At 53.7% G+C, this 461,373-nt stretch carries 405 protein-coding genes, 15 tRNA genes, 1 other RNA gene, 3 pseudogenes and 1 riboswitch; of the genes and pseudogenes, 177 read left to right on the top strand and 247 right to left on the bottom strand.

The window, feature by feature from the left end:
* Positions 1–95 precede the first annotated feature (95 nt).
* Both ACI2J2_RS02120 and ACI2J2_RS02115 read left to right on the top strand, forming a co-directional pair.
* Complete coding sequence (locus ACI2J2_RS02120; protein ID WP_404759320.1) at positions 96–713, top strand: glutathione S-transferase; 618 nt, start codon at positions 96–98, stop codon at positions 711–713.
* Positions 714–716: 3 nt separating this feature from the next.
* Complete coding sequence (locus ACI2J2_RS02115; protein ID WP_404759319.1) at positions 717–1,631, top strand: pyridoxamine 5'-phosphate oxidase family protein; 915 nt, start codon at positions 717–719, stop codon at positions 1,629–1,631.
* A 34-nt stretch (positions 1,632–1,665) separates the two neighbouring features.
* Here the strand turns inward: ACI2J2_RS02115 and ACI2J2_RS02110 are convergent, their stop codons facing one another.
* Positions 1,666–1,884, bottom strand: a complete 219-nt coding sequence (locus tag ACI2J2_RS02110) for a glycogen synthesis protein (RefSeq protein WP_209635750.1) — start codon at positions 1,882–1,884, stop codon at positions 1,666–1,668.
* 277 nt (positions 1,885–2,161) lie between these two features.
* Here ACI2J2_RS02110 and gabD point away from each other — a divergent pair, with 277 nt between their 5' ends.
* Together gabD and ACI2J2_RS02100 are read left to right on the top strand one after the other, a co-directional pair.
* Positions 2,162–3,637, top strand: a complete 1,476-nt coding sequence (gabD, locus tag ACI2J2_RS02105) for an NADP-dependent succinate-semialdehyde dehydrogenase (protein ID WP_404759318.1) — start codon at positions 2,162–2,164, stop codon at positions 3,635–3,637.
* A 235-nt stretch (positions 3,638–3,872) separates the two neighbouring features.
* The gene (locus tag ACI2J2_RS02100) at positions 3,873–4,316 is read left to right on the top strand and encodes a cupin domain-containing protein (RefSeq protein WP_265554042.1); all 444 of its coding nucleotides are present in this window, start codon (positions 3,873–3,875) and stop codon (positions 4,314–4,316) included.
* Positions 4,317–4,659: 343 nt separating this feature from the next.
* On the opposite strand, the gene ACI2J2_RS02095 is transcribed toward ACI2J2_RS02100, so the two are convergent.
* Positions 4,660–5,520, bottom strand: coding sequence for a LysR family transcriptional regulator (locus ACI2J2_RS02095; RefSeq protein WP_404759317.1), 861 nt, complete (start codon positions 5,518–5,520; stop codon positions 4,660–4,662).
* Between the two features lie 232 nt (positions 5,521–5,752).
* Entirely contained in the window at positions 5,753–6,568 is an 816-nt protein-coding gene (locus tag ACI2J2_RS02090; protein WP_265554047.1) for a helix-turn-helix domain-containing protein, read from the bottom strand.
* A gap of 553 nt (positions 6,569–7,121) precedes the next feature.
* On the opposite strand from ACI2J2_RS02090, the gene ACI2J2_RS02085 reads away from it, so the two are divergent.
* From ACI2J2_RS02085 to ACI2J2_RS02075, 3 genes are read left to right on the top strand one after another with little or no spacing between them, the layout of a single operon-like run.
* Positions 7,122–7,676, top strand: coding sequence for a DJ-1/PfpI/YhbO family deglycase/protease (locus ACI2J2_RS02085; RefSeq protein ID WP_404759316.1), 555 nt, complete (start codon positions 7,122–7,124; stop codon positions 7,674–7,676).
* Positions 7,677–7,684: 8 nt separating this feature from the next.
* Positions 7,685–8,719 carry an alpha/beta hydrolase gene (locus tag ACI2J2_RS02080; RefSeq protein ID WP_404759315.1) on the top strand — a complete coding sequence of 345 codons (1,035 nt, stop codon included), beginning with the start codon at positions 7,685–7,687 and terminating at the stop codon, positions 8,717–8,719.
* Positions 8,720–8,774: 55 nt separating this feature from the next.
* Positions 8,775–9,362, top strand: coding sequence for an O-methyltransferase (locus tag ACI2J2_RS02075; protein WP_404759314.1), 588 nt, complete (start codon positions 8,775–8,777; stop codon positions 9,360–9,362).
* 222 nt (positions 9,363–9,584) lie between these two features.
* Here ACI2J2_RS02075 and ACI2J2_RS02070 read toward each other — a convergent pair whose 3' ends face one another.
* Together ACI2J2_RS02070 and ACI2J2_RS02065 are read right to left on the bottom strand one after the other, a co-directional pair.
* On the bottom strand, positions 9,585–9,980 hold the full coding sequence (locus ACI2J2_RS02070; protein WP_404759313.1) for a cupin domain-containing protein: 396 nt from the start codon (positions 9,978–9,980) through the stop codon (positions 9,585–9,587).
* Positions 9,981–10,315: 335 nt separating this feature from the next.
* Positions 10,316–11,305 carry an aldo/keto reductase gene (locus tag ACI2J2_RS02065; protein WP_209635759.1) on the bottom strand — a complete coding sequence of 330 codons (990 nt, stop codon included), beginning with the start codon at positions 11,303–11,305 and terminating at the stop codon, positions 10,316–10,318.
* A 465-nt stretch (positions 11,306–11,770) separates the two neighbouring features.
* Here ACI2J2_RS02065 and ACI2J2_RS02060 point away from each other — a divergent pair, with 465 nt between their 5' ends.
* Positions 11,771–14,146, top strand: coding sequence for a glucose/quinate/shikimate family membrane-bound PQQ-dependent dehydrogenase (locus tag ACI2J2_RS02060; protein WP_404759312.1), 2,376 nt, complete (start codon positions 11,771–11,773; stop codon positions 14,144–14,146).
* Between the two features lie 321 nt (positions 14,147–14,467).
* Positions 14,468–14,662, top strand: coding sequence for a hypothetical protein (locus ACI2J2_RS02055; RefSeq protein ID WP_209635763.1), 195 nt, complete (start codon positions 14,468–14,470; stop codon positions 14,660–14,662).
* Between the two features lie 6 nt (positions 14,663–14,668).
* Here ACI2J2_RS02055 and ACI2J2_RS02050 read toward each other — a convergent pair whose 3' ends face one another.
* Both ACI2J2_RS02050 and ACI2J2_RS02045 read right to left on the bottom strand, forming a co-directional pair.
* Positions 14,669–15,925 (bottom strand): MFS transporter, encoded by a 1,257-nt coding sequence (locus ACI2J2_RS02050; protein WP_209635765.1) that lies wholly within the window; start codon positions 15,923–15,925, stop codon positions 14,669–14,671.
* Positions 15,926–16,006: 81 nt separating this feature from the next.
* The gene (locus ACI2J2_RS02045; protein ID WP_404759311.1) at positions 16,007–17,314 is read right to left on the bottom strand and encodes an alpha-glucosidase/alpha-galactosidase; all 1,308 of its coding nucleotides are present in this window, start codon (positions 17,312–17,314) and stop codon (positions 16,007–16,009) included.
* 199 nt (positions 17,315–17,513) lie between these two features.
* Between ACI2J2_RS02045 and ACI2J2_RS02040 the strand changes: the two genes are divergently transcribed.
* Positions 17,514–18,353 carry an AraC family transcriptional regulator gene (locus ACI2J2_RS02040; protein ID WP_404759310.1) on the top strand — a complete coding sequence of 280 codons (840 nt, stop codon included), beginning with the start codon at positions 17,514–17,516 and terminating at the stop codon, positions 18,351–18,353.
* A gap of 3 nt (positions 18,354–18,356) precedes the next feature.
* On the opposite strand, the gene ACI2J2_RS02035 is transcribed toward ACI2J2_RS02040, so the two are convergent.
* Together ACI2J2_RS02035 and gspS are read right to left on the bottom strand one after the other, a co-directional pair.
* Positions 18,357–19,808 (bottom strand): EmmdR/YeeO family multidrug/toxin efflux MATE transporter, encoded by a 1,452-nt coding sequence (locus ACI2J2_RS02035; protein WP_404759309.1) that lies wholly within the window; start codon positions 19,806–19,808, stop codon positions 18,357–18,359.
* A gap of 144 nt (positions 19,809–19,952) precedes the next feature.
* Positions 19,953–20,351 carry a type II secretion system pilot lipoprotein GspS gene (gene gspS, locus ACI2J2_RS02030; RefSeq protein WP_265554069.1) on the bottom strand — a complete coding sequence of 133 codons (399 nt, stop codon included), beginning with the start codon at positions 20,349–20,351 and terminating at the stop codon, positions 19,953–19,955.
* 184 nt (positions 20,352–20,535) lie between these two features.
* On the opposite strand from gspS, the gene ACI2J2_RS02025 reads away from it, so the two are divergent.
* Complete coding sequence (locus ACI2J2_RS02025) at positions 20,536–20,871, top strand: NIPSNAP family protein (RefSeq protein WP_209635775.1); 336 nt, start codon at positions 20,536–20,538, stop codon at positions 20,869–20,871.
* Positions 20,868–21,251 (top strand): hypothetical protein, encoded by a 384-nt coding sequence (locus ACI2J2_RS02020; protein WP_209635777.1) that lies wholly within the window; start codon positions 20,868–20,870, stop codon positions 21,249–21,251. Before ACI2J2_RS02025 ends, ACI2J2_RS02020 begins: the two co-directional genes overlap by 4 nt.
* A gap of 95 nt (positions 21,252–21,346) precedes the next feature.
* On the opposite strand, the gene ACI2J2_RS02015 is transcribed toward ACI2J2_RS02020, so the two are convergent.
* Positions 21,347–21,436: transfer RNA gene (locus ACI2J2_RS02015), tRNA-Ser, on the bottom strand.
* Between the two features lie 92 nt (positions 21,437–21,528).
* Between ACI2J2_RS02015 and mtfA the strand changes: the two genes are divergently transcribed.
* The 5 genes from mtfA to ACI2J2_RS01990 all read left to right on the top strand — a co-directional run bounded on the left by mtfA (position 21,529) and on the right by ACI2J2_RS01990 (position 24,268).
* Complete coding sequence (gene mtfA / locus ACI2J2_RS02010; RefSeq protein WP_404759308.1) at positions 21,529–22,317, top strand: DgsA anti-repressor MtfA; 789 nt, start codon at positions 21,529–21,531, stop codon at positions 22,315–22,317.
* Positions 22,318–22,419: 102 nt separating this feature from the next.
* Positions 22,420–22,495, top strand: a tRNA-Asn gene (locus ACI2J2_RS02005).
* 141 nt (positions 22,496–22,636) lie between these two features.
* Positions 22,637–23,143: a MarR family winged helix-turn-helix transcriptional regulator gene (locus tag ACI2J2_RS02000; RefSeq protein WP_404759307.1), complete on the top strand. Its 507-nt coding sequence runs from the start codon at positions 22,637–22,639 to the stop codon at positions 23,141–23,143.
* Positions 23,140–23,916 (top strand): DNA alkylation repair protein, encoded by a 777-nt coding sequence (locus ACI2J2_RS01995; protein WP_404759306.1) that lies wholly within the window; start codon positions 23,140–23,142, stop codon positions 23,914–23,916. The genes ACI2J2_RS02000 and ACI2J2_RS01995 overlap by 4 nt, the downstream gene beginning before the upstream one ends.
* 13 nt (positions 23,917–23,929) lie before the next feature.
* Entirely contained in the window at positions 23,930–24,268 is a 339-nt protein-coding gene (locus ACI2J2_RS01990; protein WP_209635852.1) for a DUF6616 family protein, read from the top strand.
* 42 nt (positions 24,269–24,310) lie between these two features.
* Here ACI2J2_RS01990 and ACI2J2_RS01985 read toward each other — a convergent pair whose 3' ends face one another.
* Positions 24,311–25,351: a LacI family DNA-binding transcriptional regulator gene (locus ACI2J2_RS01985; RefSeq protein WP_209635854.1), complete on the bottom strand. Its 1,041-nt coding sequence runs from the start codon at positions 25,349–25,351 to the stop codon at positions 24,311–24,313.
* 218 nt (positions 25,352–25,569) lie between these two features.
* Between ACI2J2_RS01985 and ACI2J2_RS01980 the strand changes: the two genes are divergently transcribed.
* From ACI2J2_RS01980 to ACI2J2_RS01965, 4 genes are all read left to right on the top strand, one after another.
* Complete coding sequence (locus ACI2J2_RS01980) at positions 25,570–26,598, top strand: ABC transporter substrate-binding protein (RefSeq protein WP_209635856.1); 1,029 nt, start codon at positions 25,570–25,572, stop codon at positions 26,596–26,598.
* Positions 26,599–26,705: 107 nt separating this feature from the next.
* Positions 26,706–28,934, top strand: coding sequence for an iron ABC transporter permease (locus tag ACI2J2_RS01975; RefSeq protein WP_265554092.1), 2,229 nt, complete (start codon positions 26,706–26,708; stop codon positions 28,932–28,934).
* The gene (locus ACI2J2_RS01970; protein ID WP_209635860.1) at positions 28,931–29,992 is read left to right on the top strand and encodes an ABC transporter ATP-binding protein; all 1,062 of its coding nucleotides are present in this window, start codon (positions 28,931–28,933) and stop codon (positions 29,990–29,992) included. The genes ACI2J2_RS01975 and ACI2J2_RS01970 overlap by 4 nt, the downstream gene beginning before the upstream one ends.
* Positions 29,993–30,016: 24 nt before the next feature.
* Complete coding sequence (locus tag ACI2J2_RS01965; protein ID WP_404759305.1) at positions 30,017–30,805, top strand: inositol monophosphatase family protein; 789 nt, start codon at positions 30,017–30,019, stop codon at positions 30,803–30,805.
* 114 nt (positions 30,806–30,919) lie between these two features.
* Here the strand turns inward: ACI2J2_RS01965 and gap are convergent, their stop codons facing one another.
* The 3 genes from gap to ACI2J2_RS01950 form a co-directional block, all read right to left on the bottom strand.
* The gene (gene gap / locus ACI2J2_RS01960) at positions 30,920–31,930 is read right to left on the bottom strand and encodes a type I glyceraldehyde-3-phosphate dehydrogenase (RefSeq protein ID WP_209635864.1); all 1,011 of its coding nucleotides are present in this window, start codon (positions 31,928–31,930) and stop codon (positions 30,920–30,922) included.
* Between the two features lie 78 nt (positions 31,931–32,008).
* Positions 32,009–32,983 (bottom strand): GlxA family transcriptional regulator, encoded by a 975-nt coding sequence (locus tag ACI2J2_RS01955; RefSeq protein ID WP_209635866.1) that lies wholly within the window; start codon positions 32,981–32,983, stop codon positions 32,009–32,011.
* Positions 32,984–33,050: 67 nt separating this feature from the next.
* The gene (locus tag ACI2J2_RS01950) at positions 33,051–34,073 is read right to left on the bottom strand and encodes an LLM class flavin-dependent oxidoreductase (protein ID WP_404759304.1); all 1,023 of its coding nucleotides are present in this window, start codon (positions 34,071–34,073) and stop codon (positions 33,051–33,053) included.
* A 180-nt stretch (positions 34,074–34,253) separates the two neighbouring features.
* A riboswitch (TPP riboswitch) is annotated at positions 34,254–34,356 on the top strand.
* 62 nt (positions 34,357–34,418) lie between these two features.
* On the opposite strand from ACI2J2_RS01950, the gene tenA reads away from it, so the two are divergent.
* The 7 genes from tenA (at position 34,419) to ACI2J2_RS01915 (ending at position 43,175) form a co-directional block, all read left to right on the top strand.
* Positions 34,419–35,099: a thiaminase II gene (gene tenA / locus ACI2J2_RS01945; protein WP_209635870.1), complete on the top strand. Its 681-nt coding sequence runs from the start codon at positions 34,419–34,421 to the stop codon at positions 35,097–35,099.
* Positions 35,096–35,851, top strand: a complete 756-nt coding sequence (locus ACI2J2_RS01940; protein WP_209635873.1) for an ABC transporter ATP-binding protein — start codon at positions 35,096–35,098, stop codon at positions 35,849–35,851. Before tenA ends, ACI2J2_RS01940 begins: the two co-directional genes overlap by 4 nt.
* Positions 35,848–36,615 (top strand): ABC transporter permease, encoded by a 768-nt coding sequence (locus ACI2J2_RS01935; RefSeq protein WP_404759303.1) that lies wholly within the window; start codon positions 35,848–35,850, stop codon positions 36,613–36,615. The genes ACI2J2_RS01940 and ACI2J2_RS01935 overlap by 4 nt, the downstream gene beginning before the upstream one ends.
* A 16-nt stretch (positions 36,616–36,631) precedes the next feature.
* On the top strand, positions 36,632–37,567 hold the full coding sequence (locus ACI2J2_RS01930; protein ID WP_404759302.1) for an ABC transporter substrate-binding protein: 936 nt from the start codon (positions 36,632–36,634) through the stop codon (positions 37,565–37,567).
* Positions 37,568–37,816: 249 nt separating this feature from the next.
* On the top strand, positions 37,817–40,120 hold the full coding sequence (gene opgB, locus ACI2J2_RS01925; RefSeq protein WP_404759301.1) for a phosphatidylglycerol--membrane-oligosaccharide glycerophosphotransferase: 2,304 nt from the start codon (positions 37,817–37,819) through the stop codon (positions 40,118–40,120).
* A gap of 211 nt (positions 40,121–40,331) precedes the next feature.
* On the top strand, positions 40,332–41,792 hold the full coding sequence (locus tag ACI2J2_RS01920) for an AMP nucleosidase (RefSeq protein WP_209635881.1): 1,461 nt from the start codon (positions 40,332–40,334) through the stop codon (positions 41,790–41,792).
* A gap of 465 nt (positions 41,793–42,257) precedes the next feature.
* On the top strand, positions 42,258–43,175 hold the full coding sequence (locus ACI2J2_RS01915) for a bestrophin family protein (protein WP_209636133.1): 918 nt from the start codon (positions 42,258–42,260) through the stop codon (positions 43,173–43,175).
* A 71-nt stretch (positions 43,176–43,246) separates the two neighbouring features.
* Here ACI2J2_RS01915 and nac read toward each other — a convergent pair whose 3' ends face one another.
* Positions 43,247–44,170 (bottom strand): nitrogen assimilation transcriptional regulator NAC, encoded by a 924-nt coding sequence (nac, locus tag ACI2J2_RS01910; RefSeq protein ID WP_404759300.1) that lies wholly within the window; start codon positions 44,168–44,170, stop codon positions 43,247–43,249.
* A gap of 349 nt (positions 44,171–44,519) precedes the next feature.
* Here nac and ACI2J2_RS01905 point away from each other — a divergent pair.
* Positions 44,520–44,595: transfer RNA gene (locus ACI2J2_RS01905), tRNA-Asn, on the top strand.
* A 175-nt stretch (positions 44,596–44,770) separates the two neighbouring features.
* Here ACI2J2_RS01905 and ACI2J2_RS01900 read toward each other — a convergent pair.
* A complete protein-coding gene (locus ACI2J2_RS01900) occupies positions 44,771–45,793 on the bottom strand; it encodes an NADP-dependent oxidoreductase (RefSeq protein ID WP_404760265.1) in 1,023 nt (340 codons plus the stop codon).
* A gap of 175 nt (positions 45,794–45,968) precedes the next feature.
* A complete protein-coding gene (locus ACI2J2_RS01895) occupies positions 45,969–46,751 on the bottom strand; it encodes an SDR family NAD(P)-dependent oxidoreductase (RefSeq protein WP_404759299.1) in 783 nt (260 codons plus the stop codon).
* 280 nt (positions 46,752–47,031) lie between these two features.
* Here ACI2J2_RS01895 and ACI2J2_RS01890 point away from each other — a divergent pair, with 280 nt between their 5' ends.
* From ACI2J2_RS01890 to ACI2J2_RS01880, 3 genes are all read left to right on the top strand, one after another.
* Positions 47,032–47,571, top strand: coding sequence for a TetR/AcrR family transcriptional regulator (locus ACI2J2_RS01890; RefSeq protein ID WP_404759298.1), 540 nt, complete (start codon positions 47,032–47,034; stop codon positions 47,569–47,571).
* A gap of 503 nt (positions 47,572–48,074) precedes the next feature.
* Positions 48,075–49,052 (top strand): DUF1852 domain-containing protein, encoded by a 978-nt coding sequence (locus ACI2J2_RS01885; protein WP_265554110.1) that lies wholly within the window; start codon positions 48,075–48,077, stop codon positions 49,050–49,052.
* A 27-nt stretch (positions 49,053–49,079) separates the two neighbouring features.
* A complete protein-coding gene (locus tag ACI2J2_RS01880) occupies positions 49,080–50,111 on the top strand; it encodes a methionine synthase (protein ID WP_404759297.1) in 1,032 nt (343 codons plus the stop codon).
* A gap of 322 nt (positions 50,112–50,433) precedes the next feature.
* On the opposite strand, the gene ACI2J2_RS01875 is transcribed toward ACI2J2_RS01880, so the two are convergent.
* The gene (locus ACI2J2_RS01875; RefSeq protein WP_404759296.1) at positions 50,434–51,366 is read right to left on the bottom strand and encodes a LysR family transcriptional regulator; all 933 of its coding nucleotides are present in this window, start codon (positions 51,364–51,366) and stop codon (positions 50,434–50,436) included.
* Positions 51,367–51,506: 140 nt separating this feature from the next.
* On the opposite strand from ACI2J2_RS01875, the gene ACI2J2_RS01870 reads away from it, so the two are divergent.
* Positions 51,507–52,394: an SDR family oxidoreductase gene (locus ACI2J2_RS01870; RefSeq protein ID WP_404759295.1), complete on the top strand. Its 888-nt coding sequence runs from the start codon at positions 51,507–51,509 to the stop codon at positions 52,392–52,394.
* A 48-nt stretch (positions 52,395–52,442) separates the two neighbouring features.
* Here ACI2J2_RS01870 and ACI2J2_RS01865 read toward each other — a convergent pair whose 3' ends face one another.
* Together ACI2J2_RS01865 and ACI2J2_RS01860 are read right to left on the bottom strand one after the other, a co-directional pair.
* On the bottom strand, positions 52,443–52,892 hold the full coding sequence (locus tag ACI2J2_RS01865) for a DMT family transporter (RefSeq protein ID WP_404760264.1): 450 nt from the start codon (positions 52,890–52,892) through the stop codon (positions 52,443–52,445).
* An 18-nt stretch (positions 52,893–52,910) separates the two neighbouring features.
* On the bottom strand, positions 52,911–53,429 hold the full coding sequence (locus tag ACI2J2_RS01860) for a GNAT family N-acetyltransferase (RefSeq protein WP_209635896.1): 519 nt from the start codon (positions 53,427–53,429) through the stop codon (positions 52,911–52,913).
* A 39-nt stretch (positions 53,430–53,468) separates the two neighbouring features.
* Between ACI2J2_RS01860 and ACI2J2_RS01855 the strand changes: the two genes are divergently transcribed.
* Entirely contained in the window at positions 53,469–54,038 is a 570-nt protein-coding gene (locus tag ACI2J2_RS01855) for a helix-turn-helix domain-containing protein (protein WP_404759294.1), read from the top strand.
* 27 nt (positions 54,039–54,065) lie between these two features.
* Here the strand turns inward: ACI2J2_RS01855 and ACI2J2_RS01850 are convergent, their stop codons facing one another.
* Positions 54,066–54,359 carry a DUF2623 family protein gene (locus tag ACI2J2_RS01850; RefSeq protein ID WP_209635900.1) on the bottom strand — a complete coding sequence of 98 codons (294 nt, stop codon included), beginning with the start codon at positions 54,357–54,359 and terminating at the stop codon, positions 54,066–54,068.
* Positions 54,360–54,514: 155 nt separating this feature from the next.
* The gene (locus tag ACI2J2_RS01845; RefSeq protein ID WP_265554123.1) at positions 54,515–55,102 is read right to left on the bottom strand and encodes a nitroreductase family protein; all 588 of its coding nucleotides are present in this window, start codon (positions 55,100–55,102) and stop codon (positions 54,515–54,517) included.
* 318 nt (positions 55,103–55,420) lie between these two features.
* Here ACI2J2_RS01845 and ACI2J2_RS01840 point away from each other — a divergent pair, with 318 nt between their 5' ends.
* Entirely contained in the window at positions 55,421–56,515 is a 1,095-nt protein-coding gene (locus ACI2J2_RS01840; protein WP_404759293.1) for a glycosyltransferase family 9 protein, read from the top strand.
* Here the strand turns inward: ACI2J2_RS01840 and ACI2J2_RS01835 are convergent.
* From ACI2J2_RS01835 to ACI2J2_RS01800, 8 genes are all read right to left on the bottom strand, one after another.
* Positions 56,501–57,682, bottom strand: coding sequence for an O-antigen ligase family protein (locus ACI2J2_RS01835; RefSeq protein WP_404759292.1), 1,182 nt, complete (start codon positions 57,680–57,682; stop codon positions 56,501–56,503). The genes ACI2J2_RS01840 and ACI2J2_RS01835 overlap by 15 nt on opposite strands.
* The gene (locus tag ACI2J2_RS01830) at positions 57,660–58,568 is read right to left on the bottom strand and encodes a sugar glycosyltransferase (protein ID WP_404760263.1); all 909 of its coding nucleotides are present in this window, start codon (positions 58,566–58,568) and stop codon (positions 57,660–57,662) included. The genes ACI2J2_RS01835 and ACI2J2_RS01830 overlap by 23 nt, the downstream gene beginning before the upstream one ends.
* A gap of 260 nt (positions 58,569–58,828) precedes the next feature.
* Positions 58,829–59,950, bottom strand: coding sequence for an alkylhydroperoxidase domain protein (locus tag ACI2J2_RS01825; RefSeq protein ID WP_404759291.1), 1,122 nt, complete (start codon positions 59,948–59,950; stop codon positions 58,829–58,831).
* Complete coding sequence (locus ACI2J2_RS01820; protein ID WP_209635911.1) at positions 59,947–60,993, bottom strand: putative FMN-dependent luciferase-like monooxygenase; 1,047 nt, start codon at positions 60,991–60,993, stop codon at positions 59,947–59,949. Before ACI2J2_RS01820 ends, ACI2J2_RS01825 begins: the two co-directional genes overlap by 4 nt.
* Positions 60,983–62,641: a dipeptide ABC transporter ATP-binding protein gene (locus tag ACI2J2_RS01815; RefSeq protein ID WP_404759290.1), complete on the bottom strand. Its 1,659-nt coding sequence runs from the start codon at positions 62,639–62,641 to the stop codon at positions 60,983–60,985. The genes ACI2J2_RS01820 and ACI2J2_RS01815 overlap by 11 nt, the downstream gene beginning before the upstream one ends.
* Entirely contained in the window at positions 62,638–63,528 is an 891-nt protein-coding gene (locus tag ACI2J2_RS01810; RefSeq protein WP_404759289.1) for an ABC transporter permease, read from the bottom strand. Before ACI2J2_RS01810 ends, ACI2J2_RS01815 begins: the two co-directional genes overlap by 4 nt.
* A complete protein-coding gene (locus ACI2J2_RS01805) occupies positions 63,525–64,469 on the bottom strand; it encodes an ABC transporter permease (protein WP_404759288.1) in 945 nt (314 codons plus the stop codon). Before ACI2J2_RS01805 ends, ACI2J2_RS01810 begins: the two co-directional genes overlap by 4 nt.
* A gap of 10 nt (positions 64,470–64,479) precedes the next feature.
* Positions 64,480–66,039 (bottom strand): TIGR04028 family ABC transporter substrate-binding protein, encoded by a 1,560-nt coding sequence (locus tag ACI2J2_RS01800; protein WP_265566814.1) that lies wholly within the window; start codon positions 66,037–66,039, stop codon positions 64,480–64,482.
* A gap of 241 nt (positions 66,040–66,280) precedes the next feature.
* Here ACI2J2_RS01800 and ACI2J2_RS01795 point away from each other — a divergent pair, with 241 nt between their 5' ends.
* Positions 66,281–66,529, top strand: a complete 249-nt coding sequence (locus ACI2J2_RS01795) for a hypothetical protein (RefSeq protein ID WP_265554141.1) — start codon at positions 66,281–66,283, stop codon at positions 66,527–66,529.
* Between the two features lie 16 nt (positions 66,530–66,545).
* Here ACI2J2_RS01795 and ACI2J2_RS01790 read toward each other — a convergent pair whose 3' ends face one another.
* On the bottom strand, positions 66,546–67,175 hold the full coding sequence (locus ACI2J2_RS01790) for an alanyl-tRNA editing protein (protein WP_209635923.1): 630 nt from the start codon (positions 67,173–67,175) through the stop codon (positions 66,546–66,548).
* A gap of 84 nt (positions 67,176–67,259) precedes the next feature.
* Here ACI2J2_RS01790 and ACI2J2_RS01785 point away from each other — a divergent pair, with 84 nt between their 5' ends.
* Positions 67,260–68,195: a LysR family transcriptional regulator gene (locus tag ACI2J2_RS01785; RefSeq protein WP_265554145.1), complete on the top strand. Its 936-nt coding sequence runs from the start codon at positions 67,260–67,262 to the stop codon at positions 68,193–68,195.
* Here ACI2J2_RS01785 and alkB read toward each other — a convergent pair.
* Positions 68,178–68,825, bottom strand: a complete 648-nt coding sequence (alkB, locus tag ACI2J2_RS01780) for a DNA oxidative demethylase AlkB (protein WP_209635927.1) — start codon at positions 68,823–68,825, stop codon at positions 68,178–68,180. The genes ACI2J2_RS01785 and alkB overlap by 18 nt on opposite strands.
* A gap of 138 nt (positions 68,826–68,963) precedes the next feature.
* On the opposite strand from alkB, the gene rarD reads away from it, so the two are divergent.
* On the top strand, positions 68,964–69,845 hold the full coding sequence (gene rarD / locus ACI2J2_RS01775) for an EamA family transporter RarD (protein ID WP_209635930.1): 882 nt from the start codon (positions 68,964–68,966) through the stop codon (positions 69,843–69,845).
* Positions 69,846–69,894: 49 nt separating this feature from the next.
* On the opposite strand, the gene ACI2J2_RS01770 is transcribed toward rarD, so the two are convergent.
* The 9 genes from ACI2J2_RS01770 to citC all read right to left on the bottom strand — a co-directional run bounded on the left by ACI2J2_RS01770 (position 69,895) and on the right by citC (position 78,894).
* A complete protein-coding gene (locus tag ACI2J2_RS01770; protein WP_404759287.1) occupies positions 69,895–70,590 on the bottom strand; it encodes a 4'-phosphopantetheinyl transferase in 696 nt (231 codons plus the stop codon).
* Positions 70,591–70,694: 104 nt separating this feature from the next.
* Entirely contained in the window at positions 70,695–71,924 is a 1,230-nt protein-coding gene (gene agp, locus ACI2J2_RS01765) for a bifunctional glucose-1-phosphatase/inositol phosphatase (RefSeq protein WP_209635934.1), read from the bottom strand.
* Between the two features lie 150 nt (positions 71,925–72,074).
* A complete protein-coding gene (locus tag ACI2J2_RS01760; protein WP_209635936.1) occupies positions 72,075–73,538 on the bottom strand; it encodes an anion permease in 1,464 nt (487 codons plus the stop codon).
* Positions 73,539–73,676: 138 nt separating this feature from the next.
* Complete coding sequence (gene citG / locus ACI2J2_RS01755) at positions 73,677–74,573, bottom strand: triphosphoribosyl-dephospho-CoA synthase CitG (RefSeq protein ID WP_404760262.1); 897 nt, start codon at positions 74,571–74,573, stop codon at positions 73,677–73,679.
* Entirely contained in the window at positions 74,554–75,102 is a 549-nt protein-coding gene (gene citX / locus ACI2J2_RS01750) for a citrate lyase holo-[acyl-carrier protein] synthase (protein ID WP_209635938.1), read from the bottom strand. The genes citG and citX overlap by 20 nt, the downstream gene beginning before the upstream one ends.
* A gap of 4 nt (positions 75,103–75,106) precedes the next feature.
* Positions 75,107–76,612, bottom strand: a complete 1,506-nt coding sequence (gene citF / locus ACI2J2_RS01745; RefSeq protein WP_404759286.1) for a citrate lyase subunit alpha — start codon at positions 76,610–76,612, stop codon at positions 75,107–75,109.
* A complete protein-coding gene (gene citE, locus ACI2J2_RS01740) occupies positions 76,612–77,532 on the bottom strand; it encodes a citrate (pro-3S)-lyase subunit beta (protein ID WP_209635942.1) in 921 nt (306 codons plus the stop codon). Before citE ends, citF begins: the two co-directional genes overlap by 1 nt.
* Entirely contained in the window at positions 77,516–77,824 is a 309-nt protein-coding gene (gene citD / locus ACI2J2_RS01735; RefSeq protein ID WP_209635944.1) for a citrate lyase acyl carrier protein, read from the bottom strand. The genes citE and citD overlap by 17 nt, the downstream gene beginning before the upstream one ends.
* Complete coding sequence (gene citC, locus ACI2J2_RS01730; RefSeq protein ID WP_209635946.1) at positions 77,821–78,894, bottom strand: [citrate (pro-3S)-lyase] ligase; 1,074 nt, start codon at positions 78,892–78,894, stop codon at positions 77,821–77,823. Before citC ends, citD begins: the two co-directional genes overlap by 4 nt.
* A gap of 313 nt (positions 78,895–79,207) precedes the next feature.
* Here citC and dpiA point away from each other — a divergent pair, with 313 nt between their 5' ends.
* The 3 genes from dpiA (at position 79,208) to ACI2J2_RS01715 (ending at position 83,286) form a co-directional block, all read left to right on the top strand.
* Positions 79,208–79,894, top strand: a complete 687-nt coding sequence (gene dpiA, locus ACI2J2_RS01725) for a two-component response regulator DpiA (protein WP_404759285.1) — start codon at positions 79,208–79,210, stop codon at positions 79,892–79,894.
* Positions 79,895–80,007: 113 nt separating this feature from the next.
* Positions 80,008–83,091, top strand: a complete 3,084-nt coding sequence (locus tag ACI2J2_RS01720; protein ID WP_404759284.1) for a beta-galactosidase — start codon at positions 80,008–80,010, stop codon at positions 83,089–83,091.
* A gap of 119 nt (positions 83,092–83,210) precedes the next feature.
* Positions 83,211–83,286 (top strand) — tRNA-Asn (locus ACI2J2_RS01715).
* Between the two features lie 166 nt (positions 83,287–83,452).
* Here the strand turns inward: ACI2J2_RS01715 and ACI2J2_RS01710 are convergent.
* Positions 83,453–84,640, bottom strand: a complete 1,188-nt coding sequence (locus ACI2J2_RS01710) for an MFS transporter (RefSeq protein WP_404759283.1) — start codon at positions 84,638–84,640, stop codon at positions 83,453–83,455.
* 313 nt (positions 84,641–84,953) lie between these two features.
* A complete protein-coding gene (locus ACI2J2_RS01705) occupies positions 84,954–86,066 on the bottom strand; it encodes a nickel/cobalt efflux protein RcnA (RefSeq protein WP_404759282.1) in 1,113 nt (370 codons plus the stop codon).
* Between the two features lie 122 nt (positions 86,067–86,188).
* Here ACI2J2_RS01705 and rcnR point away from each other — a divergent pair, with 122 nt between their 5' ends.
* Together rcnR and ACI2J2_RS01695 are read left to right on the top strand one after the other, a co-directional pair.
* The gene (gene rcnR, locus ACI2J2_RS01700) at positions 86,189–86,461 is read left to right on the top strand and encodes a Ni(II)/Co(II)-binding transcriptional repressor RcnR (RefSeq protein WP_404759281.1); all 273 of its coding nucleotides are present in this window, start codon (positions 86,189–86,191) and stop codon (positions 86,459–86,461) included.
* A gap of 381 nt (positions 86,462–86,842) precedes the next feature.
* Positions 86,843–87,322 carry a hypothetical protein gene (locus ACI2J2_RS01695; protein ID WP_404759280.1) on the top strand — a complete coding sequence of 160 codons (480 nt, stop codon included), beginning with the start codon at positions 86,843–86,845 and terminating at the stop codon, positions 87,320–87,322.
* Between the two features lie 221 nt (positions 87,323–87,543).
* Here ACI2J2_RS01695 and ACI2J2_RS01690 read toward each other — a convergent pair whose 3' ends face one another.
* The 8 genes from ACI2J2_RS01690 to ACI2J2_RS01655 form a co-directional block, all read right to left on the bottom strand.
* Entirely contained in the window at positions 87,544–87,990 is a 447-nt protein-coding gene (locus ACI2J2_RS01690) for a universal stress protein (RefSeq protein WP_404759279.1), read from the bottom strand.
* Positions 87,991–88,157: 167 nt separating this feature from the next.
* The gene (locus ACI2J2_RS01685) at positions 88,158–88,877 is read right to left on the bottom strand and encodes a PA1136 family autoinducer-binding transcriptional regulator (RefSeq protein ID WP_404759278.1); all 720 of its coding nucleotides are present in this window, start codon (positions 88,875–88,877) and stop codon (positions 88,158–88,160) included.
* The gene (hchA, locus tag ACI2J2_RS01680; protein ID WP_404759277.1) at positions 88,874–89,749 is read right to left on the bottom strand and encodes a glyoxalase III HchA; all 876 of its coding nucleotides are present in this window, start codon (positions 89,747–89,749) and stop codon (positions 88,874–88,876) included. Before hchA ends, ACI2J2_RS01685 begins: the two co-directional genes overlap by 4 nt.
* Before the next feature lie 115 nt (positions 89,750–89,864).
* On the bottom strand, positions 89,865–90,632 hold the full coding sequence (locus ACI2J2_RS01675; protein WP_404759276.1) for an ABC transporter ATP-binding protein: 768 nt from the start codon (positions 90,630–90,632) through the stop codon (positions 89,865–89,867).
* The gene (locus ACI2J2_RS01670) at positions 90,619–91,629 is read right to left on the bottom strand and encodes a FecCD family ABC transporter permease (RefSeq protein ID WP_404759275.1); all 1,011 of its coding nucleotides are present in this window, start codon (positions 91,627–91,629) and stop codon (positions 90,619–90,621) included. The genes ACI2J2_RS01675 and ACI2J2_RS01670 overlap by 14 nt, the downstream gene beginning before the upstream one ends.
* 63 nt (positions 91,630–91,692) lie before the next feature.
* Positions 91,693–92,772: an ABC transporter substrate-binding protein gene (locus ACI2J2_RS01665; protein WP_404759274.1), complete on the bottom strand. Its 1,080-nt coding sequence runs from the start codon at positions 92,770–92,772 to the stop codon at positions 91,693–91,695.
* Between the two features lie 54 nt (positions 92,773–92,826).
* Complete coding sequence (locus ACI2J2_RS01660; protein WP_404759273.1) at positions 92,827–93,228, bottom strand: hypothetical protein; 402 nt, start codon at positions 93,226–93,228, stop codon at positions 92,827–92,829.
* Between the two features lie 27 nt (positions 93,229–93,255).
* Entirely contained in the window at positions 93,256–94,611 is a 1,356-nt protein-coding gene (locus tag ACI2J2_RS01655) for an MFS transporter (protein WP_404759272.1), read from the bottom strand.
* A gap of 340 nt (positions 94,612–94,951) precedes the next feature.
* Here ACI2J2_RS01655 and amiA (ACI2J2_RS01650) point away from each other — a divergent pair, with 340 nt between their 5' ends.
* The 3 genes from amiA (ACI2J2_RS01650) (at position 94,952) to katG (ending at position 99,543) form a co-directional block, all read left to right on the top strand.
* Positions 94,952–95,800 carry an N-acetylmuramoyl-L-alanine amidase AmiA gene (gene amiA, locus ACI2J2_RS01650; RefSeq protein ID WP_404759271.1) on the top strand — a complete coding sequence of 283 codons (849 nt, stop codon included), beginning with the start codon at positions 94,952–94,954 and terminating at the stop codon, positions 95,798–95,800.
* A gap of 170 nt (positions 95,801–95,970) precedes the next feature.
* Entirely contained in the window at positions 95,971–97,023 is a 1,053-nt protein-coding gene (locus ACI2J2_RS01645) for a porin (RefSeq protein ID WP_404759270.1), read from the top strand.
* Between the two features lie 321 nt (positions 97,024–97,344).
* Positions 97,345–99,543, top strand: a complete 2,199-nt coding sequence (katG, locus tag ACI2J2_RS01640) for a catalase/peroxidase HPI (protein WP_404759269.1) — start codon at positions 97,345–97,347, stop codon at positions 99,541–99,543.
* 49 nt (positions 99,544–99,592) lie between these two features.
* Here katG and ACI2J2_RS01635 read toward each other — a convergent pair whose 3' ends face one another.
* Positions 99,593–100,480, bottom strand: coding sequence for a LysR family transcriptional regulator (locus ACI2J2_RS01635; RefSeq protein ID WP_404760261.1), 888 nt, complete (start codon positions 100,478–100,480; stop codon positions 99,593–99,595).
* 174 nt (positions 100,481–100,654) lie between these two features.
* Here ACI2J2_RS01635 and ACI2J2_RS01630 point away from each other — a divergent pair, with 174 nt between their 5' ends.
* The gene (locus tag ACI2J2_RS01630; protein WP_404759268.1) at positions 100,655–102,184 is read left to right on the top strand and encodes an MFS transporter; all 1,530 of its coding nucleotides are present in this window, start codon (positions 100,655–100,657) and stop codon (positions 102,182–102,184) included.
* A gap of 23 nt (positions 102,185–102,207) precedes the next feature.
* Here the strand turns inward: ACI2J2_RS01630 and ACI2J2_RS01625 are convergent, their stop codons facing one another.
* The 3 genes from ACI2J2_RS01625 to ACI2J2_RS01615 all read right to left on the bottom strand — a co-directional run bounded on the left by ACI2J2_RS01625 (position 102,208) and on the right by ACI2J2_RS01615 (position 105,731).
* Positions 102,208–103,830 (bottom strand): MFS transporter, encoded by a 1,623-nt coding sequence (locus ACI2J2_RS01625; protein WP_404759267.1) that lies wholly within the window; start codon positions 103,828–103,830, stop codon positions 102,208–102,210.
* Positions 103,823–104,251: a DoxX family protein gene (locus tag ACI2J2_RS01620; protein ID WP_209635972.1), complete on the bottom strand. Its 429-nt coding sequence runs from the start codon at positions 104,249–104,251 to the stop codon at positions 103,823–103,825. The genes ACI2J2_RS01625 and ACI2J2_RS01620 overlap by 8 nt, the downstream gene beginning before the upstream one ends.
* A 289-nt stretch (positions 104,252–104,540) precedes the next feature.
* Positions 104,541–105,731, bottom strand: coding sequence for a sugar transporter (locus ACI2J2_RS01615; protein WP_209635974.1), 1,191 nt, complete (start codon positions 105,729–105,731; stop codon positions 104,541–104,543).
* A 249-nt stretch (positions 105,732–105,980) separates the two neighbouring features.
* On the opposite strand from ACI2J2_RS01615, the gene ACI2J2_RS01610 reads away from it, so the two are divergent.
* Positions 105,981–106,667: an aspartyl/asparaginyl beta-hydroxylase domain-containing protein gene (locus ACI2J2_RS01610; RefSeq protein WP_209635976.1), complete on the top strand. Its 687-nt coding sequence runs from the start codon at positions 105,981–105,983 to the stop codon at positions 106,665–106,667.
* Here ACI2J2_RS01610 and ACI2J2_RS01605 read toward each other — a convergent pair.
* The 5 genes from ACI2J2_RS01605 to ACI2J2_RS01585 all read right to left on the bottom strand — a co-directional run bounded on the left by ACI2J2_RS01605 (position 106,664) and on the right by ACI2J2_RS01585 (position 111,798).
* Positions 106,664–107,380: an ABC transporter ATP-binding protein gene (locus tag ACI2J2_RS01605; protein WP_209635978.1), complete on the bottom strand. Its 717-nt coding sequence runs from the start codon at positions 107,378–107,380 to the stop codon at positions 106,664–106,666. The genes ACI2J2_RS01610 and ACI2J2_RS01605 overlap by 4 nt on opposite strands.
* The gene (locus ACI2J2_RS01600; protein ID WP_209635980.1) at positions 107,377–108,252 is read right to left on the bottom strand and encodes an ABC transporter ATP-binding protein; all 876 of its coding nucleotides are present in this window, start codon (positions 108,250–108,252) and stop codon (positions 107,377–107,379) included. Before ACI2J2_RS01600 ends, ACI2J2_RS01605 begins: the two co-directional genes overlap by 4 nt.
* On the bottom strand, positions 108,249–109,535 hold the full coding sequence (gene livM, locus ACI2J2_RS01595; protein ID WP_209635982.1) for a high-affinity branched-chain amino acid ABC transporter permease LivM: 1,287 nt from the start codon (positions 109,533–109,535) through the stop codon (positions 108,249–108,251). Before livM ends, ACI2J2_RS01600 begins: the two co-directional genes overlap by 4 nt.
* Positions 109,536–109,545: 10 nt before the next feature.
* On the bottom strand, positions 109,546–110,460 hold the full coding sequence (locus ACI2J2_RS01590; RefSeq protein WP_044552474.1) for an ABC transporter permease subunit: 915 nt from the start codon (positions 110,458–110,460) through the stop codon (positions 109,546–109,548).
* 219 nt (positions 110,461–110,679) lie between these two features.
* On the bottom strand, positions 110,680–111,798 hold the full coding sequence (locus ACI2J2_RS01585; protein WP_404759266.1) for a branched-chain amino acid ABC transporter substrate-binding protein: 1,119 nt from the start codon (positions 111,796–111,798) through the stop codon (positions 110,680–110,682).
* A gap of 546 nt (positions 111,799–112,344) precedes the next feature.
* Between ACI2J2_RS01585 and ACI2J2_RS01580 the strand changes: the two genes are divergently transcribed.
* Positions 112,345–112,420: transfer RNA gene (locus tag ACI2J2_RS01580), tRNA-Asn, on the top strand.
* A 507-nt stretch (positions 112,421–112,927) separates the two neighbouring features.
* Here the strand turns inward: ACI2J2_RS01580 and ACI2J2_RS01575 are convergent.
* Both ACI2J2_RS01575 and ACI2J2_RS01570 read right to left on the bottom strand, forming a co-directional pair.
* A complete protein-coding gene (locus ACI2J2_RS01575; protein ID WP_404759265.1) occupies positions 112,928–113,590 on the bottom strand; it encodes a dTMP kinase in 663 nt (220 codons plus the stop codon).
* 216 nt (positions 113,591–113,806) lie between these two features.
* Complete coding sequence (locus ACI2J2_RS01570; RefSeq protein WP_404759264.1) at positions 113,807–114,835, bottom strand: MDR family NADP-dependent oxidoreductase; 1,029 nt, start codon at positions 114,833–114,835, stop codon at positions 113,807–113,809.
* A gap of 58 nt (positions 114,836–114,893) precedes the next feature.
* On the opposite strand from ACI2J2_RS01570, the gene ACI2J2_RS01565 reads away from it, so the two are divergent.
* Positions 114,894–115,508 carry a TetR/AcrR family transcriptional regulator gene (locus ACI2J2_RS01565; RefSeq protein ID WP_404759263.1) on the top strand — a complete coding sequence of 205 codons (615 nt, stop codon included), beginning with the start codon at positions 114,894–114,896 and terminating at the stop codon, positions 115,506–115,508.
* Positions 115,509–115,621: 113 nt separating this feature from the next.
* On the opposite strand, the gene ACI2J2_RS01560 is transcribed toward ACI2J2_RS01565, so the two are convergent.
* A complete protein-coding gene (locus tag ACI2J2_RS01560; RefSeq protein ID WP_404759262.1) occupies positions 115,622–116,539 on the bottom strand; it encodes a LysR family transcriptional regulator in 918 nt (305 codons plus the stop codon).
* A 103-nt stretch (positions 116,540–116,642) separates the two neighbouring features.
* Here ACI2J2_RS01560 and ACI2J2_RS01555 point away from each other — a divergent pair, with 103 nt between their 5' ends.
* A complete protein-coding gene (locus ACI2J2_RS01555; protein ID WP_404759261.1) occupies positions 116,643–117,851 on the top strand; it encodes an MFS transporter in 1,209 nt (402 codons plus the stop codon).
* 109 nt (positions 117,852–117,960) lie between these two features.
* Here ACI2J2_RS01555 and ACI2J2_RS01550 read toward each other — a convergent pair.
* Positions 117,961–118,122: pseudogene (locus tag ACI2J2_RS01550) on the bottom strand (HNH endonuclease); the annotation flags it as partial.
* Positions 118,123–118,295: 173 nt separating this feature from the next.
* Positions 118,296–118,898 (bottom strand): TetR/AcrR family transcriptional regulator, encoded by a 603-nt coding sequence (locus tag ACI2J2_RS01545; RefSeq protein ID WP_265556545.1) that lies wholly within the window; start codon positions 118,896–118,898, stop codon positions 118,296–118,298.
* Positions 118,899–119,042: 144 nt separating this feature from the next.
* On the opposite strand from ACI2J2_RS01545, the gene ACI2J2_RS01540 reads away from it, so the two are divergent.
* Positions 119,043–119,450: a RidA family protein gene (locus tag ACI2J2_RS01540; RefSeq protein ID WP_404759260.1), complete on the top strand. Its 408-nt coding sequence runs from the start codon at positions 119,043–119,045 to the stop codon at positions 119,448–119,450.
* Between the two features lie 279 nt (positions 119,451–119,729).
* Here ACI2J2_RS01540 and ACI2J2_RS01535 read toward each other — a convergent pair whose 3' ends face one another.
* Positions 119,730–121,343: a restriction endonuclease gene (locus ACI2J2_RS01535; protein WP_209636000.1), complete on the bottom strand. Its 1,614-nt coding sequence runs from the start codon at positions 121,341–121,343 to the stop codon at positions 119,730–119,732.
* A 283-nt stretch (positions 121,344–121,626) separates the two neighbouring features.
* A complete protein-coding gene (locus ACI2J2_RS01530; RefSeq protein ID WP_404759259.1) occupies positions 121,627–122,517 on the bottom strand; it encodes a restriction endonuclease in 891 nt (296 codons plus the stop codon).
* 277 nt (positions 122,518–122,794) lie between these two features.
* Between ACI2J2_RS01530 and ACI2J2_RS01525 the strand changes: the two are divergent.
* Positions 122,795–122,976 (top strand): annotated as a pseudogene (locus ACI2J2_RS01525) (hypothetical protein).
* Between the two features lie 121 nt (positions 122,977–123,097).
* A complete protein-coding gene (locus ACI2J2_RS01520) occupies positions 123,098–123,796 on the top strand; it encodes an RluA family pseudouridine synthase (RefSeq protein ID WP_404759258.1) in 699 nt (232 codons plus the stop codon).
* Positions 123,797–124,118: 322 nt separating this feature from the next.
* On the opposite strand, the gene ACI2J2_RS01515 is transcribed toward ACI2J2_RS01520, so the two are convergent.
* The 4 genes from ACI2J2_RS01515 to ACI2J2_RS01500 all read right to left on the bottom strand — a co-directional run bounded on the left by ACI2J2_RS01515 (position 124,119) and on the right by ACI2J2_RS01500 (position 127,421).
* A complete protein-coding gene (locus ACI2J2_RS01515) occupies positions 124,119–124,481 on the bottom strand; it encodes a cupin domain-containing protein (RefSeq protein WP_404759257.1) in 363 nt (120 codons plus the stop codon).
* Positions 124,482–124,556: 75 nt separating this feature from the next.
* Positions 124,557–125,375, bottom strand: coding sequence for an AraC family transcriptional regulator (locus ACI2J2_RS01510; RefSeq protein WP_404759256.1), 819 nt, complete (start codon positions 125,373–125,375; stop codon positions 124,557–124,559).
* Between the two features lie 348 nt (positions 125,376–125,723).
* Positions 125,724–126,428, bottom strand: a complete 705-nt coding sequence (locus tag ACI2J2_RS01505) for a GNAT family N-acetyltransferase (RefSeq protein ID WP_404759255.1) — start codon at positions 126,426–126,428, stop codon at positions 125,724–125,726.
* Between the two features lie 246 nt (positions 126,429–126,674).
* A complete protein-coding gene (locus tag ACI2J2_RS01500) occupies positions 126,675–127,421 on the bottom strand; it encodes an SDR family oxidoreductase (protein WP_404759254.1) in 747 nt (248 codons plus the stop codon).
* Positions 127,422–127,554: 133 nt separating this feature from the next.
* On the opposite strand from ACI2J2_RS01500, the gene ACI2J2_RS01495 reads away from it, so the two are divergent.
* Positions 127,555–128,529: an AraC family transcriptional regulator gene (locus ACI2J2_RS01495; protein ID WP_404759253.1), complete on the top strand. Its 975-nt coding sequence runs from the start codon at positions 127,555–127,557 to the stop codon at positions 128,527–128,529.
* A 110-nt stretch (positions 128,530–128,639) separates the two neighbouring features.
* On the opposite strand, the gene ACI2J2_RS01490 is transcribed toward ACI2J2_RS01495, so the two are convergent.
* Positions 128,640–129,593 carry a LysR family transcriptional regulator gene (locus tag ACI2J2_RS01490; RefSeq protein WP_265556554.1) on the bottom strand — a complete coding sequence of 318 codons (954 nt, stop codon included), beginning with the start codon at positions 129,591–129,593 and terminating at the stop codon, positions 128,640–128,642.
* A gap of 140 nt (positions 129,594–129,733) precedes the next feature.
* On the opposite strand from ACI2J2_RS01490, the gene ACI2J2_RS01485 reads away from it, so the two are divergent.
* Both ACI2J2_RS01485 and ACI2J2_RS01480 read left to right on the top strand, forming a co-directional pair.
* Positions 129,734–130,903 (top strand): M20 aminoacylase family protein, encoded by a 1,170-nt coding sequence (locus ACI2J2_RS01485; protein ID WP_265556555.1) that lies wholly within the window; start codon positions 129,734–129,736, stop codon positions 130,901–130,903.
* A 36-nt stretch (positions 130,904–130,939) separates the two neighbouring features.
* Positions 130,940–131,728 carry an ABC transporter substrate-binding protein gene (locus tag ACI2J2_RS01480; RefSeq protein WP_209636021.1) on the top strand — a complete coding sequence of 263 codons (789 nt, stop codon included), beginning with the start codon at positions 130,940–130,942 and terminating at the stop codon, positions 131,726–131,728.
* 62 nt (positions 131,729–131,790) lie between these two features.
* Here the strand turns inward: ACI2J2_RS01480 and tmaR are convergent, their stop codons facing one another.
* The 3 genes from tmaR to ACI2J2_RS01465 form a co-directional block, all read right to left on the bottom strand.
* Positions 131,791–132,108 carry a PTS system regulator TmaR gene (gene tmaR, locus ACI2J2_RS01475; protein ID WP_209636023.1) on the bottom strand — a complete coding sequence of 106 codons (318 nt, stop codon included), beginning with the start codon at positions 132,106–132,108 and terminating at the stop codon, positions 131,791–131,793.
* A gap of 161 nt (positions 132,109–132,269) precedes the next feature.
* The gene (locus tag ACI2J2_RS01470) at positions 132,270–133,337 is read right to left on the bottom strand and encodes an FUSC family protein (RefSeq protein ID WP_265556557.1); all 1,068 of its coding nucleotides are present in this window, start codon (positions 133,335–133,337) and stop codon (positions 132,270–132,272) included.
* A gap of 99 nt (positions 133,338–133,436) precedes the next feature.
* Entirely contained in the window at positions 133,437–134,204 is a 768-nt protein-coding gene (locus ACI2J2_RS01465; protein ID WP_404759252.1) for an N-acetylmuramoyl-L-alanine amidase, read from the bottom strand.
* Between the two features lie 215 nt (positions 134,205–134,419).
* On the opposite strand from ACI2J2_RS01465, the gene ACI2J2_RS01460 reads away from it, so the two are divergent.
* Positions 134,420–135,166, top strand: coding sequence for a helix-turn-helix transcriptional regulator (locus tag ACI2J2_RS01460; RefSeq protein WP_209636028.1), 747 nt, complete (start codon positions 134,420–134,422; stop codon positions 135,164–135,166).
* A 42-nt stretch (positions 135,167–135,208) separates the two neighbouring features.
* Here the strand turns inward: ACI2J2_RS01460 and ACI2J2_RS01455 are convergent, their stop codons facing one another.
* Positions 135,209–136,318: an SDR family oxidoreductase gene (locus ACI2J2_RS01455; protein WP_130381403.1), complete on the bottom strand. Its 1,110-nt coding sequence runs from the start codon at positions 136,316–136,318 to the stop codon at positions 135,209–135,211.
* Positions 136,319–136,575: 257 nt separating this feature from the next.
* On the opposite strand from ACI2J2_RS01455, the gene ACI2J2_RS01450 reads away from it, so the two are divergent.
* From ACI2J2_RS01450 to sbcB, 3 genes are all read left to right on the top strand, one after another.
* On the top strand, positions 136,576–136,785 hold the full coding sequence (locus ACI2J2_RS01450) for a hypothetical protein (RefSeq protein ID WP_209636030.1): 210 nt from the start codon (positions 136,576–136,578) through the stop codon (positions 136,783–136,785).
* A 75-nt stretch (positions 136,786–136,860) separates the two neighbouring features.
* Positions 136,861–137,049, top strand: coding sequence for a DNA polymerase III subunit theta (locus tag ACI2J2_RS01445; protein ID WP_209636032.1), 189 nt, complete (start codon positions 136,861–136,863; stop codon positions 137,047–137,049).
* A 91-nt stretch (positions 137,050–137,140) separates the two neighbouring features.
* Positions 137,141–138,568 carry an exodeoxyribonuclease I gene (gene sbcB / locus ACI2J2_RS01440; RefSeq protein ID WP_404759251.1) on the top strand — a complete coding sequence of 476 codons (1,428 nt, stop codon included), beginning with the start codon at positions 137,141–137,143 and terminating at the stop codon, positions 138,566–138,568.
* Between the two features lie 126 nt (positions 138,569–138,694).
* On the opposite strand, the gene ACI2J2_RS01435 is transcribed toward sbcB, so the two are convergent.
* Together ACI2J2_RS01435 and ACI2J2_RS01430 are read right to left on the bottom strand one after the other, a co-directional pair.
* Positions 138,695–140,062, bottom strand: coding sequence for an APC family permease (locus tag ACI2J2_RS01435; RefSeq protein ID WP_209636036.1), 1,368 nt, complete (start codon positions 140,060–140,062; stop codon positions 138,695–138,697).
* 534 nt (positions 140,063–140,596) lie between these two features.
* The gene (locus ACI2J2_RS01430; RefSeq protein WP_209636038.1) at positions 140,597–142,015 is read right to left on the bottom strand and encodes a glutamine synthetase family protein; all 1,419 of its coding nucleotides are present in this window, start codon (positions 142,013–142,015) and stop codon (positions 140,597–140,599) included.
* A gap of 394 nt (positions 142,016–142,409) precedes the next feature.
* Between ACI2J2_RS01430 and puuR the strand changes: the two genes are divergently transcribed.
* The 5 genes from puuR (at position 142,410) to ACI2J2_RS01405 (ending at position 148,938) form a co-directional block, all read left to right on the top strand.
* On the top strand, positions 142,410–142,967 hold the full coding sequence (gene puuR / locus ACI2J2_RS01425; protein WP_265556560.1) for an HTH-type transcriptional regulator PuuR: 558 nt from the start codon (positions 142,410–142,412) through the stop codon (positions 142,965–142,967).
* A 205-nt stretch (positions 142,968–143,172) separates the two neighbouring features.
* On the top strand, positions 143,173–144,684 hold the full coding sequence (locus tag ACI2J2_RS01420) for a sugar ABC transporter ATP-binding protein (protein WP_404759250.1): 1,512 nt from the start codon (positions 143,173–143,175) through the stop codon (positions 144,682–144,684).
* Complete coding sequence (locus ACI2J2_RS01415) at positions 144,681–145,676, top strand: ABC transporter permease (protein WP_209636044.1); 996 nt, start codon at positions 144,681–144,683, stop codon at positions 145,674–145,676. Before ACI2J2_RS01420 ends, ACI2J2_RS01415 begins: the two co-directional genes overlap by 4 nt.
* Positions 145,677–145,931: 255 nt before the next feature.
* A complete protein-coding gene (locus ACI2J2_RS01410) occupies positions 145,932–147,926 on the top strand; it encodes a ligand-gated channel protein (RefSeq protein WP_404759249.1) in 1,995 nt (664 codons plus the stop codon).
* Positions 147,927–147,990: 64 nt separating this feature from the next.
* Complete coding sequence (locus ACI2J2_RS01405) at positions 147,991–148,938, top strand: siderophore ABC transporter substrate-binding protein (protein WP_209636048.1); 948 nt, start codon at positions 147,991–147,993, stop codon at positions 148,936–148,938.
* Between the two features lie 804 nt (positions 148,939–149,742).
* Here ACI2J2_RS01405 and ACI2J2_RS01400 read toward each other — a convergent pair.
* Positions 149,743–150,531 carry an ABC transporter ATP-binding protein gene (locus tag ACI2J2_RS01400; RefSeq protein WP_209636050.1) on the bottom strand — a complete coding sequence of 263 codons (789 nt, stop codon included), beginning with the start codon at positions 150,529–150,531 and terminating at the stop codon, positions 149,743–149,745.
* Positions 150,528–151,610 carry an iron ABC transporter permease gene (locus ACI2J2_RS01395; RefSeq protein ID WP_209636052.1) on the bottom strand — a complete coding sequence of 361 codons (1,083 nt, stop codon included), beginning with the start codon at positions 151,608–151,610 and terminating at the stop codon, positions 150,528–150,530. Before ACI2J2_RS01395 ends, ACI2J2_RS01400 begins: the two co-directional genes overlap by 4 nt.
* Before the next feature lie 356 nt (positions 151,611–151,966).
* Between ACI2J2_RS01395 and ACI2J2_RS01390 the strand changes: the two genes are divergently transcribed.
* Positions 151,967–153,064, top strand: coding sequence for a diguanylate cyclase domain-containing protein (locus ACI2J2_RS01390; RefSeq protein WP_265556564.1), 1,098 nt, complete (start codon positions 151,967–151,969; stop codon positions 153,062–153,064).
* Positions 153,065–153,159: 95 nt separating this feature from the next.
* Here the strand turns inward: ACI2J2_RS01390 and ACI2J2_RS01385 are convergent, their stop codons facing one another.
* Both ACI2J2_RS01385 and yieE read right to left on the bottom strand, forming a co-directional pair.
* On the bottom strand, positions 153,160–154,638 hold the full coding sequence (locus ACI2J2_RS01385; RefSeq protein WP_037425538.1) for an amino acid permease: 1,479 nt from the start codon (positions 154,636–154,638) through the stop codon (positions 153,160–153,162).
* Positions 154,639–154,838: 200 nt separating this feature from the next.
* The gene (gene yieE / locus ACI2J2_RS01380; protein ID WP_209636058.1) at positions 154,839–155,711 is read right to left on the bottom strand and encodes a DNA-binding transcriptional regulator YeiE; all 873 of its coding nucleotides are present in this window, start codon (positions 155,709–155,711) and stop codon (positions 154,839–154,841) included.
* Between the two features lie 249 nt (positions 155,712–155,960).
* On the opposite strand from yieE, the gene ACI2J2_RS01375 reads away from it, so the two are divergent.
* Together ACI2J2_RS01375 and nfo are read left to right on the top strand one after the other, a co-directional pair.
* Complete coding sequence (locus ACI2J2_RS01375) at positions 155,961–157,049, top strand: YeiH family putative sulfate export transporter (RefSeq protein ID WP_404759248.1); 1,089 nt, start codon at positions 155,961–155,963, stop codon at positions 157,047–157,049.
* 102 nt (positions 157,050–157,151) lie between these two features.
* Entirely contained in the window at positions 157,152–157,991 is an 840-nt protein-coding gene (gene nfo / locus ACI2J2_RS01370; protein ID WP_404759247.1) for a deoxyribonuclease IV, read from the top strand.
* 55 nt (positions 157,992–158,046) lie between these two features.
* Here nfo and fruA read toward each other — a convergent pair whose 3' ends face one another.
* The 3 genes from fruA to fruB are packed head-to-tail and all read right to left on the bottom strand — an operon-like array spanning position 158,047 to position 161,821.
* Entirely contained in the window at positions 158,047–159,738 is a 1,692-nt protein-coding gene (gene fruA / locus ACI2J2_RS01365; protein WP_404759246.1) for a PTS fructose transporter subunit IIBC, read from the bottom strand.
* 11 nt (positions 159,739–159,749) lie between these two features.
* Positions 159,750–160,691, bottom strand: a complete 942-nt coding sequence (gene fruK / locus ACI2J2_RS01360) for a 1-phosphofructokinase (protein ID WP_099063729.1) — start codon at positions 160,689–160,691, stop codon at positions 159,750–159,752.
* Positions 160,688–161,821, bottom strand: a complete 1,134-nt coding sequence (gene fruB, locus ACI2J2_RS01355) for a fused PTS fructose transporter subunit IIA/HPr protein (RefSeq protein ID WP_209636067.1) — start codon at positions 161,819–161,821, stop codon at positions 160,688–160,690. The genes fruK and fruB overlap by 4 nt, the downstream gene beginning before the upstream one ends.
* 247 nt (positions 161,822–162,068) lie before the next feature.
* On the opposite strand from fruB, the gene ACI2J2_RS01350 reads away from it, so the two are divergent.
* From ACI2J2_RS01350 to ACI2J2_RS01335, 4 genes are all read left to right on the top strand, one after another.
* The gene (locus ACI2J2_RS01350) at positions 162,069–162,491 is read left to right on the top strand and encodes an NUDIX hydrolase (protein WP_209636069.1); all 423 of its coding nucleotides are present in this window, start codon (positions 162,069–162,071) and stop codon (positions 162,489–162,491) included.
* 257 nt (positions 162,492–162,748) lie between these two features.
* Positions 162,749–163,909 carry a NapC/NirT family cytochrome c gene (locus tag ACI2J2_RS01345; RefSeq protein ID WP_404759245.1) on the top strand — a complete coding sequence of 387 codons (1,161 nt, stop codon included), beginning with the start codon at positions 162,749–162,751 and terminating at the stop codon, positions 163,907–163,909.
* A 12-nt stretch (positions 163,910–163,921) separates the two neighbouring features.
* A complete protein-coding gene (torA, locus tag ACI2J2_RS01340) occupies positions 163,922–166,402 on the top strand; it encodes a trimethylamine-N-oxide reductase TorA (protein ID WP_209636074.1) in 2,481 nt (826 codons plus the stop codon).
* Positions 166,403–166,565: 163 nt separating this feature from the next.
* On the top strand, positions 166,566–167,744 hold the full coding sequence (locus ACI2J2_RS01335; RefSeq protein WP_404759244.1) for a sugar efflux transporter: 1,179 nt from the start codon (positions 166,566–166,568) through the stop codon (positions 167,742–167,744).
* Between the two features lie 7 nt (positions 167,745–167,751).
* On the opposite strand, the gene ACI2J2_RS01330 is transcribed toward ACI2J2_RS01335, so the two are convergent.
* Positions 167,752–168,006: a YkgJ family cysteine cluster protein gene (locus ACI2J2_RS01330; protein ID WP_012145951.1), complete on the bottom strand. Its 255-nt coding sequence runs from the start codon at positions 168,004–168,006 to the stop codon at positions 167,752–167,754.
* A 287-nt stretch (positions 168,007–168,293) separates the two neighbouring features.
* On the opposite strand from ACI2J2_RS01330, the gene mtr reads away from it, so the two are divergent.
* Positions 168,294–169,538 carry a tryptophan permease gene (gene mtr, locus ACI2J2_RS01325; protein ID WP_265556566.1) on the top strand — a complete coding sequence of 415 codons (1,245 nt, stop codon included), beginning with the start codon at positions 168,294–168,296 and terminating at the stop codon, positions 169,536–169,538.
* A gap of 128 nt (positions 169,539–169,666) precedes the next feature.
* Positions 169,667–170,239: an elongation factor P-like protein YeiP gene (gene yeiP / locus ACI2J2_RS01320; RefSeq protein WP_209636080.1), complete on the top strand. Its 573-nt coding sequence runs from the start codon at positions 169,667–169,669 to the stop codon at positions 170,237–170,239.
* 94 nt (positions 170,240–170,333) lie between these two features.
* On the opposite strand, the gene uxuA is transcribed toward yeiP, so the two are convergent.
* Entirely contained in the window at positions 170,334–171,524 is a 1,191-nt protein-coding gene (uxuA, locus tag ACI2J2_RS01315; protein WP_265556567.1) for a mannonate dehydratase, read from the bottom strand.
* A 339-nt stretch (positions 171,525–171,863) separates the two neighbouring features.
* Here uxuA and ACI2J2_RS01310 point away from each other — a divergent pair, with 339 nt between their 5' ends.
* Positions 171,864–173,345: a mannitol dehydrogenase family protein gene (locus ACI2J2_RS01310; protein WP_404759243.1), complete on the top strand. Its 1,482-nt coding sequence runs from the start codon at positions 171,864–171,866 to the stop codon at positions 173,343–173,345.
* Positions 173,346–173,452: 107 nt separating this feature from the next.
* Here ACI2J2_RS01310 and ACI2J2_RS01305 read toward each other — a convergent pair whose 3' ends face one another.
* Entirely contained in the window at positions 173,453–173,761 is a 309-nt protein-coding gene (locus ACI2J2_RS01305; protein WP_209636085.1) for a type 1 fimbrial protein, read from the bottom strand.
* 318 nt (positions 173,762–174,079) lie between these two features.
* Between ACI2J2_RS01305 and ACI2J2_RS01300 the strand changes: the two genes are divergently transcribed.
* The 8 genes from ACI2J2_RS01300 (at position 174,080) to yejF (ending at position 184,375) form a co-directional block, all read left to right on the top strand.
* Positions 174,080–175,054 carry a CobW family GTP-binding protein gene (locus tag ACI2J2_RS01300; protein WP_404759242.1) on the top strand — a complete coding sequence of 325 codons (975 nt, stop codon included), beginning with the start codon at positions 174,080–174,082 and terminating at the stop codon, positions 175,052–175,054.
* Positions 175,055–175,106: 52 nt separating this feature from the next.
* Positions 175,107–175,817: a phosphatase PAP2 family protein gene (locus ACI2J2_RS01295; RefSeq protein WP_209636087.1), complete on the top strand. Its 711-nt coding sequence runs from the start codon at positions 175,107–175,109 to the stop codon at positions 175,815–175,817.
* A 409-nt stretch (positions 175,818–176,226) separates the two neighbouring features.
* Positions 176,227–176,802: a bifunctional murein DD-endopeptidase/murein LD-carboxypeptidase gene (gene mepS / locus ACI2J2_RS01290; protein WP_037426774.1), complete on the top strand. Its 576-nt coding sequence runs from the start codon at positions 176,227–176,229 to the stop codon at positions 176,800–176,802.
* 366 nt (positions 176,803–177,168) lie between these two features.
* Positions 177,169–178,755 (top strand): cyclic di-GMP phosphodiesterase, encoded by a 1,587-nt coding sequence (locus ACI2J2_RS01285; protein ID WP_265556571.1) that lies wholly within the window; start codon positions 177,169–177,171, stop codon positions 178,753–178,755.
* 90 nt (positions 178,756–178,845) lie between these two features.
* Positions 178,846–180,654, top strand: a complete 1,809-nt coding sequence (locus tag ACI2J2_RS01280; RefSeq protein ID WP_209636089.1) for an extracellular solute-binding protein — start codon at positions 178,846–178,848, stop codon at positions 180,652–180,654.
* 10 nt (positions 180,655–180,664) lie between these two features.
* On the top strand, positions 180,665–181,759 hold the full coding sequence (locus ACI2J2_RS01275) for a microcin C ABC transporter permease YejB (RefSeq protein WP_209636090.1): 1,095 nt from the start codon (positions 180,665–180,667) through the stop codon (positions 181,757–181,759).
* Complete coding sequence (locus tag ACI2J2_RS01270; RefSeq protein ID WP_404759241.1) at positions 181,756–182,781, top strand: ABC transporter permease; 1,026 nt, start codon at positions 181,756–181,758, stop codon at positions 182,779–182,781. Before ACI2J2_RS01275 ends, ACI2J2_RS01270 begins: the two co-directional genes overlap by 4 nt.
* Before the next feature lies 1 nt (position 182,782).
* Entirely contained in the window at positions 182,783–184,375 is a 1,593-nt protein-coding gene (gene yejF, locus ACI2J2_RS01265) for a microcin C ABC transporter ATP-binding protein YejF (protein WP_265556574.1), read from the top strand.
* A gap of 8 nt (positions 184,376–184,383) precedes the next feature.
* On the opposite strand, the gene ACI2J2_RS01260 is transcribed toward yejF, so the two are convergent.
* The 3 genes from ACI2J2_RS01260 to rsuA all read right to left on the bottom strand — a co-directional run bounded on the left by ACI2J2_RS01260 (position 184,384) and on the right by rsuA (position 187,295).
* Positions 184,384–184,728, bottom strand: a complete 345-nt coding sequence (locus ACI2J2_RS01260) for a YejG family protein (protein ID WP_209636096.1) — start codon at positions 184,726–184,728, stop codon at positions 184,384–184,386.
* Positions 184,729–185,333: 605 nt separating this feature from the next.
* Positions 185,334–186,542, bottom strand: a complete 1,209-nt coding sequence (locus ACI2J2_RS01255; protein WP_037420858.1) for a Bcr/CflA family multidrug efflux MFS transporter — start codon at positions 186,540–186,542, stop codon at positions 185,334–185,336.
* 39 nt (positions 186,543–186,581) lie between these two features.
* Positions 186,582–187,295 (bottom strand): 16S rRNA pseudouridine(516) synthase RsuA, encoded by a 714-nt coding sequence (gene rsuA, locus ACI2J2_RS01250; RefSeq protein ID WP_209636098.1) that lies wholly within the window; start codon positions 187,293–187,295, stop codon positions 186,582–186,584.
* Between the two features lie 308 nt (positions 187,296–187,603).
* Between rsuA and ACI2J2_RS01245 the strand changes: the two genes are divergently transcribed.
* Together ACI2J2_RS01245 and rplY are read left to right on the top strand one after the other, a co-directional pair.
* Positions 187,604–189,361: a DEAD/DEAH box helicase gene (locus ACI2J2_RS01245; RefSeq protein ID WP_404759240.1), complete on the top strand. Its 1,758-nt coding sequence runs from the start codon at positions 187,604–187,606 to the stop codon at positions 189,359–189,361.
* Positions 189,362–189,567: 206 nt separating this feature from the next.
* Positions 189,568–189,852, top strand: a complete 285-nt coding sequence (gene rplY, locus ACI2J2_RS01240; RefSeq protein WP_020827785.1) for a 50S ribosomal protein L25 — start codon at positions 189,568–189,570, stop codon at positions 189,850–189,852.
* 84 nt (positions 189,853–189,936) lie between these two features.
* Here the strand turns inward: rplY and yejK are convergent, their stop codons facing one another.
* Positions 189,937–190,947: a nucleoid-associated protein YejK gene (gene yejK, locus ACI2J2_RS01235; RefSeq protein WP_404759239.1), complete on the bottom strand. Its 1,011-nt coding sequence runs from the start codon at positions 190,945–190,947 to the stop codon at positions 189,937–189,939.
* Positions 190,948–191,304: 357 nt separating this feature from the next.
* Here yejK and ACI2J2_RS01230 point away from each other — a divergent pair, with 357 nt between their 5' ends.
* The 5 genes from ACI2J2_RS01230 (at position 191,305) to ACI2J2_RS01210 (ending at position 194,987) form a co-directional block, all read left to right on the top strand.
* Positions 191,305–191,532, top strand: a complete 228-nt coding sequence (locus ACI2J2_RS01230) for a YejL family protein (RefSeq protein WP_006317912.1) — start codon at positions 191,305–191,307, stop codon at positions 191,530–191,532.
* 9 nt (positions 191,533–191,541) lie between these two features.
* Positions 191,542–193,323: an LPS biosynthesis-modulating metalloenzyme YejM gene (gene yejM / locus ACI2J2_RS01225; protein WP_209636104.1), complete on the top strand. Its 1,782-nt coding sequence runs from the start codon at positions 191,542–191,544 to the stop codon at positions 193,321–193,323.
* A gap of 78 nt (positions 193,324–193,401) precedes the next feature.
* Positions 193,402–193,478: transfer RNA gene (locus tag ACI2J2_RS01220), tRNA-Pro, on the top strand.
* Positions 193,479–193,482: 4 nt separating this feature from the next.
* A non-coding RNA gene (locus ACI2J2_RS01215) (RtT sRNA) lies at positions 193,483–193,612 on the top strand.
* A gap of 211 nt (positions 193,613–193,823) precedes the next feature.
* The gene (locus ACI2J2_RS01210) at positions 193,824–194,987 is read left to right on the top strand and encodes an acyltransferase family protein (protein ID WP_404759238.1); all 1,164 of its coding nucleotides are present in this window, start codon (positions 193,824–193,826) and stop codon (positions 194,985–194,987) included.
* A gap of 288 nt (positions 194,988–195,275) precedes the next feature.
* Here ACI2J2_RS01210 and ACI2J2_RS01205 read toward each other — a convergent pair.
* The 4 genes from ACI2J2_RS01205 to blaSPR form a co-directional block, all read right to left on the bottom strand.
* Positions 195,276–195,351: transfer RNA gene (locus ACI2J2_RS01205), tRNA-Thr, on the bottom strand.
* Positions 195,352–195,357: 6 nt separating this feature from the next.
* A tRNA-Ser gene (locus tag ACI2J2_RS01200) sits at positions 195,358–195,445 on the bottom strand.
* 156 nt (positions 195,446–195,601) lie between these two features.
* Entirely contained in the window at positions 195,602–195,931 is a 330-nt protein-coding gene (osmE, locus tag ACI2J2_RS01195) for an osmotically-inducible lipoprotein OsmE (RefSeq protein ID WP_037420878.1), read from the bottom strand.
* A 202-nt stretch (positions 195,932–196,133) separates the two neighbouring features.
* Entirely contained in the window at positions 196,134–197,030 is an 897-nt protein-coding gene (blaSPR, locus tag ACI2J2_RS01190; RefSeq protein WP_404759237.1) for an SPR family subclass B3 metallo-beta-lactamase, read from the bottom strand.
* A 79-nt stretch (positions 197,031–197,109) separates the two neighbouring features.
* Here blaSPR and ACI2J2_RS01185 point away from each other — a divergent pair, with 79 nt between their 5' ends.
* On the top strand, positions 197,110–198,012 hold the full coding sequence (locus ACI2J2_RS01185; RefSeq protein ID WP_404759236.1) for a LysR family transcriptional regulator: 903 nt from the start codon (positions 197,110–197,112) through the stop codon (positions 198,010–198,012).
* A 6-nt stretch (positions 198,013–198,018) separates the two neighbouring features.
* On the opposite strand, the gene ACI2J2_RS01180 is transcribed toward ACI2J2_RS01185, so the two are convergent.
* Entirely contained in the window at positions 198,019–198,486 is a 468-nt protein-coding gene (locus tag ACI2J2_RS01180) for a DUF1348 family protein (RefSeq protein ID WP_404759235.1), read from the bottom strand.
* A gap of 112 nt (positions 198,487–198,598) precedes the next feature.
* Between ACI2J2_RS01180 and ACI2J2_RS01175 the strand changes: the two genes are divergently transcribed.
* Positions 198,599–199,177: a TetR/AcrR family transcriptional regulator gene (locus tag ACI2J2_RS01175; RefSeq protein WP_404759234.1), complete on the top strand. Its 579-nt coding sequence runs from the start codon at positions 198,599–198,601 to the stop codon at positions 199,175–199,177.
* Here ACI2J2_RS01175 and ACI2J2_RS01170 read toward each other — a convergent pair.
* Together ACI2J2_RS01170 and ompC are read right to left on the bottom strand one after the other, a co-directional pair.
* Complete coding sequence (locus ACI2J2_RS01170; protein WP_209638993.1) at positions 199,171–199,587, bottom strand: VOC family protein; 417 nt, start codon at positions 199,585–199,587, stop codon at positions 199,171–199,173. The genes ACI2J2_RS01175 and ACI2J2_RS01170 overlap by 7 nt on opposite strands.
* Before the next feature lie 153 nt (positions 199,588–199,740).
* Positions 199,741–200,871 carry a porin OmpC gene (gene ompC, locus ACI2J2_RS01165; protein WP_037420895.1) on the bottom strand — a complete coding sequence of 377 codons (1,131 nt, stop codon included), beginning with the start codon at positions 200,869–200,871 and terminating at the stop codon, positions 199,741–199,743.
* A gap of 712 nt (positions 200,872–201,583) precedes the next feature.
* Here ompC and ACI2J2_RS01160 point away from each other — a divergent pair.
* The 4 genes from ACI2J2_RS01160 to rcsB are packed head-to-tail and all read left to right on the top strand — an operon-like array spanning position 201,584 to position 206,565.
* Positions 201,584–201,988 carry a DUF4186 domain-containing protein gene (locus tag ACI2J2_RS01160; protein WP_209638991.1) on the top strand — a complete coding sequence of 135 codons (405 nt, stop codon included), beginning with the start codon at positions 201,584–201,586 and terminating at the stop codon, positions 201,986–201,988.
* Between the two features lie 55 nt (positions 201,989–202,043).
* Positions 202,044–203,198, top strand: coding sequence for an MFS transporter (locus ACI2J2_RS01155; protein ID WP_404759233.1), 1,155 nt, complete (start codon positions 202,044–202,046; stop codon positions 203,196–203,198).
* A 21-nt stretch (positions 203,199–203,219) separates the two neighbouring features.
* Positions 203,220–205,922 carry a phosphotransferase RcsD gene (gene rcsD, locus ACI2J2_RS01150; protein ID WP_209638987.1) on the top strand — a complete coding sequence of 901 codons (2,703 nt, stop codon included), beginning with the start codon at positions 203,220–203,222 and terminating at the stop codon, positions 205,920–205,922.
* The gene (gene rcsB / locus ACI2J2_RS01145) at positions 205,915–206,565 is read left to right on the top strand and encodes a response regulator transcription factor RcsB (RefSeq protein ID WP_037420903.1); all 651 of its coding nucleotides are present in this window, start codon (positions 205,915–205,917) and stop codon (positions 206,563–206,565) included. The genes rcsD and rcsB overlap by 8 nt, the downstream gene beginning before the upstream one ends.
* A 53-nt stretch (positions 206,566–206,618) precedes the next feature.
* Here the strand turns inward: rcsB and rcsC are convergent, their stop codons facing one another.
* Together rcsC and gyrA are read right to left on the bottom strand one after the other, a co-directional pair.
* Positions 206,619–209,489 carry a two-component system sensor histidine kinase RcsC gene (gene rcsC, locus ACI2J2_RS01140; protein WP_404759232.1) on the bottom strand — a complete coding sequence of 957 codons (2,871 nt, stop codon included), beginning with the start codon at positions 209,487–209,489 and terminating at the stop codon, positions 206,619–206,621.
* A 160-nt stretch (positions 209,490–209,649) separates the two neighbouring features.
* Complete coding sequence (gyrA, locus tag ACI2J2_RS01135; RefSeq protein WP_404759231.1) at positions 209,650–212,301, bottom strand: DNA topoisomerase (ATP-hydrolyzing) subunit A; 2,652 nt, start codon at positions 212,299–212,301, stop codon at positions 209,650–209,652.
* A gap of 212 nt (positions 212,302–212,513) precedes the next feature.
* Here gyrA and ubiG point away from each other — a divergent pair, with 212 nt between their 5' ends.
* From ubiG to yfaE, 4 genes are all read left to right on the top strand, one after another.
* Positions 212,514–213,239, top strand: a complete 726-nt coding sequence (ubiG, locus tag ACI2J2_RS01130) for a bifunctional 2-polyprenyl-6-hydroxyphenol methylase/3-demethylubiquinol 3-O-methyltransferase UbiG (protein WP_404759230.1) — start codon at positions 212,514–212,516, stop codon at positions 213,237–213,239.
* Between the two features lie 437 nt (positions 213,240–213,676).
* Positions 213,677–215,965, top strand: a complete 2,289-nt coding sequence (gene nrdA, locus ACI2J2_RS01125) for a class 1a ribonucleoside-diphosphate reductase subunit alpha (protein WP_404759229.1) — start codon at positions 213,677–213,679, stop codon at positions 215,963–215,965.
* 70 nt (positions 215,966–216,035) lie between these two features.
* On the top strand, positions 216,036–217,166 hold the full coding sequence (gene nrdB / locus ACI2J2_RS01120; protein ID WP_265555726.1) for a class Ia ribonucleoside-diphosphate reductase subunit beta: 1,131 nt from the start codon (positions 216,036–216,038) through the stop codon (positions 217,164–217,166).
* Positions 217,167–217,169: 3 nt separating this feature from the next.
* Positions 217,170–217,430: a class I ribonucleotide reductase maintenance protein YfaE gene (gene yfaE / locus ACI2J2_RS01115; RefSeq protein WP_209638975.1), complete on the top strand. Its 261-nt coding sequence runs from the start codon at positions 217,170–217,172 to the stop codon at positions 217,428–217,430.
* A gap of 129 nt (positions 217,431–217,559) precedes the next feature.
* On the opposite strand, the gene ACI2J2_RS01110 is transcribed toward yfaE, so the two are convergent.
* Positions 217,560–218,354 carry a helix-turn-helix domain-containing protein gene (locus tag ACI2J2_RS01110; protein WP_265555722.1) on the bottom strand — a complete coding sequence of 265 codons (795 nt, stop codon included), beginning with the start codon at positions 218,352–218,354 and terminating at the stop codon, positions 217,560–217,562.
* Positions 218,355–218,507: 153 nt separating this feature from the next.
* Between ACI2J2_RS01110 and ACI2J2_RS01105 the strand changes: the two genes are divergently transcribed.
* Entirely contained in the window at positions 218,508–219,710 is a 1,203-nt protein-coding gene (locus tag ACI2J2_RS01105) for an FAD-dependent oxidoreductase (RefSeq protein ID WP_404759228.1), read from the top strand.
* A gap of 34 nt (positions 219,711–219,744) precedes the next feature.
* Here the strand turns inward: ACI2J2_RS01105 and ACI2J2_RS01100 are convergent, their stop codons facing one another.
* The gene (locus ACI2J2_RS01100) at positions 219,745–220,941 is read right to left on the bottom strand and encodes a nicotinamide mononucleotide deamidase-related protein YfaY (protein ID WP_404759227.1); all 1,197 of its coding nucleotides are present in this window, start codon (positions 220,939–220,941) and stop codon (positions 219,745–219,747) included.
* A gap of 244 nt (positions 220,942–221,185) precedes the next feature.
* On the opposite strand from ACI2J2_RS01100, the gene tyrP reads away from it, so the two are divergent.
* Positions 221,186–222,394 carry a tyrosine transporter TyrP gene (gene tyrP / locus ACI2J2_RS01095; protein WP_209638967.1) on the top strand — a complete coding sequence of 403 codons (1,209 nt, stop codon included), beginning with the start codon at positions 221,186–221,188 and terminating at the stop codon, positions 222,392–222,394.
* 48 nt (positions 222,395–222,442) lie between these two features.
* On the opposite strand, the gene ACI2J2_RS01090 is transcribed toward tyrP, so the two are convergent.
* On the bottom strand, positions 222,443–222,985 hold the full coding sequence (locus ACI2J2_RS01090; protein ID WP_209639052.1) for a YfaZ family outer membrane protein: 543 nt from the start codon (positions 222,983–222,985) through the stop codon (positions 222,443–222,445).
* Positions 222,986–223,319: 334 nt separating this feature from the next.
* Here ACI2J2_RS01090 and katA point away from each other — a divergent pair, with 334 nt between their 5' ends.
* Positions 223,320–224,756, top strand: a complete 1,437-nt coding sequence (gene katA, locus ACI2J2_RS01085) for a catalase KatA (RefSeq protein WP_209638965.1) — start codon at positions 223,320–223,322, stop codon at positions 224,754–224,756.
* A gap of 42 nt (positions 224,757–224,798) precedes the next feature.
* Here the strand turns inward: katA and menE are convergent, their stop codons facing one another.
* The 6 genes from menE to menF all read right to left on the bottom strand — a co-directional run bounded on the left by menE (position 224,799) and on the right by menF (position 232,009).
* Complete coding sequence (menE, locus tag ACI2J2_RS01080; RefSeq protein ID WP_404759226.1) at positions 224,799–226,184, bottom strand: o-succinylbenzoate--CoA ligase; 1,386 nt, start codon at positions 226,182–226,184, stop codon at positions 224,799–224,801.
* Complete coding sequence (gene menC, locus ACI2J2_RS01075; protein ID WP_209639050.1) at positions 226,172–227,143, bottom strand: o-succinylbenzoate synthase; 972 nt, start codon at positions 227,141–227,143, stop codon at positions 226,172–226,174. The genes menE and menC overlap by 13 nt, the downstream gene beginning before the upstream one ends.
* Positions 227,144–227,154: 11 nt before the next feature.
* Complete coding sequence (gene menB / locus ACI2J2_RS01070) at positions 227,155–228,012, bottom strand: 1,4-dihydroxy-2-naphthoyl-CoA synthase (RefSeq protein ID WP_037420936.1); 858 nt, start codon at positions 228,010–228,012, stop codon at positions 227,155–227,157.
* Between the two features lie 11 nt (positions 228,013–228,023).
* On the bottom strand, positions 228,024–228,791 hold the full coding sequence (gene menH, locus ACI2J2_RS01065; RefSeq protein ID WP_209638959.1) for a 2-succinyl-6-hydroxy-2,4-cyclohexadiene-1-carboxylate synthase: 768 nt from the start codon (positions 228,789–228,791) through the stop codon (positions 228,024–228,026).
* Complete coding sequence (gene menD, locus ACI2J2_RS01060) at positions 228,791–230,464, bottom strand: 2-succinyl-5-enolpyruvyl-6-hydroxy-3-cyclohexene-1-carboxylic-acid synthase (protein ID WP_404759225.1); 1,674 nt, start codon at positions 230,462–230,464, stop codon at positions 228,791–228,793. Before menD ends, menH begins: the two co-directional genes overlap by 1 nt.
* 252 nt (positions 230,465–230,716) lie before the next feature.
* Positions 230,717–232,009: an isochorismate synthase MenF gene (gene menF, locus ACI2J2_RS01055; RefSeq protein ID WP_265555710.1), complete on the bottom strand. Its 1,293-nt coding sequence runs from the start codon at positions 232,007–232,009 to the stop codon at positions 230,717–230,719.
* A gap of 288 nt (positions 232,010–232,297) precedes the next feature.
* On the opposite strand from menF, the gene ACI2J2_RS01050 reads away from it, so the two are divergent.
* Entirely contained in the window at positions 232,298–240,940 is an 8,643-nt protein-coding gene (locus ACI2J2_RS01050) for a GH36-type glycosyl hydrolase domain-containing protein (protein WP_404759224.1), read from the top strand.
* A 44-nt stretch (positions 240,941–240,984) separates the two neighbouring features.
* On the opposite strand, the gene elaB is transcribed toward ACI2J2_RS01050, so the two are convergent.
* From elaB to idnO, 3 genes are all read right to left on the bottom strand, one after another.
* On the bottom strand, positions 240,985–241,296 hold the full coding sequence (gene elaB / locus ACI2J2_RS01045) for a stress response protein ElaB (RefSeq protein WP_209638951.1): 312 nt from the start codon (positions 241,294–241,296) through the stop codon (positions 240,985–240,987).
* 86 nt (positions 241,297–241,382) lie between these two features.
* Complete coding sequence (gene idnD / locus ACI2J2_RS01040) at positions 241,383–242,414, bottom strand: L-idonate 5-dehydrogenase (protein WP_404760260.1); 1,032 nt, start codon at positions 242,412–242,414, stop codon at positions 241,383–241,385.
* A gap of 24 nt (positions 242,415–242,438) precedes the next feature.
* Positions 242,439–243,203 (bottom strand): gluconate 5-dehydrogenase, encoded by a 765-nt coding sequence (gene idnO / locus ACI2J2_RS01035; RefSeq protein ID WP_209638949.1) that lies wholly within the window; start codon positions 243,201–243,203, stop codon positions 242,439–242,441.
* Positions 243,204–243,471: 268 nt separating this feature from the next.
* Between idnO and ACI2J2_RS01030 the strand changes: the two genes are divergently transcribed.
* A complete protein-coding gene (locus ACI2J2_RS01030) occupies positions 243,472–244,455 on the top strand; it encodes a substrate-binding domain-containing protein (protein ID WP_209638947.1) in 984 nt (327 codons plus the stop codon).
* 1 nt (position 244,456) lies between these two features.
* Here ACI2J2_RS01030 and ACI2J2_RS01025 read toward each other — a convergent pair whose 3' ends face one another.
* From ACI2J2_RS01025 to ACI2J2_RS01005, 5 genes are all read right to left on the bottom strand, one after another.
* Entirely contained in the window at positions 244,457–244,951 is a 495-nt protein-coding gene (locus ACI2J2_RS01025; RefSeq protein ID WP_209638945.1) for a DUF1097 domain-containing protein, read from the bottom strand.
* 225 nt (positions 244,952–245,176) lie between these two features.
* Positions 245,177–246,421, bottom strand: coding sequence for an MFS transporter (locus ACI2J2_RS01020; RefSeq protein ID WP_209638943.1), 1,245 nt, complete (start codon positions 246,419–246,421; stop codon positions 245,177–245,179).
* A gap of 184 nt (positions 246,422–246,605) precedes the next feature.
* Positions 246,606–247,469 (bottom strand): DMT family transporter, encoded by an 864-nt coding sequence (locus ACI2J2_RS01015; RefSeq protein WP_404759223.1) that lies wholly within the window; start codon positions 247,467–247,469, stop codon positions 246,606–246,608.
* Positions 247,470–247,573: 104 nt separating this feature from the next.
* Complete coding sequence (locus tag ACI2J2_RS01010; protein ID WP_209638939.1) at positions 247,574–248,002, bottom strand: cupin domain-containing protein; 429 nt, start codon at positions 248,000–248,002, stop codon at positions 247,574–247,576.
* Positions 248,003–248,094: 92 nt separating this feature from the next.
* Positions 248,095–249,927, bottom strand: coding sequence for a thiamine pyrophosphate-binding protein (locus ACI2J2_RS01005; protein ID WP_404759222.1), 1,833 nt, complete (start codon positions 249,925–249,927; stop codon positions 248,095–248,097).
* A 336-nt stretch (positions 249,928–250,263) separates the two neighbouring features.
* Here ACI2J2_RS01005 and ACI2J2_RS01000 point away from each other — a divergent pair, with 336 nt between their 5' ends.
* Positions 250,264–251,139: a LysR family transcriptional regulator gene (locus ACI2J2_RS01000; RefSeq protein ID WP_209638935.1), complete on the top strand. Its 876-nt coding sequence runs from the start codon at positions 250,264–250,266 to the stop codon at positions 251,137–251,139.
* Between the two features lie 74 nt (positions 251,140–251,213).
* On the opposite strand, the gene nuoN is transcribed toward ACI2J2_RS01000, so the two are convergent.
* The 14 genes from nuoN to lrhA all read right to left on the bottom strand — a co-directional run bounded on the left by nuoN (position 251,214) and on the right by lrhA (position 268,058).
* Positions 251,214–252,671, bottom strand: a complete 1,458-nt coding sequence (gene nuoN / locus ACI2J2_RS00995; RefSeq protein WP_209638933.1) for an NADH-quinone oxidoreductase subunit NuoN — start codon at positions 252,669–252,671, stop codon at positions 251,214–251,216.
* A gap of 6 nt (positions 252,672–252,677) precedes the next feature.
* Positions 252,678–254,207, bottom strand: a complete 1,530-nt coding sequence (gene nuoM / locus ACI2J2_RS00990; RefSeq protein ID WP_209639047.1) for an NADH-quinone oxidoreductase subunit M — start codon at positions 254,205–254,207, stop codon at positions 252,678–252,680.
* Between the two features lie 205 nt (positions 254,208–254,412).
* Positions 254,413–256,260, bottom strand: a complete 1,848-nt coding sequence (gene nuoL, locus ACI2J2_RS00985; protein WP_209638931.1) for an NADH-quinone oxidoreductase subunit L — start codon at positions 256,258–256,260, stop codon at positions 254,413–254,415.
* The gene (gene nuoK, locus ACI2J2_RS00980; protein WP_012146014.1) at positions 256,257–256,559 is read right to left on the bottom strand and encodes an NADH-quinone oxidoreductase subunit NuoK; all 303 of its coding nucleotides are present in this window, start codon (positions 256,557–256,559) and stop codon (positions 256,257–256,259) included. The genes nuoL and nuoK overlap by 4 nt, the downstream gene beginning before the upstream one ends.
* Positions 256,556–257,116 (bottom strand): NADH-quinone oxidoreductase subunit J, encoded by a 561-nt coding sequence (gene nuoJ / locus ACI2J2_RS00975; protein ID WP_404759221.1) that lies wholly within the window; start codon positions 257,114–257,116, stop codon positions 256,556–256,558. The genes nuoK and nuoJ overlap by 4 nt, the downstream gene beginning before the upstream one ends.
* A 13-nt stretch (positions 257,117–257,129) precedes the next feature.
* Entirely contained in the window at positions 257,130–257,672 is a 543-nt protein-coding gene (nuoI, locus tag ACI2J2_RS00970) for an NADH-quinone oxidoreductase subunit NuoI (protein ID WP_004947256.1), read from the bottom strand.
* A 14-nt stretch (positions 257,673–257,686) separates the two neighbouring features.
* Positions 257,687–258,664 (bottom strand): NADH-quinone oxidoreductase subunit NuoH, encoded by a 978-nt coding sequence (gene nuoH / locus ACI2J2_RS00965; protein ID WP_037420984.1) that lies wholly within the window; start codon positions 258,662–258,664, stop codon positions 257,687–257,689.
* Positions 258,661–261,399 carry an NADH-quinone oxidoreductase subunit NuoG gene (gene nuoG / locus ACI2J2_RS00960; protein WP_209638927.1) on the bottom strand — a complete coding sequence of 913 codons (2,739 nt, stop codon included), beginning with the start codon at positions 261,397–261,399 and terminating at the stop codon, positions 258,661–258,663. Before nuoG ends, nuoH begins: the two co-directional genes overlap by 4 nt.
* A 77-nt stretch (positions 261,400–261,476) precedes the next feature.
* Complete coding sequence (gene nuoF, locus ACI2J2_RS00955) at positions 261,477–262,829, bottom strand: NADH-quinone oxidoreductase subunit NuoF (protein ID WP_209638925.1); 1,353 nt, start codon at positions 262,827–262,829, stop codon at positions 261,477–261,479.
* The gene (gene nuoE, locus ACI2J2_RS00950; protein WP_104410952.1) at positions 262,826–263,377 is read right to left on the bottom strand and encodes an NADH-quinone oxidoreductase subunit NuoE; all 552 of its coding nucleotides are present in this window, start codon (positions 263,375–263,377) and stop codon (positions 262,826–262,828) included. The genes nuoF and nuoE overlap by 4 nt, the downstream gene beginning before the upstream one ends.
* Before the next feature lie 2 nt (positions 263,378–263,379).
* Positions 263,380–265,176, bottom strand: a complete 1,797-nt coding sequence (nuoC, locus tag ACI2J2_RS00945) for an NADH-quinone oxidoreductase subunit C/D (protein WP_209638923.1) — start codon at positions 265,174–265,176, stop codon at positions 263,380–263,382.
* 96 nt (positions 265,177–265,272) lie between these two features.
* Positions 265,273–265,947 carry an NADH-quinone oxidoreductase subunit B family protein gene (locus ACI2J2_RS00940; RefSeq protein ID WP_004947278.1) on the bottom strand — a complete coding sequence of 225 codons (675 nt, stop codon included), beginning with the start codon at positions 265,945–265,947 and terminating at the stop codon, positions 265,273–265,275.
* A gap of 23 nt (positions 265,948–265,970) precedes the next feature.
* Complete coding sequence (locus tag ACI2J2_RS00935; RefSeq protein WP_209638921.1) at positions 265,971–266,411, bottom strand: NADH-quinone oxidoreductase subunit A; 441 nt, start codon at positions 266,409–266,411, stop codon at positions 265,971–265,973.
* A gap of 711 nt (positions 266,412–267,122) precedes the next feature.
* Positions 267,123–268,058 (bottom strand): transcriptional regulator LrhA, encoded by a 936-nt coding sequence (gene lrhA, locus ACI2J2_RS00930; protein WP_209638919.1) that lies wholly within the window; start codon positions 268,056–268,058, stop codon positions 267,123–267,125.
* A gap of 862 nt (positions 268,059–268,920) precedes the next feature.
* On the opposite strand from lrhA, the gene ACI2J2_RS00925 reads away from it, so the two are divergent.
* Entirely contained in the window at positions 268,921–270,135 is a 1,215-nt protein-coding gene (locus tag ACI2J2_RS00925) for a pyridoxal phosphate-dependent aminotransferase (RefSeq protein ID WP_209638917.1), read from the top strand.
* Between the two features lie 208 nt (positions 270,136–270,343).
* Positions 270,344–270,943 (top strand): 5'-deoxynucleotidase, encoded by a 600-nt coding sequence (gene yfbR / locus ACI2J2_RS00920; RefSeq protein ID WP_037421003.1) that lies wholly within the window; start codon positions 270,344–270,346, stop codon positions 270,941–270,943.
* Between the two features lie 30 nt (positions 270,944–270,973).
* Here the strand turns inward: yfbR and ACI2J2_RS00915 are convergent, their stop codons facing one another.
* The 4 genes from ACI2J2_RS00915 to yfbV form a co-directional block, all read right to left on the bottom strand.
* Positions 270,974–272,806: an SLC13 family permease gene (locus tag ACI2J2_RS00915; RefSeq protein ID WP_404759220.1), complete on the bottom strand. Its 1,833-nt coding sequence runs from the start codon at positions 272,804–272,806 to the stop codon at positions 270,974–270,976.
* A gap of 104 nt (positions 272,807–272,910) precedes the next feature.
* Positions 272,911–273,567 (bottom strand): sugar phosphatase, encoded by a 657-nt coding sequence (locus tag ACI2J2_RS00910; protein WP_265555668.1) that lies wholly within the window; start codon positions 273,565–273,567, stop codon positions 272,911–272,913.
* A gap of 15 nt (positions 273,568–273,582) precedes the next feature.
* Positions 273,583–274,077, bottom strand: coding sequence for a YfbU family protein (locus ACI2J2_RS00905; protein WP_404759219.1), 495 nt, complete (start codon positions 274,075–274,077; stop codon positions 273,583–273,585).
* Between the two features lie 147 nt (positions 274,078–274,224).
* Positions 274,225–274,680, bottom strand: a complete 456-nt coding sequence (gene yfbV, locus ACI2J2_RS00900) for a terminus macrodomain insulation protein YfbV (protein WP_209638913.1) — start codon at positions 274,678–274,680, stop codon at positions 274,225–274,227.
* A gap of 355 nt (positions 274,681–275,035) precedes the next feature.
* Between yfbV and ackA the strand changes: the two genes are divergently transcribed.
* Positions 275,036–276,238 (top strand): acetate kinase, encoded by a 1,203-nt coding sequence (ackA, locus tag ACI2J2_RS00895; RefSeq protein ID WP_209638911.1) that lies wholly within the window; start codon positions 275,036–275,038, stop codon positions 276,236–276,238.
* A 152-nt stretch (positions 276,239–276,390) separates the two neighbouring features.
* The gene (pta, locus tag ACI2J2_RS00890; RefSeq protein WP_209638908.1) at positions 276,391–278,553 is read left to right on the top strand and encodes a phosphate acetyltransferase; all 2,163 of its coding nucleotides are present in this window, start codon (positions 276,391–276,393) and stop codon (positions 278,551–278,553) included.
* Between the two features lie 138 nt (positions 278,554–278,691).
* Here the strand turns inward: pta and ACI2J2_RS00885 are convergent, their stop codons facing one another.
* A complete protein-coding gene (locus ACI2J2_RS00885) occupies positions 278,692–279,630 on the bottom strand; it encodes a LysR family transcriptional regulator (RefSeq protein ID WP_404759218.1) in 939 nt (312 codons plus the stop codon).
* A gap of 220 nt (positions 279,631–279,850) precedes the next feature.
* Here ACI2J2_RS00885 and ACI2J2_RS00880 point away from each other — a divergent pair, with 220 nt between their 5' ends.
* Positions 279,851–281,101: a dicarboxylate/amino acid:cation symporter gene (locus tag ACI2J2_RS00880; RefSeq protein WP_404759217.1), complete on the top strand. Its 1,251-nt coding sequence runs from the start codon at positions 279,851–279,853 to the stop codon at positions 281,099–281,101.
* 52 nt (positions 281,102–281,153) lie between these two features.
* On the top strand, positions 281,154–282,341 hold the full coding sequence (gene metC, locus ACI2J2_RS00875) for a cystathionine beta-lyase (protein ID WP_404759216.1): 1,188 nt from the start codon (positions 281,154–281,156) through the stop codon (positions 282,339–282,341).
* Between the two features lie 54 nt (positions 282,342–282,395).
* Here the strand turns inward: metC and yfcD are convergent, their stop codons facing one another.
* Positions 282,396–282,953 carry an NUDIX hydrolase YfcD gene (gene yfcD, locus ACI2J2_RS00870; protein ID WP_209638902.1) on the bottom strand — a complete coding sequence of 186 codons (558 nt, stop codon included), beginning with the start codon at positions 282,951–282,953 and terminating at the stop codon, positions 282,396–282,398.
* A 92-nt stretch (positions 282,954–283,045) separates the two neighbouring features.
* A complete protein-coding gene (gene yfcE / locus ACI2J2_RS00865) occupies positions 283,046–283,597 on the bottom strand; it encodes a phosphodiesterase (protein WP_209638900.1) in 552 nt (183 codons plus the stop codon).
* Between the two features lie 248 nt (positions 283,598–283,845).
* Here yfcE and yfcG point away from each other — a divergent pair, with 248 nt between their 5' ends.
* The 3 genes from yfcG (at position 283,846) to ACI2J2_RS00850 (ending at position 285,892) form a co-directional block, all read left to right on the top strand.
* A complete protein-coding gene (gene yfcG, locus ACI2J2_RS00860; protein ID WP_209638898.1) occupies positions 283,846–284,475 on the top strand; it encodes a GSH-dependent disulfide bond oxidoreductase in 630 nt (209 codons plus the stop codon).
* 104 nt (positions 284,476–284,579) lie between these two features.
* Positions 284,580–284,951, top strand: a complete 372-nt coding sequence (folX, locus tag ACI2J2_RS00855) for a dihydroneopterin triphosphate 2'-epimerase (protein ID WP_012146035.1) — start codon at positions 284,580–284,582, stop codon at positions 284,949–284,951.
* 26 nt (positions 284,952–284,977) lie between these two features.
* Positions 284,978–285,892 carry a TIGR01777 family oxidoreductase gene (locus ACI2J2_RS00850; RefSeq protein ID WP_209638896.1) on the top strand — a complete coding sequence of 305 codons (915 nt, stop codon included), beginning with the start codon at positions 284,978–284,980 and terminating at the stop codon, positions 285,890–285,892.
* 41 nt (positions 285,893–285,933) lie between these two features.
* Here ACI2J2_RS00850 and hisP read toward each other — a convergent pair whose 3' ends face one another.
* The 15 genes from hisP to ACI2J2_RS00775 all read right to left on the bottom strand — a co-directional run bounded on the left by hisP (position 285,934) and on the right by ACI2J2_RS00775 (position 300,426).
* Positions 285,934–286,707: a histidine ABC transporter ATP-binding protein HisP gene (hisP, locus tag ACI2J2_RS00845; protein WP_209638894.1), complete on the bottom strand. Its 774-nt coding sequence runs from the start codon at positions 286,705–286,707 to the stop codon at positions 285,934–285,936.
* Positions 286,708–286,726: 19 nt separating this feature from the next.
* A complete protein-coding gene (locus ACI2J2_RS00840; protein ID WP_209638892.1) occupies positions 286,727–287,431 on the bottom strand; it encodes an ABC transporter permease in 705 nt (234 codons plus the stop codon).
* A complete protein-coding gene (locus ACI2J2_RS00835; protein ID WP_209638890.1) occupies positions 287,428–288,114 on the bottom strand; it encodes a histidine ABC transporter permease HisQ in 687 nt (228 codons plus the stop codon). The genes ACI2J2_RS00840 and ACI2J2_RS00835 overlap by 4 nt, the downstream gene beginning before the upstream one ends.
* A gap of 85 nt (positions 288,115–288,199) precedes the next feature.
* A complete protein-coding gene (gene hisJ, locus ACI2J2_RS00830; protein WP_209638887.1) occupies positions 288,200–288,982 on the bottom strand; it encodes a histidine ABC transporter substrate-binding protein HisJ in 783 nt (260 codons plus the stop codon).
* Positions 288,983–289,283: 301 nt separating this feature from the next.
* The gene (locus ACI2J2_RS00825) at positions 289,284–289,856 is read right to left on the bottom strand and encodes a UbiX family flavin prenyltransferase (protein WP_404759215.1); all 573 of its coding nucleotides are present in this window, start codon (positions 289,854–289,856) and stop codon (positions 289,284–289,286) included.
* 132 nt (positions 289,857–289,988) lie between these two features.
* Positions 289,989–291,506 (bottom strand): amidophosphoribosyltransferase, encoded by a 1,518-nt coding sequence (purF, locus tag ACI2J2_RS00820; protein WP_265555653.1) that lies wholly within the window; start codon positions 291,504–291,506, stop codon positions 289,989–289,991.
* A gap of 21 nt (positions 291,507–291,527) precedes the next feature.
* Positions 291,528–292,028 carry a colicin V production protein gene (cvpA, locus tag ACI2J2_RS00815; protein WP_020827869.1) on the bottom strand — a complete coding sequence of 167 codons (501 nt, stop codon included), beginning with the start codon at positions 292,026–292,028 and terminating at the stop codon, positions 291,528–291,530.
* 296 nt (positions 292,029–292,324) lie between these two features.
* Entirely contained in the window at positions 292,325–293,077 is a 753-nt protein-coding gene (dedD, locus tag ACI2J2_RS00810) for a cell division protein DedD (protein WP_209638881.1), read from the bottom strand.
* Positions 293,078–294,343 carry a bifunctional tetrahydrofolate synthase/dihydrofolate synthase gene (gene folC / locus ACI2J2_RS00805; protein WP_265555648.1) on the bottom strand — a complete coding sequence of 422 codons (1,266 nt, stop codon included), beginning with the start codon at positions 294,341–294,343 and terminating at the stop codon, positions 293,078–293,080.
* Between the two features lie 211 nt (positions 294,344–294,554).
* Complete coding sequence (accD, locus tag ACI2J2_RS00800) at positions 294,555–295,463, bottom strand: acetyl-CoA carboxylase, carboxyltransferase subunit beta (protein WP_012146046.1); 909 nt, start codon at positions 295,461–295,463, stop codon at positions 294,555–294,557.
* Between the two features lie 233 nt (positions 295,464–295,696).
* Positions 295,697–296,359, bottom strand: a complete 663-nt coding sequence (locus ACI2J2_RS00795; protein WP_020827873.1) for a DedA family protein — start codon at positions 296,357–296,359, stop codon at positions 295,697–295,699.
* A gap of 75 nt (positions 296,360–296,434) precedes the next feature.
* Positions 296,435–297,256 (bottom strand): tRNA pseudouridine(38-40) synthase TruA, encoded by an 822-nt coding sequence (gene truA / locus ACI2J2_RS00790; protein ID WP_404759214.1) that lies wholly within the window; start codon positions 297,254–297,256, stop codon positions 296,435–296,437.
* A complete protein-coding gene (locus tag ACI2J2_RS00785) occupies positions 297,256–298,266 on the bottom strand; it encodes an aspartate-semialdehyde dehydrogenase (RefSeq protein WP_209638874.1) in 1,011 nt (336 codons plus the stop codon). The genes truA and ACI2J2_RS00785 overlap by 1 nt, the downstream gene beginning before the upstream one ends.
* 90 nt (positions 298,267–298,356) lie before the next feature.
* Positions 298,357–299,478, bottom strand: a complete 1,122-nt coding sequence (gene pdxB, locus ACI2J2_RS00780) for a 4-phosphoerythronate dehydrogenase PdxB (protein WP_404759213.1) — start codon at positions 299,476–299,478, stop codon at positions 298,357–298,359.
* Between the two features lie 174 nt (positions 299,479–299,652).
* On the bottom strand, positions 299,653–300,426 hold the full coding sequence (locus ACI2J2_RS00775) for a helix-turn-helix domain-containing protein (RefSeq protein ID WP_209638870.1): 774 nt from the start codon (positions 300,424–300,426) through the stop codon (positions 299,653–299,655).
* Between the two features lie 117 nt (positions 300,427–300,543).
* Here ACI2J2_RS00775 and ACI2J2_RS00770 point away from each other — a divergent pair, with 117 nt between their 5' ends.
* The gene (locus tag ACI2J2_RS00770; RefSeq protein WP_209638868.1) at positions 300,544–301,446 is read left to right on the top strand and encodes a DMT family transporter; all 903 of its coding nucleotides are present in this window, start codon (positions 300,544–300,546) and stop codon (positions 301,444–301,446) included.
* Here the strand turns inward: ACI2J2_RS00770 and ACI2J2_RS00765 are convergent.
* The 3 genes from ACI2J2_RS00765 to ACI2J2_RS00755 form a co-directional block, all read right to left on the bottom strand.
* Positions 301,443–302,861, bottom strand: a complete 1,419-nt coding sequence (locus ACI2J2_RS00765) for a sensor histidine kinase N-terminal domain-containing protein (RefSeq protein WP_404759212.1) — start codon at positions 302,859–302,861, stop codon at positions 301,443–301,445. The genes ACI2J2_RS00770 and ACI2J2_RS00765 overlap by 4 nt on opposite strands.
* Complete coding sequence (gene tctD / locus ACI2J2_RS00760) at positions 302,848–303,522, bottom strand: transcriptional regulator TctD (protein WP_209638864.1); 675 nt, start codon at positions 303,520–303,522, stop codon at positions 302,848–302,850. Before tctD ends, ACI2J2_RS00765 begins: the two co-directional genes overlap by 14 nt.
* A gap of 221 nt (positions 303,523–303,743) precedes the next feature.
* Positions 303,744–304,064 carry a hypothetical protein gene (locus ACI2J2_RS00755; protein ID WP_265555630.1) on the bottom strand — a complete coding sequence of 107 codons (321 nt, stop codon included), beginning with the start codon at positions 304,062–304,064 and terminating at the stop codon, positions 303,744–303,746.
* Positions 304,065–304,362: 298 nt separating this feature from the next.
* Here ACI2J2_RS00755 and ACI2J2_RS00750 point away from each other — a divergent pair, with 298 nt between their 5' ends.
* From ACI2J2_RS00750 to ACI2J2_RS00735, 4 genes are all read left to right on the top strand, one after another.
* Positions 304,363–305,343 carry a tripartite tricarboxylate transporter substrate binding protein gene (locus ACI2J2_RS00750; protein ID WP_209638860.1) on the top strand — a complete coding sequence of 327 codons (981 nt, stop codon included), beginning with the start codon at positions 304,363–304,365 and terminating at the stop codon, positions 305,341–305,343.
* Positions 305,344–305,355: 12 nt separating this feature from the next.
* Positions 305,356–305,787 carry a tripartite tricarboxylate transporter TctB family protein gene (locus ACI2J2_RS00745; RefSeq protein WP_209638858.1) on the top strand — a complete coding sequence of 144 codons (432 nt, stop codon included), beginning with the start codon at positions 305,356–305,358 and terminating at the stop codon, positions 305,785–305,787.
* Positions 305,788–305,798: 11 nt separating this feature from the next.
* A complete protein-coding gene (locus ACI2J2_RS00740; RefSeq protein WP_209638857.1) occupies positions 305,799–307,316 on the top strand; it encodes a tripartite tricarboxylate transporter permease in 1,518 nt (505 codons plus the stop codon).
* A 568-nt stretch (positions 307,317–307,884) separates the two neighbouring features.
* A complete protein-coding gene (locus ACI2J2_RS00735; RefSeq protein WP_404759211.1) occupies positions 307,885–308,700 on the top strand; it encodes a hypothetical protein in 816 nt (271 codons plus the stop codon).
* A gap of 171 nt (positions 308,701–308,871) precedes the next feature.
* Here the strand turns inward: ACI2J2_RS00735 and ACI2J2_RS00730 are convergent, their stop codons facing one another.
* Both ACI2J2_RS00730 and ACI2J2_RS00725 read right to left on the bottom strand, forming a co-directional pair.
* Positions 308,872–309,501, bottom strand: a complete 630-nt coding sequence (locus ACI2J2_RS00730; protein WP_404759210.1) for a CatB-related O-acetyltransferase — start codon at positions 309,499–309,501, stop codon at positions 308,872–308,874.
* A gap of 155 nt (positions 309,502–309,656) precedes the next feature.
* Positions 309,657–310,652: a DMT family transporter gene (locus ACI2J2_RS00725; protein ID WP_209638851.1), complete on the bottom strand. Its 996-nt coding sequence runs from the start codon at positions 310,650–310,652 to the stop codon at positions 309,657–309,659.
* A gap of 170 nt (positions 310,653–310,822) precedes the next feature.
* Between ACI2J2_RS00725 and ACI2J2_RS00720 the strand changes: the two genes are divergently transcribed.
* Positions 310,823–312,295: a PLP-dependent aminotransferase family protein gene (locus ACI2J2_RS00720; RefSeq protein WP_209638849.1), complete on the top strand. Its 1,473-nt coding sequence runs from the start codon at positions 310,823–310,825 to the stop codon at positions 312,293–312,295.
* Positions 312,296–312,324: 29 nt separating this feature from the next.
* Here the strand turns inward: ACI2J2_RS00720 and ACI2J2_RS00715 are convergent, their stop codons facing one another.
* The 4 genes from ACI2J2_RS00715 to ACI2J2_RS00700 are packed head-to-tail and all read right to left on the bottom strand — an operon-like array spanning position 312,325 to position 315,983.
* Complete coding sequence (locus ACI2J2_RS00715) at positions 312,325–312,825, bottom strand: protein disulfide oxidoreductase (protein WP_265555622.1); 501 nt, start codon at positions 312,823–312,825, stop codon at positions 312,325–312,327.
* Positions 312,818–313,534 carry a DsbA family protein gene (locus tag ACI2J2_RS00710; RefSeq protein WP_265555620.1) on the bottom strand — a complete coding sequence of 239 codons (717 nt, stop codon included), beginning with the start codon at positions 313,532–313,534 and terminating at the stop codon, positions 312,818–312,820. The genes ACI2J2_RS00715 and ACI2J2_RS00710 overlap by 8 nt, the downstream gene beginning before the upstream one ends.
* Positions 313,531–315,567: a protein-disulfide reductase DsbD family protein gene (locus ACI2J2_RS00705; protein ID WP_404759209.1), complete on the bottom strand. Its 2,037-nt coding sequence runs from the start codon at positions 315,565–315,567 to the stop codon at positions 313,531–313,533. Before ACI2J2_RS00705 ends, ACI2J2_RS00710 begins: the two co-directional genes overlap by 4 nt.
* A 50-nt stretch (positions 315,568–315,617) precedes the next feature.
* Positions 315,618–315,983, bottom strand: coding sequence for a copper resistance protein (locus tag ACI2J2_RS00700; protein WP_209638842.1), 366 nt, complete (start codon positions 315,981–315,983; stop codon positions 315,618–315,620).
* Between the two features lie 303 nt (positions 315,984–316,286).
* On the opposite strand from ACI2J2_RS00700, the gene flk reads away from it, so the two are divergent.
* Positions 316,287–317,315: a flagella biosynthesis regulator Flk gene (gene flk / locus ACI2J2_RS00695; protein ID WP_404759208.1), complete on the top strand. Its 1,029-nt coding sequence runs from the start codon at positions 316,287–316,289 to the stop codon at positions 317,313–317,315.
* 4 nt (positions 317,316–317,319) lie between these two features.
* Here the strand turns inward: flk and ACI2J2_RS00690 are convergent, their stop codons facing one another.
* On the bottom strand, positions 317,320–317,775 hold the full coding sequence (locus ACI2J2_RS00690) for a rhodanese-like domain-containing protein (protein WP_209638838.1): 456 nt from the start codon (positions 317,773–317,775) through the stop codon (positions 317,320–317,322).
* Positions 317,776–317,868: 93 nt separating this feature from the next.
* Between ACI2J2_RS00690 and ACI2J2_RS00685 the strand changes: the two genes are divergently transcribed.
* Positions 317,869–319,302 (top strand): PLP-dependent aminotransferase family protein, encoded by a 1,434-nt coding sequence (locus ACI2J2_RS00685; protein ID WP_404759207.1) that lies wholly within the window; start codon positions 317,869–317,871, stop codon positions 319,300–319,302.
* Positions 319,303–319,327: 25 nt separating this feature from the next.
* Here the strand turns inward: ACI2J2_RS00685 and ACI2J2_RS00680 are convergent, their stop codons facing one another.
* Positions 319,328–320,224 carry an endonuclease/exonuclease/phosphatase family protein gene (locus tag ACI2J2_RS00680; RefSeq protein WP_209638834.1) on the bottom strand — a complete coding sequence of 299 codons (897 nt, stop codon included), beginning with the start codon at positions 320,222–320,224 and terminating at the stop codon, positions 319,328–319,330.
* A 214-nt stretch (positions 320,225–320,438) separates the two neighbouring features.
* Between ACI2J2_RS00680 and pepT the strand changes: the two genes are divergently transcribed.
* Entirely contained in the window at positions 320,439–321,671 is a 1,233-nt protein-coding gene (pepT, locus tag ACI2J2_RS00675; RefSeq protein WP_404759206.1) for a peptidase T, read from the top strand.
* A gap of 46 nt (positions 321,672–321,717) precedes the next feature.
* On the opposite strand, the gene ACI2J2_RS00670 is transcribed toward pepT, so the two are convergent.
* Positions 321,718–322,830, bottom strand: coding sequence for an SLC13 family permease (locus tag ACI2J2_RS00670; protein WP_209638830.1), 1,113 nt, complete (start codon positions 322,828–322,830; stop codon positions 321,718–321,720).
* 278 nt (positions 322,831–323,108) lie between these two features.
* Here ACI2J2_RS00670 and apbE point away from each other — a divergent pair, with 278 nt between their 5' ends.
* Complete coding sequence (gene apbE, locus ACI2J2_RS00665) at positions 323,109–324,140, top strand: FAD:protein FMN transferase ApbE (RefSeq protein ID WP_404759205.1); 1,032 nt, start codon at positions 323,109–323,111, stop codon at positions 324,138–324,140.
* Positions 324,141–324,194: 54 nt separating this feature from the next.
* On the opposite strand, the gene ACI2J2_RS00660 is transcribed toward apbE, so the two are convergent.
* The 7 genes from ACI2J2_RS00660 to fabB all read right to left on the bottom strand — a co-directional run bounded on the left by ACI2J2_RS00660 (position 324,195) and on the right by fabB (position 332,693).
* Positions 324,195–327,314, bottom strand: coding sequence for an efflux RND transporter permease subunit (locus ACI2J2_RS00660; RefSeq protein ID WP_404759204.1), 3,120 nt, complete (start codon positions 327,312–327,314; stop codon positions 324,195–324,197).
* Positions 327,311–328,762 carry an efflux RND transporter periplasmic adaptor subunit gene (locus ACI2J2_RS00655; RefSeq protein WP_404759203.1) on the bottom strand — a complete coding sequence of 484 codons (1,452 nt, stop codon included), beginning with the start codon at positions 328,760–328,762 and terminating at the stop codon, positions 327,311–327,313. The genes ACI2J2_RS00660 and ACI2J2_RS00655 overlap by 4 nt, the downstream gene beginning before the upstream one ends.
* Positions 328,759–330,018 carry a TolC family protein gene (locus ACI2J2_RS00650; RefSeq protein ID WP_404759202.1) on the bottom strand — a complete coding sequence of 420 codons (1,260 nt, stop codon included), beginning with the start codon at positions 330,016–330,018 and terminating at the stop codon, positions 328,759–328,761. Before ACI2J2_RS00650 ends, ACI2J2_RS00655 begins: the two co-directional genes overlap by 4 nt.
* Before the next feature lie 10 nt (positions 330,019–330,028).
* The gene (locus ACI2J2_RS00645; RefSeq protein ID WP_209638820.1) at positions 330,029–330,352 is read right to left on the bottom strand and encodes a copper-binding protein; all 324 of its coding nucleotides are present in this window, start codon (positions 330,350–330,352) and stop codon (positions 330,029–330,031) included.
* 68 nt (positions 330,353–330,420) lie between these two features.
* On the bottom strand, positions 330,421–330,843 hold the full coding sequence (locus tag ACI2J2_RS00640) for a hypothetical protein (protein ID WP_404759201.1): 423 nt from the start codon (positions 330,841–330,843) through the stop codon (positions 330,421–330,423).
* A gap of 205 nt (positions 330,844–331,048) precedes the next feature.
* On the bottom strand, positions 331,049–331,270 hold the full coding sequence (locus ACI2J2_RS00635) for a membrane protein (RefSeq protein ID WP_020827903.1): 222 nt from the start codon (positions 331,268–331,270) through the stop codon (positions 331,049–331,051).
* A gap of 208 nt (positions 331,271–331,478) precedes the next feature.
* The gene (gene fabB, locus ACI2J2_RS00630) at positions 331,479–332,693 is read right to left on the bottom strand and encodes a beta-ketoacyl-ACP synthase I (protein WP_209638817.1); all 1,215 of its coding nucleotides are present in this window, start codon (positions 332,691–332,693) and stop codon (positions 331,479–331,481) included.
* A gap of 170 nt (positions 332,694–332,863) precedes the next feature.
* Between fabB and mnmC the strand changes: the two genes are divergently transcribed.
* Positions 332,864–334,885, top strand: a complete 2,022-nt coding sequence (gene mnmC / locus ACI2J2_RS00625; RefSeq protein ID WP_404759200.1) for a bifunctional tRNA (5-methylaminomethyl-2-thiouridine)(34)-methyltransferase MnmD/FAD-dependent 5-carboxymethylaminomethyl-2-thiouridine(34) oxidoreductase MnmC — start codon at positions 332,864–332,866, stop codon at positions 334,883–334,885.
* Between the two features lie 47 nt (positions 334,886–334,932).
* Here mnmC and ACI2J2_RS00620 read toward each other — a convergent pair whose 3' ends face one another.
* The 6 genes from ACI2J2_RS00620 to prmB all read right to left on the bottom strand — a co-directional run bounded on the left by ACI2J2_RS00620 (position 334,933) and on the right by prmB (position 339,836).
* Positions 334,933–335,214, bottom strand: a complete 282-nt coding sequence (locus ACI2J2_RS00620) for a YfcL family protein (RefSeq protein WP_209638813.1) — start codon at positions 335,212–335,214, stop codon at positions 334,933–334,935.
* A 94-nt stretch (positions 335,215–335,308) separates the two neighbouring features.
* Positions 335,309–335,857, bottom strand: a complete 549-nt coding sequence (locus ACI2J2_RS00615; protein WP_265555586.1) for an elongation factor P hydroxylase — start codon at positions 335,855–335,857, stop codon at positions 335,309–335,311.
* 62 nt (positions 335,858–335,919) lie between these two features.
* Positions 335,920–336,720, bottom strand: a complete 801-nt coding sequence (locus ACI2J2_RS00610; protein ID WP_209638809.1) for a sulfite exporter TauE/SafE family protein — start codon at positions 336,718–336,720, stop codon at positions 335,920–335,922.
* Between the two features lie 202 nt (positions 336,721–336,922).
* Positions 336,923–337,750, bottom strand: coding sequence for a penicillin-insensitive murein endopeptidase (gene mepA / locus ACI2J2_RS00605; protein WP_209638807.1), 828 nt, complete (start codon positions 337,748–337,750; stop codon positions 336,923–336,925).
* Between the two features lie 5 nt (positions 337,751–337,755).
* Positions 337,756–338,841, bottom strand: coding sequence for a chorismate synthase (gene aroC / locus ACI2J2_RS00600; RefSeq protein WP_404759199.1), 1,086 nt, complete (start codon positions 338,839–338,841; stop codon positions 337,756–337,758).
* A gap of 62 nt (positions 338,842–338,903) precedes the next feature.
* Positions 338,904–339,836 carry a 50S ribosomal protein L3 N(5)-glutamine methyltransferase gene (prmB, locus tag ACI2J2_RS00595; protein WP_404759198.1) on the bottom strand — a complete coding sequence of 311 codons (933 nt, stop codon included), beginning with the start codon at positions 339,834–339,836 and terminating at the stop codon, positions 338,904–338,906.
* Positions 339,837–340,006: 170 nt separating this feature from the next.
* On the opposite strand from prmB, the gene smrB reads away from it, so the two are divergent.
* The gene (smrB, locus tag ACI2J2_RS00590; RefSeq protein ID WP_037423626.1) at positions 340,007–340,537 is read left to right on the top strand and encodes an endonuclease SmrB; all 531 of its coding nucleotides are present in this window, start codon (positions 340,007–340,009) and stop codon (positions 340,535–340,537) included.
* A 65-nt stretch (positions 340,538–340,602) separates the two neighbouring features.
* On the opposite strand, the gene sixA is transcribed toward smrB, so the two are convergent.
* The 4 genes from sixA to ACI2J2_RS00570 all read right to left on the bottom strand — a co-directional run bounded on the left by sixA (position 340,603) and on the right by ACI2J2_RS00570 (position 345,458).
* Positions 340,603–341,085 carry a phosphohistidine phosphatase SixA gene (gene sixA, locus ACI2J2_RS00585; protein WP_209638801.1) on the bottom strand — a complete coding sequence of 161 codons (483 nt, stop codon included), beginning with the start codon at positions 341,083–341,085 and terminating at the stop codon, positions 340,603–340,605.
* A gap of 406 nt (positions 341,086–341,491) precedes the next feature.
* Positions 341,492–343,657, bottom strand: coding sequence for a fatty acid oxidation complex subunit alpha FadJ (gene fadJ, locus ACI2J2_RS00580; protein WP_404759197.1), 2,166 nt, complete (start codon positions 343,655–343,657; stop codon positions 341,492–341,494).
* Positions 343,657–344,967 carry an acetyl-CoA C-acyltransferase FadI gene (fadI, locus tag ACI2J2_RS00575; RefSeq protein WP_209638796.1) on the bottom strand — a complete coding sequence of 437 codons (1,311 nt, stop codon included), beginning with the start codon at positions 344,965–344,967 and terminating at the stop codon, positions 343,657–343,659. The genes fadJ and fadI overlap by 1 nt, the downstream gene beginning before the upstream one ends.
* Before the next feature lie 194 nt (positions 344,968–345,161).
* Positions 345,162–345,458, bottom strand: coding sequence for a YfcZ/YiiS family protein (locus tag ACI2J2_RS00570; protein WP_209638794.1), 297 nt, complete (start codon positions 345,456–345,458; stop codon positions 345,162–345,164).
* 407 nt (positions 345,459–345,865) lie between these two features.
* Here ACI2J2_RS00570 and fadL point away from each other — a divergent pair, with 407 nt between their 5' ends.
* The gene (gene fadL, locus ACI2J2_RS00565) at positions 345,866–347,200 is read left to right on the top strand and encodes a long-chain fatty acid transporter FadL (RefSeq protein ID WP_404759196.1); all 1,335 of its coding nucleotides are present in this window, start codon (positions 345,866–345,868) and stop codon (positions 347,198–347,200) included.
* A 116-nt stretch (positions 347,201–347,316) separates the two neighbouring features.
* Here the strand turns inward: fadL and mlaA are convergent, their stop codons facing one another.
* The 10 genes from mlaA to ccmA all read right to left on the bottom strand — a co-directional run bounded on the left by mlaA (position 347,317) and on the right by ccmA (position 355,178).
* Positions 347,317–348,075: a phospholipid-binding lipoprotein MlaA gene (gene mlaA, locus ACI2J2_RS00560; RefSeq protein ID WP_209638790.1), complete on the bottom strand. Its 759-nt coding sequence runs from the start codon at positions 348,073–348,075 to the stop codon at positions 347,317–347,319.
* Between the two features lie 35 nt (positions 348,076–348,110).
* Positions 348,111–349,322: a c-type cytochrome biogenesis protein CcmI gene (ccmI, locus tag ACI2J2_RS00555; protein WP_404759195.1), complete on the bottom strand. Its 1,212-nt coding sequence runs from the start codon at positions 349,320–349,322 to the stop codon at positions 348,111–348,113.
* A complete protein-coding gene (locus ACI2J2_RS00550; protein WP_209638786.1) occupies positions 349,322–349,795 on the bottom strand; it encodes a cytochrome c-type biogenesis protein in 474 nt (157 codons plus the stop codon). Before ACI2J2_RS00550 ends, ccmI begins: the two co-directional genes overlap by 1 nt.
* Positions 349,792–350,343: a DsbE family thiol:disulfide interchange protein gene (locus ACI2J2_RS00545; protein WP_209638784.1), complete on the bottom strand. Its 552-nt coding sequence runs from the start codon at positions 350,341–350,343 to the stop codon at positions 349,792–349,794. The genes ACI2J2_RS00550 and ACI2J2_RS00545 overlap by 4 nt, the downstream gene beginning before the upstream one ends.
* Positions 350,340–352,310 (bottom strand): heme lyase CcmF/NrfE family subunit, encoded by a 1,971-nt coding sequence (locus ACI2J2_RS00540; RefSeq protein WP_209638782.1) that lies wholly within the window; start codon positions 352,308–352,310, stop codon positions 350,340–350,342. The genes ACI2J2_RS00545 and ACI2J2_RS00540 overlap by 4 nt, the downstream gene beginning before the upstream one ends.
* The gene (gene ccmE / locus ACI2J2_RS00535) at positions 352,307–352,801 is read right to left on the bottom strand and encodes a cytochrome c maturation protein CcmE (RefSeq protein ID WP_037423650.1); all 495 of its coding nucleotides are present in this window, start codon (positions 352,799–352,801) and stop codon (positions 352,307–352,309) included. Before ccmE ends, ACI2J2_RS00540 begins: the two co-directional genes overlap by 4 nt.
* Positions 352,798–353,034, bottom strand: a complete 237-nt coding sequence (gene ccmD, locus ACI2J2_RS00530; RefSeq protein ID WP_265555568.1) for a heme exporter protein CcmD — start codon at positions 353,032–353,034, stop codon at positions 352,798–352,800. The genes ccmE and ccmD overlap by 4 nt, the downstream gene beginning before the upstream one ends.
* Entirely contained in the window at positions 353,031–353,768 is a 738-nt protein-coding gene (locus ACI2J2_RS00525) for a heme ABC transporter permease (RefSeq protein WP_265555565.1), read from the bottom strand. The genes ccmD and ACI2J2_RS00525 overlap by 4 nt, the downstream gene beginning before the upstream one ends.
* A 118-nt stretch (positions 353,769–353,886) precedes the next feature.
* Positions 353,887–354,546, bottom strand: a complete 660-nt coding sequence (gene ccmB, locus ACI2J2_RS00520; protein ID WP_404759194.1) for a heme exporter protein CcmB — start codon at positions 354,544–354,546, stop codon at positions 353,887–353,889.
* A complete protein-coding gene (gene ccmA / locus ACI2J2_RS00515) occupies positions 354,546–355,178 on the bottom strand; it encodes a cytochrome c biogenesis heme-transporting ATPase CcmA (RefSeq protein WP_209638774.1) in 633 nt (210 codons plus the stop codon). The genes ccmB and ccmA overlap by 1 nt, the downstream gene beginning before the upstream one ends.
* A 251-nt stretch (positions 355,179–355,429) precedes the next feature.
* Between ccmA and ACI2J2_RS00510 the strand changes: the two genes are divergently transcribed.
* Positions 355,430–356,359 (top strand): formate/nitrite transporter family protein, encoded by a 930-nt coding sequence (locus ACI2J2_RS00510; protein WP_265555562.1) that lies wholly within the window; start codon positions 355,430–355,432, stop codon positions 356,357–356,359.
* Positions 356,360–356,489: 130 nt separating this feature from the next.
* Positions 356,490–356,564: transfer RNA gene (locus ACI2J2_RS00505), tRNA-Arg, on the top strand.
* A gap of 211 nt (positions 356,565–356,775) precedes the next feature.
* Here the strand turns inward: ACI2J2_RS00505 and ACI2J2_RS00500 are convergent.
* The gene (locus ACI2J2_RS00500; RefSeq protein WP_404759193.1) at positions 356,776–357,207 is read right to left on the bottom strand and encodes a DoxX family protein; all 432 of its coding nucleotides are present in this window, start codon (positions 357,205–357,207) and stop codon (positions 356,776–356,778) included.
* 335 nt (positions 357,208–357,542) lie between these two features.
* Between ACI2J2_RS00500 and ACI2J2_RS00495 the strand changes: the two genes are divergently transcribed.
* Together ACI2J2_RS00495 and dsdC are read left to right on the top strand one after the other, a co-directional pair.
* Entirely contained in the window at positions 357,543–358,082 is a 540-nt protein-coding gene (locus tag ACI2J2_RS00495) for a DUF2058 domain-containing protein (RefSeq protein WP_404759192.1), read from the top strand.
* A 192-nt stretch (positions 358,083–358,274) separates the two neighbouring features.
* Positions 358,275–359,204 (top strand): DNA-binding transcriptional regulator DsdC, encoded by a 930-nt coding sequence (dsdC, locus tag ACI2J2_RS00490; protein WP_404759191.1) that lies wholly within the window; start codon positions 358,275–358,277, stop codon positions 359,202–359,204.
* A 27-nt stretch (positions 359,205–359,231) separates the two neighbouring features.
* On the opposite strand, the gene ACI2J2_RS00485 is transcribed toward dsdC, so the two are convergent.
* Together ACI2J2_RS00485 and ACI2J2_RS00480 are read right to left on the bottom strand one after the other, a co-directional pair.
* A complete protein-coding gene (locus ACI2J2_RS00485; RefSeq protein ID WP_209638766.1) occupies positions 359,232–359,531 on the bottom strand; it encodes a hypothetical protein in 300 nt (99 codons plus the stop codon).
* 112 nt (positions 359,532–359,643) lie between these two features.
* Positions 359,644–359,934, bottom strand: coding sequence for a hypothetical protein (locus ACI2J2_RS00480; protein WP_314591854.1), 291 nt, complete (start codon positions 359,932–359,934; stop codon positions 359,644–359,646).
* 412 nt (positions 359,935–360,346) lie between these two features.
* Here ACI2J2_RS00480 and ACI2J2_RS00475 point away from each other — a divergent pair, with 412 nt between their 5' ends.
* Entirely contained in the window at positions 360,347–361,498 is a 1,152-nt protein-coding gene (locus ACI2J2_RS00475) for a porin (protein WP_209638764.1), read from the top strand.
* 57 nt (positions 361,499–361,555) lie between these two features.
* Here the strand turns inward: ACI2J2_RS00475 and mltB are convergent, their stop codons facing one another.
* A complete protein-coding gene (mltB, locus tag ACI2J2_RS00470; protein WP_209638762.1) occupies positions 361,556–362,641 on the bottom strand; it encodes a lytic murein transglycosylase B in 1,086 nt (361 codons plus the stop codon).
* Between the two features lie 293 nt (positions 362,642–362,934).
* On the opposite strand from mltB, the gene ACI2J2_RS00465 reads away from it, so the two are divergent.
* The 3 genes from ACI2J2_RS00465 to ypdK all read left to right on the top strand — a co-directional run bounded on the left by ACI2J2_RS00465 (position 362,935) and on the right by ypdK (position 364,527).
* Positions 362,935–363,381 (top strand): DUF805 domain-containing protein, encoded by a 447-nt coding sequence (locus ACI2J2_RS00465; protein ID WP_265555557.1) that lies wholly within the window; start codon positions 362,935–362,937, stop codon positions 363,379–363,381.
* A 71-nt stretch (positions 363,382–363,452) separates the two neighbouring features.
* On the top strand, positions 363,453–363,893 hold the full coding sequence (locus tag ACI2J2_RS00460) for a hypothetical protein (RefSeq protein WP_404759190.1): 441 nt from the start codon (positions 363,453–363,455) through the stop codon (positions 363,891–363,893).
* 559 nt (positions 363,894–364,452) lie between these two features.
* Positions 364,453–364,527 carry a membrane protein YpdK gene (ypdK, locus tag ACI2J2_RS00455; protein ID WP_104410986.1) on the top strand — a complete coding sequence of 25 codons (75 nt, stop codon included), beginning with the start codon at positions 364,453–364,455 and terminating at the stop codon, positions 364,525–364,527.
* Positions 364,528–364,593: 66 nt separating this feature from the next.
* Here the strand turns inward: ypdK and ACI2J2_RS00450 are convergent, their stop codons facing one another.
* The 3 genes from ACI2J2_RS00450 to ACI2J2_RS00440 all read right to left on the bottom strand — a co-directional run bounded on the left by ACI2J2_RS00450 (position 364,594) and on the right by ACI2J2_RS00440 (position 367,125).
* Positions 364,594–365,118: a cytochrome b gene (locus ACI2J2_RS00450; RefSeq protein ID WP_404759189.1), complete on the bottom strand. Its 525-nt coding sequence runs from the start codon at positions 365,116–365,118 to the stop codon at positions 364,594–364,596.
* 111 nt (positions 365,119–365,229) lie between these two features.
* Complete coding sequence (gene alaC / locus ACI2J2_RS00445; RefSeq protein WP_404759188.1) at positions 365,230–366,465, bottom strand: alanine transaminase; 1,236 nt, start codon at positions 366,463–366,465, stop codon at positions 365,230–365,232.
* 120 nt (positions 366,466–366,585) lie between these two features.
* Complete coding sequence (locus tag ACI2J2_RS00440) at positions 366,586–367,125, bottom strand: GNAT family N-acetyltransferase (protein ID WP_265555550.1); 540 nt, start codon at positions 367,123–367,125, stop codon at positions 366,586–366,588.
* 188 nt (positions 367,126–367,313) lie between these two features.
* Here ACI2J2_RS00440 and ACI2J2_RS00435 point away from each other — a divergent pair, with 188 nt between their 5' ends.
* The 3 genes from ACI2J2_RS00435 (at position 367,314) to ACI2J2_RS00425 (ending at position 371,091) form a co-directional block, all read left to right on the top strand.
* Positions 367,314–368,558 carry a DUF1479 domain-containing protein gene (locus ACI2J2_RS00435; protein ID WP_404759187.1) on the top strand — a complete coding sequence of 415 codons (1,245 nt, stop codon included), beginning with the start codon at positions 367,314–367,316 and terminating at the stop codon, positions 368,556–368,558.
* A 110-nt stretch (positions 368,559–368,668) separates the two neighbouring features.
* Complete coding sequence (locus ACI2J2_RS00430) at positions 368,669–370,360, top strand: sensor histidine kinase (RefSeq protein ID WP_245210056.1); 1,692 nt, start codon at positions 368,669–368,671, stop codon at positions 370,358–370,360.
* Positions 370,357–371,091: a LytTR family DNA-binding domain-containing protein gene (locus ACI2J2_RS00425; protein ID WP_209638747.1), complete on the top strand. Its 735-nt coding sequence runs from the start codon at positions 370,357–370,359 to the stop codon at positions 371,089–371,091. The genes ACI2J2_RS00430 and ACI2J2_RS00425 overlap by 4 nt, the downstream gene beginning before the upstream one ends.
* Positions 371,092–371,101: 10 nt before the next feature.
* Here the strand turns inward: ACI2J2_RS00425 and ACI2J2_RS00420 are convergent, their stop codons facing one another.
* Entirely contained in the window at positions 371,102–371,434 is a 333-nt protein-coding gene (locus ACI2J2_RS00420; RefSeq protein WP_209638745.1) for a DUF2502 domain-containing protein, read from the bottom strand.
* A 397-nt stretch (positions 371,435–371,831) separates the two neighbouring features.
* Between ACI2J2_RS00420 and ACI2J2_RS00415 the strand changes: the two genes are divergently transcribed.
* The gene (locus ACI2J2_RS00415) at positions 371,832–373,058 is read left to right on the top strand and encodes an OFA family MFS transporter (RefSeq protein ID WP_265555544.1); all 1,227 of its coding nucleotides are present in this window, start codon (positions 371,832–371,834) and stop codon (positions 373,056–373,058) included.
* A 64-nt stretch (positions 373,059–373,122) separates the two neighbouring features.
* On the opposite strand, the gene glk is transcribed toward ACI2J2_RS00415, so the two are convergent.
* Positions 373,123–374,088 (bottom strand): glucokinase, encoded by a 966-nt coding sequence (gene glk, locus ACI2J2_RS00410; protein WP_404760259.1) that lies wholly within the window; start codon positions 374,086–374,088, stop codon positions 373,123–373,125.
* Between the two features lie 340 nt (positions 374,089–374,428).
* On the opposite strand from glk, the gene ACI2J2_RS00405 reads away from it, so the two are divergent.
* Positions 374,429–375,676, top strand: a complete 1,248-nt coding sequence (locus ACI2J2_RS00405; protein WP_404759186.1) for an ion channel protein — start codon at positions 374,429–374,431, stop codon at positions 375,674–375,676.
* Here the strand turns inward: ACI2J2_RS00405 and ACI2J2_RS00400 are convergent.
* Entirely contained in the window at positions 375,673–376,365 is a 693-nt protein-coding gene (locus ACI2J2_RS00400) for an aspartate/glutamate racemase family protein (protein ID WP_209638739.1), read from the bottom strand. The genes ACI2J2_RS00405 and ACI2J2_RS00400 overlap by 4 nt on opposite strands.
* 68 nt (positions 376,366–376,433) lie before the next feature.
* Positions 376,434–376,886 (bottom strand): multidrug/biocide efflux PACE transporter, encoded by a 453-nt coding sequence (locus tag ACI2J2_RS00395; RefSeq protein WP_209638737.1) that lies wholly within the window; start codon positions 376,884–376,886, stop codon positions 376,434–376,436.
* Positions 376,887–377,043: 157 nt separating this feature from the next.
* Between ACI2J2_RS00395 and ACI2J2_RS00390 the strand changes: the two genes are divergently transcribed.
* The gene (locus ACI2J2_RS00390) at positions 377,044–377,934 is read left to right on the top strand and encodes a LysR family transcriptional regulator (protein ID WP_209638735.1); all 891 of its coding nucleotides are present in this window, start codon (positions 377,044–377,046) and stop codon (positions 377,932–377,934) included.
* Here ACI2J2_RS00390 and ACI2J2_RS00385 read toward each other — a convergent pair.
* A complete protein-coding gene (locus tag ACI2J2_RS00385) occupies positions 377,910–379,571 on the bottom strand; it encodes an alpha-keto acid decarboxylase family protein (RefSeq protein WP_404759185.1) in 1,662 nt (553 codons plus the stop codon). The genes ACI2J2_RS00390 and ACI2J2_RS00385 overlap by 25 nt on opposite strands.
* Before the next feature lie 242 nt (positions 379,572–379,813).
* On the opposite strand from ACI2J2_RS00385, the gene mgrA reads away from it, so the two are divergent.
* Positions 379,814–380,803, top strand: coding sequence for an L-glyceraldehyde 3-phosphate reductase (gene mgrA / locus ACI2J2_RS00380; protein WP_404759184.1), 990 nt, complete (start codon positions 379,814–379,816; stop codon positions 380,801–380,803).
* A 230-nt stretch (positions 380,804–381,033) separates the two neighbouring features.
* On the top strand, positions 381,034–381,444 hold the full coding sequence (locus ACI2J2_RS00375; protein WP_265555533.1) for a DUF2502 domain-containing protein: 411 nt from the start codon (positions 381,034–381,036) through the stop codon (positions 381,442–381,444).
* A gap of 165 nt (positions 381,445–381,609) precedes the next feature.
* On the opposite strand, the gene ACI2J2_RS00370 is transcribed toward ACI2J2_RS00375, so the two are convergent.
* Positions 381,610–382,842: an Nramp family divalent metal transporter gene (locus ACI2J2_RS00370; RefSeq protein ID WP_209638728.1), complete on the bottom strand. Its 1,233-nt coding sequence runs from the start codon at positions 382,840–382,842 to the stop codon at positions 381,610–381,612.
* Positions 382,843–383,220: 378 nt separating this feature from the next.
* Between ACI2J2_RS00370 and ACI2J2_RS00365 the strand changes: the two genes are divergently transcribed.
* The gene (locus tag ACI2J2_RS00365) at positions 383,221–384,408 is read left to right on the top strand and encodes a NupC/NupG family nucleoside CNT transporter (RefSeq protein ID WP_037423734.1); all 1,188 of its coding nucleotides are present in this window, start codon (positions 383,221–383,223) and stop codon (positions 384,406–384,408) included.
* Between the two features lie 117 nt (positions 384,409–384,525).
* On the opposite strand, the gene ACI2J2_RS00360 is transcribed toward ACI2J2_RS00365, so the two are convergent.
* Positions 384,526–384,601 (bottom strand) — tRNA-Ala (locus ACI2J2_RS00360).
* A gap of 60 nt (positions 384,602–384,661) precedes the next feature.
* Positions 384,662–384,737, bottom strand: a tRNA-Ala gene (locus ACI2J2_RS00355).
* Between the two features lie 307 nt (positions 384,738–385,044).
* Between ACI2J2_RS00355 and ACI2J2_RS00350 the strand changes: the two genes are divergently transcribed.
* Positions 385,045–385,830, top strand: coding sequence for a formate/nitrite transporter family protein (locus ACI2J2_RS00350; RefSeq protein WP_404759183.1), 786 nt, complete (start codon positions 385,045–385,047; stop codon positions 385,828–385,830).
* A 68-nt stretch (positions 385,831–385,898) separates the two neighbouring features.
* On the opposite strand, the gene gltX is transcribed toward ACI2J2_RS00350, so the two are convergent.
* A complete protein-coding gene (gene gltX / locus ACI2J2_RS00345; RefSeq protein WP_209638724.1) occupies positions 385,899–387,314 on the bottom strand; it encodes a glutamate--tRNA ligase in 1,416 nt (471 codons plus the stop codon).
* Positions 387,315–387,606: 292 nt separating this feature from the next.
* Between gltX and ACI2J2_RS00340 the strand changes: the two genes are divergently transcribed.
* From ACI2J2_RS00340 to ACI2J2_RS00325, 4 genes are all read left to right on the top strand, one after another.
* Positions 387,607–387,682: transfer RNA gene (locus ACI2J2_RS00340), tRNA-Val, on the top strand.
* Between the two features lie 40 nt (positions 387,683–387,722).
* A tRNA-Val gene (locus tag ACI2J2_RS00335) sits at positions 387,723–387,798 on the top strand.
* Positions 387,799–387,837: 39 nt separating this feature from the next.
* Positions 387,838–387,913, top strand: a tRNA-Val gene (locus ACI2J2_RS00330).
* A gap of 7 nt (positions 387,914–387,920) precedes the next feature.
* Positions 387,921–387,996 (top strand) — tRNA-Lys (locus ACI2J2_RS00325).
* A gap of 307 nt (positions 387,997–388,303) precedes the next feature.
* Here the strand turns inward: ACI2J2_RS00325 and dhbA are convergent.
* Genes dhbA through ACI2J2_RS00305 form a run of 4 tightly spaced genes read right to left on the bottom strand, consistent with a single transcriptional unit; the run spans position 388,304 to position 392,765 of the window.
* A complete protein-coding gene (dhbA, locus tag ACI2J2_RS00320; protein WP_209638722.1) occupies positions 388,304–389,062 on the bottom strand; it encodes a 2,3-dihydro-2,3-dihydroxybenzoate dehydrogenase in 759 nt (252 codons plus the stop codon).
* The gene (locus tag ACI2J2_RS00315; protein ID WP_209638720.1) at positions 389,062–389,916 is read right to left on the bottom strand and encodes an isochorismatase; all 855 of its coding nucleotides are present in this window, start codon (positions 389,914–389,916) and stop codon (positions 389,062–389,064) included. Before ACI2J2_RS00315 ends, dhbA begins: the two co-directional genes overlap by 1 nt.
* A gap of 3 nt (positions 389,917–389,919) precedes the next feature.
* Entirely contained in the window at positions 389,920–391,548 is a 1,629-nt protein-coding gene (locus tag ACI2J2_RS00310; protein ID WP_404759182.1) for a (2,3-dihydroxybenzoyl)adenylate synthase, read from the bottom strand.
* Between the two features lie 8 nt (positions 391,549–391,556).
* Complete coding sequence (locus tag ACI2J2_RS00305) at positions 391,557–392,765, bottom strand: isochorismate synthase (protein WP_209638716.1); 1,209 nt, start codon at positions 392,763–392,765, stop codon at positions 391,557–391,559.
* A 198-nt stretch (positions 392,766–392,963) separates the two neighbouring features.
* Between ACI2J2_RS00305 and fepB the strand changes: the two genes are divergently transcribed.
* Positions 392,964–393,923 (top strand): Fe2+-enterobactin ABC transporter substrate-binding protein, encoded by a 960-nt coding sequence (fepB, locus tag ACI2J2_RS00300; RefSeq protein ID WP_209638714.1) that lies wholly within the window; start codon positions 392,964–392,966, stop codon positions 393,921–393,923.
* Here the strand turns inward: fepB and entS are convergent.
* Positions 393,910–395,178 carry an enterobactin transporter EntS gene (gene entS, locus ACI2J2_RS00295; protein ID WP_209638712.1) on the bottom strand — a complete coding sequence of 423 codons (1,269 nt, stop codon included), beginning with the start codon at positions 395,176–395,178 and terminating at the stop codon, positions 393,910–393,912. The two genes, fepB and entS, sit on opposite strands and share 14 nt — an antisense overlap.
* Before the next feature lie 259 nt (positions 395,179–395,437).
* Between entS and fepD the strand changes: the two genes are divergently transcribed.
* From fepD to ACI2J2_RS00280, 3 genes are read left to right on the top strand one after another with little or no spacing between them, the layout of a single operon-like run.
* Complete coding sequence (gene fepD, locus ACI2J2_RS00290; RefSeq protein WP_404759181.1) at positions 395,438–396,511, top strand: Fe(3+)-siderophore ABC transporter permease; 1,074 nt, start codon at positions 395,438–395,440, stop codon at positions 396,509–396,511.
* Positions 396,511–397,536, top strand: a complete 1,026-nt coding sequence (gene fepG / locus ACI2J2_RS00285; RefSeq protein ID WP_314592629.1) for an iron-enterobactin ABC transporter permease — start codon at positions 396,511–396,513, stop codon at positions 397,534–397,536. The genes fepD and fepG overlap by 1 nt, the downstream gene beginning before the upstream one ends.
* Positions 397,533–398,333: an ATP-binding cassette domain-containing protein gene (locus tag ACI2J2_RS00280; RefSeq protein ID WP_209638706.1), complete on the top strand. Its 801-nt coding sequence runs from the start codon at positions 397,533–397,535 to the stop codon at positions 398,331–398,333. Before fepG ends, ACI2J2_RS00280 begins: the two co-directional genes overlap by 4 nt.
* Positions 398,334–398,410: 77 nt before the next feature.
* Here ACI2J2_RS00280 and ACI2J2_RS00275 read toward each other — a convergent pair whose 3' ends face one another.
* The 3 genes from ACI2J2_RS00275 to fes are packed head-to-tail and all read right to left on the bottom strand — an operon-like array spanning position 398,411 to position 403,939.
* Positions 398,411–402,355, bottom strand: a complete 3,945-nt coding sequence (locus tag ACI2J2_RS00275) for an enterobactin synthase subunit F (protein ID WP_404759180.1) — start codon at positions 402,353–402,355, stop codon at positions 398,411–398,413.
* Positions 402,356–402,387: 32 nt separating this feature from the next.
* Positions 402,388–402,594: an MbtH family protein gene (locus tag ACI2J2_RS00270; protein WP_209638701.1), complete on the bottom strand. Its 207-nt coding sequence runs from the start codon at positions 402,592–402,594 to the stop codon at positions 402,388–402,390.
* A complete protein-coding gene (gene fes, locus ACI2J2_RS00265) occupies positions 402,569–403,939 on the bottom strand; it encodes an enterochelin esterase (protein ID WP_209638699.1) in 1,371 nt (456 codons plus the stop codon). Before fes ends, ACI2J2_RS00270 begins: the two co-directional genes overlap by 26 nt.
* Positions 403,940–404,260: 321 nt before the next feature.
* Between fes and ACI2J2_RS00260 the strand changes: the two genes are divergently transcribed.
* Positions 404,261–406,540 (top strand): TonB-dependent siderophore receptor, encoded by a 2,280-nt coding sequence (locus ACI2J2_RS00260; protein WP_404759179.1) that lies wholly within the window; start codon positions 404,261–404,263, stop codon positions 406,538–406,540.
* A gap of 42 nt (positions 406,541–406,582) precedes the next feature.
* Here ACI2J2_RS00260 and ACI2J2_RS00255 read toward each other — a convergent pair whose 3' ends face one another.
* From ACI2J2_RS00255 to budA, 3 genes are all read right to left on the bottom strand, one after another.
* Positions 406,583–408,169 (bottom strand): ABC transporter substrate-binding protein, encoded by a 1,587-nt coding sequence (locus ACI2J2_RS00255; RefSeq protein WP_209638695.1) that lies wholly within the window; start codon positions 408,167–408,169, stop codon positions 406,583–406,585.
* A 139-nt stretch (positions 408,170–408,308) separates the two neighbouring features.
* Positions 408,309–409,994: an acetolactate synthase AlsS gene (gene alsS / locus ACI2J2_RS00250; RefSeq protein ID WP_265555507.1), complete on the bottom strand. Its 1,686-nt coding sequence runs from the start codon at positions 409,992–409,994 to the stop codon at positions 408,309–408,311.
* Between the two features lie 39 nt (positions 409,995–410,033).
* Positions 410,034–410,813, bottom strand: coding sequence for an acetolactate decarboxylase (budA, locus tag ACI2J2_RS00245; protein ID WP_404759178.1), 780 nt, complete (start codon positions 410,811–410,813; stop codon positions 410,034–410,036).
* 437 nt (positions 410,814–411,250) lie between these two features.
* Between budA and ACI2J2_RS00240 the strand changes: the two genes are divergently transcribed.
* On the top strand, positions 411,251–412,153 hold the full coding sequence (locus ACI2J2_RS00240; protein ID WP_404759177.1) for a LysR family transcriptional regulator: 903 nt from the start codon (positions 411,251–411,253) through the stop codon (positions 412,151–412,153).
* On the opposite strand, the gene eutC is transcribed toward ACI2J2_RS00240, so the two are convergent.
* Both eutC and ACI2J2_RS00230 read right to left on the bottom strand, forming a co-directional pair.
* Positions 412,132–412,923, bottom strand: a complete 792-nt coding sequence (eutC, locus tag ACI2J2_RS00235; RefSeq protein WP_265555502.1) for an ethanolamine ammonia-lyase subunit EutC — start codon at positions 412,921–412,923, stop codon at positions 412,132–412,134. The two genes, ACI2J2_RS00240 and eutC, sit on opposite strands and share 22 nt — an antisense overlap.
* Positions 412,920–414,305: an ethanolamine ammonia-lyase subunit EutB gene (locus tag ACI2J2_RS00230; RefSeq protein ID WP_404759176.1), complete on the bottom strand. Its 1,386-nt coding sequence runs from the start codon at positions 414,303–414,305 to the stop codon at positions 412,920–412,922. The genes eutC and ACI2J2_RS00230 overlap by 4 nt, the downstream gene beginning before the upstream one ends.
* Before the next feature lie 211 nt (positions 414,306–414,516).
* On the opposite strand from ACI2J2_RS00230, the gene ACI2J2_RS00225 reads away from it, so the two are divergent.
* Positions 414,517–415,065 carry a nucleotidyltransferase family protein gene (locus ACI2J2_RS00225; RefSeq protein WP_209638682.1) on the top strand — a complete coding sequence of 183 codons (549 nt, stop codon included), beginning with the start codon at positions 414,517–414,519 and terminating at the stop codon, positions 415,063–415,065.
* Positions 415,066–415,124: 59 nt separating this feature from the next.
* Complete coding sequence (locus ACI2J2_RS00220) at positions 415,125–415,601, top strand: FlxA-like family protein (RefSeq protein ID WP_404759175.1); 477 nt, start codon at positions 415,125–415,127, stop codon at positions 415,599–415,601.
* Position 415,602: 1 nt separating this feature from the next.
* On the opposite strand, the gene ACI2J2_RS00215 is transcribed toward ACI2J2_RS00220, so the two are convergent.
* Positions 415,603–416,523 (bottom strand): LysR family transcriptional regulator, encoded by a 921-nt coding sequence (locus ACI2J2_RS00215; RefSeq protein ID WP_209638678.1) that lies wholly within the window; start codon positions 416,521–416,523, stop codon positions 415,603–415,605.
* Positions 416,524–416,619: 96 nt separating this feature from the next.
* On the opposite strand from ACI2J2_RS00215, the gene ACI2J2_RS00210 reads away from it, so the two are divergent.
* Positions 416,620–417,612, top strand: a complete 993-nt coding sequence (locus ACI2J2_RS00210) for a bile acid:sodium symporter family protein (protein ID WP_209638676.1) — start codon at positions 416,620–416,622, stop codon at positions 417,610–417,612.
* 35 nt (positions 417,613–417,647) lie between these two features.
* Here the strand turns inward: ACI2J2_RS00210 and ACI2J2_RS00205 are convergent, their stop codons facing one another.
* The 3 genes from ACI2J2_RS00205 to zipA form a co-directional block, all read right to left on the bottom strand.
* Positions 417,648–417,863 (bottom strand): DUF3820 family protein, encoded by a 216-nt coding sequence (locus ACI2J2_RS00205; RefSeq protein WP_209638675.1) that lies wholly within the window; start codon positions 417,861–417,863, stop codon positions 417,648–417,650.
* Positions 417,863–419,884 carry an NAD-dependent DNA ligase LigA gene (gene ligA, locus ACI2J2_RS00200; protein ID WP_404759174.1) on the bottom strand — a complete coding sequence of 674 codons (2,022 nt, stop codon included), beginning with the start codon at positions 419,882–419,884 and terminating at the stop codon, positions 417,863–417,865. Before ligA ends, ACI2J2_RS00205 begins: the two co-directional genes overlap by 1 nt.
* Positions 419,885–420,084: 200 nt before the next feature.
* Positions 420,085–421,083: a cell division protein ZipA gene (gene zipA, locus ACI2J2_RS00195; protein ID WP_209638671.1), complete on the bottom strand. Its 999-nt coding sequence runs from the start codon at positions 421,081–421,083 to the stop codon at positions 420,085–420,087.
* Between the two features lie 221 nt (positions 421,084–421,304).
* Between zipA and cysZ the strand changes: the two genes are divergently transcribed.
* The 5 genes from cysZ (at position 421,305) to crr (ending at position 426,203) form a co-directional block, all read left to right on the top strand.
* Positions 421,305–422,066: a sulfate transporter CysZ gene (cysZ, locus tag ACI2J2_RS00190; RefSeq protein ID WP_209638669.1), complete on the top strand. Its 762-nt coding sequence runs from the start codon at positions 421,305–421,307 to the stop codon at positions 422,064–422,066.
* Positions 422,067–422,249: 183 nt separating this feature from the next.
* Positions 422,250–423,218: a cysteine synthase A gene (cysK, locus tag ACI2J2_RS00185; RefSeq protein ID WP_037424010.1), complete on the top strand. Its 969-nt coding sequence runs from the start codon at positions 422,250–422,252 to the stop codon at positions 423,216–423,218.
* A 394-nt stretch (positions 423,219–423,612) separates the two neighbouring features.
* Entirely contained in the window at positions 423,613–423,870 is a 258-nt protein-coding gene (gene ptsH / locus ACI2J2_RS00180) for a phosphocarrier protein Hpr (RefSeq protein ID WP_004936458.1), read from the top strand.
* Positions 423,871–423,916: 46 nt separating this feature from the next.
* A complete protein-coding gene (gene ptsI / locus ACI2J2_RS00175; protein WP_209638667.1) occupies positions 423,917–425,644 on the top strand; it encodes a phosphoenolpyruvate-protein phosphotransferase PtsI in 1,728 nt (575 codons plus the stop codon).
* 49 nt (positions 425,645–425,693) lie between these two features.
* Positions 425,694–426,203, top strand: coding sequence for a PTS glucose transporter subunit IIA (gene crr, locus ACI2J2_RS00170; RefSeq protein WP_037424016.1), 510 nt, complete (start codon positions 425,694–425,696; stop codon positions 426,201–426,203).
* A gap of 248 nt (positions 426,204–426,451) precedes the next feature.
* Here the strand turns inward: crr and ACI2J2_RS00165 are convergent, their stop codons facing one another.
* Both ACI2J2_RS00165 and ACI2J2_RS00160 read right to left on the bottom strand, forming a co-directional pair.
* Entirely contained in the window at positions 426,452–427,777 is a 1,326-nt protein-coding gene (locus ACI2J2_RS00165) for an ATP-binding protein (RefSeq protein ID WP_209638665.1), read from the bottom strand.
* A 5-nt stretch (positions 427,778–427,782) separates the two neighbouring features.
* Positions 427,783–428,463 (bottom strand): response regulator transcription factor, encoded by a 681-nt coding sequence (locus ACI2J2_RS00160; RefSeq protein WP_209638663.1) that lies wholly within the window; start codon positions 428,461–428,463, stop codon positions 427,783–427,785.
* 175 nt (positions 428,464–428,638) lie between these two features.
* Between ACI2J2_RS00160 and ACI2J2_RS00155 the strand changes: the two genes are divergently transcribed.
* Together ACI2J2_RS00155 and ACI2J2_RS00150 are read left to right on the top strand one after the other, a co-directional pair.
* Positions 428,639–429,832 (top strand): efflux RND transporter periplasmic adaptor subunit, encoded by a 1,194-nt coding sequence (locus ACI2J2_RS00155; protein WP_404759173.1) that lies wholly within the window; start codon positions 428,639–428,641, stop codon positions 429,830–429,832.
* Between the two features lie 2 nt (positions 429,833–429,834).
* Entirely contained in the window at positions 429,835–431,784 is a 1,950-nt protein-coding gene (locus ACI2J2_RS00150) for a MacB family efflux pump subunit (protein WP_404759172.1), read from the top strand.
* A gap of 3 nt (positions 431,785–431,787) precedes the next feature.
* Here the strand turns inward: ACI2J2_RS00150 and cysM are convergent, their stop codons facing one another.
* The 8 genes from cysM to ACI2J2_RS00110 all read right to left on the bottom strand — a co-directional run bounded on the left by cysM (position 431,788) and on the right by ACI2J2_RS00110 (position 439,219).
* Positions 431,788–432,669, bottom strand: a complete 882-nt coding sequence (gene cysM / locus ACI2J2_RS00145) for a cysteine synthase CysM (protein WP_404759171.1) — start codon at positions 432,667–432,669, stop codon at positions 431,788–431,790.
* A gap of 202 nt (positions 432,670–432,871) precedes the next feature.
* Positions 432,872–433,960, bottom strand: coding sequence for a sulfate/thiosulfate ABC transporter ATP-binding protein CysA (cysA, locus tag ACI2J2_RS00140; RefSeq protein WP_404759170.1), 1,089 nt, complete (start codon positions 433,958–433,960; stop codon positions 432,872–432,874).
* On the bottom strand, positions 433,950–434,825 hold the full coding sequence (cysW, locus tag ACI2J2_RS00135; protein WP_209638653.1) for a sulfate/thiosulfate ABC transporter permease CysW: 876 nt from the start codon (positions 434,823–434,825) through the stop codon (positions 433,950–433,952). Before cysW ends, cysA begins: the two co-directional genes overlap by 11 nt.
* The gene (gene cysT / locus ACI2J2_RS00130) at positions 434,825–435,658 is read right to left on the bottom strand and encodes a sulfate/thiosulfate ABC transporter permease CysT (RefSeq protein ID WP_209638651.1); all 834 of its coding nucleotides are present in this window, start codon (positions 435,656–435,658) and stop codon (positions 434,825–434,827) included. Before cysT ends, cysW begins: the two co-directional genes overlap by 1 nt.
* The gene (locus ACI2J2_RS00125) at positions 435,658–436,680 is read right to left on the bottom strand and encodes a sulfate ABC transporter substrate-binding protein (RefSeq protein ID WP_404759169.1); all 1,023 of its coding nucleotides are present in this window, start codon (positions 436,678–436,680) and stop codon (positions 435,658–435,660) included. The genes cysT and ACI2J2_RS00125 overlap by 1 nt, the downstream gene beginning before the upstream one ends.
* A gap of 205 nt (positions 436,681–436,885) precedes the next feature.
* Positions 436,886–437,785, bottom strand: coding sequence for a Dyp-type peroxidase (locus tag ACI2J2_RS00120; RefSeq protein WP_209638647.1), 900 nt, complete (start codon positions 437,783–437,785; stop codon positions 436,886–436,888).
* Between the two features lie 237 nt (positions 437,786–438,022).
* Positions 438,023–438,607 (bottom strand): RpoE-regulated lipoprotein, encoded by a 585-nt coding sequence (locus tag ACI2J2_RS00115; RefSeq protein WP_209638645.1) that lies wholly within the window; start codon positions 438,605–438,607, stop codon positions 438,023–438,025.
* A gap of 147 nt (positions 438,608–438,754) precedes the next feature.
* On the bottom strand, positions 438,755–439,219 hold the full coding sequence (locus ACI2J2_RS00110; RefSeq protein ID WP_404759168.1) for a DUF2919 domain-containing protein: 465 nt from the start codon (positions 439,217–439,219) through the stop codon (positions 438,755–438,757).
* Between the two features lie 172 nt (positions 439,220–439,391).
* Between ACI2J2_RS00110 and ACI2J2_RS00105 the strand changes: the two genes are divergently transcribed.
* Entirely contained in the window at positions 439,392–439,784 is a 393-nt protein-coding gene (locus ACI2J2_RS00105; protein WP_209638642.1) for a YgiW/YdeI family stress tolerance OB fold protein, read from the top strand.
* Positions 439,785–439,827: 43 nt separating this feature from the next.
* Here the strand turns inward: ACI2J2_RS00105 and ACI2J2_RS00100 are convergent, their stop codons facing one another.
* Positions 439,828–440,253, bottom strand: coding sequence for a GNAT family acetyltransferase (locus ACI2J2_RS00100; protein ID WP_209638640.1), 426 nt, complete (start codon positions 440,251–440,253; stop codon positions 439,828–439,830).
* Positions 440,254–440,571: 318 nt separating this feature from the next.
* Between ACI2J2_RS00100 and amiA (ACI2J2_RS00095) the strand changes: the two genes are divergently transcribed.
* From amiA (ACI2J2_RS00095) to ACI2J2_RS00085, 3 genes are all read left to right on the top strand, one after another.
* Positions 440,572–441,459, top strand: a complete 888-nt coding sequence (amiA, locus tag ACI2J2_RS00095) for an N-acetylmuramoyl-L-alanine amidase AmiA (protein ID WP_404759167.1) — start codon at positions 440,572–440,574, stop codon at positions 441,457–441,459.
* 69 nt (positions 441,460–441,528) lie between these two features.
* Positions 441,529–442,449 carry an oxygen-dependent coproporphyrinogen oxidase gene (gene hemF, locus ACI2J2_RS00090; RefSeq protein WP_209638636.1) on the top strand — a complete coding sequence of 307 codons (921 nt, stop codon included), beginning with the start codon at positions 441,529–441,531 and terminating at the stop codon, positions 442,447–442,449.
* Positions 442,449–442,904 (top strand): YaiI/YqxD family protein, encoded by a 456-nt coding sequence (locus ACI2J2_RS00085; RefSeq protein ID WP_209638634.1) that lies wholly within the window; start codon positions 442,449–442,451, stop codon positions 442,902–442,904. Before hemF ends, ACI2J2_RS00085 begins: the two co-directional genes overlap by 1 nt.
* An 18-nt stretch (positions 442,905–442,922) precedes the next feature.
* Here ACI2J2_RS00085 and ACI2J2_RS00080 read toward each other — a convergent pair whose 3' ends face one another.
* The 4 genes from ACI2J2_RS00080 to ACI2J2_RS00065 form a co-directional block, all read right to left on the bottom strand.
* Positions 442,923–445,163 carry a TonB-dependent receptor domain-containing protein gene (locus ACI2J2_RS00080; protein WP_404759166.1) on the bottom strand — a complete coding sequence of 747 codons (2,241 nt, stop codon included), beginning with the start codon at positions 445,161–445,163 and terminating at the stop codon, positions 442,923–442,925.
* Positions 445,164–445,285: 122 nt separating this feature from the next.
* A complete protein-coding gene (locus tag ACI2J2_RS00075) occupies positions 445,286–447,418 on the bottom strand; it encodes a S9 family peptidase (protein WP_404759165.1) in 2,133 nt (710 codons plus the stop codon).
* A gap of 56 nt (positions 447,419–447,474) precedes the next feature.
* Positions 447,475–448,239 carry a cell envelope integrity protein TolA gene (locus tag ACI2J2_RS00070; protein ID WP_404759164.1) on the bottom strand — a complete coding sequence of 255 codons (765 nt, stop codon included), beginning with the start codon at positions 448,237–448,239 and terminating at the stop codon, positions 447,475–447,477.
* A 196-nt stretch (positions 448,240–448,435) separates the two neighbouring features.
* Entirely contained in the window at positions 448,436–449,275 is an 840-nt protein-coding gene (locus ACI2J2_RS00065; RefSeq protein WP_404759163.1) for a ChaN family lipoprotein, read from the bottom strand.
* 191 nt (positions 449,276–449,466) lie between these two features.
* Here ACI2J2_RS00065 and mmuP point away from each other — a divergent pair, with 191 nt between their 5' ends.
* A complete protein-coding gene (mmuP, locus tag ACI2J2_RS00060; protein WP_404759162.1) occupies positions 449,467–450,876 on the top strand; it encodes an S-methylmethionine permease in 1,410 nt (469 codons plus the stop codon).
* Complete coding sequence (mmuM, locus tag ACI2J2_RS00055) at positions 450,866–451,804, top strand: homocysteine S-methyltransferase (RefSeq protein WP_404759161.1); 939 nt, start codon at positions 450,866–450,868, stop codon at positions 451,802–451,804. Before mmuP ends, mmuM begins: the two co-directional genes overlap by 11 nt.
* Positions 451,805–451,851: 47 nt before the next feature.
* On the opposite strand, the gene maeB is transcribed toward mmuM, so the two are convergent.
* The 5 genes from maeB to ACI2J2_RS00030 form a co-directional block, all read right to left on the bottom strand.
* Positions 451,852–454,131 carry an NADP-dependent oxaloacetate-decarboxylating malate dehydrogenase gene (gene maeB / locus ACI2J2_RS00050; protein ID WP_404759160.1) on the bottom strand — a complete coding sequence of 760 codons (2,280 nt, stop codon included), beginning with the start codon at positions 454,129–454,131 and terminating at the stop codon, positions 451,852–451,854.
* 282 nt (positions 454,132–454,413) lie between these two features.
* Entirely contained in the window at positions 454,414–454,587 is a 174-nt protein-coding gene (locus ACI2J2_RS00045) for a hypothetical protein (protein WP_209638616.1), read from the bottom strand.
* Positions 454,568–454,951, bottom strand: a complete 384-nt coding sequence (locus ACI2J2_RS00040; RefSeq protein WP_404759159.1) for a hypothetical protein — start codon at positions 454,949–454,951, stop codon at positions 454,568–454,570. Before ACI2J2_RS00040 ends, ACI2J2_RS00045 begins: the two co-directional genes overlap by 20 nt.
* The gene (locus ACI2J2_RS00035) at positions 454,948–455,349 is read right to left on the bottom strand and encodes a M15 family metallopeptidase (protein WP_209638612.1); all 402 of its coding nucleotides are present in this window, start codon (positions 455,347–455,349) and stop codon (positions 454,948–454,950) included. Before ACI2J2_RS00035 ends, ACI2J2_RS00040 begins: the two co-directional genes overlap by 4 nt.
* Positions 455,339–455,665 (bottom strand): phage holin, lambda family, encoded by a 327-nt coding sequence (locus ACI2J2_RS00030; protein WP_209638610.1) that lies wholly within the window; start codon positions 455,663–455,665, stop codon positions 455,339–455,341. Before ACI2J2_RS00030 ends, ACI2J2_RS00035 begins: the two co-directional genes overlap by 11 nt.
* Positions 455,666–455,961: 296 nt before the next feature.
* Here ACI2J2_RS00030 and ACI2J2_RS00025 point away from each other — a divergent pair, with 296 nt between their 5' ends.
* On the top strand, positions 455,962–457,461 hold the full coding sequence (locus tag ACI2J2_RS00025) for a glycosyl hydrolase family 18 protein (RefSeq protein WP_404759158.1): 1,500 nt from the start codon (positions 455,962–455,964) through the stop codon (positions 457,459–457,461).
* A gap of 87 nt (positions 457,462–457,548) precedes the next feature.
* Here ACI2J2_RS00025 and ACI2J2_RS00020 read toward each other — a convergent pair whose 3' ends face one another.
* Positions 457,549–458,490: a LysR family transcriptional regulator gene (locus tag ACI2J2_RS00020; RefSeq protein ID WP_209638606.1), complete on the bottom strand. Its 942-nt coding sequence runs from the start codon at positions 458,488–458,490 to the stop codon at positions 457,549–457,551.
* A 405-nt stretch (positions 458,491–458,895) separates the two neighbouring features.
* Here ACI2J2_RS00020 and ACI2J2_RS00015 point away from each other — a divergent pair, with 405 nt between their 5' ends.
* The 3 genes and pseudogenes from ACI2J2_RS00015 to ACI2J2_RS00005 all read left to right on the top strand — a co-directional run.
* Positions 458,896–459,489 (top strand): lytic polysaccharide monooxygenase, encoded by a 594-nt coding sequence (locus tag ACI2J2_RS00015; protein WP_404759157.1) that lies wholly within the window; start codon positions 458,896–458,898, stop codon positions 459,487–459,489.
* Positions 459,490–459,772: 283 nt separating this feature from the next.
* Positions 459,773–460,723: a transaldolase gene (gene tal / locus ACI2J2_RS00010; protein WP_209638601.1), complete on the top strand. Its 951-nt coding sequence runs from the start codon at positions 459,773–459,775 to the stop codon at positions 460,721–460,723.
* Positions 460,724–460,741: 18 nt separating this feature from the next.
* Positions 460,742–461,373, top strand: a pseudogene (locus tag ACI2J2_RS00005) (transketolase); the annotation flags it as partial.

Here is a 461,373-nt window from a genome sequence, read left to right as displayed (position 1 = left end):
TTGTTCCATAAAGTGAAATTATCAATTTCCACATTGCCGGATTTCGCTCGCTGTCTGCAAGAGTATGCTGATAATAATTGTTGAGGAGCCTTACCATGCAAAAACTGAAACTTTACGGTACCCCGCTTTCCGGCCATGTTCACCGTGTGGCGCTGCTATTGCGGATGCTTGATCTCCCGTATGAATTTATCGAGGCCGGGGCGGAGGTGCGTCAGAGCGAGCAGTTTCGCCGCCTGAACCCTTTTGGCCAGATCCCCGTACTGGAAGATGGCGCCCAGGTGCTGGCCGACAGTAATGCCATTCTGGTGTATCTGGTCAAATGCTACGCCCCGGACAGCCATTGGCTGCCGGAATCCCCCTTCGCGGCGGCTCAGGTGCAAGAATGGTTATCCAAAGCCGCCGGAGAAGTACGCTATGGGCCAGCGTCAAGCCGTTTGATCGCGCAATTCTCTGCGCCAGAGGATTATCAGAGTGCACTGGCGGTCGCCGCCCGTTTTCTGCCACAGATGGAACAACATCTGACCGACCGTGAGTTTCTGGCAACTGATAATGCCACTATTGCCGATCTGGCCTGCTACAGCTATGTCGCGGTGGCCCCGGAGGGCGGCATTGCTCTGACCCCCTATCCCGCGATTCAACGCTGGGTGGCACGTATCGCTGCGCTGCCCGGTTTCTTCGCCATGCCAACGCTGCCGGAACCCGGCAAGAGGTAACGGATGAGCCAACCGGTGTTTCATCCCGACGAGCTGCGCGCCCAGACGTTAGCCGGGTTTGATCGGGTGAGTGGCGGCATTTACCCCAGCATGCCAGAGCAGCATCGCGCGTTTTTCGCTGCCCTGCCTTATCTGTTCGTCGCCACACTGGACAACCAAGATTGGCCAGTGGCAACACTGTTCTGCGGCCCGCCCGGTTTCCTGCGCACGCCGGACAACTGCCACCTGCGCATCAGCGCCCCTCGGCGAAGTGACGATCCCGCGCAGGCTGCGTTGGAAACGGGTAAAGCGGTGGGTGCGTTGGGGTTGGACTTCAGCAACCGGCGTCGTAACCGCGTCAACGGTATTATTGGACGCACCGACAAGAACCGTATTGAGATCGACGTCAGACAGAGTTTTGGTAACTGCCCGCAGTATATTCAACGGCGTGAGCTGTATCCGGTAAGCGGCTCACCTACGTCGATTGAACAGCTCCTGACATTGGACGCGTCCGCTGAAAGGTTAATCCGCCAGGCTGATACCTGTTTTGTCGCCAATTGCGCCCACACCGCGCTGGCACAAGGTGGGGTCGATATCTCCCACCGCGGTGGTAAACCGGGTTTTATTTATTTGGCGGGTAATACCCTGTGGATACCCGATTTTCGTGGCAACCGGTATATGAATACGCTGGGTAATCTGCTTGCGGAGCCGCGTGCGGCATTGTTGTTTGTCGATTTTGAGCATGGGGATATTTTGCACCTGCAAGGGGAAACCCAAATTCTCTGGCAAACGGAAATTGGGCACGGCGTAGTGGGCGCTGAACGCTATTGGCGTTTCGATATACGCAGTGCATGGCGCTTTTCTCAGGCTCTGCCGTGGCGCGGCCGCAATCTGGAGTATTCACCGGCAACGCTGAATACCGGGGTATGGCCGGTATAAAAAACCCCGCTCTGGCGGGGTCGGTTGAGGTCGTTTAGACGCTGTGTTCTAAGGTCGAAGCCGCCTGATAAAGCTGGCGGAAATAATTCAAACGTTCAAAGAACAAACGGCTTTGAGACTCAGACATATTGCCGGCCACGTTCTCGGCGTCAATCTCCCGTCCCTGCCACTCCATCAATGCAATGCTTGAAGCCAAAAAATCCATATTACTGCCGCTATGGACTGCAAGGTGCCGATTCACTGAAGTCATCATTCTGCACACTCCTTTTATCCCCTTCGCCTTTCACGTTGCCGCGTTGGTGACTACAGCGTGAAATTCCCAGGGTATGGTCATTTCAAAAAGGGTCATAGACTTGCTAATGTCAGTATCGTCTCGAACGCGGGCATTTTTTGTACAGAAGGTGCTCAAGGCAGTAAATTGATTTCTTGCCACGGATGGGGCAAATGAAGCCGGGAAAGTTTGCTAGGGTAAAGGGTAGCCGTTTGGGATAGGTCACCCTGTGTTGAATTCTGAAAAAGGAAGATAACCGATGAGCAATCACTTCTCTGCCACCCTCAAAGATGCCTCACTGTTCCGCGAAGCCAACTATATCGATGGGCAATGGCTGCCGGTCAAAGATGACCAGAGTATCAAGATCCACAATCCCGCAACCGGTGAATTGATCGGCCAGGTACCGGCTTTGGGTGCCAGGGAAACAGCACGGGCGATTGCCGCCGCCAAGAAAGCCCAGCCAGCCTGGCGTGCGCTGACCGCCAAAGAACGCGCCGGTAAGCTGCGCCGCCTGTTTGAACTGATGATGGAAAATCAGGACGACCTGGCTCGTATCATGACCGCAGAACAGGGTAAACCGCTGGCCGAAAGCCGTGGTGAGATTGCCTATGCGGCGTCCTTTATTGAGTGGTTTGCCGAAGAAGGCAAACGCGTTTACGGCGATACCATCCCGCAACCCCAGCCCGGCCGCCGCATTATCGTGCAGAAAGAACCGATTGGGGTTTTCGCCGCCATTACACCCTGGAACTTTCCTGCTGCCATGATCACCCGCAAGGCCGGTCCCGGTTGGGCGGCAGGCTGCACCGGCGTGATCCGCCCTGCCAGCCAAACGCCATTCTCGGCACTGGCCATTGCGGTGCTGGCCGAACGCGCGGGGTTACCGGCGGGGGTCTGCAACGTGATTACCGGCCCAAGCCAGGCCATCGGTGCAGAGCTGACCGCCAACCCAGACGTGCGCAAGCTTTCGTTTACCGGCAGTACTGAGGTGGGCGCACAGTTGCTGGCACAGTGTGCGCCTACGATCAAAAAGACCAGTATGGAACTGGGTGGCAATGCGCCATTTATCGTGTTTGACGATGCCGATCTGGATGCCGCTGTCATCGGCGCCGTGGCCTCTAAATACCGTAATGCCGGCCAGACCTGCGTGTGCACCAACCGTTTCCTGGTACAGGACGGCATTTATGATGCCTTTGCTGAAAAGCTGAAAACCGCGGTAGAAAAACTGAAAGTCGGTAACGGCATGGACGATGGCGTGACCATCGGGCCCTTGATTAACTCCGCTGCCGTCGAAAAGGTCAGTGAACATATCGCTGACGCGGTGCAGCACGGCGCATCGGTTTTGTTGGGGGGAAAACCGCATGCCTTGGGCAAAAACTTCTTTTTGCCCACCATCCTGACCGACGTGCCGCGTCAGGCCAAAATCTTCCATGAAGAGACCTTTGGCCCGGTAGCGCCATTGATCCGCTTTGAATATGAAGCCGAGGCCATTGAGTTGGCCAACGATACGCCATTTGGCCTGGCATCATACTTCTACAGCCGTGATATTGGCCGCGTGATGCGCGTCGCAGAAGCTCTGGAATACGGTATCGTCGGCATCAATGAAGGGTTGATCTCCACCGAGGTCGCGCCGTTCGGCGGGGTCAAAAGCTCCGGCTTGGGGCGTGAAGGGTCAAAATACGGCATCGAGGACTATCTTGAGATTAAGTACCTGTGCCTCGGTGGGCTAGACAGCTAACCGCCTGATGTGATGATACGGCCCGTATAATACGGGCCGCTAACGGACAATTTGTTTATGCCAGAAAAACAAACTCTCAAGATGTAATTATTTATTCAATGCAGAATAGTAACCGATACACTTAAAAAAAGTCACTTTCACCCGTGAATAAGCATTGATATAAATCCCCCGTCAAATGCAAAAAACATCCTTCATTCACAAACGTAATTTTACGTGCACATTTTTGGAGTCACACATGAAAAGTAAAATTATTTTATCATTGCTTTTTCTTCTAACATCCACATCAGCATTCTCCAAAGACCAAAAAACAGAATCGGCCAAAGTAGAACAGTTGGTTGAAAGCACCTCATCTTGGGATGGAACTCCGTATAAGAGTTACCCATCTGGTCAGCCTGATTTAAGGGTCATTAGGATGACAATACCTGCAAACACTGCCCTTCCTTGGCATACGCACCCGTATCCTAATACGGGGTATATACTAAAAGGACAGCTAACACTCGAAGATCGAGACTCAGGTAAAAAAATCACCTTTAACGCAGGCGAGGCATTCCCAGAGACAGTAGGTGGTGTGCATCGTGGTATTAGTGGAAACACAGAAACGGTGCTGATATTGACCTACTCTGGTGTTAAAGGCGTTCCGACCTTCAAATCAGAGCCAGGTGAAGTGGATGAGTATTGATGTATAAGTTTGTAACTTACTTAATGCAATGAGTGTCCTAGTATAATAGATTGATATTACCCCTCGTTTTTATTCTATTCTGCTAAGGGAGTCTACAATACAGGAATCAATCATATTATCTTAATTTTCTCTGGCTTACTGAAAAGAGTGAAATCCGTATTTAATTTTTAACTCTATAGGTCAATGGGATCTTCCGAGAAAAATCCAATCATTGAGTGGGCAGTGGCCATTATTTTAAAGCCACTGCCCATGAATATTTTTGACGCAACCAGTAAAATCGATAACACAAGTCACTCTGCCTGACAATTAATTACATATCCGTTATTTTACCCATGCAATATCATTAGCTGACACTCTCTGATATGAAGTCAGAAATTAAATCCGATTTATCATCGCTTTTACGCCAAACAAAAAACACATCATTAGTGTTAAGTTCAGGTATTTTAATTGTTTGAACATCATGCTTGCAGAGCGATTGTTTTTCTAAAATACTTTCAGGAACCAACGAAAAACCCAAGCCGGCACTTACACATGCGGTAATGACATCATAAGACTCCATTTCTAACACCATATTAGGCGTAACATGGTTGCTTGAGAGCCAATTTTCTATCTGATGACGATAACTACAGCTTTTTCTGAATGTATAAAGATCCAGCGTCTCCAGAAGACTCAGTGTGATTGTTTCAGGCAATGACGGTGGCACAATCAACACAAGACTTTCCTTAAACGCTAAAGAACTGGAAAGTAATGGGTGCTCTATTGGCCCATCGCATATAATTAAATCCAAGGCTCCATCAAGAAGGTCTCTCTCCAGACTTAAGGAATTATCAGATCTTATGTTTAACTCAACCTTCGGGTGCTTGATTCGATGATTGACGATGTATGATGGCATGTGAGCCGAGAGTACGCCATCTAGAGCGCCTATAAAAAAAAACCCTTGCACTTCGGCATTTTTATTGAATAACTTTTTAATATCCATGGAACGTTCTAGCAAGTCTTTTGCATTGCGGTAAAGTATACGGCCCTGCGGCGTTATCAACAGGCGATTTTTTTCTCTATTAAACAGTTTGGTATCCAACTGATCCTCGAGTTGCTTCAGGCGTATAGTTATGTTGGATGGGACACAGTTCAGTTTTTTTGCAGCAGCAGCAATAGTCCCATTTTCAACAATGGCGCAGAATAAGCTTAACTGATGTAATTTCATTTCACCTCCCAACTCTATATTTATAATTACATGACATTAAAAAAGAAATTAACAAAGCTGTGGCATTAGCCAGTCGGAATGTCTATTTATATTCCTCACGCAGCTAAGAAATTAATTGTAAACCAGAAAGACGCCAAAACCTCATTAATCCACTTGGAAACCGCATGCGTTTTTTAATGCAGACCGGCCAAAAATAGCAATATATTATTCTTGGCCAGTTTTCCGAAATCTTCTATTGCTGTAAGGCCGAAAGACGCTCTCGGGTCGCTGCATCCTTTGGAAAATAAACCACCAAACGCAATGAAGGGTTTTGATTAAGCGTAAATGTCTCATACGAGGTTTCAAGCATCGTTCCATCCGGATGAAATAGTGGCCGATAGCCGTTGGTTTTTTCTAATACACGATGCTGATTCCATAACATCCTGAACAAATCGCTTCGCTCATACAGTTCGGCATGCAAATCAAAAAGATACGGATCTTGGGGAAACAGTGCTATTGCAAAACGCAGCATAGCCGCTGTGTCCTCAGCCTTCTCACGCCAGGTGCCGTATCGGTTCCTTGCCTCTTTATCAAGAAAAACCACCCTGGCCAGATTCAACACTTTCACATCCGCAGCCGTGCCGGTAATAAGCTTTCTTGCCAAAAAGTTGGGGCTGATGATATCGAGCCTTGCATCCAGGAAATAAGCGGGCGTCAATACAAATGATTCAATATAGAATTGGAGCGTCTCAATGTCCGATTGTATCGCAGCTGAAGCCAGAGGCCGTTCACGATTAAACAATAAATACAGGTATTGCCGCTCTGATGCATCTAAACGTAACACATCTGCCAGCACCGAAAGCGTTTGCAATGACGGATTATTAACGCGCCCCTGTTCCAACTTGGTATAGTATTCAACGCTCAAACCAGCCGACTCAGCCAGTTCATCCCGACGTAATCCTTTGACCCTTCTCTTTTTCCCGTCATCCGCAATGCCAAGATCAGCAGGTTTCAGGTGACATCGCCTGCTGTAAAAGAAACTACGGATCTGTTCGGTCAACATATTCATACAACATCCTGTTCCGTTAGAGTCATTGTTATCATACTACGCCAAAAATTATAAATATTTAATTAATTTCATCAAGGTCGAATTTTAATATAGGGAAAGATTCTCTTGATTTTCATAACAGAAACATAACCCTACCTAAATTAACCTTGATGTAGTTAACAAAGTGGTACTAAAAAAGACTGTTTTAATCTTCACAAGAGCACTAATGTTATATCACTTGCCCCCTCTTAAAAAATCATTTTCACTCCGCCAAGGATTTAATATGTATCAGTTTAATCATTACACGGCTAAAGAATTAGCGCTAGCCTATCTTACAGGGATAGACCACCGGCTCACACCGCATGAATTTTTGTTGGAATTAAAAAGGCAGGAGCAATGCTTCACCAAAATATTGAACGAACTACAAAACTCACCGCAAGCATAACCGGTTAATAAATATAAAAATATCTTACCTACACAGGTCATTGTAACAAGGTAGCTCTGTCAGAGACTGGTTCGGCACAGTTTACCGTTGCTATTATCGCTATCGAACCTCAAGAATAAGGTAGAACCTATGCCCAATTTTAATAAACGGATCCTTTTTATCACTTATAAAATAGGTGTGGAAAAGGATGAGCTGCTTATTCCTCTGCACCGTCTTACCGCCAAAGGCGCTGAGGTGGTACACGCAGCGGCAGACAGTTTATTCGTACAGACGTTTGTTAATGACACCGACAAAGACGAAGTCATTAATGCCGATCTGCCGCTTGACGAGGGGATTAAAGCCAGCGACTTCGACGCATTGGTCATTCCAGGCGGCACGGTAAATGCCGACAACATTCGCATCGATAAACACGCCATAAGGTTGGTCAACGAATTCATCAACGCAGGGAAACCCGTAGCGGCCGTATGCCACGCGCCCTGGCTGTTAGTCGAGGCCGATCGTCTGAAAGGTAAGAAACTCACCTCTTACCACACAATGAAAACAGATTTGACCAATGCCGGTGCCAGTTGGATCGATGCTTCCGTGGTCCGCTCGGACGAGAATGGTTGGGTACTGATCACCTCAAGAAATCCGGGTGATTTGGAAGTGTTCGCCCTGACGATAGCAAAAGAACTGGGATTATAAGGAGTACAATGATGAACGACATCTCCCAAGCGAAAAATGCCGGCTCCGAACCTGGTTTTCTCACCAGAACCAATACGGGTCTATTTAAAACTCAGGATTGGGACAGCGCATCCCGTCTGCAGGTCACTGATTATATTGTCGAGCGCATCACCTTTGATAGCCAGGGTGTGGAAATTGTAGGCAATCTTTTTTCACCAGTAAAATCGGTTAACCGCACATCGGCCATCGCAGTCATGGGGCCGATCAGTTATGTGAAAGAGCAGGCTCCGCTGCAGTACGCCAGTCGTTTGGTCAAATATGGCTTCACCGTCCTGATCTTTGACCCACGGGGTTTTGGCGAATCCGCAGGTGAACCACGCGGTTACGACTGGGGCGTAAATAAAACCGAAGATTTAAATGCTGCGGTCGCTTATTTGTCACAGTTGGACAACGTTGATGAAGAACACATTTACGCACTCGGCATATGCCAGGGCGTGAACTGGACTATTGACGCGGTCAACGCCAATCCGCTAATCCGCGCCACCGCCCTGGTTGCTGGCCAGTATCTGGTGCCAGAAACATGGATGCTTTATCTGCAGTCGCAAGAGGCAATAGACACCCGGGTTGGCCTGGCGCTCAAGGCGAAAAAACGCTTCGAAGAAACGGGTGAGGTTGAGTATATCCCCGTGGTAAGCACCGAGGATAAATCCGCCTATCTCACCGCGGAGGCTATTTACAATTTCTATGCTCCTTGGGCGCAACATGATGTTTTGGCAAATCACCGAGGCCGGTGGGAAAACAAAATGACCCGCATGAGCGAAGCGGGTATCTGGGCTCGCGATAGCAGCGAAGCGATCGCCAGCCTGAACAAACCGGTTTTGATGGTTCATAGTGAGCGTGCGGCCAGCGGTGAACATATTCCACGCCGCCTGTTCGACAGCATCGGCAGCAGCACCAAGCAGTTGGTCTGGTTTGGTGGCAGAAACCAACTTCAGTTTTATCAAGATCCCTTGACCGTCGACGCCGCAGTTCCTCATATCTCGAATTTTTTCAGCAAGTTTTAATTAATCATCGGCGGTATTCGTCATCGGATGAATACCGCTAACAAAGAGCTAAACTATGACCTCCAGAAATATATCAAATCATCCTATCCTCTCATCTCTGAACAGGCTCTATCAGGAAACGAAAAGGCTACAGCAGAAAAGAGGAAATTGGTCGTACGTCTTCGAAGATGCAACAGGATTGTATAATACTGTCAGTAAACTACAGCCTTCACGCATACTTGAATTCGGTACGGCCATTGGATTCACCTCTTGTGTGATGGCGTTGTCGTCACCCAAGGCCATTATCGATACGATTGACCTTGATGAGGTTAATATCACTCTTGCACGACATAATTTCAATTTCCAGGGCCTCTCCGAGAAGATAACCACGCATCAAGGTGATTTTGATAATGTTATAGATAAACTGGGAAAAGATTATGACTTTGTCTTCTTTGACGGGTTTGCGCTTGAGTTTGGTCTGCTCGAAAAGATATATCAGCATTTGATACCACAGGGTGTTTTTGCCTGCTCCAATCTGTCGCTCTGTCATGACAGTAATGTGGCCCACTTCTTGGGCAACGCTGCGATATGGCAAGAACTTCCCTCTATCGAGCAGGCCAACACGAGAATATTTAGAAAGCATCCATCCGTTCACGAAAAATAATGTCGGGCCATTTTAAGCACTGACCAAAATGGCCTATTTATGATTCTGTAAGGAACCATCTCCCCTTTGATCGGCGAAAGGGAATTCAACCCATTACCACCTTCAACTCCCAGAGCTGTCTCTTATTCGCCATCATCTAAATCAGGTAAGGACTTATAGCCTTTCTTTTCCACGCACCGCCGAGGCAGTTTCCGAATATATTTCATTATGATTGTCACAGCTCTATTTCTGATACTGTGCGTCACTGACCTTTTCCATCCAGTCAACCGGGCTGCCGTTAAGTGACTCAGCGATTGCAATATGGGTCATGGCAGTATCCGGTGTCGCGCCGTGCCAGTGTTTGACGTCTTCCGGGATCCAAACAATATCGCCCTGATTCATTTCCTGGATCTCGTCGCCCCATACCTGGATCCAGCCTCGCCCTTGGGTAACAATCAGCGTTTGTCCAAGTGGATGCGTGTGCCAGGCGGTACGTGCTCCTGGCTCAAAGGTCACGGTCGCGCCGCCGATGCGGGCCGGTGCGCTGCCGGTAAATGGCGCGTCAATGCGCACTTTGCCGGTGAAATAATCCTCTGGACCTGGACGAGAAGGTTGGGAACCGCTGCGTTGAATTTTCACGTATTTCTCCATTTCGGTAAAAGCTGCCGACGCTAACATATACCCTAAATAATTCCGGTTGCAGGCAGGAAGGCGGCAACTGAGTGAGTCCCGATGAACTTACCCAGTGAGAAAGGCAGCCAACACACCTGCAGCTTGAAGCATGACGGGCATGGACAGAATAATTGTAGAAGCTGCGCGTCATTTCACCGGATAACGCCTAAAGCGGGATGAAATGCGCAAGGACCTATGGTTTGAAACCTCAGCCGTCGGCAGCACACTGCGGCCTTCGCCCTACGGGTAGACGCGCCAACCCTGAATTCCCCGCTGCAAACAGCTGCGGCAGGGGGCCACTTTCAACGCCCGACGTTCTGTTGCAAATGTGCAGGATAACGGGCGCCCTGCACCTCAATGGCGGCAAGTGCCCCCTCGATGCTGCGCAGTTCATCCACGTTCAACGTTATCGCCACTGCACCCAGGTTCTCTTGCAGGCGATGCTGCTTGGTGGTCCCTGGAATAGGAACAATCCACGGATGTTGCGCCAGCAACCAGGCCAACGCAATTTGGGCTGAAGTTACCCCTTTTTGCTGCGCGATTTGCCCCAGGACATCCACCAGCACCTGGTTAGCTTTACGTGCCTCCGCGCTGAAACGCGGCACAATATTGCGGAAGTCAGCGCTGTCAAAGGCAGTATTTTCATTAATCGCCCCGGTCAGGAAACCTTTCCCCAGCGGGCTAAAGGGCACAAAACCGATGCCCAACTCGTGCAGCGTCGGTAAGATTTCTTGCTCCGGCTCGCGCCACCACAGCGAATATTCACTTTGCAATGCCGTCACCGGCTGTACGGCATGGGCACGGCGAATGGTTTGCGCCCCGGCCTCTGACAAACCAAAATGCTTCACTTTCCCTTCCTGGATCAAGGTCTTCACAGTACCGGCAACGTCTTCAATCGGGACGTTGGGATCGACCCGATGCTGGTAAAGCAGATCGATCGTTTCAATATTCAGACGTTTCAGTGACCCTTCCACCGCCTGACGGATATGCTCCGGCCGGCTATTGAGCACCTGTTTGCCATCCGGCTGGGGCAGTTCAAAACCAAATTTGGTGGCGATCACGACGCGATCACGCACCGGAGCCAACGCTTCGCCGACCAGTGTCTCATTGGTGAAAGGCCCATACACTTCAGCGGTATCGAAAAAGGTCACGCCCTGATCCACTGCCGCACGAATCAACGCGATCCCCTGCTGTTTATCCGTCGCCGGGCCATAGCCAAAACTCAGCCCCATGCAGCCTAAACCCAACGCCGAGACGTCTAAACCACTGCTACCCAGTTTACGTTTTTGCATTTTTGCCTCCAAAAGTGTCACGCTGGCCACCGCTCACGCCGCGGCAAACAAAGTGTGATTACTGTAGGAGGACGGTCGGCAAATGACTATGGGTTAACTGTGCTTGAGCCTATGAGCTGCATTCATAAAACCAACAAATAATCGCAAAAACAGCACAAGGTATGTAACTAAAGAGTAACAGTTAGAGTAACCTAGCCGCGCTTCAGGCGGTGCTGACTCCCCCGTTTAAGGGCGTTGTCGAGCGCTGTGCCTGATTCAGTCTTGTTTTGGTTTTAACCTCGATTTTAGAATTTCTTCAATCATCCAAAACTGTCCTCTCCATTTTTGCTGTCAATGCCGATTGGCGTTGGTGATGAGGGAGGTTGCCGAACATACGGGACGGATTTTTAGGGAGAAACCGCGTGTTTTTTTGGATATGGCTTAATCTCTAAATCGGGGACTTTTCATTTTGGTAAGGATAATACTATGCAAAATAAAGCATCATTGTCGCCGCTCATCATCATCACGGCGCTGTTTGCCGCGTTGAGTGGGCTCTATCTGCTGGGAGGCGGCATCTGGCTGGCCAAACTCGGCGGGTCACTGTACTACATCATCGCCGGCCTGGTTTTGCTGGTTACCGCTTGGCTGCTGGCTCGTCGCCGCGCCACCGCACTGCTGCTGTATGCCGTGTTTTTACTCGGCACCACAATTTGGGCACTGTGGGAGGTCGGCCCGGACTTCTGGGCGCTGACGCCACGGCTGGACGTTACCTTCTTCTTTGGCCTGTGGCTGGTGTTACCGTTTATCTACCACAAGCTAATCGCGAACGGCAAATTGGCCTACAGCGCTCTGAGCATTGCGCTGGTGTTCACCGTCGCGGTACTGGCCTATGCCGTATTTAACGATCCGCAAGAGATCAACGGCACCCTTGAGCCTGCGCAGGTGAAAGCAGAATCCCAGGCGTCTGACGCCGATTGGCCTGCCTATGGCCGGACGCAGGAAGGCACGCGTTATTCCCCTCTGAGCCAGATCAACGACAAAAACGTAGGCCAGCTCAAAGAAGCCTGGACCTTCCAAACCGGCGATCTGAAAACCGCTAACGATCCAGGGGAAATCACCAACGAAGTCACCCCGATTAAAATCCGCGATACGCTCTACCTGTGTACACCTCACCAGAAGCTGTTTGCACTGGATGCGGCCACCGGTAAGCAGAAGTGGAAATTTGATCCTCAGTTGAACTTCAACCCGACCTTCCAGCACATCACCTGTCGCGGTGTTTCTTATCATGAAACCACCGCAGCAGCAGGTTCAGCAACCGATGCTTCACCGGCAATGTGCGCACGCCGCATTTTCCTGCCAGTGAACGACGGGCGCCTGTTTGCCCTGGATGCCGAAACCGGTAAGCCTTGTGCCGACTTCGCCAATAACGGCGAGCTCAACCTGCAAAGCAATATGCCGTATGCGACGCCAGGCCATTATGAGCCGACGTCTCCGCCCGTGATCACCGACAAGGTGATCGTGGTCAGCGGTGCCGTAACCGACAACTATTCAACCCGCGAGCCGTCCGGCGTGATCCGCGGATTTGACGTCAACAGCGGCAAACTGCTGTGGGCATTTGATCCGGGTGCCAAAGACCCTAACGCGATTCCAGCAGACGAGCATCACTTTACCCCGAACTCACCTAACTCATGGGCACCTGCTGCTTATGATGCCAAGCTGGATATTGTCTACCTGCCAATGGGCGTAGCAACACCGGACATCTGGGGCGGTAACCGCACACCGGAGATGGAGCGCTATGCCAGTGGCCTGCTGGCGCTGAATGCCTCAACCGGCAAACTGGTCTGGTTCTATCAAACCGTGCACCACGATCTGTGGGATATGGACGTACCGGCCCAGCCAACGCTGGCGGATATTACCGACAAGAGCGGCAATAAGGTGCCGGTCATCTACGTACCGACCAAAACCGGTAATATCTTCGTACTGAACCGCACCAACGGCGAACTGGTGGTACCGGCCCCCGAAAAACCAGTGCCACAAGGCCCGGCCAAGGGCGATCGTTTGTCACCCACTCAGCCTTTCTCTGAGCTGACCTTCCGCCCTGAGAAAAAACTGACTGGCGCGGACATGTGGGGGGCGACCATTTACGACCAACTGGTTTGCCGCGTGATGTTCCACAGCCTGCGTTATGAGGGCACTTTCACACCGCCTTCAGAACAAGGCACGTTGGTATTCCCAGGTAACCTCGGCATGTTCGAATGGGGCGGTTTGTCTGTCGATACCGATCGTCAGGTCGCGATTGCCAACCCTATCGCACTGCCATTTGTGTCAAAACTGATCCCGCGTGGCCCAGGCAACCCCATTGAACCGCCAGCCGGCGACAAGGGCGGCAGCGGCACTGAGGCAGGCGTTCAACCACAGTATGGCGTGCCGTTCGGCGTCACATTGAATCCGTTCCTGTCACCGTTTGGCCTGCCGTGCAAACAGCCAGCCTGGGGGTATATTTCTGCTGTAGACCTGAAGACCAACGACATCGTGTGGAAAAAGCGCATCGGTACCGTGCGCGACAGCTCCCCGCTGCCGCTGCCGTTCAAGATGGGTATGCCCATGTTGGGTGGCCCTGTCTCTACCGCGGGTAACCTGTTCTTTATTGGCGCGACAGCAGACAACTATCTGCGCGCTTTCAGCGTGACCAACGGTGAAAAACTGTGGGAAGCGCGGTTGCCGGCCGGTGGCCAGGCAACGCCAATGACGTATGAGGTTAATGGTAAGCAATACGTGGTCATTTCCGCAGGCGGTCATGGCTCGTTCGGCACCAAGCTGGGTGACTATATCGTCGCTTATGCCTTGCCTGATGCGAAATAATCGTCGACAGTAGTTCTATCACGGAGCACGCCGCCAGGCGTGCTCCGTCACCGTAAACATCCCCCAACGCATTTCCTTTCCGGCGTAACCCTCTGCAATAAAATTTCACTCTATATATTGATAATGATTATCATTCGCAATATTATGGATCCGTTGGCCTCGGCAGTGGCCGGCAATCATCTCTACATTACAGGCAGTAGACGGGTGGCCGCCCTCGGGCGGCCCCATTCGGAGGCACATGATCGAACACAGCAGTCGGCAACCACTCAACGTCACACCAGCACAAGTGACGCACATCCACCACAGCATGGAGAATACCCTATGAGCCAACAGCCACTGACCGCCATGCTGATGCTGGTTTATGTGCTGCTGATGGTGCCGGCACTGTTCGCAATAGACAACCGCTTGAGCACAAGCCGCTGGGGCCAGAGTCGTCTTATGCGCAAGACGGTACAAACCGGATTTATCATTGCTCTGACGCTGCTGTTTTTCAGCATCATGACGTTATTGTATTGATTAAGGCTAACTTACCGCCACGGGCAACGCCCCCTCTTCCTTCACCACCACCACTCTGCTACTCAAGGCAAAGGCTGAAATTAGCGTAAACAGCAATGCGATGCAGCCGAGGATCAGATACGAGGTTTTAAAACCGTAATTAACGTACATCAGACCCGCGGCATAGGACATGCCGATGGCCGAAAGTTGCTTGAAGAAGCAAAACCCCCACAGATAAATCGATGCCGAGAGGTTAACGTTAAACTGTGTCGTGATGTATTTGAAAATACCCACCAACAGGAAGGGAACCTCAAACATATGCAGGGTTTTGAGGAAAATCACCGCCGTCACCGAATCCGCCTGGGACGAACCGATAATCCGCACAGACATTATCACCCCGGCTATCAGCAACGCATTCTTGCCGCCAATGCGGTTGATGATCAAGGGGGCAAAAAACATGATAAAGGCATTAAGAAATTCGCCCAAGGTGGTTACATAGCCAAACGCCTGAGTCCCCGCGTGGCGATCGCTGAAAAACGATGTGAAGAAGTTGGCGAACTGTTGATCAAACACGTCATACACACAGGCTACCCCGACGATATACATCACGAGGCACCAGAACTTACGCATCTTCAGCAGGCTCAGCGCCGCTTTTAATTTGATGGGTTTGCTGTTCAACGCCAAACCCTCTGCGACCGCCAGCGTGTTGCCCTGCTCGGGTTTAAACAAATAAAGCAGACCGGCCAACACCAGCGCAAAGCTCGACGCCAACCAAAACGCAAACTGATTGTTAATCGTGAACATATAGCCGACGATCGACGCGCAAATCGCCCAGCCAATGCAGCCAAATAAGCGTGCGCGGCCATACTCAAATTGGCTGCGCCGGCTCACTTTCTCGATATAGGCTTCAATCGCCGGCGATCCTCCGCTGCAGACCAATCCCAGGTAAATACCGCACAACACCGCCCCCAGCACAAAATTGGTTTGCAGCAGCGGCGAGAACACGTAGATAAACAACGGTGCCAGAAACAGCAGCAGAAAGATGATCATCCACAACAGATGTTTTTTCAGGCCAAACTTGTCGGTGACAAAACCAAAAATGGGTTGGAATACCAGGGCAAACAGCGCCATACAGGCGAACACCAGTCCGGTTTGCTGTTGATCGAGCTGGTTAACGTCATGCAACCAAATCGGAAAGAACGGCAGCACCGCCCCCATGATAAAGAAATAGAAAAAACAGAAGGCACCAAAGATCCAAAAGTTCTTGTTTTTCAAATAAAACATGGCTCACCATCCCATTTATGACGGCGCAGGAAGCCCTGCGCCTTGTGCGTTTTGAGGAGGTAATACGGGGTAGTTCAGCGATCAGTGGTAAGCGGGTAGCCAATTGCCGTGGGCTTCAATCAGCTCATCGCAAAGTTTACGAATATCATCAATCGACAGCTCGGCAGAAGTGTGTGGATCCAGCAGTGCTGCATGGTAAATCGCCTCACGTTTATGCGTCACCGCAGCTTCGATCGTCAACAGTTGGGTATTGATATTGGTGCGGTTGAGCGCGGCCAGTTGCTCCGGTAAATGACCGACGTAGCATGGCGTGACCCCCTGCCCATCGACCAGGCAAGGCACTTCGACACAGGCCTCTGCCGGTAAATTGGTAATCAAACCGGTATTAAGCACATTGCCGCCAATCTTGTAAGGGCGATCGGTTTCCATTGCTTCAATGATGTAAGAGGCATACTCATGGGTACGCGTGTGAGTTAGGTTGGCGTCATGGGTCAGCGCCAGCTTACGTTGCTGCCATTGTTCGATCTGCTCAATACAGCGGCGCGGGTACTCGTCGAGAGGAATGTTAAAGCGCTCAATCAGTTCTGGGTAATGGCGTTTAATCCAATAGGGCATGTACTCCGCGTTATGCTCGGAAGATTCGGTAACGTAATAGCCGAAGGTTTTCATGATTTCATGGCGCACCATATCATCATGCTTGCCCTGTAACGCATTGGCGCGACATTTAATTTCTGGGTACAAATCCTCGCCATGGCGACGAACATCCAGCAGCCATGCCATATGGTTAATGCCCGCGATGTGGAACTGCACATCATCGGTCGGCATATCCACGCTTTTCAGCAGCGTTTCCGCGCAAACCTGCACGCTGTGACACAAGCCCACCGTTTTCACCCCCGTATGACGCAGCATGGCACCAGTTAAAGACGCCATCGGGTTGGTGTAGTTCAGCAACCAGGCATCTGGACAAACCGCTTCAATATCCCGAGCAAAATCAAACATGACCGGAATGGTGCGCAGTGCGCGGAAGATCCCACCTATTCCCAGGGTATCGGCAATGGTCTGCTGCAAGCCGTACTTTCTCGCAATGGTAAAGTCGGTGATCGTGCAAGGATCATAACCACCGACCTGAATGGCATTCACCACATAGTTGGCATTTTTCAAGGCCGTACGGCGATTTTCAACCCCGAGATAAGGAGTGATTTTCGCCCTGCCGCCATTAATATTGCGGTTGATATTGTTCAGCATGGCGAATGATTCGCTAAGGCGCGCACTGTCAATGTCATACAGCGCAATGTCCACTTCCTTCAATGCCGGCGTCGCCATGATGTCGCCGAGTACGTTCTTGGCGAAGATGGTGCTGCCCGCGCCCATAAATGTCACTTTAATCATCGTATTTCTCCGCTGCACGTGTTTTCGATAGGCTGAAATTACCCTGCAACACCTGAACGAGATATGGATAAATGTGACTGTGTTATGGCGAAAAATGACGCACCGCAAAAACTGTGAGCCAGGTCTGGATCTGGAGCGTATTTCACTGGGTTGCCGCAACGACACTGCTACAGTGGGGAAAAAACAGGGGCCATAGCGGATGCACAAGAGTTTTACGTTGAGTCGCACTGACAACATCGAACTGAATCTTTACCAGTATGGTGAGGAAAATTGTGACAAGGGGCACAGCTTTGGGCCTGCGGTACGCCAGCACTATTTATTTCATTATGTGATAAGTGGCACCGGTGTACTGAGCACTGAATACGGCTCATTTCCCGTGGTTGCCGGCGAAGGTTTTTTGATCCACCCGCACGACGTGACCACCTATCGCGCCGACAAAAAAGACCCCTGGCACTACATGTGGCTAGAGGTCGACGGGCTGGTTGCCGGCAAAATTTTTGAAGAGTGCCGCCTGAGCCGCCAATTTCCGATCTATCACCCGCGTCAAAGTGAAGACTCCTTACTGGCACTGCGTTATCTGCGACAACTGGTTAGTCATGGCGATGAACACAGGCTAAAGACGCTCGGCCTGAGCTACCTGTTTTTTTCTGCGCTGATCGATAACGCACTGCAAGGCGGCGGCGAGCTCCCAAGCGACAAACTGCAGCACCTGCATAAGGCGGTTAAACTCATTGAAAACCGCTACCATGAACAGCTCACCATTGAACGCCTGGCCGCCTACTGCAACATCAACCGCAGTTACCTGTGTCGGCTGTTTAAAAACGCTTACGGTATCGGGCCAAAAGCGTATTTACTTAACTTCCGCATGAATATCGCCGCCAGCCTGCTGCGTAATAGCCAGACGGCAATCAAAGTGGTGGGAATTTCTGTCGGTTATGAAAATCAACTGCACTTTTCCAAAGCCTTCAAGCAGGTTCACGGCGTGTCACCGGCCAAATGGCGGCAGGACAATAATCAGCCAGGGCCGGCTGACAGCTAAGGGTCACTTCACGACGGTTTTTTCTTCAGTGACGCCCGGTTTTATGCGCGGATACTTCCACAACCAGCGCCCACTGACCATACGCCAGTAGAACAACGCGCCGCGTACCGCCCAATCCATAAACATCCCCAACCAGACGCCAACAACGCCCATACCCAACATAATGCCCAACGTATAACCGGCAACCACACGGCAGCCCCACATGCCCAACATGGACACCCACATGGCAAAACGGGCATCGCGCGCTCCTTTCAAACCGGCGGGCAATACCCACGAAGCCGCCCAGATAGGCATAAAGGCAGCGTTAAGCCAGAGCAATACCTTTACCACCTCCTTCACGTCATCTTGTTGTGTATAAAACGAGGCGAATATCCCCGCCAAAGGTGCCGTGCCCCAGGCGATCACCGTTAACCCAATCGTCGCCAGCCAGAAAATGTGACGCAGTTGCCTTTCCGCTTGAGCTATCTGCCCTTTCCCCAGGCGTTTTCCCACAATAATGGTCGACGCCGACCCCAGGGCATTGCCCGGCAGGTTGATCAACGAGGCGACAGAGAAAGCGATAAAATTGCCGGCGATCACGTTGGTACCCATACCGGCGACAAACATTTGAGTCAGTAACTTGCCCCCGTTAAACAACACCGACTCGATGCTGGCAGGAATGCCGATCCCCAACACCTCCCAGAGGATATTGAGTTTTAAAGGGGTAAAGTAGCTTTTCAGTGTGATGTGCAGCGCCGGGTTAAAACCGATCATCAGGACGTAAATAATCGCAATAGCGCCAAGATAACGGGAGATGGTCAGCCCTAACCCCGCGCCGATAAAGCCCAGGCCATGCCAGCCCAGCATGCCGTAAATCAGTATGCTGCTGATGATGATATTCAGGATATTCATGCCGCCGTTAATCAGCAGCGGGATTTTGGTATTCCCGGCACCACGCAGCGCACCGCTGCCAATCAGTGCAATGGCCGCGGCGGGATAACTCCATACCGTCGTTTGTAGATAAGACAGTGCCAGCGCCTTTACCTCTGGCGTGGCGGCACCGGCGATCACATCAATAATCTGCTCGCCCGCCAAATGAATGCCCGCAGCCAACCCCAAGGCAACCAGGGTCATCAACACCAGCGATTGACGTGCCGCCGCGCGCGCTCTTCTACGATCCCGTTTGCCAAGGCTGAAGGCCACTACTACCGTCGTCCCCAGGTCCACTGCGGCAAAGAACGAGATAATCACCATGTTGAAGCTGTCGGCCAGCCCCACCCCGGCCATCGCCTCCTTGCCGATCCAACTCACCAGAAAGGTGCTTAATACCCCCATCAGCAGGACACAGGCGTTCTCCATAAAGATCGGCACCGCCAGCGGCGTGATCTCACGCCAAAACAGCACGCGGTAGCTTTTCCGTTTGCCATACCAGGGGGTGTTTTCTACGCGCTGACGCAGGGCGACATATGGGTTCAAGATCGGCTCATGAGATAAAAGTGAAACAACATTTCAAATAATGAGCGACAGATCGTTATCCTGCAAAGAATTTTTTGAGAATGCGCCAAGAATTGGGAATAGGCTGATACGCAGCACGCCACACCGGCATGAATCAGACACGCACTACTCCATATAGTCCTCCTGATCGGACTTCGCTGCGGCAATAAAGTTTGCGGTGCGATTCTCCATCACAGTGCATTTATCCGTCAGCAATTGACGATCCTCCAGCACAGCCAGATAACGTGCCTGGGCCATTGCCGGTAATTGCTGATAGCCCGCTGCATGGGTATCCCAGCCGCGATGCTCCGCTACCCGCATCGCTGTGCGTTGTAATTTTACATCGTCAGGAATGTCCGAACGGTGACAGTTTTGCCGCAGGAAATGGCTACCGGCCAGCATCGTAGAAAGCTGATCCAACTGCGCTTGCAGCGGTGGCACCGGTTTATGCGCCTTTTGCTGGCAACCGGCGATCAATAACAATGCCGCAGCGCCAACCATTGATGTGCGTAACAGTGCAAACATAGTGATTACCCGCAAAAAAAGTGATGATTAAATGATAGTAGGTGAGCCATAAAATACTGCAAGGCAATGGGCGGGCATTATTTCTGAGGCGTTATGGGGGCGCAGGTACCCTACCAACCTGTGGGATACTGGTTGAAAAAACAGTATTCCGCGTGCCATGATGGCACAACATCAAGGAGGTGGAATGAAAACCGTAGAAATTCTGTTGTATAGCCTACAAACAGGCACTGGCGAGGCATTTCATCAAATCATGCATGAGATAAGTGTGCCGTTGCACCGGACCTGCGGCATGGATGTTGTTCGTTATGGTCAATCCTTGCATGATCCGGATAGCTATTATTTAATCCGGGCCTACGATAACGCAGAACATCTCGAAACTAGCCAAAGTGCCTTCTATGCCAGCGATGCCTGGCGTTCAGGCCCCCGAGAATCCATCATTGCACTCATCGCCTCCAGCATAAAATCCGTCATTACGCTGGATAACGCCGCCCTTGGGGCATTAAGGCAAGCTGACTTATGAACAACGCCAATGCGATGCGTTATTTTTTAGCCATTTGCTTAATCATTGCGACAATTAATCATCTTGTTGCCGCCCTGAAATTTGGTTTTCTCTGGGATTATGGCTATGGCGAACAGGCATTCCTTGTCAGCCGTTTATTTTGGGGCAGTCTGACATTCCTTGACCCACTCGCGGCTTATCTTCTCATTGCCAAGCCCAAGGCTGGCATCGCCAGCACCTTAGCCATCATTACCGTTGATGTCTTGCACAATGGCTATTACGTTTACCTTAATCACCAATGGTTCGAGCCTTTCTTTATCTTCCAATGTGCCTTTTTGGTTATCAGCTATCTCTTTGCCGTCAGAATAAAAAGAAAGGGTTTTGTTCAGGCAAGGCAATAAGCAGCGCCGCCCTGGGCAGCAGCAGTGATTTTTGATCGCGATGGGGCATGTGAGGCGTGGATCACAGACAAAATCGTCTGTAAGTGATTGAATAATGGCGGAGAGAGGGGGATTTGAACCCCCGGTAGAGTTGCCCCTACTCCAGTTTTCGAGACTGGTCCGTTCAGCCGCTCCGGCATCTCTCCTTCAAGTGCTTGCTATCATGCCCCTTTTTGCGGCATTTTTACAGAGTTAGCCTCCAGCCTAATGTTCAAGTGAAGACTTTGCGAGCAACGCGATGATTAAATGGCCGTGGAAAACGCATCAACCGCAGGCGGAAACGCTTGCCCAGTGGCAAGACGCGCTGGCAATTCCCCTGCTCTCTCCGCTGGATGAGCGGGAACAACAACGGCTGGTTGCCGTTGCCGGGCAGATTTTGCAGCAAAAACGCATTGTCCCGTTACAGGGGCTGGTGCTGACGCCGCAAATGCAGGCGCGCATTGCCCTGCTGTTCGCGTTGCCGGTAATGGAGTTGGGTGCCGAATGCCTTGACGGTTTCAATGAGATTTTGCTCTACCCAACCCCTTTTGTGGTGGAAGATGAATGGCAGGATGATTTCGGCCTGGTGCATTCCGGGCCCGTAGTACAATCTGGCCAGAGCTGGGAACAGGGGCCGATCGTACTCAATTGGCAGGACGTGCAAGACTCTTTCGATCTCTCCGGTTTTAACCTGGTGATCCACGAGGCGGTACACAAACTGGATATGCGCAATGGCGGCAGCGCTACGGGGATCCCCCCTATTCCGCTACGCGACATTGCCGCCTGGGAACATGACCTGCACGCCGCAATGGAAAACCTGCAGGACGAGATCGACATGGTCGGCGAAGACGCCGCCAGCATGGATGCCTACGCCGCGACCGATCCGGCCGAGTGCTTTGCCGTGCTGTCAGAGTATTTTTTCAGCGCTCCCGAACTGCTGGCCAACCGTTTTCCCGCGCTATACCAGCATTTCTGCCGCTTCTATAAACAAGATACACTCGCGCGTTTGCAACGCTGGCAAGCTGAGGGCGGCACAGAGCTGCTGTAACTGCGCCCGCATTGCTCAGATGCTGAGCAGTCGCACCGAATCGGCGAATTTAGCGTTGACACACTCTGGGTGGCTGGATATGATGCGCCCCGTTCAGACAATTCCTCTGTAGTTCAGTCGGTAGAACGGCGGACTGTTAATCCGTATGTCACTGGTTCGAGTCCAGTCAGAGGAGCCATATTAGAGACGCCCGCTTAAGGAAACTTAAGCGGGCGTTTTGCTATTCAGCCGTCCCCTCCGTTCATAGTTACCTCAGCCTGTTGATATTCTGTTTTTCTTTGCATATAGTTAGGCGCCATACTACATGGCGAGATCGAACATGAAACTTGAGCAAAAATACCTCTCCCTGCTCCAGGAAGCCCACCAACGCCAGCTTCCTGACCTGGCGAATATTCGATTATGCTTTCAGACGCTTTCGCTTGCTTCAGCCATCGATCGGGACTGTGCCTCACTGCTGGCACCTTATGCCCTGTCTGAAGGCCGCTTCGTTATGCTGTTCTTGCTTGATGCAGCCAAAGAAGGGCTGGCACCGAATGCGCTGGCGGAAAAAGCGGGCGTAACGCGTGCCACCGTCACGGGTCTGCTCAATGGCCTTGAGCGGGAACATTTGCTTGAGCGCCACGCCGATATCAGCGATCGCCGGGCGTTACGTGTTCGGCTGACTCACAAGGGCGAACAGGTTGCCAAACAGGTTTTTGAGCAGCATAGCCGCTGGATAGCAGGATTGTTTGGGAACCTCTCCGCTAGCGAACAAACTCAACTGGGTCTGTTACTCGAAAAAGTCGCAGCCAACGTAACGCCAGCCAAAGAGGAGCCAGCGATATGAGCCACTCTCCCACGCGTAAAGGAGCAATCCGCGTTTCAGACATTGCTCCCGACATTCTGACTGCATTATCCCGTGGTGAGCAGCAGAGCGCTACGCTGGTCGAAGTATTGGCTCTTGACCAAATCCTATTGCTACGTACCGTTTTCCCTACCCTCTCACCTCAATCGCTGCAAGCGGCCGAGGAGGCTTGCCAACAGGGAATCGTCAAGCGAATGGCAGGCATTGGCGACATTTTATTGGCTGAACTGGGTATAGCCGGCATCGAACAATGCATGTCACACCGCTCGGATACCGTGCGTGGTTGGGCCTGTTTTATGATTGGGGCACAGACTGAAATGCGCGTAACCGAAAGGCTAGACGCTATCCGTCCTCTGGCTGACGACGGTCATTTCGGTGTCCGTGAATGGGCTTGGTTGGCGGTGCGTCCAGCTTTGGTACTAGAGCTCGATAACGCTATCGAACAGCTGGCCGTATGGACAAGGTCACCCTCCGAACGTATTCGTCGTTTTGCCAGCGAAGCATTACGGCCACGCGGCGTCTGGTCTGCGCATATTGCTGCGCTAAAACAACAGCCTGAACGAGCACTGCCAATACTTTCCCCTTTGCGGGCCGATCCGTCCCCGTATGTACAAGACTCGCTGGCGAACTGGCTCAACGACGCCGCCAAAAGTCATCCTGACTGGGTAATGGGCTTGTGTCAGCAATGGTTGCAACCCCCTCCCTCTCCAGCGACCCAGCGTATCTGCCAACGCGCTATGCGTAATCTGAAATAAGGAGAAACCGACCATGTCTCATTACCTGATTGAACTATATTCCCCCAACACTCAATGGGGCGCTTTATCCGCCACAGAACGTCAGCAGTTCGTCGACAACGTTCAGCTTGCGATGGGCAACCTATCCCATCTTGGTGTTGAAATTCTGACGTTGAGTGAAACGGACAGCACTATCGACAAATCTACAGGCCATCGTTTTGTGGGTGTCTGGCGTTTTGCTGACATTCAAACGCGGGAGATGTTGCTCGCAGGCATTAAAGCCAGCGGCTGGTATAACTACTTCGACCATGTCAATGCAGCCGGAAGCGACAACGGTTTCGAGGCTCATTTAGTTGCCTTGGCCGCCGGATAACAATGTCGCAGCGCCGCAATAAAACAAGATATTACGCCGGTTTCAGGCACCGCGAATGGTCCCACGCCAGACGAAATCGGCATGATATAGCCGGGTTTCACCCGGCATCTCCTGCCCCAATGCTGGCATCATGCTCTCTTCTTTCTTTTCTTCCGCCATCAGCCACGCAACGGCATCCTGCGCAAACAACGCCACCGGTTGAGTAAAGGTAGTCAGGTTATAAGAGGACCAGGCCGCCTGCGGAATATCATCGTAACCGGCAACGCACAAATCCTCTGGAATACGTAACCCAAAGCGATGACGCGCCTCGTCCATAAAACCGCAGGCCAGCAGATCGGTCACGCAGAATACCGCGTCCGGCCGCTCGCGGCGGGTCAACAGCCGGTGCGCCAGGATCTGACCACTTTCATAGGATGTGGTGCCAAAACGCTCAACGCTCACCTGCAAGCCCACGCCTTCTGCCGCCTGAAGAAAACCGCGTTCACGCGCCATCAGGCTTGGCGTACCGGCCAATGAGTTGGCAAAAGCAATGCGCTGGCAGCCCGCACGGGCAAAGGCCATCACAATCCTGCCTGCCGCTTCTTCATTATCCAGCCGGATGCTGAGTGACCCCGGTAAGGTGTCGTTACGGTTAATCAGCACCAGTCGCTGACCGTGTTTGTGACACAAACGGGCAATGCCACTGTCCGGCATCCCGGACAGCACAAAAGAGGCATCTGCACGGAAGTTAATTGCCTGCTGCAATGCCTGGGAAACACTGTCATCAGAGCGATCGGTGTTAATCAACATGGCAATTTTCCCCACATCCTGCAGGTGCTGGGTCAGCAACCGTACCAGGCTGGCACGATAAGGCGTCGCCAGTTCTGAAACGATCAGGCAGACAATGCCGCTACGGTTACGCACTAGCCCCCGAGCCAAATGATTCACGTGATAACCCAACTCTTCCGCCGCTCGCATCACCCTTTCACGGGTCGTTGCTGACACGCTGGCGCCGGGCGTATAAGTCCGTGAGACTGCCGAGCGGGAGACCCCGGCCAATTCCGCCACGTCTTTCGCACTGATCATCGCCTTGTCCGCTGCCATTTTCACATCCATCCGTTTGTGCTCTGAGAAAAGTTTGCCGTACTTTGCAAAGCTGTGCAAATTTTTATCGGTTAAAATGTTTCATTTTTGTGACGCAAAGGTTGAATTGTTTCATCACGCGATTGACAGCACAATTTTTATCCTCTAGTTATTTGCACACACGTGCAAAAAAAATAGGCGACAACGTATCGCCACCCTACACAACCAAGGAGAACACCATGCATCGCGTTACTCTGATAGCGGCTCTCGCCGCTGGCTCTGCACTCTCTGCTTCACCTGCTTTCGCCGCTGGGAAATTAAACATGATCTGCTCCGCCGATGTTGTGGTCTGCGAACAGATGACCAATCTTTTTGAGAAACAACACCCGGATATCAAAGTCAGCATGGTGCGCCTTTCCGCTGGCGAAGCCTATGCGCGTATTCGTACCGAAGCCCGCAACCCGCGCACCGATATGTGGTGGGCCGGCACGGGCGATCCGCACATGCAGGCCGCCGACGAAGGCTTAACCCAACCCTATAAATCCCCACTGCTTGATCAACAGCACGACTGGGCGCGCAAACAGGCCGAAAGTGCCGGTTACCGTACCGTTGGCGTCTACGCCGGGGCGCTGGGTTGGGGTTACAACACCAAGCTACTGGCAGATAAAAAGCTCAAGGTCCCCGCCTGCTGGAGCGATTTGCTGGATCCGGCCTATAAAGGCGAGATCCAGATGGCCAACCCGAACTCGTCCGGTACCGCCTACAACACCCTCGCCACACTGGTGCAAATCATGGGGGAAGAACCGGCCTTCGATTATCTGAAAAAACTCAACGCCAATATCTCGCAGTACACCAAATCTGGCTCGGCCCCCGTGAAAGCTGCCGCGCGCGGTGAAACAACCATCGGCATCGTTTTTATGCATGATGCCGTGGCGATGCAGGTCGATGGTTTCCCGATCAAAGCGGTCGCGCCTTGCGAAGGCACCGGTTTTGAAATTGGCTCAATGTCTATCGTCAAAGGCGCACGTAACCTCAGTGAGGCCAAGGTGTGGTACGACTGGGCGCTCAGTGCGGACGCACAGTCACATATGAAAGATGCCAAATCTTTCCAGTTGCCTTCTAACCGCAACGCGGCGATTTCCGAATATGCGCCACGTTTTGAGAACATCAAACTGATCGATTACGACTTCAAAACCTACGGTGCGACAGATAAACGCAAAGCACTGCTCAGCCGCTGGGATAAAGAGATCGGCGCCAGCGCCCAATAATTCACGTCCTTTTCCTTACACATGTTATGCGCTCTGCAATAGGCCGGGCGAGGCAACACTCGCCCGTGTAACGCAGGGTGAAGGAAATATGAACTCTCGAGGTTACGATGAATGCTCAAAACCGCCGCCTTAACGGGGCTCTTGTGCTGGGCGCATTGGCATTGCTGCTACTGCCTTGGTACAGCCTGGAAGCCGGGTTCTTCGACTTTGGCTGGCTAAGTACGCTGTGGCAGGATCAGGCAAGCGCACCGGCACTGTGGCAAATTCTGGTATTTCAGCGTCCCTGGCTGACCATTGCCTTGCTGATGTTACTGGTTTGCGCACTGGCGCGTGTGCTGCCAGTGAGCCGCTTGCGCTCACAATTACTGCTGTGTGCCAGTGCTGTCGGCGTCGTTTTTCTGCTGTTTGAAGGCCATGCCATCGGCTACAGCGGCTGGAATTGGCAATGGAGCGAATATCTGTTTGGGGCGCTCAGCGACGGCCAACCTGCGTTTGGCGCAGGTGCTATTTTGCTCATCACCGCCTTTCTGCTGCTGTTCTCTTTTGCGCTCGCCGAACGCGGCGTCCTGAAAGGCGATGCTTTTGTGGTCGCGGCCATTGTGCTGCTGGTCGCACTGGTAACCACCTTTGTACTTTACCCGGTGCTGAGCATGTTTGTCGCTTCCGTGCAGGACGTGGACGGTTCCTTTAAACCCGATGGCCTGATCGCCAATATGCAAGACCCGGCGATTTGGAGCCTCAGTTGCCTGAAAGGTGGCAGCTGCGGAACCGCCTGGCGTACCCTGACGTTAGCGCTCATGACGGCCAGCGGTTCCACGCTGCTCGGTCTGGCTTTTGCGCTGGCGGCTACGCGCACGCCGTTGCCATTCAAGAAAGGACTGCGCTTACTCACCGTCCTGCCAATCATTACGCCCCCCTTTGTGATTGGCCTGGCGCTGATGCTGCTGTTTGGCCGCGCTGGCGTCGTCACCGAACTGCTCGCCAGCCTGTTTGGCATTGAGCCCGGCCGTTGGTTGTACGGGCTGACCGGTATCTGGATTGCCCAGGTACTGTCCTTCACCCCTATAGCCTTCCTGGTGCTGATTGGCGTGGTGGAAGGGGTCAGCCCCTCGCTGGAAGAGGCTTCGCAAACGCTACGTGCGAACCGCTGGCGCACCTTCCGCTATGTTTCACTGCCGCTGATGGCACCCGGTCTGGCCAATGCTTTTCTCATTAGCTTTATCGAAAGCATGGCGGATTTTGGTAATCCGATGGTGCTTGGCGGCAGTCACGGTGTGCTGTCGACCGAGATCTTCTTCTCGGTGGTGGGTGCACAGAACGATCCGAGCCGTGCCGCGGTGCTGGCCATCATCCTACTGTGCTTCACCCTTAGCGCCTTTATTCTGCAACGCCTGTGGTTAACGGGGAAAAACTTCGCGACCGTGACCGGTAAAGGGGATTCCGGGATGCATTGCGGGCTGCCGCGTGGATTGCGTTACGGCGTATACGCGCTGGTGATCCCTTGGGGCCTGTTCACGCTGGTCATCTACGGCATGATCCTGATCGGCGGTTTCGTCCAGTCATGGGGGCTCGACAGCAGCCTGACGCTGGGCCACTACGCGCGCGCCTTTGGCTTCCAGTGGAACAGTGGCCAGATAGTCTGGACCGGTGTCGCCTGGAACTCATTCTGGACGACGCTGGAAATCGCGCTGATCGCCGCGCCGCTCACCGCCATCGTTGGCCTGCTCACTGCGTGGCTGATCGTGCGCCAGAAATTTGCCGGTCGCCAAACCTTTGAGTTTTTATTGATGCTCAGCTTTGCCATTCCCGGCACGGTCATCGGCGTCAGTTACATTATGGCTTACAACCTGCCCCCCCTGGAGATCACCGGCACCGCCCTGATTCTGGTCGCCTGTTTTGTGTTCCGCAACATGCCGGTGGGTGTGCGCGGTGGCATTGCCGCCATGAGCCAGCTGGATCGTAGCCTGGATGAAGCCTCACTGACACTGCGCGCCAGCAGTTTCCGCACCCTGCGCAAAGTGATTTTGCCGCTGTTGAAACCGGCGATCAGCGCGGCTCTGGTCTATGCCTTCGTGCGCGCCATTACCTCCATCAGCGCGGTGATCTTCCTGGTTAGCGCCCAGTACAACATGGCCACGTCCTACATCGTTGGGTTGGTCGAAAATGGGGAATACGGCGTGGCTATCGCCTACTCCTCGGTGCTTATCGTTGTGATGCTGGCGGTGATCCTCACCTTCCAGTTACTGGTCGGCGAACGCCGCCTGCGTCGCGCAATCCGTATTGCCACACCGCCGGTGACGCCTCCACCGGCTCTACATCAGGAGAATGCCGTATGACTGCCATTCGTTCCGGCTCGGTGGTGTTTGAAAACGTCACCAAACAATTTGCCGATTTCACCGCCGTACCCGGCCTGTCACTCACCGTCGAACCTGGCACGCTGGTCACACTGCTCGGTCCGTCTGGCTGTGGCAAAACCACTACCCTGCGCCTGTTGGCAGGCCTGGAGCATCCAACCTCTGGCCGTATTCTGATCGGCGGCAAGGACGTCACGCACCTGCCCGCCAACGAACGCGACGTCGCAATGGTGTTCCAATCCTATGCGTTGTTCCCACATATGAACGCGTTGGACAACGTGATGTATGGCCTGCTTGCCAGCGGTCTGCCGCGTAAAGAAGCGCAGGACCGGGCACGCGAAGGGCTCACACTGGTCGGTCTGGAAAAGATGGGCCAACGTCTCCCCGCCGAACTCTCTGGCGGACAGCAGCAGCGTATTGCCGTAGCGCGTGCGCTGGTATTGGAACCGCAGGTGTTGCTGCTCGACGAGCCATTATCAAACCTTGACGAACGTTTGCGCCGCCGTGTCCGCACTGAAATTCGTGATTTGCAGCAGCGCCTTGGTTTCACTGCGGTGTACGTCACCCACGATCAAGAAGAGGCATTAGCGGTCTCCGATAAGATTATCGTCATGAAAGAAGGGCATATTGCCCAACAGGGTGCGCCTCAGGAGCTTTATCATTCACCAGCTTCCGTGTTTATCGCCGACTTTATGGGCGAGGCCAATATCCTGCCCTGTGACATTGAGCGCGTCGAAGATGGTCAGGCGCTGATCACCCTCGGCAGTCGCCAGTATCGGGTACCGGGTGCCAAAGCACGTCCCGGCACCGCGCAACTGTCGGTGCGCCCGCAGTTTATTACCCTGCAGCCGGAGCAGGATGGTGCATTGAGCGGGGAGATAACCCACAGTACCTGGCTTGGGGACCATATTGAATATGAAGTGAAGACCGATCTCGGTGCGCTATTTATTGTCGACGTTCAGATGGAACGCCAGTTGGCACCCGCCACACGCGTGGCCATTGATTTCAAATCTCAGGGGTTGGCACTGATTGCCCAGTGAGCCTCACAACGTTAAGGATCAAACATGAATGAGCCCATTTCCCAGCGCCTGTTGTTGGCCGAACAGGCGGCACGCGCCGCAGGCAGCAAAGCGCTGGACTATTTTAACCGCCGCGAGAGCCTGGTGATTGAAACCAAACGCGATGCGCAGGACGTGGTATCCATTGCTGACCGCGAAGTTGAACTGTTGATCCGTGAACAGATCGCCAGCCAGTTTCCGCAGGACGGTTTTTTGGGGGAGGAGTTTGGCCTGCAGCCCGGTGAGTCGGGTTACACCTGGGTGGTGGATCCCATCGATGGCACCAGCCCTTTTGTTAACGGTATGCCAAACTGGTGTGTGTCTATTGCCGTGATTCACCACGGCGAACCGGTGATCGGCGTGATCGTCGCACCCTGCCAGCAAGAATGTTTTATCGCGGCGCGCGGCGCGGGGGCCACTCTCAATGGCAAACCGCTGCGCGTAGACCCAAAACGCACGATGCAAAACCACGTCACCGGTTTTGGTGCCAACAGCTATGTGACGCCTGAACGCGTCGGTGAGATCGCCGCCGGGATCACCGCGGCCGGTGGCAATTTCTTCCGCAATGGTTCGGGTGCCATGATGCTGGCTTGGGTTGCAGCAGGGCGTCTGGTGGGTTACTACGAACCTTATATGCATGCCTGGGATTGTCTGGCGGGATATTGCCTGGTCAACGAAGCCGGCGGCTGGACGCATCCATTTAACACCGAAGGGGAACATTTTCTCCGGGGTGGGCCGGTGCTGGCGGTGGCTCCAGGGGCCAAACAAGATTTAATGCAGATCGCGCAGCTGTAGTTGATACTGCTAACAAATATGTTTAAGGGTTAAATCGGGTCGAACATGTTCGACCCGATTTAACCCGTTGAGTATGCTCAAGGGCGCAGCATGCAGCGCCCCTGTTTTTAGAGCCTACAAGCCGCGTTTTTCCATCAACACCGCCAGATCAACCAAACGGTTGGAGAAACCCCATTCATTGTCGTACCAAGCCAAAACCTTGACCAGATTGCCACCGATAACCAACGTTGACAGCCCATCGATAATGGATGAGCGCGGGTCGCCTTTATAATCGCTCGATACCAAAGGCTCATCGCTGTAGCCCAAAATATCTTTGAGAGGGCCCGACTGCGAAGCCTGACGGAACGCGGCGTTGATCTCTTCAGCCGTCACGTCGCGTTTCAACGTCACCGTTAAGTCAACGATAGACACCACCGGCACCGGCACCCGCAGCGAATAACCGGTCAGACGGCCATCGAGTTCAGGGATCACCTTGCCGAGCGCTTTGGCCGCCCCGCTGGAGTAAGGCACAATCGACTCTGCTGCGGCGCGAGCGCCACGCAAGTCTTTTTCCGGTTGGTCATGCAATGCCTGGCTATTGGTATAAGCGTGTGTGGTATTCATCAGGCCGTATTCAATCCCGAAGGCCTGATGCAGCACCTGCGCCGCAGGGGCCAAACCGTTGGTGGTGCAACTGCCGTTACTGACTACGCGGTGCTTGGCCGGATCGTACAGGTCCTGATTAACGCCCATCACTATGGTTATATCGTCGTCCTTGCCTGGCGCCGAGATAATCACTCGCTTGGCCCCACCCTTCGTGATGTGCACTTCGGCCTTGGCTTTGTCCGTAAAGAACCCCGTCGCTTCGATGACGACATCAACGCCCACGCTTTTCCATGGGATTGCGCCCGGATCTCTTTCGGAGAAAACATGAATTGGCCGACCATCGAGCAGCAGTTGGTTTTCACCGGCTTCGACACTGGCTGCCAAGGTACCCGACAGCGAGTCGTATTTCAGCAAATGCGCCAAGGTTTTGCTGTCGGTCAAATCGTTGATCGCCACAACCTCAAAGTCACTGCGACCTAACGCAGCACGCAAAACATTCCTGCCGATTCTGCCGAATCCATTAATGCCTACTTTGACCATGTTCTACTCCTTCGTTATTGGCTTTGCTGTAAATCTAAGCCGGAGAGACATTGTCGTAAATGACGTTTATAGATCAATTTACGCCAAAATGCGTGAATGAAAACGTTCGCGGTACTCGGTCGGTGTGAGGTGCAAATGCCGTTCAAAAACGCGCCGCAGATTGAGGCCATTGCCAAACCCACAGTTCATGGCGATTTGCTCAATACCTTCAGCACTCTGCTCCAACCGTTGCCGAGCCAGATACAGGCGCCCTTCTTCAACAAATTTAGCGGGTGAAATGCCGGTTTCACGCGTGAACACGCGGGTAAAGTTTCGCGGGCTCATGGCGACCCGTTCTGCCAGTTTCTCGACACCAAGATCGCTGGACAGGTTTTCCAGGATCCAGGACTGGAGATCACGAATCGGACCGGGCGTTTTAGCCTGATTCAATGGATAACGGCTGAACTGTGCCTGCCCCCCGGGCCGGCGCAGGAACATCACCAGATCTTGCGCCACTTCACGGGCCTGCACGAATCCGTAATCATCCTCCACCAATGCCAGGGTGAGATCGAACCCGGAACTGACCCCGCCGGAGGTCCAGACAGCGCCATCTTGCACGTAGATCGGCCCATTTTCGACTTTCACTTTGGGGAAACGAGCCTGCAACGTTTCCAGCAGTCGCCAATGCGTGGTTGCCCGGCGCCCATCCAGCAAACCGGCCTCGGCCAGCAGCATGGCCCCGCCGCAAACTGACGCCACACGTCGCGCTTTAGGGGCTGCGCGACGCAACCAATCGACCACATAGGCACTTTCTTCCGCTGTCGCCCCTTTGCCGGTCACGATGATGGTATCGCGTTCCTCCTCAGGTTCGAGATCCGCCAGGCGGTGATCGGCCAACAGATTCAAGCCGGAGGAACCATGCACCACCCGGTGAGCCTGGGTGGTGACTATCGCCATCTGGTAGAGCGGCGCGTCATCAGGCCTCAAGCGGTTGGCTTGCATCAAAATATCGGCGATGCCCGCCGACTCAAACAACATGCCCCCTTCAGGGACGATAATCAGGAATGTATGCATGTCCTTAAAATACAAATAAGACAAAATAAGTCAACAACGCTTCTCTCGCTGAGAAGCGTTCTGGCGTTTAGCGCCACCCCAACGCCGGAGCGACATGGGTCAAGATGGATTCAATCACATGGGCGTTATAATCGACGCCCAACTGGTTCGGCACGGTCAGCAGCAAGGTGTCCGCTTCGGCTATCGCTTCGTCCTGCGCCAATTGTTTGATCAACAACTCCGGCTCGGCGGCATAACTGCGGCCGAATACGGCCCGCGTCTGCTGATCGATATACCCCACCTGATCGCTATCCTGGCCGCTGTTGCCGAAGTAGCTGCGATCCTGCTGGTTCATCAGAGCAAAAATACTGCGGCTGACCGACACGCGCGGCTCACGCTGGTGCCCTGCTGCCTTCCAGGCCGCACGGTACTCACGGATCTGCTTGGCCTGCTGCACGTGGAACGGCTCGCCGGTCTCATCATTTTTTAACGTTGAGCTTTGCAGGTTCATCCCCAGTTTCGCCGCCCAGACTGCCGTGGCGTTCGAGCTGGCTCCCCACCAGATCCGATCCCGCAAACCCACGGAGAAAGGCTCAACACGCAGCAGACCGGGCGGGTTGGGGAACATCGGCTGCGGATTCGGTTCGGCAAAGCCTTCACCACGCAGCGCATCGAGGAACACGTCGGTATGGCGACGCGCCATGTCGGCTTCAGTCTCGCCTTCTGCAGGCGTGTAGCCAAAGTAACGCCAGCCTTCAATGACCTGCTCAGGTGAGCCGCGGCTGATCCCAAGTTGCAACCGTCCACCGGAGATCAAATCAGCAGCACCCGCGTCTTCGACCATATAAAGCGGGTTTTCATAGCGCATGTCGATCACGCCGGTGCCGATCTCAATACGCTGCGTTTTTGCCCCAATGGCAGCCAGCAGCGGGAACGGCGAAGCGAGCTGGCGGGCAAAGTGATGCACACGGAAGTAAGCCCCGTCCGCCCCCAGCTCTTCTGCCGCGACGGCCAGATCGATGGATTGCAATAACGCATCCGCAGCAGACCGGGTACCCGACTGTGACGACGGCGTCCAGTGACCAAACGAGAGAAATCCAATTTTCTTCATAGGAGTAGCCCTTAGATTCAATTATGACCGAGTTACAGTGACAAAAATGCCCCTCCTCAGGCCAGAAAAATTGTGTGGGATCGCACTAAACGAACCGTTTTTGGCTGCCGAAAAATGCCCTCATCGTTGCCCAACGCAACCGCCCGCCCGTTGTAATCAAAAAGTAAATATCGTATAACAAGCTCCTCCGAGGGGTGTCCTGTTACGGGCTGAGATGGCGCAAGCCGAACCCTTTGAACCTGATCTGGGTCATGCCAGCGAAGGGACGGGTCGGCAATAACACCATCAGTCATTGCCTGTTCATACCTCAGCGCGCCCGGATCTCCACACACTTTTGGAGGTCCCATGTTTACCCCTCAATTTGAAAATGGTCTTTACGGACGGCTGCGCCAGCAGGCTGGTCGCCACTGGCAGGACTACGTCGAACACCCTTTTATTCAGCAACTGGCCGCAGGCACCCTACCTGAGCCGGCATTCCGTCGCTATTTGACACAGGATTACCTGTTCCTGATTCACTTTGCCCGCGCCTATGCGCTGCTGGTCAGCAAACTGCGTACTCTGCCGGAGATGCGTGCAGCCACCGCCTCACTCAATGCCATTGTCGCCGAACTGCCTTTGCATCTGGCCTATTGCGCAGACTGGGGGCTGAGCGAACCCGACATTGCCGCCGAACCAGAGGCCGCGGAAACCCTTAACTACACCCGCTATGTGCTCGATATAGGCCACGCCGGTGATGCACTCGATCTGCTGGCCGCTCTGATGCCCTGCGTCGCCGGCTATGCCGAAATAGGCCTGCGGCTGCTTAACGATCCCGCCACCGTGATGGAAGGCAACCCTTATGCCTCATGGATCCGTAACTATGGTGACCCCGCCTATTTATCTGGGGTGCAGGCCGCACTCGACCTGCTGGAAAACGTGGGCCACCAACGTGGGGCTGAAAGCCGCCTGGCCGAACTGTCGACCATTTTCACCACCGCCACCCGGCTGGAATCTGCCTTCTGGCAAATGGGGCTGAATGCCCAATGAGCATCGGCAAGGCCCCGAATGAGGGGACCAGACCAGGAATTCAGGTCCGGGATTTGACCCTGCGTTTTGGTCAGCAGGTGATTTTCGACCGGCTAAATTTCGATATTGCAGGCGGCAATGTTGTGGCGTTGCTCGGCGCCAGCGGTGCGGGTAAAACCAGCTTGCTGAAGATCATTGCCGGGTTGGCGAAACCCACGTCCGGCACGGTCACCGGCAGCGATGGCTTACCGATCGTAGGACGCATCGCCTACATGGGGCAAAAGGATCTGCTCTATCCGTGGCTGACCATTGATCAGAACATTAGCCTCGGTGCACGGCTGCGGGGTGAAAAAGTCGACTGCGCATGGGCAGAACATTTACTGGAACGCGTGGGCCTGAGCGGTTATGGCAGCGCCTTGCCTGCGGCACTGTCCGGTGGCATGCGCCAACGTGCAGCCATCGCCCGCACGCTGTATGAACGCCAACCGATCGTCTTGATGGATGAACCTTTCTCGGCGCTGGACACCATTACCCGCGCCAAAATCCAGCAGCTTGCCGCCGATCTGCTTGCGCAGCATACCGTGTTACTGATCACCCACGATCCGATGGAAGCCTGCCGCCTTAGTCACCGCTTGCTGGTCCTGTCACGCTATCCCGCCGGCATTGACGACAGCCATGTCATTGAAGGCTTGCCGCCACGGGCACCGGACGACCCTCAACTGCTGAAAAGCCAAAGCGAGCTACTGCTACAACTGGTGAGGGCCGCCGAATGAAGCCGCTGAGTGAAAGCCGCCTGTCGCGGATGCGCCGCAGCCTGACGGTATTTGCCGGCCTGTTACTGCTGTGGGGAGGGATAACGTTGGGTGATATTCCCGCCTTTTTGTTGCCCTCACCTTCTGCGGTCGCGCAGGCACTTTGGAATGACCGGGCTTATCTCGCTTTTCACACGTTGATTACGGCGTCAGAAATCGCCTGCGGCCTGCTGGCAGGGGTGTTGCTGGGGGCCGTGTTAGCACTGTGCATGATTTTTTCTCCCCGGCTGCAACGCTGGTTGATGCCCTTGGTGCTGACCAGTCAGGCGATCCCGGTGTTTGCGTTGGCCCCGTTGTTGGTGCTGTGGTTTGGTTTTGGCATGAGCGCCAAAGTGGTGATGGCGGTACTGGTGATTTTCTTCCCTGTAACCTCCGCCTTCTTTGATGGACTGCGGCGGGTCAATAACGACTATCTCGATCTGGCACGTACCCTGCGCGCCTCACCCTGGGCCCAACTGCGGCACGTTCGGCTGATGGCGGCGCTGCCGGCCTTCGGTTCCGGGCTGCGCATGGCCGCCGCCGTCGCCCCGATAGGGGCCATCATCGGCGAATGGGTCGGCTCGGCGGAAGGTTTGGGGTACGTAATGCTTAACGCTAATGCGCGCATGCAGACTGACGTCTGTTTTGCCGCGCTGTTTATTCTGGTGCTGATGACCGTCTTGCTCTGGGTGACCGTGGACGCGCTGCTGCTGCACCTGATCGATTGGGCACCTGAAAATAACTGATAATAAGGAACCAACCATGATTAAAAAGACCCTCTGCGGGCTGCTGCTCGGCGCTACGCTGGCCGGGCAAGCAACCGCCGCTGAAAAACTGACGCTGGTGCTCGATTGGTATATCAACCCCGATCACGCGCCGATAATGGTGGCCGATCAGATCGGTGCCTTCAAGGCCGAGGGCCTCGACGTCAAGATAGTGCCACCTTCCGACCCGGCGCTACCGCCACGTCTGGTGGCGGCAAAACAGGCCGATCTTGCCATCACCTATCAACCGCAGTTGCACTTCTTCGCTGACCAGGGCTTGCCGCTGGTGCGCATAGGAACCCTGATTAATTCGCCACTCAATACCGTTATTACGCTGGATAAGCGCATCACCACCCCGGCAGGGCTTAAGGGCAAAAAAATCGGTTATTCGGTCAGCGGCATTGAACAGGCCACGCTGGCAACCATGCTCGAACATGAGCATCTCAACCCCAATGACACCAAACTGATTAACGTTAACTTCCAACTGACCAGCGCCCTGCTGGCAGGCCAGGTCGATGCGGTGATCGGCGGGTACCGCAATATTGAAGCGCTGGAATTGAAGTTACAGGGGAAAGACCCGGTGGTGTTTAACGTGGAAGACTATGGCGTCCCCGCCTACGACGAACTGATCATCGTCGCCAATCGCGACACCGTCACTGAGCCGAAAATCAAAAAATTCCTCGCGGCACTGAAAAAAGGCGGCGATTACCTGCACGCCCATCCGCAGGAAAGCTGGCTAGCATTCGCCAAAGCCCATCCGGAACTGAATACCGCGCTGAACAAACAGGCATGGCAAGCCAGCTTGCCGCTGTTTGCCCGCGATCCGGCCAAGCTGGATAAAACGCGCTATCAAGCCTACGAACAATTCCTGTTCGACAACAAGCTGATCAAGAAAATCACCCCCGTGGAACAATACGCGGTGGAACTGCATTAAGCCGTTATCGGGCGCAGCCTATGAACTGCGCCCTTCTCTATGATGCCCTTCCCTTTTCGCTGGCGTGATTAGTGTCACACTATTGTCACAAAAATCGCCAATCACACTCTGACCCAGCAGAGCGATGCAAACACGCATTGCTCTGACGGTTTCAATGCGCTATACCCTCCTCTTTCTCGCGGCGGCAGCGGTCAGCGGCGTTGACCAGAGCACTAAAGTTTTTCTTTTTAATCAGACAGGGTACGGTGGATGGTTTCAGCATTAATCTCGTTTGCACTTTTTATCGCCTCAATTTTAATCTACCGGACCCGGGGCGCTGCCAACCGCTGGTGGCTTGCCACTCTGCTGACGCTGCTGGGCAGCTATCTGATCCTCAACGTTGTCCTGATCGCCAGCAACTACTTTACCGGTGACGGCATCACCGACGCGGTAATTTACACCCTCACCAGCAGCCTGAAAGGTGCCGGCGTCGGCAAATACCTGCTGCCGTTTATCGGCCTGTTGGCGGTACTGGCGCTGATCTTCGCCGTACTCACCTGGAGCCTGGTGCGACGCAAAGCGAAAAGCAGCAGTGTGGTATACAGTGTGATCGCCGTGTTGCTGGCCTTGTTTTCCGTCGGCACTACTCCCGCCTTTCAGGATATCTCCCTACTGGTCAGAAGCCAGATCAGCGGGGACACCAGCGATTTTGATACCTATTACAAAGCCCCCAAAAGAAGCGTACAGGGCAAAGCGCCGAACCTGGTGTATATCTATGCAGAGAGCCTGGAAAGAACCTACTTCGATCAGCAACTTTTCCCCGGCCTCGCTGACGAACTGAACCAACATCGTGAAAACAGCATCGACTTCAGCAACACCCAACAGTTGCCAGGCACCGGTTATACCATTGCCGGCATGGTGGCCTCACAGTGTGGCATCCCGCTGTTTGCCCCTTTCGACGGTAACGCCTCCAGCGCCGTGTCTACCTTTTACCCGGAAAACGTCTGTCTGGGCGATGTACTGAAGTCCGCCGGTTATGATAACTACTTTTATCAGGGCGCCGATCTGGCCTTCGCCGGTAAAGACACCTTTCTGAAATCGCACGGTTTCGATCATGCCTACGGCTTCAAAGAACTGCGTGGGCAGGTCAGCGATCCCAGTTACAAAAATGACTGGGGCTGGTACGACGATACCGTTCTGGATGTGGTGTTCGACAAATTTGTTGAACTGTCTAAGCAGAATAAAACGTTTTCACTGTTTGCACTGACCGTCGACACCCATCACCCGGACGGGTTTATCTCCGCCAGTTGCAGCAAAAACACATTCAGCTGGCAGAACAAAGAGAACCGTTCATTAAGCGCGGTAGCCTGTAGCCAGCAGCATATCGCGGCGCTGATCGATAAAATCAAGGCATCCGACTATTTCAAAAACACCGTCATCGTGGTGTCTTCGGATCATCTGGCGATGAATAACACCGCCTATGACGTTCTGACCAAACAGAAACGCCGTAACCTGTTCTTTATCATTGACGGCACTCGCCCACAGACCGCGCTGCATAACGAAAAACGCAGCACGTTGGATAACGGCGCCACAGTATTGGACGTGATGGGCGGCGATAACTACATAGGCCTAGGCCGCAGCAGCTTCTCCAGCCCAACGCTGTCTACTGTTTTCATGAATATCGATGAGAAGATCAACGCCTGGAAACCGGCGGTAGTGAAACAATGGGGCTTCCCAAACCGCATTGACAACTTCACCCTGGGTAACCAAGGCAACAGTTTTACCTTCTCCGGTATCACCTTTAAGGTGCCATTTATCTTGAAAGTGGCAGATAACAAAATTGAGCCGATGTTTAACGTTTATCTGTCCACGCCGCTGAAAAAGCAGCTTGCTGGCTTGGGCGCAGGTGAAAAATTCGTTTGGGTCGACAAATGTTATGAAATTGGCCGGGTATGGGCACCTGAAATGGCACTGAGCACCGAAACCTGTGTCGCATCAGGCAATCTGGCCGCTCCGCCGCAGATCGTACAGGCCAAAGGGGGGAACTACCGCGGCAAGGTCAACTTTAGCGGGCCAGAAGCAGACAGCGTTGCCGCTTATCAACGCGCCATAGAACGGTTGAATGTGGACGATGCCGCCGTTAAATATCAGGCAGATGCCATCGCATTTATGCTGCCGGGCATGCCGGAATACGTGAAGGCCATCACCGGGGTTTCCAGCGTTGAAGACTGGGGCCGCTGGTCAGATGCCAATCTGGCACCGGCGGTGAATATCGATTATGTCGACCCTCTGCCGCCCGCCTTCGATCTGGTGCTACGCGCTCGCGCCTACGGTAAAAACGTTGGCGAGCCGATCTCCGTGCGCGTTGGCGAGCAGGAACAGTTTGTGACGCTCACCGAGCAGGACACCACCGTAACCCTGCGCTTCGACAACCCCGGCGGCGCACAGAACATCAGTATCACGCCACCGACGCCGACTGAACCGCAGGAAGGTGCCAGTGGTGGCTTTACCCCGAAGAAACTGGGCATTGGCCTGGTGTCGCTGAAGATAGAACAAACCGCCCCCGCCTCCTGAGCATCACCTTGTAAGGGCGCCGCATGCGGCGCCCGCGTTAATCGGGGCGAATGTATTCGCCCCCTGCAGCAAATCCCCCGGGAGTAAATGCGAACGCTGCTTTTTCTTTTCCCCGTATTCTATTCGCCCATATTCAGCTAACCTGTTGCTGTGAATTGATATTGGCATCCGCCTGCCTCCCGCCGCATCGCGGGAGAACCAAGGAGAGAGTATGAGCAGTCAGCAATCCGGCACCGGCCTCACCCCCACTCAGGCGATCGAACAACTGGAAGCGCTGTATGACGCCTCGGTTGAAGCACTGCGCCAGGCAGTGGGGGATTTTATCAATCACGGCGGGTTACCCGACGCGCAGACCCGCGCCGCAGGGTTGTTTGTTTACCCCGAACTGCGTGTCAGTTGGGATGGGCAAAAGTCTGGCCAGAGCAAAACCCGCGCCTTCGGCCGCTTCACCCATTCCGGCTGCTACACCACCACCATTACCCGCCCGCAGCTGTTTCGCCATTATCTGACCGAGCAATTGACGATGCTGGCGGGTGAGTACGATGCGCATATTGAAGTGCGGCCCTCACAGCAGGAAATTCCTTTCCCTTACGTGATTGACGGTTCCAACCTGATGTTGGATCGTTCGATGAGTGCCAGCCTGGCGCAGCATTTCCCGACAACCGAGTTGGCGCAAATAGGCGATGAAACCGCCGATGGCCTGTTTCACGCCACCAGCACCTTCCCGCTGTCGCATTTTGATGCCTTACGCGCCGATTTCTCGCTGGCGCGGTTACGCCATTACACCGGCACCCCGGTAGAGCATTTTCAGCCCTTCGTGCTGTTCACCAACTACACCCGCTACGTGGACGAGTTTGTCCGCTGGGCCTGCGCCGAAATCGCTGACCCGGCCAGCCCATATATTGCGCTGTCCAGTGCCGGCGGCATCTACATCACGCCGGAAACGACCGCGCCAGATCAGGCCGTTTCCGACTTGGCCTGGAAAAACCACCAGATGCCGGCCTACCATCTGATCTCACGCACCGGTCAGGGCATCACGCTGATCAACATCGGTGTCGGTCCGTCCAACGCAAAAACCATCTGCGACCACCTGGCGGTACTGCGACCAAGCGCCTGGTTGATGATCGGCCACTGCGGCGGCCTGCGTGAAAGTCAGTCGATCGGTGACTACGTATTGGCCCATGCTTATCTGCGCGATGACCATGTGCTGGACTCCGTGTTACCGCCGGATATCCCTATCCCCAGCATTGCCGAAGTGCAACGTGCCCTGTATGACGCCACAAAAATGGTCAGCGGCATGCCGGGTGAAGAAGTTAAACAGCGTCTGCGTACCGGCACCGTAGTGACCACCGACGATCGCAACTGGGAATTGCGCTATTCTGCTTCGGCGCTGCGCTTTAACCTCAGCCGTGCGGTCGCCGTCGACATGGAAAGCGCCACCATTGCCGCTCAGGGCTACCGTTTCCGGGTGCCCTACGGCACGCTGCTGTGCGTATCGGACAAACCGCTGCACGGTGAAATCAAGCTTCCAGGCCAAGCCAACCGCTTTTATGAAGGGGCAATTTCAGAGCACCTGCAAATCGGTATTTGCGCCATTGATTTGCTCCGTGCCGAAGGCGATCGCCTGCATTCCCGTAAACTGCGGACCTTTAACGAGCCGCCGTTCCGTTAACTGACAGGCGATGAAAAGCCCGCTTTTGCGCAATGCCGATCGGTTAAGCCTGGTCGGCATTTTTTTCGGCTTCTGCAGGCTCAGTGCAGGTAGCATTGCCCTAAATATCCTGCCTTTCTCTGCCACCGCAATGAATGGCAATTGGAGGAGCCGAAGGCGCGGACCCGGCAGCCGGTGATGCGGTGTGATGAAGTGAGAGCCGTTGGCGTAGCCAACCGTCTGAGTGGGCAAGAGTGCGGGTTGCAAGGGGCCGCGCTTACGGCCCCTTGCTCGGTCGGGGCGCATGAGCTTCATAGTACATCTGACGTTTATCGACCGAAATAGCCTTGAGCGCTCTCAAAAACACCGTAAGTAATCCGCATTACGCAGAATGCGGATCTTTAACTTTTCATCCGCAGATCGTTGATGTCTACGCCTCATATCTGTTACAACAGCGGCTCCCATTCCCCAGTCGTTACCACTCATATGATTGTCAGACCTCAGCAACACTGGTTCAGACGGCTTTTCGTCTGGCACGGTTCGGTGCTCTCCAAAATTCTGTTTCGTCTCAGCCTTAACATTGCCATGTCGATCGTTGCCGTGCTGTGTTTTCAATGGTACGAACATCTGGGCGTCAAACTCACGCTGGCCCCCTTCAGTCTTTTGGGCGTGGCGATCGCCATCTTCCTCGGTTTTCGCAACAGCGTCAGCTATGCGAGATTCACCGAGGCAAGGCTGTTATGGGGCAGCTTGTTGATCGTACAGCGCTCGCTGTTACGCCAGATTAAAAGCCTGTTGCCTCAGCAGGATGAGGCTGCGCGTGAATTTGCGGCCCTGCTGATGGCGTTCAGCTACTGCCTGAAACACCAACTGCGCGGCACCGATATCAGTGCCGATCTGCAACGCCTGTTACCCAACGCTGATTTACGGCCGATTGAGACGAGCACGTCCCCCTGCAACAGGCTGCTGCTGATGATGGGCCAATGGCTGGGTGAGAAGCGGCAATCGGCACAGCTGTCTGACGTGCTGTTTCACAGTATCGATCAGAACCTCAATCGACTGTCCGAGATCCTCGGTGGTTGTGAACGCATTGCCAATACGCCGATCCCCTTCGCCTACAGCCTGATCGTTCACCGGACGGTGTACCTGTTCTGTACGCTGTTGCCTTTCGCACTGGTACCGGATCTGCATTACATGACGCCATTGGTGTCGGTATTCATTTCCTATACCTTCATCTCACTCGATTCCCTGGCAGAAGAACTGGAAGATCCGTTCGGCACCGCCGCCAACGATCTGCCACTTAATGCCATGTGCAACGCCATTGAGATCAACCTGCGCGAGATGAACGACGAGACCGATTTACCGCCAGCGGCACGGCCGGACAGCCATTATCAACTCAGCTAGTTGGCGACAATGTCAGGGGCGGTGAAAACCGCACCTGACCCGGCACGCTCACCATCGGGGCCTGTCCTGATTTACTGCACCAACGCCAGCACGCGTTTTTCCTGACTGCGGCTGGCGGCGATTGACAATAAAATATCCTTCACCACTAACGCGGGCGCCGACAGCGACTGCTGGCCGGAAATACACAACGACAAGGGTACGTTTAGCGAGGCGGCATTGATGCGTGCCATCCACGCCTTCGCGGGGCCAATCATTGCGCGCGCCACCGACTCCGGCAAAATGGTGGCACCGAGACCGCTGGCGATAGCCGCGCTCAGGGTATCGGAGGATTCAATTTCACCAATCACGTTGGCAGCCAGCTTGCGCACCGCCATGGCTTCATCCACCTGGCTTCGCACCACATCCCCCTCGCGTGGCAGGAACAAATTCAGTCGTGCGACGTCCAGCAGATCAACACTGTTGCCGGGATTGGGGACCGCCCGCGTCGCCACCAGATAGAGATCTTCCCGTATCAATGCCGTGGCCTGCAGGCCCGCAGGCATTTTAGTGCCGTAAATGACCGCCATATCCAGATTCTGGTTGGCGACCTGCCCGGCCAACGTCGAACCGATATTCTCGTTCAGGCTGAGCAAAATACCCGGGTGCTGATCGCGTACCGCCTGTAGCAACGGCAACGCCAGTTGAGACGCCAAGCTACCCGGTGCCAACCCAACGGAAACATGACCGCTCATGGCCTGCCCGGCACTGTTGACCGCACTTTGCGCCTGTTCGCACTGACGCAAAATGGTCTGGGCATGCGCATAAAGAATGTTGCCGGCCTCGGTCGGCATCACGCCACGTTTGGTACGGATCAGCAGTTGCTGTTTCAGCTCCCCTTCCAACGTGGCCAATTGTTGGCTGAGCGCTGGCTGAGCAATATGCAGCACCTCTGCCGCCTGAGTCAGGCTGCCGATATCGACGATTTTCACGAAATACTTCAGACGTCTGAAATTCATATTGCCTCCGTCATACCCCTTAACTGCGAATGAGAAGAGCTGCAGCAAAATCCGGGCCAGACCGACACAATAAGAGGATGCATGAACTAATCGACGGAAAAATAAGAAAAAATGATGTTGCCGTCGATAAAAACGCCAAATGACACGGAGGAGGGAAACAACCCTGTGCACCAATATAAGGCATAACAGGGGTGCCAAAGGGGCATCCCTGGATCATCGCACAGCCGTGCATCAATAAAAGCGATAAAAAGCAGCAAGTTGAATAATCTTGCAGCAAACGAAACGGCAAGGCGTTTTCAGGCTTTACAAGCCCGAGCCACCCCGCTATTATTCGCCCCGTTCACACGATTCCTCTGTAGTTCAGTCGGTAGAACGGCGGACTGTTAATCCGTATGTCACTGGTTCGAGTCCAGTCAGAGGAGCCATATTAGAGACGCCCGCTTAAGGAAACTTAAGCGGGCGTTTTGCTTTGGGATTTTGGGGCTGCTAAGCAGACATGTATTCAGGCCATCATTTAACTATCTTAATGGCCCTGATATACCACCAAATTAGTGCAGATTAACCCTATCTCTTTTCTTTAAACAGATTCAGATTTACGTGTTATGACTCCTGCACCTTAACAACCACTTTTCCCTTCGCATGCCCCTGAGCAAGGTAGGCAAGAGCTTCTTTCGCTTCTGCAAAAGGGAATACCCTGTCGATCACGGGCCTGATTTGTTCCGCTTCTATAATTTTGGCGATTTGGGTAAGTTGGTCGCCATCGGGACGCACGAAGAGAAATGAGTAGGTCAACCCGCGCTTTTTTGAGAGACGCATGATTTTATGGCTCATCAGGGCAAACACAAAGCGCAGGAAGACGTTTAAGTGCCTGTCCCGTGCGAAAGCAGCATCTAACGGCCCGATGAGGGAAACAATTTTTCCACCAGGCTTAAGAATTTGGGTGGATTTTTCGATCGCATCGCCTCTGAGGGTACCCAGAGCAATATCATAGCCACTGAGTTCGTTTTCAAATTCCAGCTTTTTATAATCAATCACCTCGTCTGCCCCAAGACGGCTTACCCAGTCGACATTATCTGTACTTGTTGTCGTTCCCACGCTTGCGCCAAGATGCTTCGCCAACTGGATGGCAAAACTGCCAATACCTCCGGAGCCTGCGGGAATGAACACCTTATGGCCTGGCCGCAGCTTGGCTCGTTCTGTGAGCGCCTGCCAGGACGTGAGGCTCACCATAGGTAACGAAGCCGCCTGCACGAAATCCAGGTTTGCGGGTTTCCTGGCCGCAGCGCTTTCAGGCACCAGGGCAAATTCGGCAAGGGAACCCGTTTCTGTATCGAAAATACTGGCAAAAATTTCGTCACCCGGAATAAAACGGGTCACGCGACTCCCCACGGCAACGACGACCCCGGCCAAATCGCTGCCCAGCGTCGCAGGGAGCTTAAAATGCAATACCGGCTTAAACATCCCGGTTGGGATCATATTGTCAATCGGGTTCAGGCCAACGGCGTATACCTTCACCAGGATGTCATCGGCACCAGGAGAAGGATAATCCACGTCATCGAATCCCAGTTCAGGGGATTTACCATAGCGTTTAAACGTAAAGGCTTTCATCTTCCTGGTCTTCATTTGTTGTTTACCCTGTGGTGTGTCAGTAACATTTTTCATAGATGCCCTATTGCTGAATAAAAATGCGGCACCCAGGAACAGCTCGACTAACGTTGCCAAGGAAGTTTGTATTGATGTCGGATTTACCGCCGTGCAAAACAGCAGGAAGACCGTTCTGCACAGCGCACCCCATTGACTACCGCGCTTTATATCGTTCAGCGGCTTCATCTTGTTTGATGTCGGAAAGCAGCGCCTGACGCGAAGCATCGAGCGTGTCCCAACGTGCCGCGTTGTGTAACGGCGGAATGGTGACGCGTTCACGGCGATCAAAGCCCACCAGCGCTGCGTCCACTAACTCACCCACCTCCATAAATTTTGATGAATTACTGATGTCGATACCCGCACGATCCCAAATTTCCGTGTAAGTACCGGCAGGGAGAACCGCCTGGATATATATGCCCTTGCCCGACAACTCCTGATTCATTCCCTGAGACAGAAAAAGGACAAAGGCTTTAGTCGCGCCGTAAACCGTCATTGCAAATTCCGGGGCGAGGCCGACGATGGAACTGATATTGACGATCGAACCTTCCCCAGCTTGTACCAGACGTGGTGCGACAGCGCTGGCGAGTCTCGTCAGGGCGGTGACGTTGAGCGCAATAAGGCTTTCTATCGATTCAGGCGTCTGCTCTGTAAAACTGCCAGACTGCGCAATTCCCGCGTTATTGATAAGAATGCCAATTTGCGTGTCTTCACGCAGGCGGGCTTCAACCGTCGCTAAATCCGCCGCCTGGGTGAGATCGGCAGGCAGAACATCGACCGAAATACCCGTTTCCTGCCGCAGGCGGTCGGCAAGCGCCTCTAACCTCGTTTTGTCACGGGCGACCAACACAAGGTCGTGTCCCCGTCGTGCGAATCGCTCAGCGTAAACAGCACCAATACCCGTGGATGCGCCTGTGATGAGAACTGAAGCTTTAGTCATGTTGATCTTCTTTATTAATGAGTTAACAAAATCCGCACCCTGCGATGCAGAACCGTGACTGCCTGTTGTCCCCAGTAAGCGAGGGCTAATCGGTGTATCCCTCTGCGCCAGCGGTGCGCCCGTTTTCAGCCTTTCGACCCGATCCGGACTGACGATAAAGCGGCGACCGTGAGTTAAGGGATGGATTTAATGATGATGATCATAATCTATAATGTCAACCGGTTTGATTATGGTCATCATCAATGTATAATTACCCCCTATTTTTGGAGGGCGAAAAAGCATGAAAGTGACGAAAGAGCAGGTTCGAGAAAACCGGACGCGCATTGTTGAAACCGCATCAGAACTTTTTCGTGAACGTGGTTTTGACGGCGTAGGCGTGGCGGAACTGATGTCAGCGGCGGGGTTAACCCACGGCGGATTCTACAAGCACTTTGGTTCTAAGGCTGATCTGATGGCAGAGGCGATGAACTGCGGTTTTACACGCTCCGCAGAAAACACTGCAGGCGTCGATCGGGAAAAATTTGTTGAATACTACCTCTCCCGCCGCCACCGAGATGAGATGGGAAGTGGCTGCGTGATGTCGGCACTTGGTACTGATACGGCCCGGCAGTCTGAGCCAATCAGGGAGATGTTTGCGGCAGGAATCGAACGTCAGCTGGCAGTTTTAAGCAGTGAAAATGAAACGCGCGCTGACCTGATTAATACCATTGCGCATCTGGTCGGCGCTCTGGTGCTCTCCCGCGCCTGCCCGGATAATTCAGCTCTGGCTGATGAGATTCTGGACGTGTGCCGCACACGTCTTTTACACGAGATAGCCTAGTTACGATCGCCCGTACCGAGGATCGCCAAAGCGGACTTATGCTACCCACCACTCTGGGTGGTCATTCTCGTTGCCCTGACAGAAAAACCCTTGTAATTTAGTTACATATCGTAAAGTTGCCGGCAAGGGCGATCCCAGTCAGGGTGCCATCGCCGAGAGGCGCTATCGGGACGCGTTTGACGGGAATCCGCGGACCTGGGGTGATAATGCAAAGAGTGTGCTTTTGCGCATGGCTGCGCACGCACATGCCACCGCTCCCCGCGGGGCATCTTTCAGGCCAGGGGCTTCTGCGAGGGTGTCAGCCCCACCCATCCCCCAGATCATGAATATGACTCATGTCGTAATGAAATTAACTCGCTTTCACTCATCTCATGGCTCTGGCATAAATTATACAATATTAACGTATTGACAACATAAAGACTGATGAATGAGAAAGCCGGTAACCTCGGGCTAATCAAGAAATAAATTCATTTTTCATGTCAGAACCAGGGTGCAAGATTAGGATGAATAAAGACTTCACATTTACGATTAAGAGCACTCCTTTTGATGAGAACTATAACCCTTCAGAAGGTACGCGTATTACGACCAACTTTGCTAACTTGGCCAGAGGGAAAAATCGCCAAGAGAATTTACGCAACACCTTGGTGATGATTAATAATCGTTTCAATACATTAGCGCATTGGGATAACCCCAAAGGGGATCGCTACTCGGTCGAACTTGAAATCATTTCTGTTGAGATGAATATTGCAGGCAATGGCAATACCTTCCCTGTGATTGAAATATTGAAAACAAATGTTATTGACAAGAAAAATAACGAACGCATTGAAGGCATTGTGGGGAACAATTTCTCTTCTTACGTGCGGGATTATGACTTCAGCGTATTGCTGTTAGAACATAATAATAACCAACCCCACTTTAGCATCCCAGATGATTTTGGTAGCTTGCACGGGAACATATTTAAATACTTCGTTAACTCACATGAGTACAAAGAGAACTTTAAAAAATCGCCTGTGATATGTTTAAGTGTCTCAAGTAAAGACACCTACTACCGGACGGGGAACCAGCATCCTGTATTAGGTATCGAATACCAGCAGAATGATTCATCTTTAACTGAAAAATATTTCAACAAAATGGGGTTGCAGGTTCGTTATTTCATGCCTAAAAATAGCGTAGCACCTTTGGCCTTTTACTTCTCTGGTGATTTACTGAGTGATTACACTGATATTGAGCTTATCAGCACTATCAGTACGATGGAGACTTTCCAAAAAATTTACCGACCTGAGATTTATAATAGTAATTCTGCGGCAGGGCAATATTATCAACCCAGCCTGAACCACCAGGATCATTCATTAACAAAAATTGTTTATGACCGGGAAGAACGCAGCCAGTTAGCTATTGAGCAGGGGAAATTTACTGAAGAGCACTTTATCAAACCCTACAAAAATATTCTTGAACAATGGTCCGCTAACTGCGCGCTTTGATTAACAGAAAATAAAAGGTCATCTACTATGAAAATATTACTCCCCACGTCAACGGCTGGCAGTTTGCCTAAACCTTCCTGGCTTGCACAACCAGAGACACTTTGGTCCCCCTGGAAGTTGCAAAATGAAGAGTTAGTTGAGGGGAAACAAGATGCTCTGCGTTTATCTCTGGAAGATCAACTGCGTGCAGGCATCGACATTGTCAGTGACGGCGAGCAAACGCGCCAACACTTTGTCACTACGTTTATTGAACACCTCAGCGGCGTTGATTTTGAAAAGCGTCAGGTCGTTAAAATTCGTAATCGCTACGATGCAAGTGTGCCGACTGTCGTGGGGGCGGTGGCTCGTCAAAAACCTGTTTTTGTCGAAGATGCCAAGTTTTTACGTCAGCTCACCAAGCAGCCGATTAAATGGGCCCTGCCCGGCCCTATGACGATGATAGATACGCTTTATGACAACCACTATAAAAGCCGCGAAAAACTCGCCTGGGAATTTGCAAAAATTCTCAATCAAGAAGCAAAAGAATTAGAAGCTGCCGGCGTCGATATTATTCAGTTTGATGAGCCGGCCTTTAATGTATTTTTTGATGAGGTGAACGATTGGGGGATCGCCGCATTAGAAAGGGCCATTGAGGGACTTAAATGTGAAACAGCCGTACATATCTGCTATGGATATGGCATCAAGGCCAATACCGATTGGAAAAAGACGCTGGGCTCAGAGTGGCGGCAATATGAAGAGGCTTTCCCCAAACTGCAGACATCTAACATCGATATCATCTCGCTGGAATGTCATAACTCGCATGTCCCAATGGACCTGCTTGAACTGATTCGCGGTAAAAAGGTGATGGTTGGGGCCATTGACGTGGCAACCAATACCATAGAAACACCGGAAGAAGTCGCCAATACATTGCGCAAAGCACTCCAGTTTGTAGATGCCGACAAGCTTTATCCTTCTACCAACTGCGGCATGGCTCCCTTATCTCGTCAGGTCGCCACGGGCAAACTCAACGCCTTAAGCGCAGGAGCAGAAATCGTCCGGAGAGAGCTTTCGGCGAAATAACGTCACCCGGCGTTTACGTCCAGAGACTCCCCTTTGAGCCCACTCAGGAAAACCTGAGTGGGCTTTCGCTTTTCCACCCGCAATCGTTAGTGTTCGTTGCATCAGTCTGCGTAACACTCCGCCTTTTCGTCTTTATTCTCGAGACATGCTTGCACCACTTAGCTTCCTCACCGTTAGATTCAGTTGCTATGAAATTGACCAAGTGACTTGAATGTACGGTAAGTACCGTAAAAATTAAGGAATAAAATAGGATTCAGGGAAGTAAAAAAACTCACCGTCTCCTGATCCTTCTCCTAAGGGCTTAATGAAAGGTTGCTCGGCGTCAAACTGGGCTCAACTGACTGCCTGACGGGCCCAAATTCTCGGTCAGGATCGTCAACAAAGCACGGACTTTAGGTAATGCCTGACGGCTTTTGAGCCAGGCCAAATTAATCGGTAGCCCATCGGTTGCCAAATGGGGCAACACTTCAACCAAAGTGCCCTCTTCACGCTGTCGCTTCACCAGCCAGGTGGGCAATTGTGCAATACCGTGCCCGGCCAATACTGCGGTAAGCTGGCCTTCCGCATCACCGATTGCCACCCTCCCGGGCAACACCTTTTTCTCGCTGCTATTGGGGTGTACGCCGGCAAAATGCCAAGGCGTGGGCAGACCGTTTCCCTCACCGTAAACCACGCAGCTGTGATTCTCTAAATCCTGTGCGGTTTCCGGCGCGCCACGCTTTTTCAAATAGGCTGGAGAAGCGCAGAAAATATGCCGTTGGGCGCCCAGATAGCAATGCCCCAAGGTATTTGGCCAAATATCCGCGCCACCAATACGTACGATAATGTCGATGCCTTCTCTTACAGGATCAACAAAGCGATCGGAAAAGGAGATATGCGGCATCAACAATGGGTGATGCTCGATCAGTTTAAGGATCACCGGCAACGCATGCAGACGGCCGTAGGAAGCTGGCAGATCAATACGCACCTTTCCCTGTGGTTGGGTGCTTTCGGCCTGCATTGAAAGCTCCGCCTCTTCCAGTTCGCCAAGCACACCGGTACAGGTGCGATAAAACCTCACCCCGGCATCGGTCAGTGACAATCGCCGCGTCGTGCGATGAAATAGCCGAACCTGCAACCGCGCTTCTAAACGTGCAATACCTTTACTGATGGCCGAGGTGGTCAAATTCATGCGTTCAGCCGCAGCAGTAAAGCTGCCCATATCCGCCACGCAGACAAATAAGTCGATACCTTTCAGTCTTTCTGAAGAATACATAACCCACCACATTAATGAATTTGATTCCATAAACTTGGTAATTTATAGCCTAAATAGGAATATTTTTCTCAGTAAACTCCTCTCTATCGCCAGGCATGAGGCCCATGCCTTATTCAGTCACACACAAAAGGAGTTTACTCATGAGCATAACGAAACCCAGGGTGCTGATTACCGGTGCCACCGGCCAGATAGGGGGTGACACTCTGCGCTTTCTCCAGGCGGATCCTTCCATCACGCCGATCGCTGCCGTGCGCTCCCCGCAAAAAGCGGCGCCTTTTGAGGCGCAAAGCATTCGCACTGTCATTATGGATTTTGATAAAGAAGACACGCTGGCGCCCGCGCTGCAAAACATTGACCGTGTCTTTCTGGCAACCGGCTACACCGTCGATATGTTGCGCCAGAGCAAAGTGTTTCTCGATAAGGCAAAACAAGCCGGCGTACAGCATATTGTGCACCTGGGCGCCTGCGGTCGTGACGACACCACGATTGCACACTGGGCCTGGCATCAGCTGATCGAACGCTATATTGAAGCTTTGGGTTTCTCCTTTACGCATTTGCGGCCGGAGTGCTTTATGCAAAATGTGATCGGCTACGGCGGCGTTCCGGCCGTCGTCAACGGCGTCATTCAGCAATACACCGGCGATGCCCCCTTCAGTTGGGTGGATGGTGAGGACGTTGCGCGGGCAGCGGCCTGTTCACTGCTGCACCCTGAAGAGCACGCGGGTAAAACCTATCGTCTGGGTTATGACGCCAAGTCTTATGGCGAGATCGCGGCCATGATGACCGAAATACTTGGCCAGCCGTTCCGCTATGAAGCGCTTGACCCCCGGATTTTCCTGGAAAATATGCGGCAGTCCGGTGCCGAAATGGCCTATATGAACTGCGTGGGCGACAACCTGCGGCGCATTGCCGAACGCGATATTCCCGGAGTCGAAGAGACTTTCGACAACTTCCCGGCGATAGCCGGCAGAGAACCGGTTCGTTGGCCAGAATTTATCCGCAAGCACCGGGCCGCTTTCACCTATTAGCCCCTTTTCTGCTGGCCCGTTCGTAAAACCGGGCGGGCCTTGCCACATTCAAAAACTTCGTCTCGCCACCAGAAAAGCGCCAATGACCAACAACACGCCGCCCAAAAGCGCTGGCACGTTTTCGCGCAACGCGGCAGGCCCGGCTTTGTAGATATCCACCATCAACCCTGCGACCAGTTGGCTGGCAACCAATACGGCAATGGTGGTCGCCGCCCCCAGCTTCTGGTAGCCCAGGATGCCGGAGAAAACAAAAAATGATCCCAGTAAACCGGGCAACAGCATCCAAACCCTGAGCGCGCCGGTCACCTCCGCTAACGCGCTCACGCCATTTTTGGCGAACAATAGCCCCATCAATAGCAACAGGCCGACGCTAGAGTTGATGACCAGCGTGATCAACACCGTCGACACGCTTTCAGTAATGCGCACCATTAACAGGTTCTGGATAACCAAACTGATCCCGGCGGCCACCAGCAGCAATAGCATGATATTCATAGCGATCCTGGATTTACGGCGCGATTAGCGGGCCGGCGGCGCGTTGCTGTCATCGAGCTTTAACTGTAAGAAGGTCAAATCCAGCCATTTGCCGAACTTGGCGCCGACTTCGCTCATCCGTCCGACCATCTCGAAGCCCAGATTGAGGTGCAACTGGACGGACGCCTGGTTACCGGATTCAATACCCGCCACCATGACATGCTTGCCAATCACCCGCGCATGCTCAATCAGTGCGATCAACAACGTTTTGCCTACTCCGCCGCCACGGCAATCTTTGCGGACATAAACCGAGTGCTCGACAGTGTGGCGGTAACCGTCCCAAGCCCGCCAGTCGCCGAATGAGGCATAACCCATCACCTCGCCCGCCTCATTAATCGCGACCAACACCGGATAGCCCGCGGCCTGCCGTTCCGCCATCCATGCCTCACGGTTCGCCGCGTCGACGCTACGTTCATTCCAGATTGCCGTGGTATTGAGCACGGCGTCGTTATAGATAGCGGCAATGCCTGCACTATCGGTTATAGTCGCGTTACGTATAAGCATGTTGACCTCTTGGTTGACCGTCTACTATCATACTACGATATGAATAATAAATTAGACAACCTAAATCAACGCATCGGTGCGCGGATCCGCATCGAACGTGAAGCACGCCATTGGTCGCTGTCCGATCTGGCCGAGAGGGCCGGCGTTTCGCGCGCCATGGTGCACAAAATTGAACGCGGCGACAGCAGCCCTACCGCGATGTTGCTCGGGCGGCTTTCCGGCGCGTTCGGTTTGAGCATGTCCAAATTGATTGCCCGGGCGGAAACGCAGGAAGGCCGGATGATGCGCCAGCAGGACCAGCCGATTTGGGTCGATCCCGACAGCGGCTACATCCGTCGCCACGTGTCGCCACAGTCTGATATGCCGCTCGATCTGGTACGCATCGAACTGCCTGCGGGCGCAGAGATCCCCATGCCGGCCTCGGCCTACGCGTTTATGCGGCAATTGCTTTGGGTGTTGTCAGGTTCGTTGGTGTTTCAGGAAGGTGAAATTCGCCATGAGATGGCTGAAGGTGATTGCCTTGAACTTGGCCCGCCCACCGACTGTGTATTCAAAAATGAGAGCGCTGAAACCTGCATTTACCTGGTGGTGGTGATGAACAAGGCCTGAGCCCGTCAGGCCTTAGGCGTGGTGCGCTTAGCTTTGCGGATCCCGGTTATACCCTGCGCAGAAAAACTTTTCGGCCAGGCGATTGGCACCGCCCGAGAAGAACTCGCTCATCAGTTCCCCGTTGAGATCGTAGGCCCGGCAAAGTAACCCGGCCTCGAACGCCGCCTGATTTTCGTCCCCCAAGCTTTCTGCCAAATGGTGGGCATATCCCAACACGAAACCCCGTTTGTAGTCACAGCAGAACCGGGATAGTTGGCCAGGTGGGCTGGCGTCTTGCGCTTTCAAACCGGCCATCAGCCCCTTGCCGAAGTGATTGTTCATGGCCCCTCCCTTTTCTCTTCACTTTCGCTATATAAAATATTATATAACGATGATTGTGGCCATGAACATACTCACAAAGTTTTACTCATCGTCTTACGGCATAAAAAAGCCCGCAGAGGGCGATCTTGCGGGCCGATGAGTTTCTGACAGAATGTTTACAGGGTAAAGTTCAGCCCTTCCACCACAGTCTGCTCGAGTGGCAAGCGCCCTGAAGGGATCTCTTTTTGCTGCAGAAACTCAGGCAGACGGGATTTGTCCCCCTCTTTACCGATAGCCACGATGCCATGCACCTGATAGTTGTCCGGCAGATTGAGCGCAGCCTTGATTTTATCGTGATGGATGCCCCCCATGCAGTGGGTCAACCAGCCTTTCAAATGCGCCTGTAGCGCCAGATTGGCCCATGCGGCACCGGCATCGAAGGCGTGGCTTGGGTTGCTCACTTCTTTTTCACCGTTCAGACTGGTGGTTTTGGAGATGATCACCACCAGCGCTGAAGCGTGTTGCGCCCAACCGCGGTTGAATTCAACCAGGAAATCCAGGTAGGTGTCCCAACTGGCCGAACCGTGCTTGCTGTAGGCAAAGCGCCATGGCTGAACGTTATACGCTGAAGGCGACCAGCGCGCCGCTTCAAAGAAGCTCAGCAGGGTTGCATCGTCGATAGGATCATTCGCCAGCGCGCGCGGCGACCAGCGTTCAATAAACTGCGCATCAATCGGGTGATCGGAAATTCTTGGCTGGCTCATGGACATCTCTCTCATGGGTAGGGAATAGCAACGTTATCTGATATTCCCACGACTCACGCCAGCAAAACTTTTATTTTGTGCTATCACGCAGCGCAGGAGTTCCTGTTGCAGCCCATCCAGGCATGCCCTCCAGGGCGGGTGTCGTTCCCGGCCCACAAGTTTGGCAACGTTGATGCGGTAAAGGGGCAGCCCGCGGCCCCTTTATTAAGGTTGCGCAAGTATATGTAGCAATATATTGCCGCCCATTGGCCCGTCAGGATAAACATCATATGATGTGCCCGTCAGGCCGGTATGCCAATCAACTCAAAGTGAAATAAGATGTCAAAACAATGGAAAATAACGGCGGCCAACGCCTTTTTGCAGGTCTACACCCGGTTTGGCGGCAACCTTAAAGATAAAGCCGGTTTTCATCCTGACCTGACGTTTAATCGCATTGTTATTTTCTCTACCACCGCACTTGGCGATCTCATGTTTAATACGCCCGCTATTCGCGCAGTGCGTGAACGTTACCCGGCGGCACGCCTCACCCTTATTTCAAGCCATAAAAACAAACAGCTGGTCGCGACAAGCCAATACTTTGATGATGTTATTTATTGGGATCATAAAGCAAAAGACATCCTCAGTATTATTCACCAACTGCGCAAACATAAGCCTGAACTGGCGATCATCCTCCACTCCAAATCGCCTTACGATGTCATTGCCGCCATTACTGCCGGTTGCCAATATGTCTTCAAAGACGCTTACGGCAACAAAGCCACCGGCATGGAACCCTGGTTGACCGGAGTCAGCCGTAGCACTGGCGGGCATTTAATTCAGCGCAAGTTGGATCTGGTGGCGCAATTGGGTTGCCGTACAGACAATACCGAGATGTTTATCCCCGTTGAGTTTCCAGCGGTGAATAAAACCGCCGGTAACACCCTGATTGGTTTCCAAATGGGGGCTTCCGAGACGTCGCGCTGCTGGCCCGTCGAACGCTTTACCCAACTGGCAAAGCTGCTGTTGGCGCACTCGCCACACAACCAGATTGAGTTAATTGGCACCCCGAAAGAGCTCGCTATCGAAAAGGCATTTATGGCCGGCCTGACCGCCTCAGAGCAACAACGCGTGGTCAGCCATATGGGTAAAACGACCCTGCCGCAGCTGCTGGGGGTGATGTCAAACCTGCAAGTTCTGGTCACCGGCGACACCGGCCCCTTGCATCTGGCCATTGCCCTCAAAACCCCCACCGTCAGCCTGTTTGTCACGGCCAATCCTCAGCATACCGGCCCCTATCAAAATAGCGCATTGCACCAGGTCATGTACGTCCCTACAGATAGGGTACAGCTCAGTGCCGCCCAACGCCGCCAGCCGCTTAGCATCATCACAGAGCAGCAGGTCTTTGACAAAGTGACGAACGCATTACAACTCGGTTGATCGGCTGTCCGGTGGAACAGGCTGGGCAAACACCGTGGCCAGCGGGAACCAAAACAGGTACCAAAACTCGGCCGGATTAGCGATGACAAACATGCCCTGTGAGCAATAGAAAATCAGCATGAAGAAATACAATGTGGCTTCCAGGCGTCGCCCGGCGTTGAGATGACGGACAGCAAGCCCCGCACCAAACACCAATAATCCTGCAAACAAGCCAAACCCGACTAACCCGCCCTTGAGTAATGCCCCCAGGTACAGGCTATGTGTGGTATGAATAAACTCGCCGGTGTAATTGGTGAAGGTCAGTTCTTTATCAAACCCATAGCCAAAAAAGGGCGCCTGCGCTATCAGCAACCCGCTGTGTCGCCAAATACTCATCCGTACAAAACTCTGCTGATACAATTCACCAAAACGCGTAATCAGCAACTCGCCAATCGGTGAAAACACAACCGCGCCAATGGCAAGTATCAGCACCGCCACAATGGAAACAGCCGTTTTTTTATTTAGCGCCAGGTAGGATGTGGTTAATGCCAGCGAGGACAATAGCGCGATTAAAGGCCCACGACTTTGCGTTAAGACCATAAAAGCAAAGAGCACCGGGATCGACAGCAGCACCTTTCTTTGTTGGGTATCACGAAATACCACTAGGCTTAAAATAATCCCCAACGCGGCATAACCGGCAAGGTCTATCACATTGCGCGGGCCGGGATTGGCGTCTGACGTTTCTCTTAGGGCATAAATTGCCCGGTAATCAACCCAGGTCAGGTAAAGACATAGCACAGTGATGCCAGCGATCACGCAGCACAGCAAAAGAGTACGGTGAGTGCTCTCCAACACGGTGACCAACAGAGCAAGATAAATCAGAATATAAACGCTGTGCGTCAAGGTGGAGACCATATTACCCGGTGTGCCCCCCCAGAGATTGCTGGCCGAGTAATAGGTGAGAAAACATGCGGCCAACACGATCCCCACGACGGCCGATCGTCTTTTATGCCAGGCTTGCCGAAACGCTGTCCTGGTGCACAGCGTAAACAGGAAGAAAAATGCCGCGATATGGAATAAATTATTAACCCGGGTAAAACCGCAGAAAATCGCGCTGAAAAAAGAGAAGGCCAGAAAAGCGTAAACAGAGATCAATGCCGTGACATCAGTTCTTCTTGAAAAAATCATTGCAATCAACCTTTTCAAAAATACTTGTGTCAATGGCACTGCTCAAAGAAAAATTTCTTATAACAATATTTTTTATTTTCATGCTTTCTCCGGCATGGCTAAAAGCCGGGATAATCAAATCATCAACCTTCTCTGGTAAAAAGGTTGGCAATTGGTTTTCGGGGGTTTCATAAAAGCGTGGCAAATGGAAATTGTTCATATCCAGCCCTGCAATAAAGAGCTGTTTAAAGCCCAAAAAGGCAATTATCTGAAAGGCCCAATACACCACGGTCCCGGCATCGAAAATGCCATGCCGAATGTCATGGCTAAATGCGATGGATTTACACGCAGGCGAGAAATCAACGCTCGGATCGTGGCGATAATGTTCCCACAGCGCCAACGGATTGATTTTCGGGTTATAAATTTTGAAGGCTGCATCCTCAACCACGGCAAACCGGCACTTCACCCCGGCCAATGTGAACCGGTCGATTATTTTCGCCACGCCGTGTACCGTCGTAAACAGGATTAAGTCAGACTCAGTGATAATATCCTGGATAATATCCGGCCGCCGATCGATAAAGCCCATATCAACAATAACGTAAAAGTGGAAGCGGACCTGTTTGCTTAAGGAATAGGCACCATTGACGCCGATCGCCGGCATATCCGGGATATTGCTAAAGCACATTGTTTTTACCGAAGGCCCTGTTGCGGTGAGCAATACCGGCCCCTGACAACTGTCTTTCAATGCTGACAACGTCGCTATGGGCACTGTCTGTCTTTTATACGCTAATACCGCAATTTCTCCGCTCTCTGCACGCTCAATTTTCACGTACGGCCAGAGGTTTTCATTATGCCGATAAGGCCGTGCATGAGAATAACGATATACCTGCTTAAAAAAACTTCCCATCGCGCCGTATCCCATCGAAAATGCGTCCAGCCAACATTAACTGTCTATTTTTGAATTAAATTCACTGATGGGCTGAGTATCTAAGCATTGAGGGGGATGGGGCAATTTTTTCAATTTGAATTATTCGTCATGATAATGACAAGAGATGTGTGCATTTGTTAATCAGGTTAATAACCTGTAGGGAACGGTAATTATTATTTTAATTATACCGGGGCGAATAACGTATCCCCGGTTATTTCAACGTGAGTTTTGCACTTGCTTTACCGATCGTCGAAGGGTTCTCCAAGGGTCAGCATCAGCCGATTCGCCCAGGCAAAGAAGGCCGTTGACTGCACCAGATCCAGCAAAGACACCTCATCTAACCCCAGCCCGCGCAGTTGCGCCAGATGAACGGCATTAGCCTGTGGCGGCGTGGCGGACAACGCCGCGGCAAAGTCTATTTGCACGCGCCACGACGCCCCTTGCCCTTCACTCAATACCTCTCCCGGAGCAACGTCCAGCAAACGCTGCACCTCATCCGTCTGCTTAGACAATTGCGCTGCCTTGCGAGCATGTACCGACGCGCAATAGATACAGCCATTGACCTTGCTCGCAACCGTCGCCGCGAGTTCACGATCTTTGCGCTCCAGCCCGCCCGAGGTGTAGAAAATCGCGCGGTCCGCCAGCGTCCGCTGTTCCAACACCGGATGATTGCGGGCCAACAGACGGAAATATTCTGAATCGCTATGCCCAAAGCGCGTCAACAGCGCCTGGCCTGATGCGTCAAATTCTGCCAGTGGTTTAGCGGCGATCCAAGGCTCCCACCCCAGTTCCTGCCGAGTAAACGCTGGCGGCGTATGGCGACCACTCAGCGTGGCCGATTCGGTGCGCCAACGGCCTGCTCTGACTGGCGCACCCACACTGTCCTCTTCTACCGGCTTACCGCCAAGCAACCTATACCCCGTCAGCAGCCGGCTTTGGAAGCTGACAAACGCGATCAGTTGCGACAGGGTGACGATAGCGCCCAGCGTCCAACCCGCCTGCTGTAGCCCCCGCAGATGCTGCGCGTCGGCGCTGGCGGGTTTAAACGCCAGCCGCTCGGCATGATCCAGGGCGGCCTGCAAATACGGCCCCTCCTCTGCACTACCCCGTTGTTGCAGCAACGCCGCATAATGCGCGGAGAGTCGCTTGTCTGCATGCCATTCGCTGATACGCTGCGCGATGTGCAACCGCTGCGCTACGGAAAAGCCCCCCGCGTCTGCGGGGAAAAACAGCGCCAGGTAACTGGCCTGAATCGCGTCTGTTGCCGCCTGCCGCGTTGCTCTTGCCTGTGCCAGCGCAGAACCGGGCGTAATCTCAGCCAACACGGCCAGCAGATCGTCGTTGTTCCATGTTGCAGTCATACCTTTTCCTCAGCGTGATGTTCATAGGAGACCGTCGCGGGTGTGCGGCGTTGCCAACCCAGTTCAGGGGCGACATGGCGAGCGATCAGTTCAATCGAGCGCAAAATATGGGCGTGCGGCGGATCGATGGAATGTACCTGAAACGCCAGGTCCGTCACCCGCGCCAGCGCGCTGTCTTTCTGCAACGAAGCAATGACCTGATCCGGACTGCCAAGATGCACGTCAAAAGCACGGATCAGCCCATCAAGCGACTCATCGGACGGTCGATGGCCGCTGGCACGCAGGCGTTCCAGACCACGGCCCAGCCCCTGCGCGGCCAGATCGCGCGCCAGCTGGCCATTGTCAGTGACCAATGCGGTGCGCGATCCCATGATGCGCGGCGCGATGCCCGCCGGTAACGCTGCCAGATAGGCGTCAATAATCGGGTTCTGCAATTCGTCTAACGGCAAGTCGGGGGTATCCGCCGGGCGCGGTTGCGTGCGCGATAGCATCAGACCGTCACCGGCCCGTCCGGCGCGTTCGCCCCCCTCCACCGAAAACGTGGCCTGCCAGACCCGTTCAGCCAACTGCGGTGCAGCCGGATACAGGCGGTTGTCCCCACCCCCCAAGTCCTCTCCTCGCCAGGCGCGCAATAGCGTGTTGAAATTATCCGCAAATACCGCGTGGCGCTGCGTGGCATCGAAACCAAAGGCGCTGAACGAAGAAGGCGTACCGCCGGCCGCAATGCCAACTTCCAGCCTGCCGTCGGACAGGAGATCCAGCACCGCGGTGTCCTCTGCCACTCGAATGGCGGACTCCATCGGCAGCGTGATCACCCCCGTTCCCAGCCGAATATCGCGGGTACGCGCCGCCACCTGCGCCAGAAATACCAACGGGGAAGGCAAGCCCCCCTCATCCTCATGAAAATGGTGTTGCGCTACCCAAGCGCTATCAAATCCGGCCCGTTCGGCATGCACGATTTGTTCGGTCGCGAGCCGATAGCGCTGCTGCGCACTGCCTTGATCCAGTAACCGTGTAAAAAAACCGAGTCTTTTACTGCTCATAGACTGCATCCTCAACCTTAGGCGGTTCGGCATAAAACTGCCGACCGGGAATGGCCTCAATCAACTGCCGGGTGTAATCACTGCCCGGCATGGCGAACAGATCGCCGGTCGCACCGTTGTCCACCTGAACACCGCGGTGCAGGACCGAAACGCTGTGTGAAATCTGCCGCACCGTGGCCAGATCGTGTGAGATAAACAAATAGGTCAGCCCCAGTTCCTGCTGCAGATCCTGCAACAGCCGCAAGATTTGCGCCTGTACCCGGACATCCAATGCCGACGTCGCCTCATCCAGCACCAGCACGCGGGGTTGCAACACCAGCGCCCGGGCGATCGCCACCCGCTGTCGTTGACCACCGGAGAGTTCACGGGGTTTACGACTCAGCAATTCATTCGGTAGCGCAACCCGTTCAAACAAATCCCGCACCCGGCGATAACGCTCTGCTTTGCTCAGTGGTTCAAAGTTCAGCAGCGGTTCTTCAATCACCTGATACAGGGTTTGCGATGGATCGAGCGAGCCGAATGGATTCTGATACACCAGTTGAATACGGCGGCGGAACTGCCGCAACGCTTCGCCTTTCAACTGGGTGAAATCGACGCCATCGATCATAATTTGCCCGGAATCCGGCCTTTGAAAACCGAGTAAACAACGTGCCAGCGTGGTCTTGCCTGACCCGGATTCCCCCACTAAGGCATGCGTGGTGCCGCGCGGTACGCTGAAGGACACCTGATCCAACGCAGGGTGCGTTTTGCGACCAGTGCCATCCAGGCGGAAATGTTTCACTAGCCCATTAACCTGGATCGCCAGTTCTTGCTGGACATGGCCAGGTGGCGGCGCGGCGCGGGCCAACGACGGTACGTCGGTAAACAGCTGGCGGGTATAATCGCAAGCAGGTGCACGCAGCACCTCGGCGGTCGCCCCTTGCTCCTGTACCCGGCCATGACGAAACACCAGCAGCCGATCGGCACGCTCCGCCGCCACAGCCAGATCGTGAGTCACCAACAACACCGCCGTACCACATTCCTGACGTAACTCATCAATCAGATCGAGAATGCGTTTTTGCACCGTCACATCCAGTGCACTGGTTGGCTCATCGGCAATAATCAACGCCGGCTGCAAAGCAATGGCAATCGCAATGAGAACACGTTGTTTCATGCCACCGGAAAGTTCGTGCGGGTACTGACGAGCGCGTAATTCAGGGTGCGTCAACCCTACTCGGGTCAACAATGCCACCACCCGCTGCTGGACGTGTTTGCGTGGCAACCGACAATGAATGTTGAGGATCTCCGCCACCTGTTCGCCAACGGTTTTCACCGGGTTGAGTGAGCTGGACGGATCCTGCGGGATCAAACTGATTTGCGCGCCGCGCACAGCGTCCAAACGCCGTGGCGACCAGTGGCTGATATCGGTACCGTTGAGACGGATGGCCCCCTGCTCCAGACGACCATTTTCTGTCAGCAAACCCATGATCGCCTGCGCGGTGGTCGTTTTTCCCGACCCTGACTCGCCCACCAGCGCCACCACTTCTCCCGGTTGAATGGAGAACGATACCTGATGAACCACAGGCTGGCTGCCGTAGGCTATCGATACCTGATCCAATTCCAACACCGGCACAACCGACGATCGCTGTAATGCAGTCTGAAGGCTCATGCTTGGGGTCTCCCTAATGCGCGATTGATGCGGTTGGCTGCCAACACCACCGCTACCACCGCCAGCCCCGGGAAGGCCGTCAGCCACCAGGCGGTCGAAATGTAGTTGCGCCCTTCGGCGATCAAAAGCCCCCATTCCGGCGTTGGCGGCGGGGTGCCGTAGCCCAGGAAGCTCAGCGTGGCGATCGCCAGAATGGCGCTGCCAAATTGCAGCGCCGAGAAAGCGATAACCGAGGTCAGTGAGTTCGGCAAGATATGCCGCCACAGCACGGCCCAAAAGCTGCCGCCACTGCCATAGGCCGCCTCAACGTAATCGCTGTGACGTACCCGCACCACTTCTGCGCGTGCCAGCCGAGCAAAGTTGGCGACAGACGTGATCCCGACGGCAATTGCCGCGTTAACCGTGCCAAACCCCAACAAAATAATAATGCTCAGCGACAGCAGCAGACCGGGGATCGACAGCAACACATCGATGAAGCGCATCACGGCCTCATCGGCGATCCCCCCTAGCGCACCGGCAATCAACCCAAGCGATGTACCCAGCAACAAGCCCAGAGCGACCGCCACCAGCGCGGCGGACAGCGTCTGCGAAGCGCCGTAGACAATGCGTGCGTACAGATCGCGCCCCAGTTGATCGGTACCCAGCCAGTGCGCGCCTCCCGGCGCCAACCGTTGAGCACCGGCAATGCCTTCGGTACCGCTGTACGCGGTAAATAACTGTGGAGCCAGCGCCCACAATACCGCAATGACGATCACGGCCCAGGCCAGCAGCAACGTCAACGACACACGGCGACGGCTTGGCCGGCTGGCCGGTAACGAACCTTCGCTTTCCATGCTGCCCAGATCACGCTCCGGCACGATAGCTTTCTCAAAAGAGAGACTGCTCATACGGCGGCTCCTGTGTGGGTTTTCAGGCGGGGATCCAACAGCGGGAACAGCAGATCCACCAGCAGATTAAGGGTGACGAAAGCGGCGGCCGAAATCACCACAACGGCCTGTAGCACCGCGACATCCTGATTAAGTACCGCTTGCAAGGTGAGCTGACCCAACCCGCTGCGACCAAATACGGTTTCGGTGATCAATGCCCCCGCAATCAGCTCGCCAAGCAGAATGCCCGCAATCGTCAGCGTAGGCAGCATGGCGTTGCGGGCGACATGACGCCATAGCACCCTGCTGCGGCTGGCACCTTTGGCACGGGCTACGGCGACAAACGGCTGGGTCTGCACCTGATCAATACTGCGGATCAGGATCTGTGCCAACGGCGCGGAGATCGGCACTGCCAGCGTGACAATCGGCAGAATCAGCCCTTGCCACTCACCGGGATTAATTACCGGGATCAGTTTGAGTTGGAACGAGAAAATCTGAATCAGCGCGATACCCAACCAGAAGGTGGGTACCGACACAAAGAGCGACGGCAACGACTGCAGTATCGCTCTCAGCCAGCCAAAACCGGTCAAATTGGAAAGAAAGGCAATGGCCGATGCCAGAATCAGCGCCAATGTAAACCCCAGTATCGCCAGCTGCAGCGTAGCAGGCAGGTGAGTGGCCAACAGTTCGGTGACCGGCACGCCGGCCTGGATGGAATAGCCCAGGTCACCACGCAGCACGTTGCCCAGTGCGTGTAAATACTGTTGCCACAGCGACACGTCGGCACCATAGGCGGCACGCATATCGGCGATCTGCGCAGGGCTTAAGCCCATGTCCGGGTTCTGGAATTTAATCAAAATGGCGTCGCCAGGCAGCACCTGCAGCAAGATAAACGACAGGCTAAAGGTCGCCCAGAGTACCAGCAGCGCCTGCCCAATACGCCGTGCCAAATATCGGCTCATCGTGGCCCCCTTAGTGTTTCTCTAACCAGGCGCCGTAAAAACTCGGGCGGCCGACAGCTTCAAAACTGATCCCTTTCAAATAAGGCGCGCCGGCAAACACCTGCGGTTCTTCGAAGAACGGGATCACATAGGCCTGATCGAGCAGGTAGTTTTGCGCTTCGCCGGCAATTTGCAGGCGTTTTTGTGCGTCCACCTCAGAAGCGATACCCAGCAGCAACGCGTTTAGCTTGTCATCGTTGAACGTACTGTTTTTGCCCGTCCCACCTTGCTGCAACAACGCATCACGGTTGGTCGGGTAGAACTGACTTTTAATCACGTCGGGATCCGCCCGTCCCACTTCCACTACCGCCGCAGGCGTTTTTTGTGGATCCAGGTTATCGGCTACCTTGCTGCCAGCGTCGCCTGCCAGAATGTTCAGCCGCGCCCCCACGTTGCCCCACTGCTGCGAAACCAGCTGTAGCACCGCTTTGTTCTGCGGCTGCGGCAGCGATTCATAGATGTTCAGCAGCAGTTTTTTGCCGCCCTTCTCACGCAGGCCGTCGCTGCCCTTTTTCCAGCCGGCCTCATCCAACAAACGGTTGGCCAGTTCCGGGTCGAATTTCAGCTTGGCGGACAGGTCGACGAAACCGGCGGCGGAAGAGGCAATCACCGATTTGGCCTGTGGGTAGTTAACCGAGAACAGCGTATCGACGATCTGTTTGCTGTCCGTGGCGTGCAGCAACGCCTGACGCACGCGCAGATCGCTCACTAATGGGTTGTCCGGGCGGAAGGCGACGCTGTCATTGACGCCACGCGTTGGGGCCGCGTAGATAATGAAGCCCTGATCTTGCGTCTGCTTCTCGTCGTAGGCCTGGATCTGGCGGATAAAGTCCGCCTGCCCGGCCTGCAGCGCACCAATACGCACGCTGTCTTCACCGGTTACGATCACTTTAATGCCATCCAGATTAGCGCGCCCTTGCTGGGCCAGTTTGGTTGGGCCCCACCGGTAATCCTTGCGCACGCTCAGATCAACTTCGCGTCCCAGCGTCTCGCCGCTGACCACAAACGGGCCGGAACCGATAATATGGCGCGCATCACCCAGCTCGTCATAGTTACGGTTTAAGGTGCTGAGAGAAACCAGGCCGGAACCAATGGTGGCGGTACCCTGCAAAAAACCCGGCGATGAGCGTTTGAAGTAAAATTTGACGGTTAGCGGGTCGATCACTTCGCTGCGATCGTAGTTATTGATCACCTCGGATACCGGCAAACGCCTCTCTTTGTTGCCCAAGCCATAGGTATCGAAATTCTTCGCCACTGCGTTGGCGTCCAACGGCGTACCGTCAGAGAACGTCACACCCGGTCGCAGCTTGAACGTGTATTCGGTTTTGTCGGCGTTGCTGCTCCAGGACTCGGCGAGCCACGGCTCAATCTCCAGCGTTTTGGGATTCTGGTAGGTCAGTTTGTCGGTGATTTGGTTGAGGATGCCGCCGTTGGGGTAGAAGCCGCCGGAAGGCGGATAAAGGTTGGTGTGCGCCTGCTGTTCCAGGTAGACAAGCGTGCCGCCCTGCACCGACGCCAGTGCCGGTGTCATGGCTGTCAGCAAGCACAGTGCCACGGCTATTCCGCTGGTTAATCTATTGAAAGAGAAATTAAACATCGTATGTCACGCCTTCTTTATTTCGGAATGTTATGGGTTAGATAACAAACCAAATCGGCGGTGAGTTGAACGAACTAATTTCGCTAACCAATGGTGGAAAATGCACAAGGCGACGACGGTTGGCAGAAAGGGTGTTTTGTTATAACGTATCAGAAACCAAACCGGGAGATGCAAAATGAAGATTCAGCTTTCGCTGCTGTTCCTTGGTCTGTTGGCCGGACGGGCAGATGCGTTTCAGTCCAAAGTGCCTGAACCGCAGCCAGAACAGGCGCGCACAGCGGAAAATAATATCGAGAATATATTTTATGGTTTTCACGCAATGGACGCGCAAGCAGTCAACATCGGCACCTGCGCAGCGCTGCCGCAGGCGGGATGCCAGTGCGCCTTCTGCACCATGCTACGGCAGGCCGGGCCGGCAAAATAGCCGCCCGGAAAGGGTTTTAAGCCAATTCGTACTGCACAATCAGTTGCCCTTTTTTCACTTTTAGCGCAGTGATGTTGACGGTGCCGAGCGCGGCCAGCGAAGACACATGGGTACCACCGCAGCCATAGGTTGGCAACGCGCCAAACCCCACCTGACGCAGGCCATCAACCGCCACTTGCTTACGCGGTAAATCTGCCGCAATCAGCCGCGCCAGTTCCGCTTGCAGGAAATCCTGATCCAACGTTTGCGGCTCCGCGCCCGGTGCAAAGGTGATCCGCCCTTCGCCTGGCCAGTGGTGTGCCTTCACCGGTTGCCAACCACGCGTTTCACCCAACCAACCGATGAGGTGCCCGGCAGAGTGCCAACGGGTATGCAATCGGCGCAGTTCACCCTCAATCTGTACCTTCACCGGCCCTGTGGGCAAGGGTTCAGCGGTAAAATGCAGCACTTTGTCGCCCTGCTGTGCCACGCGTAATACCGGGACAGTACCAAGTTGACCGCCGTCGGCCGGTTGCCCACCGCCTTGCGGGTGGAATAGCGTGGCGTCCAGCTCTATCGCGTATCCACCCTCTTCAATCGGGGTGCAGGCCAGCACCTGCGCTTCGCCTTGTAAGTCGTCGCTGTAATAATAAAGCCGTTCGGTCATGGTTTTTCTCCTGAATAGAGAGCCTATTATATTCGTGCCATAATCAAAGGATAATCCGTCAACATTACAATGGACCTTTGCGCTGTGAGCACAAATCTCTCTCATTCGCTGCTGGCCGAAATGGCCGTATTTGTTCAGGTCGTAGAGAGCGGCAGTTTTTCCGCCGCCGCTCGCCGATTAGGCACTTCCCCTTCTGCCGCCAGCCGTAGCCTGGCCAAATTGGAACAGGCGTTGGCATTACAACTGCTGCACCGCACCACGCGCAAGCTACGCCTGAGTGAGCAAGGTGAAGAGGTGTTTCAACGCTGTCGCAGCATGCTGGACGCCGCCCAATCGGTGATGGAATTCAGCGGACGCGGAACGGTAGAGCCAGAGGGGCTGATCAGCGTCAGCGTGCCCAAGGCCGTGGGCCGCTTTGTGTTGCACCCGCATATACCGGCATTTTTACGCCGTTATCCCAAGGTGGACGTCCGCCTGCGGCTGGAAGACCGTTATATGGACTTAATTGACGATCGGGTCGATCTGGCTCTGCGCATTACCGAGCGGCCGTCACCCGGCTTGATCGGCCGGCAGTTGATGACTATCGAACACCTGCTGTGTGCCACGCCCGCCTATCTGGCGCAGCATGGCACGCCACAACACCCGCAAGATCTGGCGCACCACAGTTGCATTTACCTGGGGGAAACCCCCAACGATGCCCGCTGGAAGTTCCGACGAGCCGGTAAAACGGTAGCGGTCAATGTGCGCGGTCGCTATGCCGCTAACCATACTGGCGTAAGGTTGGATGCGGTAAAACAGCATATTGGCATTGGCAGCCTGCCGTACTTTACGGCCCGACAGGCGTTGGACAGCGGTGAGGTGGTGCAAGTACTGCCGGAATGGGACTTCCTCAGCAGTTACCACGGTGGCCTGTGGCTGTTGTATGCGCCCAATCAACACCTGCCACCCAAGCTGCGGGTGTTTATCGATTATCTGGTCGCGTGTCTGGCTAAAGAGCCGCAGTTAAAGCGCCTTGCGTAGGGTGATATTGATACGGTGTGGCCCCACCAATGAATGGTAGCCCTCTTTGATCGGCATTATGCCGTGAAAACACAGGCGTGACGGACCGCCCCACACCACCACGTCGCCGTGCGCCAAGGGGATGCGCTGAGCCCGATCGCTGCGCTGCATGCCGCCGAACTGAAACACCGCCGGTAACCCCAGTGAAACGGAGACGATCGGTGAGCCAAAATCATGCTCGTCTTTGTCCTGATGCAATGAGAGTTTGCTGCCTGGATCGTAGCGGTTCATTAAGCAAGAATCCGGTACAAAGGGGGCAAAGCCCGCCTGTTGCGCCGCTTCATCTGCCAGCGCCATCAGGATATCCGGGATCGGTGGCCAACGTTTACCGCTGCGCGAGTCACGTTCAGAATAGCGGTAGCCGCGGCTGTCGCTACTCCAGCCGTTACCGCACCAGCTCATTGCCACCGACATCACGTGGCCGCCCGGCGTGGTCATATGCCGCCAGGGTACTTGGGCGATCACCCCATTAACCGCGGCCAGCAACGCCGGGCCATGATCGCGCACAAAACCGTGCATCACCACCGCACCCGGGGCGATCTGTTCGCGCCACGGCGGCGGTACAGCGTCTTCAAAAAGATCGAGCGTCATTGCAAAACACCTGTATTAATACACAGTATTAATTCTACCCCGTCACCGGAGATTGTCCAGTGCGATACGCAGCATTGTTGTCGGCGCTAAACTTCTCTAGAGTACCGGCAATCAAATCAATAACTTTTCAGGATGCTTGTGATCAAAGGGATAGTGCTTTCCGTCATCGCCTCGATATTGTTCGGCGTGATGTATTACTACACGTCGACCCTCACACCGCTCAACGGCGAGCAAGTCTTTGGCTGGCGGACGCTGCTGACGGTCCCCTTTTTAACGCTGTTTATGGTGTTTTCCGCCGACTGGCGCAGGGTGAACGAGACGCTGCGCTGGATAAAACAACGGCCGCGCCGCCTGCTGTTCTTGCCGCTGAGCTCGGCGTTGTTGGGGGTTCAACTCTGGCTGTTTTTATGGGCACCGCTGCATGGCAAAGCGCTGGAGGTCTCGCTCGGGTATTTCCTGCTGCCACTGACAATGGTGCTTGCAGGCCGCTTGATATTCCGTGACCGGCTTTCGCTGCTGCAAAAACTGGCGGTAGCCTGCGCCATTATCGGCGTCGGTAATGAACTCTACCAGGTCGGCGGCGTATCCTGGACCACACTGGTGGTGGCGCTGGGCTATCCGGTTTACTTTATTCTGCGCCGCCGTTTTGGCACCGATAATCTTGGTGGGTTGTGGTGTGAGCTGGCGTTGATGCTGCCTGTCGCGGCCGGGTTCGCCTTCGGCGGAGACGGGCCGTTGGCGGCGCTGAGTATCAGCCCAACACTCTATTGGCAAATTCCGTTGCTGGGGGTCATCAGCGCCGCTGCGCTGATATGCTATATCCTCGCCAGCCGCCTGCTGCCGTTCAGCCTGTTCGGTCTGCTGAGCTATGTGGAACCGGTATTGCTGGTGGTAGTGGCACTGTTGCTGGGCGAGAGCATCGGCCGGGATGAATGGCTGACCTATATCCCCATCTGGCTGGCGGTGCTGTTATTGGTGTCGGAAGGTGCCCGCCATCTGTTGCGCAGAAGGCGGATCTAGCGCCTGACGTGACAGTGCAACGCACTTAATCAATTGATTAAATTGTAATTTATACAAAAATAAAGGTTGTGACGTCGTCACCGTCTTGCCAATAACGCCCGCTGAAACGGCGGCCGATATGGTAAGACGGTGTGAGCGGTTTGAGCAGTTCTAACTCAAAGGCCTGGCGTTGTGTATCGAGTGCCACCAGCCGTGCATCGAGAAAATCAAAATAGCTGCGCACCTGCGGATACAAAGCTTTAAACAGGCTTTCTTTGGCGGAGAATACCAGCGTCAGCGCATGGTTAAAGGGCAATGGCAGAGTGCGTATCACGTCGTACTCTTCTTCACTCACGATAGCGCCCCAGAGTTCTTCAGCCCGTGCAGTGGGCATATGCGTTTCGACATCTACACCTACCCCCCCCAACCCAGGCTCCAGATGCACGGCGCAAAGCGCAGTATCCGCATTATGGCTGATAGCGCCAGCAATACACGGTGGCCACTGCGGCGCACGGTCTTCACCGCGCAACAAGGTGAAATCAGCAAATCCCTGCGGCGCCAACAATGCCCGCGCCAAATAACGCCCGGCCAAATACTCAGCCCGCCTTTTTGGCACCGCTTTCGTTAAATGATCGGGGATCGTCATGCCTATATCAGCGAAACAGCTGTCCTGATAGTTTGCCAATGAAAACCGGCAGCGCGCGACCTGCCCCGGATAATCGTTCAGGTGCAACCATTCAATGCTGGGGATAAAAGATGAGAACACGTGTCATCCATGGTGAGTACGCCGACCGCTAATTTTAGACGCCGAACCCAAGGGCAACAATGATTATTCCTCTCCCCCGCAACCGAAGGAGAGGAACGGCAGGATTACAGAATGTCTTTCATGGTTTTTTCGAAGTCGCTCCAGGCGCAGTAGCCCTGTTTATCGACGGGGCAACCTTTTAACGCCATTGTCACGCGCTGCGGCGGGGTTTTCAGCGTCAGCGGGGTGGCATTACGCAACTGATCGGAAGATTGATACACGTACTCAATCTTCAGCAAATCGCGATCGTTTTTCTTATCGTGCCAGCGCTGGAACACCAGCTTGCCGCCAATCGGCGTTTTCTCGTATTGGTGCGGCAGTTGGTACGGCTGGAACTCCATCGCCGACAGCAAGGACGCAATGTTGGAATCGTGGCCCACCAGCACCGTCACCTTCGGCGAGTCCGGCTTGCGTTCGCCAATCAATGCGCCATTGATGTAGGTCAGCAGCGGCTTGGCGACGTTCTGTGCCACCACCGGCGAGGTGAACAGCGAATCCTGATAGCCGTCCTTCAACTGCGCCAGCTGCTTCCACTGCTGTGGCGTGGTGATTTTGCCCCAAGCCACCTCCTTCATCGGGAAGCCTTCGTAATATTGCAGCATAAAGGCATCCACCAGCGAGTTACCCACCCGCAGCGGCCCGGCCACGCCCGGCTCTTTACCCGGTACCGCACTCATTTTGCTGGCTTCTTTGGTCAGATCGCAGTGCTTGTCGGTTTTACAAGCGCTAGAGTCTTTGTAATCAATGATTTTTTCCAATTGCTTATAGGCTGCGTCCAGTTTCAACGAGGCCAGTTCGGCATTCATGGCACCCAGCGCCTTTTGATTAAACGCCTCGCTGTTGTCAGTGATGATCGGGTTGAAGGTCGGATCCATCTCCCCCATCTTGTCCTGATGATGCACGCCGACATCGCAACCCGGGAAAGCACCGTTGGTAAAGAACTGCGCGGTCGCGACCGTGCGTTGCAAGCTGTTGGCATAGACGTAAACGCTGCCGGCGGTCGGGCAGCCTTCCTGCGGCAGTAACCCGGCCTGCTTCAGCCACGCATTAAAATAGTGCCCCATATACACTTCCAACACCCCGCCCTTGGTGGTCAGCAGGCCACCCGGCGTCTCCCAGGCCGGCCAGGCTTTAGGCGTGGATTGCGCCAACACGCTGCCGTTGTTGGCCAGCGGGGCTCGCAGGTTATGGCGACTCATCACCAATACCTGTTCCAGCTGATAGTCGTTGGTTTCCGCCAGGGCAGTCCCGGTCATTAATAACGGCAAGCACAGCAATAAGGTTTTTATTTTCATCCGCAGAGGCTCCAGGATTATGATTATTTTTAATGTGTTAGCTATTGCTTCGCTATGATGGAGAGGTTAACGCTGAAAGTGTGTGATGGGCATCACAGGCACAGGTCTGCTCAGCGGCCATACGCCGATGGCCGCTGAGCATTTAGAACATCACAGCCACAAACGCATGATTGGCCAACCGATCAACAGCAGAGCCGCGATATACACCACGCCGAGAATACCGCCCATACGCCAGTAATCTTTCGACTTCACGTAGCCACAGCCATAGATGATCACCCCTGGGCCGGTCGCGTAGGGTGTCAGTACGCCCATGATACCGATCGACAACACCAGCAACATCGAGAGCTGCTCCATCGGTACCCCCGGCAAGCCTTTGCCGACCGCCAGGATCACCGGCAGCATAGTGGCGGTGTGCGCGGATAAGCTGGCAAATAGGTAGTGAGCAAAATAGAACACCAGCACCAGCGCCACTACCGTCATGTTGGGCGAAAAGCCGTTCAGGTGGGTGCTCATGGTCTGGGCAAACCAGTCGATAAAACCGGAGCGCGTTAAGCCGTTGGCCATCACTACCAGCGTCGCCAGATTAACCAGTGTGTTCCAGGCGCTGGAGTATTTGGTGATCTCCTTCCAGGACACCACGTGCAGCGCCAACATCAGCGAGACCGCCAACAGGCAAACCGTTGTTGCGTCGAGTACCTTACCGCCAAATACCCACAGGCACAGGCTGAGCAGCACCAAACCAATCAGCGTGTATTCCTTACGCGTCAACTTGCCCATTTCACCCAATGCGGTATCCGCCCAGGTCGCCACTTCGCTACTGTGGGTTACGCCCGGTTTGTACAGGTAATAGGAGATCAACGGCGCGATGATCAACAGCAACAGCCCAACCGGCAGGAACGCCAGGAACCACTGCATCCAGCTGATATGCACCCCGGCAATCTTACTGACGAACTCAATCCCCAACACGTTGGGTGCGGCACCGGTAACGAACATTGAAGAGCTAATGCTGGTACCCACTACCATCATCCACATCAGGTAACCGCCGATGCGCCGCGAAGAGGGATCGTTAGGGAAGGAGTCAAACAGCGGCGGCAGGTTTTTCACCACCGGGAAGACCGTACCGCCGGTACGCGCAGTGTTGGATGGAGTGAAAGGCGCCAACAGGATATCGATGATCACCACCGCATAGCCAAGCGTCAGCGTTCGTTTGCCCATAAACTTAACCAAAAACAGGGCAATGCGTCGCCCCAGCCCCGTAGCTTCATACCCGAGTGCAAAAATAAACGCACCGAATACCAGCCAGACGGTGGTACTGGAGAACCCTGCCAGCCCCCATTTCAGCGCCTCTTTACCGGCTTTAAAACCGGGCTCTGCCAATTCCTGCGCACCAAACAGCACCCAGTTGGCGCTCAGCACGCTCAGGGTCACGGCGATAAAGCTGATCGCCGTCGCCGGAATAGGCTCCAGGATCATACCGACAATCATCGCCACGAAGATGGCAAAATAACGCCATGCCTGCGGCGGCATACCGTCGGGCGTGGGTATCCATAGCAGGATCGCCAACACCAGTAGAGGCGTTAGCGCTTTCCAGATTTTTTCCTTGGTTTCGGACATAAGTTTCTCCTGAAGAGCATCATTGTTTTTATAACCAAAATAATTGGAGTTGCATCAAGGCGGCAAAGCCGTAAATCCCCGGGAGCTTAGTCGACTAAGTGACTGGGGTGCGCGGGTGCAGCCAACACAGATGCAGCTTCAAGAATGACGGGTATAGTTCGGTAACTGAGCCAGCAGCCAGGTGACGATCAACAGGTCAGCGCTGCCACCGGGGCTGAGGTTGCGTACGATGCAGTCCGTATCGAACTGCCGCAGACGCGCCATACCTTGTTCACCCTGCGCGCCCCCCTGTTGCAACAGTTCAGCGGCACGTTGTTGCAACCAGCGCAAGCCTTCGATACCGCCGCGCGAGGCCACGTTGGTGTCATCGTTGTTGGCCATTAGCCACAGCAAGCTGTCCATCAGCGCCGTCTGCTCATCGCACCCGGCACTCAGGCGCTGCAGATACAACGGCAGCGCGCCGTTAATCACCCGTTCGAAGCCGGATTCAGCCTCGCCGCGCGCACCGCTCAGGCCGTGCAGGGCAAATAACCTTTGCCCCGCGGTCTGCAATGCGTTGTGCTGTTGCAGTTCACTACTCACCAAACCGCGGCAGATTGCCGCCACTTCGGCGCACAAAGTGGCGGCGTCGATGATTTTTTGCTGCTGGGACAAGCGACCGAAAGCGGTACACAACAGGCCGAGCGAAAATACGCTGCCTTTATGGGTGTTAACGCCGCCGGTGGCCTGGAACATGTGGTTTTCGCAGGCCAGGCCGAGTGGGCGCAGCCGTAGGAGCTGCTCGGCAACCGGACGACATGCATCATCACGCCCCTGACGGACAAAACGCGGCAGCCAGATGCCGATAGCGCGGGCGCTGCGGTAGAAATGGCCAATATTCATGTCCCGGTGGGCACCATTGTTATGGCGATCCACCAGCCCCGGCTTGGGTGTCAGGTTCACTTCCACCAACAGCGCACGGTAGGCGGTATGAGCGAAGCCGCTAACCGCGGGTTGAGGCGTGCAGCTGGCGTGATCAACGGGGTGAGAGCGCATCATTGAGCATCCTTTCCATTTCTTGCAGTAACTCGTCACTGCTGTGCCGCCGCTGACGGGCGCAGATTTTGGCCGGTTGGCTGCACAACAGGCAGCGGCGTTCCGCCAATCCCAGGCTGCGACGCGACAAAATGCGTCCCTGCGTGTCCAGAACGTCGATATCCCACAAGCGGCCTATCGGCTGCTGCACCTCCAGTTGAATGGCGCAGTCCTTTACCCGTTGGGCATCGGCGTGCAGCGCCATAAAACCTTCGCAGCCGGTAGACAGCGCCAGCGTTTCTGCATGCAGGCACTGCCAACCCTGCTGGCGCCACATTTGCTGTAGCGCCAGCCACCCCAGGTTGAAGATATTGCGCGTCAGCCCGCTGTCTTTTATCGCACCAGGCACCACCAGCGTGAGCACCAGCAGTGTGGATTGATGTTGCGACAGCCAGGCCTGTTGCCGGGCCTGGCGGCATTCGCGACTGGTCAGCAGTTCCGGCAGGCTCACTGCGCGGTTGGCCGCCAGTTCGGGCGGGACACGAGACATAGGGTTACTCCGCCACCTGATGCACCACGTCGATCACCGAACCGTCGCGGTAGCGCACCACGGCCACCACCTTGTCGGTAAAGGTGATCGGCTGCGGCTCACCGGTCAGCAACAGCGCGCGCTGCCGCAGCAAGTCGATGCCAACCACCGGCAGCCCAGCCTCTTGCAGCCGCTGTGCCAGCTCCGGTCGCGCCGGGTTAACGGCAATACCGTGATCGGTAACCAAAATGTCAATGCTGGAACCCGGCGTCACACAGGTGGTCACCTGCTCTACCAGCGTTGGGATGCGGCCACGTACCAGCGGCGCCACGATGATTGCCAGCCGCGCAGCCGCGGCGGTGTCGCAGTGACCGCCGGAGGCGCCACGCAGCACGCCGTCGGAGCCCGTCAGCACGTTGACGTTAAAGCCAGTGTCGATTTCCAATGCGCTCAGCACCACCACGTCAAGCCGATCGACCGAGGCTCCCTTCGAGCTGAAATTGGCGTATTGGTTGGCGCTGATTTCGATATGATTCGGGTTACGCGCTAACGACATCGCCGCCGCGCGGTCAAAGCTCTGCACGTCCAGCAATTTGGCGATCAGCCCTTTTTCATGCAAATCCACCATGGTCGACGTGATGCCACCGAGCGCAAAACCCGCCCGCACGCCGCGTGCGCGCATTTTGTCTTCCAGAAAACGCGTCACCGCCAATGAGGCACCGCCGGTACCCGTTTGCAGCGAGAACCCTTCCGTAAAGTAGCCGGAGCCGGCGATGACCTCAGCGGCACGGCGGGCAATCAGCAATTCACGCGGGTTGGAGGTCATCCGCGTCGCATCAGCACCAATCTTGTCGGCATCGCCCACTCGCTTGAGTTGCACGATCAGATCAACCCGATCCTGCGCCAGGCTGGCCGGATGATGCGGGTACGGCACGATTTTTTCAGTGAGTAGCACTACGGTGCCCGCAGCGTCGGCATCCACTTTGGCGTAGCCCAGCGAGCCGCAGCAGGCTTCGCCGCTGTAGCCATTGGCATTGCCGAATTCATCGCACGCCGGCACGCCGAGGAAAGCGACATCTATCGTTAACTCACCGGATTCGATCAGGTTTACCCGGCCACCGTGGGAGTGGATTTGCACCGGCTCGGCCAGCAGGCCGCGCGAAATGGCATCCGCCAGCGGACCGCGCAGGCCGGAGGTGTAAATGCGGTTCACCACGCCATTACGGATATGACCCACCAGCGGCGCATGGCATTCGCTCAGCGAGCTGGAGGCCAGCGTCAGGTTACGAAAGCCCATCGCCGCCAGCGTTTCCATGACCTGATTCAACGCCAGATCGCCGCCGCGAAACGCATGGTGGAAAGAAATGGTCATGCCGTCCTGCAAACCGCTGCGGCGCACCGCCTGTTCCAGCGTGTCGCAGCGTTTGATATCACGCGGCTTGCGCGCCTGTTGGTTGGCCTTGGAGACATCCTGATAGCAGCGAAGATCCGCCAGGTTATTCAGAGTCATCAGTCGTTGTTGACGTTTCATTATGCTTCCTCTCCGTGCTGAGCCGACGCTTCGCGAATGCCGGAAAGCGCTGCGCGCTGCAACACCAGCCGCGCACGTTCAATCACCGGGCTGTCGACCATTTTGCCGTTGAGCGACACCACCCCGCGCCCTTCTTGTTCTGCCGCTGCGGCGGCATCCACCACCCGCTGGGCATGGGCCACTTCTTTGGCCGTAGGCGCATACAGGTTGTGCAGCAGTTCAATCTGCCGAGGGTTAATCAGAGATTTGCCGTCGAAGCCAAGCTGTTTGATCAACGCCGCTTCCTGCAAGAAACCCGCCTCGTTATTGGCGTCGGAATACACGGTGTCGAAGGCCTGAATACCGGCAGCCCGTGCCGCCTGCAGCAGCGAGCAGCGCGCAAACAGCAGTTCAATACCCTCTGGCGAACGTTCGGTACGCAAATTACGCACGTAGTCTTCCGCCCCCAGCGCGATGCCTATCAGGCGTGGCGAAGCATGGGCAATGGCCACCGCCTGAGTGATACCCGCCGCCGATTCAATCGCCGCCAGCAGACCGGTACTGCCCACCGGGCGGCCGCAATCGGCCTCGATAGCCGCAATTTCACGGTCCATGTCCACCACGTCTTGTGCACTGTCCGTTTTCGGCAGGCGCACGATGTCCGCCCCGCCGCGCACCACCGCCTGTAAATCCGCCAGCCCATAGGCAGAATCCAGTGCATTAACGCGCACTATGGTTTCCACTTCCTGATACAGCGGGTGTTGCAACGCGTGATACACCAGCCGCCGTGCCGCGTCCTTTTCGCGCAGAATTACCGAGTCTTCCAGATCAAACATCAGCGCGTCGGCCTGATAGATAAAGGCGTTGCTTACCATCGCCGCATTGGCACCGGGCACGAACAGCATGCTGCGGCGCACGCGGTGTTTATTCAGCGTTTTCATTGCGCACCCCCCACGGCAATTGACCATTGTCACTGGCGCGCATCAGCGCGGTTTCCAGCCGGGCCCGCAGCACGCAGTCCAGTGCGCCTTTGTCGTCAACCATTACCTGCACCGGCTCCACCTGGTAGTGCTGCAACACCTCCAGCAGCGTTTGTCGAATGGCTTCACCGAACTGTTTTTCCACGCTGCTGGCGATCAGCAGATCGTGTTCCGGCCCCTCTGCGGGCGCGATGCGTACCATGACATCACTGGATTCCAGCGTGCCGGCCATTGCTTCTCGGATAATTTTCATCTTTCACCTGATTGTGCGGATTCAAAGGGTTTTGCCGCCGGTTTGGCCCGGCGCTGCGTTTGCAAATCTTGCAGGTAGTAAAGGGTGTCTGGCGGAACCAGCGGCGCGGCAGCGTGAAAGTCGCCCGCGGCCAGCAGTTTGCGGACCCAAGAGGCGGAGATCGCCACGCCCTGATATTGCAAACGCTCAATTTCTACCAGCGTGATAGGCGGGCTGGGCAAGGCTGGGGTTTCAAGCCAGTAGCGCATATCGCGGTTGTATTTTGCGGTGACGGCGCAGAAGGGTTCGTTGCCGACAAAACGGTGGGTGATACCCAGCGCGGGTGCCAGATACTGACGAAAGATCTTCAGATCGATTTCGGTGTAGCAGTCGTCGGCAATGCCCTGATCTTTAATGAAGTAACAGGGGAATGTGGCACGTGAAATGACGTACTGGGAACCTTCATGCACGGTCAGATTGGGAATGTCCGCCGTGCCCGCCAACACCAACCGCCGTCTGTCTTCGTAGCTGAAACGTGAGGTGTCTTCCTTCACTAAAAACAGGTGCAGCCAGTCGCACTTTTCTGCCGCCTTGCGCACCAAATATTGATGCCCGCGCGTAAAGGGGTTAGCGTTCATTACGATGCTGCCAAGGGTATTGCCCGGCCGACGCTGCTCTGCCAACTGTGCTGCATAGCGTTTTAAACGGCACGGGCTGTTTTCCATCAACACCACGATGCCCGGCACCTGGGCAATCGGGTAGAAACCACACTGGCGGAACAGCGGCTCATTTTGTATTTTGGTGTAGATAAACAGTTGGGTGTGATGGCGTTCATACGCCAGATTCACCAGCTCGGTTGCCAGCGTCAGCCCCAGCCCTTCACCGCGCATTTGCGGGCTGATGGCGACGCATTTGATAATATTGTCTGCAATGCCGCCGCAGGCGACCAACTTATCGTTTTGCGTAACGGTAATAAATATTTCAACCGTGGTGTCAATATTCAGATCGTTACTGCGCAGGAAAGCATTAATCTGCGCGATACTTTTGTGATCTGACCTTTTGACTCGATTAAATACGGTATCGCCCAACATAACACGCTCTCTGGGTTAACTATTAAATAACAAAATAAATACAAAAAATAATGTGAATTAACATTTTTTAAGGCAATTAAAACCTTAAAAACCATGAAGATAAAATCGTAAGCAGCATTTAATAAAACAATGGTAAACAGAAAAAAATAGCGAATTATTGACCTATTTCACAAACACCTTTCGGTTAATAAGTTATTTAATGTTCTTTATTTACTTAATTATTTTTATGGTGTTTATTACTGAGAAAATCTTTATTTGATGGTGCAATTCACTTACATTTACTTAGCATATTTATTTCAATCGTAGGTTGACTATGGAATGGTTGAACATACTGATCGTTGAAGATGAAACGCCGTTGGCGGAGATGCATGCAGAATTTATCCGGCAGAACGGCGGTTGCCGGCAAATCTGGCTGGCCGGCACCCTGGCGCAGGCCCGCATGATGACCGACCGCTTCAAACCGGATCTGATCCTGCTGGATAACTTCCTGCCTGACGGCCAGGGTATTGAGCTACTGCGCGAACTGACGCTGAACGGGTATACCGGCGGTATCGTATTCATCACCGCCGCCAGCGATATGGACACCGTCGCCGAAGCATTACGCCATGGGGTGTTTGACTACCTGATCAAACCGCTGGCCTATGATCGTCTGACCCACACGCTGGTACGCTTTAGCCAGCGGCACCAGGCGCTGAAGGATAAGGCACGCCTTAATCAACGTCGTATCGATCAGATGTTCAATACCTATGCCCGTGGTGAGCCTCAGACGGCATTGCCGGCGGGCATCGATGAGTTGACGCTGGTTAAAATCCGCGCCTTGTTTGAGACGCCTTCGGAGAGCCACACGGCTGAAAGCGTTGCGCAAGAAATGGGGTTAAGCCGCACAACTGCACGCCGCTATCTGGAGTTTTGCACCGCCAGACAACAGCTACGCGCAGAAATCATTTACGGCAAGGTGGGCCGCCCACAGCGGATTTACCGTTTGCCGCCCCCTGAATAAGCGGTTATTTGATCGGCCCTGCAAGCTTGAATGTAACCGCTTTACTTTTTTGGTACTCCTCAGCATCTTATTTGGCATGATGTCCCTCTAAACCGCCGACAGGACGATCGCCGATGAGTGCACTGCCCCCGCCTTCCCTGAAAGACCTTATTGCCCGCCGTGACTGGCAAAATCCGGCCTGCACCCATTATCAACGGCTGGCTGCGCACCCGCCTTTTGCGAGCTGGCGCGATCTGAACGCGGCGCGTGACGATAGCCCCAGCAACAGCCAGAAAACGCTGAACGGCGCCTGGCACTTTAGCTATTTCACCCGCCCACAGGCGGTGCCCGAAGCCTGGCTGCGGCAGGATCTGAGCAACGCTGACCGGATTAACGTCCCATCCAACTGGCAGCTTGCCGGTTATGACGCGCCAATCTATACCAACGTGCGTTATCCCATTCCGGTTAATCCGCCGCTAGTGCCGGAACAAAACCCGACCGGCTGCTATTCCAGGCTCTTTACGGTTGAACCCGCTTGGTTGGCTGAAGGACAAACGCGCATAGTTTTTGACGGCGTCAACTCGGCGTTTTATCTGTGGTGCAACGGCCATTGGGTTGGTTATTCACAAGACAGCCGCCTGCCCGCTGAGTTTGACCTCAGCCCCTGGCTGCAGGCGGGCGAAAACCGGCTAGCGGTGATGGTGTTGCGCTGGTGCGACGGTAGCTATTTGGAAGATCAGGACATGTGGCGTATGAGCGGGATTTTCCGCGACGTTACCCTGCTGCATAAGCCGGCCACGTATCTGAGCGATATTCGCATTACCACCCCGCTTTACGACAGTTTTCGCCGTGGCGAACTGGTGGCAGAAGTACAGGTCAATCGACCCACGCAGCACCGGGTGCAGTTGCAGCTGTGGCGCAATGGCCAGCTCGTGGGGGAGAAAACCCAGGCGTTCGGCAGCGAGATTATCGACGAACGGGGTGCCTATGACGATCGCACCACTCTGCGCTTGCCGGTAGAACAACCGGCGTTATGGAGCGCGGAAAGCCCCACGCTGTACCGTGCAACGCTTGCTCTGCTGTCGGCGGAAGGGGAAATCATCGAGGTAGAAGCTTACGACGTCGGCTTCCGTCAGGTAGACATCAGCAATGGCCTGCTAAAGCTTAACGGGCAGCCGTTATTGATCCGCGGAACCAATCGCCATGAACATCATCCGCAGCACGGTCAGGTCATGGATGAGGCATTGATGCGCCATGACATTCTGTTAATGAAACAGCACAATTTCAATGCGGTGCGTTGTTCACACTACCCGAACCACCCGCTTTGGTACCGCTTGTGCGACCGCTATGGGTTGTATGTGGTTGACGAAGCCAATATTGAAACCCACGGCATGCAGCCAATGAACCGGTTGTCTGACGATCCGCTGTGGCTACCGGCAATGAGCGAACGTGTAACGCGTATGGTGCAGCGGGATCGTAACCACCCTTGCATCATTATCTGGTCGCTGGGCAACGAGTCTGGGCACGGCAGTAACCATGACGCGCTCTACCGCTGGGTGAAAAGCCAGGATCCCACCCGCCCGGTACAATACGAAGGTGGCGGAGCCAACAGTGCCGCAACAGATATTCTCTGTCCAATGTATGCCCGCGTGGATCAGGATCAACCCTTCCCTGCCGTACCTAAATGGTCGATCAAGAAGTGGATCGGCCTGCCGGATGAACACCGTCCTTTGATCCTGTGTGAATACGCCCATGCGATGGGCAACAGTTTCGGCAGTTTTGACCGTTACTGGCAGGCGTTCCGTCAGTATCCGCGTTTACAAGGGGGCTTCGTTTGGGATTGGGTCGATCAGGCGCTCACTCGCCGTGATGAAAACGGTGAGGAATACTGGGCTTACGGCGGCGACTTTGGCGATACGCCGAACGATCGACAATTCTGCCTTAATGGGCTGGTATTCCCCGATCGCACACCACACCCTGCGCTGTTTGAAGCGCAACGGGCGCAGCAATTCTTCCAATTTACCTTCGACGCCAATACGCTGACGCTGACCGTCAGCAGCGAGTATCTGTTCCGCCATACCGATAACGAACGCCTGAACTGGCGGCTGGAGCTGGATGGCACAGAGCGTGCCAGCGGCAGCCTTGATCTCTCCTTACCCCCGCAGGGCAGCGCCAGCATTCACCTGATCGACCGTTTGCCGATGCTTCATCAACCCGGTGAACTGTGGCTGAATGTGGAAGTGGTGCAACCGCAAGCTACCGATTGGTCCGAAGCGAACCACCGCTGCGCCTGGGATCAATGGTTGGTCCCCCGCACATTGCATATTCCACCGCTCGCACCGAACGGCGTAGCCCCACAGCTCAGCCAAAATGACCAGACGATCGACATCAGCCATGGTAGCCAACGCTGGCAGTTTACACGCGACAACGGCTGTTTAACCCAGTGGTGGCAACACGGCAGCCCACTATTGCTGACCCCGCTGCGCGATAATTTTATCCGCGCACCGCTGGATAATGACATCGGCATCAGCGAAGTCGAACGTATTGATCCCAACGCCTGGGTCGAACGCTGGAAGCTGGCGGGAATGTACCGTCTGGAGGAGCACTGCACGCTGCTACAGGCCGATCACTTGAGTGACAGCGTGCGCGTGGTGAGCGAACATCGGTTTGGGGTTGATGGGCAAACGCTGTTATGCAGCCGCAAGCAGTGGCTGTTCGACAGCCAAGGCGTGCTCAGCGTCAGTGTCGACGTCGATGTCGCCGCCAGCCTGCCACCACCGGCACGTATTGGCCTGAATTGCCAACTGGCAGACATCCACCCGCAGGCACAATGGTTGGGCCTTGGGCCGCATGAGAACTACCCGGATCGTCGCCTCGCTGCGCAGTTTGGCCGTTGGCAACTGCCGCTGGCAGACCTGCACACGCCATACATCTTCCCCGGTGAAAACGGCCTGCGCTGCGACACCCGTAACCTGCAGTATGGCAATTGGCAGATTGATGGGCTGTTCCACTTCTCTCTCAGCCGCTATGGCCTGCGCCAGTTGATGGCGTGCAGCCACCAGCACCTGCTACAGCCGGAAGCCGGTACCTGGCTGAATCTGGACGGCGTTCATATGGGGGTTGGCGGCGACGATTCCTGGAGCCCGAGCGTCAATGCCGATTACCTGCTTGACCGCAGCCATTACCACTATCAACTGCGTCTAAAACGCGCAGAATAGGGCTAAATCTGCTAAAACCTCAACGGGTTGCGCATTCTGTAAGCAAACAGTCACAGAATGCGTAATCCACCTTTGACATGCTGCCGACACCCCGTTATGATTCCGGCCGTTCACACGATTCCTCTGTAGTTCAGTCGGTAGAACGGCGGACTGTTAATCCGTATGTCACTGGTTCGAGTCCAGTCAGAGGAGCCAAATTTAGAGAAGCCCGCTTAGGAAACTAAGCGGGCTTTTTGCTTTTGTTTTTTTTGAATGGCAGCTTTGAGCGAGGAGCGGACCATAAATAAACCTCTTCAGTTAATAATGAGTATATTTAAGAGGTTTAATCGGTATATGTCATTACATCGCAGTCAACGATAGTCTACTCAGACTTTTCTGGCGCGAACCGAGTCAGTATTAGCGTCAATACACACATCACTGCGCCCGCAAAAAATGTAGACGCAGAACCCCAGATATCCCATAACAGTCCTGCGCCCAGGCTTGCAATTAGCAATCCCATTCCACTCAGTAAACTGAAGAATCCAAATGCCGTTCCGCGAAGGTCAACTGGTGCTGTGCGAGCAATCATGGTGTTCAGTAAACCCTGAGTCATTCCCATATGAACTCCCCACAATGCCACGCCGATTATAATTCCTACCCAGGAATGGCTCAGGGCTAGCACTAAATCTGCCACGATGAGCACCACGAGACCCATCTGAAGCAATCGTCGGTGGCTGATACTGTCTGATAAGCGCCCGAACGGGTAGGCTGTTAAAGAAAAGACAACATTCATGGCGACCATTACGAGAGGGATTAAAGCGAGTGGGATATCGACCTCCTGAGCTCTGAGAACCAGGAACGCCTCACTAAATCTGGCGAGTGTAAATACCCCGCCCAGACCTATGACACACCAACAGTCTATCCCCAGTCTTTTCAGGTTTTCTCTTTTTATGGGGTTAGTTCTGACTGTAACGACAGGCGTACGTGGTTCACGTAATCCGAAGAATAACAGGGCAACAGCCAGAAATGCCGGCACGACTGCAACCCAATAAACGGCGCGGAAATCGTTACTCCATAACAGCATCAATCCCACCGCCAGCAGTGGTCCCAGGAACCCTCCCATCGTGTCCAGTGTCTGGCGGAGGCCATATGCCGCCCCCCTAATCTCGGGCGGCGTAACGTCTGCAACGAGAGCGTCACGCGGGGCACCTCTTATTCCTTTTCCGACGCGGTCAATCATACGGGCGCTGAATATCATTCCAGACGTTGAGGCCAGTGCAAACAGCGGCTTGCTGAGCGCACCAAGGCCATATCCAAGGACGGCAAGTCCTTTACGTTTGCCGATAAAATCGCTGATAACGCCTGAAAAAACCTTGACGCACAATGCGGTAGCTTCGGCCAGTCCCTCTATTAGTCCGATGATGACTACCGGCGTCCCTAAAGCAGTTGCCATGAAAAGCGGAAGGAGGCTATGGATCATTTCAGAAGAAATATCCATCAAAAGACTGACAAAACCAATTGTCCACACGCCACCGGGAATACGGCGCAATGTCGAAAATCGAGTACCCATTTCACATCCTCTGTAAGCGAAAACGCTATTAAACATCACAACGTGTTACATGTTAATGAGAATCATTTTTCGTAACTAAAACGAGGTTTTCAGGCTGTGGGTTTAAATTGCGGCTTTTCTCCGTTGCAAGCGGAACTTCCGCTCTTGGCACGAAGCGGACCAGGTAACTGAGCTGGAGGTCCGCTGTGAGCGAGAAGCGGAAATGAGTTGTCGAAATTACAGACTATCATTTGTTGCCTGTCAGCCTTATACGTTTGGTATTCAATCTGAAAACCGTGCCACCACGGTTTTCAGATTTGAGGTGTCCTGGTTATTAGCTGGTGATAGACAGGAAACCATGAATACCCATATAAATTCCGACACATCCAATCAACAGGCTTGAGAAATAAGGCGCTTTTTTGGCAATCGAACTGAAACCGCTCCAGCGTTTAGCAACCTGGCGTACACTCACGGCAGCACCAACGCCAACAGTCACTAACGTCAAGGCAAGACCAATACTGAAACATACAACCAGAGTAGCACCGAGGGTCAAGGCTTTAAGTTGAATGCAGATGAGTAGTACTGTTATAGCTGCCGGGCATGGGATAAGCCCGCCTGTGAGTCCAAATAACAGAATCTGCCAGTTGGTGACTTCCTTACCGTCAAAACGACGTTTGATATCATTCGCATGAGCCAGTTCATGGGCATCCTGGTATTCTTTTGTCCCTTTTTCAAGCCCATCAGTCTCATGGTGATGATGTTCATGAAAATGTGTACGAAACTCGCGTAAATGAGTATCCGAACCAAGTTTTAGGGTTATCAAAAATTCATGAGGTTCAGGGATCACATTTTCTGATTCTGCATAATTCCCCATGCTGATGAAATTATACTTTTCTGGTTTGCCATCACCGCGGTCAACCTCCACAGCCATTTCTTCAGCTGACCAGAATGGGCCTTTGATACGTCTGATATTGAAACGTGCTGAATGCTCATTTTCTGCTATTGAAAGTTCAAGTTTGCCATTTCCAATATCGATTGTCTGAGATTCATTGTGATCATGATGATGGTGATCGTGGTCATGATTCCCCATCCCCTCTAGCCAGTTCTTTTCTCCTTGCCATGTACGCCAGAACATCCAAAAGGCAGTGGAAAGAATGATTACAGCGGAGATCAGTTGCAACCAGGGCTCGGCAGACTCAGCTGTAAACTTATTGCTGATATACATACCCCCAAAGGCAATCAACCACACGATAACGGTGTGTGACACAGTAGCAGCCAGTCCGAGCATGATCGCCTGACGCACTGTACCTTTAATGGCGATAATGAATGCAGCCATCATCGTTTTAGAATGACCGGGCTCTAAGCCATGTAAGGCACCCAATAATATGGCACTTGGTATAAAGAACCAGGCATTACCTTGTTGAAGCAGTGTAGAAAACTCGTTCATGAGAATGATTCTTAATATTTAGTAAAGTAGCTTTATTCTACTCCCCCCCAGTATAAAATACTCCCCCCCAGTAGATCTTTAACTTTATACTGAATGCAGATTCATTCAGTGGAGTAGCAACCGTGTCGCATACAATTCGGGATAAACAAAAACTTCAGGCAAGGGCCAGCAAGATCCAGGGCCAGGTGATTGCTTTAAAAAAAATGCTCGATGAGCCCCATGAATGCGGAGCTGTTTTACAACAGATAGCTGCTATTCGTGGTGCCGTGAATGGAATGATGCGTGAAGTGATTAAAGGCCATCTGACAGAACATATTGTCCATGAAACTGATGAATCGAAACGCGAAGATGATCTGGACGTAGTATTGAAAGTGCTGGATACGTACATCAAATAGACCGTAATTTCTTTTTGCGCCTATCTTTACCCACCCACAATTAACTGATTAAGTCCAACTTTGATCTCCGTAACAACTCCCTGCTTAGAAGTTTTTTGATCATCAAACGTCTGCAATTGGCACCAAGCAGACGGCTGAACGACTCATAGTCTCCTCTAAGCTAAAAGCAGAAATTGCACGTTGTCATCAATCGTTAAGGGGCAGAGTAGCCAACGTAAATGATAACTAGCAACGCAGTGGCGACTAGCAACATTTATCTCATGAGCAAGATATTTTTCCATTTTCATACCCTTAGGGCATAACAGTATCAACTATTTCTGAACCCTGCCGATACTGACAGCACGACCATCATTTATTGATAATGAAAAAAGGAAATTTGAATTGAACAGAATGACAGGAATTGCTGTTTTATGTTTAGTGCTGATGGGATGTAGTTCTGTGCCCTCAGAAAACAAAACCCAGTACCTAAGAACGGAAATGCAGTCGCCAGTTTCAGAGCCAACCACAGTAACCGTAACCGCAGAAAGCCTTCTGAAAAAAGAAAATACCCGTCATTTGATGACGTACGCACTCCGTCCGTTGTCTGGAAAAGCATTCGCCTCTGAGTTGGACAGAAAATTTGCCGCAGCGACGATGTATATCGATTTGTCTCCAGGTAAAGGAAACAGAACGGCTGAGATCAGTGGTGAGATAAATTACTATCATCTCGAGCGATACGTAAATGGCCGCCTGGTAGGTGACAGTGTCAAGACAATACCGGTTGCGCCACAGATCATCCCACTGACACTCAATAAGCCATTCTCAATCAATCTGCCACAGGGGATTCACTATTCCATCATGCTGACGGACAGCCAGCCTTGAAGATAGCTAAACCTTCATTTTAGGTGCAAAAATACTCGACACCGTTACGCGCCGGGTATTTACCCCATTCTCTGCATACGAACGCATCAGGTTACCCAGGAGCAAAAAGCAGACATTATTTGAAGCCTATCTGAAACTCGTTGGCAAAAGCCTGGTGCGGCGTGACTCTGTCTGCCGCTTATCCCCATATCCAGATAAGACCCACCTGCTCAGCAGCGCCCTCAAGGCGATGAAATTATTGGCTCGGGGGGAACATGAACAATCAGCACATCAACGGTTAAACGGTTGATGAATTCGAAAGAAAAGGAGGTGTAAACACCCAAAAAGCGGTTTTCATGACCCAGCATAACCAGATCTATCCCTTCACTGTCGATCACTGTCTGAACGTCTTTGAATCTATGGATACTGACGATCGACTTTACCTTGACGCCAAAAGTGGCAGACCCAGCCAGACGGCTAAGCATCGCCTTAGCTTCAATCACTTCATGTGATTGACGATCCTTGGTTAAGGCATCGCTGGTGTAATCCAACTCTCTATAATCTTCGCTGATATGCCCTAACGTGATACAGGTGCCCATTTCTTTCGCAAGACGTTCGGCATGCGCCAACATGAGCTGACCGTCCGTCTCATTTTGGATCAACAACAACGCATGCTTGTAAATGTGCATACATCACCTCTCAACAGCATCACTCCGGCAGTTGCGTCTTTACCCTCCAGATGTCTGCCAGTCAAAACCTGCAATCCTTAATACACTTACGCCTTACAAGTATAAACGCGTATTTAATGCTCAGAAAAATCCACCGGGATAAACCCAACTGGTTTTTTTGTCTGGCATCACATTTCAATCTCACCGTTGCGGATCGCTACACCGATCGCCTGAGCGGTCGTGGTTGCGCCGAGCCGCCGGCGTATTCGGCGCAGATGGTTTTCCACCGTTCGCTCCGACAGCCCCAACGTGGCAGCGATGTCGGCCTGGCGCCGCCCGGCAGCCGTCCATGCCAACACTTCACGCTCACGCGCCGACAACCTGCCGAGCGTGGCCTCTGCTGGCAACTCAAGTAACCTGCGCGCAGAGACAAAAGCCGCCGTGCCCACGATTAGCATCGCCAACCGAATTGGCGGAGAGCTTTCAATGCACTCACCGCCGAAACTGACCGCACCTTCCAACCCGGACGGGCCGAATATCGGGACCTGTACCCCATGAACGCCTTGGCCGCGAGGCGTGCGAACAATCTGATAGCAGCTCCCCTTTTCCCCCTGCGCCTTGCTCCAGAAAAAAGGCTCTGTTGCCTGCAGCATATGACGGGTTACCGGACAGTGCCGAAGATAGGTTACGGCATCCACCACTTCGCCGTCGCCGAACCAATTGCCTTCGACCCAGTAGATGCGATCAACCCCCTCATCTTCCCTGACGGCAGTAGAAAATAACACGAAGCGATCAAAACCCTGCGGAGCTGCGAAGGCGCGAACCCTCTCCTGAATGACAGAGAGGGTGTCCGCACGCTCAATAGCCAGTGCAGTGAGAAAGGCCTCTTGAGCAATGTCCACGCTCATCGCCCAGCGACATCGGCCAACAGCGTCTGTGCAGCCAGCTTGCCGAGATTGTTGGAAGCCAGTGGGCTGTCACCGGTCAACAACCGCCGATCTTTATGCACCTTACCGGTGATATTGGTATTAAGGATTGAAACGCCCAATTCACGCAACCGCTCGCCCACCAGCCAAGGCATCGGGCCTGGGATATAGCCGATATCAATATTAGCGCCGGTATCGAGCACATCAGGAAACACGCACATTTCGTACCCACGGTACAAGAAATCGTCTTTACCCTCACCAAGCCCAGCAGCCAGTAAACCGGCCGGGCCGTGGCAAAGCGAAATAACGTAACGATCATTGTCGTGCGCCCAGAACAGGGTTTTCTTAACGTCTTCACTGAAGGGGATATCATTAAGCACCCCGTGACCACCCGGAATAAAGACGGCAATATAATTGCCGGCGTCCAAGTCCTTCACCACATCAGAGAGTTTTTTTGGTTGCTTGAGCTGGCTACGGTATTTTTCATATGTGGCTTTGACCGCTTCATCTTCACCAGGGAAGGCCCACATTTCCAGTTTGACCGGATCGCCGGACGGCGTGGCGATATCTATCTCAAAACCGGCAAGATCCATGTGGTACATCGGCAACAACATTTCGACCGGATGGTTGCCGGTAGAAAAGAATTTGCCGTTTTGCATCATCAAATAACGCTCCTGCGAGGCGATCATCAATACCTTCCATTTTCCCCCCCGATACGCGTTGGGGTAGCTGGCACCGTCAAAATCAGTTTTTGACGACGTGTACTGCGACAGTGAGTAAGGTGATGGGAAGAAAGCATTTTCTTCCGCGATATCAGGGGTAGGATTACGATCCGCAGAGGGTAAATCAGTCATGATTATCTCCTTATTTGGGTTACGATTTGTGCTGCTGTTTCAGCTTAATTAAGAGAAACCCGAACCGCAATGAGGGATATCCCTTAATAAAACTTTTCGACCTTGATATCACATGTCAGTTCAACTTATGTGGCCTGATGACAAACGCTTCATCAGGCCCTCCTTCGCCCTCATAACGATATTTTCTTACGGGCACCTGGAAATATTCTTCCAGATACTCCTCTTGAAGAAGAGCATTTTTTTCACCAAATATATAGTGTTCTTTATCCATTAATAAGCATTTATCAGAAATACTCTCCGCGTAGTTGATAAAATGCGTGTTAAAAATTACAGTAACCTTTCTCTCTCTTGATAACTCCCACAGCATATCAATAACTTTCGCTTGGTTTTGAAAGTCCAAATTAGATTCTGGCTCATCAAGAACAATCACATCAGGTTCCGCAACTAACGCTTTAGCAAAATAGCACATTTGCAACTCACCACCGCTGATCTGATTAATACATTTCCCTCTGAGCCTACCAACATCAAGCCTATTCAAAATTTCTGATGACCTATCGAAATCCTCTTTACCTGGTTTCGAAAAAAAACCTTTTCGCTGTGAGCAACCAAAAGAAACAAAATCGAGAACGCTGTAAGAGAAATGTAATTTCTTCGCCTGAGGAACGTAAGCGAGCCGTGCTTTTCTGTTATCAATACCCTCAATCACGCAGGTACCGGATACCGGTTGATAGATACCCGATAGACTTTTCAACAGTGTCGTTTTCCCTGCGCCATTTGGCCCCATCACACAAAGGATGTCTCCTTTTTCAAGATGGAAGCTAATATTGTTTATAACTTTTCTTGAGCCTTTAAAACCAAAGGACAATTGTTCAACTGTTATCATATCTACGACTCATAATGAAAAGCAGTGAAAATAACGGAGCCCCAATGAGCGCGGTCAAAATTCCGATAGGGATCTCCGCATAAGTGGCGCTCCTGGCAATATTATCAATAATCAACAGAAATAATGCCCCACCAAGCGCCGAAGCAGGAATCAGCCTACCGTGGTTACAACCGAGCACGCTTCGAATCAGATGAGGGATAACCAGCCCAACCCAACCGACAACACCAGCAATAGTGACTGAAGCAGAGACCAATACTGCGGATAAAAAAAGTAATGCTATTTTTATCCGCTGCGGATTAAGACCCGCGATTTTTGCTTCATCATCCCCCAACGAGATAATATTCATTTTCCACCTTAACGTATAGATTGCAAAATAACTGATCGCATACAGTGGAATAAGCCAGTAAACTTGCTCTTTAAGCACTGACGCAAAACTGCCCATCAGCCAAAAAACGATGGCCGGTAATGTATCCTGTGGATCGGCCACATACTTAATTATTGATATAAAAGACACGAATACCGAAGCGATGATAATTCCTGACAGAATAGTGGTAAGTTCATCCTGCCGTTTTTTTAAATGGCAGATACCAAACACAAGCACTAGACTCAATATGCCAAAAAATAATGAACATAACGAACTCAACGCAAAAGGGAAACTAAACAGTATGCCAAGAGCTGCGCCAAAAGCAGAGGCCGAGGAGGTTCCCAGCACATCCGGGCTGGCCAGTGAATTTTTCAACACGGCTTGAAAAGTGGCACCAGCAACCGATAATCCCCCACCGACCATCATCACCGCGATGACTCTTGGCACACGCAAACTAAAAATAACGGAGTAGCTGGCTTCATCCTTTGCAGACAATTTCGCATGTAATAAAACCTGCATTATTTCGTCAACCGACAAAGAGTATCTACCGACAAATAATGAGGCGACGGCAACAAGGCATAAAACCACAGATAGCCCAGCCATTATGGCGGCATATTTTTTTCTATCAGGCATAACCATTACTTCCATAGATAGGTTTAATTATTATATTTTTCACCATAAAATAATTTACGCGGATTATCTCTGAGCCAAAACCTCATTCAATAAACGTTCCGGTATGGCGTAAGAGAACATCTTTTCATAATAATCTCGTGTTATATCCTTCAGCTTTTCAGCACTAATATATTCTGGATTGTATTTACTGATCATAAATAATGGCAACAGCGATGTTTCTGCAGAGAGCCCCCCCCAGTTATGTATCCCTACCGGCGTTGAGTAAACCTTGCCGTTTTTTACTGCTCGGAGATCTTTCCAGTCCTGACCTGGGATTTTACCTTCCAACAGAGCGTTGGCACTGCCGAAGACAACAAAAATCACGTCAGGATCCCATTGCATTATCTGCTCCATCGAGACATTTATGTAACGCCCAGCATCACCGCTGACCTGTAAACTACCAGCAACATTCTCCATTCCTGCCATTTTCAGGTAGGTATCGCCATAGGTGTGAGGGCCACTCACCTTGAGCTGTTTGCCATCGCTTTCTTCAAGATACAATGCTTTGACATGTTGCTGCCTGATATCCGCAGCATAAGGTTGGATCATCGTCAACATGTTTTCCCAAGCGCTTTTGAATTTATGCGTATGGGGTAATCCAAGCGTTTCCGCAAACTTATTCTCCCAATAAACCTGGGTTACCATCGGTTCATACTTGGTTTTCCCGCCAGCGTCGAGATTAATGACGGGCACCCCTGCCCGCTCCAAGTGATCATCCTGACTTTTACCATAGTAATAAATAATATCCGGTTTAAGGCTCATCAACGATTCCATATTGACCGTATAGTCATTATTGATAAAGTCTGTGGTGATCCTGCCGATATCCGGTTTCATATCTTTCAGTACATTCATGTCGGAATGCGTAAAAGCCCAAGGGCCAACGCCGATGACATGTTTATAGGCTGAATCATTAGCCAATATCACACCAAATGGACAATTGCCGGTGATAACAATACGGCTATATTTACCAGAAACCGGATGCAATACTTCAGTGTCTTTTCCGGCAATTTTTGTCGTAATATCTCCGTTGGCGCTGCTAGTCGTCGGTAATGAAAATGCCGCCAACAAGATGGTAGCAAATAGTTTTATTTTACTGATCATCATCCCCTCGCATTGTCTCATTGATAGAATTTTTTTGTTTTAGCCTCTTCAGCGTCATTAGGCTACCGAAGCAGTGATGCCCGCTGCCAGAATGGTTAATCCGGCCACAATAACAATTGCGGTTGTGGCGACAGCCCCACCGCCAACCAGCGCAGCCGTCTTGCCTTTAGAAATATCCTGCCGTTCAAGGAAAGAAATCTGTGTAAAAGGTATTATTTCCCCCGTATCAGCAATAATGGCATTGGGTTCAATTTTCGCCACGTTCATCTCGCCACCACTGCCATCCTTTAATCCATACTTCAGGTGGTCACCAATATAGACCTGTGGCTGAAGATGGTAATAACTCCCCTCTTGTCCAATAGCCTTTTGCTGTAAGGCTACTGGGTTGTATGTGGTACAACCGCAAAGCGACATTATCACCAATCCGAGGATAAAAGGAGCCAAATTTGCCAATTTCATTGAAACCTCTAACTTATTTATGCATGATTAAGAGCGTATTGATTTAAAACGCATATAGCTAACCATTAGGGAAAGAAATGAAAAAACAGCGCCCGAAACCAAACTTATGCTCGTTGCCTGACAGCCATAAAAATTAAAGAATATTGCTACCATGGCGGAACCAACGATTTGCCCCACTAACCGCGAACTGCCCAATAATCCACTGGCAATACCGCTGTTCTCATGTGATACCGCCGTCATGATCAAGAAATTATTGGGTGACTGAAACAACCCGAAACCGATGCCGCAAATCGCTACACGCCAAACGATCGCCGTATTTGAAGGAGCATCTGGCAGATAAACCATCAACACCATGCCCATAAGCAAGAAAAATAGTCCTGCTACTGCAATAATATTGGGATCATATTTTTTGATAAGATCGCCAGAAACCAAGGATGTCACCATAGTCGCTAATGGCCATGCTGTCAGCAGTAAACCGATTTCCACTACGTTTCTTTGCAATATGCTATGAAAATAAAAAGGCAGCGACACGTAGGCCAGCAACTGTGTGCTGTAAGAAAACATCGACATCAATAGTGACAGCGTCAGCGTAGCGTTACGAAATATCGTCACTGGAATCATCGCCGCAGCTTGTTTCCGCCGTTGATTCAGGTAAAGCAGTACTGCCAATGCAACGAAAACTACAAAGCTAGCTGCTGCCGACAAGAAAGAACTCTTTGTCATGCTCAACGTAAATGACGAGAAAAAAATAAACAGCGCGAAAACTAAAAGAGCGCCTCCTGTATCAAACTTTACATTGCGCTGGGGCTTAGGGGCTAAGGAGATAACACTCAGCAACAGTGAAAGGCAAGCAATAGGAACATTAATAGTGAATAACCAGTTCCAATTGGCCAGAGACAATATTGTTGAGGCGATCGATGGCCCTGCCGCTGCGGATACGGAAACTACCATGACGTTTATCCCCAGCCCCCGGCCCAATAATTTGTCCGGATAGATCTCCTTAATCAGTGCCGCATTGACGCTGAGAATAGCCGCTGCGCCAAAGCCTTGCACAACTCTGAATAGCGTCAACGTATCTAGCGTTTCTGACAACGCACATCCCATAGAAGAGCATGCAAATAGAATTACGCCGGCCATGAAGATGTTTTTATTACCAATAGTTCTCCCCAATGCGGCAAATGGCAATAGAGAAGCAATAACCGCAAATTGATATGCATTGATGATCAATATTGAAGCCGCTTCTGACACGGCAAAATCTTTTGCGATGATAGGGAGTGCCACATTTGCGATAGTGCTATCGAGCATGGCGATGACGGTGCTCAGGGATACGGCAAGCACAGCCAAAACATTCAATTTGTCTTTTTTATAGGGTTTTATATTCATTTTACCTCCCCTGGAAGAGAAACTGCATTTATGCCAAAGACAATCGTTGCTCCTTGCTGAGGATCACCCTTGATTTATACGTTATAACATAACACTTTCAAATGATAAAAATTATCATTTGAAATAATTGATTGCATAATGTTTCAAATTTGAAATTAACAATTTAAAAACATAAAAATCACAGATAATAACACCAATTAAACAGAAAAATACGGATTATAAGACTAGAGAAATTCATGAAATGAAATAGAAATTAACGGGTGCTAACAGTCGATAAGTCGAGCCGCTAAAATTGTTATGTTATAACGTTATATCAACTTATATCCTCTACGGTGGCCCAATGAATAAGAAAAAATCATTACAAATCAGAGCATCCAGACGCACGGTTATTTTGGCCGGTCTGGCGGTCTTGGCATCAAATATCAAGATTTCGCAAGCTCATGCACAGGGCCTGCAGCATGTAAGGAAAGTACCGATGGCTCCAGACGCTAAAAAACCGCACAAGAAATATCTGGTCGTGCTTGATCCGGGTCATGGAGGTATTGATTCGGGCGCCATTGGACACGCGGGTTCTCAGGAAAAGCATGTGGTGTTGGATATTGCAAAAAACGTTCGTGCCTTGCTCATTCAGCATGGAATTAATGCTCATCTAACACGTACCGACGATGTTTTTATTCCGCTTTATGACCGCGTAAAAATTGCCCATCAACACAATGCCGATCTTTTTATGTCAATCCATGCGGATGGTTTCACCTGCCCTTCCGCCTGCGGTGCTTCCGTTTTCGCGCTATCTAATAAAGGCGCCAGCAGTGCGATGGCAAAGTACTTATCGAACAGTGAAAATGCGGCCGACGATCTCGCCAGCCCTGCGGTCATTAAAAAAGATCATTATTTACAAGAAATACTTTTCGATTTGGAACAGACGGAAACAGTAAAAGAAAGCCTTCTCCTGGGTTCTCACATCATTAAACACATTGCGCCAATGCATCATCTGCATTCCAAAAACACGGAACAGGCGGCATTTGTGGTATTGAAATCGCCCTATATTCCCTCTGTACTCGTTGAAACCTCGTTCATTACCAATCCGCAAGAGGAAAAACTGCTTGGAACGGCGGTATTCAGACATAAAATCGCCACAGCGATTACCAACGGCATCTTGAGTTACTTCACTCATATACAAAATGCTTGATAAAATACAATAATAAAATATCACCCCACCCTAAAATACTTTTACTTTCAGAAGCAATATGTTGAGCAAAAAAAATAAGAGGGGAATTGAGCGTTCACTTACGATAGCAAAAAATGCTATTCACTCAATTTCCTCACTTCAACTTCTGAAGACAAAGGATTTTTCCGCTGATGTTAGTACGCATTTATCCCCGCCAGTTAGCCGAGTGCCTTTGTGCACTATCGATATTTTTTTGCTCAAACACCTTTGCGATCACACTCAAAAACAATGGTCAGGAGCGGTTGGATTTTTACGGCACCATTATTGCCAGACGTTATTCCAGCAGTAATGTTCGCAACGATGGTGACCGTAGTTATATCTACTTTGGTCTGTTAGGAAAAAGAAATCTCGGCCAGCACTGGAGAGCCTATGCGCACTGGGAATATACCGTCAGTTTTGCCGACGCCAGCAGGAACAGCACCAGACTCGCCTACTTAGGTATGGAAAACCCAGCATTGGGCAGTATAAATATAGGTAGGAATTGGGGCGCCTTATATGACGTAACCTCCCTTACTGACCGTTCACCATTATTCAGAGAAATGTCTTACAACTATATAGATAATTTTATGCGTGGCCGAGCACTCAACCTACTGACTTACCGTAAAAAATTAAAAATTTTACAGCGTAACGCCGCTATCGCACTCCAGTATCAATTCAAAAGCAATAGTGATGAACAGACAATAACTAAGCAGAATGGTAATGGTATCGCCGCCTCTTTCAGTTACGCACTGACGCCGGCGATCACCACTATTTTTGCAGCATCATCATCCTTATCTACTCAGCAGCAGAATAATAATGCCGATTACGGAAGAAAAATAAATACTCTGGCAGAAGGGGTGAAATATGCAAAAAAAAGAACCTATCTCGCTGCCGTGTTTACACAAAGCGATAGCGCCATAAAACCACAAACATCCGATAATTGTGGCTCATCTTCCAGCTATGAAATCCTCGCTAAATACCGGCTGACGGACAAGTTCCAGCCCAACGTTGGCTATACGCGCCTTATACAAAACTCCTCGGGAAAACACGAGAGTGTATTGAATTACGAAGAAATCGGTTTCAGTTGGCTCTTTAATAAGAACATGCAGGCATTTATCAATTATGAGTTCAATAACATGAGTAAAAACGGCGCCGACGTCGATGTGTCTGACAAATTCGAGGTGGGCATAAGCTATCACTGGTAAGTGAAGAACAACAGCTTAGGGTCAGCGTCCTGTTTCAAACGCATTCATGGCTATCAATGCTCGGGTAATGAATAGTCAGGGACTATCACAACATTCAACTATACCTATTTTATCTATCCGCAGCCGCTGACTAAGCTTATCCATGAGTGTTTCTTCGCTCTTTACCGGCTCAGAAGATGAAAACCCAATGTATTCAATGAGGTTATGTTATTTAGCGCAACACCCGACGCGTGCATTGGCCCGCGATGTCACGTTAACCGCTCCTCAGGTATTGGACAGACAGGGCCTGACGAGCGAACCTACAGAAGCAGAGAGCGCACCATGACAACTGAAAGTAAATGCCCGTTTTCCGGCGGCGGTAAACTGAATGCACCACGCCGCGGCCCTTCCAATCAGGACTGGTGGCCAAACCAACTTAGCCTAAAGCCACTGCACCAGCATTCCCCCCTTTCCGATCCGATGGACCCTGACTTCGATTACGCCAAAGCCTTCAACAGCCTGGATTTGGCCGCCGTCAAACAAGATTTGCATGCCCTTATGACCGATTCGCAAGACTGGTGGCCGGCAGACTTTGGCCACTATGGCGGCCTGTTCATCCGTATGGCTTGGCACAGCGCCGGGACTTACCGTATCGGTGACGGCCGGGGCGGTGCAGGTGAAGGTCAGCAACGCTTCGCCCCACTCAACAGCTGGCCTGACAACGTCAGTCTCGACAAAGCCCGTCGCTTACTGTGGCCCATCAAACAGAAATACGGACGCAAAATCTCCTGGGCTGATCTGATCATCCTGACGGGTAATGTGGCTCTCGAATCCATGGGCTTTAAAACCTTTGGCTATGCGGGGGGACGCGCTGACACCTGGGAACCGGATGACGTTTATTGGGGATCGGAAAAAATCTGGCTGGAACTGAGCGGCGGCGCTAACAGCCGTTATTCAGGCGATCGCGACCTTGAAAACCCGCTGGCAGCCGTGCAGATGGGTCTGATCTACGTCAACCCAGAAGGACCGGACGGCAACCCTGATCCCGTTGCCGCCGCCCACGATATCCGCGAAACCTTCGCCCGTATGGCGATGAACGACGAAGAAACCGTGGCATTGATCGCCGGTGGTCACACCTTCGGCAAGACCCATGGCGCAGGCCCGGCATCACATGTCGGCGACGATCCAGAATCTGCGGGCTTAGAGCTGCAAGGGCTCGGCTGGCAGAGCAGCTTCGGCACCGGCAAGGGGAAAGACGCGATCACCAGCGGTTTGGAAGTGACCTGGACAACCACCCCTACCCAGTGGAACCACGACTTCTTTAGACACCTGTTTGAATACGAATGGGAGCTGACGCAAAGCCCGGCAGGCGCCCATCAATGGGTAGCCAAAGACGTCGGGGACACCATTCCCGATGCGTTTGATCCCGCCAAAAAACAGCGCCCCACCATGCTGACGACCGACCTCTCGCTGCGCTTCGATCCCGCGTACGAGAAAATCTCACGCCGCTTCTATGAACACCCTGAGCAGCTTGCCGATGCGTTCGCTCGCGCCTGGTATAAATTGACCCACCGCGACATGGGGCCGCGTGCGCGTTATCTCGGTCCAGAAGTGCCGGCAGAAGAGCTGATTTGGCAAGATCCCATCCCCGAAGTCGATCATCCGTTGATCAACGATCAGGATATTGCCGCGCTCAAAACCCAGATTCTGGCTTCCGGTTTGCCGATCTCCGTGCTGGTATCCACCGCCTGGGCTTCAGCGTCCACTTTCCGCGGTTCCGACAAGCGCGGCGGAGCCAACGGTGCACGCATTCGTCTGGCCCCGCAGAAAGACTGGGCCATCAACCAACCCGCTCAACTGGCGCAAACGCTGGCCAAGCTGGAAGGGATCCAGCTGGCGTTTAATCACGCACAGTCGGACAATAAACGTGTTTCTCTGGCGGACCTGATCGTACTGGCCGGTGTGGCAGGCGTGGAACAGGCGGCGATCAACGCCGGCCATCCTGTCAGCGTGCCCTTCACGCCGGGCCGTATGGATGCCACGCAGGAACAGACCGATGTCGACTCCTTTGAAGCGATGGAACCCGTCGCAGATGGGTTCCGTAACTACCTGCAGCGTCAATTCAACGTGCCGGCCGAAGCATTACTGGTCGATAAAGCGCAGCTGCTGACGCTAACGGCACCGGAGATGTCGGTACTGCTGGGCGGCCTGCGGGTCTTGAATGCCAACGTGGGCCAAAGCCAGCATGGCGTATTCACCCAACGGCCACAGGCGCTGACTAACGATTTCTTCGTCAACCTGCTCGATATGAACACCACCTGGAAACCGGTGGGCGAGGAAGGCGTGTTCGAAGGCCGCGACAGCAAAACGGGAGCGCTCAAGTGGACGGCAACCCGCGCAGACCTGATCTTCGGTTCGCACTCTCAACTGAGAGCACTGGCGGAAGTCTATGGCAGCGCAGATGCCCAAGCGAGTTTTGTGCGGGACTTTGTTGCCGCCTGGAATAAGGTGATGAACCTCGATCGTTTCGACCTCGCCTAAGCTCACACCGCAGTAACGTCGCCCGCTTAAGGTCACTTAGGCGGGCTTTTTATTCCTTTTTTACCGGGAATAACCGTTCACTAAGAAAATCGATAAAAACGCGCAGTTTGGGGGCCAGGTATTTGCTGGAGGGCCAGATGACCCGGAAAGATCCCTGATGCTCAACGAAACCTTCCAACACCTTTTGCAGTTCACCGCGTTGCAGCGCCACCTTCACCATAAAATCCGGCAGGCAAGCGATGCCCAACCCGGCTTGCGCCACCGGCAGCAACGCTTCTGAGGTATTGCAGATCATGGTCGCCGGCAGCTCAGACAAGGCAAGATCCCGCAGTGGCCAGGGCTCAAGCCGCCCTGTGGTAGGGAACTTGTGCTGCAAGCAGGCATGATTGAGCAAATCTGCCGGCTTCTCCGGCTGACCGCGTTGTTTTAAATACGCTGGCGACGCCACAAGCACTAACTGAAAGCCGCCAAGCCGCCGCGACACCAACCGCGAATCCGTCGGCTCACCGGTACGTACTACCGCGTCAAATCCCTCGTCGACGATATCCACCATGCGATCGGAAAAGTCGACATCCAGCGCAATGTCCGGGTACTGGTGCATGAAATCGGTCAGCACCGGCATCATCAGCCCACTGACCAGCGGCAAACTGACACGCAGCTTGCCGCTGGGTGTGCCACGGCTGTCGGCCAGTTCGAGTTCGGCTGCGGCCATCTCTGCCAGGATCCGGCGGCAACGCTCAAGAAACAGCGCGCCTTCTGCCGTCAGCGTCACGCTACGTGTACTCCGGTGGAAAAGACGCACCGCCAGCCGTTGCTCCATACGCGCCACACTCTTGCCCACCGCGGATGACGATACGCCCAACTGCCGCCCTGCATCGGAAAAACTGCGCGTTTCTGCGACCTGCACAAACGCCTGAATGCCATTAAGACTGTCCATCACATACGCTTCCTTATTCAGGACATTTTTGTCCGATATCTATGGAAATTTAGCCTATTTTTCTTCGATGCGGGAGAGATTACCTTGATGGCAACGCAGTCACCGCCGTGACACGGCCCCTGACACTGCACCACTCCCGCTTGCGGGCTTTCCTACTCCATGCAGATGAGCACCATGACGCAAATAACCTCCACCGCAGAGCACACTGAGATTCGGGCATGGCTACAATTATTGGCCGCCTGCCTGACAGGTATCCTTATTCCCCTGAGCTTCACCGGCCCCGCCGTGGTGTTGCCCTCCATCAGTCATTCACTGGGTGGCAGCGCCGTGCAGCTGAGCTGGGTCGTAAATGGTTATATCCTCACTTATGGCAGCGCAATGATGGCCGCCGGCAGCCTGACCGACATTTATGGCCGTAAACGCGTCTGGCTCTTCGGGTTGGCTGCATTCGGCCTTCTGACGATGATGATCCCCCTAGCCCCTTCGGTGGTGGGAATCGATATTTTACGGCTGGCGCAAGGTCTGGCAGGCGCGGGGGCTTTTGCCGGGGCGATGTCGTCACTGGCGCAGACGTTTCATGGCGCGGTGCGCACCCGGGTCTTCAGCCTGTTGGGCACCACGTTCGGCATTGGTCTGGCTTTCGGGCCGTTAGCATCGGGTTGGTTAGTGGTGACGGCAGGCTGGCAATGGGTGTTTTTCGCCACGGCACTGATTGCTGTGGCGGGGTTGGTATTAGTGGCATTCAGTGCAACAGAGTCCCGCGATCCCAATGCGGCAGGGCTGGACTGGCCCGGTGCCGTCAGTTTTACCGCTGCCTTGGCCTTGTTCACCTACGCGATCCTGCTCGCCCCTGAAAACGGTTGGGGCAGCCTGTCGGTGGCCGGTTCACTGTTGCTGTCGCTGGGAATTTTTATCGCTTTTGTGTTGATTGAACGGCGAGTCGCACGGCCGATGCTCGATCTGACGCTGTTCCGCAGTACCCGCTTTATTGGGGTTCAGGTGCTGGCAACCACACCGGCCTTCTTTTTTGTGGTGTTGATCGTCCTGTTGCCCGGGCGTTTTATTGGCATTGATGGGCAGAGTGCCCTCGAAGCCGGTAAAAACATGATTGCGCTGGCGGCTCCCCTGCTGTTCGTGCCCTTCCTTGCCGCACTACTGGCACACCGTTTTACTTCCGGCGTACTTTCAGGGATTGGACTGCTGCTGGCCGCTGCCGGGCTGGGCTGGTTGGGCCATGCGTTGGCGGCAAATGGCAGCCATGACTTGATAGCACCAATGCTGTTGATTGGTATCGGTATTGGCCTGCCCTGGGGATTGATGGACGCAATGGCCGTCAGCGTGGTGGAAAAAGAACGGGCAGGTATGGCGACCGGCATTTTCAACGCAGTGCGGGTTTCGGCTGACGGCATCGCCATTGCAATCACCGGCGCGGTGCTTGCCATACTTATTCAGGGCGGCTTGTTTGCTGCACTCCCGGGCGTTACCGACACCCAACAGATGATAGAGGCGGCTAACCACGCCGCCCTCGGCGACTTGAACAGCGCAGCCACCCTGCTACCTGGACAGCGCCAATTAACGCTGCAAATCTACGATCAGGCCTTCCGTCACTTGCTGTATATACTGGCGATCGCCTCTGCCGCAACGGCACTCTTGATCTTTATGCTCCTGGGGCGCTTACATGCCCACGACGGTGCGGCGGAGTAAATAGCCCCCGCCGCAGCCGTTGATTACTTCGCCGTTTGCTGCGCCAGGTGCCTCAAGTCGAGTGACAAGAAATGATGGACCTGCGGTTTTTCCGGACCGATATGGAACTGTAATGCCGCTTGTTGTAAATCAGCATCAGCATGTGAAACCCGCTGATGCTGACGCAGGTGCTCAGCCCAGGACTCCACCATAAACCACTCCATAACACACAGAGGATCGGCGGTATGCTCGGTCAGGCCCCAGGCATAGGCACCGTCGCGACGGCGCACACGTGAAAGCTGCTGTAGCGTCCGCAGGAACTGTGGACGATCTTCCATCCGCACGCGGTACTCTATCTGGATCATCACTGGCCCGCGATCGTTCTCTACCGGCGTGTTGAGCAAGGGTTCCGGCCAATGGTTGGACGGTTGCAGATCGGCTTCGCCCTCCGGCAAACGAATACGGTGAAATGCCACTGAAATCACCAACAACCCAATGCCGCCCGTCAGCAGCGTGGCGGCCACGCCGATCTCTTGAGCAATTAACCCCCACAGCAAACTACCGGCAGCCATCGCACCGTTAAACACCATCAGATAAATCGCCAGCCCACGCCCACGTACCCAGTTTGGCAATACCCCCTGCGCGGCCCCATTCAGTGAGGTCAACGCGATAATCCAGCCCGCGCCCAACGCCAACAGCAGCAAGACCGCCAGCCACTGCGGTGGGGCCAATGACAACAGTGCCATCACCGCCGCAGTAATCACCGCCGCCAACAGCACCAAGCCATCGGCATTCAACCGCTGGCGCAGCCGCGGCAACAACACCGCACCGCCTATCGCACCGGCCCCCACGGCACCCAACAGGATGCCGTAGAAACCGGCGGTACCACCCAGCATCTGGCGCGCCACTAATGGCAACAGCGCCCAAACCGAACTGGAGAACACAAAGAACACCGCCGCCCGTAACAGCACCACATGCAGCTCACGGCTGGCGCGGGCATAACGTATGCCGGCGCGGAAAGCGCCAAAGAAATGCTCGGAAAGGCCGTTATCTTCGACCTTGGGTCTGCGCCACCACAACAGGGCAGCGACGACAAACACATAGCTAAGCACGTCCGCGCCGTAGGCCGCGCCAGCGCCAAAGCTCGCCAGCAACAAGCCTCCCGCCGCCGGACCCATGGCACGGGCGATGTTAATCCCGAGCGAGTTCAGTGCAACCGCATTTCTGAGATCGGCACGCGGCACCAGCTCGGGCACGATAGATTGCCAGGTCGGCCCCATCAGTGCCCCACCAATACCGCCGATAAAGGTCAGCACCAACAAATACTCAACGGTCAGCGCACCACTTTGCGACAGCAGTAACAAGGTGCCACTGACGCAGGCCAGTAGAATCTGGACAAAAATAAGGAAACGACGACGGTCGAGAATGTCTGATAGCACCCCAGCCGGGATCGCCAGCAGGAACACGGGCAGCGTGGCAGCCGTTTGCATCAACGCTACTGCCGACGGATTAGAGGATAAATCCGTCACCAGCCAGGAACTGGCGACGTCACGCATAAAGCTGCCAACGTTGCCCAATACCGTGGCCCCCCATAGCACCGCAAATACCGGGATCTTCAGCGGCGCGAAACCGCCGGGTGCTGCTTTGCTCTCAACCGGTTCAGCCATCGTTATGCTCCTTGAGGTCGTAAAGTGCCACCAGCAGCAATGCGCCCGCCAGCCCAATGTGTTCAAAAAATCCGTTCATTCCGGTAAAGCGCTCCGGCGGGCTCATTTCCCAAAAACGATTGGCCATCAGCGTGGCGGCCAAGGTGAATCCGGCCAGCGCCAACGCGCCCAGCCAGCGGTAAAACCCCGTCAGGATCAGTGCCGAGGCCCCCAATTCAAGCACAATCACCAGGCTGGCAAACAACGCCGCCGGCTGCAGGCCAAAATGGGCCATCTCCGCCATCGCCCCGTTAAAATCCAGCACTTTGACCAAACCGCCCTGAATGTAGGCGGCACAAATTGCCGCGAGTATTAAGCCGCGGATAAAGGGGGTATTAAGAAAGGAAATTCGGGTGCCATCTTGCGTGGTCGGCGGGCTCATAGATCGTCTCCCAGTCGTGGTATGAGTACATTTTCCGGGTCAAGATTAAGGCAGGAGAGAAAGCCGTGATAACGGAATTATTTTCGCATGATCGCCAGTTTTTTTACTGAAGATACCGGCCTTGTCTCAGTGCACAACGCCGGTTAAGCCCGTCAGATATTTTCCAGATCGCTGCTGCGTGTTTGGGGACCGAATACCCCAATGAGCACCATCACAATCTGCATGCTGGCAACGATAAGCGCCAGCAATGCGATAAAGCGTCACAGGGCCACTATCAGCAAGAAGGCCATTAACGGATGTGATGGTGTTGGAACCGCTCACTGCGATAGAAGTTTAGCAGACACCAGCCCAGGGCAATCAACGCCAGCGGGGCTGCGACAAAACCAATATTGCCCATACCCAGATGCAGGCTGACCTGGTTACCCAGCAGCGCGCCGCCGCCGATACCGAAGTTGTACAGCCCGGAGTAGATCGACATTGCTACGTCAGTGGCATCCGGTGCCAGGTTCAATACCTTGGCCTGCATCGACAGGCCAATCGCCATGATTGCCATACCCCACACGGCAAACAGCAGCGTCAGATGGTTTTCATTGCCGGAGGCCGGTAACAGCAACAGCAGACTTAACATCAGCAACGCGATGGCACCGATGAAAAAGCCCGACGGGAAACGTTCGCTAAAGCGGCTAAACAGCAGGCTGCCGATGATACCGGCGGCACCGAACAGTAGCAGCATCAGCGTCGTGAAGTTTTCTGACAGCCCAGCCACGGTCTGAATAAAGGGTTCGATATAGCTGTAAGCGGTGAAATTCGCCGTCACCACAATAATGGTCAACATATACAGGCTGACCAGCGCCGGGCGCTTAAACAACATGGGGACGCTGGCCAGTGAGCCAGAATGTTCGCTCTTCAGCACCGGCAACAGACGCCACAACAGCACCAACGCCAGGGTGGCACAAACGGCGATACCGATAAAAGTCATACGCCAGCCCAAGATCTGGCCAACGATACGCCCCAATGGCAGGCCAAGTACCATCGCCAGTGCGGTACCGCCCGCCAGCAAGCTCAGCGCCTGTGCTTTCTTGCCTGCGGGTGCGACGCGGATCGCCAGTGAAGCGGTGATCGACCAGAATACGGCGTGGGCCAAGGCGACACCGGCACGGGAGATCACCAGCGTGGTGAAGTTCCATGCAACGGCGGTCAACACATGGCTGGCGATAAACAGAATGAACACGCCGATCAACAGCTTGCGCCGTTCAATCTTGCTGGTCAGCAGCATGCACACCAGTGAGAAGGCAGCAACAATCCAGGCATAAATCGTGATGATCAACCCCACCTGCTCGGTCTGCATCGAAAAGCTTTGGGCGATATCGCTCAGTAACCCTACCGGAATAAACTCGGTGGTATTGAAGATAAAGGCCGACACGGCAAGAATGACCACGCGCAACCAGGCGGTTGAGCGAGAGACCTGAGTGTGTTCCATGTTAAACGGGATCCGGGCAGGTGCGGGAAGTAGCGATATTTTAACCAATTGGTGGGGTAAATGCGATACGCGTCACACTTTTATTGGGGTGTTTTTTTCAACTGCTTTTTGCCACTTATGGCCTATTGGTCGGCAAGCCTTTAGCGGACAAACGTGTTATACCGAAGAATTAATCATCCGGCAGGCGCATATTAAACAATAATAATATCAAGAGACGGCGAGAAATCTGGTTACTCTATTGAGGTCACTATGTCAGCTATCTATGATTGGTCCGTGTTGTCATTACGCCGTATTTACGATCGTCGCATCAAGGGCGCTCCCGTGCTCGACAGCACACGCCTGTTTCCTGATGCACAACGCTTTACCGACCAGTGGCCACAGATCCGTGAAGAGGCGCTGACCGTGGCGGAAGATCTGCGTAATATCCCGCGATTTCACGAGATTATGATCGAACAGGCGTCGATCTCCGACAACGATGCACGCGACTGGCGGATGTTTATCATGAAAGCCTATGGCCAGCCGATTACGCGTAATCTTGCACGCTGCCCAACGCTGGCGGGTCTGATTGCCTCATCCCCCGACGTTCTTTCCGCTTCGCTGTCCTTCCTGGCGCCCGGCAAACAGGTGCCGGCACACCGTGGCCCGTTCCGGGGCATTCTGCGTGGCTATCTGGTGTTATCGATGCCTAAAGGTGCCGATGGCCTGCCTGCCGCCGTGTTAAAAGTGGACGGGCAAGAATACCGGCTGAACGAAGGAGAATTTATGCTGTGGGACGATACCTTCGAACACGAGGTATGGAACGACAGCGATAAGGTGCGTACCGTGCTGCTGCTGGATATCCGCCGCCGCGATTTATCCACCGGGCTGCGGATCCTGTCCAGTGGCATCATTGCACTGGTGCGGCTGAACGTGCGCTGGATCCAGCGCCAGTTCTAAGCACCGCCCAGGTAGGCTTTCCTCACCTCCGGGTCGTTTAACAGCTCTGCGCCGCTGCCGGTCAGGCGGATTTGCCCGTTGACCATCACATAGCCGCGATCGGACAGCTTCAGCGCATGGTTGGCATTCTGTTCCACCAGAAACAGGGTCATGCCGCCGCGGGTTAATTCCTGCAAAATGCTGAAAATCTGTTTAACGATGATCGGTGCCAACCCCAGGCTCGGTTCGTCCAGCAACAGCAGTTTTGGCCGGCTCATCAGAGCCCGGGCAATCGCCAGCATTTGCTGCTCGCCACCGGACATGGTCATCGCCCGCTGGTTACGCCGCTCTTTCAGGCGGGGGAACAGATCGAACATACGGAGCAAATCTTCGTCCACATAGCGATTGCCAATGGTGATGGTACCCATCAGCAGGTTTTCCTCCACGCTCATGTCCGGGAAAATTCGTCGCCCCTCGGGTGCCTGAGCAATACCGCTGCTGGCAACGTAGTGGGTAGAGCGCTGGCTGATATCTTCGCCACGGAACAGGATCTGCCCGCCGCTGATACGTGGCTGGCCGAAGATCGACATCAGCAACGTCGACTTACCCGCCCCGTTGGCGCCAATAAGCGCCACCGTTTCCCCTTCGTTCACCTGTAACGAGACCTGCTGCAACGCCTGGATCGGGCCGTAAAACACGTCCACGTTGCGAAACTCCAACATCACATTGCTCATCCCGCCAGCTCCTCTTCATCCGCACCAAGGTAAGCGGCGATCACCGAATCGTTATGCTGGATCTCTTTCGGCGTACCTTCGGCGATCACATCGCCGTGATCGAGCACGATCACCCGATCGGAGATCTCCATCACCATGCCCATATCATGTTCGATCAACAGCACCGTGATGCCGTGATGCTGACGCAGAAAACGGATAATGCGGCTCAGCGTTGCCGTCTCTACCGGGTTCAACCCGGCGGCAGGCTCGTCAAGGCAGATCATTTCCGGCGTGGTGCACATTGCCCGGGCAATCTCCAGCCGCCGCTGCTGGCCGTAAGACATCTCGCCCGCCAGCCGGTTGGCGCAGTCCACCAGCTCCACCACCTCCAGCCAGTAAAAGGCACGATCCAGTGCCTGGCTTTCCGCCCGGCGGTAACCCGGCGTATTGAGCACACCGGCGATCAGGTTGCGGTTGCTCAACATGTGCTGCGCGACAAGCAGGTTCTCGACCACCGACATTTCGCGGAACAAGCGGATGTTTTGGAAGGTGCGTGCCAGCCCGGCGCGGTTGACCAAATGGGTGCCGCCGAACATTTTGTAGTACACACGCGAGCCCAGCCGCTTCGGGTTAATCCAATCACCCGCATGGAATTTCTGCCCCAGCACCTGGATCACGTCGGTCGGCCGCTTGTGCGTATTAAGCAGAATCGCCCCGCCGGTCGCGCGGTAAAAACCGGTCAGGCAGTTGAACACCGTGGTTTTACCCGCGCCGTTAGGGCCGATCAATGCGGTAATCGAACCGCGCTCCACCGCCAGATTCACGTCGTTCAGCGCCTTTATGCCGCCGAAATGCATCATCAGATGCTCAACCTGCAAGATAGGATCGCTCATGGCTCCACCCCCTTGCGCGGTGCAAAGCTGGTACGGCTGATACGCACCAACCCACGCGGCCGCCAGATCATCATCGCCACCATCAGCACGCCAAACAGCAGTACCCGGTATTCGGCGAAGCTCCGCAACAGCTCCGGCGCCACCGTGAGCACGAACGCGGCCAGCACCACACCGATCGTCGATCCCATGCCCCCCAGCACCACGATTGCCAGAATCAACGCCGATTCAAAGAAGGTGAATGAAGTTGGGTTAACGAAGCCCTGATAGGTGGCGAAAAATACCCCGGCCAGCCCGGCGGTGGACGCCCCCATCATAAAGGCCGACAGCTTCACCAATACGTGGTTGAGCCCGAGCGATCGACAGGCAATTTCATCCTCGCGCAATGCCTCCCAGGCGCGACCGATCGGCATGCGCGTCAGCCGGTGCTTGATGTACAGCACCAACAGCACCACAAGGAACAGCACGGCATAGATAAAAATAAACTTCAGGTTAGGGTTATAGGCAATGCCGAGGAATTCGTGGATCGGCACGCCGCCGTCCTTCGCCCGCCGCCCAAACTCCAGACCAAAAATCGTTGGAGCCGGTACCGAGACACCGTTTGGCCCACCGGTCAACGACATCCAGTTATTCAGCACCAGGCGGATAATTTCCCCGAATCCCAGCGTGACGATCGCCAGGTAGTCGCCGTGCATGCGCAATACCGGGAACCCCAGCAGCGCACCGGCCAACGCCGCCATCAATGCCCCCAGCGGCAACATCGCCCAGAACCCCAACCCGAGATACTGGTAGCCCAGCGCCAATCCATAGGCGCCAATGGCGTAGAATGCCACATAGCCCAGATCAAGCAGCCCAGCCAGGCCAACAACGATGTTCAACCCCAGCCCAAGCAACACGTAAATCAGTCCCAGTATCGCTACCGTCAGCAGATATTTAGTGGCTACAAACGGGAACAACAGCGCGATCACCGCCATTAACGGGATGATCCAACGCAGGCTAGTTTTGGCCCCAATCGGCCGGACATAGACACCGTCATTACCGCCGTCAAAGCGCGTTAATAGCTTGCGCCCCGGCGCGGTTTGCAAAAACAGGCTGAGCAACAGCCGCCCAGCCATCACCGCCGCGATAATCCACACCAGCCGGCGTGGCTCAAAGTTAAAGCTGTAACCGTTCAGAACAATACCGACGATCGGCCCGAACACGATCAGGGCGATCAGCCCTGCCAATACGGCATCCAGCAGGCTGCGTTTAACGTTCAGCCCTTGGTGAACCCTAGATTGCGACATAATTTATCCCTCAAACCTTAGCAACCATGGGGCGTCCGAGCAGGCCCTGAGGGCGGAAAATCAGGATCACCACCAGCAGGCCGAAGGAAAATACGTCTTTGTAATCTGAGTTCACCATGCCGGCAAATTGCGCCTCCGCGACGCCCAGCAGCAAGCCCCCCAGCATGGCGCCGGGCAGCGAACCGATACCCCCCAACACCGCGGCGGTAAAGGCTTTAATACCGATGATAAAGCCGACGTAGAAGTCAAAGGTGCCGTAGTTCATGGTAATCAGCACCCCGGCCAAACCGGCCATCGCAGCGCCAATCACGAACACCAGGGAGATGACCCGATCGGTATTGATACCCAGAATGGATGCCATCTTGCGATCCTGCTGGGTCGCACGGCAAATACGCCCCAGGCGGGTGTGCTGAATGATGTATGTGAGGATGGCCATGCCCAACAGTGAGGCGACCAGGATAAACACCTTGGTGTAGGTGATTTGGATCACCCCGCCGTCAAAGTTGAGGCGGAATACGCCATCCAGCAATGTCGGAATCCCCTGCTGGCGTGGCCCCTGGCTGATTTGCGCGTAGTTTTGCAGGATCAGCGACATACCGATAGCGGAGATCAACGGCGCCAGACGCGTAGAGTTGCGCAAAGGTTTGTAGGCGATACGCTCGATCACCCAGCCATATACCCCGGTGATCACAATGGTAAACACCAGCGTGCCGAGGATCAGTAATGGGAAGGATTGCAGACCAAAGAATGACAACAGCGCCAGCCCGATGGCACACAGATAGGCGGAGATCATATAGACCTCGCCGTGGGCGAAGTTAATCATGCCGATAATGCCGTAAACCATGGTGTAGCCGATGGCGATCAGGCCGTAAACTGCGCCGAGCGTCAGGCCGTTGATCAACTGTTGCAGAAAGAAAACATCCATAATGAGCAGTCTCGCCTGGTGGGACCGCAAGCACATGCAGACGCGGCCCAAGGGAAGTATCGGCGCGGATCCGCGGATCCGCTTATGCGTTAATCCTCAATGGATTTCAAGTTACAGTTAGGCGACAAGTACGTGAATCCCCAGAAACTTAGGTCCACTAAGTGACTGGGGTGAACGTATGCAGCCAACAACGCTGTGGCTTGAAAGACGCAGAGGATTTTAAAGTTGGTGATATTTGCCTTTATCATCCCACTGATAGACCACGTAATCCGATACCTTCAGGTCGCCCTTCTTGTCCCAGGCCTTTTTACCCATCACGGTATCCACATCATTCGACTTCAGCCATTCGCTGGCCTTGGCGCTGTCTTTGCCCCCGGTCGCGTTGAACGCCGCAGCGATCGCCTGAATAGAAGCGTAGGAGTAGAGGGTGTAACCTTCAGGTTCAAAACCGCTGGCGCGGAACTTGGCGATCACCGTTTTGCCTTCCGGGATCAGACGCGGATCGTTACCGAAGGTCATCAGCACACCGTTGGTGTACTGCGGCCCGCCGGCAGCGGTCACCAGCTCTTCAGTCACGATGCAGTCACCGGAGAAGAACTTGGCGGTCACACCCTGTTCACGCATCTGGCGCACCAATGGCCCTGCCTCTGGGTGGCAACCGCCAAAATAGACCACGTCAGGTTTGACCGACGCAATCTTGGTCACCAGTGCGTTAAAGTCTTTTTCGCCGCGCGACAGCCCTTCATACAGCACTTCCTTCACGCCGCGCTTGTTCATCTCCGCCCTGGCGGCATCCGCCAGCCCCTGGCCGTAGGTGTCTTTGTCGTGGATGACCGCAATGCGTTTGGCCTTCAGGGTGTTCAGCATGTAGTTGGTGGCGATCACCCCTTGCTGATCGTCACGCCCGCACATGCGGAACATGTTGGCCATGCCGCGTTCGGTAATTTGCGGGTTGGTGGAACCGGGCGTGATGGCGATAATGCCTGCCTCGTCATACACCTCGGAGGCGGGCATGGTGGAGGATGAGCAGAAGTGGCCCACTACCGCAGCGACCTTGTCCTGATCCACCAAGCGGTTGGCAACGGCGACCGCCTGTTTGGGTTCGCAGGCATCATCCCCCTGAACCAGTTTGATTTTTTCCCCTTTAATCCCGCCGGCGGCGTTAATATCCGCTGCCGCTTGCGAAGCACCACGCCAGTACTGATCGCCATAGGTCGCATTCGGCCCAGAGAACGGCCCGGCGACGCCGATAACGATATCGGCCTGAGCATAAAAAGCAGAACCTAAACAACCGATAAGCAGAGCAGCGAGCGGACTTTTAATCAATTTAGATGACATTGTTGTTTTCCTCAGCACTGTTTTTAGACCCCAAATAATTGGCGCTGTATCAAAGCGGCGATAACACCGATACGGCTTCAAGTCTGACGGGTATAGCGGAACGCCCAGGGGCGTGCACCAGTCACTTTATGTGTAGACGGCGAAAATAATTTGCGCGAGAGCGCAGTCGCATTCCACGCATTTAAACAAGCAAAAATCTAGCCATTGTGACGGCCAATACATATTTTCTGTTCATTCATCCTACATATCGGAGGGAAAATGCGAGGTTTCAGCACCCTCAGGAGGTTTCCAGTGGGGATTTCAGGGTAAACATCGCTATCGTTTTCACCGCGCGTTCACGCGTATACCGCCTCTCGCACCTTAAACGTGCAATGATCGGTGCAATAACGACGACAGCAATGTTGGATGATAAACCGCGCGGATAAACAAGATGAGTGCCGAAAAACAACGCAACATGCTCATTACGACAGCAAACGCACTTTTTTCGCAGTTTAGTGCTTTGACAAAGCCGCACCACCCCGCTATTATTCGCCCCGTTCACACGATTCCTCTGTAGTTCAGTCGGTAGAACGGCGGACTGTTAATCCGTATGTCACTGGTTCGAGTCCAGTCAGAGGAGCCATATTAGAGACGCCCGCTTAAGGAAACTTAAGCGGGCGTTTTGCTTTTTCGGTTTGTTGGACGGTGACGAGGATCAGCAGTTAGAACAGAAAAACTCATTCCTGGTCTCAGCGGATCGAACGTGGAGACTCAGTCAATCCAGGCAGAGTGAGGTTTTTATTTCAAACCTGAACAATGTTGTCGCATAGGATCAATACGGGCAGCATGGATACTGCCTGACACAATAATAACGAAGGGATTTTAGTGCTCCCAACATCGACCAAGGTGACTTTACCTCTGCTGATGACGTCGGTGTGCCTGCTACTGGCTGCCCAAAAACATAACGCAACCTCCTGAACTTGCCCCAAAGAAAATGCCGGCTAACCCTTTTGGTCACAAAAAGCTGGGCTCACCGACAATATTTTCTCCGTGTCAAAGACTGAAAATACTGAGTGGTTTCGATTCTCTAGACGCAACACCCATCGGAGGTTCACACTGGGTAGAGAGTGACACAATAAGGTTACCGTAATTACTGGCGGCCTGCAGCGGAGGTTCTGTCCGCAAAATCGATGCCTATGGGGCATGCAAGCACTCTGTAGATCTCAGAAATCACCTGCATCGTTGCGTCTTCGATGGTTCCTTCATTGCGGCATAGAACCCAGCCGTGATTTGCAATTTCTCGCTCGAACGCTTTGGTACAAGCGACATGTTCTTCCAGCTTATGAATCACAGTACTACTTAGCCCACGCGATCGGGCCGCAGCCCTCGCCCATGAAATATCAGGCGCTGTAACAACCCCGACATGCAGATCTGGCGTTCGCACGTTTCGTGCAATGTTAAGCTGTAAAATCTCTGCAAATGGAACCATCCGGCGAAATGCGGCATCCGACGGGTACCAGCGATCCATCAAGATAATGCTGTCCGGTGGCTGTTTAGTCAGCACGTGCTGGGAAATCCAAGCACGGCTATCAGCAAAGCGCTCACAAACCTTCAGTTCCAACTCCAGGGTGGGGTTTCTGACGAGTTTGTTAACAAGGGCCATTGTTTCCCCCCTGTAGGGATCGCTTTTCTTCTCGCAAAGCCGGATCACCTTCTTGTTCTCTGCCCTTAGTACTTTCGTGATGGCTTCCAACAGTGTGGTTTTACCGGCTCCCTTGGGCCCATCCAGAGAAACAAACAGCGGACGACTCATTCTTCACATGACGATTGATAAAGGGTTTTTATAAAGCTTGAATCTGGCAAAAGCATCTTACTTCCTTCGTATGAATAGCTGCCCGCGCTTCGTTCGTTGGGGCCGCTTGGCGCACCAGCGCGAACCGAATATAGCCGTCTTTTCTCTTGTGACCTCTAGATTTCGGTTGAACTCGCGTCAGCCTTTAAGCCAATACAATCTGGCCTTAAATATTGTTTAAAGCTCAACGAGTACCAGACCACGCGCCTTACCGGAACACGTTTCTTTCAGTGCCAATGGTGCTGATTCCAGTCCTTTAAACCGGGTCATGGGAAACGCGATGTCTGCCCATAAAGGTTGTGACAAACAGGAAAGCCATTCGGCAAATACTTCTGGATTTTCGTCAGCGCTGTATCCGCGTATCCTAACGCCCTTGACGATAATAGCGAAAGCATCTATTTCCACAGGGGCATATTTGGTCGACTTTGCATCTGCAAGTTCGGCGGATAATGCCCCAAGCAGAACAAGCCTCGCCCCTTCCCGAGAGTGAGAAACTGCGGCCTCCAATTGCTCACCGCCCACAATATCAATAAATAAGTCAATGCCGTCGGGGGCATAGCGGTGCAGTTGCTCGCTGATATTACCGTCACCGCGAATGATGACCTCGTCATAACCCAATTCCCGCTTCATCCAAGACGCTTTTTCTGGCGTTCCAGTACTGCCAATGATTCGTTTGGCGCCAAGCTTACGGGCAATTTGTCCTGCCATGGAGCCAATCGCCCCCGCTCCGCTCGAAACAAAAACCACATCGTCAGGTTTAACCTGAGTCGCACGCGTCAGAGCGGCATACGCCGTCCAGCCATGTCCCAAATAGGCGGCTGGATTCAACAGCTTGTCGCCTAATCGCGTACAGAGTTCTATGCCGACAACAGCATATTCTCGCCATCCAAACGGATGAAGTACGAATTCACCCGGTTGCAAACCGCTAGCCGCAGGCGCAGACACAATCTGACCAATGGCCGCATCTGCCAGCGTATCGCCAACGTTGATGGGAGGAAACGGAATGCCTTTTACACTTCCGGCCTCTTCACTCATTATCAGGCGGGTAGAAATTGAGACCCGAAACCAACAATTGCGAACCAATACCTCATTGTCACTGCACGCCATGTCAGGATGCTCAACAATCTCAAAATTATCGGGTCCTGGCATGCCAGAAGAGCGTTTAAGCAAATTAATTTTTCTGTTGTACTGCGCTGTAAGGGCCATTTTATTTCCTTTTTGATATGTGAGTTAATGCTCGCATTATCAATCGGAGAGCCACCACGTGAATACTCGTGTTCCAGATGCAAAGCGAAACATGCGCAAAAAGCCGCAGCAAAGCCGCTCACGATTTTTGGTCGGCATCATCCTGGATGTTGCTACTCGCATATTGGCTGAAAAAGGATGGGCAAAATTTAATACCAATGAAGTGGCGCGCATCGCTGGGGTCAGTATTGGCTCGCTTTACCAGTATTTTCCCAATAAGTTGGCTCTGGCAGAAGCGATACGCCAGCAACATCTCGAGTCTATATTGCGGGTTTTTGAAACCGTCAATGCTAACGGGTCGACGCAGGCTGACTCATTAACAGTGCAGGTTGAGCGAATGATTGATGGCATCATCGCTGCGCATTTAATTAATCCGCGTTTGCATCGCGTTTTGCTTGATGAAGTGCCGCTCTCCAGACGTGATGCACATCAGGAGTTTGAACGTCGCTATGCTGAATACTATGCTGCTTTTACTGCCCGTCAGCTAGGTTCGGCGCGGGCACAGGTCGCCAGCCATGTGCTGGCTTCAGCAATTGAAGGTGTCGTACACGATGCATCGCGGCGCGGCCAATTAATGTCTTCAGATCTAAAATGTGAATTGATTTTGTTGGTGACCCGTTATCTGACGGGTTAATTTCACCTTGATTTAGGATTGCGTTGCATCGACCCGTTTAACTCACAGCGAGAAGCTGACGATGTAGAGATTCATTGTGCCAACTGGACTCTCTGCGATGATTCAACGCTGCCTTAGGTTGCGAAGGATATATTGCTCAATTTCTGATGCATGAAATCAATGAGTGCTCTTGTTTTAGCGGGTAGGTAACGTCGATCTGAATAAAGTGCAAACAATTGCAATGGGGCTGGCGATTGTTCAAATTCAACCTCGATTAACCGTCCATCGTTAATGTAGGGTTGGCAGGCTTGTTTCGACAGAATTGCAAAACCGACGCCTGCTACCGCAGCTCGCCCTGCCATCTCTCCGCTGTTTACCCGGTAATGCCCTTTAACCTTGACCGTCTCGAATCTCCCCTTTGTATTGACAAACTGCCAGGGAGCACCTTTCAGTGCGCTTACCGTTGTAATACAGGGTAGTTTTTCAAATTGTTGGATATGCGAAGGGGTGCCATAACGCTGAATAACGGAGGGGGCTGCAACAATAGTACATGGGATAGTCACCAGATGGCGGGCGATGTAGTCACTGTCATCCATCTGACCACGGGTAATAATGACAGCTAAATCCAGATCGTCCCGCAGGGATTCGAAACCTGACAAATTTGTGACACAGCTTATCTCCAGATCCGGGTGCTGACAGGCGAAATCGGCAACAACAGAACCCAGCAATGCAGGGCCTATTTCATTGGGAATACAGATACGCAATGGGCCCTTGAGCTGCATTTGCCGCAACGTTAATTCTGTCTCAGTTTGCTCAAGCGCCTCCAGTAATGGCTTCGCTCGGGTATAGAGTAGCTGCCCCGCCTGGGTGAGCTTCATATGTCGGGTACTGCGCTCGATGAGCTGAAGATTCAGCCTGTCTTCTAACTGAGAAATACAACGACTGACATTTGATGTCGGCATTTCAAGGACTTTCGATGCCCCAACAAAGCTTTCGCTTTCAACCACTGCAATGAACACTTTCAGGGTATTAAAATCAAGAGCCGGACGCATCAACTATCCCATATATGATAATAATAAGTGCCATTTTTATCATCTAATGCGCACCATTGATAGCGGTTAAACTCGGATATCTTTCATCCATAGGTTGCCTGCTATGCCACTGGTCACACCGACGTTTAATCATAAATCCCTCATGCGGATAGCTATTGTAATCGCTTTTGTCCAGTTCACTAATGCATTGGAATACATGGCGTTAACGCCTATTTTTGCTTTTATGGCCGACGGGTTCGCGGTTCCTGTATCATTTTCTGGCTATGTCTCGGGTATGTACACACTGGGTGCTGTTCTCTCTGGAGTTGCTGCTTTTTATTGGATCGACCTGTTTAATAAAAAACAATTCTTAATCAAGAATATGTTACTGCTCGGAGCACTCACCTTTTTGTCAACACTCACTACTCATTTTCACACTCTTCTGGCACTACGATTTTGCGCAGGATTGGTTGGTGGTACGACAATGGGCGTGGGTATGAGTATTTTGATAAATTATGCCCCAGTAAACTTACGTGGAAAAATACTGGCAACGGTGATTGCATCATTTTCGATGGTCAGTATCGTCGGAATGCCCGCTATATTATTTTTGTGCACACACTATGGTTGGCATACTGCGCTGTGGTTAATCAGTTCCCTTTGTCTGGTGTCTTTACCGTTGATAGTACTTTTCATTCCAAAGGATACGGCCCCATCACGCGTAAAGGTCAATCTGTCTATTGACATGCAAACCTTACTTTTCGCCTCTTGTACTGCACTGGTGCAATTTAGTCCAATGCTCATTATTCCCATTTTGACTCCGTTAATGACGCAGTATATGGGTACACAACAAAACCTTTTACCCTTATTATTTTTAAGTGGAGGAGTTGTAGGTTCTCTGTCTACAAAAATAACAGGCATCCTGACATCACGTTTACCTTCCCTGATGCTGGCAACAATTTCAACGCTGTTATTCGTAGCAAGTCTACTGATTCCTGCGATGGGCTATCATAATACATTTTTATTTATAACTTTATTTCTTGGAGCCTCATATAGCCGACTTGTATCCGCTTCGTCGGTTATTATCCACTATCCTAAAGATGAACAACGAGCCAGTTTTTCTTCACTACAGACAGCAATTATGCACCTGGTAACAACCCACGCATTCTTTCTGTCTTCCTTATTACTCCCTGGCCTTGGAATAACAACGGAAAATCTAAACATACTGCTGGTTGTAAGTGCATTAGCCGCATTTGGATTTCCCGTAATGGTCATAATACTCCAAAAGAAACTGGCTAAACGTACTATCCAGCCTGACAACCTCGCCATTGATTAGCATAGCGTCCGCCCTTGGCACGAGGTACACAGGTTCACTGAGCTTAAGGAACGCTTTAAGCTATGCGTTCAACGGGCCGATGCAACGCTATCCTGATTCAGGATAGCGTTCATTCTCGCCAATCATCAAAAGTGGCATTCGATTTCGCCAAGTTGCAGTCATCACACAGTACCTGCAACTTTGATTTTTCTAATGCAAAATGCGGAAACTTTGAACGAGGAAAAATATGATCAACAGATAATACAATTCCATGCGCTCTAGGTGAGCGACCACAACAAGCGCAGCATGCAGGTTTCTAATGAGCGCCATTCTGATGAGCGATAGAAGAGATCTGTTTCCTGACGCCTTCGTTGTTTAGTATTTTGTCTGATGAGATGAAGAAGTCGTGGCTTTAAACTCCCCGTGCGTACTGAAAGATTTTAGCTCCCCCCTATAAACGTCTCATCATTGTTTATTGGAACTATTCCGTAAGCCGCTTGCCAGTTGAGTAAACACCTCTATAATTTTTGGCAGCGCCCGCTGCGGATCGTCGCTCGCAGCAATCCAAAGTGCGGAATTCAGCGCGGCACTGTTTAACAGATGTGCAGCGGCATCCGCGTCAACCGATTTAAGTACGCCGCGTTCGATCAAATTTATGACGATCTGACGGGTAGACTCGAGGCAACTATTCTGGCTCGGCCATTGCGCTGGATCCCCAAGGAAAGCCGGGCCATCAAGCAGCACGATGCGCCTTACTTCCGTGTCCAGCGCCATCTTAATATAGGCAATCCCTTCAGCCAGCAGCCTTTCCCAGTCGTCACCGGCATTCGCGGCAGCGGCTTTGGCTCGCTGTGCCATTTCGCCGTCTACTTGAGCAACAACAGCGGCAAGCAGCCCCTTTTTATCACCAAAGTTGTGGTATAGCGCCCCCCGTGTCAGGCCAACGCTGGCGGTTAGTTCATCCATCGATACGGCAGCAAAACCATTTTCGGCAAAGGACTTCCGCGCTGCCGTAATCAATTTGGCTCGGTTCTCTTCCATTGTTTCGGCGCGGCGTTTGGTGGCCATACGATCTCCTTTTAGACATACAGAACGGATGTCATTTGACATACGCGGCGTATGTGTGATTAATTCAACATACGCCGCGTATATTAAATCAATTTTGCATACCGCGCATCCCGCATCACACATTGACTTAAGAAAGGAAATTCCATGATCCAGCGTGAGCCTATTTTTCCTGCTAACCGCCATGCCCTCTATGAAGAACACGGTTATTCTGCCGCGATCCGCTCTGGCGATATGTTGTTCGTTTCCGGCCAGGTTGGCAGCCGCGCCGACGGTACGCCGGAGCCGGATTTTGCCGCGCAGGTGCAACTTGCGTTTGATAACCTGGCAGCGACTCTTGCAGCAGCGGGTTGTACGTTTGACGACCTGCTTGATGTCACCACCTTTCATACCGACCCGGAAAATCAATTTCCGACAATTATGCAGGTGAAACAGTCAATTTTCCCGCAGCCCCCTTACCCAAACTGGACAGCCGTTGGAGTGACCTGGCTTGCGGGATTCGATTTTGAAATTAAGGTCATTGCCCGAATTCCAACATCAACCTCTGCAGATTGACAGGCCGCAATGTTAGTGACGTCTTCATCAACGAGATGAGGACGTCACCATAAAAAGCATTGTTTCAGAACCGGCATAACGTCTGCTTCTGGCACATAACGGTCGGACTGAAGGGGTCGCTACGTCTGCCAAGAGAAAGCGGACTTGCCAGTCCGCTTATGGCTAAGGACCATTAGGAATTACAACACTAACAGTTCTTCATACTAATGGATTTGCAACGGCTCAGATAAAGTAATGAACTTAACGAATGTGCTACCTTCATGACATCCTTAAAATTACTTAAAAATTTGGATTAATACGGGCAAATACGCCAGCGTGCTCCTTTAAGAGATAAAGAAGACCTCCGCCATCAATGAGTTCTATTGGTTTATCCTCACAAAACCGATAAGCGTCTTTGCCATACTGACTGGTACAGACCAAAATCCCTTTGTTGGCACCCTCATTCATCATTGTACCGTACAGGTCTCTGACGGAGCTGACACCGACCGTGTCTTTATATCTTTTGGCTTGAATAACAACTTTACCTCCCAGAATTGGGCGTGTATCAAATGCAACCGCATCAACACCACCGTCTTTTGTGCCCCTGGTAAGTTTCGTATCTAATCCCATTTGCGTAAATAGGTTTGAGACCAATACTTCGAACTCAGATGGAGAAAGCTCCATAAGGTTTGGACGAGTTTCAAGGCCTGAAAGTGCGTCACCTTGATCAATGAAGCGTTTATCAACCATATCAAACTCAAGAATGGGCTTGACTGCTTGGAGCTCATCAGGTCGTCCTGAAACTTTAGCCCCCAGACTCCGGAGACATGCAATTTTTTCAACTCGTTCAAGTTTGATTTGTATAAAATCATCTTTGTGCGCTCGAGCGGAAACCAACGTAACGACGATGTCATGGCCGCTGGTCGGATCAACGGTCTCGATAACACCGTTAAAAAGAACGGTGTTTAAGGCTGAGGCCTTATCTGCTTCGAACAGCTCATGCAAAGTTCGAAGTGTAATTGCTGCAATTATATTTTGATAAAGTTCTTTTATTTCGTTAGCTTTTCTAGCCTTTGCCTCGATGGTATCTCTTGTCTTAACGTACTTATACTCAAGCTGACTTGGGACAATAGATATCTCTGGCAAACTGTATTCAACTACTAATTCTTTATTCTCAGGTAAGTATGCAAGTCTAAATGATTGAGGAAAACCAACCTCTGGATATTCAGAGCGTGTCAGAACCATTTCACAATAAGCCTGTACACTTTCAGGGACACATGCCAGATAGTCTAGTTCAAACTGATTAACTTCCTCATGCTGCCTTTCAATTTCTTCGAAATAGGCAGTTCTATGCTTTTGATATTCTTCGACCAACGAATCCAACTCGGTCTTCTGGTTAGAAGCCTTTCGCAGATATTCTTCTTTTCTTCTAGCGAAAACCTCTTCGGAACTTTGCAATTCTCGTTGATAATTTTTTTGCACCCACGGGAAAATCATTTTCCATGCAGGAGGAACATTCACAATTTTCAGCTCAGGCTCTGCCTCAGGTAATAAGTGCCTAGGCGTTTTGAAATCTTCGAACTGAGACGTTTTTTTTAAAGCTGAGAAATCTATCGAATCATCAAACTCGAGTGTATGTTCAAGTAAAGTTGAAAGGGCAATGATAACCTCTTCCAAATCAGCATTCAGGTCGGACACCTCATCCACTCGCCCTTCTAAATACGCGACTTTAGCTGCTTTTTCAGCCGCTTTATGTACGCGTAATATATGTGCATTTTCTCTTATAGCCTCACGTTCTAAACGCCGTACCTCAACAAAATGATTTCTTTCTGACCTCTTCCGCTCACGCTCTGCTGCTGCTACCGCTCTAGCTGTCGCGCGAATAAAACCTTCAAATCCCGATCTGCGTCCCATCTCAGTCCTCAAGAGTCTCCCACTGAAAATCAGTCTATGACTTTAGCAAGGTTGCTACAGGCAAGCATAGATTTTCTTTAAGTTGTTCTCAATTTACTTCATTGATATTCACACGCCCCAGAAAATCAGTAAAACTATCTACCACCAGTGATTGGTTAGCTTTCAATTAATTAACAAAGTGAATAGATTTTTATTACTGAAGTGCCCGAGCCACATTATGGTTTTTACGCGCGAGGAGCTGACGTTAGATTTCTCTAAGATCACGCTTCATTATTTTTATTACCTATTGTTTTCTTTTCAAAATTTTTTCCGCCAATTCTTTTCCAATTTTACCTTTCATTGTTTTTAATATTTTAAAAAGAGTAAGTTCATTCTCGTATCGTGACTTCCTTTCAACGTAAAACTCTTGATATTCCTCAGGTAATATTTCTGATAATAGATATCTTTTCTTTAATTCAGTTAATTCAATTAAAAAACCCTTAGCTTGCTCTTCCGTCAAAGCAGGAAGCATCAAGGAAAATAAAGGATTTAAGCGTTCTGTCATTCCAATAAAACGTTTCAAATAATGTTGCGGAACACCACGTATTGCAAAATCCGTTGCCTGTTCGGATTCATTCAAAAAGTCGATTGCTTCACGCTTTGAAAAGAACAAGGGTATTATATCCCTTCCGTTATGCTTTTGTGCGAACTTATAGTATGAGCCTGAAACATTATCTTCCTCTCTTTCCATCAAAATCCAAAAAGGCTCACCAATCCAATCTTTTGTAGGCAAAGCTGAATTTATCAAATAATCAGAAACCAATATGTTAAACTTTGGTAAATCTTCAACTGTTAGTAAAGTAATGCCGTGCTTTTCTGCGTATTCTTTTGCGCCACTCTGGTAACCAGACTTACTGACTATAACCCCGATAATGTTCCCAATATCAGTAATTTTATTGCAAAATGGCATAATGGTATCACGATCAAGAGGGCGATTATGATATTTACACTCTATCGCTACACGATGTATGACACCTGCATTTTCAAACTGGTAAAATACATCGATTTGATATTCACCTTTTAATCCTTTGAGTATAACGTTACGACTGACTTCTACTCCATTATCTCGTGGATTAAGTAAGGTCGAGTAAACGTACTGAGTGTAACTTTCTAAATCACTCCATGTTTTGATCATTTTTATCACCTTCCCAATGAAATCATTCTAATAGAATGTCTATTGTACTTCATTGATATATGCTCTACTAATTATGATAACCATAACGGTACCCATCCACCAGTTAAGTTTCAGCTCCTTCGGAGTAATGTCTGACACTGTCGGAAAATAATTCGTACATCTCATAGTTACAACCCTCATGTTCCATGAAGGCTGCATCTATACTGGCCGCAGCCTCCAGAATCTCTTTTCGTTAACAACGTCCGCTCCTGGCACAGAGCAGACTGCCCTTCTAGATATGATCATAGTCACGATCACCAAATGCACGAGACAGCTCAAATCAGTTTTATATAACCAGCTTCGATTGGTGGTCATTCTGGTGGTCTGACAGAAAGGGAATTCAGGTTTAGCTTATTTATTAGCCAGTTACTGGCAAAGGCGATCCCCGTCAGAGGAGCCAAATTAGAGAAGCCCGCTTAAGGAAACTTAAGCGGGCGTTTTGCTTTACGTCATTTTCGATTGATGGCGAAAAGCGGCCACCATTCGTCAGCCGGCTTAAAATTGGTTATTATCCGCCCCCACACTCCATCCGGGCAGCCTGATGTCTACAATTATCGATACCTTTATTGCCCCACCCTGCCACGACAAGATAGAGATTCTCTATCAGGACGAGCACCTGGCGCTTATCAATAAGCCTGCCGGGTTGCTTAGCCTATCGGGGAAAAACCCGCAAAATCTGGATTCGGTGCATCACCGGCTGGTACAGATCTTCCCCGGTTGCACCCTCGTCCATCGATTAGATTTCGGTACATCCGGGCTGATGGTGATCGCCCTCAATAAAACGATCAATGCCGCCCTGTGCCAACAGTTCAGCCAGCGCGCCGTAACCAAAGTGTATAGCGCACTGCTTTGCGGACATCTTGACGATAACCACGGGGTGATAGACGCAGCCATTGCCAAAGACCCGGCACTGTTTCCGCTAATGTCGATTTGCGCAATCCGCGGTAAGCCCGCCCGTTCCCATTATCAGGTCGTTGAACGCGTTGAACATACGCTGGAAGACGGGACGTTATTGCCATTAACGCGGGTACAGCTCACCCCGGAAACCGGGCGCACGCATCAGCTCCGCATTCACTGTCAGCAACTTGGCCACCCTATTTTGGGCTGCGACCTGTATGGCGGCCGCCTGCTGCCAGGAACCGAACAGGCTCCGCGGCTGATGCTACATGCCAGTGAACTGCATTTTGTACATCCTATTGGCGAAGAGTGGATCAGAGCCCGTCATGCCAGCCCGTTCTGAAAACCTGTCGCTGGAACCTGCTCACTTCTCGTGATTACAGGTGCTCGTTGAGGTTGACCGGCATCCTGAGGATCGATGCCCCTGGCGTTGTGTCAGCTTTTGGTCCTCGGCTATCGGCAACTATTCTGGGCCCGTCATCAGCGCACCTAAAATCATACAGTGGACGCTCAATGACTCAACCAAAGTAGATTCCCATTGAATAATTCAGTAAGGAATCATTATTTATTGAATTCAAATATATTCTCAAGAAAACCAAAAATATAAAACCAGAATTTAACCTCTGGTTTTACAGGCATCGCAATAATACAGCCACATTAATTCATTAAATCCAAACGTCGTTCTCCGCGGTGCGTTCGCCCCCCTCATGTCCCGTATTCAATACGCCTCGCGGTTCTATCATCATAAGTTTAACTTCCGACTCGGCAGAGGTTTTATGCTCGACACCTTTAGAAACCACATATATCTCCCCTGACTTAACCAGCACATGCCCATCCCGAAAGTCGATGCGCAAAACACCATCGATAACGATAAATGCCTCATCAGTATCGATATGCGAGTGCCAGACGAAATCCCCTTTTATTTTGACGATTTTAAATTGGTAGTCATTCATCTCCGTAATGACTTTCGGTTTCCAGTGTTCATCGAACAGAGAAAATTTATTTTCCAGATTAATAGGGGAATGCATTTTTACTCTCCATATGGTCAAGGAGAGAACACTGTAGATCATGTGGATTTGAGCAGTCTTGAATGATTGTGCAACTTAACCGCTGCCTTTATTGATGATTTTCAGCCACCGCCCCGGTGAAATTCCGAATGTTTTGATAAATTGCCGTGTCATATGACTTTGATCTGAAAATCCGGATTCCACAGCGACCTCTGCAAGTGATAGGCTCGTTACCATAAGGCGTCTGCAGTATTCCAGGCGGCGCATGGTGACATATCGATAAGGACTGGTGCCGAAAAGCACTCGAAAATCTCGGCTTAAACTCCAGCGATCTCTGCCGCTGACTTTCGATAACGTATCCAGCGTTATATTTTCACTAAATGCAGAGTGTATATATTGGCGCGCAATTTCTGCTGCCTTATAGTCAAATGCCCGCCTGTGATAACCCTGCCCGCTGACAATGGCCAATGTTTGGGCCAAATCATAGAGGGCATCATCCTCTTCAAGCATGTCAAAAGAATCCTCTACCGCTGTTAACAACGATGCGGTAGCAGAAAAAAGACGTGGATCAGCAGTAACCCCACCGGCAATGAAAGGCAAAGGTCTCCCACCCAGTATGTTCTGAATTAATGATGGGTCGAGATAAATCATCCGATATTGGAACCCATCCAGCGTTCCTGCTTCGCCATCGTGAATTTCGTCCGGATGTAAAACCATAATATTACCGGGTAAGCTATGTCGTTTACTGCCGCGATAATTAAAACTTTGTACGCCTGATAATGTCCTGCCAATAGCATAGGTGTCATGGCGATGAGGTTCATAGCCGTGGCCGCTAAAATATGCTTCGATGCGTTCAACTTTGGCAGAAGGCGGCGCGATTTTCACCCAGTCTTTTTTGAGTTTTTCTCTGTCCATTTCTGAAACCCCATTCTGAACGATGAAAGATAGCGGACAAAAATCTTTTGAATTTCATTAAGCCGCAGGGTTACTCATGCATGTTCACTTTCTTTTGGCCCACATCACCGATAACGATAATCGAGGCCAGCGGCGAGCAAGCGGCAGGCATACAGCGACACCTTTGACTCCCACTCTTTTTTTGAGAAGTGCGTAGACAAAGGTATCCTCGTCTTTCTTTTCACCCTCTTCCGTTATAAACGCGATAAACGTTGTAAAAGAGACCTCCTGACGCATATGCAGGCGAACACAACGTTTTTGAGCAGCCAGATTTGTCCAGACCAGGTATGCCGATCCGGCTCCTCACTGTTATCGGCTATCCAGAAAGAAGGTTTCCAGCCTGCGCTTTTGTGCGCCGTTCTGGTTGAAATTTTCCAGCGACAGCCAGCCCTCAAGCGCTCTTTCAATATTCGGCCAATCTGTGTCAATGACGGAAAGCCAGTCAGTGTCACGATTGCGCTGCTTACGTGTCATGGCCTGACGAAAACGCCCTTCAAACGTAAACCCGACTCTTTCGGCTGCGTTCCTTGATGCCTGATTGAGTGAGTCGCAACGCCATGCAATCCGCCGGTAGCCCAAGGTAAAGGCATTTTTCATCAGCAGAAAGAGAGCCTCCGTTCCCATGCTGGTTTTTTGCATCAACGGCGACCAGGTAACATGCCCGATCTCCATCGCTCCGTTTACGGGATCAACGTTGCTGTAGCAGACCACACCCACCGGGCGGTTGTTTTTTATATCTGCCACGACCCATGAAACCAGGCTGAAATCGTTAACTTTGCCGGTAATCCATAACATCATTTCTGCCAGACTCGCGGGTTTTTCGGCGCCAAGCCAGGTCCAGTCCCTGTCATCTTCGGTCAGCGAATATGCCTGAAACAGTGCCTCGCCATGACGGGTTTCCAGAGGTAAAAGGTTACAGTGACGGCCACTTAGCTGAGTCCGTGGAGGAAAGGCAAGAGGCTGCCAGTCCGGCAGCGGGAAACCTACAGGTTGACCATACTTATTGATATTCAAAATGAGTTACCCGCTGTGTCTGAAAGCGTATAAGAAGATAGTGAAGCAAGGGTCGACGTTGCAATAGCTGACAGAAGCCAAGCCTTCCATGGCTTAGGATACTACGATATTTTCACGGATGTTTGTACGTCCGCTTCCGTCACCAAGCCGATCACCACGATAAATCGGGGATGCGGGTGCCGTATGCTTTGCGTCAGATAAATTCCGCGCGGTATCGCTGCACGGAATGTGCTTAGGCGCAGAGCTTTACTGGTGACTATTCAACGCCAGAAAAATCTCATCGTATTTCCCGTTTCGTTCAGCGAAGCGGAACAATTTGCTGCGTTCAACGTTGATTTCTTTTGACTGACTGTCGGACTGAAGCAAAACCATGACCTCCTCGATGAAGTCATCCAGAGGCATTGCTATCTGGCTGTCTTTACTGCCGTGCAGATCGGTTTGTACCATCGGCGGAGTAATTTCAATGACGTGAATACGAGATTCACGCAACTGGAAGCGTAAAGATTCAGTCCAAGAATGAAGCCCGGCCTTGGCGGCACAGTATGACGGCACTCGTGTATAGGGCATAAATGCCAAATCAGACGTGACGTTAATGACAGCACTTTCTGACTGTGTCAGTAGATGGGGCAATAGTGTGCTGGTCAGTATCATCGGCCCCGTCATGTTCGTGGCGATTGATGACAGCATCGTTAACGGTTCCGGGTGGGTGAGATCCTCGGCAAACTGCACGCCGGCATTATTAACAAGAACATTCAGTTCAGGGAAACGGGTCACCAAATGTTGAGTCACCTCAGCCAGGTTGTCCACCTCACTGATATCCATTACCTGGTATTGCATACCCGGGTTTGCCTCGCACACCCGTTTTAGGGCTGACTCGCGTCGCCCGGCGATAATCACTGAATTATCAGAGCGAAAGAGCGCTTCAGCCAGACCTCGCCCTATGCCGCTGCCACCCCCCGTGACCAGAATGGTATTCCCGCTTAATTTCATCATGTTGAATCTCGCTGTGTTTTGAGTGAATAGCTGGTGCCCGTGAAACTGTGCGAGTCAGATTATAGAAACAATGACTGGATTATTTATCACTAAAAATCCAAAATAACAGACATATCGTCCAGGAATTAAGACCATGAATACACTCGATTACCTGTTGGAACAGTTAAAGCTCAAGAGCTCAATATTCTGCCAGTTGACGCTTAATGGTCATTGGGGGGTAGCCAAAGCGCCGCATCCGCATGGCGCTCCATTTCACCTGCTATTGTCGGGGGGCGCCTGGTTGCGTTTGCCTGGGGAACAACAACTTATTCACCTCAGGGAAGGAGACATGGTGATGATCCCCGCAGGGCATCGACATGACCTATTGAGCAAACCAGATGCCAGGACGGTAGAGTTTACGCAGTTGCTGGCAAGCCACGGGCATACCCGTGCTGGTTCAAATGCCCGTTTCCATGCAACCCGTATTGCAGTCGGCCAGCCCGGAGAAGACCAAACAAAACTGGTGACCGGCATATTTAACTTTGGCGAATCCCTGCGTAACCCGCTGGTTACTGCGCTGCCGGATTATCTTCATCTCAGCGCGGAGGACAATCCCTGGCTCCCTCCTTCATTGACGCTGTTGAGCGAAGAATTAGATTCAGAGCTCCCCGGTATGAGCACGATTGCCGTTCGTCTGGCCGATATTTTATTTGTGCAGGCAATCCGCCACGCTCTTTCCCAGCGTCACCACTTCAACGCTGGGTGGCTCAATGGCTTGACCGATCCACAGATAGCAAAATCCCTCGCGCTGATGCACCAGAGCCCCGGTGAATCCTGGAGTATCGAGGGGCTCGGCCATGCGATTGGCATGTCTCGCTCACGTTTTGCTGAAAGATTTAAGATGCTGATAGGCCAGACCCCCATGCACTACCTGACAGAATGGCGAATGTATCTGGCTGCAGAGCAGCTACGGCATTCGCAGATCCGCCTTAGTCAACTGGCCGGGCAGTATGGATATGAATCTGACGTGGCTTTCAGCAAGGCATTTAAAAAATGGAGCGGCCATACCCCCCGGGCATTTCGGGCGTGCGAGAATGAGCAGGCGTCTGCGTCACAGCAAACGGAGTAGGTTTATTGGTTATAAACCCGTGATACAAACGACGCATTCAAAAGAACCCAACACTAAAAGTGTCCGTTAACGATCGGCTCTACCGCATCAATCCCAACGTGCTGCCCCAGCTAGATCAACAGCCGTACCCGATCATAAATCAGCCGGTCTTCCTGCCGTGCGGAGCGGGCGTGCTGACGCAGGGCGCGCACCAGGTTATCAATCAGGGCATGGGCAGCGGTGCTGAGAATGCTATTGCGCCGGGTAACGATGTTCAACCGCGCCAGATCGCAACCCTCCCGTAGCGCCAGCGGTTGCAGACGTCCGGCAAATTGCGGTAACCCAAGCAACGGAGCCGGGCTCCAGGTACACATATCCGCCGACTCTACCATTGCCTGCAACATGCCAAGTGAATGCGCATGAATGATGCGGTTAGGATCGAGCTGGGCACCGTGTCGGCTGAACAGGTGGTGGATGAGATCGCCATAATTGTCTGGGGTATAGTTCAGCACCCAGTCTTGATCCAGCAACTGATGGATCGAGGTACTTTGGCTTAACGGATGCCCATGCCGCACCATCACCGCCGTTTCATAATCCAGCAGCGGCTCGCAATGAAACTCCTGCGGTGCCATCGATGCCGGCAGCGGCGTGATGGCAAAATCCATCGTGCCCTCTCGCAGTTGAGATTGCGCGTTGGCCATCAGGCTTTCAAACAGCTCCAGTTTCACCTTCGGCATCTTTTTACGAAAGGCCACTACTGCCGTTGGCAACACCGTCAACATCAGCCATGGCGTGATCGCCACTTTAACCTGCTCTTGCGCCAGCCCGCGCAGGCCCGCCATCTCATTGCTGGCCTGTTCCAGTTGGTTCAACACCAAGCGGGCATGCGCCAACAGCGTCTTCCCATAGGGCGTGAAACCCAACCCGGCGGGCGTGCGGATCAGCAAAGGCAGCGCCTGTTGCTGTTCCAACTCGCGTAAGGCCCGTGTCACTGCGGCCTGTGAAAGGCCCAATTGCCGCGCTGCGGCGCGAATGCTGCCACCGTCGGCACTGGCAACCAAAGCCTGTAACTGATGCAGTTTCATTACACCTCCATGACAACCTGTTGTTGTCAGCATAACTGAACGACGGCTCCCCGGCCAAAAGGTTGTTTGCTAGTCTCGGAATAACCTGGTTTCCGGCGTCCCTTCGCGTCGGGGATTGAACATTCAATCGGGATGCCACAATGGAAAATTTGCTTATTTTACCTGAAATAGCCGCCGTTCAGCATGAAATGGTCGCTATCCGCCACCATATTCATGCGCACCCTGAATTGGGATTCAACGAGTTCGCTACGAGTGATTTGGTCGCAAAATTGCTGACCGAATGGGGCTATCAAGTCACACGCAACATAGGACAAACCGGGGTTGTCGCCACCCTTCAACGTGGCACAGGGAAAACTCTCGGTTTACGTGCCGATATGGACGCGCTGCCCATTGAGGAAACCAGCGGGTTGCCCTATACCAGCACCCACAGCGGCGTGATGCACGCCTGCGGTCATGATGGCCACACAACGATGTTGTTGGCGGCAGCGCGCTATCTGGCACAGCATTCTGACTTTACCGGTACTCTGCACCTGATTTTTCAACCGGCAGAAGAAGGCGGTGGCGGAGCCAGAGTGATGATGGAAGATGGCCTGTTTGAGCGCTTCCCTTGCGACGCGGTGTTTGCCATGCATAACGTACCCGGCTTCCCGGCGGGTCTACTCGGTTTTGCCAGTGGTCCTTTCATGTGCTCGGCCGATACGGTCAATATCATCCTGCACGGCCACGGTGGCCATGGTGCAGTCCCACAACACACGGTCGATCCGGTTGTGGTCTGCGCTGCCATTGTGATGAGCCTGCAAACCATCGTATCCCGCAATATAGACCCACAGGAAACGGCGATTATCACCGTAGGCGCGATCCAGGCAGGGCTTGCCAGCAATGTGATCCCCGCTACCGCCACCATGACGCTGAGCGTGCGCGCCCTGAATGCCGGGGTACGTCAACGCCTAGAAAACCGCATTATCGCGCTGGTTGAAGCGCAAGCTGCCAGCTTTGGTGCCCGTGCGGAGATTGACTATCAGCAGGGTTACCCTGTGCTGGTGAACCACGCAGCGGAAACCGATCTGGCGCGTGAAGTGGCACTGGACTGGGCGGGTGAACAGCAGTTGATCCCCTCGCTGCGGCCATTTACCGCCAGCGAAGACTTCGCCTTTATGCTGGAGCAATGCCCCGGCAGCTATATCTCGATTGGCAACGGTGAAAGTACGCCCGGCAATTCACTGCATAACGCCAGTTACGATTTCAACGACGCGTGCTTGCCGATCGGCGCGACGTATTGGGTCAAGTTGGTTGAACGCTTTTTGGCTTAATGCCCTTTTGAACACCACAACACTGAGGAAAATGAAATGAAAACAAAAAGTAGCCTGATTTTATTGCTGCCGCTGGCGTTGAGTTTCGCGGCCATTGGTGGGGAGTTCAGCGGCAAAGTCATTAAGCTGGGCGTCGACCCAACCTATCCACCGTTGGAATACAAGACGCCGCAGGGTGCTCTGACCGGATTCGGTGTCGACATTGCACAGGCAATGTGCGAGCAAATGCAGGCCAAATGCGTTTGGGTCGAAAGCAGTTGGGATGGGATGATCCCCGGATTACAGGCGAAAAAGTTCGATGCCATCGCCTCGTCAATGACCATTACGCCACAGCGCCAGGCACAAATTGCCTTCTCGGATAAAGTGTCCAATGCCCCAGCACGGTTAGTGGCCCGTAAAGGGAGCGATCTGCAACCTACCGCGGCTTCGCTAAAAGGTAAATCCATTGGCGTGCAACAGGGCTCCAGTCAGGAAACTTATGCCAACGCTCTATGGCGGCCAGCCGGGGTTAACGTGGTGTCCTACCAGAGCCAACAGGAGGCCAATGAAGATTTGGTCAACGGGCGCCTGGATGCGTCGCTGTTAGCCAGCGTCAGCGCCAGTGAGTTTTTCCATACGCCTGCCGGAAAGGATTTTGCCTTTACCGGTGCCGAGCTTAATGACAGCAAGTATTTCGGTATCGGCGACGGCATTGGGTTGCGTAAAGAAGATACCGCGTTGCTCAATGCGTTCAATGCCGCGCTCAAAGCGATCATTGCCAACGGCACCTACAAGAAAGTGAACGATAAATACTTTGATTTTGACGTATACGGTACAGCGCAATAACGGCGATTGGCGGGAAACAAAAAATAAAAGGGCCAGGCAAATGCCTGGCCCGATAAAAAGGGTTACTTCACTTCGCCCATAGCCTTCAGCTTTTTGGACAGCTCACGGCGTTCTTTAGACAGATCGGCATTTTTGATGATGTAGTCATCAACGCGATCTTCATAGTCGCTGCGCATGTTGCTAATGATGCCCTGAACATCTTCAATGCTCATGCCTGGTTTGATGTACTCACTCAGGTTGTCGAGCAGCAGCACACGCTTTTGGTTATCACGAACTTTCTTTTCGTTGTCGATAATTTCGCGTTGCAGCTTATTTTTACGGCGGAACATACGCACAAACTCCAGAACGTCCTGGAAACTCGGCTTATTTGCATTATCCATCTTCATACCCTTGCTTTAGTAATACACAGATTCATTTGCTTACGGCCACAATGATACCAAGATACAGGTTTGTGGCGGTCAGGCACAACACTCATCGCCCTATCTTACTCACTTTGCTGCCTGGACAAAAACCAGAAGCGCCCGCTTCATGATCTGACCCCCTATTCGCGCCCGGTAGCAGTACAGACCTTGAGCAGGTCGCCCAGTTCTTCCAACTGCTGCGTCAGTTCCATGCTCAGCCAAACATAACCGTAAATAGGTGCCTCGCCGTGTTGACTGACGCTCGCCTCCTGCATCAGGGTTTTCAGTTCGGCGGCGATTTCGCTCAGTTGCCCTGCCATTACGGATTGTTGCGTTTGCGGGCCGTTATGCATCATGTCTGCCAATGATTCAAGCGACCGCAGCGTCAGCAATTGTGCGCTGCGCAGCGTTTTCGCATTCAGCATAATAAAATGGGTTTCACGCGAGGCCCAATACGCGTCGGCCAGCAGTTCCAGAGTACAGACCAGATTGCGGCTCAGCGTTTGTACCGCTTCAAATACCGCCAGAGGGATATGGGTTTCTTTACTGCTGGGAACAATCAGGCCGCGCAATTTGACGACCTGATTCAAGAGATCTTTCAACTGAGGTTCCAGTCGCGGCCGTTCGATCATGTTCGGCGACAGATAAGCACCGTAGATTTTACTCGCGCTTTGCAAGCAATCCGCCATCTGCATACGCCACAGAATGTAGGCACGCTGTGGATAAATGCTGGTGAACAACAGCGCCAGCAACGAGCCAAAAATAACGTCCCCACTACGCCACAGCGCAGTATGCATGTCACCCGCCCCCGCGCCACACACCACCGCCAGTGTAATCCCCACCAACAGTGCCATATAGGGACGCTTACCGAGCGTCAGATAACCGCAGAAAAACATCACTACTCCGCACCACGCTAACATCAGCGGTAGCGAGTAAAGCTCAAGATACAGGGCAATCAGGCCCGAGGCCGCGCCAAACACCGTACCGGCGATACGCTGCAACGCGCGTTGCAACACATTTCCCCAGAACGAAATCGGCCCCATCACCACCACCAAGGTAATGAGCGGCCAGGTCCCTTCAGGGACGTCTAGCAAGCGAATCAGCAAGAAGGTCAGGATAAACGCCAGCCCAATGCGCACGCCGTGCACAATGCGGTAATGACGATAAGTCAAACGTTCAAACGACGATATTTTTCTGTCGAGGCGCACAATGCATCCCGTTATGAATGGCGAGAAAGTCCATTAGTTTAGCGGAGGAAGAGCAGCGGAGAAAAGGCGGATAAGGCGTCCCTCACCCGCAGTCAGTCCTTAAGCGGCATATTTATCCACCAACGCCTGCAAAATGGCGGCGGTTTCTACATCCATCACCCCATCATACTGCCGTTGACGGAAATGCAGCTGGAAGGCACGCACCAGTTGGCGATAACCTTCAGCGTCAACCGCTGCCGAGGTGTCGTAACCATATTTGGCGAACAGCGCCAACACATCAGACTGTGCAGGCAGACCATGACATTGATATGCATGCTGATGTCGCTGTTTCACCGCGTCGTCATACCAGGCGCCCACCCCGGCCTGATACAGCTGATGCCACGGGAACTGCGGGCCCGGATCGCTCTTTCGGCCCGGCGCGATATCGGAATGCGCCACCACGTTAACGGGGGTGATGTCCGGATAGCGCTGCAGGATGTTTTGCGCCAGTTGAGTCACCGCCGCAATTTGCTGCGGATTAAACGGTGGGAAACTAATGTCTTCACCATCGCCACTCGCCAGATTGACGATCTCAATGCCAATCGCCGTATCGTTGAGATTTGAACGATTACCCCATTGGCTTGCACCGGCATGCCAGGCTCGTTCATCTTCATCGACCAAGTTAAAAATGCGTACACCGCTGAAACCGGCCGCCTGATAGGTTTGATCTTCCGGATCAGGCACCAGGTAATGGGCGCTGACCGATTTACCTGTCAGTGACTGCACGGAATCGGCAAAATTCTGCGCCGTGTAATGCAGCACCAAAAAGCGTACCCGGTGGCCAAAGCTGGCTACCGAACGGTAGCTATTGTAATCAATACTGAACATCGTAGATTCCTTGTTAGTTAAACTCGCGTGCCTCTTTCACCGTAGGGAACAAAGATATTCGTCCCGCGTCACGCGGTCGCTGCATGCAGTGACCCTACAATGCCTTCGTGGCTCTTGTCCACCCCTTAATGTTTAGCTAATTGCTAAATTTAAAGCAAGATAAATTTAGCAAAAACGATATTTACCTTTTTGCTAAAGAATGCGATCATCCAAGGATGGAAACCAAAGAAATAAGACGCAATAATTTGCGCGAGCTGATGGCCAGCTACGCCCGACAGGGCATCAACCAGAACGATTTTGCCGTGCTGGTTGAATCCTCCTCGCCAACGCTCAGCCAGATTACCGGTGAAAAATCCTCCCGCAACCTTGGCGATAACCTCGCCAGGCGGATTGAGGCCAAGCTGGATCTGCCCAAAGGCTGGTTCGACGTTTTCCATGAAAAACAGCTGGTGCGCCCGTTCGATAACGTGGCGGCAGAATCGGATTTCCAACCTGCCCGCCTGAAGCCGGTAGTGTGGGAAGATACCGAACAGGACAAGGAAGAGTTTGTGGAAATTCCCCTGCTGGACATTAATTTTTCTGCCGGCGATGGCTGTTATGAAATTGTTGATCGTGAAGAGTTTTCACTGATTTTTCGTCGCTACTATCTGCACAAGATGGGGGTGGCGGTCAATGCGGCACGTATCATCCGCATTTCCGGCTCCAGCATGGAACCACGCCTGCAAGACGGCGACGTGGTGGGTATCAATACCGATGACACACGCATCCGCGAAGGCAAAACCTACGCGATTCGCCACGGTAATTTGCTGCGGGTAAAAGTGTTGATAGAACAGCCTGACGGCGGTGTCACTATTCGCTCCCTGAACCGGGAAGAATACCAGGACGAACACCTGAGTTATCCGCAGCGTAAAGACCAACTGGTGGTGTTGGGCCGCGTTTTCTGGTCGTCTTCGTCCTGGTAATGGGCGGGACACAATCGGGTGCCGCTTGGCGGCACCCTCCTGTTATTTGAAATCCACGACCATCTGCTGCTGGATAGACAAACCGCGGGTAGACTGCACGCAACGGGCGATGTAGTCGGTAAAGCGCGGCGGTTTAGGCATGCCCAGCTTGAGAATTTTGTCGTTGCTGAAACGCACGTTAAGCATGGCGAAAGATCCATACAAACGCATCGCCTTCAGCATCAGTCTTTCGTTGCACGGCCCGAAGATATCTTTCAGTTGCTTGCGCATTTTCAGCAGGGCTTCGTAACTGACCTGCGCGTAATGGTCGCCAAGCGGCGGTTTTTCCAACGCGGCAGCAATGGCGCGATCAATATCCGCGAAGCTGACGCTGCTCTCTTCACCGGCAGAAATATGATAAACGTCATTATCCAGCGTTTCGCTGTTCAGCAACATCACCATCGCATCAGCGCAGTAATCGACCGGGATAACGTCGATATTGTCCTGCAGTGAACACATGAATTTACGCAACATTAGCGCCATGCTGAACACCCAGAAAATACTGCTGGATGGCTGGCACCCTAAACGCGTGTGCCCAACAACGATAGAAGGACGTGCAATCACCAGCGGCAATTGCGGGCAGTGTTGACGCATTAACTGTTCAATCGTGGATTTAGAGCGGGTGTATTCCACCAGATGCTCAGCCGTTTCTTCAAACTCGCCACTTTCTGCCACCAGCGAGCCCGGTTCCGGGGCACACGACATTGCGGTACCCACATGCAGAAAACGTTTCAATCCCGGTACCTGCGCCATTCTTTCGGCAAAGGCCAGTGTACCTTCAACATTAACCTTCCAAATAAGCGGGTTATTGCCGAATGAAGCAACCGCGGCACAATTGATAACGTGCGTTACATTGTTAATACGTGTGTCCGCTAAAAAATTAGCAGGCTCACTTAAATCACCCAACAATATATTTTCTATCGTGATTTTGGAGAATAAATCGGATTCAATATTAAACTTCTCCATATTAATCCGAATACGTTCCAGCCCCTGCTGCGCATTTTCAGCTCGCACTAACAGAAGATAGTTAATTTCCTGATTTTCATTCAGTAATTTTTCGAGCACTGCACCACCGAGAAAGCCAGTAGCGCCGGTCAACAGCAGAGTTTTCATAATATGCACCCACATTGGCATTGAATGATGCTGATTGTATGCGGAGATAATTAAACAAATATTAAATGGAACTCAGTGGCAGCTGTTTATCTTTTCTTAATATTATCTTAAGGAATATTTTGAAACATCAGTGAGGCATTTGGTAACACATTAATAAAAAAGAAACCATAATAAATGCGGCCGTTGACGGGCCATTGATACAGGCTCTGATTTAATTTACTGGTGAGTATTATTACATTTTTTCATCAGGAGTATTTATGAGCTATAACCAAAAAGTTTGGTTGGGCATCCTGGTCCTGTGCAGTGTCTTCTGGCTGGCGGTGATCGGCGGTATTTTCTCGGTCCATGAAGCCTACGAGCGCACAAGCCTGCAAAGTCAGCAGGATTTCACAACGCGATACTCTCAGCATTATCATGGCACTGCAACAGCGAACCATAGCCTCCAGGCGCGAACGCCAACATCCTGATATGCCCCCCTGAATGGGTAGGGACAAGCACGCCTAACGATCTTATGATGCCCCTTGGTTCATAGGGAGAATAATATGGGTCGAAAGCTGGATCGCTTGCCTCAAGCAGAACGTGAGAAAATTGAAGCCGACTTGCTCGCGCTCAGCGTCATTTATAACGAACGTTATGGCATTGCCACCAATGCTGCCCATGCCGAAAAACAGGTGCCTGATTATTTACGTTCCTACTTTCATCTGCGCCTAAGCTACTACCGCAGTGCGTAATACCGCGCATTTCAGTGATTAACGCTAACGACTCGTACGTCTCGCCGTTACAATAGGAAGATATTCCCAACGCCACGTGAGAGATGCGATTTTGAGCAGCAAGGCACCGGCCACATTCTATATTCACGACTACGAGACCTTCGGTAAAAGCCCATCCATGGACCGCCCGGCGCAGTTTGCCGGTGTGCGTACCGATATGGATTTCAATATCATCGAAGAGCCACTGGTCATCTATTGCACCCCGGCCGACGACTACTTGCCCGATCCTGAAGCGGTGATGATCACCGGTATCACGCCGCAATTGGCACTGGCTAAAGGTGTCAACGAAGCCGAGTTCGCACACCAGATCCATCAGGCATTCAGTGTGCCTGGCACCTGCATTCTGGGTTACAACAATATCCGCTTCGATGATGAAGTGAGCCGTAATATCTTCTACCGCAGCTTTTACGATCCCTACGCTTACAGCTGGCAAAACGGCAATTCCCGCTGGGATCTGCTCGACGTGATGCGTGCCTGCTATGCGCTGCGCCCGGACGGTATCGTCTGGCCGGAAAACGAAGATGGGTTCCCCAGTTTCCGTTTGGAACACCTGACTCGCGCCAACGGCGTCGAACACGAACACGCTCATGACGCCATGTCGGATGTTTACGCGACCATCGCCATGGCCAAGTTGGTCAAACAAGCGCAACCCCGGCTGTTTGACTTCCTGCTGCAACACCGCAACAAGCATAAGCTCAATGCCCTGATCGATATCGCAGAAATGACGCCGTTGGTGCACGTTTCCGGTATGTTCGGCGCTGCACGTGGCAATACCAGCTGGGTATCGCCGCTGGCCTGGCACCCTGATAACAAAAATGCGGTCATCATGTGTGATTTAGCCGGTGATATGTCGCCACTGCTCACGCTGAGCGCCGACGAATTGCGCGAACGGCTGTATACCCGCAGAGACGAGCTGGCACCTGACCAATCACCGGTGCCAATCAAGCTGGTTCATATCAACAAATGCCCGGTACTGGCACCCGCCAAGACCCTATTGCCGGAAAACGCGGAACGCTTGGGGATCGATCGCCAAGCCTGCCTGCAAAATCTGCAGCTGCTGCGCCAGCACCCGCAGGTGCGCGAAAAAGTGGTGGCGTTATTCGCTGAAGCCGAACCTTTTAAAGGCTCTGATGACGTCGACGCCCGGCTGTACGACGGTTTCTTCAGCGATGCTGATAAAGCAGCAATGAAGATTATCCAGCAAACCAAACCGCAAAACTTGCCGGCACTGGATCTGACCTTCAACGATGACCGCATGAAGGAACTGCTGTTCCGTTTCCGGGCCCGCAACTACCCCAACACGCTGGATGACAGCGAGCAACGCCGCTGGTTACAGCATCGTCAGGAAGTTCTGAGCGCTGAACGGGTACAGAGTTACGTACTGCAACTCGAGTCGTTGTATAACTTGTACGAAGGCGATAAAGAAAAGACCGCGCTGCTGAAAGCGCTGTTTGAGTACGGTAAAGAATTGGTAGGCTAACAGAAAAACGTAGGGCGCTAAAAGCGCCCTACGACTTAATGGCAGAGGCGCTGTATGCCGCGCCCAATGACATCATCAAAGCATTAAATCGCGGGCCGAACCTGTTCGGCCCCGACCTGTTAAGGCTTATGCAACGTCTTCGCTAGCCTGTGGAACCGGCAGACGGAAGCTGCGGGTGACGAAGGCCAGATAAATCAGACCAATCGCGGCCCAAACCAGGCCCAGCGTCATCGAACTGGCTTCCAGGTTGATCCACAGTGCACCAACAGTTAACGCCCCCAATACCGGCAGAATCAGATAGTTAAAGGTATCTTTAACGGTACGGTTCATCTTGTCGCGAATATAGAACTGCGAGATTACCGACAGGTTCACAAAGGTGAACGCCACCAGCGCACCGAAGTTAATCAATGCCGTCGCCGTAACCAGATCGAACGACACCGCAGACAAGGCAATCACACCAACCAGCAGTACGTTCAATGCCGGGGTACGCCATTTCGGGTGCACATAACCAAAGAAACGCTCTGGGAATACACCGTCACGGCCCATCACGTACATCAGACGCGAAACACCGGCGTGCGACGCCATACCTGAAGCCAGTACGGTCACGCAAGAGAACACCAGGATCACCGACTGGAAGAACTTACCGGCGACGTACAGCATGATTTCCGGTTGGGACGCATCAGGATCTTTAAAGCGCGAGATGTCCGGGAAGTACAACTGCACGAAGTAGGACACCACGATAAAGATGATGCCGCCGATCAGCGCCGTCAGGAAGATCGCTTTCGGGATCACGTTCTCTGCATCTTTGGTTTCCTCGGACAGCGAGCTGATGCCGTCAAAACCGAGGAACGAGAAGCACAAAATAGTCGCACCGGTAATCATCGGCACTACATGCGCATTCTCAGACCAGAATGGGCGGCTGCTAACCAGCGTACCTGCCCCTTCGCCATGCGAAAGGCCATTAACCACCAGGAACAGGAACACGATCATGATAGCCACCTGCACCACCACGATAATGGAGTTCAGGTTTGCCACCAGCTTAATGCCGCGCAGGTTAAAGAGCGTCATCAGCGCGACCAGCGCCGCCACGAAGATCCACGAAGGCACGCCCGGGAAGATAGCTTCCAGGTAAATTTTGGCCAACAGGATGTTGATCATCGGCATGAACAGGTAGTCCAGCAACGATGACCAGCCCACCATAAAGCCAACGTGCGGGCTAATGGCCTTCTGGGCGTAGGTGTAGGCAGAACCGGCGGACGGGAATTTCCGTACCAGTTTGCCGTAGCTCAATGCGGTAAACAGCACCGCCAGCAGAGCAAAGGCGTACGCAGTGGCGACGTGACCATCGGTCAGGCCGGATACGATGCCAAAGGTATCGAAGATGGTCATTGGCTGCAGGTAAGCCAGCCCCATCATCACTACCGGAACTAAAGTCAGGGTTTTACGCAGCTGTGCGCGTGGCGCCGGAATGGTGCTGGAGATGTTATCGGACATTGCGCAGCCCCCCCTTACCTTCTGCCTTGCGGAGCGTAGACACGCCAAGACTTAAGGTTGCGGGGAAACTTCGCAACGTGCGACTGAATTCAAAAAGAAGGGGATTGGAAGCTGGATAACGAGTCAAGGCTGCCTTGGCTGCTCCATAATCGCTGCGACCACAGCGGAAACCGGCGGGCACCGGTGCTAAAGTGAAAAATTGCCCCATCTTTCTTATCCTCATGAGTCACGACCATAAAGTTTTGTTTGATCGCGCACGAAACTATTTATCTATCCGGATCGGTGTCCGGCCTCGCTTGGTGTATGAAACGCACAGTTTGTAAAACACAAATGCAAAAAAAATAACCGACGCGTTAAAACGTCGGCTATCTGCATTAGAGATATTTTGCACCAGAAACCCTCCTGATGACAAGATCAGGAAGGCATCTTAAGTAAATTCTTTTCGCGATTGTTCGGAAAACCGCCCTTACGGTTGAATTAATCCGCAATCCTCACCGTCACTTACTCCGTTATTGCCGCTTAGTTTACGCCCCCTCAGGCATTTTTCAACATCCAGTCGATCTCTGTTTCCGTCACTAAGCGCTCAAACTGCATCAATTCATCCATCTTGCAGGCATGATAAACATGCGCAAAACGTTCTCCCAGGTACTGCGTCAGCGCTTGCTGATGCTCAAATTCGTATAGCGCATCGCTTTGACGGATGGGGAACGGTAACCCTTCTTGCTCGAGCCCATTACCGGTCACGGGTTCAGGCAACGGCAGCGCATTGTCCAACCCATACAAAATCCCGGAGAGGATCGCCGCAACCACCAGATAGGGATTGGCATCCGCGCCTGCGACACGGTACTCCACCCGATGGTTCTCGGGCTCACCGCAGGGAATACGCAGCGCAACGGTGCGATTGTTGTGCCCCCAGGAGGCTTGTGTGGGGACATACATGCCCGGCTGGAAACGACGGAAAGCATTAACATTGGGGGCTAACAGTGCCATTGAAGCCGGCATTAAGGTGATCATACCCGCCAGCGCACGGTGCAGTAACGCAGAGTCTTCGCCGTCTGCTTGGGCGAACAGGTTGTTACCGTTACCGTCGAGCATGCTGATATGCACATGCATGCCGCTACCGGCGTATTCTTCATAAGGTTTGGCCATAAAGGTCGCGTGCAGATGGTGATTTTCCGCCACCATCCGTACCAGGCGTTTTAGCCCCAGCGCATGATCACAAGCCAGCAGCACGTTATCGGTATGCTTTAGGTTGACCTCAAACTGGCCAGGCGACGCCTCTGCCACCGCACCGTCCGCCGGTAGCCCCTGCATCTGAGCCAGGCTATCGATGTCGTTCAGCACTTCAGCAAAATGATTCAGGTTATCCAGCGAGTATACCTGGCTTTGCACGTTGCGCTCCTGGGTACCGGGTGCGCAAGGAGGTTGTAGGTAGCCTTCAGAATCTCGCTGTCGATCAATGAGATAGAACTCCAACTCTACCGCTACCACCGGGAACATGCCTCGCTGGCGCAACGCCTGCCACACTCGGTTCAGAACATTGCGGGGTTCAACGTCAAAGGGAGTACCATCTTCATCCAGCATGGTCAGCAATACCTGACCGATATTATCCGGGTCCGCCGCTGACGGCGTCAACGAACCAAGCACCGGCATGCAGACACGGTCCGGCTCCCCCAACTCTTGGCCCAGGCCAGCCTCTTCCACCACATTGCCCAAAATATCCATAGCGAATACCGAGGCGGGGAAGTAACTGCCTTTTTCCAATTTTTTCAGTCCGGAGACGGGAATGCGTTTACCGCGGAAGGAACCATTCAGATCAGTGAGTAGGATATCGATATACTGCGTTGAGGGGTGGCGTTCCAAATAGTGAGCAACTTCACGTTGGAACGCGCTACTTCGCCTCTCTTCATTGTGCTGTGCAAAATTTTCAACTGCTGCGATATTGGTTTGCATACATCACCCGCCATTATGCTCTGAGGACGCTGTGGCGCCCGCCTGCCGATAGGTTCAACACATGGTCTGATTTCTCTGTAGACTGCGCCAGAACCGGCGCTCAAAATAACATCCATAATATGAAACATAGCTTTAACACAAATGGTTTGCAAATGTTACAATGCTGTTTGATTATTCGCCACCGACTGCTAAATTGATAAAATATTGACCGAAAAGGCGTTAACTGCCTTTTTATGTGCAGAATTTCGTCCGCCGAAACAGGGGGGATCATGGGCAATATATTTTCCAATTCCGTCGCAACTACCGATATCATGCTATGCCGATATCACTCAGACAGGCACCTGACTCCGATATTCATTTCTGCCTGTCGTTCCTACCAGAAGGAAGTACCGCTATGAGCGAAGTCAGCTTGGCGCCAGGTAAGCGCCTGTCACAGATCCGTCTGCAATTGGGTTTGTCGCAGCGCCGAGTCGCCGAACTGTCCGGGTTAACCCACAGCGCAATCAGCACCATCGAACAGGACAAAGTCAGCCCGGCTATCAGCACACTGCAAAAACTGCTAAAGGTCTATGGTTTGTCGTTGTCCGCGTTCTTTGCCGAACCTGAAGCCGCTAATGAACCCAAAGTGGTGATCGACGCCGAAGATTTGATCGAGATCGGTAGCCAAGGCGTGTCAATGAAGCTGGTGCACAACGGCAACCCAACGCGCAATTTGGCGATGATGCTGGAAACCTATCAGCCGGGCACCACCACCGGTGAGAAGATAAAGCATCAGGGTGAGGAGATCGGCACGCTGCTGGAAGGTGAAATCATGCTCACCATTAATGGCCAGACCCACTGCCTGACTGCTGGGCAGAGTTATGCCATCAACACCGGTATTCCCCACAGTTTCAGCAATACCTCTGCACGCGTCTGTCGTATCGTCAGCGCACATACGCCGACGACGTTCTGATAAAAGCCGGATAAGGGCGTTGCGTTGCCCGTGATCTCGTTTGTATCGCGTCCCGTTCAGTGATGTCTCTTGCGCTGAACGGGCCCCCTCTCGACAAAAAATCATTTTCGTCTCAGTTATGCCATTTAGTTTGTTGCGAGAAGCGCAATCTGTGTTACAAAAGACTATCTTTAGCCATCTAAACACCTAAACGTCTTTAATCACTATGCCAACCACTACGCCCTCACGCCTCGAGATGCGCAATATCTCGATCGCCTTTGCCGGATTCAACGCGCTGCAAAACGTCGACTTTACCTTACTGGGTGGTTCTACCCATGCGTTGGTCGGGGCTAATGGTGCGGGGAAATCCACACTGATGGCGATCCTGTCCGGTGCACATGATCATTACCGCGGAGAGATCTTTATCGACGGCCAAAAAGTGGATATTCATTCGCCACTGCAGGCACGCCAATATGGGATCCACGTGGTGCAGCAAGAAGTGGATGTGGCACTGATCCCCACGCTGTCAGTGGCGGAAAACATCATGCTCGATTGGCTTAATGAACCGGGCCATCTGCTCAATTGGCCACAGCTGTACCGGCAGGCAGCGCAGTTACTGGCCCAGTTGGATGTGAACATCAACCTGCGCCAGCGTTTGGCCGACTGTACGCTGGCGGAAAAACAGCAAGTGCTGCTGGCACGCGCACTGTCACACCGCTGCCGTTTCCTGGTGCTGGATGAACCCACCGCCCCGCTCGATCGCGCCGAGAGCGAACGCCTGTTCCGCGTTGTGCGCCGCCTCCAGTCGGAGGGTATCGGCATCGTCTTTATTTCACACCGCATTCACGAACTGAGTGAAATCTGCGATCGCTTAACGGTGCTGCGTGATGGCCGCCATGTCAGTGACGATGCCATGCAAGGCCTGAGTGGCGAGCAGATTGTTGAGAAAATGCTTGGTCACCGGTTGGACGATATCTTCCCGCCACGTCGCCCACCGCACGGATCTCGCCCGTTATTGCAGGTAGAAAACCTGCACGATCGCCATAAACTGCGCGACATCACGCTGCAACTGCATCAAGGGGAAATCCTCGGTATCGCCGGGTTAGCCGGCGCAGGTAAAACGGAGCTGTGCAAAGCACTGTTTGGGGCCTCCCCATCCCGCCTTGAGCGCGGAGAACTGCTGGGCAAACCCTGGGCTCCGCGCGCTCCGCACCTCAGCGTTGAACAAGGGCTGGCACTGGTGCCGGAAGAGCGGCGTAAAGAAGGCATTTTTATCGATGAGGCTATCCCGATGAACCTGAGCGTCAGCGCCGACGACAGCTTCTCACGCTGGAGTCTGTTCAGTCGCCGTCAGGAACTGCGCTGGGCGCGGGATATCATGCAACGCCTGAACATTCGTGCTTCTGGCCCTCAACAACGGCTGACAAGGCTGTCCGGCGGCAACCAACAAAAAGTGGCCATTGGCAAATGGCTACGCGGTGATGCCAGCGTGCTGATATTTGATGAGCCGACCAAGGGCGTGGATATCAAGGCCAAACAAGAGCTTTTCACCCTGATCGACAGCCTGGCACGCGAGGGGAAAGGCATTATCTATGCCTCCGGCGAATTCTCGGAGCTGGTCGGCCTATGCGATCGCATCTGCGTGCTATGGGATGGGCGAGTCGTGGCGGAACTGAATGCCGCCGATATTGATGAAGAAACCTTATTACTGTATTCCACCGGAGGAACCCCAGCGTGAGTAAAGAATTATCCCTGCAGAATGCGCAACCCTGGCGCCATCAGCTGTTTGAGTTTCTCTACAAATGGGGGATGTTACTCACCGTTGTTGCGTTGATCGCCCTGTTTGGGCTGGCATCGGACAACTTCCTCGATCCGAACAACATCATCAACATTCTGCGCTCAATCGCCATCGTTACGGTGATCGCTATCGGCGTGTCCATCTCGCTTTCGGTGGGCGGCTTCGACCTTTCCGTCGGCTCCACCGCTTCACTCGCTAATGCCCTGGTGGTTTCACTGTTCGTCTGGTACGGCTTCGGCACGACCGGGGCGATTGTGCTGACACTACTGATTTGTACGCTGGTTGGCCTGTTCAACGCCTTCCTGATCGTCGTATTGAAAATTCCCGACATGCTGGCGACGCTAGCCAGCCTGTTCGTGATCCAGGGCGTGGCCATGACCTACAGCTACGGCGGGTCAATCACCCAAAACATGCTGCTGCCGAACGGTGATATGGCTGAAGGCCTGATCCCGGACATTTTCTCCTCCCTGGGCCAGGTACCGGTGATCGTGTTGATCATGCTGGCGGTGACCATCGTGGTACAGCTTTTTCTGTCGCTGACCAAGCATGGCCGTCGCATGTACGCTATCGGCGGTAATCCGGAGGCCGCGCGTCTTTCTGGCATTCGCACCGTGCGTTACAGGGTTGCTGCCTACGTCATTTCAGCCCTGCTGGCCTCGCTTGGCGGCATATTGTTGGCGTCACGTATCGGATCTTCACAGGTGAACGCCGGCGGCGGTTATCTGATGGATGCGGTTGCCGCTGCCTATATTGGTTTCTCGCTGGCAGGCTCCGGCAAACCCAACGCGCTCGGCACATTGGTAGGGGCAGTGATCCTCGGCGTGTTGCAAAACGGCCTAGTGATGCTTTCCGTGCCCTACTATGCCATGGACATTATCAAAGGTCTGGTATTGGCCCTGGCGTTAGCGATTACCTATATCCAGAAACGCTGATGGCTCCACCGGCGCATACCTTGCTGCGCCGGTTTTCCCTTTAATTCATACGGTTAATGTTTCCCTCCTCTCGCAAACATACAAATGATACGAATTATCATTTGCGTTTACATTCTGTATAAAATCCTTACAATGGCCTGACGAAATACTGACGGAACGACGATCCTCGCAACGACGGGGCACGTTTCTACTTATTATTCAAACCGTTAAAACGACACTTTGTCGCTTTACATCAGACCAGGAAAGGTTTGCCTCATGGAAAAGCCACGTTATAACCAGCTCACTGCACTGATTATTGCCACAATCACCAGCGCCAGCGCTTTCGCTGCGCAACAAGACGCTCAGGACACCATGGTGGTGACCGCTTCCGGTTTCCAACAGAAAATCCAGGACTCCCCCGCGTCTATTTCTGTGATCCCACGTCAACAAATTGAAGACAAAGCCTACCGTGATATTACCGACGCGTTGAAAGACGTGCCGGGCGTGGTGGTGGTCGGCGGCGCCAGCAGCAGCGATATCAGTATCCGCGGCATGGCCCCCAAATACACCCTGATCCTGGTCGACGGCAAACGTGTTGACACCCGTGGCACCCGTCCCAACAGCGATAACGCTGGCATCGAACAGGGCTGGCTACCGCCAATGGAAGCCATTGAACGCATTGAAGTGGTACGCGGACCTATGTCTTCACTGTATGGCTCTGATGCGATGGGTGGCGTGATCAACGTGATCACCCGCAAAACCTCCAATACTCAAGGCTGGAAAGGTTCACTGCACGGCGATTCCACCTTCCAGGAAAACAGCAATTCCGGCGATTTGTTCCAGACCAATGCCTATGCCTCCGGCCCGCTGATTGACGGTTTGCTGGGGCTGCGGGTCAATGGTCTGCTGTCACGCCGCGCCGAGGATAAAATCGTCAATGGCTTCAATGAACAGCGCATGCGCAGCGGTACCGCGGTATTCAGCCTGACGCCAAACGAACAGAACGATTTTGATTTTGAAATTGGCCGCTCTTTGCAAGATCGTAACAGTACGCCTGGTAAATCCATGGCGACCGAAAACTGCCGCAATAAAAAATGTACGCCTAACCGTGCCAGTGACAGCCTTTACACCCGAACCAACTACGCTGTAACCCACAACGGCTATTATGACTTCGGCAATACCACCAGCTACATTCAACGCGAAGAAACCAATAACCCAGGCCGTAATATGAAGATGTATAACACCATCTTCAACACCCAAAACCAGTTCGAACTGGGCGCTCACATGTTGAACATCGGCGGTCAGTACCGTTACGAAAAATTGAGTGACGGTGGCAACCAGATGGAAGCGGCAGATAAGTTGAACAAACTGACGCGCTGGAGCTGGGCGCTGTTTGCCGAAGACGAATGGGCGATGACCAACGACTTCAGCCTGACCAGCGGTATCCGTATGGATCAGGACCAGAACTACGGCAATCACTGGACGCCACGCATGTACGGCGTCTGGCACCTGACTGAACAGTTTACCTTGAAAGGCGGCGTTTCCGCCGGCTATCGCTCACCGGATCTGCGTCAATCCTCCGCCGGTTGGGGGCAAATCACCGGCGGTGGCCGCACATCAATCATTATCGGTAACCCGGATCTGAAGCCAGAAAAGAGCCTGAGCGAAGAAATCGGTATCATGTGGGATAACCTGCAGGGCCTGAACGCCAGCGTCACCCTGTTTAACACCGACTTCAAAGATAAAATCACCGAAGTCCGTCGCTGCGACAGCGGTGATGGCGACGCACAGTGTATGATCGGCAACACGCCGTATTACTTTATCAGCGACCGTACTAACGTCGATAAAGCCAATATGCGCGGCGTGGAAACCACTTTCGGGTGGGAAATCACCAAAGACTGGCAGTTGACCACCAACTATACCTACACAACCTCTGAACAGAAGAGTGGGGATTTCCAGGGCAAACCGCTAAACCAGATGCCGAAGCATATGATTAACAGCGTATTGGACTGGCAGGCCACTCACGACGTCAGCCTGTGGTCCCGCGTTAACTTCCGCAGCAAGACTTCAGACTATATGAGCCGTTCGTCGATGGCTAAAAGCACACCGTCTTACACCTTTGTTGACGCCGGCCTCAGCTACCAGGCGAATAAAGACCTGATGGTCACCGGTGGGGTGTACAACATCCTCGACAAGACTGTCGATTATGATAACTACGGCACCACGCTCGATGGCCGCCGTTACACCGTCGGCATGACCTACAACTTCTAATGCCACACAGGGCGCGCACTCACACTGCGCGCCCTTTTTGTCACCTCTACCCAAGGAAGCCACAATGACTTTACGTCGTTCCCCTCTGGTTATCGCCTTGCTGGCCTGCATGGCGTTGGCAGGCTGTACCAACAAAACCCGCACCGCAGCCCCCGATGCCCCGGCGACGGTCAGTTTTCAACACCTTAACGGTACCACCGACGTGAAAAAGCACCCTCAGCGCGTGGTCGTTCTGGACTATGCGTCGCTGGAAACACTGCAGCTGCTGGGTGTCGAACCACTGGCACTGCCGGGCAACCGCACCATGCTGCCGGACAGCCTAAAGCAGTACCAAGATGCCAAATACCTCAACGCCGGTACGCTGTTTGAACCAGACATGGCTACGCTACGTGCGGCCAAACCGGACCTGATCCTGATTGCCGGTCGCTCTTCCAAGGCGTATGCCGAACTCAGTGGCATCGCGCCGACGTTAAATATGGCGGTTGATCCACAAGATCAACTGGGTAGCCTGAAGCAACGCACACTGCAATTGGGTGAACTGTTCGATAAACAGCAGCAAGCGCAAGCCGCCGTCGACAAACTGGACGCCGAAATAGCAGCAATCAAGCCGCAGGTAGCCAAAGCCGGGCGTGGTCTGGTGGTACTGTTCTCCGGCGGGAAGATCAGCGCTTATGCGCCGAAAAGCCGCTTCAGCTTCACCTATGATGCCCTTGGGTTCAAATCAGCATTACAAAGCGAAAATCCCGATGTGCGTGGCAACAAACTGACCCCCGAGCAGGTTGCTAAGTTGAATCCAGACTGGTTATTTATCATCGACCGTGACGCGGCAACCGGCCGTCCGAACGCCGTTGCGCCACAGAAGATACTCACCGGCACGGCACTGAAAAACACCGTTGCGGTCAAGAAAGGCCAGGTGGTGTATTTACCGGCAGCTGAGGTGTATCTGTCAGGTGGCATTATCACTAGCCAACATATCGTCGAACGCGTCGCTGACGCGCTGAATAAGAAGTAAATAAACAGGCGCGGTGATACCGCATTACCGTTCGCTTAAGGTGTTCTTTAACGAGTTCAACGTTCTTTTCGGTCGATAAGCGCGCGAAGCACCATGAGACTCATGCGCCTCGACCGAGCAAGGGGCCGTAAGCGCGGCCCCTCCACCCACGCCTTCGCTTAACACCGTCTGTCCGCTGCGCGGTAATTACTCGGCCCGTCCTAGGCCTCGCCCCTTCGGGGCCACTGCAAGCAGCGTTCAAATCTGCTCCCGGCAGATTTGTCCTCCTGCACCTGCGTTGTCGGGCGGGTCGGCTACGACAAACGTCCCTGTTAGTCTCGCCTCAACCGGCCTTCCCTGGCCGGTTGCCCCTGACAACGCCGTCTTGCTCGGCAGCCGGTGATGCGCACCAAGGTCAACACCCGAATCGGCAACCACCGGGCAACCCAGCCACTCAGTGTGACGTTGCGCGATAAAAGACAGTGAACATGATGGGATGAGCACGGGGTTGGGCGCCCTGAAGACGTCGAACGCAAGAACAACGCATAGGCGAAACCGCCATGGACGGCGGTTTCAGGCGAGACAGGCAGGGACGCCTGTCGTAGCCGGCCGTGATGCGGTGTGATGAAGTGAGAGCCGTTGGCGCAGCCAACCGTCTGAGTGGGCAAGAGCGCGGGTTGCAAGGGGCCGCGCTTACGGCCCCTTGCTCGGTCGAGGCGCATGAGCCTCATGGTGCTTCGCGCGCTTATCGACCGAAAATAACGTTGAACTCGCTAAAGAACATCTTAACCGATCGGTATTCCGGCGATGCGGGGCCTTTTGGGCTTATATCGCGGGCTGGCTCACCAATCCGTCGATCAACACCTGGGGTGTCCCCTGCGAACAACGCTCAATGCGCCCGCGAACACCATAGACACGCGCCAAACTCTGTGGCGTGATCACCTCTTCTGGCGCACCGTCAGCAATCAATTCGCCGTCTTGTAACATCAATACATGATCACCATGGCGCAAGGCTATGTTGATGTCATGCACCACCACCACCGTGATGATATTGCGTTTACGGGTTTCTTTACGTACCAAATCCATCACGTGGAACTGGTAGTTAAGATCGAGTGCGCTCAGCGGCTCATCCAGCAGCAATAAGGACGGCTGACGGATCAACGACTGTGCCAATCCAACCAACTGCTTCTGACCGCCCGAAAGCTGATCGAGATAACTCAATGCCAAATGGGCAATGCCAAGCTGCTCAAGCAGCGCCATGACTTCCGCCTCACTGCCGGCGTTGCTGCGGCCACCCGAGGCACGTTGCGCCACGATGATTGACTCCAGCACGTGCAAATGCACCCCAGCGGGCAGTGATTGCGGCAAATACACGACCTTTTCTGCCCGGCGGGCAAAAGGGATCTGCATCAGATCGATGTCGTCCAGCCACAGTTGCCCCTGTGCTGGGTTCAACCCGGCCAGTGAACGCAGCAGCGTCGATTTTCCGCTGCCGTTTGGCCCCAGCAGCACGGTAATTTGGCCACGAGGCAGCATGGGAACCGCCAGATCGGTGATCACCTGACGCTTCGGGTAACCAGCGGAGAAGTGCTCAATACGCAATCCCTGATTCATACATTACCCCGGTGACGCAGAATAATACTCAGGAAGAACGGCACGCCCACCAGCGAGGTGACGATACCGACCGGAATGATAATGCCCGGGATCAGATTTTTCGACGCCACGGAGGCCATCGACAGCACCAGCGCGCCAATCAGCGCACTGGCCGGCAGATAGAAACGGTGATCTTCACCGAAAATCATGCGCGCGATATGCGGTGCCACCAGGCCGATAAAGCCAATCGGGCCAACAAAGGCAACCGCTAATGCAGAAAGAATACTGATACGCAACAACGTGGTCAGGCGCAGCCGGCGCACGTCGATACCGAAACTTACCGCCCGATCCTCACCCAAACGCAGTGCGGTCAACTTCCACGAGCTCATCATCGATAACGGCAACAACACGGCAAATACACCAAGCAGAATACCCAACTTGTCCCATGAAGCACGCGCCAGGCTGCCCATGGTCCAGAACACCAGCCCCTGCAACGTATCTTCGCTGGCAATAAATTGCATCATGGAAACCAGTGCATTAAAGGTGAACACCAACGCAATGCCAAACAGCACTACGCCAGACGTCGCAACCCGTGTCCAGCGCGTAATGCCATCGAGCATCAGTGCCGCAAACAGGGCAAAAATAAACGCGTTGGCGGAGATAAACCATTGGTCCGGTATGCCCGGTACGCCAATGCCCAACACGATAGCCAGAGCCGCACCGAACGCCGCAGCAGACGAAACGCCAAGGGTAAACGGGCTGGCAAGCGGATTGTTCAAGATGGTTTGCATTTCTGCGCCAGCCAAGCCAAGCGCAAACCCGACCACCACGGCCATCAATGCATAAGGCAAACGGATATCCCAGACGATCACCCGCGTACCGGCATCTGCCGCCGCAGGGTCAATCAGCGTTTGCCACAAGGAGGACAGTGAAAGCCCGGAAGGCCCCATGGTAAAGTCCAGCAGCAGCGAACCCAAAATCGCCAGTGCCAACACCCCCATCATCAATAAACGGTGACGGAGAATATGGTGATAACGCCCCATCACATTGACGCTGGGTTGCCCCTTGGTCCCAGGGATAGGATCGGTGGATACGCTCATTATTTCGGATACCTGTTACGACAATGACCATCGCGGCTGCAAACGGCCGCTTGAACCTGATAAGCAGCCGATAACAATAAAGCAAACGATAATACTTATCAATCATATCAATAGCTATTAGCTGTCATATAAAGATGTAACACTTTATTTTATAACGCTATTCACCCAATCACCCCGATAACCCCGTGAAAGCACGCAGGGTTAACAATTCCGAAAGTGAGGCCCCACCCCGCCTGGCTGTGACAAATCGCAACGAAACCACATAGAATCCGAAGCCTGACCGCCAAACGGCGTGCCAATCGCGCCAAGCTCGCTCTTTAAGGCTTATTGGCGAGGTCCTGATTAATGAGGCTGCAATGAGAAGTCGACTCCCCACGTTAACGCCTAAAAGGCCCGCTCTGCTGCACTGGCTGGTACAAAGCCCACAGCATACGGATGATGCCCAATTTCAACGCCAAATGCGGCTTACGTTGCTGCCTTCTCCCGCAACACCCTGGCTCAATGCCGCCGGTGTGGTGGTGCTGCTGCTGGGGTACATCTGGTTGACCCATAGTGCACTCGGTGCCGCGCTCTTGGCCTCACTCTTACTGCTGACCGGCGGCCGTTGGTGGCTGACGCGCGTCAATCCGCCACGCTGGCCCAATGCCATGCTTGTGACAGTGCTGTTGTGGTGCGCATTGGTAGGCGCAACCGCGCTGTTGGTCATGTTGTCAGGCCGCATGGTGCTTATCCTGTTCGCCGGCCTGTTGATTACCGGGCTGGCTTTCTGGCTAATGCAGCGCCATGCCGCCGCACCACGCTTTGCCTTGCTGGAAATCATGCTGCTGACGCTGCCCTATCTCGCGGTCGCGCCGCTATCGCGCGTACAGAATCTGTTTCTACTGGCAGACATCATCCCGCTTTGGCTCCTGTTAGCCCATGGTCTGATCGCGTTTTACCATCGCCAGGTCGCTCAACATGTCACCCTGACAGCCGAAAAACACAAAGCGGCCCACCAGGATCGTTTAACCGGCTTCCTCAACCGCGCAGGCGGTGAAGCCGTCATGCAGGAGGTTTGTCGACCTTCAGCAACGATGCATCCGCTTTCCCACCTGTTTATTATCGAATTTACCCCGCTGGCCGCACTCTATCAGAGCCACGGCGTTCTCATCGGCGACGACGTATTACGCACCATTGGCGAGCGCTTGAAAATGCTGGTTCGTCCCAGCGATTTTGTTTGTCGCTATACCGGAGGCCAATTCCTGATCCTGGTACACGGCCTACCTTACGGTTCTGAAGGGGAGTTTCTGGCGCGTATTGTCCCGCCACTGCAGGCGCCCTACGATTTTGGGGCTTTTGGTGAGGTGTCGCTGCAACTGAACACCGGCGTGCTGGCGTTAACGCAGGATTATCAGAAGGTTGAGAATCTGATGGCCGCAGCGCAACACGCGCTGACAATCAATGGGAAGGAATAACGCGGCGGTATCCCGCCACGTGATATGCGCGTTGTCTTTCAAGCTGCAGCCGAACTTTTCGACCGCAGCCTGAAATCCCGGGGCATAACCCGAGGTTACTTCACGTCCATTTTCGGGAATTCCATTTCGCTGTACTTCACGACACGGGTGCCGCGCGTCAGCTTATAACCGAACCAGATAATCAGGAACAGTGGAATACCGATATAGGTGGCTGTCACACCGTACCAGTCAATTCGGTCTTGCAGGAATGCCTGGTAGTTCTGCCCCAGCGTAATGATCAAACACAGGACGAAGGCAAAAATCGGCCCCAGCGGGAAGAAACCGGAACGGTATGGCAGGTCGTTCAGATCACGCCCCTGAATCATGTAGCCACGACGGAAACGGTAATGACTGATGGCAATCCCCAACCAGGCGATAAAGCCGGTCATGCCCGAGGTATTCAGCAGCCACAGATAAACTGACTGATTACCGAACATTGAGCTCAAGAAACACAGGCCCGCGACCACGGTAGTGGCGTACAACGCGTTGCGCGGCACCCCACCCTTCGACAGTTTGGCAAAAATACGCGGCGCTTTACCTTCCGATGCCAAGGTAAACAGCATACGGGTGGATGCGTACATCCCAGAGTTACCGGCGGACAGTACCGCAGTCAGAATAACTGCATTCATCACCGCCGCAGCCGACAGCAAACCGGCGTGCTGGAAGACCAGCGTAAATGGACTGACGCTGATGTCTTTTACATCGTTACGCAGCAGGCTCGGATCGGTATAAGGAATGATCAGGCTGATAATCAGAATGGCAAAGATATAGAACAACAGGATACGCCAGAACACCTGACGCACCGCGCGCGGGATGTTTTTACCTGGGTTTTCCGATTCACCGGCAGCGATACCGATAAGCTCGGTCCCCTGGAACGAGAAGCCGACGATCATCGCCACGCCAATCATTGCCGAGAAACCGCCGGCAAACGGCGCGTCACCAATGGTCCAGTTCTGCCAGCCTGCGTGTTCGCCGCCTTTAAGGATGCCGAAAATCATCAGCACGCCAATACCAATGAAGATAATGACGGTGGTCACTTTGATCAGCGAGAACCAGTATTCTGCTTCACCGAAGCCTTTGACTGAAATGTAGTTCAACAAGAACATTAGGCCGAGGAACAGTGCGCTCCAGATCCAGCCAGGGGTATCCGGGAACCAGTAGGTCATCACCAACTGCGAGGCCACCAGGTCAACGGCGATGGTCACGGCCCAGTTGTACCAGTAGTTCCAGCCCAGTGCGAAACCAAAGCCTTCTTCAACGTATTTCGCGCCGTAGGTGGAGAAAGAACCCGATACCGGCATAAAGGCCGCAAGTTCACCCAGGCTGGTCATCAAGAAGTAGACCATCAACCCAATCAGCGCATAAGACAGCAGTGCACCACCAGGGCCAGCCTGAGAAACCGTCGCACCAGAGGCGACAAACAGACCCGTGCCGATAGAACCACCAATAGCAATCATGGTTAAGTGCCGCGCCTTCAGCTCGCGGCGCAATCCGGGTGCTTGTTGCCCCGATGTTTTTATATCCTGCTGAGCCATTCTTACCCTATCTGCTGGTCAAAAAAAATGAGGGCGGATTGTAACAAATACCCGCCAGCGAACTAGTAACATTGCACTGATATAAGATAGCTTCATAATTCAGGGCTAATTATTAGCAACGGTCGGGATGGCCTTACTTACTGTCATTAATGTGACAGGGAGCAGCTTTTTATGCTTTGTTTCACCTTATGGAGACGTTATCAAGGCTGAAACGCGCAATAACTCAGAAAACGCTGTAGAGCACTGGAGATATGCTTTTGGCGATGGTGAATCAAATACAACGTGCGCATCAGCGGAGGCAACGGCACCTGTAGCTCCACCAGCACACCGCTTGCCAACTGCTCGCAAATCACCCGGCGCGACAGGCAACTGATCCCCATACCGTGGCGAACCGCATGCTTTATCGCTTCCGAGTTGCCCAGCTCCATCACTAACTGAAAGTGGGGTAAATGCGCCAGCAGCAGGTGATGCAGTACTTCACGCGTACCCGAACCGCCCTCGCGCAGGATCCAGGGGGCTTCAGCCAGCATCGTCAAGGTCAGTGGTTGCCCCGCCAACGGGCTATCCGGCGCAGCGAACACCACCAGCTCGTCTTCCAGCCACGGCTGAGTGACCAATTCCGGCATATGACAAGGCCCCTCGATCAGCCCCAGATCAACCCGGAAGTCAGCGACTGCACCGATCACGTCCTGGCTGTTGCCAACGTTGAGCTCCAGCGGAGTCGAAGGGAAATCATGCCGATAATGGGCGATCATCTCTGGCAGCATATAGTTGCCGATGGTGCTGCTGGCACCGATACGCAGCGCACCGGCATCATGACGGAACAACTGTTCAATTTCTCCCGCTTGTTCCAGTAGCGCCAGCGCCTTCGGGTACAGCAGTCGGCCATGTTCATTAATGACCAGACGCTTGCCGACACGATCGAACAACTGTACGCCCAACTGCCCTTCCAGATCGGCCAGCGCTGCACTGACCGCCGACTGTGATAACGCCAGAACTACGGAAGCCTGCGTGGTCGAACCGCTTTTAAGCACTTCGGTAAAGACTTCTAATTGACGTAAGGTAATATGCATAGCGTCTCGGTATTCATCAAAGGTGACATCGAATAAAGTCACTGAAATTAATGCAAAATCTGCGCTACTGACCGGCAATAGCGCACAGGGTGAATACGAGTAATCTTACCACGTTTGCAGAAATCAGTATGAAAGCCGCCGATACCGATTAACCACTTATATAGATAAGTTATAAACATATAATCAATTTCTCTTTTATGGGGCAAGAACGTAGTCTGTGCTCAAGAATTTGATTAAAAGGGCTGACTTATGGCGACCAATACCACACATACTTTTCCATCGCGGCAATTTCCTCTGTTCGGTTTACCTCACTTAGTGCCAGGACTCCTGTTGACGGGTGCCATCACCGCGTTGGCGGTCTGGGTCGGTGATATTCCGTGGGTGGCCGGATTGGGACTGGGTGCGCTGACACTGGCGATTTTACTTGGCATTGTGGTGGGCAATACGGTGTATCCCTGGTTACAACCGAGCTGCCATGGCGGCGTTCAGTTGGCCAAACAACGTTTGCTGCGGCTCGGCATTATCCTTTACGGTTTTCGTCTTACCTTCCAGCAGATAGCCGACGTAGGTACCACTGGCATCATCATCGATGCGCTGACCCTGAGCACCACATTTCTGCTCGCCTGCTGGTTGGGTAAAAAGGTCTTCGGCATTGACAGCCAAACCGCCATGTTGATCGGGGCCGGCAGCAGCATCTGCGGTGCAGCCGCCGTCATGGCCACAGAGCCGGTACTGAAGGCAGACTCAAACAAAGTGGCGGTGGCAGTGAGCACCGTGGTGGTGTTCGGTACACTGGCAATCTTCATCTACCCATGGATGTACAACCTGAATGAGCATTTCCAGTGGTTCTCCTTTAACCAGGAAACTTTCGGTATCTTCACCGGTTCGACCATCCACGAAGTGGCGCAGGTCGTTGCCGCTGGGCACGCTATCGGACCGGATGCTGAAAATGCCGCAGTGATCTCAAAAATGATCCGCGTGATGATGCTGGCCCCCTTCCTGGTCCTGCTCTCTGGGTATATCAGCCGTAGTCGCAGTACGGGCAGCACCGGGCACAAAGCGGAAAAATCTGCCATCACCATTCCTTGGTTCGCGGTACTGTTTATCGCCGTCGCCGGGCTGAACTCGTTCAACCTGATCCCAGCGACGCTGGTTAAACACCTGATTACCGCCGACACCTGGATGCTGGCGATGGCGATGGCGGCACTGGGCCTGACCACCCACGTCAGTGCGGTGCGCCAGGCTGGGGTCAAACCGATCCTGCTGGCTACCCTGCTGTTCGTCTGGCTGATGGTCGGCGGCGGCGCAATAAACCTGCTGGTGCAACATTTCCTCTGATTCTCTTCTCCATGGCCCGCCATTGCGGGCCATCGCTTTTCCCGCCATTCAATCCTACCTCTATCAATGCCATAATGACGCCGATTACACAGGAGAATGAAAATGAAGTTTGTCGGTGCACATGTCAGCGCGTCAGGCGGCGTGGATCAGGCGGTTATCCGCGCGCACGAATTAGAGGCGACCGCATTCGCCCTGTTCACGAAAAACCAACGTCAATGGAAAGCCGCTTCACTGCCTGCAGACGTGATCGATAAGTTTAAAAGTGCCTGCGCGCAATACGGTTACGGTCCAGGACAAATCCTGCCGCACGACAGTTATCTGATTAACCTCGGCCACCCGGTAACCGAAGCCTTGGAAAAATCCCGCGAGGCCTTCCTTGATGAAATGCAGCGCTGTGAGCAACTGGGGCTGACGCTGTTGAACTTCCACCCAGGTAGCCACCTGCTACAGATTGATGAAGACAAATGTCTGGCGCGTATCGCCGAATCCATCAACCTGGTGTTGGATAAAACAACCGGCGTGACGGCGGTAATCGAAAATACCGCCGGTCAGGGCAGTAATCTGGGTTTCAAGTTTGAACATTTAGCGGCGATCATCGACGGCGTGGAAGACAAAAGCCGCGTCGGTGTCTGTATTGATACCTGCCATGCCTTTGCTGCTGGGTACGATCTGCGTACCGAAGAGACCTGCGAACAGACGTTTAAAGCGCTCGGCGACATCGTCGGGTACCAGTATCTGCGCGGCATGCACCTGAATGACGCCAAGAGCGAGTTCGGCAGCCGTGTTGACCGCCACCACAGTCTGGGTGAAGGCAACATCGGTAAAACGGTGTTCAGCTATATCATGCGTGACCCACGTTTCGACAATATCCCGTTGATTCTGGAAACGGTGAACCCGGATATCTGGGCGGAAGAGATCGCCTGGCTGAAAGCGCAGCAGTGATGCCACATAAAAAAACCGGAGCCTGGGCTCCGGTTTTTTATTGCCTGCATCAACGTTAAGCGACCGTCGCCGCCGGAACGTCAGCCCGTTTCAACACCGCGTACGATACCCCCGCCAACAGCGTACCGGCGATAATCGCCACCAGATACAACAGTACCGGTGTGATAGCACCTGGGATCAGCAGGACAAACAGCCCGCCGTGCGGTGCCATCAACTTGGCGCCGAACGCCATGGACAAGGCCCCGGTCAGTGCGCCACCGGCGATGCAGCATGGCAACACACGCATTGGATCACGGGCCGCAAACGGAATTGCGCCTTCGGAGATAAAGCACAGGCCCAGTACCAGCGCCGCTTTACCGCCTTCCTGCTCAGACTTCTCGAACTTGCGACGCGCCAACAGTGTCGCCAGGCCCATCGCCAGCGGGGGGACCATGCCCGCCGCCATAATGGCTGCCATTGGGGCATACACTGAGGAGCTCAGCAGTGCCACGCCGAACGCGTAGGCCGCTTTGTTGACCGGACCGCCCATGTCGGTACACATCATCGCGCCGAGGATCGCGCCCAGCAGCACCGCGTTAGCGGTACCCAATGACTGTAACCAGTGAGTCAGACCTTCCATGATTTTCGCGACCGGCGTACCGACGACGAAAATCATGATCAAACCGACGATCAGGCTGGCAACCAACGGAATGATCAATATCGGTTTCAGCGCCTCCATACTCTGCGGTAGACGCAGTTTGGTGCTGATAAATTTGGCAACATAGCCCGCCATGAAACCGGCAATAATACCGCCGAGGAAACCGGCACCCGTGCTTACCGCCAGCATACCGCCAATAAGACCCGGCGTCAGACCCGGACGGTCAGCAATAGAGAAAGCAATGAAACCGGCCAGTACCGGCACCATCAACGCAAAGGCTGAACCGCCGCCAATCTGCATCAACGCTGCTGCCAGCGTACCTTTGACTTCAAACGCCTTGATACCGAACACAAACGACAGCGCAATACACAGACCACCGGCTACCACCATTGGCAGCATGTAGGATACGCCCGTCAACAGGTGGCGATATGGCCCGGCACTCTCTTTCTTCTTGCCCGCAGCGGCTGGCGCCCCGCTTTTCTGCGGTTGGAAAATCTCCGCGTCGGCGACGGCCTTATCCAGCTCTTGCGCCGTTTTCTTCAGTGCCAGACCGGTAGACGTGCGGTACATCGGCTTACCGGCAAACTTGTCCAGATCCACCTCGATGTCTGCCGCGACAATGACCAGATCGGCCGCAGCGACTTCTTCTGGCGTAATGGCATTACCGGCACCCACGGATCCGCGGGTTTCTACCTTTACCCACCAACCGCGTTTTTTAGCTTCACTCTCAATGGCTTCAGCAGCCATAAAGGTGTGGGCGACCCCCGTTGGACACGCGGTAATTGCCACGATACGTTTTGGCCCCGCCCCTTTTACAGGCTCAAGCTGCGCGGCGACAGGTGCCTGGTAGGCTTTCGCGTCGGCGATGGCCTGCGCCAGAAAGGCGTCCGGCTCACGGACGGCGTGTTCAACATCACCCACATAAACCCGTTTGCCGTTCAGTGCGGCATCAGCAGGTGCAGTTTGCCCTGCCACCACCACCAGCTCAGCCTCGGCCAGCGATTCAACCCGTGTCAGACCGGCTTTCGCCGCCGCAGCACCGAGCATACGTTTCGCCAGGTGACCACGTGCCTGTCCCAGCGAACTGTCTATCATCAGCAGTGTTTTCATTCTGCCTCCAGCTATTGATTAAAAGGTTTCAGATCGACACGCGCCATCATTGCGGCCAACTGTGGACGATCGGTCACGCCGACGTTGCTCTGGCTGACTGCCAGCGCAGCCACAGCGGTGGCCAAGCGCAAAGTATGCTCACTGGACTCACGCATCAGCAGGCCATAAATCAGGCCGCCAACCATAGAATCACCTGCCCCCACGGTGCTGACGACTTCGCAAGCGGGTGGCTTGGCAATCCAGGCGCCGGAAGCGTTAACCCACAGCGCACCTTCGGCACCGAGAGAAATCACTACGTGGGCAATGCCTTGATCGCGCAATGCATGTGCGGCCTCAACCACATCGGCCAATTGCGGCAAGGGCCGACCGGCCCAGATTTCCAGTTCACGACGGTTTGGCTTCACCAACCAGGGTGCCGCTTTCAATCCAGCCACCAGTGCTTCACGGCTGCTATCGAAGATAATGCACGGGCACTGTGCACGCAGGCGGACCATCCAGTCGGTAAAGGCATCGGGATCAACCCCGGCCGGTAAGCTGCCACTCACCGCCACCATGTCAAACTGGCCCAGCCAGCTCAGGGAGTCGGTCACGAAACGTTCCCAATCCTGCCCCGTCACTTCAAAACCAGAGAAGTTGAAATCCGTCACTTCACCGTCTTTTTCCGTCAGTTTGACGTTAATGCGAGTGCGCCCCGGAACCACCTGGAAACGATTGGCAATGCCCAAATCGCTGAACAGTAATTGGAAACCGTCCTGGTTATCTTTCCCCAGGAAACCGCCCACAGTGACATCAATACCCAGGTCCTTCAGCACCTTGGCAACATTGATCCCCTTCCCGGCGGCGTGAAGACCTGCGGTTTTGACCAGGTTAACTTCACCGCGCTCAATCTCTGGGCAGAAACCCACCAGATCGTAAGCCGGATTTAGGGTAATTGTTGCTACTCTTCTGCTCATGCTGCGCCCTCGCCCAGTCCTTCGTTAATCGCTTCTCCGATCGCCTTCAGCGCCGCTTCAGCATCTTCACCTTTGGCGGTAAAGCGCAGGTGATGTCCTTTCTTCACGCCCAACGCCACAACCTTCATCAGGCTGCGACCATTGGCCGGTTTGCCACTGCCATCGAGATTAGTGACGGTAATTTCACTGCTGAACTGCTTGATCACGTTGACCAGCGCTGTACCCGGGCGTGCATGTAAACCGTGTTCGTTACGGATCACGTACTCAGCGCTCAGCATGGTGCTTTCTTCTTCTACCTCACTGGTCAACAAGGCCAGCACGGTGACGGCATCAGCGTTCAGCAAGCGTTCAGCTTTGTTTGCCAAGAGCAAATCGCTCAAATAATTCAACACGGCCAGCGGCTGCTGATCGGCCACGGACAGCGTCAGCAACAGCGCCACCTTCTCGCCGTCTTCGTCAAAGGCTTGCGCCGGACGGCTGAGGGTCGCTGCACTGGCCAAATTGCCTTCGGTGCTGTCGCTTAACCAAATGCCCTGCCCCAGATTCAGTGGCTTGCGGGTGATGACGTCGCTAACAAACTGCGCGTTAACCACGCCGATCTTCTGCAGGCGGCCTGCATTCAACGCCTGCAGCGTCATCAGGCTGTCGGCGGCCACATCGAGCGCAATCAGAGACGCGTCAAACTTGAACTCCGCCGTCAGCTTTTCACCCATCAACAAACTGCGCAGCTCTTCCGTTGACGTGGTTTTCGCCAGTTGTTCGGCTACGCTGTCATCGCTAAGGACATGGGTCAGTTGGCGCAGGAGCGCCAGGTGCTCATCAGAACGGGCAGCAATGCCGATCACCACAAATGCGGTTTGGCCCTCTCCCCATTCGATGCCCTGCGGAAACTGGAATACCTGTACACCGGTGTTCAACACCAGATCGCGGGTATCGGTGGTACCGTGCGGGATGGCAATGCCATTACCCAGGTAAGTGGAGGTTTGCAGCTCGCGCTGCAACATGCCGTCCACATAGGCGGCGCTGACGCAGCCTGCCTCAGTCAGTGCTGAAGCCACTTGCTGGATGGCTTCCTGCTTGCTACCGGCGGTTGCGCCCAGGTGAATATCTTGCTGTGACAACTGGAACATGATGCTCCTCTCCTGCTGAATTGAATCGTTTCAGCTTCATTGGGAAAAAGGAGCGTTATCGGCACCGAATCATCGTGACAATAACGCTGAAACGTTTCAAGGAGTGTGTAATCAGCCTTGGATGAAAGCAAGTTTTCTCCATTTTGATGTCATAGATTTTTGACCTTACGCACACTTTTCCCGAAGGGTTACCTGTCGCGGCGCTAAAATGACATACTGTGCTGAAATTTTGCTGACGGAGCTATACATGTCTGTAGTTGCAGGAGTCGGTGTGATCATCGTAAACGCGCAAGGGGAAGTACTACTGGGAAAACGCTGCGGTCAGCACGCGCCTTTCTGGTCTATTCCCGGTGGGCACCTGGATGAGGGTGAAACCTTTGAACAGTGCGCACAGCGTGAAATCGCCGAAGAAACCGGGTTGATGATCGCCCCACCTCGTTTTATCGGTATCAGCAATAATCTGCAAACCTGGCGCGCCGAAGGAAAACATACGGTATCCGTGTGCTTGCAGACACAGCATCCCGGCGGCACACCCGAACGCAAAGAACCGGATAAATGTGCCGAATGGCGCTGGTGTTCTCCGAATGCCTTGCCGGAGCCGCATTTTGAAGCCAGCCGCAATGCCATTCACCTGTGGCTGACCGGCCAGGCTTATCTGCCAACAGAATAGCCGTTTTCATTCAGAGTTTTTCCTCTCTGTCCGTGATCTTTCTCATGGCATGATAAAACCACATAAAAAATGCGTTATATAACTCAGAATATAACGCTGTAAAATCCCTCGAATGGCCGTTTTTCCTCTAAAAATAACCCTATAGTATTAGATGTCTTTGCTAATAATACCTATACTTCCCCAAGCATGTCGGCGTTCGGTCGACACTTTTTTGGCAAGGTTTTCCTTGGTATTTCATAATTATAAGCGGGTTCAATATGACCAATAAACTCACTGGCTTGATAAAAAAGCACCGCTGGGGATGGCTGTGGATTTTGCTCCTCGGAATTATCCTCGGGGCAGCATTATTAGCGGGCACCGCGACGGTATTCCACAAAACCAGCGACACGGCCTTCTGCGTTTCCTGTCACACCATGCAACAGCCGCTGGCTGAATATCAGGGCAGCGTCCACTTCCAGAATACCAAAGGCATCCGTGCCGAATGTGCCGACTGCCACGTTCCGCATGAGCCGCTCGATTACCTGTGGACCAAAATCCGCGCGGTAAAAGATATTTATGGCGAGATGGTGGGTACCATTAATACACCAGAAAAATATGAGGCACATAAGCTGGCCATGGCTCAGTCGGTATGGAAAACGCTGAAAGAAAACGACTCCGCCACTTGCCGCTCGTGCCACAGCTTTGATGCTATGGACATCACTGCTCAGCGACCTGAAGCACGCATTCAGCATCCAGTGGCCATCAAGCAGGGCGAAACCTGTATCGATTGTCACAAAGGTGTGGCACATATCCTGCCGGATATGAGTGGCGCAGCTCAGGCTGGTGCAGCCGAACTGGCAAAAGCGGCCGCTGAAACCTCACCAACCGCGACCACGCTGTACACCATTGCCACTGAGCCCTTCTTCCTGAAGCCTGACGACAGCCACAACGCCGGTAACTTGATGCCATCCACCGAGGTTCAGGTGGTGAAACAGGAAGGTGACAAAGTGCTGGCCAACGTCACCGGCTGGCAGCAAGACGGTGTCAGCGAAGTGTTCTACGCGGCACAGGGCAAGCGTATTCTCAGCGTGCTGCTGGGTGAAGACGCACGCAAACTGCTGAAAACCGGGAGCACCATGACCGACAGTGAAACGGGCCTAGTGTGGCATCAAGTTTCTCTCCAGGTATGGTTGCCACGTAAACAACTGATCGACGATCAGCAAAAAATCTGGCGCTACACGGCGGATATGATGTCTGCCAACTGTACCGGTTGCCACGGCCTGACCGCACTCGATCGCTTCAACGCCAACCAGTGGATCGGCGTAATTAAAGGTATGGCTCCACGCACCTCGCTGACGCAGGAACAACTGCGCGTTCTGACACAATACGTGCAGAAACATGCCAGTGACATGCAACCCGCCGCACCAGCCAAGCTTTAAGGGAGAAGCGAAATGAGCAAATATCAACAACAAGCGTTAAAAATGAGCCGCCGCCGCTTCCTGACCGGTGCCACTGCGCTGGCCGCAGCACCTTTGCTGGCAGGCTTGTGGCCCAAATCCGCATTGGCGCAGGCTATTAGCCAGGCGCTGCCACAGTTTGTGGTACTGCGCCAGGCACAAAAAGGCATTCTGACGGGCGCACACTGGGGCGCTTTTGAAGCCATAGTACAGGACGGCAAAATGGTCGGCGTGCAGCCGGTTAAAGACGATCCTTATCCGAACGAACTGATCACCATGGCACCTTATCAAGTCCATGCTGAAAACCGCATCAAATACCCGATGGTGCGTAAAAGCTGGCTGGAAGGGGGCCCCGGTAGCCATACCGAGTTACGCGGTCGCGACGAATGGGTGCGCGTCAGTTGGGACAAAGCCATTGAACTGGTGTGCGGTGAGATTACCCGTCTACAGAAAGACCACGGCCCACAATCAATCTATGCCGGGTCTTATGGCTGGAAGAGCGTCGGCATGCTGCATAACAGCCGCACACTGCTGCAACGCCTGATGAACCTGACCGGCGGTTTCCTCGGTTATGCCGGCGACTACTCCACCGGTGCAGCCCAGGTGATCATGTCACACGTGGTGGGCTCTATGGAGGTTTACGAACAGCAGACCGCCTGGCCTAACGTGATCGAAAACAGCCAACTGGTGGTTCTATGGGGCTGTAACCCAATGATCACGTTGAAAAACAGTTGGAACGTGCCGGACCACTACGGGCAGACGGGCTTTGAGGCACTGAAGAAGAAAGGCACCCGAGTGATCAGTATCGATCCGGTGCACAACGACAGCGCCAAATTCGTCGATGCGCAGTGGATCGCCCCGCGCCCTTATACGGACGGCGCTATGCTGATCGGCATCGCTCACACGCTGTTGACCGAAAACCTGCATAACCCTGACTTCCTGAAAACCTATACTGCCGGCTTCGACAAGTTCCAGGCCTATCTGCTGGGCGAAACCGATGGCACGCCAAAAACCGCCGAATGGGCTGCCGATGTGTGCGGTGTCGATGCCGACGTGTTACGCCAACTGGCCCGCGACATGGCAAAAAATCGCACCATGATCATGGGCGGTTGGGGTATTCAACGCCAGCATCATGGCGAACAACAGCACTGGCTCTTGGTCACCGTCGCGGCGATGCTCGGCCAAATCGGCTTGCCGGGCGGCGGTTTTGGCTTCAGTTATCATTACTCTTCCGGCGGGAGCCCGACGGCGAAAGGCGGCATCATTTCCGGTATTTCTGCCGGTAACGCGCCGAAGAACTCGCCGGCCCCGATCCCGGTGGCACGCATCGCCGAATGCCTGAGCAATCCAGGCAAGACCATTAACTTCAACGGCGCGCAGGTCACCTACCCTGAGGTGAAAATGGTGTATGTGGCCGGGGGGAATACCTTCCACCAGCATCAGGACACCAATAATCTGGTCAAGGCGTGGCAACGGCCGGACACCATCGTGGTGAACGAACCCTATTGGACCGCCACGGCCAAACACGCCGATATCGTACTGCCAGCCACCACCAGCTATGAACGCAACGATCTGGAAATGGGGGGGGATTACTCGCAGCTGTATGTATTCCCAATGCATCAGTGTGTACAACCACAGCATGAGTCGCGCAGCGACTTTGATATCTTCGCAGCCATGGCGGCCAAACTGGGAGTGCAAGATGCCTTTACCGAAGGCAAAGATGAAACCCAGTGGTTGAAAGGCATGTACGATGACATGAAAACGCAGGCGCGCGCCGCCCGGGTGGCCCTGCCACCGTTCGACATGTTCTGGGCATCCAATAACTATGTGCGCTTCCCGGTGCCTGAAGCCAACACGCAATGGGTGCGTTTCGCCGACTATCGCGAAAACCCGTTGCTCAATCCATTGGGTACGCCGTCCGGTAAAATCGAGATTTACTCCGACGCCATTGCCAAAATGAAATACCAGGATTGCCCCGGCATCCCAACCTGGATGCCACCGCATGAGTGGTATCGCGGACCGGAAGCGGTTAAATATCCGCTGTCACTGAACACCGCACACCCGATCAACCGCCTGCACTCACAGCTCGACAATACGCCGCTGCGTAAAAAGTATGCGGTCGCAGATCGTGAAGCGATTGTGATCCATCCACAGGATGCCCAATCACGCGGTATCGCTAACGGTGACTTGGTACGTGCCTTTAACGATCGTGGCCAGATCCTGGTTGGTGCCGTGGTCAGTGAGGACGTACGCCCTGGCGTGGTGCGTATCAGCGAAGGGGCCTGGTTCGATCCGGCGGATCCGTCACAACCGGGGTCGCTGTGTAAGAACGGCAACGTCAACTGCCTGACCTTTGACATTGGCTCCTCCAGCCTGGCCCAGGGTAACTGCGGGCAGATGGCTCAGTTGCAGATAGAGAAGTACCAGGGTGAGGTGCTGAAAAACACCGCGCACGACGTGCCAATCGGCGCATAACGCGGTATATCCGAATACCCGGGCGATGGTGACATCGCCCTTTTTCTCGCCTTATGCGGGTAAGAATTTTTTACCATTAAGTAGAATGAAACCGGTTTCTGATTAATTTAAACGGGCGTATTATGCGCGCGACTCCCTCAATTATGGCTATTTGCTGACCTCTATGCCTGGTTCAACTGCGGTAACACGACGCTCCCCCGACCTCACTTCACTGGCATTTTTAGTGGTGGCCTTCCTCACCGGGATTGCCGGTGCGCTGCAGACCCCGACGCTGAGCCTATTTCTGGCGACAGAAGTGAAAGTGCGCCCTTCCATGGTCGGGTTATTCTTTACCGGCAGCGCCGTCATCGGCATTCTGGTCAGTCAATTTCTTGCCCGACGCTCGGATCAAAAAGGCGATCGCAAAACACTGATTTTTCTGTGCTGCATGTTGGGTGCACTGGGCTGTGTGCTGTTCGCCTGGAGTCGTAATTACTCTCTTTTGCTGGCCGTCGGCGTGATGCTGACCAGCTTCGGTTCCACCGCAAACCCCCAGATGTTTGCCCTGGCACGCGAGCATGCCGACCGTACCGGTCGCGAAGCCGTGATGTTCAGCTCGATCCTGCGTGCACAGGTTTCCCTGGCCTGGGTCATCGGTCCCCCTATCGCCTTTGCATTGGCATTGGGATTCGGTTTTAAGGTGATGTATCTGGCTGCCGCGGCTGCATTTATTCTGTGTGGCGCGCTGGTGTGGACAATGCTGCCATCGATGCGCAAAACGCCGGTGCCCGCCAGCACCACGCTGGAAGCTCCGCGCCAGAACCGTCGTGATACGCTGCTGTTGTTTATGGCCTGCACCTTTATGTGGACCGCCAACAGCATGTATCTGATCAATATGCCGCTGTATATGGTGCATGAACTGCAACTGCCGGAAAGATTGGCGGGGATATTAATGGGCACCGCAGCCGGGCTGGAGATACCCACCATGCTGGTCGCCGGTATGGTGGCGAAACGCTTCGGCAAGCGCTTCCTGATGCGTTGTGCTGTGGTGGCAGGCCTGCTGTTTTACCTTGGCCTGTTGTTTATCACCGGCACCTGGCAGCTGATCGCCCTGCAACTGCTTAATGCTGCCTTTATCGGCGTGCTGGCAGGGATTGGCATGCTCTATTTTCAGGATCTGATGCCCGGACAGGCCGGTGCGGCCACCACCTTATTTACCAACACGACCCGTGTGGGCTGGATCTTTGCCGGTTCAATTGCCGGTGTAGTGGCAGAAATCTGGAGTTACCACGCGGTATTTTACTCCGCGCTGGCGATGGTGATCGGTGCAGTACTGTGTTTGTGGAAGCTCAAAGACGCATAACGCGGATTCAAGGTGCCGTATCCGCTTCCAGCTTAGCCAAATAGATGAGCGCCTGATCGCGGTGGTCATGACACATTTCACGGCTTGCCTGCAGGCTGCCACAGACTTTTGGCCGCAATGGCGAGTGAAACAAACCACAACGTAGCTGCTCACTCAGATGAATGCAGCGGGTATTCGCGGGCTTGCCGTTGGGCATGCCGGGGATCGGGCTGGATATTGAAGGCGCAATACAACAGGCGCCACAGTCGGCACGGCAGTCCATCAGCGAGTCTCCCGGTGGGCTGGCGGAATTGAAGCGCGACAATATCAGTAGCGCGCATTGCCCGCCAGCATAATCCGGGTTTGCCCATCAATCTTTACATCCCCCTCTTTTAGCCGCTAATTGACCGCCCTCATCCAGGCCCCAAATACGCCCTAAACAGCCCCATTAAGGCAGATTAATGCATGAAACAAGCACATTCACGTCTTTACATGCGTCAGCCACACATGTACCATTAAGCTAGTACAAAAGAACTCACGGCCAACTCAGCCATTCAGGAGCAATCAATAATGTCCGCGGACACCATCCAGAAGCTTTCCCGCCCTTCAGTCCTTGGCGGCGCGATGATCATTGCAGGCACCGCCGTCGGCGCCGGCATGTTCTCCATCCCTATTGTGACTTCTGGCGTGTGGTTTAGCGGCTCTGTCGCGCTGCTGATTTATACCTGGGCCTGTATGCTGATTTCCGGCCTGATGATCCTTGAGGCCGCCCTGCATTACCCAAGTGGCGCCAGCTTCAATACCATTGTTAAAGACCTGCTGGGCAAAAGCTGGAACGCCATTAACGGCCTTTCCATTGCCTTTGTCCTGTATATCCTGACCTACGCCTATATTTCTGCCGGCGGTTCAATCATCGCTCACACGCTGGAAGGTATCATTGGCGTCGGGCAAACCACGGCAGGACTGGTGTTTGCCATCATAGTGGCCTTTATTGTTTGGCTTTCCACGCGTGCGGTAGATCGCCTGAGCACCATTTTGATCGGCGGTATGGTGATCACCTTTGTGATGTCGGTCGGCGATATGTTCACTCATGTACAACCGGCGGTGCTGTTCAACCGTGGAGATGACCAGGCCAGCTATTTGCCATATGCCCTGGCGGCGCTGCCTTATCTGCTGACCTCGTTCGGCTATCACGGCAATGTGCCGGGATTGGTGAAGTATTATCATAAAGACAGCGGTGCCGTGGTGCGCAGCTTGGTGTACGGCACGCTGTTGGCACTGGCGATCTATATCCTGTGGCAGTATGTGATTCAGGGCAATATCGCTCGTGACGCCTTCCGACAGGTGATTGCCGAAGGCGGCAACATCGGCAGCCTGCTCAAACAAATGGGCAACGTGTCCAGCAGCCAGACCGTCGGCCAGCTACTGAGTGCCTTCTCTTATATGGCGCTGGCCAGTTCGTTCCTCGGGGTGTCACTGGGCCTGTTTGACTATCTGGCGGACTTTTTCAAATTCAGCGACGACACCGCTGGACGCACTAAAACCGCGCTCGTCACCTTTGCGCCGCCGACCATTGCCGCGCTGTTGTTCCCGAATGGCTTCCTGTACGCCATCGGTTTCGCCGGGCTGGCTGCCACCGTTTGGGCGGTCATCGTGCCAGCAATGATGGCGCGCGCCAGCCGCCGCCGCTTTGCTGATGCGCAATATCGCGCACCCGGCGGTCATGGCATGATCCTGTTCATCATTTTGTTCGGGCTGATCAACGCTGTCGCGCACATATTGGCATTGCTGGGTCTGCTGCCGGTATTCAAGTAACTCCACAGGGGATGGCGCCCGCCATCCCCCTTTCTCTCACTGTTTTTGCTCGATCTACTTGCCTGAAATCAACAGCGCGAGTAACGTGTCGCAACTTCCCAAATACTCTTCATTGCAGGTTATTTTATATGGCAAAGGCTAACGAAATTAAGCGCGGCATGGCGATCAATTACAACGGCAAACTGCTGCTGGTGAGAGACATTGATGTCCAAAGCCCAAGTGCACGAGGTGCCAGCACTTTATACAAAATGCGCTTCTCGGATGTCCGTACCGGGTTGAAGGTTGAAGAACGTTTCAAGGGCGACGATATCCTGGATACCATTAGCCTGTCCCGCCGTAAGGTGAACTTCTCTTATATCGATGGCGAAGAGTACGTCTTCATGGATGACGAGGATTACACCCCGTATATCTTCAAGAAAGACCAGATCGAAGACGAGCTGCTGTTTATTCCTGAAGCCGGTCTGCCAGGCATGCAGGTACTGACGTTGGACGGTCAAGTGTTAGCGTTGGAACTGCCACAAACCGTGGATATGGAAATTGTGGAGACAGCTCCAGGCATCAAAGGCGCATCCGCCAGTGCCCGAAACAAACCGGCCACCATGGCGACCGGTCTGACCATTCAGGTGCCAGAGTACCTCAGCGCCGGTGACAAAATCCGCATTCATATTGCTGAACGTCGCTACATGAGCCGGGCTGAATAAGCTATTGCTTGCCACTTTCCGTCCGGGCAGTGCTTGGGCGAAAATTGGCCGCGCCGATAACGCTTATTCCGGGTTTCGGCGCAGCTTTTCCCCGTTACGGCAACTCAGGGAAGAAGCGGCGTTTGAGCGCCAGTTCGACACCGCGCAGTTCCGCCAGCCCCTTCAAACGGCCAATCGCCGAGTAACCCGGATTGGTTTTTTTCTTTAAATCATCCAGCATCTGATGCCCATGATCGGGACGCATCGGGATTGGTCGCCGATCGCCTGCCTTATGACGCCGCTGTTCTTCGCTCAGAATCGCCTCAATCACCGCCACCATGTCGACATCGCCTTGCAGATGCGCACCTTCATGGAAGCTTTTCGGGTTTTCCTCACGACAAGTGGCGCGCAGGTGAGTGAAGTGGATACGATCGCCGAAGGTCTTAATCATCCGCACCAAATCATTGTCCGCACGCACACCATAGGAACCAGTACACATAGTAAAGCCGTTATAAAGGCTGTCGACGGTCTGCTTGAACCACTGCATATCGTCAATGGTCGAGACAATGCGCGGTAGACCAAGGATTGGCCGCGGCGGATCGTCTGGATGCACCGCCAGCCGGACCCCGACCTCTTCCGCCACCGGAACGATTGCACGCAGAAACACCGCCATATTTTCGCGCAGTTGCGCTTTGTCGATCCCATCGTACTCCGCCAGACGAGCGCGGAACTGATCGAGCGTATAGCCCTCTTCTGCCCCCGGCAGCCCAGCGATGATATTGCCGGTCAATGTGGCAATCTCCGCAGCGCTCATGGCGGCAAAGCGCTCGGCGGCCTGCGCCTGCTCTTCCGCCGTATAATCCTGCTCTGCGCCTGAGCGTTGCAGGATGTGCAGTTCAAAAGCCGCGAAGGCGATTTGATCGAAACGCAGCGCTTTCGAGCCGTCAGGCAACACATATTCCAGATCTGTGCGTGTCCAGTCGAGGATCGGCATAAAGTTGTAGCAAACGGTATCGATGCCGCAGGCCGCCAGGTTACGCAGCGATTGCTGATAATGGGCGATATGTTGCGGGTAATTGCCGCTGTGGGTTTTGATCTCTTCATGCACCGGAATGCTTTCCACCACAGACCACACCAACCCCTTTTCCGCCAGCAGTGCCTGACGTGCCTTGATCTCCTCGATCGGCCACACCTCGCCATTCGGAATATGGTGCAATGCAGTGACGACGCCAGTAGCGCCAGCCTGACGGACATCATCAAGAGAGACAGGATCGTTCGGCCCATACCAACGCCATGTTTGTTCCATTATTTATCCTTATAAAAAATCACCCAATCTTGCAGAAGGGATAAAGATCGTACAGTGTCGACAATCTTGTTATACCAAATTTAAATAGATATCGGTTATCTTTCACCTTACTCTTTCACATCTGTCTGTCAAAAGCGAAACGACGATTGGTTGATCCACTTCACGAATCTGGCTTATTCTCGACTGAGACATGTTATTGATACGCTGGCAGCCTTACACTGCGTCAGATAACCCGCGTGCGGAAGGGTGAAAAAAACGCCCCTTAGCGCAAAAAAAACTGGTCTGATAACTTTTAAGAAGTTACCTGCCAGCATCTTTTACTCAGCTTTGGAGTTTTGCATGAAGACGATCGCCAACTCACCGCTTCCCGATGCCGTCCAGCAACCGCACTACGCACGCAGCGCATTACAAAGCCGCATGGTGCATATTGGGTTTGGTGCCTTTCACCGCGCCCATCAGGCACTGCTGACCGATCGGGTATTGAATCGTCAGGGGGGCGATTGGGGGATCTGCGAGATCAGTCTGTTTGGCGGCGATGCGTTATTCCAGACGCTGCGTCAGCAAGATCATCTGTATAGCGTGCTGGAGAAAGGTGCGGCTGGCGATCAGGCTATCGTCATCGGCGCTGTGCATGAAAGCGTTCACCGCAAGCTGGAAGGCATAGGCGCCGTCCTGGAAAAACTGGCGGAGCCTCAGGTGGCGATTGTCTCGATGACGATTACCGAGAAAGGCTACTGCATTGAACCAGGCACTGGGCAGTTGGATCTTCAGCATCAAGCGATCCTCGCCGATCTCGCCCATCCCGAGCAGCCCACAACGGTTCCTGGCATTTTGGTAGAGGCGCTACGCCTGCGTCGTGAACGTGGTCTGCCCGCCTTTACCCTGCTTTCTTGCGACAATATTCCAGAAAACGGCCATGTACTACGCAATGCAATAGTCGGATTAGCACAAGTGCGCGACGGCGCTCTGGCCGACTGGATTACCCAACACGCCAGCTTCCCCAGCACCATGGTCGACCGCATTGTTCCAGCCGCTACTCCAGATACGCTGAATGAAGTGGCTGATGCACTCGGCGGGGTACGCGATGAATGTGCCATCGCCTGTGAACCTTTTATTCAATGGGTGGTGGAAGACAATTTTGTCGCGGGGCGCCCCGCGTGGGAACTGGCTGGCGCACAGTTGGTGAACGACGTATTGCCGTTCGAACAAATGAAGCTGCGCATGCTCAATGGCAGCCACTCCTTTTTGGCCTATCTCGGTTATCTGGGAGGCTATCAATATATAAACGACTGCATGGGCGATGAGGCTTATCGCCATGCCGCACATCACCTGATGCTGGCAGAACAGGCGCCAACCCTCAGCGTCAGCGGTATCGATCTGGCAGCCTACGCGACACAGTTAATTGAACGTTACAGCAACCCTGCCTTGCAGCATCGTACCTGGCAAATCGCCATGGACGGTACGCAAAAACTGCCGCAACGCATGTTGGACTCTGTGCGCTGGCATCTGCAGCATGGCGGCAGCTACGCAGGTCTGGCGTTAGGCGTGGCAGCCTGGATGCGCTATGTCGGTGGTGTCGATGATGCCGGCCAACCGATAGATATCCGCGATCCGCTGTCGGCAACGCTCCAGCAGGTCGTCGCCGCAACGCCGGACGATGAACAACGCGTGATCGCCTTGTTGGGGCTAAAAAGTATTTTTGGTGAACAATTGCCAGGTAATGAGGATTTTGTCGCGGCGGTGACTCGCGCTTATCTGTCACTGCGCGATCGTGGCGCACGGGAAACGGTAAAAAACTGGGTGTCGACGCAGCTGGCGTAATATCGCTGGCCGGCAATGGTGCAATTGCAATAAAGGTTGGGAATCGTTTTTTTAACGTACAGAGAAAATGGCCATGCCGGACGGTTCATCCGGCATGGCCGAACGACTTAACGATAAACTACCGTCATTACTGCAAGTTTTTTCTGTTGATCCACCCACCGCATTTCGGTTGTGCCTAAATTCAGTGGAAGCTCTTTGCGTGTATCATCAAATTTTGACAGGGCCTGTTGACCTTGATAGTACTGCCCATTGCGGTAACATTGCGTATTGGCCGTTGAATCGGTGACATTCACCGCGCAGGGGCTTTCCACAATAGAACCGACAAAACGAATAACCCCGCCAGTGGTTCCTGCATGACTTGCTGCCGTCCATGAAAACAATATTCCTACGATCAAAAATAACCGAAAGACATTCATGGCAACCTCATTTTTTTGTTAAGCCAATTTAAACATAGAGGATCTTCTTAAGAATAATCGCAAGGTCAGGGTAATTATTTGGCGGGTAATCGGGCAATTAACAAAGAAAAAACAAGCTACTAACAATCAGTATCCATGGCTAATACATGGTTTTTGCTAAGAATTTTCCGACAAATTATCGTCGATTTGGCCAGTTAAATATCGCATTCTAACCTGCTAAATTTGTGACCTGAAGCAAGCTGGGCAGCCTCTTGTACTCAAGCCAAACAGGTGGCTTATTTATTGATCAGTCGAAATTATTAACATCAGGAATAATACATGACCAAAACTAACCTGATCACCGGTTTCCTCGGCAGTGGTAAAACCACCACCATACGTCATTTATTGGCAAACAAACCGGAACACGAACGCTGGGCCGTGCTGGTAAATGAATTCGGTGAAATCGGTATCGACGGCGCATTGCTGGCAGACAGCGGCGCAGTGTTGAAGGAGATCCCGGGGGGGTGCATGTGTTGCGTTAACGGGCTGCCAATGCAGGTTGGACTTAACATGCTCCTGCAACAAAGCAAACCTGACCGGTTACTGATCGAACCGACCGGCCTCGGTCATCCAAAACAGATTCTGTCATTGCTGACACAAGACAGTTATGCCGGCTGGATTGACCTGCAAGCCACCCTCTGTCTGTTGGACGCACGTCAGCTCAGTGAACCACGCTACCGCGAAAATGAAAACTTCCGCGATCAACTGGCAGCCGCAGACATTATTCTGGCGAGCAAAAGCGATACTTATCACCCCGAGGATCTGCTGGCCTTGCAACAATGGGCGGCGCAGGATCCCCGGCAACGCCCGCTTTATCCGATCGCACAGGGACAAGCAGATGTTGCCTGGCTCGAACAGCCTCGCACAAATCGCACAGAATTACCGGATGCACAACATCATCATAGCCATGCCAAAACGCAAGGCCTGGCCGCATTGCGGTTGCCGGAAACGTCACGCTGGCGCAGAGCACTCAATCAGGGGCAGGGATTTACCAGCTGCGGCTGGATCTTTGATGCCGACACCGTATTCGATACCGTTGGCATTATGGAGTGGATACGCCTGGCCCCCGTTGAACGCGCCAAAGGTGTGGTACGCATTGCTGAAGGCACATTATTGATCAACCGTCAGGGACAAGATCTCAGTATCGAAACACGCCCAGTGGCACCACTGGACAGCCGAATTGAACTCATTCACAACGAGAACGCCGACTGGAACACATTACAAGCCAAGCTGTTTACTATTCGTTTAAGTTGAAATCTTTACCGTTAGCACCCTTTTTATTTATAGACTTACAACAGGTTATGCCATGACTCGCCGCAATTTACCCTTCATCATCTTTTTCAATTTACTGGGCATTGCGCTGTTTCTGTCCTGGTTCCTGCCGGCTAACCACGGTGTTTGGTTTACTGTGGACTCTTCCATTTTCTTCTTTTTCAATCGTCATTTAGCCACTGACTCCAACTTTTTGCATTTGGTGGCCATTACCAATAACCGTGCATTTGACGTAATGTCACTGCTCGCAATGGGGTTGCTGTATCTGTTTTTTTACCTGCAGCAAAATGCCGCAGGCCGTCGCCGTTTATTGATCACCGGCGTTGTTATGCTGTTGACTGCCGTGGTGTTGAACCAGCTTGGGCATTTGCTGCCGGTCAAGCACCCTAGCCCGTCGCTGAGCTTTGAGAATATCAACCGCGTCAGTGAACTGACCGGCATTCCTACCAAAGACGCTTCCAGTGACAGTTTCCCTGGCGATCACGGTATGATGCTGATGATTTTTTCATGCTTCATGCTGCGCTACTTTAACTGCCGGGCATTTATCGTCGCGCTGTTGATCACCTTGGTATTTTCATTACCACGCGTGATGATTGGCGCCCACTGGTTTACGGATATCGCCGTTGGTTCACTGTCTGTCGTGTTGGTTGGCGCCAGCTGGTGTCTGATGACTCCGTTCAGTGATGTATTGATTCAGCGCCTGAACGATATGCTGCCTGGCAAGCACCGCCCATCGCAGCCATAACAAATCGTGATACCCCGCAGGAGGCCGACCGGCCTCCTGATGATTCCCTCACCGTTTTCTGCTTATTTGCACATCATCGCGTTAACGCTTTCGCCGCCTGAATTGACGCAAAACCAGCACAACGAACGATTAGCGTTTTTTATATGAAGATTTACATTATGTTACATCACAAATTCATATAAAAAAGGGCGGAAAAAGGCTCGCAATCCCCAATTCGTTACGGTAATCTCGGATGCGTTTGTGCCTGGTTTAACTCAACTCAGCGTCAAATCGATTAAAAATGTGCGTTCCAGCACGTTTTGAACGGTAAGCGATTGTCGAGTAAACAGCAGCAGACTAGTCTCGTTCCGTTTGGCATTTTTCAGGTAGCGACTTTCGTCGTTAAGGACTTCAAGGGAAAACAACAACAATGGTCAAATCTCAACCGTTTCTGAGATATTTTTTGCGGGTAGTACCTGCAATTGCCGCAGCGGTAATGCTCTCCGCGTGTAGCACGACTCACACTTCGAACTTGAATAACGCACAAACTGAGATGCGTGCAGTTAATGACAAAGATGGTCTTTTACTGCAAGCCTCTCAGGATGAATTCGAAGCAATGGTCCGTAACGTTGACGTTAAGTCAAAAATTATGGACCAGTATGCAGACTGGAAAGGCGTTCGCTACCGTTTAGGTGGTGAAACCAAGCGCGGCATCGATTGCTCAGCGTTTGTACAACGCACCTTCCGTGAACAGTTTGGTATGGATTTACCGCGTTCAACCTATGAACAGGAAGACGTTGGCAAGAAGATCTTGCGTACCAAACTGCGTCCTGGCGATCTGGTGCTGTTCCGCGCCGGCTCTACCGGACGCCATGTCGGCATCTATTTAGGTAACGATCAATTTGTTCATGCCTCGACCAGTAACGGCGTGATGATTTCAAAACTGAGCGATAACTACTGGGATAAACGTTATCGTGAAGGCCGCCGAGTGCTTACCCGCAGTTGACGGTACCAACCTGATTGTCCTGAATACCAAACGAGCGATAGAACGCTGCCTTCGGGCAGCGTTTTTTTTTGCCCCGCCTAACCTTGAGACATCATTGCGCTATCAGCGATCGATTCGATTGGCTTTCTGCTGCCCTCCCCTTATTTATTTCGCGATATTATTTTCGGGAAACTGCACCTCAGATGAAAAACTCACCTATTATCGTCAAATGGAGATAACGCCAATAATGCGTTAGTGGGCCATATCGGCCGATTGTCATTCGCGAGATGTGCGATGAATAATGACTGCAAGACCAGCATTGGGATATATTACGCAGTCACTTTATAACAAAAACAGTTTGATACGCCGTGCTCAGGGGGCAGGTTTATGGGCTTGAAAAGGGCATTTGCACGCCATGTCTCGCACAGAAGACGTAGCCTGGCTAAAAGCGGCATTGTAGCCCTGGTGTTTTTTATCCTGTTTATGGCTATTACGCTTTCTTTGATTAGCCACCAGCGTACGCAATATCAACGTGTGGTGGAACAACGCACGCAAGAATTCACTCTCAAAATCTTTAATGAGTTAACGGAAATCATGCAGCAATTGTTGCCGTTAACCGAACAATCCTGTGCAACCAGCCAACCGGATATTACCTACCAAGCAGCTTTCCATTCCGGCGTACGTACTTTTATGCTGGTAAAAAACGGCATTGCCTACTGTTCTTCCGCTACCGGCAACATGACGCTGGCGCTGAAAAGCATCTATCCGGAAATAAACCAACAACAGCCGCTGGACCTCAAACTACAGCAGGGTACGCCATTAGTGCCGGGAAAACCCGCCGTCGCGGTGTGGTTACGCCAACCGGGCAAGGAAGATACCGGTATACTGGCTACGCTGGATATTGGGCTAATGCCCCAACAAATGTTCAGCCCCACCGCCGATCGGGCGACAGGCATTGCCATTATTCTCGGCGATCGCGCCCTCACCAGTTTTAGCCCAAACCTGATGCCGGTTAACCAACTGCCCAACGAGCAGGCCGACCGTATATCCATCGCCGGCACGCCGATGACCATTCTGTTTTATAACCAAAAGCTGACGCCCAACGATATCAGGCTAACCCTTCTGGGTAGCCTGATCCTGTCGGTGATGATCGGTGTGCTGTGCTACTACATGCTGTTGTTGCGCCAAAGCCCGGAACGCGCCCTGATGCGTGGCATCAAGTACAACGAGTTCTTTATCGAGTATCAACCGGTCTTTCATACCAAAACCGGCGCCATTGGTGGCCTGGAAGCGTTGATCCGCTGGCAACACCCCATCGAAGGGCGTATACCGCCAGATTTATTTATCCCCTATGCCGAAAGCGAAGGGCTGATAGTGCCACTGACACGCCACCTGTTCCGCCTGATTGCCGAAGACGCCCCTAAACTGGCAACGGCTTTGCCGCAGGGGGCAAAACTCGGGTTGAACATCTCCCCTTCACATCTCAGTGCGCCCTCTTTCCATCACGATGTGTATGAACTGCTGGCCCAATTACCGTGCAACTATTTTACGCTGGTCTTTGAAATTACCGAGCGCGGTATGGTGGAAGAAGACAGTGCGTTGACAGAGTTCGACTGGCTGCACCAGCAGGGGATTGAAATCGCTATTGATGATTTTGGTACCGGCCACAGTGCACTGATTTATCTGGAGCGATTTAGCATGGATTACCTGAAAATCGACCGCGGCTTCGTTAACTCGATCGGTCGGGATACCGTCACGGCACCCGTTCTGGACGCGGTCATTTCACTGGCCAAAAAATTGAAGATGCAAACCGTGGCGGAAGGGGTTGAAACAGCCGAACAAGTGCACTTCCTACAGGAGCACGACGTCAACTTTATGCAGGGGTATTATTACAGCAAACCCTTGAGCATCGATAACTTCATGGCGTATTGCAATGCCCATCCCGTATTTGACTATCAGGCACTCAAGGCGTGAGTTCTCTCATGTATTTACCCTGCTGCGTGGCAAAAAATGGCCTGCCGGCCGCAGGTTTAACTGACTTTACAGCAGGAGCTTACCGTTAAGATGTCCATACGCGTTTTTGCTGCCCTGGTGCTCTCGGCACTGAGCCTTGGCCTGCAGGCTGAACCCCTCAATGAAAGCTATGCTTTCGCCCAGCTCGGTGAACCGAAATACGCCACTGACTTCAGCCATTATGACTACGTCAACCCGGCGGCACCGAAAGGGGGCGATGTGCGGCTGGCAGCCATCGGGACCTACGATAATTTTAACCGCTATGCCCCACGCGGCGTTCCCGGCGAACGGACCGACGCGCTGTATGACACGCTGTTCACCACCTCAGACGATGAAATCGGCAGTTACTATCCGCTGATTGCCGAATCTGCTCGCTTCCCTGCGGATATGCGCTGGGTAGAGCTGGATATTAATGCCCGCGCCCGTTTCCACGACGGCAGCCCCATTACCGCCGCCGACGTGGCTTTCACGTTTAATAAGTTTATGACCGAAGGCGTACCGCAATTTCGCGTGCTGTATAAAGGCATTACGGTGAAGGCGATCTCACGTCTGACAGTGCGTATAGAATTCCCTCAGCCGGATAAAGACAAACTGCTCGGGCTGTTCAGCCTCCCCATTTTGCCGCAAAGTTTTTGGAAAGATCATAAGCTGAATGAACCGCTGAACACGCCGCCACTCAGCAGCGGCCCCTATAAGATCGCCAGCTATCGGCTTGGCCAATACATTACCTACCAACGCGTGCGCGATTACTGGGCCGCCAATCTGCCGGTCAACCGCGGCCGCTTTAATTTCGACAGCATTCGTTACGACTACTACCTCGACGACAAAGTCGCGCTGGAAGCCTTCAAGGCCGGTGCCTATGACTTCCGTATCGAAGGTTCGCCAAAAAGCTGGGCCACGCAGTATCAGGGCGGCAATTTCGCCCGTAACTACATCATCAAACAAGATGAAACCAACCAGGCGGCGCAAAACACGCGCTGGCTGGCCTTCAATATGAGACGCCCGCTGTTCGCCGATCCTCGGGTGCGGGAAGCACTCACGTTGGCTTTCGACTTTGATTGGATGAATAAGGCGCTGTATTACAACGCCTATCAACGGACTAACAGCTATTTCCAAAACACGCCATACGCGGCCAGTGGTTACCCAGACGCGGCTGAACTGGCGCTGTTGGCCCCGCTGAAGGGCAAAGTACCGGCTGAAGTGTTCACCAGTATTTACCAGCCGCCGACCTCCGACGGCAGCGGCAACGATCGCCAAAACCTGCTTAAGGCCACTCAGTTGTTAAAGCTGGCCGGTTGGGAAGTGAAAAACCAGCAGTTGGTGAACAGCAAAACCGGCAAACCGTTCACCTTTGAGTTGATGCTGCTTAGCGGTAGCAACTTCCAGTACGTATTACCGCTTCAGCACAACCTGAAACGGTTGGGCATTGATATGCAGATCCGTGAGATCGACATATCTCAATTTACCAAACGCATGCGCGACGGCGATTTCGATATGATGCCAACGGTCTATATGGCAATGCCGTTCCCCAGTACCAGCCTCCTGACACTTTGGGACTCCAAATATATTGATTCCAGTTGGAACACTTCAGGTGTCACCGATCCGGCGGTCGACAGCCTGGTCAGGCAGATCGCCGCACATCAGGGCGATGAAAAAGCCCTGCTGCCACTTGGCCGGGCGCTGGATCGGGTACTGACCTGGAATAGATATATGTTGCCGATGTGGTATTCCAATCACGACCGTTATGCTTATTGGGACAAATTCTCTACGCCGCCAATTCGCCCTGCCTACGTGATCGGTTTCGACAACTGGTGGTTTGACGTTAACAAGGCGGCCCGTTTACCGGCCCAACAGCAATAAGGAGTCTGCGATGGCGGCTTATCTGATTCGCAGACTGTTGCTGATTATCCCCACGCTGTGGGCGATCATCACCATTAACTTTTTCATCGTGCAAATCGCCCCTGGCGGGCCGGTCGATCAGGCCATTGCTGCCATTGAAATGGGCCAAAGCAGCGGTTTCGGCGGCGGTGGCGCCGGTGAAAAACTGGGCCATGCACGCATCGGTGTCGGCAGCGCGACGGATAGCCAGTACCGCGGCTCGCGCGGCCTGGATCCGGAGGTTATCGCCGAGATCACCAAACGTTATGGCTTCGACAAACCCTTGCACGAGCGCTATTTCACCATGCTGTGGAACTACATGCGCTTTGACTTTGGTGACAGCCTGTTTCGCGGTGCGTCAGTAATGCAGCTGATTGGCCATAGCCTGCCTGTCTCTATTACGCTGGGGTTGTGGAGCACGCTGATTATCTATTTGGTGTCGATACCGCTGGGTATCCGCAAAGCCGTCAATAACGGCAGCGCCTTTGATACCTGGAGTAGCACCCTGATTATCATCGGTTATGCTATTCCTGCTTTCCTGTTCGCCATTCTGATGATCGTGCTGTTCGCCGGCGGCAGCTACCTCGATTGGTTCCCACTCCGCGGTCTGGTTTCCAGCAACTTCGATACCCTGCCGTGGTACGGCAAAATAACCGATTACCTGTGGCATATCACACTGCCGGTGTTGGCGACGGTGATTGGCGGTTTCGCCACGCTCACGATGCTGACCAAGAATTCGTTTCTCGATGAAATCCGCAAACAGTACGTGGTGACTGCACGCGCTAAAGGGCTCGACGAGAAGAAAATCCTTTACCGACACGTGTTCCGAAACGCGATGCTGCTGGTTATCGCAGGCTTCCCGGCGACCTTTGTCAGCATGTTCTTCACCGGTTCATTGTTGATCGAGGTGATGTTCTCGCTCAATGGGCTGGGGTTACTGGGTTACGACGCCACCCTGCAACGGGATTATCCCGTCATGTTCGGCACGTTGTATATCTTCACCCTGATTGGCCTGCTCTTGAATATCCTCAGCGACATCACCTATACCCTGGTCGATCCGCGCATTGATTTCGAGGCACGCCAATGAACCGTCTAAGCCCGATAAATCAGGCCCGCTGGGCGCGTTTTCGCAGTAATCGTCGTGGCTATTGGTCACTGTGGATTTTTTTGGTGCTGTTTACTCTCAGCTTAGGTGCCAACCTGCTTGCCAACGACAGACCCTTGCTCGTCCGTTACGAAGGCCATGTGTATTTGCCGTTCATCTTTGACTACAGCGAGACCACCTTCGGCGGAGAACTGCATACCACTAGCGATTACCAGGATCCGTTCGTAAAGCAACAGATAGACAACCACGGATGGGCCGTTTGGCCGCCAATTCGCTTCAGTTACGACACCATCAACTTCGCTACTGACGTGCCCTTCCCCTCGGCCCCTTCACGCCATAACCTGTTGGGCACCGACAGTAACGGCAGTGACGTGCTGGCCCGCGTACTGTATGGCTTTCGTATATCAATGCTGTTTGGGCTCGCGCTAACGCTATTCTCCAGCGTGATTGGTGTCTGTGTGGGCGCGATGCAAGGCTATTACGGCGGCCGCGTTGATCTGTGGGGCCAACGCTTTATTGAGGTGTGGTCAGGCATGCCGACGCTGTTTTTGATCATCCTGCTGTCGAGCATCGTACAGCCCAATTTCTGGTGGTTGCTCGGTATTACCATTTTATTTGGCTGGATGAGCCTGGTGGGTGTGGTACGCGCCGAATTCCTGCGCACCCGCAACTACGATTATATCCGCGCCGCGCGTGCCATGGGGGTAAAAGACAGGGTCATTATGTATCGCCATATGCTGCCCAATGCGATGGTGGCCATGTTGACCTTTTTACCCTTTATCCTGTGCGGCTCAATCACCACCCTGACCTCTCTCGATTTTCTTGGTTTCGGTCTGCCAATCGGCTCACCTTCATTGGGTGAGCTGTTGCTGCAAGGAAAGAACAATCTTCAGGCACCCTGGCTCGGCATCACCGCATTCCTGGTGCTGGCAGTACTGCTGTCTCTTCTCATTTTTATCGGCGAAGCGGTTCGCGACGCCTTTGACCCCAGCAAGGCGCATTGATATGGCTAGCTCTCCTTTGCTTTCAATTCAGGATCTCAGCGTCGCTTTCCGCCAGGGAGGTCAACTGAATCCGGTGGTCAATGGCATTTCATTGCAGATAGAAAAAGCAGAAACGCTGGCACTGGTGGGTGAATCCGGCTCGGGCAAAAGCGTCACGGCTTTATCGATACTGCGCCTGCTGCCGTCGCCTCCCGTGATCTATACCGGCGGTGATATCCAGTTTAATGGCCATTCGTTACTGCATGCGCCAGAGGCCGAACTCCGCAAGGTCCGCGGTAACCAGATTTCGATGATTTTCCAGGAGCCGATGGTGTCGCTCAATCCATTGCACACGATTGAGAAACAGCTGACGGAAGTGCTGGCGCTGCATCGCGGTATGCGACGCGACGTTGCGCGTGGTGAGGTTATCCAGTGTCTGGATCGCGTTGGTATCCGCAACGCTAAAGGCCGATTAAAAGACTACCCGCATCAACTTTCCGGCGGCGAACGTCAGCGGGTGATGATTGCCATGGCGGTGTTAACCCAGCCCAAACTGCTGATTGCCGATGAGCCCACTACCGCGCTCGATGTGACCATTCAGGCACAGATCCTGTCGTTATTGAAAGAGCTAAAGCAAGAGATGGGCATGGGGCTGCTGTTTATCACCCACAACCTGAATATTGTGCGCCGCCTGGCGGACAATGTGGCCGTGATGCGCCATGGCCATTGCGTCGAACAAAACAGCCGCTCCAATCTGTTCAGCAGGCCACAACACGCGTATACCCAGCAGTTGTTGGCGGCAGAAGATGTCGGTGTGCCATTACCGCTACCGGCAGATGCCGCGCCACTGCTGAAGGTGGAAAATCTGCAAGTCAGTTTCCCGATCAAACGCGGGCTGTTACGCCGTACGATTGATCACAATTACGCGCTGAAAGGGCTGAGTTTTGAATTAAGGGCGGGTGAAAGCATCGGCCTGGTGGGCGAATCTGGCTCAGGGAAAAGCACCACCGGGCTGGCGTTACTGCGCCTGCTGAACGCTGGCGGTGCGGTGTGGTTTAACGGTCAGCCGTTACACCAGTTCAACATGAAACAAATGCTGCCGTACCGTAGCCAAATGCAGATTGTGTTTCAGGATCCTTACTCTGCACTCAATCCACGGCTGAATGTGCTGCAAATCATAGCCGAAGGGTTAGAGGTTCATCAGACGTTAAACGCCGAGCAACGAGAGCAACGGGTGATAGCTGTATTGCAGGAGGTCGGGCTGGATCCTGCCCTGCGCCACCGTTACCCGACCGAATTTTCCGGCGGGCAGCGTCAACGCATCGCCATCGCACGCGCGCTGATTTTACAGCCACAGTTACTGATCCTGGATGAGCCGACCTCGTCGTTGGACAAATCGGTACAGGCACAAATCCTGACGCTGTTGAAATCGCTGCAGCAACGCCACCGGCTGGCCTATCTGTTTATCAGTCATGATTTACAGGTGGTGCGTTCACTGTGCCATCAAGTGATTGTGCTGCGGCAGGGAGAGGTGGTCGAACAAGGTGACTGCCAGACGATCTTTACTTCGCCCGCCGCCGCTTACACGCAGCAACTGTTACAGTTGGCGGACTAGCGACGGGATCAGAATGGGTATTGGGCGCTCATAGGTTCAGCAATCGCAGCGCCTACATTTTTTAAGCGGCACATGGTTGCGCTTTCGTCACAGCGTTGCACGAACAGGCAAGGTTGTCCTTCCCACTCCACAACGGCGCAATCCACCTGAATCTCTTGCAAAGACAGATTAAGCTGTTGCATAACCTGCCACGCATCAGCCCCTTCATGGCTGAGTAATTTCAGGCCAATCAGATTGTTATCTTCGTCTATTCCGCTGAGCGGAATGGGTTCAACCTTGATGCCGGTAAAACCTGATAGCCAACGATAACTTTGCGGCAAGCGATGCACTACCGAAAGTTGGATACTTTCCACATGAAATCCCTAGTTTGAAAAGATGAAACACTTTTTTCCTGACAGGCTTACTAAGTTATAGCCGCTGACTACCGACTCTGCCGCGTACAAATGTTATTTAAATGTAAATTTGTCACGACTAATTAACTTAGACCTGCGCGTGCTGATGTCATGGTGTTTTCATGCGCCGTGCGGTGTCGTTTCACGGCATTTTGCGACTCAGCTCGCATTTTTGCGTTATATGTAACCCTTTCCCGTCCCGATCACAACTCTTTTTTCTTGCAATACGGCTACTTTTTGCTCTTTATAATTTTACATTGCAGAAACATTTAACCTCGAACATCAGAAGGTCACAATGAGATAACTAATTGATTATCATTATCGTTAAATCAAATTAAGCGTAATTTCCAGACAAAACATACCGCGTTACACCCTGCGGTTCTCCGGCATAGAACGAGCCTTATTTTTAACAAAAAAAACACAGCCCTCTCAGCGCACATTTAATTAGCACGCTGATGCTTAGCAGCCAGTTTTTTTGCCATTGGATATTTGAGAAGGGAGAGGACGGAAAGTTTACCCCACTCAAGCCCACATTTGTTGAGACCTTGAGTGGGGGTATAATCACATTACGGGGTAGCAGGCGAGGCTTTATGCCGTGGTCGGCTGGCATACAAATAGAACAGCACGGCAACGATACTGCACAACGCCATGGAGGAAACCATTGGCCATGCGCTCTTGCCCGGTGCCATAGCCAACACTGCCCCCACTAGCGCACCGATACTGAAACGCAGCGTCCCGGCCAGTGAAGAGGCCGTGCCCGCCATATGCGGAAAATCATCCAGGATCACCGCCATGGCGTTTGATGAGATCATCGCGATACAGCCCAGATACACCGCAACGCCAATGACCAGCGCCCAGAAACCCAAGCCCACGGCACTCACCGCCAACAACCATAACCCCATCGCCAACTGAACAAACAGCCCCAGGCGGAACATCTTGACCGCCCCCAGTCGCCTGACATTGCGGCTGTTGACCAACGTTGTCAGGAACAAAAACACAATGTTCAACGCAAAATAGTAGCCAAAGTGTTGTGGTGAAACGTTATTCAGTTCGATATACACAAACGGCCCGGCGCTGAGAAACGAGAACATACCGGCAAAGGAGAAGGCGCTGGCAAGCATATAGCTCAACACTCGCTTGTGGCGGAACAATGAACCGAAGTTGCCTAACGTGGTACGCAGATGGAATTTCTGCCGCCGCTCTTTGGGCAGCGTCTCCTTGATGAAGAACGCAACCAACAGCGAGCCGATCAGGGCTGCCGCGCCCATCGTCCAGAAAATCGCATGCCAGCTGAACCACAACAGCAACGCACCGCCGATCATCGGGGCAAGCAGTGGAGCTATGGTCATCACCAGAATGACAAACGACATCATGCGCGAGAACTCATCCTTGGTGAACATATCGCGCATCAGGGCATTAATCACCACGCTGGCCGCCGCAGCCGACAGCCCGTGCAGGAAGCGCAGGTTGATCAGTTGATCGATCGACTGCGCCATCGCACAGGCTCCGCCGGCAATGGCGAAGATCAGCGTTCCCCACAGGATCACCGGTTTGCGGCCAATGCTGTCCGACATCGGTCCGTAGAACAGCTGCCCCAAAGCAAAACCGAGCATATAGGCGCTGAGCGTCATCTGCACGCTACCCGACTCTACGCCGAACTGTTTAGCAATCACCGGCATGCTGGGCAGGTACATGTCGATAGCCAACGGCATCAACATGGACAGCAGGCCCAGAATAAAAATCAAACCGAGGTGAGATGACCGGTTCTGTAGCACGTTCGACGACTCCTTCATCAGCCGTAGTGTAATAATGAATTAATCCTGCAGATGCGGTGCACCCACGCTGGCAATTTCTTCTTCGGTCAATGGACGGTATTCGCCCTCAGCCAAATCGTCATCCATCACGATGGCACCGATACGTTCACGATGCAGCTCGAGAACGCGGTTACCGACCGCCGCAAACATACGTTTAACCTGGTGATAACGCCCTTCGCTGATGGTCAAACGCACCAGTTTGTCTTCAATTTTTTCCAGTTGCGCAGGCCGTGTCAGATCTTTTTCGTTATGCAGCTGCACACCTTCAGCAAATTGCTGCGCAGTATCGTCCGCCAGTGGATGTTCCAGCGTCACCAAATAGGTTTTTTCACAATGGTGCTTTGGCGAGGTAATACGGTGTGACCATTGACCGTCATCGGTCATCAGCACCAAACCGGTGGTATCAATGTCCAGGCGGCCAGCAGCATGAAGCTTATAGGCAACCGGCTCATCGAGAAAATACAGCACCGTCGGGTGATCGGGATCGTCTGTAGAACAGACGTAACCCTGTGGTTTGTTCAGCATAAAGTAACGTGGGCCGTTCTGACGCTGCAGAGGATTACCGTCAAACGCCACTTCCTGCTCCGGCGTCAGCTTAAGTGCGCCGCTCTTCACCACTTCACCGTCCACGGTGACGCGTTTTGCCCGAAGTTCACGCGCTACCAGCGCGCGGCTAACACCTAACTGTTGAGATAAAAACTTGTCCAGTCGCATTGAATCTGCTTTGCCTGTCGTTGTTATGATCGCATTGATCGTATTGCTAAAATATGACACCCGCAGTTGCACCAAATGCAACAGGGCAGGATCGAAGGGGGGGAAACAGCGATTACTGTCACACGAGTATAGCGGCGGAAACGGCCCCCTGACAGAGGTAATTTCCACATGTCTCGCACCGCGAGCGCTCAGAAGGCATAATATAGAAATTATTTGGCCGTCAGGGGAGTAAAATGTCACTGTTTTTTTGGTTTCAGATGTTACAAAACCTGTTCCTGACAGCCCCAATCAATTCAAGGCGTTAATTTATGGCCTTTACTCTACGCCCCTATCAGTTGGAAGCCGTCGAAGCCACCATCAAACATTTCCGCCAGCATCCGCAACCGGCGCTGATCGTGCTGCCAACCGGCGCGGGCAAAAGCCTGGTGATTGCCGAACTGGCGAAACGCGCTCGCGGCCGCGTCTTGGTGCTGGCCCACGTAAAGGAACTCGTGGCACAAAACCACGCTAAATACTGCGCCTATGGGCTGGATGCAGATATCTTTGCTGCCGGGCTACAGCAAAAGGACAGTGCCGGTAAGGTGGTGTTCGGCAGCGTCCAGTCTGTGGCGCGTAACTTGCCGCTGTTCGACGGCGCGTTTTCCCTGCTGATTATCGACGAATGTCACCGCATCAGCGACGATGACGACAGCCAATACCAACAGATTATCCAGCATCTGCAAAAAACCAATCCGCAGTTACGCCTGCTGGGCCTGACTGCAACCCCTTACCGGCTGGGCAAAGGCTGGATTTATCAGTACCACTATCATGGTATTACTCGCGGCGATGCCAGCAGCCTGTTTCGCGACTGCATTTATGAGTTGCCGCTGCGTTATATGATCAAGAATGGCTATTTGGTCCCGCCGGAACGGTTGGATATGCCCATCGTACAGTATGATTTCAGCCGCCTGGAGGCCAGAAGCAACGGATTGTTCAGTGAAGTTGACCTGAACCGTGAGCTAAAACAACAAAATCGCATCACGCCACACATCATCAGCCAGATCGTTGAATACGCTGAAACCCGCAAGGGAGTGATGATTTTTGCCTCCACCGTTGAACACGCACGTGAAATTCACGGCTTGCTGCCAGCGGGCGAAGCCGCACTGGTCAGCGCCGAAACCCCTGCCGCCGAGCGTGATGCACTGATTGAGGCGTTCAAACAGCAACAGTTGCGCTATTTGGTCAATGTGGCGGTGTTAACCACCGGTTTTGATGCACCGCACGTCGATCTGATCGCCATCTTGCGCCCGACGGAATCCGTCAGCCTGTATCAACAAATTGTCGGGCGTGGGCTGCGGTTATCACCCGGTAAAGAGGATTGTCTGATCCTCGATTATGCCGGTAATCCACACGATCTGTTCACGCCGGAAGTGGGCGTCAGTAAGCCACACAGTGATAGCCAACCGGTACAGGTGTTCTGTCCCGGCTGCGGTTTCGCCAACCTGTTTTGGGGCAAATGCACCGAGAATGGCGATATCATCGAACACTACGGGCGCCGCTGCCAAGGCTGGCTGGAGGACGATGAAGGCCATCGCGAACAATGCGACTACCGTTTCCGCTTCAAAATTTGCCCACATTGTGGCGCTGAAAACGACATTGCGGCCCGCCGCTGCCACCAGTGCCAAGAGGTGTTAGTCGATCCCGATGATATGCTAAAGGCAGCGCTGAAATTAAAAGATGCTCTGGTGCTACGCTGTGGCGGCATGGAATTGCAAAGCGGTCGCGATGAAAAAGGCGAATGGTTGAAGGCCACCTATTACGACGAAGAGGGCGCCAGCACCGGTGAACGTTTCCGGTTACAGACACCGGCGCAGCGTAAAGCCTTCGAGATGCTGTTCTTACGCCCCCACCAGCGCGCACCGGGGGTGCCGTTCAGTTGGCAAACGGCTGCCGACGTGCTGGCTCAACAAACATTGCTACGCCATCCGGATTTCGTGGTGGCACGCAAGCGCGGGCAATTCTGGCAGGTGCGGGAAAAAGTGTTCGATTATCAAGGCCGCTTCCGCCGTGCCAATGAACTGTATTGATGTTGGTTGCAGGCACATCGGGTAGGTTTCCATTGCCCTGTGGCCGGCTTTCCGTTAAAATGCCGCCCGCTTTGCCTGGGTTCGCCCGGCGCTAAAGCAGGTTAGACCTTACGCATTACAGGCTAGCGTCTGGACGGCAACGGGTAAATCGAACTTGCTACTGGGTCGCCTGTAGCAGGGTAAATTTTCTTTTAAGAGAAAAAACAATGTTCACTATCAATGTAGAAGTACGTAAAGACCAGGGTAAGGGTGCGAGCCGCCGCCTGCGTGCAGCAAATAAATTCCCAGCTATCGTTTACGGTGGCGAAGAAGCTCCAGTTTCCATCGAGCTGGACCATGATTCTGTTAAGAACATGGAAGCCAAAGCAGAATTCTACAGCGAAGCTGTAACTCTGGTTATCGACGGTAAAGAAACCAAAGTTAAAGTTCAGGCTGTACAGCGTCACCCGTTCAAGCCGAAGCTGACCCACATCGACTTCGTTCGCGCGTAATCGCAACGTATTCGAGCTTTTCGGGACGCCGAAGTAAAAAACGCCGCAATTGCGGCGTTTTTTATTGTCTGCGATCCGGCGACATCATTTGTTGCCGCTGTTCAACCGACGTTGTAACTGATCGCGCAGGTTCGGCGGTGTGCCTTTGATCGTCAATGTGTCAGTGGCCGCATCCCAGAAAACGCGCTCACCCAACAACATGGCGTCAAAGTTCATGCTGATACCGCCGCCGCTGCCGGCAAATTTAGTCAACTGGCGCAGCGTACCGCGATCGGCAGGGAAGCTGTCTTCCAACTGATAACCCTGCTCGCTGGAGAACTGCATAAAGTCTTTTTCGCCTACCGGCGCGATCTCTTTCGACAGTTCTTGCAGTTCAATCTCTTCACCCGCCTGCAACTGTTCATTGCAATAGCTGTAAACCTGCTGACGCACCGACTGACGCTCGTTTTTATCCAACTGCGCGTCGGCGCAATAGTCATCAACGGCCTGCAGTAAACCCCGGTTTTGGGCCTTGGTGTCCAACCCTTCAGACGCCGCCAGGAAGTCCATGAAGAAATCGGAGACCTTACGGCCTACGCGCCCTTTCAGGAACGTCAGATAGCGGGTCGATTCTGGATTGGTTTCCCACTCGGTCAGATCGATACGCGCCACGATATCGGCATGATTGATATCCAGATAATGGGTGGTGTTGATATCCAGCTCTTCATTTACACGCGAACTGTTACGGCTGTTCAGCACCGCGATCAGCAAGTACTCCACTGCCAGGTAACGGTACTGGCCGAACAGCACTACGCCACCTTCAGCAAACGGATACTTGGCCAGTTCATCGCTCAGACGGCCCGTCGCCGCACGGCTGAAAGCCAGAAAGTCCTTATCTTCCTTCCGGCAGGTGCGCAGCGCATCCGCCAGCTCACTGCCTTCATTGAACAGGCCATAGGCCTTGCTCTTGGCACTGTAGACACGGTGCAGCTCTTCCATCATCTCTTCCACCGCCGCATTGGTGGGAAGCAGAGAGTCGCGCAGCACTACGTCCAGCGTTTGTTCGTCGCGTTTGACCAACTGGTGCAGAGCGATCTGGTCGATATCCAGACTCATGGTAAATCCTCCTGTTCTTTAGCCGCGTATTCAAACACTGAAGTCCCCGCCCTGCAACTTTTAAGACCGGTAAAAAGGTGAAATTGAAAGGGCAATTTCCCAGGGTATTGGCGCTGCCACAAGACGGAAAAGGTGGGAGTCCTGATGAACGAAGGCCAGTTCGTTGTTGTTGGGCTAAGCCTGATAGGTGCAGATTTGAACGCTGCGTGCAGGGGGAGATCCCTCAGACGATACGAGGAATCCAAAATAGCCGGCACTGCTGATGCACCAAGTATGAAGGGGATCGATAAAAGAGCGGAAAATCACTGCCCTATACGGTAAGATATGGGACTTTGTCAGGCTACGAAGCGCAATTTTATGCCACAATCATCCCGTTACAGTGACGAACACGTTGAACAGCTGCTCTCTGAGCTGGTTAATGTTCTGGAAAAACACCATACTCCCACCGATCTCTCTCTGATGGTGCTGGGCAACATGGTAACTAATCTGATCAACACCAGTGTTGCTCCCGCGCAGCGGAAAACATTGGCAAGATCGTTTGCAGAAGCTCTGCAAGCTTCTATTCGTGAAGATAAAGCGCATTAATAAATAATTATGGTGACAAACCGTCAGCGTTATCGTGAAAAAGTCTCCCAGATGATTAGCTGGGGGCACTGGTTCGCCTTATTCAATATTCTGCTTGCCCTCGGGCTAGGCAGCCGCTACCTGTTTGTCACCGATTGGCCCTCTTCCCTGCTGGGTCGGGTTTATGCCCTGGTCAGCTTACTGGGGCATTTCAGCTTTATCGTTTTCGCTGGCTACCTGTTGGTGATATTCCCGCTCACCTTTGTGGTGATGTCGCAGCGGTTGCTGCGGTTTATTTCCGCCGCGCTGGCCACGACCGGGCTCACGTTACTGCTGGTAGACAGCGAAGTGTTTACGCACTTCCACCTTCACCTTAATCCTGTCGTATGGGAACTGGTGATCAACCCCGACCAGAGTGAGCTCGCGCGTGACTGGCAGCTGATGTTTATCTGCGTGCCCGTTATCTTCCTGGTGGAAATGTTGTTTGGTACCTGGAGCTGGCAAAAGCTGCGCAGCCTGAACCGTCAACGTTTCGGCAAGCCACTGGCCGTGCTGTTCATCAGTGCCTTTTTTGCATCGCACCTGATTTATATTTGGGCTGACGCCAATTTTTATCGCCCGATCACCATGCAGCGTGCCAATCTGCCGCTGTCATACCCAATGACCGCGCGAAAATTCCTTGAGAAACACGGGCTGCTCGATTCGCAAGAATATGAACGCCGCCTGGTACAGCAAGGGAATCCAGAGGCCGTTGCGGTTGAATACCCGCTTAGCGACCTTAGCTATAGCGACAAAGGCAGTGGTTATAACCTGCTGATGATCGTGGTGGATGGCGTACGGGAGCAGGACATGAAGCAGGATATGCCTGCCCTTACCCGTTTCGCACAGGAAAATGTCCGTTTCAGCGATCACTACAGCTCAGGTAATCATGCGGACACCGGTCTGTTTGGCCTGTTCTACGGCATTTCACCAACCTATCTGGACAGCATCCTTGCGTCACGCAAACCCTCAGCGCTGGTCAGTGCGCTCAGCGCCCAAGGGTATCAGTTTGGTTTGTTCTCATCTGATGGCTTCAATGCCAGCCTTTACCGACAGGCGCTGCTGACAGACTTCTCGCTGCCTACACCGATCAAGCAAAACGATGCGGTCACTACGCAGCAGTGGCAAAACTGGCTGACCGACCAGAGCGGCAATGGCCCGTGGTTCTCTTACATCAATTTCCGCGGCGCCGAACCTGCGGCCGATGAGAAAACCCCTGCCCCCGCCGATTTTATTCAGCGTTACCGCGCAGGCGCGCAAGATGTGGACGCACAAATTGCACAGGTCATCAGCACGCTGAAAGAGCGCGGCATGCTGGATAAAACCGTTGTGGTGATTACGGCAGAACACGGCGTTGAGTTTAATGATACCGGCAAAGGCAATTGGGGGGCTGGCAGCAGTTTCAACCAGCAACAGTTACAAGTGCCGTTGATCATCCACTGGCCAGGCACCCCGGCGCAGACCATTAATAAACTGACCGGTCATAACGACGTCATGCGCACCCTGATGCAACGCCTGCTGCACGTGAAAACCGCCCCTAATGACTATTCTCAAGGGGAAGACCTGTTTACCGCGCAGCGCAGGAACAACTGGATTGCCACGGGTGATAACAATCTGTTAGTTATCACCACGCCAACGCAAACCCTGGTGTTGGACAACAATGGCACCTACCGCGCATACGACAAGAATGACAACGAGATAAAAGACGAGAAGCCGCAACTTGCCCTGCTGCTGCAGGTGCTGACCGACGTGAAACGTTTCATCGCCAACTAACCGCTTAAAATACAAGCAGTCAGGCGTATGTACTCTTGCTTTGGCGTTTGGAACAGGTAGTATAATTTTCCATAGTATCGGCATGTAGCGCAGCTTGGTAGCGCACCGTCATGGGGTGTCGGGGGTCGGAGGTTCGAATCCTCTCATGCCGACCAAATTTGAATACCTGTGTTTAAATGGATGTGAACCTTCGAAGGAGGTTTGAACCACGCGCAGTCAGCTCAGTTTGCTTTAGCAACGGCCCAAAGGGGAAGCATCAAAGATGCGTGTAATCCTCTCATACCAACCAAGAAACTTTATGGAAACCAACCATTGCGGTTGGTTTTTTTATGTCGATAAACATTCTCGGTAAAGCGCCCCGCCCTATAGAAGCTATCAAACACATATTCAGATTTACCGCAGTAAATATTCCAAGTGGGCCTGCTATACTATCAAGCTAACAAAAAATTCACCTATAGACGGATCAATGTTAATGAAATACTGTTCAGAAGGGCTTACCAATGCAACCTGCTAAAAAATGGTCACAAGAGTTGGAGGGGTTGCGTGGGTTAGCTTCTCTCTGGGTTGTTTTAGGTCATATTTGTGTTTTAACCAGTTTTCATTTTCCGATACTGTCCGATCCAGCAATCGGTGTTGACCTATTCATTCTGCTCTCTGGCTATCTGATGGCAAAAAATTATGTGGAGCGAAAAGAAAAAGAACCCTGGACTTCAAGTGCCACCTTTAAAAAATTCTGGTTACGTCGTTTTTTCCGTATTGCTCCCCTTTACTATGTATTATTAATTTTAGCCATCGTATTTGGTAGCTATTTCGGTGAGGCACGTGACGTTATCGGTCATTTCTACAGCGAAACCCAAACTAATAGTTCACGTTACAGTGACTCTTCGTTCTTAAACGTATTTACTCATGTGACCTTTATATTTGGTTTTCTACCAAGCTACTCATTTAATACTGTACTGCCTGACTGGAGTATCGGTCTGGAAATGCAGTTTTATTTCCTATTCCCCTTCATTATGTTAGCCGTAATGAAGCTGGGCTTTGTCCGAGCCTGTTTCGCGGTCATTGTTCTTTGCGCACTCGCCAAATACCTAACCCCGAATTACTTTGCAGCTTTTCCAATGCCCTCAATGATTCTGATTAAACTGCACTTGTTCATTGCAGGCATGTTTATTGCTGAGGCCATACGCAGAATGAGTATGTGGTATGTGTTTTTTGCTGTGATTGCGGCCCTTGCAAGCATCGGCATCTATATGCAAAATGATGTGAGGGCATCCCATATACTTGCCCAGGTTGGCATGATCCTTATGATGGCAACCATCCTCTGGCCGCGAAAGGCAGGCAGTAACACTGAAAATACACTACGCTTCCCTCGCTGGCTACTAACAAACAAACTCAGCGTATATATGGGAGATGTTTCCTACTCCGTATATTTACTGCATTTGTTAATCGTTATTCCTGTTGTTGCTTTCCTTCTATCAAACACGAATTTTGCAGAGTTCTCCGCTGTCACCCGCTTTATATTTGCATCTGCCATTATCCTCCCTATAACTTATGGTATAGCGACACTGCTGTATAAATATATCGAAAAACCAGGAATTAAACTGGGTAAGAATGTGATCGCTCGGAGTGAGACAAAAAACAACAGGCCTGTCGTTATAGACTGAAGGGAAGTTAACCGATGTGCCGCCAGAACCCAGTGTTACTTGCTGGGTTTTTTATTACTCCAACTCGCCAAAACAGTTCACTTGAACTATTTTCACTATGTATGTGCAGATAGGCGAGACTTTTAAATCCAAGCAACCATAATCATAATGCATCAAGTTGCAGCTCATGAAAATTTGCCTCTGGCAGTGCTTGTGGGGCTGGCGCGACACGCGTAGAAAACAAAAAACCCCAGTAATCTTTAAGATTATTGGGGTTCGTAGACGTGTTAAACGTCTGTACTGCTTATATGGTGCCGGCTACCGGAGTCGAACTGGTGACCTACTGATTACAAGTCAGTTGCTCTACCTACTGAGCTAAGCCGGCTAAATTTGGCGGAAGGACAGAGATTCGAACTCTGGGAGCTGTTACACTCGACGGTTTTCAAGACCGTTGCCTTAAACCACTCGGCCATCCTTCCAATGGGCGCAGATATTAGCGCTACCGTTATGAAATGTCTATCGTTTCATTCAAAAAAATGCAGAAAAAAGTGCGTTTGGTTAAACTTCGCACCATCAGTGGTTAAAAAATGAAAAACCCCGCATAAACGGGGCTCAATTACTCAACAACACTCAGATTATTTAGGCTGGGAGTCATAGTCTGAACAGGTCTGATACCCTTTGTTCATTACATGGCCCGTGTCGTTGTAGCTGACAAAATAGGTCTGCACTTTGCCGTCACGCGGTGCCACAGCATAAGTATCGCAAGTGCCCTGCGCATGAACCAGGGTAGCCGTGGTTGACGGTGGGCCCGCAATGGCCCGAACTTGCTGCTTGGTCATCCCTACTTTTACGTCGCTGACCACCGGCTCATCAACATAACTGGCGGCACGGTCATACGCAGTACAGCCAGCCAGGATGGAAAATGCCGCCGCTGTGCAAACGGCTAAAACCAGCTTCTTCGTCATAGCTTGTCCTCTTAGAGTGCGTTTATTGTCCCCTAACTCTAGAAGAAGAAAGGCTTTTCGACAAATTTCGCTTTATCTCTCGGTGCGCTTTTCCCATTCGTTAGTGGATAACGCAGCAGGCGACTCCCTAAAACCGCTCGTCAGCTAACGGCGATCGGCCGCCCTTATCGTCCTGGCGTCACGGCCCCCTCAACTGCAGGATTTACATTTCCTTCTGCTGTTTTTGCAACTGCGCCGCAAAGGCTTTTTGTGATTCTCTCACATAGCGTTGCAACCCATGACTGTCGACGAAAGCGTCCAAATCACCGGCCCGCAGACGTGCCATTTTATTTTCCAGATCGAAACGCGTTCCCTTATTGGCGATAAAAATATCCGCCTGCTGTTTGGCAAGCCGGGCAAAGCTACCGCGGATATCCTGCACCAGGTCGGGGTAATTTTTATTGTCGATCAAATAGTAATCCGGCGTTGCCAGGCTGTCGGCATACACCAGCCGGTAGTTTTTCTCCCCTTGCCGCAGCGTGGCCAACCACGAGGTCGCCCCTGGCAGATGGCCTGGCGTCATCAAGGCTGTTAACGTCAAACCGCCCAATGTAATGCTGTCGCCGTCACCGACGATGATATCGGCCTTCACGGGGGGGAAGCTCAACGCATCGCCGAGAGCAAAATCGTGTTTTCCTCCCAGCGCCAGCTGTTTGGCATTTGCGGCACTGGCAACCACTTTCGCCCCACTCCATGCCTTCAACCGCTCGATGCCCCCCGCCTGATCAAGGCGCGCATGGCTGTTAAGGATATAGCGTAGATCCTTAATGTCGAAGCCCAGCGCCTCAATGTGCGCCCTTATCGTAGGCGCACTGGCATCTAATGCAGCGTCGATCAAAATCAGCCCTTCAGGGGTACTCAACAATACGGACGAAAGATTGCGGGTACCGACGTAATAAACATGCGGGAACATTTGAAATGGCGCCACCGGCTGCGCCCACTCTTCAAACAAGGTATACGGCGGTGCGCTGGAAAGCGGCTGTGCAGGATTGAGTTGTGCCTGCACGTTGAAACACAACGTGACAGTCATGGCGGCCAAATAACCCAATTTCTTTTTCATATTCCAATTCTATGGAGGTAAACGGGGCTGAAGTATACTCAGAGCAATATTGAGACGTATTCAATTTATAAGGCCATTAATGAATATCCTACAAATGGACATGAACCTGCTGAAAGTGCTCTATCTTTTGACCACCACGGGCTCCAGCCAAAAAACGGCAGATAAACTGGGTATCAGCACCTCAGCGGTCAGCCACGCGTTAGCCCGCCTGCGCGAAGTACTGGATGAACCGTTATTCCGCAGAGAGGGGCACACTCAAGTACCGACCCTGTTTGCCCTGTCGCTGAAAGAAAAGCTGACGCCGCTCTTCTCTTCACTGGACAATGAACTGTTCGGCCATGTGCAGGACACGCCACGACACTTCACGTTGGTCGCCCCGCCCGCGCTGTACCCGATTTTACTGCCGCTTTTAGCGCAGAAAAGTACGCTCGCCAATGCAGCTATCCGCTGCCAGAATTTTGAGCGCCGTTCATGGCGCAATGAACTGCTGGAAGGCAGTATCGATATGGTCATCGCGGTCGGCGATCATCAACAACGCACCAGCGCACTACGGTATGAACTTATTGGCAGTACGCGTCTGGTGGCGGTATTCGGGCCGCCTTTGCATCAGGCGTTACAGCACAAGAGTGGGTTGAGATTCAGCGAATTAGCGGACTATGCGCACTATTACTGCCACCCGTGGCCACAAGAGGAAAATGAGCTGGACCGCCAGCTAAAACGGCAGGGGCTGCAGCGTAGAATTCAACTCAGCTGCGCCGATTATGCTCAATTACCCCCAGTGCTGCGGACGGCCCCTTTAATGGCTGTCGTTCCACAACCTTGGTTCAGTGCCCAACCGGATAAACAGGGACTGCGAACCCTCCCCATTCAGGACAATCTGGCAGTGGGCCATCTGTTCTCGCATTATCGCCAAGGTGAAATAGAGTGGAAAAAAAGGCTTATATCCACTCTTCATGCAGAACTACGGCCCTACTATCAGTAACAAGGATCAGAAGCCAAACTCGCTCAGGGCCGCAATATCATCTGGACGACGGCCAAGCGGCCAGTGGAATTTGCGGTCCTGCTCGCGGATAGGCATATCGTTGATGCAGGCATGTCGGTTAATCATCAAGCCTTCTGGATTAAACTCCCAGTTCTCGTTGCCAAAACTGCGGTACCAGTTACCGGAGTCATCACGCCATTCATAAGCAAAACGGACCGCAATACGCGCCTCATCAAATGCCCAAAGCTCTTTAATTAACCGATACTCCAACTCTTTCGCCCATTTCCGTTGTAAGAATGCACACACGGCGTCCCGGCCATCAACGAACTCAGCCCGGTTGCGCCAGTGGGTGTCGACAGAATAGACCTGCGAAACCCGTTCAGGATCGCGGCTGTTCCAGGCATCCTCAGCCAAACGGACTTTCTCAATTGCCGACTCACGGGTAAACGGGGGTAACGGGGGTTTAATGCTCATCACTCACCTCTTGGGTTTTAATAATGTAGACAAGTCTGTCTACACAAATAAGCTAGCGCATGTAGACAGACTTGTCTACAATCGCTGTGACCAATATTTCTGGAGATGTTTGATGTCTGTTGTCAGCAACACTCTACCGCCGCGCCAGCGTATTCTGCTGACAGCCCATGATTTGTTTTACCGTGAAGGGATACGTGCGACAGGTATCGATCGCATTATTAGCGAGTCAGGCGTGGCCAAGGTCACGTTTTATCGTCACTTCCCTAGCAAGAATGAGCTGATTGAAGCGTTCCTGGCTTATCGCCATGCGCAATGGTTAACTTGGTTCAGCGCATCGCTAGAGAAACATGTCGCGCAACGTGGGGATGTTCTCCTCGCTTTAGTGCCCTGTTTTGAAGAGTGGTTTAACGATCCACAGTATCGCGGCTGTGCGTTTATCAATACGGCGGTCGAACTGGCAGATATGCTGCCTGAAAGCCTGAACATCGCGCACCGGCACAAGAAACAGATGTCTGAAGAGATTGCCCGCCATCTCCCCGCTGGCCCAGAACGGGAACAACGGGCAGAGATGCTGGCGATGTTGATTGACGGCGCGATCGTTAAAGTACAGATTGAGCAGCAGGCACAACATGCACTGCAGCTGCTGGAAGAAATGTTGAAGACGCTAGCCGCAGCCTGGAACACTCAGTAGTTGGCCCAGATCCCCGGCGTAACCAGCTCCAACAGATGATTGTCGGGATCACGGAAATAGATACTCTCTCCACCGTGTTCCCAACTCATGCGCCCTTCTATCTCTATGCCATGCGCCGTTAGGTGTTGCTCCCAATGCGGCAACTGCTCTTTCGTCACCGCAAGTCCAATATGCAGCGGTCCATTGCCATCATGTGGGGGAATATACCCTTCAGGATAATGTGCCCCCTTTACCGAATCTCCTTCAATAAACAACAGCAACACGCTTTGCTGGCCCACGTTGTAGGCGCGGAAGCGCGCGTTGGCGACCATAACCGGCAACGCTAATATTTGCTGATAGAAAGCGGCGGCGCGCTCGATATCTTTGACATACAACACCGTTTCAATCACCCGCTCAATATTGAGTTTCATACTAACCTCCTGATTTATCTAGATGAAGGAAGTGTAGGTAAACGGCAGAACGTCAAAATGGCAATCCGTGCCACAGTTATGTCAATTCGTGCCAAATCACAGGCAAAAAAAACGCGGCCCGAAGGCCGCGTGGTCACATTCACACTCTGTTGCTTAGAACTGGTAAACCAGGCCCACGGCAACCACGTTGTCGGTGTTGATACCGGCAGCTTTGGTGAAGTCATTCTCGTCCAGCAGGTTGATTTTGTAGTCAACATAGGTGGACATGTTTTTGTTGAAGAAGTAGCTGGTACCCAAGTCCACAAATTTGACCAGATCTTCGTCGCCATAATCCTTGCCGTTAGCTGCCAGACCCAGGTTTTTACCCTTGGTTTGGTTATAACCAACAAATGGACGCAGGCCGAAATCAAACTGGTAGTGTGCATAGGCTTCGAAGCTTTGTGCCTTGTTGGCATAGCCATAGGCATCGCTGCTTGAAGAACCGAAGCGGGCAGCGTTGTAGGATTGAGTGAACATCACGGCCAGGTAGGTGTCGTTCGCGTCATATTTCAGACCACCTGAATAACCTTCAGCGCGATCGCCACGGCCCATGATGCCGCTATAACCGTCACCGCCGTTCTGCTGGGTTGTACGTTTAGAGTTGAAGAAAGCACCTGCGGCGCTAATGCCATAGCCCAGATCGTAGTTCACCGACATGCCGTAGCCGTCGCCGTTTTGACCCAGCACATCACGGCCATTGTTAGACTCTTCACCGCTGCCGTTTTTACCTTGGTACTGCAGGGCAAAGTTCAGGCCGTCCACCAGACCGAAGAAGTCGGTGTTACGGTAAGTTGCCAAACCGCTGGAACGCTGGAACATGAACTGGTCAGCGCCGTACGTAGACCCATCAAACTCAGGCTGCAAGTCGGTATAAGCGGCTACGTCATACAGCACGCCGGTATTACGACCGTAATCGAATGAACCGTAGTCACCAAACTTCAGACCGGCAAAACCGTAACGGGTAAAGTTTTTGTTATCCTGGCTTTCCGCGTGGTTAAGGTTTGCCTGATATTCCCACTGGCCATAGCCGGTCAGTTGATCGCTGATTTGTGTTTCGCCGCGCAGGCCGAAACGCATATAAGACATATCACCATCGGAGCCACTGTTATCGGAGAAATAGTGAAGACCATCGATTTTACCGTACAAATCCAGTTTATTACCGTCTTTGTTGTAGATTTCCGCCGCGCCTGCTGTGCCTGCAACCAGCAGAGCGGGTACTATCAGAGAGAGTACTCGAAGTTTCATTGTTATTATCCTCGTTAATTATGTCGAGCTATGGCCACTGCTCTTTTGAGCATTATTAGCACGACTGTGCATTACCATTCTGGTAACAAGGGTAATATTAATCCAGAAAGAAAATGATACCAAGTATCCGATAGTGTTTCATTGTGATTAATAAAGGTTTCCAAATGTAAACATGAGCGAACTTTCACAAAACATTACAGACAAACAAAATAAGGCACACAATGCCAAAAAATACACTTATAGATATAAAATCATGCAGTTATACAAAACTTTAAGAAAAAACAGACTGGCATACAAAAGTCACACCCAATAAGCACATTGTGCCAAAAGCGCCTCGGAACACTGCCGTTATAATAATCCCGCTATCATCATTATTTTCATTATTACCTTCATTATCTGTAAGATAATTTCTGAACACTTCGACCGGCTTCTGGCCGGTTTTTTATTTCCTCACATTTTCGCCACATTCTGCCGTTAAGCGCACTTTTCGCTAAAAAATAATCACCTACAGATATCATCCCGCCAATTAACTTCCGCACTAATCGCTAATCTTTTCTTCTATTATCGTCTACATATTAAGCGCATTAATTTGGAAAGCGTTGTATTGATTAAATAGCTATCCATTGGGGTATAGAACAGTTTAAGACGGCAACATTGGCCGCACAGTGTCTATTTTGATAGTCTGCAATAAATACCCAAAAGAAAATGACCTATGCTATTGCAACCCGAAGCACTATGGCGTCGGCTACAGAGCTCCCCTTTCCGCGCCAAGTTCCGTCTTAACGCCAAAGACCAACTCTATTTTGAAATCAAAGGTCTGCCGCTGATCCTCAGCCACGCTCGAGACTTTATCGAGCAACGACTTGCCGCGCCGTTTCCAAAAAACGACGGCAAACAAACGCCAATGCGCGGGCATCCGGTGTTTGTCGCGCAGCACGCCACGGCCACCTGTTGTCGCGGCTGTCTGGCCAAATGGCATAATATTCCACCAGGCCAAGCCCTGGACGAACAGCAAAAGCACTATATTGTGGCCGTCATTGCTTTGTGGTTGGAACGCAGAGCCAGCGTAAAGGCCGATGACAGCGCAAATCCTTTCGACCCGGATCGCGGATTGTGATAAAAACACTCCATAACTTTCAGCCCATACTCCCACAACAGATCCTGATGCCCACATGACATCCACCTTGTGCAATGAACAGCAAAAACCTGGCGTTCCGGCGCAGATAGCCACGCGGTTGGCCTTTTTTGTCGCCGGCTTCGGCATGGCCGCTTGGGCACCGCTTGTGCCATTTGCCAAAGCGCGCATCGGTATAGATGACGGTTCTCTGGGGTTGCTGCTGTTGTGCATTGGTGCCGGTTCGATGTTGGCAATGCCATTAACCGGCTATCTGACAGGTAAGCTGGGGTGTCGCCCGGTGATTTTGCTGGCCGGTCTGGCATTGTGTATTGATTTACCCCTGCTGGTGCTGATGAATACCACGACAGGTATGGCGCTTGCCCTGCTGCTGTTTGGTGCGGCAATCGGCATGATTGATGTGGCGATGAACGTGCAAGCCGTGGTGGTCGAACGCGCCAGTGGCAAAGCGATGATGTCGGGTTTCCACGGTTTTTTCAGTGTGGGCGGCATTGCCGGTGCCGGTGGAGTCAGCGTGATGCTATGGCTAGGATTATCGCCCTTAGTCGCAACGTGGATCACCGTATTAACCATCGCCGCGCTATTGATGCTCGCCAGCCGCAATTTACTGCGTGAAAGCGGCGGCGAAGAAGGTGGCCCAATGTTCGTGCTGCCACGCGGTTGGGTCATGTTTATCGGTATTCTGTGCTTTATTATGTTCCTCGCCGAAGGTTCGATGCTCGACTGGAGTGCTCTGTTCCTCACCACCTTGCGGGGTGTCGATCACAGTCAGGCAGGGATAGGCTATGCATTATTCTCTATCACCATGACCATCGGCAGGCTGAATGGCGATCGGGTGGTGAACACGCTGGGTCGATACAAAGTGTTGCTGCTCGGCAGTCTGTGCGCCGCGATTGGCCTCGGTCTGGCCATTGTCTTCAATAACGCCATCATTTCGTTGATGGGGTTTATGTTGGTCGGCCTGGGGGCCTCTAATGTGGTGCCGATTTTGTTCAGTGCCGCTGGCAATCAGCACGATATGCCCGCAAACCTGGCCATTGCCTCCGTCACCACCGTGGGTTATGCCGGTATTCTCGCGGGGCCTGCACTGATCGGATTCATCGCACAATTCTCGAGTCTGACAGCGGCTTTTGCATGCGTTGCAGTATTACTCCTGGCGGTCACCGCCAGCGCCAGAGCCGTAACCCGTTGATTCAGGAATACGCAGTCAACTATGCAAAATAAACAACTGACGATTAGCTCAAGCAATATCACCCGCTGCTTCCTGTTATTTGCTGTGCTGCTGACAATTGCTATCGGCCTGTACGGCTACAACTATACCAATGCCTGGGTGGCAGAAAAAAAGTATGCACTGAATAGCATCGCCAACGCCCTGCAAAAACGTATTGATAGTTACCGTTACATCACCTATCAAATTTACGACAAGTTCGGCAATGCCCCCTCTTTAAACGTAGATCCCAGCCTGCAGGAAACTCGACTGCGTCCGGACGTTTATTACCTGGAAAAACCGCATAAAAAAACGGATGCGATAATTTTCGGCAGCCATGACGAAGGCACCTTGGCGATGATCGCCAACATTTCAGATTATCTGGATACCCGCTGGGGAGCCAAGACCGAAAATTACGCCATGTATTATCTCAATGGCCAAGACAACAGCCTGAGTTTGATCACCACTCAACCGCTAAAAGAACTGGCCTCACGCTTCAAAGAAAGTTACCTGACGACCTCGGCGGAGGATCGCCGGGCCGAGATGCTGCAGCAAGCCAACATGCTCGATGAACGTGAAAGCTTTTCTGCACTGCGTAAGCAGCGCTTCCAAAACGCTTATTCATTTTCAATCCGCACCACCTTTAACCAACCGGGGCATCTGGCCACGGTGATCGCCTTTGATCTGCCGATTAATGACATCATTCCTATCAATATGGCACGCGCCAACTTTATGCTGCTGCCTGATGATATGACTCTGGATGACAGCGCTGTTTCGGGAGATACCGCGACCAATGCCGGTGTCTCAATGACCGGCAACTGGGTCGAGTTCAGTGCCCCACTGCCCAATGCACCGCTGAAAGTGGTTTATCGCGTCTCTGCTATCAACCTCGCCATTGATCTACTGCGCAACAATATCTGGTTGATCGCCATCAACCTGTTGCTGTTGGCGCTGTCGATGGTGGGCATTTACTTTATTCGTCGCCAATACATTCGCCCGAGCGAAAATATGGCCGTGGAGCTGGAAACCGAGCGCGCACTGAATCAGGAAATCATCGCCAGTTTACCTTCGGGCCTGCTGGTGTATAACTTCACCAGTAACACCGTCATTGCCAGTAATAAGATTGCCCAGCACCTGCTACCTCACCTCAGCCTGCAAAAAATTGCCCATATGGCCGAACAGCACCACGGCGTTATCCAGGCGACAGTCAACAACGAGGTGTATGAGATTCGTATCTTCCGCAGCCAGCTGTCGCCGGAAACGTATCTGTTCCTGCTCAATGATCAGGACAAAGAAGTGATGGTGAACAAGCGCCTGCAGCAAGCACAGCGCGAATACGACAAGAACGTGCAGGCGCGTAAACTGATGTTGCATAACCTGGGTATTGAGCTGAATCAGCCGGTGCGTCAAATGCACGACCTGGCCGACCGCCTGCGCACCCAACCCGATGAAGAACAGCAGCAAGCACTGCTGAAACAGCTGACGGCACAGTCTTCATCGGTGCTGGGCCTGATTGAAAATATCACCCTGCTCACCCGCCTGGAAACCCAGGATTGGCAGCCTTCGCGCCATCCTTTCAGTCCGTCTGTCTTGATTGATGAATTACTGCGTGAAGCCCTGCCGTCCATCAATCAAAAAGGGCTGACGCTGTTTAACCATTTCCAACTCGATGTTGAGCAGCACTATGTGGGTGACGCCAACGCGCTACGCAAAGTGCTCTCTCTGTTGGTGCATTACGCCATTATCACCACGTCCTGCGGCAAGATTTCGCTGGTGGTCGATCATGAACCCGAACACCCCGATCGCCTGGTGTTCCATATTAACGATACCGGCTCTGGAATTTCCAATGAGGAAATCAGCAATCTGAACTACCCGTTCCTTAGCCAGACGTTGGTGGATCGCTTTAATCATGGCTCCGGCCTCACATTCTTCCTGTGCAACCAACTGTGCAAAAAGCTTAATGGGCAGTTGGATATACGCAGCAAGGTGGATATCGGCACGCGCTATACCATCCGTGTGCCGATGGAGATGGAGAAAAAAGACGCGGAAGCACAGGAAAAACTGCTCGATGGCGTAACGGCGCTGCTGGACATTACTTCTGAGGAAGTCCGCGGCATTGTCACTCACCTGCTGCATGCCTATGGTGCAAGCTGCATCGTAACCGATGAACGACAGATTAATCGCGATTACGACGTGCTACTGACGGATAACCCACAACGGGCTGACGATTATACCTTGCTGCTGACCAGCGATGAGGCCGGGTGGCAACAGCTTGAAAAACGGTACATTCGAGTAAACTATAACCTGAGTGGTGCAATGATCGACGCCGTTCTCATGCTGATTGAGCAGCAAATGGCCGCTCTGGAACAGCAGGAAAGTGCGCTTTCGCTGACCGCAAATGACATCCAACTCTATGAAAAACAATTGAAATCAAGTGATTACTATGGCCTGTTTGTCGATACAGTACCCGACGATGTCAAAAAACTGTATACTGAGGCGGGCAGCAGTGATTTCAATGCTCTGTCACAGACCGCACATCGCCTAAAAGGCGTGTTTGCCATGTTAAATCTGCTTCCCGGTAAGCAACTGTGTGAATCGTTAGAACAGCACATCGCAGACGGTGATGCGCTCAAGATCGAGAATAACATCAGTCAGATTGATTTTTTCGTCAGTAGACTGCTGCAGCAAGGTAGCCAACAACATGAATAACCTGAACGTAATTATTGCTGATGACCATCCTATCGTACTGTTTGGCATCCGGAAGTCACTTGAGCAAATTGAATGGGTGAATGTCGTTGGGGAGTTTGAAGACTCAACAGCACTGATCAACAATCTGTCCAAACTGGACGCTAACGTCCTGATCACCGATCTTTCGATGCCTGGTGATAAGTATGGCGATGGCATTACGCTGATCAAATACATCAAACGCCATTATCCGCAATTGTCGATCATCGTTCTGACTATGAACAACAACCCGGCAATTCTGAGTGCCGTGTTGGATCTGGATATTGAAGGCATCGTGTTGAAGCAAGGTGCACCCACTGACCTGCCGAAAGCGCTGGCCGCATTGCAGAAAGGCAAAAAGTTCACGCCGGAAAGCGTTTCCAAACTGTTGGAGAGGATCAGCGCCAGTGGTTACGGTGATAAGCGTCTGTCACCGAAAGAGAGCGAAGTACTGCGCCTGTTCGCCGAAGGTTTCCTGGTGACTGAGATCGCCAAGAAGCTCAATCGCAGCATTAAAACCATCAGTAGCCAGAAAAAATCGGCCATGATGAAGCTGGGTGTTGAGAACGATATCGCGCTGCTCAACTACCTCTCTTCTGTCAGCATGGCACCGTTGGACAAAGACTAAAACCGTCCGGTGGTGCTCAAAGGGCGCGGCATCATGCTGCGCCCTTTTGCTTTTTATTTCTCTTCCCGCTCAGCGCGCAGACGACGTACCTGTTGACTGTAATATGCCAGCGTTTGTTCTAACGTTTCTAACGTCACCGGTTTTGACAGGCAGTTGTCCATCCCTGCCTCGATACAACGCTGTTTCTCTTCCGCCAACGCATTCGCCGTCACGCCGATCACCGGTGAGGTAAAGTGCAATTGACGCAAACGCTGAGTCAGGAGATACCCATCCATGTTCGGCATGTTAACGTCGGTCAGCACAATATCGACCCTATTGTGATTCAGCACATCTAATGCATCGACACCATCATTCGCCGTCACCACTTGGTAACCCAGCGAGCTCAACTGATCGGACAACAACCGGCGGTTAATAGGATGGTCATCCACCACCAGCAAATGAATATCGCCGTTGTCTACCTTGCTGGCCTTAACCGGCAAAGGTAATTGCATCAGAGTATTGCCACTTTCATCAAGAGTACCAAATAGCCGGTTAAGCAATGCGATGGTTTCACGCGGCGTCGAAGTACTGTGCATCCAGTAACCCGGCCGGGTCTCCTGCGACGGACTAATATGCTCAATAGAGAATTGGATTTGCGCCAGCAGCGGCGTACCGATCATCAGTGGATGGTCACTGAGCATCACATCACTCGCGGCAGTATTCTCCCCCTGATAGCGTAACATCGTAGCGCCATAACCGCCCAGGATCGCCATCAGATAGCTTTCTAGCCGTTGATTGCGGATATCCAGCCACAGTGTTCTCCCCTGCCAGGTGTCACTGGCCTGCGGGATCGGGAACAGTGCATTAAACAGGGGGATGCGGATAGTAAACATGCTGCCCAATCCCGGTTCGGATTCAACAGCAATGTCACCGTCCATCATGTTAATCAGCTTTTCACAAATCGCCAGCCCCAGCCCAGTCCCCTGGAAATGACGCTGAACGCCAGTCCCCACCTGGAAGAACGGATCGAACAAGCGGGTGATTTCTTTCTCAGGAATGCCGACGCCGGTATCGCGAACGCTGAACTCCAGATAACTGCCGCGCGTGCAGACCTGCAAGATGATACAACCGGTATCGGTAAACTTAATGGCATTGTTCAACAAGTTAGATAAGACCTGCTGCAACCGTACCGGATCGCCTGAAATACGTTCCGGCACGTTTTGTTCGATAAAGCAGTACAAGCCCAGACGTTTCTTCACCACCAGCGGCAAATAGTTGCCGGCAATATGGGTGATCACTTCCAGGCAGGAAAACTCGCGTGGCTCAATTTTCAGCTGTTCGGACTCAATTTTGGAGAAGTCGAGAATATCACTGATAATCTTCAGCAGCAGTCCCGAGGAGTTGTTCATCGCATTGACCAACCGATCGACGCCCTGCGGCAGTTCCTTGGTTTGCAACAAATCGAGGTTGCCGATAATACCGTACAAGGGGGTGCGCAGTTCGTGACTCACCGTCGCCAGGAACATCGACTTCGACTGGCTGGCCTGCTCAGCCGCCGCCGCCATCTCCTGCAGCGACTCTTCCATTTTCACGCGGGCGCTGACGTCGACCAACACACAGATCGCCACATCCTCGTTGCGGTAGCGGGAATGAACAAAGCTGATTTGCAGGTTATTGTTATTACTGGTCATCACATCGACAAAATTTGCCTGCTGTTCGCAAATGATGCGTGTAATGCGATCGCGGTCTTCATGAGTCAGTAAATTGATGTAGTTATGCGCCAGCTCGTTACTCAGAATGTTCGTGCCATCGCTGATACGTAAAATACAAATCCCCACCGGCGCCGAAGCAACAATTTTGCGGTTAAACTGCTCATGCTCTTCCAACCGGAACGCATTGTCCTCCGCTGGCAAAAACATTTTCCGCTCAAATAGCCAGGCCAGCGTGAACAGTACAATAGCGGACAGCAAATTAAGCAATATCGCATTGAGTATCAGCATCTTGAAACGCTCAACCACGGTCTTCACCGGCACGGAATACACAATGCTGAGCGATGACGGTGGCAGCGCCTTTTTCATGATGAGATCGCGGTAATTATCCACATAGCCAAAGTAGGCTTGCTCGTCCGGGTAGCTGCTGGACGCTTGCACATCGCGCTCGCCATCTGCCAGCCGCAATATTGGATCGTTATTCTCATCGAGCAGAGTCACCGCAATCGGCAGGTTGCCAGCGGTGACGAAGTCTTCTAAACGTATCGTCTGTTCAATGCCCAGCAACGCCTCGAGCTTGTTGCCAATATAAATTGGGGTCAGCACATACAAATAGCCGACATCCGGCCGCTGTTGGCTTGGGCTTATCCAGTACAGATTATTGTCTTTGTCCTGGTTTTTGGCGTTACGGTATTTGAGGATTCGCTCATGCAGGGTTTTCAGCGCGTCTGCCCGGTTAGCGACACCGCTGCTGCCACCAAACTCCGCCATGCACAGGCTGTCGCCGCCGATGAAAAACACCCTATTGAGGTCATAGGCTGCGACAAAATTCTCTTTCCAGTATTGAATCAGCCCGCTCAGCGACGTAAGCGAACTGCGGTATGTGGTGTTAAGTGAACAGTTGGACTCAGGATACAACGGGAAAAACTCCGGGGCGCTGCTCTTGCCGGGGAAGATGCCGCTGAACATGTCCAGACTGTTGACCGAACCATTGAGACGATTTTCTGCCATGTACTTAATATCACGAATGATATCGGCAGAATGACGGATATATCCCTGCGCCTGATCAAAATTCAAATTGTAGTCTTGACGGATGTCAGACTCTTTCTGGTGCAGGATATTCAGGATATAGAAGGTGGTGAGCAACGCTCCCAACGACCACAACATAATCGCCAGTACCCGGAACAGATAGCGGGATATTTTTAACGTGGTACGAAAAGAGGCTAAATATTTCAATCGGATACCATACAGAAGTAAGTGGCGACCAGCGAATTCATATCAGAGACGGTATCTCTGGTTTGGGTTTGGTAATTAAACCATATAACTGAAAAAGGGCCTAGCATCGCTGCCAGGCCCTTCATACCAATGCAACAGGGGAGACACGCCCCCCTACAACTTAGGCGTTATCATCATCCGCATTGTCTACCGCGTCAGAATCATCATCGCCTTCGTCCAGCGGCGCTGCGTCTTCTTCTGCGCCTTCCGCACCCGGCTCCAAGCTGTCGAGCTCTTCGTCTTCCACCGGTTCGGCAACGCGCTGCAGACCGACGACGTTCTCGTCTTCAGCAGTACGGATCAGCGTAACACCTTGGGTGTTACGACCCACCACGCTGACTTCAGATACGCGAGTACGTACCAGCGTACCGGCATCGGTGATCATCATGATCTGATCGGTCGTTTCAACCTGCACCGCACCCACAACCTGACCATTACGCTCGCTCACCTTAATAGAGATAACCCCTTGGGTGGCGCGTGATTTGGTCGGATATTCGGTCACGGCTGTACGTTTCCCGTAGCCGTTCTGGGTGACGGTCAGGATATCGCCTTCACCGCGTGGCACAATCAGGGAAATAACGCTGTCGCCTTCGCCCAGATTGATACCGCGAACACCGGTAGCAGTACGGCCCATCGAACGCACCTGCGTTTCTGGGAAGCGAACCACTTTACCATTGGCAGAGAACAGCATGACTTCGTTGCTGCCGTCGGTCAGGTCAACACCAATCAACTCGTCACCCTCATTGAGGTTAACGGCGATGATGCCGGCACTGCGTGGGCGGCTAAACTCGGTCAAGGCGGTTTTCTTCACTGTGCCGCTGGCCGTCGCCATAAACACGTGACGCCCTTCTTCGTACTCGCGTACAGGCAGGATAGCGGTGATACGCTCATTGGCTTCCAGCGGCAACAAGTTGACAATTGGACGCCCGCGCGCACCACGACTGGCTTCTGGCAGTTGGTACACCTTCATCCAGTACAAACGGCCACGGCTGGAGAAGCACAGGATCGTATCGTGGGTGTTGGCAACCAACAGGCGATCGATAAAGTCTTCTTCTTTGATACGTGCAGCTGACTTGCCTTTACCGCCACGGCGTTGCGCTTCATAGTCACTCAACGGCTGATACTTCACATAGCCTTGGTGCGACAGCGTAACGACCACGTCTTCCTGGTTGATCAGGTCTTCGATATTGATATCTGAAGTGTTGGCGGTAATTTCAGTACGGCGACCGTCGTTATACAGCTCTTTGATTGCAATCAGCTCTTCGCGGATCACTTCCATCAGACGGTCTGGGTTTTCCAGAATAAAGATCAGCTCAGCAATCGCCGTCAGCAGCTCTTTATATTCGTCCAGCAGCTTTTCATGCTCCAGACCGGTCAGTTTCTGCAGACGCAGATCCAAAATCGCCTGGGCTTGCTGCTCGGTCAGGTAGTACTTACCGTCACGGATACCGAACTCCGGCTCCAGCCACTCAGGGCGAGCAGCATTGTCACCGGCGCGTTCCAGCATGGCGCTCACGTTGCCAAGCTCCCACGCTTGAGCAACCAGCGCAACTTTGGCTTCCGCAGGGGTCGGCGCACGACGGATCATTTCAATAATCGGATCGATATTCGCCAGCGCAATGGCTAACGCTTCCAGGATATGGGCACGATCGCGCGCTTTACGCAGTTCAAAGATGGTACGACGGGTAACCACTTCACGGCGGTGGCGAACAAACGCCTGCAAAATATCCTTCAGGTTCAGCAGTTTTGGCTGCCCCTGATGCAATGCCACCATGTTGATACCGAAGGTCACCTGCAGCTGAGTCAGCGAGTACAGGTTGTTCAGCACCACTTCACCGACCGCATCGCGTTTGACTTCAATGACGATACGCATACCGTCTTTGTCAGACTCGTCACGCAGCGCGCTAATGCCTTCAACGCGTTTTTCTTTGACCAGTTCGGCGATCTTTTCGATCAGACGCGCCTTGTTCACCTGATACGGGATCTCGTGAACAATGATGGTTTCGCGACCCGTTTTGGCGTCGGCTTCTACTTCGGCGCGTGCGCGGACGTAAACTTTACCACGCCCAGTGCGATAGGCCTCTTCGATACCGCGACGGCCGTTGATGATCGCTGCCGTCGGGAAGTCTGGCCCTGGGATGTGCTCCATCAGGCCTTCGATGCTGATGTTTTCATCATCGATATACGCCAAACACCCGTTGATAACCTCTGACAGGTTATGTGGCGGAATATTGGTCGCCATGCCCACAGCGATACCGGACGAGCCGTTGACCAGCAGGTTCGGGATCTTGGTTGGCATGACCGCTGGGATCTGTTCGGTGCCATCATAGTTAGGCACAAAATCGACGGTTTCTTTTTCCAGATCCGCCAGCAGTTCGTGAGCAATTTTGGACATGCGCACTTCGGTATAACGCATCGCCGCAGCGGAGTCGCCGTCGACGGAACCGAAGTTACCCTGACCGTCCACCAGCATATAGCGCAGCGAGAACGGTTGGGCCAAACGCACGATGGTGTCGTAAACCGCGCGGTCACCGTGAGGGTGATATTTACCGATCACGTCCCCGACGACACGGGCCGATTTCTTGTATGGTTTATTCCAGTCGTTACCCAGTACATTCATCGCGTACAGTACGCGGCGATGCACCGGCTTCAGTCCATCACGAACATCTGGCAGCGCACGTCCGACAATGACGGACATCGCGTAGTCCAGATACGAGTTTTTCAACTCGTCTTCGATGTTTACCGGTGTGATTTCTCTGGCAAGGTCGCTCATGGAGCTGCTATCCCTCTACTAATGATTCATCTGCCCGCTGCCATAGTGGCAAAGGTGTAAAACTATATCACAAAGCACGCTTTACGGGAAAATAACCGCCGCTCTTTAACTGAAATTGTGCATATATGTGCGGTAAAAATGCATCGGCGCAGACGGCGCTGCGCCGGAACATGTATAATCCGCGCAACGAGAACCAGGAGCCAAATACGCCCATGAATGCAGAATCATCCAGCCAAGCGCAAAACGTAGACCATCATGAAATCGCCAAGTTCGAGGCCGTTGCCTCACGCTGGTGGGATTTGGAAGGTGAATTCAAACCGCTGCACCGTATCAACCCGTTGCGCCTGAACTACATCCTGCAGCGTGCCGGCGGCATTTTTGACAAAAAAGTGCTCGACGTGGGCTGTGGCGGCGGCATCTTAGCGGAAAGCATGGCACGTGAAGGCGCTCTGGTCACCGGGTTGGACATGGGTGCTGAACCACTGCAGGTCGCTCGGCTGCACGCGTTGGAAAGCGGCATGGCCGTGAATTACATACAGGAAACGGTAGAGAGCCATGCGCAGGCCAACCCGCAACAGTATGATGTCATCACCTGCATGGAAATGCTGGAACACGTCCCCGATCCGGCCTCCGTAGTACGCGCCTGTGCTCACCTGGTGAAACCGGGCGGCCATGTGTTCTTCTCCACCATCAACCGCAACACCAAAGCCTGGCTGATGGCGGTCATTGGTGCAGAATACATCTTGAAAATGGTGCCGCAGGGTACACACGATCATAAGAAGTTCATTCGCCCTTCTGAACTGATCGGCTGGGTTGATGGCACACCGCTACGCGAAAAACACATGATTGGTCTGCATTACAATCCGATTACCGACCATTTCAAACTGGGTCGTAACGTTGATGTGAACTATATGGTACATACTCAGCACGAAGGCTGAGTCACCCGTCCCGCGCCGGGACTGGCTTGCCAGCTCCGGTGCGCAGCTAACAGTAAGATAAATACCTAATTTATCCGCTTTCGATCAAAATCACCGTTGTAAACAGTTTTTAAGAATATTAAATCAGATCAATATGCCGTTTTTTTCTAACGTTTAATAAAGCGGCAAACGATCACGTTTTTCTGATTATAGGGAAATTCTTATCCCACTTATTGACAAGCTTGTCGCGCCAGTCACAGCGCGCACTTCCAAAGACAAGTCACATTTCACCCCCAAGTTATCCACAAATTAGCCCACTTTTGTTCACTTGCAAACGCCCTGTTTTCTCACTATCTTGTTACCTCACCGACATACACCCCCTATATATAGTGTTTACATACTGAGCAGAGCTACTACACTTCTGCTTAGGGGCACCATACGGACAGGTAAAACACCACATGAACCAAAGTCTGCTTGTAACTAAACGCGATGGCCGTAAAGAGCGCATCAACCTCGACAAAATCCACCGCGTCATCGACTGGGCCGCGGAAGGGTTAAATAACGTCTCGGTTTCTCAAGTAGAGTTGCGTTCCCACATTCAGTTTTATGACGGCATCAAAACTGCTGATATTCATGAAACCATCATCAAAGCTGCAGCCGATCTGATCTCGCGCGATGCGCCGGACTACCAGTATTTGGCAGCACGCCTGGCTATCTTCCACCTGCGCAAAAAAGCTTACGGCCAATTTGAGCCGCCAAAGCTGCTCGATCACGTAGCGCGCATGGTAGAAATGGGCAAGTACGATAAGCATCTGCTGGAAGACTACAGCCCTGAAGAGTTCGAGCAGATGGACTCCTTTATCGATCACTGGCGTGATATGAATTTCTCCTACGCGGCCGTTAAGCAGCTGGAAGGGAAATACCTGGTGCAGAACCGCGTCAGCGGTGAGATCTACGAGAGCGCGCAGTTCTTGTATATCCTGGTGGCAGCTTGCCTGTTCTCCAACTATCCGCGTGAAACCCGTCTGGATTACATCAAACGTTTCTACGACGCGATTTCCACCTTCAAGATTTCATTGCCTACGCCAATCATGTCCGGCGTACGTACCCCAACCCGCCAGTTCAGCTCTTGCGTGCTGATCGAGTGTGGTGACAGCCTGGATTCCATCAACGCGACCTCCAGCGCCATTGTGAAATATGTTTCGCAACGCGCCGGTATCGGTATCAACGCTGGCCGCATCCGCGCGCTGGGTAGCCCGATCCGCGGTGGTGAAGCCTTCCATACCGGCTGTATCCCTTTCTACAAGCATTTCCAGACCGCGGTAAAATCCTGCTCTCAAGGCGGCGTTCGCGGTGGCGCAGCCACCCTGTTCTACCCGATGTGGCATCTGGAAGTTGAAAGCCTGTTGGTACTGAAGAACAACCGTGGCGTTGAAGGCAACCGCGTTCGACACATGGACTATGGCGTGCAGTTGAACCGCCTGATGTACCAGCGCCTGATCAAGGGCCAGGACATCACCCTGTTCAGCCCGTCGGATGTTCCTGGTTTGTATGATGCGTTCTTCGCCAATCAAGACGAATTCGAACGTCTTTACACCCAGTACGAACAAGACGACAGTATTCGTCAGAAACGTGTGAAAGCGGTTGAACTGTTCTCACTGATGATGCAGGAACGTGCCTCAACCGGCCGTATCTACATCCAGAACGTCGACCACTGCAATACCCACAGCCCGTTTGATCCGCAGATCGCACCGGTGCGCCAGTCTAACCTGTGCCTGGAAATCGCTCTGCCGACCAAGCCGCTGGACGACGTCAACGACGAAAACGGCGAAATCGCCCTGTGTACGCTGTCGGCCTTTAACCTGGGCGCTATCGAAAGCCTGGACGATCTGGAAGAGTTGGCTACCCTGGCAGTACGTGCGCTGGACGCCCTGCTGGACTACCAGGACTACCCAATCAAAGCCGCTCACCGTGGCGCGATGGGCCGCCGTACTTTGGGTATTGGCGTGATCAACTATGCTTACTACCTGGCGAAGAACGGCGTGCGTTACTCTGACGGCAGCGCTAACGCTCTGACCCACAAGACATTCGAAGCTATCCAGTATTACCTGCTGAAGGCATCGAACCGTCTGGCTCAGGAGCAAGGCGCCTGCCCGTGGTTCAATGAAACCACCTATTCGCAGGGTATCTTGCCAATCGACACCTACAAGAAAGATTTGGATGTCATTTGCCAGGAGCCTCTGCACTACGACTGGGAAACGTTGCGTAAAGAGATCGTGGAAACCGGTCTGCGTAACTCCACCCTGTCAGCGCTGATGCCTTCGGAAACCTCTTCGCAGATTTCCAACGCCACCAACGGCATTGAGCCACCACGTGGCCACATCAGTATCAAAGCGTCGAAAGACGGTATTTTGCGCCAGGTAGTGCCAGAATATGAGCGTCTGAAAAACGACTACGAACTGCTGTGGGAAATGCCGAACAACGACGGTTACCTGCAACTGGTCGGTCTGATGCAGAAATTTATCGACCAGTCGATTTCTGCCAACACCAACTATGATCCGACCCGTTTCCCGGGCGGCAAGGTGCCTATGAAGCAGCTGTTGAAAGACCTGCTCACCACCTACAAGTTTGGTGTCAAGACGCTGTATTATCAGAACACCCGCGACGGTGCAGAAGATGTCCAGGAAGATTTGTTGCCGGCTAAAGACGGCGATGATGATTGCGAAAGCGGCGCCTGCAAGATCTAAAGTTTGACACAGCGGGCCGGAACTCTTCCGGCCCCTCTTAATTCAGCACGGCACTAATGGATTCAGGCTTATGGCTTACACCACATTTTCTCAGAACAAAAACAATCAGTTACTGGAGCCGATGTTTTTCGGTCAGTCCGTTAACGTTGCGCGTTTCGATCAGCAAAAACATGAAATTTTCGAAAAACTGATTGAGAAGCAACTGTCTTTCTTCTGGCGTCCTGAAGAAGTTGACGTCTCCCGTGACCGTATTGACTATCAGGCACTGCCGGATCATGAAAAGCACATTTTCATCAGCAACCTGAAATACCAGACGCTGCTGGACTCGATCCAGGGCCGAAGCCCTAACGTGGCGCTGTTGCCGCTGATCTCGATCCCGGAACTGGAAACCTGGGTGGAAACCTGGTCATTCTCCGAGACCATCCACTCCCGTTCTTACACCCATATTATCCGTAATATCGTCAACGATCCGGCGATCGTGTTTGATGATATCGTCACCAACGAAGAGATCCTCAAGCGCGCGAAAGACATTTCCGGCTACTACGACGATCTGATCGAGATGACGGGTTACTACCACCTGTTGGGGGAAGGCACACACCAGGTCAACGGTAAAACTGTCACCGTCAGCCTGCGTGCGCTGAAAAAACAGCTTTATCTGTGCCTGATGAGCGTCAACGCCCTGGAAGCTATCCGCTTCTATGTCAGCTTCGCCTGTTCATTCGCCTTTGCGGAACGCGAACTGATGGAAGGCAACGCTAAAATCATCAAACTGATCGCCCGTGATGAAGCGTTACACCTGACCGGCACACAGCACATGCTGAACCTGATGCGTTCCGGTGCCGATGACCCGGAAATGGCGGAAATCGCCGTTGAGTGTCAACAGCAGTGCTACGACCTGTTCGTGCTGGCGGCAGAGCAGGAAAAAGAGTGGGCAGAGTACCTGTTCCGTGACGGTTCTATGATCGGCCTGAACAAGGACATCCTGTGTCAGTATGTGGAATACATCACCAATATCCGCATGCAGGCAGTGGGCCTCGGCCTGCCGTTCGCAACCCGCTCTAACCCGATCCCGTGGATCAACGCCTGGTTAGTCTCCGACAACGTCCAGGTTGCGCCGCAGGAAGTGGAAGTCAGTTCCTATTTGGTAGGCCAGATCGACTCGGAAGTGCATGCCGACGACCTGAGCGACTTCGAACTCTAAGCGATGTCATCATCCAATGTGACGCTGCGTACCACAGGTACGCAGCTATCCTGCCCCAAGAATGAACGCAGCCTGCTCGATGTCCTGGAATTGCACAACGTCGAAGTGGAATACCAGTGCCGCTCAGGCTATTGCGGCGCCTGCCGCCTGAAATTGGTAAAAGGCGAAGTGACCTATCACCAACAGCCGCTGGCGTTTATCAATGACGGCGAGATCCTGCCCTGCTGCTGCATGCCGCTGACGGACATCGAACTGGAAATTTGATTTTCAAAAATAACCTTCAATCACCTAAATTATCCGCCTTGCCACACCATGCCCAAGACGAACAGTCTCAAACATGCCTCAATCCCTATATCCTTGTAAAAACCCAGCCCTTATTCGCATTGAGGCCTTTTAGGGGCGTCCCGTAAAATAGCGTGCGGGCGGCTCGCCAAAAGCACGGCGAAACATGGCAATAAAATTACTCGGCGACGCGTAGCCCAGCGCCTCCGCGATCTGCGTGACGGCCTCACCGTTAGCCAGCCGGGCCAAGGCATAGGATAATCGGGCCTGTTGCCGCCACTGTGCAAAACTTAACCCGGTTTCTGCCATCATTAACCGCCGCAGGCTGCGCGACGAGATCGCCCCCCATTTTGCCCACTCCTCTAATGAACGATCACTGCCAGGTTCTTCCAGTAATGCACGCAGAATGCGAGTAAGGCGAGGATGCCGCGGCATCGGTAAATGGAGGGGTTCATCCGGTGCACGGCGTATTTCGTCAAACATCACGGATACCATCCGTTCTTGTTCGGGTTGCAACACGTCGTGTTTTTCCCACGTCACCGCCCGTTTGACCAAGGCCCTGAGAAGTTCGCTGGTGCCAATGACACAGGGCTCTGATGGCAAATCAGTACAAACGTCTGGCGTGATCAGCAGGCTCCAACCGGTCAGAGCACCGCAAACTTGCACTTTATGCACTGTCCCTGGCGGGATCCATCCTGCCCGCTGCGGCGGCAGTACCCAGGAACCTTGTACAGTCTGAACGTGAATCAGCCCCGTCTCGACACAAAACACCTGCCCGCGAGCATGCTGATGCCAGTCGTACTCACGCGTGCCGAGCCGGAACTCCGTATCTGGCACATCATCGCCGCCAAGTGCAATCAACGATGGCCCCGCCAACCACTCGCTGAAGTCATGTTGATACTGCACGTTTTCATCCCTCACATTGGCCATTAATCACTATTTATAGTCCATATGCCGTTATATCGGCTTTTGCCATGACTCGCATAATGAAATCTTTCCAGAGCGTCACGGCAGTACGCTCACGATCTCAATAGAAAAGAACACATATGGAGAGATGTCATGACAACATTCAGCATTGGAATTGTAGGGGCCGGGCTAGGCGGTTTGTGTCTTGCGCAAGGGTTGCGCAAAACCGGTATCGACGTCGTGATTATTGAGCGCGATGCCACACCGCAGATCCGCAATCAAGGTTATCGGCTACGCGTCGATCCCACAGGCCAACAGGCACTTGCCCGATGCCTGTCGGCTGAACAATACCAACTTTTCTGCGCGACTTGCGCACAAAACCTGGGTGAAAGCCGCTTGCTGGATCCTTTCCTCAACCAACTGCATCATCGCCGCCCTGAACATTGGCTCCCCTCGAGTAAAGTGAAAATGGCAGTGCCCAACGGCGATCTGGCGGTTAATCGGCAAACGCTAAGGGAGATTCTTCTTGATGGCCTGCAAGATCATGTGCGTTTCGGCCGAGCGTTAAGCGCGTTTGAGGAAACGTCTCAGGGCATTGAACTCCAATTGGCAGAAGGGCAAAAGATGCGGGTTGATCTGCTGATTGCGGCCGATGGCATTAATTCAGCGGTGCGCAAACAGTGTTTGCCTCAGGCAGAGCCCGTGGATAGCGATACCATCACGCTCTATGGCAAAACGCCAATAACCGTAGAAACGCAAGCCCAACTCGCGTCGGCCTGGCTGCAAAAGGTTTCCGTGGTTTTCGCCGAGGGTTTTACCCTGGTCATTGAACCGATGATATTTCAGGCTTCAATGCTACAATTAGCGGCAGAATACGCGCCTCATTGCCGACTCAGCCCGATAGATAATTATCTTTATTGGGCCTTCATTGGCACGTCATCACGCCTTGGTGGCGCGTTAGCCGATAACGGCATCGAGCTAAAAGAACGGATACTCGCGCTCACCCATGGCTGGGACACGCAGTTACGGGCATTACTGGCACTAAGCGACCCTCTCTCGCTAAGCGCCCGCCCCGTTTATATCGCACAGGATATCCCGCAATGGCCCAATGAACGGGTCAGTTTCTTGGGTGACGCCATACATGCCATGAGCCCTGCGGGTGGATTGGGGGCGAATACCGCTCTGGCTGACGCCGCCAACCTGGCTGATTGCCTGAACAACGCCAGGACCGCACAGCAAGGCATCGCGGCATTGAGGGGCTATGAGCAGGAAATGAGGGACCGTGCGCAACGTGCTATGCAGTTGTCGCGTCAGGCATCGGCGCGGCTATCATTGGGCACTGTACCCGCAGCCTAAAAAACGAATGGGGGAAAATCCCCCATTCGGCGCATCACTCAATACTCTCGACGATTTCCAGCCAAGCGTTCTTGCCACACACGGGCCCACCGTTCAGCCAACGTCGTAACATGTCCAACGCCAGCATGGCGACCGACTCCTGCCGCAGCCGTAAATGGTGACGTGCAGCCCGATAACGCACCGTCTGCCCCATACCGCCTTTCGGCGTATGTAGCACCACGCTGACCTGATCACCGCGCATGGCACTGACGGCCAACGCCAGTTGCGCCCCGGTCAGCTCAGCCAGCGAACGCGCACGCGCCAGCGTGGTTTCCAGCGTTTCTACACAGTGCGACGGCAATAACTCGCCACCGGCCAGGGGTGCGCCTTCACTCTGCAACTGCAGGTTGATCAACCCGGCGCTAAACTGCTCGCTCAACGCCAGCTTCAACCCCTGCTGGGTCAGCTTCTGCGTCAGCACCGCAGGCAAACCCAGTGTGCCTTCAAACAAGGTGTTGTCAGCGGCGACCTGGCGAACCTTTTCCCACGCCTGTTCCATCGCCGCACGTTGGGTCACCGGGCCAGTGAGCTTCAGTTCAATAATCGGGCTGGAAGAACGGTAACCGAGTACCACATCAGGTGGCAACGGCATGCCGTCCAGCTCCGCAGCCAGATCGCTTTCAGACGTGCCAAAGGTGGTTAAGCGCAGGCACAGCGGCGGTTCAGGCAGCGTAAATCGCTCACGTAAACGCGGCACAATCTGCTGCTCGACCATGACTTTAAATTCAGATGGCACCCCCGGCGTGAAAAACATCATGCATCGGTTCAGTTTCAAGGCAAAACCGCAGGCCGTCCCCACCGGATTGTCGAGCATCTCTGCGTTAGCCGGGAGCTGCGCCTGTTTACGATTGGAGGCGGCCATTGGCCGACCACGCTCGGCAAAATAGGCCTCAATGCGGGCCATCCATTCCGCTTGCTCAACCAGCTCAACGCCACAGGCCATCGCCGCCGCCAGGGCGCTGAGATCGTCACTGGTCGGCCCCAATCCCCCGTTAACGATCAGAACATCGGCGATATGGCTGCGCTCCTGCAATGTCTCGATCAAAGAGGAGAGGTTGTCCCCCACGGTTTCACGGCCGCTCATCGGCATGCCCTGCTGGAACAAATAGTCAGCCAACCAGGCAGCGTTGGTATCTACAATTTGCCCGTGTAACACCTCATCACCGGTGCTGAGCATCTCCACCCTTAACATTGATCTCTCCCACATTTTCTGATCTTTCCACTATAGAAGCCCGTAAATAAGTTTTCACTAAGCATCGCCGGATAATTTCTGTCGGAGGCATTTTTTTACGGCATCACGCGGCCCTTAACAGTGTAAATATATCTGAACACCATCCGTAACGCATGTTTGACACAAAATAATGCATCAACTATCCTGCCGCACTTAGAATAGGTTACCTATAATTTTCCAAAATCTTTTGCTGATAGAGAAAAACGTGAAAAATCGCACGCTTGGCAGTGTTTTTATCGTGGCAGGAACCACCATTGGCGCCGGGATGTTGGCAATGCCGTTGGCGGCAGCAGGTGTAGGCTTCGGCGTCACGCTGGGTCTGCTGGTCGGACTGTGGCTCTTGATGTGCTATACCGCCCTGCTGCTGGTCGAAGTCTATCAGCACGAGCAAGCAGATACCGGCCTGGGGACCCTGGCAAAGCGCTACCTTGGTGGTGGGGGCCAATGGCTAACCAGTTTCAGCATGATGTTTCTGATGTACGCGCTGACCGCCGCCTACATTAGCGGGGCCGGCGAATTGCTGGCGGCCAGTATCAGCCAATGGACCTCACAAGATTTCCCCACCACGTTAGGGGTGTTGCTGTTTACTCTGGTTGCTGGTGGCGTCGTTTGCATCGGCACCCACTCGGTCGATCTGTTTAACCGCATCCTGTTCAGTGCCAAAGTGGTGTTCTTGATCGTCATGCTGGGTTTGATGCTGCCAAATATTCACCAAACCAACCTGATGACGTTACCCCTGGAACAAGGGCTGGCACTGTCTGCCATCCCGGTGATCTTCACTTCATTTGGTTTCCACGGCAGCGTACCTAGCATCGTAAACTACATGGGCGGCAACATCCGCAAACTGCGCTGGGTGTTCATTATCGGCAGCGCCATTCCATTGATAGCCTATATCTTCTGGCAATTGGCTACCCTCGGTAGCATCAGCTCAACCACCTTCGTCGGTATTTTGGCGCAACAGGCGGGTCTGAACGGTTTATTGCAGGCAGTGCGTGACGTCGTCGCATCGCCACACGTAGAGCTGGCCGTGCATCTGTTTGCCGATCTTGCGTTGGCGACCTCGTTCCTTGGCGTCGCTCTCGGGTTGTTTGATTTCCTCGCCGATTTGTTCAAACGCCAGGATAACGTCCGCGGTCGTCTGCAAACCGGTGCCATCACTTTCCTGCCGCCGTTGGCTTTCGCCCTGTTCTACCCACGTGGCTTTGTACTGGCTCTGGGTTTTGCCGCCATTGCGCTGGCGATATTGGCGTTGCTGCTGCCGTCGCTGTTGGTATGGAAAACACGCCAGCAGCATCAAGCGAAATACCGTGTTTGGGGTGGGACGCCTGCATTGGCGTTGGTGTTTGTCTGCGGGATAACGGTGATTGCCATTCAGTTGGGCATCGCCAGCGGCATATTGCCTGCGGTGGGGTGATCGATTGTCAGTAAAACAAGGGGCCCACTGGGCCCCTTGTCGTTTGGATCAGAAGCTCAGACCAACACCGACATACGGGCCATCGGCCAAGGTGTTGTCACGACGCCCATCCTTTCCTTCCATCTTCATGTAGCGGTAACCCACATCCACACTCAGCGGACGGAAGATATTCCAGCGCAGGCCGCCGCTGGCTTCGTTGTAGGCCTTCACGCCGCTGGTCAGCGAGTCTGGTGCAAAATAGCCTTCGCCATGCAGGCTGAAGTAACGGTTGATGGCCCAATCCAGACCACCACCCAATGCTACTGCACCACCGCTTTTACCGTCTTTCGGGCTCAGATACAGTGCCTTACCGCCTACCGTCGCGGTCAACGGCCCCAGTGGCAGGCCGAAATTCAACCCCAGGCTGCCAACGTTGCCGTCATGGTCGCTGCGCGCCCAGTTGCCTGTTAATCCCAACCCGGAAGTGCCGGTATCCTGGCCAAAGCCAAGATTGGTGTAATGCTGCCCGGCCTCGCCCGACAGGCTAAGCGCACTCGCTGCACCCGTCACAAACAGCATGCTTGCTGCGCAGGCGACCAAAGTCTTTTTCATCATCTATCCCTCTTGCTACTTCATCCATTACGGACGATATGAGTTAACCCGTAATAATACCGTCACGAGTCTATACCAAAGCACAACCAGTCTTTAAGGGATAAAGGCGAAAAAATCCTTAATTAATCAAATGAATGTAAAGTTGTGCAAACAAAGGCATCACCCCGGATGGCAATGACAACGATAACTCAGACCTATTTGCCGCGAGCGTTCAATAGGTCTACAACTAGTAGTGGCATTAACCGAGGTCAGGGTAAGCCCCCTTGCAGGATTATATGATGAATGCTTAAGCCACCCGAGTTTTACTCGATTGCAATACGATAAGGAGCAAGTAATGAGCAAGAAAGGACTGACTACTGCAGCCGGCGCACCGGTTGTCGATAATAATAACGTGATTACCGCAGGTAAACGCGGTCCGATGCTGCTACAGGACGTGTGGTTCCTGGAAAAGCTGGCCCATTTCGACCGTGAAGTTATCCCTGAACGCCGCATGCACGCCAAGGGATCCGGCGCCTACGGCACGTTCACCGTCACTCACGATATTACCCAGTACACCCGCGCAAAAATCTTCTCTGAAATCGGCAAGCAAACCGACATGTTTATCCGCTTCTCTACCGTTGCCGGTGAGCGCGGTGCCGCGGATGCCGAACGCGACATTCGTGGTTTCGCCATGAAGTTTTATACCGAGGAAGGCAATTGGGATCTGGTGGGTAACGACACGCCGGTCTTCTATCTGCGCGACCCACTGAAATTCCCCGATCTCAACCACGTGGTCAAACGCGATCCCCGCACTAATCTGCGCAATCCAACCTACAAGTGGGATTTCTTCTCGCTGTCACCTGAAAGTTTGCACCAGTTGACCATAGATTTCAGCGACCGCGGCATCCCGAAATCCTATCGTCATATGCACGGCTTCGGCAGCCATACTTTCAGTTTTATCAATGCCAACAACGAGCGTTTTTGGGTGAAATTCCATTTCCGCTGCGAACAAGGCATTGAAAACCTGATGGATGATGAAGCGGAAGCCATCATCGCCAAAGACCGTGAAAGTTCGCAACGGGATCTCTATGAGGCCATCGAACGGGGTGATTACCCACGCTGGAAACTGCAAATCCAGATTATGCCGGAACACGAAGCCTCACAGACCCCGTATAACCCGTTCGATCTGACCAAAGTCTGGCCGCACGGCGACTACCCGTTAATCGACGTCGGTTTCTTCGAACTGCACCGCAACCCGGAAAACTACTTCTCAGAAGTGGAACAGGTGGCTGTAAATCCGGCCAACGTGGTGCCAGGCATCAGCTTCTCGCCGGACAAAATGCTACAGGGGCGTCTGTTCTCTTACGGGGATGCGCACCGTTATCGTCTGGGCGTGAACCATCACCAGATCCCGGTCAACAGCCCGAAATGCCCGTTCCACAATTATCATCGTGACGGTGCCATGCGGGTGGATGGCAATAGCGGCAACGGCGCAACCTATGAACCAAACAGCTTCGGTTTGTTCCAGGAGCAACCGGACTTTAGCGAACCGCCATTGAGCATTGAAGGGGCAGCCGACCACTGGAACCATCGTGAAGACGATGATTACTACAGCCAACCGCGCGCACTCTTCAACCTGCTGAGCGCCGAAGAGCATGAGCGCATGTTTACCCGCATCGCCGGGGAGCTGTCGCAAGTGCCGGAACAGATCCAACGTCGTCAGGTTGACTTGTTTACTAAAGTGCATCCGAACTACGGTGCAGGTGTAGCCAAAGCACTTGGCCTGAAATAGCCCCCACCGTGATCATTTAGGCCGCCTTTCGGCGGCCTTTTCTTAGCGACCTGCTATCTGTTGCGCCACCCATTGTTGCAACTTCCGGCGCGATACTTTAATACCACTGCTTTTCAATTCGGTTGGCATCGCCAACAGCGCCATCGGCCGCTGGAAATTCACCAATCGCTCCTGCGACCAGGCCAGCAGCGCTTCCAACGACAGGGGCTCTTCGCTATCGATCACCGCCACCGGTCGTTGACCAAACTCAGCGTCATTCACAGGCACCACCACCACCATGGAAATCTGCGGGTGAGCCGACAACACGCGCTCAATATCCTCTGGCTGAACGCCTTCTCCACCACTGAAAAACAGATTGTCCAATCGCCCGAGGATCCGTAACTCACCCTGTTCCATCACGCCGCGATCGCGCGTATGGAACCAGCCTTGATCATCGGCAAGGGGCTGTAAGGTGCCGTGCTGCCAATATCCCCGCGCCAGACTCTGCGCACGGATCCAGACCTCTTCATTGACCAGCTTAATTTCCCGTCCTGCCAGCGGCACCCCAACGCCAGGTCGTGCATCAGCGCGTTTGGCACAGACGGTGGATGCAAGCTCGGTCAGACCATAACCACACCAGCAGCGAATGCCCAGCGCTTCCGCCTGTTCGGTCAGTTCTACCGGGATCATCGCGCCACCGAGCAGCACTTTTTTCAACGTCAGTGACGCTAAGGGTTGCGTCAGCAGGCGCCAAAGCTGAGTCGGCACCAGGGATGCATGTGTACATCCCGCTAACGCGTCAGCCAGCAGATGCATGTCGCGGACGACCAACCCACCACCGGCCGTCAACCAACGCCAGACAATGCCCTGACCGGAGACGTGAAACAACGGCAATGACAACAGCCAACGATCCTGAGCTTGGAAATCCATCAGCTGCAACACACCTTCGGCACTGGCAATATGCGCGGCATAGCTGTGCGCAGCCGCTTTTGGCGTGCCGCTGGAGCCGGAAGTCAACGTCAATGTCGCCAACCGCTGGGCGTCCCAGCGCGGCGGATTCAGCCAACGGTGCTCAGTCGAGGGTGGGTTTAAACGGATGACCTTTGCCGGTAATGTCGGCAAAAGATCTGGGCTGAAGGCAAAATCCATATCCAGATCGAGCAGCAGCGTTGTCAGCAGAGAATCTGGCAATGCCGGGTTGAGCGGCAACAACCGTGCACCACACTGTAACAGCGCCAGATAGGCTAACAGCAGTGGATAGCTGTTCTTGCCACATAGCGCAACGCCACAGCCAGGCTCAACGCCCTGATGCTGAAAGTCTGCCGCCAGTTTGTCCACCTGACGCCGCAACGCCAGCCAACTAAGCGGCTGATGACCGACCATCACCGCCGTGGCCTGCGGGCGTCGCTGCGCCCAATGCCGCCACGGCCAGTCGTTTAACTGTGCCATACACACTCCAACGCCTGCCGGTCCAGCAGTGGCAGCGTGCTGTCTGGCCAGCGCCGCAACAGTTGAGCCTGCATCAAATCAAGCGTGTCGAGACCGGGGACCGTGGCCGGTGTCAGCCAGTGCGCAATGCGTGCCAACTGCGTGAGCCCCAGACTCGATTCAATACTGGAGCTGATCACTGCCGTTAACCCTGCCGCATGCGCCTGTTCCACCAGCGCACGACAGCGTGCCAGACTGCCGACCAACGTCGGTTTAATCACGATCGCCGCCACGCCCGGCTCGGCCTCCACCACGAAGTCCGGCTCACGCACACTTTCATCCCAGGCGATGGCAATGCCGGTTGCCCGAGCGAAATCCCGTGATTCATCACGGGTTTTGCAAGGTTCTTCAAGGAAGGCAATGCGTTCGCGCAGAGCCGGAGCCACATATTTAGCGAACCCATCCGCCTTGACCCGCGTCCAACTGCGGTTGGCGTCCAGCCGCAGCCTGAGATCCGGCAGCGCCTCCAACAGCACGTTAACGATCATACCGTCACGTACTGCCTCATATAGCCCGACCTTCACCTTCGCCACCTTCTCGCCCGGTAAAGCCGTCAGCACCGCAAACAATTCATCGGGATCGCCCGAACACAACGGTGCTTTGCGGTAGTCAGCCTGCAGCGGCAGCCGCTGTTCCAGCTCCGCCAGCGCACAGCTTGTGCCAAATGCCACCGAGGGTAACAGGCTGTCTGGCGGTAATACTCCGGCCTGCCAACACTGTACCCAGTTCAGCGTGTCTTGCTCGGCTTGCGCCAGCGTTTCCTGGCTAAATTCCGGCAAGGGTGCGATCTCCCCCCAGCCTTCCTGCTCACCTTGTTGCAGATGGATCAGTAAACCGTCACGAGTTTTCAACCGCTGGTTGCGCAGCACCACGCCAGCGTCCATCGGCAGGCTGTAACGGTAAACAGCGGCGTTACGGATAGGGGAAATCATTACGGATTGCGCTTGAATTTGCTGAAGTCCGGCTGACGCTTTTCGTTAAATGCGTTGCGCCCTTCCTGGCCTTCATCAGTCATGTAGAACAGCATGGTGGCATTCCCCGCCAGCTCTTGCAGACCAGCCTGTCCATCACAGTCGGCATTCAAGGCCGCTTTCAGACAACGCAGCGCCATCGGGCTGTTTTGCAGCATTTCACGACACCAGCGTACGGTTTCTTTTTCCAGGTCTGCCAACGGCACTACGGTATTGACCAGGCCCATATCCAGGGCGGCTGCGGCATCATACTGGCGGCACAAGAACCAAATCTCACGCGCCTTCTTCTGGCCAACAATGCGCGCCATATAAGACGCCCCCCACCCACCGTCGAACGAGCCCACTTTCGGGCCGGTCTGGCCGAAAATAGCATTGTCTGCGGCGATGGTCAGATCGCACATCATATGCAGTACATGACCGCCACCGATCGAATAACCGGCCACCATTGCCACAACCGGTTTCGGGCAAGTGCGGATCTGGCGCTGGAAATCAAGCACGTTCAGGTGATGCACACCGCTGTCGTCTTGGTAGCCGCCGTAGTCACCGCGCACTTTCTGGTCACCACCGGAGCAGAAGGCTTTGTCGCCCGCACCGGTCAGGATAATGGTACCGATGCCGTCGTCATAACGCGCGTTGGATAGCGCCTCAATCATCTCTTTTACCGTGTGCGGTCGGAACGCATTACGCACCTGTGGACGGTTGATGGTGATTTTAGCAATGCCGTCGCTGGACTTGTGATACAGGATGTCTTCGAAATCACCGGAGCAATCCTGCCAGTCGATGGCGGCATACAGTTGTTCTTCATTCGGATAGAGCATGTTCTGTTCCTTTAACCAGGGTTAACGAGAAAGTCGTGCAGCTCAGCGGCGAAATCCTGCGGATTGGCCAGATGCGAGTTATGCCCGGCCTGTGGCACGATGCGTAACGGCAATTCAGCGTCGCGCGCCAGCTGTTGAAATTTGTGATCATCCGCGCCACACAGCACCACCAGCGGGACCGTCAGTTGCTGCAATTGCGGTACCAGGTAAGGCTGCTTACCCAGCGATGTGGCCTCCAGCATGTCCGCGACCGCTGGGCCGGAATTATCAGACCGGGCGTCTATCAGCGCAGTACGGTGCACCGCACTGAGATTGGCGAAAACGGGCTGTTGATACCAGTCAGCCAGAACCTGTGCGATAGGTTCGCGACGAAAACGCTCGGCCCAGGCAGCATCATGTGCCAAGCGTTGAGCTCGCAGCGCAGTGTCAGCCAGCCCTGGGTTGCCGCCTTCAATAACCACACCCTGAAGGCCGGTAGTTTCCCCGTAGCACGCGTGATACATGGCAATGCGCCCGCCGAGTGAATAGCCCACCAGCCAATAGCGCTCGATACCATGCATCTGCAAGGTTGCGCTGATCTGCGCACTGATATCGTCAAAGCTGTTACAGGCCACCGCGACGGAGTCTCCGTGGCCGGGTAAGTCGATCGCCAGTGATGGCCACTCAGGGCAGCGAGAGGCAATCACCCGCCATTCATTATTGTTGCCCAACATGCCGTGCAGCCAGATCAACCATGGGCGATCGGCCTCGCCCTGTTGCAATACCTTTGTTGCCAGCATTATTGCTCCGCCATCAATTGCACCAGATGCTGAAGTGTTTGCGCACCATCGCTCGGTGGCACCTGCAGTTCAATCAGCGTAGCACCGCTGTGGCGCCAGCCCTGCTCCACCGCTTGCAGCAACTGCCCCCAGTTTTCCGGACAGGCGTAAGCGAGGTGGAACATTGCCGCCGCATGGCTGAACTCGACATCCTGCGGCATACAGTAAAACCGCTCTCGATCTTCTTCCGGCGTGGGCAGCAGTGAGAAAATTTGGCCGCCATTGTTGTTGACCACAATCAACACCGTCGGCGCAGAACATTGACGCAGCAGCGCCAACGCATTCAGGTCGTACAGCGCGGACAGATCACCGACCACGGCCAGCGTTGGTTTGGCGGTCGCCCGTTGTACCCCTGCGGCGGTAGAAATCAGCCCGTCAATGCCACTGGCACCGCGATTGCTAAATACCGGGTAACCGGCCGGCAAGCGGGTCAGCGCATCAATCAGCCGGACAATCAGGCTATTGCCGAGAAACAGTTGGCCATTTTCCGGTAACAACTCTGGTAAACGGTGCGCCAACTGCGCTTCACCAAAGCGGTTGACCAAGTGGCCGGAAACGGCATCCAATGCCTTGTCTGCCAGCGCCGTCAGCTCATCAGCCCACGGGGAACGCGGCTGCGCCGGATGCAGCTCAAGCCACTGCGCCACGCTGGAACGGATCCTGCGGCCACGGTGATGTGCCGGATCGAGCCGTCCCGGTAAATCGTCGATCAGCCAATACTCCGCCGGTCGGCATTGTTCCTGCCACTGCAATAGACGTTTGCCGGTCAGGCTACTACCGAACTGCACCACCAGCTGCGCTTCGGCCAACACTTTCTGCGCTTGCGGCTGAGCCAGCCACAAATCGGCGCAGGGCAGTGGTTGCCCGGTTTGAGACAGCACGTCACCGATCAGCGGCCAACCGAGCATCTCTGCCCATTGTGCCAGCTGCTCGCCCTCTTCCGCGCTCATACGCCCAGCCACCACCACGCCACGTTTTTGCCGCCAGAAGAACCAGTCCGGCTGCTTGAGCACCACGTGTGGATCCACTTCTCTCAGCCAGGGTTGGCTGTCTTGCCACCAGTCACCGAGCGCCGCGGACCAATCCGCATACTGTTGCTCATCACCGCCATACAGGGGTTCGGCAAACGGGCAATTAATGTGCAATGCACCGTGCTGCAAACGTGCCATTGCGCTGTCGACAGTAGACACTAACCAACGGGCGGGAATGTCAGGCGTCGGGCGGGGCAAATCGATATTCAGCGACGGGTGGCTGGCATACAGGCCGTTTTGGCGGATCGCCTGATTGGCGCCGCAGTTGATCAACTCAGGGGGGCGGTCAGCGGTAAGAAACACCAGCCGCTCGCCAGTCAGGCCGGCTTCGATCAGGGAAGGATAAAGGTTGGCGGCTGCGGTCCCGGAGGTCACAATCACCGCGACCGGTTCCCGTGACGCCTTGGCCAGACCAAGCGCCAAATGGCCCAGCCCGCGCTCATCAAAATGGGTATGGCAGATAAAAGACTTGTTAGCCGCCGCAGCCAGCGTCAACGGTGTCGAGCGCGATCCCGGAGCGATACAGACATGCCGCACCCCATGGCGAGCCAGCGCTTCCAACAGCAACGCCGCCCACCGGCGATTAAAAACACTTGTCGACATAATTCGCTCACAAGTCGGTTAACAGAATCTGCCTTTGGCGCGTGCCGATTGGCAGCATGCCAAAAATGATGTTCTGCATTATATGAGTAGTTATCTTTACGACTTTTGCGCCAGCGCAAAAACGCCGTATATCCCGGTGACTTTATGGTAGACAATCAATTGATTTAGAACAAAAAATAAACACAAAAATCACAAGCAGTTTACACTCCCGGCAGCATCCACTCAATAAATCCGGATCATAAGCAGGGAAATTCAGCTCAACGCATCGGGTTGCAATAGCGTCAGCAGTCCGGCGGCCTTGTTTTCGATTTCTTGCCATTCTTCTGCCGGATCGGAACCTGCCACAATGCCGGCACCGGCATACAGACGTAAGGCTTTCTCATCGACTTGTGCACAGCGCAGCGCCACGCAAAATTCACTGCGGGGAAAGGACAGGTAGCCGGCAGAACCGGCATACCAACCACGGGGAAAAGGTTCATGTTGCAGGATAAACTCACGTGCAGCCTGGCGTGGTAAGCCAGCCACCGCGGCCGTTGGCTGCAAGCGTTGCAGGCAATCGGCGTCGCTACTGTGGTTGAGACGGCCTTCAATACGCCGCCGCAGGTGTTGCACCTTACGTAAACGCACCACTTCAGGCGGCAAGACATCCACCGCGTCGGCACCGCCTTGCAAGCGCTGGCAGATATCATCTACCACCAGTAAATTTTCATGCTGATTCTTACCGTCTTGCAGCAACCACTGCGCTAATGCCTGCGCCTGTTGCCGATCGGGGTGATTGGCCACCGTACCTGCCAGCGCCTCAGTCAGCAAAAGGCGCCCTTCGCGCCGATACAGTCTTTCCGGGCTAGAGCCAAGGAATGCGCGGCGTGCATCAAACCGCAACATATAATGGTAGCAACGGTGATTCACCTGCCGGCTGGCATCCATCATTGCCGGAGCAGACAGCGGGCTATCCAGCGTTAATAGCGTGCTGCGTGCTAACACCACCTTTTCCATCTGCTGACTGTCGATGGCCTGTAACGCTTCATGCAACATCGCTTCCCAGCCGGCGCGTTCCGGCTGATGCCGAACCTGATCCACCTGCACTTTTAAGGGTGTGATGGGCACGGCTGCTAGCAGTTGATCCAGCCACTGGCTGGCCAACGCCGCATCGTCACGCAGCGCGTTCTCAGAAAACAGATTGAGCGTTAAGTGCGCATCCTCGCCACCATTCCATATTTCCAGCCGAGGCAAAAATAAATACGCAGCGCCATCAAAAGCGTTCAGCCCCCATACGCGTGCGTTCTGATGGGTTCTGAGAAAACTTTGCGCTTGCTGAGGCTGGGTGAACTGAAGCACTGCACCGCACACCGCGGCTTCTTCATGCCCATCGCGATGGCGCCAATAAAACTGCGGGAATGCCGGCTGTGCCGCCAGCCACTCCAGCAAGTGGTTGGCCAACGGCGCCGGAACAGGAAGTGAACGTTGCTGGAAACCGCCATCAGCAGGTACATCGTGTTCAAGCTGCTGGCGTAAGCGTCCTAACAATGCAGAGAGTTGTTCCACAGCGACCTCAATAACCAAACCTAATGTAGGGAATTATACGGTAAATCAGCGCAGAGCGGCGGAAAAATCGTGTCGTTGGGTCATCGGTAACAACACCTTATTGTTTATTAAAATTAAACAATTAGCTTAAAAAACGCCCAGCAAGATATTAACCGACTATACTAAGTGAGCATATCCCTGCCTGTTGCGAACCCTCGCCAAATCTAAAAATCGGCTTTAATGGGATGTTCACAATCTCCAAGCGATTTTTTCCGGCTGCCTTTTTGGTCAGATGTAAGGAGCTTTTTTGTGAAAGAAATACTAATCAATTGGTTGAAAAAACAACGCAGAATAACCAAAGTCAAACCTTTGCCCCTACGCCGCAGTAAAGGGGAGCCTGAACCGACCGGTGGAACGATCAAGGCCGAACTGTTTTCTGTCGATCAAATGGAGCGCTACGGCCAGCGTCTGGCACGCTCGCACAAGCTGGCAACGCGTAAAACACCTTACTATTTGCTGAAGCGTCTGGACGATAACGAGCGAATTCTGGCAGAAAGCTGCCACCAACTCAGCAACGGCAAAAAAGCCAGCATGACACCCGCGGGTGAATGGTTGCTGGATAACTACTATCTGATCGAAGAACAAATCCGTGTCGTGCGTCATCATTTGCCAAAAACCTTTGGCCGTGGACTGCCACAGCTGGGCCCACCGCATAATTGCCCGCGTATTTATGACGTCGCTGCCGAGGCGATTACGCACGGTGACGGCCGGTGGGATGCGGAGAGCCTCACCCGTTATATTGCCGCTTACCAAAAAGAAGTTAACCTGACGTTGGGCGAACTCTGGGCACTGCCCGGTATGTTGCGCTTGGCGTTAATCGAAAACCTGCGACGCGTCAGCGTGGAAGTTGCACAGGCACAACGCGAACGCAATTTAGCCGACGCCTGGGTCACGAAAATGCTGGAATCGGCAGAGAACGACCCGGCCAACCTGATCATCGTGATCGCCGACATGGCACGCTCCAATCCCCCTCGTACCAGCGCCTTTGTTGCCGAGCTGGTACGTCGCCTGCAAGGCCATGGCACCATGCTGGCATTGCCGCTTACCTGGGTAGAACAGCGTCTGGCGGAAGTCGGTCTGACCTCTGATGAACTCATCCATCGCTTTAACCAGCAGTTGGCGGTTAGCCAACTGTCGGTCAGCAACAGTATTTCCGGCCTGCGTCAGCTCAGCGAAATGGACTGGGCAGAGTTTGTCGAAACCATGAGTCAGGTCGAGCAAACCCTGCGTGAAGATCCCTCCGGGGTTTACCCCTTAATGCACTTCAACACGCGCGATAACTACCGCCACGTGATTGAAATGCTGGCGCGCCACTGTCCGCACAATGAGGTACAGGTTGCCCAGCACGTGCTCAACATGGCGCGCGTCGCGGCCGAAGATCCCTCCGGCGATCCGCGCCGTAACCACATCGGCTACTACCTGATTGATGATGGCCGCCCAGAGCTGGAACAACAGCTTGATGTACACATTGGGCGCATTACCCAACTGCGCCATACGTTGAATCAGGCCCCGCTGCTTTCCTGGCTCGGTAGCCTGAGCCTAATCACCACCGCGTGCTGTGCGGAACTGCTGCGCCATGCCTATAGCACCGGCATCAGTTGGGGGTTGGTCCTGCTGTTTTTCCCGATGGCCATCGTTGTCAGCCAATTTGTACTCAATCTGCTCAGTGAGGTCACGACCCGTAGTCGTACACCACAGCCACTACCGAGACTCGACTTCTCCTGTGGCATTCCCGCCGAGTTCCGAACCCTGGTGGTAATACCGACGCTGATCGGCAGTAAAAACGACGTTGATAAGCTGATCAATACGCTTGAGGTCTGTTATCTGGGCAACGCGATGAAGCATCTGCACTTTGCCCTGCTCACCGACTTCAACGATGCCCCCCACCAGCACCATACTGAGGATGCGGCCTTACTGGATTATGCCTGCCAACAGATGAAAGCGCTGAACGGACGCTACCCTTGTGAAGGCCCAAGCCACTTTTTCCTGTTCCACCGCGATCGCCAATGGAATGAAAAACAAGGCGTCTGGATGGGGCTTGAACGTAAGCGCGGCAAACTGAATGCCCTGAATAACTGGCTGCGTAACCGGGAAAACGCCTTCAGCACCCTGGTGGGTGACGGCCGTGAGGTTCTGAAAAACGTCAAATACGTCATTACGCTGGACAGCGATACCGTTCTGCCACGCGAAAGCGCCCACCAATTAATCGCCGCCATGGCACACCCGCTCAATCAGCCCCAGTATGATATGAACCAGCAACGGGTGGTGGAAGGTTACGCCATCTTGCAACCTCGTATGGCCGAGGAAATCCCGAGCTACGGCCAGGGACGCTATGCCGCACTGTGCAGCAGCACGCCGGGCAATGATCCTTATACGCTGATGGCGTCGGATATCTATCAGGATCTGTTTGGCGAAGGTTCATTTATCGGCAAAGGCATCTATGACGTCGATGTGTTCTCGCACAGCATGAAAGGGACCTGTCCAGCGAATTTGGTGCTCAGCCACGATCTGCTGGAAGGGTGCTATGCCCGTTCCGGCCTGTTGAGCGACGTGCTGCTGTATGAACAATACCCCAGTAATTATCTGGTGGACGTTGCACGTCGTACGCGCTGGATCCGCGGTGACTGGCAATTACTCAACTGGTTACTGCCACGGGTGAAAACAGAAGACGGCACGCGCACCGCCAACCCTCTGAGTACCCTGTCACGCTGGAAACTGTTTGATAACCTGCGCCGCAGCCTGACGGCCCCCAGCCTGCTATTACTGCTGTTTTGCGGCTTCGTTTGGTTGCCCAACACCCCTTACTGGTTGGCGGTATTCGCCATTATTCTGCTGCTGCCGACCCTGCTGGGACTGGTGCAAGATATCGTACGTAAGCCCCCCCGCAGGCCGCTGCTAAAGCATATACTGCTAGTACTGAACGGCTCACTCCACCGTCTGTCGCAGATCGGTCTACGATTGGCAACGCTGCCGCATGAAACGCTGTACAGCCTCAACGCCATCGCCATTACCTTGTGGCGGTTGCTGATCACTAAACGCAACCTGCAGGAATGGACCAGCTACGATCAATCCAAAGCCCGTCAGCAGGTCACGTTGGAAAACTTCTACCGCGCCATGTGGATCAACCCGTTAGCCGGGCTGGCGCTGCTGATTTTCACCCTCATGCATAACCCAATGGCGCTGTTTATTACACTGCCCATCACCAGCTTGTGGATCCTGGCGCCATTCCTGCTGTATTACCTCAGCCAAGAGCCTCAGCGCAGTAAAACCGCCATTAACGATGAACAACGGCGGTTCCTGCGCCACACCAGTCGACAGACCTGGGACTTCTTCAATACCTTCGTCAATCAGCAAGAAAACTGGCTGCCGCCGGATAACTATCAGGAGATACCGGAACCGGTGGTGGCGCACCGCACCTCACCGACCAATATCGGGCTATCGTTGCTGGCCAATATCACCGCCTACGACTTTGGCTATCTGACACTCAGTGAAGCGCTGCGGCGTATTGAACTCACGCTCGATACGCTGGACCGCATGGAACACTACCGCGGACACCTCTACAACTGGTATGACACCCGCACATTGGAGCCGCTAAACCCGCGCTATATCTCCAGCGTCGATAGCGGCAACCTGGCAGGCCATCTGTTAACGCTCAGCGCCGGCCTGCCCGCGCTGGCCCACCAACCCTTCATTGAACCGCAACGGGTTCTGGACGGGCTCGGCGACAGCCTGCAACTGCTGGAACAGCACTGGGGCGACGCCGCACCAAAGAACCTGTCAAAACTGCGTAACCACTGGGAACAGGCTCATCACAGCCACCCTGCCGCCCTGTTAGCCGAACTGAATGCAATGCGCAATTACAGTAACGGCCTGCAAGAGCCGGCGCTAAACCATGGCGATGAAACCCGACGTTGGGCCGGCGCACTGCACCAGCAACTTAATGAGCTCTGCGCCGAGTGGGCGCAATGGTTCGGCTGGCTGAGCGACAACGTATCTGAATTGGAAACAGTCCCCAGCCTGCATTGGCTGGCGAATCCCCCCTCGTCATTGACGCTGTCGGTGGAGCAACGGAGTCAACTTGATGCGGTCAGCATCCAGGCACAAGAAAAGCTGACGCAATTGGACAGCCTGCAACAGCGGCTGGAAAAAATGGCGCAGATGGACTTCCACTTCCTGTATGACGAATCGACCCATTTGCTGACCGTCGGCTTTAACTGCGATCAAAACCGGATGGACAGCAGTAAATACGACCTGCTGGCATCGGAAATCCGGCTGACCAATTACGTCGCCATCGCTACCAACCAAGTCCCTCAACGCAGTTGGTTTGCACTTGGCCGTCTGTTTACCCTGATCGAAAATGAACCGGCGCTGATGTCATGGAGCGGTTCAATGTTTGAATACTTGATGCCGCAATTGGTGATGCCCGCGTACCCCGATTCGCTCTTGGTACAAATGTGCCGTGCTGCGGTAGACAGACAAATTGCCTGGGGCAAAGAACGCGGCGTCCCTTGGGGTATTTCCGAGTCCGGCTACTTTGGTTTCGATGCCGATCAAAATTACCAATACCATGCTTTTGGCGTACCCGGTTTGGGCCTGAGACGCGGTCTGGGTGACGACATGGTGGTCGCCCCTTATGCGACGGTGATGGCATTGATTGTCGACCCGGATGCGGCCTGCAATAACCTGGTCACGCTGGAAAAAAATGGTGCCAAAGGCCGCTACGGTTTTTACGAAGCGCTGGATTACACCACCGCACGCCTCAGCCGCGGTCAACTGTACGTAATTATCCGTTCCTATATGGCGCACCATCAGGGCATGAGTTTCCTGGCCCTGTCGCACCTGTTGCTGGATGCGCCGATGGTGGCGCGTTTCGCCGACTACCCGGCCTTCCAATCAGCACGTTTGTTACTGCAAGAACGGGTGCCGGATGCCGTCGAGTTGTACAGCACGCGTCGCCACTTTGAGACCCATGAGGGCACCATTACCCCAGCCAGCTTCGTAGCGCGTGAATTTAACCGGGTGGACTCACCAATCCCGGAAGTGCAGCTGCTGTCCAACGCCAACTACCACCTGATGCTCACCCAGGCTGGTGGCAGTTACAGCCGCTGGCAGAACCTCGCGCTCACCCGTTGGCGCGAAGATGCTACCTGCGATAACTGGGGCGCCTTCTGCTACCTGCGCGATCCGCAAACCGGTGAAGTCTGGAGCAATACCTGGCAACCCATCGGTGGCGCCGCCAAGGGGTACAGCGCCGTATTCAACGATGCCGGGGCCGAGTTCCAGCGCCAACAGGGTGCGCTGACGGTAAAAACCCAGGTGGTGGTATCACCGGAAGATGATATTGAACTGCGGCGCGTGACGCTGATAAATCGCGGCAAACAACCACGCACCATCGAAATCACCAGCTATGCGGAAGTGGTGCTGGCACCGGCAAGCAACGATCTGGCTCATCCGGCATTCAGTAACCTGTTCGTGCAGACCGAATTGCTGCCGGAGCAGGATGCTATTTTGTGCCATCGTCGCCCGCGCGAACCCAAAGAGAAATGCCCGTGGTTGCTGCATATGATGACGGTACAGGGCCGTTCCAGCCAAACATCCTTTGAAACCGACCGTGCCAAATTTATCGGCCGCGGGCGCACGCCCACCAATCCGCAGGCGTTGTATCAAAATGCGCCGCTCAGTAACAGTGCCGGGCCGGTCATTGACCCGATCATCGCTATCCGTCAGCGCGTGGTGCTGGAACCGAACGTACCTCTCACGCTGGATATCTTCTATGGCGTCAGTGAAGACCGCGCCAGTGGAATGGTCATGCTGGAAAAATACCGCGATCGCCATCTGGCAGATCGTGTATTTGAACTCGCGTGGTCGCATAGCCAGGTGGTCCTGCGCCAGTTGAACGCCAATGAAGAGGACGCCAATCTGTTTAATCGCTTGGCGGGCGCAGTGGTCTTCCCGGCGCAAGAAATGCGGGCCGCCGGCAGTGAAATCATTAACAACCGCCGCGGCCAATCGGGACTGTGGGGCCACTCTATCTCCGGCGATCTGCCGATAGTCCTGCTTACGGTGACCGACAGCGAGAACATCGAACTGGTACGGCAACTGATCCAAGCCCACAACTATTGGCGCTTGAAAGGGTTACAGGTCGATCTGGTGATCCTCAATGAAGACGTCGGCGGCTACCGCCAGGATCTGCAAAACCAGATCATGGGCCTGATCGCCGCCGGTATGGAATCCACCCAAACAGATAAGCCCGGTGGCATCTTCGTGCGCACCAGCGAGCATATGGCACCGGAAGACCACCGGTTGTTGCTCAGCGTTGCGCGGATTTATCTCGACGATCGTCGCGGTGGATTAACGGAGCAACTCAACCAGCGTCTGCAAATGCCGCAGGTTCTGCAGCAACCTCTGTCGCCAGTCACCGCGTCGTCGAAACTGGCCACGGTGGACAATCTGCCGCGTAACCTGCATTCGCCACAGCTGCCCGCCATTGACGCGTTGCAGTTTTACAATGGTCTCGGCGGCTTCTCCGAGAATGGCCGCGAATATGTGATCGCAATGAACGAAAGTAAGATCACGCCCGCCCCTTGGTCGAACGTGATCGCTAATCCGATGTTCGGCACCGTTGTCTCGGAAAGTGGTCAGGCCTACACCTGGTACGAAAACGCCCATGAATACCGCCTGACCCCCTGGGATAACGACCCTATCTGCGACCGCAGCGGGGAGGCCTTCTATCTGCGTGATGAAGAGAACGGGCACTTCTGGTCCCCCACACCACTGCCTGCCCGGGGCCGTGGGCACTACCTGACCCGCCACGGTTTCGGCTACAGCGTCTTTGACCACCGCGAAAACGGTATCGACAGTCAGTTCACCGTACTGGTGGCCAAAGATGCACCGGTCAAACTGTTCCTGCTAACCCTGACCAATACCTCGGGGCGCACGCGCAAGTTGTCGGCAACCGGCTACGTGGAATTTATTCTGGGTGATTTGCGGCAAAAATCGGCCATGCACATTGTCACACAGGCCGCATCGCCTGAAAGCGGCTGTGGCATCCTGGCCACCAACCATTACGGCAGCAGCGGTTCAGATCGCACCGCTTTCTTTGGTGTCACCGGCGTGCATTGTTCCATCAGTGGCGATCGGCGTGAATTTATCGGACGCAACGGTTCGCTGGCCAACCCGGTGGTGCTGAAACTGCGGCGACTGTCGGGCAAAGTGGGCGCAGCTATGGATCCCTGTGGGGCCGTTCAGTCGGCGCTCAGCCTGATCGATGGCGATCAACGCACTCTGGTGTTTGCCCTTGGGTTGGGGCAAAACGCCGATGAGGCTGAGGCCCTGTTGCAAAAATACCTGCGGGAAGACAACCTGCAAGATGAACTGCAACGCGTTACGGCACATTGGGACAGCATTCTCAACAAGGTGCAAATCGGGACGCCGCATCCCGCCGTCGACCTGCTGGCCAATGGTTGGTTACTGTACCAAACCCTCTCCTGCCGTATTCAGGCACGCAGCGGTTACTATCAGTCCGGCGGGGCCTTCGGTTTCCGCGACCAATTGCAAGACACGTTGGCGTTGACCCATGCGGCCCCAGAACGTCTGCGCGAACAGATCCTGCTGTGCGCTTCGCGCCAGTTTATCGAAGGCGACGTCCAACACTGGTGGCACCCGCCACAGGGCAATGGGGTGCGTACGCGCTGTTCGGATGACTACCTGTGGCTGCCGCTGGCCATTTGTCATTACCTGGATGCCACCGACGATCGGTCCATTCTCGATGAGTCCGTCGGCTATCTGGAGGCGCGCAAACTGGCTCCGGGTGAGGAATCCTCGTATGAGCAACCCGCGTCAAGCGCAATACAGGAAACCCTGTATCAGCACGGCGTACGGGCGTTAAAACACGGATTAACCTTCGGTGAGCACGGCCTGCCGCTGATGGGGGCGGGTGACTGGAACGATGGCATGAATATGGTGGGCCTGGAGGGGCGAGGTGAAAGCGTCTGGCTCGGTTTCTTCCTGTTCCATATCCTGCAGCGTTACGGCAACGTCGCTGCTGCGCGCAACGACAACGAACTGGCGGCACTCTGTCGACAACAGGCCGATACCTTGCGCGATAACCTGCGTGACCATGCCTGGGATGGCGAATGGTATCGTCGGGGCTACTTTGACAGTGGAGAGCCGCTAGGTTCTCAACAATCAACTGAGTGCCGCATCGACGCCATCGCCCAGAGCTGGTCTGTGTTGTCCGGTGCGGCGGATAAAACACGCAGCCTGCAGGCGATGCAATCGCTGGATAAACACCTGGTAGACAACCAAGCTGGCCTGATAAAACTGCTGACACCGCCATTCGATGGCAACGGCCCTAATCCGGGTTATATCCGCGGTTATCTGCCTGGCGTGCGGGAAAATGGCGGTCAGTATACCCACGGCGCGGTATGGGCGGTCATGGCCTTCGCCGAAATGGGCAATATCGAACGCGCCTGGGAACTGATGGCGCTCATCAACCCGATCAACCACAGCCTGGACAGCACCGCCGCCGAGCGCTACAAGGTTGAGCCTTACGTGGCGACCGCCGATATATACGCGGTCGCGCCGCACGTCGGTCGTGGCGGCTGGAGTTGGTATACCGGCTCTGCCGGTTGGATGTACCGGCTGATTGTCGAGTCACTGCTGGGATTGAAACGCCGTGGCAATCAGTTGTCCATCAACACCCGTCTGCCTGCGGACTGGCCACAGGTGACACTGAATTACCGGGAGGGTGGCAGCGAGTACCAGTTGATTATTCGGCAGGGAATGGGAACGACGCAGATCACCGTTGATGGTGAAGAACAGCCGGAGGCCATAATAACGCTGGTAGACGACGGGAAAATCCATCACGTGGACGTCATGCTGGGGCAGTAAAACCAAGGGCGCGGTGAATGACCGCGCCCAATATCTTTACGTCGTTATTTACGCGCCAACAACAGACCCAGCACCAATCCGACCGTCGCCCCAATGCCGACACTGTGCCATGGTTTTTCACGCACATAGCCGTCAGTGCGGCAAACCGCGTCCTTGGCACGCGCATAGTAGGATTCGGTAGAATCAGTCAGCCGTGACTTGACCTCACTCAACGCCTCTTCGGCATGGGCTTTAATGTCGATATAGGCCTGATCGGCGCGATCGCCGGAGTACTTCAACACTTCTTCCAGCGTGTCGCTCAGCATTCTCAGATCGTCGTCAAGCGTGGTTTGATCTGCATCCGTATTTCTCGCCATGTTAAGTTCTCCGTATTTAAAAAATGAAGCGGCCCTTAACTATAGACAAGGATAGCCGCTCCCCGCCATCAGACTATTGGCTAAAATTAGAACACCAGCTGGACCTTGGCGGCCAGGCGCTTATCGCCGGCGAATGCCAGAGCTTGTTCCAGTTGCTGATTGTTAAACTCAGCGGAAAGCAGCGGCAAGGGATTGATCGTCCCGTCGGACAGCCAGGCAACCGCGATATCAAACTCTTCAACAAAACGGAATGAGCCCAGTAAATTCAACTCTTTGGCGATCAGCTGCATCAGTGGAAAATCAGGGAAACTGCCGCCCATGCCCACTTGCACAACCGTCCCCTTGGCACGGGTGACCTCCAGACAGCGCAACAGGGATAACGGATGGCCGGAAACTTCAAACGCGATGTCAAAATAGCCTTTTTCCTGTTGGTAACGGCTAAAATCGTCATTGCTTGCATGCATGCAGATAGACGCCCCCATCTCACGGGCGATATCCAGGCAACGTGGGCTAAGATCGGCACAAACAATTTCGCTGGCGCCCAGTGCCTTCAATGCAGCCACCAGTAAGCACCCGATCGGCCCTACACCGGAAACAAACACCCTTTTGCCGTTTACCTCCCCTGGCTGTTTTGCGGCATGAATCGCGACGGCCAAAGGTTCAGCAAACACCATCACCTTCTCATCGCGATCGGCGTCAAAGGCAATGCACTGCGCACTATCAACCACTTTGTATTGGGTGAAGGCACCATCCACATGGGGAAAATACATGGCGCTGCCGAAGAAACGCATGTGGGTACACTGGTTTTGCTGGTTCGCCTGGCAATATTTGCACTGCCCGCAGGGTTTGCTGGGATTCAACGCCACCTTTTGGCCAACAGCCAGTCGCGCAGTATCACTGGCCACCACCTCACCAATCACCTCATGGCCAAGCACCATCGGCTGGCGCACTTGAAAGCTGCCAACCTTGCCTTCTTGGTAGTAATGCAGGTCTGACCCACAGATACCGCCACGCGTGATTTTCACCAGCGTGCCCGTCCCTTGGTATTCCACCTCCTGCTCCACCACTGCGACGTCATATTTGCCTTTAACCACGCAGGATTGGGTTTGAATTTTCATCATTATTTTCCATTAAGCAGGCGGTTATACCGCAGCGGACATGCCGCCATCGACAAACAGCAGGTGGCCATTAACAAAATCGGATGCCTTTGATGACAAGAATACGGCAGCACCAATCAATTCCTGCGGATCACCCCAGCGGGCAGCCGGAGTGCGTTTGGTCAGCCACGCGGTAAACTCCGCATTGTCCGCCAGCGCCTGGGTCATTTCCGTTTTGAAGTAGCCCGGAGCAATGCCATTTACCTGAATGTTATAGCGCGCCAGCTCTACACACATGCCGCGCGTCAACATTTTTACCGCCCCCTTTGACGCGGCATAGGGTGTAATGGTGTCACGGCCCAGTTCGCTCTGCATTGAGCCAATGTTGATGATTTTTCCGCTTTGGCGCTGCACCATATGGCGCGCCACGGCTTGCGAGACCATAAAGACCGCTTTTTGATTGACGGCAATAATCTCGTCCCACTCTTTTTCCGGGAACTCGGTAAACGGATGACGGCGCTGAATGCCCGCATTGTTGATCAGCACATCGATTCCACCGCACTCTGCCTCGATTTGCTCAATAGCAGCATGAATGGCCTGAGAGTCGGTCACGTCAAAGGCCGCGGCGTCGGCGCGGAAACCTTCGCGTCGCAACGCTTCAACCGCACGTTGCGCATTTTCCTGAGTGGTCGCATTGACCAGAATATGGGCACCATACTGCGCCAACCCACGAGCCAGCAGAAAGCCAATGCCCCGAGAAGCGCCGGTAATCAGTATTTTTTTATTATCCAGTGAAAACAAGTTGTTCATAACGCACCCCGGCCATGTCATTCAGAAAGAACAGGCGTCTATCTCAGCGGATCGCTGCCAGCAAAAATGTGATTGAGATCACTTAAAACAGTGTTACTAAAACCTGTTACCTTTAACGTGAAGCTACGCATTCCGCCGAGAAAACACATCAACATAGTTTATTGAAAAATATAGTTTTTATACTTTATGAGGCGGATTGTTATCGCCAGATCGATTTGTTAACATGACATCATGCGGGCTCTTTCCGCCCCCCAGCTAAGGCATCAGAATGAAGAACCAACGCGTCACGCTGCAGGATATTGCGCTGCTCGCCGGTGTGACAAAAATGACCGTCAGCCGCTATCTGCGCACGCCAGAAAAGGTGGCTGCAGAAACCGCCGCGAAAATTGCCCAAGTGATGAAAGAGGTTAATTTCACCGACAGCGATGAAGCGCGCTCAACGCAAAAACCGCGTATAGGCGTCCTGATCCCTTCGTTCAACAATCAGATTTTTGCCGACCTGTTAGCCGGTATCGAATCCATTACGCTGGAACACGGTTATCAGACCCTGGTGGTGAACTATGATTACAGCCGCCAACGAGAGGAAGAGCACATCGTCCAACTGCTGGCCTACCCCATCGCGGGGCTGATTCTGACAGATTCTGAGCACACATTACGGGCAGAGAAATACTTGGCGGCAGCAAAAATCCCGGTAGCGCAGGTGATGGATCTTGAAGCCCCGGAGGGGCGGATTGCCGTGGGGTTCGATAACTATCAGGCCGGTTATGACATGACAGAAGCGCTGCTTGCCAGCGGAAAACGTCAGGTGGTTTATTTTGGTGCCATGTCTGATGCCCGCGATAACAAGCGCTTTCAAGGCTATTGCCAGGCGATGGAAAACCAAGGGTTAGCGCCGCGTCAAATCACACCGCATCGGGTGTCGTCTGTCAGTGTGGGTTCCGATATGCTGGCGATGGCCCGTCAACTCTATCCTGATTTGGACGGTATCTTATGCACCAATGACGATCTGGCCGTTGGCGTGTTGCAGGCGTGTCTCCGGCTCGGGTTACAAGTTCCACAGGACGTCGCCCTATCAGGTTTTCACGGTTTGGATATCGGCAAAGCCACCACACCGGGCATCGCCAGCGTGATCACACCAAGGTTTGATATGGGTAAAGTCGCTACGGAGATCTTGCTCAAACGCATAAAAGGGCTACCCTGCATTGAGCGCGTGGACCTGCACTACCGCATTTCCCTCGGCGGTACCATTTGAATCAGCGGTTAACATTCTCGGTAACAACAGCGGTCGCTTTGGTTTTCTCATTGCGTGCCGCCAACCACAAGCCGCTGTTTTTCATCGCGTAACCGAACACCAGCCCAACCAGTAAAGACAGGGTCACCAACGGCCAGTCACCGCCACCAGCAAAGGTCGCGCAAGCGCCAATGAAGGTACCAGGCACGAACCCCAGCCACTGTTGCTTTGCCTGAATGCACATCAAAAAAGCCACCACGCCGGTCAGCAGATAACCGAGCATACTCCAGCCTGGAGCGAGCTCACTGCCGTGAATGATCGCCATAGCCCAAAAGACGCCGCTGCAACTGGTCAATGTGCTGATTAACAACCCTTTTAATCCCCCCTGCGGGCAGGCGAAATAGGCTGTGCAGCCGAGAAAACCGGCCCAGCTGATTAACCCCAGGCTCACCGCAACCCATCCCCAAACGCCAGAGAGGATCCCGGTAGTCAAAGCAATGGCAAAAATAACGTTCATAAACCGACCCGCTGAAAAGGAAGCGCGCAGTTTACGCGAAAATCGGCAAAAATATATGATGGGCATCACATAAAATATGTAATAAGAAACATGGTAATTACAGAACTGAGGAATTTGTCACAAAAAAAACCAGCGTGGCAAGCACGCTGGAAATGACACACAACAACACCAGGGAAATCGTTTACCAGATTCACTCACGCCCAAATGAGATCGGGCGCTGAAATCTCAGCGTGGGAAGCCCGCGCGGGTCACCATGAGGCTTAACATTAAGCACACCACGGCACTGACCAGGAATAACAGGTTGACCGCCAGATGCAAGCTGGCATGGTCGATCACTACCCCCAACAGGATAGGGATCCAGTTGGCGATATAAGCAATAACGTAAAACAGCGAAATCAGTCTTGCATGGCTTGCCTTCGGTGAAATCAGATTCACCAATGTGGCACTGCCGACAAAGATAGCCCCGTAGGCATAACCCGCAATCACCATACCGGCACTGGCCAGACCCAACGAATGAATCTGTATGGCTTCGGCGAACACCACGACTGACAACGCTTGCGCCAGGCAGCCAAACATCAGCGAGTGACGAGCATTAACGCGGCGGCTCAGAATCTGGCTAATACCGGCAATCACCAGATAAACCGCGATCACATACCCATAAACACCACGGCTATGCATACCCAACAGCTTTTCCGACACGCTTGGGCCAATCGCCAGAATGCTGGCAGCCACAGCCCAACAGATAAACAGCGCACCGGCACACAGGAAGAACTTGCCCCCTGTCGCTCGCAAGCCATCTCCCAGAGAACTCTTTTCCGTTTCGGCCCCTGTTTCTACGGCTCCATTCAGGGGGACAACCGGAGCAATAGCGGGCCATTTGAGCATCACACCTAACGCAGCGATTGCCGCCACCGCCATAATGATAATGAACGGCAATGAGGTGGTATGGAACCCAGTTTGTAACGCAACGCCGCTGAAAATCGGCCCTAATGCCAGACCGGTGGTAAAAGACAATGTCGCAATCAGCGCCGCATTTTTACCGCCGTCTTTCGGCCCAAAACGCACCAGCGCAATATTCGCGGCCCCGGTCAGGGCGCCGGTACCAATACCGGCCAGCAAACGCGCCATAAACATCATCAGGAACGAATCGGCCATCGAGAATAACAAGGCCCCCGCCAGTACCACCAGCAGCGCAGGAACAATCATGCTGCGCAGGTCCTTCACTTTGCCGGCCATATTGCCTACGCCGAACAATGAGATCAGCACACCCGCAGCATAGGCACCATAAATGACTGTCAGGCTGACCGAGCTTAATGCCAACTCATGTTGATAAAGCGGATAAAGCGGCGTCGGCGCACTGCTGTTGAGCAATGCAGACATTAATGCCAAGGCTAAAAACAATAAGATGGCAAAATGTGACTCGCCCGAATTCGCTTGAGCTGCTTTATCAACAGCCACCCCTTCAGACATTTTTCTCTCCCGAAACAATCTGGATAAACACTAAGCCCTGAAAACCAAACTCATCAGGAAACGCGTTTATCATACCGTTCGGGTATAACCGTAAAAATAGCCAAGAATGCATCATAGTGATTCATTAATGCATTCGCGCTGGCAATACTCGCTGGTCTTTATGAAAGAAACGGGCAGAAAGTGGTTACACCGCCTCCGCTTTTTGGACCTTCGCGGGAGCACGTTTCAAAATAGCCAGCGCACCAGAAAGGATAATCAATGCCATGCCCCCGGCGGCAATGTAAGACAGTTTTTCGCCGAACAGCACATAACCGAGCAACGTGGAAAAGATGATGGTGCTATAGGAAAGAATGCTAACAATGACCGCATTACCGCTGCCATAGGCGCGAGTCATGGTAATTTGCCCCAGGCTGCCGAATACGCCGATGGCACAGACACACAGTATCATCGCGCTATCCAACGCCGTGAACCCCACCACTGACGTCATTACGCCACCGACCAGCGTGCCCACCAGTGAGAAGTAAAATACCACTCGCAGTTCGGGTTCCCCGCTACGGACCAATTTGCCGACGTTAAAATAGGCCAATGCCGTGAGCAAGCCAGAAAACAGGCCGATCAGGGTCGCCGCATACTCGCCGTTCGGCGCGTCAGGGCGCAATAACACCAAAATACCGATGAATCCCAGCAGTACCGAGAACAACAGTTTTCCGGTTAACTGACCTTTGGAAATAACAAAGGCAATCGCCGATTGAAAAATCGGGTTGGTGTAACCCAGCGTAGTGGCGGTGGCGATCGGCAGATGGATCAATGAATAGAAACCGCAGTACATCGCCGCATTACCTATAGCCGCACGTTTCATATGCAGGCCCAGATGCTGGGTACGAAAACCCAGGTTTTTAATATGAATCAGCGCGGCAACGATCAGGACGTTAATGACGGAACGGTAAAAAATGATGTCGAAAAAGCCAACTTTGGCCGAAGCCAATTTGATGCTGGCCCCCATCAGCGCAAAGAACCCGCTGGCGACAACCATCCATAAAGCAACCATGATTTCCTCAGAATGCAGCCCAAACAGGCTGCAAAAAATAATCTATACCCGTAGATTCCAAGCTGCAGCCAGGTAAAGCGGCAACTTGAAAGACGACACCGGCATTATTCGGCGGCTTTTACCGTCAGCGGTTTATTGTCTGCGCAGGCAAAGAACACCAGCATTTCAGCACCTTTATCACCCGATACCCCCTGATGAACAATATCTACCGTGTCGGTAAAAGAGTCACCCTGTTTAAAGGTGTGCTTCACGCCGGTTTTCTTTACCGTCAGCGAGACGCTCCCCCCTGTCATATACACTGCGCTGATGCACGGATGAGTATGCCAGGCCAGCACCTTGTTCGGCTCAACGGTGACCTTCAACATGGTGATCTGCGGAGCGCCGGCAGGATAATGCTGATAGGGCGACCCCTCCCACGACGTCTCTGTTTTCAGAAGCGTTTCTTTGGTAATGCCTTCACCATGATCGTCAGCGGCCTGTGCATGGCCTTGAAATGCCATCATTAATACTGCCAGAAGTGTCAATTTATACATTGTTATCGCTCCATGACTACTGTGAGTAAAATAGAATGGCGTGATGCAAAGGACAAAATAATGACGGCTCCCAGATTAACAGGGCAACGCTCTTACACGCCTTTGATACGCTGCTCGTATTCTACGATGCTCTCGGCATAGTATCGATTAGGCGCCACATGATTTCCTACCAACACTTCTATCAGGAACGGGCCGTCGTGTTCGGCCGCGGCAACCAGCGCGTCATCGAGCTCTTCCAACGTTGCCGCTTTGGCCGAAGAGACGCCCAGACTGTTGGCGAAGGCTTTCCAGTCATGATTGGGCAGCGCAGTATAATCTGCCGATACCCCCCGGTTCTGCAACGTGTCGATATGCATTGCACCGTGAGCACAGTTGTTCATCACCACGAAGGTCATCTTGACCTGATAACGGGCAGCCGTCTGAATTTCCATGCCGTGCATCAGCATACAGCCATCACCGGTGACCACCACGCAGTTACGATGCGGTGCCGCCAGCTTGATGCCAATACCCGCGCAAATCGCCCAGCCCATCGGGGCCAACGAACTTGATGTATGGTAATCACCACGCCCACTGGCCAGCCAGTGATGTGCCATAAAGATACGGTGCGCGCCAGAGTCGACCACGACGTTAGTATCCTGGTCCATATGGCGACGAATGCGTTTAATGGCATCGCCGGGGTACATGTTTGCCTCTGCCACGGCCAGACGTACCTGCAAGTCAGGGCGCGGTTGTTCCAAGGGTAAATGATTTACTTGCTCAATCCAGCCATCGCGCAGCACGTTGATATCGGCCAGATGCGCATCTTCGTCACTGACCGCATCTAACAGGTGTTGTAGCGCCCCGGTCAGGCTGGAGAAAATCTGCATATCCGGCTGGTAGTGCGAACTGACCTTGTCAAAATCCTCATCGATCACCACCAGCGTTTTCGTACCGTGCAACCGTGCGTTCCAATTGAGGCTATCGCGCTGGCTGAGATCGCAGCCCAACACCAGCAGGACATCAACGTCATCACCATTGATGGTCTCCACAGCCCGGGTATGGCCGGCAAAGCCATACAGACCCAATGCCAGCTCATGCCCTTCCGGGAAGGCGCCCTTGCCGGATAGCGTCGTGGCGACCGGCAAACGGTATTTTTCCGCCAGACGCAGCAGCAATGCCGCATCTTGCGGGTTATTCATCCGGTTACCGGCCAGACAGGCCACCTTCAACCCGCGTAACAGATAGTCGTCCAGCACCTGATCCAGCCCCTGCTGATCGATGGCAACTTCGCGACACTGCGGCGTTGTGCGCGGCGGGCTGGCATCATGATTGCCGGCAACCACGTTCTTTTGCATATCGACCGGTACGCTCAAGTAAGCGCGGCCTTTACGTTGGGTGTTCAGACACGACAAACTGCGTCGCAGCTCGTGTTGCAACGTCAGGTTGTTTTTCACTTCTATCGCGGCGGAAAGCAATGGTTTGACGATGGTCAGCTCATCGATGCCGCTATTGCTGCCATCCTGGAAAGCACCCTGTGCTTCATGATAAGTGGCGATACCGCCAGCCAGATACAGCACCGGGATTTTATCAGCCTGTGCAGCGGCCATCGCGGGCAAAAAATTCATTGTGCCGGGGCCGGAGATCCCCAGGCAAACGCCAAATTTGCGGTTAGCACGGGCATAACCGTCCGCCATAAAACCACAGGCGGTCTCGTGGGCACCGACGATACCGGTGATGCCTGAATGTTCAATGGATTTAATCAGTGGGTACACCAGTTTACCGGGTACCAGGAAGATGTGCTGAATGCCGCGAGCTTCAATACCCTGGATGATCACATCAGCATTACTTTGCGTTGCCGCTTTCGCGCCGGGTGCTGCAATTACCCTAACGCCATCCGCCGTTGCCAGCGCAACGGGGGTGTATAACATCTCTGCGTGAGACTCCATTTTTAATGTCCAGTCGTGGTGGGTCAACCTGATATAGAGTCGATCCCACCAGGCGATTAGCCACAGAGACAGGCTCTCATGCGTATCTGCTTACGCGTTTAAGGTAACATTGGCACAAAATGTGCGCCAGATCACAGCATAAACGTTGATAAGCATAAAGATTGTCGGGTAAAAATAAAGATGCAAAAGTGCTTCACGTTGATGCATTTATTCATATCCTGAAACATAATAAATAATTATGATACGTGGGCCTCATTTGCAGCCTAAACCAGAGCCAGTACGGTTGCGCAAGAATGAACACTGACAAGACCGATAAGCCTGTACAAAGGAAATGGCATGATGAATTGGGATGATGCACGCTTCTTCCTGGCGGTCGCGCGCTGCGGCACTTTACGAAAAGCCGCCAATGAACTACACGTCGATCAGGCCACCGTCGGGCGGCGCATTACTGCATTTGAAGAGAGCCTGGGCTCCAAGCTGTTTATCCGCACGCCAAAATCCTTTTCCCTCAGTCCATTGGGTGAAGAGATGCTGGCCGACGTGATGAATATGGAAAACGCCGTACAAGCGATTGGCCGCAAAGCCACCAGCGGTGACGACAGCCTGTGCGGTAATGTACGCATCGCCACGACAGATACCATGGCAGAGGCCTTTGTCATCCCGGCGCTGAAAGTGCTGCGGGAGCAACACCCGCTAATTACGGTCACGATGCTGACGGCGGTTAATATCTCTGATATCTCTTATCGCGGTGCCGATTTAGCGATCAGGGGGGCACGGCCAGAGTCCGACGAACTCATTATCAAGCGCATGGCCACCATTGAGATGGGGTTGTATGCAACGCAGGACTACCTCGACAAGCACGGGATGCCGACCAAAGGCGACCATCTGCGCGGTCACGATCTGTTGATGTTCCCACGCGAACTGGTACCCCGCCACTGGAACGACTTCTGTGGAGAAGCGCTGATCGACCCTAACGTGGTGCTTCAATGCAATTCGCAGCTGCTTCTGCGTTCGGCGACACGCAACGGATTGGGAATTGGCCTGCTGTCTTCCTTCCTGGCGGATAAAGACCCAGACCTGGTACGCATCTTCCCGGAGAATAAAGACTGGGTCGATATTTGGTTGGTGCTGCACCCTGACCTGCAACGTGCGGCGCGCGTGCGTGCTGTCGTACAGGTTCTGGAAGAATCGTTTAAAAATAATCCCGGCTGATCATTGGCCCCGACTTCCCCACTCACCATAAAAAAAGGTCGCCGAAGCGACCTTTTTTACTGCCGTGATGCCTATCAGAACATCGGCTGTGCCATCTGCACCAGCGTAATCAGCGGCTGCGGATAAACACCCAACAGCAACACCAACGCGGCAGAAATCAGCACTACGACACCGCCGGCGGTCAACGCCCAGTTATTCGGGGTATCACGCTGCAATGCTTCCGGTGCGCTGAGGAACAGGCTGACGGTGACACGCAGGTAGTAGTACAAACCAATGGCACTGCCCAGCACCACTGCGCCGGTCAACCACCACAGGTGAGCACTGACACCCATCGCGATAACAAAGAACTTACCGATAAAGCCCAGCGTCATCGGAATACCGGCCAGTGATAACATCATCACCGTCATCACCGCAGACAGGATTGGCTTATGCCAGAACAGACCACGGTAAGAGAACAGTGAATCAGCATCTGGACCACGGTACGGACTGGACATCAAGCTGACCACACCGAACGCACCCAGGCTGCTGAACAGGTAACCTGCCAGATAAACACCGGCGGTTTCCAGCGACAGTTGATGGGTTTGCACCGCAATCAACGCCACCAGCAGATAACCCAGATGGGCAATCGACGAGTAACCCAACAGACGCTTGATGTTGGTCTGGCTGATGGCCATCAGGTTGCCGAACAGAATCGAACAAACCGCAATGATTGCCAGTACCATACGCAACGCTTCGCTATCGGCAGCCGGGGCATACAGGAACAGACGCATTACTACCGCGAAGATTGCAATCTTGCTGGCGGTGGCCAGGAAGGTTGAAACCGGCGCAGGCGCCCCTTGATACACATCAGGTGTCCACAGTTGGAACGGTACCAGAGACAGTTTGAAGCCCAAACCGACAATCATCATGCCCATACCCGCCAGGATCAGCGGCTGGTGCATCATGTTTTCCTGCAGGCTCTTGCCCAGGCCAGCCAGTGACAGGTCACCAGACTCTGCATACAGGAGCGCCATACCGAACAGCAGGAATGATGATGCCGCAGCGGACAATAGCATGTACTTGATGGCCGCTTCCAATGGGCGCTTTTGGCGGTAGGCATAACCCACCAGGCCAAACAGCGGCAGCGAGATCAGTTCAATACCGAGGAACAGCGACGCCAGATGATTGGCGCTCGCCAGCAGAATGCCACCCAGGGTAGCAATCAGCACCAGCAGGTAGAACTCTTCGCGGTTATCCGGGTAACCGACCAGCCAAGGATAGGCAAAGGTACAGGTCGCCAGACTCGCCAGTATCACCAGCCCGGTATAGAACATCGAGTAGCCGTCAACCCGCAGCAGCGGGGTGACGTCCATTGGGCCAGCCTGGCCGACAAAGTACAGCGAAAGCAGCGCCAGGTTGAGACCGATCACGGTGAGAGTGGCGTTGATAAAGTGGTCGCGTCGCCACGCAATGCCAAGCATCACAACCACCACCGTCAATCCGACGATCAACAGTGGTAGCAATGCGATCAGTTGTTGAGGAGTTATTGTCATGGCGAATTACGGCCTTGTTGTTGAAATTGCTGAAACTGATGAACCAAACCAGTGTTGCACGTTGCTCATCGCCGCATGAGAAGTGTCCAGAATCGGCTGCGGGTAAACCCCCAGCAGAACCAGCAACACCACCAGTAGCAGAATGATGAACAGCTCACGCGCGGTCATGCCCGGCAACGGTTGGTCAGACTTGGCTTTGCCGTAGTAGGCGCGCTGCATCATGATCAACGAGTAAACCGAAGCAAACACCAGACCGAAGGTAGAAATCACGGTGATCACCGGTACAACCTGGTAGCTGCCGAACAGGATCATGAATTCACCGACGAAGTTACCGGTACCCGGCATCCCCAACGTCGCCACTGCAAAGAACAGCGACAGCGCAGGAATGTATTTAATACGTCCCCACAAGCCACCCATCTCACGCATGTCACGGGTATGCAGACGTTCATACAATTGCCCGCAGATGATGAACATACCGGCCGCTGACAGCCCGTGCGCAATCATCTGGATCACCGCGCCCTGGTAAGCCAGTTGGCTGCCCGTGTAGATGGCAATCAGTACGAAGCCCATATGGGAAACGGAGGTATAAGCAATCAGACGCTTGATATCGGTCTGTGCAAACGCCATCCAGGCACCATAGAAGATACCGACCACGCCCAACCACATCGCAATTGGCGCAAACTCATGTGAAGCTTCCGGGAACAATGGCAAGCTGAAACGCAACAGACCGTAGGCCGCGGTTTTCAGCAAAATCCCCGCCAGGTCCACAGAACCCGCGGTTGGTGCCTGGCTATGCGCATCCGGCAACCAGCCGTGCAATGGCACTACCGGCATTTTCACCGCAAAGGCGATGAAGAAGCCCAGCATCAGCAGGTATTGCACGTTATGTGACATTGGCGTTTGCAGCAGGTCTTCGTAATCAAAGGTCCACACGCCGGTCGCGTTGTAGTGCACGAACACCAGGCCCAAAATGGCAATCAGCATCACCAGACCGCTGGCCTGGGTGTAGATGAAGAACTTGGTGGCCGCAGTGATGCGGGTTTTCCCGTCCGACGCCTTGTGACCCCAGAGTGCAATCAGGAAGTACATCGGCACCAACATCATTTCCCAGAAGAAGAAGAACAGGAACATGTCGATGGCGAGGAACACGCCAATTACCCCACCCAGGATCCACAGCAGGTTCAGGTGGAAGAAGCCCTGGTATTTCTGGATTTCACGCCAGGAACAGAGGATAGCCAACACGCCCAGCAGGCCGGTCAGCACCACCATCAGCAGTGAAAGGCCATCCAGCGCCAGGTGGATGGAAATACCAAAACGCGGGATCCACGGCAGCAGGAATTCAGACTGCCACTGCGGAATGCCTTTCGGCGTAGTCAACGTGTAGCCACCCTGCATCCACAGATGCAGAGAAAGCGCCAATGTCAGCCCCATTGCGATCAACGCAATCCAGCGCGGCACCTTAGTACCGAAGCGCTCAAACTGCCAGCACAGCAGACCGCCAATAAAGGGGATAAGAATTAGCCAAGGTAATAGCATGGCGTTTTGTGTCCCTATTCTACCGTTGTCTTTCACGCTGTGGCGTTGTTGGCTACGTCTGTTCACCCCGGTCACTTACTTCAGTAAGCCCCTGGGGATTTGCACACTTGCCGCCTAGCCACAACGCGAAATTCATACGGTATAAAACATTCCGCATAGCGCCGTGTTAACGGACGCTACGCCCGATAATTGTGTCTACTCTCTGTTAAACCAAAATCAACAGAGCTAGCACCACCACTGCACCCACACCCATAGACGCTATATACCAACGCACCTGACCGTTCTCGCTGACTGTCAGACCTCGGTTCCCCCAACGGGAGAAGATGGCCGGCAGGTTCATCATCGAGTTCAGCGGATCGCGTTGCAGCAACTTCGCAATACCCAGGTACGGCTTGACGAACACTTTGTCGTACAGCCAGTCGAAGCCCCAGGCATGGAACCACCAGGTCGAGAAGAAACGCCCTGGTGCGCTTTTGGCGATACGGGTAACCAGGCTACGTTTGCCCAGCCACAGCGCCGCCGCCAGCAGAATGCCGACGATAGCCACTACGCCGGAGGTGATCTCCAGCTGCAGCACGCTACCGTGCGCCAACTCGGTGGTATCTGGCAGTACACCCTGCAACGGTGGCACAATCATCGCGCCGACGAAGGTGGACAGCACCAGCAGAACCAACAGTGGCAGGTGGTGAGTGATGCCTTTACCGGCATGCGCTTTGATTTTCTCCTCGCCATGGAACACGATGAAAATCATACGGAAGGTATACAGTGAGGTCATGAATGCACCGACCAAACCGGCAATCATCAGGTTAATGTGTCCGTTGGCCATCGCGCCGGCCAGGATCTCATCCTTACTGAAGAAGCCCGCGGTGATCAGCGGCAATGCCGACAGCGCAGCGCCCCCCACCAGGAAGCAGACGTAGACCAGCGGAATGCTCTTGCGCAGGCCACCCATCTTGAAGATGTTCTGCTCGTGATGGCAGGCCAAAATCACCGAACCGGAGGACAGGAACAACAGCGCCTTGAAGAAGGCATGGGTCATCAGGTGGAAGATAGCCGCATCCCACGCCTGTACGCCCAACGCCAGGAACATGTAACCAATCTGGCTCATGGTGGAGTAGGCAAGTACGCGCTTGATATCCGTTTGGACCAGTGCGGCAAAGCCCGCCAGTACCAGGGTCACTGCCCCGATAATACCCACCAGATGCAGGACTTCCGGTGCCATCAGGAACAGGCCGTGAGTACGTGCAATCAGGTAGACACCCGCGGTTACCATGGTTGCAGCGTGGATCAATGCTGAAACCGGGGTTGGACCCGCCATTGCGTCCGCCAACCAGGTCTGCAACGGCAGCTGCGCCGATTTACCGACCGCGCCGCCCAGCAACATCAAGGTAGCCCAGGTGATCGCCGTGTCGCCGACCGCCAGTTTTTGCGGTGCCAGGATCATCAGTTCACGGATGTTCAGCGTGCCCAGCTCGTTGTAGAGGATAAACAACGCAAACGCCAGGAACACGTCACCAACGCGGGTCACGATGAAGGCTTTCATCGCCGCCGCACCGTTGGCCGGATCTTTATAGTAGAAACCGATCAACAGGTAGCTGCACAGGCCCACGCCTTCCCAACCCAGGTACAGCAGCAACAGGTTGTCTGCCAGAACCAATACCACCATGCTGGCGATAAACAAGTTGGTATAAGCGAAGAAGCGTGAGTAGCCTTCTTCACCGCGCATGTACCAGGACGCGAACATGTGGATGAAGAAACCCACACCGGTGACCACTGACAGCATGGTCAACGACAGCCCGTCCAACGTCAGCGTCACGCCGATGTTGAAGTTGCCGACGGTCATCCAGTTCCACAGGCTTTGCTCAAACAGCTGTACGCCGGTGGCTTTCTGGGCGAAAAAGTCCATCGCCACATGCACAGTAACCAACGCAGCCAGGCCGATAGAGCCTACGCCAACGGTCGCCGAAACGTTTTCAGACCAGCGGCCACGGGAAAAGGCCAACAGCAGGAACCCGATCAGCGGTAGCAGAATAGTTAAATATAATAGGTTCATCCGCGCATCTCACTGACAGTATCAATATTCAGGGTATGACGACGACGGTAGAGCTGCAGCAGCAACGCCAGACCAATACTGGCCTCGGCTGCCGCCAAACTGATCGCCAGGATGTACATCACCTGCCCATCCGGTTGGCCCCAGTAGCTACCCGCGACGATAAACGCCAATGCCGCAGCATTGATCATCACTTCCAGACTGATCAGCATAAACAGCAGATTGCGACGAACCAGTAACCCGGTCAGACCAAGGACGAACAGGATCGCCGCCAGGATCAAACCATGTTGAAGAGGGATCATGCTTGCTCCTCCGATTTTCTTCTCGCCATTTCGCTACTGGTCGGGGCGTTACTCAACACTTCACCCGGTTTGTGCTCACGGCCAATGTGGAAGGCAACAACCAGACCTGCCAACAACAGCATTGAAGCCAGCTCGACCGCCAGAACGTAAGGACCAAACAGGCTGATCCCTACCGCTTTCGCGTCGACCATGTCACCGCTGATGCCCTGATCAGACACGCTACGGATAGCGACAATCAGTACCGCTAATAGCGCCAGCGACAACAGGCCCGGGCCAATCCACACAGACGGCTTCAGCCAATCACGCTCTTGCTGCTGCACCGCGTTGCCGAGGTTCAGCATCATCACCACGAACACGAACAACACCATGATGGCGCCCGCGTAAACGATGATTTCCAGCGCTGCGGCGAAGTACGCGCCGAGTGAGAAAAAGACTGCAGAGATCGCCAATAGCGAGACGATCAGATACAGCAACGCATGCACAGGGTTGGTATGCGAGATCACGCGAATTGTCGCGACCACCGCAATCAAACCTGCCAGATAAAAGGCAATTTCCATGCTTGCTGGCTCCTTAAGGCAACAGACCTTTGACGTCGATCGGTTTGGCTTCGTTTTCGGCTTCGCCCTTGGCTTTGCCGTCAATCGCCATACCGGCCATCCGGTAGAAGTTATATTCCGGATATTTACCCGGCCCCGAGATCAACAGATCTTCTTTTTCGTACACCAGATCCTGGCGCTTGAACTCACCCATTTCGAAATCCGGCGTCAGCTGGATCGCGGTAGTCGGGCAAGCCTCTTCGCACAGGCCGCAGAAAATGCAGCGCGAGAAGTTGATGCGGAAGAATTCCGGGTACCAGCGGCCGTCTTTCTGTTCTGCTTTTTGCAGCGAGATACAGCCCACCGGGCAGGCAACCGCACACAGGTTACATGCCACACAGCGTTCTTCACCGTCCGGATCGCGCGTCAGCACAATACGGCCACGGTAGCGCGGTGGCAGGTAAACCGGTTCTTCCGGATACATCTGGGTTTCGCGCTTGGCGAAGGCGTGCAAGCCTATCATCCAAATGCTGCGCACCTGGGTGCCGAAACCAACCAATAACTCTTTCAATGTCATGGTTTATTCACCCCTTATTGAGCGTTGTACAAAATGACTGCGGCAGTCGCCAGCAGGTTCAGCAGCGTCAGCGGCAGGCACACTTTCCAGCCGAAGGCCATCACCTGGTCATAGCGCGGACGCGGCAGAGCAGCACGAATCAGAATAAACATCATCATGAAGAAAGCCGTTTTCAGCGCGAACCAGATGAATGGCGGCAGGAATGGACCCTGCCAGCCACCGAAGAACAACGTCACAATCAGGGCAGAAACGGTGACGATACCGATGTACTCACCCACAAAGAACAGACCGAACTTCATGCCGGAATATTCAATGTGGTAACCGTCAGCCAGTTCCTGCTCAGCTTCCGGTTGGTCAAACGGATGGCGGTGGCACACCGCAACGCCGGCAATCGCAAAGGTCACGAAGCCGAAGAATTGCGGGATGACGTTCCACAGATGCGCCTGAGATTCAACGATGGTTTGCATGTTGAAGGAGTCCGCCTGCGCGACCACGCCCATCAGCGACAGGCCGATGAACACTTCATAGCTCAGGGTTTGTGCGGAAGCACGCATCGCCCCCAACAGCGAGTATTTGTTGTTGCTCGACCAACCAGCGAACAGCACGGCATATACCGCCAGGCCAGCCATCATCAGGAAGAACAAAATACCGATATTGAGGTCGGACACTGCCCAGGTCGGGCTGACCGGAACAATGGCAAATGCCAGCAACAGGGAAGTAAAGGCGATCATCGGCGCCAGGGTAAAGATCACCCGGTCGGAGAATTTCGGTACCCAGTCTTCCTTGAAGAACATTTTGATCATGTCGGCGACCAGCTGCAGCGAGCCGCCCCAGCCGACACGGTTTGGTCCATAACGGTTCTGGAACAAACCGAGCAAACGACGTTCGCCGAAGCTCATGAATGCCCCACAGCTCACTACGACCAGCAGGATCACTACCGCTTTAAGAATGGCAATCAGAATGTCGATCACCTCAGGGGTAAACCAGCTCATCGTGTCGCCTCCCGCAGATTTTCAACCGTCGCACCCACCAGTACTGGCGGGATCCCAGGCAAGCCAAGCGGTAACCCCACCTGTCCCTGGGTCAGGGCTTCACTCAGGCGTACTGGCAGACGCAATGTCTGGCCCGCACAGCTGAACTCCACCAGCGCACCGGCATTGACGCCAAGCGCAGCCGCATCCGCCGGGTTCACCATGACATAAGCCTCTGGCATACGTTGCTGAATTACACCAGAACGCTGTGACATTTCGTCACTGCCGAACAAATGGTAATACGGCGCAACACGCCAGCCTTGCTCATGACCAAAGGCGGCAGGTACGTTGGTAAAGTAACCCAGCTTGCCCTCCCCTGCTTCGATCAGGCGTACACCCGGATCGCCATGACGCAACTTGCCACCCACTTCGGCCTGGAACTTGTTCCATGCCTGCGGTGAGTTCCAACCTGGCGCCCAGGCGAATGGGATCTGCTGACGATCGGCCAGCGGGCTGTTGTTCCCTTCCATTGAGAAGGCAAACATGGTGTCTTTATCCTGCGGTTGACGCGGTTCATGCACGCTAATATTGGCGCGCATGGCCGTACGGCCGCTGGAACGAATTGGAGAACGCGCCAGTTTCTGACCACGAATACGGAAGCTCGCGTCCGGTGCTGCATCGACGATACCCTGCAGTTGCGGCAGTGCATTAACACAGGCGGCGATCACGTCGTCGAGCTGCGTCCAATCCACGTGGCGACTGGTGTAGGTAGAGTGCAGCGAGTGCATCCAGCGCCAGCTTTCCAGCATCACGGTAAACTGATTCTTTTTGGCATCGTCGTAGTAGGCAGGATCGTAGACCTGGAAGAAGCGCTGTGCGCGGCCTTCCTGGTTGACCAACGTACCGTCACTCTCGGCAAAACTTGCCGCCGACAGGATCAGGTTAGCCTTTTCCATCACAGCAGTGCGTTGATGGTCCGCGACAATCAGGTTGCTGACCTTGGCCAGCGCCGCGTCCACTTTCGCCGCCGACGCATGCCGGTAGAGATCGTTTTCCATGACGATAGCGGTGTCGGCTTCGCCGTTTTCCAACTGCGTCAAAGCCTGATCAAGTGAACCGCCGCCGATCATCGACAAACCGATGCTGTTGGCAGCGCTGGCTACGAAGGTGATACCCACGTCAGAACCGCGATCCTTCAGCGCTTTGGCGATGTTGGCCGCCGCTTCGATGATAGCTTCGCTACCGGCGTTGCTGCCGGTGATGATCAACGGTTTGCGCGCGTCGGTCAGCGCCTGCACGATGATGTCGACTTTCTTGTTCAGACCGCCAGCCAGATCGCTAACCGCAGGTGCCGCATTGTCCAGCGCATGGGCAATAGCGAAGCCGAAGCGCGCCTGCTCATCCACCGGTGCACGGTAGTTCCATGCCGCAATGTCATCCAGACGCGTGTCGTCCACGTTGGTCACGAACAGCGGGTATTTGGCATGCTGACCAATGTTTTGGATCGCAGCGATCTGCCAGTCGGCAACACGCTGGGCCGCCGCCATGGCACGGGCCTTGCCTTTCACCGCCTGACGTACCGACAGCGCGATACGCGCACCGGTCTGGGTAAGATCTTCACCCAACACCAATACCGCGTCGTAGCCTTCGATTTCACGCAGTGCCGGCGTGTAAACGCCGCTGTTTTGCAGCACGTTCAGCATCAGGTTCAAACGACCCTGTTCGGCCTGCGAGATACCGGTGTAGAAGTTCTCGGCACCCACCAGTTCGCGCAGTGCGAAGTTGCTTTCCAGGCTGGCGCGTGGTGAACCAATACCGATGGTTTTCTTCGCCTGACGCAGAATGTCCGCCGCGCCCTGCATGGCTTGTTCGGCATTCAGGGTGATCCAGTCGTCACCGCGCAGCTGTTGTGGCTGGCGCGGACGATCTTTCTGGTTCACGTAGCCATAACCAAAGCGGCCACGGTCACACAGGAAATAGTGGTTCACGCTGCCGTTATAACGGTTTTCGATGCGACGCAGTTCGCCATAGCGCTCACCCGGGCTGGTGTTACAGCCGATGCTGCACTGCTGGCAGATGCTTGGCGCAAACTGCATGTCCCATTTACGGTTATAACGCTCGGAGTGCGTTTTGTCGGTGAACACGCCGGTCGGGCACACTTCTACCAGGTTACCGGAGAACTCGCTTTCCAGCGTACCGCTCTCGACGCGGCCAAAGTAGACGTTGTCGTGAGCACCGTACACACCGAAATCGGTACCGTCCGCATAATCCTTGTAGTAGCGCACACAACGGTAGCAGGCGATGCAGCGGTTCATCTCATGCGAGATAAACGGCCCCAGTTCCTGGTTGTTATGGGTACGCTTACTGAAGCGGTATTTACGGAAGCTGTGGCCGGTCATTACTGTCATATCCTGCAGGTGACAGTTACCGCCTTCTTCACATACCGGACAGTCGTGCGGGTGGTTGGTCATCAACCACTCAACCACGCTTTCACGGAACTGTTTGGCTTCGCCATCGTCGATGGAAATAAAGGTTCCATCGGATGCCGGTGTCATACAAGACATCACCAAACGGCCACGCGTATCTTCCGCGTTTTGGTATTGCTTTACCGCACATTGGCGGCAAGCGCCGACGCTTCCCAGCGCCGGATGCCAGCAAAAGTAAGGAATATCGAGGCCGAGAGAGAGACAAGCCTGCAACAGGTTGTCAGCTCCATCTACGTCGTATTCTTTGCCGTCTACATGAATCGTAGCCATAGTCAGCATGCTTCCAAGTGGCCTGCCTTACGGCAGGCGTTAATCAAAAATTCTGGCCGTGTTCGGGCGAGTTCGGCTTACCAGCGCTGCTTCAGCAGGTTGTTCGGCTGAATGCCGCCAATCGCATGCGCGTTACTGAAATGCTTCACGGCGATGCCCGCTTCGAACTCTTCACGGAAATATTTAATTGCGCTTTGCAGTGGCTCTACGGCACCTGGCGCATGGGCGCAGAAGGTTTTGCCCGGGCCGAGGGAACGGCACAGCTGCTCGAGGGTTTCGATATCCCCCGGCTGCCCTTGGCCATTTTCCAACGCACGCAGGATCTTCACGCTCCACGGCAAGCCGTCGCGACATGGCGTACACCAACCGCAGGACTCGCGAGCGAAGAACTCTTCCAGGTTGCGCACCAACGGAACCATGCCGATTTCGTGGTCCACCGCCATCGCCAGCGCAGTGCCAAGACGGCTGCCGGCTTTACCGATGTTCTCGAAGTCCATCGGCAGATCAAGGTGATCGGCAGTCAGGAAGTCTGTCCCTGCGCCGCCTGGCTGCCAGGCTTTAAAACGCAATCCGTCACGCATGCCGCCGGCGTAATCTTCCAGAATTTCACGCGCGGTGGTGCCAAACGGCAGTTCCCAAACGCCTGGGTTTTTCACCCGGCCGGAGAAGCCCATCAGTTTGGTCCCGGCGTCGTTACTCTTACCGGCGGAGATCCCCTTGTACCAGTCAATACCGTTCGCCAGGATCGCCGGAACGTTACACAGGGTTTCTACGTTATTCACGCAAGTCGGTTTGCCCCAAACACCGGAAGAAGCCGGGAAAGGTGGCTTGGAACGCGGGTTGGCACGGCGGCCTTCCAGCGAGTTGATCAATGCGGTTTCTTCGCCACAGATATAACGACCCGCACCGGTATGAACAATCAGCTCAAAGTCAAAGCCGCTGCCCATAATATTCTTGCCCAAATAACCGGCTTCGGTGGCTTCAGCGATCGCACGGCGCAGATGCACCGCCGCTTCGATGTACTCACCACGCAAGAAGATATAGCCACGGTAAGCCTTCAACGCGAATGCAGAGATCAACATGCCTTCAACCAACAGGTGCGGCAGTTGCTCCATCAGCAGGCGGTCTTTATAGGTGCCCGGCTCCATTTCATCGGCGTTACACAGCAGGTAACGGATGTTCATGGATTCGTCTTTCGGCATCAGGCTCCACTTCAGACCGGTGGAGAAACCGGCGCCACCGCGACCTTTCAACCCGGCGTCTTTTACCAGGGTGACGATCTCGTCCGGGGCCAGGCCCTTAATGGCTTTTTCAGCGCCTGCGTAACCGTTCTTGCTGCGGTATTCATCCAGCCAAACAGGCTGTTTGTCGTCGCGCAGCCGCCAGGTCAGCGGGTGCATTTCGGGAGTGCGTACAATGTCTTTAATCATTGATACTGCTCCAGTAGCGTCTCGATATCTTCAGGCTTCAGCTGACTGTGAGTGTCCTCATCAATCATCATGGTTGGCCCTTTATCGCAGTTGCCCAGGCAGCAGGTTGGCAGCAGAGTGAAGCGACCATCAAAGGTCGTTTGACCTGGTTTGATGCTCAGCTTCTTCTCAATGGCAGCCTGAATGCCCTGATAACCGGTGATATGACAAACAACGCTGTCACAATAGCGGATCACGTGACGTCCTACTGGCTGACGGAAAATCTGGCTGTAGAACGTGGCCACGCCTTCTACGTCGCTGGCAGGAATGCCCAACACTTCCGCGATGGCATAAATCGCACCGTCCGGAACCCAGCCACGCTGCTTCTGCACAATTTTCAGTGCTTCGATGGAGGCAGCGCGTGGGTCCTCGTAATGGTGCTTTTCGTGCTCGATCGCATCACGTTCTTCCGCGCTCAGCTCAAATGCATCAACGCCGCTCTGGGGAGCGGCCGCATTGATGGGTTCAAGCGCTTCGTTATTCGCGTGATTGTCTTTTTGATCATGCATAGTTAGCGGTCCACATCTGACATTACAAAATCGATACTACCCAGATAGACGATCAGGTCGGAGACCAGGCTGCCACGGATTACCGCTGGGATTTGCTGCAAGTGCGCAAAGCTTGGCGTACGTACCCGGGTGCGGTAGCTCATGGTGCTGCCGTCGCTGGTCAGGTAGTAGCTGTTGATCCCTTTAGTGGCTTCAATCATCTGGAATGATTCGTTGGCTGGCATCACCGGGCCCCAGGAAACCTGCAGGAAGTGGGTGATCAGCGTTTCAATGTGCTGCAGCGTACGCTCTTTCGGCGGCGGCGTGGTCAGCGGGTGATCGGCCTTGAACGGACCTTCCGGCATGTTGTTCAGGCACTGTTCAAGAATGCGCAGACTCTGGCGCAGCTCTTCCACCTTTAACATCACGCGGGTATAGCAGTCGCTGTTGCCGTCGCCGACAGGAATTTCGAAATCGAAGTTCTCGTAGCCAGAATAAGGACGCCATTTACGCACGTCGAACTCGATACCGGTGGCGCGCAGACCGGCGCCAGTGACGCCCCACTCCAATGCTTCTTTAGCATTGTAGGAGGCTACCCCAACGGAACGGCCTTTCAGGATACTGTTCTTCAGCGCAGCCTTGACGTAAGAGTCCAGACGTTTTGGCATCCACTCAAGGAACTCACGCAGCAGACGATCCCAACCGCGTGGCAGGTCGTGTGCAACACCGCCAATACGGAACCAGGCCGGGTGCATACGGAAACCGGTAATCGCTTCAACCAAATCGTAGATTTTCTGACGGTCGGTAAAGGCGAAGAACACCGGGGTCATTGCACCGACGTCCTGAATAAAGGTACTGATGTACAGCAAGTGACTGTTGATGCGGAACAGCTCTGACAGCATCACGCGAATCGTGTCTACGCGATCCGGCACTTTGATCCCGGCCAGTTTCTCAACGGCCAGCACATAAGGCATTTCGTTCACACAACCGCCGAGGTACTCGATACGGTCGGTGTACGGGATGTAGCTGTGCCAGGACTGGCGCTCGCCCATTTTCTCGGCACCGCGGTGGTGGTAACCGATATCCGGCACGCAGTCGACGATCTCTTCGCCATCCAACTGCAAAATAATGCGGAATGCGCCGTGCGCAGAGGGGTGGTTCGGACCGAGGTTAAGGAACATGAAGTCCTCGTTCTCGGTACCACGCTTCATGCCCCAATCTTCTGGCTTGAAGGTCAGCGCTTCCATTTCCAGATCTTCTTTCTGTTTGGTCAACACGAAAGGATCGAATTCGGTGGCACGCGCCGGGTAGTCTTTACGCAGCGGGTGGCCTTCCCAGGTTTGCGGCATCATGATGCGCGTCAGGTGCGGGTGGCCGTCGAAGGTAATACCGAACATTTCCCAGGTTTCACGCTCATACCAGTTGGCATTCGGGAATACCTTCGTCGCTGTGGGCACGTGCAAGTCTTTTTCAGACAGTGCCACTTTCAGCATGATATCGCGGTTACGTTCGATAGAAATCAGATGATAGAAAACAGAGAAATCCGCAGCAGGCAGGCCGTCGCGGTGGGTACGCAGACGCTCGTCTACGCCATGCAGATCGAACAGCATGACATAAGGCTTCGGCTGTTTTCTCAAAAACGTCATTACTTCCAGTAACTGGTCAGGCTTGACCCATACCACGGGCATTCCGGTACGGGAGGGCTGAACAGTAAAGGCTTCCGGCCCAAAACGGTTGCGCAGTTCGCCAATAACCGGATCGTCAAGGTGATCCCGGGTTTGCCAAGAAGGCAAGGCGTCGTGCGTCGTTGAATCTGTCATAATTTTTTTTCACCACACTAAAGGGTTATTTCGCCGCAAGTTCACTTTTCGCTGTGTTAACCAATAGCGCACTAAGATGGACGTTAAATGAACGTCTTAAATCTCGTCAGGCGTCCGAAGGTTGGTCACCGCGATACGCTCGCCGTGTTTACGCTCTCTTTCAGACTGCATATTGGCGCGATAAACGCCCTGATCGCCGACAACCCAAGACAGTGGGCGGCGTTCTTTACCAATGGATTCCTGCAGCAGCATCAGTGCTTGCATGTACGCTTCTGGGCGCGGTGGGCAGCCAGGGATATACACGTCAACCGGAAGGAACTTGTCCACGCCCTGCACAACGGAGTAGATGTCGTACATGCCGCCGGAGTTGGCGCAGGCGCCCATGGAGATCACCCATTTAGGCTCCAGCATCTGTTCGTACAGGCGCTGAATGACCGGGGCCATTTTGGTGAAGCAAGTGCCGGCCACAACCATCAAGTCAGCCTGACGCGGTGAAGCACGCAATACTTCAGCACCAAAACGGGCCACGTCGTGAACGGCGGTAAACGACGTCACCATCTCCACATAACAGCACGAAAGGCCGAAGTTATATGGCCATATAGAGTTTTTACGCCCCCAGTTCACCATGTCATGCAATGCATGCTCGAGTTTACCCATGTAAACCGTGCGGTGAACCTGTTGGTCCAGAGGATCAGCGACGATCTCCTGTTTTTGCAGGGGGTAACGGTCGTTCTCACCGTTCGGGTCTATGCGGGTGAGCGTATAGTCCATCTTAATGCCTCGTTTTTAACCGACTACTGCGGATGACTGTTGGTGGCGTTCTTGATTGTGCCCGGTTTGCTCTGACGCTTGGAACGCGCCGGAGTCCAGTCCAATGCGCCAATGCGCACCAGGTAAACCAGACCAGCCAATAGCACCAAAATGAAAATGGCGGCTTCGATAAAGCCAACCCAACCGCTCTCACGAATGGAGACCGACCAGGCGTACAGGTATAAGGCTTCAACATCGAAAATAACGAAGAACATGGCGACCAGGTAGAACTTGGCGGACAGACGCATACGCGCCGTGCCGACGGAGTCGATGCCTGATTCAAATGGGGTGTGTTTGGCGCGCGCGCGGGCTCTCCCGCCCAAGAAGAACGCACCCAGCAGCATTAAGCCGCAAAGCCCGATAGCCACGACAAGAAATACGGCGAACGCCCAGTGATGAGCGATAACTTCAGTGGTTGTTGACATACTCTATGCTTACTCATCAAAAGTGGCGTCGATCGCTCTGCTCTTGTATCTGGCAGTTAGTGCACCACATCGATTTAAGGGAAGGATAAATTAACCACACAAACAAACTGCTTTTACAGCGAGTTAGGCAGCGTTTTACTGTGGGCTTTTTACTCCTTTCTATAACCTTTTGTCAACTTTGACAAAAGTATCTACACACTAGTTTACATACATATCATTTAATTAACATTTCATGCGCCTGGCTTAGGCTAAATCGTGTCAGTTAATTGCTGTGTAGAAACAGATAGATATAAACCAACATGCTCATTTCAGTTTTACTATACCATTGTCTCAGGAATCTCCTGTTCTTCCACTCACTACCTAGGGGTATTTTTTTGATCCAGGACACGTTTCCAGCATAAATCCTCAAAAAAAGTGTGGCCCTTTAATAAATTTTGTCAATTTCGGCGGTCAAACACGCCCGTGACAAACTACCAAAATAACCATATTGATTCCAGGCCTTTAGCTGACGCAATTAATCGTTCAAAAAATCATCGAAAACGTTTTATTTCGACTGATAAAGGTTCTCACCCATAAATAAAAACAGAAGAAATAACCTTTTCAGATAACAAATCATGTTAACTGCTTATAAATAGAACTCTCTGTGATTTTAGGCCAAAAAAAACCTCCACCGAGGTGGAGGTTTTTCATGCGGTTTAACGCGTTTTGGCGTTATTCCTCATCATCAACCAGACAAGCATCATCTTGCAGCGAAGCACCTGGCCCACTGAAGCTGTAGTTGCTCGTACCGTTCTGCATGGCGCTGAAAATTGCCATTGCCAGCTCGTTGGCGCACTTTGGATCCTTGCACAAGGCATATTGGGTATCCGGCAACGGTGGCAAACCTTCTACCGCGCCTAACACCCGCAAGTCCGGGCTCATCATTTCGATTGGCCGAACGGTGATCCCCAGCCCTGCCTTGCATGCAGCACGAACGGCAGAGAGTGTCGAGGCAACATAGGCGATTCGCCATGGGATCCCGGCGTCATCCAGGTGCTTGATCGCCATGGCGCGGAACGGACTCGGTTCGTCCATCACCACCAACGGGATAGGTTCCCCCGCCTGGAAATGGTAATCCGCCGAGCAATACCACAGGGTTGGCGAAGTCCGCAGCACAATATGCGGGCGGTCTTCGGTCGCCGTTGTGGTAATCGCCAGATCGACTTCACCGTTTTCCAGCATGTCATTCATAAACGAGCTAGGTTTCACCCGAACATCAATTGCCAGCTTTGGATACACTGACGTGACGCGGTTGAGCAGGAAAGGCAAGATGGTATCGGCGGTATCGTCAGAAGCACCGATTGTCAGAACACCTTTTATATTGTTGTACATCAGTGAAGTACAGGCTTCGTCGTTGAAGCGCAGGATTTTCCTGGCGTAGCCGAGAAGCTGAATACCGTGTTCGGTCAGTAGTTTATTGCGCCCATGACGGGCAAACAACTCTTTGCCAACCAGTTGCTCTAACCGCTGCATTTGTTGACTGACGGCTGATTGGGTACGACAAACGGCAACTGCCGCCGCCGCAAAAGTATTCAAATCAGCAACAGCAACAAAGGTTCTAAGCAGATCGAGGTCGAGATTAAGTATCGGACGATTTGCAGTTGTCATAGTGTTTTCTTCACTTTTTGAATTCTAATTTACAAACTACCCTGGTGTGTTTCTAAGACATCGTTTAAAAGGGACGATGCCAGACATGACAGTACCCCACTCATTAGTGGAGGGCAAAAAAATTACTTTTAATTCGTTACCTCTATCGCCTTTTAAAATGTGATCTATCGCAAATGCTTATAGAACACCGTACTTTATTCGTGGTTAAAGTGTTTAATTTTTACCAGCGTAAATATTTTACTCATTCACCGCGCCTGATTTCCACTCCAATTGTGCTGCACAACTTCCGCACTCAGACTGGCCTCGGCGTCCATCGATACGGTAAAACGTAAATTTTTTTCCCGTATCTTTCGGTTCATTTTTTTAACGAATTTAATAAATTCAACCAGTAACATTTATTCCTTAAATAATCCCGGAATAACTACTTAAATTCGGCTTAAGTTAAAAACTGTAATATTGCTAATGTAATTTGGCCATAACATTGAGTTTGGATCGCCGATTGACAACTCGCCATCAGACAACTCTGGCATTATCATTTCTTTACATTTTATCTGTTTTAATCCTCGGTCCAGCTTAACAATCGTTGACACCTCAGCGCTGATACGCCGATGGCCTTGAGCAATTATACCTGTACGCACCCGTCATTACAGAGCAAAAAACCAGAAAAAAAACAAAAACCAGAGTTAAAACCCATCAAATTACTTTAGCGTTGTTTATACCCCCTGAAATTGCCCTCAGCCCCCTTCGTTTGCACCAAAGGCGTGCACAACCCTTCAAAAGCGCTAACGCCAGGAGTACATTGTGCAGGTTGCGGTGTTCCACGGTAGGAACGCCCCCATCCCAGCAAAAGGCTCAACTTTTTATGTCCCCCATTGAGAAATCCAACAAACTGGACAACGTCTGCTATGACATTCGCGGCCCGGTGCTCAAAGAAGCTAAACGTCTTGAAGAAGAAGGCAATAAAGTCCTGAAACTGAACATCGGCAACCCTGCCCCGTTTGGTTTCGACGCCCCTGACGAAATCCTGGTCGACGTGATCCGCAATCTGCCCACGGCGCAAGGCTATTCTGACTCCAAAGGGCTCTTCTCGGCACGTAAAGCGATCATGCAGCACTACCAGGCGCGTAACATACGTGACATGACCGTTGAGGATATCTACATCGGCAATGGGGTTTCCGAGCTCATCGTGCAATCGATGCAGGCGTTGCTGAACAGCGGCGACGAAATGCTGGTGCCGGCACCGGATTATCCGTTATGGACTGCTGCCGTCTCGCTGTCCGGTGGTAAAGCCGTGCATTATCTGTGTGATGAAGAAGCCGGCTGGTTCCCAGATCTGGATGATATCATCAGCAAGATCACCCCCCGCACCCGCGGTATCGTGATCATCAACCCGAATAACCCGACCGGCGCGGTATACAGCAAAGCACTGCTGGAGCAGATTGTTGAGATCGCCCGTCAACACAACCTGATTATCTTCTCCGATGAGATTTACGACAAAATCCTGTATGACGAAGCCGAGCACCACTCTATCGCCGCGCTGGCGCCGGATTTGCTGACAGTCACCTTCAACGGGCTGTCTAAAACCTATCGCGTGGCCGGTTTCCGTCAGGGTTGGATGGTACTGAACGGGCCGAAGAAACACGCCAAGGGCTACATCGAAGGGTTGGAAATGCTGGCGTCAATGCGCCTGTGCGCCAACGTTCCAATGCAGCATGCGATCCAAACGGCACTGGGTGGCTATCAGAGCATCAGCGAATTCATTCAGCCCGGCGGACGCCTGTATGAACAGCGCAACCGCACCTGGGAACTGTTGAACGAGATCCCCGGCGTTTCCTGCGTGAAGCCTCAGGGTGCGCTGTATATGTTCCCTCGCATCGACGCCAAGCGGTTTAATATTCGCGACGACCAGAAATTGGTCCTGGATCTGCTGCTGCAGGAAAAAGTGCTGCTGGTACAAGGCAGCGCCTTCAACTGGCCATACCCGGATCATGTACGTATCGTGACCCTGCCGCGTGTCGACGAGTTGGAAATGGCGGTGGGTAAACTGGGCCGCTTCCTCGAAGGCTACCGCCAGTAAAAATTAACGGCACTCTCATAATAGCCGAAATGCTTCGCGTTGCATCAAGGTGGCAACTGAGCACATGTCCGGGAGCATAGAGAGCTATGTGACCAGAGTGGGCGAAGGCAGCCAACAAAGAGGCAACGTGAAGCATGAAGGATATTTGCATAAGCCGCCGTCACTGCTCACAATGGAACCCTCACTTGCCGTTGTAAAAGAGAGCACCATGAGCCAGAGCCACTTTTTTGCCCATCTGTCCCGCTTGAAACTGATTAATCGCTGGCCGCTGATGCGCAATGTCCGTACCGAGAATGTTTCCGAACACAGTCTGCAGGTGGCGTTTGTCGCCCATGCGTTGGCCGTGATTAAAAATAGAAAGTTCAATGGCAACCTGAGCGCCGATCGCGTCGCCCTGCTGGCGATGTATCATGATGCCAGCGAAGTGATCACGGGTGACATGCCGACGCCTATCAAGTATTACAATCCGCAGATCGCCCACGAATATAAGAAGATAGAAAAAATCGCTCAGCAGAAGTTGCTGGATATGATTCCTGCCGAATTACGCAACGATTTCCGCTCTATTCTTGACGAGCACTATTATACCGAAGACGAAAAATTGGTGGTCAAGCAGGCAGATGCGCTCTGTGCCTACCTGAAATGTCTGGAGGAATTGTCTGCCGGTAATAACGAATTCAAGCTGGCGAAAGCCCGATTGGAAAAGACCCTGCAGCAGCGCAGCAGCCCGGAGATGGATTATTTTATGAACGTGTTTATTCCCAGCTTCAGCCTATCCCTGGATGAAATCAGCCTGGACTCCTCTCTGTAATCTTCATGGCGCAGCACGCTGCGCCGTTAATTAAAAGGCATACAGCCACGGCACAATGATCACGCTGACCAACATCACCAGCAGTGTGAATGGCACGCCCATGCGGACAAAATCACCAAACTTATAGTTCCCTGGCCCCAGCACCAACGTATTTACCGGCGAAGAAACTGGCGTCATAAACGCAGCCGACGCGGCAATGGCGATAATCATGGCGAACGGATACGGCGAAACACCCATTTCGCGCGCAGCCGCGATGGCTATCGGCGCCATCAGTACCGCAGTCGCCGTGTTGGAGATAAACAGCCCGATAGTGGCGCACAGTGCAAACAGGCACAGCAGCATCACCCGCGGCCCCGCACCACCGGCAACGTCCATCAATCCGCGGACGATCAAATCCACCCCACCGGTTTTCTGGAGTGCCTGAGCAAAGGGCATCATGCCGACAATCAAGATAATACTCGGCCAGTGGATCGACTTATAGGCACTTTCCATGTCGATGCAGCGGAACTTGCCCATCAGTAAACAGGCAATCAATGCGGCGATCGGGTTTGGGATCTCGTCAGTCAGCATCATTGCCACCATCAACGCCAAACAGAATAATGCGTGTGGAGCCTGGGTGATCGCCGGTGCGACCTCGTCGACCTCAGCCGGTAGATTGAGCACGATAAAATCGTGGGTTTTCGCCTGCAGTTGACGAATCGCTTTCCAGTCGCCTATCACCAACAAAATGTCGCCCAATGCCAAGGGCTCATCCACCAGTTTGCCAGACAGGGTTACACCATTGCGACGGATCCCGACCACGTTCAGATCGTAACGGCTTCGAAAGGCAGATTCGCGCAAACTTTTGCCCAATAGCGTTGAATCGGGGATTAACGACACTTCCGCCATACCCACGTTGCGCGATTGTTCGGAGAAATAATCGCCGCGTAGTACCATCGGCTCCAGTTGCTGCTCGCTGCAAAACTCGCGGAGATCCACCTGGCTGTCCGACATGTCGAGCAAAAGCACATCCCCTTCGCGCAGTTCAGTGCTGCCGGATGCGCTTACCATCACACGCCGGAAGCGCTTCCAGCGTTCAATCCCCACCACGTTTGCGCCGTAACGGGCTCGCAGGTGCACTTCGTCGAGCGAACGCCCCACCAGCGGAGACCCGTTACGGATAGCCAGCCGGCGCGCCCTGCCCGTCAGCTTGTAGTCACGGATCAGATCGCGGAAAGTACGCCGGTGCCAGGTTTCCCGGGTTTTATCACCGTCGTCATTGCTCAGCCAGCGGCGGGCCACCAGCATGTAACCCACGCCCAGCACCAATACCGCCAAGCCGACGGGTGTCACGCCGAAAAAGCCAAAGCCGCTAATGCCTTCACGCACCAATTCGCTGTTCACCACCATGTTAGGCGGCGTCGCCACCAGCGTCATCATACCGCTAATCAGACCGGCAAAACTCAGCGGCATCATCAACCTGCCCGGGGCAATTTTCATCCGTGCCGCGACGCTCAGCACCACCGGAATAAAGATTGCCACCACGCCTGTCGAACTCATGAACGCACCCAGGCCCGCCACGGTGACCATCAGCAACATCAACATCTTGGTTTCACTGCTACCGGCAACTTTCACCAACCAGTCGCCCACCTGATAAGCCACACCGGTGCGTACCAACCCCTCCCCGATCACAAACAGCGCAGCGATCAGAATCACGTTGGGGTCGCTAAACCCCACCGTCGCCTCAGACAAGGACAGTGTGCCGCTCAGCACAAAGGCGATGATGACCAACAACGCCACAACGTCCATACGCAGCTTATTTGTGGTAAACAGCACAATGGCAATCAACAGTAAACTCAGCACCCACAGTAATTCGCTGTTCAAAACGGCCTCATCCGGCAGAGATATCCAAGGGCTTAAAAAGTAGCATAAAAAAACCCCGCCGATGCGGGGTCTAATCAATTAGGGTGAAGATAGGGAACGTCGCGTTAGGCTACCTGACGAATCTCTGCACCCTGTTCCGTTTTGTCTACGGCAATCTGCTCAAGCGAAGTCAGCAACAGATCGACCTGGTCCCGCTTTGGCGCATCGGCAGGTGCATTGACTGCAATCACCTGGCAGCCCGCGGCCAAGCCAGAAAGAATACCGGCGGCGGCGTCTTCAACCACGACGCAATCCTGCGGCGCCAACCCGAGACGTTCGGCACCCAGCAGATACGCATCCGGCTGCGGTTTGCCATGTTTTACCTGTTCGGCAGTAATGAAAACGTCAGGTTCCGGCAAACCACCCGCGCGGCGGCGAGCGGTCGCCACCGGGATCGAGCCGGAGGTAACGATCGCCCACGGGATATCGAGTTGATCCAACCGCGCCAGCAACGCCGCGGCCCCTGGCAAGGCAGTCACGCCATCGGTGTCCTGCGCTTCTACTTGTTCCAACAGCAGGAACTCTTGCTGAATGGCAGCCTCACTTTCACCCGGCATAAAGTGACGCAACGAGGTAATGGCCTGTTTACCGTGAATAAAATCCAGTACGTCCTGCGGATTAATGCCACGGCGTGTGGCCCAATTGATCCAGGCGCGCTCTACCGCCGGCAGCGAATCCACCAACGTCCCATCAAGATCGAACAGAAAACCCTTACACTCCACAGGAAACCTCTTTATTCAGGCATTAATAATTTGCGCTATCTCAACGGCGCTCAAATGATACTGACGTGGGCATGACAGCCAGATCGCCAGCATACGCTGGTACTTTTCCCACATTTTGGTTTGGGCGTTAAAGCCGTGGCTGCCGGAATCGAAATGAGTATAACGTCCTTCGGTATTAACAAGGAAACGCACGTAGCTCAAATGACGAGCCTCGGTGGCGGCGTCAAAACCGAGAAACGCCAGCCGACGTGCTTCAATCCCCTGCTTTTCCTTCAGGTTATCCCAGGAAACCTGCAATGCATGGTGCATTTCCATCACATTAATAATGGTGCGGCACACGTCTTCGCTCATCTCACCAAAATCGCGGTCCAGCTCGCGCATCTGCAGACCGAACCCCCGTTCAATGATGGTCTTCAGGCGACGGTAACGTTCGGCGTTATCCGGATCGAGCAGAGTCATCATCTTGTATTGGTTGGACAGGATTAGCCGTTGGGCGTGGGTCATTTCCATCGTAATTTCCTCGATAAATTGCTTATGACGGAAGCATCGCACAGCGCAATATCACAGGAAATCACAACTCGCCGGTTCTTTGATTTGAACGGGGGTTATTCGTCACCGCAGTAAAAAGGCCGCTGAAGAATGCGGCCCTTTTTGATGTTACAGGTCATCCAGGAAGGTTTTATCCAACTGCTTGAAGGCGCGCTTCAACAGGTCGGCCAGAGCCTGGTACGTTGGTGTGCCTTCTACCGGCGCCACAGCCTGGCCAGCCTCCGTTAACTTATTGCGTACCTCGTGGTACCACTGCAACAGCGTTGGCGGCAATGGCGTGATCGAACGACGCCCCAACCACCACAAGCCTTGCATCGGCATGCTACAGGCGAACAACGCCGTGGCAATGGCCGGCCCCAACTGCCCCCCAAGGGCAATCTGCCAGGTCAGGGTAAACACCGCCAGCGGCGGCATGAAGCGGACGGCAAAACGGGTGGCACTCGCAACGCGATTCTCCGGAAAGACCGGAGCCAGACGTTTGTCTGACGGCCAGGTTTTCATGTAATGCTGCCCGCGCTGGAATACCTGAAACCAGCTTACGGAACCGGACGGTTTGCTCGTCATCGCGTACCTCAACGTCACAAAGAAAAATAAGGGCACGGCAAACACAATACTAAAAAATTTGAAGCTTTAAATTTATTTTGTGTTTGCCTCAGGCTATCGGTATCCTAAGCCGGCCTTTTGGCCGGTAGAAGATGACAAGAATTCTGTCAACTTTTAGCCCTATAAAAATCAAGATTACTTAAACCGCAGAGAAATCATCGGTTTTTTCATCGTCATGTGGTTTGTGCAATTCACATGATGTTAATCATAAATGTCAACGGCATTATGCGCTACGCTTGTTGTCTGATTGACGATTAATTCACCACGTGTTTTGGTATTTCCTTTAACAACACGAACTATTTAAGTAGGTACTTCCATGTCGAGTAAGCTAGTACTGGTCCTTAACTGCGGCAGTTCTTCCCTGAAATTCGCTATCATCGATTCTGTCAACGGTGAAGAACACCTCTCCGGCTTAGCCGAATGTTTCCACCTGCCTGAGGCTCGCCTCAAGTGGAAGATGGACGGCGCCAAACATGAAGCTGCTCTGGGTGCCGGCGCTGCGCACAGCGAAGCACTGAACTACATTGTTAATACTATTCTGGCACAAAAACCGGAGCTTTCAGCACAGCTGACCGCTATCGGCCACCGTATCGTGCACGGCGGCGAGAAGTTTACCGCTTCTGCTGTAATCAATGACGATGTCCTGCAGGGTATCAAAGATGCAGTACCTTTTGCACCACTGCATAACCCAGCACACCTGATTGGTATCGCTGAAGCCTTGAAATCCTTCCCTAAACTGGCTGATAAAAACGTGGCTGTGTTCGACACGGCGTTCCACCAGACCATGCCGGAAGAATCCTACCTGTACGCCCTGCCGTACAGCCTGTACCGTGACCACAGCGTTCGTCGCTATGGCGCACACGGCACCAGCCACTTCTATGTCACTCAAGAAGCGGCAAAAGCGCTGAACAAGCCCGTTGAAGAAGTTAACCTGATCACTTGCCACCTGGGCAACGGCGGTTCTGTAACTGCAGTGCGCAACGGTAAATGTGTTGATACCTCCATGGGTCTGACCCCGCTGGAAGGCCTGGTCATGGGCACCCGTAGCGGTGACATCGATCCAGCCATCATCTTCCACCTGCATGACGCACTGGGCATGAGCGTTGATCAAATCAACAAAATGCTGACCAAAGAATCCGGCCTGCTGGGCCTGACCGAAGTCACCAGCGACTGCCGTTATGTCGAAGACAACTACGAAACCAAAGCCGACGCCAAGCGTGCAATGGACGTATTCTGCCACCGTCTGGCCAAGTACATCGGCGCATACAGCGCATTGATGGATGGCCGTCTGGACGCGGTGATCTTCACTGGCGGTATCGGTGAAAACGCCGGCATGGTGCGTGAGCTGACCCTGGACAAACTGGGCCTGCTGGGCTTCGAGATTGACCACGAGCGCAACATGGCTGCGCGTTTCGGTAAATCCGGTGCCATCACCAAAGACGGCAGCCGCCTGGCGCTGGTTATCCCGACCAACGAAGAATTGGTCATCGCGCAAGACGCATCCCGTCTGACCGCGTAATGCTTTCCGACACCGTCAGCCCAGGCTGGCGGTGCTGTTTTAGCCTTCATACTTGAAGCCGCAGCCACATTGACTGCACGCGTTTGCCGCCTGGCTGCAACTTCAACTATTTTGGCTATAGCCTCATGTCAAATCGTGAAGAGGACTATTCTGTGTCACGTACAATTATGTTGATCCCCACTGGCACCAGCGTCGGCCTGACCAGCGTCAGCCTGGGTGTCATCCGCTCCATGGAACAAAAAGGCGTTAGCCTGAGCGTGTTCAAACCTATCGCTCAGCCACGCACTGGCGGCGACTCGCTTGACCAGACCACCACCATCATCCGTAGCAGCAACTCCACGATTACAGCCGCTGAACCGCTGCGTATGAGCTACGTTGAAGGCCTGCTGAGCTCCAACCAGCAAGACGTGCTGATGGAAGAAATCGTGGCTCGCTACCACGAAAACACCAAAGATGCAGAAGTAGTGTTGATCGAGGGCCTGGTACCGACCCGTAAGCACCAGTTCGCCAATGCGCTGAACTATGAAATTGCCAAAACGCTGAATGCGGAAATCGTCTTCGTGCTGGCGCTGGGCAACGATTCCCCAGCACAGCTGAAAGAGCGCATTGAGCTGGCTCGCAGCAGCTTCGGCGGCAGCAAAAATAAAAACATCACCGGCGTGATCATCAATAAGCTTAACGCTCCTGTTGATGAGCAAGGCCGTACCCGCCCTGACCTGTCCGAGATCTTCGACGATTCCACCAAGGCCAGCATCACTCATGTTGAGCCGGCGCAACTGTTTGCCAACAGCCCGCTGCCAGTATTGGGCTGCGTGCCGTGGAGCTTCGATCTGATTGCGACCCGTGCTATCGATATGGCTCGTCACCTGAAGGCCACCGTGGTCAATGAAGGCGACATCATGACCCGCCGCGTGAAGTCTGTGACCTTCTGCGCACGCAGTATCCCGCACATGCTGGAACACTTCCGTCCAGGCTCACTGCTGGTCACCTCAGCGGACCGCCCTGACGTATTGGTTTCCGCCTGTCTGGCAGCCATGAACGGCGTAGAAATCGGCGCCATTCTGCTGACCGGTGGCTATGCCATCGACGAACCGATCAGAAAACTGTGTGAACGTGCTTTCCAAACCGGCCTGCCGGTATTTATGGTCGACACCAACACCTGGCAGACCTCGCTGAGCCTGCAAAGCTTCAACCTCGAAGTGCCGGCAGATGACCATCAGCGCATCGAGAAAGTGCAGAACTACGTGGCCAGCCACATCAACGCCGAGTGGATCGAATCACTGACGGCAACCTCCGAGCGTTCACGCCGCCTGTCTCCGCCAGCATTCCGTTACGAGCTGACCGAACTGGCGCGTAAAGCCGGCAAACGCATCGTGCTGCCTGAAGGCGACGAGCCTCGTACCGTGAAAGCAGCAGCCATCTGTGCCGAACGCGGTATCGCAGAATGCGTGCTTTTGGGTAACCCAGAAGAGATCCAGCGTGTCGCAGCCGCTCAAGGCGTTGAATTGGGCAAAGGTATCGAGATTGTTGATCCCGTCGCCGTTCGCGAACAATACGTGCCACGTCTGGTTGAACTGCGTAAAAGCAAAGGTATGACCGAAGTGGTTGCTCGTGAGCAACTGGAAGACAACGTCGTTCTCGGTACGCTGATGCTGGAGAAAGGCGAAGTCGACGGCCTGGTTTCTGGCGCGGTTCACACCACCGCCAACACCATCCGTCCACCGTTGCAGTTGATCAAAACCGCACCGGGCAGTTCGCTGGTGTCTTCCGTGTTCTTCATGCTGCTGCCTGACCAGGTTCTGGTTTACGGCGACTGCGCGATCAACCCGGATCCAACGGCAGAGCAACTGTCTGAGATCGCTATTCAGTCAGCAGACTCCGCTGCCGCCTTCGGTATCGAACCACGCGTCGCCATGATCTCCTACTCTACCGGTAACTCCGGTGCGGGTAGCGACGTTGAGAAAGTGCGTGAAGCGACGCGTCTGGCACAGGAAAAACGTCCTGACCTGATCATCGATGGCCCACTGCAGTACGACGCAGCCATCATGGCCGACGTAGCCAAGTCCAAAGCCCCTAACTCACCGGTTGCAGGCCAGGCTACCGTGTTCATCTTCCCAGACCTGAACACCGGTAATACCACTTACAAGGCAGTACAACGTTCTGCGGATCTGGTGTCCATCGGGCCAATGCTGCAAGGCATGCGCAAACCGGTGAACGACCTGTCCCGTGGCGCGCTGGTAGACGACATCGTTTACACCGTCGCACTGACCGCCATCCAGTCTTCCCAGGCTGATGCGGCAGCAGCCAAAGCCTGATAATTCCTGAATTATCAGATAAAAAGCCGGTCAATTGACCGGCTTTTTCTTTTCCACACCGCTTACTGCAGTTTCCCCCCTCTTCATAAAGTCCCTCTCCTGTGCGCCAAAACATGCTTCTCATTGCGGCGTCCGGTTTTAATGCGTCGAGAACTCGCTCATCCAGCTATCCCAGACGGGGATCGGCTGGAGCTCATCCAACAGATAGTCGATAAATGAACGCACCTTCGGATTGCTATATCTGCTGGGAAAATAGAGGGCATAGAGAGCATGGGTGTCGTGAGTCAATTCGCCATCCAGTGCCAAAGGGACCAGGGCTCCCTGTTGTATAGAATCACTTAACAAATAGGTCGGGAGATAGGCAATTCCCTGATCTTCAATAGCTGACTTGAGTAGCACCAGGCTGCTGTTTGCTTGAATAGGCGTTCGTTTTTTTAACTGGTGCGTCACGCCCTGCTCATCGGTACACCTTTCTCTCGGGGTTAAACCCGGATAAATAAGGCAATGATGCCGAGTTAACTCTTGAACGGATTTGGGTTTCCCATATTTTCTGAGGTAATTAGGACTGGCGCAATAGGCCCAGTTAATAGTCGCCAATTTACGCATGGCATAATTATCAGGAGGGGACGAAGACACCCGCAATGCAATATCAACATTGACTTCATTAAGATTAACAAAGTTATCATTAAGATCGATATGAAAATCAACATCAGGACAATTCTTGCGAAAATGATTAACCAGTGTCACTAAGTGTGTATAACCAAAGGCTATAGAACAGGTTATCCTTAATTCCCCTTGAGGGTGATTATAGTAACCTGCCGTTGTATTTATTGATTCATCAAAATCCAACAACAGTTGCGTTGCTCTATTGTATAAATACTGCCCGGGCTCGGTAAGGGTAAAACTCCGCGTTGTTCTTTTCAGTAACGTTGTCCCTAATTGATTTTCCAGCTGCGATAGGCTTTTGCTCACCGCAGACGGCGAGACATTCAGCTGAACTGCGGCTTCCGATAACCCACCACACTCGACGATCTTGACCAGGATCTCTAGTTGTTTTAACGAAGCCGGATTGCTCATTTTTTCCTTTCGTTCACGAGTGATTTCATTAAATGGTACGAATGGCGCATTACATTGATTGAAATAAAATGTAATTATTAACAACAGAAACATTATCCGTTTTTAATTTTAAATACAGCACCAAAGGGTGATCGCAATCACAAAATAAATAATCAATAAAAATAGCCAATAAAAAAGTGACTTCAGTCACACGTGAAAAAATGATGAAAAAGGAATCAATATGTGGAAACATTTAGAGCCTTACCGATCCTCACTTATTCTATTGCTCGCATTAACACTAGGGGGAGCATTAGGTATCTATGCACCTGAGATAGCGTTGAAATTACAGGCTATAGGCAAAATATTCCTGAATTTATTATTTATGATAATTGTGCCTTTGGTCAGCGTTAGCGTTATGTCATCAATTGCAGGTATGACGGACCTGAAGAAACTCGGCCGCATCATGGGAATTATCTTCGCCGTTTCCATTATGATGGCGCTGATACCGGCGGCAGGTATTGTGGGTTTGGCAACGCTGTTTGATCCGGCACAGGGCGTGGTGATTGAGCTGACGGAAAAGTTCAACGCCGGGGGCGGTGAGATGGATTTTGTCAGCATGGTTACCGCCAATGACTTTGTTGGGTTATTGTCCAAATCCAACATTCTGGCGTTGATTATCATGTCGGTTATCGCCGGGATCGCCATTGGGCAATCCGGTGAGCAAGGCAAACGGATTTCCAACTCGTTAAACGATCTGAATGCAGTAATCATGAAGATTGTGTCCATCATCATGAAAGCGGCCCCCGTCGGTTTAGGCTGTTATTTTGCTTCAACCATGGCAAGCCAGGACTCACAACTACTGATCACCTTTGCCCGAGCTATTGGCCTGTTTTTCCTGGCAACACTGCTGTATTTCGTGTTCGGTTCCATTTTTTACTCCTGGATTGGCGGCGGCGTCCCTGCGGTACGCGCATTCTGGAAAAATGCCATCGAGCCTTCAGCAACGGCATTGGGAACCTGCTCTTCTCTAGGAACGTTGCCCGTCAGTATTCGCGCCGGTAAAGCCATGGGTATCGATCCGGAAATCGTCGATATTGCCTTGCCCCTGTTGGTAAACCTGAATAAAGGCGGTGTGGCGATGATTGCCGCATTGAAAATCGTCTTTATCTTTGCCGTGTTGGGGTTGGACTTCACGATGGAGACCTTCTTACTGACCATGCTTATCTCTGTACTTTCGGCGATTATTGTTGGCGGCGTACCTGGCGGAGCATTCCTTGGCGAAATTTTCATTGTGACGACACTGGGGCTCCCGTTGGAAACCATTCCGATGTTGGTGGTTCTCGGTACCATTACCGATGCCCCCGCCACCTTAATCAACGTCATCCATGATTTAAATGCCGCGCAGATTGTTGAACGTTTTTCTGGCAAGAAATCGGCAGTTACCGCGCATCAGACAAATGTTCCCCTAATAAAAGAAGAAAGCGCTTTATAGAACCCCCATTCGTTACCCATTGGATTAATAATCGATAATAAGCAGGTAAATTATGACGTCTACAAAAATAGAAACTGCCTTGGTCACTGCGGGTCGCAAACCGAAATTTACCCAGGGTTCGGTAAACTCGGTAATACAGCGCGCATCCTCATTAATTTTCAGCTCAGTTAAAGCGAAAAAACAGGCCACGGCAAACCGTGCCAAAGGTGAGTTATTCTATGGTCGCCGAGGTACCCTGACACATTTTTCATTCCAGGACGCCATGACGGAGTTAGAGGGTGGCGCAGGATGCTCTCTTTACCCCTGCGGGGCTGCCGCAGTGACCAATGCCATTTTGGCCTTTGTCGCCAATGGCGATCATATTCTGATGACTGGGGCAGCTTATGAGCCCACACAGGATTTCTGTAATAAGGTATTAGCACGCTTGGGTGTGGCGACGACATATTATGATCCACTGATAAGCGCTGGCATTGTCGACCTTATTCAGCCAAATACCAAAGTGGTATTTCTTGAGTCACCGAGCTCCATCACCATGGAGGTTCAAGATGTCCCCGGCATGGTAAAGGCTATCCGCGCGGTTAATCCTGATATTGTAATCATGATTGATAATACCTGGGCTGCAGGCATCTTATTTAAAGCGCTGGATTTCGGCGTGGATATTTCTATTCAGGCCGGGACCAAATATATCATTGGTCATTCCGATGCCATGTTAGGCACTGCGGTATCAAATGCACGCTGTTGGGATCAACTGCGCGAGAATTCTTATCTCATGGGGCAAATGGCCGATGCCGATACAGCCTATGTTGGCAGCCGGGGATTGAGAACGTTGGGCGTACGATTAAAGCAACACGAGGTAAGCAGTATCGCCGTCGCAAAATGGCTGGCTAATCGCCCCGAGGTGGCGCAAGTCAATCATCCGGCACTCCCTTCCTGTAAAGGGCACGAATACTATCAGCGGGATTTCACCGGCAGCTGCGGATTGTTTTCTTTTGTGCTTAAACAGCGGTTAACCGATGAACAGGTTGCCCATTATCTGGATAATTTTGAGCACTTCAGCATGGCGTATTCGTGGGGCGGGTTTGAATCACTGATCTTGGCCAACCAGCCTGAGGAACTCAACGAAATTCGCCCTGCCGGCAAAGTAGATTTCACCGGGACACTCGTGCGTGTGCACATTGGCCTTGAAAATATCGAAGATTTAATTGCCGATCTGGAAGCGGGTTTTGCACGGCTGGCATAAACAAGGTTAAACAAAAGCCGGTCGACTGACCGGCTTATTCATTGCAAAAGCCCATCAGGCATTTTCGTCGCTATCGCGTAGCGGCTTGCCATAGGCCTGCTCATTGTTGCGTGTCAGCCACAGCGACAGTGCTTTGAGTGAGTCGGGCGTGAATTCGTCACAGCGTGCGGTGATTTCTTCCGGCGTCAGCCAGCTCACCTCGGCCACTTCTTCTTCTTGCAAAGCAAACGGGCCATGGGAAACACAGCTAAACAGTGCACCCCACACCCTGCACTGCTCTTCTTCGAAGTAGAACAGCCCATGTTCGGCAAAAGGCACGCCAGCAATACCCAGCTCTTCTTCTGCCTCGCGGCGCGCGGAATCCAGCACATTCTCCCCGCTTTGCACTACGCCACCCGCAGTGGCATCCAGCCAGCCCGGATAGAAGTCTTTGATGTCGGTGCGACGTTGCACCAGAATTTTTCCCATTCCATCATGCACCACAATATAGGTAGCACGATGACGTAGCCGTTGAGCACGCATCTGTTGGCGACTGGATTGAGCAATCACTTCGTTTTGCTCGTCGACGATATCAACCCACTCGGTATCTGCAGCCTGACCCTGTTCCGCCATCCTCTAAAACCTTCTATTTTGGCGCGATGCATCCCGCGCACTGGTTAATCAATGAGTGTTTTTCAAAGATTTTTATTGTGTGTGTGTATAAATTAGTGCGTTAATGCCACCTCTGCAACAGCCTTGCCGCTGTCCAACGTGACCACACTTAAAATGCCGTCCTCCAGTATGCCATAGCTGGCGGGAAAGCCCCCTTTCGGAATGCTGACCGACCCTGGATTAAAGCAGTAAATATCCCCCTGCCGTTCCGCCTGCGGCAAATGGCTGTGTCCATAGACCAGCACATCTCCGGCAGATAACGGCGGCAGTGCGGAAGGATGATAAAGGTGACCGTGGGTTAAAAACAATCGTCTTTTTTGCAATAGCACCTGCTGCCAAGACGCTGTGATAGGAAATGACAGTAACATCTGATCAACTTCGCTATCACAGTTGCCGCGAACGGCGATGATCTTGTCGCTATAGCGATTCAAATGTTCAGCAACCTGCGCCGGCTGATATCCCGCGGGTAACGCGTTTCGTGGCCCATGATTCAGCAAATCACCCAGCAGAATCAGCCAGTCAGCACCGCTTTGTTCAAAACGATCCAGCACGCTTTCGGTGGCGGGGAGCGAACCGTGAATATCCGAGGCAAATATCAGCTTCATGACCTTGTCCTTAATAAGGAAATAAGCGCTATTTTAGCGCGCCGCCAGTGCACGGCAAACCGCAGATTTACCTGCGGAGAATTGTGAGGCATCTTGTGGAGATAGCATCAGACGAATCTCACATAGCCTGCTATTCTTAGCTGCTATTGTAGGTAATCCTATAGAAAGATCTTTGATATACCTTTGTGCGCGGCGAAGACCGCAACACCGTGTAATGATTTACAGATCACCTTACCGCAGGAGGCAACATGATTGACCTGTATTACGCGCCTACTCCAAATGGTCACAAGATTACCCTGTTTCTGGAGGAGGTTGGCTTACCCTACCGTATCCACCGCGTAAACATCAGCGCCGGCGATCAGTTCAAGCCGGAATTTCTGAGCATTTCCCCCAACAACAAAATCCCTGCTATCGTCGACCAGCAGCCGGTTGATGGCGGAGCCCCTATCAGCCTGTTCGAGTCCGGTGAGATTCTGCTGTATCTGGCTGAGAAAACCGGCAAGCTATTGAGCAAAGGGCTACGTGAACGCGCCGCTACGCTGCAGTGGTTGTTCTGGCAGGTCGCCGGATTTGGGCCGATGCTTGGACAGAATCACCATTTCAACCATTACGCCCCACAACCCGTCCCTTACGCCATTGAACGTTACCATCTGGAAACCAAGCGCCTGTATGCCGTTCTGGAAGCCGAGCTGCAAAAGCACCCGTACCTGGGCGGTGACAACTACAGCATCGCCGATATTGCGACTTACCCTTGGGTCGTGTCACACCCCCGTCAACGTATCGATCTGGCGGATTACCCGGCAGTGCGTAACTGGTTCGAGCGTATCAGTAACCGCCCGGCAACCGAGCGGGCTTACAAACTGGCTGAGCAGGGCTAAATGTCCAACTCCCCGGCCTCCGGGGAGTTTCCCCCGGCTCGTTATCTTTTCCTTACTTTCCGTGTATTCTGGGCGCAAATAATCAGACCTGTGGAGATTCTCTGATGTCATTCAGTCAACCCGACGCCATTATTCGTATAAAAAACCTGCGGTTGCGTACTTTCATCGGTATCAAGGAAGAAGAAATCAACAACCGTCAGGACATCCTGATTAACGTCGTGATCCATTACCCGGCGGATAAAGCGCGCGACAGTGAAAACATTGACGATGCACTTAACTACCGAACCATCACTAAAGCCATCATCCGTCATGTGGAAGATAACCGCTTTGCCCTGCTGGAAAAATTAACTCAGGATGTGCTCGATATCGTGAAACAACACGCCTGGGTAACCTATGCTGAAGTAGAAATAGATAAACTATTGGCTCTGCGCTACGCCGACTCGGTTTCGATGACCATGAGCTATCGCCGGGCCTGAAACTACAGCTTCAGGGAGAATCGACCATGCGGATCCTGATCACCGGCGCCACAGGATTGATAGGGAGCAGCCTGACGCAGCGGCTGCTGGGCCTTTCTCACCAAATTACGGTGTTAAGCCGCAACGTGCAGCACGCGCGTGAACGTTTTGGCGAACAGGTAGATTATTGGTCAACGCTGCAAGATAAGTCCTCGCTGGAGGGCTTTGATGCCGTGATTAACCTGGCCGGTGAGCCGATCGCCGACAAGCGCTGGAGCAAGGCGCAGAAAGAACGCCTGTGTCACAGCCGTTGGGATCTGACCGAACAGTTGGCAAAGCTGATTAACGCCAGCAGCACGCCGCCCAGCGTGCTAATTTCCGGCTCAGCAACCGGCTACTATGGCGATCAAGACCAGGCCGTCGTTACCGAAGACGAAGTTCCGCACGACGAATTCACCCATATGCTGTGTCAACGCTGGGAGTCATTGGCGCTCCAAGCGCAAAGCAATGCCACCCGCGTCTGTCTGCTGCGCACCGGCGTCGTCTTGGCAGCCAAAGGCGGCGCACTGGCGAAAATGCTGCCCCCCTTCCGTATCGGGCTCGGTGGGCCAATGGGTACGGGTCGCCAATATCTGCCGTGGATCCATCTGGATGACATGATTAACGGCATTATTTATTTACTGGATCACCAGACCCTGCAAGGGCCATTCAATATGGTCGCCCCTTATCCCGTTCACAACGAGCAGTTTACCGCGCAACTCGCTAACGTCCTCGATCGGCCGGCATTTTTACGTGTGCCGGCATTCGCCCTGCGTTTATTGATGGGAGAAGCCGCGGTATTGGTGCTGGGCGGGCAACGGGCAGTGCCGAAACGTCTGGAAGAGGCCGGTTTCAGCTTCCGTTTTTTGGAATTGGAACAGGCCTTGGATGATGTTATCAATCAGCGGCAAGACGATCGCTGAAGATCGGAACGGGGCCAGAAAGATCCGGCCCCGCCAAACGGCTATTTCAATGCGCCGGAAAGAAACTGCTGCAACCGGGTACTCTTCGGATTACCAAACAGCTCGGCCGGCGGACCTTGTTCTTCAATCAGCCCCTTATGCAGGAAAATCACGTGGTTGGACACATGGCGTGCAAACTCCATTTCATGTGTCACTACCACCATGGTTTTACCCTCTTCAGCCAGCTTCTGCATGATTCGCAGCACTTCGCCAACCAATTCAGGATCCAGGGCTGACGTCGGTTCATCAAACAGCAAGACTTCTGGTTCCATCGCCAATGCCCGGGCGATCGACACGCGTTGCTGTTGACCGCCGGACAAGTGCACAGGATATTTGCCGCGGGCACGCTCGTCGATGCCCACTTTATCCAGATAGCGAACAGCGCGCTCACGCGCCTCCGTCTTGCTCAACCCCAGCACTTGCACCGGTGCTTCCATCACGTTCTCCAATACCGTCATGTGACTCCACAGGTTGAAGTGCTGGAACACCATCGTCAGGCGGGTACGCAGCAGTTGCAGCTGTTTCTTATCAAACACCTTCAACTGGCCATCTTTGTCACGCACCATACGAATGTCTTCGTTGTTCAGGCTGATAGAACCTTCGCTCGGTTTCTCCAGGAAGTTAATGCAGCGCAAAAAGGTACTTTTACCGGAGCCGGAAGATCCGATGATGCTAATCACATCCCCGGCGTTGGCCGCCAAAGATACGCCTTTCAACACTTCATGGTCACCGTAGCGCTTGTGCAGTTCAGTGACGGCTAATTTATTTTCAGACATAGTTTCTTCCCGTCATTTATCAGTGGCTAACATGCGCCATCCAGCGCTTCTCCGCTTTGCGGAACAGGCTGATTAACACGTAAGAGATAATCAGATACAGCACCGCCGCAATCCCGAAGGCATAGAACGGCTGATAGGTCGCCGCATTAATGTCGCGTGCGATTTTCAGCAGGTCCGGTACGGTGGCGGTAAACGCCAGCGCGGTGGAGTGCAACATCAAGATCACTTCGTTGCTGTAGGCCGGCAACGCGGTCCGTAACGCCGAAGGCAAAATAATGCAGCGATACATCTTAAAGCGGGAAAAACCGTAGGCGTTGGCCGCCTCGATCTCACCGTGCGGCACCGAACGGATAGCCCCGGCGAAGATCTCGGTGGTGTACGCGCAGGTGTTGAGAGTCAGCGCCAAAATGGTGCAGTTCAACCCACTGCGGAAGAACGCATTGAGGAACTCGCTGCCACGCACAATCTCCAGGCTGTACATACCGGAATAGAACACCAGTAACTGCACATACAGCGGTGTACCACGGAATACGTAGGTATAAAGCCATACCGGGAAGCGGACCCATTTGATGGAGGAGACACGCGCCACCGCCATCGGAATGGCCAGCAGACCGCCCATCACCACCGACGCAATGAGCAGCCACAGCGTGACCGCCACACCGGTGAAACGATAGCCGTCGCTCCAGAGCAGCGATTGCCAGTATTGGTGCAAAATATCGATCATAGCTCGGCCCTCTTCACGCCCAGTGAGTAACGCCGTTCAAGCCACAGCAACACCCCGTTGGAAACCGTGGTGAAAACCAGATAAACCACGCCAGCCACAATCGCGAAGAAGAACGGTTGGTAGGTACCTTTACCGGCCAACTGAGTAGCTTTCACCACATCATTAAGACCAAGAATAGACACCAGTGCCGTTGCCTTCAGGATCACCTGCCAGTTGTTGCCGATGCCCGGCAGGGCGAAGCGCATCATCGCAGGGAACAGAATGCGACGGAAAATCTGCGAACCGGAAAAACCATAGGCGGTTGCTGCTTCGATCTGCCCTTTCGGGACGGCCATATAGGCACCACGGAAAGTTTCAGTGAAGTAGGCACCGTAGATAAACCCGAGGGTAATGATCCCCGCGCTGAGCGGATCGATATCAATTTGTGAGAAGCCAAGCAGTTCGGTGAGGTTGTTGAGCGCAATTTGAAGGCCGTAGAAAATCAGCAGCATCAGCACCAGATCGGGTACACCGCGGATCAGCGTAGTGTAAGCACCGAAAATCATCGATATCAGTGGGTTATGTGAAAGTTTACCGCCAGCGCCGATCAGACCAATCACCACCGCCAGCACTACGGAACTGAGGGCCAGCTCCAGCGTCACCAAAGCGCCCTCAAATATCAATTGGGAATAGCCTTGCAGCATTTACTTCACCCTGTCGTCATTGGATCCCGAACCATCGGGGCCGGTGGACCGGCCCCGAAGTCACAACATGGAACGGTGCGCGGAATTACCCGCCGTAGACGTCAAAGTTGAAGTATTTCTTCGCAAACTTGTCGTAAGTACCGTCTTTGCGCATGTCGGCAAAGGCTTTATCTAAAGCGGCCTTCAGTTCGGTATCTGTCTTACGCAAGCCCATACCGGTGCCGACACCAAAGAATTTGTCATCCTTCACCGACTCGCCGGCAAACGCGTAGTTTTTGCCTGGAGGCTGCTTCAGGAAGCCATCGCTGCCTGCCACTTCGTCCTGGAAAGCGGCATCAATACGGCCAGATGCCAGGTCGGCGTAAACCAGATCCTGGTTCTGATAAGGCACAACGGTAATGCCCTTAGGCTGCCACATGGCGTTGGCATAGGCTTCCTGAGTGGTACCTTGCAGCACGCCGATACTTTTGCCTTTCAGCGCATCCACGGTAGGCAGCAGCTTCGAGCCTTTCGGCGCGATCAGACGGGCGTTAGCGGCATACAGCTTGTCGGTGAAGGCAATTTCCTGCTGGCGTTTTTCGGTGATCGACAGAGAAGAGATAATGGCGTCAATTTTCTTCGCCTTCAGGGAAGGGATCAGCGCGTCAAAATCGCTTTCCACAAAGGTACATTGGGTATTTATGCGTTTGCACAGCTCTTTGGCCAAATCGATATCAAAACCGACCAGCTCACCTTTGGCATTTTTAGACTCAAAGGGGGCATAGGTCGGATCGGTACCTATCTTCAGCGTCGATGGTACGGCGGCAAATGCGCTGCTTACCGCGCTCAAAGCCAAGACTAAAGGAAGAACCTTAACCAGCTTTTTCATAAATTACCCTCAAATTGATTTTTTGATGCCACTGCGGGCATTACTTTTCCACCAAATCAATTTGCAGTAATCGTGCCACATTTGTTGCTGTAGGCGGAGGGAACGGCTCCGGCCTTCACAAAACTGTTTCCTGGGACGATAACTGCAAAATTAAATCGGCCAGTCTTGGCCGCGCCACGGGCAGTGGATAAATACCAAAGCCTTGAAACAGTGAACGTGATGAAGTGGGATCATTATGGTGCATGCGCCGCCCTAAATCAGTGCGGTGTTGCACAAATGTACCAAATTGGGGAGAAATTTGTTAATTAGAACCTTGCCAGCGGGTAAATAAATCCTTCGGTAATTCAATGTCAAATTGGTCAACCACCCGGTTTACGGTTTGATCGATAATGTCTTCGACACTCTCAGGGCGGTGATAAAACGCCGGCACTGGCGGCATAATGACTGCCCCCATTTCCGCAGCCTGGGTCATCAGCCGCAGGTGGCCAATATGCAATGGCGTTTCACGCACGCACAACACTAACCGGCGGCGCTCTTTCAGCACCACATCCGCAGCACGTGTCAGTAAACCGTCGCTATAGCTATTGGCAATACCCGATAACGTTTTGATCGAACAAGGTAAAATCACCATTCCTGCCGTTTTGAACGAACCGGACGAAATGCTGGCGCCAATATCGCGAGAATCATGCACTACATCGGCCAGCGCCTGCACTTCACGCAGGCTGAGCGGAGTTTCCAGCGACAGCGTTTGCCGCGCGGCGTTGCTCATCACCAAATGGGTTTCCACCTCTGCAACGTCGCGTAATACCTGCAGCAAGCGCACGCCATAGATTGCGCCACTGGCGCCGGAAATACCGATGATGAGTCGTTTCATAAAACTGGCCTCTGCCACGAAAAAGATAAGATCAGGCAGACTTTGCCGCAATGGCGAGGGATAAGCAAGTCAGGGAGGGATAATGCACTGCGACAGACGCCGCAGTGCACCTTGGTAGCACAACGCAAGCGCTTAACCTTCGTTATGCATTTCCAGATTTTCTGCTTCGGTTTGACCACGTATTTCTTTGGCGTCGTCGTTACGCAGCGATTCCAGATACTCGAGATAGCTTTGATCGACGTCTTTGGTGACGTAAATACCGTTAAATACCGAGCATTCGAACTGAACGATATCCGGGTTCTCTTCACGCACGGCTTCGATCAGATCGTCCAGGTCTTGGAAAATCAGGCCATCAGCACCGATGATCTGGCGGATTTCATCCACTTCACGCCCATGTGCAATCAGCTCATTGGCACTCGGCATATCGATGCCATAGACGTTAGGGAAACGAACCTCCGGTGCCGCGGAAGCCAGATAAACCCGCTTGGCACCAGCGTCGCGCGCCATCTCGACGATCTGCTCTGAGGTCGTGCCGCGCACAATGGAGTCATCCACCAGCAGCACATTCTTGTCGCGGAATTCAGCACGGTTGGCGTTCAGCTTACGACGTACCGACTTACGGCGTGCCTGTTGGCCCGGCATGATGAAGGTACGGCCGACATAGCGATTCTTCACGAAACCTTGACGGTACGGCTTATCCAGGATGCGTGCGATCTCCAGTGCGATATCGCAGGATGTTTCCGGGATCGGAATCACGACATCAATATCCAGATCTTCCCACTCGCGAGCAATCTTCTCCCCCAGCTTCTGCCCCATACGCACACGGGCGCTGTAGACCGAAATCTTGTCCATAAAGGAGTCAGGACGAGCGAAATAAACGTACTCGAACAGGCATGGGTTGGTTTTCGGATTCTCTGCACACTGGCGCGTGAACAATTGGCCCTTATTGGTGATATACACCGCTTCGCCCGGCGCCACGTCGCGCAAGAACTCAAAGCCCAGCGTATCCAGCGCCACGCTTTCGGAAGCCACCATATATTCATTACGGCCATCTTCCAGCGTGCGTTTGCCGATGACTAACGGGCGGATGCCGTGCGGGTCACGGAATGCCAACAGGCCATGGCCGATGATCATCGCGACACAAGCGTAAGCACCACGCAGCTGCTGATGCATGGCGGCAACGGCAGTGAAGACGTTGTCGGACTCCAGCGGATAGTGTTGGAAGCGGTCCAGCTCACTGGCCAGCACGTTCAGCAGAATCTCAGAGTCGGATGTGGTGTTGATATGGCGGCGACCGCTTTCGAACAACGTCTGGCGCAGTTCATGGGCATTGGTCAGATTGCCGTTATGTGCCAGCGTAATGCCGAACGGTGAGTTTACATAGAAAGGTTGAGCCTCTGAAGCACTGGAGCTGCCAGCCGTCGGGTAACGCACATGGCCAATACCCATGTTGCCCTGCAAACGCTGCATATGGCGTGCCTCAAACACATCCTTCACCAGACCGTTTGCTTTACGCAGGCGGAACCCGTTATGGGCATCAATGGTGACGATGCCTGCGGCATCCTGGCCACGGTGCTGAAGCACCGTCAGCGCATCATAAATCGACTGGTTTACCGGCATAAAACCGGCGATACCGACAATACCGCACATGTTGTCTTTTCCTCATCAGCGCTACCGCCCTGGTAAATGGGTCGGTAAGAAACTCGACGTGCTCTGCAGGTAGTCAAAGAACCACCTGATGATGTAACTGAACTGGGGAATAAGCTGCGACTGTTTCCAATCGGCACTTTGTGAAAAACCAGTAAAGGTATCCAGGAAAAACAGTATCGCCGAAACGATCAACACGCCGCGCAGTGCGCCGAAACAGACGCCCAGCACCCGGTCGGTGCCTGATAACCCGGTTTTCTCTACCAGTGAGCTAATCACATAGTTAACAATAGCTCCTACGATCAGGGTCGCAATAAACAAGATTGCAATCGCGATACCGTTTCGCACCAGTTCATCTTCAAAACGAGTGAAGTAGACCGCAAGGTAAGAGTAGAAATGGCTGGCAACAAAAAACGCACATCCCCATGTCACAAGTGACAATGCTTCGCGAACAAACCCTCGGATCAGGCTCACCAGAGCCGAAAATCCAATCACCGCTATAATGACGTAATCAATCCAGACCATGAACTATTCCAATAATGAATCGCCCCTGCCCCCTTCATCTTTCATACCGCATCTGCGTTGGCTGCCTTGATACGACATGAAATCTAACGGGTGATCCAATTCGCGGCGAATTCTAACAGAAAAAGAAAACGTTTGCGTAGGGGTTTTCCTACCACGTTACAAATAAAAAGCGGCGATAAAAAAATTCCCAACCGCCGCGCCTACATAGGCCATTTCAGCTACGAAAGGCACAGTTTATTTAATGATTATACTGGCACGCATAGGTTTAGGGGCACAGCATGCTGTGCCCCTTTCTCTTAACGTACGCCGTATGGCTTCACCTGGCCGCTCAAACCGCTGAGGGAGTTCAGCGCAGGCAATGAAGACTGCAGTTTCTGTTTCGAGGCGTCTGGACCGACGTAAATCCGAGTAATCTGCCCCTGTACCGGTGTGGATGGCACGGTGAAAGCACGATAGCCGGACAGCCTGAGCGACGCGACCACTTCGTTCACCTTGGCAGCATTCTTCAACGCCCCCAGTTGCACCACATACGCTTGCCCTGCCGGTGCTTTCTCTTCCGCCGGTTTCTGCACAGGTGCAGGTTCAGGCTTCGGTGTCGGTTCTGGCTTCGGCTCAGGTTTGGCTACCGGCTTCACTTCCACCGGTTTCGGCTGCTGCACCGGTTTTGGTTTCACTTCCACCGGCTTGGTTTCTACCGGTTTAGGTTTCGGCTGTGGCGTTGGCGTCGGCGTCGGTTGCGGACGCGTCTCGACCGGTGCCTGCGTGACCTGAGCCGGCTTCTGCGCGGCCTGCTGCGTCGCCGCCTCGTTAGCCGCCTGCTGTTCAACCAATGCACCTGCGCCTTCCGGCGGTTGTGCCGGCAATGGCTGACTTACCGGTGGCACCACGTCGTTCTCTTCCACATCACCGGCCTTCGGCACCAATGGAATGGCTGCGAATTCATCCTCGTAATGTTTCTTTTTACCGTCCAACAGCCCTGGCAGGATAATCACCCCCAGCGCAACCAGAATCACGGTACCCACCAATCGGTTTTGAAATTTACTTGCCACTCACACTCCCCGCATCTCGTCTAACGCCGCCATCACGTGTGCAACGGTGTGGAACGATCCACAGACGATCACAATATCCTGTTTTTCAGCGTCCTGCATAGCCTGACGCCAGGCAGTTTCGACATCGGTAAACTGCCGCGGTTCCGTTAAATATTGCGCCAACAGCTCAACACTGGCACCGCGCGGCCCTTCAAGCGGCGCACAGTACCATTCATCGACCTGCTCACTCAGACAGGCCAGCGTACCGGCAATATCTTTGTCCGAAAGCATCCCCACCACGGCACGTACTTTGCCACCATTACGCGGCAACGTCGCCAGGCGACCAGCCAAATAACTTGCCGCGTGCGGGTTATGCGCCACGTCGAGGATCAATGTCGGTTCACGCCGCACAATCTGGAAACGTCCCGGTAAGGTCGCCTGCTGCAGACCGGCGAAAATCGCCCGCTCATCAATTTCCAACGCAGAATAATGCAATGCAGCCAGTGCGGTCGCCGCATTGGCTAAGGGCACGTTTGGCATCGGTAAGTCAGTCAGCAAGGTACCGCCGCCTTCCCACTGCCAGCGCTCACCCTGTTCGCTAAAGGTCCAGGCCTCGCCGCGGCGATACAGTTGCGCACCCAGAGTGTCCGCCACTTGCCCAATGGTTGCCGGCATATCCGGTTCCCCCACGACGGCCGGCTTACCGCCACGGAAAATCCCGGCTTTTTCGCGGCCAATGCTTTCGCGGTCACTGCCCAGCCAGTCGGTGTGATCCAGTGCAATGCTGGTCACCACTGCCACGCTCGGGTCGACAATGTTGGTCGCGTCCAGACGCCCACCAAGACCAACTTCCAGGATCACCACGTCAAGCTTAGCTTGTTTGAACAGTTGCAAGGCCGACAGAGTGCCAAATTCGAAATAGGTCAGTGACGTTTCACCCCTGCCCGCTTCAATGACGGCGAATGAACGGCTGTGTTCGGCCTCGCTCAGCTCATCACCTTGAATGCGCACCCTTTCGGTATAACGTACCAGATGTGGTGAGCTGTAGACGCCAACGCGCAACCCCGCCTCCATCAAAATCGCTTCCAGAGTGCGGCACGTGGTGCCCTTGCCGTTAGTGCCGGCAACGGTGAACACCGTCGGTGCAGGAGTGAGTAAATCAAGGTGCTCCGCAACGCGTTGTACGCGTTCCAGGCCGAGTTCGATCGCCTGGCTGTGCAGACGTTCCAGATAAAAAAGCCACGAGCTCAATGGCGACGTGGCTTGGGGAATTTGGTGGTTTTGCATGAGTCCCGTCACTGAACTTGGGTTCATTAATCCATCAGGGCACCACCCTCACCGCGGTAAAGGCGATGCTCTGCATGATACCCCATGTTTTCAAGCCGCAGCGTGACTCGCTGTTGCTCGAGATCCATCGGGTATTTCCAGCCGCCACTTAGCCACAAAATGGCGGCTGAACCCCGCGTTGGCTTGCGCCAACACGGGTGACTGGCTTGCCTCAGGCGTCGGCCTGATTTTCCTGTTCAGACACCGGCGCAGCTTCATCGAAATGTGGCTGCGGCTGGTTGGTCAGTTTGGAAAGGATACTCGCCAAGGTCTGGCGCATTTCCGGGCGACGCACGATCATGTCGATCGCGCCTTTCTCAATCAGGAACTCACTGCGCTGGAAGCCCGGCGGCAGCTTTTCACGTACGGTCTGTTCGATAACGCGTGGACCGGCAAAGCCGATCAGCGCCTTCGGCTCAGCGATGTTGATATCGCCCAGCATTGCCAGACTGGCGGAAACGCCACCCATGGTCGGGTCAGTCAGTACTGAAATGTACGGCAGACCACGCTCCTGCAGTTTCGCCAGCGCAGCGCTGGTCTTCGCCATCTGCATCAGCGACATCAGCGCTTCCTGCATACGGGCACCGCCACTGGCTGAGAAACACACCAGCGGACAGTTATCTTCCAGCGCCTGCTCAACAGCACGCACAAAGCGCGCACCGACTACAGACGACATGGAACCGCCGATAAAGGCAAATTCAAACGACGCGGCGACAATAGGCATGCCATATAACGTGCCTTTCATCACGACCAACGCATCTTTTTCACCGGTTGCTTTCTGTGCGGCAACCAGACGATCTTTGTATTTCTTGGAATCCTTGAACTTCAGAACATCTTTCGGTTCCAGTTCGCTACCCAGCTCCACTTCACTGCCTTCATCCAGCAGAGTATGCAGACGCATACGCGCAGTCATGCGCATGTGGTGGTCGCATTTTGGGCACACTTCCAGATTACGCTCCAGCTCGGCGCGGTAGAGAACCTGACCGCAGCTATCGCATTTGGTCCAAACCCCTTCAGGAATGCTCGCCTTACGGGTTTGGGTAATATTGCTCTTGTTAAGAATTCGTTCAATCCAGCTCATCGATGACCTTTCTGTTTGAACCTGGCAGACGCCAGTCCGCAGTTCATGCTTTAACAATCCCCCCGTAAACAGACCCAATGAAAAAGTGCCCGAGTAAAACGCGACAAGCGCGCGACAGAGGCACTGATTTCAAGGTTGTTCACAGGAACAGACCATAAATGTCGCTCATTAAACCATATCGGCCCGGCACTGTGGACAAAAAACTGGTCGAACCGACAGGTTAAGCGATGTTTTTACTGTTTTTGCTGGCGGGCAGCCGCGCGCTTATGGCGCCAAATTTCAATGATGCCCGGCAGAATTGAAACAATGATGATAGCCACGATCAACAGTTTCAGGTTTTCCTGCACGATCGGCAAATCGCCGAAGAGATAACCAGCATAGGTGAACAGCAGCACCCAAACCAGCGCACCAATCACGTTGTAAGCCGCAAAATGGCGATAGGACATATGCCCCATTCCGGCAACGAACGGCGCAAATGTGCGCACGATCGGTACAAAACGCGCCAAAATAATCGTCTTCCCGCCATGCTTCTCATAAAACTGATGCGTTTTATCCAGGTAACTGCGACGGAAGATTTTCGAATTCGGGTTGCTGAAAAGCTTTTCTCCGAATAGCCGTCCAATAGTGTAGTTCACCGCATCCCCAAGTATCGCCGCACCTATCATCAGCGCGACCATAGTGTGTACATTCAGATCATTGGTCGGCAACGCCGCCAACGCCCCCGCAACGAACAACAGAGAATCCCCTGGCAAGAACGGCGTCACCACCAGCCCGGTTTCGCAAAACAGAATCAGGAACAAAATACCGTACACCCACATACCGTATTGCGCCACCAGCTCAGCCAGATGCACGTCAATATGCAGAATAAAATCAATCACAAACTTGATGATGTCCATAGGTTCTCTCTTTTACCGGGTGTCTCACCCACTCGGCAGGTACACAAGGGAACAACGCGTCAGGCGCGCCGGCGTTTAATCGTCGGGTAAAAACAGTGGCCCTATCGGGGGCCGGGGTAGGGCAAAGTGCTCAGGGTAATCAACGCTAACCAGGTATAACCCTTCGGCCCGCGCCGTCGCCGCAGCCAGATTACGATCTTTCAGTGCCAGTAATTCGGCCATCCAATTCTCATCCTGATTGCCGCAGCCAATTTCCATCAGGCTACCGACAATATTGCGAACCATATGATGCACAAAGGCATTCGCCTTGATATCTACCACAATATACTCACCATAGCGCGTAACCTTAACGTGTTTTACGTTACGCCATGGCGTGCGTGACTGACATTGCACGGCGCGAAACGACGTAAAGTCGTTTTCGCCCAACAACGCCTGCGCCGCCCTCTCCATGCGCTCGGCATCCAGCGGGTGATAAAAATGCGTCATCCCCTGCTGCAATACCGCCGGACGATAACGGTGGTTATAAATAATGTAGCGGTAACGGCGTGCCGTAGCGCTGAAGCGTGCATGGAAATCTTCAGCAACGCCGGTCACCCAACGCACAGCAATATCCGGCGGCAGATGGGTATTTACCCCCATCGTCCAGGCGGCATCCTTACGCTGCGCGGTGGTTTCAAAATGCACCACCTGGCCGGTAGCATGCACCCCGGCATCGGTACGTCCAGCACACAGCACGTTGATCGGCGCATTGGCCACTTTACTCAACGCCTGTTCCAGACAGGCCTGTACACTGGCCACTTCCTGCTGACGCTGCCAGCCGTAATAACGGCTACCGTCATATTCAATCCCCAGCGCGATTTTCAAGGTCGGCTGGGTGGGCAAGACAACCTCGGACATCAGTACATCTGCTCCTGCACCAGACGTTCTGCGGTTTCGATCGCCATCAATGCGCCGCCAAAGCGTACGTTGTCAGCTACCGACCAGAACTGCAGGATTTCAGGAATGCCGTAGTCATTACGCAAGCAGCCAACGCTCAGCGCGTCGCTGCCGGAAGCTTCCGTCACCTGAGTTGGGTAATCGTCTTCTTCGCTCAGTTGGATATCATCCACCTGTTCCAGTTCGCTACGTGCTTCTTCCGCAGACATCGGGCGCAGGGCTTCCAGATGAACGACCTGTGCATGGCCATAGAACACCGGCGACTGCACGCAGCTCACGGAAATCGGTAACCCTTCGTCCTGCAGCACTTTACGCACCTGATCGACAATCAAACGTTCTTCACGCACGCTGCCCTGCTCGTCGGTCAGCAACGGCAACAGGTTGAATGCCAACTGCTTGGCGAAAACGCCAGGCTCAGCGGGAATTCCATTCAACAGGCGTGCACTTTGGCCCGCCAGATCGTCGACAGCCACTTTGCCGCGTGACGATACCGACATCAGGGTCGTCACGTGCAGGCGAGAAAGCCCGGCCTGTTCGGTCAGCGGTTTGATTGCGGTCAGCAGTTGGCTGACCATGCTGTCCGCCACGGCAACAATATTGCGGTTACGGTAATCGGCCAGCACCTGCGGGTTAACCCCAGGCACCACCAGTGGAACATCCGGCTCCAGCGCAAACAGGCCGCTGGTGTCGATCACCAGGCACCCCATATTGCCTGCTTCTTCCGCATAGCGAGCCGAGGCCTCAGTACCGGCAACAAAGAATGCTAACTGAGCTTGCGACCAGTCGAACTCTTCCGCTTTTTGCACCAGCACTGACTTGCCATTGAAGCGCACGGTCGCACCTGCACCACGTTCGCTGGCCAAAGGATAGAGTTCGCCCACCGGGAACTGGCGTTCCTGTAACAATTCCAGCAACGCTTCACCTACCGCGCCAGTGGCACCAAGTAGAGCGATATTCCAGCCGTCAGACATTGGGTTTCTCCAGAGTATTTATTCAAATGCAAATGGGCGGCTAATGCACCGCCCTGATAACAAAATTAGTCGCTGTGGCTTAAGAAAGCCTTACGCTATCAAAAAGCCCAGCGCGTTCAGCAGCTCCGCACTGGCGCTGTCATTGCACTGGACGCGCAATGAGGACCACTCGCGGCGCTCCTGATAATGCTTGCGCAGACGATCGAATTCACCCGGTTGCCCGGCCACTTTACGCAGCGGCGCATCGTCGCGGCGCACATCATACACCAAGTGCATCAATCGTTTTAATTTGCCTTCGTCCAGCGGCCCATTGAGTTGGATCTGGCTGAATTCGGGCACCGGCAACAGCGAGGCCAGCGCGATCTGCTGAGGCTGCCCCAGGTGGCGGCTGAAGGCTTCAAACACCTGCGTCGTGCCGCGTGCTTTGCCTTCCAGCGTATAGCCAGCGATATGTGCAGTACCTATGTCCACCCGCGCCAGCAGCGGCAGAGACAGTTCCGGTTCCGGCTCCCAAACGTCCAGTACCGTGCTGAGTTTTTTACCTTTTTCCAGCGCCTGCAACAGCGCAGCATTGTCCACCACCGGGCCGCGGCAAGCGTTAATCAAAATGCGGTTATCCGGCAACGCCGCCAACAGCTCCGCGTCCACCAAATGCAGCGAGTGATAAGGGCCGGATTTATTCAGTGGCGTGTGGAAGGTCAGGACATCGGCTTCTGCCACCAGTTTCTCCAGCGGCCAGAATTCCTCGCTATCGCCCCGTTCAGCACGCGGTGGATCGCACAATAACGTACGCACACCCAAGGCTTTCAAGCGGGCGTCCAGACGCGACCCTACATTGCCGACACCGATAATGCCGACGGTTTTATCGCGCAATTGAAAACCGTCGCGTTCTGCCAGCAGCATCAGTGCAGAGAACACATATTCCACCACGGCAATCGCATTACAGCCCGGAGCCGCAGAGAAACCGATACCTTGCTGTTGCAACCAGGCGTCATCTACATGGTCAGTGCCCGCGGTTGCGGTACCGACAAAACCAACGCGGGTGCCGGCCAGCAGCGCTTCATTCACTTTAGTGACCGAACGCACCATCAGCACATCGGCATCTGCCAGCGCATCGCTCGGGATCGGGCGCCCAGGCACGGCCTGCACATTCCCTAAACGACTGAACAATTCAGTCGCATACGGCATATTTTCATCGACCAGGATTTTCACTTATTGCTCCGACGGTTTACGGCTATTTATACCCAAAATAATTGGCGTTGCATCGAGGTGGCAAGCGCAGCAATCCCCTGGGGCTTACTCAAGTAAGTGACGGGGGTGTGCTCGCAGCCAAACAGAGGCAACGTCAAGTATGAAGGGTTATCTGGGAAATAGTGTGCCACTGAATCAGGCCCGGCGAAAGCGCTCGGGTGTCGTGCCGGCGATTTGCTGAAACATGACGATAAACGCCGATGCCGAGCTATACCCCACGTCCAGCGCGACCTCCTGCACGGTTTTCCCCTGTTCCAACAGCGAAACGGCGTGCAAGAAGCGCAGCCGCTGGCGCCATTCGCTGAACGACATGCCCAGATCCTGCTGGCAACGTCGCGATAGCGTGCGCTCGGTGGTATAGACGCGGGCAGCCCAGGCGGCAAGTGAGGTATTGTCCGATGGGCAGTGCTCCAGGGCTTCCAGTACCGGTGCCAGGAACTTGTCTTCGGATGTGGGTAAATACGTTTGTTGCACCGGCGAAACATGCAATTGGTCGATCAGCGCACGACACAGGCGCAGATCCTGTTTGCTTTGCGGAATGTATTGTTTGCGGGCGTAGAAGTCTTCGGCAATGGCCCGAAAAATCGGGGTGACACTCACCAGACAAGGCGCCTCCGGCAGCCCGGCGCACAGCGGCAAGGCAATATCCACCATGCGGCACTGTGCCAAACGTTGGTTATAACAGGAGTGTTCAATTTCCGCCGGTGCCCACAGCACAAACTCCGGCGGAGCCAGAAAACGCTGGCCGCCGATGCGTAACACCATGACCCCAGCCTTTACCCACATCAATTGCCCCCAGCTATGACGGTGGGGCTGGAACTCCGTACGCGCATTGAATTCCTCGCAGCGGAATTGCACCGGACGCGGTGCAGGGATCAGCGCTTCGGGGAAATGACGGATTTCTGGCATGGTTTCGTCCCGTTACTTGTCTTGTTTAGGATAAATATTGTCTGGATATCACTATATATAATAAACCGGACACGCGTAAACTAGCCAGCATGTCAGTCGTTAATGAGAATAATTATCATGAATATGCTCTTCCCTTTGCTGGCGGTCTTGATTTGGTCAATCAATGCCGTGGTCAGCAAGCTCTCGGCCACCGCAATCGATCCGGCCGCCATTTCCTTCTATCGCTGGCTCCTGGCGCTCGTCACCCTGACCCCCTTCGTGTTGCCTGGCGTAGTTCGTCACTGGTCGGCAATACGTGCCAACTGGTGGAAATTGATGATTCTCGGCATGCTTGGCATGGTGCTGTATCAGAGCCTGGCGTACTACGCAGCACACAGCGTGAGCGCACTGTTTATGGGCATCATTGTCTCGCTGATCCCATTACTGACCATTCTGATCAGCATTGTGCTGTTGCGCGTCGCGCCAACGGTGGGTATTGCTATCGGCAGCCTGTTGTCTTTGGGGGGTCTGATCTGGCTGGTCAGCGCCGGTAACCCGGCGGAATTGTTGCACCACGGTATCGGCAAAGGTGAATTGATGATGTTTGCCGCTACCGCCTCTTATGCGCTGTACGGCGTGCTGACCAAACGCTGGGCGATTGCTCTGCCAAACTGGCAGTCATTGTATGTACAGATACTGTTCGGCGTGGTGTTGTTGTTGCCGAATTTCCTGATGGCGCAAGACGTCGCGTTAACCCGTCAGAATATCCCCCTGGTCTTGTTCGCCGGCATCCCTGCGTCGATTATCGCGCCATACTTGTGGATCCACGGGGTTATGCGCTTGGGGGCCAATACGGCATCTATCTTTATGAATCTGGCACCGGTATTTACCGCCATCATTGCAGTGTTGTTCCTGCATGAACACCTGCACAGTTACCACCTGATCGGCGGCGGCATTACTCTGCTCGGCGTAATCCTGTCACAGCGCCTACGTACTCCGTTGGCGCGTAAAGCGAAACAAGCCGCAGAGTGCGAAAGCTAAGGTAACAGTTGAAAACGCACCCGCACCAGTAAGCCACCCAGTGTGGCCGAGGTTAACAACTCTGGGCGGGTGCCATGGTAACGGGTGATATCGCTCACCAGCGCCAACCCCAGCCCTGCGCCGGGTTGATCGCCCACGTTATCCAGCCGATGGAACGGCTGGAGCGCCTGCGCAGCGTCCTGTTGGGCAATGCCTGGGCCGCTGTCTTCAATTTCCAGTACCCCCTCCCCGCCCAATCTGTCCATGATGAGCCTTGCCGTTACCATGCCCTGATGCGGCGTATACTTCAGTGCGTTATCCAACAGGTTGGCGCACAGTTCCGTCAGCAGCAGCGCTTCTCCCCCCACCCAGCATACCGACTCTCCCTCATAGCCAAGATCGATACGTTTACTGCGCGCCTGTGGCAGACGCGAAAAACACGCATCTCGCAGCACCTGCGCCAGGTTCACCGGCTGCAACTTGCGATCGGCATCGTGTTCATGGGCTTTGAGCCTTGAGAGATAAAGCAGACGATCGGTCAACGCCACGGTGTTATCCAATGTGGCGCTCATCGCGACCAGACTTTCCCGCCACTGCTCCGGCTGATCGCTTGCCAGCGCAACCCCTACCTGCGTTTTCAGCACGGTTAACGGCGTCCGCAATTGATGTGAAGCATCGGCGCTAAAGCGCTCCTGACGTGCCACCATCACTCGCAACCGCTCGATATAACGGTTAAACGCCAGCAGTAGCGGCTGCATTTCCGACCAGGGCAACACCATTGGCAGCGGCGTTAATTCCCCCGGATCACGTCGCAACATGATGCCTGAAAGCTTGCGCATCGGTTTGAGCACCCGCTTGAGAAGCCCAAAGGCCAGGATCATGGTCAACACGACCACGGTCCCCTGACTGAGTAGCGCAGAGAGCATCATCTGCCGCGCCAGATAGCGGCGTGACTCCAGCGTTTCAGCCACCAATATGGTTGCCATGCCCATCACGCCAGATTCGTTGATGGGTTGGTACAAGGCGGCAACGCGAATCGGGCGTCCGCGATACTCGGCATCATAAAAATGCACCAATGCGGGATACAAGCTTGAACGCAGAATATGGGGCGGCATCGGCGGCAAATCGTCATAGCCAGAAATGCTTCGGCCTTCTGGCGAGATCACCTCGTAGTAAAGTTGATCGTTCATGTTGCGCTCGAAACTGTCGAGCACGACATAGGGGACGTCCGCTTCCAAACGCCCATTACGCACCACCAGCCGCTCCGCCACGGTGCGCGCCGATGCCAGCAGCGTACGATCGTAAGCCAGCGTGGCGGCGTTCATTGCACTGAAATAGTGGGTATAAATCGAGATACTGCCTAACACCAGCAGGGGTAAGCCAAAGAACAATAACAGTTGGTAAAACAACGATTGCGGCGCGTTAAACCACCTCATTGCAAAGCTCCAGGCTGTAGCCCAGACCGCGCAGAGTGATAATTGCCACATTGCTGCCCTGCAGCTTTTTCCGCAACCGGTGAACATAGAGTTCAATGCTCTCCGGGTTAGCCTCATCGGCCAAGGTAAATACCTGTTCGAACAACTGCTGTTTGGCAACCGGACGCCCACGGCGGTGAATCAATGCCGTCAGCACCGCCAGTTCACGCGGTGTCAGTTGCAGCGGCTTGTCGTCCAGTTGGAAATAGCCCTCATCGTGATAAGTCAGCGCACCGTATTGCAGCGCTTGCTGAGTGACACCGACGCTGCGGCGCAGCAACGCCCGAATGCGGGCTTCCAGCTCATCGAGTTCGAAGGGTTTCGTCAGATAGTCGTCGGCACCCAGATTCAGTCCCTTCACCCGATCGGCCACGTCGGTTCTGGCCGTCAACAGCAATACCGGCAAGTCCTGCCCACGTTTGCGCAATCGGGCCAGCAGTTCCAGACCATTCAGGCGCGGCAATGCCACGTCTAACACCACCAACGCGTAGGTTTCATTTAACAGCAAATGGTCGGCTGCCAACCCGTCTGGCGCAATATCGACGGCAAAGCCGACACCGGTCAGCGCCTTTTGCAACCAATGGGATAACTCAGGGTGGTCCTCAACCAATAACAGACGCATGCTTCCATTCCATTGATTCATCTATGCTCGCAGGCCGAATGCTGCGCTATCGCATCAGGATCCGGCGTCATACGAATTAACATGTTTATAACAGAAGGATGGCATGGAAGCCGCTGTGATAGAAGGGTTATGCCGGACCAGTTTTGGGAGCTGGAACACAATTGCGGCACTGAATAAACCCTGAACTGTCGACGAGGGCGGCTAACGTCGTGGTCGAGGTATTATTTTTCGCTGTCGGCGAGGGCAATATCAAATACCGGCTGTAATTTGGCAGGACTGAACGGGGGTGAAACCAGCACAGTGCGATTATTGGTGGAAAAAACAATATCAATGCCGGTGACACAGGCGGTCATCTGGCAAGCATACTTTTCGCCATTATCTTTGGAGAAGTGCAGTTCAAAAACACCGATATCCGGGCGCAGGCGCTTCAACCGGCAATGCCCCGAGGCCCCTGTCATCTCATCATAGGCCGTTGGTAGCATCTTGATTGCACTGACTTTGGCGCTGTCCCTGCCACCGAATAATTTCCCTAATGAAAACATATCAATCCCCCCATCATCATTTTATTTTTAATCATTTTATCTCAAGACAAAAAGGGTAAAACTGACATTACGCAGCCTTTAAGCCAAGTTTACAGGCTGTTCTTGCGCCCTGACATGTGTTAGCGCACAGGCAATCTGCTGTTTCAGCACAGGTGTTTTGCCCCCAACAGGAGATGCATATCACATCCCGAAAACTTTTTCGTCCGTTGAAAGGTAAATGAAAGGTTGTTGATTTAACAATCCAGCAACCCGTATCGGCGGGGATCCGCAACGACAGAAAAATACCTTGGGGAAAGCAATGAAAAAAATAATCACCCGCACTCTGACCGCTACCGCTCTGCTGTTGGCAGCCAATCAAGCCTTTGCCGTGGAAGCACCGAAACGTACCGAATGTATCGCCCCCGCCAAGCCCGGCGGCGGATTTGACCTCACTTGTAAGCTGATTCAGGTGTCCTTGCAGGAAACCCACGCTATCGATAAACCGATGCGCGTCACCTATATGCCCGGTGGTGTCGGCGCGGTCGCCTATAACGCCATCGTCGCCCAGCGGCCGGCAGAATTCGGCACGGTGGTTGCCTTTTCCGGTGGGTCACTGCTGAACCTGTCACAAGGAAAATTCGGCCGTTATAACGTGGATGACGTGAAATGGCTGGCCGCTGTCGGCACCGACTACGGCATGATCGCCGTCCGCGCCGACTCGCCGTATAAAACGCTGAAAGACCTGATGGATGCCTTCAAAAAAGATCCAAACAGCGTGGTGTTCGGTGCCGGTGCTTCTATCGGGAGCCAGGACTGGATGAAAACGGCCCTGCTGGCACGTGAAGTGGGTATTGATCCCCATAAAATGCGCTACGTCGCGTTCGAAGGCGGTGGCGAGCCCGTGACCGCACTGCTCGGCAACCACATTCAGGCGGTATCAGGCGATCTGAGTGAAATGGTTCCCTACTTGCAGGGTGACAAAATTCGCGTACTGGCGGTCTATGCCGACCAACGTCTGCCTGGCCAGTTAGCGAATGTCCCCACCGCCAAAGAACAGGGCTTCAATCTGGTCTGGCCGATTATCCGCGGCTTCTACGTCGGCCCGAAGGTCAGCGAAGAGGAATACCAGTGGTGGCTCGATACCTTCCAGAAAATGATGACGACCGAAGAGTTCAAAAAGCAACGTGATCTGCGTGGCCTGTTCGAATTCAACCTGACCGGCAAAGAACTGGATGCCTACGTGAAAAACCAGGTCAATCAGTACCGCGAACAAGCCAAAGTTTTCGGCCTGGCCAAGTAACAGGGGGATACCATGAGCGATCGCATTTTCGCCGGTCTCTGGCTGCTGTTGTGCATTGGGGGGTTGTTTATCGGTTGGGGGATCCAGAGCGAATACAGCTACGAACCCCTGGGGCCGCGTCCCTTCCCTCTGGCCATTCTCAGCCTGATGGCACTGTGTGCTGCGCTGTTGCTGTTGAACAAACCGCAGGCCGTTGAGTGGCCACATAACAAGGTGATGCAACGTCTGCTGGTACTGGTCATTACGTTGGTGCTGTATGCCTGGGGCTTCGAATGGCTGGGTTTTCCGCTGGCAACCGCGCTGCTGACCTTTAGCATTGGCCTGTTGTTCCAGGCCAGTCTACCGGCAGCTTTGGTGTCCGGCGCATTCATGGGCGTAGCCTTGTATTACGCCTTTGACCGCTTACTTGATGTAACACTGCCACTCGGCGTTTGGCTGAGCTAACGGGGGCGACGATGGATACCTGGATGTACTTATCTCAAGGGTTCGAGGTGGCACTGGTGCCACAGAACCTGATTATCGCTCTGATCGGCTGCTTCGTCGGCACGATTGTCGGCTTGCTGCCGGGGCTGGGGCCAATCAACGGCGTGGCAATCCTGTTGCCACTGGCGTTTGCCCTTAAGCTGCCGGCCGAATCTGCACTGATCCTGCTGGCAACGGTGTATATCGGCTGTGAATACGGTGGCCGCATCTCCTCAATACTGCTTAACGTCCCGGGTGACGCCGCAGCAATCATGACCGCATTGGACGGCTACCCCATGGCGCAGCAAGGCCGTGCCGGCGTGGCACTGTCGATCTCGGCGGTCAGCTCCTTTACCGGTTCACTCATTGCTATCGGCGGGATTATCCTGTTCGCTCCGCTGTTGGCGCGTTGGTCGCTGGCGTTCGGGCCGGCCGAATATTTTGCTCTGATGGTATTCGCTATTGCCTGTCTGGGTAGCATGATGAGTCAAAACCCACTGAAATCGTTGCTGGCGGCGCTGATTGGTCTGGGACTGGCAACGGTCGGGGTGGACGCTAACACAGGTGTTTACCGCTTCACCTTCGACAGCATCCACCTCTCCGACGGTGTGCAGTTCATTGTGGTCGTTATCGGTCTGTTCTCGGTCAGTGAAATTCTGTTGATGCTGGAAAGCACCAGCGGTGGACAAAAATTGGTGCGCAAAACCGGTCGGTTATTGTTCAACCGCAAAGAGGCCGCTCAGTGCGTGGGCCCTACATTGCGTTCTTCCGTGGTGGGGTTCTTTGTCGGCATTCTGCCGGGTGCCGGCGCCACGATTGCCAGCGCCCTCACCTACATGACCGAAAAGAAAATCAGCGGCAACAGCGACACCTTCGGTAAAGGGGATATTCGCGGGGTTGCCGCGCCAGAAGCGGCCAACAACGCTTCAGCCTGTGGCTCATTCATCCCTATGTTAACGCTGGGTGTCCCTGGGTCTGGTACCACCGCAGTCATGATGGGCGCGCTGACGCTGTACAACATCACGCCAGGCCCGGCGATGTTCACTGAACAGCCCGATATAGTCTGGGGGTTGATTGCCGCACTGCTGATTGCCAACGTGATCTTGCTGATCATGAACCTGCCGTTGGTGGGCCTGTTTACCCGTATGTTGACCATACCACTGTGGTTCCTGGTGCCGGCGATTGCCGCCGTATCCGCGGTAGGGGTGTACGCCGTACACAGCACAACCTTTGACCTGCTGTTGATGATCGGACTTGGGGTGTTTGGTTACATTTTGAGGAAAATGCATTTCCCGATGTCACCGCTCATTTTGGGTTTCGTATTGGGAGAGATGTTAGAACAAAACCTGCGCCGGGCGCTGTCGATCAGCAACGGAGAGTTTGGCATCTTGTGGAGCAGCAGCATCGCGCAAACGCTGCTGGTATTGGCGGTGTCTGTATTGGTGCTGCCGCCATTGCTGCGTAAATTGCGCAAACGCCGCGTGTCGGCGGAAGCGGCTAACGCCGACTAAGTCGTCAGGGGGGCAGGTAATAACCCTAATACCGATCGTTTAAGCGTGCTTGAACGATCCGACCAGCGAGAGACAAATCCGGCGTCAGCCCCCTGACGCCGGATTTTTTTGTTTGAACACGGTATGGATTTCATTGTTGATGCTTTTTTCCGTACCTTGTCCCCGCATTGCCACCCAAACACAGCCTAAAACTTGGCAATGCACGGGATAGCGGGCGTCCCTCATCCAGATATCATCTTATGTATTCTGCCCCCGGAAAAACGCAAGAAACCAATCGATCGATATAACCAATTCATAAAACAAATTTGATAGAATTTGACTATTGATTGAATTTTATCGATCGGTATAAGTGATTTGCCACAGGACAAAAATTAGTCAATATATAAATTGCAGCGTTCATTATAATAAAATTATTAAATCGGCCAATCTAATGATTGCCATTTATAAATCAGGATTATAAATGACACGCCTCACCGCTGCACGAAACCGCTTCATACATCGAATATCATTTTCATCTTAAACACAAACGGATCTGCATGGAAAACTTCACAATGGAATGGGAATTAATATGAAACCAGGGATTGCAATGTATAAAAATTTCATTTTTTTTATTGTTTTTTCATTCTCTCAGCAAGCTGTCGCTGGCGCATATATGCTTCCTGTCTCTTTTGTTAACTGGACGGTGGTTCAATCTTTGGTTGCATGGGATGAGAGTACATCCGATCTCAACCCTTGCTATCGATGGGCCTCTTGTTTTATTGGTCCGGATGTAAAATACAGTACCCGATATCCTGGGCTATATGGTTCCTGTATAGAGTCTAACAACTGTCTCCGAATTGAAAATTACAGAACGGCAAAAGAAGTAGAGATCGCGTGGAAAGCTTCCTTTGGCATTCCCTGGACCTCAAGGCCTTATAAAGTAAATGGCAGTGATGCCAGCTGCGTTGGGCTTTTTTATACACGGACACCCTCAATATCCGGAGGTGCACTTTTATGGCCCAATTCTGTTTGCGGTAAATTACCCCCACCAAACCAATCTTGTAATGTGAATATCCCAACGGTGATAGATTTTGGTACGCTTTCGCAAGATGAAATTTACGGGGCGGAAAGAAACATTCAGGGAACAGTTGAGTGCTCCCTAACAGGAACTGTAAAAATATACTCTCAGTCGACATTAGGCGAAGATAGAATTTATTTAAATGGCAACAAGAATTTTTATTCAACCCTATTTTTGGATGGGAAGTCCGCATGGACGGGTGTTGATTACTATTTAATGGGTAAAACACCCAAAAATATAAGCCTAAAAGCAAAAATGACAGCCAATGAAATCATCAGTCCCGGACCTTTCTCGGGGAATGCTATTATTTACATTGCCTTCCTCTAGGTGTCTGCTGCATAACCCCGGTGGTCAACCCATGTTAACCACCGTATTACACTGTTTAGCCTTACTCTGAATCAAGCCGGGTTGCGGTATATTCACAAACGCCGTCTGACGTTTCAAACAACCAAGGCTGAGTAAGTCAACAGGGCAGGAAAACGCCCCTGCCCTGTTCATTTAACGCTTAATTTCGCTTATCGCTCGCTCCAGGCCCGCAATATCATTGCCCGCCAGCAAGGGCTGCACACAGGCAAAATCCTCGGCTGACAAATCATAAATGCGCAAAGCCAGTAACCGAGCAATGATCTGCGGGGAAAATCGCAGCTTTATCGGTCGCGCCGGATTACCGCCCACAATGGTGTAAGGCTCAACGTCCGACGTCACAATACTGCCTGCGGCAACTATCGCCCCTTCACCAATGGTCACGCCCGGCATCAGCATCGCCCGCATCCCTATCCAGCAGCCATCCCCCAAACGGGTATCGCCTTTCGGTTTATAGGCAGCCTGGATGCTTTCCATCATCGGGTACAGGCAAAACCAATCGATGCGGTGGGTATGGTTCCCCCCCATCAGGATAACGGTTTCTGCGGCAATACAGACATAATCGCCAATCAGCAATTGGTCTATCGCCCCTAGCGGGGGCCACTGTTGACTCACCGCATCCCCGTGTAAATAGCGCACCACGGAGCGTTCAAAGCCGTCATCCAGGTAGTCGCTGTAATAGCTGTGGGTTCCTTTGACGATAATGTTGGGATTGGTCACCGTTTGGTGCAGTAGCTCTGTTTTTGACCAGTGTTTTTCAGTCATGGCGCTTTCTCTGTAATCTGTTACAAGAGCCACAGCCTAGTGTCTGTGGCAGTGTTTTCGGTCACAAAACACTGCCTGATTAAGCGATTAACGCCCGTTTTAATCTTGGGTTGTTCGTCATTGATGCCTCCAAACTTCGCCCCAAGGGTAACAAATCACGCCTCCGCCGTCTTGCTCTTCAGCATCAATACTCCGCCCATAACCAGCGCGCTGCCCAGCAACTGCAACTGATTCATGTTTTCCCCCAGCAGGAAATAGGCGATCACCGCCGTGAATACCAACTCCAGCGACAAAATCAGATTAGCCACCGCCAATGGCAAGGTTTTCAAGCTGATGTTGTACAAACCGAATCCCAACAGCGTCGGGCCTGCCGCCAAAGTCAGCAGCAACAGCCAACCACGCCACTCGATGCCCTCAACGCCGTGGGACAAGAACCACAACGAGCCGGTCATGCCATGGAATGCCGCCAACGGATATAACGTCAGCGCAGCATTGAACAACCACTGATAGATCGCCGAGAAACCGAACACATACAAAATGGTATTCCACACCGGGTAATGGCGCTCTGTCGCCACCCGCCCCCCCAACGTGTAAAGGGTATAACCAATGCCTGACAACATGCCCACCAGCAATCCCAATACATTGAAATGGCTGTTGCCCATGCTGTCGCCGTTACTGACCAAGAAGCAGCCCCCCAGGCTGACCACAATCACCACCAATTGACGCAGGCTCAGGCGCTCGCTGTACATCATCCAACCCAGGAACACGGTAAAACCAACCGAACAATAAGTCAGGATGGTTGCCACCGACGCACCGTTAAGCGCTACCGACAATGTCCACAAACTGTTGAACACCGCCAGTAACAAGCCATAACAAGCATAAAATGGCACCTGTGAACGCTGTAAGCGCGCCCACTCAGGCTTGAATAACAACAGAATCGGCAATAACACCAACGCAACCAGCGCCGCTCGCCAAAAGGCCAGCACAAAGGTCGGCAGGTGATAATACTCCGTAAGTACACGAATAATGATGGCGGTAAAAGCCAGTAGCATGGCGCTGATAATCGCGATCGCATATCCCTGACTGCTGCCCTGTAAAAAACGCGCGCCCGGTAAAACCGGCCTGGCTGAAATACCTGATGGTAATGACATGACACCCTCAAAAAACTGCGGTAATACACCTGGGCAGAGATTCTAACGCCACACAACTTTGCCGCCAGAGCCACTTTGCCCTGATGTTATGCAGGCCACTTTTATCCGCTTGAAGGCCAGTCGCTATGGGGTATAGTAAAAATCCGCACCGTTAACCGAGCCAATTGCGCATGCATATTCCGTTAGACCGTCAGCAGGATGTTCCGCTGTATTTGCAAATTGAAGAGGCGCTGCGGCGGGCAATCCTAAGCGGTGTTTTTGTCGATGGCGATAAACTCCCCTCCACCCGTACGCTCGCCGGCGAATTGGCTGTCAGCCGGCTGACGGTAGAGAATGCCTATGCCGAACTGGCCGCCAAAGGTTTTCTGCATCAACGGCGCGGCAGCGGTGCCTATGTATTACACCCGCTGCAACACCCCGCTCAGCCGCGCCCAAAGCCCGATGTGCTGTTCCCGGCAGAACGTTTCACCACCCTGACCTCGCGGCTGGATGGCTACCCCGATACGCCTTTGCCGGACAATGTCATCAACTTTGCGGCCGGTGTTGGCAGCCCAAAAGTGTTTCCTCAGGAAGAATTCCGCAAGATATTGCTGTCGGTGCTCAACCGCCATGCAGAGGACGCTTTCAGCTATGGCGAGTACTGCGGGTATTACCCTCTGCGCGATACATTGGGGCGCATTCTCACCGCCCAGGGCATTCCTACTCATGCGGAACAGTTGTTGATCACCAACGGCTCGCAGCACGCCATCAGCCTGATTGTACAAAGCCTGCTGGAGCCGGGTGATACGGTGATCGTCGAACAACCCACTTACGCCGAAATTCTGGGGTTACTGCGCCTGCATCGCATTAATATCGTTACCCTCCCCAGCGATCGTCACGGTATGCGGGTTGAACAACTGCCCGCCCTGCTGGAAAAGCACCGCCCAAAGTTGATTTACACCATTCCCAACTTCCAAAACCCCACCGGCCGTTGTCTGAGTGAAGCCCGCCGTCGGCAATTGCTGGCGCTGGCCCAACAGGCTGGCGTGATGATACTGGAAGACGATTTTGTCGGTGATCTGCGCTACAACGGCAAACAGCTGCCCTCGCTTCGGGCCCTGGCACAGCCAGGCACGGTGATTTATGTCAGTACTTTTTCCAAAATGCTGCTGCCCAGCATGCGCATCGGCTATCTGGTGGCAGACAGCGAACACTACCAACGGATCGCCCGACTAAAGCACGTTGACAGTTTCACCAGCTCGAACCTGATCCAGCGAGCGCTGGACGCATTCGTTACCATTGGGCGCTATGACAAGCAGCTGCGACGCGCCGGACGCATCTACCGGCAGCACCGCGACACCATGGTGGCAGCCTTGCAGCAACACCTGCCGCATGGCTGTCAGTTTGAAACGCCGGAAGGCGGGCTGTTCATCTGGTTGACGCTACCTACCCGCGTCAGTACCGAAGCACTGATGCCGGTAGCCTGGAAAGAAGGAGTGACCTTTGCGCGAGGAGAATGCTTTTATGCCGAGGAGCAACGTGGCGCCCATGGCATGCGATTAAATTTCGCGGCCAATACGCCGCCGCTGATTGAAGAAGGAATCGCCCGACTATGCCGGGCGATTCGTCAGGTGATGACGTCAGAACACGCCGCTCCCCCCTAAATCATGGGCGTTATATCACATAGGCCGGGTTACACCCCGGCCCACCACAACCGCAGTTTCATCCCCCAATAGCTGGTCCAGCCGGTGGTGCTCTGTACCACCTTGCCTTTGGAAATCACCACCAGCGTGGGTGTGACGCCGATTTGCCACTGCGCAGACAACTGCCCCTGCGGATCGTTAACCACAGGTAACGTCACGCGTTTGCCCGCCATCCACTGCGCCACCTGACGATCGTCGCCGGAGCGCAGTGCCACGGTAAGCACGTTGCTCCCTTCGTCAGCCAGTTTGGCAACATACGGCGTGGTGAAACGGCATACGCCACACCAGCTGGCCCAGAAATAGACCAGCAGTGGCTTATCCTGGCTGAGCTGAGCCAGTGACACCTGCTGGCCACTTAGCGTCGTCAACATGTGCGAATCAAACGCTGCCGGTGCCTGCGGGGCGCGTAACCAGTCCATGCCAAACGCCGCCACCAACAGGATCAACAGCAAGACCAGCAGTTCGCGCGCCCAGCGCCGCAGCCTAGCCATTTTTCACTTTCGCCAATTGCTGTTTCACCAACGTCTCCAGGTCTTCATAAGAGACCGCACCCGGCAGCATCTGATCGCCGATCAGCGTCGCTGGCGTTCCTTGCACACCCAGTTTCTCTGCCAACGCCATATTTGTGCGCAGGGTGGTCATGCTCAGTTCACTCGGCGAGACCGCTTTTACGCCGGTTTTCTGCTGTGCAGCGGCAATGCTGGCATTGTCGTGGAAGCCTTTTTTAGCCATCAGACGTTGGTGCAACGCCCAGAATTGGTCCGGATGCTGTTGCCAGGTCGTCAATGCCACACGCGCCGAACTGACCGAGCTTTCCCCCTTAAAAGGCAGCAATTTCACTACCAGCGCCACATCTGGATATTGTTTGACGATCTTCTCCAGCATCGGATCAAAACGCTTGCAGTACGGGCAATTGTAATCGGTAAAGGTCACCATGGTCAGTTTGGCGTTGGCGGCCCCTAAGCGTGGGCTGGCAGGATCGTCGTACAGCACGTTGGCATTTTGTTTGATCGCTTGGCTAATTTGTTGTCCCGCCGTCTGTTGCTGCCAGGCGTCTACCGCCTGTGCCAGAATATCCGGATTAGACACCAAGGTTTCACGGATCAGCTCTTTAATGCGCGCCTCTTGTTCAGACGTAAATGGCGCAGCGGCCCAAACAGGGGTAACAATCAGCATCAGTAAAATCATTAATTTTTTCATTGTACGTTTCCTTTGGCGGCGGACAGGGTTTGTAATACGGCATCGCGGGTCAACAGCGGGGATAACACCACGCCATCTGGGCTGCCGGGGCCATAAATCTGGTTAAAAGGCACGGCAACGCTGCCGCGCTGTTGCAGGAAGGCGCTAATCTCGGCCGATGGACGGCTCCAATCGCCACGCAGAGCAACAACGTCATCGGCGCTCAGTGCCTTTTGCACATCGTCACGCAGCAGGACGTTGAATTTATTGGCTTTACAGGTTACGCACCAGTCGGCGGTCACATCGACAAACACCCGTTTATTTTGGGCCAATGCCTGGGTGATTGCCTGCTCGCTCAACGGTTGCCAAACCACGTTGTCGTGCAGCGGCTGACGCCACAGCCCGGCAGTGAGAGAACCGGCCAACAACACGACACCGACCAACACCAGCGTGCCAGCCGCCAACTTAGCAGCCAGACGCACGCCATGTTGCCAGCCAACGGCCAACAACAACGCCAGCAGTGCGACACCGCCCACCACCAACGTTGGCACCATGCCAATATGGTTGACCATCAGGCTCAGCAACCACAGTGAAGAGGCAAGCATCAACAGCCCCATCACCAACCGCAGGCTGTTCATCCAACGGCCCGGCCTTGGCAAGCGCAGCGCCAGTGCCGGCCAGGCGGCAATGAGTAGCCATGGCAGGCTCATGCCGATACCCAGTGCGACAAACATCCCCCACAACACCGGCAAGGGTGCTGCCAGAGCAAAGGCCACTGCGGTCCCCAGGAAAGGTGCAGAACACGGCGTTGCCAGCAAGGTAGCAAAAGCGCCCTGCCAGAAATGCCCACCCAAGCCACGGCCGTTGTGGGTTGCCAGTTTGGTATTTAATGAAGAGGAAAGTTGCAGATGGAACAGGCCAAACAGGTTAGCGCTGAACAGCAGCGTAACCAGCACCATAAAACCAATGAACCACGGATTTTGGAACTGGATACCCCAACCCAGCGCCTGATTGCTCAACCGCAGCAGCGTCATTAGCAACGCTAACGCCATGAACGAGGCCACAATACCCAGGGTCGACGCGAGGAACTGTAACCGGATGCTCTGACGGTCGCGATGCTCTACCTGAAGAATTGAACCGAGTTTAATCCCCAGAACCGGCAGGACGCAGGGCATCAGATTGAGAATCAACCCACCCGCCAGCGCCATCAGCACCGCCTGCCACAGCGAGAAGCTCGCCGCAGCCGGCAAGGCCAGCGGCCCACCAATCGGCAACGTCACCTGCTGCGCCAACCCGTTATCGCTGATCACCAACGTCAAGGTTTTACCGCGCAAATCCGGTGCGCTGTCCCCCCAACCATCGCTGACCGGCACCCGCGCTAACATGTGCGTACCTTCGCGACTCACCTTTGGCTTACCGAGATCAGCATCTTCCAGCGTATCGAAGAACAGTTCAGGCTGCTGCCAACCGGCGCCACGCTCAGCGCTGATGTGCAGTTCGCCACGCTGGTAGCCGGCTTTAATACTCTCCACCAACCCATCAGCAATCGGCACCTGCCCCATCGCCTGGGCAAAATCATGGGTAAATTGCGCGTCAGAGGGGGTACCAAGATCCAGGCTGAATGGATAGTCGGTCAGGATACAGACGTTGCTGCACGTTGACAGCGTCAGGGTCCCTGCCAACTTGCGTGGTGCTGCCCCCTTCATCACCATAGGCAGTTCAACCCGATCGTGATAACCCTGGGTAGAAATACCGGCAACATCAAAGCGCTGCGGCGTCGGCCAAAACCAGGTGGCGGGTGGCGGATTGCCCTGCCAGGTTATGGCCGGTGCTATACCGCCCTCACCGGGCGAACGCCAATAGGTTTTCCAACCTTTTTGCAGCTCTATTGCCAGCAGTAATCGGGTTTCCCCATTTTGCGAGGTATCGGCACGCAGTCGCACCTTCGCGTGATCATTCGTCGGACTTTGCAGCCAGCCGCTATCCGCCGCCTGCAAAGCAGGCAGCCATAGCATTAACAGGCAGGCTAACGCCGACCTGATGATATTCAACATGTTCTTTCTCCATAAAATAAATCAATCACCAACGGGAAGGGGCGATTAACTCATTCACGGAAGACACATAATCGGAGGTGCACCCTAAGGGTGGTGGGGGAAATCACTCTGGGAGGCGGAATACGCAGGCGCGCAGCCACGGTAGGTGCCAGCAGCACCAATAACAACCCCAGACCGAACAGCAGCGTTTCAAACATCACCGGCGGTGAGGCCAATAAGGATTTAGCACTCAGTTCGCAAGGGGTCGGTTGGGTTTCAGCAGCATCATCAGCAGAAGAGGCTACCGCGCTAGCGACAGGCAGGCCAAGCGCTTGTTGCAATGCATGCAGGCTCGCCATGCGCTGAGTCATACAGACCAGCACCACCAGGCAAGCCAAGCATAAAAACCATTTTGCAATCCGCTGCTGTTTAACCATGCCGTCCTCAATTCCAAGTCTGCGCTTATCTTAGCGGCGCAGGCGCGTTTAGCAATGTTTTGCCTGTAAAGAAATGTCTGTCGACGGTATTGATGATGGCCGTTTACAGGTATCATAAGCGCAAACCTGTGCTTTTCGCCGGGTACGACGATTATTTTCTCCCCAAAGTAAGGGGTGTTACGGCCAGGCGGCAAGCACATGGGCTCGATGAACGCACGACAGTACGGGATTCGGGTGAAGTTGCGCAGCCAACACAGCGGTAACGCCAAGTAAGCTGGGGATACACAGCGAAGGACAGGTGATATGCAACCTTTGAGTGGACCGGGTACCCCGATCGCCAGCGATCGCCCCCCAAGCCCGGATAAAACCACAACCACTGACGGCAGCCCGCTCTCCCCGGCACAACGCACGACGCTGGAGAAGCTGGTCGTCAAGATCATGGCACTCAGCCCAGCCAAGTCCGCCGAGATCTGGGTTACGTTGCGCCATGATCTGCAGACAGACAACAACAGTGAACTGCTGGCTCGCCATTTTCAGCCGGCCGAACAACTGTTGCAGAATCGCTTGGCTCAGGCACAACAGAGCCACGCCAGCCGACAACTGTTGCAACAACTCACCGAACTGTTACCGCAGGGCAATAATCGCCTGGCCGTCAGCGATTTTATTCGCCAGCAGTTTGGGCACACGGTATTGAGCCAGTTGAGCCACCCACAGTTGCAACAGGTCCTCAACCTGTTGCAAACCGGTAGCCTGACCATTCCTCACCCGCAGCAGACGACGACCAGCGATCGTCCCCTGCTACCTGCCGAACACCAGAGCTTGCAACAGCAGGTGACCAAGCTCAGCGCCGCGACCGGCGAATCACCGGCTAAAATCTGGCAAACCCTGTTCGATCTGGCTGGGGTAAAAACCAATGATCCTCTTCCGGCTCGTCACTTCCAGCTGCTGAACCAGTTTTTGCAGGTGAAGGTGGCATTGAGTCCACAGACAGCACCAACGCTAAACAACTTGCTGGCCGTACTCAAACAACCGGCAGATCCGCAGGAGCAGCAGCAGCTCAATGACTACTGCCAATCGCGTTTTCACTGCAACGCAACGGCGCCGCTAACCCATCCGCAGATGAGCGATGTGATCAACCAACTGTTTGCTCGTCGTCTGGAAAAAGCGGGCCCTACTCAGCCGATAACCGGCAGCGCTGCCGAACCGCAGCCGTTGCTCAATCCACTGATTGCCGTACTGCCCCAACCGCTGCAAAAAGCGCTGAGCAAACCCGCTGCGGTATTCATTCTTTTCATTCTGGTGCTGGCCTTGGTATTGGCGCTGGTGTTTTAACCTATCAGCCGCAGCCGCAGTCTTCTCCAATCGTCTTTCCCAGCAGCGAACCCGGCTGCTCACCGGTGGCCAATGGATGGCCATCGCGTTTCCAGAAGTCCAGTCCGCCAATCAGCTCCTTCACCTGGAACCCCTGCTGCGCCAACTTGTACGCCCCCTTGGTTGAACCGTTACAGCCAATGCCGTCGCAGTAGGTCACATAAACTTTACCGCGATCCAGATGCGCCGTGCCCGCTTCGTCCATAAGCCGGTGTGGCAAGCTGATCGCGCCGGGAATATGCCCGGCGGCATACAAAGCCTCTGCGCGGGTATCGATCACTACGATTTCACTGATGCCATTACGCAGATCTTCCGCCACGTCCCATGCGTCCGCGTAATAACTCAGTTTCGCCGCCAGATAATCGAGACTCTGCGCCGCTGTTCCCGGTGGGAATGCCAAAACCAATGAAGATACCGCCATGAAATTCACCTCTGTTGATAAAGACTGATGACAATATTGCCTGATTTTGGTCTTATGATTGATACCCATTTTTGTACGTTGATAAGTCCCATTATGGCAAATGCGCTGCTCACCCTTTTTTACCTGCCAGAACACACAAGCGGTACCTTGCGTGAGCGCGTGTGCAGCACATTACGCCGGGCGATTCATAACGGGGCGTTAATCCGTGGTCAACGTTTACCCTCATCCCGAATACTGGCCAAAGATTTGGGCGTATCACGCGTGACAACGGAGGCAGCCTATAGCCAGCTCGAGGCCGAAGGCTATCTGCAACGCCGAGTGGGCCAAGGGACCTTCGTCGCAATATGCATTGTTAAATCGCCGCCCGTCGCCAACGTGATCGGTGAACCGCATTTGTCACTCCGCGGCAGGCAGATCGTACAAACCGGGGGTTGCCGCGATCCCGAGCACCCCTTGCCCTTTGCCGCCGGTTCGCCGGACCTGCGCGTCTTCCCATTAAAACTGTGGAAGCACCTCACTGCCCAGCAGTTACGCTTACGTGGCGAAACCCTGCTGCGCTATGGTGATCCGCAGGGTTACCGCCCCCTACGCGAGGCCATTGCCGGCTATGTCAGCCAAACTCGCGGCGTGAATTGTGACGCGCAGCAGGTCCTGGTACTGACCAGCTCTCAACAGGCTCTGCAGTTGATTGCTACTTTGCTGTTGGATAATGGCGACAAGGTCTGGATGGAAGAACCCGGTTATCGCGGCGCCCGAAATGCCTTTACCAGTGCAGGCGGCGAATTGGTACCGGTCAGTGTTGATGAAGCCGGTATGCGGGCAGATGACAAGCTCCCTGCCCCCCGGCTAATTTATCTGACGCCTTCGCACCAATACCCTACGGGGGTGGCGCTGAGCCTGGCACGGCGGCTCGAATTGCTGGCTTTGGCGCAACGGCATCGGGCGTGGATTGTTGAAGATGATTACGACAGCGAGTTTCACTATGACGGCCAGCCTATGCCGGCGATGCAAAGCCTGGATCGGCACGGCAACGTGCTTTATCTGGGGACGTTTTCCAAGGCGCTATTTCCCTCGTTGCGGCTGGCATATTTAGTGGTCCCGCCTGCCTTGGTCGAATCCTTTACCACCGCACGCACAGTCTATGACGGTCACAGCGCCCAACTGATGCAGGCAGTCACCGCCGAATTTATCCTGCAGGGGCATTTTGCCGCGCATATCCGCTATATGCGCCAGCTGTATTCTAGCCGACGTGACCAGTTGTTGGCGCAAGTGCAGGAAAAGCTAGGGCATTATGCTACCCCGCAACCAGCCGCCGGGGGATTGCAGCTCAGCGTTTGGCTACCTCCGGGCCAAGAAAGCGCCCTCACTCAGCAAGCACAGCGTTTAGGTGTGATAACACCCGGACTGGCGGCGCTGTATCAAACAGCAAACCTGCGGCGCGACGGTTGGCTATTGGGCTTTTCTGCCCTGACACCGGGAGAGATCCGTGCCGCCGTCGAACGGCTGGCACGGATTACTGCTCGCTAAATTTGCAACATCGCTTTCGGTGACATTACTGCTCGGTCAGCCGCAGTTCTGCCACTATCGGCAGATGATCGCTAACCGCCGGCCAGTGGATGCCATTCCAGTCACCGCTGGCGTTTGGCACCGTCAGGCTGTCCAGATGCCAGCGCTGCGCATTGCCGCTAAAGATATAATCGACTTTAATTTCGGCATTTTCCGCCGGCCAACTGCGACCATCTTGTGCGGCAGGCATAATGTCGTTCCAGTAACGGCTGAGTTCAGTCCAGGTAACGCTGCCCGGGACATCGTTCATGTCGCCGAACAACAGCTTGATGCCACGCATTTCAATGGTACGGTCGTTTAACTCACGCACCTGATCCAAACGCATGGCCGGATCTTCTTTGGTATCCAGATGAGTATTGATCAGGGTGATGGGGGCCGGGAACTCGGGCACGTCGGTCTGGGCGCTGAAAGCAATGCGCTGTTCACGCTGCCCGGACGGCAGTGGGTAAATCTTGCTGTCATGCAGCGGATATTTTGACAGAAACGCCAGGCCATATTCGCCGCCGTCAAAGTCAATCGCGCGACCAAAGACCACGTGCATGCCTGTCAGCTTGGCCAGCTCCGCAGCCTGATCCAATTTACCGCTGCGGCCCGTCAGTTTGTCCACTTCCTGTAATGCCACCACGTCAACGTTCATCGCCTTGATGGCCTTGGCGATGGCGGTCATATCGCTGACCTTGCCGGCAGCAATATTAAAGCTGGCTACGCGGATCTTCGGGGCCTGTTCCAGGTTATAGGTTTTGTTCTTCAAGCCACCCAGTGCGCTGGCCACTTCGCGGCTATTGGCATTGCTGTTGGCATGGCCGCCGTCGGTAGAGGACCAGGCCGTATGAGATATTCCCAGGGATAACAGAGTAATAAGCAAAGCATGACGTGAGCGCATGAATTCTCCTTTAGCGTTCAGATTTTTGTTGGGGCACCCGCACCCCACAGCTAACAATGATTTTGCCGCAGTTACCCGCGACTATTTCCTAGTTATCTCGCTATTTTTTTATTCTGCGCCGCATCTCGCATTCCGACAGTGAAAGTATTGCACCATTGGACAACCGGCTGAATTAGATTTAAAACCGATAGACCGCTTATCGAGAGGAACCCAAATGACCCGCGCCTTAGCCGAACAGCTCACCGAACGTTTCTTCCGCTATCTGGCGGTAACCAGCCAGAGCGATGCCGCTGCCACGGCCCTGCCCAGCACGCCGGGGCAGCATGACATGGCCAAGCTGCTGGCGGCCGAACTGCGCCAGTTGGGGATGCAAGACGTACAGATCGATGATCATGCGACCGTCACCGCACGCAAACCCGGTAACCAACCAGGCGCACCGCGCATCGGTTTTATCACCCATATCGATACCGTTGACGTCGGCCTGTCAGCGCATATCCACCCACAGTGCCTGCACTTTAGCGGTCAAGATCTCTGCCTTAACGCGGAACATGACATCTGGCTGCGTACCGCTGAGCACCCGGAAATTCTCGCCTATCCAAATGAAGATATTATTTTCAGCGACGGCACCAGCGTGCTCGGCGCGGACAACAAGGCGGCAGTGACGGTCGTGATGACCTTGCTGGCTAACCTGAGCGCTACAGATCGCCACGGTGATATTCTGGTGGCCTTTGTACCAGACGAAGAGATTGGCCTGCGCGGTGCCAAGGCGCTGGATTTGGCGCGCTTTGACGTGGATTTCGCTTATACCATTGACTGTTGCGAGCTGGGTGAAGTGGTCTATGAAAACTTCAACGCCGCAGCGGCGGAGATCCATATTGAGGGCGTTACTGCGCACCCCATGTCGGCGAAGAATATCCTGATCAACCCGATTCGCATCGCCAATGACATCATTAACCAATTCGACAGTCGGGATACGCCAGAACATACCGAAGGGCGCGAGGGCTATTTCTGGTTCAACGATATGGTGGCCAACGCCAACCTCGCCACCTTAAAAGTGTCGATCCGTGATTTTGATCTGGCGGCGTTCAATGCGCGTAAAGCACGGATACAAGAAGTGGTACAGCAGGTGGCAGCAAACTACCCGCGCGCCAAAGTGAGCTGTACTGTTACCGATATCTACAGCAACATCAGCAACTCTATCGGTGATGATAAACGCGCCATTGAGCTGATATTCGGCGCCCTCGCCGCCCACGGCATTCCACCAAAGGTTATCCCCATGCGAGGGGGCACTGACGGCGCAGCGCTCTCCAGCCGCGGGCTGGTAACCCCCAATTACTTCACCGGTGCACACAATTTCCATTCACGCTTTGAGTTCCTGCCGGTCAGTGCGTTTGTGAAGTCATATCAGGTGACTCGCAGCATTTGTTTACTGGCTGCCCGCGGGTAGCAGCCACACTCCTCCAAGCGCGATATTTCATGCAAAGATATCGCGCTTAGGCCAGCAACCAGCCCACTACCCCACCCCACGCCAACAATGGCAATGAGTAGTAATGGAATTTCAGCCAGATTTTACGCTCGCCCGCCATACGCAAAGCAATCAGGTTCGCCAACGAGCCGATCGCCAGCCCAAAGCCACCGGCATTCACCGCATAAGCCAGCAGTTGGCTTGAAGGCACATAATTGAGCAATAGAATGGTGGCAGGCACATTGCTGATTATCTGTGACAGGCCAATTCCCAGCGCATAAATTCCGCCGTTGCTCAACGAAGAGAGGCCAGCGAACCAGGATTGGATCGCCTCAAGTCGGGTGAACAACCCCACGTCGATAAACATGGCGATAAAAACAAAAATCAGGCTCCAGTCAATCTGCAGCAACACCCGGCGAGCCAGCAGTAAAAAGCCGGCGAAAACAGCCAACAGACCGTACAGCGGCAATCCCATATCCAGAGACAGCAGAAAAATCACATACAGCACCACGCAGCTCAACAACAAATGCCGTTGATACGGGTAGCCTTCGGTGTGCGGAACCTTAACGATCTCCCGTGGCGGGAAGCTGAACCAGGTCAACAACAACAGGCTAGCCAGCATTACCGCGCCAAAAGGCAACATTTGGGCAATAAAACCCAAGAAAGACAGCGAGGATTTACTCCAAAGCAAAATGTTCTGCGGGTTGCCGATTGGCGTCAACAACGAGCCGGCATTAACCGCCAGCGCCTGGAAGATAATCAACCGGCTAATCGGCAACGAAGACAGTTTTTTTAGCGTGATGGTCAGTGGAATGACAATAAACAGCGCCACGTCGTTGGTCAGGAACGACGACAGCAGCGCGGCAGAAAACACTAAAAACAGCGCCAGCCGTCGTTCACTGTGCAGCCTGTTGACGATCTGGCGACCGATAAAATCAAAATAGCCACTGACCTCAACCCCTTTGGTCAATAACATCAACCCCAGCAGCGTGATGATGGTACGCCAGTCAATAAAACGGTTAAGCTCTGGCAGCTGTTGTGGATTGAAGGCGGCCATCAGCACACCGGCCAGCAACAGGATATGTAAGAAACGATCTTTCAGGAATGGCTGAATCAGCCGAACAGCGGCGTTTGAACTCATGTTGAGCGCTTCAAAAAACAATCAAGGATCGGGAAGCAGACGTTAGCCCAAGCACGCTAGTAACGCCAGAAAAATGCTTTGTTACCTTTTAACCGCCATTCTTGAAACCGCCTCTTTGTGGGCTGCCGGCACGCCCTCGGTCACGTATTGTCTGCATACTACCGGGGTGCGCTCAGTGGCCACCTCGATGCACCGCCCGTTATTTTGGCTATCTCTGCTTTTCATTTGTCGCACTTTGCTTTATTTGTAGCGCCCTCCTCTGTTTCAAAGGATTTTTTATGGCTAACGTTTTTGCCAAAGGGCTTTTGCTGAGTGTGACGCTCAGCCTGTTGACCGCCTGTAATGACCAGGACTCCCGCCCGCAGATTGATCTCGAGGGCAAAACCATGGGGACCTTCTACAGCGTCAAAGTCAGCGGGGATATCGCCGTCGATAAGCAGCAGTTACAGCAGCAGGTCGATGCCGTGTTGGAACGGGCTAATGACGATATTTCTACTTACCGTACTGATTCGGTACTGTCGCGTTTTAATCAAACGCAGAGTGCTGATCCACAGCCCATCCCACGCGGCATGGCAGACATCATCTTGATGGCTCAACGTATTGGCCACGATACTCAGGGCGCAATGAATATTACCGTTGGCCCTCTGGTGAATCTGTGGGGCTTTGGGCCGGATAAGCGCGCGGTAAAAGTACCGAGCCAACAACAAATAGAGGCGGCGCAAAAAAATGTTGGCCTGCAGCACCTCAAACTGATCAGCGACAATCGCGGCGAATGGCTACAGAAAGACCTGCCAGAAATGTATGTCGATCTCTCGACAATGGGCGAGGGCTATGGCGTCGACCAACTGGTACAACTGATGGCGCGCAATGGCATCACCAACTATTTGGTGTCCGTCGGTGGTGCAGTCTCCTCGCGCGGTGTTAACGGCAAGGGTAACGCCTGGCGAGTGGCGATCCAAAAACCGACCGATCGTGAAAATGCCGTGCAGGCGCTGGTTGATCTGCAAGGCTACGGCATCAGTACGTCCGGCAGTTACCGCAACTACTTCGAACAAGATGGGCAACGCTATTCGCACGTGATCGATCCCACGACGGGTCGGCCGATCACCCATCGCCTGGTATCTGCCACCGTGATCGCCCCCACCGCATTGGAAGCCGACGGTTGGGACACTGGGCTGATGGTTCTGGGCACAGAAAAAGCGCTCAAACTGGCGGAAGATAAAGGGCTGGCGGTGTATTTGATCAGCAAAACCGATGACGGTTTCAGCGCGGTGATGACACCGCAGTTTAAAGCGTTCCTGGTGAAATAATTTCTGGGATAGTGATAACGAGGGTGCAGTAGGTAAAACTGCACCCTCATGGTGTCATCCTTTGCGGTGCAGTAACAAATAGGCCACCGGTATCACCAACATCGACAACAGGGGCGCACTAAGCATCCCGCCAATCATCGGTGCGGCAATACGTCGCATCACTTCAGAGCCGGCGCCGTTGCCCCACATGATCGGCAATAATCCCGCCATAATGGTGGCAACCGTCATCACTTTTGGCCGAACCCGCAACACGGCACCTTCGCTAATTGCATCCATCAGCTGTTGTTGCGTTAACGGCTGCCCTGGCTGACTGTGTTTCTCCAACGCATGGTTTAAATACAGCACCATGATTACGCCAAATTCCGCCGCCACCCCGGCCAACGCGATAAAGCCCACCGCCCCCGCCACCGACAGGTTGTAGTTGAGCAAATACAACAACCACACGCCGCCGATCAGTGCAAATGGTAACGTCGCCATGATCAGTAATGCATCCCGCACGCTGCTAAAGGTGACGAACAGCAGCACGAAAATGATCGCCAACGTGACCGGTAGCACGACCTTCAACTGGGCGCTGGCGCGCTCCAGATATTCAAACTGCCCTGACCAGCTCAAGGATACTCCCGCAGGCAACTTAACCTGCTGTGACACCGCTTGCTGCATCTCTTCCACCGCCGATTTAAGATCGCGTCCACGCAGGTCAACATAAATCCAATTGGAGAGTCGGGCGTTTTCACTTTTCAGCATCGGCGGTCCTTCAGTAACCCGAATGTCAGCCAGCATAGACAGCGGCACCTGCCCTCCGCTGGCTGTCAGCACCGGTAACGCCTGCAGTTGCTGCACCGAGTCGCGAACCTCACGCGGGTAACGCACATTGATGGGATAACGCGCTCGGCCCTCAATGGTTTCACCGATGTTTTCGCCCCCCACCAGCGTTGCCACCATAGATTGCAGCTCTTTTACCGAGACGCCATAACGTGCCGCCCGCTGGCGATCAATATCAATATCCACGTAGCGCCCGCCGGTAATACGTTCCGCCAGCGCTGAGGTGACGCCCGGCACAGGCTTCACCACCTGCTCAATTTGCCCGGAAATCCGTTCAATATCGGCCATGTTATTGCCGTTCACCTTGATACCGACCGGGCTTTTTATCCCGGTGGCAAGCATATCCAGACGGTTGCGGATAGGTGGAACCCAAACGTTGGCAATGCCAGGCACCTTGACCACAGCGTCCAGTTCAGCCACCAGCTTGTCCATGGTCATGCCAGACCGCCACTGATCGCGCGGCTTGAAACGAATGGTGGTTTCCAGCATGGTCAGAGGGGCAGGATCGGTGGCGCTCTCCGCCCGTCCTGCTTTACCAAATACCGTCGCGACCTCGGGCACGGTTTTAATCAACCGGTCGGTGAGTTGCAGCAACCGGCTCGCCTCGCGCGCCGACATCCCCGGCAATGACGATGGCATATACAGCAGATCACCTTCGTCGAGCTGGGGCATAAATTCGCTGCCCAAACGACTGAGCGGATACAGCGTTAACAGCAGCAGTAATAGTGAAACCCCGAGCGTGGTTTTGGGCCTCGCCAGCACCGCAGCCAACACCGGTTGGTACAGGCGGATCAACCAACGGTTGATCGGATTGGCATGCTCGTCGGGAATGCGACCACGAATAAAATACCCCATCAGCACCGGCACCAGCGTAATACCTAACCCGGCGGCCACCGCCATGGCATAGGTTTTGGTGTAGGCCAGCGGTGAAAACATCCGCCCTTCCTGTGCCTGTAATGTGAAGACAGGGATAAAGGACAGGGTAATAATCAGCAAACTGCAAAAGAGTGCGGGCCCGACCTCTACCGCCGCCTGCTCTGAAATACGCCAATAATCCGCCGATGTCGGCTGCTGCCCCGGATGGCGCTGTCGCCACTGCTCCAGCACCTTATGCATATTCTCGATCATGACGATCGCGGCATCCACCATGGCACCGATCGCGATGGCTATCCCACCCAGTGACATGATATTGGCGTTCACCCCTTGGTAATGCATCACCACAAAGGCCCCGAGGATGCCGAGCGGCAGCGTAATCATCGCCACCAGCGCCGAACGGAAATGGAACAGGAACAAGGTGCACACCAGCGCCACCACGATAAACTCTTCCAGCAGCTTATGGGACAAGGTTTCAATGGCATGCTCAATCAACTGAGAACGGTCATAAACCGTCACAATCTCCACGCCAGGCGGCAAGCTCTGCTGGATCGCCTGCAACTTCACCTTCAACGCATTAATGGTTTCCAGCGCATTTTTGCCGTAGCGCATCACGACAATGCCGCCTGCAACTTCCCCCTCGCCGTTAAGCTCCGCGACACCACGGCGAATCTCCGGCCCCTCACGCAAGGTCGCCACCTGTGAAAGCAGGATGGGTACCCCATCACGAACGGTGATTACCACGTTGGAGAAATCACTCAGTTTTTTCAGGTAACCCGAGGTGCGCACCATATATTCCGCCTCGCCCATCTCCAGCAGCGCGCCGCCACCCTCTTGATTGGCGTCCTGAAGGGCACTCACGACCTGCTGATGGGTGATATTCAACGCACGCAGGCTTTGCGGATCCAACACCACTTGATACTGGCGCACCATACCGCCTACGCTGGCGACTTCCGCCACGTTGGGGACAGTTTTAAGCTCAAATTTTAGCGTCCAATCTTGCAGGGCCCGTAGATCAGCCAAGCTGTGTTTCCCGCTTTTATCGACCAACGCATATTCATAAACCCAGCCAACCCCGGTGGCATCCGGCCCCAGCGCCACCTTGACCTGCGCCGGTAATGAAGACTGCACCTGACTGAGCGATTCCAATACCCGAGAACGTGCCCAGTACAGATCGGTACCGTCTTCAAACAGCACGTAAACATAGGCGTCGCCAAACATGGAAAAACCACGCACCGTCTTGGCACCCGGCACCGTTAATAAAGTGGTGGTCAACGGATAGGTAACCTGATCTTCAATCACCTGCGGTGCCTTGCCTGGGTAGGTGGCACGGACGATGACTTGCACATCGGACAGGTCAGGCAACGCATCGAGTGGCGCTTTCTGCAAGGCCCATATCCCCCAGCCAGCCAGCAGCGCCGAGGCCAACAGCACTAACAGTCGATTACGCAACGACCAACGGATCACGAAAGCAATCATAAGTGCCCCCCGTGCTCAGCGTGAATCGGTACTATCTGACTGATATGCGAACCCCTATCATCCACAGTAAAGCGGATCTGCACTTTGTCGCCCGAGGTGATGCCGGTCGGCAATCCTCCTGGAGGCAGGGCAAAGTCCATGGTCATTGCCGGCCACTGCAATTCCGGTACAGGGCCATGGGACAGCGTAATCGTGTCGCCATTCAGCGCCTCAATCACGCCTTCGGCCTGGTACTGTTTAACCTCTGACTTTGCCGCCATCTGCGGCAAGGCACTGCGCATACTGGCCTCGGAGTCGATCAGGAATTGGCCAGAAGTCACGACCTGTTGCCCTACACTCAGGCCGCGTTTGATCTCCACCCAGCCATCCTGTGTACGCCCGGCGACCACCTCAACCGGCGTGAAATGCCCACTCCCTTCAGCAACCAATACCCGATTACGATCGCCGCTGCCGATCAGCGCCTCTTGCGGTATCGCCAGCACCGGTTTACCCACCGTGCTCTGCGACAGCGTCAATTGCAGGTACATGCCTGGCCGCAATTTTTGCTGCGGATTCTTCAATAAAATACGTGCCTTGAAAGTACGGGTCAGCGGATCGACATTGGCCAGCAGTTCGCTTACTTCTCCCTCAAAACGCTCCCCCGGCCAACTGGCGGAGGCGGCCTGTACCTTATCACCCACCTTCAACAAGCCGGCCTGCGCCTGCGGATAGTCAGCCAGGATCCACACCGGGTCGAGGCGAGCTATCTCAAACAGGCTCTGCGCCGCGGTCACCTGCGCACCTTCAAGAACGGTCAGCTTGTTAACGAAACCGTTTTCCGGGGCCACTATCTTAACGCGTGGCTCGGATTTTCCCGTGCGCTCCACTTGCCGAATTACCGCCTCGGGCATAAACAGCAACTGTAACCGCTGGCGTGCTGCCGCAGTCAATTCGGTATCACCCAGCTTGCGTATCGCCAGATACTCCTGCTGCGCCGCACTCCAGTCCGGTATCCACAACTGCGCTAGCGCTTCCCCCTTCTTCACCTGTTGCTCGCTGGCACGAACATAGAGCTTCTCCACCAGTCCATTGGCACGAGCAGCGATAATTTGAATGCCGCGCTCATCCGTCGCTACGCTGCCAAAGGCGCTAAATTGCGGTTCCAATGGGCGTAACTGCGCAGCCTCGATACGCACCCCCAGGTTCTGTTGCTGGCGCGCGCTGATGGTCACGCCGCCCTCCGATTCAGCTTCATCGGCATAGCGTGGCACCAGTTGCATATCCATAAAGGGAGATTTACCCGGTTTATCAAAGCGCTGAGCTGGCATCATCGGATCATACCAATACAGTACCTGTCGCTCGCTCTTGCTCGCTTGCGGTGCCGTTTCACCCTGCGAGCCAAACCAATATCCGGCCAATCCACTGCCGATCAACGCGGCTAATAACGCCAGCTTGAATTGTATTTTCATTGCATCGATTCCTGTGGGGTGAGGTAGCGGATAGCGGCCCAGATTTGTGCAAGCCCACGAGCGGCTTTGCCGGCGTTGAGGTGGCTGTCGAGCAGCGCACGCCGCGCTTCCAGCACCGCGGACAGGTCGCTTTTACCCGTGCGATATTGCGCCAACACCAATGTCAGCCGCTGTTGCTGCAAGGGGATGGCCTGCTGCTGCTGACGTTGCCACTGCAACTGCGCCGCCTGGTACTGCGCCAACAGCGTATCGAGTTGCGCCTGATGATCGCGAATCAACAGCGTCAGTCGATCGTTGGCCTCCATGTTGCGAGACACATCGGCGGCATAGTCCTTATCCTGGCGTTGCGAGCGGAAAAGCGGCAGATCCACGGTAAACATCACCCCGGCCAGATCCTCGTAATCATCAGCACGCTTGCCGTAATACACCTCGACGCCGACATCCGGTATTGCCGCCACTTCTGACTGTGCAGAACGCGCCTTGGCAACATCCGCCTCACGGCTGGCTTGCAGTACTTCGGGGTGCTGCCTGATCCCCTGTCGCAATACGTCACTGTCAGCCGGCAAACGTTCAAAGCGCGGCAAGGTTCCTGACGTATCCGTCGCCGCCACGCCGGTCAGTTGCGTCAAACGCGCCTGTGCCACCCTAACGTCCCGCTGTGCTTCACTGATGCGATCTTGCATGGCCAGCAACGTCAGTCGGGCGTCCAACACCGCACTGGCCGGCGTGCCACCACCGGCTACGCCCGCGCGCTGAGTGGTGATTTGACGTTCGCTCTCCGTGACCAAGGCTGTCGCATCACGCAGGCTTTGCAGGCTCAATGCCAACTCAAGCCACGCTTGGGCGGTTTGCTGCTGCAAACGGGCACGGATGGTGGCGCTGCCTGCATCTGTTTTGCTGGCTTCGGCGCGTAAGGTATCAGCCTTGCGCTGGCGTTTGGTGCTGCTGACATAGTCCTGCATGATGCCAACCCGCCCCATCGTCATACCTTCGCGAGTGAAACGCCGGGCATTTCCCCCCTGCACCGGCACGTTCTCAATACCGAACTTCAGCTTGGGATCGGGCAATTGCATTGCCGAATCTGCCATGTTCGCCAGGGCATTGACCTGATGTCGATTGGCCGAGAGTTCGGCGGAATAACGTTCCGCTGCCGTCAGTGACTGTTGCAGCGTGAGCTCCGTCGCTTGGGTGGCTGATACCCAACAAACGAGCAGCAGCCAGCCCACCCGCAAGGGGTGAGAAATAATCCTGGTCATGACGCCTCCGTTATTGCCGCGTGGCGGCGATAGCAATCAACTGATAACCGCCGTCAATCGGCAGGAAGCTGAAGTCAACCGCAGTTCCCACCGGCAATACGGTAAGCGAAGGCGATGAAGGGAGCAGGAAACTCATGGTCATTGGAGGCCAATTAAGGGCTGGAATGGCTTGATGCCTGATAGACACCTTCCGTTCATCCCAAGCCTTTATCACGCCCTGGCTGTGGATTTCGACGGTAGGTTTGACAGCGGAATGTTGCATCGCCCTATCAGCGGCACTGGCGACAGAGGAGAAAAATAAGGTGATTAATACAGCGGCAAATAAATTACGCATAACGGGTACTCCATGAAATAGTTAACGAACACGAATGACCGTCGGAGACGGTAAAGCGGTTGTCAGGGCTATTCACGGAAACGACAGAATACGATCTCTGCCGGCGGGCCTGTTATCGGGGGCGTTTGCCATGTGTTAAACGGGATAGAAAGTGACAGAGCGGGCGCGATCACCGCCAGTTCGCTGCTGACTGGCAAAGCGGCTAATGCCAGATTAGCGTGATCCTGTTGGGCTGATTCCGGCACGCAGTGTTTCTCACACAGCGGCTCTTGTGTCTGCATCTGCTCTGATGACGGCTGGCTATTTTGCATGTGCATCATATGCTGAGCCATCGGCGCTTCACCACTGAACTGCAGGTTGCAATTATGGCTGGCCAGCGCCATCTGGGTATTTAGCAGTAACCAACTGACGACCAATAGCCCTGCACAGGCTCGCTTTTTAGCGAAACGCAACCGGTGCATGAATAAGGAGATGGACGCCAACGCCGACATCAGGTGATTCCAGAAGATGAGATAGCGGAAGTATATCGACCAAGTGCTTGTGCAGGAATGGAATTTACACCCGCTGACAAAGTGGTGCGCGCCCACGTAAGGGAAACCAAAATGCATTGATGTTAATCAACAGGTATCGCATCAGCTCAAAAAAAAAAGCCCAGCGTCACTGGGCTTTATGCGGGTAAATTCACCGATGGGAAGGTTATTTGGTTAACGCGATAATACCCAGCGTCAGACCCGCAACCGCTGCTGCACCACCGGCGATTGCGCCTGCGGTTTCCCAGTTATCCTGTGTCGTGCCTTTCATACAGGTGTTGGTATGCACCAAACGCCCCTGATCATCATAGACAGGTACGCAAGGTGAATCAGTCGCGCACCCAGCCAAAATGACCGACAGTAACCCAACTGCAATTAACTTTTTCATACTATTGCCTCAATGTTCGATCACTCTGAAAACTACGCCGAGTGACAATCGCGCTATTGAGCCATTGTATGCCCAAAAGACTGAACAAAGCGTTAATGATCCGTCAGCAGATGTAATTTGGGATAACTCTGAACGGCTAACCCGTTGGCCTGCAGACAGCAAAAAGCCCGCGAATACGCGGGCTTTATTCTAATACTTTGAGCCGGAATTACTTCTGCAGTTTACGCATGACCAGCGTGGCGTTAGTACCACCGAAACCGAAGCTGTTAGACATAACGGTGGTCAGCTCACGTTGAGTCGGCTGAGTCACAATGTTCATGCCTACGGCTTTCTCATCCAGGTTTTCGATATTGATACTTGGCGCAATAAAGCCGTGCTCAACCATCAACAGGCTGTAGATCGCTTCCTGCACGCCAGCGGCGCCCAGTGAGTGACCGGTCATGGCCTTGGTGGACGAAATTGCCGGGGTGTTATCGCCAAACACTTCGCGGATAGCGCCCAATTCTTTCACGTCGCCAACCGGCGTTGAAGTGCCGTGCACGTTCATGTAGTCGATTGGAGTATCAACGCCCTGCATCGCCATCTTCATGCAACGCACTGCGCCTTCGCCAGAAGGAGCGACCATGTCTGCGCCGTCGGACGTTGCACCGTAGCCGATGATTTCAGCATAAATGTGCGCGCCACGTGCCAGAGCGTGTTCCAGTTCTTCAACCACGACCATACCGCCGCCGCCTGCAATGACGAAACCATCGCGCGCTGCGTCATAAGTACGAGAGGCTTTTTCTGGGGTGTCGTTGTAGCTGGTGGACAGTGCGCCCATCGCATCAAACTCACAGGCCATTTCCCAGCACAGTTCTTCACCGCCGCCGGCAAAGACAACGTCCTGCTTACCCAGTTGGATCAGTTCGACCGCGTGGCCAATGCAGTGTGCAGAGGTTGCGCAGGCAGAGCTGATCGAGTAGTTAACGCCACGAATTTTGAAGGGGGTTGCCAGGCAGGCAGAAACGCCTGAAGCCATCGCCTTAGTCACCATATAAGGGCCAACGCCACGCAGGCCTTTGGCGCGCATACCGTCAGATCCAGCAACCTGGTTGCGCGGTGAACCGCCACCTGAGCCAACCACCAGACCGGTGCGATCGTTGGAAACCTGATCGGCAGCCAGACCGGAGTCTTTAATGGCTTCTTCCATGGAAAGATAGGCATAAACGGACGCATCACTCATAAAGCGCATGACTTTACGGTCGATCAGACCCGTGGTGTCCAGTTTAACATCGCCCCATACGTGACTACGCATGCCGGAATCTTTCAGCTCCTGGGAGAACGTGATCCCAGAACGACCTTCCTGCAGGCTCGCCAGGACCTCCTGTTGGTTGTTACCAATGCTGGAGACGATTCCCAGGCCAGTAATCACTGCACGTTTCATTCAATACCTCTTCCACAATTTTACATTCGGGATTTTGCATCGCACTTTAGCGTACAGATGTACGCCGAACAAGTCCGATCAGCGTTTTTCAGCTTTATTCTTATCCAGTTTGCGCCATAGCGCCAGCGCCGTTAGAATCCCGTCACCCCTTGAGTTATGAGCAACTAACCGTGAGCCACGCCCCGATCCAAACCGCAGCGTTATCCTGGAATGAACAGGGTACACCTGTTTCGAAACAGTTTGATGACGTCTACTTTTCTAATCAGGATGGGCTGGAAGAAACCCGCTACGTATTTCTCAAGGGCAACCAACTCCCTCAACGTTTTAGCTGCCACCCCCGCCCCCTGTTTCTTGTGGCGGAAACGGGCTTTGGCACCGGGCTTAATTTTCTCACCTTGTGGCAGGCTTTTGCCAGCTTCCGTGAGACAACGCCTAACGCCACGTTGCAACGGCTGCACTTTATCAGTTTTGAAAAATTCCCTCTCGTGCAGGCCGACCTCGCCGCTGCGCACGCACGCTGGCCGGAGCTGGCTCCCTTTGCCGATGAGTTACGCGCCCAATGGCCATTGCCGCTGCCGGGCTGCCACCGTCTGTTGCTGGCGGAAGGCCGCATTACGCTCGATCTGTGGTTCGGCGACGTTAACGCGTTATTACCGCACGTCGATCCCAGCATGAACCGCCAAATCGATGCCTGGTTCCTCGACGGCTTTGCGCCGGCGAAAAATCCGGACATGTGGACGGAACAGCTGTTCGCCGCGATGGCTCGCTTTGCCAGACCTGGCGGCAGCCTTGCCACTTTCACCGCCGCAGGCTTTGTGCGACGCGGATTGCAACAGGCCGGATTTGAAGTAATAAAGAGCAAAGGCTTCGGCCAAAAACGTGAAATGCTGATTGGCACGCTGCCTGAAGATGCCACCACCATCACGCATCCTTTCCCTTGGTCACTCCGCCCGGCGGCGGACAGTACCGACGACATTGCGATCGTCGGTGGTGGTATCGCCAGCGCATTAACCGCACTTGCGTTGTTACGCCGCGGTGCGAAGGTCAGGCTGTATTGTGCCGATCCTCACCCCGCCGAGGGTGCTTCCGGCAACCGACAGGGCGCGCTTTACCCCCTGCTGAATGGCCGTGGGGACGCGTTGGAAAACTTCTTCAGCGCGGCTTTCCCTTTTGCCCGCCGCCAGTACGATGCGTTAGTGCAACAAGGTGTCGAGTTTGACCATCAATGGTGTGGCGTCAGTCAGTTGGCCTTTGACGAGAAGAGTGCCGGGAAAATTGCAAAAATGCAGGCGGTTGAATGGCCTCCGGCGCTGGCAATGCCCGCCGATCGCGCCACGCTCAGCGCATTGTGTGGTATCGACAGCGGTTTTGGCGGCATTAACTACCCGCAAGGCGGTTGGTTGTGCCCTGCCGAACTGACACGCAATGCCCTTGTGCTGGCACAACGTCAGGGGCTGGGCTGCCATTATGGGTTTACGCTCAGGACGCTGACAGCCACTGAGACCGGTTGGCAACTCAGCTTCAGCAACGGTGAAAGCCGGCAGCATGCAACAGTGATTTTGGCCAACGGCCACCGCCTTTCTGAACTGGCGCAAGGTGAAGCCCTGCCGGTTTATGCCGTACGCGGTCAGGTATCCCATATTCCCACAACCCCGGCGCTAAGCGAATTGAAGCAGGTGTTGTGTTACGACGGCTACCTGACCCCGGTCAACGCCAATAACCAACAGCACTGTATAGGCGCCAGCTACCAGCGTGGCGAAACCGCCACCGAATATCGCGAAGAAGAACAGCAGGACAATCGCGCTCGTCTGTTACGCTGCCTGCCGGACCAGGCCTGGCCACGAGAGGTAGACGTCAGCGGTCGTCAGGCCCGTTGCGGCGTACGTAGCGCCACGCGCGATCATTTACCGATGATCGGTGCAGTACCGGATTATCAAGCCACGTTGGCGCAGTATCAGGATCTCCAGCGCCAGCATCAACGCGGCGAAGTTATCGCCAATGCTCCGGTTTATCCGAATCTGTTTATGATTGGCGCATTAGGCTCACGTGGGCTATGCTCGGCGCCGCTGGCGGCTGAAATTTTGGCAGCGCAGCTGTTCGACGAACCCTTGCCAGGCAGCGCAGACATGTTGGCGGCAGTGAATCCGAACCGGATGTGGGTAAGAAAACTACTGAAGGGACGTGCGGTTTAATCGCAGTTTTGCAGGGCGCTGTTATGAACTGCGCCCTGCAAACGGGCTCAGGCGGTCGGCAATGCCGTTTGGTACAGGTTTTCCCACATGCCATACACCAATGCCTGGTCCGGTGGGGACAGCTCGCCGGCAGCGATGGCTTTATGCAGGCTGCCTTCCACCTGTGCCTTCAGCGCTTCGGCGGTGTGTTCACCCTGTTCTTCTACCTCGGCAACCGCCAACGTCAGATGACCGCGCAGGTAGCCACCGGCAAACAGTTCATCATCGCTGGCGTGCTCTACCATGTCATCAATCAGCGCCAAAATGCGCGCTTCGAATTCTGCGATCATCAAATTTCCTCTATTACCCTGCATCTTTCAAACCGCCGCGTTGTTGGCTACGTATTGAAAGCTATTGGGTATCTATTTCCAGTTAAATATACAGTCAGTTGAGATCTTCCGGATAGGGGAAAAGCTCAGCCGTCAGCGGTGGCGTATTGTAAAACGATTGTAACGCCTGAATAAAGCGCGCAGGTCTTGTGGGTATTCCCTGCTCTAAGAGCAGCAGCACCCGCTCGCGTACCTTACGCTGGAAGGCGATGCGATCCGGTTCACAGTCGCCGTTCAGGTTGTCACAACTGACGTTGAACGGGAAACCGGCCGCGACGCAGAACATCCACTCCAGCGACTGCGGTTTAATTTCTACCGCTTCGAATTCACTTTGCGTCTGCGCATCTCGCCCGTCCGGGCAGTACCAGTAACCGAAATCGACCTGTTTGCGGCGCTGTTCACCGGCAATACACCAGTGTGAAATTTCATGCATGCCGCTGGCATAATAGCCGTGAGCAAAGACAATACGGTTGTACGGCAATTCGTCATCGGCTGGCAGGTAGATGGGTTCATCGTCACCTTTAACCAGCCGGGTGTTGTAGTCATCACTGAAGCACTGATTAAAAATCTCAATCAGTTGGGAATATTGGTGTGTATCAGACATAAAAGACTCAAATAACCACAAATTTAAAGTGGTAATTATACCCTAACCGCGCTTTTGGCATACTACATATGCAACGCCAGCCACTGGTGAATTTCTGTACCGTGATTGTCGTACAGCAACTTACAGCTCATCACCAGCGAAACGATGACGATCATCGGGCGGATCAGCTTTTGCCCGCGGGTCATGACCATATGCGCCCCGAGACGGGCGCCCAGCACCTGCCCCACCAACATCACCAGGCCTATCCCCCACAGCACTTTGCCACCGATGATAAACAACACCAGGCTGCCAAAGTTGGACGTGAAGTTCAGTACCTTGGCGTGTGCGGTGGATTTGGCCAGGTTAAAGCCACACAGCGTCACATAGGCCAACGCGTAAAATGAACCGGCACCGGGCCCAAAAAAGCCATCGTAAAAACCCACGCAGCCACCGGCCACCAGGCCGAACGGCAAGGCGCTCAAACGGCGCTGCCGATCGTTTTCCCCCAGACGCGGAGTCAGCAGGAAGTAAAGACCGATACCGATCACCAATAACGGCAGCATTTGCCGCAGCAAATCGGCGCGCATGTGCTGCACCAGGATCGCCCCGGCGACGGAGCCGATCAGCGCCAACAGAATAGTCAGTTTTTGATCGTTAAGATCAACGGCTCGTCGGCGAATGAAGTACAGGCTGGCGGATAAAGAACCGCCCACCGACTGCAACTTGTTGGTCGCCAGCGCCTGCGCCGGGGGAACGCCCACCGCCAGCAGTGCCGGCACGGTCAACAACCCACCTCCACCGGCAATGGAATCGATAAAGCCTGCCAGCAATGCCACCACAAACAAAACCCCGAGCATCTCGGGGCCAACGACGAACCACTCCATTTATATCCCTCTGACTTGAAGCCGCATCTGTGTTGATTGCACTTACTCACCCGAATCACTTACTGACGTGAGACCATCGGGATATATGAGCCTCTTCCCTGAGGCTCACCCTTCGGGCCAGCGTAAACACTGTTCAAATCGGTTCCCGACCGATTTGTCATTCCCTTACTGCCTTGATGCAACTCCAATGACTTTGGATATATTATTCCGCAGCGAAATGGTTATTCAGCAAGGCCTGACAGGTAGGCGGTAATGGCGGCGGCACCGGTTTACCCGGTTTGGCGCTTGGCTGGTGCGGGACGAACCAGCTTGCTAGTTCTGCACCACAGCCGTCACCCGGTGGCGGCGTATCCTGTTCTTTACACTCCAGGCTGCCTGCCGGGCAACGCAGCCGCACATGCATATGCGCACGGTGACCGAACCACGGGCGCACCTTGTGCAACCAATCGCGATCGGCACCGGCATCCAAACACAGGCGCTGCTTGATCGCCGGGTTGACGAAGATCCGCGTCACTTCCTGATCTTGAGCCGCCATTTTGATCAGTGATTCAATCTGCGGCTGCCACTGGCGTGCAACCACCTGCTTGCCGTCGCTGGAAACCAAATCGATGGGCTGCGGTTTCAACAGTTGTTGTGCACTCCAACGCTGGCGCGGCAGCTGTAACCAGATGTCGACATCAAGGCCGGATTGATGACTGGCATGGCCGCTACTGAAGCGCCCGCCAGCCGGCATTGCCATATCACCGATCAACACCGTACCGAGATTTTTTTGGTTCGCCTTATTGCTCAGACGTTGAATAAACGCCAGCAGATCAGGGTGACCGAAATAACGACGTTGATCGGGGCGCATCACCTGATAATCCGGTGAATTCAACGGCAACGGTTGGGCACCGATGATACAACCGTTGGCAAACCCCCCCACGGCCTGTGGTGCGCCGGCCACCGGGTGATCAATTTTCTGCCAAGGCGTCAACGCCATGGCAGAGCCCGATGCCATCAGGGCAACGATACCTAACATCCAGTTTTTCATGGTGATTACCAGCGAGGAACGTTAGAAACCACATCACCGTTCTGCGCACGCTGGCGCAATAGGTGATCCATCAGCACAATCGCCATCATCGCTTCGGCGATCGGTACCGCACGTATGCCTACGCAAGGATCGTGACGGCCACGGGTAACCATTTCCACGGCTTCGCCCTGGCGATTGATGGTTTTACCCGGCACCATGATGCTGGAAGTCGGTTTCAATGCCAGGTGGGCAATCACCGCCTGGCCGCTGCTGATACCGCCGAGAATACCGCCCGCATGGTTGCTCTGGAAACCTTCCGGGGTGATTTCATCGCGGTTTTCACTGCCACGCTTGGTCACGACGGCAAAGCCGTCACCAATTTCTACGCCTTTCACCGCATTGATGCTCATTAGCGCATGCGCCAGATCTGCATCGAGGCGGTCAAAAACGGGCTCGCCGAGGCCAACCGGCACATTTTCGGCAATGACGCTGACCTTGGCGCCAATCGAATCGCCCTCTTTCTTCAGCGTACGCATCAGTTCGTCCAACGCTTCCAGCTTGTCCGGATCCGGGCAGAAGAACGGGTTCTGTTCGACCTGTTCCCAGTCTTTCAGCTCGCAAACTACGTCGCCGATTTGAGCTAAATAACCGCGCACCTGCACGCCGAATTTCTGCTGCAGGTATTTCTTGGCAATCGCCCCTGCCGCAACGCGCATTGCGGTTTCACGCGCCGAAGAACGGCCGCCGCCACGATAGTCGCGCACGCCGTATTTTTGTTCGTAGGTGTAGTCTGCATGTCCCGGGCGGAACACGTCTTTGATTGCACCGTAGTCCTGCGAACGCTGGTCGGTGTTTTCAATCATCAGCCCAATACTGGTACCGGTGGTCACGCCTTCAAACACGCCAGAAAGAATACGCACCTGATCCGGCTCGCGGCGTTGGGTGGTATAACGCGAGGTGCCCGGACGGCGACGGTCCAGATCGTGCTGCAAATCAGCTTCGGTAAGCGGAATGCCTGGCGGCACACCGTCTACGATACATCCCAGCGCCACGCCGTGAGATTCACCAAATGTGGTGACGCGGAAAATCTGCCCAATACTGTTTCCTGCCATCGCGGCTCCTTACCCTTAATTATTATCTTTGTGGGGCCCGCCAAAGCAGGCCCGAAGAATGCTTAGCTGCGGTAGAGGCTGAAGTGTTCTTTGCAATCCACCAATTGCTGCTTGGTCAGCATAAACACGCCGTCACCGCCGTTTTCAAACTCCAGCCAGGTGAACGGAATGTCTGGATACTGTTCCATCAGATGTACCATGCTGTTACCCACTTCACAAATCAGCACGCCGTCGTCGCTCAGGTAATCCGGTGCACAGGCCAGAATACGACGCACCAGCTTCAGGCCGTCGCTGCCCGCCGCCAGACCCAGCTCAGGTTCAAAGCGGAACTCCTGCGGCAGATCGGACATGTCTTCTGCATCGACGTACGGTGGGTTGGTGACAATCAGATCGTACTGGATCGCGGGAACGTCGCGGAACAGATCGGAACGGATTGGGGTCACTTGCTGTTCAACACCGAGCGCCTGAATATTGCGTTCGGTCACTGCCAGCACGTCGGCGGAGATGTCTACTGCGTCCACTTCCGCTTCCGGGAAAGCGTATCCGCAGGCAATGGCGATACAGCCGCTGCCGGTACACATGTCGAGAATATGGCTCGGCGGGTGCGGGATCAGTGCGCTAAAGCGATTGTTGATCAGTTCGCCAATCGGGGAACGCGGTACCAGCACGCGCTCATCGACATAAAATTCCAGATCGCAGAACCAGGCTTTGTTAGTCAGATAGGCGACCGGGATACGCTCGTTGACGCGGCGGATCACGCGCTCAACGATGCGGTGGCGCTCGCTGGAGGTTAAACGTGCGGTGTGCATGTCCTCAGGAATATCCAGTGGCAGGAACAGGCTTGGCAGCACCAATTGCACCGCTTCGTCCCACGGATTGTCGGTTCCGTGACCATAGTAGATATCGGCGGCATTAAAACGGCTTACCGTCCAACGCAGCATATCTTGAATGGTGTGCAGTTCACTCACTGCTTCCTCGACGAAAATTTTGTCCAATTTGCCCTCCGGCAGGCACTGTGATTCATGATTTAGCCGCATAGTTTGCCATGAAGCCCGCGACAAATCACGCTAACCGCTTGCGCTTTTCAATTTGGCGCGAATTTTGCGTCGACAGATACCCGTGACACGGTAAACTACCGCGATAAATGATTTCCGGTGAATAAAAAATGAAGAACAAGCACCCTCTGAGTAAAGATGAATTGCAGCTCTTCAGAGAGTCGGTAGTAGACGCAAAGAAGCTGCGTCAGGACACCATTGTCCACCGTAAACCCAAACCAAAAACCAAACAGATTGCGCCGCAGCGCCTGCTGCAGGAACAAGTCGACGCCAGCTACTATTTTTCGGATGAATACCAACCACAGTTGGAAGAGGAAGGCCCAACACGCTACGTGCGTCCGGGATACAGTGCGTTTGAACTCAAGAAGCTCCGCCGTGGCGATTATTCGCCAGAGCTGTTTCTCGATCTGCACGGGCTGACCCAGATGCAAGCCAAGCAGGAACTGGGGGCGCTGATCGCCGCTTGCAAGCGCGAACACGTACACTGTGCCTGCGTCATGCACGGCCACGGCAAGCATATTCTGAAACAACAAACCCCACTGTGGTTGGCTCAGCATCCCGACGTGCTGGTGTTCCATCAGGCCCCCAAAGAATGGGGCGGTACCGCAGCGATTTTATTGCTGGTCGAACTGGCCGAGTAAACAGCAGAAATGACAAAGGGCGATGGTAACATCGCCCTTTCGTTTTGGAGCCGGCATGCGGCGCCCTACACTTTAGCCATCACCTGCGATGGGCTGACTTGCCATTCAAACTTACCGTAGCTGCCATCGGCCGCCAGATCAACGTTGGCGATCGCAGAGGTCGCGAACATTGGCGGACACTCCCCCGGGCAAAGTTCAGCCACCAGGTAACCCACGAGCGGTAAGTGAGAGACGATAAGCACGGCGTTGATCCCCTGCTGCGCCAGCACCTGCAAATAACTGCCCACCAGGCTGGCATCCCCACCCGGCGTCAGCTCGGGCAACACTTCTTCGCTTGCCGGCAACGTTAAGGCTTCCCGTACCGTAGCCAGCGTCTGCTCTGCCCGCAGATAAGGGCTGACCAGCACGCGTTCAATATCCACAGACTTGGTGTTTAACCAGGCCGCCATCTGACGTGACTCATCACGGCCACAAACAGTAAGAGGTCTTACCGAATCGCTGGCCGCATCGAGTGCCGCCTCTCCGTGACGCATAATCAAAACTTGCATATTGCACCGCTGTTGTTGACAAAATAACGCTATACAGAAACGCCGAGCGTGCTGTATCGCCGAGTTTTACAACCCTAAAGCAAAAGCTTTGAAACGATAACGCGCCGTCTCTTTATGGCGGCCGGGCATTTTGCCTGAAAGTTCACGTAAAGAAAACGCTGTTTTTTACATCAATGGCGCCTTGATACGGATTTGACGCTCACATAACAACCAATTCAACAGGTTAAATTTTAACCTTCTTAGCATGAATTTTATTGATGGCGGCCAGTTTTTCACCGCCATCAGGCTACGTTACCCCGTCCTCATCTCCCTGTATAGAGTCCGGAATTGCCGGTATTCCAAGGAGTGATAACGATCACAATGCATCCTTGATCCTACTCTAGTACAAATCACATCACCGCGCCGCTCACGTGCCCTGCGGATAGAAGCGTTCACCCTGCTGCGCCATGCGCTGCAAGCGTTCGCAAGGTGCAAAATGTTCACCGTACTGGCGCTGCAGGTACTCCAGCGTTTTAACCACCTTATCGGCACCAAGCTGATCCATATAGCGGAAGGGCCCCCCCAGGAACGGCGGGAAACCAATACCGAAGACGGCACCAATATCACCATCACGCGCACTGCGGATAACGCCCTCATCCAAACAACGCGCCGCTTCATTGAGCATCATCATCACGCAGCGTTGGGCAATAACCGCCTGCTGCAAATGTGACTTAGGCGTAATACCCAATAAAATATACACTGACGTATCGGCACGTTTATTCCGCTGCCGTTGCTGGCCTTCACTCGGATACAGATAAAAACCACGGGCATTTTTGCGCCCTTTGCGCCCATCTTTCAGTACGGCATCAAAGGCAGCGGGTGCAGAAAAGCGAGGTCCCAACTGTTCAACCAGCACCGGGATGATTTTGGTGCCAACGTCAATGCCGACTTCATCAAGCAGCGTTATCGGACCGACCGGGAAACCAAAGTCCACTAAGGCTTTGTCCAACGCCTCAATCGGCTCCCCCTCCAGCAGACAACGTGCCGCTTCATTTATATAAGGCGCCAAAATACGGTTAACGTAGAAACCTGCGCGATCGGCAACCACAATCGCCGTCTTGCCCTGCTTGTGTGCCAACGCCACAGTGGTGGCAATGGTTTCTTCGCTGGTTGTAGCGTGCGGGATAACCTCAACCAACGGCATTTTGTCCACCGGGCTGAAATAGTGCAGCCCAATCACCTGCTCTGGACGCTGTGCCTTGGCAGCGATCTGGCCAATAGGCAGCGATGACGTATTGGAGGCAAAAATGGTGTGAGCGGCAGCGTGCTGTTCTATTTCCGCCACCATCTGTTGCTTCAGGGCAAGATCTTCAAATACGGCTTCGATCACCACGTCCACCTGCTCAAAGCCGGTGTAATCCGTCGAACCGGAGATCAACATCATCTGTTTTTGCCGCTCTGCCGGACGCATACGCTTGTTACGTACCCGCTTGCTGAGCACATCCCAACTGTATTTCAACGCGTGGTTAATACCCGTTTCATTAACGTCTTTAATGCGTACCGGCAGGCCACCGCGCGTGGCTGTGACGCAGGCAATGCCTCCCCCCATCAAACCACCGCCTAAAATGCCAATCCGGTGAAGGGCATGAGGTTGCGCATTGGCACCCCGCTCTTTCTTCAATGCCGTGGATGCAAAGAACAAACTGCGTAACGCTGCCGATTGCGGCGTCATGGCTAACTCACCAAAGGCCCGGGCCTCGGCCTCATAACCGCTGGCGCTGCCGTGATCCAGACCGGTGCGCACCACCTGAATGATCCGTTCCGCCGCCGGATAATTGCCGTGGGTTTTCGCCAATGTTTTTTTACGCACGATGCTGAACAGCAAACTCTTGCCCAGCGGGCCATTGAGCAGCCGTTCCTGCCAGGGTAAATCGCGTTTGGTTCGCCAACCCAGCTTCGCCAGTTCAATCGCGGTCTGCAACAAAATGGATTGGGGTACGGCATCGTCAACCAGCCCCATGCGCAGCGCCTGACGCGCCCGAATATGCTTGCCGGTCAAGATCATATCCAGCGCCTTACTGGCGCCGATCAGACGTGGCAAGCGCTGAGTGCCGCCCGACCCCGGCAGTAACCCCAGCTGCACTTCCGGCAGGCCAAGTGCCGTTTTATCGTCCAATGAACAAACGCGGCTGTGGCAAGCCAACGCCAGCTCGAGTCCACCACCGAGGCAAGCACCATGAATGGCCGCCACGACCGGGACCTGGAACGCAGCAATCTGCGCCAGTGTGCTTTGTCCTTTTTTTGCCAACGCCTCTGCTTCTTTGGCCGTTGTACAAGCGGCAATCATGGTGATGTCCGCACCGGCAATAAACGAATCAGGTTTGCCTGAAATGATCACCAGCCCTTCCAGGGCCGGATGTTGCTGTGCACGAATCAGAACATCATTGACCTGATCAATAAACTCCGCCTTCAGCGTATTCACCCGCTCGTCTGGGACATCGATAGTAATCACACCAATGTTGTCTGGACGTAACGTCAGCTGAAAGGCCGAGGGTTTGGCGCGCTGTTCGTGCAATGCGTTTTCAAAACTCATTATTCCACCTCTACGATCATTGCTGCCCCTAACCCCCCAGCCGCGCAGGCCGTGGTCAACCCCAGCCCGCCACCGCGGCGCTTCAGCTCGTGCAGCGTTTGGGTGATCATGCGCGCGCCGGTAGCGGCAAACGGGTGGCCGTAGGCTATCGAGCCACCCAATACGTTAAACTTGTCCATATCCACTTCACCAATCGCCCGGCTGCGCCCCAGTTTTTTCTGGGCAAACTCGTCACTGGCAAACATTTTCAGGTTCGCCAATGTCTGCGCAGCAAACGCTTCGTGCATGTCGATGAGTTGCAGATCGGCCAAGCCGATGCCAGCGCGATCCAACGCCAGCGGCGTGGCGTAGGACGGCCCAAGCAGCATGTCTTCCCATACGTCGATAGCGGCAAAAGCAAAACTGCGTAGATAGCCCAAGGGTTGCAGGCCCAGCTCTTTTGCACGCGACTCGCTCATCATCAACACGGCGGCTGCACCGTCAGTCAACGGCGTGCTGTTCGCGGCAGTGACGCTGCCATGCTTACGGTCAAAGGCCGGTTTTAGTTTCGCGTAGGAAGCCAGGCTGGAGTCTTTACGGACGTTATTGTCTTCAGCAATCTGTGTGCGATACGGCGGTACGTAGGCGGTCATCACTTCATCATGCAACAGCCCTTGCTCCCAGGCTTTGGCCGCCAATTGGTGAGAACGGTGCGCCAGCGCGTCCTGCTCTTCCCGGGTGATACCGTGGCTTTTCGCCATTTGCTCGGCAGTATCGCCCATGCGCAAGCCGGTTGAGTATTCAGCCACTGCCGGCGGTACTGGCATCAGATCGCGGAATTTCAATCGGCTGAACAACTTGAGACGCTGTGACAGGGTGCGTGCTTTGTTGACGTCCACCAGCGTACGCGCCAGCGCTTTGCTGACGCCAATAGGCAATACCGAAGAGGAATCAGCGCCGCCGGCAATACCAATACTGATACTGCCCGCCATAATGCTTTCCGCTACGTTGGCAATCGCCTGGAAACTGGTGGCGCACGCGCGCGACACGCTGTACGCATCGGTATGCACACTCATGCCGGTGCCCAACACGATTTCACGCGCAATGTTCGGCGCTTCTGGCATTTGTACGACCTGGCCGAACACCAATTGTTCGATCAGGGCCGGATCAATCCCGCTGCGGGCCAACAGTTCGCTCACCGCCGTTTTACCCAAATCTACCGCAGGAATACCGTGATAAGCGGTTGCCTGCTTGGCAAAGGGGGTACGCAGTCCATTTACAATAGCAATACGGTCACCGTGACGGGTCACCAACGGCAGTGCCTTACTCATAAACGCTCCTGAAGAAAATAACGTCAGCGCAACGGCCAAAAAAAGAGGTCTGACCTGATGAGGTCATTGTTAACCAAATGTTTACATTTGGCAAACCGTCAGAAGTGAAAACTGAGAGCAGGAGCAACTTTCTACAGAGGGATAAAGGGAAAGGCAGCGGTGCGGGTTTGCCCCACACCGTTTTACAGCAGTGATTAACGCAGGCCGAGCTGGAAAATCAGGGTTTCAGCCTGGCAGGCAAAGGTGAAATCCGCCGCCAGTTCCACGCCACCGTCAACCGGTTTAATGCTACTGCTGATGTCACAAGGATCAGATTCCACGTTGCGGGCTTTTTCGGTCAACACGGCCAGCATTTTCTCCGCATCCTGCTGATTAGCAAATACCTGGCTGTAGGAAGCGGTGCAATCCGTATTGTCCATCACGGTACCCACATCGACACAGCAACAGGCGGCCGTTTCCTGGGCACTACATTTATTCAGCGAATTTGACATGGTTGATTCTCCTCAGGGACCGCCATCACGCGAGTCCAAATTGCCATTTAGCGAATGGCGCAAAGATACAAGATTCTGCGCTTATTTTACTCTGCGGCGAAACCGATCACTAGCACTTACTTTTTATGGGTGTTTTAAGTGATGGAAATCACAAACGAAAATCGTTGTCTGCTAAGGAATGGTAAGAATTTTGTTATGTAGGGGTGGTTTTTTGTTAGCCAGATCTCTCTTTTGATATCAATTTGGAAATATTTAAAAAACAATGTTGCAACATTCTCACAGGTCGGACCTATAATTCAGCCACTGGTCTGATTTGTCTGAATGAGATCGGACCCTACAATCGCGCGCTTCCTTGTTACTTTATGTAACATGTTTAAATAATAAACACATAAAATGAGGTTTTGGTCATGAGCCAGAAAAACCTATTTACTAAATCAGCTCTCGCAGCTGCAGTGGCAATTATTTCTTCAAACGTGTCTGCCGCCGGATTCCAGCTGAATGAGTTCTCAGCAGCTGGTTTAGGACGTGCGTATTCTGGCGAAGGCGCCATGGCAGATACAGCGGCTTCTGCCAGCCGCAACCCGGCCCTCCTGATGATGTATACCCGCCCAGAGCTGTCTATCGGTGCGGTGTTTATCGATCCGGACGTAGACATTTCAGGCAAGTCACCTTCTGGTGCCAGCCTGGATGCAAAAAACATTGCCCCAACAGCCTGGGTGCCAAACCTGCACTACGTTCAGCCGATTAACGATCAATTTGCCGTGGGCGGCTCGGTAACGAGCAACTATGGCTTGGCTACCGAATTTAACGACGGTTACACCGCAGGTGCTTACGGCGGTAAAACCGACCTGACCACCGTGAACCTGAACCTGAGCGGTGCTTATCGCCTCAATCAACACTTCAGCTTCGGCCTGGGCTTCGATGCCGTTTATGCCAAAGCCAAACTCGAGCGTTATGCTGGCGAACTGCCGAAACTGATCGCAGCACAAGGCATGCAGAGTGGACAACTGACGCCGCAGCAGGCACAGCAGATTGGCGGCATCCCGGCAGACACCCAGCTTTCTCATCTGAAAGGTGACAAATGGGGCTTTGGCTGGAACGCCGGTATCCTGTACGAAGTGGATGAAAACAACCGTTACGGTTTCACCTACCGTTCTGAAGTAAAAATTAAGTTCGACGGTGATTACAAAAGCAGCCTACCGTCGGCTTATAACCCACTGCTCGGTCCTGCTGGACTGCCTTACGGCACCAATGGCAGCACCATCCCAGGCTCTTTGGACCTGAACCTGCCGGAAATGTGGGAAATCTCAGGTTATAACAAAGTTGCACCTCAGTGGGCGGTCCACTACAGCATGGCTTACACCAGCTGGAGCCAGTTCCAGGAGCTGAAGGCTACCGGCAACGGCGGTCAGACCCTGTTTGAGAAACATGAAGGCTTCAGAGACTCTTACCGTATTGCCTTGGGTACCAGCTACTTCTACGACGACAACTGGACCTTCCGTACCGGTATCGCCTTCGATGACAGCCCGGTGCCCGCGCAAAACCGTTCTATCTCAATTCCGGATCAGGATCGTCTGTGGCTGAGCGCAGGTACCACCTACGCGTTCAACAAAGACGCCTCGGTTGACGTCGGCATTTCCTACATGCACGGCCAGAAAGTGACCATCAAAGAAGGCCCATACACCTTCGACTCCGTGGGCAAGGCCTGGTTGTACGGTGCTAACTTCAACTATCGCTTCTAATACTGTCGATACAGAAGCCAAAAGCGCCCTTCGGGGCGCTTTTTTATTGCCTGTTATCCTCGCGTATAAAAAAACCCGCCAGGGGCGGGTTCTTACATTCCATTCGCTAACCGAGGTTATTGCGAGTCTATCTCGTCCAGGTCGCCCTGAATCGCTTGAGCATTCGGGTTGATTTCCGGTTTCAATGACCCACCGTTCGCCAAGAAGTCGTTCCGCTGGAAATAAGCTTCACGCACCATCAAGTACGGATCAGAAGAGTTGCGCAGCAGACCATCTGAATCCAACAGCTCGGCGCGGGTTTCAATCCCTTCGATGACCCATTTTCCTGCTGACATCCAGAAGGTCAGGTAGCTCAGCACGGGATAAACCGTATCCGCCCAGTCGCCCCCCTCTTCACGCAAGGTGAAACTGCCGTAGCCCGGTAACATCACATAAGGGCCATAGCCAACACCATAGTGCCCTAAGGTGCTGCCGAAACGGTTCGGCTCTTCGCGCGCCAGTTTCGGGTTAGCCATTCCTGCAACGTCGATCAAACCGCCCATCCCCAAAAGGGTGTTGAGGAAGAAACGGTTAAAGTGGATCATCCCCTTGTAGGGATCGCCTTTCAGGAAGGAGTTTACCATGCTGGCCGGCTCTTCCAGGTTGGACGTGAAATTGCTGATGCCATTACGCGCAGGCATCGGCAAATAGTTGCGCCATGCCACTGCGACAGGACGCAGAACGTACGGATCCAGGACGTTATAGTTAAAGTTGAACATCGTCCGGTTAAATCCTTCCAGAGGATCGGATCGCCCTTGTGGTTCATCTTGTGGCGTGCTGGCACAGCCCACCAATAATACCGTTGTGAAAGCCAGCCCAGTCAGGCGAAAGTTCATATTCTTCTCCATGAAAACGCGTTCGGTCTTTTTATTCAGGGGACCTGCTTGTTTATCTGAACGTCAATCTGCTCTTTACCGCTGAAATTCTGCAGCGCGCTTTCACCGAACCAGTCACCCGCCTGCGGCGTGGCCAGACCATCCTGAGAAATTCGTACCCGCACCTTGACCTGATGCTGGGCCGAAAGCAGCCGTTCAGGCATCATGGCGTTACTGTCATCCAACGAAAACGACAGGGGGAAGCGGCTTAAAGGCAGTTGTTTTACTGCAACCGGCACCGGATTGGTACCATCGGTCACCGAGATTACCAGCGTACCCTGCTGCGGCAAAGCGTTAGTCGCCTGCGGCGATAACGTCACGTTAACAGCAAGTTTAACAGTTTCTCCGCCCGCCTGGGTTTTTGCTTGTTCAATGCTGCGCTTTATCACTTCAGCACGTTGATCGTTAGCCGGCAGCAGCTTCAACATCACCTGCCAGGCACCGATCGCCTGTTTGAAATCCCCTTGCTCGAAGGCGTTAAACGCCAACAGGCTCAGCACCCGCAAATTGGTATGATCTTCGGCGATCATCTTGCGCAGCATCTGTGTGGCTTGCTTGTTATCCTCTGGATCATTGGATCGCGTCAAGACTTCTGCGTAACCGAGACGCACTTCCAGACTATTCGGATCCAGTTGATAAGCATGCGCAAATGCTTGAGTCGCCGTGGTCGCATTATTCAGCGCCATGCCGACACGCCCCAACATCATCCAGTCATTGATAATGCGATCGTCCTGCTGCAACGCAGTGCGTAGGCCCAATCCAAGACGGGCGATCTCTTCCATACTTAGCGGCTGGGCGCGTTCATTGGCAACGCGCGCGCGCAGTTCTGGCATTTGGGCTTCCACCTGTTGCCAGTCCAGCACCTGCGCCAATCCGCCGGTTTTCAGATAAAAACCCACAGTGACCACAACCAGCAGCACAACACCCGGCACCAAAGCCCAACGGTTGATCGGCCTGGCCTGCTTTTCTTGCTGGCCAGGTATGTCGTTCAGCAGGTTTTGCTGCAACTCCTTCACCAACTCCGGGCGCTCTGCAACCACGCCCTGCTCTTCGTCCTGCTCAAGCTCGTGCAGGCGATCCTGGTAAAATGCCTTGTTCAACGCATCCCGGCTCGCGGCCGTGTTTTTGCCGCTGTGGCGCATTGCCGGCACCACCAGCAACGCCGCAGCGCCAACCAGCAACACAATAATAATCAGCCAAAAAGCCATTAGGGTTTCTTCCTGTCAGTCTCTTTCAGCAGCGCCGCCAGACGCTGTTGCTCTTGCTCGGAGAATTCATCGCTCGCATTAGCGGTACCGGCACGGCGATGGCGAGTGCGCAGTATCACCACCGCCCCGCCAATCAGTACGAACAGCAACGGGCCAACCCACAAGATCAACGTCGCCGGGGTCACCGGGGGCTCGTAGGTAACAAAATTGCCGTAGCGCGCGACCATGTAATCGATGATCTGCTGCTTATTCTGTCCCTGCATCATCAATTCGTACACTTTGGTACGCATGTCTGCCGCGATGATGGCGTTAGAGTCGGCAATGCTGTTGTTCTGGCATTTCGGGCAGCGCAGTTGTTCTGTCAGTTCACGGTATTGCTGTTCCTGCTCCACCGATGTGAACTGATAGGTATCGATAGCCGCTGCTGCGCTCCAGCTCAGCAATGCGGCAAATACCAAGACAATCAGCTTCATGCCTCACCCCCGTACTTTCTGTACAGTGGTAATACTTCCTGCTGCCACACGCGTTCGTTCATATCCCCAGCGTGGCGATAGCGAATAATGCCTTGTCCGTCGATCAAGAACGTTTCCGGTGCACCGTACACCCCCAAATCCAGCCCCAGCATGCCATCGCCGTCATACAGGCTCAGCGCGTAAGGGTTGCCCAGCGAGTTCAACCAAGTGACTGCTTTGCTACGATCATCTTTGTAGTTCAATCCCACTACGCGGATGCCACGCGTGGCCAAGGTATTGAGATATTGGTGCTCGGCGCGGCAGGTTGGGCACCAGGTCGCCCAGACGTTTAGCAACATCGGTTTACCGTTGCGCAGCACGGCCTGATCGTAGGTCTTACCGGGTTGATCGAGGGATTCCAGCTTGAAGGCCGGTACAGGTTTGCCGATCAACGCCGATTCCAGCATCGTCGGGTCTTCACCACCGGCGTTACGCGTCAACTGCACCATAAATGCCGCCACTAACAGCAAGAACAGGATTAACGGAATAAACAGGAGTTTACGGTTCATGCCTGCTCCTCCAGTTTGCCTTCACGCTTGAGTTTCTTGCTCATACGATAGCGTGGATCGAGTATGCACAGGATGCCGCCCAGCGCCATAAACACCCCACCGAACCAGATCCAGCGTACGAAAGGTTTGTAGTACAACCGCACGGCCCAAGAGCCGTCGTCCAGCTCCTCACCCAATGCCGCATACAGATCGCGGCTAAAACCGCCGTCAATCGCCGCTTCGGTCATCATGCTGCGTGCCACACTGTAATAGCGCTTTTCTGCGTGCAGAGTCGCTTCCGGCTTGCCGTTTCGGGTGACATCGATGATGCCAACACCACCGCTGTAGTTCGGTCCGCGAATATCATGCACGTCACGGAATACAAAGTGATAGTTATGGATGTCTACGCTGTCGCCGGCCTTCATGCGCACATCGCGTTCCACACTGTAGTTCTGGCTAAATGCGATGCCGATCACCGTCACCGCGACACCAAGGTGGCCTAACACCATACCCCAGTGGCTACGGGAAAGATGGCGCAGGCCGCGCCAGAACCCGTGACGATGCGTCGCACGTTCGTGCAACTCCATCAGCGTCAGGATAATCACCCAAACCGCCATGATCAGCCCTACCACCGTCATCCCGGCAATGCTGTCTTGCAACAACCACGGCAACAGAATGGACAGCACCAGCGTAATCACCAGCGCTACGCTTAGACGGCGCCACAGCTTGGTCGGCTCATCACGGCGCCAGCGCACCAAAGGCCCGATGCCCATTAACAGCGCCATCGGCGCCATTAGCCAGGTGAACATGGTATTAAAGAAGGGCTCGCCAATTGAGATGCTACCCAGCCCCAACTGTTTGTGCACCAGCGGTAACAACGTACCCAACAGCACCACCAGCATGGCGGCGATCAACAGCACATTGTTACCTAACAGGAAGGTTTCACGCGAGAAGGTTTCGTGCTGCACCCGGCTACGCACTTGCCCGCCCTTGACCGCATACAGCAGTAAAGAACCACCGATTACGATGACCAGATAGGCGAGGATAAACATGCCACGCGCCGGATCGGACGCAAAGGAGTGCACCGAAACCAACACGCCTGAACGCACCAGGAAGGTCCCCAGCAGGCACAGTGAGAAAGCGGTAATGGCCAGCAATACCGTCCAGGCCTTGAAGGTACCGCGCTTCTCAGTCACTGCCAGTGAATGCATGAGCGCCGTACCGGCCAACCACGGCATAAATGACGCGTTTTCGACCGGATCCCAGAACCACCAGCCCCCCCAGCCCAGTTCGTAGTACGCCCAGGCAGAACCCAGCACGATTCCCATGGTGAGGAACACCCAGGCCGCCGTAGTCCAGGGGCGTGACCAGCGTGCCCAGGCGGTATCGAGCCGGCCGGCCATCAATGAAGCGATGGCAAACGCGAACGCCACCGAGAAACCGACATACCCCATGTACAACAACGGGGGATGGAAAATCAGACCGATATCCTGCAGCAGCGGATTGAGATCGCTGCCGTCGATCGGGAAGTTCGGCAGTGTGCGGGTGAACGGATTGGACGTCATGATGATAAACAACAGGAAACCTGCGGTAATCATACCCATCACAGACAACACGCGCGCCACGGCATCCTGTGGCATCGAACGGCTGCACAATGCCACGGCCAGCGACCAGCAGCTCAGCAACAGCACCCACAGTAACAGCGACCCCTCATGGGCGCCCCAGGTAGCGGCAATGCGGTAATACACCGGCAATTGGGTGTTAGAGTTGGCGGCCACATAGGCCACGGTAAAGTCATTGACGACAAAAGCATATACCAGGCAGATGAAAGCCATCGCAATGGCGGCAAACATACCGTAGGTCAACGGGCGGGCGACCGCCATCATGCGACGGTCCTGACGCGCAGCGCCCCATTGTGGGTAAATACTCAGCAGGAGCGAGATCGCTAATGCCAGGCACAGCAGAAAACTTCCCGTTTCCGGCATCATGATTTAGCGCCCTCATTCTGCGGAGCCGCATAGGTCGACGCCGGTCCTTTATGGTTTTCTTTCATTGCGTCAGCCACTTCCGGCGGTGTGTATTTTTCATCATGTTTCGCCAGCACTTCACGGGCATTGACCACGTTGCCTTCACCCAGCACACCTTGTGCCACTACACCCTGCCCTTCGCGGAACAGGTCCGGCAGGATGCCGGTGTAGGTGACATCAATCGCGCCACGTGCATCGTAGACTTTGAAGCTGACCTGTAATGTTTTCTGATCGCGCTTCACCGATCCTGGCATCACCATGCCACCGATACGCAGGCGTTGCCCCACTTCCGGTTTTTCATGATTTTCGCCCTTGCCCAGCAGAATTTCACTCGGGGTATAAAACAGATCGATGTTGGAACGCAGCGCATACAGCATCAGGGTTGCAGTAAGCGCGACGCCGATCAGCACTACAATCGCCAGGTACAGGCGACTTTTACGACGTGGATTCACAATGATTTCTCCCGCGAGTTAGCGGATTTTTGTTTCGACTGCTGCGACTGACGAATCCGTCGTTCGCGCGCCTGACGACGGCCAATCTCACCCAGCAATTGCCGGCGCTGCCAGAAGGTGTGGACGACCAGGCCCAACAACGAGAGCAGCGTAATAGACACCGCCAGCCAGACGTAAAAGGCATACCCCCCCATAGCGAAGAACGCCTGCCAGCTCGAAAATGCGGCATTCATGATTGGCGCTCCTTATTGACCAGGCTGGCAACCCACGGGCGCTGACGTTCCTGAGACAGGATCAGATTACGCAAACGCATCAGTGTGAGGGTGATAAAGAAAAGCAGGTAACCGAGGATTGCCCAGCGCAGCGGGGTTCGCATGCTTGGCGCTATACTCTGTTGCATATTAGTCGAACCCTGATGAAGCGTATTCCACCATTCGACTGAGAAATGAATAATCGGGATATTCACCACCCCGACCAGCACCAAAATGCCCGCGGCGCGGCCTGCCAGACGCCGGTCTTCGAAGGCGTTGTACAGCGCAATAATGCCGATATAAAGGAACAGCAGCACCAACTCGGACGTCAGACGCGCATCCCACACCCACCAGGTCCCCCACATCGGCTTACCCCAGGCAGAGCCGGTGACCAGGGCAATAAAAGTAAATACCGCCCCCACGGGTGCCATCGCAGCGACAACGGTATCCGACATTTTCATCTGCCACACCAGACCGATAAAGGCGGCAACGGCCATCGAACCGTAGATCCCCATCGACCACATGGCAGCCGGCACATGGATATACATGATGCGGAAGCTATCACCCTGCTGATAGTCCTTCGGGGCGAAGCCAAAGCCCCATACCCAACCCAGCAGCAGACAGGCTGCACCGGCTAGCCCCAGCCAGGGGATAAAACGTCCACAGACGTGATACAGCCGTTCAGGCTGGGCAAATTGATGTAACCATTTCCACATTGTCGTCATTGCTCACGGTAAATTTATACGGTGGCCGCCCCGTCTACCGAGGCGACGAAAATTACTTGTGCGGTGGAACACGCTCTTTGTGGCGTTAACCCGCTTTTCAATAAGTTAGCTAGTGCACGCTCACTCGCAGCGCTGCTGCGGTGGCAAAAGGCGCCAGCGTGATGCTGCCCGCCAACATCGCCCCCAGAATTGCCAGGTAACCGTCTATTGGCATGCCCATAGAGGCGGCGTCGATGGCGGCGGTGGAAAATATCAGCACCGGTATATACAGTGGCAATACCAGCAGACTCAGCAGCACGCCACCTTTGCGTAACCCAACGGTCAACGCCACACCGATAGCACCAATCAAGCTGAGCGTCGGCGTACCCAGAAACAGCGTCAACGCAACCGCCTGCCAGGTATTTATGTTCAACGACAGCAACAAGGCCACCAGCGGCGACAGGATTAATAAGGGCAAGCCGGTGACGACCCAGTGAGCACACACTTTGCCTAACACCGTCATTGGCAGCGGCGTCGGCAACAGCAGCAGTTGCTCTAGCGAACCATCAAGAAAGTCATCGCGGAACAAGCGCTCCAACGACAACAACGCCGCCAACAACGCTGCGACCCAAATTATCCCCGGCGAAATGCGCGCCAGCAGCTGTGGTTCTGGCCCAATGCCTAACGGAAACAGCGTGATAACGATCAGGAAGAACCACAGTGGATTGACGATTTCCGACCCTTTGCGAAAGGCAATCTTCAGCTCACGGCGCAATACAGTCAGAAACATCAAAAGTTCTCCACGCGGTTTTCCGTCAGGCTGATTTTCCTTACAGCCTGTGTCGCGCCAGCCAAATCCTGATGCGTAGTCAACAATACCATGCCGCCCTGCTGCGCATGTTGCTCAAAAAGGCTAATCAATTCAGCCACGCCTTGCTTATCGATTGCCGTTAGTGGCTCATCCAGGATCCAAAGTGGGCTGTCGCTGAGCCACAGGCGAGCCAACGCAACCCGGCGCTGCTGCCCAGCGGAAAGCTGCGCCACCGGTAAATCTTCATAGCCCACCAACCCCACTTGTTCCAACGCCTGCCAAATCGCCTGGCGATCGGGTGACGTGCGCACTGCCTGGTAAAACTGCAGGTTCTCAAAAGGGGTCAACATGGTTTTAATCCCCGGCTGATGGCCGAGAAACAGTAAATCCTGATGGTAGCGTTCGCGCTGGCGTAACGTATTTTGTCCGTGCCAGCAGACCTCTCCGCTATCTGGCCGAGCCAAACCGGCCAAAATGCGTAACAGGCTGGTCTTACCCGCACCGTTTGGCCCTTCAACCTGAATAATATCGCCCGGCGTTACCCTAAAGCTTAACGCGCTAAACAGGGTGCGCTCATCTCGGACGCAACTCAGATTTTTAGCTTCCAGCATCGGGAGAACTCATATTTTTCTTTGGGATAGCGATCATAGCATAAGCCATCTGCAGCACGTACCCCGCGACAGGCCGCTCAGCTACTCCAATAGGGGTAATATTGCGTACCAGATCAAGAATGCGTAGAAAAAAACGGCGGCGTTAAAGTCTTGTTACTTTTTTCTGCCATTTGCAGCATAGCTTTCGCGGGAGCGCTGGGCCAACTACGCTTAATGCGTGGCCTTGGCAGCATCAATGGAGAGAGCAGATAATGAGCGACCAACACCCTCACCCGCAGGCAGATACGGATAATGACGTGCAAGTCGAAAGCAAGGAGCATGAGCAGGGCAAGAGCGAAATCGAGATAAAAGAAGAGAATTTACCTTCACGCGCGGCGGCAGTACATGAGCAGATCCGCATGGAAGGTGAGAAAGAGCTGGAACGCGACGGCTGGGCGTTACTGTGGTCAGCGGTGGCTGCCGGACTGTCGATGGGCGCCTCGTTGATGGCGAAAGGCATTTTTCACGCCCGCTTGCCGGACGACCCCAGCCGCTTCTTTATCGAAAATATTGGCTACACCTTTGGCTTTATCATCGTGATCATGGCGCGTCAGCAGTTGTTTACCGAGAATACCGTGACCGCCGTACTGCCGATCATGCATAAACCGACACCGAGAAATATCATCATCCTGCTTCGCCTGTGGGGTGTCGTGTTGCTGGGTAACCTGATTGGCACCGGGCTGGCGTCGCTGGCATTTATCCATATGCCGATTTTTGATGAAAATACCCGGAACGCCTTCGTTAGCCTGTCTGAAGAGGTCATGCAAAACTCACCGTCGGAAATGTTCGCTAACGGCATTCTGGCCGGTTGGATCATTGCAACCATGGTGTGGATGTTTCCGTCCGCTGGCGCAGCCAAGATTTGGGTGATCGTACTCATGACCTACCTGGTGGCGATTTGCGATCTCACCCATATCGTGGTTGGATCGGTAGAGATCCTTTATCTGGTGTTTAGCGGCATCATTCCGTGGCACGATTTCATCTACCCGTTCGCTATCCCTACGCTAGCAGGCAACATTATTGGCGGCACCTTTATCTTTGCGTTAATCAGCCATGCGCAGATCCGCAACGACATGAGTGACAAAAACAAGGCTGAGCGGCTAAAGGCAGAAAAACAAACTGACAAGGCAAGAAAACCGTGATCGCGATCAGCGCAGCAGGCAAAATTCAACGCATATTGGCGATGTAATGAGCAAACGCACCGCTAAGCGCTTATTCTGCGGGTAAAAAAAGGTATACTGCCCCGGCAGCCTCAGGTTGCCAGCCCGCAGCGTCCCCGTAGTTAAACGGATATAACAAGCCCCTCCTAAGGGCTAGTTACTGGTTCGATTCCAGTCGGGGACACCATTCCGATGCCGATCAAAATCTACTTTACTCAAAAAACAATGAGTTAACCAACTCACTTTGTCTTCTATACTCTACCGAATTCTACCCACAGCCACGCTTAATTGTCGGTACAAAAGTTGGTATGGCAGGTTCGAGTTACGCCACACAGCCATAAGTCACGTTAAATGGAAAACTCAGCGTGTTTCATTAGAAAACACGCTGAGAGAGAAAATCAGCGATATACCGGGTTACTCATAACGGAATAACGGCCACTGCCGTACAGCGCAATCACAACGGCTGCCATGAAGTAATACACGATATCTTCAATCGCCCACGCGCCGACCGGTGACAGCGCGAAAGTTTGGTGGATACCGACCATCAACCACGCAACAACCATAGTGGCTGCGGCTGACAGCGCTGCAAGACGGGTGAAAATGCCCAGCATAATCATGATCGGGGCAATGACTTCCCCAATGATCACACCATACGCCACGAACGCCGGGACTCCATAGCCTGCCAGCATGCCTTCAATCCCGGCGAGGCCATCGTGCACCTTGTGCCAGCCATGGAAAATCAGCAGACCGTAGGTGATTCTCAGCAGTAAAATGGCCAGATCAGGTTTGTTCAGCGCAGTGGTAAAGCGGATATAAAGTTGCCTCATCATTATCACTCCCGAAGACGTTTTCTTGTTTCTATAAAGTAATTTCTAATCGCTAAACGAGTGGAGAATTATTCTCATTTGGGTTGATCTGGGTTAAGTTTTGTCCAGTTAATCCAGTGGCATAAAGGGATTTGAGGGGCATTGAAACGAAAACATTGCATTGCAGCATTCTACAGCGGCACCCGCCACAGTCATTTCAGTGGCATTGGTCCTGAAGCCTTCGAAAAGGCCTCTCCAGGGTTACCAGAATAATGCATGACCCGGTTTCAGAATCTGGCACAGTGTCGACTATTACAGGTATAATCCCAGACACGATTTAATCGATTTTAGAAACGAACATGACAAAACTCACATTACAAGAGCAGATGCTTAAAGCTGGACTCGTCAGCAGTAAAAAGCTGGAGAAAGTGCAAAGAACGGCTAAAAAATCGCGAGTTCAGGCTCGTGAGGCAAGAGAGGCGGTGGAGGTCAATAAAAAGGCCCAGGTTGAACGCGATAAAGAGTTGAGTGAGCAACAAAAACAAGCGGCCTTATCGAAAGAGTATAAAGCGCAGATTAAACAACTCATTGAAATGAACAGAATCGTTATTTCAATGGGTGATATTAGCTATAACTTCACAGATAATAATCTGATCAAAAATATCTCTGTAGATAAGGCGACTCAAACCCAATTGATCAATGGTCGCCTCGCCATTGCCCGCCTGATTACTGACAATAACAGTGAGGGTGAGTATGCGATTATACCTGCGGTCGTAGCCAATAAAATCGCACAACGGGATGCGAGCTACATTGTATTAAGCGCTGAACTCACTCAGGAAGCGCAAGACGAGGAAGATCCTTACGCTGATTTTGTTGTCCCTGATGATTTGATGTGGTAACCAAGCTCCTTAGGGCAATGGACTGTCATCCTTGCCCGCCCCCTTCCGTACCGTTGAATTTTCTGCATAAAAAACACGTCATAAAAAATATTACCCCCACATGCCAGCGTGGCTAAAAAACACGTCAATTCGTATTTTAGTTACCTTCATTAAAATGTTACCATTATTACATCACGTGAATGGAGTAATAACATGTTCCCCAACAAGAAGCATTCAAAAAGAGCAAGTCCACTGACGAGCTATCAATTTTCTCGCTTGCATACTTTTGAATGTGTTGCCCGCCACTTATCCTTTTCATTGGCGGCAGAGGAACTTTCAATTACCCCCAGCGCTGTAAGTCATAGAATTAACCTGTTAGAAAAAGAACTGGGTTTTCTTTTATTTCAACGATTTCATCGCAGAATTACGCTAACACCTGAAGGCGAGCGTATGCAGTGGTCGTTAAGCCATTCCTTCGACGCCCTAACCCAAGAAATTCTTGATATTAGAAACCGTGAATTGACGGGCACCTTGACCATTTACTCGCATCCTTCGATTGTACAATGTTTACTGATACCCAGAATCAGCGATTTTACTGCTCAGTATCCCACCATTCATTTAAACATTCTCACGGGCCAAGAAAATATCAATCTGGCCAATCGAGGCGTTGATTTAGCGCTGTATTTCGGTCGCCTGCCATCGGGCAAGCAACTGGACGAAGCCTTTATGCACGAGTCTATGGTCCCAATCTGCACTGCGCAATACGCCCAAAAGCATAATCTCTACAATGCGCCTGAAAACCTGGCCGATTGCACTCTGCTGCACGACCGATACAACTCGGGTGAAGACGAGTGGCTAACCTGGTCACAACATTTTGAACTGGGGTTGGATACCGACAGCAAAAGCATGGAGTTCGATCGCTCAGATCTGGCCGTGCTGGCGGCAACGCAGCATCTTGGCGTCGCAATGGGCCGGCTTAATCTGGTGCAAGACTGGATTAAAAGCGGAGAGCTGATTATTCCGTTTACCAATATGACTCTGCCTTGCGAACATTGTTATTTTATTTCAACCACCACCGAACGCCAGTGGCCGAAGATCATCGCTTTCAAACAGTGGATGATGAAGATAGCACCTCTGGCCTGATGGCCGGAGGTATGAGCAGAGTGCGTATTACCATTTCTTTGGAACATAGGAAAAATCCAGCGCACAGCTGTACAAACGCCCTGACTTCGAATAATAAATATGCTTACGGTTGTTATCCCATGCTACAGAGTCATTATTAGTAAAGGTTATTATTTCCACCGGCATCTGATTAGGCAATCGCCCTCGCCGGGTGTTTTCCATCACAAAAAAATCACCGTTATCACTTAAGGTTATTAAAGGATAACCCCAGGCATATTTGGATATTTGCAGAGTGATAGTGAATTGGCTTTCGCAGATCATTTGGTAGCTGTGAATATCAACATCCATAATTTATATTTTTTTGGTACTATCCTTCTGTCAACATGGAAAAAAAAGAATATGACACATCCTCACCACGAATAAAAAATGGCGATATGTGAACCTGATAAACACGTAGTCTTTATTCTTTATAGACGACTATTTCCTGGTACATTTTAATCACCTCACTATCACTGTCCACGTCACCGGTATATTCCGTCTGCTGTGCCACGTGAATAACCTTCCAACCACGCTTAGCTAAGTCAGGAATAGTGAACTGACCGACTCCCCGGCAAGTAAAAGTCGTATCATCGCTCAACCTTAACTTGCCAATACTCGCATAATCATATGACTGCGAATGACAGACGTGAGACTCCGCCGCCATTAGTGGCAATGAAAAAAGCCCTATCAACAGTGCGAAATAAAATCTCATAGCGTTCTAAACGTCCCTTGTTAACTCGGTAAATTGTGTAAAATAAAACGAAAAAACCACGTATTAAACTGTCTCTGGCCGCAATGAAATTACACGGCATATGGCATTCTCTGACAAGTGAAAAATATAATGCTTTGTGTTAGCTGAGTTCATCCGAACGCTGCCCCCCTAACCGGTCGATACGTTGAAGCCCGCCATAACGCCGGTTTCTTGCACGCCCGCCCTTGCAGGTGATTAAAAACAAATCAAATAATTAGCAAGAAAAGTAACTTTTTGTGATCAAAATCGTGTTAAATATGCGCCCGCTTTTACAAAACCAAGAAAAGCGATGAAAACGCTCAGGAAATTTACTGAGCCAATCACTGATACCCGAAGGTTCAGTGAGAGTGGCAAGCATACACAGGGATATAAAATGACATACACATTGCGCGCATTAACCCAGGCCGTTGCTCTGGGACTGATCGTGGGTAGTACTTCTTTTGCTGCCCAAGCTGAAATCACTTTGCTGAAGCAGGACCCGCAGGCGGGCGATCCGCTGAGCCGTCTTAACTTTACGGTCGGTGGCAGTATCCGTCCGCAGTTCAACAATATGACCGGCGATGGCGATAAGGGCTCTTACAAGCGTAACGGGTTCGACGGAGGCACCCGCTTCCGCTTTGCCGCTGATTACTACCTGTTCGATGACATTAGCTGGATCAGCTATTACGAGCTGGGCGTGAACATTCCTGCACTCTTCAACTGGGATAATCACTATGCCGATGGTGCCAACAACACCAGCCGCCGCATGCTATATACCGGTCTGAAAAGTAAAACCTGGGGACAATTGACCTTTGGTCAGCAAAACAGCGTGTACTATGACGTAGTCGGCGCCAAAACCGATATCTGGGACTATGACATGCTGGCCCAGGCTCCGGGGAACGGCATCAACGGCGATTACGACGGTTCTTACCGCTCACGCAAAATGCTGAAGTACAAAAATACCTTCGGTGACGCGGACGTTTATGCGTCCTATCTGTTCAGCGACAACGAATATCTGCCGGGTAATGGCCTGCGCTACAAGCGTGAAGGCGGCGGTTCATTGGGTGTGGATTACCACCTGACGCCGGATCTGACCTGGGGCACCGCGTGGAACTATACCCGTGCAGAGATGCGCGATCCCGCTACCCACACCACCAAAGATTATGACCAAAACATTCTGGGTACTGCGCTGAGCTGGAAACCAGATAACTGGACACTGACCTTCGGCGGCGGTTGGTACAACAACTTCCTGACCACCAAGAAAGCCAACGTTAACGACTACTTCGCCGGTGACGCTTGGGGCATTGAGTATCTGGCCGGTTACACCCTACCTGTGGGGCAATATGCGGTGAAATCCGTGATGCCATACTTTATGGGTGACCGCCTGCAGTACGTGAGTGGCCGCGATTATCAGCGTATCGATAACGGCCTGGGCGTTACCGTACAGTTTGATTACGGCTTCCGCGTCGATGTGGAACACGTGCTGACGTCAAGCACCGACAATCTCGGTGATATGACACTGGTACGCCTGCGTTACGATTTCTAATCCCTACCGACGTAAAAAAGGCCGCTTCAGCGGCCTTTCTCATCAGTGCTCACGAGTTTAGAACCCGCCGCGCGCCGAACGGCCCACCGCCTCTCCCAACTGCCACACAGCCATCGCATAGTGCGTGCTGTGGTTATAGCGGGTAATGGTGTAGAAGTTAGGTAATCCATACCAATACTGATAGCCGGTGCCAATATCCAGACGCAGCAGGCTGGCCTCTTGGTTATCGCCCAAGGAACCCTGTGGAGTCAGGCCTGCCGCTGCCAGGCTGGCAACGGAGTAACGCGTTTTAAACCCATTTTCCAACCCTGGCGCCTGGCCGTTAGCCTGCACCGCAACAGGTTCGCCCTTGGCCCAGCCGTGTGCTTTAAAGTAGTTAGCCACACTGCCAATCGCATCCACCGGATCCCACAAGTTAATGTGACCATCACCGTTAAAGTCTACAGCGTAACTTTTGAATGAGGATGGCATAAACTGGCCGTACCCCATCGCTCCGGCAAATGAACCACGTAGATCCAGCGGATCATCCCCTTCAGTGCGTGACATCAGCAGGAAGGTTTCCAGCTCGCCGGCAAAATAATCGGCACGGCGTGGATAGTCGAAGGCCAAGGTAGCCAGCGCATCAATAATACGGGTTTTACCCATCACGCGGCCCCAGCGGGTTTCAACACCGATAATACCGACAATGATTTCGGGTGGTACGCCATAGACCTGATAAGCACGCTGCAGCGCATCCTGATACTGGTTCCAGAACTGCACGCCATTTTGCACGTTATCCGGCGTAATAAATTTATTGCGATAGCGCAGCCAGGAGCCGTTCGGTCCTGAAGGTGCCTGTGTGGATGGCGTTGGCGCTTGGCGATCCATCAACCGCAACACGGAATCCAGTCGCTTGGCTTGGGCCAGTACATCATGCAGCTGTTGACGATCAAAACCGTGTTCCTGAACCATTTTATCGATAAAACGGGCCGTATTGGGGTTATTGGCAAAATCACCGCCCAGTGGCTGACCGGAATGCGCTGGCGTCAGCAGGAACCCACCTTTCACCGTGCTGTCCTGAGGCGTAGCTGGGGTCGGCTTCGGCCCGCTGCTACAGGCAGTGAGTAAGGTAAGCAGGGGGAGAAGAGCAACTAAATGACGCATCGGATATCCATATAAGCCAGGCCAGTGATAAGTGGTGATTATGTTAATCCATTGTCTGGTGCGAACAAACTGGATTATGTCGCTCATCACAAGGCGGTAAGCCAAAATAGCCAAAAACGTGATTTGAAGCACAGAAACAAAGAATTAGTTAGGGTAGGCAACTATTCCGCCGAAACGTAAACCTTGATTAAATGAGAACAATTATCATATTGACACGCCACAGCGCATCACTACACTGCCCCTCTTTTTGGCTGCAACCCTGTCAGCAATGACGGATACAACGGAATGTTATTTTGGATTCTCTCGGACAGATCGCTAAAAATGTCTTTAAACGCCGCATAGCACGCAAGGAGTATGTTTTCTCCGTGATGGTGTTCGCCGCGGGCCTGGCACTGTTGTTATACCTGTCACCTTATCTCGATCAAAATCTCTTCCGAACTTACGCGCACAGTGATATCAGCACGTTTTTTGCGGTGTTTGTCTACCTGCTGTGCATTATGCTGTGGTCACTGTGTTGGATAGGTTTAACCCTTTGGCTGGTAGCCCGCACCGCATTTCGCCTTAATGACATAGGTACACCTGGTTGGCCTCTGGCGTTAGCCCTGTATCTGCTCAGCGTGGTGAATAATTATTACCCCGGCCCAGTGACGCGCTGGCTCATCGTTATTAGCCTGATTGGCCTATTATGCGCGTTGTTGTTGCCTACGGGATTATGCACGCGTAAACCGATGAAGGCCTGACCATCGCCACTGGCTATCTGCACGCCGAGCGGTCACAATGCCGCATTACTTCGCGCCAAACAGGAAATACCATGTCTTGCCACTACCCCGCCCATTACAGCTTTGATAACGATAGCGATGCCTGGCAGATCCACTTTCGTGATTTTCCTGAACAACAGGCCGCCTGCTATAAGCGTGAAGATGTAGAGCTTGAAGCCCAGGAAAGCCTGTTGATTGCCATCAAGCTGGAAATGGAAGAGGGCCGACCGGTACCTCCCCCTTCCCGCGCCTTACCGGAAGAATTAGCGATCCATGTGCCCGTATTGGTCAAACTCAAACTCGAACTGCATAACATTATGCTGTCCACCAGCGCCTCTAAAGCCTCTCTGGCACGTCAATTAGGGTTTAATGCTGGGCAGATGGATCGCCTGCTGGACGTCGCCTACGCCTCAAAAGTGGAAGCGCTGGAGCAAGCCCTCTACCTGTTAGGATATGAAGTCCAAACCTCGGTAGCAGAGATTCACCAGCAATAAGATAAATATTTTTAGCGGGGGCTAAATATTCTTCATTTTTCGCCGATGTGTTCATTACCGAACCATCAAGAGCAAAAGTGAAGGCTAAAAATGGAGTGGAGTCGCCGTAATATTTGGACCGTTATTCTGCTGTCGTGCCTTGTCTTCTGGGTCATCTTGTTGACGGGCGCAAACGCCGTCGCCTGATCCCTTTTCATAACATCACAGCAAACATAATGATAAAGCCCGTTTCAACGGGCTATTCCCTTCTTTTACCTGATAAAAAAGGTAAATAAAAATCGTTTCAAAACAGTAACCCTTGGTTAATAAACCGTCAAAAAGTGTGATCAAAAACACAGTATTGTAATCATGCTCATATTGGGAGTACATTAGCCCCGATCCTGTCGTGGTTCATGTTTTACCTCACGGACGTTGAAACACGACAACCGGATAATCTGTGGCCAAGGACGTTGTTCTTCATGTTGAAGGATCCGCCTAATCGCCACAAAGTATCCACAAAATACTCAGCACAACAATCGGGATCATTGGCTTGCGAGGGACTCCAAAAGGGAGTTGTTCAGTGAAATATTTTGTTATGGGCGTTTCATTCATGTTGGTTACATGGATTGGCACCTTTATGCTGATGGTTGCATAACCAAGGCATGGCCAGGAACATAGATAAAGGGGCGCATAAGCGCCCCTTTGTTGTTTCTGCACGCGGCTATTTTCCCGGCATCATGCGGCGCAAGGTGTCATCCTTGCGCAGATAATGGTGGTATAGCGCCGCCAGCGTATGTGCGCCAATAATAAAATAGCCGGTATTGGCGAGCGTTTCGTGCGTGCTTTTAATCACGCTACGCAGCACCGGATTGGGTGTGACGACTTGCGGAACTTGCCAGCCCAGCAACACCCACTCTTTACCCCCATAAGCCAGCGTCAGAACACCCAGCACCGGTAAGGCCAGGAACAGCACATAAAGCAGCACGTGGAAAATTTTGGCCCCCCACTCCTGCCATTCCTCAAGGGGTGGCGTGGTCGGCGGTGTGGCATAACGCCGACGCAATCCAAGCCGGATGAACATCAACAAGAAGACCATCAGGCCAAAGTTAAAATGCAGATTTTTGACCAGTGACGCCATATCATCCGGTACCGAATCTTTCAGCAGCATGGCTGAGTAAGTGAGGATCACCATCAATAACGTCAGCCAGTGCAAAACAATCTGTGATTTCGCGTAACGTTTGCCCATACACTCGTCCTGATAAATAAAGAAAATCTTATTGAAGGATAGTGGGTAAATGATGAAGAAAACCTTAGCAGAAAGAAAAAAGGCCGGAGCGAATGCACCGGCCTAGAGGAATTATTTGGTTGCCGTCGGGCTACTTTTGGCTGGCTTAATCAGCCCGTCAGCCCGGAACATGGCTTTGATACCGCGCACGGCCTGGCGGATACGGTCCTGGTTTTCGATCAGCGCGAAACGCACGTGGGTATCACCGTAGTCACCAAAACCGATGCCTGGCGATACGCAGACCTTGGCTTCCGCCAGCAGACGCTTGGCAAACTCCAGTGAACCAAGGTGCGCATAAGGCTCTGGGATTTTTGCCCAAACGTACATTGAGGCTTTCGGGTTCTCCACCATCCAGCCCGCTTCATGCAGCCCTTTTACCAGCACATTACGGCGTTGACGATATTGCTCTGCAATATCCAACACGCATTGCTGATCGCCTTCCAGTGCCGCAATAGCCGCTACCTGTAAGGGGGTGAAGGTGCCATAGTCATGATAACTCTTGATACGCGCCAGCGCGTTGACCAGCTCAGGATTACCGACCATGAAACCAATTCGCCAGCCTGCCATATTGTAGCTTTTCGACAGCGTGAAAAACTCCACCGCAATGTCCTTGGCACCAGGAACCTGCATAATGGATGGCGCTTTCCAGCCGTCATACACGATGTCGGCATAGGCCAGATCGTGGATCACCAGTACATTGTATTGTTTAGCCAGCGCAACTACGCGCTCAAAAAAGTCCAGCTCTACGCATTGCGCCGTCGGATTCGATGGGAAGCCGAGGATCATCATTTTCGGGCGCGGAATGGTTTCGCGTATGGCACGCTCCAGCTCACCAAAGAAATCCACACCGTCCACCAGCGGTACCGAACGCACCTGGGCACCGGCAATCACCGCACCGTAAATGTGGATCGGGTAGCTTGGATTTGGTACCAGCACGGTGTCGCCGTGATCGAGCGTCGCCAACATCAGGTGCGCCAGCCCTTCTTTTGACCCTATGGTGACAATGGCTTCGCTTTCGGGGTCGATCTCCACCTGGTAGCGATCGGCGTACCAGCGTGAAATAGCACGGCGTAAACGCGGGATGCCGCGCGAGGTGGAATAACCGTGGGTGTCGTCACGTTGTGCAACGGTGCAGAGTTTTTCCACAATGTGCGGCGGCGTTGGCCCGTCGGGGTTGCCCATGCTGAAATCGATAATATCCTCGCCGCGACGGCGTGCGGCCATCTTCAGTTCGGCGGTGATGTTAAATACATAAGGGGGGAGACGTTCAATACGCGTGAAACGGCGTTGCGGACTATTATCAGCCATAGATACCTCGAAGAGACGTTAGCGCCCGGACCATCCGAGCGACGCTGGCCAACCTAAGATTGACCGGATATTGAACATATCTCAGCCTTGGCAGGCTTGTCGATACCCGGCACAACATTTTTATTTGACGCCCCTAAACTCCGACACCAATAACCCGAACTGCCAGTCATCGCGCCATTGCCCCGCCAACTGGTAGTTATCGCGCAACGTGCCCTCCAACAGAAAGCCACAGGATTCCAGCAGTCGGCGCGAGGCAATATTGCCCTCGGTCACCGTGGCTGTCAGCTTATGAAAATCGCAGGCGTTAAAAGCAAAATCCAGCACTGCCCGCAGAGATTCCTTGCCATAACCCTTACCCTGCGCGAGCGGCAGGCTGCCATATCCCACTTCTGCCTGCCGGTAGGGGTGCCATTGTGGGCGAAAACCGGTCATACCAACCGCGTCTTCACTGGCCTTTTCTCTCATCACCAGGCACAGCCACTGCTCCCCATATTTGTCCCAGGCGGGGAGTCGGGCCTCAAAACGCGTGCGAATTTCTGCTTCACTGAGCGGGTCGGCAATATAACGAATCACCTCTGGATCCTGATACAGACGCAGGAACAGCGGCCAATCGTCGGCAGTGATTGACTCCAGGATCAAACGTTCAGTGACCAGTTTCATTGTTTCTATCTCCTAAAAACATAAACCTCCGAAAAACGAAAATGAGGAAGTTACGAATGAAAGATATCCCTTTATTTTCCCCTATTAAATCCAGATAATCATTAACGTTAAAACAACAAAACCATAACGCCTTACCCGGTCCCCTACAACCGTTCGTCGTTGCCTGCTGGCAGCGAGAGGAGAACACCATGGCTTCTTTACGCATTGACGATATTCCAAGCGCGATTAAAAGCGTCAAACAGCAACTGCGGCAAGCATTACCAAATTACCGAGAGACTTTCCTGGCGCTGGAGGACAATATCCGCCAGCAAGTCGAGAAAATCCGCCAGGAATTGGCGGCGGGTGAGAACCCGGTTCCGCAAATCGATGCCGAAGATATCCTGCAACAACGCGTCAGCGAACAGCAAAAAAAACTGATTAAACAGCGTGGCGCGTGCGCTATCCGTGGCGTATTTCCCCGTGACAAAGCCGCGGCCTGGAACCGTGAAATCGGTCACTACCTCGATCGCAACAATTTCGTCGAACGCTTGAAAGGCGCGGCCGAAGACAACTATTTCGGCAAACTCGCTGCCAGCAAGCCGCAGATTTACGGTATTTACTGGTCAAAACCGCAGGTAGAAGCGCGCCAGGACGCACGCATGCACGCGGTACAAGTATTCCTCAACAGCCTGTGGGAAACCGAAAGCAACGGTAGACAACATTTTGATCCAACGCGCGTCACGACCTATGCCGATCGTACTCGTCGCCGTCCGCCAAACTCTTCATCGCTGGGCCTGTCGCCGCACGTAGACAGCGGCACCATTGAGCGTTGGCTGGATGAGAACTTCCGCTATGTCTATCGTCACGTGTTCTCCGGCAATTGGCAATCGTATGACCCGTTCGCCGCCGATGGCCGTACTGAAGTGCGTGAGATCGCCTCTCCGGCTGTGTGTTCGATGTTCCGTACCTTTCAGGGATGGACGGCATTGACGCCACAGCGAACCAACGCAGGCACACTGAATCTGGTCCCCATCGCCAACGCCATGGCCTATGTGCTGCTGCGTGCGCTGCAAGATGACGTCGCCGATGACGATCTGTGCGATGCCGCGCCTGGCCGCGCACTGTCAATCTCGGAAAAATGGCATCCCCTTTTATTAAGTGGGATTTCCCCTATTCCTGATTTAGAGCCCGGCGACACCGTTTTTTGGCATTGCGACGTCATCCATGCGGTAGAAAACGAACATAACGGCGAGTTCGACAGCAACGTGATGTACATCGCCGCCGCGCCAGGTTGCGAGAAAAACGATGCCTACCTGCAACGCCAGCTGCCCAGTTTTATCTCGGGCAGAACACCGCCGGATTTTGCGCCAGATGATTTCGAAGTGGATTTCATTGGCCGTGCCACCGTCGATTTACTGACGCCGCTCGGCAAGGAACAGTTAGGCATCAAGTAACGTTCCCCCCCGTGGTGCGCCGCTCGGCCGCCACGGGGTCACTAGGCTGTGATATACTTCCCTCCCTATTCCCACCGCAACGAGAGCCTGTCGTGCACCCTTTTTTTGAAATGCTGCTAGCGGTGTTTGACCGCGCCGCGTTGATGCTAATTTGCCTGTTCTTCCTCACCCGCACCCGGCTGTTCCGCCAATTGCTGCAAAAAGAGGACCATACGCCGCTTGAGCTGGGCATGGTTACCGCCATTTTCTCGCTGTTTGCGCTGTTCAGTACTTACTCCGGTGTCAATGTTGAAGGCTCGCTGGTCAACGTGCGGGTGATTGCCATTATGGCTGGCGGCATTTTGTTCGGGCCTTGGGTGGGGGTCATCACCGGCATCATCGCCGGGGTGCACCGCTACCTGATCGATATCGACGGCATTACCTCCATTCCTTGCCTGATCACCAGCATTATTGCCGGTATCAGCGCCGGTTATATCAATCTGAAGGTAAAAAAGGAGCAGCGTTGGCGCGCCGGGATCCTCGGCGGCATGTTGTGCGAATGCCTGACCATGCTGTTGATTGTGCTGTGGGCTAAGCCGACCGAGTTAGGGCTGGATATCGTTTCCAAAATTGCGCTACCGATGATCCTTGGCACGGTGTGTATCGGCCTTATCGTGCTGCTGGTGCAAAGCGTTGAAGACGAAAAAGAAGTGATCGCCGCCCGTCAGGCCAAGCTGGCGTTGGACATCGCCCGCAAAACCCTGCCCTATTTCCGCAATATTAACAGCGAATCGCTGGCGACCATCTGCGACATCATTCGCCATGATATTCAGGCCGATGCGGTAGCCATCACCGATACTCACCAGGTGTTGGCTTACGTTGGCGTGGGCGAAGAAGCCTATCCGATGGGCCGTGAAGGGTTGAGCCGAGTGACGCGGGAAAGTATCCGGCACGGCAAGATCATCATCAAAAACAACCTGGAGAACCCCGCTACGCCGCAAATCCACTCGCAGCTGGTGATCCCACTGTGGGAAAAAGGTGAAGTGACTGGCGCGCTGAAAATTTACTACTGCCATGCCCACCAGATCACCAATACGCTGAAAGTCATGGCCGTTGGCCTGTCGCAGATTATCTCGACCCAGATGGAGGTGTCGCGTATTGAGCATCTACGCCAAATGGCGGATAAAGCGGAAATGCGCGCCCTGCAGAGCAAGATTAACCCGCACTTTCTGTTTAATGCGCTGAACGCCATTTCCTCTTCAATCCGCCTCAATCCAGACACCGCGCGGCAGTTGATTATCAATCTGTCACGCTACCTGCGTTATAACCTGGAACTGAACGACGAACTGATCGACATCCGTAAGGAACTGCATCAGATCCAAGATTATATCGCGATCGAACAAGCGCGGTTTGGCGCCAAATTGACGGTGATTTATGACATCGATGACGATATTTCGGTGCGTATTCCCAGCCTGCTGATCCAGCCATTGGTGGAGAATGCCATTGTACACGGCATCCAACCCTGTAAAGGCAAAGGTGTCGTGGTGATTGCCGTGAAAGATCAGGGCGACAGGGTTAAAATTTCGGTCAAAGACACGGGGCACGGTATCGATCAGAAGGTCATCGACCGCGTCGCCCGCAACGAAATGCCGGGGCACAATATTGGCTTACTGAACGTACATCATCGGGTCTCTTTGCTGTACGGTGAGGGGCTGCGTATCCGCCGCCTGGAACCCGGCACTGAAATTGCCTTTTACATCAGCAAAAATGGCGGCAAACTGCAGGTGGAAAACGGCGGACTGCCGGCAGGGGAGCCATCATGAAAGCCATCATTGTTGAAGACGAGTTCCTCGCCCAGGAAGAACTCAGCTACCTGATCAAAAAACACAGCAATATTGTCATCGAAGCCACCTTCGAGGATGGATTGGATGTGTTGAAATACCTGCAAAACCATCAGGTCGATGCGATTTTCCTCGACATCAACATCCCGTCGTTGGATGGGGTTCTGCTGGCGCAAAACATCAGTAAATTTGCCCACCGCCCTTCGATCGTATTTATCACCGCCTATAAAGAGCACGCGGTTGAAGCCTTCGAGATAGAAGCGTTTGATTACATCCTCAAGCCTTATCATGAAGCGCGTATCGTCACCATGTTGCAAAAGCTCGAAGCGTTGCATAACCGCCCCGCGGCCCTGCCGGAACAAGCCAGCGCACCAAGCCGCAACAAGAACAGCATTAATTTAATCAAAGACGAACGGATTATCGTTACCGACATTAACGACATCTATTATGCCGCTGCCGATGAAAAAGTGACGCGGGTCTACACCCGGCGCGAAGAGTTTGTGATGCCGATGAACCTCACCGAGTTTTACGGCCGCCTGCCTGAAGAACATTTCTTCCGTTGCCACCGCTCTTATTGCGTCAATCTGTCGAAGATTCGCGAAATTGTGCCCTGGTTCAACAATACCTATATTCTGCGGCTGAGCGACCTGGATTTCGAAGTGCCGGTCAGCCGCAGCAAGGTCAAAGAGTTTCGCAAACTCATGCGGTTATGATCGCCAGCGATTACCAGCGCGGCCCAGGAGCATAGTAATAGCCCGGAGGGGGTGGCGGTGGCATACGGTAATGCGGTCGATCGCGCCATTCACGCCGTGGCGGGCCGTAATAAATCACCCGTGGCGGCGGGCCATAATAATAACCACGCGGGCGCTCATAAACCCGATGTTCAGACCACCAGCGAGGATCGCGCCAGCGGTAACCGTCCCAATAATGGCCACGGTTATCACGATCGCCAATGTGCAATGACAAACCTGGCACATTCACGCCGATGGAGACGTCCGCATGGCTCACCAACGGCAGTGACAGCAATGCGGCCAATAACAACACTATTTTCTTCATTTCAACGACTCCTGCAGAGCGGAACCCGTCCGTTCACAGATAACATAGATCTGCGCCAAGCCCCGCTCTATAGGAACAATGCCCATTTACGCCATTCACACACATCCTTCACAATTCGAACACAATCGTAATGGGGAGATGCGCGATAAATCGCTAACATTCTTGATGTAGATCACGTGGCATCAGGTGCATTTCATCCCGTTTTAGCCCCTAAAACGGCAACTCATGCACCGCCAGATGCATTTCATTCCTTCCCCTGTGCAACTCATTCCCGATCCGCCGTCGTGTGGTACTACCAGCCATATAATATGCCCATACCGCGGGGTTCACGACACCGCCCGCAAATTTCAGCCAACGGCTAACGCCCGGCAATGCACATACAGGAAGGAGCCCGGCCATGAACACCAAACCGGCAAATCGCAGCTTAATCGTTCTGGGTACCATCATCTGTCAGATGGGCCTCGGTACTATCTACACCTGGAGCCTGTTCAACCAGCCGTTGGTCGACAAGTTTCACTGGGGCCTCGGCGACGTCGCGACCACCTTCTCCATCACCAGTTTCTTCCTGGCTTTTGCCACGCTGTTTGCCGGTAAGCTGCAAGAGCGTTTCGGTATCCGCAACCTGACACTGTGTTCGGGTATTTTGGTTGGCCTGGGTCTGATTGCCAGCGCTTACGTCAGCTCACTGGACATGATTTATCTGCTGGCCGGCGTAGTGGTCGGCTTTGCGGTCGGTATTGCTTATATCTCCACCCTGTCTAACCTGATCAAATGGTTCCCAGCCAACAAAGGGCTGATCTCCGGTATCTCTGTGGGTGCTTTCGGCAGCGGTAGCCTGTTGTTCAAATACGTTAACGCCGCGCTGATTGCCGACATCGGCGTCTCGTCCGCTTTCTTCTACTGGGGTGCCATTGTGATGGCGCTGATTGTACTGGGTTCCCTGCTGCTGAAAGAACCGGTGCTGGTGAGCAAATCTGCACATCAAAGCGCAGGCAGTTTGGGCAATGACTTCAGCGTACGTCAGATGTTGGCGACCAAAGAAGCCTACCTGCTGTTCACCATTTTCTTCGCGGCCTGCATGAGTGGCCTGTACCTGATTGGTATCGTGAAAGACATGGGCGTTCAACTTGCAGGGATGGATTTAGCGACCGCCGCCAATACCGTGTCCGCCGTTGCTATCTTCAACACCGCAGGGCGCATCATTCTGGGTACGCTGTCAGATAAAGTGGGCCGCATGCGCGTCATTAGCTTCACCATGCTGGTTACCGTGCTGGCGATTGTGGCGCTGAGCTTCCTTACCCTGAACCACACGCTGTTCTTTATCTGCGTCGGCGCCGTCGCCTTCTGCTTTGGTGGCAACATTACCGTATTCCCAGCGATTGTCGGTGACTTCTTCGGCCTGAAAAACCACAGCAAAAACTACGGCATCATCTACCAAGGTTTCGGTTTGGGCGCACTGGCCGGTTCGTTTGTCGCCAAATACTTCGGCGGCTTCCACGCGACCTTTATGGTGATTGGCGTACTGTCTGTTGTTTCTCTGGCTATCACCCTGTTCATCAAGGCACCAAAAGCGGTGGCGCAGGAAGAAGAAGACTTCCCACAGGCGGATCTGGTCAAAGCCTAATCCCTTGAATGACAAAAGGGGCGCAACCCACGGGTTGCGCCCCTTTTTTTATCACGGCTTTCGGTTACAAATGCATACCCAGCGTCTGACGCAAGTGAGCGCCAGCACCCAGTAAACCGGGTTGCCCATGGGTGATCATAAATACCGGGATATCCTGTACGTAATCCTTGAAACGCCCTTTATCCTCGAACGCCGCACGGAAACCGGAGGCTTTGAAGAACGCCATAAAGCGCGGCACGATACCACCGGCAATATAAACACCGCCAAAGGTGCCCAAATTCAGCGCCAGGTTGCCGCCAAAGCGGCCCATGATCACGCAGAACAACGACAGGGCACGGCGGCAGTCGATGCAGCTATCAGCCAAGGCGCGTTCGGTAATGTCCTTCGGCTCCAGTTTTTCTGGCAGACGCTTATCTGACTTGACGATAGCGCGGTAGAGATTGACCAATCCTGGCCCAGATAGCACACGTTCTGCGGAGACATGCCCAACTTCAGCGCGTAACACTTGCAGAATGATATCTTCTTCTTCACTGTTCGGTGCGAAATCAACGTGCCCCCCCTCACCCGGCAAGCTCACCCAGCGACGGTCAACGTGCACCAGATGCGCGACCCCTAACCCCGTACCGGCACCATATACCGCGATCGGTTTATCTTTCTGCGCACTGCTACCGCCAAACTGCAATACGTCGTCTTGCGACAACATCGGGATCGCCATCGACACGGCGGTAAAGTCATTGATCACTTCCAGATGATTCAGCCCCAGATTGGCCTTCATCTCTTTGATTGAGAATGCCCAGGTATGATTGGTCATGGCCACCCAGTCTTCAGTGACAGGACAGGCAATCGCAATACAGGCATCCTGAACCTGGATATTCTGCTCTTTTAAATATTGGCGAATCACGGCTTCCAGGCTGTCGAACTCCAGGCCGGAATAGGTTTTCGCCTGGGTAATTTCACCCGTCGCCACAGTGCACAACGCAAGGCGGGCATTGGTGCCGCCTACATCACCTACGAGGGCATAAGTCATCAGTATCTTCTCCGCAAAATGAATAATAGAAAGCTGCCCACACTGTAAAATCCCACTGCAAAAACAACAATCACCATCCTCTGCGCGGCCATCCATTAGCGATCTTGATCACAAAAAACGGTTCAGCCAACCCTTTCCAACCCCATTTGAAACAAATTGCGGCAAAAAACGGGCCACGGTCACTGTTAACCGTCATGACAGAAAGGCACTATTAACCGGCTGCGGCCTTTACGCCCGGCCAGAAATATCTTTGCGTGCCTGCGTGCCGATTGTCTGGCAAGCTGTGGCCACAACCATCACCCGTTCGGCCTGCCATCCAGGGCCATTGATAAGGGATCCCTGCATGCTGCACCCGCGCGCCAATGCCATGTTGGCTTTCGCTCTGCCCGCTCTCGTTATCGGTGCGGCCTCAAGCCTGGTCCTCATTCTGGTGATGAAATTCGCCGATGCATTGCAGCGGCTGCTCTGGGTGAATATTCCTGCGGCGATGAATATCGATACCCATTCGCCCTGGTGGCTGATCGGCATTCTGACGCTGACCGGCGTCGCCGTTGGGCTGATTATCCGCTACATGCCTGGCCATGCGGGGCCTGATCCGGCCACTGAGTCGCTGATTGGCATGCCACTGCCGCTTTCGGCACTGCCGGGTCTTGCGCTGGCACTGATCGTTGGCCTGGTGGGCGGCGTCAGTCTGGGGCCGGAAAACCCGATCACCGCCATCAATATTGCGCTTGTCGTGGCCATGGGCTCGCGTCTGCTACCCAAAGTCCCACGGATGGACTGGATTATTCTGGCTGCGGCCGGCACCATCGGCGCACTGTTTGGTACCCCGGTCGCGGCAGCCTTGATCTTCTCCCAAACCCTGGCGGGCAATAATGATGTACCGCTGTGGGACAGGCTGTTTGCGCCGTTGATGGCGGCGGCGGCCGGTGCCGTCACCACGCAGCTCTTTTTCACCCCAAACTTTGCACTGCAGATCGATGCCTATGCCGCTACCCGGCTGACGGATATTTTCAGTGGCTCGATCGTCGCCCTCATCGCTGTCGCACTGGGCATGGTGGCCGTATGGAGCTTTCCTCATGCCCATCGCCTATTCCACTCCATTAAAAATCCGGTGCTGATGTTGGGGCTAGGTGGCTTTGTACTGGGATTGCTGGCGTTGATCGGCGGTGATATCACCCTGTTTAAAGGGCTTGATGAAATGAAACGGCTGGCGATTGGCGAGAGTTTCTCCGTCACGGAGCTGTTGCTGATTACACTGACCAAACTGGCAGCACTGGTGATTGCTGCCGCCAGCGGTTTTCGCGGCGGACGTATTTTCCCTGCGGTCTTTATCGGGGTGGCGTTGGGCCTGATGCTGCATCAGCACGTCCCGGCGGTACCGGCTGCCATTACCGTATCCTGCGCCATTATGGGGTTAGTGCTGGTGGTAACGCGTGATGGTTGGCTTAGCCTGTTTATGGCCGTTGCCGTCGTGCCAGAATTGCACCTGCTGCCTGTGTTATGCGTCGTGATGTTGCCCGCATGGCTGGTACTGGCGGGCAAACCCCTGATGTTGGTGGGCAGACGCCAACCGCCACACGACGATTAGGCCAGCGCGTATTCCGCCGCAGCGCGCGCATGGATGGCTGTCGTGTCAAATACCGGCACTGACGCATCCTGCGCGCCAACCAGCAAACCAATCTCGGTGCAGCCGAAAATAATGCCTTGCGCCCCCTGCTGTTCCAGGTCACCGATAATACGGCGATATTCGTCGCGTGACGTATCGCGGATTTTCCCCAGGCACAATTCTTCATAAATAATGCGGTGCACAATGTCACGATCGGCCGCCACCGGGGTCACGACTTCTATGCCAAACTTTTCCTGCAGCCGCCCGCGATAAAATGCCTGCTCCATAGTAAAGCGCGTACCGAGCAGCCCGACACGGCGAATATCCTGTTGCCGTACCTGCAGCGCCGTTGCGTCGGCGATGTGAATGAGCGGTAATCCGCTTGCCTGTTCAACCGCATCCGCCACCTTGTGCATCGTGTTGGTACAAATGACGATGGCCTGCGCCCCCGCGGCACGTAGTGAGGCCGCCGCCGAGGCTAACAAGCGCCCCGCGCCGTCCCAATCGCCCTGATGCTGCAGGCGTTCTACCTCGTGGAAATCAACACTGTAGAGAACGATTTTGGCCGAATGCAGACCCCCAAGCCGGTCTTTCACCTGCTCATTGATCATGCGGTAATAGGGAATGGTCGATTCCCAACTCATTCCCCCCAGCAGGCCCAATACTTTCATCGTTTTCTCCTCAGTCATATTGCGGTCACTGCTCGACATTACCTGAGAATGACAGCGATGACGACGCCTTATTTAGCGGAAGAGTTGGCGGGTTGACGCGCATCAAACCAACGCTGGCGCAGCGTATCGTAGACCCAGTTATAAAGCATGGTGTACGGCAGGAAGAACAGGAAGAAACCGATCTCCAGCATAAACGCCTGCAGTAAAGAAATACTTAACATCCAGGCGGCGATAGGGACACCGATCAACACGAATCCCGCCTCAAAGCCCAGGGCATGAAACACCCGCACTTTAAGGTTACGTACCACACGGCCCACAGGCCACAAACGGTCAAAAAGGGTGTTATAAACCATATTCCACACCATAGCGACGGTGGACAACATCACCGCCAACGCACCGACCTGCACCATCGAACGGTTAAGCAACCACGCACCCAATGGGGCACAGATCATCACTGCGATGGCTTCAAACCCGACGGCATGGACGATACGTTCAATGAAAGACTTGTTTTGCAGTTGCATACATCACCTATTTTTTACCCTATTCATTGGTAAGGGCGCTGTAATCCGCGCCCCTATGACCAGGAACGAACTTATTCGCCCCTGACGAAAACCAGGTGATTATTATCGTATTTTTGATTAGATTAAAGATAGGTTCCATCGATAAAGTAGATACATCATGCGTTATTCCCCCGAAGCCTTACAGGCGTTTGTCGAAGCGGCCGCCCTCGGTTCCTTCTCTGCCGCCGCCCGCAAACTGCGCAAAAGCCAGTCAACGGTCAGCACGGCCATCGCCAACCTGGAAGCCGATCTCGGGTTAATCCTGTTCGATCGCCAGGCCCGGCAACCGGTCTTGACCGCTGCCGGGCACAAAGTCTTGGGTCACGTGCAGGAAATCCTCGCCGCCAGCGAGCGATTGGACGCACTGAGCATTCGGTTGGCGGACAACATCGAGCCGCGCCTCAGCCTGGTGTTCTCCGACACCTATCAGCCGAAGCACCATGACCGACTGATGCAACTTTTCGAGCAACGCTATCAGGATATCGAGCTGGAGTGGATGATCGCCGAAGAAGGCGACGTGCTAGATCTGCTACAAAGCGGTCGCGCGCACATTGGCATGGTTGAAGTACAGGCCAGTTACCCACCTGACATTGGTTTTGCACGGCTGCCGGAGCAGACGGAAATGGGGTTGTTCATCGCGCATACGCACCCATTGGCGCAGACTGTCACCCCAACGCCTGAACAACTGTCCAGTACGCGTCAACTTATTTTGAACACCTATACCGGGGCTGTTCCCCCCCGCTCTGGCGGTTTGGTATGGTCTGCACCCAGCTACCTGCTGTTGCTGGAAATGGCAGAGCAAGGGTTCGGTTGGGCGGTACTGCCACACTGGCTGGTTAAGCAATATGGCCACAACAAACTGACCGAGTTACGCCCGCGCGGCTGGCCCAAGCTGATATCGGTGGATGCGGTGTGGTCAAAGCTGACCCCGCCGGGGCCGGCGGGGTATTGGATGTTGGAGCGGCTACTGGAAAGCGATCAAGATCAGGCCGCCACGTTACGTGACTGAATCGCGCGCGAGATGGTGTCCAGTAATTCGGGGATATCCATCTTCGGCAGCACCACTTCAACAAAAGCCAGTTGCTGGCTGTCCGCTAACGCTTTTAAAGCCTGGCGTAGCTGTTCCGGTTCGGTGACTCGCAGCGTTTCCACCGGATGCTCACCCGCCAATGCCTGCGGCAGCAGTGTCCAGTTCCACTGAGCGATATCGTTATAACGCTGCTGCGGGCCGTGGATTGCCCGTTCAACGGTATAACCGTCATTATTCAGCAGGAAGATCACCGGTTTTAGCCCGTCACGCAACATCGATCCCAGTTCTTGCGCCGTAAGCTGCGCCGAACCGTCGCCGATCAACAGCACCACCCGCCGATCTGGCTCCGCCGTTTGTGCGCCGAACGCCGCCGGCAGGGTATAACCGATAGACCCCCACAGCGACTGGACGATAAACCTGCATCCCTGAGGCAGGCTAAGCCCCGCAGCGCCAAAACAGGCGGTACCCTGTTCGACGATCAGGATATCGTTTGGCCGTAAAAAGTCCTGAATCTGCTGCCAAAAGCCATGTTGATCCAACCCTGTCCCCGTGGGGTCCGGCAAAGTTGGACGCTCGATGGCCGGTAATTGCCACTGTTTCGCCAGCGACAACGTTAATTGGTGTAGGGCGATGATCGCATCATGCATCGGGATCTGGCTGAATACCTGATGCCCAACGCGTGCTTCAAATGGCTGAACATCAATGCGCTTCTCCACAGGCAAATGATGGGTGAACCCAGCCGTAATGGTATCGGTGAAACGCACGCCGACGGTAATCACCACGTCTGCATTCTCAATCAGCTGTTTCACCTGCGGATCGCTGGCTGCCCCAGCATAGGTGCCCGTAAAGCAGGCATGCGTTTCGTCCAACACGCTCTTTCCCATCAGCATCGTTGAATGCGGCATGTCGACCTCCGCCATCCACTGTTCCAACCCCCTTTCAGCACCAAAACGTTCCGCCAAAAAATCGGCCAGCAAAGAAACCCGTCGTGCAGGAAGCAACATCTCACGTGCGGCCGCGACAAATGCCTGCAGTGATGCCTGTGAAAGATTTGCCTGCCGCAACATAAGCGGTGTAGGTCGGGACGCCAACGGCGCTTCTGCCACCTCACTCGGCAGCAACAGGTAGACAGGGCGATGCTCAAACAGCGCGGTGGTCAGCAGGCGATCGATCTCTGCTTCTGCGTTGTCGGCAGTGAGGCTGGCCTGCGCCACTGTCACTTCTCTCGCCATCCGGGCAAAATGACCAAAATCCCCATCCCCCAGCGAATGGTGCAGTAAATCCCCAGCGCGCTGCGCGCGTAGCGCCGGGGCACCAACGACATGGATCACCGGCAAATATTCTGCATAGCTGCCCGCAATGCCGTTGACCGCACTGAGTTCACCGACGCCAAAAGTGGTCAACAAGGCCGCCGCCGGTTTGCAACGCGCATAACCATCTGCTGCATAGGCAGCGTTAAGTTCATTGGCACATCCCACCCAGGTGATCTGCGGGTGAGCGATAACGTGATCGAGAAACTGCAGATTGTAGTCCCCAGGCACACCGAAGAAATGCCGGATACCAATCTGAGCCAAACGATCGAGTAGATAATCAGCCACCGTATAGTTTTTACTCATGATCATCACCTACCAATGGTTGTAATTTCTACTACTAAGTATCGAAGAAATTGCACAAATTTCGAACTTTGCGCTTAAAAGGCAATTGGCAACCTTGCGTTACATCCCCCGCTTTGGCATTTATGATAAATCCCCCATCAACGGGGTGAGTCGTCACCCGCCAAGCGTGATCAAGCACTCTGACAAAGACAGTGAAAGCGCATACACTAAAATTCATTTCATCTCTGCTGAAAAGGGTTTGTATGCTTTATCAGGCTGATTCTTCACGCTATCAAAGTATGGAATACCGCCGCTGCGGACGCAGTGGTCTACAACTCCCGGCAATCTCACTGGGCTTATGGCACAACTTTGGTGACACGACGCTGTATGACAATGCGCGTAAACTGATCCACTGCGCGTTCGATCACGGCATCACGCACTTTGATTTGGCAAACAATTATGGCCCGCCTCCCGGCTCTGCCGAGGAAAACTTCGGCCGCATTCTTAACGCGGATTTGAAGCCCTGGCGTGATGAACTGATCGTCTCCTCAAAGGCCGGTTACACCATGTGGCCGGGCCCTTATGGCGACTGGGGATCGAAAAAGTACCTGGTTGCCAGTCTGGATCAAAGCCTGCGGCGCATGGGCCTGGAATACGTCGACATTTTCTACCACCATCGTCCTGATCCAGATACACCACTGGAAGAAACCATGGCCGCGCTGGATCTGCTGGTACGTCAGGGCAAGGCGCTCTATATCGGGTTGTCCAACTACCCCGCCGACCGTGCGCGCCAGGCGTTCGGCATTCTGCAAAAGCTGGGCACGCCCTGTGTCATCCACCAGCCCAAATACTCTCTGTTCGAGCGTTGGGTTGAACCCGAATTATTGGATACGCTGGAAGAGCACGGCGTGGGTTCCATTGCCTTTTCACCGCTGGCAGGTGGCCTGTTAACCGATCGCTACCTGCATGGCATCCCGCAAGACTCGCGCGCCGCCAGCAGCAGCCAGTTCCTTCAACCCGGTCAGCTCACAGAGGAAAAGCTAGAGAAAGTCCGCAGACTCAATGCGCTGGCACAACAACGGGGGCAGAAGCTGTCGCAGATGGCATTGGCCTGGGTATTGCGTGGCGATCGCGTTACCTCAGTGCTGATTGGTGCCAGTAAAACCAGCCAGATTGAAGACGCCGTTGGCATGCTGAACAACCGCACCTTCAGCGAAGATGAAATCGCCCAAATTGAACAGATTCTAATGTAATCGCTTACAGTTATCGCCGGAATCCCCCCCGGCGATAACCCCACGACGACAGACAAATCTTAAATCGTTCGCCCCACCCCGCTTTTCAGAATCCCTCTAAGATTCAACCCTATCCACAACGGTTAATATGCCAATATTGCAGGTAAAACTATAAGGCTGTTTTATAAACTGATGAACGCGCTTCATTATCGATAAAACCGGCCAAACCGCTGCGGCGGATAGGAGTATTCATGTTTAAACCTCTGTTATTGGCCGCTCTCTTGGTGGTATCGACAGTGCCCGCCGTACAGCAGGCAAAGGCTGAAGGCATCAGTATCGATTTGATGCCAGGCGTTTCACTACGCATAGGCGAACAAGACAACCGCGGCCGCTATTGGGACGGTTACGACTGGCGCGACCGTGACTGGTGGCAAGGCCACCAAGGCCGCTATCTGGGCGACCGTAGCCGGCGGGGATATTACTGGGACGGTTATCGCTGGCGCGACAACGACTACTGGCGCAAAAATTATTACTATCATGATGGTCGCTATCGTAAATACGATAAGCACTACTATAAGCATCATGATAAGCACCATTGGAAAGATCGGCGTCATGATGACCGTGATCATCGCCGCCATGGCAATGACGATCGCGACGATTAACGGCAAAAACCGGCATGATCCCCTAATGCCGGTAAGTTAATGTTTATCCAAAAATGTGGGCAACGTTTCGGTCGAGCAAGGCCCCTAAGAACTTCAGGGTGCCTTGCTCGTTTATCGACCGGAAATAACGTGACACTCGCTAAAAACACCTTATTGGGTGCCCGCTCAAAGAACACTGCTCACCAACAGATAACCATTTAGCCCAATCACCACCAGCACAATCAACTTACCTGTCGCCTGTATAGTGCGGCTGTTCACCATATCCCCCATCAGCTCACGATTACCGGTGAACGACAGCAGCGGCACCAGAGCCAATGCAATACCGAAACTCAGTAAAACCTGGCTCAACACCAGAATGCGCGTCGCATCCATCCCCAACATAATGACGATAAACGACGGCAACATGGTAACGACCCGGCGTACCCACAGCGGTATGTAAAAGCGAACAAAACCTTGCATCACCACTTGCCCCGCCAGTGTTCCCACTACGGTGGAAGACAACCCAGCAGCTACCAGACTCAGCCCGAAAATGGTTGCAGCCGCCTGGCCCAACAAGGGTTGTAGCGTCAAATAGGCCTGATCGAGGTCGGTAATCCCGCTGTGGCCATTAAAGTGGAAAGCCGCAGCGGCGGTAGCCATCATCGCCAGATTTACAAACCCAGCAATGGTCATGGCAATAGCAACGTCAACCTTGGTGGCCGCGTAACGATCGGCCTTTGAGTTTTCCCCAGCGGTCTGGGTTAACGATGAATGCAGATAAATAACGTGCGGCATGATGGTCGCCCCCAGCACACCTGCCGCCAGAAATACCGCATCGCCGTTCGGCAAATCCGGTATCGCCATGCCTTTTAATAATGGCCCCAACTGCGGCTGCGAAAACACCAGTTCCACCATGTACGCCAACGCGACAAACAATAGAAGGCTGCCGATCACCCATTCCAAGGGTTTCTCACCGCGTTTTTGCAACATCAGGATCAGGAAGGTGGCAATACCTGTCAGGATCGCGCCCTCCAGCAGCGTAACGCCCAACAACAGTTTGAAGCCGATCGCCGCACCGATAAACTCGGCCAGATCGGTTGCCATTGCAATGATTTCTGCCTGCACCCAATAGGCCCAGACGGCCGGACGAGGGAAACGATCGCGAATATGCTCCGCAAGGTTTTTACCGGTAGCAATACCCAGTTTGGCGGACAACAGCTGGATCAGCATCGCCATGACATTGGCCCACACCACCACCCAGAGCAAGGTATAACCAAAAGAGGCACCGGACTGGATATTGGTGGCAAAGTTGCCAGGATCGATATAGCCGATAGCCGCGATAAAGGCGGGCCCCATCAGAGAAAGTTTGATCTTCCTGGATGAGCCCTGGGGACTTTCAGCCACACGACTGTTCAGCATTTTCTGAACCCTTACTTCTAATAAGCCTGTGGTTATCTTATGTAAATGATAATAATTATCAAGTGCATTTAGAGCGGTAATACTTATCTCTGTAATAGAGGAAAACGACGGGTTTAACGAAGGGTTTCGGCCAGAGGTGAACATTTTCCGCACTCTTCCGGGCCGAATTCAGAGCATAAAAGGACTTATAATCAAATTTATGCATGAATAGGAATTTCATATGCATTCATTAACCTATTGATTTTTTATGCTTTACCGTACTATTTTAAGACGTTTCCCACTATGATTTTCCATATTTGCAATAGAGCTCTCGTTTTTAAACGTGGCGTTACATAAAATGACATCCGAAATTCAGCCTGCCTCAAGTTTGGAGCAAACATGTCCCATATTGCGCACTTTGCGTTGGCGTTAGTGGTGGTCGCGATCCTGGCACTCTTGGTGTGCCGCGATCGTAAAAGCATCCGCATTCGCTACGTTATTCAACTGTTGGTTATTGAAGTACTGCTGGCCTATTTTTTCCTGCATTCGGAAGCGGGTTTAGGCTTTGTAAAAGGATTCGCAGCGCTGTTTGACAAGCTGCTCGGGTTTGCTGGGCAAGGGACTGAGTTTGTATTCGGTGGCATGGGTGATAAAGGTCTGGCCTTCTTCTTCCTGAAGGTTCTGTGTCCAATCGTCTTCATCTCCGCACTGATCGGTATTCTGCAATACATTAAAGTACTGCCGTTTATCATCCGGATTATTGGTACCGTGCTGTCAAAAGTAAACGGTATGGGCAAGCTGGAATCGTTCAACGCCGTTAGCTCATTGATCCTGGGCCAGTCTGAGAACTTCATTGCCTATAAAGATATTCTGGGCAAGATGTCAGAAAAACGCATGTACACCATGGCGGCAACCGCGATGTCTACGGTTTCCATGTCCATCGTTGGTGCTTACATGACCATGCTGGATGCCAAGTTCGTGGTCGCGGCACTGGTTCTGAACATGTTCAGCACCTTTATTGTGCTGTCATTGGTCAACCCGTACGACACCAGTAAAGAAGAAGAACTGCATCTGGGCAATTTGCACGAGGGCCAGAGCTTCTTCGAAATGCTGGGTGAATACATCCTGGCTGGTTTCAAGGTAGCTATTATCGTTGCCGCAATGCTGATCGGCTTTATCGCCCTGATCGCCGCGCTCAACGGCCTGTTCAGCGCCATCTTTGGCCTGAGCTTCCAGGAAATTCTGGGCTACTTCTTCTATCCATTCGCTTGGATTATGGGTATTCCTAAGCACGAAGCGTTGCAGGTTGGCAGCATCATGGCGACCAAACTGGTTTCCAACGAATTCGTCGCGATGATGGAACTGCAGAAAGTCTCTGCTGAACTGTCACCACGCAGCATGGGTATTCTGTCCGTGTTCCTGGTGTCCTTCGCCAACTTCTCTTCCATCGGTATCGTTGCCGGTGCGATTAAAGGGCTGAATGAGCATCAGGGCAACGTGGTGTCTCGCTTCGGTCTGAAGCTGGTTTATGGTTCTACACTGGTCAGCATCCTGTCTGCATCCATCGCAGGCCTGGTTCTGGGCTAAGCCAAAACCCTATGACACAAAGGTCGCTTCGGCGGCCTTTTTTATTGTCTGGGATTCAACATCAGGCAGGAAAGACAGAAAGCAAAAAGCCGACCCTAAGGTCGGCTTTTCAAATGGTGGTGGAGCTAGACGGGATCGAACCGTCGACCTCTTGCATGCCATGCAAGCGCTCTCCCAGCTGAGCTATAGCCCCACAAAAGTGGTACGCTTTAACCGGCGTTACGGTATTCCCCAACCTTTCTGAGATAAAGGTTGGTGGAGCTAGACGGGATCGAACCGTCGACCTCTTGCATGCCATGCAAGCGCTCTCCCAGCTGAGCTATAGCCCCAATCCACAATCACAAAATCCTGTGAACGGGGCGCATAATATGAAACCCCTGAAACACTGTCAACGGCTAAATTGAATTACTCAGCCAAGCGCTGAAAAAGCCGCCAAATCAGCGCGTTTCACGCTAAAAAATCGCGTTTATGGGTAAAAATCAGCCGCAGCAAGCGCCGCATCACAAAAACCAAAAAACCTTATCCATTGTGTTGATTTTTAATTAACGGAATGTTAGCGATTTAGGCTTGAGTCACCCGCCCCACAGGCATAGACTGCCCCCGTCGTAAATTCCACAACTATAAACCGAGTCAGTTATGTCGTTGCATTCACCAAAAGAAATCGCTGCGCTAGCCATTCAGGCAGGCGTAAACAAAAGCCAGGCGTCACTCGCCAACCTGCTCATTCTGGGCTTTCTCGCCGGGGCCTTTATCGCGACCGGCTTCCTGCTGGACATCCACGTTATCGGCACCTTACCGGCCGAATGGGGCTCCTTCGGCGCATTGCTTGGCGCCGCTGTCTTCCCGATCGGGCTGATCCTGACCCTTCTTGCCGGTGGTGAGTTACTGACCGGTAATATGATGACATTACCGATAGCCTGGTTTGCTCGCCAGATTTCGTTTTTCGCCATTTTGCGCAACTGGTTCTGGGTCACGCTGGCCAACTTCGTCGGCAGCGTGGCTGTCGCCTATTTCTTTGGCCACCTGCTTGGCCTGACAGAGGGCGCATTCCTGCACAAAACCCTGTCCATCGCACAAGCCAAGGTCGATGCCGATTTCCTGCACGCATTCATTTCCGGCGTCGGCTGCAATTGGCTGGTGTGTTTGGCAGTATGGTTAGCCTTTGCCAGCAAAGACGTGCCGGGCAAAGTGATTGGCATGTGGTTCCCGGTGATGGCTTTTGTGGCTATTGGTTTTCAACACGTGGTGGCAAACATGTTTATAATCCCGGCCGCTATCTTTGCCGGTGGCATGAGCTGGGGCCAATATCTGCCCAACTTCACCGCCGTATTCCTCGGTAACGCATTGGGAGGTGCAGGCTTCGTCGGTTTGATGTACTTCCTCGCTTACCGCCCCGCCGTTCCTGCCAGCGAACAGGCCTGATCGGCGCAGATAAAAAAAAGCCCCGGGATAACTCCACGGGGCTTTTTTATTTACAGGCTCAGAAACGATCAGGCCTGGGCTTCACGTCCGGCGATGTAAGCCAGCGCCAGATCAATACGCTGCAGAGAACGTGCCTGACCAATAGCATGTACGGTAACATCCATACCCGGTGACTGGCCGGCACCCGTGACCGCTACGCGCAGCGGCATGCCGACCTTGCCCATACCGACACCCAGCTCATCAGCCGTGCCCTGAATGGCGTCATGCACGTTTTCTGGCGTCCAGGTAGTGATAGCCGCCAATTTGGCACGTACGGCCTCCAGCGGCTGGCGTGCAACCGGACGCAGGTGTTTTTTGGCAGCGTCAGCATCGAACTCACTGAAGTCTTCGTAGAAGTAACGGCAAGACTCCGCCATTTCCTTCAGGGTTTTACAACGCTCGCCCAACAGCTTAACGATGTCTTTCAGCTCAGGGCCATTACGGGTTTCGATACCCTGTTGTTCCACGTGCCACGCCAGGTACACCGCCACTTCTTCAGCCGGCATATGGTTAATGTAATGGTGGTTCAGCCACTGCAGCTTCTCTGTATTGAAGGCACTGGCAGATTTGTTGATCGCTTCCAGAGTGAAATACTCTTTCATCTCATCAATAGAGAAGATTTCCTGGTCGCCATGGGACCAGCCCAAACGTACCAGGTAGTTCAGCAGCGCCTGCGGCAGATAGCCGTCGTCACGATACTGCATCACACCTACTGCCCCATGACGTTTAGACAGTTTTTTGCCGTCGTCGCCCAGGATCATCGAAACGTGCGCGTATTCGGGTACCGGTGCGCCCAGCGCTTTCAGGATGTTGATCTGGCGCGGGGTGTTGTTGATGTGGTCTTCGCCGCGGATCACGTGGCTGATTTCCATATCCCAGTCGTCTACGACTACGCAGAAGTTGTAGGTCGGTGAACCGTCGGTACGACGGATGATCAGATCATCCAGCTCTTGGTTGCTGAATTCGATCGGGCCACGGATCTTGTCATCGAAGATGACCGAACCTTCCTGCGGGTTACGGAAACGTACCACGTGTGGCTCGTCATCTGTATGGCTGCACTGGCTGTCCCGGCAGTGACCGTCGTAACGCGGTTTTTCGCCGTTTTCCATTTGCTTTTCACGCAGCGCTTCCAGACGTTCCTTCGAGCAATAGCATTTATAGGCGGTACCCTGCACCAGCATGTCGTCAATTACCGCGTTATAGCGATCAAAACGCTTGGTCTGGAAGTACGGGCCTTCGTTCCAATCCAGGTTTAACCAGTTCATGCCATCCATAATTGCGTCGATCGCATCCTGGGTTGAACGTTCCAGGTCGGTATCTTCGATACGCAGAACGAACTCACCGCCCGCATGGCGAGTGAATAACCAGGAATAAAGCGCAGTACGGGCGCCACCGACGTGAAGATAGCCGGTTGGGCTCGGTGCAAAACGGGTTTTGATTTTCATTGGGTTCACTGCCTTATTACGCAACGCGTGTCAGCGGTTGCCGACGATTGCTCGGAATTTAAAAAAGTGGGCAACATTGTATCACCACGCGCTAATTCCTCAACGCCGACACGATATTGCTGCGCCTGATTTCGCTCTCTCTGAAACGCGTTTCGCATAACAATGTGCAAAGAATCATCATTGCCGGTTATAAATATCGCATCCTGTTTAAATTTGCGGCGAACGATTGAAATCATTTTAAAAACCGTTGACTCACTTTCAACTATCCCTATAATGCGACTCCAACAAGACGGGGCGATTAGCTCAGTTGGTAGAGCATCTCCTTTACACGGAGGGGGTCGGCGGTTCGAGCCCGTCATCGCCCACCATCTTGTTGAGCAGTAAAGCAGTAAGAAATGAGAAGAATGAGGGTGATTAGCTCAGTTGGTAGAGCATCTCCTTTACACGGAGGGGGTCGGCGGTTCGAGCCCGTCATCACCCACCACTCATTCTCTTGTTTAGCAGTACCCGGAAGTCCTGAAGTGGGTGATTAGCTCAGTTGGTAGAGCATCTCCTTTACACGGAGGGGGTCGGCGGTTCGAGCCCGTCATCACCCACCACTTCTGCGGGTCGTTAGCTCAGTTGGTAGAGCAGTTGACTTTTAATCAATTGGTCGCAGGTTCGAATCCCGCACGACCCACCAATACAGAAAAAAGCGCCTTTTGGCGCTTTTTTCGCATCTGTCGTTCGGCCCCCCCATTACCTCTTCCCTCCTTGCTAAGCCCATGAAAAAAGCGCTGCAAGCAGCGCCCTATGGTCATAAATAATTCAAGTTGCAGGAAGGCGACAAGAGCGAGACAAATCGGCTTTAGCTGATTCGAACAACGCTTGCGTTGGCCCGCTAGGGTGAGCCTCAAAGAGGCTCATAATCACGATGAGCTTACTCAAGTCAGTGATTCGGGTGAACGCTTGCAGTTAACGCCCCTGCGGCTTGAAGTATGACGGGTATATCAGGCCGCCAGCGTCGCCCCGCCATCAATCACAATATCCTGCATGGTGATATGACCGGCACGATCGGAAGCCAGGAACAAAATCGCATCGGCGATTTCCTGCGGCTGAGCTATTTTCCCCAACGGAATACCCAGTTTGAACTGTTCCGGGAAACCGTTAATCGTTTTCTGCTCACCCGTTTCGTCCTGCCACATACCACGCTGCATTGGCGTATTGGTTGAACCCGGCGAAACCAGGTTGCTGCGAACGCCATAAGGGGCCATTTCCAACCCTACGGTCTGGCACAGGCTACGCAATGCCGCCTTGGAGGCACAGTAGGCCGCCATGCCGACACGCGGCACATGGGCTGCGTTGGACGCCACACTGACAATCGCACCACGCCGTTGGCGGCGGAACACCGGCAAGGCATGGCGGAACATATTGAATGCCCCACCCGCATTGACGGCCAGACAAGCCAGCCAATCCGCAGCGCTGGTTTCATCCGTCAGCCCCATACGCAGAATACCCGCCCCATTCACCAGCACGTCTAATTCACCCTGCTCAGCCAACAAACGTCCGCACACAAGATCGACTGCATCACTGTCGGCGATATCCAGTACTTCGGTACGGAAGGCATATTCCGGCTCGCCAAAGTGCTTATCAAAACCAATCACCTCGGCACCGGCCCGCATAAAGGCTAACGCCGTTTCCAAACCAATCCCGGCCCCTGCACCAGTGACCCAGACGCGTTTACCTGCAAAATCGCCCGGTTGCGCCATCAGGCTTTCCCCTCTGACAACAGCGCCCACCAGCCATCAATGCTCGGGTTCTTGGCCAGGGCGATAAAATCGATATCGCCACGGATTTTACGCCAGCGCGCGGCCAGCTCCATAATGCGCACCGAATCCAAACCGTAGTCGATCAGGTTTTCGTCGTCACCCATGTCCTCGCTGTCTTCGTCGAGGAAAGGCATGATTTGCTGACGCAGTGCCGCCTTACTGGCGATTCCTGGCAACAGTTCGGCGGTCGTTACCACACGGCCACAACGGCCTGCGGTATAGCGCAACGCCATCAGATGCTCTTCACGAGAGAAGTCGGCCAGGCCGTCAGCCACCATAAACGGCTGAATATTGCGCATGAAGGCATCAATCGCCGTGGTCATACAACCGATATGCGCGTACACACCGCAGATAATCAACTGATCGCGGCCTGATTCCTGCAGAATGTCCTGCAATGGTGAGCGGTGGAAAGCACTGTAGCGCCACTTCACCAATACAGTATCGTCGTCTTCCGGCGCCAACGCGGCAACCACCGCCTGCTGTTCCGGATGTTTATTCAAACCCGGTCCCCACATGTCATTGAGCAAAGCGCGATCTTCATCGCTTTGCTGGTTCGGTTGGGCGGTATAGAACACCGGGATCCCCTGTGACTTGCAGTAACGGCGCAGGTTGGCAATGTTCTCCACCACCTGTTTGATCAACGGGCTGTCTTCGCCCCAGAAATTCAGAAAATACTGCTGCATGTCGTGGATCAGCAGTGCAGCGCGCTGCGGTTCCACCGCCCAGGTCACTTTGTTGGTTGGCAGCTCAGCCTGAGTCGGCAACGCGTAATCATTAAGTTTTGGAATGGCCATGACTTATTCTCCCTGGACCAGAGTCAGTTGTTGCGCTTCCAGGCGTTGGCGCAACAGTTTTTTATCCACTTTGCCAACCGGGGTGAGCGGCAGCGTATCAACCTGTATAAAACGGTCGGGTAATTTGAATTCGGCCACGCCCTCGGCGCGTAAATGGCGACGCAGCACGACCGGTTTCAGTGCCGTGGTGGCGATAATATAGGCGCAGCTTTTTTCGCCCATCAGCTCATCCGGCATCGATACCAGCGCCGCATTGATCACTTCCGGATGACGCAACAGCAGATTTTCGATTTCCTCGGCGGCGATCTTTTCCCCGCCGCGGTTGATCTGATCTTTCTGTCGCCCTTCAACCTTCACATAGCCGTCTTCAGTCAGGCTGATCAGATCGCCGGAACAGTAAAACCCGTCGTGATCAAAAGCCGCCGCGTTATGCTCCGGGCTTTGGTAATAACCGCGGAAGGTATAGGGCCCGCGGGTCATGAGACGCCCGGTTTCCCCTACCGGCAGCGGGTTGCCATCATCATCGGCCACCCATAACTCGTCATCCGGTGACATTGGGCAGCCCTGGGTCGTCAGAATATGCCGGTCGTCATCATCCAGCCGGGTGTAATTCACCAGGCCTTCAGCCATACCGAACACCTGCTGTAACTGACAGCCGATTTCCGCAGGAATACGCGCCGCCAGCGTTTCCCCCAGCTTGGCACCGCCCACCTGCAGCAGCTTAAGGCTGGTCAGTTGTTGGCAAACGCCCCACTCTTCAATAGCCTGCAGCCACAGCGTCACCGCCGGTGGTACGAGCGCCGTCACATTAATCTGATGCTGTTCGATCAGTCGGAAGCATTGTCCGGCATCGGGATCGCTGGCAAACACCACCAACCCGGCACCATAGAAAACCCCCAGGACACCCGGCGAGCTCATTGGGTAGTTATGCGCAACCGGCAATGCGCACAGGTAGCGAGTATCCACGTCAAAATGACAGATCTCCACGCTACGGCGGATGCTGTAGTAGTAATCATTGTGGGTGCGTGGAATGAGCTTTGGCGTCCCGGTACTGCCACCAGACAGTTGGAAAAATGCCACCTGGTCTGCCGGGGTTGGCGCAGCAACAAAATCACCGCTGTCCTCTTCCAGCCAGGCTGACAGTGACAGTTCGCCCCCCTCCTGGCTACGCAACCCCACCACACGCAAGGAAGGATGCTCGGCACGGAACGCCGTCAGGAATTCGTCGTTACCAAACAGAGCATGCTGACGGTCAGCAATCAGTAATGCCGGTTTGATCTGCGCAGCATATGCATTTAGCTCGTTGCGTTGATGACTGAACAATGCGTTTACGGGCACAACACCCATTTTCAGCAACGCAAAAAACGTCACATAGAACTCGACCACGTTACCCAGCTGTACCAACGCGGTATCGCCGCTTTGCATGCCCCGGCGCTGAAGGGCGGCAGCCAGCCGATCGGAAAGCTGGTTAAGCTGGCGATAGCTCAGGCTACGTTGTGGGTCGATCAACGCGATGGCGTCATTTTTGGCCTGACGAGTGACGATGTCGGTCAAGGGCCGATCGGTCCAATATCCGCGTTCACGATAACGACGGGCTAAATCATCAGGCCAGGGGGTAAAAGCAATACTCATGGGAATGTCTATCCTTGGTTCAGGCCAAACGCCCGCGAAATGGTACTGAGTTTGGTGCCGGTTTCATGCCATTCAGATTCCGGCGAAGAGTCTTGCACTATGCCGGCACCGGCAAACAGTCGCACCTGGTTGCCCTGCACCGTGCCGCAACGAATCGTGACCACCCACTCACCGTTACCTTCAGCATCACACCAGCCGACAATCCCGCCAAACAGGCCGCGATCAAAGGGTTCAAGTTGTTTAATCACCTGGTGTGCCAATGCCGTCGGCGTACCGCACAGCGCAGGCGTCGGGTGCAGCAGGCAGGCCAGCGAGAGCGCATTCTCCGCACGGCTGGCTGCCTCACCGTCGATCGGTGTGGACAGGTGCCACAGCGTGGTGGTGCTCAATAATTCTGGCGTGGTTGGGATATTCAGATAGCTGCAGCGTTCTGTCAGCACCTGCCGCATCCCTTCGGTGACAAACTGGTGCTCATAGCGATCTTTTTCTGATACCAACAGCTGTTGACTGATCTCGCGATCTCGCTGTGGATCGGCATGGCGTCGAGCGGATCCTGCCAATGGGTTAGAGAAAAATTGAGCGCCGGACTTACGTAGCAGAAGTTCTGGGCTAGCGCCCAGCAATGCCCCCTGATCCAGCGGTACGTGGAAGTGGAAACCATGCGGGTTCTGGGCGATGATACGCGCCATCAACGCCTGGCGGTCCACCGGCTCGCGCGTTTCAATCTCCAGCAGACGCGACAGGACCACTTTATCCAGCTGGTCGCCTTTGGTCGCCTCTACCGCATCCGCCACCATTTGCATGAAGGGTTGCTGGGCAGGCACTTCTCTTTGCCGGGTAATCTCCGGCAAAGCGTCCTGTGGGGATGTCACGCTGGCCAAAAAGGCATCGCGTTCAAACCATTGGGTGCGCTGGGGAATAAACAGCGCTGAGGGTTGATGAGTGTCAAAAGGGATCGCACCGCACAAAACCGGGTTCTTAACTCCCGCCAGTTTGGCCTCGGCAAACGCATGCTGCACCGCCTGTTGGAATTCGCCATTCAATTGGTCGCCATCCAGGGCCGGCAGCGTGATTTTGGCGAAGCAGCCTTGCGTGCTCAGGCTACGGAAAGGAGAGGTAAAGAAAAAGCCGGAAGTCGGCGACACACCTGCGACAGGCTGTTCGCTGCCCTTGCTTTGTGGCTTCTTCTGCCCGGTACCCTTTGCTGTCACACTCATCGGTTCTCCCTTTCGTATCATTAACAATAACCTGTATAATAATGATTATCATTTGTATTGAATCGCGTTAAATTACCCTCGTGAATATGCTATGTCAATAAATGTAAACAGTTCTTCCAATCATAATCATGATATAAAACCAGCAGCTTTAATTATATAAATGATAAGTATTACTATTTAACGTCTGAGGAATGCTTTATGAAGAAGAATCTGCTCATCAGCCTGGCGCTATTTGGCATGATGGCTATCGGTGCAGCCCATGCCGCAGACGCTGGCTGGCCGCGTAAAATTGAAACGTCACACGGCGTGGTGACGCTCGCACAGCCCCCTGCCCGTATCGTTTCCACCAGCGTTACCGTTACCGGCACCCTGTTGGCGATCGACGCGCCGGTGGTCGCCAGTGGTGCCACTACGCCCGGCAGCCGTCTGGCTGATTCACAGGGCTTCTTCCACCAGTGGAGCGCTATTGCGGCGCAACGCGGCGTTAAACGCCTGTACATTGGTGAACCCAACGCCGAGGCCATCGCCGGTGAAGCCCCGGACCTGATCATTATTTCGGCAACCGGTGCCGATTCCGCCCTGCGCTTGTACGATCAACTCTCCGCCATTGCCCCGGTGTTGGTCGTCAATTACGACGACAAAAGCTGGCAGGCGTTGGCGACTCAATTGGGTCAGGCCACTGGGCATGAAGCCCAGGCACAAAAAGTCGTCAGTGATTTCGATGCCCGCGAGAAATCGCTGAAACAGCGTATGACCCTGCCGGAACAACCCGTCTCCGCCTTGGTATTCAGCGCCGACGGTAAGTCTGCCAATCTATGGACCGCTGAATCTTCCCAGGGCCAAATGCTCAAGCAGCTTGGTTTTACGCTGGCCGTCCCACCCGCCAAGCTGAACAACAGCCGCAGCATGGGAATGCGCAAAGACATTATTCAACTTAGTGGAGAGAACCTGGCGGAAGGCCTGAACGGCCAGACGCTGATGCTATTTGCCAACAACGACAGTGACGCGCAGCGGCTGATGGCGAATCCTTTCCTGGCTCATCTGCCGGCAGTGCAACACAAGCGGGTTTATGCTCTGGGGAATGATACTTTCCGACTGGATTATTACAGCGCCAGCAATCTGCTGACGCTGTTGGAAAAACAGTTTATTTCTCAGTAGATTCTGCGGCGGGCTGGAGATCATTTTCTTGCCCGCCACTGCCAACCTGACGCAAACCACGCATCGCGAAAGCCAGCACTACGCCGAGTACCGCAACACCAAAACCAAAGCTGGTTGATGTCATCGCCGGCAGCATAAACGCCCCCATCGCCCCCAACAGCAACGCACCCAGTGCATCCCCTACCACGTTTTGCGCCGTCCACAAGCCATTAATACGCCCAAGGAACGCATCTGGCGTCAGGTTCTGGATCAACCCATACTGCAACAGTGAGTTCAACGCACTCAGGTAACCGAAAACCACCAGGAAAAACAGCGCCAGGCCATACCACGGCATGAGACCGAACAGACCAATGGCAATAAAGGCGCCAATCGCCGTCATCAGCATCATCCAACCCGGACGTGCAACCTGGGCAACTCGCCCACTGGTGAAAGCCCCTATCGCCGCACCCAGTGGGACAGCAGAGTACATAAAGCCCAATTGTGCTGCGCTGACATGCCACATGCCGGACATGGCCGGATACAGTACTCGCACTGCACTGGCCATGGTCAGCAATGCGCCGATCAGCGCCACCATACCGATCACCCGGTTGCGGAACAGGAAGCCGAAACCGCCGGCGAGCGCACGCAGCGGGTGCTCACGCGGCTGCGGTGGCGGCAACAGCTGAGGCAGACGCAGTAAAGGGATCAACGTCAGCAAGGTACCAAACGCCGCCAAACCGTAGTTCCACGTCACACCGGCATTGGCGATCACCAAACCCCCGATCGCCGGAGAAAGGATTGAGCCAAAGCGGACGGTCAACATGCTGATAGCCCCGGCCTGCACGATATTTTCACGCCCTACCAGCGCGGGCGTTGCCGCCAACAGTGCCGTAACGCCGACCGCACCAAAGAAACCGTCCCAGACCGCCAACAGATAAATCAGCGTCAATGAAGGTGCTGGCAACGCGGCGTTCAGACACAGACCGATAAAACCAATGCCGCAAGTGGAGCGCGCAAACAAAATCAGACGGCGACGTTCGTAGCGATCGGCCAGTACACCGCCCATCAGCAACCCGGCAAACATGCCGCTACCTGCCAGCGTTACGGACAACCCGACCAACAACGTCGATCCGGTCAAGGCTTGAATCTGAACCGGGATCGCAATGGCCATCAATCCCAGTGCGAGAATGGAAATAAAGCGCGCACAGAATACGGCGCGAAAAGCGCCATTGGTCTTAAGCAGGCCAAAATCAAGCAAAATAGAGGGCTTACTCATCAGCTTTCTCACCACAACTAAAGAAAAGGGGCAGCGTCTATAGCCAAAATAATTGGCGTTGCATCAAGGCGGCAAGCGCGAGCATCCCCAGGGTGCTTACTCAAGTAAGCCACTGGGCCAGCGCTCGCAGCCAACACAGATGCAGCTTCAAGAATGAAGGGTATGTGCTGCAATAGCGAAGGAACTCATGGTACCATAGATGAAAACAATCAATAATGATAATAAATATCATTTATATTCAATTAAATAATGGATTGTTATGTTACGGATTACACGCCATTGCACACAGCCCGTTCCCACCTCAGGGGGGCGTCACCTTGGGGGCACTCCCCGTTCATTTCGCCGCAGGCTGTTTGGTCTGCTGATTGCTCTTTTCGCACTGTTGGTCATCATGCTGCTCAGCCTGTCGCTTGGCGCCAAGTCTATTCCCTTTGATACGGTTATCCAGGCGCTGAATGGGCAATGCGGCGGGGCGGATTGCACCATCATTACCAATGCCAGGCTGCCACGCACGCTGGTTGGCGTGTTGGCGGGTATCGCATTGGGTCTGTCTGGGGTACTGATGCAAACCCTCACCCGCAATCCGCTGGCCGATCCCGGTATTCTTGGCGTTAACGCCGGTGCAGGCTTTGCCGTAGTGCTGGGTATCACCTTCTTTGGTGCCGCCAACATCAGCCAATATCTGTGGTTCGCCTTTGCCGGTGCGATGTTTGCCGCGCTGCTTGTCGCACTGATCGGTGCTCTGGGTGGCAGCAGTTTGAACCCGGTGCGCCTGACGCTAGCCGGGGTCGCATTGGCGGCGGTGCTGGAGGGCCTGACCTCTGGGATTTCCCTGTTAAACCCGCTGGTGTTCGATCAGCTGCGTTTTTGGCAGGCCGGTTCTCTGGATATTCAAAATATGCAGGTGGTGCGTACCGTCGCCCTGCCGATCTTATTGGGCACGCTGATTACGCTGTGGATGAGTAAGTCGCTCAATAGCCTGAGCATGGGCAATGAATTGGCTACCGCACTGGGTACCGGCATTGTTCGTACCCAGTTGTTGGGCCTGCTGACGATTACCTTACTGTGCGGCGGTGCTACAGCTGCCGTCGGTCCGATTGCCTTTGTCGGCCTGATGATGCCGCATATTGCCCGTCGGTTGGCCGGTTCAGAGCTGCACTGGATGCTGCCCTGGACGCTGGTATTGACCCCTATCCTGCTGCTGAGCGCCGACCTCCTCGGTCGTTTCCTGGTTGCCGGTGAATTACGTGTCTCCATCGTCACCGCCCTGATTGGTGCACCGCTGCTGATCGTGCTGGTGCGTCAGCGCCATATGTTCAGGAGGCAGCGCTAATGTCGATGTCTGCAGCCCGTCGGATGGCTAACCACAAAATTCGCGCCTTGTCGCGTCCGACGCTGACCGCGATGTTGCTCATGTTGGCCGCTCTGGGGCTCGCCATTTACGCCCTGGGCTCTGGCGCACTGTCGCTGAGTGCCTCGCAGGTGATCGACGCCTTGCGCGGTGAAGGCCCGGCAAACCTGGCGGTGATCGTCACCCAATGGCGCTTGCCACGCGTGATGATGGCTCTGTTGCTGGGGGCGGCGCTCGGCCTCAGCGGGGCCATTTTCCAATCGATATTGCGCAACCCGCTCGGCAGCCCTGACGTAATTGGCTTTAACACCGGCGCCTACAGCGGCGTATTGGTAGCCATCGTATTGTTTAATGGAAGTGTCTTCGGCATCACCGCTGGAGCGTTGGCCGGTGGCTTACTCACCGCCGCGTTGATTTATTTGCTGGCGTGGCGAAATGGTGTCGAATCATTCCGTTTGATTATCGTTGGCATTGCGGTGCGTGCCCTGTTGGTCGCCGGTAATACCTGGCTTCTTATCAGCGCCTCGCTGGAATCAGCGATGTCTGCCGGGCTGTGGAACGCGGGCTCACTTAACGGTGTCAGTTGGGCGAAAAGCCTGCCCGTACTGGTCGTGATTGTACTGTGCTGCCTGCTGTTATTGACGCTGGCTCGCCGTATGCGGCTGCTGGAAATGGGGGATGACGCCGCCTGCGCGCTCGGTGTGTCAGTGGAACGTTCGCGCGTATTGCTGCTGCTGGTCGGGGTCGTCCTGACGGCGGCCGCAACCGCCGTGGCGGGGCCCATCTCCTTTATCGCACTGGTGGCACCGCAGATTGCGCGACGCCTGTGCGCCAACCGTAGCGTACTGCTGCTGACTGCTCTGACGGGCGCCCTGCTGCTGCTGCTCGCCGATGTCGCCGCACAACGCCTGTTTATGCCTTATCAGTTGCCGGTCGGTGTACTCACCGTCAGCCTGGGTGGCATTTACCTGATTTGGTTATTAATCCGTGAGTCACGAAAAAAATGAATGCTGATCCCTTGCAGACCGCGCCATTGCGCGCTGAACACCTGACGCTCGGTTATGACAAAAAAATCGTCGCAAGCGACCTTTCCGTCTCCATCCCGCACGGTGAACTGACGGTCATTATCGGGCCAAATGCCTGTGGCAAATCTACCTTGTTGCGCACCCTCAGCCGTCTGATCCAACCACAGGCAGGCGCGGTCTGGCTAAACGGCAAACAGATTAGCGAATATGCGACCAAAGAGGTGGCACGCCAACTGGGGTTGCTGCCGCAAAGCTCAACAGCGCCGGGCGACATTACCGTGTTTGATTTGGTGGCCCGAGGCCGCTATCCGCATCAGCGTCTGTTCAGTCGCTGGCGTGAGGAAGACCAACAGGCGGTGGAACAGGCCATGCGTTCGACCGGCGTTTTTGAGCTGTCCGAACAGCCGGTTGATACGCTTTCTGGCGGGCAACGCCAACGCGTGTGGATTGCGATGGTATTAGCGCAGCAAACACCGCTGTTGCTGCTGGATGAACCGACCACCTGGCTGGATATCACCCATCAGATAGATTTGCTGGAGCTCATGCGCCAGTTAAACCGTGAAAACGGTCATACGTTGGTGGTCGTGCTGCACGATCTTAACCATGCCTGCCGTTATGCCACGCATCTGATCGCCATGCGAGACGGCAAGGTCGTTGCCGAAGGTGCGCCTAAGGATATTGTGACGCCGGAACTGATCGAAAAGGTGTACGGCCTGCGCTGCATGATCATTGATGATCCGGTTTCGCACACGCCGTTGGTGGTACCACTGGGTAAGTAATCGAGATGGTAGGGGCCCAGCATGCTGGGCCCGCGTTAATCGGGACGAATGTATTCATCCCCTACCCTCACTGGGGATTACAACGCTCGAAGTATGCGGTTCAATAGCGGCCCCAATACTTTGAATGAGGTGGGTGAAACGATATCTACGTGCGCACAATCGAGTTCATGCACCTGCAAGGTATCCACGTATTTCGCCCAGGTCTGCTGGACATCCATCCCTTCCTGCAAGGTCTGACGTGCAACAAACAGCGTCGCCTGCCCTTTGAAGTTCGCCGTATTGGTCGCAGAAAGCAGGCGTACCGAGTCGGCGTAGTTGGCTTCGATATTATCGAACATCGCCACACGGGTTTCACCCAATGCCGGATCAAGCGCATCCTCGGACACTGCCAGGAATTGCTGACGTTCGCGCTGAACTTCTTTTAGCACGTTGTCATCCAGCATCACGTCCCAGTTCTGCGTTTCCGGCGGGTAGGTATCCAGCAACCCAAGGAAGGCCACGTCTTCACCCCGCGCCTGCAACCTGGCTGCGATACCCTGTGCCAACGTGCCACCCAGCGAATAACCGATAAAGTGATACGGACCGTGCGGTTGCACCTGCAATACTTTCTCCAGATGCGCGTCGCACACCTGATCCATGTGCTCACTGAGCGCCAGCGGGCCGTCGGGGCGCGGTGACTGAATCCCCACCAGCGACCAATGCTGATCGATATAGCGCGGCAGTACGCTGAACTGCCAGGAGAATCCAGAGGCCGGATGCAGACAGAACAACGTCGGCCCCTCGGTGGTACGCAGTGGCAATATGCTGTCAAAACCCGTCTGGTCCGCTTCTTCCTGCGTGCGCTCTTGCGCCAGCAACTGCGCCAGTTGTTCCACGCGAGAAGCGACCATCACCTGCCCGACAGACACCGCCTTGCCCAGATCACGACGCAGTTCCGCCGCCAGGCGCATCGCCAGCAGCGAGTGCCCGCCGAGAGCGAAGAAATCGTCGTCGGCAAAGACAGTTTCACGCTGCAGCAACCGGGCGAACACGGTGGCGATTGCCGTTTCCAGCCCCGCTGCAGGTTCACGCCCTGCGGCTCTGACGCCGCTTTGCGGTTGTGGTAAAGCTTTACGATCCAGCTTGCCGTTGGCACTCAGCGGCAGAGACGCCATCTCAACCAACGCTACCGGCACCATATGTGGCGGCAGACGATCGGCCAGCGCAGCACGCAGCGCGTCCAGATCAAGACGTACGTCCGGCTGCGCCACCAAATACCCCACCAGTTGGCGGGCATCGCCGCCGGCAGGATCGGTTGGCGTATTATTCAGCACCAGCGCATGCGTAACCGCCTGCTTGATGCCCGGCAACGACAGCAGCGCATGATCGATTTCACTCAGTTCGATGCGCTGACCACGAATTTTTAATTGATCGTCACTACGGCCAAGGTATTCGACCTCGCCGCCTGGCAACCAGCGGGCAACGTCGCCCGTACGGTACATTCGGCCCCCCTTACCCTCAGGATCGGCCACAAAGCGGCTGGCGGTCAGCTCCGGTCGCCCCAAATACCCCTGTGCCAGCTGTACACCGGTAAGATACAAGTCGCCAGCAACACCCGGCGGCACCGGACGCAGACGGGCGTCAAGGATGCGCAACCCGGTATTCCACACCGGCAAACCGATCGGCACGTTAGCCCCCGTGACAGCGGCCAACGCCTCGCCCCAAGCCGGGTGCCAACTGACATCCACAGCGGCTTCGGTCGGACCATACAGGTTGTGCAATGGGACACCGGTGCGGCTTTGCCATAAGCGACACAGCTCGGCAGGCAGTGCTTCGCCGCTGCAGAACACCTGTCGTAATGGTGCGCAGCAGGCCACCGCTTGTCGGCTATCCAGCGCCCCCACAAAGGCCGCCAGCATCGAAGGCACAAAGTGCATGGTGGTCACCCGATACCGGTCAATCAATTGCAGCAGCTGTTCCGGATCGCGATGCGCCTCCGGCGGTGCCATCACCAATTGCGCCCCCACCATCAGCGGCCAGAAAAACTCCCACACCGAAACATCAAAGCTGCAAGGGGTTTTCTGCAACACCACGTCGCCCGCAGCCATCGGATACTGATGCTGCATCCACAACAAACGGTTGACGATCGCCTGGTGCCCCACCAGCACACCTTTTGGCCGCCCGGTCGAACCCGAGGTAAAGATAATGTAGGCCGGATGATGTGGCGTAGGCCCGTGGAGCACAACATCCGCTGCACTGTCAGCCGCCAGCGGTGCGTCATACAGGAAAATATCGCCCTTGCCAGCAAAACGCGCTTGCTGGCCAGGTTCGGTGATGATCAGGCGTGGGGAGGCGTCCTCCAGCATCATGCTGAGGCGTTCGTCAGGATAACCGGTGTCCAGCGGTAAATAAGCCGCGCCAGCCTCAACAATGGCCATTAATGCCAACGACAGGAACACGGAACGCGGCAACGCGACGGCGACGATATCCCCAGGTTGTACGCCCTGAGCGGTCAATTGGCGCGCCAACGCCATAACCTGTTCACGCGTTTCCCGATAGCTGAACTGGTATTGCGCATCAGCCAGTGCCGGGGCATCCGGGGTTTTCAGCGCCTGGTCTGCCAACAGGTCTGTCAGCGTTTGCGGTGCCACCGGATGCGCAGTGTCGTTAACCCTGGCCAGCAGCTCATGATCTTGCTCGGTAAGCAAATCGGCTTCGCTAATCGGCATCTGGGGCTGTGCGGCAAACTGACGCAACAATAACGGCAAACGCTGTAAATGCGCAGCCAACTCATCACGCTGATAGCGCTCGGCATTGGCCAGCAAATCAACCTTCAGCGTACCGGACTCATCCAGGTACAGCGCTACCTCCAGATCCCGAACGGGCCCTGATGCCAATTCATGGGTAATACCGTCAATACCGCCAAAGTCCAACTGGAAGTCGAACATTTTAAAGTTGAAAACCGTGCCGTACAGCGGCTGAGCATCGCCAATCCGCCCCAGATCCCGTTGTACCTGTTCCGCCTCATAGCGCTGATGGCGACGGACGATTTTCAGCTCGCGGCCAATATTGCCGGCAACGTCGCTCAAGGTCGCCTGCGGCTCGAGGTGCATTTCGATCGGCAATACGTTAATCACCGGGCCGTTGGCACACAACGCCGCCGAACCGGTACGGCGCATAAAGATGAAACCGGCGCTGAAACTGGCGTGGCCACTCAGACGAGACACCCATAACGCCACCAGTGCCAGCGCCATATCTGCCACGCTAAATTGCTGCTGACCGGCGTTCACCAGTTGGCTAAAGTCCTGCTGGTCGCACAGTTGCGACAACCGATGAATACGGGTGGTCGGCGTCTGTCCAGCCAAGGGTTGCGGGCAAAGGGTTGCCGGTGCCGGCAACTGTTGTGCCTTATTGAGCCAAAACGCGGCGTCGCGTTGGCTCGTAGCCGACTGCGCATAGCGCTGATACTCCTCGACTACCTCACTGAATGCGCTAAACGGCGTCGGATCCGGCTGTTCATTACGTAACATCCGGGTATAAATATGGGCAATTCTGCGGGCAATAGCAGTGAAACTGAAGCCATCAACCAGAATATGGTGATAACGCTGATACCAGAACCAACGTCGTTCCGACAGACGAATCAAGATATGCCGATACAGCGCATTGCCGCTGCCGATACGTAAATCACCGGACATATCCAGTTGCATGACAGCGCGTGCCGCCGCCGCGGCATCAGGAGAATCGCTGAGATCAAGATATTCTACCGGCAGGATCGCGAGTGACGGATCATGCCATTGCACAGGAACCCCATCACGCTCGTCAAAGCGGTACTGCAGGGTATCCACTTCGGACAAGCCCTGTGCAATCGCCTGCATCAAACGATCCTGATCCAACGCGCCATTGAGTTCGATGTAGTGGGAAACCGCATACGCATTGGCATGCGGTGAAATTTGATCGGCAACCCAAATTCCAGGTTGCGCGGCGACCAACGGCAGCTCAGTGGCGAGCTGCTGTTCGGCCGATAACAAAGTGCTGTCTGACAAGGTACTGACTCCTGTTTTCAGTATTGACGCCATCACGCCTTACGCAGTGATGCGGGCCGTATATCCTGCCAATGCTGTTCCAGCCAGTTCACGCATTGTGACCGTGCTGCAGGGCCGAATACCGGCGTCCACCCCGCCGGTACTGCGCTAAAATCAGGCCACAGGCTGCATTGCTGCTCGTCATTGCGCACAATCAGGCAGATTTGTTGTTCGTCATCGAACGGGTTCAGAGTTTCCATCGCGGACTCCTTGGGCAGAAAAAGTTAGCTTGGCCGCAGACGCAGGGTACTGATCTGCCCACAACGCCTGTAGTCCATCGATCAAACCGCCACGCCAACAGAGGTAGTCATGCCCACCCGCCACCGTCCGGTATTGCACCCGGTGACCGGCATCACGTAACAAATCTGCCATTCGGTCATTTACCCGGTGCGCGACTTTTTCGTGCACGCCGGCTTCCATAAACACGTTCAATTTACCTTTACCAACGCCCTGCTCGACTTGACGCAGCAACCAACCCGCATCGGCCGGTATCGCTTCGCGCTGGTACATATCACGTCGTGGCCACCAGAAAGAGCCTGACTGGCTGATCACCCCGCCGAAGCACTGTGGCCAGTGCAACCCGGCGTACAGTGAAGATAAACCACCGAAACTTTGGCCACACACCAGGGTGCGGGCCGGATCGCGGCTGTGCGGTGCCCATTCGGCAACCTGCGGCAACAGTTCCTCTTGCACCGCCAGCCAGAAATCTTCATTGCAGGCCAGCTCCTGAGTACGGTGCTTGAGATCGATAATGTCGATCAGTAAATAAACCGCTTCCGGCAGTGTGCCTTCTCGGGTTAACTGCATCAGCGGATCCCAGACGGGCATATTGCTCGACCAAAACTGGCCATCCAATAACACCGCCAACGGGCGCTGCCCCGGATTGCTGTCGCCAGTGGTATACACCCAGACATTACGGGTGTTGCCCAACCGCTTGCTGTGCCAAGGGTGGCGCTGCAATCTCGCCGGCGGTGCTGGCGTACAACGCCCGCTGGCGACCGCGTAGCGATCAAAATCCTGCCAGGCGGGTTGCGGCGGCGCTTCCGGCATATGCAAACCCGACAGTACATTGCCGCTGACACCGGCCCAAGAACGGTGAGGATTAAGCAGGTCTTGCGTCGCGCCGGCAAACACCTGATGCCACCAGTGACGAATCGAATGCATATTTGCATGCGCATCGTCATCACTGTGTTCCAAAGGGCGGTCGTCCATACAGGGGATAAAACAGTAGCTGCCACGCCAGTCGGCGCTAAGTTCCGTTTGCCAGTACCAGACGTCGGTGCCTTCTAATCGTTGCAGGCTCTGCGGCGGCGATGATTGATGGTGGTCGGTCAGGCAATTGATGTGGATCCAGACGCGTTGATAGGCTGAAGTGAGCTCACATCCCTGAGGATCACGCCATAAAAATGTGACCTTCCCTCGCCCATCCCCTTGCAGCTCCACCAGCGGCGTGCCGCGTTTGGCGATATTCAGCCACCATCCATGGCGCCCGGCGTGCTTGCTCGATAATAATCTGCTGCTTTCTGACTCGGATTTTGTTTTCAAAACGCCTATTCACTATTTAGCTGGCAGCTTCAGGAAAGCCGGTAAATTCGCGGCGCGAGGCGCTGCCCAAGAAAACGGTAAACCGAATACTATTGATAATTATTTGCGTTTGCAATAGTGTGTGTAGGCTCGCAAACAGGGCAGGTATTCTTCAACAGGGATGGATACCGGATTTTAGCGCTGAATCCGATGCTGTTGCCGTTGCGTCTCGGCCAGTTGGATTTTTATTTTCGAAAACACAAAAACTACAACCGCCCTTCTCTCAGCCGGTGGCCTACTGCGTCGGTGCCCCGGGAAAGGCAGCAAGGTAGGAACTCTCACATGAACCGCAAATTATCTCGTTACTCCTTAGCCACACTCATCGGGTTAGGGTTAGGCGCGTCCGCCTTTGCGCACGCCGCACAGCAAACTGATACCACCGCCGAAACCGACAACGTCGCCAAAAACAAAAAAGAAACCCACGAGGACACCATCGTCGTCACCGCAGCCAAGCAGAATTTGCAGGCGCCGGGGGTATCCACCATCACGGCCGAAGAAATTAAGAAACGCCCACCCGCACGCGATATCAGCGAACTGATCCGTACCATGCCTGGCGTTAACCTGACCGGTAACTCTACCAGCGGTCAGCGCGGCAACAACCGCCAGCTTGATATCCGTGGTATGGGTCCGGAAAACACCCTGATCCTAATCGACGGCAAACCGGCAACCAGCCGCAACTCCGTGCGCCAGGGCTGGCGTGGCGAACGTGATACCCGCGGCGACACCGGTTGGGTACCTCCAGAGATGATTGAACGCATCGAAGTGTTGCGCGGCCCGGCTGCGGCACGCTACGGCAACGGCGCTGCCGGTGGCGTGGTTAACATCATCACCAAGAAGGACGCCAAAGAGCTGCACGGCTCTCTGAATGCGTTCTTCAACGTACCGCAGCATAAGCAAGAAGGTTCTACCAAGCGTACCGACTTCAGCCTCTCCGGCCCGCTGACCGATGAACTCAGCTTCCGCTTGTTCGGTGGTTACAGCAAAACTCAGGCCGATGCGTGGGATATTAACGAATCGCATAAATCTTACCGTGCGCCGGCCTACGCCAACAGCACCCCCGCCGGACGCGAAGGCGTAGAAGACAAAAATATCGATGCCATGTTGCATTGGGACTTTGCGCACTTGCAGTCACTGGAGTTTGAGTATGCCTACGGCCGTCAGGGCAACCTGTATGCCGGTGATACTCAAAACACCAACTCCAATGCGTTGGTACAAAGTAACTACGGTAAAGAGACCAACCGCATTTACCGCGAAACCTTCGGCCTCAACCACCGCGGTGCCTGGGATAACGGTGTCAGCACCAACAACTATATTCAGTTCGAACGGACGCGTAATACGCGTCTGAACGAAGGTCTGGCTGGCGGTACCGAAGGCATCTTCGATACTAAAAATAACGGTTTCGGTACGACCAAACTGGACGACTTCCTGGCGCACAGCGAAGTCAGCGTGCCATTTGAACTGGGCGTGACGCAAACCGCCACGGTGGGAACCGAGTGGAACCAACAGAGAATGAAGGATGGATCTTCCACCAGCCAAACGCTGATGGGCGGAACCATTCCTGGTCAAGAAACAGGAACCCGCAGCCCTTACGCCTCCGCGCATATCTTCTCGCTGTTTGCCGAAGACAACATGGAGCTGACGGATACCACCATGCTGACACCGGGCCTGCGTTACGATCTGCACTCTGAGTCCGGCAACAACTGGAGCCCGTCCCTGAATCTGTCACAGGAACTGGGCGACTTCTTCACGCTGAAAATGGGCATCGCCCGCGCCTATAAAGCGCCTAACCTGTACCAGACCAACCAAAACTATTTGCTTTACAGCAAAGGCCAAGGTTGTTCCTCCAGCGATGTCAAAAATGGCTGTTACCTGCTCGGTAACGACGATCTGAAGGCGGAAACCAGCGTCAACAAAGAGATTGGCCTGGAGTTCCATAATGACGGCTGGCTGGCCGGTGTGACTTACTTCCGTAACGATTACCACAACAAAATCGAAGCGGGTAATAGCCGAATCGGCACCAGCAGCACCGGTACCGCCATTTACCAATGGGAAAACGTACCAAAAGCGGTTGTGCAAGGGTTGGAAGGTACGTTGAACGTCCCGGTCAGCGAGACCGTATCCTGGACCAACAACGCCACCTATATGATTGAAAACAAGAATAAGAGCACCGGTGATTACCTGTCGATTATTCCTAAGTTCACCATCAACTCGACGCTGAGCTGGCAGGCAACCCAGGAACTGTCGATGCAATCGACCCTGACCTGGTACGGCCGTCAGAAGCCGAAGAAATACAACTACCAGGGTAAACCGGTTAGCGGTACCGAAACCAAAGAAGTCAGCCCATACGCTGTGGTTGGCGCCAGTGCAACTTATGATGTGACCAAAAACGTCAGCCTGACTGCCGGTATCGACAACCTGTTCGATAAACGCCAATTCCGTGAAGGTAACTCGCAGAACGTCGGCGACCCAATAACCGGCACCATTAACATTGCCGGTGCAGGGGCTGCAACCTACAACGAACCTGGCCGCACTTACTATATGAGCGTAAACACCCACTTCTAATCGCTACAGTAAACAGGGGCTGCCAATGCAGCCCCTGTTTTATTATTTCTCCAGTGAGACCTGTTTGAAGATGTGCTTACCAAACGGGTCGATCTCGTAGCCTTTCACTTCTTTGCGTACCGGTTCAAAAATGGTCGAATGGGCAATCATCATTGCCGGCATTTGTTCATGCATCATCACCTGTGCCTGCTCGTACATCGCCACCCGTTTGGTATGGTCGTTCTCCTCACGCGCCTGCAGAATCAGTTTATCAAACGGCGGATAGCACCACTTGGCCGAGTTTGACCCGCCGTTGGCCGAAACGCAGGTAAACAGCGGCCCGAAGAAGTTATCCGGATCGCCGTTGGCGGTGGTCCACCCCATTAGCGCCGTCTGATGCTCACCATTTTTTATCCGTTGCAGATATTCCCCCCACTCAAAGGTGACAATCTTTGCCTTCACGCCGATCTTCGCCCAGTCGGACTGGATCATCTCCGCCATGCGTTTGGCATTCGGGTTATACGGGCGCTGCACCGGCATCGCCCACAGATCGATAGCGAAACCCTGCCCTAACCCCGCCTCCTGCAGTAACTGTTTGGCTTTCTCCGGCGAATACGGGTAATCCTCAATGTTATCGTTGCTGCCCCATTGGGTTGGCGGCAGCAGGTTCTTCGCCGGCTGACCGGCACCGTGGAACACGGCTTCCAGGATCGCCGGTTTGTTCACTGCCAGCGCCAGCGCCTGCCGCACCTTGACGTTATCCAACGGTTTTTTTTGGGTATTGAACGCCAGAAAACCGATATTCAGACCGGATTTTTCCATGAGCTGGATATTGGGATCCTGACGCATGCGCGCCAGATCCGCCGGGTTAGGGAACGGCATCACCTGGCACTCATTCTTTTGCAGCTTGGCATAGCGCACTGCCGCGTCTGGGGTGATAGAGAACACCAACCGGTCGATCTTCGGTTTGCCCTCCCAATAGTGATCAAACGCCTTGTAGAGGATTTTCGCATCCTTCTGGTACTGCACCAACTGGAAAGGACCGGTGCCGATCGGGTCGTTGTCCACCCGCTGCGGGGTACCGGCTTTCAACATGGCATCAGCATATTCGGCGGAAAGGATGGTGGCGAAGTACATGCCGAGATCGGCCACGAATGGCGCTTCGGCGCGCGAAAGCTCAAAGCGCACGGTGTTGTCATCCACTTTGACAATCTGGTTGATCAGCGTGCCAAACTCCATTGACTCAAAGTTGGTGTAAGCGCCGTTAGAGACCTTGTGATACGGATTATTGGCGTCTTTTTGCCGCATGAAAGAGAAGATAACGTCATCGGCGTTGAAATCACGGGTGGGGGTAAAATATTTATTGCTCTGGAATTTCACCCCTTTTCGCAGATGAAAAGTGTAATTTTTGCCGTCTTCACTCACCTGCCAGCTTTCCGCCAGGCTGGGCTGTAGCTCAACGGTGCCCGTTTTGAAGTCCACCAGCCGGTTGTAAATCGTTGCCGAACTGGCGTCTACCGTTGGGCCAGAGGTAAAGAGCTGCGGGTTAAACCCTTCCGGCGAGCTTTCGGAACAATAAACCAGCGTATTGGCGTGCGCACCGCTCATCACTGCCATCGCTAACAATCCCAGCATTGCTTTTGTTTTCATCCTGCCATCCCCGGTATAGAAAATAGACTCGATGGATACCAATAAATCATGCAGTTAGGGATGTAAAGGACAAATTATGAACACAAAAAACGGGGAGTGCTGGATGCTGCGCCCCCCGTGGTTAACACGCCTGCTGAAATTAAATCATCTGGTCAAAGTTCATCTGCGCCATCAGTTTATAGTTGTCAGCGTAATCGACCGGAATGGCCACAACGACGGGCCCCTGAATGTCCATTGCTTTACGCAGCATCGGGCGTAAATCCTCCACCGATTGCACGGCAAAACCGACCGCACCACAGGCTTCCGCATAGGCTTTAAAATCGATTGGGCCAAATTCCACGCCGGATTTACGCTGGTATTTATTTACCTCCTGCATTTCCACCATGTTGTAGGCGTTATCGACCCATATCACGTGCACGATATTACTTTTCAGCCGTACGGCCGTTTCCAGTTCCATGCTCGATTGCATAAAGCCACCGTCACCGGAAATCGACACCACTTTGTCTCCCGGGCGTACCAACGCCGCACCGATCGCCCACGGCAACGCCACCCCCATGGTCTGCTGGCCGTTAGAAATCAACAGCTGACGTGCACGGAAGCTGTATAGATAGCGCGCAATCCAAATATGGAAACTGCCCATGTCGACGCACAGCGTCACGTCGTCACTGACAATGTCCTGCAGCTCTTTCACAATACGCAGTGGGTGGATCGGCATGCCACCGCGGCGCGCGGCGCGTTCCGCCAATTCGGTGCGCTGGCGGCCAAGATCACTGAGGATCAACTCCACCTCCGCAGGCACACTCACGACCGTATTAAAGGCTTCAGTCATCGTGTTGAGGGTGGCACTGATATTGCCCACCAGCTCAACGTCCGGGCGGTAACAGGTATCAATGTCTGCCGGTAACACGTCAATATGCACCAGTTTTAATCTGCCCTGGCTGTTCCACATGCAGGGATCGTATTCGATCGGGCCATAACCGACGCTGACCACCAAATCTGCCTTCTGCAATAGCTGATCGGCAGGTTGGTTGTTGAATAACCCGACGCGGCCGGCAAAACGCGCAAAGTGGTTAACGTCGATCACCCCCGCCGCCTGATAAGTCCCCACGACCGGCATATGAGTCCGGTGCAACAAATGGCGCACCGCCTCGCTATTTTCCGGGCGGCTGGCCTGTAGCCCCAACAATAGCACCGGGCATTTCGCTTGCTGGATCAGTTTTACTGCGGCGTGGATATCCTCGGTAGCCGCAGCGCCCATGCGCGGCAATCGGCACCCTGCCAGCACAGGCGCACTGACAGGTTCATTGACGATGTCCATTGGCAGGCTGACGAACGAAGCCCCCGGGCGACCAAATTCGGCGTGACGAAACGCATTGGCGATCACTTCAGAAATTGCCGAACCGGCGTGGACTTCGGCGCAATACTTGGTCACCGGCCGGAACATGCTGACAGTGTCCATACTCTGGTGAGTCTGTTTCAGGTTATCAGCACGTTTCACCGCGCCACCGAACGCCACCACCGCATCCCCTTCCGAGGTCGCGGTTGCCAGCCCGGTAATCAGGTTGGAACTGCCCGGCCCTGAGGTCACCAGCGCGACACCGGCCTTGCCGGTTAGGCGCCCGACCGCCGCCGCCATAAATGCCGCATTGGCTTCATGACGCACGACGACGGTTTCTATCGATGGCGCGTCTTCCAGCGAATCGAATACGCGGTCGATCTTGGCCCCTGGGATACCGAATACGTGTTTGACGCCCTGCGCCTCCAAATTTTTCACCACTAAATCTGCGCCGCATGACCAGTTATGGTCTGTATTTGCCTTGCTCATGGAATACCTCCTGAAAATAAACCCAAGACTGTCGCGGAATTAACCCTCGGCAGAACGAATCGCGCGATCCAAATCCTCTGGACAGAGGTCGGCACGCAGAAAATCCGCATCATGCGGCAACTGAAGATTGAGACGGGTGATCACGCCAAATTGCAGCCGGCCGTGGTCAAGCTGGTAATCCAGTACGTGACCACCGCCGTTACGATCGTCGGTGATAAAATGTTCGTGATAGCCAGCAACCCCAACGCCCTGCATATAATCAGGCGAACGGAAGCCAACTAACGTGCCCTGCCGCTGATGGAAGGCAAATGTAGGCTGCTCCTCGATCGCTTCTAACATTGGGCGATAGGGGCGTTCCTGACGAGGCACCGTGCGGGTTTCCACATGGCTGAACTCACCGTCAACACGCACTGCACAGAACAGGTTTGGTGACGCAACTTGCTCGTCAATACACTGGTGCAGCTGTGCCTTGGTGATCGGACTGTCAAAATGTTGGGTGACGCTCGGTTGGAAAAAGGTGACAACGGCAAACGGGGTTTTCTGCTGCAAGCTGGCCGGCCGCGCGCTACCGTCGGCGCGTAGCTGGTGAATTTCCTTGTCGAAGGCGATCAGCTCACCGTCAAGGTGATTGAAAGTCCCCAGGCCGAAGTTACCGTGCCTGAGCAATTCGGCAATGGTGGTCTCCCCTTCGTAAACGCCGCTGATTAACGCGCTCATCAGCGAGATTTGATAAATCTCGCCCTCCCCAACGCTCAGCGACTGCCTGGCAAACCCCTGCGCCAAATGCTGCACACAGGAACAGCCGTGGTTTTCGTTCATAACCTACTCCTCCACCAGCACGGGGTGAAATACCCCGCGCGTTCAAAAATGCTCACATGAGGGTGAGCAAAGATGTCGCCTGTAGCCCGCTCGGTTGGAACGATTCAGCTCATGGCGACAAAAAAACCGGCACGGCTGGCCGGCGACACTCAACATCAACAACGGTTTAGATTCACTAATCATTGTTGGTAAATAGAGTGTCAAATTGAACGGTTTATCTGGTGTTGAAGCAGTCATCAATGTCACAGGCACACGCTGGAGCCTGAGAAAACTCTGTTATCTAACGTTCTTAGAACCGCACGTTTTATGCATTTTCTCTCTGAGCGGTGGGATCACAGCCAATTCTGGCCTGCCGTAAGCCCTCAAAAAGAGTAGCTGCAATAGGGTAAACGGAGAACCTGGTATTCATAAGAAACGCTTTTGCATATAATGCAAAGATGAATGACGCACGGTATGTCGAACATCTCCCCATCTTTCTTGAGGTCGCCCTGCAAGGCAGCTTCTCCGCCGCTGCCCGTAAGTTGGGAATGGTGCCCTCTTCACTGGTTCGCCATGTTGATGCGCTGGAAAGCGCGCTAGGCGCCACGGTGTTTATCCGTTCAACACGCGGTCTGATGCTGACGGACGCCGGGGAAATGCTCCAGGCCAGAGCGGCCACGCTGCTGGCAGATATCACCGATATTCGTGCCGAACTGGCATCGTTAAGTGATATGCCGCAGGGCACCTTACGTATCAGTTGCTTGCCAACCTTTGGAAAGACATACATTTTGCCGCTGTTACCGACGCTGGCTGAACGCTATCCGCAGTTATTTGTTGATCTGAATTTAACCGAGCGTCAAACCGACCCGACACAAGAGCTTTTGGATGCCGCCATTCGCATCGGCGAACAAAAAGACAGTGGGTTGTACGCCAGCCGGATAGCGACCCAACGCTGGGTGATGTGCGCCAGTCCCGACTACCTCGTTCGCTACGGCCAACCGGCCGACCTTAACGCGTTACCTGAGCATCGGCTGATTGCCCGCTACCACAAACAGCAGCCCGCCTGCTGGGCACAAATTCTCAGTGTTCCGCTCATGAGCCGATGCAGTATGGTACTGCGTTGCGACGACTTCACCGCTCAACATCAGGCGGCGCTGATGGGCATGGGGATCGCTTTCTTACCCAATTGGGTCGTCGGACCGGATATTCAGGACGGTCGATTGGTGCAGGTACTGGAAGATCCGCGTCAGGAGCAGCAAGGGATTTACCTGCTGCGGCCCGTAGCAAAAATGTCAGTCCGATTGAACCTGTTCATTACCTTACTGAAGCAAAGCATCGGTCAGCCACCCAGCTGGGAATGAAGTGGTGATATTCGGCCATACAGCGCCGGGTTATCGCTTTCGTCTTTCAGTTCTATTCCGGTCAATCGGCGCTGAAAAGCCTGTTCCAGCAGCCATGCCAGTTTGAACGCCGCCTGCGGGTAATCCAGCCCCTCAGGGCGTACGTTGGAAATGCAATTACGCTCCGATTCACGCCGCTGGGTGTTCGGTCCCCAGGTGAGGTAGATCCCCAGACTGTCCGGTGATGATAACCCCGGTCGTTCGCCGATCAACATCACGACCGCTTTGGCCCGTAAACACTCACCAATATCATCCCCAAGCGCGACCCGGGACTGGTGCGCCAAAACCACGGGTGCCACCGAAAGTGATAACTGTTCGAGATAAGGCCGCAATGCCTGTAACACGGGTAGCGCCTGACGATGTACCGCTTTGGAGGACAAACCGTCGGCAACCACCAGCAAGACATCCGCAGCCTTGTCCATTAAGCCCAGCAACAGATTGCGGCTGTCCGACGCCAACCTGCGCCCCAAATCTGGCCGGCTGAGATACGCGGTGCGATCGGCGGCCTGGCTGTGCACCGTCAACGTTTGCCAGCCTTGTTGTTGTATCGCCTCCGCCAGCGTATCGCTGTCGAAGGGTTGATGTACCGCATCGCGCGCCTGCGCATGCGCCAAGCCAAATTTAAGTAACTCCTGGGTCGGTAAACTGGACCCCGTGCGCCCCAGTGCAATACGTGCATCGGTAAAGGCGCGCAGCGCGTCCCAACTGTTGACGTGGACAGGTTTGCTCATCCCCGTTCTCCTTGTAACCCCAGCAACAGCGGGTGATTGGCGGCGGTGTCGCGCAATCGTCCCTGTTCGTCGGTGATATGCATTTTCGTTAGCCAGTCGGCGAATTCCGGCGCGTGCTTCAACCCCAGCAGTTCACGGATGTACAACGCGTCGTGGAATGAGGTGCTTTGATAATTGAGCATAATGTCATCCGCGCCCGGTACGCCTATCAAGAAGGTCAACCCGGCCGTAGCCAACAGCGTCAGCAACGTGTCCATGTCGTCCTGATCCGCCTCGGCGTGATTGGTGTAACACACATCACAACCCAGCGGCAGGCCAAGCAACTTGCCACAAAAGTGATCTTCCAGCCCGGCGCGGATAATCTGTTTACCGTCAAACAAATACTCCGGGCCGATAAAACCCACCACGGTATTGATCAACAACGGGGAGAAATGCCGTGCTACCGCGTAGGCGCGCGCCTCGCAGGTTTGCTGATCGACGCCATGGTGGGCATTGGAGGATAAACAGCTGCCTTGTCCGGTTTCGAAGTACATGACGTTATTGCCTAGGGTACCGCGATTGAGGCTCAGTGCTGCCTGCTGAGCCTCCGCCAGCAACGCCAGATTAATGCCAAAGCCGCTATTGGCCGCTTCAGTGCCGGCGATAGACTGGAACACCAAATCCACCGGAGCACCGCGCTCCATCAAACGTAGCGTATTGGTTACATGCGTCAGCACGCAAGATTGGGTAGGAATAGTGAAACGTTGAATGACGTCGTCCAACATGTAGTTCAACTTTTCCAATAACGGCAAGCTGTCGCTGGCGGGGTTAATACCGACCACCGCATCACCACTGCCATACAGCAGGCCATCAAGCATACTGGCTGCAATACCCTGCAAACTGTCGGTTGGGTGATTCGGCTGTAACCGCACGCTGAGGTGGCCAGGAAGACCGATGGTGTTGCGGAAGCGCGTGACGACCCGGCACTTCTTCGCCACCAAAATCAGATCCTGATTGCGCATCAGTTTGCTCACTGCTGCCGCCATTTCCGGCGTGATGCCTGGAGCCACCCGCGCCAACATCGCGCTATCTGCCTGTTCACTCAGCAGCCAGTCACGGAAATCCCCCACGGTCAGATGAGAAATTGATGTAAAGGCCTGGGCATCGTGGCTGTCGATGATCAGCCGCGTGACCTCATCGTGCTCATACGGCACCAGCACCTGCTGGAGAAAAGCCTTCAGCGGCACATCCGCCAAGGCTATGCGCGCCGCCATACGCTCCTCTGCGCTGTCCGCCGCCACCTCCGCCAAACAGTCGCCGGAACGAGCCGGCGATGCCTTGGCCATCAACTGACGTAAATCACTAAAGCGGTAGCTGCGCCGGCTAAGCGTTGTCTGATACATTGCACCCCCTGTTCTGCCCTGATGACACAGCTAAAGTTGCAAACCCTGTACCAAGTGTAGTCAGTCCACAGTCGAAATTATTTTGTACCGGAAATCATCCGATTAGCCTCTCTCGATACCAGTCCTCCCCCAGAACCGATGCACTAAAATCATGCACGGCATTCCGCCCGCAGGCGCTTCGGGTTAAAGTAGCCGCAACAAAGGAGAGGTAATGAACCGGCAACAGCAAATTATCCAGTGGTTACAGCAAGATAGTGGAAGAATGGCCGCATTGCGTACCGCGCGGCGACTCGGTCTGAATGACTGGTGCCTGGGCGCTGGCTTTGTGCGTAATCTGGTGTGGGACCAGTTGCATGGGTACGCCACACCGACACCGCTCAACGACATCGACGTGATACATTTTGATCCGCAGCGGCCAGAGGCAGAGCGTGATCAAATGCTGGAACTACGGCTGCAGGAGTGGATGCCACAGCCGTGGTCGGTCAAGAACCAGGCGCGTATGCACTTACGCAGCGGCCGAGCACCCTATCTCAACAGCGAAGAGGCCATCAGCTTTTGGACCGAGAGAGAAACGGCGGTTGGCGCACGCCTGAATGCCGACGACAGCATTACATTGGTCGCGCCATTCGGCCTCGATGGGTTGTTTGATGACACCATCACCTTCAATACCAAAAACGGCAACCTCGACACCTATGAACAGCGTGTGGCAAGCAAGGGCTGGTTGCAACACTGGCCGCGTCTGCGACAAATTCGTGGGTAAAGTTTTACCCCGCACGGCCGATACCCTGAACAGCCACATCAAGACGCAGGGAGAGCAATATGTCGACCAATATCACCATGATTGTCCCAGTGAAAAACACCATACCCGGTGTCAGCAAGGTTTTTAGCGCCCCGGGTAACGAAGGCCAGTTGCTGATGGCCAAACCGGTCAACCAGCAACCGGAAGGCGGCAAAATGAAGGAAGCCAAGGAAGGTGGGCTTAACGACCGGGTAAAAATCACCGACAGCAACGCCTCGGCACGCATCAAGGTGTTGAATAAACAGATTCAGGATCTGCAACAGAAGCTGGTGGATCTGAAAGACTCAGACGCCGATCCCAAAGAGATCGAAAAACAAAAACAGCAGATCCAGGCGTTGATTAAAATTCTGCAAGCCGAGATCGCACGAATTCAAAGAGAAGAGATGGAAAAGCAGCAAGCTGCGCAAATGGCCAAGGCTGCTGGCGGTGTTTCCCCCGCTAAAGGCGATGGTATTAACCGCCCAACCGCGCACAACGCGGTGGACGTGTATATCTGACTCAGTAATCTGCCTGTTGGCCGCGCTGCTGTTGCAATAACGCCGCCTGCTGCCCGACCACCTGCCAGATGACTTCCGCGGCGGGTGTCAGCGAGCGGTTTTTGCGCCGCACCAACATCAATGCGCGGTTGATTTCCGGCACCAATCGACGCACTTTTAGCTGGCCGCCTTCCGGCAACGGTAACGCCAGCGCCGGGAAAATGCTGATACCTATGCCCGCCGCCACCATCGGGAACAGCGTCGCTGGGTGGCCAATCTCTTGCACCACCGTGGCGTCCACCCCTTGCTGGCGCAGTGCGCTGTCAATCAGTGGCCGGCTACCGGAAGCATAATCCTGCAATACCAGGCGGCTACCGGTCAGCGCCGACCAATGGACTTCAGGTTGGCTGGCAAACGGGTGATCATTACGGCACAGTAACAGAAAGGGTTCGTACAGAATCGGCTCGCAATCAAGGTCCATCGCCTGCACCGGATCAACCACAATACCGAAATCCACTTCAGCGTTTCGAATGCTGTGAAGCACCTGCTGTTGTGCCTGGTCACGCAGCATAATGCGAATATCCGGGTATTTCTTTTCACCCGCAGCGATACATTGCGGCATCAGATGTGCGGAAATAGTCTGGCTCGATGCGACGCGTACCGTACCGCTGCGCTGCACACCAAAGCTGCGTGCATCAAGCAATGACGATTGTAACTCATCGAGTAAGCGCTCTACGCGGTTTGCCAGACGCTGTCCGGCATCGGTCAGCAGCACTTCACGCGTCGTGCGATCGAGCAAGCGCACACCTATCTCCGCCTCTAACTCTTTCACGCTATGGCTGACCGCCGACTGCGTCAAGCCAATCGCCTCACCCGCCCGGCTGAAACTGCGATGCCGCGCAATGGCCACAAACACTTTGAGCTGCTTAATCGAGTAATTCATGTTTTTTATTCATAAATGAATTAAATAAATCAATTTAATTATTATATCTCGCCGCGCGACAATGCGTGCATTGATTTCTTTCCCGAGTGCGCCACCATGAGATTTCTGCCCGATCGCTTTACTCTGACGCTGATCGCCACCGTGCTGTTGGCTTCATTTCTGCCGGCACGCGGCGAGTTTGTCGGTTGGCTGAACGCCCTGACCATCGCCGCCATCGCTCTGCTGTTCTTTATGCACGGTGCCAAACTGTCGCGCGAAGCTATTTTGGCCGGTAGCAATAACTGGCGGCTGCATCTGTGGGTGATGTTCAGCACCTTTATTATTTTCCCGGTGCTCGGTGTGCTGTTCAAATGGTGGTCACCGGTCAACGTCAGCCCTGAATTGTATTCCGGTTTTATTTACCTGTGCATCCTGCCTGCCACCGTGCAATCGGCCATTGCATTTACGTCGCTGGCAGGTGGCAACGTTGCTGCTGCGGTGTGCAGCGCTTCAGCTTCGAGCCTGCTGGGAATATTCGTTTCTCCCCTGCTGGTCGGGCTATTGATGAATGTCCACGGTGAAACCGGCAGCCTTCAACAGGTCGGCTCCATTGTGCTGCAACTGCTGGTGCCCTTTGTCGCTGGCCACCTGTCACGGCCACTCATTGGCAAATGGATTGAACGTAACCGCAAGTTGATCGGCAAAACCGACCAGACGTCGATTCTGCTGGTCGTCTATGCCGCTTTTAGCGAGGCAGTTACACACGGTATCTGGCATCAGGTCGGCATTGGGTCGCTGGTGTTTATTGTGGTGGGCAGTCTGGTATTGTTGACGATTGTGTTAGTGGTCAACACCTACATGGCGCGCTGGCTGGGCTTTAGCAAAGCCGATGAGATCACCATTGTGTTTTGCGGTTCGAAGAAAAGCCTGGCAAACGGCATCCCGATGGCCAATATCCTGTTCCCGGCCGCGACCGTTGGGATTATGGTGCTACCGCTGATGGTGTTCCATCAGGTGCAGTTGATGACCTGCGCAGTACTGGCACGGCGCTATCAGAAGAAACAGCAGGAAAAACAGGCGGTGCCAAACGCAGAAACGGCACGGGGATAATGAAATGGGCGCGGCAAGACACCGCGCCCGGCAACTCAGCTTTTCTTCAGCGGCTTGACCAGGTTGTCGAGCCCTTCGATTTTAATCGCCAACGTCATTTCCATCAGCATGCCCAGTTTGCCGTTGGGGAACTCCCCTTTGCGGGCGAACCACAGCAGATACTCTTCAGGCAAGTCAATCAACACCCTTCCCTGATACTTGCCGAACGGCATCACGGTATTGGCAATTTCGATCAGGTTCTCTTTTTCCATCAGGCACCCAGCAGGCGGATCATTTCCGCTTCGTCGATCACCTCAATACCCAGTTCCTGTGCCTTCACCAGTTTGGAACCGGCGGCTTCACCGGCAATCACCAGATCGGTTTTCTTCGATACGCTGCCGCTGACTTTCGCGCCCAGCGCCGTCAGGCGATCTTTGGCTTCATCGCGTGAAAGCTGGCTAAGCGAACCGGTAAGCACCACCGTTTTACCGGCAAATGGGCTGTCGATCTCTTCAGCGACGATCACCACCGGGGCTGGCCAGTTAATGCCAATTTCGTCGCTGACCAGTTCCTGGATCACCTGCTGGTTAAGCGCTTCGTCAAGGAAATGGCGCGTGTGCTTCGCCACCACGTCACCGACATCCGGCACCTCTTTCAACGCCTCAATATCGGCGGCAAACAGCTTCTCAAGCGTGCCGAAGTACGCAGCCAGATTCGCGGCCGTCGCCTCGCCAACTTCACGAATACCCAGCGCATACAGGAAACGAGCAAAGGTAGTCTGCTTGGACTTCTCCAGCGCATTGACCAGATTCTGCGCCGACTTTGGCCCCATGCGATCCAGGCCGGTCAGAATTCCTGCGGACAGACGGAACAGATCGGCCGGGTTCTTGACGTACTCTTTTTCCACCAGCTGTTCGATGATTTTGTCGCCCATGCCTTCGACGTCCAGCGCACGACGGGAGACGAAATGCTTCAGCGACTCTTTGCGCTGTGCGGCGCAGATCAGCCCACCGGTGCAGCGCGCTACCGCTTCGCCTTCCACTCGTTCGACGTCAGAACCGCAGACCGGACAATGCTGAGGGAACAAAATTTCACGCGCGTCCGCTGGGCGACGATCGGCCATCACCCCCACCACCTGTGGGATCACGTCGCCCGCGCGACGGACAATCACGGTGTCACCGATACGCAGGCCCAGCCGTTCAATTTCATCAGCATTGTGCAAGGTGGCATTGCTGACAATCACGCCCGCAACCAGTACCGGCTCCAGACGCGCTACCGGCGTAATTGCCCCGGTGCGTCCCACCTGGAACTCCACCTCACGCACCACGGTGATTTGCTCTTGCGCCGGGAATTTAAATGCCGTCGCCCAGCGCGGCGCACGTGCCACAAAGCCGAGCGTTTCTTGCAGATCGATATCGTCGATCTTCACCACCACGCCGTCGATATCAAAGCCGAGTTGCGTGCGGTCTTGCTCCACCTGGCGATAAAACGCCAGTACCTCATCGCTGCCAGTGCAACGTTGAGCGCGATCGCTGACGGGTAAACCCCAGTCTTTGAACTGCATCAGGCGCTGCCAGTGGCTACGCGGTAACTCGCCCCCTTCCAACAGGCCAACACCATAGCAAAAGAAGGTCAGCGGGCGCTTGGCGGTAATCCGTGGATCAAGCTGACGGATCGATCCGGCGGCTGCGTTACGCGGGTTAGCGAAGATCTTGCCGTCTTTACGACGCGCTTCTTCGTTCATCTGCTCAAAACCCGCTTGCGGCATAAAGACTTCGCCACGCACTTCCAGCCGACGCGGGATATTCTCGCCGGTCAACCGCAGCGGAATAGCGCGGATGGTGCGCACGTTGGAGGTAATGTTTTCACCGGTGGTGCCGTCGCCGCGCGTGGCCGCACGAACCAATTCCCCCTCTTCGTACAACAAGCTGACCGCCAGACCATCCAGTTTCAGCTCACAGCAGAAGGTCAGTGGGTCACTGCTCTTCAGGCGATCTTGCACTCGCTTGTAGAACGCCAGGAAGCTTTCTTCGTCAAAGACGTTATCCAATGACAGCATCGGCACTTCGTGACGGACCTGATCGAATGCCGCCAGCGGAGCTGCACCCACGCGCTGAGTGGGCGAATCCGCGGTGATCAACTCCGGGTGCGCGCTTTCCAGCTCACGCAATTCGCGCATCAGGCGATCATATTCCGCATCCGGCACTTCCGGCGCGTCCAGCACATGATATTGATATTCGTGATGGCGCAGGGAGGTTCGTAGTTGATTGATTTGTTGGATTATCGATTCCATGGCTCACCATCAAAGATATCCCCGTCATATTTCAAGCTGCGTCTTTGTGGGCTGCCTTTACTGACCCGTGACTTAGTTAGCTAAGTTCCCTGGGCTTCGCTCCGTTGCCGCTTTGATGCAGTTCGACGTATTTAGGGTAACAAAACCCCCGACTAGCGGGGGCTTTAGGATTACGGGTATTGAGTGCGCGTAGCAGCCGATCAGTCGGTATTATCCAACACTTCACGAATGCGCGCTTTGTAGGTTTCCAGCTTCTGCGGGGTCATCATGCGGCGCTCATCGTCCAGCACCACACCACCCACATCGTCGGCGATTCGCTGAGCCGACTGCAGCATCAGCTTGAAGTTCTGATTAGCGTCGCCATAAGACGGCACCATCATGAACATCGACACGCCTGGCGTGGAGAAATCAGACATCATCTCAGGATCAAAGGACCCCGGTTTAACCATATTCGCCAGGCTGAACAGCACAGGGCCGCTGCCCGCAGGGCTGATATGGCGATGGAAAATGCCCATTTCGCCAAACTGGAAGCCCGCTTGCAGCACGCTCTGCAGCAAGACTTCGCCGCCGATCACGCCACCCTGATGTGCAGTAACGTGCAACACCAGTACGGTTTCTTTCAGTTTTGCCGGTTTGATGGCGGCAGGAGCAGGCTGAGGCTCGTGCACCACCGCTGGCTTCTCTTCCGGCTGCGGCTGCTGAGCAGGCTCGGTGTGGAACACCGGTTCTGCTGCATGCGCCACTGGCGGCAGATCGTCAACGCGCGGTTCACGGCGTGTCGCAGGCTGCTGCGGCTCATCGTCTTCGTCCTGCGCGTAGTTGTCCAACAGGATGTCATCATAATCCGGCCGCTGAGACAGCGGTGGCGGAGACTGATGAGCAGCCGGTTGAACGGCACGCGGTGCTGGCTCAGCCGCTGGAGCAGGCTTGGGCGCAACCACGGGTTCTTCGCGAGCGGCATCAAAATGACCAAAGGACGGCTCATCCTGCGGGTGAGCGGAGCGTACACGCACCTCTCCCACGCCTTCATCGAGATCGTCGATCGGGGATTGTTCACGTTCTTTTTTAGAACGTTTGGCTGGGCGATCGCGGAAAAGCGATGAGCGTTCCTTACGGCTGGTCCAAAGACCGTGCAATAACAACGCTATTATGGCGATCGCGCCAACAACGATTAATATCAGACGCAAATCCTGCATCATTGCTATCTCTGTTGTTCCAATACATTGCCACCGCGGCAAACATTCACTCTTTAACTCTATTTGCCCGAGCACACAAGTGCAAGTCCGTGCTGAACTTTATGCCAATAAAGATGATTACACTGCCTTTTTTTGCTGTTTTTTCAGCCAATGTCACCCTAGCCAGTAGAAAATCATCCCGATATGATAGCGATGCCTGTTCAGACAAAGAGATAACTTAAGATATGTCCTATTCGCAGTCACCTTCTCACTCCACCAACGGCCTTCATTATTTTGCCGAAGGCTGGCGCCTGATTTCGCGCCCGGGGATTAAACGCTATGTCGTATTACCGTTGCTGGTCAATGTACTGCTGATGGGATCCGCTTTCTGGTGGTTGTTCAGCCAACTGGGCGACTGGATCCCGAGCATGATGAGCCATGTTCCCAGTTGGCTGCAGTGGCTGAGCTATTTGCTGTGGCCGCTTGCGGTCATTTCCGTGCTGTTGGTGTTCAGCTATCTGTTCAGCACCATCACCAACCTGATCGCTGCCCCCTTCTGTGGCCTGCTAGCCGAACAGTTGGAAGGCAGCCTGACCGGCAAGCCGTTACCGGACACCGGTATCTTCGGCATTGTGAAAGATCTGCCGCGCATTATGGCGCGTGAATGGCGCAAGCTGGCTTACTATCTGCCACGCGCCTTATTGTTGCTGATTCTTTATTTCATTCCTGGCATTGGCCAAACCGTGGCGCCTGTGCTGTGGTTCCTGTTCAGTGCCTGGATGCTGGCAATTCAGTATTGCGACTACCCTTTCGATAACCACAAGGTGAGCTTTGCCGATATGCGCAGCGCACTGCGTCAGCATAAAACCGATAACCTGCAGTTTGGCGCGATGGTGAGCCTGTTCACCATGATCCCCATCCTCAATCTGGTTATCCTGCCGGTCGCGGTTTGCGGCGCAACCGCCATGTGGGTCGACCGTTATCGTACGCAATTCGTACGTTCCTAAGCCATTTTCGGCCCCGCATTACGATTAATTCTTCGACAGGGCGCGCAATATGCGCCCTTATCCTTGTGCTTAAAACTTATTTCCTAATAACATATAGATATACCAATTCTTTACTTCCCTGCCGGTACTGTTAGCGTATGCTTTCGATGTTCCCCACATTTTCATAGAGTTAAAGGACGGGCTATGAGCAAGATATATGAAGATAACTCATTAACAATCGGCCATACGCCGCTGGTTCGTCTGAACCGTATCGGCAACGGACGCATTCTGGCCAAGGTTGAATCTCGCAACCCTAGCTTCAGCGTTAAATGCCGCATCGGTGCCAATATGATTTGGGACGCGGAAAAACGCGGCATCCTGGTCGCCGGCAAAGAACTTGTGGAGCCGACCAGCGGCAACACCGGTATCGCTCTGGCGTTCGTCGCCGCGGCGCGTGGCTACAAGCTGACGCTAACCATGCCGGAAACCATGAGCATCGAACGCCGTAAGCTGCTGAAGGCGCTGGGCGCCAACCTGGTGTTGACCGAAGGCGCAAAAGGCATGAAGGGCGCGATCGCCAAGGCGGAAGAAATTGTCGCCACCGATCCGAATCGCTACATCATCCTGCAGCAGTTCAGCAATCCGGCTAACCCAGCAATTCATGAACAAACTACCGGCCCAGAAATCTGGGACGATACCGATGGCGAAGTGGATGTTTTCATTTCCGGCGTGGGTACTGGCGGTACGCTGACGGGTGTCAGCCGCTATATCAAGAATACCAAAGGCAAGGCAATCACCACTGTCGCGGTGGAGCCTACCGACTCACCGGTCATCACCCAGGCGCTGGCAGGTGAAGAGATCAAACCAGGTCCCCATAAGATTCAGGGCATCGGTGCAGGTTTTATCCCGGGCAACCTGGATCTCAAGTTGGTTGACCGCGTCGAACAAGTCACCAACGACGAAGCCATCAGCATGGCGCGTCGTTTGATGGACGAAGAAGGCATTCTGGCGGGCATTTCCTCCGGTGCCGCAGTGGTGGCAGCCGTGAAATTGGCCGAAGAACCTGAATTCGCCGACAAAACCATCGTGGTGATCTTGCCGTCCTCCGGCGAGCGCTATTTAAGCACCGCTCTGTTCGCTGATTTGTTCACTGAGCAAGAATTGCAACAGTAGTGCCACTGTGCACAAATCGCTAAAAAAGCACCTTTCGGGGTGCTTTTTTGTGGACTGGATCAAAGTTTATAGCAGTCAAAGATTGATTTTACCTGCCAGCTTTAGTATTTAACGGTGCATTATTTCGGTGCGCAAAATTAATCACTCATCATTCCTTGTTTAAGCTGAATCGATTTACTCGTTTGTCGGTGATGCGTTAAACACGGCATAATGGGGAGCTGATTGAAACGACGACAGAAGCTGAATTTTTTGATCTGAAGTGCCTAACTCGTCGTTTTCTGTTGCATCAATGCTCGCCCCTGTACCATAGTCAGGCGCTAACCAGACAAGCTAAAGTCACACCCTTGGGCTAAACTTTAGCTCCACAACACACCAATAAGTTGGGGAAACATCAATGTTCCAGCAAGAAGTTACTATTACCGCTCCTAATGGTCTGCACACTCGCCCTGCCGCTCAGTTCGTAAAAGAAGCTAAAGGCTTCACGTCTGACATCACCGTGACCTCTAACGGTAAAAGCGCCAGCGCCAAAAGCCTGTTCAAACTGCAAACTCTGGGGCTGACTCAAGGGACCGTAGTGACCATCTCCGCTGAAGGTGAAGACGAGCAGAAAGCCGTTGAGCACTTGGTAAAACTGATGGCAGAGCTTGAGTAATCGGCCCGTCTTCTTAGTTAACACCAGTCAAGAGTAAGGTAGGGTTATGATTTCAGGCATTTTAGTATCACCGGGTATCGCTTTTGGTAAGGCTCTCCTACTGAAAGAAGATGAGATTGTCATCAACCGGAAGAAAATCTCTGCAGATGATGTAGAGCAGGAAGTCTCACGTTTTCTTGCTGGCCGCGCCAAAGCGTCCGAGCAGTTGGAAGCGATCAAGACCAAAGCTGGCGAAACCTTCGGCGAAGAAAAAGAAGCGATCTTCGAAGGCCACATCATGCTGTTGGAAGACGAAGAGCTTGAGCAGGAAATCATAGCCCTAATCAAAGATGAGTTGGCTTCTGCGGACGCAGCTGCCTACACCATCATCGAAGGCCAGGCGAAAGCACTGGAAGAACTCGACGACGAATACCTGAAAGAACGTGCGGCCGACGTACGTGACATCGGTAAACGCCTGCTGCAGAACATTCTGGGCCTGGCTATCGTCGATCTGAGCGCCATTCAGGACGAAGTTATCCTGGTCGCTACCGATTTGACTCCGTCTGAGACCGCACAGTTGAACCTGGACAAAGTGCTGGGTTTCATCACCGATCTCGGCGGCCGTACGTCTCACACCTCCATCATGGCGCGTTCTCTGGAATTGCCGGCAATCGTAGGCACCAGCGACGTGACCAAGCAGGTGAAGAACGACGATTACCTGATTCTGGACGCGGTTAACAATAAAATTTACGTTAACCCAACCGCTGACGTTATAGATCAGCTGAAAGCAGAACAGAACCAGTACGTCACCGAGAAAAACGATCTGGCCAAGCTGAAAGATCTGCCGGCCATTACGCTGGACGGTCATCAGGTTGAAGTCTGCGCCAACATCGGCACCGTGCGCGACGTCGCAGGTGCAGAGCGCAACGGCGCTGAAGGCGTCGGCCTGTATCGTACCGAATTCCTGTTTATGGATCGCGACTCACTGCCAACCGAAGACGAGCAATTCCAGGCTTATAAAGCCGTTGCGGAAGCCATGGGTTCACAGGCTGTGATTGTCCGTACCATGGACATCGGCGGCGACAAAGACCTGCCGTACATGAACCTGCCGAAAGAAGAGAACCCGTTCCTCGGCTGGCGTGCCATCCGTATCGCCATGGACCGCAGAGAAATCCTGCACGCTCAGCTGCGCGCTATTCTGCGTGCCTCCGCGTTCGGCAAACTGCGCATCATGTTCCCGATGATCATTTCCGTGGAAGAAGTCCGCGATCTGAAAGGTGAAATCGAGACGCTGAAAGCCCAGCTGCGTGAAGAAGGCAAGGCGTTTGACGAAACAATTGAAGTCGGCGTGATGGTCGAAACACCGGCTGCGGCGGTGATTGCTCACCACCTGGCGAAAGAAGTCGACTTCTTTAGTATTGGGACAAACGATCTAACCCAGTATACTCTGGCAGTAGATCGCGGCAACGAGCTGATTTCTCATCTCTATAACCCGATGTCCCCATCAGTACTTAGCCTGATCAAACAGGTTATTGATGCATCTCATGCAGAAGGCAAGTGGACCGGTATGTGCGGTGAACTGGCTGGCGATGAGCGTGCTACACTGTTGTTATTGGGCATGGGGCTGGATGAGTTCAGCATGAGTGCGATTTCAATCCCGCGCATCAAGAAAATTATTCGTAATACTAATTTCGAAGATGTGAAGGCGTTGGCAGCGCAAGCCTTGGCACAGCCAACGGCGCAAGACCTGATGAATTGCGTGAATAAATTCATCGAAGAAAAGACGCTCTGCTAAACTTCCACGACACTGGAACGCCGCCCAATTTAATGCTTAGGAGAAGATCATGGGTTTGTTCGATAAATTGAAATCTCTGGTTTCTGATGACAAGAAAGACACGGGCACTATCGAGATCGTAGCTCCACTTTCTGGCGAAATCGTTAATATCGAAGATGTACCTGACGTTGTATTTGCTGAAAAAATCGTTGGTGACGGTATTGCTATCAAACCAACAGGCAACAAAATGGTTGCCCCGGTTGACGGCACTATCGGCAAAATTTTCGAAACCAACCATGCTTTCTCTATCGAATCCGACAGCGGCATCGAGCTGTTTGTCCACTTCGGTATCGACACTGTTGAACTGAAAGGCGAAGGCTTCAAACGCATCGCTGAAGAAGGTCAACGCGTCAAGAAAGGCGACGTCGTTATCGAGTTCAACCTGGCACTGCTGGAAGAGAAAGCCAAGTCTATCCTGACGCCGGTTGTTATCTCCAACATGGACGAGATCAAAGAGCTGATCAAACTGTCCGGTAACGTGACCGTTGGTGAGACCCCGATCATCCGCATCAAGAAGTAATTGCGGATGGACATAGAAACGGCGCCCAGTGCGCCGTTTTTTTTATCTCCTTCCTCTTTCAAACTGCAGCGTTGTTGGCTGCACGTGCTTACCCCAGTCACTTACCAAAGTAAGCTCCTGGGGATGCCCACGCTTGCCGCCTAGCTGCAATTCGAAATCCTTTGGGAATACCCTGGTAATAGTCGCCATCGGCGCAAACAGTTTGGACAGCGCACAGCCCTGTTCAAAATGGCAAGTAAGAGAGCTTATTACCCCCAGCGCGGGATGCGGAGGGTGATAACTAACCCCCCCTGTCCACCATTACGCGCTTCAACCTGGCCACCGTGTGCCAGCACCACCTTGCGGGTGATCGCCAGCCCCAGCCCGTAGCCCTTGCCTGACATCGCCGATTTCACCCTGACGAACGGATCAAAAATGCTGGAAAGTTTCGATTCTTCCACACCCGGGCCCTGATCGCTGACCTCTATCTGGAACAGTTGATCAATACGCGTCAGCACCACCGTCACTTGCTGACCGTGGCTGGAGAAACGCAGCGCATTGCGCACAATATTATCCACCGCACGCCGCATCAGCTCGGCATTCCCTTTAACGGTATATTCCACGTCCGAACTGGCCTGCAGCACAATATCCACCCCGGGGATCTGCGCTTCGTAGCGTGCGTCACTGACCACCGCATCCACCAGCCCATACAAGTCGAAATACTCTTCATCCGGCAGATTGTTGCTTTCGGCGCGTGACAGTGCCAACAGCTCGCCAATCATTTTATCCAACCGCCCCGCTTCATGCTCAATACGCTGCAACGAGTTTTCTACATTGCCTTCATTCTGCCGCGCCAGACCAATGGCCAACTGCAGGCGAGCCAGCGGTGAACGCAACTCGTGGGAGACGTCATGCAACAGCTGTTCCCGGGCGCTAACCAGCAGTTCTAACCGTTCAGCCATGCTGTCAAAATCACGCGCAACCTCAGAAAGCTCATCATGCCTGCGGCGCATCGCAGGGAATAAACGCACCGATAAATCCCCCTGCGCCACGCGATCAAAACCGTCGCGCAATTTGCGCATTGGCCGGGTCAGGTTCCAGGCCAGCACGGCACTGAATAACAACCCTGCCAACCCACCGACCCACAGCATCGGGGCGGGGATGTTGAAGAAATGCGAACGTTTGTTCGGGCGGTATTCCTCCCGCAGCCCACGCATGTCGTAGCTCAGCAGATACCCTTTACCGTCCCCGTCGTCTGCGACCCATTCCGTAACGGCTTTCGGCATCCGGCGGCCTTCAAATGCCGGCTCCTCCGGTGCAGGGGCGGGCGGCTGCGCCAATGCAGTCACGGACAGCAAGCGCCGGTCATCTTCCGGCCAGTCCTTCAGCATTGCCTCGAGTGCCGGCATACCGCCGCTACGCAGTTGCGTGGCGGCAGAGGTTAAATGCAGCGCAATCACTCGCCGCGCCATAGCGTTTTCCGGCGGCTCGTAGCGATCGCCATACAATGAAAAAGCCACCCACAATGCCTGGGTCATGATGATAAAGGTCAGCCAGAAGCCGAGCAGGATTTTCCAGAATAGTCTTCCGCGCATGGGCATTATCGGATTCGGTAGCCGATACTGCGCACCGTTTCAATACTTAACGCGTTGTCCGTCAATGCACCCAGCTTCTGCCGGATATTGCTGATATGGACATCAACGCTGCGGTCATAAGCTTCGCGCGGGCGCCCCAAGCCTTTTTCTGACAGCTCATCTTTAGACACTACGCGCTCAGGTGCACGCAGCAGCAACTCCAGCAGGTTGAATTCGGAAGCGGTCAGATCGAAAGGTTTACCGCGCCATTCGCTGCTGCGAGTAGACGGATTGAGGCTCAGCTCACCAAAATTAATGGCAATCCCGTCGTCCACCTCATCCGGGCGTTCGTCAAAACGGCGCAGCACCGCACGCAAACGCGCCACCAGCTCTCGGGGATAGCACGGCTTAGGCATGTAGTCGTCAGCGCCCATTTCCAGGCCGATAACCCGATCGATGTTATCGCCTTTGGCTGTCAGCATAATGATTGGCATACGGCTCTTTTTACGCACGTCGCGCAGCACGTCAATGCCGCTCATGTCCGGCAACATGATGTCGAGGATCATCGCGGTGTACTCGCCCGACAGCGCGCCTTCCACACCGGCTTTGCCAGTCAGTACCAGCGTGGCGTTAAAACCTTCGCCGGTCAGGTATTCGCTCAGCATGGTGCCGAGTTCGAGGTCATCATCGACCAATAAAATTTTCATGCCTTGCTCCTTCGCGGATTTTCGCCATTTTCACGCCTATTTGTCTGCTTCGCAGCCGGTTTTACTCAATCCTTACATATTCCTGAACGCCACTTAACCGCAGGCCCGTCGGCGGCGCGTTAAATTAGTGCCAACAGATTTTTACCGCGCTTTCATGCCAGGGAATCCCATCGTCATGCCATCGTTTCAACGCTCAAAACGTTATCTGCTGCCCACTGTTATTGTGGCCGCTATCGCCCTATTTCTCTACTTCAGATCTCAAGGCGATACCGCGACGCCCCGTTATATCACCGCCGTGGCGCAAACGCGCGACCTGGAACAAACGGTATTGGCTGACGGCACCATTGAGGCGCAGAAACAGGTCAGCGTCGGCGCCCAGGTGTCGGGTCAAATTAAGGCCCTGTACGTGGCGCTGGGCGATAAAGTGCATAAAGGCCAACGGGTCGCTGAGATTGACGACTTAACCCAGCAGAACGCCCTGAGGGACGCAGAAGCAGCATTGAAAAACGTTCAGGCGCAACGCGCATCAAAAATGGCGGCACTGCAGAACAATCAGCGCGCTTATCAACGCCAGCAAGCCATCGTGGCGCATGGCGTCGGTGTACAGGCAGATTTGGACAATGCTCAGGCCACACTGATTGCCACTCGTGCCGATGTCAATGCCCTGGATGCCCAGATCGTTCAGGCGCAGATTGCCGTCAACACAGCCCAGGTCAACCTCGGTTACACCAAAATCACCTCGCCGATAGATGGCACCATCGTCGCGCTGCCGGTGGAAGCTGGGCAAACGGTGAATGCGGTACAAAGCGCTCCAACCATCGTCAAAGTCGCTCAATTGGCGACCATGACCATTGAGGCGCAGATTTCTGAAGCTGACGTGGTCAAGGTAAAAACCGGCATGCCGGTCTATTTCACTATCCTTGGTGAACCCGGTAAGCGCTACCGCACCACACTGCGGGCGATAGAACCGGCCCCAGACTCCATCAACGATGAGACCACGTCGTCCAGTACCAGCAGTTCCAGCAGCGCCTCCAGCTCAAGTAGCGCGATTTACTATAACGGTCTGTTCGACGTGGCCAACCCTGACGGCGCACTGCGTATCTCAATGACCGCACAGGTGTATATCGTGTTGGACAAGGCTGAAAACGCGGTGGTCATCCCTGCGACAGCCTTACAAGGCGACTGGGTGCAGGTAGTCGATAAACAGGGAAACGTTGATCGACGCCCGGTAAAAGTGGGGATTAACAACAACGTTGATGCACAGATTATCAGCGGCATATTGGCCGGTGAGAGCGTGATTGTCAGCCAGGTGAATACGGCGGCCAAAAGCAGCACGCGCCGTATGGGCCCACCGCCAATGGGAATGTAACAATGAGCCAACAACCTCTGTTGCAACTGCGCGGCATCAGCCGCCGTTTTCAAGCCGGTGAACAAAACGTAACGGTATTGAACAATATCAACCTCGACATTGATCAGGGGGAAATGGTGGCGATCGTCGGCGCTTCCGGTTCCGGTAAGTCGACGCTGATGAACATTCTCGGTTGTCTTGATCGCCCGAGCGAAGGCGATTATCAGGTAGCTGGCCGCAGTACCGGACAGCGAGATCGCGATAGCCTGGCTGAACTGCGACGCGAACACTTCGGTTTTATCTTCCAACGCTACCATCTGCTGGGCGATCTGAGTGCGCAAGGCAACGTAGAGGTGCCCGCAGTGTATGCCGGCCATCCACGCCATTCGCGACAACAGCGGGCAGCCGATCTCTTGCAGCGGCTTGGGTTAGCGCAACGGTTGAATTACCGACCGGGTCAACTCTCCGGGGGCCAACAACAGCGGGTGAGCATCGCCCGCGCATTGATGAACGGCGGCGAAGTGATTCTGGCGGATGAACCGACCGGTGCGCTGGACAGTCACAGTGGGCAGGAAGTGATGAGCATCCTGAAAGACCTGCACGCACGCGGTCACACGGTGGTGATCGTCACTCACGACATGCAGATCGCCGAACATGCTCAGCGCATTATTGAACTCAGCGATGGCGAGATCGTTGCCGATCGACAGAAAACCGTCCAACGCGTCGTGCGCCTGCCAAAAGCATTGGATAACACCAGCGGCCGTTGGCATTCACAACGCGATCGCCTGCGCGAAGCATTCAAAATGGCGCTGTTGGCGATGGCTTCTCAGCGCCTGCGCACCCTACTCACCATGCTTGGGATTATCATTGGCATCGCCTCGGTTGTATCAGTGGTGGCTCTGGGCAAAGGCTCTCAACAGCAGGTGTTGGCCAATATCAACGCCATGGGCACCAGCACACTGGAAGTCTATCCGGGCAAGGATTTCGGCGATATGCGCTCAGCCGCAGTGCAAACGCTGCGTGCGACCGACGCTGACGCGCTGGCCCAGCAAGGATACGTGCACAGCGTGACACCGACCCTTTCCACGAGCACCACGTTCCGCTATGGCAACCAATCGGTCAGCGGCACCGTCAATGGCGTCGGGGAACAGTATTTTCTGGTCCGTGGCTATAACATCGACAGCGGCATGGCATTTAACCGCCGTAGCATTGACCAGCTGATGCAGGAAGTGGTGATTGACGAAAATACCCGCGACACGCTGTTTCCTCACGGAGCCAACCCGCTGGGCGAAGTGATCCAGCTCGGTTCGCTGCCGTGCCGCATTATCGGCGTCGCGGCCAAAAAGCAGAGTGGCTTCGGCAGTGATGAAAACCTGAATGTCTGGATCCCCTACACTACCGCGATGAAACGCATGCTGGGCCAGAGTTACCTGAAAAGCATTACCGTACGCGTAAACGATGATATCGATCTTGCCAGCGCTGAAGATGGCGTCACGCGTCTGCTGAGCCAGCGCCACGGCGGCAAGGATTTCTTCGTGATGAACACCGACAGCATTCGCCAAACCATTGAGCAGACCACCGCCACCCTGACGCTACTGGTGTCGATGATCGCGCTGATTTCGCTTGTGGTTGGCGGCATTGGGGTGATGAATATCATGTTGGTGTCGGTCACCGAGCGCACCCGTGAAATTGGCGTACGCATGGCGGTTGGCGCACGTGCCAGTGACATCATGCAACAGTTTCTGATTGAGGCCGTGCTGGTGTGCCTGCTGGGGGGTACCTTGGGGGTGTTATTGTCACTGGCGATCGGCGTGGTATTCAGCCAATTCAGCGATAACTTCACGATGGTCTATTCCAGCGCATCTATCGTCGCCGCCTTTATCTGCTCGACATTAATCGGGGTGATTTTTGGTTTCTTCCCGGCGAAACGGGCCGCCGGGATGGATCCGATACATGCGTTGGAAAGGGAATAGCACTCAGCCAAAAACGCCGGTAGAAAGATAGCGATCACCGCGATCACAGATGATCGCCACAATCACACTGCCGGGGTTGTCTGCGGCAATCCGCAATGCGCCGGCAACGGCACCACCGGAACTGACGCCGCAGAAAATACCTTCACGCTGCGCCAACTGACGCATGGTCTGCTCAGCGTCCGTTTGCTCAATGTCCAACACCTGGTCCACCAGATCCGGGCGGAATATGCCCGGCAGGTAGGCTGGCGCCCAGCGACGGATACCGGGAATATGGCTGCCCTCTGCCGGTTGCAGACCGATGATCTGCACCTGGGCATTCTGGCTCTTCAGATAGCCGCCCACACCGGTTATCGTGCCCGTGGTGCCCATGCTTGATACGAAATGGGTGATACGCTGCTCGCTCTGCTGCCAGATTTCCGGGCCAGTGGTGGTGAAGTGGGCATACGGGTTATCCAAATTATTGAACTGGTCCAATACTTTGCCCTGCCCCTGATTGTGCATTTCCAATGCCAGATCGCGCGCGCCTTCCATCCCGACGTCTTTGCTCACCAGAATCAATTCTGCGCCATAAGCACGCATGGCCGCCTGACGCTCCAGGCTCATGTTCTCCGGCATCAACAACGTCATCGCATAGCCTTTCAACGCCGCGATCATCGCCAGCGCTATACCGGTGTTACCACTGGTGGCCTCGATCAGACGGTCACCGGGCTGTATCTCACCACGCAGCTCCGCCTGTTGAATCATCGCCAACGCGGCACGATCCTTCACCGAGCCCGCCGGGTTATTGCCTTCCAGTTTGACCCAAACCTCGCTGTTTAGCCCTGTAGCCAGACGTTGTAATTTTACCAGCGGGGTATTACCGATACATTGTTCAAGCGTTGTCACGATCTTTGCCTGTGTGTTGAAGTACGTAATGTAAAAAGGCAACCCCGGGGTTGCCTTTAACGTCAGTTAAAACCTATGCCCAAAATATTTCAGGGTGCAGGAAGGGCGGCAACTGCACGAGTCCCCAGGCGCTTATATCAGTAAGCGACTGGGGCAAGTAAAGGCAGCCAACACACCTGCAACTTGAAAGATAAAGGGTATATCAGGCGCTTTTAGCTAACGCAACAGGTTGTAGCAGTTGGTCACCGGCATACAGGCGTGCATTCAGGCTGCCAACGTAATAACGACCGCCGCGCACCGGGGTTGGGTTGCCTTCTGGCAAAATCACGCTGATAGGCTCCTGATGCCAGCCGATTGGCTGTACGGTCAATTGCCAGAAGTGGCCACGCGGGCTGACTTCCAGCACCTGTACCGGCAACGGGCAGCGCTCACTGCTCTCGGTGCCCACTTCCATTTCCCAAGGCCGCAAGAACAAGTCTACGCGGCCTTGATGCATTGGCTGGAACGAAAGCGGCCACTGGTGTGCACCAACAAACAGCTGCGAACCACGGATCTCGCCGCTCAGGCGGTTCACTTCGCCCATAAATTCCAGTACGAAACGGCTGGCAGGCTCACGGATAATCTCTTCCGGTGAACCGACCTGCTCAATATTGCCCTGGCTCATCACCACGATACGGTCAGCCACTTCCATCGCCTCTTCCTGATCGTGGGTGACGAACACGCTGGTGAACTTCAGCTCTTCGTGCAACTGGCGCAACCAGCGGCGCAGCTCTTTACGCACTTGCGCATCCAGTGCACCAAAGGGTTCATCCAGCAGCAAAATCTGCGGTTCTACCGCCAGGGCGCGCGCCAACGCCACGCGCTGCTTCTGACCGCCGGAAAGCTGTGACGGGTAGCGGTTAGCCAAATGAGCCAATTGCACCATCTCAAGCAGCTGGGTCACTTTTTGTTTGATCGCCGCCGCATTTGGGCGTTCACGACGTGGTAACACGCTCAAACCAAAGGCGATGTTGTCAAATACGGTCATATGACGGAACAACGCATAGTGCTGGAACACGAAGCCAACCCGGCGGTCGCGCGCATGCACATGGCTGACGTCGGTACCGTGGAAGCCCAACTTACCGCTACTCTGGTTTTCCAACCCCGCGATAATACGCAGCAGCGTGGTTTTACCGGAGCCGGACGGCCCCAACAATGCCACCATCTCGCCAGAAGCAATGTCGAGCGAGATATCGTTCAATACCTTGGTACGACCGAAAAACTTATTGATACCGTTAATCTCAATGCTCATGATTTTCCTCCCGCTCGAGACGTGCATTCTGACGTTCCAGACGCCATTGCAGGCCACTCTTCAAAAATAGGGTCACTATCGCCATCAGGGTCAATAAACCGGCGGCGGTAAAGGAGCCAACCGTGTTGTAATCCTGCTGCAATAACTCAACCTGCAGCGGCAGGCTGAAGGTTTCACCGCGAATAGAACCGGACACCACTGATACCGCACCGAATTCGCCGATGGCACGCGCGTTGGTCAGTACCACGCCGTACAACAGCGCCCAGCGAATGTTTGGCAGCGTCACCCGGCGGAACATCTGCCAGCCAGAAGCGCCCAGCAAAATGGCGGCCTCGTCTTCCTGGCTGCCCTGGCTCAGCATCATCGGCACCAGCTCACGCACCACAAACGGACAGGTAACGAAAATGGTCACCAGCACCATGCCCGGCCAAGAGAACATAAGCTGGATGTTATGCGCATCCAGCCAACCGCCCAGCAGGCCATTGCTGCCGTAAAACAACAGGTAAATCAGCCCCGCCACCACCGGTGAAACGGCAAAGGGAATGTCGATCAACGTCAGTAACAGTTGACGCCCTGGGAAGGTAAAACGCGTCACCAACCATGCCAATAACGTACCGAAAACCAGGTTGAAGGGTACGGTAATCAAGGCAATCAGCACCGTCAGCCAAATGGCATGCAGCATGTCGCGATCGACCAGGTTGCTCCACATCACCCCAGCGCCTTTAGAAAAGGCCTCGGCGAAAATCGAAATAATCGGTACCACCAGTAGCAGTACCGAGAACAGCACACCGATACCGATCAGTGTCCACTTGCCCCAGTTGACGCGAGGCCGTTCGACGCCGTTGAACTCAGAGATATCCGCCATCAGTGCCCCCCGATGCGTCGGCCAAAGCGGCTCTGCAGAACGTTAATGCTGAACAGCAACAGCAGCGATGCCGCCAGGATCACCGAGGCAATCGCACTGGCTGCCGGGTAATCGAACTCCTGCAAACGGACAAAAATCATCAGTGAGGTCACTTCCGTCTTCCAGGCGATGTTACCGGCGATAAAAATCACCGCACCAAACTCACCCAAGCTACGTGTAAATGAGATAGCCGTGCCGGCTAACAGCGCCGGCGCCAATTCGGGTATCACGACGCGACGAAAGCTCTGCCAGCGAGTGGCACCCAACGTTTCTGCCGCCTCTTCGTATTCCGGCCCCAGCTCTTCCAACACCGGCTGAACGGTACGCACCACAAAGGGCAGGCTGGTAAATGCCATCGCCACCGCAATACCCAACCAGGTAAAGGTCACTTTGATGTCAAAATGCGCCAACCATTGGCCATACCAGCCCGTGGTAGAAAACAGCCCCGCCAATGTCAGGCCAGCCACGGCGGTCGGCAATGCAAACGGCAAATCGATCAGGCCGTCCAACAGCGTGCGCCCTGGGAAGCGGTAGCGCGTGAGGATCCAGGCCATCAGCATGCCAAACACCGCGTTAAACAGGCTGGCAACCCCCGCAGCGAGCAGCGTAACTTTATAGGCTGCAACCACCTGCGGATTGGAGATCACGTCCCAATACTGCGCCAGGCTCATTTGCGCCAATTGCATCACCAGCGCACTGAGCGGCAACAGCAGAATCAGGCAGGTGTAAAACAGGCTGCTCCCGAGGCTTAAACCAAACCCAGGCAGAACCCGTTTGCTGGACAACGACAACATTACTTATGCCCTGCTGCTAATAACTGATCCAACTCGCCACCGGTCGAGAAATGCGTTTTCATTACCTGTGGCCAGCCGCCAAACTGATCTTCGACCCGGAACAGCTTGGTATCCGGGAATTGGCCCTTCGCTGCTGCCATCGCCTGTTTGTCGTAAACGCGATAGTAGTAGCTGGTGATCACCTGCTGCGCTGCCGGGCTGTAGAGATAATTCAGGTAGTCTTTAGCTGCCTGCTCAGTCCCGTTTTTTTCCACGTTTTTGTCTACCCAAGCCACCGGGAACTCCGCCAGAATATCGACCGGCGGTACGATCACTTGGTATTTGTCTTCACCATATTGCTTGCGAATATTGTTCACTTCCGACTCAAAACTTATCAGCACGTCACCCAACCCCCGCTCCACGAAGGTGGTTGTCGCACCGCGGCCTCCGGTATCAAACACCAAGACGTTTTTTAGGAAACGGGTCATAAAGGCGCGCGTTTTCGCCTGGTCATTGCCATCGGCCTGATTCGCAGCCCCCCAGGCAGCCAGATAGGTATAACGGCCATTTCCGGAGGTTTTTGGATTCGGGAACACCAACTTCACATCGTCACGCACCAAATCATTCCAGCTATGAATGCCTTTTGGATTGTCCTTGCGCACCAGGAAAGCCATGGTGGAATAGAATGGGGAGCTGTTGTTCGGTAAACGGTTCTGCCAGTCGGCCGGTATCAGCTGCCCACGGTCGTGCAGGATCTGTACGTCAGTCACCTGGTTGTAAGTCACCACGTCAGCACGCAACCCTTGCAGGATCGCCAGCGCCTGTTTAGAAGAACCTGCATGGGACTGTTTGATGGTGAGCTTGTCGCCCGGATGCTGCTGGTTCCATTGCTGCTCAAAGCCCGGATTCAGTGCGGCAAACAATTCACGGGAAACGTCATAAGAGCTGTTCAGCAATTCAGTTGCCGAGACGGTGCCACTGGCTAACAGCGCCGCTGCCAACCAACCTTTCAGCACAATATTTTTAACCCGCGTTTGTTTCATTCTGCACCTTAGCTAACTGAGTCAATCTGTCGGGCTTTCGCCCTGATGTTGACCAGTGTATTTATAACTAGGTGCGGAGCTGTAACGCTTTTATATACCGTTTAGTGATTTTCAAGCATCAAACGCTATAAGGCAGGGCCGGGGCGGTTTTGGCGAGGAGGGGTGATGATGCCGGAGCCGAGGGTAGCCGGCTCCGGAGGGATGATTACAGCGACAGCAAGCGCGTCAGCGATGGAGCAAAATAGTAGCTACCGGTCACGGCACGGCTGAAACGCAGCATGGCGTCGCGTTTGCCGTCGAGATCGCCAAACATGCTCAGCAGTTGCTTTTCAATGTTATGCAGACGGGCGCAATAGGCGATGAAATACAATCCGTGTTTACCGCTGGCAGTGCCATAAGGCAGGCTCTGGCGCAGAATTTTCAGGCCCTTGCCCTCTTCTTTCAGATCAACGCGGCTAACGTGAGAGGTGTCCGGGCGCTGCTCTGGCGGCAACTCTTCACTGTCATGTTTGGTGCGGCCGATAATCTGCTCTTGCTGTTCCGTGGTAAAGCGCTGCCACTGACGCAGGTTGTGTTCGTAACGTTGAACCAGCACGTAGCTGCCGCCTTCGTCCTCTTCACCCTCGGCAATCACCGCCACTTCAGGACGTTTGTCGCCCTGCGGGTTTTCGGTACCGTCGATAAAGCCGCTCAGGTCACGCTCTTCTACCCAGCGGAAACCGTGGGTCTCCTCTTCGATTTTGATCGCATTGCCGAACGCCGCAAGCGCAGCCTGCGCCAGCGTGAAGTTAACGTCATGACGCAAAGATTGGATATGGATCAACATGTCGCGCTGGGTCGCCGGCGCTAAACCTTTACCCAAGGGGGTAAAGGGCTTCAGCTCTTTGGCACCCTGACCGCTGGACAGATCGTGCCAAACGTCATACCCAAAGGCGATCACCGCACCCAAGTGGGCGTCCGGGAACTGCTGTTGCAGCTCGGTCAACGTTTGGCAAAATTGCTTACAGCCCTGGCGCAAATCGGCAAATTCGCCCTGTACGGTGGCTTCCATAAAAATGGCGAAACGGCAGTGCTCCAGCAAAATGCCGCTCTGAACCTGTGTCATTGTCGTTATCCTCAAATCAAAATCGAGTAACAGGCTACTGTTTGCGCACGGATTTCCTGTTACGAATGCGCAGTATCATACCCCATGAAAACGGGATTGCCTTGCATCAGCGCAAAGAAAATAGGGATACCCGTTACCAAAAAAATCCGCGCTGAGGCGACGGTAATAGGGAGTGCAGCAGGGATTAAAACCCAATAAATCATGGGCGCCGCGGTTTGGGCGCCCAAAAAGAAAGGATTACTGAGGTTTGGCGTGCCAGATGATCTTGCTGACCGTCCAGCTTTTTAACGTGTCATCCGGTGGAATAATGTCCTGCGGGCCAGCCCATTTCCCGCTGAAGATGTAGGTAACAGACTTACTCTGTTCAGCCACACACTCCACTTTGCCTGCGTCTTCGCCACCGGCCGGTTTACAGGCACCGAATGCCTTCTTGTACATGTCACTGAACGGCGTGCCGAGTTTGCTGCCCCATTCGGTCGCCACTTTGCTGTCCATCACGTCAACACGCTGCACGTGGCCCTTGGGCTCACCGGTGATCACCAGTTTCACATCGTTGCCGTCCATCGCCTGATAGTAAGAAACAATCTGACCCTGACTGGTGGCCATGCCGCCACGCAGACGATAATTGCCGTTCAGCCCGTCGTTGATCGCGCTTTCTGACATTGGCGTGCCGGCATTGAGATCGCCAACGCCTTTCGCGCTGACCTGAATGCTGCTGCCAAACCAGTTAAAGGGAGACAGGCTCGACCAAGAGAAGTTGGACATCGTCGAACAGCCGGTCAGTACCAGCGGGAGCCCTAGCAACAGTGGGCGGATATTCATCTTTAGCTCCTTAACATCAAAGGCATAGGCATAGCCTGCCGCGCTCGGCGTTTTTCTGCGTGTCAGCCTCTCACAACTGCCCACGCTTCGCCATCAGTTGCGAGCTTGGAGTGCGGAAAATAAGAAAAGTGCCGCACAACGCGGCAATTAACCTAGCTCGTCCTGCGCGGTGAAACAGGCTTTCAGGCGTGCGTTCAGCAACAGGTAAGCCAGCGCCAGCCCATCGAGCAATACCAACAGGATATCCAACGGTGGTTGATTGTCCGCTTGCTGCCACAGGCTGAACAGAGAACCTCCCAGCGCCGCCAGGAGTGAAACGCAAAGGACCCACCGCCAGATACGCCACAATTGCGGCCATTGATGACGACGTGGGGCAATCAAAAATGCCAACGCGGCCGGCAACCCAAGTATGATCCCATACCAGAACCTTTGGGTATCGGGGTAGAACAGCTGCAACAACCCTTCCCCCTGCTGGCGTGAAGCACCGGCCATCACAAACAGGATCCAGGTTCGGGCTTGTAAAACCAGTACCCCCCAAAACCACAGTGGCAAACGCAGTGCACCGTGATGATCGTAATCGTCGGGGGAAAAACGGTGTGGGGAGGACTTCAACGTCGATTCCTTATCAATCTCATGAGTATTTCTTCAGATGGGAGTCACATTTATGGTTTTCAATGCGCACGCTTAAGAACCTCTTAAGATTTCCATGCTTTACTTAATCCCATCAAACCAGCAGTCCTGATTGGCAGGGCTTTGATTCTCGATTGAGATAAGGAAGCTTAAGATGAAAAAATATACCCTGGCCGCATTAATCGCGCTGTGCAGCGCACCGGTTTTGGCACAACAAGGTGGGTTCCTCGATCCTGCCGCGCCGCAAACACAAACTACCCAGCAAGGGGGCTTCTCTGGCCCAAGTGCCGCGCTGACCACCGTAGACAAGGTGAAATCAATGAGCGATGACACCTGGGTCATGCTGCAGGGCAACATTGAGCAGCGTGTCGGCGACGATACCTATACCTTCCGCGACGCCAGCGGCACCCTGACGGTAGAGATCGACAAAAAACGCTGGAACGGTCAGACCATCACCCCGAAAGACAAAGTGCAGTTGGAAGGGAAAGTCGATAAAGACTGGAGCAGCGTGGAAGTCGATGTGAAAAACATCAAAAAATTGCCATAACGCATAACAACGGGCGGTGAAACGTCACCGCCCAGAGTACGACTCAATATTCTTGATCTTCAATCAGCCGTTTACCCAGGCTGGTCACGTTCTGGATCTCGTAACCGAGTTTTTCATACATCTCAATGACCGTGTCGTTATCTTCACGGACCATCAATTGAATCTTAGGGCAACCGCGCGCGATCAGTTTCTTCTCCAGACGGCTAATCAACGCATTGGCAATGCCGCGTCCGCGATAATCCGGATGAACCCCCAGATAATACGCCGAGCCACGATGACCGTCGTAACCCCCCATCACCGACCCCACGACTTCCCCGCCCACTTCGGCGACCAGAAAAAGCGCCGGATCGTGGTTCAATTTACGTTCAATATCCATCTCAGGATCATTCCACGGTCGCAGCAAATCGCAGCGCTCCCACAGAGTAATGACTTCTTCAAAGTCGTCTTGTCGAAATACGCGAATTTCCATCGATGTTCGCCGCTGTTAATTAAGATGTTTATCTGATTATCGCGTGATTATTTACTTACGCAATATCTATATCCTAAATAATTGGCGTGGTATCCCGGCGGCAGGCCCGTTAGCCTCCGGGAGCATTGACAACTATTATGACCGGGGTGAACGGGCATATAGCTTCAACGATGACGCGTGTCACTGCGATTTCCCCTATCAATGACCGGGAAATACCCCGTTACACGCGTAATAAATGGACATAGTTATAAGGTCGATTAATGATTATCAATACGATATAACGTCGCAAAATAGAATTTGTCGATGGAGCGTCGCGTTATGAAAAAGCAGGTTAATCAATTCCTCAATTTTAAGCCGCTTCCCACTTCCCCCACGCGACGCCAATTATTGCTCTCCGGCCTGGCTCTGGTGCTGCTCGGCAGCAAAAGCCAAACGGCCAATGCCGAATCCGGCGGGATGCTGCGCAAGCCGCACAGCAAACCCGCGCCTAAACCGTCAGGCAGTAAAAGGCTGGTGATGATCGATCCCGGTCACGGCGGTATCGACTCCGGCGCGGTTGGCAGCGAAGGCTCGCAGGAAAAGCACGTGGTGCTGGAGATAGCCAACCATGTCCGCCGTATTCTGCACGAACAAGAGCATGTCGAAGTGCGCCTGACACGGGAAGAAGATGAGTTTATCCCCTTGTTCCAACGCGTTGAGATTGCCCACCAGCATCAGGCCGATCTGTTTATCTCCATTCATGCTGACGGCTTTACCAGCCCGGAAGCCTCTGGCGCGTCGGTGTTTGCCCTGTCCAATCGCGGTGCCAGCAGCGCCATGGCACGTTACCTGTCCAATCGCGAAAATGCCGCCGATGATGTGGCTGGCGGGAAATACAAAAACCAGGACAACTACCTGCAACAGGTGCTGTTCGATCTGGTGCAGACAGATACCATCAATAACAGCCTGACCTTGGGTCGCCACGTACTCGGACAGATTCGCCCGGTACACCATCTGCATAGCAACAGTACGGAACAGGCGGCGTTTGCCGTGTTGAAATCCCCGTCAATCCCATCGGTGTTGGTCGAAACCTCGTTTATTACCAACCCGGCGGAAGAACGCCTGCTGGGTACCACCGCTTTTCGCGAAAAAATCGCCCGCGCCATCGCCGACGGTATCATCAGTTTCTTCAGTTATTACGATGCGCACCAACGAAAACCCGGCTAATACTGCCAGCCACGGCGATTAAAGGTATACTCTGCGCCTTGTTCAGTCAGACGCTGTGAATTATTCCGTATGAGTTTATCGACCATCGCAGAAGTAAAATCCTTCCTGCTGGCACTGCAGGATCGCATCTGCACGCAATTAGCCCAAGCCGACGGCGGTGCCGTTTTCAACGAAGACCGCTGGACGCGTGAAGAAGGCGGCGGTGGCCGCAGCCGGGTATTGACCGACGGCGCGGTGTTCGAACAAGCAGGCGTCAACTTCTCACACGTTTCCGGCGCCACCCTGCCGGCCTCCGCTACCGCACACCGTCCTGAGCTGGCCGGTCGCAGCTTCCAGGCCATGGGCGTGTCGCTGGTCATCCACCCACGTAGCCCCTATATTCCCACCAGCCATGCCAACGTGCGTTTTTTCATCGCGGAGAAACCCGGTGAAGAACCTGTATGGTGGTTTGGCGGCGGCTTTGATCTGACGCCGTTCTACGGCTTTGAAGAAGACGCTGTCCATTGGCATCGTACCGCCGAACAGCTGTGCGCGCCCTTCGGTGAACAGGTCTACCCCAAATATAAAAAGTGGTGCGACGATTATTTCTTTATCAAACACCGCAACGAGGCGCGCGGTATCGGCGGTCTGTTCTTTGACGATCTGAACACTCCGGATTTCGCCACCTGTTTTGCCTTTACCCAGGCGGTGGGCGAAGGCTTCCTTGATGCTTATTTGCCGATCGTAGAAAAACGCAAAACGCTGAGCTGGGGCGATAACGAACGCCAGTTCCAACTGTATCGCCGTGGCCGCTATGTGGAATTCAATTTGGTTTGGGACCGGGGCACGCTGTTTGGCCTGCAAACCGGCGGACGTACCGAATCCATCCTGATGTCGATGCCGCCGCTGGTTCGCTGGGAATACAATTATCAACCGGAAGAAGGCAGCCCGGAAGCGGCGCTGTACCGCGATTTCTTGCCGGTACGCGATTGGCTGAAGGAGCCTGAATAATGCAGATTTGGGTTGATGCGGACGCGTGTCCGAACGTGATCAAAGACGTGCTGTTCCGCGCGGCGGATCGCACCGCCATGTCGGTGACGTTGGTGGCCAATCAGCCACTGAGAACGCCGCCGTCGAAGCATATCCACACGCTGCAAGTGGCGGCCGGTTTTGACGTAGCGGATAACGAAATCGTGCGCCGCTGCGAGAAAGGCGATCTGGTGATCACCGCCGATATCCCGCTGGCAGCGGAAGTGATTGAGAAAGGGGCGGTGGCGCTGAATCCACGCGGTGAACGCTACACGCCGGACACCATTCGTGAACGCCTGAACATGCGCGACTTTATGGATACGCTGCGTTCCAGCGGTATCCAGACCGGTGGCCCAAATACGCTGAACCAGCGTGACCGTCAGCAGTTCGCCAACGAGCTGGACAAGTGGTTACAGCAGGCAAAACGGGCGCAGTAATTGCGCCCGTACTCTAGGTTAGAATCGCACCTCCCCGCCGAAGATATAGGTTCGACCGCGGGCGGTGTTGGTCGGTGTGAAATCCTGTGACTGAGACGGCAGCGAATTCATCTTGTTCAGGGCATCCGAATAATCTTTGTCCATCAGGTTCTGCACGCTGAATTTCAGCAGCAGGTTACGGTTAAACTGGTAGGTGCTGTACAGATCGATAACGGTCGGGATATGCGGCGCCGGTTCCTTCAGCAACTGCTCATTTTCATCAACGTTGGAATCCGGGGAAAGACGCACCGCCTTGCCGGTATATTTCACCAACCCGCCCAGCGTCAGTTTCTCATCCAATAGGCGCACCCCGCTGTCCAGCGTAAAATACAGCTCCGGCAATTCACTGATGTCGCCGGCGCCGAACACATTGCTGGCCTGATTGGTCGGCTGGCTGGTGTGTTCCTTGCTCAAAGACAATTTGGTGTAAGCAAATCCGGCGTCATACATCGCTTCCACTTCAACCCCGCTTGACCAGACCGGCTCGTAGGCGTTGCTGTACATGGTCATGGCGACGTCAGGGCTCGCATCTTCCCACTCTTGCGCCGTCGCCTGGCTGCGATTGCACTTCTGCCGATTGTTGCACACCATGTAACTTTGGCTGGAAATGTAGTTTTTGATTTTCGATTCAAAATACACGGCTTTGAGCTGGAAGCTGTCCTGCTTAAACAACAGATCATGCGCATTGGCATTGAACCCCGCCTGGTACGTTTCTGCGGTTTCACCCTTCAGGAACGGATTCATCGACTGCCCGCCGCTGTTGGCAAAGAAGACTTCCTGAATATTCGGCCCTCGCATGGATTTGCTGTAGCTGACAAACGGCTGCAGCCACGGCGTCACCTGTGCTGACAGCAGCACCGACGGGTTAAAACCGTGCTCTTTCAAATTGATATTGCTGGCCCCCTGCGGGAAGCAAGCCACACGCTCATCACAGGCGGGTTTATAGCCGGAAATGTCATAAGAGCTATAGTTCAGATCAACGTTGCTCTGCCAAATCCCATAGTTAAGCTGCAGCCCGCTGTAAAGGCTGGCAATATTTTGTTTGCCCGCGATCCCCACCGGGGAGCTTTCCGCCTGGTTCTCATCCGTCACCAGCCCGGAAGCGTGTTTCTTGTATTCATTGCGGATCAGCTTACCGCCATAGCTGAAGGCAAAATCGACCTCCTGCAGGCTGAAACGGCTGGTATTATTTAAATCCAGCGCGTCCGAGATATTTTTGGCTTTGCTGTCGCTAAACCCCGCCATATTGTCCGACATGAACTTCTGTTCACCGCGGCTGGTGCTGGCGGTCAGGTTAACGTCAATCAGCTCAGAAAAAGGCGCATAGTGGTATTTAATATAAAAGTCATTACTGTCGATATGACGGCGGGTTATTTTATTCTGGTAGGTTCTGGCTGACAGTTCGATGCTATTAAAGGCATCAGGTTTAATATCCACTTTGAATAATTGAGATTTTGGGTTCTGGCGATAGGTTTTATCGACATTAAAGGCTTCGCTGTCGAAACCCGAACCGTTCTTATAATTAGACGTGATGGAACTGCCGCTGATGGCCGCCATCGCGCCCAGGCTACCGCCATCACCAAAAGCATCGGTTTTTCCACCCACGGCAACCATGCCGCTGCGGCCAATGCCGTTATTGCCCACAGAAAATTTGGTGCGTATACCAAAGGGATTATCGGAAAACACCACATCGTCCACGCCAATGGTACGGAAGTTGGCGCTGCCTGCCAGCGCGTTCACCCCGGCGGACCCTGTCGCATTGCCACGCGCCACATCAACGCCGACGATAAAGTTAGGATCGATCAGCGCACCGAACTGACTGGTAGGTAAACCACCGTGCGCGGCATCACTCGGCGAGCTGCCGTAATAGTTCTGAGTGATACCATCTACCATGGTGTTAACCCGGCCAAAACCGCTCATACCGCGAATATTGACGCTGACCGATCCCTGGCCCGGATCGATTTGGGTATAGGTACCCGGCATGCTGCGCAGAATACTGTCTACCGATTCCAGATTCTTATTTTCCCCACGTGAACTGAACGCCCCCGGTTTCTCCAACGCGTCCCTTTCACTGCTGTTACTGTTGTCTGCCGCTGACACATTTAACGGACTGAAAACCACCTTACCGCTGCCCTCTTTTGCCTCACTCTGTGCAGCTGCCGCCCCCCCGCTCAGCGCTATTCCCGCGCCGATCAGGCTTACTATTAATTTAATTTTCATATATCCCCAGAAATTGCCAAAAAGGTTTGATGGCCGACAATGCCCAGCAAAAATCCCCGCCCCAAAAGACGGTAAATATTGTTATTGTTTTAATACGCCGCAGCTTACTGCGGCGTTAGATATTATTTCTGCGCCTGTTGATCCATCGCCAGAATAAAAGCGTACTCCAGCGCACTGTTTTCCAACCGTGCCAGACGGCCCGATTTACCGCCGTGGCCTGCGGTCATATCGGTGGACAACAGTAGCAACGAATCCCCTTGTTTAAACTGTCGCAGCTTCGCCACCCACTTGGCAGGTTCCCAATACTGAACCTGCGAATCATACAGGCCGCTGGTCACCAACAGGTTCGGGTAATGCTGCTTGCGCACGTTGTCATACGGGCTGTAAGACTTCATCAGCGCGTAGGCCTGTGGCTCGTTCGGATTGCCCCACTCTTCATACTCGCCGGTGGTCAATGGAATACTGTCGTCCAACATGGTGGTCACCACATCAACGAAAGGCACCTGCGCCACCACCGCGTTATACAGATGTGGCGCCTGATTGATCACGGCCCCCATCAGCAATCCACCCGCGCTGCCCCCCATGGCGTAGATACGGCCCGGTTGGCCATAGCCATCCTTGATCAAGACTTGGGTGGCGTCGATAAAGTCGCTGAACGTATTCGGCTTATGGGTCAGTTTTCCCTGTTGATACCAGTTTTGCCCTAACTCTCCGCCGCCGCGTACGTGAATCAGCGCATAGACGAAACCGCGATCCAGCAAACTGATTCGATTCGCGCTGAAGGCCGGATCCATGCTCATGCCATAAGCACCATAGCCGTACACCAACAGCGGACTGTGGCCCGGCTTGAACATTGCCTTGTTGTAGACCAGCGAGACCGGCACCTTCACACCGTCGCGCGCGCTGATCCACACCCGCTCACTGTGATACAAGCTCGGGTCAACGCCTTTCACGTCCTGCTGCTTGAGTAAGGTTCGGCTGCCCTTATTCAAATCCCACTCGTAGGTACGGGTTGGGGTTGTCATCGCCGAATAACCGTAACGTAAGCGATCGCTGTCAGGATCGGGGTTATAACCCAACCAGGCCATGTAGCTGGCATCGTCAAACGGAATACTGCGTTGGGTCTTACCGTCCCAGCTCATCTGCCGCAATTGCACCAATCCATCGCCACGTTCTTTTACCACCAGCCAATCACGGAACAGAGTAAAGCCTTCAACCTCACGCTTTTCCTGTGGTGCAATTAGCGTCTGCCAAGGTTGCTGCGCAGACGCGGTGTGATACAGACCGAAATGCGGGCTTTGGTGGTTGGAGCGCAGATAGAATTCGCCACGATAATGATCGAGATAATATTCACGCCCGCTGTGCCGGGCCGCAAACAACTGCGGCGCACGTTGCGGACGATTGGCGTCGATCAGACGCACTTCAGAGGTGGTATTGCCGCTGATAGTGATAATGACGTAGTCACGGGAAGCGGAGCTACCGAGGCTCAGATAGAACGCAGCATCGTCTTCCTGATACACCCGTTGATCTTCCGTTACCGGCGTGCCAAACGTATGCCGGTAAACCTGATAGGGCAGCAAGGTTTGCGGGTGATTGCGCACATAGAACAGCGTCTTGCCGTCGTTAGCCCACACCATATTGCCGGAGGTGTTCTCTATCACTTCCGGCGCCCAACGTTTGTCAGCAATATCCTGCAGGGAAATCCGATACTGGCGGCGCCCCTGCACATCTTCAGATACCGCCATACGCCGGTTGTCTCGGCTGATGTCCATCCCGCCGACGCGGTAATAATCATGGCCTGCCGCACGCTGATTGGCGTCCAGCAAGGTTTGCCACGGCGCATCGGCAGTCAGTGCCTGCCGTTGATACAGCGCGAAGTTTTTACCGGCTGCGTAGCTTTCCTGATAACGGTAGCCGTTCAATTGATAAGGCACCGAACGGTCTTCCGGGCTAATGCGGCCCAGCATTTCCTGATACAGCTTATCGCGCAGTGCTTGATAGGGCTGCATCATCTGTTCGGTATAGCGATTTTCCGCCGTCAGATAATCCAGCACTTTTTTGTTCTTTCGGCTGTCGTCACGCAACCAGTAATAGTCATCGGTGCGTGTTTCCCCCTGCGCAACCAGCAGCTTGGGCACTTTTTCTGCCTGCGGCGGTTGTGGCTGCGCATCGACCGCAGAACTTAAAAATCCGAACGAAAGCACGAAAGCGGTGACCAGGCGACACTGCTTATTGGACGACAGCGGGTGATTCATAATCCCTCACGAAGTTTGGAGCTGCAGGTACCCCGTTGGGATAACCCCTGCAGGTGTTATTTGCCGGCATTCAACGCCGCCAGATTAAAATCAATCGGCATCGTCACGCTGACGGAGCCATTTCGTAACATGTCAGACGGGGGGACGGGCAACGGCTGCGCCCGCTCTACCACGGCGAGCGCTTCACGATCGAGTGACGCGGTGCCCGAGCGAACCAACAGTGTCACCTCCGACACTCGGCCCTGAGCATCAACGCGGAACGTCACCTGCGGCATGCCGGTACGTCGACGACTGCGAGCATCTGGCGGATAGCGTTTAATGTTGTTCAGATAGCCTTTCACCCGGCTTTCCCATGACAGCTTGGCTTGAACGCTGCTGTTGGAATCGCTGTTGAGCGGTGCAGCGGTCTGGCGGGCAATGTTCTGCGCCTTTGGCGCAGCAGCACTGGAGGCCGCGGCATGACGCATCTCTTTGGCCTGCTCTTCCGGGTTCGGCTGGGCTTTCTGCGGCGGCCGGTGTTCCGTGCGTTTTTTTTCTGCCACGGCAATCTTGGTCTTTTCGGCGCGCGCCAACGTCGGTAAATCAGGTTGATCCTGCTGCTCAGCCGGTTGCGCCGCAGAGGATTCCGCCTGTTGCACACCCAGCGGTAGTGGCTTGGGGCTTTCCGGTGCCTCAACCTGCTCCGCCCAGCTCATCATCACTGCCGGCGGAGGTAATTGCATCATCGGCAATGGCTGTGACGGCCAGTAAAACACCAATACCAGCGCGACGTGGGCCGCTATCGCACACAAAAAACCACGCACCCAACGCGGCTGCGGCATAGCAACGACCGGATAAAATAAAGACTGACTTAACATAGGGACATTAGAATACTTAATCGCGAATGATTGCAGATCACATTTGCTAATGATAATCATTTGTAACTGTTATTAACAGTTCTTTTCGCCGTGTTTACTCTATGAATTTCAAGTTGCAACAAACAGCGCTGCAACTTGAAAGGCACCGGTAATGGTTTCATTACTTCACGGCCGGGGTAATCCACAGATAATCTGCCACCTGTTTATCGACCTGCACACCGGGTTCTGCCAGCATCAATACCGTCGGCAGCGCTGCCGGTTGCAGATCTTGCACGTGAAGTGGCACCCCCACCGATTTGGACGCATGATAACCACCGGCAATCAGCAACGCCGGCGTCGGTGCGGCCAACATACGTTCGGCCATACGGCGATCGCGTTGCTGCTGGATTGCCAGCATCGCATGCAATTGTTGAGGTTCGATATTTCCGCCATGTGAGGTGCGAATCGTTTCCTCTAGCGCTTTTTGTACCACTGGCCGCACCGACAACCTCCCCTGCGGGAAACTCGGCTGCTGATAAAATGCCATGATTTCATTACGATCCAGGTTGGCAGACCACAGTGGATAAGGCGCGCGCATTGCCGCCATTACCACATCACCGTACAGCGACCACTTCCAACCTGGCTGCCAATCAATCAGCTCTGCTACACGACTGTCACGCACCGTCGGATTTGACTGCAGCCAGTGTTTCACCTGATCCACCTTAGCCTGCTGGTTCGGGTTTAGCATTTCCATCAGCACGCTGCCTTGTGGCCGCTGCCGAGGTAATTGCTGGACCAACCATTGTTCAATCTGATGGTGGTAAGGGTTGTCATGTTTCTCCCCAACAATCACCCGTTGCTCGGCAGACAGTCGGGCCAATAGCTGGTCAGGCGTCAGGTTTTCCCCACTGCGCAAGTCGGTAATTTTCCCCCGTTCGGCAAGCGTATTTTTTTGCGTTGGAACGGGAGTTTGGCTACAGGCACCGAGCGCCAGCGCGGCCAGTAAAATCAAAAATCTCATGATGCTGCCCTGTAATAAAAAGTGGCGACATTATAGATAATAATTATCATTTGCATATAGGCGATAACCTATCCTGAGATGCCGATAACTATTTTTACGCTATGGTTTTGGTCTCACATTGATTTCATGAGGTATTGCAGGTATAACCAATAGCCATTTAGCTGCTTAGACGTCTATACGGATAGAATATCATGCACTCACCTGTTCCCGCCGAAGGGCAATTCAAACGCACCATGAAAGCCCGTCACCTGGTGATGCTGTCGCTGGGGGGTGTCATCGGTACCGGACTGTTCTTCAACACCGGTTATATCATCTCGACTACCGGTGCCCTCGGAACCCTGCTAGCCTATTTGATCGGTGCGCTGGTGGTCTATCTGGTGATGCTGTGCCTGGGTGAGCTGTCGGTAGCGATGCCGGAAACCGGCGCCTTTCATGTCTACGCCTCCCGCTATCTTGGCCCGGCAACCGGTTATACCGTGGCTTGGCTGTACTGGCTCACCTGGACGGTAGCGCTGGGTTCCAGCCTGACCGCCGCCGGTTTCTGCATGCAGTACTGGTTTCCGCAATCGCCAGTTTGGCTGTGGTGCTTGATCTTCTGCGCGGCGATTTTCCTGCTCAATGTGGTCACTACCCGGTTCTTTGCTGAGAGCGAATTTTGGTTTTCGCTGATCAAAGTGGTCACCATTTTGGCATTTATTATCCTCGGTGGTGCGGCAATGTTCGGCGTGCTGCCGATGAAAGACGGCACTCCTGCGCCCTTCCTCCATAACTTGACCGCCTCTGGCTGGCTGCCAAACGGCACACTGCCGATCCTGATGACCATGGTCGCGGTGAACTTCGCGTTCTCCGGCACCGAGCTTATCGGTATTGCCGCCGGCGAAACAGAAAACCCGGAAAAGGTGGTCCCTTGGGCAATACGCACCACGGTGATCCGTCTGATGCTGTTCTTTATCGGTACCGTGTTTATTTTGGCTGCGCTGATCCCGATGGATCAGGCCGGGATTGTCAAAAGCCCGTTTGTCTTGGTATTTGAACGCATCGGTGTCCCTTATGCTGCCGATATCTTTAATTTTGTCATCCTGACAGCCATCCTGTCTGCCGCTAACTCGGGCCTGTACGCGTCAGGCCGCATGCTGTGGTCGCTGGCCAACCAACGCACCCTGCCGGCCTATTTCTCACGCGTCAATAAACGCGGCATCCCCATTAATGCCCTGACCTTCAGCATGCTTGGCGGTGTGCTGGCCCTGCTGACCAGCGTAATCGCACCAGACACGGTGTTTGTTGCCCTGTCGGCAATCTCCGGCTTTGCGGTGGTGGTGGTCTGGTTAAGTATCTGCGCGTCGCACTACGCGTTCCGCCGCCATTACCTGCGTAGCGGCCAGCCGATCGGTGGCCTGAAATACCGCGCTCCGGGGTATCCGTTAACGCCGATCCTGGGTTTTGCGCTGTGCCTGCTGGCCTGCGTCGGGCTGGCATTCGACCCGGAACAACGCATTGCACTGTATTGCGGCTTGCCGTTTGTGGCCCTGTGCTACGCCGCCTATTATCTGACCCGCCGCAGCGGGCAAACAACCTCTTTGGGAGACAATCATGTCGGTTAACAACCCTGTCGCGACCTTATTAGCCACTCAGCGCACGCTGATTTTAGATGGGGCACTGGCCACCGAACTGGAGGCGCGCGGCTGCGATCTCAGCGATCCCCTGTGGTCGGCAAAAGTCCTGATTGAGAACCCTGAACTGATTTATCAGGTTCATCTCGACTATTTCAACGCGGGTGCACAATGCGCTATCACCGCCAGCTACCAGGCCACCCCACACGGCTTTTTACGCCGCGGTTTGGATCACGCACAGTCCCTGGCGTTGATCGCCAAAAGCGTGCAGTTGGCGCAGCAGGCACGCAACGACTATCTGGCACAACAACCGCAGGCGGAACCGCTGTTGATCGCCGGGTCGGTCGGCCCCTACGGGGCTTATCTGGCCGACGGGTCCGAATATCGCGGTGACTACGCCTTGCCGCAGGAAGAAATGATGGCCTTTCACCGCCCACGCGTCAAAGCGTTGGCCGAAGCCGGGGTTGATTTGCTGGCCTGTGAAACCCTGCCGTCGTTTGGTGAACTGCAGGCCTTGTTGGCCCTGCTACACGAATTCCCAACGCTCGGTGCATGGTTTGCCTTTACCCTGCGTGACAGCCAACACCTCAGCGACGGTACGCCGTTAACCAGGGTCATGGCCGCACTGCACGCTAATCCGCAGGTATTGGCTATCGGCGTTAACTGCATTGCACTGGAAAATGTCACCCCAGCGCTGCAGCAGTTTGCCGCACTGGCTGACAAGCCGCTGCTGGTCTATCCAAACTCCGGCGAACACTACGATGCGGTAACCAAAACCTGGCATGCCTGTGGTGGCGCGCACGGCAACCTGATTGATCAAATTAGCGAATGGCAACGTATAGGCGCACGGTTGATTGGCGGCTGTTGCCGCACGACGCCGCAGGACATCCATCAGATCGCCGCCCGTTGTAAGGCATAAAAAAGCCCCCTGCGCCGAAACGCAGGGGGCTTATTGTCACTCAAGGCTTATAGCGGTTCGGTTTGCGCTTCCACCACGGCCAAGGCCACCATGTTGACGATACGGCGCACCGAGGCGATTGGCGTCAGAATGTGTACCGGTTTTGATACCCCCATCAGCACTGGCCCGACGGTCACCCCTTCGGAAGACGAAACGCGCAGTAGGTTATAGCTAATGCGTGCGGCTTCCATATTGGGCATGATCAACACGTTGGCCGCCCCTTTCAGCGGGCTGTCTGGCATCAGATCATTACGAATGCTTTCGACCAGCGCGGCGTCACCGTGCATCTCACCGTCAATTTCCAGCTCCGGTGCCATCTTGTTCACCAGTTCCAGCGTTTTACGCATCTTGCAGGCTGCAGGATTATCCGAAGAACCAAAGCTGGAATGGGACAACAGCGCCACCTTCGGCTCAATGCCGAAACGACGCACCGTTTCCGCTGCCATCAGGGTGATTTCTGCCAGTTGTTCCGGCGTCGGATCGTCATTGACATAGGTGTCAGCAATAAAGGTGTTGCCGCTAGGTAGCAGCAACGCGTTCATTGCCCCGGCGACGTGTGCCCCTTCGCGGAAGCCAAACACTTTCTCTACCACATCGTAATGCTCGTGATAGCTGCCGATGGTGCCGCAGATCATCGCGTCCGCTTCACCACGATGTAGCATGATGGCTGCAATCAACGTCGGGTTGCCAATGACCGCACGGCGTGCCTGCTCTTGCGAAACGCCACGACGCTTCATGATCTGGTAGTACTCGCCCCAGTATTCATTGAAGCGCGGATCGGACTCGTTGTTCACCACTTCAAAGTCTTTACCCGGCGTCAGTTGCAAACCAAGTTTTTTCAGCCGCATTTCAATTACGCTCGGGCGTCCCACCAAAATAGGGTAAGCCAGCCCTTGCGACACCAGTTCCTGCGTCGCATGCAGCACCCTTTCTTCTTCACCTTCTGCCATCACCACACGTTTTATTTCTTTCTTCGCCTGGGCAAAAATGGGCTTCATGAACAAGTTGGTTTTATAGACGAACTCCGACAGTTTCTCGACGTAGGCATCAAAGTCTTCAATCGGCCGCGTCGCGACACCAGACTCCATCGCCGCCTTGGCGACCGCAGGCGCAATTTTTACAATCAGGCGTGGGTCGAAAGGTTTTGGAATAATGTATTCAGGGCCGAATGACAGGTCCTGATCGCCATAGGCTGAAGCCACCACGTCACTCTGCTCTGCCAGCGCCAGATCGGCAATCGCATGTACGCAAGCCAGTTTCATTTCTTCGTTAATGGTGGTTGCGCCGACATCCAGCGCGCCACGGAAGATGAACGGGAAGCAGAGGACGTTGTTCACCTGGTTGGGATAGTCAGAACGGCCGGTACAGATGATGGCGTCTGGACGCACGGCTTTCGCCAACGGCGGCAGGATCTCAGGCTCTGGGTTGGCCAGCGCCATGATCAGCGGATCCTTGGCCATGGTTTTCACCATATCCTGCGTCAACACACCCGGACCAGAGCAACCCAGGAAGATATCCGCATCAGGGATAGCATCCCCCAGCATACGTTGGCCATTATCTTCAATGGCGTAAGCCGCCTTGGTTTGCTCCATATTGGCGTCGCGTCCCTTATAGATCACCCCTTTAGAGTCGCAAACAGTAATATTCTGCTGACGCAGCCCCAAGGCTACCAACAGGTTTAAACAGGCAATCGACGCCGCGCCGGCACCGGAAACCACCAGGCGCACGTCGGAAATGTTCTTTTTCACTACCCGCAGGCCGTTCAGCACCGCAGCCGTGGTGATGATGGCCGTGCCATGCTGATCATCATGGAACACCGGAATCTTCATGCGCTCACGCAGTTTCTGCTCAATGTAGAAGCACTCTGGCGCTTTGATGTCTTCCAGGTTAATACCGCCGAAGGTCGGTTCCAACGCGGCGATAACGTCAATCAACTTGTCAGGGTTAAGTTCATCCACTTCGATATCAAATACGTCGATACCGGAAAATTTCTTGAACAGGACACCTTTCCCTTCCATCACCGGCTTACCGGCCAATGCGCCAATATTGCCCAGCCCCAGCACTGCCGTGCCGTTGGAAATGACCGCCACCAGGTTGCCACGCGCAGTGTATTTGTAGGCTGCCAACGGATCGGCGGCAATTTCCAGACAGGGTGCAGCAACGCCCGGCGAGTATGCGAGCGCCAGATCGCGTTGCGTAGCAAGCGGCTTAGTTGGGGAGACCTGGATCTTGCCTGGGACCGGATATTGGTGGAAATCAAGCGCACTCTGTTTGAGCTGTTCGTCCATTATGGGTTCCTATGCTTTTTGCTTTTATGTTGAGGTAAGACTTGTAAACCTTTAAGGCTATGAGGCTGTACGCACCGCTTATTTGGCCCACCAAACCCCATGGCCGCGCCTTGTTGCGCGTTCAAATGACCGCCAGCGGCGCTCACGTACAATGGCAGGGCACAGCCTTTAAGTATAGTGAGAGAAACGTCACAAACTTTGAAGCGGCCCATAACCTTGATCGAAATTGTTTTTTAAAAGTAAAAAAAGAAGTACCACAGGACGAGACAAAAAACACGGCCGTCAGTGCAGCGGCAGTTCAGCTCGCCAGGCATTGAGCGTCGCCACCCGGCCTGCGCAAATTTGTAACGAGGTTTGTAGTGCCAGGGTGTAACTCAGCGCATCGCCCCAGGTGTTACCCAGTAACTGCGGCTGTTCGCACGGGGTAAACACCGACTCAGGGGGCAACAGCACCACCGGTGCTGCCGCCTGCGGCGGTTGGGCGCAGGAGCTCAATAACAGCGCCAGGCAGAGGCTGCCCAGCACAGGCGTCATTTTTAATCGCTTCACGGTATTTCCTCTGGTAAACGTCGCTTTGCTGACGCAGCTGACGTTCCTGTTGCTGTTGAGCCGCCATCAGCGCACGGTTCTGCGCATCCTGGGTTTGCAGTGTGACAATCAACCCCGCCTGCTGCGCCAGTGTCTTTTGCTGTTCGCTCGCCTGCTGTCGCACCAGATCCAGCCTGTGCGACAGCAGTGAGTTGTATGCACCGAGGCAAATTGCCACCATCAACAGCAGCAGCAATCCGCCTTGTGACAACCTGCTTAACCAACCGCTCATGCCGGATAATCCCTAAAGGAAAGCTGGAAATGCGGCCCATCTTTCAGGGTTTTCCATTCGCCGCCCCACTCAACGTTGACTGCACACTCGCGCGCCGCACGACGCACTGCCACAGCAATTTGCGCGTAGTAGTCCCATTCCCAGGACACCACACCCGCGGGCATGGCCACCACATCCACTGCATGACCGGTCAAATGACGGCTTTTCAGCGTTTGGCTTTGCCCCCCGCGCACCAGTTCACGCTGACGTGCCATGGTGCGTAATCCCTCGGTGATGGAAAACGGCACCAGCGAATAATGCAATGCCAACCGAATCACCCGTACCAAATCCGGGTGAACACCCACTAAATTGGCTTCGCTGCGGGCGGTGAAGCGAATATCTTCTATTTCATTTATCATTTTTGAACCCCGTTTTATTTCCAATGAATTTTTTAATTAAACCGCTGATATAATCGGCCCCAAGAAAGCCAATCAGTACGCTGGCAAGATTCGCCCATTTTAATTCCAGCCCGGCCAGTGCCAAGGCATCGCGCACCGTCCAGGCCAATAAAGCGCACATTCCTGCATTTAATAGCCGCCGCCGCATACCCACGTTACGATAGGCCCCGTGTAATAACGCCATGAGGCCTGCCAAAATGGCATTCATCACCGGCTGAAGATATTCACATGCTCGCTGGATAATTAAGCCAACAGCGTCTGGCTCTAAGCTGGACATAGCTACACTCCTATTTTACTTTAATTAAATGCCAATCACGGCCGGTGGAATATCGGTACCATCAGAATCTAGTTAAGGATGCTATAACAAAGCAAATGAATAAATACAGCCTCTAAGGTCAAATTCATTCACGCTCAACCATGACACAACAATGCCCAGTAAATAACGACACTGCTCGATGAAAAAATTCATCCTTACTGTGATTTATTTCGACTTTTATTTACCTTGAAAATAAACATTAATAGCGGCGGGAGATTCACTCTCAATAACAAAAAACCTCAACCTGGAGAAATACCATGTCCGAACGCAAAGCCGTTATTGGTTATTACTTTATTCCAACTAACCAAATTAATAACTATACCGAATCTGATACCTCAGTCGTGCCTTTCCCGGTGTCGAACATTACACCGGCCAAGGCCAGGCAGCTCACCCACATTAATTTCTCGTTTCTCGACATTAACAGCAATCTGGAATGTGCCTGGGATCCGGCAACCAATGACGTCAAAGCTCGCGATGTCGTCAGTCGGTTGACGGCGCTAAAAGCGCATAACCCTAACCTGCGCATTATGTTCTCCATCGGTGGCTGGTATTACTCCAACGATCTGGGCGTTTCCCACGCCAACTATGTCAACGCGGTAAAGACCCCGGCGTCACGCACCAAATTCGCGCAATCCTGCGTCCGCATCATGAAAGACTATGGTTTTGACGGTGTAGACATTGACTGGGAATACCCGCAGAGCAGCGAAGTGGATGGTTTTGTCGCTGCACTGCAAGAGATCCGTACCCTGCTCAATCAGCAGACCCTGGCCGATGGCCGCCAGGCACTGCCTTATCAACTGACCATTGCCGGTGCCGGCGGCGCATTCTTCCTGTCACGTTATTACAGCAAGCTGCCGCAGATCGTCGCCTCACTCGATTACATCAACCTGATGACCTACGATCTGGCGGGCCCATGGGAAAAAATCACTAACCATCAGGCCGGGCTGTTCGGCGACAGCGCCGGGCCAACCTTCTATAACGCACTGCGTGAAGCCAATCTGGGTTGGAGTTGGGAAGAACTGACTCGCGCCTTCCCTAGCCCATTCAGCCTGACGGTGGACGCCGCGGTACAACAACACCTGATGTTGGAAGGCGTACCAAGCAGCAAAATCGTTATGGGCGTGCCTTTCTACGGCCGCGCATTTAAAGGCGTCAGCGGCAGCAACGGCGGCCAGTACAGCACTCACAGCACGCCGGGGGAAGATCCGTTCCCAGGCACCGACTACTGGTTGGTGGGGTGTGAAGAGTGCGTCCGCGACAAAGATCCCCGCATTGCCTCTTATCGTCAGCTGGAACAAATGCTGTTGGGCAACTACGGTTATCAGCGCCTGTGGAACGACAAAACCAAAACGCCGTACTTGTACCATGCGGCCAAAGGCCTGTTCGTCACCTACGACGATGCCGAAAGCTTCAAGTACAAGGCTAAGTACATCAAACAACAGCAACTGGGTGGCGTCATGTTCTGGCACCTGGGCCAGGACAACCGCAATGGTGACCTGCTGGCCTCGCTGGACCGCTATTTCAATGCTGCGGACTACGATGACAGCCAATTGGATATGGGCACTGGTCTGCGCTATACCGGCGTGGGTCCCGGTAATCTGCCGTTCATGAGCGCGCCTGCCTACGTCGCCGGCACCGTCTATAACCAAGGTGCGCAAGTGTCTTATCAAGGCTATGTCTGGCAGACCAAATGGGGTTACATCACCTCGGTACCTGGCTCGGATACTGCCTGGCTGAAAGTGGGCCGCGTGGCATAACAACCGGTTGCACCATAAAAAAACCCCGTAGCCGACGGCGACGGGGTTTTTATTGTTTAATTTTCGCATCCCTTCGTCACTGTTCCCTTAGTTGTTACACCAAGGGTAACCTCCATCACGTATGACTTCGCGCCCCATCAGGCTAAAAACGTCGCTTTTACGCGTCAGGCGCTCATGCCACCAGGTAAAACCAGCCCCTTTACTGGCCGGATGCCAAGCCAGCCAAATCATTTCGTCACCTTTTTGCATATCAACCGGAACCGTCACCAGTTCACCACTTGCCAACTCTTTTTCGATCAGCGCTGGCGGCAAGAAACCATGACCAATACCCCGTTTCAACAGCGCCAGTTTGCTCTCAACATCGCACACCACCAGTTGACGCTGTAACGGCATGGTGCCGTGATTACGCTTTGGCAATTCGTGACTGCTGTCGGCAATCACCACCACGATGTCGTTCAGCCGCTGGTTTTTGTCCACCGGCTTTTTCTGCGCCGCAAACGGATGTGAAGGCGAGACACATAACACAAAGTTCAGCTTGCCCAGCATCAGCGTTTTCGCCTGCACGCTGTCCGGGATCTGGCCGATAGCGATAATCAAATCCGCCCGGTTGTTCTTCAAGGCATCCCAGGTACCGTTCAGTGCTTCTCGCTGCACAGAAATGTTGGCGTTTGGGCTGTGCTGAATATACTCACGGATATCCTGAGTGATCGTTTCTAACGGAAAGAAATTATCGACGACGATGCGGATATTATTATCGAGTTTGGGGATGTTTCTTACCCTACTTTCGAGATCCTGTACCGCATTTAAAATCCAACCGCCCTCCTGCAACAGAAATTCCCCTTCATCTGTTAGGGTAATCATCGGGCCATTACGATGAAAAAGTTTCACACAGAGCTTACTTTCAATATTGGACACACGGTAGGATATTGCCGAAGGCGTTTTATGCAGCGCCTCCGCCGCCATTGAGAAAGAGCCCGTACTTTTGATGGTGCTGATTATTTTAATCGCATCCAGGGATAATCTAGTCATACAAATTCCTCTTTGACATAAAATAAGAAAAAATTGACACTAAATTCCCAAGTGGTTGGCGCGTAAAGTCGTTCAAGTCACACAAGAGTAAGTAAAACCACAAGCAATATACTCCATATCAGAGAAAATCATCTGAAAGAGTATTCATCAATCCTTTAAATAAAATTCATCATGGCATCGATTTTTTAGACTGTAGCGTTTAAATAAATTCAACAAAGAAATAAAAGACAATCATCATAACAATTTTAGTTAATAGCCTATAAAAGATTCCACCCTGACGAGAGAGACTACGCGTAAAAATAAATCAAGCCGCCAAGAATGATGTTTTTAATTCCATTAATGACCCCTCATTTTACCGGTGAAAATAAACCCAACTTACAATACAACTTCAGTCAGGAGTGACTTATGAACAATACTTCCCGTACCCTTATGTCTCTTGGTTTGCTGAGCGCGGCACTGTTCGGCGTATCTCAACAGGCTTCAGCCCACGGTTATGTCGAAACACCCGCCAGCCGCGCCTATCAGTGCAAACTGCAGCTCAATACTCAGTGCGGCAGCGTGCAATATGAACCACAAAGCGTTGAAGGGTTGAAAGGCTTCCCGCAGGCCGGTCCGGCTGATGGGCACATTGCCAGCGCCGACAAATCCACCTTCTTCGAGTTGGATCAGCAAACACCTACCCGTTGGAACAAGATCAACCTGCATACTGGCCCGAACTCCTTCACCTGGACGCTGACAGCACGTCACAGCACCAGCAGCTGGCGTTATTTTATTACCAAGCCAAACTGGGATGCATCGCAGCCACTGACCCGCGCTTCGTTTGATCTGACACCGTTCTGTCAGCAAAACGACGGGGGTGCCATCCCTGGTGCGCAGGTCACCCACCAGTGCAACATACCGGCAGACCGTAGCGGTTCGCACGTCATCCTCGCCGTGTGGGATGTAGCAGATACGGCCAATGCCTTCTATCAGGCCATTGACGTTAATTTGACCAAGTAATAAGAAGAGGAATACCCTAGGGCTCAGCCAAGGCTGGGCCCTTTTTTATTGTCTGATGCCGCATAGGCCTCTCCCTCGCATGCCCATGAGGCCGCTTTTCGGCACATGCCAATGGCTAACAAGCCTTACTCTGCCTGGCTTCGAACGGGATCCATTGTTCTTATCCATCGCAACAATCAGAAAAAGCGCATTTTAATCATTACGCTTCTGATGCAGTGTGTTCAGCCTATGATGGAAAACGTTCTCATTTCCCTACATTGACGTTTGGTCAAGGAGCTTATAAATGAATCAATTAGACGCACTCAAGCAGCTAACCACGGTTGTGGCCGACAGCGGCGATATCGAATCTATTCGCCAGTTCGAACCGCAAGATGCCACCACCAACCCTTCACTGATCCTGAAAGCCGCTGCGCTGCCTCAATATAAGCCACTGATCCTCGAAGCCCTGAGCTATGCTCGCCAGCAGGGTGGCAGCAAAGAAACCCAACTGATCAACGCCAGCGACAAACTCGCCGTGAACATCGGCGTCGAAATTCTGAAAAGCGTACCGGGGCGCATTTCCACCGAAGTGGATGCCCGCCTCTCCTTTGACCGCGGCATGTGCGTTGCCAAAGCACGCAAACTGATCGGTCTGTATCAAGAACAAGGCATCGACAAGTCACGTATCCTGATCAAACTGGCCTCTACCTGGGAAGGCATTAAAGCCGCCGAGGAACTGGAAAAAGAAGGCATCAATACCAACCTGACACTGCTGTTCTCTTTCGCTCAGGCGCGTGCCTGCGCCGAGGCCGGGGTCTACTTGATCTCTCCCTTCGTCGGCCGTATCTATGACTGGTATCAGGCCAAACAGCCTGCCGCTGACTATGATGCCGACCAAGATCCAGGCGTGAAATCCGTACGCACCATCTACGAATACTACAAACAGCACCGTTATCAGACGGTGATCATGGGAGCCAGTTTCCGCAAGGTTGAGCAGATCCTGGCATTGGCCGGTTGCGATCGCCTGACCATCGCACCGAATCTGCTGGAACAGCTTAAGCACAGCAATCAACCGGTCGAGCGTAAGCTGACGCCTTCCACTGAAGCCTTCCACCAACCTGCCCCGCTGGCTGAGGCCGAATTCCGCTGGCTACATAATCAAGACGCGATGGCGGTTGAAAAACTGGCTGAAGGTATCCGCCTGTTCGCCGTTGACCAGCAAAAGCTGGAAGACATGCTGGCCGCTGAACTGTAATCACTCTGGAGTCCCGTAATGTCTTCTCGTAAAGAACTCGCCAACGCCATCCGCGCACTCAGCATGGACGCCGTACAAAAAGCAAATTCCGGCCACCCGGGTGCACCTATGGGCATGGCGGACATCGCCGAAGTCCTGTGGCGTGACTACCTGAACCACAACCCGACCAACCCGCACTGGGCTGACCGTGACCGCTTCGTCCTCTCCAACGGCCATGGCTCCATGCTGATTTACAGCCTGTTGCACCTCACCGGCTACGATCTGCCGATGAGCGAGCTGGAAAACTTCCGCCAGCTGCACTCCAAAACCCCAGGCCACCCGGAATACGGCTACACCCCAGGCGTTGAAACCACCACCGGCCCACTGGGCCAGGGTATCGCCAACGCCGTCGGTTTTGCCATTGCCGAACGCACCCTCGGCGCGCAGTTCAACCGCCCGGGCCATGACATCGTCGACCACCACACCTACGCCTTCATGGGCGACGGCTGCATGATGGAAGGCATCTCCCACGAAGTCTGCTCGCTGGCCGGTACCCTCAAGCTCGGCAAACTGACGGCGTTCTACGATGACAACGGCATCTCCATCGACGGTCACGTTGAAGGCTGGTTCACCGACAACACCGCCGAGCGCTTTGAAGCCTACGGCTGGCA

Source organism: Serratia sp. NPDC087055 (genome assembly GCF_044900985.1).
Taxonomy (GTDB): Bacteria; Pseudomonadota; Gammaproteobacteria; order Enterobacterales; family Enterobacteriaceae; genus Serratia.
The sequence above is the reverse complement of the archived record's forward strand: the minus strand, read 5'-3'. Positions and strand labels throughout refer to the sequence as shown.

Coding starts and splice junctions, on each gene's coding strand:
- ACI2J2_RS02120 (WP_404759320.1), top strand. CDS start 96: ATGCAAAAACTGAAACTTTACGGTACCCCGCTTTCCGGCCATGTTCAC.
- ACI2J2_RS02115 (WP_404759319.1), top strand. CDS start 717: ATGAGCCAACCGGTGTTTCATCCCGACGAGCTGCGCGCCCAGACGTTA.
- ACI2J2_RS02110 (WP_209635750.1), bottom strand. CDS start 1,884: ATGATGACTTCAGTGAATCGGCACCTTGCAGTCCATAGCGGCAGTAAT.
- gabD (WP_404759318.1), top strand. CDS start 2,162: ATGAGCAATCACTTCTCTGCCACCCTCAAAGATGCCTCACTGTTCCGC.
- ACI2J2_RS02100 (WP_265554042.1), top strand. CDS start 3,873: ATGAAAAGTAAAATTATTTTATCATTGCTTTTTCTTCTAACATCCACA.
- ACI2J2_RS02095 (WP_404759317.1), bottom strand. CDS start 5,520: ATGAAATTACATCAGTTAAGCTTATTCTGCGCCATTGTTGAAAATGGG.
- ACI2J2_RS02090 (WP_265554047.1), bottom strand. CDS start 6,568: ATGAATATGTTGACCGAACAGATCCGTAGTTTCTTTTACAGCAGGCGA.
- ACI2J2_RS02085 (WP_404759316.1), top strand. CDS start 7,122: ATGCCCAATTTTAATAAACGGATCCTTTTTATCACTTATAAAATAGGT.
- ACI2J2_RS02080 (WP_404759315.1), top strand. CDS start 7,685: ATGATGAACGACATCTCCCAAGCGAAAAATGCCGGCTCCGAACCTGGT.
- ACI2J2_RS02075 (WP_404759314.1), top strand. CDS start 8,775: ATGACCTCCAGAAATATATCAAATCATCCTATCCTCTCATCTCTGAAC.
- ACI2J2_RS02065 (WP_209635759.1), bottom strand. CDS start 11,305: ATGCAAAAACGTAAACTGGGTAGCAGTGGTTTAGACGTCTCGGCGTTG.
- ACI2J2_RS02060 (WP_404759312.1), top strand. CDS start 11,771: ATGCAAAATAAAGCATCATTGTCGCCGCTCATCATCATCACGGCGCTG.
- ACI2J2_RS02055 (WP_209635763.1), top strand. CDS start 14,468: ATGAGCCAACAGCCACTGACCGCCATGCTGATGCTGGTTTATGTGCTG.
- ACI2J2_RS02050 (WP_209635765.1), bottom strand. CDS start 15,925: ATGTTTTATTTGAAAAACAAGAACTTTTGGATCTTTGGTGCCTTCTGT.
- ACI2J2_RS02045 (WP_404759311.1), bottom strand. CDS start 17,314: ATGATTAAAGTGACATTTATGGGCGCGGGCAGCACCATCTTCGCCAAG.
- ACI2J2_RS02040 (WP_404759310.1), top strand. CDS start 17,514: ATGCACAAGAGTTTTACGTTGAGTCGCACTGACAACATCGAACTGAAT.
- gspS (WP_265554069.1), bottom strand. CDS start 20,351: ATGTTTGCACTGTTACGCACATCAATGGTTGGCGCTGCGGCATTGTTA.
- ACI2J2_RS02025 (WP_209635775.1), top strand. CDS start 20,536: ATGAAAACCGTAGAAATTCTGTTGTATAGCCTACAAACAGGCACTGGC.
- ACI2J2_RS02020 (WP_209635777.1), top strand. CDS start 20,868: ATGAACAACGCCAATGCGATGCGTTATTTTTTAGCCATTTGCTTAATC.
- mtfA (WP_404759308.1), top strand. CDS start 21,529: ATGATTAAATGGCCGTGGAAAACGCATCAACCGCAGGCGGAAACGCTT.
- ACI2J2_RS02000 (WP_404759307.1), top strand. CDS start 22,637: ATGAAACTTGAGCAAAAATACCTCTCCCTGCTCCAGGAAGCCCACCAA.
- ACI2J2_RS01995 (WP_404759306.1), top strand. CDS start 23,140: ATGAGCCACTCTCCCACGCGTAAAGGAGCAATCCGCGTTTCAGACATT.
- ACI2J2_RS01990 (WP_209635852.1), top strand. CDS start 23,930: ATGTCTCATTACCTGATTGAACTATATTCCCCCAACACTCAATGGGGC.
- ACI2J2_RS01985 (WP_209635854.1), bottom strand. CDS start 25,351: ATGGCAGCGGACAAGGCGATGATCAGTGCGAAAGACGTGGCGGAATTG.
- ACI2J2_RS01980 (WP_209635856.1), top strand. CDS start 25,570: ATGCATCGCGTTACTCTGATAGCGGCTCTCGCCGCTGGCTCTGCACTC.
- ACI2J2_RS01975 (WP_265554092.1), top strand. CDS start 26,706: ATGAATGCTCAAAACCGCCGCCTTAACGGGGCTCTTGTGCTGGGCGCA.
- ACI2J2_RS01970 (WP_209635860.1), top strand. CDS start 28,931: ATGACTGCCATTCGTTCCGGCTCGGTGGTGTTTGAAAACGTCACCAAA.
- ACI2J2_RS01965 (WP_404759305.1), top strand. CDS start 30,017: ATGAATGAGCCCATTTCCCAGCGCCTGTTGTTGGCCGAACAGGCGGCA.
- gap (WP_209635864.1), bottom strand. CDS start 31,930: ATGGTCAAAGTAGGCATTAATGGATTCGGCAGAATCGGCAGGAATGTT.
- ACI2J2_RS01955 (WP_209635866.1), bottom strand. CDS start 32,983: ATGCATACATTCCTGATTATCGTCCCTGAAGGGGGCATGTTGTTTGAG.
- ACI2J2_RS01950 (WP_404759304.1), bottom strand. CDS start 34,073: ATGAAGAAAATTGGATTTCTCTCGTTTGGTCACTGGACGCCGTCGTCA.
- tenA (WP_209635870.1), top strand. CDS start 34,419: ATGTTTACCCCTCAATTTGAAAATGGTCTTTACGGACGGCTGCGCCAG.
- ACI2J2_RS01940 (WP_209635873.1), top strand. CDS start 35,096: ATGAGCATCGGCAAGGCCCCGAATGAGGGGACCAGACCAGGAATTCAG.
- ACI2J2_RS01935 (WP_404759303.1), top strand. CDS start 35,848: ATGAAGCCGCTGAGTGAAAGCCGCCTGTCGCGGATGCGCCGCAGCCTG.
- ACI2J2_RS01930 (WP_404759302.1), top strand. CDS start 36,632: ATGATTAAAAAGACCCTCTGCGGGCTGCTGCTCGGCGCTACGCTGGCC.
- opgB (WP_404759301.1), top strand. CDS start 37,817: ATGGTTTCAGCATTAATCTCGTTTGCACTTTTTATCGCCTCAATTTTA.
- ACI2J2_RS01920 (WP_209635881.1), top strand. CDS start 40,332: ATGAGCAGTCAGCAATCCGGCACCGGCCTCACCCCCACTCAGGCGATC.
- ACI2J2_RS01915 (WP_209636133.1), top strand. CDS start 42,258: ATGATTGTCAGACCTCAGCAACACTGGTTCAGACGGCTTTTCGTCTGG.
- nac (WP_404759300.1), bottom strand. CDS start 44,170: ATGAATTTCAGACGTCTGAAGTATTTCGTGAAAATCGTCGATATCGGC.
- ACI2J2_RS01900 (WP_404760265.1), bottom strand. CDS start 45,793: ATGAAGACCAGGAAGATGAAAGCCTTTACGTTTAAACGCTATGGTAAA.
- ACI2J2_RS01895 (WP_404759299.1), bottom strand. CDS start 46,751: ATGACTAAAGCTTCAGTTCTCATCACAGGCGCATCCACGGGTATTGGT.
- ACI2J2_RS01890 (WP_404759298.1), top strand. CDS start 47,032: ATGAAAGTGACGAAAGAGCAGGTTCGAGAAAACCGGACGCGCATTGTT.
- ACI2J2_RS01885 (WP_265554110.1), top strand. CDS start 48,075: ATGAATAAAGACTTCACATTTACGATTAAGAGCACTCCTTTTGATGAG.
- ACI2J2_RS01880 (WP_404759297.1), top strand. CDS start 49,080: ATGAAAATATTACTCCCCACGTCAACGGCTGGCAGTTTGCCTAAACCT.
- ACI2J2_RS01875 (WP_404759296.1), bottom strand. CDS start 51,366: ATGTATTCTTCAGAAAGACTGAAAGGTATCGACTTATTTGTCTGCGTG.
- ACI2J2_RS01870 (WP_404759295.1), top strand. CDS start 51,507: ATGAGCATAACGAAACCCAGGGTGCTGATTACCGGTGCCACCGGCCAG.
- ACI2J2_RS01860 (WP_209635896.1), bottom strand. CDS start 53,429: ATGCTTATACGTAACGCGACTATAACCGATAGTGCAGGCATTGCCGCT.
- ACI2J2_RS01855 (WP_404759294.1), top strand. CDS start 53,469: ATGAATAATAAATTAGACAACCTAAATCAACGCATCGGTGCGCGGATC.
- ACI2J2_RS01850 (WP_209635900.1), bottom strand. CDS start 54,359: ATGAACAATCACTTCGGCAAGGGGCTGATGGCCGGTTTGAAAGCGCAA.
- ACI2J2_RS01845 (WP_265554123.1), bottom strand. CDS start 55,102: ATGAGCCAGCCAAGAATTTCCGATCACCCGATTGATGCGCAGTTTATT.
- ACI2J2_RS01840 (WP_404759293.1), top strand. CDS start 55,421: ATGTCAAAACAATGGAAAATAACGGCGGCCAACGCCTTTTTGCAGGTC.
- ACI2J2_RS01835 (WP_404759292.1), bottom strand. CDS start 57,682: ATGATTTTTTCAAGAAGAACTGATGTCACGGCATTGATCTCTGTTTAC.
- ACI2J2_RS01830 (WP_404760263.1), bottom strand. CDS start 58,568: ATGGGAAGTTTTTTTAAGCAGGTATATCGTTATTCTCATGCACGGCCT.
- ACI2J2_RS01825 (WP_404759291.1), bottom strand. CDS start 59,950: ATGACTGCAACATGGAACAACGACGATCTGCTGGCCGTGTTGGCTGAG.
- ACI2J2_RS01820 (WP_209635911.1), bottom strand. CDS start 60,993: ATGAGCAGTAAAAGACTCGGTTTTTTTACACGGTTACTGGATCAAGGC.
- ACI2J2_RS01815 (WP_404759290.1), bottom strand. CDS start 62,641: ATGAGCCTTCAGACTGCATTACAGCGATCGTCGGTTGTGCCGGTGTTG.
- ACI2J2_RS01810 (WP_404759289.1), bottom strand. CDS start 63,528: ATGAGCAGTCTCTCTTTTGAGAAAGCTATCGTGCCGGAGCGTGATCTG.
- ACI2J2_RS01805 (WP_404759288.1), bottom strand. CDS start 64,469: ATGAGCCGATATTTGGCACGGCGTATTGGGCAGGCGCTGCTGGTACTC.
- ACI2J2_RS01800 (WP_265566814.1), bottom strand. CDS start 66,039: ATGACACCGGCACTGGCGTCGGTGCAGGGCGGCACGCTTGTCTACCTG.
- ACI2J2_RS01795 (WP_265554141.1), top strand. CDS start 66,281: ATGAAGATTCAGCTTTCGCTGCTGTTCCTTGGTCTGTTGGCCGGACGG.
- ACI2J2_RS01790 (WP_209635923.1), bottom strand. CDS start 67,175: ATGACCGAACGGCTTTATTATTACAGCGACGACTTACAAGGCGAAGCG.
- alkB (WP_209635927.1), bottom strand. CDS start 68,825: ATGACGCTCGATCTTTTTGAAGACGCTGTACCGCCGCCGTGGCGCGAA.
- agp (WP_209635934.1), bottom strand. CDS start 71,924: ATGAAAATAAAAACCTTATTGCTGTGCTTGCCGTTATTAATGACCGGG.
- ACI2J2_RS01760 (WP_209635936.1), bottom strand. CDS start 73,538: ATGTCCGAAACCAAGGAAAAAATCTGGAAAGCGCTAACGCCTCTACTG.
- citG (WP_404760262.1), bottom strand. CDS start 74,573: ATGCGCTCTCACCCCGTTGATCACGCCAGCTGCACGCCTCAACCCGCG.
- citX (WP_209635938.1), bottom strand. CDS start 75,102: ATGTCTCGTGTCCCGCCCGAACTGGCGGCCAACCGCGCAGTGAGCCTG.
- citF (WP_404759286.1), bottom strand. CDS start 76,612: ATGAAACGTCAACAACGACTGATGACTCTGAATAACCTGGCGGATCTT.
- citE (WP_209635942.1), bottom strand. CDS start 77,532: ATGAAAACGCTGAATAAACACCGCGTGCGCCGCAGCATGCTGTTCGTG.
- citD (WP_209635944.1), bottom strand. CDS start 77,824: ATGAAAATTATCCGAGAAGCAATGGCCGGCACGCTGGAATCCAGTGAT.
- citC (WP_209635946.1), bottom strand. CDS start 78,894: ATGTTGGGCGATACCGTATTTAATCGAGTCAAAAGGTCAGATCACAAA.
- dpiA (WP_404759285.1), top strand. CDS start 79,208: ATGGAATGGTTGAACATACTGATCGTTGAAGATGAAACGCCGTTGGCG.
- ACI2J2_RS01720 (WP_404759284.1), top strand. CDS start 80,008: ATGAGTGCACTGCCCCCGCCTTCCCTGAAAGACCTTATTGCCCGCCGT.
- ACI2J2_RS01710 (WP_404759283.1), bottom strand. CDS start 84,640: ATGGGTACTCGATTTTCGACATTGCGCCGTATTCCCGGTGGCGTGTGG.
- ACI2J2_RS01705 (WP_404759282.1), bottom strand. CDS start 86,066: ATGAACGAGTTTTCTACACTGCTTCAACAAGGTAATGCCTGGTTCTTT.
- ACI2J2_RS01690 (WP_404759279.1), bottom strand. CDS start 87,990: ATGCACATTTACAAGCATGCGTTGTTGTTGATCCAAAATGAGACGGAC.
- ACI2J2_RS01685 (WP_404759278.1), bottom strand. CDS start 88,877: ATGAGCGTGGACATTGCTCAAGAGGCCTTTCTCACTGCACTGGCTATT.
- hchA (WP_404759277.1), bottom strand. CDS start 89,749: ATGACTGATTTACCCTCTGCGGATCGTAATCCTACCCCTGATATCGCG.
- ACI2J2_RS01675 (WP_404759276.1), bottom strand. CDS start 90,632: ATGATAACAGTTGAACAATTGTCCTTTGGTTTTAAAGGCTCAAGAAAA.
- ACI2J2_RS01670 (WP_404759275.1), bottom strand. CDS start 91,629: ATGCCTGATAGAAAAAAATATGCCGCCATAATGGCTGGGCTATCTGTG.
- ACI2J2_RS01665 (WP_404759274.1), bottom strand. CDS start 92,772: ATGATGATCAGTAAAATAAAACTATTTGCTACCATCTTGTTGGCGGCA.
- ACI2J2_RS01660 (WP_404759273.1), bottom strand. CDS start 93,228: ATGAAATTGGCAAATTTGGCTCCTTTTATCCTCGGATTGGTGATAATG.
- ACI2J2_RS01655 (WP_404759272.1), bottom strand. CDS start 94,611: ATGAATATAAAACCCTATAAAAAAGACAAATTGAATGTTTTGGCTGTG.
- amiA (WP_404759271.1), top strand. CDS start 94,952: ATGAATAAGAAAAAATCATTACAAATCAGAGCATCCAGACGCACGGTT.
- ACI2J2_RS01645 (WP_404759270.1), top strand. CDS start 95,971: ATGTTAGTACGCATTTATCCCCGCCAGTTAGCCGAGTGCCTTTGTGCA.
- katG (WP_404759269.1), top strand. CDS start 97,345: ATGACAACTGAAAGTAAATGCCCGTTTTCCGGCGGCGGTAAACTGAAT.
- ACI2J2_RS01635 (WP_404760261.1), bottom strand. CDS start 100,480: ATGGACAGTCTTAATGGCATTCAGGCGTTTGTGCAGGTCGCAGAAACG.
- ACI2J2_RS01630 (WP_404759268.1), top strand. CDS start 100,655: ATGACGCAAATAACCTCCACCGCAGAGCACACTGAGATTCGGGCATGG.
- ACI2J2_RS01625 (WP_404759267.1), bottom strand. CDS start 103,830: ATGGCTGAACCGGTTGAGAGCAAAGCAGCACCCGGCGGTTTCGCGCCG.
- ACI2J2_RS01620 (WP_209635972.1), bottom strand. CDS start 104,251: ATGAGCCCGCCGACCACGCAAGATGGCACCCGAATTTCCTTTCTTAAT.
- ACI2J2_RS01615 (WP_209635974.1), bottom strand. CDS start 105,731: ATGGAACACACTCAGGTCTCTCGCTCAACCGCCTGGTTGCGCGTGGTC.
- ACI2J2_RS01610 (WP_209635976.1), top strand. CDS start 105,981: ATGTCAGCTATCTATGATTGGTCCGTGTTGTCATTACGCCGTATTTAC.
- ACI2J2_RS01605 (WP_209635978.1), bottom strand. CDS start 107,380: ATGAGCAATGTGATGTTGGAGTTTCGCAACGTGGACGTGTTTTACGGC.
- ACI2J2_RS01600 (WP_209635980.1), bottom strand. CDS start 108,252: ATGAGCGATCCTATCTTGCAGGTTGAGCATCTGATGATGCATTTCGGC.
- livM (WP_209635982.1), bottom strand. CDS start 109,535: ATGTCGCAATCTAGGGTTCACCAAGGGCTGAACGTTAAACGCAGCCTG.
- ACI2J2_RS01590 (WP_044552474.1), bottom strand. CDS start 110,460: ATGGATGTTTTCTTTCTGCAACAGTTGATCAACGGCCTGACGCTCGGC.
- ACI2J2_RS01585 (WP_404759266.1), bottom strand. CDS start 111,798: ATGTCATCTAAATTGATTAAAAGTCCGCTCGCTGCTCTGCTTATCGGT.
- ACI2J2_RS01575 (WP_404759265.1), bottom strand. CDS start 113,590: ATGAGTCGTCCGCTGTTTGTTTCTCTGGATGGGCCCAAGGGAGCCGGT.
- ACI2J2_RS01570 (WP_404759264.1), bottom strand. CDS start 114,835: ATGGCCCTTACAGCGCAGTACAACAGAAAAATTAATTTGCTTAAACGC.
- ACI2J2_RS01560 (WP_404759262.1), bottom strand. CDS start 116,539: ATGCGTCCGGCTCTTGATTTTAATACCCTGAAAGTGTTCATTGCAGTG.
- ACI2J2_RS01555 (WP_404759261.1), top strand. CDS start 116,643: ATGCCACTGGTCACACCGACGTTTAATCATAAATCCCTCATGCGGATA.
- ACI2J2_RS01545 (WP_265556545.1), bottom strand. CDS start 118,898: ATGGCCACCAAACGCCGCGCCGAAACAATGGAAGAGAACCGAGCCAAA.
- ACI2J2_RS01540 (WP_404759260.1), top strand. CDS start 119,043: ATGATCCAGCGTGAGCCTATTTTTCCTGCTAACCGCCATGCCCTCTAT.
- ACI2J2_RS01535 (WP_209636000.1), bottom strand. CDS start 121,343: ATGGGACGCAGATCGGGATTTGAAGGTTTTATTCGCGCGACAGCTAGA.
- ACI2J2_RS01530 (WP_404759259.1), bottom strand. CDS start 122,517: ATGATCAAAACATGGAGTGATTTAGAAAGTTACACTCAGTACGTTTAC.
- ACI2J2_RS01520 (WP_404759258.1), top strand. CDS start 123,098: ATGTCTACAATTATCGATACCTTTATTGCCCCACCCTGCCACGACAAG.
- ACI2J2_RS01515 (WP_404759257.1), bottom strand. CDS start 124,481: ATGCATTCCCCTATTAATCTGGAAAATAAATTTTCTCTGTTCGATGAA.
- ACI2J2_RS01510 (WP_404759256.1), bottom strand. CDS start 125,375: ATGGACAGAGAAAAACTCAAAAAAGACTGGGTGAAAATCGCGCCGCCT.
- ACI2J2_RS01500 (WP_404759254.1), bottom strand. CDS start 127,421: ATGATGAAATTAAGCGGGAATACCATTCTGGTCACGGGGGGTGGCAGC.
- ACI2J2_RS01495 (WP_404759253.1), top strand. CDS start 127,555: ATGAATACACTCGATTACCTGTTGGAACAGTTAAAGCTCAAGAGCTCA.
- ACI2J2_RS01490 (WP_265556554.1), bottom strand. CDS start 129,593: ATGAAACTGCATCAGTTACAGGCTTTGGTTGCCAGTGCCGACGGTGGC.
- ACI2J2_RS01485 (WP_265556555.1), top strand. CDS start 129,734: ATGGAAAATTTGCTTATTTTACCTGAAATAGCCGCCGTTCAGCATGAA.
- ACI2J2_RS01480 (WP_209636021.1), top strand. CDS start 130,940: ATGAAAACAAAAAGTAGCCTGATTTTATTGCTGCCGCTGGCGTTGAGT.
- tmaR (WP_209636023.1), bottom strand. CDS start 132,108: ATGGATAATGCAAATAAGCCGAGTTTCCAGGACGTTCTGGAGTTTGTG.
- ACI2J2_RS01465 (WP_404759252.1), bottom strand. CDS start 134,204: ATGTTCAGTATTGATTACAATAGCTACCGTTCGGTAGCCAGCTTTGGC.
- ACI2J2_RS01460 (WP_209636028.1), top strand. CDS start 134,420: ATGGAAACCAAAGAAATAAGACGCAATAATTTGCGCGAGCTGATGGCC.
- ACI2J2_RS01455 (WP_130381403.1), bottom strand. CDS start 136,318: ATGAAAACTCTGCTGTTGACCGGCGCTACTGGCTTTCTCGGTGGTGCA.
- ACI2J2_RS01450 (WP_209636030.1), top strand. CDS start 136,576: ATGAGCTATAACCAAAAAGTTTGGTTGGGCATCCTGGTCCTGTGCAGT.
- ACI2J2_RS01445 (WP_209636032.1), top strand. CDS start 136,861: ATGGGTCGAAAGCTGGATCGCTTGCCTCAAGCAGAACGTGAGAAAATT.
- ACI2J2_RS01435 (WP_209636036.1), bottom strand. CDS start 140,062: ATGTCCGATAACATCTCCAGCACCATTCCGGCGCCACGCGCACAGCTG.
- ACI2J2_RS01430 (WP_209636038.1), bottom strand. CDS start 142,015: ATGCAAACCAATATCGCAGCAGTTGAAAATTTTGCACAGCACAATGAA.
- puuR (WP_265556560.1), top strand. CDS start 142,410: ATGAGCGAAGTCAGCTTGGCGCCAGGTAAGCGCCTGTCACAGATCCGT.
- ACI2J2_RS01420 (WP_404759250.1), top strand. CDS start 143,173: ATGCCAACCACTACGCCCTCACGCCTCGAGATGCGCAATATCTCGATC.
- ACI2J2_RS01410 (WP_404759249.1), top strand. CDS start 145,932: ATGGAAAAGCCACGTTATAACCAGCTCACTGCACTGATTATTGCCACA.
- ACI2J2_RS01405 (WP_209636048.1), top strand. CDS start 147,991: ATGACTTTACGTCGTTCCCCTCTGGTTATCGCCTTGCTGGCCTGCATG.
- ACI2J2_RS01400 (WP_209636050.1), bottom strand. CDS start 150,531: ATGAATCAGGGATTGCGTATTGAGCACTTCTCCGCTGGTTACCCGAAG.
- ACI2J2_RS01395 (WP_209636052.1), bottom strand. CDS start 151,610: ATGAGCGTATCCACCGATCCTATCCCTGGGACCAAGGGGCAACCCAGC.
- ACI2J2_RS01390 (WP_265556564.1), top strand. CDS start 151,967: ATGAGAAGTCGACTCCCCACGTTAACGCCTAAAAGGCCCGCTCTGCTG.
- ACI2J2_RS01385 (WP_037425538.1), bottom strand. CDS start 154,638: ATGGCTCAGCAGGATATAAAAACATCGGGGCAACAAGCACCCGGATTG.
- yieE (WP_209636058.1), bottom strand. CDS start 155,711: ATGCATATTACCTTACGTCAATTAGAAGTCTTTACCGAAGTGCTTAAA.
- ACI2J2_RS01375 (WP_404759248.1), top strand. CDS start 155,961: ATGGCGACCAATACCACACATACTTTTCCATCGCGGCAATTTCCTCTG.
- nfo (WP_404759247.1), top strand. CDS start 157,152: ATGAAGTTTGTCGGTGCACATGTCAGCGCGTCAGGCGGCGTGGATCAG.
- fruA (WP_404759246.1), bottom strand. CDS start 159,738: ATGAAAACACTGCTGATGATAGACAGTTCGCTGGGACAGGCACGTGGT.
- fruK (WP_099063729.1), bottom strand. CDS start 160,691: ATGAGCAGAAGAGTAGCAACAATTACCCTAAATCCGGCTTACGATCTG.
- fruB (WP_209636067.1), bottom strand. CDS start 161,821: ATGTTCCAGTTGTCACAGCAAGATATTCACCTGGGCGCAACCGCCGGT.
- ACI2J2_RS01350 (WP_209636069.1), top strand. CDS start 162,069: ATGTCTGTAGTTGCAGGAGTCGGTGTGATCATCGTAAACGCGCAAGGG.
- ACI2J2_RS01345 (WP_404759245.1), top strand. CDS start 162,749: ATGACCAATAAACTCACTGGCTTGATAAAAAAGCACCGCTGGGGATGG.
- torA (WP_209636074.1), top strand. CDS start 163,922: ATGAGCAAATATCAACAACAAGCGTTAAAAATGAGCCGCCGCCGCTTC.
- ACI2J2_RS01335 (WP_404759244.1), top strand. CDS start 166,566: ATGCCTGGTTCAACTGCGGTAACACGACGCTCCCCCGACCTCACTTCA.
- ACI2J2_RS01330 (WP_012145951.1), bottom strand. CDS start 168,006: ATGGACTGCCGTGCCGACTGTGGCGCCTGTTGTATTGCGCCTTCAATA.
- mtr (WP_265556566.1), top strand. CDS start 168,294: ATGTCCGCGGACACCATCCAGAAGCTTTCCCGCCCTTCAGTCCTTGGC.
- yeiP (WP_209636080.1), top strand. CDS start 169,667: ATGGCAAAGGCTAACGAAATTAAGCGCGGCATGGCGATCAATTACAAC.
- uxuA (WP_265556567.1), bottom strand. CDS start 171,524: ATGGAACAAACATGGCGTTGGTATGGGCCGAACGATCCTGTCTCTCTT.
- ACI2J2_RS01310 (WP_404759243.1), top strand. CDS start 171,864: ATGAAGACGATCGCCAACTCACCGCTTCCCGATGCCGTCCAGCAACCG.
- ACI2J2_RS01305 (WP_209636085.1), bottom strand. CDS start 173,761: ATGAATGTCTTTCGGTTATTTTTGATCGTAGGAATATTGTTTTCATGG.
- ACI2J2_RS01300 (WP_404759242.1), top strand. CDS start 174,080: ATGACCAAAACTAACCTGATCACCGGTTTCCTCGGCAGTGGTAAAACC.
- ACI2J2_RS01295 (WP_209636087.1), top strand. CDS start 175,107: ATGACTCGCCGCAATTTACCCTTCATCATCTTTTTCAATTTACTGGGC.
- mepS (WP_037426774.1), top strand. CDS start 176,227: ATGGTCAAATCTCAACCGTTTCTGAGATATTTTTTGCGGGTAGTACCT.
- ACI2J2_RS01285 (WP_265556571.1), top strand. CDS start 177,169: ATGGGCTTGAAAAGGGCATTTGCACGCCATGTCTCGCACAGAAGACGT.
- ACI2J2_RS01280 (WP_209636089.1), top strand. CDS start 178,846: ATGTCCATACGCGTTTTTGCTGCCCTGGTGCTCTCGGCACTGAGCCTT.
- ACI2J2_RS01275 (WP_209636090.1), top strand. CDS start 180,665: ATGGCGGCTTATCTGATTCGCAGACTGTTGCTGATTATCCCCACGCTG.
- ACI2J2_RS01270 (WP_404759241.1), top strand. CDS start 181,756: ATGAACCGTCTAAGCCCGATAAATCAGGCCCGCTGGGCGCGTTTTCGC.
- yejF (WP_265556574.1), top strand. CDS start 182,783: ATGGCTAGCTCTCCTTTGCTTTCAATTCAGGATCTCAGCGTCGCTTTC.
- rsuA (WP_209636098.1), bottom strand. CDS start 187,295: ATGCGACTGGACAAGTTTTTATCTCAACAGTTAGGTGTTAGCCGCGCG.
- ACI2J2_RS01245 (WP_404759240.1), top strand. CDS start 187,604: ATGGCCTTTACTCTACGCCCCTATCAGTTGGAAGCCGTCGAAGCCACC.
- rplY (WP_020827785.1), top strand. CDS start 189,568: ATGTTCACTATCAATGTAGAAGTACGTAAAGACCAGGGTAAGGGTGCG.
- yejK (WP_404759239.1), bottom strand. CDS start 190,947: ATGAGTCTGGATATCGACCAGATCGCTCTGCACCAGTTGGTCAAACGC.
- ACI2J2_RS01230 (WP_006317912.1), top strand. CDS start 191,305: ATGCCACAATCATCCCGTTACAGTGACGAACACGTTGAACAGCTGCTC.
- yejM (WP_209636104.1), top strand. CDS start 191,542: ATGGTGACAAACCGTCAGCGTTATCGTGAAAAAGTCTCCCAGATGATT.
- ACI2J2_RS01210 (WP_404759238.1), top strand. CDS start 193,824: ATGCAACCTGCTAAAAAATGGTCACAAGAGTTGGAGGGGTTGCGTGGG.
- osmE (WP_037420878.1), bottom strand. CDS start 195,931: ATGACGAAGAAGCTGGTTTTAGCCGTTTGCACAGCGGCGGCATTTTCC.
- blaSPR (WP_404759237.1), bottom strand. CDS start 197,030: ATGAAAAAGAAATTGGGTTATTTGGCCGCCATGACTGTCACGTTGTGT.
- ACI2J2_RS01185 (WP_404759236.1), top strand. CDS start 197,110: ATGAATATCCTACAAATGGACATGAACCTGCTGAAAGTGCTCTATCTT.
- ACI2J2_RS01180 (WP_404759235.1), bottom strand. CDS start 198,486: ATGAGCATTAAACCCCCGTTACCCCCGTTTACCCGTGAGTCGGCAATT.
- ACI2J2_RS01175 (WP_404759234.1), top strand. CDS start 198,599: ATGTCTGTTGTCAGCAACACTCTACCGCCGCGCCAGCGTATTCTGCTG.
- ACI2J2_RS01170 (WP_209638993.1), bottom strand. CDS start 199,587: ATGAAACTCAATATTGAGCGGGTGATTGAAACGGTGTTGTATGTCAAA.
- ompC (WP_037420895.1), bottom strand. CDS start 200,871: ATGAAACTTCGAGTACTCTCTCTGATAGTACCCGCTCTGCTGGTTGCA.
- ACI2J2_RS01160 (WP_209638991.1), top strand. CDS start 201,584: ATGCTATTGCAACCCGAAGCACTATGGCGTCGGCTACAGAGCTCCCCT.
- ACI2J2_RS01155 (WP_404759233.1), top strand. CDS start 202,044: ATGACATCCACCTTGTGCAATGAACAGCAAAAACCTGGCGTTCCGGCG.
- rcsD (WP_209638987.1), top strand. CDS start 203,220: ATGCAAAATAAACAACTGACGATTAGCTCAAGCAATATCACCCGCTGC.
- rcsB (WP_037420903.1), top strand. CDS start 205,915: ATGAATAACCTGAACGTAATTATTGCTGATGACCATCCTATCGTACTG.
- gyrA (WP_404759231.1), bottom strand. CDS start 212,301: ATGAGCGACCTTGCCAGAGAAATCACACCGGTAAACATCGAAGACGAG.
- ubiG (WP_404759230.1), top strand. CDS start 212,514: ATGAATGCAGAATCATCCAGCCAAGCGCAAAACGTAGACCATCATGAA.
- nrdA (WP_404759229.1), top strand. CDS start 213,677: ATGAACCAAAGTCTGCTTGTAACTAAACGCGATGGCCGTAAAGAGCGC.
- nrdB (WP_265555726.1), top strand. CDS start 216,036: ATGGCTTACACCACATTTTCTCAGAACAAAAACAATCAGTTACTGGAG.
- yfaE (WP_209638975.1), top strand. CDS start 217,170: ATGTCATCATCCAATGTGACGCTGCGTACCACAGGTACGCAGCTATCC.
- ACI2J2_RS01105 (WP_404759228.1), top strand. CDS start 218,508: ATGACAACATTCAGCATTGGAATTGTAGGGGCCGGGCTAGGCGGTTTG.
- ACI2J2_RS01100 (WP_404759227.1), bottom strand. CDS start 220,941: ATGTTAAGGGTGGAGATGCTCAGCACCGGTGATGAGGTGTTACACGGG.
- ACI2J2_RS01090 (WP_209639052.1), bottom strand. CDS start 222,985: ATGAAAAAGACTTTGGTCGCCTGCGCAGCAAGCATGCTGTTTGTGACG.
- katA (WP_209638965.1), top strand. CDS start 223,320: ATGAGCAAGAAAGGACTGACTACTGCAGCCGGCGCACCGGTTGTCGAT.
- menE (WP_404759226.1), bottom strand. CDS start 226,184: ATGGCACAGTTAAACGACTGGCCGTGGCGGCATTGGGCGCAGCGACGC.
- menB (WP_037420936.1), bottom strand. CDS start 228,012: ATGCTCTATCCGAATGAAGAACAACTGTATGCCGCCATCGACTGGCAG.
- menH (WP_209638959.1), bottom strand. CDS start 228,791: ATGCTGGCAACAAAGGTATTGCAACAGGGCGAGGCCGATCGCCCATGG.
- menD (WP_404759225.1), bottom strand. CDS start 230,464: ATGTCGACAAGTGTTTTTAATCGCCGGTGGGCGGCGTTGCTGTTGGAA.
- elaB (WP_209638951.1), bottom strand. CDS start 241,296: ATGGCGAGAAATACGGATGCAGATCAAACCACGCTTGACGACGATCTG.
- idnD (WP_404760260.1), bottom strand. CDS start 242,414: ATGAAAATTCAAACCCAATCCTGCGTGGTTAAAGGCAAATATGACGTC.
- idnO (WP_209638949.1), bottom strand. CDS start 243,203: ATGAACAACTTGTTTTCACTGGATAATAAAAAAATACTGATTACCGGC.
- ACI2J2_RS01030 (WP_209638947.1), top strand. CDS start 243,472: ATGAAGAACCAACGCGTCACGCTGCAGGATATTGCGCTGCTCGCCGGT.
- ACI2J2_RS01025 (WP_209638945.1), bottom strand. CDS start 244,951: ATGAACGTTATTTTTGCCATTGCTTTGACTACCGGGATCCTCTCTGGC.
- ACI2J2_RS01020 (WP_209638943.1), bottom strand. CDS start 246,421: ATGTCTGAAGGGGTGGCTGTTGATAAAGCAGCTCAAGCGAATTCGGGC.
- ACI2J2_RS01015 (WP_404759223.1), bottom strand. CDS start 247,469: ATGGTTGCTTTATGGATGGTTGTCGCCAGCGGGTTCTTTGCGCTGATG.
- ACI2J2_RS01010 (WP_209638939.1), bottom strand. CDS start 248,002: ATGTATAAATTGACACTTCTGGCAGTATTAATGATGGCATTTCAAGGC.
- ACI2J2_RS01005 (WP_404759222.1), bottom strand. CDS start 249,927: ATGGAGTCTCACGCAGAGATGTTATACACCCCCGTTGCGCTGGCAACG.
- ACI2J2_RS01000 (WP_209638935.1), top strand. CDS start 250,264: ATGATGAATTGGGATGATGCACGCTTCTTCCTGGCGGTCGCGCGCTGC.
- nuoN (WP_209638933.1), bottom strand. CDS start 252,671: ATGACAATAACTCCTCAACAACTGATCGCATTGCTACCACTGTTGATC.
- nuoM (WP_209639047.1), bottom strand. CDS start 254,207: ATGCTATTACCTTGGCTAATTCTTATCCCCTTTATTGGCGGTCTGCTG.
- nuoL (WP_209638931.1), bottom strand. CDS start 256,260: ATGAACCTATTATATTTAACTATTCTGCTACCGCTGATCGGGTTCCTG.
- nuoK (WP_012146014.1), bottom strand. CDS start 256,559: ATGATCCCTCTTCAACATGGTTTGATCCTGGCGGCGATCCTGTTCGTC.
- nuoJ (WP_404759221.1), bottom strand. CDS start 257,116: ATGGAAATTGCCTTTTATCTGGCAGGTTTGATTGCGGTGGTCGCGACA.
- nuoI (WP_004947256.1), bottom strand. CDS start 257,672: ATGACATTGAAAGAGTTATTGGTTGGTTTCGGCACCCAGGTGCGCAGC.
- nuoH (WP_037420984.1), bottom strand. CDS start 258,664: ATGAGCTGGTTTACCCCTGAGGTGATCGACATTCTGATTGCCATTCTT.
- nuoG (WP_209638927.1), bottom strand. CDS start 261,399: ATGGCTACGATTCATGTAGACGGCAAAGAATACGACGTAGATGGAGCT.
- nuoF (WP_209638925.1), bottom strand. CDS start 262,829: ATGATTAAAGACATTGTACGCACTCCCGAAATGCACCCGCTGACCTGG.
- nuoE (WP_104410952.1), bottom strand. CDS start 263,377: ATGCATGATCAAAAAGACAATCACGCGAATAACGAAGCGCTTGAACCC.
- nuoC (WP_209638923.1), bottom strand. CDS start 265,176: ATGACAGATTCAACGACGCACGACGCCTTGCCTTCTTGGCAAACCCGG.
- ACI2J2_RS00940 (WP_004947278.1), bottom strand. CDS start 265,947: ATGGACTATACGCTCACCCGCATAGACCCGAACGGTGAGAACGACCGT.
- ACI2J2_RS00935 (WP_209638921.1), bottom strand. CDS start 266,411: ATGTCAACAACCACTGAAGTTATCGCTCATCACTGGGCGTTCGCCGTA.
- lrhA (WP_209638919.1), bottom strand. CDS start 268,058: ATGACAACTGCAAATCGTCCGATACTTAATCTCGACCTCGATCTGCTT.
- ACI2J2_RS00925 (WP_209638917.1), top strand. CDS start 268,921: ATGTCCCCCATTGAGAAATCCAACAAACTGGACAACGTCTGCTATGAC.
- yfbR (WP_037421003.1), top strand. CDS start 270,344: ATGAGCCAGAGCCACTTTTTTGCCCATCTGTCCCGCTTGAAACTGATT.
- ACI2J2_RS00905 (WP_404759219.1), bottom strand. CDS start 274,077: ATGGAAATGACCCACGCCCAACGGCTAATCCTGTCCAACCAATACAAG.
- yfbV (WP_209638913.1), bottom strand. CDS start 274,680: ATGACGAGCAAACCGTCCGGTTCCGTAAGCTGGTTTCAGGTATTCCAG.
- ackA (WP_209638911.1), top strand. CDS start 275,036: ATGTCGAGTAAGCTAGTACTGGTCCTTAACTGCGGCAGTTCTTCCCTG.
- ACI2J2_RS00885 (WP_404759218.1), bottom strand. CDS start 279,630: ATGAGCAATCCGGCTTCGTTAAAACAACTAGAGATCCTGGTCAAGATC.
- ACI2J2_RS00880 (WP_404759217.1), top strand. CDS start 279,851: ATGTGGAAACATTTAGAGCCTTACCGATCCTCACTTATTCTATTGCTC.
- metC (WP_404759216.1), top strand. CDS start 281,154: ATGACGTCTACAAAAATAGAAACTGCCTTGGTCACTGCGGGTCGCAAA.
- yfcD (WP_209638902.1), bottom strand. CDS start 282,953: ATGGCGGAACAGGGTCAGGCTGCAGATACCGAGTGGGTTGATATCGTC.
- yfcE (WP_209638900.1), bottom strand. CDS start 283,597: ATGAAGCTGATATTTGCCTCGGATATTCACGGTTCGCTCCCCGCCACC.
- yfcG (WP_209638898.1), top strand. CDS start 283,846: ATGATTGACCTGTATTACGCGCCTACTCCAAATGGTCACAAGATTACC.
- folX (WP_012146035.1), top strand. CDS start 284,580: ATGTCATTCAGTCAACCCGACGCCATTATTCGTATAAAAAACCTGCGG.
- ACI2J2_RS00850 (WP_209638896.1), top strand. CDS start 284,978: ATGCGGATCCTGATCACCGGCGCCACAGGATTGATAGGGAGCAGCCTG.
- hisP (WP_209638894.1), bottom strand. CDS start 286,707: ATGTCTGAAAATAAATTAGCCGTCACTGAACTGCACAAGCGCTACGGT.
- ACI2J2_RS00840 (WP_209638892.1), bottom strand. CDS start 287,431: ATGATCGATATTTTGCACCAATACTGGCAATCGCTGCTCTGGAGCGAC.
- ACI2J2_RS00835 (WP_209638890.1), bottom strand. CDS start 288,114: ATGCTGCAAGGCTATTCCCAATTGATATTTGAGGGCGCTTTGGTGACG.
- hisJ (WP_209638887.1), bottom strand. CDS start 288,982: ATGAAAAAGCTGGTTAAGGTTCTTCCTTTAGTCTTGGCTTTGAGCGCG.
- ACI2J2_RS00825 (WP_404759215.1), bottom strand. CDS start 289,856: ATGAAACGACTCATCATCGGTATTTCCGGCGCCAGTGGCGCAATCTAT.
- purF (WP_265555653.1), bottom strand. CDS start 291,506: ATGTGCGGTATTGTCGGTATCGCCGGTTTTATGCCGGTAAACCAGTCG.
- cvpA (WP_020827869.1), bottom strand. CDS start 292,028: ATGGTCTGGATTGATTACGTCATTATAGCGGTGATTGGATTTTCGGCT.
- folC (WP_265555648.1), bottom strand. CDS start 294,343: ATGCAAAACCACCAAATTCCCCAAGCCACGTCGCCATTGAGCTCGTGG.
- accD (WP_012146046.1), bottom strand. CDS start 295,463: ATGAGCTGGATTGAACGAATTCTTAACAAGAGCAATATTACCCAAACC.
- ACI2J2_RS00795 (WP_020827873.1), bottom strand. CDS start 296,359: ATGGACATCATCAAGTTTGTGATTGATTTTATTCTGCATATTGACGTG.
- truA (WP_404759214.1), bottom strand. CDS start 297,256: ATGTCCGAGGTTGTCTTGCCCACCCAGCCGACCTTGAAAATCGCGCTG.
- ACI2J2_RS00785 (WP_209638874.1), bottom strand. CDS start 298,266: ATGTCTGACGGCTGGAATATCGCTCTACTTGGTGCCACTGGCGCGGTA.
- ACI2J2_RS00775 (WP_209638870.1), bottom strand. CDS start 300,426: ATGCCAGAAATCCGTCATTTCCCCGAAGCGCTGATCCCTGCACCGCGT.
- ACI2J2_RS00770 (WP_209638868.1), top strand. CDS start 300,544: ATGAATATGCTCTTCCCTTTGCTGGCGGTCTTGATTTGGTCAATCAAT.
- ACI2J2_RS00765 (WP_404759212.1), bottom strand. CDS start 302,861: ATGAGGTGGTTTAACGCGCCGCAATCGTTGTTTTACCAACTGTTATTG.
- tctD (WP_209638864.1), bottom strand. CDS start 303,522: ATGCGTCTGTTATTGGTTGAGGACCACCCTGAGTTATCCCATTGGTTG.
- ACI2J2_RS00755 (WP_265555630.1), bottom strand. CDS start 304,064: ATGTTTTCATTAGGGAAATTATTCGGTGGCAGGGACAGCGCCAAAGTC.
- ACI2J2_RS00750 (WP_209638860.1), top strand. CDS start 304,363: ATGAAAAAAATAATCACCCGCACTCTGACCGCTACCGCTCTGCTGTTG.
- ACI2J2_RS00745 (WP_209638858.1), top strand. CDS start 305,356: ATGAGCGATCGCATTTTCGCCGGTCTCTGGCTGCTGTTGTGCATTGGG.
- ACI2J2_RS00740 (WP_209638857.1), top strand. CDS start 305,799: ATGGATACCTGGATGTACTTATCTCAAGGGTTCGAGGTGGCACTGGTG.
- ACI2J2_RS00735 (WP_404759211.1), top strand. CDS start 307,885: ATGAAACCAGGGATTGCAATGTATAAAAATTTCATTTTTTTTATTGTT.
- ACI2J2_RS00730 (WP_404759210.1), bottom strand. CDS start 309,501: ATGACTGAAAAACACTGGTCAAAAACAGAGCTACTGCACCAAACGGTG.
- ACI2J2_RS00725 (WP_209638851.1), bottom strand. CDS start 310,652: ATGTCATTACCATCAGGTATTTCAGCCAGGCCGGTTTTACCGGGCGCG.
- ACI2J2_RS00720 (WP_209638849.1), top strand. CDS start 310,823: ATGCATATTCCGTTAGACCGTCAGCAGGATGTTCCGCTGTATTTGCAA.
- ACI2J2_RS00715 (WP_265555622.1), bottom strand. CDS start 312,825: ATGGCTAGGCTGCGGCGCTGGGCGCGCGAACTGCTGGTCTTGCTGTTG.
- ACI2J2_RS00710 (WP_265555620.1), bottom strand. CDS start 313,534: ATGAAAAAATTAATGATTTTACTGATGCTGATTGTTACCCCTGTTTGG.
- ACI2J2_RS00705 (WP_404759209.1), bottom strand. CDS start 315,567: ATGTTGAATATCATCAGGTCGGCGTTAGCCTGCCTGTTAATGCTATGG.
- ACI2J2_RS00700 (WP_209638842.1), bottom strand. CDS start 315,983: ATGGTTAAACAGCAGCGGATTGCAAAATGGTTTTTATGCTTGGCTTGC.
- flk (WP_404759208.1), top strand. CDS start 316,287: ATGCAACCTTTGAGTGGACCGGGTACCCCGATCGCCAGCGATCGCCCC.
- ACI2J2_RS00690 (WP_209638838.1), bottom strand. CDS start 317,775: ATGGCGGTATCTTCATTGGTTTTGGCATTCCCACCGGGAACAGCGGCG.
- ACI2J2_RS00685 (WP_404759207.1), top strand. CDS start 317,869: ATGGCAAATGCGCTGCTCACCCTTTTTTACCTGCCAGAACACACAAGC.
- ACI2J2_RS00680 (WP_209638834.1), bottom strand. CDS start 320,224: ATGCGCTCACGTCATGCTTTGCTTATTACTCTGTTATCCCTGGGAATA.
- pepT (WP_404759206.1), top strand. CDS start 320,439: ATGACCCGCGCCTTAGCCGAACAGCTCACCGAACGTTTCTTCCGCTAT.
- ACI2J2_RS00670 (WP_209638830.1), bottom strand. CDS start 322,830: ATGAGTTCAAACGCCGCTGTTCGGCTGATTCAGCCATTCCTGAAAGAT.
- apbE (WP_404759205.1), top strand. CDS start 323,109: ATGGCTAACGTTTTTGCCAAAGGGCTTTTGCTGAGTGTGACGCTCAGC.
- ACI2J2_RS00660 (WP_404759204.1), bottom strand. CDS start 327,314: ATGATTGCTTTCGTGATCCGTTGGTCGTTGCGTAATCGACTGTTAGTG.
- ACI2J2_RS00655 (WP_404759203.1), bottom strand. CDS start 328,762: ATGAAAATACAATTCAAGCTGGCGTTATTAGCCGCGTTGATCGGCAGT.
- ACI2J2_RS00650 (WP_404759202.1), bottom strand. CDS start 330,018: ATGACCAGGATTATTTCTCACCCCTTGCGGGTGGGCTGGCTGCTGCTC.
- ACI2J2_RS00645 (WP_209638820.1), bottom strand. CDS start 330,352: ATGCGTAATTTATTTGCCGCTGTATTAATCACCTTATTTTTCTCCTCT.
- ACI2J2_RS00640 (WP_404759201.1), bottom strand. CDS start 330,843: ATGTCGGCGTTGGCGTCCATCTCCTTATTCATGCACCGGTTGCGTTTC.
- ACI2J2_RS00635 (WP_020827903.1), bottom strand. CDS start 331,270: ATGAAAAAGTTAATTGCAGTTGGGTTACTGTCGGTCATTTTGGCTGGG.
- fabB (WP_209638817.1), bottom strand. CDS start 332,693: ATGAAACGTGCAGTGATTACTGGCCTGGGAATCGTCTCCAGCATTGGT.
- ACI2J2_RS00620 (WP_209638813.1), bottom strand. CDS start 335,214: ATGATCGCAGAATTCGAAGCGCGCATTTTGGCGCTGATTGATGACATG.
- ACI2J2_RS00615 (WP_265555586.1), bottom strand. CDS start 335,857: ATGTCTGATACACACCAATATTCCCAACTGATTGAGATTTTTAATCAG.
- ACI2J2_RS00610 (WP_209638809.1), bottom strand. CDS start 336,720: ATGGAGTGGTTCGTCGTTGGCCCCGAGATGCTCGGGGTTTTGTTTGTG.
- mepA (WP_209638807.1), bottom strand. CDS start 337,750: ATGAAAAACTGGATGTTAGGTATCGTTGCCCTGATGGCATCGGGCTCT.
- aroC (WP_404759199.1), bottom strand. CDS start 338,841: ATGGCAGGAAACAGTATTGGGCAGATTTTCCGCGTCACCACATTTGGT.
- smrB (WP_037423626.1), top strand. CDS start 340,007: ATGAAGAACAAGCACCCTCTGAGTAAAGATGAATTGCAGCTCTTCAGA.
- sixA (WP_209638801.1), bottom strand. CDS start 341,085: ATGCAAGTTTTGATTATGCGTCACGGAGAGGCGGCACTCGATGCGGCC.
- fadJ (WP_404759197.1), bottom strand. CDS start 343,657: ATGAGTTTTGAAAACGCATTGCACGAACAGCGCGCCAAACCCTCGGCC.
- fadI (WP_209638796.1), bottom strand. CDS start 344,967: ATGAGTAAGGCACTGCCGTTGGTGACCCGTCACGGTGACCGTATTGCT.
- ACI2J2_RS00570 (WP_209638794.1), bottom strand. CDS start 345,458: ATGTCAAATTCGCTGAATAAATGTAGTGCCCAGGAAACGGCCGCCTGT.
- fadL (WP_404759196.1), top strand. CDS start 345,866: ATGAGCCAGAAAAACCTATTTACTAAATCAGCTCTCGCAGCTGCAGTG.
- mlaA (WP_209638790.1), bottom strand. CDS start 348,075: ATGAACTTTCGCCTGACTGGGCTGGCTTTCACAACGGTATTATTGGTG.
- ccmI (WP_404759195.1), bottom strand. CDS start 349,322: ATGGCTTTTTGGCTGATTATTATTGTGTTGCTGGTTGGCGCTGCGGCG.
- ACI2J2_RS00550 (WP_209638786.1), bottom strand. CDS start 349,795: ATGAAGCTGATTGTCTTGGTATTTGCCGCATTGCTGAGCTGGAGCGCA.
- ACI2J2_RS00545 (WP_209638784.1), bottom strand. CDS start 350,343: ATGAACCGTAAACTCCTGTTTATTCCGTTAATCCTGTTCTTGCTGTTA.
- ACI2J2_RS00540 (WP_209638782.1), bottom strand. CDS start 352,310: ATGATGCCGGAAACGGGAAGTTTTCTGCTGTGCCTGGCATTAGCGATC.
- ccmD (WP_265555568.1), bottom strand. CDS start 353,034: ATGAATGCCGCATTTTCGAGCTGGCAGGCGTTCTTCGCTATGGGGGGG.
- ACI2J2_RS00525 (WP_265555565.1), bottom strand. CDS start 353,768: ATGTGGAAATGGTTACATCAATTTGCCCAGCCTGAACGGCTGTATCAC.
- ccmB (WP_404759194.1), bottom strand. CDS start 354,546: ATGTTTCTGACTGTATTGCGCCGTGAGCTGAAGATTGCCTTTCGCAAA.
- ccmA (WP_209638774.1), bottom strand. CDS start 355,178: ATGCTGGAAGCTAAAAATCTGAGTTGCGTCCGAGATGAGCGCACCCTG.
- ACI2J2_RS00510 (WP_265555562.1), top strand. CDS start 355,430: ATGAGCGACCAACACCCTCACCCGCAGGCAGATACGGATAATGACGTG.
- ACI2J2_RS00500 (WP_404759193.1), bottom strand. CDS start 357,207: ATGATGAGGCAACTTTATATCCGCTTTACCACTGCGCTGAACAAACCT.
- ACI2J2_RS00495 (WP_404759192.1), top strand. CDS start 357,543: ATGACAAAACTCACATTACAAGAGCAGATGCTTAAAGCTGGACTCGTC.
- dsdC (WP_404759191.1), top strand. CDS start 358,275: ATGTTCCCCAACAAGAAGCATTCAAAAAGAGCAAGTCCACTGACGAGC.
- ACI2J2_RS00485 (WP_209638766.1), bottom strand. CDS start 359,531: ATGGATGTTGATATTCACAGCTACCAAATGATCTGCGAAAGCCAATTC.
- ACI2J2_RS00480 (WP_314591854.1), bottom strand. CDS start 359,934: ATGAGATTTTATTTCGCACTGTTGATAGGGCTTTTTTCATTGCCACTA.
- ACI2J2_RS00475 (WP_209638764.1), top strand. CDS start 360,347: ATGACATACACATTGCGCGCATTAACCCAGGCCGTTGCTCTGGGACTG.
- mltB (WP_209638762.1), bottom strand. CDS start 362,641: ATGCGTCATTTAGTTGCTCTTCTCCCCCTGCTTACCTTACTCACTGCC.
- ACI2J2_RS00460 (WP_404759190.1), top strand. CDS start 363,453: ATGTCTTGCCACTACCCCGCCCATTACAGCTTTGATAACGATAGCGAT.
- ACI2J2_RS00450 (WP_404759189.1), bottom strand. CDS start 365,118: ATGGGCAAACGTTACGCGAAATCACAGATTGTTTTGCACTGGCTGACG.
- alaC (WP_404759188.1), bottom strand. CDS start 366,465: ATGGCTGATAATAGTCCGCAACGCCGTTTCACGCGTATTGAACGTCTC.
- ACI2J2_RS00440 (WP_265555550.1), bottom strand. CDS start 367,125: ATGAAACTGGTCACTGAACGTTTGATCCTGGAGTCAATCACTGCCGAC.
- ACI2J2_RS00435 (WP_404759187.1), top strand. CDS start 367,314: ATGGCTTCTTTACGCATTGACGATATTCCAAGCGCGATTAAAAGCGTC.
- ACI2J2_RS00430 (WP_245210056.1), top strand. CDS start 368,669: ATGCTGCTAGCGGTGTTTGACCGCGCCGCGTTGATGCTAATTTGCCTG.
- ACI2J2_RS00425 (WP_209638747.1), top strand. CDS start 370,357: ATGAAAGCCATCATTGTTGAAGACGAGTTCCTCGCCCAGGAAGAACTC.
- ACI2J2_RS00420 (WP_209638745.1), bottom strand. CDS start 371,434: ATGAAGAAAATAGTGTTGTTATTGGCCGCATTGCTGTCACTGCCGTTG.
- ACI2J2_RS00415 (WP_265555544.1), top strand. CDS start 371,832: ATGAACACCAAACCGGCAAATCGCAGCTTAATCGTTCTGGGTACCATC.
- ACI2J2_RS00405 (WP_404759186.1), top strand. CDS start 374,429: ATGCTGCACCCGCGCGCCAATGCCATGTTGGCTTTCGCTCTGCCCGCT.
- ACI2J2_RS00400 (WP_209638739.1), bottom strand. CDS start 376,365: ATGAAAGTATTGGGCCTGCTGGGGGGAATGAGTTGGGAATCGACCATT.
- ACI2J2_RS00395 (WP_209638737.1), bottom strand. CDS start 376,886: ATGCAACTGCAAAACAAGTCTTTCATTGAACGTATCGTCCATGCCGTC.
- ACI2J2_RS00390 (WP_209638735.1), top strand. CDS start 377,044: ATGCGTTATTCCCCCGAAGCCTTACAGGCGTTTGTCGAAGCGGCCGCC.
- ACI2J2_RS00385 (WP_404759185.1), bottom strand. CDS start 379,571: ATGAGTAAAAACTATACGGTGGCTGATTATCTACTCGATCGTTTGGCT.
- mgrA (WP_404759184.1), top strand. CDS start 379,814: ATGCTTTATCAGGCTGATTCTTCACGCTATCAAAGTATGGAATACCGC.
- ACI2J2_RS00375 (WP_265555533.1), top strand. CDS start 381,034: ATGTTTAAACCTCTGTTATTGGCCGCTCTCTTGGTGGTATCGACAGTG.
- ACI2J2_RS00370 (WP_209638728.1), bottom strand. CDS start 382,842: ATGCTGAACAGTCGTGTGGCTGAAAGTCCCCAGGGCTCATCCAGGAAG.
- ACI2J2_RS00365 (WP_037423734.1), top strand. CDS start 383,221: ATGTCCCATATTGCGCACTTTGCGTTGGCGTTAGTGGTGGTCGCGATC.
- ACI2J2_RS00350 (WP_404759183.1), top strand. CDS start 385,045: ATGTCGTTGCATTCACCAAAAGAAATCGCTGCGCTAGCCATTCAGGCA.
- gltX (WP_209638724.1), bottom strand. CDS start 387,314: ATGAAAATCAAAACCCGTTTTGCACCGAGCCCAACCGGCTATCTTCAC.
- dhbA (WP_209638722.1), bottom strand. CDS start 389,062: ATGGCGCAACCGGGCGATTTTGCAGGTAAACGCGTCTGGGTCACTGGT.
- ACI2J2_RS00315 (WP_209638720.1), bottom strand. CDS start 389,916: ATGGCCATTCCAAAACTTAATGATTACGCGTTGCCGACTCAGGCTGAG.
- ACI2J2_RS00310 (WP_404759182.1), bottom strand. CDS start 391,548: ATGAGTATTGCTTTTACCCCCTGGCCTGATGATTTAGCCCGTCGTTAT.
- ACI2J2_RS00305 (WP_209638716.1), bottom strand. CDS start 392,765: ATGAGTGTGACAGCAAAGGGTACCGGGCAGAAGAAGCCACAAAGCAAG.
- fepB (WP_209638714.1), top strand. CDS start 392,964: ATGAAGAAGAATCTGCTCATCAGCCTGGCGCTATTTGGCATGATGGCT.
- entS (WP_209638712.1), bottom strand. CDS start 395,178: ATGAGTAAGCCCTCTATTTTGCTTGATTTTGGCCTGCTTAAGACCAAT.
- fepD (WP_404759181.1), top strand. CDS start 395,438: ATGTTACGGATTACACGCCATTGCACACAGCCCGTTCCCACCTCAGGG.
- fepG (WP_314592629.1), top strand. CDS start 396,511: ATGTCGATGTCTGCAGCCCGTCGGATGGCTAACCACAAAATTCGCGCC.
- ACI2J2_RS00280 (WP_209638706.1), top strand. CDS start 397,533: ATGAATGCTGATCCCTTGCAGACCGCGCCATTGCGCGCTGAACACCTG.
- ACI2J2_RS00270 (WP_209638701.1), bottom strand. CDS start 402,594: ATGGAAACTCTGAACCCGTTCGATGACGAACAACAAATCTGCCTGATT.
- ACI2J2_RS00260 (WP_404759179.1), top strand. CDS start 404,261: ATGAACCGCAAATTATCTCGTTACTCCTTAGCCACACTCATCGGGTTA.
- ACI2J2_RS00255 (WP_209638695.1), bottom strand. CDS start 408,169: ATGAAAACAAAAGCAATGCTGGGATTGTTAGCGATGGCAGTGATGAGC.
- alsS (WP_265555507.1), bottom strand. CDS start 409,994: ATGAGCAAGGCAAATACAGACCATAACTGGTCATGCGGCGCAGATTTA.
- budA (WP_404759178.1), bottom strand. CDS start 410,813: ATGAACGAAAACCACGGCTGTTCCTGTGTGCAGCATTTGGCGCAGGGG.
- ACI2J2_RS00240 (WP_404759177.1), top strand. CDS start 411,251: ATGAATGACGCACGGTATGTCGAACATCTCCCCATCTTTCTTGAGGTC.
- eutC (WP_265555502.1), bottom strand. CDS start 412,923: ATGAGCAAACCTGTCCACGTCAACAGTTGGGACGCGCTGCGCGCCTTT.
- ACI2J2_RS00230 (WP_404759176.1), bottom strand. CDS start 414,305: ATGTATCAGACAACGCTTAGCCGGCGCAGCTACCGCTTTAGTGATTTA.
- ACI2J2_RS00225 (WP_209638682.1), top strand. CDS start 414,517: ATGAACCGGCAACAGCAAATTATCCAGTGGTTACAGCAAGATAGTGGA.
- ACI2J2_RS00220 (WP_404759175.1), top strand. CDS start 415,125: ATGTCGACCAATATCACCATGATTGTCCCAGTGAAAAACACCATACCC.
- ACI2J2_RS00215 (WP_209638678.1), bottom strand. CDS start 416,523: ATGAATTACTCGATTAAGCAGCTCAAAGTGTTTGTGGCCATTGCGCGG.
- ACI2J2_RS00210 (WP_209638676.1), top strand. CDS start 416,620: ATGAGATTTCTGCCCGATCGCTTTACTCTGACGCTGATCGCCACCGTG.
- ACI2J2_RS00205 (WP_209638675.1), bottom strand. CDS start 417,863: ATGGAAAAAGAGAACCTGATCGAAATTGCCAATACCGTGATGCCGTTC.
- ligA (WP_404759174.1), bottom strand. CDS start 419,884: ATGGAATCGATAATCCAACAAATCAATCAACTACGAACCTCCCTGCGC.
- zipA (WP_209638671.1), bottom strand. CDS start 421,083: ATGATGCAGGATTTGCGTCTGATATTAATCGTTGTTGGCGCGATCGCC.
- cysZ (WP_209638669.1), top strand. CDS start 421,305: ATGTCCTATTCGCAGTCACCTTCTCACTCCACCAACGGCCTTCATTAT.
- cysK (WP_037424010.1), top strand. CDS start 422,250: ATGAGCAAGATATATGAAGATAACTCATTAACAATCGGCCATACGCCG.
- ptsH (WP_004936458.1), top strand. CDS start 423,613: ATGTTCCAGCAAGAAGTTACTATTACCGCTCCTAATGGTCTGCACACT.
- ptsI (WP_209638667.1), top strand. CDS start 423,917: ATGATTTCAGGCATTTTAGTATCACCGGGTATCGCTTTTGGTAAGGCT.
- crr (WP_037424016.1), top strand. CDS start 425,694: ATGGGTTTGTTCGATAAATTGAAATCTCTGGTTTCTGATGACAAGAAA.
- ACI2J2_RS00165 (WP_209638665.1), bottom strand. CDS start 427,777: ATGCGCGGAAGACTATTCTGGAAAATCCTGCTCGGCTTCTGGCTGACC.
- ACI2J2_RS00160 (WP_209638663.1), bottom strand. CDS start 428,463: ATGAAAATTTTATTGGTCGATGATGACCTCGAACTCGGCACCATGCTG.
- ACI2J2_RS00155 (WP_404759173.1), top strand. CDS start 428,639: ATGCCATCGTTTCAACGCTCAAAACGTTATCTGCTGCCCACTGTTATT.
- ACI2J2_RS00150 (WP_404759172.1), top strand. CDS start 429,835: ATGAGCCAACAACCTCTGTTGCAACTGCGCGGCATCAGCCGCCGTTTT.
- cysA (WP_404759170.1), bottom strand. CDS start 433,960: ATGAGCATTGAGATTAACGGTATCAATAAGTTTTTCGGTCGTACCAAG.
- cysW (WP_209638653.1), bottom strand. CDS start 434,825: ATGGCGGATATCTCTGAGTTCAACGGCGTCGAACGGCCTCGCGTCAAC.
- cysT (WP_209638651.1), bottom strand. CDS start 435,658: ATGTTGTCGTTGTCCAGCAAACGGGTTCTGCCTGGGTTTGGTTTAAGC.
- ACI2J2_RS00125 (WP_404759169.1), bottom strand. CDS start 436,680: ATGAAACAAACGCGGGTTAAAAATATTGTGCTGAAAGGTTGGTTGGCA.
- ACI2J2_RS00120 (WP_209638647.1), bottom strand. CDS start 437,785: ATGACACAGGTTCAGAGCGGCATTTTGCTGGAGCACTGCCGTTTCGCC.
- ACI2J2_RS00115 (WP_209638645.1), bottom strand. CDS start 438,607: ATGAATATCCGCCCACTGTTGCTAGGGCTCCCGCTGGTACTGACCGGC.
- ACI2J2_RS00105 (WP_209638642.1), top strand. CDS start 439,392: ATGAAAAAATATACCCTGGCCGCATTAATCGCGCTGTGCAGCGCACCG.
- ACI2J2_RS00100 (WP_209638640.1), bottom strand. CDS start 440,253: ATGGAAATTCGCGTATTTCGACAAGACGACTTTGAAGAAGTCATTACT.
- amiA (WP_404759167.1), top strand. CDS start 440,572: ATGAAAAAGCAGGTTAATCAATTCCTCAATTTTAAGCCGCTTCCCACT.
- hemF (WP_209638636.1), top strand. CDS start 441,529: ATGAGTTTATCGACCATCGCAGAAGTAAAATCCTTCCTGCTGGCACTG.
- ACI2J2_RS00085 (WP_209638634.1), top strand. CDS start 442,449: ATGCAGATTTGGGTTGATGCGGACGCGTGTCCGAACGTGATCAAAGAC.
- ACI2J2_RS00080 (WP_404759166.1), bottom strand. CDS start 445,163: ATGAAAATTAAATTAATAGTAAGCCTGATCGGCGCGGGAATAGCGCTG.
- ACI2J2_RS00075 (WP_404759165.1), bottom strand. CDS start 447,418: ATGAATCACCCGCTGTCGTCCAATAAGCAGTGTCGCCTGGTCACCGCT.
- ACI2J2_RS00070 (WP_404759164.1), bottom strand. CDS start 448,239: ATGCCGCAGCCGCGTTGGGTGCGTGGTTTTTTGTGTGCGATAGCGGCC.
- ACI2J2_RS00065 (WP_404759163.1), bottom strand. CDS start 449,275: ATGAGATTTTTGATTTTACTGGCCGCGCTGGCGCTCGGTGCCTGTAGC.
- mmuP (WP_404759162.1), top strand. CDS start 449,467: ATGCACTCACCTGTTCCCGCCGAAGGGCAATTCAAACGCACCATGAAA.
- mmuM (WP_404759161.1), top strand. CDS start 450,866: ATGTCGGTTAACAACCCTGTCGCGACCTTATTAGCCACTCAGCGCACG.
- maeB (WP_404759160.1), bottom strand. CDS start 454,131: ATGGACGAACAGCTCAAACAGAGTGCGCTTGATTTCCACCAATATCCG.
- ACI2J2_RS00040 (WP_404759159.1), bottom strand. CDS start 454,951: ATGAGCGGTTGGTTAAGCAGGTTGTCACAAGGCGGATTGCTGCTGCTG.
- ACI2J2_RS00035 (WP_209638612.1), bottom strand. CDS start 455,349: ATGATAAATGAAATAGAAGATATTCGCTTCACCGCCCGCAGCGAAGCC.
- ACI2J2_RS00030 (WP_209638610.1), bottom strand. CDS start 455,665: ATGTCCAGCTTAGAGCCAGACGCTGTTGGCTTAATTATCCAGCGAGCA.
- ACI2J2_RS00025 (WP_404759158.1), top strand. CDS start 455,962: ATGTCCGAACGCAAAGCCGTTATTGGTTATTACTTTATTCCAACTAAC.
- ACI2J2_RS00020 (WP_209638606.1), bottom strand. CDS start 458,490: ATGACTAGATTATCCCTGGATGCGATTAAAATAATCAGCACCATCAAA.
- ACI2J2_RS00015 (WP_404759157.1), top strand. CDS start 458,896: ATGAACAATACTTCCCGTACCCTTATGTCTCTTGGTTTGCTGAGCGCG.
- tal (WP_209638601.1), top strand. CDS start 459,773: ATGAATCAATTAGACGCACTCAAGCAGCTAACCACGGTTGTGGCCGAC.